Annotated in this window: 416 protein-coding genes, 13 tRNA genes, 5 pseudogenes and 1 riboswitch; of the genes and pseudogenes, 279 read left to right on the forward strand and 155 right to left on the reverse strand. The window is 60.8% G+C overall.

Going from position 1 to position 458,520, the window contains the following annotated elements:
• Window positions 1–593: 593 nt before the first annotated feature.
• Window positions 594–863, reverse strand: coding sequence for a DUF2790 domain-containing protein (locus AU074_RS12665; RefSeq protein WP_076015010.1), 270 nt, complete (start codon window positions 861–863; stop codon window positions 594–596).
• Window positions 864–1,257: 394 nt separating this feature from the next.
• On the opposite strand from AU074_RS12665, the gene acs reads away from it, so the two are divergent.
• The 7 genes from acs (at window position 1,258) to AU074_RS12700 (ending at window position 9,259) form a co-directional block, all read left to right on the forward strand.
• The gene (gene acs, locus AU074_RS12670) at window positions 1,258–3,213 is read left to right on the forward strand and encodes an acetate--CoA ligase (protein WP_076015011.1); all 1,956 of its coding nucleotides are present in this window, start codon (window positions 1,258–1,260) and stop codon (window positions 3,211–3,213) included.
• A gap of 684 nt (window positions 3,214–3,897) precedes the next feature.
• Window positions 3,898–4,683, forward strand: a complete 786-nt coding sequence (locus tag AU074_RS12675; protein ID WP_017475899.1) for an ABC transporter substrate-binding protein — start codon at window positions 3,898–3,900, stop codon at window positions 4,681–4,683.
• A 91-nt stretch (window positions 4,684–4,774) separates the two neighbouring features.
• Window positions 4,775–5,464: an ABC transporter permease gene (locus tag AU074_RS12680; RefSeq protein WP_076015012.1), complete on the forward strand. Its 690-nt coding sequence runs from the start codon at window positions 4,775–4,777 to the stop codon at window positions 5,462–5,464.
• A complete protein-coding gene (locus tag AU074_RS12685; RefSeq protein WP_010165618.1) occupies window positions 5,461–6,159 on the forward strand; it encodes an ABC transporter permease in 699 nt (232 codons plus the stop codon). Before AU074_RS12680 ends, AU074_RS12685 begins: the two co-directional genes overlap by 4 nt.
• 1 nt (window position 6,160) lies before the next feature.
• Window positions 6,161–7,273, forward strand: a complete 1,113-nt coding sequence (locus tag AU074_RS12690; RefSeq protein WP_076015013.1) for a succinylglutamate desuccinylase/aspartoacylase family protein — start codon at window positions 6,161–6,163, stop codon at window positions 7,271–7,273.
• 27 nt (window positions 7,274–7,300) lie between these two features.
• Entirely contained in the window at window positions 7,301–8,065 is a 765-nt protein-coding gene (locus AU074_RS12695; protein ID WP_003214336.1) for an ABC transporter ATP-binding protein, read from the forward strand.
• A 213-nt stretch (window positions 8,066–8,278) separates the two neighbouring features.
• Window positions 8,279–9,259, forward strand: a complete 981-nt coding sequence (locus AU074_RS12700) for a GlxA family transcriptional regulator (protein WP_076015014.1) — start codon at window positions 8,279–8,281, stop codon at window positions 9,257–9,259.
• A gap of 3 nt (window positions 9,260–9,262) precedes the next feature.
• On the opposite strand, the gene AU074_RS12705 is transcribed toward AU074_RS12700, so the two are convergent.
• Window positions 9,263–14,242, reverse strand: coding sequence for a leucine-rich repeat domain-containing protein (locus AU074_RS12705; protein WP_076015015.1), 4,980 nt, complete (start codon window positions 14,240–14,242; stop codon window positions 9,263–9,265).
• Window positions 14,243–14,520: 278 nt separating this feature from the next.
• Between AU074_RS12705 and AU074_RS12710 the strand changes: the two genes are divergently transcribed.
• From AU074_RS12710 to astE, 7 genes are all read left to right on the forward strand, one after another.
• Window positions 14,521–15,741: an aspartate aminotransferase family protein gene (locus AU074_RS12710; RefSeq protein WP_076015016.1), complete on the forward strand. Its 1,221-nt coding sequence runs from the start codon at window positions 14,521–14,523 to the stop codon at window positions 15,739–15,741.
• Between the two features lie 244 nt (window positions 15,742–15,985).
• Window positions 15,986–17,005 (forward strand): arginine/ornithine succinyltransferase subunit alpha, encoded by a 1,020-nt coding sequence (gene aruF, locus AU074_RS12715; protein WP_076015017.1) that lies wholly within the window; start codon window positions 15,986–15,988, stop codon window positions 17,003–17,005.
• Between the two features lie 49 nt (window positions 17,006–17,054).
• Window positions 17,055–18,080: an arginine N-succinyltransferase gene (astA, locus tag AU074_RS12720; protein ID WP_076015018.1), complete on the forward strand. Its 1,026-nt coding sequence runs from the start codon at window positions 17,055–17,057 to the stop codon at window positions 18,078–18,080.
• Window positions 18,077–19,546 carry a succinylglutamate-semialdehyde dehydrogenase gene (astD, locus tag AU074_RS12725; protein ID WP_173860380.1) on the forward strand — a complete coding sequence of 490 codons (1,470 nt, stop codon included), beginning with the start codon at window positions 18,077–18,079 and terminating at the stop codon, window positions 19,544–19,546. The genes astA and astD overlap by 4 nt, the downstream gene beginning before the upstream one ends.
• Before the next feature lie 176 nt (window positions 19,547–19,722).
• The gene (gene astB / locus AU074_RS12735) at window positions 19,723–21,069 is read left to right on the forward strand and encodes an N-succinylarginine dihydrolase (protein ID WP_076015021.1); all 1,347 of its coding nucleotides are present in this window, start codon (window positions 19,723–19,725) and stop codon (window positions 21,067–21,069) included.
• Window positions 21,070–21,092: 23 nt separating this feature from the next.
• Window positions 21,093–21,383, forward strand: a complete 291-nt coding sequence (locus AU074_RS12740) for a hypothetical protein (RefSeq protein ID WP_003214319.1) — start codon at window positions 21,093–21,095, stop codon at window positions 21,381–21,383.
• A gap of 11 nt (window positions 21,384–21,394) precedes the next feature.
• On the forward strand, window positions 21,395–22,399 hold the full coding sequence (gene astE, locus AU074_RS12745; protein WP_076015022.1) for a succinylglutamate desuccinylase: 1,005 nt from the start codon (window positions 21,395–21,397) through the stop codon (window positions 22,397–22,399).
• Between the two features lie 118 nt (window positions 22,400–22,517).
• On the opposite strand, the gene AU074_RS12750 is transcribed toward astE, so the two are convergent.
• Window positions 22,518–23,027, reverse strand: a complete 510-nt coding sequence (locus tag AU074_RS12750; RefSeq protein WP_076015023.1) for a 6,7-dimethyl-8-ribityllumazine synthase — start codon at window positions 23,025–23,027, stop codon at window positions 22,518–22,520.
• 111 nt (window positions 23,028–23,138) lie between these two features.
• Window positions 23,139–23,308, reverse strand: a riboswitch (FMN riboswitch).
• Between the two features lie 190 nt (window positions 23,309–23,498).
• Here AU074_RS12750 and ltaE point away from each other — a divergent pair.
• The 8 genes from ltaE to mgtE all read left to right on the forward strand — a co-directional run bounded on the left by ltaE (window position 23,499) and on the right by mgtE (window position 31,249).
• The gene (gene ltaE, locus AU074_RS12755; RefSeq protein WP_076015024.1) at window positions 23,499–24,503 is read left to right on the forward strand and encodes a low-specificity L-threonine aldolase; all 1,005 of its coding nucleotides are present in this window, start codon (window positions 23,499–23,501) and stop codon (window positions 24,501–24,503) included.
• 146 nt (window positions 24,504–24,649) lie between these two features.
• Window positions 24,650–27,268 carry an alanine--tRNA ligase gene (gene alaS / locus AU074_RS12760; RefSeq protein WP_076015025.1) on the forward strand — a complete coding sequence of 873 codons (2,619 nt, stop codon included), beginning with the start codon at window positions 24,650–24,652 and terminating at the stop codon, window positions 27,266–27,268.
• Window positions 27,269–27,363: 95 nt separating this feature from the next.
• Window positions 27,364–28,605, forward strand: a complete 1,242-nt coding sequence (locus AU074_RS12765) for an aspartate kinase (protein WP_076015026.1) — start codon at window positions 27,364–27,366, stop codon at window positions 28,603–28,605.
• A gap of 186 nt (window positions 28,606–28,791) precedes the next feature.
• Window positions 28,792–28,980: a carbon storage regulator CsrA gene (gene csrA, locus AU074_RS12770; protein WP_002554426.1), complete on the forward strand. Its 189-nt coding sequence runs from the start codon at window positions 28,792–28,794 to the stop codon at window positions 28,978–28,980.
• A gap of 62 nt (window positions 28,981–29,042) precedes the next feature.
• Window positions 29,043–29,133, forward strand: a tRNA-Ser gene (locus AU074_RS12775).
• Window positions 29,134–29,241: 108 nt separating this feature from the next.
• A tRNA-Arg gene (locus tag AU074_RS12780) sits at window positions 29,242–29,318 on the forward strand.
• Between the two features lie 72 nt (window positions 29,319–29,390).
• A tRNA-Arg gene (locus AU074_RS12785) sits at window positions 29,391–29,467 on the forward strand.
• 339 nt (window positions 29,468–29,806) lie between these two features.
• Window positions 29,807–31,249 (forward strand): magnesium transporter, encoded by a 1,443-nt coding sequence (gene mgtE / locus AU074_RS12790; RefSeq protein ID WP_076015027.1) that lies wholly within the window; start codon window positions 29,807–29,809, stop codon window positions 31,247–31,249.
• A gap of 103 nt (window positions 31,250–31,352) precedes the next feature.
• Here the strand turns inward: mgtE and AU074_RS12795 are convergent, their stop codons facing one another.
• The 3 genes from AU074_RS12795 to AU074_RS12805 all read right to left on the reverse strand — a co-directional run bounded on the left by AU074_RS12795 (window position 31,353) and on the right by AU074_RS12805 (window position 32,543).
• The gene (locus tag AU074_RS12795; protein WP_003175643.1) at window positions 31,353–31,679 is read right to left on the reverse strand and encodes an Arc family DNA-binding protein; all 327 of its coding nucleotides are present in this window, start codon (window positions 31,677–31,679) and stop codon (window positions 31,353–31,355) included.
• A 436-nt stretch (window positions 31,680–32,115) separates the two neighbouring features.
• Window positions 32,116–32,295 carry a PA3371 family protein gene (locus AU074_RS12800; RefSeq protein WP_076015028.1) on the reverse strand — a complete coding sequence of 60 codons (180 nt, stop codon included), beginning with the start codon at window positions 32,293–32,295 and terminating at the stop codon, window positions 32,116–32,118.
• Between the two features lie 20 nt (window positions 32,296–32,315).
• Complete coding sequence (locus tag AU074_RS12805; RefSeq protein ID WP_076015029.1) at window positions 32,316–32,543, reverse strand: hypothetical protein; 228 nt, start codon at window positions 32,541–32,543, stop codon at window positions 32,316–32,318.
• Between the two features lie 337 nt (window positions 32,544–32,880).
• Here AU074_RS12805 and AU074_RS12815 point away from each other — a divergent pair.
• Window positions 32,881–32,957, forward strand: a tRNA-Arg gene (locus AU074_RS12815).
• A 341-nt stretch (window positions 32,958–33,298) separates the two neighbouring features.
• Entirely contained in the window at window positions 33,299–34,681 is a 1,383-nt protein-coding gene (locus AU074_RS12820; RefSeq protein WP_076015031.1) for an MFS transporter, read from the forward strand.
• A gap of 60 nt (window positions 34,682–34,741) precedes the next feature.
• Here AU074_RS12820 and AU074_RS12825 read toward each other — a convergent pair whose 3' ends face one another.
• The 4 genes from AU074_RS12825 to flgA all read right to left on the reverse strand — a co-directional run bounded on the left by AU074_RS12825 (window position 34,742) and on the right by flgA (window position 37,332).
• Window positions 34,742–35,491 (reverse strand): flagellar brake protein, encoded by a 750-nt coding sequence (locus AU074_RS12825; RefSeq protein ID WP_076015032.1) that lies wholly within the window; start codon window positions 35,489–35,491, stop codon window positions 34,742–34,744.
• 95 nt (window positions 35,492–35,586) lie between these two features.
• The gene (flgN, locus tag AU074_RS12830; RefSeq protein WP_076015033.1) at window positions 35,587–36,054 is read right to left on the reverse strand and encodes a flagellar protein FlgN; all 468 of its coding nucleotides are present in this window, start codon (window positions 36,052–36,054) and stop codon (window positions 35,587–35,589) included.
• Window positions 36,055–36,102: 48 nt separating this feature from the next.
• On the reverse strand, window positions 36,103–36,426 hold the full coding sequence (gene flgM / locus AU074_RS12835; RefSeq protein WP_003214254.1) for a flagellar biosynthesis anti-sigma factor FlgM: 324 nt from the start codon (window positions 36,424–36,426) through the stop codon (window positions 36,103–36,105).
• A 141-nt stretch (window positions 36,427–36,567) separates the two neighbouring features.
• Complete coding sequence (flgA, locus tag AU074_RS12840; protein ID WP_076015034.1) at window positions 36,568–37,332, reverse strand: flagellar basal body P-ring formation chaperone FlgA; 765 nt, start codon at window positions 37,330–37,332, stop codon at window positions 36,568–36,570.
• Window positions 37,333–37,412: 80 nt separating this feature from the next.
• On the opposite strand from flgA, the gene AU074_RS12845 reads away from it, so the two are divergent.
• The 7 genes from AU074_RS12845 (at window position 37,413) to AU074_RS12875 (ending at window position 43,695) form a co-directional block, all read left to right on the forward strand.
• Entirely contained in the window at window positions 37,413–38,345 is a 933-nt protein-coding gene (locus AU074_RS12845) for a chemotaxis protein CheV (protein WP_003214250.1), read from the forward strand.
• Between the two features lie 43 nt (window positions 38,346–38,388).
• Window positions 38,389–39,216: a protein-glutamate O-methyltransferase CheR gene (cheR, locus tag AU074_RS12850; RefSeq protein WP_010165768.1), complete on the forward strand. Its 828-nt coding sequence runs from the start codon at window positions 38,389–38,391 to the stop codon at window positions 39,214–39,216.
• A gap of 249 nt (window positions 39,217–39,465) precedes the next feature.
• Window positions 39,466–39,873, forward strand: a complete 408-nt coding sequence (flgB, locus tag AU074_RS12855) for a flagellar basal body rod protein FlgB (RefSeq protein ID WP_003214246.1) — start codon at window positions 39,466–39,468, stop codon at window positions 39,871–39,873.
• 3 nt (window positions 39,874–39,876) lie between these two features.
• Window positions 39,877–40,329, forward strand: a complete 453-nt coding sequence (gene flgC / locus AU074_RS12860; RefSeq protein ID WP_003214244.1) for a flagellar basal body rod protein FlgC — start codon at window positions 39,877–39,879, stop codon at window positions 40,327–40,329.
• A gap of 16 nt (window positions 40,330–40,345) precedes the next feature.
• Entirely contained in the window at window positions 40,346–41,074 is a 729-nt protein-coding gene (gene flgD / locus AU074_RS12865; RefSeq protein WP_076015035.1) for a flagellar hook assembly protein FlgD, read from the forward strand.
• Between the two features lie 31 nt (window positions 41,075–41,105).
• Window positions 41,106–42,428, forward strand: coding sequence for a flagellar hook protein FlgE (gene flgE, locus AU074_RS12870; protein ID WP_076015036.1), 1,323 nt, complete (start codon window positions 41,106–41,108; stop codon window positions 42,426–42,428).
• A gap of 172 nt (window positions 42,429–42,600) precedes the next feature.
• A complete protein-coding gene (locus tag AU074_RS12875; RefSeq protein ID WP_083676677.1) occupies window positions 42,601–43,695 on the forward strand; it encodes a hypothetical protein in 1,095 nt (364 codons plus the stop codon).
• Between the two features lie 93 nt (window positions 43,696–43,788).
• Here the strand turns inward: AU074_RS12875 and AU074_RS12880 are convergent, their stop codons facing one another.
• Window positions 43,789–46,686 carry a ribonucleoside-diphosphate reductase subunit alpha gene (locus AU074_RS12880; RefSeq protein ID WP_076015037.1) on the reverse strand — a complete coding sequence of 966 codons (2,898 nt, stop codon included), beginning with the start codon at window positions 46,684–46,686 and terminating at the stop codon, window positions 43,789–43,791.
• 803 nt (window positions 46,687–47,489) lie between these two features.
• On the opposite strand from AU074_RS12880, the gene AU074_RS12885 reads away from it, so the two are divergent.
• Together AU074_RS12885 and AU074_RS12890 are read left to right on the forward strand one after the other, a co-directional pair.
• Window positions 47,490–48,215: a response regulator gene (locus AU074_RS12885; protein ID WP_076015038.1), complete on the forward strand. Its 726-nt coding sequence runs from the start codon at window positions 47,490–47,492 to the stop codon at window positions 48,213–48,215.
• Window positions 48,212–49,822, forward strand: coding sequence for an ATP-binding protein (locus tag AU074_RS12890; RefSeq protein ID WP_076015039.1), 1,611 nt, complete (start codon window positions 48,212–48,214; stop codon window positions 49,820–49,822). Before AU074_RS12885 ends, AU074_RS12890 begins: the two co-directional genes overlap by 4 nt.
• 129 nt (window positions 49,823–49,951) lie before the next feature.
• On the opposite strand, the gene AU074_RS12895 is transcribed toward AU074_RS12890, so the two are convergent.
• The gene (locus tag AU074_RS12895) at window positions 49,952–50,668 is read right to left on the reverse strand and encodes a 4'-phosphopantetheinyl transferase (protein WP_076015040.1); all 717 of its coding nucleotides are present in this window, start codon (window positions 50,666–50,668) and stop codon (window positions 49,952–49,954) included.
• A 179-nt stretch (window positions 50,669–50,847) separates the two neighbouring features.
• Here AU074_RS12895 and AU074_RS12900 point away from each other — a divergent pair, with 179 nt between their 5' ends.
• The 3 genes from AU074_RS12900 to AU074_RS12910 are packed head-to-tail and all read left to right on the forward strand — an operon-like array spanning window position 50,848 to window position 53,195.
• Window positions 50,848–51,156 carry a hypothetical protein gene (locus AU074_RS12900; protein ID WP_017475848.1) on the forward strand — a complete coding sequence of 103 codons (309 nt, stop codon included), beginning with the start codon at window positions 50,848–50,850 and terminating at the stop codon, window positions 51,154–51,156.
• A gap of 18 nt (window positions 51,157–51,174) precedes the next feature.
• The gene (locus AU074_RS12905) at window positions 51,175–51,852 is read left to right on the forward strand and encodes a response regulator transcription factor (protein WP_003214228.1); all 678 of its coding nucleotides are present in this window, start codon (window positions 51,175–51,177) and stop codon (window positions 51,850–51,852) included.
• Window positions 51,849–53,195 carry an ATP-binding protein gene (locus AU074_RS12910; RefSeq protein WP_076015041.1) on the forward strand — a complete coding sequence of 449 codons (1,347 nt, stop codon included), beginning with the start codon at window positions 51,849–51,851 and terminating at the stop codon, window positions 53,193–53,195. Before AU074_RS12905 ends, AU074_RS12910 begins: the two co-directional genes overlap by 4 nt.
• A gap of 129 nt (window positions 53,196–53,324) precedes the next feature.
• Here the strand turns inward: AU074_RS12910 and AU074_RS12915 are convergent, their stop codons facing one another.
• Window positions 53,325–54,323, reverse strand: a complete 999-nt coding sequence (locus AU074_RS12915; RefSeq protein ID WP_076015042.1) for an AraC family transcriptional regulator — start codon at window positions 54,321–54,323, stop codon at window positions 53,325–53,327.
• 338 nt (window positions 54,324–54,661) lie between these two features.
• Here AU074_RS12915 and AU074_RS12920 point away from each other — a divergent pair, with 338 nt between their 5' ends.
• Window positions 54,662–55,996 carry a dicarboxylate/amino acid:cation symporter gene (locus AU074_RS12920; protein WP_076015043.1) on the forward strand — a complete coding sequence of 445 codons (1,335 nt, stop codon included), beginning with the start codon at window positions 54,662–54,664 and terminating at the stop codon, window positions 55,994–55,996.
• 206 nt (window positions 55,997–56,202) lie between these two features.
• Entirely contained in the window at window positions 56,203–57,384 is a 1,182-nt protein-coding gene (locus AU074_RS12925) for a CaiB/BaiF CoA-transferase family protein (protein ID WP_076015044.1), read from the forward strand.
• Between the two features lie 123 nt (window positions 57,385–57,507).
• On the opposite strand, the gene AU074_RS12930 is transcribed toward AU074_RS12925, so the two are convergent.
• Both AU074_RS12930 and AU074_RS12935 read right to left on the reverse strand, forming a co-directional pair.
• Window positions 57,508–58,002, reverse strand: coding sequence for a SprT family zinc-dependent metalloprotease (locus AU074_RS12930; RefSeq protein ID WP_026077778.1), 495 nt, complete (start codon window positions 58,000–58,002; stop codon window positions 57,508–57,510).
• A 128-nt stretch (window positions 58,003–58,130) separates the two neighbouring features.
• Window positions 58,131–58,733 carry a Yip1 family protein gene (locus tag AU074_RS12935; protein ID WP_076015045.1) on the reverse strand — a complete coding sequence of 201 codons (603 nt, stop codon included), beginning with the start codon at window positions 58,731–58,733 and terminating at the stop codon, window positions 58,131–58,133.
• 362 nt (window positions 58,734–59,095) lie between these two features.
• Here AU074_RS12935 and ttcA point away from each other — a divergent pair, with 362 nt between their 5' ends.
• Window positions 59,096–59,920, forward strand: a complete 825-nt coding sequence (ttcA, locus tag AU074_RS12940) for a tRNA 2-thiocytidine(32) synthetase TtcA (RefSeq protein WP_076015046.1) — start codon at window positions 59,096–59,098, stop codon at window positions 59,918–59,920.
• Between the two features lie 67 nt (window positions 59,921–59,987).
• Window positions 59,988–60,659: a DNA-3-methyladenine glycosylase I gene (locus AU074_RS12945; protein ID WP_063027900.1), complete on the forward strand. Its 672-nt coding sequence runs from the start codon at window positions 59,988–59,990 to the stop codon at window positions 60,657–60,659.
• 210 nt (window positions 60,660–60,869) lie between these two features.
• On the opposite strand, the gene AU074_RS12950 is transcribed toward AU074_RS12945, so the two are convergent.
• The 3 genes from AU074_RS12950 to arsC are packed head-to-tail and all read right to left on the reverse strand — an operon-like array spanning window position 60,870 to window position 62,237.
• Window positions 60,870–61,289, reverse strand: a complete 420-nt coding sequence (locus AU074_RS12950) for a DUF2069 domain-containing protein (RefSeq protein WP_076015047.1) — start codon at window positions 61,287–61,289, stop codon at window positions 60,870–60,872.
• Window positions 61,273–61,887, reverse strand: coding sequence for an NAD(P)H:quinone oxidoreductase (gene wrbA / locus AU074_RS12955; RefSeq protein ID WP_076015048.1), 615 nt, complete (start codon window positions 61,885–61,887; stop codon window positions 61,273–61,275). Before wrbA ends, AU074_RS12950 begins: the two co-directional genes overlap by 17 nt.
• Window positions 61,884–62,237: an arsenate reductase (glutaredoxin) gene (arsC, locus tag AU074_RS12960; protein ID WP_076015049.1), complete on the reverse strand. Its 354-nt coding sequence runs from the start codon at window positions 62,235–62,237 to the stop codon at window positions 61,884–61,886. The genes wrbA and arsC overlap by 4 nt, the downstream gene beginning before the upstream one ends.
• Before the next feature lie 115 nt (window positions 62,238–62,352).
• Between arsC and AU074_RS12965 the strand changes: the two genes are divergently transcribed.
• A complete protein-coding gene (locus AU074_RS12965; protein WP_076015050.1) occupies window positions 62,353–62,814 on the forward strand; it encodes a TlpA disulfide reductase family protein in 462 nt (153 codons plus the stop codon).
• A gap of 139 nt (window positions 62,815–62,953) precedes the next feature.
• On the opposite strand, the gene AU074_RS12970 is transcribed toward AU074_RS12965, so the two are convergent.
• The 4 genes from AU074_RS12970 to AU074_RS12985 form a co-directional block, all read right to left on the reverse strand.
• Window positions 62,954–63,358, reverse strand: coding sequence for an META domain-containing protein (locus tag AU074_RS12970; RefSeq protein WP_076015051.1), 405 nt, complete (start codon window positions 63,356–63,358; stop codon window positions 62,954–62,956).
• Window positions 63,355–63,795, reverse strand: coding sequence for a hypothetical protein (locus tag AU074_RS12975; protein WP_076015052.1), 441 nt, complete (start codon window positions 63,793–63,795; stop codon window positions 63,355–63,357). The genes AU074_RS12970 and AU074_RS12975 overlap by 4 nt, the downstream gene beginning before the upstream one ends.
• 71 nt (window positions 63,796–63,866) lie before the next feature.
• A complete protein-coding gene (locus AU074_RS12980) occupies window positions 63,867–64,856 on the reverse strand; it encodes a 2-hydroxyacid dehydrogenase (protein ID WP_076015053.1) in 990 nt (329 codons plus the stop codon).
• Between the two features lie 243 nt (window positions 64,857–65,099).
• Complete coding sequence (locus AU074_RS12985; protein WP_076015054.1) at window positions 65,100–67,853, reverse strand: response regulator; 2,754 nt, start codon at window positions 67,851–67,853, stop codon at window positions 65,100–65,102.
• Between the two features lie 205 nt (window positions 67,854–68,058).
• Between AU074_RS12985 and AU074_RS12990 the strand changes: the two genes are divergently transcribed.
• Window positions 68,059–68,787 carry a response regulator transcription factor gene (locus AU074_RS12990; RefSeq protein ID WP_076015055.1) on the forward strand — a complete coding sequence of 243 codons (729 nt, stop codon included), beginning with the start codon at window positions 68,059–68,061 and terminating at the stop codon, window positions 68,785–68,787.
• Entirely contained in the window at window positions 68,774–70,144 is a 1,371-nt protein-coding gene (locus AU074_RS12995; protein ID WP_076015056.1) for a sensor histidine kinase, read from the forward strand. The genes AU074_RS12990 and AU074_RS12995 overlap by 14 nt, the downstream gene beginning before the upstream one ends.
• Window positions 70,145–70,147: 3 nt before the next feature.
• On the opposite strand, the gene AU074_RS13000 is transcribed toward AU074_RS12995, so the two are convergent.
• On the reverse strand, window positions 70,148–70,663 hold the full coding sequence (locus tag AU074_RS13000; protein ID WP_076015057.1) for a DUF2062 domain-containing protein: 516 nt from the start codon (window positions 70,661–70,663) through the stop codon (window positions 70,148–70,150).
• 147 nt (window positions 70,664–70,810) lie between these two features.
• On the opposite strand from AU074_RS13000, the gene AU074_RS13005 reads away from it, so the two are divergent.
• From AU074_RS13005 to AU074_RS13050, 10 genes are all read left to right on the forward strand, one after another.
• Window positions 70,811–73,102, forward strand: coding sequence for a DNA internalization-related competence protein ComEC/Rec2 (locus tag AU074_RS13005; protein ID WP_076015058.1), 2,292 nt, complete (start codon window positions 70,811–70,813; stop codon window positions 73,100–73,102).
• 31 nt (window positions 73,103–73,133) lie between these two features.
• The gene (locus AU074_RS13010; RefSeq protein ID WP_076015341.1) at window positions 73,134–73,769 is read left to right on the forward strand and encodes a MotA/TolQ/ExbB proton channel family protein; all 636 of its coding nucleotides are present in this window, start codon (window positions 73,134–73,136) and stop codon (window positions 73,767–73,769) included.
• A complete protein-coding gene (locus AU074_RS13015) occupies window positions 73,766–74,194 on the forward strand; it encodes a biopolymer transporter ExbD (RefSeq protein WP_004371361.1) in 429 nt (142 codons plus the stop codon). The genes AU074_RS13010 and AU074_RS13015 overlap by 4 nt, the downstream gene beginning before the upstream one ends.
• Window positions 74,194–75,204, forward strand: coding sequence for a tetraacyldisaccharide 4'-kinase (lpxK, locus tag AU074_RS13020; protein ID WP_076015059.1), 1,011 nt, complete (start codon window positions 74,194–74,196; stop codon window positions 75,202–75,204). The genes AU074_RS13015 and lpxK overlap by 1 nt, the downstream gene beginning before the upstream one ends.
• Before the next feature lie 24 nt (window positions 75,205–75,228).
• Window positions 75,229–75,414 (forward strand): Trm112 family protein, encoded by a 186-nt coding sequence (locus tag AU074_RS13025; RefSeq protein ID WP_003174668.1) that lies wholly within the window; start codon window positions 75,229–75,231, stop codon window positions 75,412–75,414.
• Complete coding sequence (gene kdsB, locus AU074_RS13030) at window positions 75,411–76,175, forward strand: 3-deoxy-manno-octulosonate cytidylyltransferase (RefSeq protein WP_076015060.1); 765 nt, start codon at window positions 75,411–75,413, stop codon at window positions 76,173–76,175. Before AU074_RS13025 ends, kdsB begins: the two co-directional genes overlap by 4 nt.
• Window positions 76,175–76,639: a low molecular weight protein-tyrosine-phosphatase gene (locus tag AU074_RS13035; RefSeq protein WP_010165863.1), complete on the forward strand. Its 465-nt coding sequence runs from the start codon at window positions 76,175–76,177 to the stop codon at window positions 76,637–76,639. Before kdsB ends, AU074_RS13035 begins: the two co-directional genes overlap by 1 nt.
• Window positions 76,636–77,655, forward strand: a complete 1,020-nt coding sequence (gene murB, locus AU074_RS13040) for a UDP-N-acetylmuramate dehydrogenase (protein ID WP_076015061.1) — start codon at window positions 76,636–76,638, stop codon at window positions 77,653–77,655. Before AU074_RS13035 ends, murB begins: the two co-directional genes overlap by 4 nt.
• A gap of 151 nt (window positions 77,656–77,806) precedes the next feature.
• On the forward strand, window positions 77,807–78,793 hold the full coding sequence (locus AU074_RS13045; RefSeq protein ID WP_076015062.1) for an XdhC family protein: 987 nt from the start codon (window positions 77,807–77,809) through the stop codon (window positions 78,791–78,793).
• Window positions 78,790–79,377 carry an NTP transferase domain-containing protein gene (locus tag AU074_RS13050; RefSeq protein WP_076015063.1) on the forward strand — a complete coding sequence of 196 codons (588 nt, stop codon included), beginning with the start codon at window positions 78,790–78,792 and terminating at the stop codon, window positions 79,375–79,377. The genes AU074_RS13045 and AU074_RS13050 overlap by 4 nt, the downstream gene beginning before the upstream one ends.
• A 67-nt stretch (window positions 79,378–79,444) precedes the next feature.
• Here the strand turns inward: AU074_RS13050 and rne are convergent, their stop codons facing one another.
• Window positions 79,445–82,702: a ribonuclease E gene (rne, locus tag AU074_RS13055; protein WP_083676678.1), complete on the reverse strand. Its 3,258-nt coding sequence runs from the start codon at window positions 82,700–82,702 to the stop codon at window positions 79,445–79,447.
• A gap of 738 nt (window positions 82,703–83,440) precedes the next feature.
• Between rne and rluC the strand changes: the two genes are divergently transcribed.
• The 3 genes from rluC to AU074_RS13070 are packed head-to-tail and all read left to right on the forward strand — an operon-like array spanning window position 83,441 to window position 86,063.
• Window positions 83,441–84,400, forward strand: coding sequence for a 23S rRNA pseudouridine(955/2504/2580) synthase RluC (gene rluC / locus AU074_RS13060; protein ID WP_076015065.1), 960 nt, complete (start codon window positions 83,441–83,443; stop codon window positions 84,398–84,400).
• Window positions 84,387–85,049 carry an HAD-IA family hydrolase gene (locus AU074_RS13065; protein WP_076015066.1) on the forward strand — a complete coding sequence of 221 codons (663 nt, stop codon included), beginning with the start codon at window positions 84,387–84,389 and terminating at the stop codon, window positions 85,047–85,049. Before rluC ends, AU074_RS13065 begins: the two co-directional genes overlap by 14 nt.
• Window positions 85,050–85,070: 21 nt before the next feature.
• Window positions 85,071–86,063: a S49 family peptidase gene (locus AU074_RS13070; protein WP_076015067.1), complete on the forward strand. Its 993-nt coding sequence runs from the start codon at window positions 85,071–85,073 to the stop codon at window positions 86,061–86,063.
• Window positions 86,064–86,196: 133 nt separating this feature from the next.
• On the opposite strand, the gene AU074_RS13075 is transcribed toward AU074_RS13070, so the two are convergent.
• Complete coding sequence (locus AU074_RS13075; RefSeq protein ID WP_076015068.1) at window positions 86,197–86,775, reverse strand: nucleoside triphosphate pyrophosphatase; 579 nt, start codon at window positions 86,773–86,775, stop codon at window positions 86,197–86,199.
• A gap of 105 nt (window positions 86,776–86,880) precedes the next feature.
• On the opposite strand from AU074_RS13075, the gene AU074_RS13080 reads away from it, so the two are divergent.
• From AU074_RS13080 to AU074_RS13180, 21 genes are all read left to right on the forward strand, one after another.
• Complete coding sequence (locus AU074_RS13080; protein WP_076015069.1) at window positions 86,881–87,408, forward strand: YceD family protein; 528 nt, start codon at window positions 86,881–86,883, stop codon at window positions 87,406–87,408.
• Between the two features lie 13 nt (window positions 87,409–87,421).
• Window positions 87,422–87,604 carry a 50S ribosomal protein L32 gene (gene rpmF / locus AU074_RS13085; protein WP_004371305.1) on the forward strand — a complete coding sequence of 61 codons (183 nt, stop codon included), beginning with the start codon at window positions 87,422–87,424 and terminating at the stop codon, window positions 87,602–87,604.
• A 4-nt stretch (window positions 87,605–87,608) separates the two neighbouring features.
• On the forward strand, window positions 87,609–88,619 hold the full coding sequence (gene plsX, locus AU074_RS13090; protein ID WP_076015070.1) for a phosphate acyltransferase PlsX: 1,011 nt from the start codon (window positions 87,609–87,611) through the stop codon (window positions 88,617–88,619).
• 126 nt (window positions 88,620–88,745) lie between these two features.
• Entirely contained in the window at window positions 88,746–89,684 is a 939-nt protein-coding gene (gene fabD, locus AU074_RS13095) for an ACP S-malonyltransferase (protein WP_076015071.1), read from the forward strand.
• Between the two features lie 31 nt (window positions 89,685–89,715).
• Entirely contained in the window at window positions 89,716–90,459 is a 744-nt protein-coding gene (gene fabG / locus AU074_RS13100) for a 3-oxoacyl-ACP reductase FabG (RefSeq protein ID WP_076015072.1), read from the forward strand.
• A 192-nt stretch (window positions 90,460–90,651) separates the two neighbouring features.
• Complete coding sequence (gene acpP / locus AU074_RS13105; protein ID WP_010165887.1) at window positions 90,652–90,888, forward strand: acyl carrier protein; 237 nt, start codon at window positions 90,652–90,654, stop codon at window positions 90,886–90,888.
• A 110-nt stretch (window positions 90,889–90,998) separates the two neighbouring features.
• Window positions 90,999–92,243: a beta-ketoacyl-ACP synthase II gene (fabF, locus tag AU074_RS13110; RefSeq protein ID WP_076015073.1), complete on the forward strand. Its 1,245-nt coding sequence runs from the start codon at window positions 90,999–91,001 to the stop codon at window positions 92,241–92,243.
• Window positions 92,243–93,058 (forward strand): aminodeoxychorismate lyase, encoded by an 816-nt coding sequence (pabC, locus tag AU074_RS13115; protein WP_076015074.1) that lies wholly within the window; start codon window positions 92,243–92,245, stop codon window positions 93,056–93,058. Before fabF ends, pabC begins: the two co-directional genes overlap by 1 nt.
• A 1-nt stretch (window position 93,059) precedes the next feature.
• Window positions 93,060–94,184, forward strand: coding sequence for an endolytic transglycosylase MltG (mltG, locus tag AU074_RS13120; RefSeq protein ID WP_076015075.1), 1,125 nt, complete (start codon window positions 93,060–93,062; stop codon window positions 94,182–94,184).
• 19 nt (window positions 94,185–94,203) lie between these two features.
• Window positions 94,204–94,836, forward strand: a complete 633-nt coding sequence (gene tmk / locus AU074_RS13125; protein WP_076015076.1) for a dTMP kinase — start codon at window positions 94,204–94,206, stop codon at window positions 94,834–94,836.
• The gene (locus AU074_RS13130; protein WP_076015077.1) at window positions 94,829–95,818 is read left to right on the forward strand and encodes a DNA polymerase III subunit delta'; all 990 of its coding nucleotides are present in this window, start codon (window positions 94,829–94,831) and stop codon (window positions 95,816–95,818) included. Before tmk ends, AU074_RS13130 begins: the two co-directional genes overlap by 8 nt.
• 63 nt (window positions 95,819–95,881) lie before the next feature.
• Window positions 95,882–96,667, forward strand: a complete 786-nt coding sequence (locus tag AU074_RS13135) for a TatD family hydrolase (protein WP_076015078.1) — start codon at window positions 95,882–95,884, stop codon at window positions 96,665–96,667.
• Window positions 96,668–97,104: 437 nt separating this feature from the next.
• The gene (locus AU074_RS13140; RefSeq protein WP_076015079.1) at window positions 97,105–97,758 is read left to right on the forward strand and encodes a TetR/AcrR family transcriptional regulator; all 654 of its coding nucleotides are present in this window, start codon (window positions 97,105–97,107) and stop codon (window positions 97,756–97,758) included.
• A gap of 139 nt (window positions 97,759–97,897) precedes the next feature.
• Entirely contained in the window at window positions 97,898–98,866 is a 969-nt protein-coding gene (locus tag AU074_RS13145) for a GTP 3',8-cyclase MoaA (protein WP_076015080.1), read from the forward strand.
• A gap of 75 nt (window positions 98,867–98,941) precedes the next feature.
• The gene (locus tag AU074_RS13150) at window positions 98,942–99,547 is read left to right on the forward strand and encodes a DUF4823 domain-containing protein (RefSeq protein ID WP_063027950.1); all 606 of its coding nucleotides are present in this window, start codon (window positions 98,942–98,944) and stop codon (window positions 99,545–99,547) included.
• 17 nt (window positions 99,548–99,564) lie between these two features.
• Window positions 99,565–100,125 (forward strand): DUF1285 domain-containing protein, encoded by a 561-nt coding sequence (locus AU074_RS13155; protein ID WP_076015081.1) that lies wholly within the window; start codon window positions 99,565–99,567, stop codon window positions 100,123–100,125.
• A gap of 70 nt (window positions 100,126–100,195) precedes the next feature.
• Entirely contained in the window at window positions 100,196–100,909 is a 714-nt protein-coding gene (locus tag AU074_RS13160; RefSeq protein WP_076015082.1) for a GntR family transcriptional regulator, read from the forward strand.
• Entirely contained in the window at window positions 100,906–101,907 is a 1,002-nt protein-coding gene (locus tag AU074_RS13165; RefSeq protein ID WP_076015083.1) for an ADP-ribosylglycohydrolase family protein, read from the forward strand. The genes AU074_RS13160 and AU074_RS13165 overlap by 4 nt, the downstream gene beginning before the upstream one ends.
• A gap of 197 nt (window positions 101,908–102,104) precedes the next feature.
• Window positions 102,105–103,571: a cytosine permease gene (locus AU074_RS13170; RefSeq protein WP_076015084.1), complete on the forward strand. Its 1,467-nt coding sequence runs from the start codon at window positions 102,105–102,107 to the stop codon at window positions 103,569–103,571.
• A complete protein-coding gene (locus AU074_RS13175) occupies window positions 103,564–104,484 on the forward strand; it encodes a PfkB family carbohydrate kinase (RefSeq protein WP_076015085.1) in 921 nt (306 codons plus the stop codon). The genes AU074_RS13170 and AU074_RS13175 overlap by 8 nt, the downstream gene beginning before the upstream one ends.
• 38 nt (window positions 104,485–104,522) lie before the next feature.
• Window positions 104,523–105,251, forward strand: a complete 729-nt coding sequence (locus tag AU074_RS13180; protein ID WP_076015086.1) for a bifunctional 2-polyprenyl-6-hydroxyphenol methylase/3-demethylubiquinol 3-O-methyltransferase UbiG — start codon at window positions 104,523–104,525, stop codon at window positions 105,249–105,251.
• A gap of 128 nt (window positions 105,252–105,379) precedes the next feature.
• Here AU074_RS13180 and AU074_RS13185 read toward each other — a convergent pair whose 3' ends face one another.
• The 5 genes from AU074_RS13185 to AU074_RS13205 form a co-directional block, all read right to left on the reverse strand.
• Window positions 105,380–105,760: a Rho termination factor N-terminal domain-containing protein gene (locus AU074_RS13185; protein WP_076015087.1), complete on the reverse strand. Its 381-nt coding sequence runs from the start codon at window positions 105,758–105,760 to the stop codon at window positions 105,380–105,382.
• 56 nt (window positions 105,761–105,816) lie between these two features.
• The gene (locus AU074_RS13190; RefSeq protein ID WP_017475797.1) at window positions 105,817–106,083 is read right to left on the reverse strand and encodes a hypothetical protein; all 267 of its coding nucleotides are present in this window, start codon (window positions 106,081–106,083) and stop codon (window positions 105,817–105,819) included.
• 48 nt (window positions 106,084–106,131) lie between these two features.
• On the reverse strand, window positions 106,132–106,479 hold the full coding sequence (locus tag AU074_RS13195) for a hypothetical protein (protein ID WP_010165919.1): 348 nt from the start codon (window positions 106,477–106,479) through the stop codon (window positions 106,132–106,134).
• A gap of 85 nt (window positions 106,480–106,564) precedes the next feature.
• Window positions 106,565–107,758, reverse strand: a complete 1,194-nt coding sequence (locus AU074_RS13200; protein WP_076015088.1) for an MFS transporter — start codon at window positions 107,756–107,758, stop codon at window positions 106,565–106,567.
• 85 nt (window positions 107,759–107,843) lie between these two features.
• Complete coding sequence (locus AU074_RS13205; RefSeq protein ID WP_076015089.1) at window positions 107,844–108,503, reverse strand: HD domain-containing protein; 660 nt, start codon at window positions 108,501–108,503, stop codon at window positions 107,844–107,846.
• Between the two features lie 112 nt (window positions 108,504–108,615).
• Between AU074_RS13205 and AU074_RS13210 the strand changes: the two genes are divergently transcribed.
• The 6 genes from AU074_RS13210 to AU074_RS13235 all read left to right on the forward strand — a co-directional run bounded on the left by AU074_RS13210 (window position 108,616) and on the right by AU074_RS13235 (window position 114,581).
• Window positions 108,616–109,095 (forward strand): GNAT family N-acetyltransferase, encoded by a 480-nt coding sequence (locus tag AU074_RS13210; RefSeq protein ID WP_010165922.1) that lies wholly within the window; start codon window positions 108,616–108,618, stop codon window positions 109,093–109,095.
• 149 nt (window positions 109,096–109,244) lie between these two features.
• Window positions 109,245–110,066 (forward strand): SDR family oxidoreductase, encoded by an 822-nt coding sequence (locus AU074_RS13215; RefSeq protein ID WP_076015090.1) that lies wholly within the window; start codon window positions 109,245–109,247, stop codon window positions 110,064–110,066.
• Between the two features lie 31 nt (window positions 110,067–110,097).
• On the forward strand, window positions 110,098–111,078 hold the full coding sequence (locus AU074_RS13220; protein ID WP_063027976.1) for a substrate-binding domain-containing protein: 981 nt from the start codon (window positions 110,098–110,100) through the stop codon (window positions 111,076–111,078).
• Window positions 111,075–112,583, forward strand: a complete 1,509-nt coding sequence (gene araG / locus AU074_RS13225) for an L-arabinose ABC transporter ATP-binding protein AraG (protein WP_076015091.1) — start codon at window positions 111,075–111,077, stop codon at window positions 112,581–112,583. The genes AU074_RS13220 and araG overlap by 4 nt, the downstream gene beginning before the upstream one ends.
• Window positions 112,584–112,601: 18 nt before the next feature.
• A complete protein-coding gene (araH, locus tag AU074_RS13230) occupies window positions 112,602–113,567 on the forward strand; it encodes an L-arabinose ABC transporter permease AraH (RefSeq protein WP_076015092.1) in 966 nt (321 codons plus the stop codon).
• Window positions 113,568–113,777: 210 nt separating this feature from the next.
• The gene (locus AU074_RS13235; protein ID WP_076015093.1) at window positions 113,778–114,581 is read left to right on the forward strand and encodes an IclR family transcriptional regulator; all 804 of its coding nucleotides are present in this window, start codon (window positions 113,778–113,780) and stop codon (window positions 114,579–114,581) included.
• A gap of 109 nt (window positions 114,582–114,690) precedes the next feature.
• Here AU074_RS13235 and AU074_RS13240 read toward each other — a convergent pair whose 3' ends face one another.
• The gene (locus tag AU074_RS13240) at window positions 114,691–115,743 is read right to left on the reverse strand and encodes an NAD(P)-dependent alcohol dehydrogenase (protein ID WP_076015094.1); all 1,053 of its coding nucleotides are present in this window, start codon (window positions 115,741–115,743) and stop codon (window positions 114,691–114,693) included.
• 181 nt (window positions 115,744–115,924) lie between these two features.
• On the opposite strand from AU074_RS13240, the gene AU074_RS13245 reads away from it, so the two are divergent.
• Window positions 115,925–116,815, forward strand: coding sequence for an AraC family transcriptional regulator (locus AU074_RS13245; RefSeq protein ID WP_004371227.1), 891 nt, complete (start codon window positions 115,925–115,927; stop codon window positions 116,813–116,815).
• Between the two features lie 195 nt (window positions 116,816–117,010).
• Here the strand turns inward: AU074_RS13245 and AU074_RS13250 are convergent, their stop codons facing one another.
• A complete protein-coding gene (locus tag AU074_RS13250) occupies window positions 117,011–118,675 on the reverse strand; it encodes an electron transfer flavoprotein-ubiquinone oxidoreductase (RefSeq protein ID WP_076015095.1) in 1,665 nt (554 codons plus the stop codon).
• A gap of 554 nt (window positions 118,676–119,229) precedes the next feature.
• Between AU074_RS13250 and AU074_RS13255 the strand changes: the two genes are divergently transcribed.
• The 14 genes from AU074_RS13255 to AU074_RS13325 all read left to right on the forward strand — a co-directional run bounded on the left by AU074_RS13255 (window position 119,230) and on the right by AU074_RS13325 (window position 130,912).
• A complete protein-coding gene (locus AU074_RS13255) occupies window positions 119,230–119,979 on the forward strand; it encodes an electron transfer flavoprotein subunit beta/FixA family protein (RefSeq protein WP_076015096.1) in 750 nt (249 codons plus the stop codon).
• A gap of 2 nt (window positions 119,980–119,981) precedes the next feature.
• Window positions 119,982–120,911, forward strand: coding sequence for an electron transfer flavoprotein subunit alpha/FixB family protein (locus tag AU074_RS13260; RefSeq protein WP_004371223.1), 930 nt, complete (start codon window positions 119,982–119,984; stop codon window positions 120,909–120,911).
• Window positions 120,912–120,994: 83 nt separating this feature from the next.
• A complete protein-coding gene (locus tag AU074_RS13265; RefSeq protein ID WP_076015097.1) occupies window positions 120,995–121,810 on the forward strand; it encodes an ABC transporter substrate-binding protein in 816 nt (271 codons plus the stop codon).
• A 9-nt stretch (window positions 121,811–121,819) separates the two neighbouring features.
• A complete protein-coding gene (locus tag AU074_RS13270) occupies window positions 121,820–122,182 on the forward strand; it encodes a DUF4398 domain-containing protein (RefSeq protein WP_076015098.1) in 363 nt (120 codons plus the stop codon).
• On the forward strand, window positions 122,179–122,991 hold the full coding sequence (locus tag AU074_RS13275) for an OmpA family protein (protein ID WP_076015099.1): 813 nt from the start codon (window positions 122,179–122,181) through the stop codon (window positions 122,989–122,991). The genes AU074_RS13270 and AU074_RS13275 overlap by 4 nt, the downstream gene beginning before the upstream one ends.
• Window positions 122,992–123,304: 313 nt before the next feature.
• Window positions 123,305–124,744: a PLP-dependent aminotransferase family protein gene (locus tag AU074_RS13280; RefSeq protein ID WP_076015100.1), complete on the forward strand. Its 1,440-nt coding sequence runs from the start codon at window positions 123,305–123,307 to the stop codon at window positions 124,742–124,744.
• 104 nt (window positions 124,745–124,848) lie between these two features.
• A complete protein-coding gene (locus AU074_RS13285; protein ID WP_076015101.1) occupies window positions 124,849–125,349 on the forward strand; it encodes a translation initiation factor 2 in 501 nt (166 codons plus the stop codon).
• A gap of 162 nt (window positions 125,350–125,511) precedes the next feature.
• Window positions 125,512–125,766 carry a YkgJ family cysteine cluster protein gene (locus tag AU074_RS13290; protein WP_076015102.1) on the forward strand — a complete coding sequence of 85 codons (255 nt, stop codon included), beginning with the start codon at window positions 125,512–125,514 and terminating at the stop codon, window positions 125,764–125,766.
• Window positions 125,767–125,810: 44 nt separating this feature from the next.
• A complete protein-coding gene (locus AU074_RS13295) occupies window positions 125,811–126,416 on the forward strand; it encodes an START domain-containing protein (RefSeq protein WP_076015103.1) in 606 nt (201 codons plus the stop codon).
• A gap of 79 nt (window positions 126,417–126,495) precedes the next feature.
• Complete coding sequence (locus AU074_RS13300; RefSeq protein ID WP_076015104.1) at window positions 126,496–126,756, forward strand: hypothetical protein; 261 nt, start codon at window positions 126,496–126,498, stop codon at window positions 126,754–126,756.
• A 213-nt stretch (window positions 126,757–126,969) separates the two neighbouring features.
• Window positions 126,970–127,311 (forward strand): ribonuclease E inhibitor RraB, encoded by a 342-nt coding sequence (locus tag AU074_RS13305; protein WP_003193463.1) that lies wholly within the window; start codon window positions 126,970–126,972, stop codon window positions 127,309–127,311.
• 437 nt (window positions 127,312–127,748) lie between these two features.
• The gene (locus tag AU074_RS13315) at window positions 127,749–129,158 is read left to right on the forward strand and encodes a circularly permuted type 2 ATP-grasp protein (protein WP_076015106.1); all 1,410 of its coding nucleotides are present in this window, start codon (window positions 127,749–127,751) and stop codon (window positions 129,156–129,158) included.
• A gap of 3 nt (window positions 129,159–129,161) precedes the next feature.
• A complete protein-coding gene (locus tag AU074_RS13320; protein ID WP_076015107.1) occupies window positions 129,162–130,112 on the forward strand; it encodes an alpha-E domain-containing protein in 951 nt (316 codons plus the stop codon).
• Window positions 130,109–130,912 (forward strand): transglutaminase family protein, encoded by an 804-nt coding sequence (locus tag AU074_RS13325; protein WP_076015108.1) that lies wholly within the window; start codon window positions 130,109–130,111, stop codon window positions 130,910–130,912. Before AU074_RS13320 ends, AU074_RS13325 begins: the two co-directional genes overlap by 4 nt.
• A 203-nt stretch (window positions 130,913–131,115) precedes the next feature.
• Here AU074_RS13325 and AU074_RS13330 read toward each other — a convergent pair whose 3' ends face one another.
• A complete protein-coding gene (locus tag AU074_RS13330; RefSeq protein ID WP_076015109.1) occupies window positions 131,116–131,919 on the reverse strand; it encodes a cytochrome c in 804 nt (267 codons plus the stop codon).
• A gap of 681 nt (window positions 131,920–132,600) precedes the next feature.
• Between AU074_RS13330 and AU074_RS13335 the strand changes: the two genes are divergently transcribed.
• From AU074_RS13335 to AU074_RS13345, 3 genes are all read left to right on the forward strand, one after another.
• Complete coding sequence (locus AU074_RS13335; RefSeq protein WP_076015110.1) at window positions 132,601–133,806, forward strand: acetyl-CoA C-acetyltransferase; 1,206 nt, start codon at window positions 132,601–132,603, stop codon at window positions 133,804–133,806.
• A gap of 16 nt (window positions 133,807–133,822) precedes the next feature.
• Window positions 133,823–135,970, forward strand: a complete 2,148-nt coding sequence (locus tag AU074_RS13340; protein WP_076015111.1) for a 3-hydroxyacyl-CoA dehydrogenase NAD-binding domain-containing protein — start codon at window positions 133,823–133,825, stop codon at window positions 135,968–135,970.
• A 92-nt stretch (window positions 135,971–136,062) separates the two neighbouring features.
• A complete protein-coding gene (locus AU074_RS13345; RefSeq protein ID WP_008434897.1) occupies window positions 136,063–136,791 on the forward strand; it encodes an amidotransferase in 729 nt (242 codons plus the stop codon).
• Between the two features lie 130 nt (window positions 136,792–136,921).
• Here the strand turns inward: AU074_RS13345 and AU074_RS13350 are convergent, their stop codons facing one another.
• The 3 genes from AU074_RS13350 to AU074_RS13360 all read right to left on the reverse strand — a co-directional run bounded on the left by AU074_RS13350 (window position 136,922) and on the right by AU074_RS13360 (window position 139,682).
• The gene (locus tag AU074_RS13350; RefSeq protein ID WP_076015112.1) at window positions 136,922–137,893 is read right to left on the reverse strand and encodes a magnesium and cobalt transport protein CorA; all 972 of its coding nucleotides are present in this window, start codon (window positions 137,891–137,893) and stop codon (window positions 136,922–136,924) included.
• A 128-nt stretch (window positions 137,894–138,021) separates the two neighbouring features.
• Window positions 138,022–138,777 carry a 1-acyl-sn-glycerol-3-phosphate acyltransferase gene (locus tag AU074_RS13355; RefSeq protein ID WP_076015113.1) on the reverse strand — a complete coding sequence of 252 codons (756 nt, stop codon included), beginning with the start codon at window positions 138,775–138,777 and terminating at the stop codon, window positions 138,022–138,024.
• 215 nt (window positions 138,778–138,992) lie between these two features.
• Complete coding sequence (locus tag AU074_RS13360; protein WP_076015114.1) at window positions 138,993–139,682, reverse strand: crotonase/enoyl-CoA hydratase family protein; 690 nt, start codon at window positions 139,680–139,682, stop codon at window positions 138,993–138,995.
• A 333-nt stretch (window positions 139,683–140,015) separates the two neighbouring features.
• Here AU074_RS13360 and AU074_RS13365 point away from each other — a divergent pair.
• Window positions 140,016–140,105: transfer RNA gene (locus AU074_RS13365), tRNA-Ser, on the forward strand.
• A gap of 75 nt (window positions 140,106–140,180) precedes the next feature.
• Here AU074_RS13365 and AU074_RS13370 read toward each other — a convergent pair.
• The 5 genes and pseudogenes from AU074_RS13370 to AU074_RS13385 all read right to left on the reverse strand — a co-directional run bounded on the left by AU074_RS13370 (window position 140,181) and on the right by AU074_RS13385 (window position 143,061).
• Window positions 140,181–140,921, reverse strand: coding sequence for a hypothetical protein (locus tag AU074_RS13370; protein WP_173860377.1), 741 nt, complete (start codon window positions 140,919–140,921; stop codon window positions 140,181–140,183).
• A gap of 4 nt (window positions 140,922–140,925) precedes the next feature.
• A complete protein-coding gene (locus AU074_RS13375; protein WP_076015115.1) occupies window positions 140,926–141,279 on the reverse strand; it encodes a gamma-glutamylcyclotransferase family protein in 354 nt (117 codons plus the stop codon).
• A 30-nt stretch (window positions 141,280–141,309) separates the two neighbouring features.
• Window positions 141,310–141,465 (reverse strand): annotated as a pseudogene (locus AU074_RS34490) ((Fe-S)-binding protein); the annotation flags it as partial.
• Window positions 141,466–141,543: 78 nt separating this feature from the next.
• Complete coding sequence (locus AU074_RS13380) at window positions 141,544–142,122, reverse strand: DUF4337 domain-containing protein (RefSeq protein ID WP_076015116.1); 579 nt, start codon at window positions 142,120–142,122, stop codon at window positions 141,544–141,546.
• Between the two features lie 54 nt (window positions 142,123–142,176).
• Window positions 142,177–143,061, reverse strand: coding sequence for a LysR family transcriptional regulator (locus AU074_RS13385; protein ID WP_076015117.1), 885 nt, complete (start codon window positions 143,059–143,061; stop codon window positions 142,177–142,179).
• A gap of 96 nt (window positions 143,062–143,157) precedes the next feature.
• Between AU074_RS13385 and AU074_RS13390 the strand changes: the two genes are divergently transcribed.
• A complete protein-coding gene (locus AU074_RS13390) occupies window positions 143,158–144,126 on the forward strand; it encodes an NAD-dependent epimerase/dehydratase family protein (RefSeq protein WP_076015118.1) in 969 nt (322 codons plus the stop codon).
• Here the strand turns inward: AU074_RS13390 and AU074_RS13395 are convergent.
• Window positions 144,113–144,469: a DUF2784 domain-containing protein gene (locus AU074_RS13395; RefSeq protein WP_076015119.1), complete on the reverse strand. Its 357-nt coding sequence runs from the start codon at window positions 144,467–144,469 to the stop codon at window positions 144,113–144,115. The two genes, AU074_RS13390 and AU074_RS13395, sit on opposite strands and share 14 nt — an antisense overlap.
• A gap of 24 nt (window positions 144,470–144,493) precedes the next feature.
• Window positions 144,494–145,390, reverse strand: coding sequence for a LysR family transcriptional regulator (locus AU074_RS13400; protein ID WP_076015120.1), 897 nt, complete (start codon window positions 145,388–145,390; stop codon window positions 144,494–144,496).
• 97 nt (window positions 145,391–145,487) lie between these two features.
• Between AU074_RS13400 and AU074_RS13405 the strand changes: the two genes are divergently transcribed.
• Window positions 145,488–146,336 (forward strand): oxidoreductase, encoded by an 849-nt coding sequence (locus AU074_RS13405; RefSeq protein ID WP_076015121.1) that lies wholly within the window; start codon window positions 145,488–145,490, stop codon window positions 146,334–146,336.
• 104 nt (window positions 146,337–146,440) lie between these two features.
• Window positions 146,441–147,127, forward strand: a complete 687-nt coding sequence (locus AU074_RS13410; RefSeq protein WP_076015122.1) for an HAD-IA family hydrolase — start codon at window positions 146,441–146,443, stop codon at window positions 147,125–147,127.
• A 117-nt stretch (window positions 147,128–147,244) separates the two neighbouring features.
• Here the strand turns inward: AU074_RS13410 and AU074_RS13415 are convergent, their stop codons facing one another.
• Window positions 147,245–147,637: a YbaN family protein gene (locus tag AU074_RS13415; protein ID WP_076015123.1), complete on the reverse strand. Its 393-nt coding sequence runs from the start codon at window positions 147,635–147,637 to the stop codon at window positions 147,245–147,247.
• Between the two features lie 20 nt (window positions 147,638–147,657).
• Entirely contained in the window at window positions 147,658–148,245 is a 588-nt protein-coding gene (locus AU074_RS13420; protein ID WP_017477430.1) for a YecA family protein, read from the reverse strand.
• Window positions 148,246–148,575: 330 nt separating this feature from the next.
• Here AU074_RS13420 and recQ point away from each other — a divergent pair, with 330 nt between their 5' ends.
• Both recQ and AU074_RS13430 read left to right on the forward strand, forming a co-directional pair.
• A complete protein-coding gene (recQ, locus tag AU074_RS13425; RefSeq protein WP_076015124.1) occupies window positions 148,576–150,702 on the forward strand; it encodes a DNA helicase RecQ in 2,127 nt (708 codons plus the stop codon).
• A gap of 121 nt (window positions 150,703–150,823) precedes the next feature.
• A complete protein-coding gene (locus AU074_RS13430; RefSeq protein WP_076015125.1) occupies window positions 150,824–151,258 on the forward strand; it encodes a MarR family transcriptional regulator in 435 nt (144 codons plus the stop codon).
• Window positions 151,259–151,391: 133 nt separating this feature from the next.
• Here the strand turns inward: AU074_RS13430 and AU074_RS13435 are convergent, their stop codons facing one another.
• On the reverse strand, window positions 151,392–153,581 hold the full coding sequence (locus AU074_RS13435) for a patatin-like phospholipase family protein (protein ID WP_076015126.1): 2,190 nt from the start codon (window positions 153,579–153,581) through the stop codon (window positions 151,392–151,394).
• Between the two features lie 83 nt (window positions 153,582–153,664).
• Here AU074_RS13435 and AU074_RS13440 point away from each other — a divergent pair, with 83 nt between their 5' ends.
• Complete coding sequence (locus tag AU074_RS13440) at window positions 153,665–153,952, forward strand: SelT/SelW/SelH family protein (RefSeq protein ID WP_076015127.1); 288 nt, start codon at window positions 153,665–153,667, stop codon at window positions 153,950–153,952.
• Here AU074_RS13440 and AU074_RS13445 read toward each other — a convergent pair.
• Both AU074_RS13445 and AU074_RS13450 read right to left on the reverse strand, forming a co-directional pair.
• Window positions 153,946–154,836 carry a DMT family transporter gene (locus tag AU074_RS13445; protein WP_076015128.1) on the reverse strand — a complete coding sequence of 297 codons (891 nt, stop codon included), beginning with the start codon at window positions 154,834–154,836 and terminating at the stop codon, window positions 153,946–153,948. The genes AU074_RS13440 and AU074_RS13445 overlap by 7 nt on opposite strands.
• Before the next feature lie 154 nt (window positions 154,837–154,990).
• Complete coding sequence (locus AU074_RS13450; protein ID WP_076015129.1) at window positions 154,991–155,782, reverse strand: AraC family transcriptional regulator; 792 nt, start codon at window positions 155,780–155,782, stop codon at window positions 154,991–154,993.
• A gap of 133 nt (window positions 155,783–155,915) precedes the next feature.
• Here AU074_RS13450 and AU074_RS13455 point away from each other — a divergent pair, with 133 nt between their 5' ends.
• Window positions 155,916–156,725 carry a UDP-2,3-diacylglucosamine diphosphatase gene (locus AU074_RS13455; protein ID WP_003214618.1) on the forward strand — a complete coding sequence of 270 codons (810 nt, stop codon included), beginning with the start codon at window positions 155,916–155,918 and terminating at the stop codon, window positions 156,723–156,725.
• Between the two features lie 137 nt (window positions 156,726–156,862).
• Here the strand turns inward: AU074_RS13455 and AU074_RS13460 are convergent, their stop codons facing one another.
• From AU074_RS13460 to phhA, 3 genes are all read right to left on the reverse strand, one after another.
• Window positions 156,863–158,059 (reverse strand): amino acid aminotransferase, encoded by a 1,197-nt coding sequence (locus tag AU074_RS13460; RefSeq protein WP_076015130.1) that lies wholly within the window; start codon window positions 158,057–158,059, stop codon window positions 156,863–156,865.
• On the reverse strand, window positions 158,059–158,415 hold the full coding sequence (locus AU074_RS13465) for a 4a-hydroxytetrahydrobiopterin dehydratase (protein ID WP_003214616.1): 357 nt from the start codon (window positions 158,413–158,415) through the stop codon (window positions 158,059–158,061). The genes AU074_RS13460 and AU074_RS13465 overlap by 1 nt, the downstream gene beginning before the upstream one ends.
• A 105-nt stretch (window positions 158,416–158,520) precedes the next feature.
• A complete protein-coding gene (gene phhA / locus AU074_RS13470) occupies window positions 158,521–159,312 on the reverse strand; it encodes a phenylalanine 4-monooxygenase (RefSeq protein WP_076015131.1) in 792 nt (263 codons plus the stop codon).
• Between the two features lie 266 nt (window positions 159,313–159,578).
• Between phhA and AU074_RS13475 the strand changes: the two genes are divergently transcribed.
• The 35 genes from AU074_RS13475 (at window position 159,579) to flhB (ending at window position 195,900) form a co-directional block, all read left to right on the forward strand.
• A complete protein-coding gene (locus AU074_RS13475) occupies window positions 159,579–161,144 on the forward strand; it encodes a sigma-54-dependent transcriptional regulator (protein ID WP_076015132.1) in 1,566 nt (521 codons plus the stop codon).
• A gap of 307 nt (window positions 161,145–161,451) precedes the next feature.
• Window positions 161,452–162,192, forward strand: coding sequence for a flagellar basal body rod protein FlgF (locus AU074_RS13480; protein ID WP_076015133.1), 741 nt, complete (start codon window positions 161,452–161,454; stop codon window positions 162,190–162,192).
• Between the two features lie 62 nt (window positions 162,193–162,254).
• Entirely contained in the window at window positions 162,255–163,040 is a 786-nt protein-coding gene (flgG, locus tag AU074_RS13485; protein ID WP_003214609.1) for a flagellar basal-body rod protein FlgG, read from the forward strand.
• Between the two features lie 53 nt (window positions 163,041–163,093).
• Window positions 163,094–163,789 (forward strand): flagellar basal body L-ring protein FlgH, encoded by a 696-nt coding sequence (flgH, locus tag AU074_RS13490; protein WP_076015134.1) that lies wholly within the window; start codon window positions 163,094–163,096, stop codon window positions 163,787–163,789.
• A 27-nt stretch (window positions 163,790–163,816) separates the two neighbouring features.
• Entirely contained in the window at window positions 163,817–164,905 is a 1,089-nt protein-coding gene (locus AU074_RS13495) for a flagellar basal body P-ring protein FlgI (protein WP_032899355.1), read from the forward strand.
• Window positions 164,906–164,909: 4 nt separating this feature from the next.
• Window positions 164,910–166,172, forward strand: a complete 1,263-nt coding sequence (gene flgJ, locus AU074_RS13500) for a flagellar assembly peptidoglycan hydrolase FlgJ (protein WP_076015135.1) — start codon at window positions 164,910–164,912, stop codon at window positions 166,170–166,172.
• A gap of 10 nt (window positions 166,173–166,182) precedes the next feature.
• On the forward strand, window positions 166,183–168,216 hold the full coding sequence (flgK, locus tag AU074_RS13505; protein ID WP_076015136.1) for a flagellar hook-associated protein FlgK: 2,034 nt from the start codon (window positions 166,183–166,185) through the stop codon (window positions 168,214–168,216).
• A gap of 14 nt (window positions 168,217–168,230) precedes the next feature.
• Complete coding sequence (locus tag AU074_RS13510) at window positions 168,231–169,814, forward strand: flagellar hook-associated protein 3 (protein ID WP_076015137.1); 1,584 nt, start codon at window positions 168,231–168,233, stop codon at window positions 169,812–169,814.
• A 301-nt stretch (window positions 169,815–170,115) separates the two neighbouring features.
• Window positions 170,116–171,045: a ketoacyl-ACP synthase III gene (locus AU074_RS13515; RefSeq protein ID WP_076015138.1), complete on the forward strand. Its 930-nt coding sequence runs from the start codon at window positions 170,116–170,118 to the stop codon at window positions 171,043–171,045.
• A 266-nt stretch (window positions 171,046–171,311) separates the two neighbouring features.
• Entirely contained in the window at window positions 171,312–172,757 is a 1,446-nt protein-coding gene (locus AU074_RS13520) for a flagellin (protein ID WP_076015139.1), read from the forward strand.
• A gap of 75 nt (window positions 172,758–172,832) precedes the next feature.
• On the forward strand, window positions 172,833–173,195 hold the full coding sequence (locus tag AU074_RS13525; RefSeq protein WP_076015140.1) for a flagellar protein FlaG: 363 nt from the start codon (window positions 172,833–172,835) through the stop codon (window positions 173,193–173,195).
• An 80-nt stretch (window positions 173,196–173,275) separates the two neighbouring features.
• On the forward strand, window positions 173,276–174,673 hold the full coding sequence (gene fliD / locus AU074_RS13530; protein ID WP_076015141.1) for a flagellar filament capping protein FliD: 1,398 nt from the start codon (window positions 173,276–173,278) through the stop codon (window positions 174,671–174,673).
• Window positions 174,674–174,816: 143 nt separating this feature from the next.
• Window positions 174,817–175,206, forward strand: a complete 390-nt coding sequence (gene fliS, locus AU074_RS13535; RefSeq protein WP_076015142.1) for a flagellar export chaperone FliS — start codon at window positions 174,817–174,819, stop codon at window positions 175,204–175,206.
• Between the two features lie 24 nt (window positions 175,207–175,230).
• Entirely contained in the window at window positions 175,231–175,527 is a 297-nt protein-coding gene (locus AU074_RS13540; RefSeq protein ID WP_076015143.1) for a flagellar protein FliT, read from the forward strand.
• A 170-nt stretch (window positions 175,528–175,697) separates the two neighbouring features.
• The gene (locus tag AU074_RS13545) at window positions 175,698–177,173 is read left to right on the forward strand and encodes a sigma-54 dependent transcriptional regulator (RefSeq protein WP_076015144.1); all 1,476 of its coding nucleotides are present in this window, start codon (window positions 175,698–175,700) and stop codon (window positions 177,171–177,173) included.
• Between the two features lie 110 nt (window positions 177,174–177,283).
• Complete coding sequence (locus tag AU074_RS13550; RefSeq protein WP_076015343.1) at window positions 177,284–178,495, forward strand: PAS domain-containing sensor histidine kinase; 1,212 nt, start codon at window positions 177,284–177,286, stop codon at window positions 178,493–178,495.
• 6 nt (window positions 178,496–178,501) lie between these two features.
• Window positions 178,502–179,884: a sigma-54 dependent transcriptional regulator gene (locus AU074_RS13555; protein ID WP_076015145.1), complete on the forward strand. Its 1,383-nt coding sequence runs from the start codon at window positions 178,502–178,504 to the stop codon at window positions 179,882–179,884.
• A gap of 130 nt (window positions 179,885–180,014) precedes the next feature.
• Window positions 180,015–180,347: a flagellar hook-basal body complex protein FliE gene (gene fliE / locus AU074_RS13560; RefSeq protein WP_076015146.1), complete on the forward strand. Its 333-nt coding sequence runs from the start codon at window positions 180,015–180,017 to the stop codon at window positions 180,345–180,347.
• A 14-nt stretch (window positions 180,348–180,361) separates the two neighbouring features.
• Window positions 180,362–182,137 (forward strand): flagellar basal-body MS-ring/collar protein FliF, encoded by a 1,776-nt coding sequence (fliF, locus tag AU074_RS13565; protein ID WP_076015147.1) that lies wholly within the window; start codon window positions 180,362–180,364, stop codon window positions 182,135–182,137.
• Window positions 182,130–183,149 (forward strand): flagellar motor switch protein FliG, encoded by a 1,020-nt coding sequence (gene fliG / locus AU074_RS13570; protein WP_017477457.1) that lies wholly within the window; start codon window positions 182,130–182,132, stop codon window positions 183,147–183,149. Before fliF ends, fliG begins: the two co-directional genes overlap by 8 nt.
• Before the next feature lie 10 nt (window positions 183,150–183,159).
• Window positions 183,160–183,924 carry a flagellar assembly protein FliH gene (fliH, locus tag AU074_RS13575; protein ID WP_076015148.1) on the forward strand — a complete coding sequence of 255 codons (765 nt, stop codon included), beginning with the start codon at window positions 183,160–183,162 and terminating at the stop codon, window positions 183,922–183,924.
• A complete protein-coding gene (fliI, locus tag AU074_RS13580; protein WP_076015149.1) occupies window positions 183,914–185,272 on the forward strand; it encodes a flagellar protein export ATPase FliI in 1,359 nt (452 codons plus the stop codon). Before fliH ends, fliI begins: the two co-directional genes overlap by 11 nt.
• A gap of 3 nt (window positions 185,273–185,275) precedes the next feature.
• The gene (gene fliJ, locus AU074_RS13585; RefSeq protein WP_076015150.1) at window positions 185,276–185,725 is read left to right on the forward strand and encodes a flagellar export protein FliJ; all 450 of its coding nucleotides are present in this window, start codon (window positions 185,276–185,278) and stop codon (window positions 185,723–185,725) included.
• A 186-nt stretch (window positions 185,726–185,911) separates the two neighbouring features.
• Complete coding sequence (locus AU074_RS13590; RefSeq protein ID WP_076015151.1) at window positions 185,912–186,217, forward strand: STAS domain-containing protein; 306 nt, start codon at window positions 185,912–185,914, stop codon at window positions 186,215–186,217.
• Entirely contained in the window at window positions 186,214–187,932 is a 1,719-nt protein-coding gene (locus AU074_RS13595) for a fused response regulator/phosphatase (RefSeq protein ID WP_076015152.1), read from the forward strand. Before AU074_RS13590 ends, AU074_RS13595 begins: the two co-directional genes overlap by 4 nt.
• Before the next feature lie 30 nt (window positions 187,933–187,962).
• Window positions 187,963–188,310: an Hpt domain-containing protein gene (locus AU074_RS13600; protein WP_076015153.1), complete on the forward strand. Its 348-nt coding sequence runs from the start codon at window positions 187,963–187,965 to the stop codon at window positions 188,308–188,310.
• A gap of 633 nt (window positions 188,311–188,943) precedes the next feature.
• The gene (locus AU074_RS13610; RefSeq protein ID WP_076015154.1) at window positions 188,944–190,314 is read left to right on the forward strand and encodes a flagellar hook-length control protein FliK; all 1,371 of its coding nucleotides are present in this window, start codon (window positions 188,944–188,946) and stop codon (window positions 190,312–190,314) included.
• 223 nt (window positions 190,315–190,537) lie between these two features.
• The gene (gene fliL / locus AU074_RS13615; RefSeq protein ID WP_076015155.1) at window positions 190,538–191,038 is read left to right on the forward strand and encodes a flagellar basal body-associated protein FliL; all 501 of its coding nucleotides are present in this window, start codon (window positions 190,538–190,540) and stop codon (window positions 191,036–191,038) included.
• 9 nt (window positions 191,039–191,047) lie between these two features.
• Window positions 191,048–192,016, forward strand: a complete 969-nt coding sequence (fliM, locus tag AU074_RS13620; protein ID WP_010166091.1) for a flagellar motor switch protein FliM — start codon at window positions 191,048–191,050, stop codon at window positions 192,014–192,016.
• A gap of 34 nt (window positions 192,017–192,050) precedes the next feature.
• A complete protein-coding gene (fliN, locus tag AU074_RS13625) occupies window positions 192,051–192,518 on the forward strand; it encodes a flagellar motor switch protein FliN (RefSeq protein ID WP_076015156.1) in 468 nt (155 codons plus the stop codon).
• 1 nt (window position 192,519) lies between these two features.
• Window positions 192,520–192,954 (forward strand): flagellar biosynthetic protein FliO, encoded by a 435-nt coding sequence (gene fliO / locus AU074_RS13630; RefSeq protein WP_076015157.1) that lies wholly within the window; start codon window positions 192,520–192,522, stop codon window positions 192,952–192,954.
• On the forward strand, window positions 192,954–193,697 hold the full coding sequence (gene fliP / locus AU074_RS13635; protein ID WP_003214554.1) for a flagellar type III secretion system pore protein FliP: 744 nt from the start codon (window positions 192,954–192,956) through the stop codon (window positions 193,695–193,697). The genes fliO and fliP overlap by 1 nt, the downstream gene beginning before the upstream one ends.
• Window positions 193,698–193,700: 3 nt before the next feature.
• Window positions 193,701–193,970 (forward strand): flagellar biosynthesis protein FliQ, encoded by a 270-nt coding sequence (fliQ, locus tag AU074_RS13640; RefSeq protein WP_003214552.1) that lies wholly within the window; start codon window positions 193,701–193,703, stop codon window positions 193,968–193,970.
• Between the two features lie 13 nt (window positions 193,971–193,983).
• On the forward strand, window positions 193,984–194,760 hold the full coding sequence (gene fliR, locus AU074_RS13645) for a flagellar biosynthetic protein FliR (RefSeq protein ID WP_076015158.1): 777 nt from the start codon (window positions 193,984–193,986) through the stop codon (window positions 194,758–194,760).
• Window positions 194,761–194,763: 3 nt separating this feature from the next.
• Window positions 194,764–195,900 (forward strand): flagellar biosynthesis protein FlhB, encoded by a 1,137-nt coding sequence (flhB, locus tag AU074_RS13650; RefSeq protein WP_063028108.1) that lies wholly within the window; start codon window positions 194,764–194,766, stop codon window positions 195,898–195,900.
• 169 nt (window positions 195,901–196,069) lie between these two features.
• Here the strand turns inward: flhB and AU074_RS13655 are convergent, their stop codons facing one another.
• Window positions 196,070–196,342, reverse strand: a complete 273-nt coding sequence (locus AU074_RS13655; RefSeq protein ID WP_076015159.1) for a DUF6124 family protein — start codon at window positions 196,340–196,342, stop codon at window positions 196,070–196,072.
• A gap of 609 nt (window positions 196,343–196,951) precedes the next feature.
• On the opposite strand from AU074_RS13655, the gene flhA reads away from it, so the two are divergent.
• The 14 genes from flhA to AU074_RS13725 all read left to right on the forward strand — a co-directional run bounded on the left by flhA (window position 196,952) and on the right by AU074_RS13725 (window position 211,347).
• Window positions 196,952–199,066: a flagellar biosynthesis protein FlhA gene (gene flhA / locus AU074_RS13660; protein WP_218585839.1), complete on the forward strand. Its 2,115-nt coding sequence runs from the start codon at window positions 196,952–196,954 to the stop codon at window positions 199,064–199,066.
• A gap of 11 nt (window positions 199,067–199,077) precedes the next feature.
• Window positions 199,078–200,394, forward strand: a complete 1,317-nt coding sequence (gene flhF / locus AU074_RS13665; RefSeq protein WP_017477470.1) for a flagellar biosynthesis protein FlhF — start codon at window positions 199,078–199,080, stop codon at window positions 200,392–200,394.
• Between the two features lie 105 nt (window positions 200,395–200,499).
• Entirely contained in the window at window positions 200,500–201,333 is an 834-nt protein-coding gene (fleN, locus tag AU074_RS13670; protein WP_003192912.1) for a flagellar synthesis regulator FleN, read from the forward strand.
• Window positions 201,330–202,070: an RNA polymerase sigma factor FliA gene (fliA, locus tag AU074_RS13675; protein ID WP_076015161.1), complete on the forward strand. Its 741-nt coding sequence runs from the start codon at window positions 201,330–201,332 to the stop codon at window positions 202,068–202,070. The genes fleN and fliA overlap by 4 nt, the downstream gene beginning before the upstream one ends.
• Window positions 202,071–202,240: 170 nt before the next feature.
• Entirely contained in the window at window positions 202,241–202,615 is a 375-nt protein-coding gene (locus AU074_RS13680; protein WP_005790040.1) for a chemotaxis response regulator CheY, read from the forward strand.
• An 18-nt stretch (window positions 202,616–202,633) separates the two neighbouring features.
• Window positions 202,634–203,422, forward strand: coding sequence for a protein phosphatase CheZ (locus AU074_RS13685; protein WP_063028114.1), 789 nt, complete (start codon window positions 202,634–202,636; stop codon window positions 203,420–203,422).
• Between the two features lie 11 nt (window positions 203,423–203,433).
• The gene (locus tag AU074_RS13690; protein ID WP_076015162.1) at window positions 203,434–205,653 is read left to right on the forward strand and encodes a chemotaxis protein CheA; all 2,220 of its coding nucleotides are present in this window, start codon (window positions 203,434–203,436) and stop codon (window positions 205,651–205,653) included.
• 49 nt (window positions 205,654–205,702) lie between these two features.
• Window positions 205,703–206,824 carry a chemotaxis response regulator protein-glutamate methylesterase gene (locus AU074_RS13695; RefSeq protein ID WP_076015163.1) on the forward strand — a complete coding sequence of 374 codons (1,122 nt, stop codon included), beginning with the start codon at window positions 205,703–205,705 and terminating at the stop codon, window positions 206,822–206,824.
• Window positions 206,824–207,564, forward strand: coding sequence for a flagellar motor protein (locus tag AU074_RS13700; protein ID WP_010166125.1), 741 nt, complete (start codon window positions 206,824–206,826; stop codon window positions 207,562–207,564). Before AU074_RS13695 ends, AU074_RS13700 begins: the two co-directional genes overlap by 1 nt.
• A 142-nt stretch (window positions 207,565–207,706) precedes the next feature.
• Window positions 207,707–208,594, forward strand: coding sequence for a flagellar motor protein MotD (gene motD, locus AU074_RS13705; protein ID WP_076015164.1), 888 nt, complete (start codon window positions 207,707–207,709; stop codon window positions 208,592–208,594).
• A gap of 51 nt (window positions 208,595–208,645) precedes the next feature.
• Window positions 208,646–209,434 carry a ParA family protein gene (locus tag AU074_RS13710; protein WP_076015165.1) on the forward strand — a complete coding sequence of 263 codons (789 nt, stop codon included), beginning with the start codon at window positions 208,646–208,648 and terminating at the stop codon, window positions 209,432–209,434.
• Between the two features lie 142 nt (window positions 209,435–209,576).
• Entirely contained in the window at window positions 209,577–210,392 is an 816-nt protein-coding gene (locus AU074_RS13715; protein WP_076015166.1) for a CheW domain-containing protein, read from the forward strand.
• A gap of 73 nt (window positions 210,393–210,465) precedes the next feature.
• Entirely contained in the window at window positions 210,466–210,951 is a 486-nt protein-coding gene (locus AU074_RS13720) for a chemotaxis protein CheW (RefSeq protein ID WP_003210641.1), read from the forward strand.
• Window positions 210,952–211,347, forward strand: a complete 396-nt coding sequence (locus AU074_RS13725; protein WP_076015167.1) for a DUF2802 domain-containing protein — start codon at window positions 210,952–210,954, stop codon at window positions 211,345–211,347.
• Between the two features lie 33 nt (window positions 211,348–211,380).
• Here the strand turns inward: AU074_RS13725 and AU074_RS13730 are convergent, their stop codons facing one another.
• The 3 genes from AU074_RS13730 to AU074_RS13740 form a co-directional block, all read right to left on the reverse strand.
• Entirely contained in the window at window positions 211,381–212,544 is a 1,164-nt protein-coding gene (locus AU074_RS13730) for a hypothetical protein (protein WP_076015168.1), read from the reverse strand.
• 222 nt (window positions 212,545–212,766) lie between these two features.
• Window positions 212,767–213,096, reverse strand: a complete 330-nt coding sequence (locus AU074_RS13735) for an EscU/YscU/HrcU family type III secretion system export apparatus switch protein (protein ID WP_076015169.1) — start codon at window positions 213,094–213,096, stop codon at window positions 212,767–212,769.
• Window positions 213,093–214,676 carry a flagellar hook-length control protein FliK gene (locus tag AU074_RS13740; RefSeq protein ID WP_076015170.1) on the reverse strand — a complete coding sequence of 528 codons (1,584 nt, stop codon included), beginning with the start codon at window positions 214,674–214,676 and terminating at the stop codon, window positions 213,093–213,095. The genes AU074_RS13735 and AU074_RS13740 overlap by 4 nt, the downstream gene beginning before the upstream one ends.
• 252 nt (window positions 214,677–214,928) lie before the next feature.
• Here AU074_RS13740 and ccmA point away from each other — a divergent pair, with 252 nt between their 5' ends.
• From ccmA to AU074_RS13790, 10 genes are all read left to right on the forward strand, one after another.
• Window positions 214,929–215,510, forward strand: coding sequence for a cytochrome c biogenesis heme-transporting ATPase CcmA (gene ccmA, locus AU074_RS13745; RefSeq protein WP_371916625.1), 582 nt, complete (start codon window positions 214,929–214,931; stop codon window positions 215,508–215,510).
• A complete protein-coding gene (gene ccmB / locus AU074_RS13750) occupies window positions 215,507–216,175 on the forward strand; it encodes a heme exporter protein CcmB (protein WP_003210635.1) in 669 nt (222 codons plus the stop codon). Before ccmA ends, ccmB begins: the two co-directional genes overlap by 4 nt.
• A gap of 82 nt (window positions 216,176–216,257) precedes the next feature.
• Window positions 216,258–217,013: a heme ABC transporter permease gene (locus tag AU074_RS13755; RefSeq protein WP_076015172.1), complete on the forward strand. Its 756-nt coding sequence runs from the start codon at window positions 216,258–216,260 to the stop codon at window positions 217,011–217,013.
• Complete coding sequence (ccmD, locus tag AU074_RS13760; RefSeq protein ID WP_008434788.1) at window positions 217,010–217,186, forward strand: heme exporter protein CcmD; 177 nt, start codon at window positions 217,010–217,012, stop codon at window positions 217,184–217,186. Before AU074_RS13755 ends, ccmD begins: the two co-directional genes overlap by 4 nt.
• A complete protein-coding gene (gene ccmE / locus AU074_RS13765; protein ID WP_008434786.1) occupies window positions 217,183–217,638 on the forward strand; it encodes a cytochrome c maturation protein CcmE in 456 nt (151 codons plus the stop codon). Before ccmD ends, ccmE begins: the two co-directional genes overlap by 4 nt.
• Before the next feature lie 3 nt (window positions 217,639–217,641).
• Window positions 217,642–219,630 carry a heme lyase CcmF/NrfE family subunit gene (locus AU074_RS13770; protein ID WP_076015173.1) on the forward strand — a complete coding sequence of 663 codons (1,989 nt, stop codon included), beginning with the start codon at window positions 217,642–217,644 and terminating at the stop codon, window positions 219,628–219,630.
• The gene (locus AU074_RS13775; RefSeq protein WP_076015174.1) at window positions 219,627–220,163 is read left to right on the forward strand and encodes a DsbE family thiol:disulfide interchange protein; all 537 of its coding nucleotides are present in this window, start codon (window positions 219,627–219,629) and stop codon (window positions 220,161–220,163) included. Before AU074_RS13770 ends, AU074_RS13775 begins: the two co-directional genes overlap by 4 nt.
• The gene (locus tag AU074_RS13780; RefSeq protein WP_010166149.1) at window positions 220,160–220,633 is read left to right on the forward strand and encodes a cytochrome c-type biogenesis protein; all 474 of its coding nucleotides are present in this window, start codon (window positions 220,160–220,162) and stop codon (window positions 220,631–220,633) included. The genes AU074_RS13775 and AU074_RS13780 overlap by 4 nt, the downstream gene beginning before the upstream one ends.
• On the forward strand, window positions 220,626–221,819 hold the full coding sequence (gene ccmI / locus AU074_RS13785) for a c-type cytochrome biogenesis protein CcmI (RefSeq protein WP_076015175.1): 1,194 nt from the start codon (window positions 220,626–220,628) through the stop codon (window positions 221,817–221,819). The genes AU074_RS13780 and ccmI overlap by 8 nt, the downstream gene beginning before the upstream one ends.
• A 15-nt stretch (window positions 221,820–221,834) precedes the next feature.
• Window positions 221,835–222,239 carry a hypothetical protein gene (locus AU074_RS13790; RefSeq protein ID WP_076015176.1) on the forward strand — a complete coding sequence of 135 codons (405 nt, stop codon included), beginning with the start codon at window positions 221,835–221,837 and terminating at the stop codon, window positions 222,237–222,239.
• Window positions 222,240–222,281: 42 nt separating this feature from the next.
• Here AU074_RS13790 and AU074_RS13795 read toward each other — a convergent pair whose 3' ends face one another.
• Both AU074_RS13795 and AU074_RS13800 read right to left on the reverse strand, forming a co-directional pair.
• Window positions 222,282–222,740, reverse strand: a complete 459-nt coding sequence (locus tag AU074_RS13795; protein ID WP_076015177.1) for an HIT family protein — start codon at window positions 222,738–222,740, stop codon at window positions 222,282–222,284.
• 181 nt (window positions 222,741–222,921) lie between these two features.
• Window positions 222,922–224,151 carry an MFS transporter gene (locus AU074_RS13800; protein WP_173860378.1) on the reverse strand — a complete coding sequence of 410 codons (1,230 nt, stop codon included), beginning with the start codon at window positions 224,149–224,151 and terminating at the stop codon, window positions 222,922–222,924.
• Window positions 224,152–224,256: 105 nt separating this feature from the next.
• Here AU074_RS13800 and AU074_RS13805 point away from each other — a divergent pair, with 105 nt between their 5' ends.
• Window positions 224,257–225,153, forward strand: a complete 897-nt coding sequence (locus AU074_RS13805) for a LysR family transcriptional regulator (protein WP_076015179.1) — start codon at window positions 224,257–224,259, stop codon at window positions 225,151–225,153.
• A 458-nt stretch (window positions 225,154–225,611) separates the two neighbouring features.
• On the opposite strand, the gene AU074_RS13810 is transcribed toward AU074_RS13805, so the two are convergent.
• Window positions 225,612–225,965 carry a DUF6124 family protein gene (locus AU074_RS13810; protein WP_076015180.1) on the reverse strand — a complete coding sequence of 118 codons (354 nt, stop codon included), beginning with the start codon at window positions 225,963–225,965 and terminating at the stop codon, window positions 225,612–225,614.
• A gap of 299 nt (window positions 225,966–226,264) precedes the next feature.
• On the reverse strand, window positions 226,265–226,687 hold the full coding sequence (locus AU074_RS13815; protein WP_076015181.1) for an NUDIX domain-containing protein: 423 nt from the start codon (window positions 226,685–226,687) through the stop codon (window positions 226,265–226,267).
• A gap of 368 nt (window positions 226,688–227,055) precedes the next feature.
• On the opposite strand from AU074_RS13815, the gene phnC reads away from it, so the two are divergent.
• The 14 genes from phnC to AU074_RS13885 all read left to right on the forward strand — a co-directional run bounded on the left by phnC (window position 227,056) and on the right by AU074_RS13885 (window position 239,306).
• On the forward strand, window positions 227,056–227,889 hold the full coding sequence (phnC, locus tag AU074_RS13820) for a phosphonate ABC transporter ATP-binding protein (protein ID WP_076015182.1): 834 nt from the start codon (window positions 227,056–227,058) through the stop codon (window positions 227,887–227,889).
• Window positions 227,890–227,920: 31 nt separating this feature from the next.
• The gene (phnD, locus tag AU074_RS13825; RefSeq protein ID WP_076015183.1) at window positions 227,921–228,922 is read left to right on the forward strand and encodes a phosphonate ABC transporter substrate-binding protein; all 1,002 of its coding nucleotides are present in this window, start codon (window positions 227,921–227,923) and stop codon (window positions 228,920–228,922) included.
• A gap of 131 nt (window positions 228,923–229,053) precedes the next feature.
• Window positions 229,054–229,836, forward strand: coding sequence for a phosphonate ABC transporter, permease protein PhnE (gene phnE / locus AU074_RS13830; RefSeq protein ID WP_003210621.1), 783 nt, complete (start codon window positions 229,054–229,056; stop codon window positions 229,834–229,836).
• A 36-nt stretch (window positions 229,837–229,872) separates the two neighbouring features.
• Complete coding sequence (phnF, locus tag AU074_RS13835) at window positions 229,873–230,577, forward strand: phosphonate metabolism transcriptional regulator PhnF (protein WP_076015184.1); 705 nt, start codon at window positions 229,873–229,875, stop codon at window positions 230,575–230,577.
• Window positions 230,577–231,026 (forward strand): phosphonate C-P lyase system protein PhnG, encoded by a 450-nt coding sequence (gene phnG / locus AU074_RS13840; RefSeq protein WP_076015185.1) that lies wholly within the window; start codon window positions 230,577–230,579, stop codon window positions 231,024–231,026. Before phnF ends, phnG begins: the two co-directional genes overlap by 1 nt.
• Window positions 231,026–231,616, forward strand: coding sequence for a phosphonate C-P lyase system protein PhnH (gene phnH, locus AU074_RS13845; protein ID WP_076015186.1), 591 nt, complete (start codon window positions 231,026–231,028; stop codon window positions 231,614–231,616). Before phnG ends, phnH begins: the two co-directional genes overlap by 1 nt.
• The gene (locus AU074_RS13850) at window positions 231,616–232,692 is read left to right on the forward strand and encodes a carbon-phosphorus lyase complex subunit PhnI (RefSeq protein ID WP_076015187.1); all 1,077 of its coding nucleotides are present in this window, start codon (window positions 231,616–231,618) and stop codon (window positions 232,690–232,692) included. Before phnH ends, AU074_RS13850 begins: the two co-directional genes overlap by 1 nt.
• Window positions 232,685–233,551, forward strand: a complete 867-nt coding sequence (locus AU074_RS13855; RefSeq protein ID WP_063028151.1) for an alpha-D-ribose 1-methylphosphonate 5-phosphate C-P-lyase PhnJ — start codon at window positions 232,685–232,687, stop codon at window positions 233,549–233,551. The genes AU074_RS13850 and AU074_RS13855 overlap by 8 nt, the downstream gene beginning before the upstream one ends.
• A complete protein-coding gene (gene phnK, locus AU074_RS13860; RefSeq protein ID WP_143503585.1) occupies window positions 233,512–234,321 on the forward strand; it encodes a phosphonate C-P lyase system protein PhnK in 810 nt (269 codons plus the stop codon). Before AU074_RS13855 ends, phnK begins: the two co-directional genes overlap by 40 nt.
• The gene (gene phnL, locus AU074_RS13865) at window positions 234,321–235,040 is read left to right on the forward strand and encodes a phosphonate C-P lyase system protein PhnL (RefSeq protein WP_076015188.1); all 720 of its coding nucleotides are present in this window, start codon (window positions 234,321–234,323) and stop codon (window positions 235,038–235,040) included. Before phnK ends, phnL begins: the two co-directional genes overlap by 1 nt.
• Window positions 235,030–236,178 carry an alpha-D-ribose 1-methylphosphonate 5-triphosphate diphosphatase gene (locus AU074_RS13870; RefSeq protein WP_076015189.1) on the forward strand — a complete coding sequence of 383 codons (1,149 nt, stop codon included), beginning with the start codon at window positions 235,030–235,032 and terminating at the stop codon, window positions 236,176–236,178. The genes phnL and AU074_RS13870 overlap by 11 nt, the downstream gene beginning before the upstream one ends.
• Window positions 236,178–236,741 (forward strand): phosphonate metabolism protein/1,5-bisphosphokinase (PRPP-forming) PhnN, encoded by a 564-nt coding sequence (phnN, locus tag AU074_RS13875; protein ID WP_076015190.1) that lies wholly within the window; start codon window positions 236,178–236,180, stop codon window positions 236,739–236,741. The genes AU074_RS13870 and phnN overlap by 1 nt, the downstream gene beginning before the upstream one ends.
• Window positions 236,732–237,481 (forward strand): phosphonate metabolism protein PhnP, encoded by a 750-nt coding sequence (gene phnP / locus AU074_RS13880; protein ID WP_076015191.1) that lies wholly within the window; start codon window positions 236,732–236,734, stop codon window positions 237,479–237,481. The genes phnN and phnP overlap by 10 nt, the downstream gene beginning before the upstream one ends.
• Window positions 237,482–237,827: 346 nt before the next feature.
• Window positions 237,828–239,306, forward strand: coding sequence for a M10 family metallopeptidase C-terminal domain-containing protein (locus AU074_RS13885; protein WP_076015192.1), 1,479 nt, complete (start codon window positions 237,828–237,830; stop codon window positions 239,304–239,306).
• Here the strand turns inward: AU074_RS13885 and AU074_RS13890 are convergent.
• Window positions 239,282–239,986, reverse strand: coding sequence for a helix-turn-helix transcriptional regulator (locus AU074_RS13890; RefSeq protein WP_076015193.1), 705 nt, complete (start codon window positions 239,984–239,986; stop codon window positions 239,282–239,284). The two genes, AU074_RS13885 and AU074_RS13890, sit on opposite strands and share 25 nt — an antisense overlap.
• A gap of 74 nt (window positions 239,987–240,060) precedes the next feature.
• Here AU074_RS13890 and AU074_RS13895 point away from each other — a divergent pair, with 74 nt between their 5' ends.
• Genes AU074_RS13895 through AU074_RS13905 form a run of 3 tightly spaced genes read left to right on the forward strand, consistent with a single transcriptional unit; the run spans window position 240,061 to window position 241,879 of the window.
• The gene (locus AU074_RS13895; protein WP_076015194.1) at window positions 240,061–241,212 is read left to right on the forward strand and encodes a cytochrome P450; all 1,152 of its coding nucleotides are present in this window, start codon (window positions 240,061–240,063) and stop codon (window positions 241,210–241,212) included.
• 52 nt (window positions 241,213–241,264) lie between these two features.
• Window positions 241,265–241,453, forward strand: a complete 189-nt coding sequence (locus AU074_RS13900) for a type II toxin-antitoxin system HicA family toxin (RefSeq protein ID WP_026077965.1) — start codon at window positions 241,265–241,267, stop codon at window positions 241,451–241,453.
• A 21-nt stretch (window positions 241,454–241,474) separates the two neighbouring features.
• On the forward strand, window positions 241,475–241,879 hold the full coding sequence (locus AU074_RS13905) for a type II toxin-antitoxin system HicB family antitoxin (protein WP_017477502.1): 405 nt from the start codon (window positions 241,475–241,477) through the stop codon (window positions 241,877–241,879).
• Here the strand turns inward: AU074_RS13905 and AU074_RS13910 are convergent, their stop codons facing one another.
• Window positions 241,880–243,076, reverse strand: coding sequence for an MFS transporter (locus tag AU074_RS13910; RefSeq protein ID WP_076015195.1), 1,197 nt, complete (start codon window positions 243,074–243,076; stop codon window positions 241,880–241,882). It lies immediately after the preceding gene.
• Between the two features lie 178 nt (window positions 243,077–243,254).
• On the opposite strand from AU074_RS13910, the gene AU074_RS13915 reads away from it, so the two are divergent.
• Window positions 243,255–243,869, forward strand: a complete 615-nt coding sequence (locus AU074_RS13915; RefSeq protein ID WP_076015196.1) for a DUF5666 domain-containing protein — start codon at window positions 243,255–243,257, stop codon at window positions 243,867–243,869.
• Window positions 243,870–244,025: 156 nt separating this feature from the next.
• Here the strand turns inward: AU074_RS13915 and AU074_RS13920 are convergent, their stop codons facing one another.
• From AU074_RS13920 to gcl, 8 genes are all read right to left on the reverse strand, one after another.
• Entirely contained in the window at window positions 244,026–245,030 is a 1,005-nt protein-coding gene (locus tag AU074_RS13920) for a sulfate ABC transporter substrate-binding protein (RefSeq protein ID WP_076015197.1), read from the reverse strand.
• Window positions 245,031–245,136: 106 nt separating this feature from the next.
• Complete coding sequence (locus AU074_RS13925) at window positions 245,137–245,961, reverse strand: ion transporter (RefSeq protein WP_076015198.1); 825 nt, start codon at window positions 245,959–245,961, stop codon at window positions 245,137–245,139.
• 31 nt (window positions 245,962–245,992) lie between these two features.
• Entirely contained in the window at window positions 245,993–246,868 is an 876-nt protein-coding gene (locus AU074_RS13930; RefSeq protein ID WP_076015199.1) for an urea transporter, read from the reverse strand.
• A 128-nt stretch (window positions 246,869–246,996) separates the two neighbouring features.
• A complete protein-coding gene (gene pyk / locus AU074_RS13935; RefSeq protein ID WP_076015200.1) occupies window positions 246,997–248,412 on the reverse strand; it encodes a pyruvate kinase in 1,416 nt (471 codons plus the stop codon).
• A complete protein-coding gene (locus AU074_RS13940; RefSeq protein ID WP_076015201.1) occupies window positions 248,402–249,697 on the reverse strand; it encodes a glycerate kinase in 1,296 nt (431 codons plus the stop codon). The genes pyk and AU074_RS13940 overlap by 11 nt, the downstream gene beginning before the upstream one ends.
• Window positions 249,698–249,874: 177 nt before the next feature.
• Window positions 249,875–250,765 (reverse strand): 2-hydroxy-3-oxopropionate reductase, encoded by an 891-nt coding sequence (locus AU074_RS13945; protein ID WP_017477510.1) that lies wholly within the window; start codon window positions 250,763–250,765, stop codon window positions 249,875–249,877.
• Window positions 250,766–250,941: 176 nt separating this feature from the next.
• Window positions 250,942–251,724 carry a hydroxypyruvate isomerase gene (hyi, locus tag AU074_RS13950; RefSeq protein ID WP_076015202.1) on the reverse strand — a complete coding sequence of 261 codons (783 nt, stop codon included), beginning with the start codon at window positions 251,722–251,724 and terminating at the stop codon, window positions 250,942–250,944.
• 10 nt (window positions 251,725–251,734) lie between these two features.
• Complete coding sequence (gene gcl / locus AU074_RS13955; protein WP_076015203.1) at window positions 251,735–253,510, reverse strand: glyoxylate carboligase; 1,776 nt, start codon at window positions 253,508–253,510, stop codon at window positions 251,735–251,737.
• 267 nt (window positions 253,511–253,777) lie between these two features.
• On the opposite strand from gcl, the gene AU074_RS13960 reads away from it, so the two are divergent.
• Window positions 253,778–254,218, forward strand: a complete 441-nt coding sequence (locus AU074_RS13960) for a heme-binding protein (RefSeq protein WP_076015204.1) — start codon at window positions 253,778–253,780, stop codon at window positions 254,216–254,218.
• A 115-nt stretch (window positions 254,219–254,333) separates the two neighbouring features.
• Here AU074_RS13960 and AU074_RS13965 read toward each other — a convergent pair whose 3' ends face one another.
• Window positions 254,334–254,792: a transposase gene (locus tag AU074_RS13965; RefSeq protein ID WP_076015205.1), complete on the reverse strand. Its 459-nt coding sequence runs from the start codon at window positions 254,790–254,792 to the stop codon at window positions 254,334–254,336.
• Between the two features lie 206 nt (window positions 254,793–254,998).
• Window positions 254,999–255,604, reverse strand: a complete 606-nt coding sequence (locus tag AU074_RS13970; RefSeq protein ID WP_076015206.1) for a TetR/AcrR family transcriptional regulator — start codon at window positions 255,602–255,604, stop codon at window positions 254,999–255,001.
• A 144-nt stretch (window positions 255,605–255,748) separates the two neighbouring features.
• On the opposite strand from AU074_RS13970, the gene AU074_RS13975 reads away from it, so the two are divergent.
• The 12 genes and pseudogenes from AU074_RS13975 (at window position 255,749) to AU074_RS14030 (ending at window position 273,525) form a co-directional block, all read left to right on the forward strand.
• Window positions 255,749–256,765, forward strand: a complete 1,017-nt coding sequence (locus AU074_RS13975; protein WP_076015207.1) for a LacI family DNA-binding transcriptional regulator — start codon at window positions 255,749–255,751, stop codon at window positions 256,763–256,765.
• A 147-nt stretch (window positions 256,766–256,912) separates the two neighbouring features.
• A complete protein-coding gene (locus AU074_RS13980) occupies window positions 256,913–257,737 on the forward strand; it encodes an inositol monophosphatase family protein (protein ID WP_076015208.1) in 825 nt (274 codons plus the stop codon).
• Between the two features lie 153 nt (window positions 257,738–257,890).
• Window positions 257,891–259,130, forward strand: a pseudogene (locus AU074_RS13985) (MFS transporter).
• 123 nt (window positions 259,131–259,253) lie between these two features.
• Window positions 259,254–259,964: an oligogalacturonate-specific porin KdgM family protein gene (locus AU074_RS13990; RefSeq protein WP_076015209.1), complete on the forward strand. Its 711-nt coding sequence runs from the start codon at window positions 259,254–259,256 to the stop codon at window positions 259,962–259,964.
• Window positions 259,965–259,979: 15 nt separating this feature from the next.
• Window positions 259,980–261,257 (forward strand): histidine-type phosphatase, encoded by a 1,278-nt coding sequence (locus AU074_RS13995; RefSeq protein WP_076015210.1) that lies wholly within the window; start codon window positions 259,980–259,982, stop codon window positions 261,255–261,257.
• 70 nt (window positions 261,258–261,327) lie between these two features.
• A complete protein-coding gene (locus AU074_RS14000; protein WP_076015211.1) occupies window positions 261,328–262,614 on the forward strand; it encodes a histidine-type phosphatase in 1,287 nt (428 codons plus the stop codon).
• Window positions 262,615–262,788: 174 nt separating this feature from the next.
• Complete coding sequence (locus AU074_RS14005) at window positions 262,789–263,916, forward strand: efflux RND transporter periplasmic adaptor subunit (protein WP_076015344.1); 1,128 nt, start codon at window positions 262,789–262,791, stop codon at window positions 263,914–263,916.
• 13 nt (window positions 263,917–263,929) lie between these two features.
• Window positions 263,930–266,992, forward strand: coding sequence for an efflux RND transporter permease subunit (locus tag AU074_RS14010; protein ID WP_076015212.1), 3,063 nt, complete (start codon window positions 263,930–263,932; stop codon window positions 266,990–266,992).
• 5 nt (window positions 266,993–266,997) lie between these two features.
• Window positions 266,998–270,123 (forward strand): efflux RND transporter permease subunit, encoded by a 3,126-nt coding sequence (locus AU074_RS14015; protein WP_076015345.1) that lies wholly within the window; start codon window positions 266,998–267,000, stop codon window positions 270,121–270,123.
• Entirely contained in the window at window positions 270,120–271,535 is a 1,416-nt protein-coding gene (locus tag AU074_RS14020; protein ID WP_076015213.1) for an efflux transporter outer membrane subunit, read from the forward strand. Before AU074_RS14015 ends, AU074_RS14020 begins: the two co-directional genes overlap by 4 nt.
• Window positions 271,536–271,601: 66 nt before the next feature.
• Window positions 271,602–272,507: a DUF808 domain-containing protein gene (locus tag AU074_RS14025; RefSeq protein ID WP_076015214.1), complete on the forward strand. Its 906-nt coding sequence runs from the start codon at window positions 271,602–271,604 to the stop codon at window positions 272,505–272,507.
• 34 nt (window positions 272,508–272,541) lie between these two features.
• Complete coding sequence (locus tag AU074_RS14030) at window positions 272,542–273,525, forward strand: GlxA family transcriptional regulator (protein ID WP_076015215.1); 984 nt, start codon at window positions 272,542–272,544, stop codon at window positions 273,523–273,525.
• A 71-nt stretch (window positions 273,526–273,596) separates the two neighbouring features.
• On the opposite strand, the gene AU074_RS14035 is transcribed toward AU074_RS14030, so the two are convergent.
• The 4 genes from AU074_RS14035 to AU074_RS14050 form a co-directional block, all read right to left on the reverse strand.
• Window positions 273,597–274,058: a hypothetical protein gene (locus AU074_RS14035; protein WP_076015216.1), complete on the reverse strand. Its 462-nt coding sequence runs from the start codon at window positions 274,056–274,058 to the stop codon at window positions 273,597–273,599.
• Window positions 274,055–275,371 (reverse strand): AAA family ATPase, encoded by a 1,317-nt coding sequence (locus AU074_RS14040; protein ID WP_076015217.1) that lies wholly within the window; start codon window positions 275,369–275,371, stop codon window positions 274,055–274,057. The genes AU074_RS14035 and AU074_RS14040 overlap by 4 nt, the downstream gene beginning before the upstream one ends.
• A gap of 180 nt (window positions 275,372–275,551) precedes the next feature.
• Window positions 275,552–276,340, reverse strand: coding sequence for a VacJ family lipoprotein (locus AU074_RS14045; RefSeq protein ID WP_076015218.1), 789 nt, complete (start codon window positions 276,338–276,340; stop codon window positions 275,552–275,554).
• Window positions 276,333–277,631, reverse strand: coding sequence for a serine protein kinase PrkA (locus AU074_RS14050; RefSeq protein ID WP_010166231.1), 1,299 nt, complete (start codon window positions 277,629–277,631; stop codon window positions 276,333–276,335). The genes AU074_RS14045 and AU074_RS14050 overlap by 8 nt, the downstream gene beginning before the upstream one ends.
• Before the next feature lie 236 nt (window positions 277,632–277,867).
• On the opposite strand from AU074_RS14050, the gene AU074_RS14055 reads away from it, so the two are divergent.
• Window positions 277,868–278,236 carry a hypothetical protein gene (locus AU074_RS14055; RefSeq protein ID WP_076015219.1) on the forward strand — a complete coding sequence of 123 codons (369 nt, stop codon included), beginning with the start codon at window positions 277,868–277,870 and terminating at the stop codon, window positions 278,234–278,236.
• Between the two features lie 125 nt (window positions 278,237–278,361).
• On the opposite strand, the gene AU074_RS14060 is transcribed toward AU074_RS14055, so the two are convergent.
• On the reverse strand, window positions 278,362–279,915 hold the full coding sequence (locus tag AU074_RS14060; protein ID WP_076015346.1) for a glycosyl hydrolase family 17 protein: 1,554 nt from the start codon (window positions 279,913–279,915) through the stop codon (window positions 278,362–278,364).
• 330 nt (window positions 279,916–280,245) lie between these two features.
• Here AU074_RS14060 and AU074_RS14065 point away from each other — a divergent pair, with 330 nt between their 5' ends.
• Window positions 280,246–281,097: a glycine betaine ABC transporter substrate-binding protein gene (locus tag AU074_RS14065; RefSeq protein WP_076015220.1), complete on the forward strand. Its 852-nt coding sequence runs from the start codon at window positions 280,246–280,248 to the stop codon at window positions 281,095–281,097.
• Here AU074_RS14065 and AU074_RS33295 read toward each other — a convergent pair.
• Window positions 281,090–281,350 (reverse strand): hypothetical protein, encoded by a 261-nt coding sequence (locus AU074_RS33295; RefSeq protein ID WP_143503581.1) that lies wholly within the window; start codon window positions 281,348–281,350, stop codon window positions 281,090–281,092. The two genes, AU074_RS14065 and AU074_RS33295, sit on opposite strands and share 8 nt — an antisense overlap.
• Between AU074_RS33295 and AU074_RS14070 the strand changes: the two genes are divergently transcribed.
• Together AU074_RS14070 and AU074_RS14075 are read left to right on the forward strand one after the other, a co-directional pair.
• Window positions 281,337–281,648, forward strand: a complete 312-nt coding sequence (locus tag AU074_RS14070; RefSeq protein WP_076015221.1) for a DUF485 domain-containing protein — start codon at window positions 281,337–281,339, stop codon at window positions 281,646–281,648. The genes AU074_RS33295 and AU074_RS14070 overlap by 14 nt on opposite strands.
• Entirely contained in the window at window positions 281,645–283,303 is a 1,659-nt protein-coding gene (locus tag AU074_RS14075; protein WP_076015222.1) for a cation acetate symporter, read from the forward strand. The genes AU074_RS14070 and AU074_RS14075 overlap by 4 nt, the downstream gene beginning before the upstream one ends.
• Window positions 283,304–283,465: 162 nt before the next feature.
• Here the strand turns inward: AU074_RS14075 and gltA are convergent, their stop codons facing one another.
• The gene (gene gltA, locus AU074_RS14080) at window positions 283,466–284,755 is read right to left on the reverse strand and encodes a citrate synthase (RefSeq protein ID WP_003210575.1); all 1,290 of its coding nucleotides are present in this window, start codon (window positions 284,753–284,755) and stop codon (window positions 283,466–283,468) included.
• 363 nt (window positions 284,756–285,118) lie between these two features.
• Between gltA and sdhC the strand changes: the two genes are divergently transcribed.
• The 10 genes from sdhC to brnQ all read left to right on the forward strand — a co-directional run bounded on the left by sdhC (window position 285,119) and on the right by brnQ (window position 298,240).
• Window positions 285,119–285,493, forward strand: a complete 375-nt coding sequence (gene sdhC, locus AU074_RS14085) for a succinate dehydrogenase, cytochrome b556 subunit (protein WP_008433998.1) — start codon at window positions 285,119–285,121, stop codon at window positions 285,491–285,493.
• A complete protein-coding gene (sdhD, locus tag AU074_RS14090) occupies window positions 285,487–285,855 on the forward strand; it encodes a succinate dehydrogenase, hydrophobic membrane anchor protein (RefSeq protein ID WP_003210573.1) in 369 nt (122 codons plus the stop codon). The genes sdhC and sdhD overlap by 7 nt, the downstream gene beginning before the upstream one ends.
• A gap of 3 nt (window positions 285,856–285,858) precedes the next feature.
• Window positions 285,859–287,634 (forward strand): succinate dehydrogenase flavoprotein subunit, encoded by a 1,776-nt coding sequence (gene sdhA / locus AU074_RS14095; RefSeq protein WP_076015223.1) that lies wholly within the window; start codon window positions 285,859–285,861, stop codon window positions 287,632–287,634.
• An 11-nt stretch (window positions 287,635–287,645) separates the two neighbouring features.
• The gene (locus AU074_RS14100) at window positions 287,646–288,350 is read left to right on the forward strand and encodes a succinate dehydrogenase iron-sulfur subunit (RefSeq protein WP_076015224.1); all 705 of its coding nucleotides are present in this window, start codon (window positions 287,646–287,648) and stop codon (window positions 288,348–288,350) included.
• Between the two features lie 262 nt (window positions 288,351–288,612).
• Window positions 288,613–291,444 (forward strand): 2-oxoglutarate dehydrogenase E1 component, encoded by a 2,832-nt coding sequence (locus tag AU074_RS14105; RefSeq protein WP_076015225.1) that lies wholly within the window; start codon window positions 288,613–288,615, stop codon window positions 291,442–291,444.
• Window positions 291,445–291,488: 44 nt separating this feature from the next.
• Window positions 291,489–292,715 (forward strand): 2-oxoglutarate dehydrogenase complex dihydrolipoyllysine-residue succinyltransferase, encoded by a 1,227-nt coding sequence (odhB, locus tag AU074_RS14110; protein WP_076015226.1) that lies wholly within the window; start codon window positions 291,489–291,491, stop codon window positions 292,713–292,715.
• 95 nt (window positions 292,716–292,810) lie between these two features.
• Complete coding sequence (lpdA, locus tag AU074_RS14115) at window positions 292,811–294,247, forward strand: dihydrolipoyl dehydrogenase (protein WP_076015227.1); 1,437 nt, start codon at window positions 292,811–292,813, stop codon at window positions 294,245–294,247.
• A 214-nt stretch (window positions 294,248–294,461) separates the two neighbouring features.
• Window positions 294,462–295,628, forward strand: coding sequence for an ADP-forming succinate--CoA ligase subunit beta (gene sucC, locus AU074_RS14120; RefSeq protein WP_003210567.1), 1,167 nt, complete (start codon window positions 294,462–294,464; stop codon window positions 295,626–295,628).
• Window positions 295,628–296,509, forward strand: coding sequence for a succinate--CoA ligase subunit alpha (gene sucD, locus AU074_RS14125; RefSeq protein WP_076015228.1), 882 nt, complete (start codon window positions 295,628–295,630; stop codon window positions 296,507–296,509). The genes sucC and sucD overlap by 1 nt, the downstream gene beginning before the upstream one ends.
• Before the next feature lie 417 nt (window positions 296,510–296,926).
• Complete coding sequence (gene brnQ, locus AU074_RS14130) at window positions 296,927–298,240, forward strand: branched-chain amino acid transport system II carrier protein (protein WP_076015229.1); 1,314 nt, start codon at window positions 296,927–296,929, stop codon at window positions 298,238–298,240.
• 86 nt (window positions 298,241–298,326) lie between these two features.
• Here the strand turns inward: brnQ and AU074_RS14135 are convergent, their stop codons facing one another.
• Together AU074_RS14135 and AU074_RS14140 are read right to left on the reverse strand one after the other, a co-directional pair.
• The gene (locus AU074_RS14135; protein WP_143503582.1) at window positions 298,327–301,611 is read right to left on the reverse strand and encodes a dermonecrotic toxin domain-containing protein; all 3,285 of its coding nucleotides are present in this window, start codon (window positions 301,609–301,611) and stop codon (window positions 298,327–298,329) included.
• Window positions 301,612–301,855: 244 nt separating this feature from the next.
• Window positions 301,856–302,098, reverse strand: a complete 243-nt coding sequence (locus AU074_RS14140) for a hypothetical protein (protein ID WP_010166269.1) — start codon at window positions 302,096–302,098, stop codon at window positions 301,856–301,858.
• A gap of 157 nt (window positions 302,099–302,255) precedes the next feature.
• Between AU074_RS14140 and AU074_RS14145 the strand changes: the two genes are divergently transcribed.
• The 4 genes from AU074_RS14145 (at window position 302,256) to AU074_RS14160 (ending at window position 305,970) form a co-directional block, all read left to right on the forward strand.
• Entirely contained in the window at window positions 302,256–302,732 is a 477-nt protein-coding gene (locus AU074_RS14145; protein WP_076015231.1) for a PaaI family thioesterase, read from the forward strand.
• The gene (locus tag AU074_RS14150) at window positions 302,729–303,181 is read left to right on the forward strand and encodes a PaaI family thioesterase (RefSeq protein ID WP_076015232.1); all 453 of its coding nucleotides are present in this window, start codon (window positions 302,729–302,731) and stop codon (window positions 303,179–303,181) included. The genes AU074_RS14145 and AU074_RS14150 overlap by 4 nt, the downstream gene beginning before the upstream one ends.
• Before the next feature lie 89 nt (window positions 303,182–303,270).
• On the forward strand, window positions 303,271–305,175 hold the full coding sequence (gene htpG / locus AU074_RS14155; RefSeq protein WP_003210561.1) for a molecular chaperone HtpG: 1,905 nt from the start codon (window positions 303,271–303,273) through the stop codon (window positions 305,173–305,175).
• Between the two features lie 66 nt (window positions 305,176–305,241).
• Complete coding sequence (locus AU074_RS14160) at window positions 305,242–305,970, forward strand: dienelactone hydrolase family protein (protein WP_076015233.1); 729 nt, start codon at window positions 305,242–305,244, stop codon at window positions 305,968–305,970.
• A gap of 135 nt (window positions 305,971–306,105) precedes the next feature.
• Here AU074_RS14160 and AU074_RS14165 read toward each other — a convergent pair whose 3' ends face one another.
• Complete coding sequence (locus AU074_RS14165) at window positions 306,106–306,978, reverse strand: pirin family protein (protein ID WP_076015234.1); 873 nt, start codon at window positions 306,976–306,978, stop codon at window positions 306,106–306,108.
• A 64-nt stretch (window positions 306,979–307,042) separates the two neighbouring features.
• On the reverse strand, window positions 307,043–307,459 hold the full coding sequence (locus tag AU074_RS14170) for an OsmC family protein (protein ID WP_076015235.1): 417 nt from the start codon (window positions 307,457–307,459) through the stop codon (window positions 307,043–307,045).
• 140 nt (window positions 307,460–307,599) lie between these two features.
• On the opposite strand from AU074_RS14170, the gene AU074_RS14175 reads away from it, so the two are divergent.
• The 3 genes from AU074_RS14175 to AU074_RS14185 all read left to right on the forward strand — a co-directional run bounded on the left by AU074_RS14175 (window position 307,600) and on the right by AU074_RS14185 (window position 310,897).
• Window positions 307,600–308,604, forward strand: a complete 1,005-nt coding sequence (locus tag AU074_RS14175) for an amidohydrolase family protein (protein ID WP_076015236.1) — start codon at window positions 307,600–307,602, stop codon at window positions 308,602–308,604.
• A gap of 67 nt (window positions 308,605–308,671) precedes the next feature.
• Window positions 308,672–309,136 carry a DUF3859 domain-containing protein gene (locus tag AU074_RS14180; protein ID WP_076015237.1) on the forward strand — a complete coding sequence of 155 codons (465 nt, stop codon included), beginning with the start codon at window positions 308,672–308,674 and terminating at the stop codon, window positions 309,134–309,136.
• A 135-nt stretch (window positions 309,137–309,271) separates the two neighbouring features.
• Complete coding sequence (locus AU074_RS14185; RefSeq protein ID WP_076015238.1) at window positions 309,272–310,897, forward strand: methyl-accepting chemotaxis protein; 1,626 nt, start codon at window positions 309,272–309,274, stop codon at window positions 310,895–310,897.
• An 864-nt stretch (window positions 310,898–311,761) separates the two neighbouring features.
• Here the strand turns inward: AU074_RS14185 and fabB are convergent.
• From fabB to AU074_RS14215, 5 genes are all read right to left on the reverse strand, one after another.
• Window positions 311,762–312,982 carry a beta-ketoacyl-ACP synthase I gene (gene fabB / locus AU074_RS14195; protein ID WP_076015239.1) on the reverse strand — a complete coding sequence of 407 codons (1,221 nt, stop codon included), beginning with the start codon at window positions 312,980–312,982 and terminating at the stop codon, window positions 311,762–311,764.
• An 11-nt stretch (window positions 312,983–312,993) separates the two neighbouring features.
• A complete protein-coding gene (fabA, locus tag AU074_RS14200; protein ID WP_003210552.1) occupies window positions 312,994–313,509 on the reverse strand; it encodes a 3-hydroxyacyl-[acyl-carrier-protein] dehydratase FabA in 516 nt (171 codons plus the stop codon).
• Between the two features lie 248 nt (window positions 313,510–313,757).
• A complete protein-coding gene (locus AU074_RS14205) occupies window positions 313,758–315,659 on the reverse strand; it encodes an ATP-binding protein (protein ID WP_076015240.1) in 1,902 nt (633 codons plus the stop codon).
• Entirely contained in the window at window positions 315,656–316,567 is a 912-nt protein-coding gene (locus AU074_RS14210) for an ABC transporter substrate-binding protein (protein ID WP_076015241.1), read from the reverse strand. Before AU074_RS14210 ends, AU074_RS14205 begins: the two co-directional genes overlap by 4 nt.
• A 20-nt stretch (window positions 316,568–316,587) precedes the next feature.
• Window positions 316,588–318,720 (reverse strand): TonB-dependent siderophore receptor, encoded by a 2,133-nt coding sequence (locus AU074_RS14215; protein WP_143503583.1) that lies wholly within the window; start codon window positions 318,718–318,720, stop codon window positions 316,588–316,590.
• A 195-nt stretch (window positions 318,721–318,915) separates the two neighbouring features.
• Here AU074_RS14215 and AU074_RS14220 point away from each other — a divergent pair, with 195 nt between their 5' ends.
• The 9 genes from AU074_RS14220 to AU074_RS14260 all read left to right on the forward strand — a co-directional run bounded on the left by AU074_RS14220 (window position 318,916) and on the right by AU074_RS14260 (window position 327,620).
• Complete coding sequence (locus tag AU074_RS14220; protein WP_076015243.1) at window positions 318,916–319,941, forward strand: NAD(P)H-dependent glycerol-3-phosphate dehydrogenase; 1,026 nt, start codon at window positions 318,916–318,918, stop codon at window positions 319,939–319,941.
• 10 nt (window positions 319,942–319,951) lie between these two features.
• Entirely contained in the window at window positions 319,952–320,299 is a 348-nt protein-coding gene (locus AU074_RS14225) for a DUF4389 domain-containing protein (protein WP_063028225.1), read from the forward strand.
• Complete coding sequence (gene sixA / locus AU074_RS14230; RefSeq protein ID WP_076015244.1) at window positions 320,296–320,745, forward strand: phosphohistidine phosphatase SixA; 450 nt, start codon at window positions 320,296–320,298, stop codon at window positions 320,743–320,745. The genes AU074_RS14225 and sixA overlap by 4 nt, the downstream gene beginning before the upstream one ends.
• A 914-nt stretch (window positions 320,746–321,659) precedes the next feature.
• Entirely contained in the window at window positions 321,660–323,327 is a 1,668-nt protein-coding gene (locus AU074_RS14235) for an AMP-binding protein (RefSeq protein WP_076015245.1), read from the forward strand.
• Between the two features lie 31 nt (window positions 323,328–323,358).
• Window positions 323,359–323,802, forward strand: coding sequence for a hotdog fold thioesterase (locus tag AU074_RS14240; RefSeq protein WP_076015246.1), 444 nt, complete (start codon window positions 323,359–323,361; stop codon window positions 323,800–323,802).
• A 98-nt stretch (window positions 323,803–323,900) separates the two neighbouring features.
• A complete protein-coding gene (locus AU074_RS14245) occupies window positions 323,901–324,710 on the forward strand; it encodes an alpha/beta fold hydrolase (protein ID WP_076015247.1) in 810 nt (269 codons plus the stop codon).
• On the forward strand, window positions 324,707–325,561 hold the full coding sequence (locus tag AU074_RS14250; RefSeq protein ID WP_076015248.1) for an alpha/beta hydrolase: 855 nt from the start codon (window positions 324,707–324,709) through the stop codon (window positions 325,559–325,561). Before AU074_RS14245 ends, AU074_RS14250 begins: the two co-directional genes overlap by 4 nt.
• Before the next feature lie 102 nt (window positions 325,562–325,663).
• Complete coding sequence (locus AU074_RS14255) at window positions 325,664–326,482, forward strand: DUF4892 domain-containing protein (protein WP_076015249.1); 819 nt, start codon at window positions 325,664–325,666, stop codon at window positions 326,480–326,482.
• A gap of 73 nt (window positions 326,483–326,555) precedes the next feature.
• Window positions 326,556–327,620, forward strand: coding sequence for an AI-2E family transporter (locus AU074_RS14260; RefSeq protein ID WP_076015250.1), 1,065 nt, complete (start codon window positions 326,556–326,558; stop codon window positions 327,618–327,620).
• Between the two features lie 28 nt (window positions 327,621–327,648).
• On the opposite strand, the gene AU074_RS14265 is transcribed toward AU074_RS14260, so the two are convergent.
• Both AU074_RS14265 and AU074_RS14270 read right to left on the reverse strand, forming a co-directional pair.
• Entirely contained in the window at window positions 327,649–328,686 is a 1,038-nt protein-coding gene (locus AU074_RS14265) for a cell wall metabolism sensor histidine kinase WalK (RefSeq protein ID WP_076015251.1), read from the reverse strand.
• Entirely contained in the window at window positions 328,686–329,450 is a 765-nt protein-coding gene (locus AU074_RS14270) for a response regulator (protein ID WP_076015347.1), read from the reverse strand. The genes AU074_RS14265 and AU074_RS14270 overlap by 1 nt, the downstream gene beginning before the upstream one ends.
• Window positions 329,451–329,740: 290 nt before the next feature.
• On the opposite strand from AU074_RS14270, the gene pyrF reads away from it, so the two are divergent.
• Window positions 329,741–330,439 carry an orotidine-5'-phosphate decarboxylase gene (pyrF, locus tag AU074_RS14275; protein WP_076015252.1) on the forward strand — a complete coding sequence of 233 codons (699 nt, stop codon included), beginning with the start codon at window positions 329,741–329,743 and terminating at the stop codon, window positions 330,437–330,439.
• Between the two features lie 155 nt (window positions 330,440–330,594).
• On the opposite strand, the gene AU074_RS14280 is transcribed toward pyrF, so the two are convergent.
• Entirely contained in the window at window positions 330,595–331,602 is a 1,008-nt protein-coding gene (locus AU074_RS14280) for an NADP-dependent oxidoreductase (RefSeq protein WP_076015253.1), read from the reverse strand.
• 227 nt (window positions 331,603–331,829) lie between these two features.
• On the opposite strand from AU074_RS14280, the gene AU074_RS14285 reads away from it, so the two are divergent.
• The 4 genes and pseudogenes from AU074_RS14285 (at window position 331,830) to AU074_RS34860 (ending at window position 336,302) form a co-directional block, all read left to right on the forward strand.
• The gene (locus tag AU074_RS14285) at window positions 331,830–332,591 is read left to right on the forward strand and encodes an SDR family oxidoreductase (protein ID WP_076015254.1); all 762 of its coding nucleotides are present in this window, start codon (window positions 331,830–331,832) and stop codon (window positions 332,589–332,591) included.
• Between the two features lie 203 nt (window positions 332,592–332,794).
• On the forward strand, window positions 332,795–334,219 hold the full coding sequence (locus AU074_RS14290) for a PLP-dependent aminotransferase family protein (RefSeq protein WP_076015255.1): 1,425 nt from the start codon (window positions 332,795–332,797) through the stop codon (window positions 334,217–334,219).
• A gap of 997 nt (window positions 334,220–335,216) precedes the next feature.
• Window positions 335,217–335,441, forward strand: a pseudogene (locus AU074_RS34855) (HAMP domain-containing protein); the annotation flags it as partial.
• An 18-nt stretch (window positions 335,442–335,459) separates the two neighbouring features.
• A complete protein-coding gene (locus tag AU074_RS34860) occupies window positions 335,460–336,302 on the forward strand; it encodes a methyl-accepting chemotaxis protein (protein ID WP_371916626.1) in 843 nt (280 codons plus the stop codon).
• A 36-nt stretch (window positions 336,303–336,338) separates the two neighbouring features.
• On the opposite strand, the gene AU074_RS14300 is transcribed toward AU074_RS34860, so the two are convergent.
• Entirely contained in the window at window positions 336,339–337,151 is an 813-nt protein-coding gene (locus AU074_RS14300) for an alpha/beta fold hydrolase (RefSeq protein ID WP_076015257.1), read from the reverse strand.
• A 122-nt stretch (window positions 337,152–337,273) separates the two neighbouring features.
• Complete coding sequence (locus tag AU074_RS14305) at window positions 337,274–338,032, reverse strand: hypothetical protein (RefSeq protein ID WP_083676681.1); 759 nt, start codon at window positions 338,030–338,032, stop codon at window positions 337,274–337,276.
• Between the two features lie 370 nt (window positions 338,033–338,402).
• Here AU074_RS14305 and AU074_RS14310 point away from each other — a divergent pair.
• The 4 genes from AU074_RS14310 (at window position 338,403) to AU074_RS14325 (ending at window position 338,816) form a co-directional block, all read left to right on the forward strand.
• Window positions 338,403–338,478: transfer RNA gene (locus AU074_RS14310), tRNA-Glu, on the forward strand.
• 3 nt (window positions 338,479–338,481) lie between these two features.
• Window positions 338,482–338,557 (forward strand) — tRNA-Gly (locus tag AU074_RS14315).
• 104 nt (window positions 338,558–338,661) lie between these two features.
• Window positions 338,662–338,737, forward strand: a tRNA-Glu gene (locus AU074_RS14320).
• A gap of 3 nt (window positions 338,738–338,740) precedes the next feature.
• A tRNA-Gly gene (locus AU074_RS14325) sits at window positions 338,741–338,816 on the forward strand.
• Window positions 338,817–338,915: 99 nt separating this feature from the next.
• Here the strand turns inward: AU074_RS14325 and AU074_RS14330 are convergent.
• From AU074_RS14330 to AU074_RS14360, 7 genes are all read right to left on the reverse strand, one after another.
• Window positions 338,916–339,461, reverse strand: a complete 546-nt coding sequence (locus tag AU074_RS14330; RefSeq protein ID WP_076015259.1) for a hypothetical protein — start codon at window positions 339,459–339,461, stop codon at window positions 338,916–338,918.
• Window positions 339,458–339,784, reverse strand: a complete 327-nt coding sequence (locus tag AU074_RS14335; protein WP_076015260.1) for a hypothetical protein — start codon at window positions 339,782–339,784, stop codon at window positions 339,458–339,460. The genes AU074_RS14330 and AU074_RS14335 overlap by 4 nt, the downstream gene beginning before the upstream one ends.
• 117 nt (window positions 339,785–339,901) lie before the next feature.
• Window positions 339,902–341,119, reverse strand: a complete 1,218-nt coding sequence (locus AU074_RS14340; RefSeq protein WP_076015261.1) for a phospholipase D-like domain-containing protein — start codon at window positions 341,117–341,119, stop codon at window positions 339,902–339,904.
• Between the two features lie 58 nt (window positions 341,120–341,177).
• The gene (locus AU074_RS14345; protein ID WP_076015262.1) at window positions 341,178–341,825 is read right to left on the reverse strand and encodes a MotA/TolQ/ExbB proton channel family protein; all 648 of its coding nucleotides are present in this window, start codon (window positions 341,823–341,825) and stop codon (window positions 341,178–341,180) included.
• Between the two features lie 17 nt (window positions 341,826–341,842).
• Window positions 341,843–344,125, reverse strand: coding sequence for a TonB-dependent receptor (locus AU074_RS14350; RefSeq protein WP_076015263.1), 2,283 nt, complete (start codon window positions 344,123–344,125; stop codon window positions 341,843–341,845).
• Between the two features lie 24 nt (window positions 344,126–344,149).
• Window positions 344,150–344,884 carry an energy transducer TonB gene (locus AU074_RS14355; RefSeq protein ID WP_076015264.1) on the reverse strand — a complete coding sequence of 245 codons (735 nt, stop codon included), beginning with the start codon at window positions 344,882–344,884 and terminating at the stop codon, window positions 344,150–344,152.
• Between the two features lie 2 nt (window positions 344,885–344,886).
• Window positions 344,887–345,294 carry a biopolymer transporter ExbD gene (locus tag AU074_RS14360; protein WP_076015265.1) on the reverse strand — a complete coding sequence of 136 codons (408 nt, stop codon included), beginning with the start codon at window positions 345,292–345,294 and terminating at the stop codon, window positions 344,887–344,889.
• Between the two features lie 189 nt (window positions 345,295–345,483).
• Here AU074_RS14360 and AU074_RS14365 point away from each other — a divergent pair, with 189 nt between their 5' ends.
• Both AU074_RS14365 and AU074_RS14370 read left to right on the forward strand, forming a co-directional pair.
• Window positions 345,484–346,038: a GNAT family N-acetyltransferase gene (locus AU074_RS14365; RefSeq protein WP_076015266.1), complete on the forward strand. Its 555-nt coding sequence runs from the start codon at window positions 345,484–345,486 to the stop codon at window positions 346,036–346,038.
• Window positions 346,038–347,606 (forward strand): alkaline phosphatase, encoded by a 1,569-nt coding sequence (locus AU074_RS14370; protein ID WP_076015267.1) that lies wholly within the window; start codon window positions 346,038–346,040, stop codon window positions 347,604–347,606. Before AU074_RS14365 ends, AU074_RS14370 begins: the two co-directional genes overlap by 1 nt.
• 180 nt (window positions 347,607–347,786) lie before the next feature.
• Here AU074_RS14370 and AU074_RS14375 read toward each other — a convergent pair whose 3' ends face one another.
• Window positions 347,787–348,413 (reverse strand): hypothetical protein, encoded by a 627-nt coding sequence (locus AU074_RS14375; RefSeq protein WP_076015348.1) that lies wholly within the window; start codon window positions 348,411–348,413, stop codon window positions 347,787–347,789.
• 91 nt (window positions 348,414–348,504) lie between these two features.
• Between AU074_RS14375 and AU074_RS14380 the strand changes: the two genes are divergently transcribed.
• On the forward strand, window positions 348,505–349,437 hold the full coding sequence (locus AU074_RS14380) for a LysR family transcriptional regulator (RefSeq protein WP_076015268.1): 933 nt from the start codon (window positions 348,505–348,507) through the stop codon (window positions 349,435–349,437).
• Between the two features lie 106 nt (window positions 349,438–349,543).
• Here AU074_RS14380 and AU074_RS14385 read toward each other — a convergent pair whose 3' ends face one another.
• Together AU074_RS14385 and AU074_RS14390 are read right to left on the reverse strand one after the other, a co-directional pair.
• Window positions 349,544–349,951, reverse strand: a complete 408-nt coding sequence (locus AU074_RS14385; protein WP_003217220.1) for a PA2817 family protein — start codon at window positions 349,949–349,951, stop codon at window positions 349,544–349,546.
• A gap of 74 nt (window positions 349,952–350,025) precedes the next feature.
• A complete protein-coding gene (locus AU074_RS14390) occupies window positions 350,026–352,473 on the reverse strand; it encodes an acyl-CoA dehydrogenase (protein ID WP_076015269.1) in 2,448 nt (815 codons plus the stop codon).
• 192 nt (window positions 352,474–352,665) lie between these two features.
• On the opposite strand from AU074_RS14390, the gene AU074_RS14395 reads away from it, so the two are divergent.
• The 4 genes from AU074_RS14395 (at window position 352,666) to AU074_RS14410 (ending at window position 355,850) form a co-directional block, all read left to right on the forward strand.
• Complete coding sequence (locus tag AU074_RS14395; protein WP_076015270.1) at window positions 352,666–353,325, forward strand: transglutaminase family protein; 660 nt, start codon at window positions 352,666–352,668, stop codon at window positions 353,323–353,325.
• Window positions 353,326–353,382: 57 nt separating this feature from the next.
• Window positions 353,383–354,006 carry a glutathione S-transferase family protein gene (locus AU074_RS14400; RefSeq protein WP_076015271.1) on the forward strand — a complete coding sequence of 208 codons (624 nt, stop codon included), beginning with the start codon at window positions 353,383–353,385 and terminating at the stop codon, window positions 354,004–354,006.
• A 135-nt stretch (window positions 354,007–354,141) separates the two neighbouring features.
• Window positions 354,142–355,074: an ABC transporter ATP-binding protein gene (locus AU074_RS14405; RefSeq protein WP_076015272.1), complete on the forward strand. Its 933-nt coding sequence runs from the start codon at window positions 354,142–354,144 to the stop codon at window positions 355,072–355,074.
• Window positions 355,071–355,850, forward strand: a complete 780-nt coding sequence (locus AU074_RS14410; RefSeq protein ID WP_076015273.1) for an ABC transporter permease — start codon at window positions 355,071–355,073, stop codon at window positions 355,848–355,850. The genes AU074_RS14405 and AU074_RS14410 overlap by 4 nt, the downstream gene beginning before the upstream one ends.
• A gap of 816 nt (window positions 355,851–356,666) precedes the next feature.
• Here AU074_RS14410 and AU074_RS14420 read toward each other — a convergent pair.
• Window positions 356,667–357,212 carry a TetR/AcrR family transcriptional regulator gene (locus AU074_RS14420; protein WP_076015274.1) on the reverse strand — a complete coding sequence of 182 codons (546 nt, stop codon included), beginning with the start codon at window positions 357,210–357,212 and terminating at the stop codon, window positions 356,667–356,669.
• Between the two features lie 91 nt (window positions 357,213–357,303).
• Here AU074_RS14420 and AU074_RS14425 point away from each other — a divergent pair, with 91 nt between their 5' ends.
• The 4 genes from AU074_RS14425 (at window position 357,304) to AU074_RS14440 (ending at window position 362,055) form a co-directional block, all read left to right on the forward strand.
• Complete coding sequence (locus AU074_RS14425; protein ID WP_076015275.1) at window positions 357,304–358,497, forward strand: MFS transporter; 1,194 nt, start codon at window positions 357,304–357,306, stop codon at window positions 358,495–358,497.
• 41 nt (window positions 358,498–358,538) lie between these two features.
• Window positions 358,539–358,850 carry a cupin domain-containing protein gene (locus AU074_RS14430; protein ID WP_076015276.1) on the forward strand — a complete coding sequence of 104 codons (312 nt, stop codon included), beginning with the start codon at window positions 358,539–358,541 and terminating at the stop codon, window positions 358,848–358,850.
• A gap of 106 nt (window positions 358,851–358,956) precedes the next feature.
• On the forward strand, window positions 358,957–360,111 hold the full coding sequence (locus AU074_RS14435) for a TDT family transporter (RefSeq protein WP_076015277.1): 1,155 nt from the start codon (window positions 358,957–358,959) through the stop codon (window positions 360,109–360,111).
• A gap of 69 nt (window positions 360,112–360,180) precedes the next feature.
• Window positions 360,181–362,055 (forward strand): MFS transporter, encoded by a 1,875-nt coding sequence (locus AU074_RS14440; RefSeq protein ID WP_076015278.1) that lies wholly within the window; start codon window positions 360,181–360,183, stop codon window positions 362,053–362,055.
• A 102-nt stretch (window positions 362,056–362,157) separates the two neighbouring features.
• Here the strand turns inward: AU074_RS14440 and sugE are convergent, their stop codons facing one another.
• Window positions 362,158–362,472 carry a quaternary ammonium compound efflux SMR transporter SugE gene (gene sugE / locus AU074_RS14445; protein WP_003190128.1) on the reverse strand — a complete coding sequence of 105 codons (315 nt, stop codon included), beginning with the start codon at window positions 362,470–362,472 and terminating at the stop codon, window positions 362,158–362,160.
• Window positions 362,473–362,577: 105 nt separating this feature from the next.
• Window positions 362,578–363,543, reverse strand: a complete 966-nt coding sequence (locus AU074_RS14450) for a bile acid:sodium symporter family protein (protein ID WP_076015279.1) — start codon at window positions 363,541–363,543, stop codon at window positions 362,578–362,580.
• A gap of 60 nt (window positions 363,544–363,603) precedes the next feature.
• On the opposite strand from AU074_RS14450, the pseudogene AU074_RS34865 reads away from it, so the two are divergent.
• A pseudogene (locus tag AU074_RS34865) lies at window positions 363,604–363,684 on the forward strand (outer membrane lipoprotein carrier protein LolA); the annotation flags it as partial.
• Between the two features lie 13 nt (window positions 363,685–363,697).
• Here AU074_RS34865 and rdgC read toward each other — a convergent pair.
• Complete coding sequence (gene rdgC, locus AU074_RS14455) at window positions 363,698–364,618, reverse strand: recombination-associated protein RdgC (protein WP_076015280.1); 921 nt, start codon at window positions 364,616–364,618, stop codon at window positions 363,698–363,700.
• Window positions 364,619–364,779: 161 nt separating this feature from the next.
• On the opposite strand from rdgC, the gene AU074_RS14460 reads away from it, so the two are divergent.
• Window positions 364,780–364,855, forward strand: a tRNA-Val gene (locus AU074_RS14460).
• Window positions 364,856–364,874: 19 nt separating this feature from the next.
• Window positions 364,875–364,951, forward strand: a tRNA-Asp gene (locus AU074_RS14465).
• A gap of 148 nt (window positions 364,952–365,099) precedes the next feature.
• On the opposite strand, the gene AU074_RS14470 is transcribed toward AU074_RS14465, so the two are convergent.
• The 3 genes from AU074_RS14470 to AU074_RS14480 all read right to left on the reverse strand — a co-directional run bounded on the left by AU074_RS14470 (window position 365,100) and on the right by AU074_RS14480 (window position 369,107).
• Window positions 365,100–367,523: a TonB-dependent siderophore receptor gene (locus AU074_RS14470; RefSeq protein ID WP_076015281.1), complete on the reverse strand. Its 2,424-nt coding sequence runs from the start codon at window positions 367,521–367,523 to the stop codon at window positions 365,100–365,102.
• A 77-nt stretch (window positions 367,524–367,600) separates the two neighbouring features.
• A complete protein-coding gene (locus AU074_RS14475) occupies window positions 367,601–368,581 on the reverse strand; it encodes a FecR family protein (protein ID WP_076015282.1) in 981 nt (326 codons plus the stop codon).
• 7 nt (window positions 368,582–368,588) lie between these two features.
• Window positions 368,589–369,107, reverse strand: coding sequence for a sigma-70 family RNA polymerase sigma factor (locus tag AU074_RS14480; protein ID WP_076015283.1), 519 nt, complete (start codon window positions 369,105–369,107; stop codon window positions 368,589–368,591).
• A 201-nt stretch (window positions 369,108–369,308) separates the two neighbouring features.
• On the opposite strand from AU074_RS14480, the gene AU074_RS14485 reads away from it, so the two are divergent.
• Window positions 369,309–369,384, forward strand: a tRNA-Val gene (locus AU074_RS14485).
• A 19-nt stretch (window positions 369,385–369,403) separates the two neighbouring features.
• Window positions 369,404–369,480: transfer RNA gene (locus AU074_RS14490), tRNA-Asp, on the forward strand.
• Between the two features lie 84 nt (window positions 369,481–369,564).
• On the opposite strand, the gene AU074_RS14495 is transcribed toward AU074_RS14490, so the two are convergent.
• Window positions 369,565–370,335 (reverse strand): APH(3')-II family aminoglycoside O-phosphotransferase, encoded by a 771-nt coding sequence (locus AU074_RS14495; protein WP_076015284.1) that lies wholly within the window; start codon window positions 370,333–370,335, stop codon window positions 369,565–369,567.
• Window positions 370,310–371,848, reverse strand: a complete 1,539-nt coding sequence (locus AU074_RS14500) for an MFS transporter (protein WP_076015285.1) — start codon at window positions 371,846–371,848, stop codon at window positions 370,310–370,312. Before AU074_RS14500 ends, AU074_RS14495 begins: the two co-directional genes overlap by 26 nt.
• A gap of 105 nt (window positions 371,849–371,953) precedes the next feature.
• Here AU074_RS14500 and AU074_RS14505 point away from each other — a divergent pair, with 105 nt between their 5' ends.
• Window positions 371,954–372,877 carry a LysR family transcriptional regulator gene (locus tag AU074_RS14505; protein WP_076015286.1) on the forward strand — a complete coding sequence of 308 codons (924 nt, stop codon included), beginning with the start codon at window positions 371,954–371,956 and terminating at the stop codon, window positions 372,875–372,877.
• On the opposite strand, the gene AU074_RS14510 is transcribed toward AU074_RS14505, so the two are convergent.
• The 8 genes from AU074_RS14510 to AU074_RS14555 all read right to left on the reverse strand — a co-directional run bounded on the left by AU074_RS14510 (window position 372,837) and on the right by AU074_RS14555 (window position 385,248).
• Window positions 372,837–373,529, reverse strand: a complete 693-nt coding sequence (locus tag AU074_RS14510; protein ID WP_003219430.1) for a response regulator — start codon at window positions 373,527–373,529, stop codon at window positions 372,837–372,839. The two genes, AU074_RS14505 and AU074_RS14510, sit on opposite strands and share 41 nt — an antisense overlap.
• Complete coding sequence (locus AU074_RS14515; protein ID WP_076015287.1) at window positions 373,526–376,177, reverse strand: sensor histidine kinase KdpD; 2,652 nt, start codon at window positions 376,175–376,177, stop codon at window positions 373,526–373,528. The genes AU074_RS14510 and AU074_RS14515 overlap by 4 nt, the downstream gene beginning before the upstream one ends.
• A 130-nt stretch (window positions 376,178–376,307) precedes the next feature.
• The gene (kdpB, locus tag AU074_RS14520) at window positions 376,308–378,380 is read right to left on the reverse strand and encodes a potassium-transporting ATPase subunit KdpB (protein ID WP_076015288.1); all 2,073 of its coding nucleotides are present in this window, start codon (window positions 378,378–378,380) and stop codon (window positions 376,308–376,310) included.
• Between the two features lie 11 nt (window positions 378,381–378,391).
• Complete coding sequence (kdpC, locus tag AU074_RS14525) at window positions 378,392–379,051, reverse strand: K(+)-transporting ATPase subunit C (RefSeq protein ID WP_076015289.1); 660 nt, start codon at window positions 379,049–379,051, stop codon at window positions 378,392–378,394.
• Between the two features lie 10 nt (window positions 379,052–379,061).
• The gene (gene kdpA / locus AU074_RS14530) at window positions 379,062–380,768 is read right to left on the reverse strand and encodes a potassium-transporting ATPase subunit KdpA (protein WP_076015290.1); all 1,707 of its coding nucleotides are present in this window, start codon (window positions 380,766–380,768) and stop codon (window positions 379,062–379,064) included.
• A 107-nt stretch (window positions 380,769–380,875) separates the two neighbouring features.
• Window positions 380,876–380,974, reverse strand: coding sequence for a K(+)-transporting ATPase subunit F (kdpF, locus tag AU074_RS14535; RefSeq protein WP_003219423.1), 99 nt, complete (start codon window positions 380,972–380,974; stop codon window positions 380,876–380,878).
• Window positions 380,975–382,274: 1,300 nt separating this feature from the next.
• Entirely contained in the window at window positions 382,275–383,405 is a 1,131-nt protein-coding gene (locus AU074_RS14550; RefSeq protein ID WP_076015292.1) for a catalase family protein, read from the reverse strand.
• Between the two features lie 31 nt (window positions 383,406–383,436).
• Entirely contained in the window at window positions 383,437–385,248 is a 1,812-nt protein-coding gene (locus AU074_RS14555; protein WP_076015293.1) for a di-heme-cytochrome C peroxidase, read from the reverse strand.
• 246 nt (window positions 385,249–385,494) lie between these two features.
• Here AU074_RS14555 and AU074_RS14560 point away from each other — a divergent pair, with 246 nt between their 5' ends.
• The 5 genes from AU074_RS14560 (at window position 385,495) to AU074_RS14580 (ending at window position 388,220) form a co-directional block, all read left to right on the forward strand.
• Complete coding sequence (locus tag AU074_RS14560) at window positions 385,495–386,253, forward strand: FKBP-type peptidyl-prolyl cis-trans isomerase (protein ID WP_076015294.1); 759 nt, start codon at window positions 385,495–385,497, stop codon at window positions 386,251–386,253.
• A gap of 321 nt (window positions 386,254–386,574) precedes the next feature.
• Window positions 386,575–387,030 (forward strand): YkvA family protein, encoded by a 456-nt coding sequence (locus AU074_RS14565; protein ID WP_076015295.1) that lies wholly within the window; start codon window positions 386,575–386,577, stop codon window positions 387,028–387,030.
• A gap of 97 nt (window positions 387,031–387,127) precedes the next feature.
• Window positions 387,128–387,466 (forward strand): helix-turn-helix transcriptional regulator, encoded by a 339-nt coding sequence (locus tag AU074_RS14570; protein ID WP_076015296.1) that lies wholly within the window; start codon window positions 387,128–387,130, stop codon window positions 387,464–387,466.
• Entirely contained in the window at window positions 387,463–387,834 is a 372-nt protein-coding gene (locus AU074_RS14575) for a hypothetical protein (protein WP_010166435.1), read from the forward strand. The genes AU074_RS14570 and AU074_RS14575 overlap by 4 nt, the downstream gene beginning before the upstream one ends.
• Complete coding sequence (locus tag AU074_RS14580; RefSeq protein WP_076015297.1) at window positions 387,834–388,220, forward strand: tetratricopeptide repeat protein; 387 nt, start codon at window positions 387,834–387,836, stop codon at window positions 388,218–388,220. Before AU074_RS14575 ends, AU074_RS14580 begins: the two co-directional genes overlap by 1 nt.
• Before the next feature lies 1 nt (window position 388,221).
• On the opposite strand, the gene AU074_RS14585 is transcribed toward AU074_RS14580, so the two are convergent.
• Both AU074_RS14585 and AU074_RS14590 read right to left on the reverse strand, forming a co-directional pair.
• Complete coding sequence (locus tag AU074_RS14585) at window positions 388,222–390,000, reverse strand: bifunctional diguanylate cyclase/phosphodiesterase (RefSeq protein WP_076015298.1); 1,779 nt, start codon at window positions 389,998–390,000, stop codon at window positions 388,222–388,224.
• 111 nt (window positions 390,001–390,111) lie between these two features.
• Entirely contained in the window at window positions 390,112–392,193 is a 2,082-nt protein-coding gene (locus AU074_RS14590; protein WP_173860379.1) for a carboxy terminal-processing peptidase, read from the reverse strand.
• Window positions 392,194–392,331: 138 nt separating this feature from the next.
• On the opposite strand from AU074_RS14590, the gene AU074_RS14595 reads away from it, so the two are divergent.
• Window positions 392,332–393,294, forward strand: coding sequence for a zinc-binding dehydrogenase (locus tag AU074_RS14595; RefSeq protein ID WP_076015300.1), 963 nt, complete (start codon window positions 392,332–392,334; stop codon window positions 393,292–393,294).
• 871 nt (window positions 393,295–394,165) lie between these two features.
• Here AU074_RS14595 and AU074_RS14600 read toward each other — a convergent pair.
• The 6 genes from AU074_RS14600 to AU074_RS14625 form a co-directional block, all read right to left on the reverse strand.
• Window positions 394,166–394,819 (reverse strand): HAD family phosphatase, encoded by a 654-nt coding sequence (locus AU074_RS14600; RefSeq protein WP_076015301.1) that lies wholly within the window; start codon window positions 394,817–394,819, stop codon window positions 394,166–394,168.
• 29 nt (window positions 394,820–394,848) lie between these two features.
• Window positions 394,849–395,838, reverse strand: coding sequence for an ABC transporter ATP-binding protein (locus AU074_RS14605; protein WP_003219745.1), 990 nt, complete (start codon window positions 395,836–395,838; stop codon window positions 394,849–394,851).
• On the reverse strand, window positions 395,835–396,635 hold the full coding sequence (locus AU074_RS14610; protein WP_003219747.1) for an ABC transporter permease: 801 nt from the start codon (window positions 396,633–396,635) through the stop codon (window positions 395,835–395,837). The genes AU074_RS14605 and AU074_RS14610 overlap by 4 nt, the downstream gene beginning before the upstream one ends.
• Complete coding sequence (locus AU074_RS14615) at window positions 396,622–397,467, reverse strand: ABC transporter permease subunit (RefSeq protein WP_076015302.1); 846 nt, start codon at window positions 397,465–397,467, stop codon at window positions 396,622–396,624. The genes AU074_RS14610 and AU074_RS14615 overlap by 14 nt, the downstream gene beginning before the upstream one ends.
• The gene (locus AU074_RS14620) at window positions 397,464–398,270 is read right to left on the reverse strand and encodes an alkaline phosphatase family protein (protein WP_076015303.1); all 807 of its coding nucleotides are present in this window, start codon (window positions 398,268–398,270) and stop codon (window positions 397,464–397,466) included. The genes AU074_RS14615 and AU074_RS14620 overlap by 4 nt, the downstream gene beginning before the upstream one ends.
• A 220-nt stretch (window positions 398,271–398,490) precedes the next feature.
• The gene (locus AU074_RS14625) at window positions 398,491–399,558 is read right to left on the reverse strand and encodes an ABC transporter substrate-binding protein (RefSeq protein WP_076015304.1); all 1,068 of its coding nucleotides are present in this window, start codon (window positions 399,556–399,558) and stop codon (window positions 398,491–398,493) included.
• Between the two features lie 351 nt (window positions 399,559–399,909).
• Between AU074_RS14625 and AU074_RS14630 the strand changes: the two genes are divergently transcribed.
• Window positions 399,910–400,623 (forward strand): UTRA domain-containing protein, encoded by a 714-nt coding sequence (locus AU074_RS14630; protein ID WP_010166446.1) that lies wholly within the window; start codon window positions 399,910–399,912, stop codon window positions 400,621–400,623.
• Between the two features lie 841 nt (window positions 400,624–401,464).
• On the opposite strand, the gene AU074_RS14640 is transcribed toward AU074_RS14630, so the two are convergent.
• From AU074_RS14640 to AU074_RS34160, 3 genes are all read right to left on the reverse strand, one after another.
• Window positions 401,465–402,811, reverse strand: coding sequence for an amidohydrolase (locus tag AU074_RS14640; protein WP_076015305.1), 1,347 nt, complete (start codon window positions 402,809–402,811; stop codon window positions 401,465–401,467).
• Between the two features lie 51 nt (window positions 402,812–402,862).
• Window positions 402,863–405,022, reverse strand: coding sequence for a mechanosensitive ion channel family protein (locus AU074_RS14645; RefSeq protein ID WP_076015306.1), 2,160 nt, complete (start codon window positions 405,020–405,022; stop codon window positions 402,863–402,865).
• Between the two features lie 72 nt (window positions 405,023–405,094).
• Window positions 405,095–405,271 (reverse strand): hypothetical protein, encoded by a 177-nt coding sequence (locus tag AU074_RS34160; RefSeq protein ID WP_167663519.1) that lies wholly within the window; start codon window positions 405,269–405,271, stop codon window positions 405,095–405,097.
• Between the two features lie 175 nt (window positions 405,272–405,446).
• Between AU074_RS34160 and yegS the strand changes: the two genes are divergently transcribed.
• Complete coding sequence (yegS, locus tag AU074_RS14650) at window positions 405,447–406,349, forward strand: lipid kinase YegS (RefSeq protein WP_143503584.1); 903 nt, start codon at window positions 405,447–405,449, stop codon at window positions 406,347–406,349.
• Here yegS and AU074_RS14655 read toward each other — a convergent pair.
• The 3 genes from AU074_RS14655 to AU074_RS14665 form a co-directional block, all read right to left on the reverse strand.
• A complete protein-coding gene (locus AU074_RS14655; protein ID WP_076015349.1) occupies window positions 406,333–406,992 on the reverse strand; it encodes a response regulator transcription factor in 660 nt (219 codons plus the stop codon). The genes yegS and AU074_RS14655 overlap by 17 nt on opposite strands.
• Entirely contained in the window at window positions 406,989–407,882 is an 894-nt protein-coding gene (locus tag AU074_RS14660) for a sensor histidine kinase (protein ID WP_076015307.1), read from the reverse strand. Before AU074_RS14660 ends, AU074_RS14655 begins: the two co-directional genes overlap by 4 nt.
• A 321-nt stretch (window positions 407,883–408,203) precedes the next feature.
• Entirely contained in the window at window positions 408,204–408,650 is a 447-nt protein-coding gene (locus AU074_RS14665) for a hypothetical protein (protein WP_076015350.1), read from the reverse strand.
• Window positions 408,651–409,201: 551 nt separating this feature from the next.
• Here AU074_RS14665 and AU074_RS14670 point away from each other — a divergent pair.
• On the forward strand, window positions 409,202–410,137 hold the full coding sequence (locus AU074_RS14670) for a chemotaxis protein CheV (protein ID WP_017479493.1): 936 nt from the start codon (window positions 409,202–409,204) through the stop codon (window positions 410,135–410,137).
• Window positions 410,138–410,176: 39 nt separating this feature from the next.
• The gene (locus AU074_RS14675; protein WP_076015308.1) at window positions 410,177–410,983 is read left to right on the forward strand and encodes an MOSC domain-containing protein; all 807 of its coding nucleotides are present in this window, start codon (window positions 410,177–410,179) and stop codon (window positions 410,981–410,983) included.
• Between the two features lie 65 nt (window positions 410,984–411,048).
• Here the strand turns inward: AU074_RS14675 and AU074_RS14680 are convergent, their stop codons facing one another.
• From AU074_RS14680 to AU074_RS14725, 9 genes are all read right to left on the reverse strand, one after another.
• Window positions 411,049–411,333 (reverse strand): pyrimidine/purine nucleoside phosphorylase, encoded by a 285-nt coding sequence (locus AU074_RS14680; RefSeq protein ID WP_014337306.1) that lies wholly within the window; start codon window positions 411,331–411,333, stop codon window positions 411,049–411,051.
• Window positions 411,334–411,380: 47 nt separating this feature from the next.
• Window positions 411,381–411,923, reverse strand: a complete 543-nt coding sequence (locus AU074_RS14685) for an exonuclease domain-containing protein (protein ID WP_076015309.1) — start codon at window positions 411,921–411,923, stop codon at window positions 411,381–411,383.
• A gap of 71 nt (window positions 411,924–411,994) precedes the next feature.
• Window positions 411,995–413,929 carry an acetyl/propionyl/methylcrotonyl-CoA carboxylase subunit alpha gene (locus tag AU074_RS14690; protein ID WP_076015310.1) on the reverse strand — a complete coding sequence of 645 codons (1,935 nt, stop codon included), beginning with the start codon at window positions 413,927–413,929 and terminating at the stop codon, window positions 411,995–411,997.
• Between the two features lie 305 nt (window positions 413,930–414,234).
• The gene (locus AU074_RS32800; RefSeq protein WP_083676682.1) at window positions 414,235–414,753 is read right to left on the reverse strand and encodes a hypothetical protein; all 519 of its coding nucleotides are present in this window, start codon (window positions 414,751–414,753) and stop codon (window positions 414,235–414,237) included.
• 377 nt (window positions 414,754–415,130) lie between these two features.
• Entirely contained in the window at window positions 415,131–415,904 is a 774-nt protein-coding gene (locus tag AU074_RS14705) for an enoyl-CoA hydratase/isomerase family protein (protein WP_076015311.1), read from the reverse strand.
• The gene (atuD, locus tag AU074_RS14710; protein WP_076015312.1) at window positions 415,901–417,058 is read right to left on the reverse strand and encodes a citronellyl-CoA dehydrogenase; all 1,158 of its coding nucleotides are present in this window, start codon (window positions 417,056–417,058) and stop codon (window positions 415,901–415,903) included. Before atuD ends, AU074_RS14705 begins: the two co-directional genes overlap by 4 nt.
• A gap of 71 nt (window positions 417,059–417,129) precedes the next feature.
• The gene (atuC, locus tag AU074_RS14715) at window positions 417,130–418,746 is read right to left on the reverse strand and encodes a geranyl-CoA carboxylase subunit beta (protein WP_076015313.1); all 1,617 of its coding nucleotides are present in this window, start codon (window positions 418,744–418,746) and stop codon (window positions 417,130–417,132) included.
• Window positions 418,747–418,749: 3 nt separating this feature from the next.
• The gene (locus AU074_RS14720) at window positions 418,750–419,622 is read right to left on the reverse strand and encodes an SDR family oxidoreductase (protein WP_076015314.1); all 873 of its coding nucleotides are present in this window, start codon (window positions 419,620–419,622) and stop codon (window positions 418,750–418,752) included.
• Window positions 419,623–419,634: 12 nt separating this feature from the next.
• Complete coding sequence (locus AU074_RS14725) at window positions 419,635–421,413, reverse strand: acyclic terpene utilization AtuA family protein (RefSeq protein ID WP_076015315.1); 1,779 nt, start codon at window positions 421,411–421,413, stop codon at window positions 419,635–419,637.
• A 154-nt stretch (window positions 421,414–421,567) separates the two neighbouring features.
• Here AU074_RS14725 and AU074_RS14730 point away from each other — a divergent pair, with 154 nt between their 5' ends.
• The 3 genes from AU074_RS14730 (at window position 421,568) to AU074_RS14740 (ending at window position 424,159) form a co-directional block, all read left to right on the forward strand.
• Complete coding sequence (locus AU074_RS14730; RefSeq protein ID WP_076015316.1) at window positions 421,568–422,191, forward strand: TetR/AcrR family transcriptional regulator; 624 nt, start codon at window positions 421,568–421,570, stop codon at window positions 422,189–422,191.
• Window positions 422,192–422,290: 99 nt separating this feature from the next.
• Window positions 422,291–423,079 (forward strand): ABC transporter substrate-binding protein, encoded by a 789-nt coding sequence (locus tag AU074_RS14735; RefSeq protein WP_076015317.1) that lies wholly within the window; start codon window positions 422,291–422,293, stop codon window positions 423,077–423,079.
• Between the two features lie 66 nt (window positions 423,080–423,145).
• The gene (locus tag AU074_RS14740; protein ID WP_076015318.1) at window positions 423,146–424,159 is read left to right on the forward strand and encodes a GNAT family N-acetyltransferase; all 1,014 of its coding nucleotides are present in this window, start codon (window positions 423,146–423,148) and stop codon (window positions 424,157–424,159) included.
• An 853-nt stretch (window positions 424,160–425,012) separates the two neighbouring features.
• Here the strand turns inward: AU074_RS14740 and AU074_RS14750 are convergent.
• A complete protein-coding gene (locus AU074_RS14750; protein WP_076015319.1) occupies window positions 425,013–425,564 on the reverse strand; it encodes an RNA polymerase factor sigma-70 in 552 nt (183 codons plus the stop codon).
• A 277-nt stretch (window positions 425,565–425,841) separates the two neighbouring features.
• Between AU074_RS14750 and AU074_RS14755 the strand changes: the two genes are divergently transcribed.
• From AU074_RS14755 to AU074_RS14765, 3 genes are all read left to right on the forward strand, one after another.
• A complete protein-coding gene (locus tag AU074_RS14755; RefSeq protein ID WP_076015320.1) occupies window positions 425,842–426,600 on the forward strand; it encodes a thioesterase II family protein in 759 nt (252 codons plus the stop codon).
• A 64-nt stretch (window positions 426,601–426,664) separates the two neighbouring features.
• Window positions 426,665–439,603: a non-ribosomal peptide synthetase gene (locus AU074_RS14760; protein ID WP_076015321.1), complete on the forward strand. Its 12,939-nt coding sequence runs from the start codon at window positions 426,665–426,667 to the stop codon at window positions 439,601–439,603.
• Between the two features lie 129 nt (window positions 439,604–439,732).
• A complete protein-coding gene (locus AU074_RS14765; RefSeq protein WP_076015322.1) occupies window positions 439,733–440,950 on the forward strand; it encodes a hypothetical protein in 1,218 nt (405 codons plus the stop codon).
• Window positions 440,951–441,030: 80 nt separating this feature from the next.
• Here AU074_RS14765 and dsbG read toward each other — a convergent pair whose 3' ends face one another.
• From dsbG to dsbD, 3 genes are read right to left on the reverse strand one after another with little or no spacing between them, the layout of a single operon-like run.
• Complete coding sequence (gene dsbG, locus AU074_RS14770) at window positions 441,031–441,792, reverse strand: thiol:disulfide interchange protein DsbG (protein WP_076015323.1); 762 nt, start codon at window positions 441,790–441,792, stop codon at window positions 441,031–441,033.
• On the reverse strand, window positions 441,768–442,637 hold the full coding sequence (locus tag AU074_RS14775) for a TlpA disulfide reductase family protein (protein ID WP_076015324.1): 870 nt from the start codon (window positions 442,635–442,637) through the stop codon (window positions 441,768–441,770). Before AU074_RS14775 ends, dsbG begins: the two co-directional genes overlap by 25 nt.
• Window positions 442,637–444,367, reverse strand: a complete 1,731-nt coding sequence (dsbD, locus tag AU074_RS14780) for a protein-disulfide reductase DsbD (protein ID WP_076015325.1) — start codon at window positions 444,365–444,367, stop codon at window positions 442,637–442,639. The genes AU074_RS14775 and dsbD overlap by 1 nt, the downstream gene beginning before the upstream one ends.
• A gap of 175 nt (window positions 444,368–444,542) precedes the next feature.
• Between dsbD and AU074_RS14785 the strand changes: the two genes are divergently transcribed.
• The 5 genes from AU074_RS14785 (at window position 444,543) to AU074_RS14805 (ending at window position 449,318) form a co-directional block, all read left to right on the forward strand.
• Window positions 444,543–445,223: a response regulator gene (locus AU074_RS14785; protein WP_076015326.1), complete on the forward strand. Its 681-nt coding sequence runs from the start codon at window positions 444,543–444,545 to the stop codon at window positions 445,221–445,223.
• Window positions 445,223–446,542 carry an ATP-binding protein gene (locus AU074_RS14790; protein WP_076015327.1) on the forward strand — a complete coding sequence of 440 codons (1,320 nt, stop codon included), beginning with the start codon at window positions 445,223–445,225 and terminating at the stop codon, window positions 446,540–446,542. The genes AU074_RS14785 and AU074_RS14790 overlap by 1 nt, the downstream gene beginning before the upstream one ends.
• A 122-nt stretch (window positions 446,543–446,664) precedes the next feature.
• The gene (locus AU074_RS14795; RefSeq protein ID WP_076015328.1) at window positions 446,665–447,432 is read left to right on the forward strand and encodes an N-acetylmuramoyl-L-alanine amidase; all 768 of its coding nucleotides are present in this window, start codon (window positions 446,665–446,667) and stop codon (window positions 447,430–447,432) included.
• 180 nt (window positions 447,433–447,612) lie between these two features.
• On the forward strand, window positions 447,613–449,013 hold the full coding sequence (locus tag AU074_RS14800; RefSeq protein WP_076015329.1) for an aspartate aminotransferase family protein: 1,401 nt from the start codon (window positions 447,613–447,615) through the stop codon (window positions 449,011–449,013).
• A gap of 80 nt (window positions 449,014–449,093) precedes the next feature.
• Window positions 449,094–449,318: an MbtH family protein gene (locus tag AU074_RS14805; protein WP_003209001.1), complete on the forward strand. Its 225-nt coding sequence runs from the start codon at window positions 449,094–449,096 to the stop codon at window positions 449,316–449,318.
• Window positions 449,319–449,467: 149 nt separating this feature from the next.
• Here the strand turns inward: AU074_RS14805 and AU074_RS33335 are convergent.
• The 9 genes and pseudogenes from AU074_RS33335 to AU074_RS14845 all read right to left on the reverse strand — a co-directional run.
• Window positions 449,468–449,593: pseudogene (locus tag AU074_RS33335) on the reverse strand (metal ABC transporter substrate-binding protein); the annotation flags it as partial.
• 169 nt (window positions 449,594–449,762) lie between these two features.
• Window positions 449,763–450,710: a metal ABC transporter solute-binding protein, Zn/Mn family gene (locus AU074_RS14810; RefSeq protein WP_076015330.1), complete on the reverse strand. Its 948-nt coding sequence runs from the start codon at window positions 450,708–450,710 to the stop codon at window positions 449,763–449,765.
• Window positions 450,710–451,609, reverse strand: coding sequence for a metal ABC transporter permease (locus AU074_RS14815; protein WP_076015331.1), 900 nt, complete (start codon window positions 451,607–451,609; stop codon window positions 450,710–450,712). Before AU074_RS14815 ends, AU074_RS14810 begins: the two co-directional genes overlap by 1 nt.
• Window positions 451,606–452,352 carry a metal ABC transporter ATP-binding protein gene (locus AU074_RS14820; RefSeq protein ID WP_076015332.1) on the reverse strand — a complete coding sequence of 249 codons (747 nt, stop codon included), beginning with the start codon at window positions 452,350–452,352 and terminating at the stop codon, window positions 451,606–451,608. The genes AU074_RS14815 and AU074_RS14820 overlap by 4 nt, the downstream gene beginning before the upstream one ends.
• On the reverse strand, window positions 452,349–453,269 hold the full coding sequence (locus AU074_RS14825) for a metal ABC transporter substrate-binding protein (RefSeq protein ID WP_076015333.1): 921 nt from the start codon (window positions 453,267–453,269) through the stop codon (window positions 452,349–452,351). The genes AU074_RS14820 and AU074_RS14825 overlap by 4 nt, the downstream gene beginning before the upstream one ends.
• A gap of 25 nt (window positions 453,270–453,294) precedes the next feature.
• Window positions 453,295–453,855 (reverse strand): DUF6162 family protein, encoded by a 561-nt coding sequence (locus AU074_RS14830; RefSeq protein ID WP_076015334.1) that lies wholly within the window; start codon window positions 453,853–453,855, stop codon window positions 453,295–453,297.
• Window positions 453,852–454,181 carry a hypothetical protein gene (locus AU074_RS14835; RefSeq protein WP_076015335.1) on the reverse strand — a complete coding sequence of 110 codons (330 nt, stop codon included), beginning with the start codon at window positions 454,179–454,181 and terminating at the stop codon, window positions 453,852–453,854. Before AU074_RS14835 ends, AU074_RS14830 begins: the two co-directional genes overlap by 4 nt.
• Window positions 454,178–454,717: a thiamine pyrophosphate-binding protein gene (locus AU074_RS14840; RefSeq protein ID WP_076015336.1), complete on the reverse strand. Its 540-nt coding sequence runs from the start codon at window positions 454,715–454,717 to the stop codon at window positions 454,178–454,180. Before AU074_RS14840 ends, AU074_RS14835 begins: the two co-directional genes overlap by 4 nt.
• Window positions 454,714–455,916, reverse strand: a complete 1,203-nt coding sequence (locus AU074_RS14845; protein ID WP_076015337.1) for a PepSY domain-containing protein — start codon at window positions 455,914–455,916, stop codon at window positions 454,714–454,716. The genes AU074_RS14840 and AU074_RS14845 overlap by 4 nt, the downstream gene beginning before the upstream one ends.
• Window positions 455,917–456,167: 251 nt before the next feature.
• On the opposite strand from AU074_RS14845, the gene leuC reads away from it, so the two are divergent.
• Both leuC and leuD read left to right on the forward strand, forming a co-directional pair.
• Window positions 456,168–457,589 carry a 3-isopropylmalate dehydratase large subunit gene (leuC, locus tag AU074_RS14850; RefSeq protein ID WP_076015338.1) on the forward strand — a complete coding sequence of 474 codons (1,422 nt, stop codon included), beginning with the start codon at window positions 456,168–456,170 and terminating at the stop codon, window positions 457,587–457,589.
• Window positions 457,586–458,200, forward strand: a complete 615-nt coding sequence (leuD, locus tag AU074_RS14855; protein ID WP_076015339.1) for a 3-isopropylmalate dehydratase small subunit — start codon at window positions 457,586–457,588, stop codon at window positions 458,198–458,200. The genes leuC and leuD overlap by 4 nt, the downstream gene beginning before the upstream one ends.
• The last annotated feature ends 320 nt before the right edge of the window (window positions 458,201–458,520 follow it).

The following is a 458,520-nucleotide window of genomic DNA, read 5'->3' on the forward strand; positions in this document are numbered from 1 at the left end:
GCGCCGTCGAGGCGGTCCATGTTGGCTTCGGTGGCGTGGCCGGCGTTGGCGCCTTTGGCAACTACTTCGCCGTCTTCTTCTTTGTCGAATTCGTCCCAGCTCAGCATGACGTGTCGTCTCCTGCGTGAGGGCTCTAAGGTGCCCGTGTGAAACCGGATGGTGGGGTGTTCACACGGCCCAAAGGCCGCGGTGGATCTTAAGGAATCGTTTGTTGCAGCTAACGCACGCATTAAACGGAATCAGGGTTACGGGTGTTCTGCTTGAGGCTTGAGGGGCGGAGCAATGCTTAACTGGCTCCAGCGGGGGCCTCAGGTCTGGCTCTTCATCCCAGTGTAAAGGGATATTGCAGGCCCGATTTACCCGCGCATTATAGGGAAAAAATCGACTTTGTGTTGCGGCGGATGGTCTCGGATCGCAGACAAAAAGCCTGCTTTTCGAGCCAGAGCGCGGGTTTGTTGGGGTTGGCTGTAGGGACGAGCGGTAGGATTTTTTTCGGGGGGGGTGAAGCGGGGCGACGGCTAGGCCAGCGCTTTGCCGCAAGAACGATTTCTTGCGGCGAATAAGATCTGGGTTAATGGCAACTAATGAAGTTATTACCCGTTAGAACAACCATTACCCATGACTTGATAGTTCAGGATATGACGCTGACCTTGTGAATCTTCATATTCCATTTTTACCGGTACAACTTTGCATACATCCGGGATGTTACTCATGGACAGTACTTTGGCAACGTCCAAGTGAGTGCTGTAGCTGTAATCTTCAACGATCGGAGTGCTCTGGCTGGCTACGTCAGTCGGGGCTTCGTCGGCCAGGGCGGCGGTGGCGCACAAGCTGCTAAGGGCCATAACTAATAACGCTTTCATTTGACTATTTACCTTTTGGTGGTCGAAAGGGGTCACGGGGCCCTTGTGAGGCCACGTGTGTAACTTGATTGGGAAGTTCGGATTAACGTTGCCTTCGTGGGGGCTGTTACGTTGTTAATCACAGTGCCTTGATGGCGAGGTTGATTTTAGGCGTGTAGGTTTAATTCATATACCCGTGCTTTTGATAAACACTATTGGTGGTTTTTGTAACAATCCCGAAATGAAGGTTTTTTCAGAAACCTGCAAAGCGCCACAGGCCGCGGGCCAGAGCGCCGCCGGGGGATAGTTGGGCAATTTGTAGGGGCTTGTTACTACCATCGTCGAATGGTTCTATAGGCCCGGCCCGGCTACAACAGGGCCATACAACAACAACTATGTCACCGAGGTAAGAAAGATGAGTGCGGCTTCTCTGTACCCCGTTCGCCCCGAAGTAGCAGCCAATACGCTGACCGATGAGGCGACCTACAAGGCCATGTACCAGCAGTCGGTGGTCAACCCCGACGGTTTCTGGCGCGAGCAAGCCAAGCGCCTTGACTGGATCAAGCCTTTCACCACGGTGAAGCAGACCTCCTTCGACGATCACCATGTCGACATCAAGTGGTTTGCCGACGGCACCCTCAACGTTTCCTACAACTGCCTGGACCGTCATCTCGCCGAGCGTGGCGACCAGCCGGCAATCATCTGGGAAGGCGACGACCCTGCCGAAAGCCGCACCATCACCTACCGTGAGCTGCATGAAGAAGTCTGCAAGTTCGCCAACGCCCTGCGCGGCCAGGATGTGCACCGCGGCGACGTGGTGACTATCTATATGCCGATGATTCCCGAAGCCGCGGTCGCCATGCTGGCCTGTGCCCGGATCGGTGCGATTCACTCGGTGGTGTTTGGCGGGTTCTCGCCAGAGGCCCTGGCCGGTCGGATCATCGACTGCAAATCCAAGGTGGTGATCACCGCCGACGAAGGCATTCGTGCCGGTAAGAAAATTCCCCTGAAGGCCAACGTCGACGACGCCCTGACCAATCCGGAAACCAGCAGCATCCAGAAAGTCATCGTGTGCAAGCGCACCGGCGGCAACATCAAGTGGAACCAGCATCGCGACATCTGGTACGAAGACCTGATGAAAGTGGCGGGCACCGTGTGCGCGCCGAAAGAGATGGGCGCCGAAGAAGCGCTGTTCATCCTTTACACCTCCGGCTCCACCGGCAAGCCGAAGGGCGTGCAGCACACCACCGGCGGCTACCTGTTGTATGCAGCCCTGACCCACGAGCGCGTGTTCGACTACCGCCCGGGCGAAATCTACTGGTGCACCGCCGACGTCGGCTGGGTTACCGGCCACACCTATATCGTCTATGGCCCACTGGCCAACGGCGCAACCACGCTGATGTTCGAAGGCGTGCCGAACTATCCGGACATTACCCGGGTGGCGAAGATCGTCGACAAACACCAGGTCAATATCCTCTACACCGCACCGACCGCAATCCGCGCCATGATGGCTTCCGGCACCGCTGCCTGCGAAGGCGCCGATGGCAGCAGCTTGCGTCTGTTGGGGTCGGTGGGTGAGCCGATTAACCCGGAAGCGTGGGACTGGTACTACAAGAACGTCGGCCAATCCCGTTGCCCGATTGTGGACACCTGGTGGCAGACCGAGACCGGCGGCAACATGATGAGCCCGCTGCCGGGCGCCCATGCGCTGAAGCCGGGTTCGGCGGCACGCCCGTTCTTTGGCGTGGTACCGGCGCTGGTGGATAACCTGGGCAACCTGATTGAAGGCGTGGCCGAGGGTAACCTGGTGATTCTGGATTCGTGGCCGGGCCAGGCACGTACGCTGTATGGCGACCATGACCGGTTTGTAGACACCTACTTCAAGACCTTCCGTGGCATGTACTTCACCGGTGACGGTGCGCGTCGTGACGAGGATGGCTACTACTGGATCACCGGTCGGGTGGACGACGTGTTGAACGTGTCCGGCCACCGCATGGGCACCGCCGAGATTGAAAGCGCCATGGTTGCCCACCCGAAAGTTGCGGAAGCGGCCGTGGTGGGTGTGCCCCACGACATCAAGGGCCAGGGCATCTATGTGTATGTCACGCTGAAAAACGGCGAAGAGCCGAATGAAGCGTTGCGCCTGGAACTGAAAAACTGGGTGCGTAAAGAGATCGGGCCGATTGCTTCGCCGGATGTGATCCAGTGGGCGCCGGGCTTGCCGAAGACCCGTTCGGGGAAAATCATGCGTCGGATCCTGCGCAAGATTGCTACGGCTGAGTACGACGGGTTGGGGGATATCTCCACCCTGGCGGACCCGGGTGTGGTGGCGCAGTTGATTGAGACGCACAAGATCATGAACGTCGCATAAGGCGGGTTTGTGGGACGAAGCCCCATTCGGCGTAGGCCGGGTGGGGCTTTTTTGTGCGATCGGACAGGCGACCTATAACCCCCGTGGGAGCGGGCTTGCTCGCGAAGGCGGCGTGTCAGCCAGCACATCACCCACTGATACACCGCCTTCGCGAGCAAGCCCGCTCCCACATTTTGATTGCATTCCAAGGCTGGCCATTCGTTGGGGCGACTTACACAAGGCCAATAAATATCGGTTTTGCTCGTAGGAAGTTTCTGAATGTTACCGAGCCCGACAAATGTGTAACCCAATGCCCAAACATGAGGCAAAGTGCTACGTCCGTGCCCCGAAAACCCGCGTCTTAGACGCCCTGAAAAATTAGATCAAACGCTACACTTGCCGTGCTAGAAGGGTTTGCGAATAATAGGCCCGCAACTTGCAGCGTTAACAGGTTTAATATCTTTTGCCTCTGCATAAAATCCAGAGGCTGTCAATGTGCTGGAACCGCTTTCTCGGTGCTTCTGTAAATTGTTGTCGCATTGAGGAAATATCGGCTTCCGGCCTGTCGTTAGAATGCCGATCACTCGCTCGTCGTCGCCGATGTGGAACTGGCGCAGGACGCAGCACCGCTATTCGGTTTCACTCATTCGCATCGTGGGCCCTGGCTCATACTGCTGTTTTGCCCTATACCGATGGAGTCCCAAGATGAAGAAACTCGTGCTGTTGGGCGCCCTGGCGCTGTCCGTGCTGTCCATGCAGGCTTTCGCCGAAGGCAAGCCACTGAAGATTGGTATTGAAGCGGCTTACCCTCCGTTTGCCTCCAAGGCACCGGATGGCAGCATCGTCGGTTTTGACTACGACATCGGCAACGCCCTGTGCGAGCAGATGCAGGTCAAGTGCACGTGGGTCGAGCAGGAATTCGACGGCCTGATCCCGGCGCTGAAAGTGCGCAAGATCGACGCCATCCTGTCCTCGATGTCCATCACGGAAGACCGCAAGAAGTCCGTGGACTTCACCAACCGCTACTACCTGACCCCAGCTCGCCTGGTGTTGAAGGAAGGCACTGCCGTCAGCGACAGCCTGGATGAATTGAAAGGCAAGAAAATCGGCGTGCAGCGCGGTTCGATCCACGACCGTTTCGCCAAGGAAGTGCTGGCTCCCAAAGGCGCCACCATTGTTCCTTACAGCTCGCAGAACGAAATCTACCTGGACGTAGAAGCCGGTCGCCTTGATGGCACCGTGGCCGACGCCACCCTGTTGCAGGAAGGCTTCCTCGACACGCCAGCCGGTAAAGGCTACGCGTTCACCGGCCCGGCCTTCACCGACGCCAAGTACTTCGGCGACGGCATCGGCATCGCGGTACGTAAAGGCGACAAGGAAAACCTGGACCGCATCAACGCTGCAATCGCCGCGATCCGTGCCAACGGCAAGTACAAGGCAATCCAGGACAAGTACTTCAACTTCGACATTTACGGCCCAGAAGCCAAGTAAACCGTCGCAGCTGTCTGTCCAGAATGGCGCAAGCAACAGGGTCTCTGAAGTTTGCGCCATTTTTTCATCCCCCTTTTCGAGGACCTGAATCATGTTGAAAGGCTACGGGGCTGTCATCCTCGATGGCGCATGGTTGACGCTTCAGCTCGCCTTGTCGTCCATGGCCTTGGCCATTGTTCTGGGTCTGATCGGGGTCGCGTTGCGCCTCTCGCCGGTGCGCTGGTTGGCCTGGCTGGGCGATCTGTACTCCACGGTGATCCGCGGGATCCCCGACCTGGTGCTGATCCTGCTGATTTTCTACGGCGGTCAGGACCTGCTTAACCGCGTCGCGCCTCTGCTGGGCTACGACGACTATATTGACTTGAACCCCTTGGCCGCCGGTATCGGCACCCTGGGTTTCATCTTTGGCGCCTACCTTTCGGAAACCTTCCGTGGCGCCTTCATGGCCATTCCCAAGGGCCAGGCCGAAGCCGGCCTGGCTTATGGCATGAGCCCGTTCCAGGTGTTTTTCCGGGTGATGGTGCCGCAGATGATTCGGCTGGCGATCCCCGGGTTTACCAACAACTGGCTGGTACTGACCAAGGCCACCGCACTGATTTCGGTGGTGGGCCTGCAAGACATGATGTTCAAGGCCAAGCAGGCGGCAGACGCCACCCGCGAACCTTTTACCTTCTTCCTCGCAGTGGCGGCGATGTACCTGGTGATCACCAGCGTGTCGTTGCTGGCCCTGCGTCATCTTGAGAAGCGCTACTCGGTAGGCGTAAAGGCGGCTGATCTATGATCTTCGACTACAACGTCATCTGGGAGGCCATGCCGCTGTACCTCGGCGGCTTGCTGACCACCCTGAAACTGCTGGCCATTTCGCTGTTCTTCGGTTTGCTCGCGGCCTTGCCCCTGGGCCTGATGCGCGTGTCCAAGCAGCCGATCGTCAACGGCGTTGCCTGGCTCTACACCTACGTGATTCGCGGCACGCCGATGCTGGTGCAGCTGTTTTTGATCTACTACGGCCTGGCCCAGTTCGAAGCGGTGCGTGAAAGCTTCCTGTGGCCGCTGCTGTCCAGCGCGACCTTCTGTGCGTGCCTGGCGTTTGCCGTAAACACCAGCGCCTACACCGCCGAAATCATCGCCGGCAGCCTCAAGGCCACGCCCCATGGCGAGATCGAAGCGGCCAAGGCCATGGGCATGTCGCGCTACAAGCTGTATCGCCGGATCCTGCTGCCATCGGCCCTGCGCCGTGCGCTGCCGCAATACAGCAACGAAGTGATCATGATGCTCCAGACCACGAGCCTGGCTTCCATCGTCACCCTGATCGACATCACCGGTGCCGCGCGCACGGTGAACGCCCAGTACTACTTGCCGTTCGAAGCCTATATCACTGCGGGTGCGTTCTACCTGTGCCTGACCTTCATCCTGGTGCGCCTGTTCAAGTTGGCCGAAGGCCGCTGGCTGAGCTACCTGGCTCCACGGAAGCATTGATATGGAACGTATCGATCACCTGTTGCCCTGGGGTCACCTGGGCTGCGAACGCCAGCTGACGGTGTTCCGTTTCGGCAGCGGCGAGCGCAAGGCCTATATCCAGGCCAGCCTGCACGCCGATGAATTGCCCGGCATGCGGGCCGCCTGGGAGCTGAAAAAGCGCCTGGCCGAACTGGAACAGCAAGGCGCCCTCAATGGCGTGATCGAGCTGGTTCCCGTTGCCAATCCGATGGGCCTGGGGCAACTGCTGCAAGGCAGTCACCAGGGCCGTTTCGAGATCGGCAGCGGCAAGAATTTCAACCGCGACTTCGTTGAGTTGAGCGGGCCGGTTACCGAGTTGCTCAAAGACAAACTGGGCGATGATCCCCATGCCAACGTGCGCATGATTCGCCAGGCCATGACCGATGCGCTCAACGCCTTGCCGGCGCCGAGCAGCCAGTTGCAAGGCATGCAGCGGGTCTTGCTGAGCCATGCCTGCACCGCCGACGTCGTCCTCGATCTGCATTGCGATGCCGAGGCCGCGCTGCACATGTACGCGCTGCCGCAACACTGGCCGCAGTGGCGTTCGCTGTCGGCGCACCTGAATGTGAAGGTCGGCCTGCTGGCGGAAGATTCCGGCGGCAGCTCGTTTGACGAAGCCTGTTCGCTGCCGTGGTTGCGTCTGTCCCGGGCATTCCCCGAGGCGCAGATTCCCCTGGCGTGCCTGGCGACGACATTGGAGTTGGGCGGCCAGGCTGATACTGGCCGTGATGAGGCGATTTTCCACGCCGAAGGCATTCTGGCGTTCCTTGCCGAGCAAGGCCTGATCCGTGGTGAATGGCCCGCGCCGCAATACGAAGCCTGCGAAGGCCTGCCCTTCGAAGGCACCGAGTTGCTGTTCGCGCCCCACGCCGGTGTGATCAGCTACCTGCGTAAAGCCGGGGATGTGGTGGAAGCCGGCGACCCGATATTTGAAGTGATCGATCCCTTGTCCGACCGCGTGAGCATCGTTTGCGCGGGCACGTCTGGGGTGTTGTTTGCCGTTGAACGGCTACGTTATGCCCAAGCGGGTTTCTGGCTGGCCAAGGTGGCGGGGCGCGAAGCGCTGCGGCACGGGCGCTTGCTCAACGACTGACCAACTGTTTTTGTGAGAACCGACCGCATGTACAAACTTGAAGTCCAAGACCTGCATAAACGCTATGGCAGTCATGAAGTGCTCAAAGGTGTGTCCCTGGCCGCCGCGGCCGGTGATGTGATCAGCATCATCGGGTCCAGTGGCTCGGGCAAAAGTACCTTTTTGCGCTGCATCAACCTGCTGGAGCAACCGCACGCCGGCAAGATTCTGCTCAATAACGAAGAGCTGAAACTGGTGGCCAACAAGGACGGCGCCATGAAGGCCGCGGACCCGAAGCAGCTGCAACGCATGCGTTCGCGACTGTCGATGGTGTTCCAGCACTTCAACCTGTGGTCCCACATGACCGCGCTGGAAAACGTCATGGAAGCGCCGGTGCACGTCTTGGGCATGTCGAAAAAAGACGCCCGGGAAAAGGCCGAGCACTACCTGGCTAAAGTCGGTGTGGGCCATCGTAAGGATGCGTTCCCTGGCCACATGTCCGGCGGTGAACAGCAGCGCGTGGCAATTGCCCGGGCCCTGGCGATGGAGCCTGAGGTGATGCTGTTCGACGAACCCACCTCGGCTCTGGACCCGGAGCTGGTGGGCGAAGTGCTTAAGGTGATGCAGGACCTGGCCCAGGAAGGCCGGACCATGGTGGTGGTGACCCACGAAATGGGCTTTGCCCGTGAAGTCTCCAACCAGTTGGTGTTCCTGCACAAAGGCATCGTTGAAGAACGTGGCAACCCGCGCGAAGTGCTGGTTAACCCACAGTCGGAGCGTTTGCAGCAGTTTCTTTCCGGCAGCTTGAAGTAACTGATACCGCTGCACCCTGTAGGAGCGAGCTTGCTCGCGAAAAACTCGAGAGCGCCGCTGGGTGTCAGGTTACCAGCTTTATCGTTAACGAGCTTCGCGAGCAAGCTTGCTCCTACCGCAAAGCGGATCTACATCGTTTTTGAGACTTGTGTTCACTTCCGGGCTAGCATTGCCCATGCCTTTTTATTTGTTTTTCGCTTCGGATAGCACTCCATGACTGCCCATCGAATAGGTTTCCTGATTTGGCCCAGCACTAAAGCACTGACGCTTGCGCTGGCTGAGGAGGCCTTGCGCGTTGCTCAGCGGGTGCATCCGGACGTGGTGTACGAACTCTCGTTCCTGCAGGCCGAACCGCCGGTGGAGGGGGCCTGGCAACTGCCGGGTGAACCCTGGGCCGGCAAGCTGGAAGGCTTTCAAAAGTTGTTCCTGCTGGCGGATGAACCACCGACCGTTATCGCCTCCCAGCTCAGCACCGCCCTCAAGCAACTGGTGCGCGCCGGGTGTGTGATTGGCGGTCTGTCGGCCGGCGTGTATCCGCTGGCCCAACTCGGTTTGCTCGACGGCTATCGCGCCGCCGTGCACTGGCGCTGGCAGGACGATTTTGCCGAGCGTTTCCCCAAGGTCATCGCCACCAGCCATCTGTTCGACTGGGACCGTGACCGCCTGACCGCCTGCGGCGGCATGTCGGTACTCGACCTGCTGCTGGCGGTGCTGGCCCGTGACCACGGCGCCGAACTGGCCGGTGCCGTCTCGGAAGAACTGGTGGTGGAGCGCATCCGCGAAGGCGGCGAGCGTCAGCGCATCCCGCTGCAAAACCGCCTGGGCTCCAGCCATCCAAAGCTGACCCAGGCGGTGTTGCTGATGGAAGCCAACATCGAAGAGCCGCTGACCACCGACGAAATCGCCCAGCATGTGTGCGTGTCCCGACGACAGCTCGAGCGGATCTTCAAGCAATACCTCAATCGCGTCCCCAGCCAGTACTACCTGGAACTGCGCCTGAACAAGGCCCGCCAGATGCTCATGCAAACCAGCAAGTCGATCATCCAGATCGGCCTGTCCTGCGGCTTCTCCTCGGGCCCGCACTTCTCCAGCGCCTACCGCAACTTCTTCGGCGCCACCCCTCGTGAAGACCGCAACCAGCGGCGCAGCAGCAGCCCATTTGAATTGTCGTCGGTGCCGTCCGAGCGCGGCTAGGTATCAGTCCTCTGGTGTAACGTCCGCGCGGTGGCGCCGTGCATAGCGGCTCAGGGTGGCGAGGCTCGCCCTGGACAGTGGGTTGCCCTCCCACAGGATCGCGTTGAAGTTATCGATGGGTACTTCGAGGATGCTGTTATCGATATGCCGGATCGCGTTGTCCCTGAGGTCGGCGGCCACAATTTTCCTCAGTGAAAACAGTCCCTGCGGTACTCGGCTGATGCCGGTCGATTGCAAATCCAGAACCGCCAGTTGTTGCATGTTTTCCAGGCTCGGAGTGATGCCCAGCAGATTGTCGCTCAAGTCCAGATAGGTCAGTTGATGCAGGTCTGCTAATGCGTTGGCGGTCTCAATGCTCAGTTGGATATCGCAACGAGGCAGGATCAGTTCGTTCAGCCGAGGCAGCCGGAAGGCTTGTGCAGGGATGTTCTGCAAACGATAGCCATGGATGGAAAGGCTTCTGAGCTTGGGGAAACGGTCCAGAAAGTTGCCGAGGCCGGTGGTGGCCTGTTCCCCGTGCAGCGACAGCAGTGTCACATGGTCGAAGTTGGCGGTGACCGTGGGAAGGTCACCTATAAGCGTCGCACCGTAGTTCAGTTCGTGGGTGATGGTGAGGCCGTCGTCGGCGTCGTCCGTTGCAGTTTCGCGGCGCCAGCACGCTTCCATCAGCTCCTTGAACGCTTGGCGTTTGACTTGCTCATGGGCGCGCACCATGGGAATCAGTTCCATGTTCTGCGTCGGGTGGTGGGTGGGGACGTTGATTTGCCACTCTTGCAGATCCGCTTTCAGTTTTTCGTACTCGCTGCCCAAGCGCACCAGTGCCACTCGACCGGCTTCCAGATTGCCGGGCATGCCGAAGATATACAGATTGCATTCATGAGTGCTGAACGTGGGGTACAGCGCTTTAAGACGGTCGATATCGGCCCGGGGTGCGGTAGTTTCCCAGCGTTCCCCGGTGCGCTGGAAATGGCCTTTGATACGGTCAATGAGTGGGTCGGGGAAGGGGTTGCTTTCCAGGTCTATTCCGTCACTGATCGTATCCGGCAGTTCAAACAGCGCGTCGGGCAGCTCCGTGATGCGGTTGTTATTGAGGATCGCGCTCTCAAGCTCGGGGCGTGTGAGCAGGCCGGCCGGGACCTGGTCAATTTGGGTGGAGGACAGGTCCAGGTACCTGAGGTTGGGCATCGCTTCGACACTGGGTGTTCTGCCCAGCGGGTTGTTGAACATGTCGAGGGATTCCAGGCGCGACATCGATGACAACCTGGCCAGGCTCTGCTCAGTCAATTGGATGTCGCAGCTGTCGAGCACCAACTCGGTGAGATTGGGCATGGTTTCCAGGCCTTCGGGAAAAGCGCCCAGTGGCATGCTGCGCAATTCCAGGGTGTGCAGATTGCGAAAGCGTTGAATAAACCTTAGGGCTCCCGAGGTATTTTCAGTGCCCATCAGGCCGAGTGTCGAGACGTGGTCGAAGTTGGCCGTCAGGGTGGGCAGTTCGCCCAAGATCGGTTCCTCGTACACCAGGCTATAGCTGAGATGTTCGTCATTGTTGTTCAGGGTCGATTCGGTTTCCCGGCGCCAGCAGCGCCTGATTTGATCGGCGAGTTGTATGCGTTTTTCTCCTTCGTAGGCGTATTCGGCAGCGCCGAGGCGGGCTTGAGTTACGGGGTCAGTCGTGGGGATTTCGGCGCGCCAAATCTCCAGGTCCTGGAACAATCGAGCATATTCGAGTTGCAATAGCTGCAACTGGGGCAACGCGCCGCCGGGGAGGCCATTCAGGCGTTGGATCAGTGCGCGATTTTGCGCAGGGGTGTGGCCAGGGTACAGCGCTTCTGCGCGCTGGATGAGCGACAACGGTGCGCCTGGTGTCGGCATGGGGCCGGGCGGGAGGGCATAGCCGTCCATGCCTCCGGGCAATCTCGGGGTTTTACCGGCAGCGGGTGGCCGCACGGGCTGGCGTTCGAGAATGGGGCGCAGCCGGTTGCGGGGCAATGGCGTTGCGGCAATCGCCTGACGCAGTTGCGGTCCTTGGCGAATATGAAGGTTCAATACAGTGCGCTCGCTGTCGGGCAGCGCCTGTAGCACCGCATTGTAAAAGTCGGTCTTGCCTTGCAGATGCAGGCCCTCGTCGTCATAGACCTGGTATGCACCTTCCTCGTGTACCAGCACTTTGCGTTCTGCTGCGGCTGCCTGGCCGATGCTGTCGCGCAAGGTGCCCTCAAGCGTATGTTCACGTACTTCCAGGCGTACGGTGCCGGACCAGCCAGGCAGTTCCGGCAACGAGTGCAGGGCCAGGATGTGGGTGTCCAGGTTGGCGGGGGCTTTCAGGTACAAACCTTCATAAGCGCGGTTCAAGCGGGTTTCTTGGCGTGCCCAATTGGCCAACAGGTCCAGGCGCTTGGGGACTTTTCCGCTGCCCAGTTCTGCCCGCTCCAGGTCGCTGGCTTGCTCCAGTACTACGTCGGCAGCCGAGGCTGGAAGCCCGGGTCGACTGTCCATCAGTTGTTGCGCTGCCCCATGCACGGGTTGGTTCGCGCTTTTGTAGCGGGACTCGAACAGCTTGGATTTTTGCCTCTCGGCGGCCTGCGCGATTTTGTTCCTCAGCGCGCGTGTACGCACATCAATCCCGCGGGCCGGCAGGCCGAATTCTTCACTCAGCAGGGTTTTGATTTCGGACTCATCGAGTCCCAAAAGAACGGTTTTAAGCAGGTCGCCGCTGTTGAGTTGCACTTGGTTGATCCGCACCCGCGCAACGCCGTCGCGGGATGCGTACTGCCAAAGCGTCTGGCCGGTGCCATCCACTACCTGCAGGGCCTTGGTCTCAGGCCAGGTGCCGTTGTCACAGAGTAGTTGCAACTGAGTCAGGGGCGAGGCCTGGCGATAAACCGCAGGATCATCGCTGCTCATTTGCTCGATAAAGGTCGAAATGTCTTGCTCGATCTTGAAGCGCTTGAGGGTGTCCTCCAGCAGCAAGGGCATCGGTTCACGCTGGACATGCATCTGGCGAAGCACGTTTTCGGGGGTGTTGCTCACGCTGCGAATCTGCTCCAGCTCCTGGGCGCTGAAGGTTTTCGCACGATGCCCCAACCGGCGCAGCAGGGTGGCCCTGTCCCAATACAGCGGTTGATCCAGCTCGGTTTGCCAGACACCCGTGCCGTTGTGCCAGGTTTTGGGTTGATAGGCGTCGGGACGTTCCGGGTGCGCAAGCAAGAAGCCATCACGGTCGGGTGTTTTATTCAGCACGTAGGGGGTGTCGTCCAGGCTGATCACCGCCTGGTCCAGGTGTTGATGGATGCCTTGTGCGTTGGGGGTAGAACCTTCTGGTAAGGCGACTTTACGTGCATAGGGAGCGAGGTCAGGTTTCCAGTACAGGGTGTTGCCGTTGGGGACCTTGACCGGTTTGAAGCTATCGATAAAGGCGACCGTGCGTTGCGGCAGCAGTGCGCGAAACTCGCCCGCAGCAATCGCCCCGCCAGCGCCGAAGGTGCCCAACTGCACCAAGGCTTCGACCGTGCCCATCAGGTGCTCGAAAGCTTCGGTGGTTTGGCCCTCGGCCCAGTCGACGATGCCTTCGAAGGTTTCATCCAGCAGTTGATAGGCCATGTAGGCCAGCATGATTTCGCCCAGCACCGGCACGAACGGGGCAATCACCAGCGCGGCGATGTTGAGCAGCGACGTGGCAATTTGCTGGAATGAATCCCACAGGGCCCAGCGTGCTTTCTGGTCGACCTTGGCGGTGGAAACGGCGATGACTTGGGCGTCGTTGAGGATCTTGTTGAGCTTTTGCTGGTAGCGGTGGGTCAGCCAATCGCCGGGGATCGCCGGCGCGCCCAGTTGCAGGTTGGGGCGTTCCCTTGGGGTTTCGCGCCAGGTGGGTTGCGGGTCGGTGGGGTTGTGTGGGTGCCAGGTGATCTGCCCCAGGCGGTTGTTGAGGTTGGAGAAGAAAAAGCCACGGTCCTGGTGGGCGACGAACCGGCTGAAGAAGTGTTGATAGTTACTGTCGCGCAGTTGCCGGGTCAGTTCAGCGGTGAAAGCGGCGGTCGAGGTGTATTGCTTGATGGGGTGTTCCGGATCGTCCGGGACATAGGCCACCACGGGTACTGCGCCGTGCTCGCGCTCCAGGTCCGGGGCGAACAGCACGATCCCGGTCAGCCGGGCCGACATCATGTGCAGGTCATGGCAACGCACGGGCTTGCCCGAGATACGTGCTGGTCGACCATCCAGTAAACCTTGCAGCGCCTGGTACATGTCGTCCTCCAGGTCGCCGTTCATGTTTGCCAGTTGCAGCGCGACCTCCAGCGCCGCACGCTCGCTGGCCTTGACCTCGTGTTGCAGAACCGTTGCCACCAGGCGATTGGTAATGCCCAGGTTCTCTTCCAGATAGGTTTTGTACTGCGCACCGATATCCAGGGTTCTGCACAGTTGAGTGAACGCCGGGATCGACAGCTCGCGCTTGATCTCGGGCAAGGGCTGGAAATGGCCACGTGCATCGGGTTGGGTGGTGAATTCGCTGGCTGCTTCGAATGCATCAGGCTGGGTCTCGTCGGCCTCGAAGTTGTGCAGCGCGGCGTCCAGCAACGAGACAGTCCAGGTGCGCGCCGCGCCGCTCTTTACGGTAAACCAGGGAATGGTCGCTGGGATGTACAGGCGCAAAAACGTGGTGCGCACGTCCAGTGTCAGTCCGAACCGGGTTTTCAATGCATCGGCCAGCAAAGGGGCGGCGAAGGCCTGGGCGTCTTGCAGCTGCTCGAGGCGCTGGTCTACCCGGTTTTGTGCGGTCCAGTGGCTGGCGTTGCGCAGGCGCAATTGGCGGTGCTGCTCGCGGGTCGCGGTTTTGTGCCACGCCAATGCGCGAGGCGAGGTGCGTTTGAGCTGGGTGCGTCGCTCGGCTGAAGCGCCGGTCAGCCAGTCGGGTACGGCTTTGGCCAGCGGTTGATAATGACTGTCGGGGTGTTGTGCGAGGTGTTGCTCGTCGATTTCAGGCATGGCGCTGTTCCTGTGCGCGGATGAGATCAACAGCAGACCAAAACGGCAATCGGTGACGGCATTACATAGTTGTGCCTCACCAACCGCCCACAACCGGCCCGGGCGGTTTAAACTGCGCCATTGCGATGCTAATTGTCGCATTGGCGTAAACCCGCGAAAATCGCGGGTTGGCGCTATAAGAAGTTGTCGCTTGGCGGCAAGGCCGCGCTGAAAACTGTCCTTACAATCCCTGCATCGCCCGCCAGTTTCAGGCAGGCGTTCCTCTTCAGGAGACTCCGATGTCCGTTGAGCAAGCCCCGGTGCAACGTGCCGATTTCGACCAGGTCATGGTTCCCAACTACGCACCTGCCGCTTTCATCCCCGTGCGTGGCGCAGGTTCCCGCGTGTGGGACCAGGCGGGCCGAGAGCTGATCGACTTTGCCGGCGGCATCGCGGTCAACGTATTGGGTCACGCCCACCCGGCGCTGGTCGGTGCATTGACCGAACAGGCCAACAAGCTGTGGCACGTGTCCAACGTCTTCACCAATGAGCCGGCCCTGCGCCTGGCCCATAAGCTGATCGACGCCACGTTTGCCGAGCGTGTGTTCTTCTGCAACTCCGGCGCCGAAGCCAACGAGGCCGCCTTCAAGCTGGCCCGTCGCGTCGCCTTCGACCGCTTTGGCACCGAGAAATACGAAATCATCGCCGCGCTGAACAGCTTCCACGGCCGCACCCTGTTCACCGTGAACGTGGGTGGCCAGTCGAAGTATTCCGACGGCTTCGGTCCGAAAATCGTCGGCATCACCCACGTGCCGTATAACGACCTGGAAGCGCTGAAAGCCGCCGTCTCGGACAAAACCTGCGCCGTGGTGCTGGAGCCGATCCAGGGCGAAGGCGGTGTGCTGCCGGCAGAGCTTTCTTACCTGCAAGGCGCCCGCGACCTGTGCGACGCGAACAACGCGCTGCTGGTGTTCGACGAAGTGCAAACCGGCATGGGCCGCAGCGGCGAGCTGTTTGCCTATCAGCATTACGGCGTAGTACCGGACATCCTCACCAGCGCCAAGAGCCTGGGCGGCGGTTTCCCGATTGCCGCCATGCTGACCACGGAGGCCCTGGCCAAGCACCTGGTGGTCGGCACCCACGGCACCACCTACGGCGGCAACCCGCTGGCGTGCGCGGTGGCGGAAGCGGTGATCGACGTGATCAACACCCCGCAAGTGCTGGCTGGCGTTAATGCCAAGCACGACCTGTTCGTTTCTCGTCTGGAGAAGATTGGCCAGCAATACGGCATCTTCACCGAAGTGCGTGGCCTGGGCCTGTTGCTCGGTTGCGTGCTGAGCGATGCCTGGAAAGGCAAGGCCAAGGACATCTTCAACGCCGCTGAGCGCGAAGGCCTGATGATCCTGCAAGCCGGCCCGGATGTGGTGCGCTTCGCCCCGAGCCTGGTGGTGGAAGATGCCGATATCCAGGAAGGCCTGGACCGCTTCGAACGTGCTGTGAAAAAGCTGACGCAAGCCTGATAGACCGTTGGGTGCCCGACGAGTCGGGCGCCCAACACAAATTTTGTATGCCGGACTCTTTAGTTGAAGCTGTGAAGATCAAATGTGGGAGCGGGCTTGCTCGCGAATGCAGTGGCTCAGTCACCTGAAATGTTGAATGACACACCGCTTTCGCGAGCAAGCCCGCTCCCACACTTGACCTCACTGATTTCAAGATCGTGTCCGGCATTTTTTCCTGTGAGTTTTCGAGTTAAGGAGTGACACCATGCTGGTGATGCGCCCCGCGCAAATGGCTGATCTGGGCGAGGTACAGCGTCTGGCTGCGGACAGCCCGATTGGTGTCACCTCCTTGCCGGATGATGTCGAACGCCTGAGCGACAAGATCGCCGCGAGCGAAGCGTCCTTCGCCGCCGAGGTCAGCTTCAACGGCGAAGAAAGCTATTTCTTCGTCCTTGAAGACACCGACGCCGGCAAGCTGGCGGGCTGCTCGGCCATCGTCGCTTCGGCGGGCTACTCGGAACCGTTCTACAGCTTCCGTAACGAGACCTTCGTGCACGCTTCCCGCGAGCTGAAGATCCACAACAAGATCCACGTGCTCTCGCAGTGCCATGACCTGACCGGCAATAGCCTGCTGACCAGCTTCTACGTGGTGCCGGAGCTGGTGGGTTCGCCGTGGTCGGAACTCAACTCCCGGGGCCGCCTGCTGTTCGTGGCCGGCCACCCGGAGCGCTTTGCGGATTCGGTGGTTACCGAGATTGTGGGCTACAGCGACGAGAACGGTGATTCGCCGTTCTGGGACGCCATCGGGCGCAACTTCTTCGACCTCAACTACGCCGCCGCCGAGCGCCTGTGCGGGTTGAAGAGCCGGACCTTCCTGGCCGAACTGATGCCGCATTACCCGATCTACGTGCCGCTGTTGCCGGACGCTGCTCAGGAAGCCATGGGCCAGGTGCACCCACGGGCGCAGATCACCTTCGACATCCTGATGCGAGAAGGCTTCGAGACCGACCATTACATCGACATCTTCGACGGCGGCCCAACGCTGCACGCGCGGGTCTCGGGCATTCGCTCGATCGCCCAGAGCCGTGTGGTGCCGGTGAAGATTGGTGAGATGGCCAAGGGTGTCGGCCGCCAGTACCTGGTCAGCAACGGCCAATTGCAGGATTACCGCGCGGTGATGCTGGAACTGGACTATGCGCCGGGCAAGCCAGTGACCCTGGACCTGGAAACCGCCGAAGCCCTGGGCGTTGGCGAGGGTGCCAGCGTTCGACTGGTAGCGGTTTAAGAATGAGTTTCGCGGGTGGCCTGCAAGGCGGCCCGTTTGAGGAGATAGCATGATCGTTCGTCCCGTACGCAGCAGCGATTTACCGGCCCTGATTGATCTGGCGCGCAGCACCGGCACCGGCCTCACCACCTTGCCGGCCAATGAAGAGCGCCTGACCCACCGGGTCGGCTGGGCTGAAAAGACCTTTCGCGGCGAAGCCGGGCGCGGTGATGCGGACTACCTGTTCGTGCTGGAAAACGACGAAGGCCGCGTGGTGGGGATTTCCGCCATCGCCGGTGCCGTCGGCCTGCGTGAGCCTTGGTACAACTTCCGGGTCGGCCTGACGGTCAGCGCCTCCCAGGAGCTGAACATCTACCGTGAAATCCCGACGCTGTTTCTGGCCAACGACCTGACCGGCAACTCCGAGCTGTGCTCGTTGTTCCTGCACGCCGATTACCGCAACGGCCTTAACGGTCGCATGCTGGCCAAGGCACGCCTATTGTTTATCGCGGAATTTTCGCAGCTGTTCGGCAACAAGATCATCGCCGAAATGCGCGGCATGTCCGACGAAGCCGGGCGCTCGCCGTTCTGGGAAAGCCTGGGCCGGCACTTCTTCAAGATGGAGTTCAGCCAGGCCGACTACCTCACCGGCGTTGGCAACAAGGCGTTTATCGCCGAACTGATGCCGAAGTTTCCGCTGTACAGCTGCTTCCTGTCCGAGGACGCACGCAACGTGATCGGCAAGGTCCACACCGACACCGAGCCGGCCTTGAGCATGCTCAAGAGCGAAGGTTTCAGCTACCAGGGTTACGTCGACATCTTCGACGCAGGCCCGGCGGTGGAGTGTGAAACCACCAAGATCCGCGCCGTACGCGATAGCGAGGCGCTGGTGCTGGCGATTGGTACGCCGGGTGACGACGCCACGCCGTTCCTGATCCATAACCGTAAACGCGAAGATTGCCGCATTACCGCCGCACCGGCGCGGTTGGCTGCGGGCACCCTGGTGGTCGATCAACAGACCGCCAAGCGCCTGCAACTGATCGCCGGTGATCAAGTGCGCGCCGTACCGTTGTCCGCTGCCCGGGAGTCGAAATAATGAATTCGCTATACATCGCAGGTGAGTGGCTGGTTGGCCAGGGTGAAGTGTTTGAGTCGCTGAACCCGGTGACCCAGCAGGTCGTGTGGTCGGGGAATGGCGCTACCACCGAGCAGGTCGAGTCTGCCGTTCAGGCCGCACGCCAGGCATTTCCAGCCTGGGCCAAGCGCTCCCTGGAAGAACGCCTGAGCGTGCTGGAAGCCTTCGCCGCCAACCTGAAAAGCCGTGCGGACGAACTCGCCCGCTGCATCGGTGAGGAAACCGGCAAGCCATTGTGGGAATCGGCGACTGAAGTCACCAGCATGGTCAACAAGGTCGCGATCTCGGTGCAAAGCTACCGCGAACGTACCGGCGAGAAGAGCGGCCCACTGGGCGACGCCACTGCCGTGCTGCGCCACAAGCCCCACGGTGTGGTGGCGGTGTTTGGTCCTTACAACTTCCCGGGTCACCTGCCTAATGGGCATATCGTGCCGGCCTTGCTGGCGGGTAACACCGTACTGTTCAAACCGAGCGAGCTGACCCCGAAAGTCGCCGAGCTGACTGTGCAATGCTGGATCGACGCCGGTCTGCCGGCGGGCGTGTTGAACCTGCTGCAAGGCGCGCGGGAAACCGGGATCGCCCTGGCGGCCAACCCGGGTATCGACGGGTTGTTCTTCACCGGCTCCAGCCGCACCGGCAACCATCTGCACCAGCAATTCGCCGGGCGCCCGGACAAGATCCTCGCGCTGGAAATGGGCGGCAACAACCCGCTGGTGGTGGACGAAGTGGCCGATGTGGACGCGGCGGTGTACACCATTATTCAGTCGGCATTTATCTCGGCCGGCCAGCGTTGCACCTGCGCTCGTCGCCTGCTGGTGCCGGAAGGCGCCTGGGGTGATGCGTTGCTCGCACGCCTGGTGGCGGTGAGTTCGACCATTGAAGTCGGCGCGTTTGATCAAACGCCTGCGCCGTTCATGGGCTCGGTGATTTCCCTTGGTGCCGCCAAGGCGTTGATGGATGCACAGGAACTGCTGTTGGCCAATGGCGCCGTGGCGCTGTTGGAAATGACTCAACCCCAGGCTCAGGCTGCGCTGCTGACGCCGGGGATTATCGATGTGACCGAGGTCACGGATCGCGCTGACGAAGAGCTGTTCGGCCCGCTGCTGCAAGTGATTCGCTACGCTGATTTCGAGGCAGCGATTGCCGAGGCCAACAACACCCAATACGGCTTGGCGGCCGGGTTGCTGTCGGATTCCGAAGCGCGTTACCAGCAGTTCTGGCTGGAAAGCCGTGCCGGGATCGTCAACTGGAACAAACAGCTGACGGGTGCCGCGAGCAGCGCGCCATTTGGCGGGGTAGGGGCTTCGGGCAACCATCGCGCCAGCGCCTATTACGCGGCGGATTATTGCGCGTACCCGGTGGCCTCGCTTGAGACCCCGAGCCTGGTGCTACCGGCGACGTTAACCCCAGGTGTGACGCTTAAGTGAAAGTGACACTGATCTAATGTGGGAGCTGGCTTGCCTGCGATGGCATCACCTCGGTGCATCTGAATGACCGAGTTGCCCGCATCGCAGGCAAGCCAGCTCCCACACTTGATCGGGTTAACAGATACAGATCTGCACTTGATGCCTATAAAAATACAGATGTTCGTGGAGCCTCGCCGATGAAATCCTGTGAAGTCAATTTTGACGGTCTCGTGGGGCCGACCCATAACTACGGCGGTTTGTCCTACGGCAACGTCGCGTCCCAGAGCAACAGCCAGCAGTCCTCCAACCCGAAGGAAGCGGCGCTGCAAGGCCTGGCGAAGATGAAAGCCCTGATGGAAATGGGCTTTGTGCAAGGTGTGCTGGCGCCCCAGGAACGTCCGGATGTGGCCGCCTTGCGCAGCCTCGGTTTTGCCGGCACCGACGCACAAGTTATCCAACAGGCCGCCAAGCAAGCCATGCCGCTGCTGGTTGCCAGCTGCTCGGCGTCGAGCATGTGGGTGGCCAACGCCGCCACCGTCAGCCCGAGCGCCGACACAGCCGATGGCCGCGTTCATTTCACCGCCGCCAACCTCAACTGCAAATACCACCGCAGCATCGAGCACCCGACCACCAGCCGCGTGCTGGGGGCAATGTTCGCTGACCAGAAGCACTTCGCCCACCACGCTGCATTACCGGCAGTGGCGCAGTTCGGCGACGAAGGCGCGGCCAACCACACGCGTTTTTGCCGTGACTATGGCGAGGCGGGCGTAGAGTTTTTCGTGTTTGGCCGCAGTGCGTTCGACACCCGCTACCCGGCGCCGCAAAAGTACCCGGCGCGCCAGACCCTCGAAGCCTCCCAGGCAGTCGCTCGCCTGCACGGCCTGCGGGATGGCGGCGTGGTCTACGCCCAGCAGAACCCGGCGGTGATTGATGCCGGTGTGTTTCACAACGACGTGATCGCAGTGGGCAATGGCGAGGTGCTGTTCTATCACGAGGACGCGTTCCTCAATACCGAACAGATGCTCGGCGAATTGCAGGGCAAACTCGGCAAACTCGGCGGCAACTTCCAGTCGATCTGCGTGCCCCGGGCCCAGGTTGGCGTTGAAGACGCGGTGCGCTCCTACCTGTTCAACAGCCAGTTGCTGACCCGCGCCGACGGCTCGATGCTGCTGATCGTGCCGGAAGAGTGCCGTGCCAACGAGCGCGTCTGGCAGTACCTGCAAGGCCTGACGTCCTCGGGCGGGCTGATCCGCGAAGTCAAAGTCTTCGACCTCAAGCAAAGCATGCAGAACGGCGGTGGCCCGGCGTGCCTGCGCTTGCGCGTAGCGTTGAATGAAACCGAACTGGCGGCGGTCAACCCAGGGGTTATCATGACGGCGCCGTTGTACGACACCCTGACCCAATGGGTCGACAAGCACTACCGCGACAGCCTGCGGGAAACCGACCTGGCTGACCCGCAATTGCTGCTTGAGTGCCGGACGGCACTGGATGAACTGACGCAAATCCTTAAACTGGGCTCGGTTTATCCTTTCCAGATCAATTAACGCCGCACGGCTGAGAACTATTTATGACCACCGACACCCTGAAACTGATCCTTGAAGACACCGACGGCACCCAGCTGGAAACCTCCTGCACCCGCGTCGCCGTGGTGTGGCAGGGCAAGGAGATCTGGATCCAGCACGACGGCCGTGGCCAACTGCTGATCGGCGTTGACGTGGAAGAAGGCGACGCGGAATACGCCAACCTGCTGATGCGCCCATTGGCCACCAACCTGATGAGCCTGCAACTGGAAATGGAACCAGCCGACGTTGAAGGTGATGACGACGATCACGTCCACGGTCCTGGCTGCAACCACTAAGGAAGCCGCTTATGCTCGCCCTCGGCAAACTGCTTGAACTGACCCTCGCCGGTCGCGAACCGGCGCAAAAAATTCAACTGACTGTCGATGGCGTGCAACTGCGCTGGCTCAGTGAGGGCGCGCTTGAAGTGCGGCCTCCTGAGGCGCGGGACAACGGCAGCGACGTGCTGCTGTCGTCCGGCATCCATGGCAACGAAACCGCGCCAATCGAATTGGCCGACCGCTTGCTGCAAGGCATTGCCCGCGGGGAGATCAAGCCCCGTACCCGTATTCTGTTCCTGTTCGGTAACCCCGAGGCCATGCGCCGCGGCGAGCGTTACCTCGAACTGGACGTCAACCGGCTGTTCAACGGCCGTCATGAACAAAGCATCGGCCCTGAAGCCATGCGCGCCGCCGAGCTTGAGCAGTTGGCCCGCACCTTCTTCAGCGTGCCAGGGCGTAGCCGTTTGCACTACGACCTGCACACCGCCATCCGTGGATCGAAGATCGAGCAGTTCGCGCTGTACCCGTGGAAAGACGGTCGCCAGCATTCGCGTGCCGAGCTGGCGCGCCTGCGAGCCGCCGGCATGGAAGCGGTGCTGCTGCAGAACAAGACCTCGATCACCTTCACCGCGTTTACTTACGAACAGCTTGAGGCTGAGTCCTTCACCCTGGAGTTGGGCAAGGCCCGGCCGTTCGGGCATAACCAGGGCGTGGACGTGTCACGTCTGGAAACCCGTCTCAAGCAGATCATCGAAGGCAACGAGCCGACCACCGAGAGCCTGGACGGCTTGAAGCTGTTCAGCGTCTCCCGGGAAGTCATCAAGCACAGCGATGCCTTCGTCCTGCATTTGCCTGCGGACGTGGAAAACTTTTCGGAGTTGGAGAAGGGGTATCTATTGGCCGAGGACATTGCCAAGACCCGCTGGGTGATCGAGGAGGAGGGCGCACGCATCATCTTCCCGAACCCGAAGGTCAAGAATGGCTTGCGGGCCGGGATATTGATTGTGCCGACCACGGATGCTGGCCTGGCCTGAACCCCGAGACTGACTCGGCCAAAATGTAGGAGCTGGCTTGCCTGCGATGGCATCAACTCGGTCTGTCAGGCGCACCGAGGTGATGCCATCGCAGGCAAGCCAGCTCCTACAGTGTCGCTTAAACCGCTACCGCCCGTGGCTCATTGCGACGCAGTGCGCGAACCTTGTGCAGGGTGTCGGCGCAGGTGCGTGCCGCTTCCTGGCCTTTGTGTACGAAGTGCTCATAAAAGAACGTGTGGTGCTCGCTGCCCGCGTGGAAGTGGTGCGGAGTCAGGGATACCGAGAACACTGGCACTTCGGTTTCCAGCTGAACCTGCATCAGGCCGCTGACCACAGACTGGGCCACGAACTCGTGACGGTAGATCCCGCCGTCCACCACCAGGGCGGCCGCGACGATACCGGCATAACGGCCGGACTTGGCGAGCAGCTTGGCGTGCAGGGGCATTTCAAAGGCGCCGCCGACTTCGAAGAAATCGATGTCCGATTCCTGGTAGCCCTGGGCGATCATTTCGGCGAGGAAACCTTTACGGGATTGGTCGACAATATCCTTGTGCCAGCAGGCCTGGATAAACGCGACACGCTCGCCGTGATGGTTTTTGCTTTTGCTGTCGATTGCGGTGGGTTGCATGTTCTGACTCCTGTTTAAGAAAAAAACAGGGCGTTATGAATCGAATGGGATTTAAGGGTACGCACAGCTGGCTCATGGAAACATGACGTCAGCGCGGCCCTTAGGTGCCAATCCCGTTCTCTCTTCATCCGGACTATGACCGTCGGCCCCGGGATCACACCGGGTCTGCTGACCTTGTCGCCGTCCTGCCGAGGCAGTTCGAGGCGCCAAGCGCTCGCGGGCTATGCACATTGCGTGCAATTACCGCCGGTGGGGAATTACACCCCGCCCTGAGAACGTTGCCGCCAGAACCCTGGCGGCGGAGAGTTTTTATCATGGTTTTTCAGAAACTGCACGGTTGGTTTATCGATAACCTATATCGGTTTGTTTGGTTGGTATTCGATTGTGCAAGCCCGGGGCTTGATATTCCGCGGGTTTGCCCGCAGTAATCGTTAACACAAGAAATGCCCCAATCCGCTAGAGGCTAGTTTGATGACCGTGATTGACCTGCGCAGCGACACAGTGACCCAGCCCACCCCAGGCATGCTCGACGCGATGGCGACGGCGGCCAGTGGCGACGACGTCTACGGCGAAGACCCGAGCGTCAATCGCCTGGAAGCCGAACTGGCCAAGCGCCTGGGTTTTGCCGCCGCGTTGTTCGTGCCCACCGGCACCATGAGCAACCTGCTGGCGTTGATGGCGCACTGCGAGCGTGGCGAGGAATACATCGTCGGTCAGCAGGCTCACACCTACAAATACGAAGGCGGCGGCGCGGCGGTTCTCGGCTCGATCCAGCCGCAACCCCTGGAAGTGCAGGCCGACGGTTCCCTGAACCTTGAGCACGTGCTGGCGGCGATCAAGCCGGACGACTTCCACTTCGCCCGCACCCGCCTGCTGGCGCTGGAGAACACCATGCAGGGCAAAGTCCTGCCACTCGAGTACCTGGCGGCCGCGCGGGCGTTTACCCGGGAACACGGCCTGGCCTTGCACCTGGATGGCGCGCGGCTCTACAACGCGGCGGTCAAGCTGGGGGTGGATGCGCGGGAGATCGCCCAGCACTTCGATTCGGTGTCGGTGTGCCTGTCCAAAGGCCTGGGCGCCCCGATCGGCTCGGTGTTGTGCGGCTCCACGGCGTTGATCGCCAAGGCCCGCCGTTTGCGCAAAATGGTCGGTGGCGGCATGCGCCAGGCCGGCTCGCTGGCAGCGGCGGGGCTGTACGCCCTGGATCACCAGGTCCAGCGCCTGGCCGACGACCACGCCAACGCCCAATGGCTGGGGGATGAACTGCGCAAGGCGGGCTACAGGGTGGAGCCGGTGCAGACCAACATGGTCTACGTGGATATCGGTGATCGGGCTGAGGCGTTGAAGGTGTTTGCTGCCGAGCGCGGGATCAAGTTGAGCGCCGCGTCGCGTCTGCGCATGGTCACTCATCTGGACGTCAGCCGGGCACAGATCGAGCAAGTGCTCGCGACATTTGTCGAGTTTTCCCGGAAATGACAGTGCAGACCGTCTAATTGACTGTTTCTATCACATAAACACGCTGTACCACGGGCAAAGGGCCGATATAATGCGGCCCTTTGCCGTCGCTCCGTCTGATGACGTTTAGCACTGGCCTTTGGCCGCAGCCTCCGTGGAAGAACCTAATGAAAAGCGCAGAAATCCGTGAAGCCTTCCTTCGCTTCTTCGAAGAGCAAGGTCACACCCGTGTCGCCTCCAGCTCCTTGATCCCAGGCAATGACCCAACCCTGCTGTTCACTAACGCGGGGATGAACCAGTTCAAGGACTGCTTCCTGGGCCAGGAAAAGCGCGCCTACACCCGCGCCACCAGCAGCCAGAAGTGCGTACGCGCCGGCGGCAAGAACAGCGACCTGGAAAACGTGGGCTACACCGCCCGCCACCACACATTCTTCGAGATGCTGGGTAACTTCAGCTTCGGCGACTATTTCAAGAAAGATGCGATCACCTTCGCCTGGACCTTCCTGACCGGCGTGCTGAAGCTGCCGAAGGAAAAACTCTGGGTCACCGTCTACGCCACCGATGACGAAGCCTACGACATCTGGACCCAGCAAATCGGGGTGCCGGCCGAGCGCATGATTCGCATCGGCGACAACAAAGGCGCGCCTTACGCCTCCGACAACTTCTGGACCATGGGCGACACCGGCCCGTGCGGCCCTTGCACCGAGATTTTCTACGATCACGGCGCCGACATCTGGGGTGGCCCACCGGGCTCGCCGGAAGAAGACGGCGACCGCTACATCGAAATCTGGAACAACGTGTTCATGCAGTTCAACCGCACCGCCGATGGCGTGTTGCATCCGTTGCCAGCGCCGTCGGTGGACACCGGCATGGGCCTGGAGCGGATCAGTGCGGTGATGCAGCACGTTCACTCCAACTACGAGATCGACCTGTTCACCAACCTGCTGAGCGCTTCGGCCGCGGCCATTGGTTGTGCCAACGACAATCAGTCGTCGCTCAAGGTTGTATCGGACCACATCCGTTCCTGCGGTTTCCTGATCGCCGACGGTGTATTGCCGTCGAACGAAGGCCGTGGCTACGTGCTGCGCCGCATCATCCGTCGCGCCTGCCGCCACGGTAACAAGCTGGGCGCTACCGGCAGCTTCTTCTACAAGATCGTTGCCGCGCTGGTAGCCGAGATGGGCGAAGCCTTCCCGGAACTCAAGCAGCAGCAAGCCAACATCGAGCGCGTGCTCAAGGCTGAAGAAGAGCAGTTCTCCAAGACCCTGGAGCACGGCCTGAAGATCCTCGAGCAGGACCTGGCCGAGCTTAAAGGCACCGTGGTGCCGGGCGATGTGGTGTTCAAGCTGTACGACACCTACGGTTTCCCGATGGACCTGACCGCCGACATCGCCCGCGAACGCGAGCTGACCATCGACGAAGCCGGGTTTGAGCGTGAGATGGAAGCCCAGCGTGTACGTGCCCGTTCCGCCAGCTCCTTTGGCCTGGACTACAACACCCTGGTAAAGGTTGATGTAGCGACTTCGTTCATTGGTTATGAAGCCACCGTTGGCTCGGCCAAGATCGTGGCTATCTATAAGGACGGCAAGTCGGTCGACGTGCTGAACGAAGGTGACGAGGGCGTTGTAGTCCTGGATCAGACCCCGTTCTACGCCGAATCCGGTGGCCAGGTCGGTGACTGCGGTTTCCTGAGCTCGACTTCCGGTCGTTTTGAAGTGCGCGACACCACCAAGACCGGCGGTGCGTTCCTGCATCACGGCGTGCTGGTGCTGGGTAACCTGACCGTCGGCGCGCCGGTGGACACTCAGGTGGATGCCGACGTACGGGATGCAACTGCTTTGAACCACTCGGCCACTCACTTGCTGCACGCCGCGTTGCGTCAGGTGTTGGGTGAGCATGTGCAGCAGAAGGGTTCGTTGGTGGATAGCCAGCGCCTGCGTTTTGACTTCAGTCATTTCGAGGCGATCAAGCCTGAGCAGTTGAAGGCCCTGGAAGACATCGTCAACGCCGAGATTCGCAAGAACACCCCGGTGGAAACCGAAGAAACCGACATCGAGACCGCCAAGAAAAAAGGCGCCATGGCGCTGTTTGGCGAGAAGTACGGCGACGAAGTGCGCGTACTGAGCATGGGCGGCAGCTTCTCGGTTGAGCTGTGTGGCGGTATCCACGCCAGCCGTACCGGCGACATCGGCCTGCTGAAAATCATCAGCGAAGGCGGTGTGGCTTCCGGCGTGCGTCGTATTGAAGCGATCACCGGCGCTGCGGCCCTGGCCTACCTCAATGCGGCAGAAGAACAACTCAAGGAAGCGGCCGGCCTGGTCAAGGGCAGTCGCGACAACCTGATCGACAAGCTCTCCGGCGTACTGGAGCGCAACCGTCAGCTGGAGAAACAGCTGGAGCAGTTGCAGGCCAAGGCGGCCAGCGCGGCGGGCGACGATTTGTCGGCTTCCGCCCTGGACGTCAAGGGTGTGAAAGTGCTGGCCGTGCGCCTGGACGGTCAGGACGGCAAGGCGCTGTTGGCCTTGGTCGATCAGTTGAAGAACAAGCTCGGCCGCGCAGTGATCCTGCTCGGCAGTGTCCATGAGGAGAAGGTCGTTCTGGTTGCCGGTGTAACCAAAGACCTGGCTGGCCAACTCAAGGCCGGTGATTTGATGAAGCAAGCCGCCGCGGCAGTGGGCGGGAAGGGCGGTGGTCGTCCGGACATGGCGCAAGGCGGTGGTGTTGACGCCGGCGCCCTGGACGCGGCCCTGGCCCTGACCGTGCCGTTTGTCGAGGCAGGTATTTAAGACGCTGTTAATGAGCCCGTGGTCTAGTCGCGGGCTCAGTCAGTGCTGGTTGATTGAATAACAGGCGCCCCTTTACGGGCTGAGGCGGCTTAGAAATGGCTTTGATCGTACAGAAATTTGGAGGCACCTCGGTCGGCTCTGTCGAAAGAATCGAGCAGGTCGCCGACAAGGTTAAGAAATTCCGCGATGCCGGCGATGACCTGGTGGTGGTGCTGTCGGCCATGAGCGGCGAGACCAATCGCCTGATCGATCTGGCCAAGCAAATCAGTGGCGATCAGCAACCGGTTCCCCGTGAGCTGGACGTGATCATTTCCACCGGTGAGCAGGTGACCATCGCGTTGCTGGCCATGGCGCTGAACAAGCGTGGTGTGCCGGCGGTGTCCTACACTGGCAACCAGGTCCGCATTCTTACGGATAGCGCGCACACTAAAGCACGCATCCTGCAGATTGATGATCAGAAGATTCGCGCTGACCTGAAGGCCGGTCGTGTAGTGGTTGTCGCCGGTTTCCAGGGCGTCGACGAACACGGCAACATCACCACCTTGGGTCGTGGCGGTTCCGACACCACCGGCGTGGCCCTGGCGGCAGCCCTGAAGGCTGACGAGTGCCAGATCTACACCGATGTGGATGGCGTCTACACCACCGACCCGCGGGTTGTGCCCGTGGCTCAGCGCCTGGACAAGATCACCTTCGAAGAGATGCTGGAAATGGCCAGCCTCGGTTCCAAGGTGTTGCAGATCCGTGCCGTTGAGTTCGCCGGCAAGTACAACGTTCCGCTGCGCGTACTGCACAGCTTCAAGGAGGGTCCGGGCACCCTCATTACTATTGATGAAGAGGAATCCATGGAACAGCCGATCATTTCCGGTATCGCTTTCAACCGTGATGAAGCCAAGCTGACTATCCGTGGCGTGCCAGACACCCCGGGCGTGGCCTTCAAGATTCTGGGCCCTATCAGTGGCGCGAACATCGAAGTCGACATGATCGTGCAGAACGTTTCGCACGATAACACCACCGATTTCACCTTCACCGTGCACCGCAACGAGTACGATGCGGCGGAGCGGATCCTGCAGAACACCGCGAAGGAAATCGGCGCCCGTGAAGTGGTCGGCGATACCAAGATTGCCAAGGTGTCGATCGTGGGCGTGGGCATGCGTTCCCATGCGGGCGTTGCCAGCCGCATGTTCGAAGCCCTGGCCAAGGAAAGCATCAACATCCAGATGATCTCCACGTCGGAAATCAAGGTGTCGGTGGTGATCGAAGAGAAGTACCTGGAACTGGCTGTACGCGCACTGCATACCGCTTTTGAGCTGGACGCTCCGGCCCGACAGGGCGAGTGATGCGTTGCCAGGAAGGCGCGGTTATCCGCGCCTTTCATTTTTTTGTCGGGCGCGTGGTGAAGACCTGTTCTTTTACCTGGGCTCGACAATACTTAGGCAGGTAGGGCTATGACCATTTGGTTGTAGGTCGAATGCCTTTTTTTTGCAGACTGTTGTTCCCGAAATGAAATGCGTGAGGAGAAAGGTATGCTGATTCTGACTCGTCGATGCGCAGAAAGCCTGATTATTGGTGATGGCGAAATCACCGTGACCGTGCTCGGCGTTAAAGGCAATCAAGTGCGTATTGGGGTTAACGCTCCGAAAGAGGTGGCTGTCCACCGCGAGGAAATCTACCTGCGGATCAAGAAAGAGAAGGACGAAGAACCAAGCCATTAATTTTTATCGTTTTTTATGTTTGCAAACGGGGATGAAGCTGGTTAATATACGCCCCGTGTTGCGGAGAGCTGGCCGAGTGGCCGAAGGCGCTCCCCTGCTAAGGGAGTACACCTCAAAAGGGTGTCGGGGGTTCGAATCCCCCGTTCTCCGCCATTATTTGCTTAGTACGTTGCAATCTGGTTTTTTCGCTAAGTTGTTGAAACTAAACGAAAAAATAGCTTTACATAGAGATTGAACGGCCTATAATGCGCGGCAACAAATGCACTCGTAGCTCAGCTGGATAGAGTACTCGGCTACGAACCGAGCGGTCACAGGTTCGAATCCTGTCGAGTGCACCATTTAAGAGTTAGTTGCAGCAATGCAGGTAACTTGGCTTCAACCAGTTGTGATCTGGTCTAAAAACACAATCTGCACTCGTAGCTCAGCTGGATAGAGTACTCGGCTACGAACCGAGCGGTCACAGGTTCGAATCCTGTCGAGTGCACCAAACAACAAAAAGCCCGCCAAGTGCGGGCTTTTTGCCGTCTGGGGTTTTTATTTCCCGCGGCGTCTTTTTCTCCCGCCCATGTGTTTTCCTTTTGAGCTGCGTCGTCGCAGTTCATATGTGTGGCCAATGCTCAGCTTTGTGTCGCAAGCGCTTGTTCTTTCCAGTTTTTTGACGTTAAAAGCGGCCGCCCGGTGTATCATTGCGCCCGTCAGCCCCGCCGGGGCTTGTGGAACACTTCCATGGACTTACCCAGTAGCTACTCAGTACCCCGTTTTACCAATCATGAATTGACTGATTGATCCTTCCGGCGTGCCCTGCTGCTGGGAGTGGAGTTCGCCTATGACCGAAGTTGAAGTAAAGAAAACACAAGAAAGCCTGCAGGATCGCCTGGCTCAAGTCGTCGAGCTGCTGCAGCGCCAGCGCGTGGTCGAAGACCTGACGCATCGCCAGGAAGGCGCGAATCACGACCGGGTCGAGAACCTTGTCCACCGGCAAAACCTTGTCGAGCTGCAACGCAAGCTCGATGACCTGCACTCTGCCGACGTCGCCTACATCCTCGAAGCCTTGCCGCTTAATGACCGTCTGACTCTGTGGCAGTTGGTCAAGGCTGACCGCGACGGCGACATCCTCCTCGAAGTATCCGACTCGGTCCGTGAAACCCTGATCGCCGACATGGACGATCACGAGCTCCTGGCTGCCGCCAAGGACATGGATGCCGACGAACTCGCTGACCTGGCTTCCGAGCTGCCGCGAGACGTCGTTCATGAGCTGATGGAAACCCTCGACGCTCAACAGCGTGAGCGCGTGCGTTCGGCGTTGTCCTACGACGAGGAGCAGGTCGGTGCACTGATGGACTTCGAGATGGTCACCATCCGCGAAGACGTCAGCCTGGAAGTGGTTCTGCGTTACCTGCGCCGCCTCAAGGAACTGCCGGGCCACACCGACAAACTGTTCGTGGTCGATAACGAAGGCATTCTCAAGGGCGTGCTGCCGATCAAGCGCCTGCTGGTCAATGACCCGGACAAGAAAGTCGCGGACGTCATGGCCAGTGATCCGGTGAGTTTCCATCCCGACGAAGACGCTTACGACGCCGCCCAGGCGTTCGAGCGTTATGACTTGATCTCGGCCCCGGTGGTCGACAAGAACGGCAAGCTGATCGGCCGTCTGACTATCGATGAAATGGTCGACCTGATTCGTGAGGAGAGCGAAAGCGAAGTCCTCAACATGGCCGGTCTGCGGGAAGAAGAAGATATTTTTGCGTCAGTCTGGAAGTCCCTGCGTAACCGCTGGGCCTGGCTGGCGGTCAATTTGATTACCGCGTTTATTGCATCAAGGGTTATTGGCCTGTTTGAAGGCTCCATCGAGAAGCTGGTGGCCCTGGCGGCGCTGATGCCGATCGTTGCCGGGATTGGCGGTAACTCGGGTAACCAGACCATCACCATGATCGTACGTGCCATGGCGCTGGATCAGGTGGGTACCGGCCATGGTAAGCGTTTGATGCGCAAGGAGCTTGCGGTCGCGCTGATCAACGGCGTGGTGTGGGGTGGTGTCATTGGCATCGTGGCGTACCTGCTGTATGGCAGTTGGTCGCTCGGCGTGGTCATGACCGCGGCGATGACGCTTAACCTGCTGTTGGCGGCCTTGATGGGGGTTCTGATTCCAATGACCCTGGTACGCCTTGGGCGCGACCCGGCCATGGGCGCTAGTGTCATGATCACGGCCATGACTGACAGTGGCGGCTTCTTCATCTTCCTTGGCCTGGCAACCATCTTCCTGCTTTGATCCCTTCTATAGGCCAGGGGGCTTTTGCCCCCTGATCCTTCTTTACCAAATCCCAGGCAAAAAAAAGCCAGCCCATGGCTGGCTTTCAGCTTTCGGTTGCCAATCAGTTGGCTTCTGCAGCTGCCTCAACGTCGTGAGCGATAAGCGAGACGAGAGCATTTTGCTGGCGGTGGGAGAGCTGACGAAAACGCTGCAGCAGTTCGCGTTCGTGCAGTGACAGCTCGGGGCTGTCCAGGCGCATGCTCAGCTCGTCGCCCAGCGCACCTTCCTGAATCAGGCTTTGTTCCAGGCGTGCGATGATTTCGGAGTTCATGCTGCGGTGATGATTGCGAGCCACCTCGGCAATGCGTTCCCGCATTCCGTCTGGCAGACGTACGACGAACTTGTCAGCCGTACGGCTGGAATAAATTGCCTGTTTCAATGGGCGCATATATTTAACCGGTTAGTTCAGGGGAGCGGTTTTTGGAATTGGCCGCAAGATGCATGTTAGGACAAGGCTTGCTGCCAAATGTTCAACCTGAATTGCAAAGAGGCCGCATCATGCCTCAGATTTGCCAGTTCCTTGGCGTCAATTCTGTGACAAATATTGAACCGGCTACCGGCTTTATGCCAGTACTCATTTCAAAATTTGCGGACTGGTTGGAAAACTTTTCCACGGACGCACCCAAAAGGGTGTTGAGGCCGCAGGCCCTGGGCGCAAAAGGCTTTTCGGGCGCACATCCTATAGCAATATGGCCTTTTGCCCTTAACTTTAAGATTAGTGGCAAATTGCCAATTTACGAGGGCGGAGCGACATATGGTCAGTTGTTCGGACGGGTGAGCCTGAGGGTGGCTGCTATTTGCAAGAGGACGACGAGCGGAGGGATTCAGCGCAATACAGGGTCGAATTTGATGCGGCGACCAATGATGATTGCCAGTACCCACAGGCTGCCAAACACGCCGGCGGCCACGAATGAGACGGTCTGTACACCTTGCGACAATACGTTCAAGCCGAGGCCGGCTGCGGCCAGGGCCAGGGTTAGAAACAACCAGGCGGACTTGGTCATGGAATACTCCGGTAAGCGGTTCAGAAAACCCAGTGTTCAGTCGAAGGGGCGGCCTGAGTGCCCTGGGTCAGTTGCAGCGGTGATTGCATGTGCGGCTTCATGACTGCCAGCTGCGGGCGCTGCTGGAGGTGATGGGGAATCGCCTGGCTGACCTGCGCGGCATCATCAGCGGTTGTAGATTGAAAATGGAACATCACCAGCGCAGCCAGAGCAACGGTATTGAGGGCTAGTAGAATTGCGCTGTTCATGGGCATGTTCTCCGCAGATGGCTGGGCCGGACTGTATTTGTAGGATAAAGGATTGCAGGCGCCGTGCCAGTCTTTATTTGATAATAAATTCTTTAAAATCAAATAGTTATATATGTCCTATGTTGTCGTGATGTTGCAATTTGCAATGATGGCATTTTGGGGTAATGCATTTTGCACGACGGTTGCGAATTGCCCGCAATCATTGCCTGGAATGAGCCTTGGTGCTGCGGGCATAGGCCTACACTCAAAAAGCCCACGGACGACATGACAAAATTGACCTGCGCCGTTAACATGCACGCCGTCCGTCGCCGTGCTCTTGGCCGGCTGGCTGTCATTTGTCCCAGTAGCTCAATTGGATAGAGCATCCCCCTCCTAAGGGGAAGGTTGGCCGTTCGAACCGGCCCTGGGACACCACATAATCGTTCCTGCCCAAGCGGCCCGAACTTCAGAAAGCCCCGATCAGATTTATCTGGCGGGGCTTTTTTGTGCCTGGGCCCTGTGGTCTCCAGTCTTTTCAAACACCAACCGAACCTTGCCCGCGTTTGAGGTTCACACGGGAGGCAAGGGCGAGGCGGCGCAAGTATTCGTCGGCATCGTGTACCTCGCAGGTCACTGTCGAGCGTCTGACACGTAGCCAATTGGCATGAGCAAAATATTCCCCGGCAACCGCGTATTTTGGCTGTCCGGACCCGACGACCCGGGACTATCATTCCGATAGCCCTGAACCCCATTGCAAGGAGCCGCTCGGAACGCCGATGCGCCAGATCTGGAAACCTTTTCGAGCCCTTTATTTTGCTTCCCTGATGATGCTGATCGGCTCCGGCCTGCTCAGTACTTACCTGGCCTTGCGCCTGGCGGCAGATCACGTCGACAGCCTGTGGGTGGGTGCGTTGATGGCCGCCAACTATTTTGGCCTGGTATTGGGGGGCAAGATCGGTCACCGCCTGATTGGCCGCGTCGGGCATATCCGGGCCTACGCCACCTGTGCCGGGATCGTCGGTGCGGCGGTGTTGGGCCACGGGCTGATCAACTGGCTGCCAGCCTGGATTGTGCTGCGGATGATTGTCGGCTTGGGCATGATGTGCCAGTACATGGTCATCGAGAGCTGGCTTAACGAGCAGGCTGAAGCCAAGCAGCGCGGTGCGGTGTTCAGCGGCTATATGATTGCTTCGTACCTCGGCCTGGTGCTGGGCCAACTGATCCTTGTGATGCACCCTGAGTTGGGCCTTGAGTTGCTGATGCTGGTCGCGCTGTGTTTTGCGCTGTGCCTGGTGCCAGTGGCCATGACTCGCCGTATTCACCCGGCACCGCTGCATCCTGCGCCGATGGAACCGCGCTTCTTTATCAAGCGGGTGCCGCAATCCCTCAGTACGGTGTTGGGCGCCGGGCTGATCGTGGGTTCGTTCTACGGTTTGGCGCCGCTTTACGCGTCCCAGCAGGGGCTGACCACCGAGCAGGTCGGTCTGTTCATGGGTAGCTGTATTTTCGCCGGGCTGCTGGTGCAGTGGCCGTTGGGCTGGTTGTCCGATCGATATGACCGCGCGCTGTTGATTCGCTGCTTTGCCTTGTGCCTGGCGGTGGCCGCGTTGCCGTTGGCGATCATGACCCAGGTGCCGTTGGAAGTGCTGTTTGTTGCGGGCTTTCTCTGTTCCCTGGTGCAGTTCTGCCTGTACCCGCTGGCCGTGGCGTTTTCCAACGACCACGTCGAGGGCGATCGCCGGGTGTCGCTCACGGCGATGTTGCTGGTGACCTACGGTGTCGGTGCCAGTATCGGGCCGTTGTTGGCCGGTGTGGTGATGAAGCTGTTCGGCAGCCACATGCTGTATGCGTTTTTCAGCCTGTGTGCGTTGATCCTGGTTTGGCGCATTCGGCCCAAGGCAGTCACCAACCTGCATCAGGTGGACGATGCACCGCTGCATCACGTAGCGATGCCCGACAGCATGTCCAGCTCGCCGCTGGTGGCGTGCCTCGACCCGCGTGTGGATGAGCAGGTGGTGCAGGACCAGATGCAGACTGCCGTTCCAGACCCTGAGCCTGAAGTCGATCCTGAGGTGGAGGAGCCATCACCGGTTACCGAGCCCCCGGAGCATCCGGACCCGGATGATCACCCCCACGACCTGAGCAGGGCGCGTCCCTGAAAACAAAAACGGGCAGTTCCCTTGAGGAACTGCCCGCTTTTTTATCGCGACCTTTAGTGTTTAAAGATCATCGTCCTTGTCGAAGCGGCGCGCTTCACGCTGCAGTTGGTACACAAACCGCTCGACCTGACGCTGCACCAGCCCGCTCATGTTGTGAAAGCGTACGCCAGCGAAGGTGGTGTTGATCCTTTCTTCGAAGTGCAGGTAACGCAGTTCCACCGAGGTGGTCATGCTGCCAAAGGGCAGGGCGGCGATGAAGCGGTCGTAGACTTGGCCCAGTTGCAGGCGTTCGGAGATGTCCCCTTCGAACCGCAATTTGCAGCCAGTGGCGGAAATATCCAGCAACTTGCCGCTGATAGGGGCCTTGAGTTTGTCGCCACCCAGTTCCACGCCGACCAGTTGCGCCAGCTTCAGGGCGGCGCGGAAGGCATTGCGACGCTGATGGTAAATTACTTCGTCGGGCATGCTGCCGCGGTAAATGCGGTGGCCGCCAGCTTCGTCGGTGGTCAGGGTGCCGTTGCTTTCCCAGGCCACCCGCACGCCATCGTGAAAACCTTCGATACGGAAAGCTTCGCCATTCTCAAGGTAGCGTTCGCCGTCCCGCGGGATCATTTCGTCGAGGGCCAGCGTCTGGCTGTCCCGGTCGATTTCCACCAGGTAGCTTTGAAAGCGCTGGTTGCGTTCGTGGAAGGTGATGATCAGCGGATCATGGCTCTCTTGCAGCATCCGCAAGGTGCCAGCGATTTCCAGCGGCGTGGTGAGTACCTTGGGTGGCTGCGGAGCATCTTCCGCGTTAGGGGCGTTGAACACGGTTCTTCCATCTCCAGACAAAATACGACTACACGCAAGTGCTTTCATTTTGCCAGCATGTGACACGCCTTGGATAGGGCGCGCTTAAGCTGGTTTCAGGCTTGGCTGCGGGTGCTTGGCTTGGCCAGGCGTGAGGTAGAGCCTTGAGCGTTGTAGAGGGCCGGAGGCTCGCCGCCGTGGAGGATACGCAACTGATTGGCGGTGGTGGCTTGCTGAAGCTGGATAGCCTGGCCGTTGAGAATGTTGGTTTCCTGGCACAGGGTCAGCAACTGGTTGAGTTCTTTGCTTTGGGCCAGCAACTGGTCGCCCACCGTGGAGTGGCTGGCGAGTTGCTCCAGGCCCTTGTGGTCGGCCGAGAGGCCCAGGCTGAGGAGAATCTGGCTGCGCTTCTTGCCGTGCTGTTCCAGCAGGACGATCAGCGACTGCTTGCGCGCCAGGATTTCTTCCAGCATGCGCATGTCCCGGCCGAACAGGGCCAGGGACTCTTCCCGAAGTAGCTCCAGCAACTGCTGTGCAGGAGGCAGGTCTTCAATGATCAGTTGTAGCAAGTTTTCGTCGTGCATGGCTGGCCTTGGGGTTTAAGCGTCCAAAAGCCTGGCGCAGGCCTTTGCCTAGCGCTCGGCTTCGAAGTTAAGCAGCTTGCTGGCTACACGGTTGCTGTCGACCTTATAGCTGCCATCCGCAATCGCCTGCTTCAATTCGGCCACGCGGGCTTTGTTGACAACCGGTTGATCGCTCAGCGAGTCAGTGACCTTCTGCAACTGTTGAGCCTCATTGCTCAGGTGTACCGATTCCCCGCTTTGGCTGGCACCGGCCTGTTCTGTCTTGGCAGGCAGAGGCTGGGACTTGGCTTCAACGCTGTCTTTGGCACCGTTGGTGCGCGAAGATCCGGGCGTTGGCAGGGCGTTATTCAAACGACTGAAATCGATGACCATGTTAAAAAACCTCTGGGTATTTGGACGCTTGCCATGTTTTCGGCCATACCCGGACAAACTTTAGGCTCGATTGACAATAAACCTATACGCGATACCGCTTTGCGCACAGTGTAGGAAAAGCCGGCGTCCGATGCCAGTGATCTATAAAGCTACCTCAACTTGCCCCGGTGCCGTCACCCGGGCCTTGATCACGCGGTTGGAGTTGAGGTTCTTCACGCGAATCTGCTCACTCATACCGCCATTGGACAGGGCTTCCCCCGGCATTTTTACATTCAGGCCGCCGCTGCTGGCGGAGATCACCACCTGGTCACCTTTGCGCACCACTTCGGCCTGCTCAAGATGAACCAGGGTAATCACTTGGTCGGCAACCATTGGTCGGGTAAGTTTTTGCCCGAGCGCCTGGTCCAGGGACGTGAGGTAGCCCTGATTGATCTGGCTGATGTCCCGTTCGCGCATCGCAACGTCCTCATAACCAATGATTCCGGTGCGTTTCAGCGGGCGGGTCACCACCACGACGTCGCGAAATAATTTGACCTGGGCCGGTACAAACACCGTCCAGGGCGAGGCGCCTTCGCAGCGCACCTTCACGGTCACGCGCCCGATGGGTTGGGCGGGGCTCTCCAGGGAGGCTGTCAATTCCTTGTCGCACATGGGCATGCGCAGGCGCGGATCCAACTGGTTGACCTGGATTTCATAGCGGCCCGGTGTCTGCGTCGTCGCCAGATAATCTTCTACAGTGAACTCAAGAAAGCCTTGAGTGACGCCGATAAGTAGATCAGGCAAGGTGACGTTATCGGCGCGGGCCGGCTGGCCCATAGCCAAGGCAAGCAACGCCATCGAGGCGCAGAGCAATCTGCGGTACTGTGGGGATCGGGGGCGTCGGGAAACTGTCGTTTTGATGTCCATGGCCAATAAAAAAGCAAAGCTCGTGCCGTTTAGTGTTGGGTACGCGTCGTACCCCTAAGTTTTAGCGTAGGAGTCTGGGCATGGCCGGTGTAATGGATTCAGTAAACCAGCGCACACAGCTGGTGGGGCAGAATCGCCTGGAGTTGCTGCTGTTCCGTCTGGACGGCAAGCAGTTGTACGGGATTAACGTCTTCAAGGTTCGGGAAGTGCTGCAGTGTCCCAAGCTGACAATAATGCCCAAGTCCAGCCCGGTGGTTTGCGGTGTGGCCAACATTCGTGGCGCAACCATCCCGATTCTTGACCTGGCCATGGCCACCGGTTCGGCGGGGTTGCAGGACCGCGAGAGCCCGTTTGTGATCATCACCGAGTACAACACCAAGACCCAGGGTTTCCTGGTGCGCTCGGTGGAGCGCATCGTCAACATGAACTGGGAAGAGATCCATCCGCCGCCCAAGGGCACCGGTCGCGATCACTACCTCACGGCGGTGACGCGGGTCGACAACCAGTTGGTGGAAATCATCGACGTGGAGAAAATCCTCGCCGAAGTGGCTCCGACCTCGGAGGCGATTTCGGTCGGTGTGGTAGACGCGGAAACCGCGCACAAGGCGATCTCGCTGCGGGTGCTGACGGTGGATGACTCCTCGGTGGCGCGCAAACAGGTGTCCCGTTGCCTGCAGACGGTCGGCGTTGAAGTGGTGGCGCTCAATGACGGTCGCCAGGCCCTGGATTACCTGCGCAAGCTGGTGGACGAGGGCAAGAAGCCGGAAGAAGAATTCCTGATGATGATCTCCGACATCGAGATGCCGGAAATGGACGGCTACACCCTCACGGCCGAGATACGCAACGACCCACGCATGCAAAAATTACATATCATCCTGCATACTTCGTTGTCGGGTGTATTCAATCAGGCGATGGTCAAGAAGGTCGGTGCCGATGACTTCCTGGCCAAATTCCGCCCTGATGACCTGGCATCCCGGGTAGTCGACCGGATCAAGGCAGCAGATCACGGCTAGGGGCCTTTTCCCTGGCGGTCACACGATTTAAGAGGCGGTATCATTGTCTACGGGTAATTTGGATTTCGAACAGTTCCGGGTCTTCCTGGAAAAAGCCTGTGGCATATTGCTCGGTGAAAACAAGCAGTACCTGGTATCCAGCCGTCTCAACAAACTGATGGAGCAGCAGGGCATCAAGTCCCTCGGGGAGTTGGTGCAACGGATCCAGGGCCAGCCGCGCAGCGGGCTCAAGGAGATGGTGGTCGATGCCATGACCACCAACGAAACCTTGTGGTTTCGCGATACCTATCCGTTTGAAGTGCTCAAGAACAAGGTGCTGCCTGAGGCGATCAAGGCCGCACCGGGCCAGCGCCTGCGCATCTGGTCGGCCGCCTGTTCGTCGGGGCAGGAACCGTATTCGATCTCGATGTCCATCGATGAGTTCGAGCGGACCAACATGGGCCAGTTGAAGGCCGGGGCGCAAATTGTGGCCACGGACTTGTCCGGCACCATGCTCACCAACTGCAAGACCGGCGAGTACGACAGCCTGGCACTGGGGCGCGGGTTGTCCCCGGAGCGCTTGCAGCGGTTCTTCGATCCCAAAGGCGCGGGGCGTTGGGCGGTCAAGGCGCCGATCAAGAGCCGGGTCGAGTTTCGCTCGTTCAACCTGCTGGACAGCTACGCCAGCTTGGGCAAGTTCGACATGGTGTTCTGCCGCAATGTGTTGATCTACTTCTCGGCCGAGGTGAAGAAAGACATTCTGTTGCGCATCCACGGCACCCTCAAGCGCGGTGGTTATCTGTTCCTTGGCGCTTCCGAGGCGCTGAACGGTTTGCCGGATCATTACCAGATGGTGCAGTGCAGTCCTGGGATCATTTACCAGGCCAAGTGATGAATGCTTGAGCAAAAATGCTTGAACAAAAAAGGGAGGCCTGCACAGGCCTCCCTTTTTTTATGGCCGCAAAGCGGCAAACCCTCATTGCCGCTTTACTGGCGTTTCGCGGAAACCCTTTGCCGCTTTTCTGGCATTGCCGCCGGCAATTGCCCCGCAAGCCCTTGTAATACGGCCCTCAAAAGAATTGGCATGCCGATTGCTATAACCCTGTTACGAAAAGCAGGTCAGCCCCTAAAGGTTTCCGCCATGAGCATCAGCTTCGATAAAGCGCTCGGTATCCACGAACAAGCCCTGGGCTTCCGCGCCCAGCGTGCCGAAGTCCTGGCTAACAACATCGCCAACGCCGACACCCCGAACTACAAGGCTCGGGACCTGGACTTCTCTGCCGTGCTCGCCGCACAGCAAGACAAGACCAAGAACGGCACCTTCGCCTTGAACATGACCAACAGCCGTCATATCGAAGCGCAAGGCCTGGGCAATGGTGACGAGTCGCTGCTGTATCGCACGCCGATGCAACCGTCGATCGACCAGAACACCGTGGACGCTCAACTGGAGCAATCGGCCTACGCCGAGAACTCGGTGAACTTCCAGGCCAGCTTCACCCTGCTCAACAGCAAATTCAAAGGGCTGATGTCAGCCCTGCGTGGAGAATAAGCCATGTCCCTCGCCAGTGTTTTCAATATTGCCGGTAGTGGCATGAGCGCCCAGACCACGCGCCTCAACACCGTCGCCAGTAACATCGCCAACGCCGAGACCGTGTCTTCGAGCATTGACCAGACCTACCGTGCCCGGCACCCGGTGTTCGCCACCATGTTCCAGGGCGGCCAAGGCGGCCAGAGCGGTAGCGGCGATTCGCTGTTCCAGAACCAGGATGCCGCAGGCCAGGGCGTGCAGGTGCTTGGTGTAGTCGAAGACCAAAGCAACCTCGAAGCCCGCTACGAACCGAACCACCCTGCCGCGAACGAAAAAGGGTACGTGTACTACCCCAACGTCAACGTGGTCGAGGAAATGGCAGACATGATTTCCGCCAGCCGCTCGTTCCAGACCAACGCGGAAATGATGAACACCGCCAAAACCATGATGCAGAAGGTCCTGACCCTGGGTCAGTGATAAGGGGCGCCAAATAATGGCCATTGTTGATACCAGTTCGACGAACACGGCGGTCCAGGACCTTTTCAACTCCAAGGTCAAGACTGCGACAGATAACAGCAGCGTCGGCGACGCAGCCAAGTCGGCGACGGGTAACCAGTCGTTGGGCAAGGACGCGTTCCTGCAACTGCTGGTCACCCAACTGAAAAACCAGAACCCGCTGTCGCCCCAGGACAACGGCGCGTTCGTGGCACAGCTGGCACAGTTCAGCAGCCTGGAAGGCATCAACACCCTGAACGACTCGGTGAATGCGATTTCCAGCAACTTCAGCTCCTCGCAGGCACTGCAGGCTTCGTCGCTGGTGGGTCGCTCGGTGATCACCCAGACCGACAAGTCCATGGTCGACACCAGCAAGAGCATGACCGGCTCCGTGGCAGTGACGGCGGCGACGGGCAACGTCTCGGTCAAGATTACCGACAAGGACGGCAACGTCGTTCGCACCCTCGACATGGGTGCCCAGAGCGCCGGCAATTCCAGCTTTGTCTGGGACGGCAAGAACGATGCGGGCGAGACGGCGCCAGCCGGCACCTACACCTTCAATGCCACCACCAAGAATGACAAGGGCGACTCGGTTGCCTTGCTCACCTCGCTGCCGGCAACGGTGACCAGTGTGACCCTGAGCCAGACCGGCGGCGAAATGCTGCTCAACCTGGCGGGCGGCATGGGCAGCATCAAGCTGTCGCAAATTCAGACTATCGGTACATAGAGCCGGCTAGATACGGCAAAAGGAGAGAACAATGTCTTTTAATATCGGCCTTAGCGGCCTCTATGCGGCCAACAAACAACTGGACGTGACCGGTAACAACATTGCCAACGTCGCGACCACCGGCTTCAAGTCGTCCCGTGCCGAATTCTCGGATATCTACGCGGCGTCCAAGCTGGGCACCGGCCAGAACAGCATCGGCAACGGTGTGAACCTGGCAGCCGTGTCCCAGCAGTTCACCCAGGGTGACGTCAACAACAGTGGCGGCACGCTGGACATGGCGATCCAGGGCGGCGGCTTCTTCGTGCAGAAGGGCAGCGACGGTTCGCTGGAGTACACCCGTAACGGTGCCTTCCGTGCCGACAAGGACGGCTACATCACCAACAACACCGGCACCTCGCGCCTGCAAGGCTACGCGGCGGACGCCGATGGCAACATCCAGAAGGGCGGCTTGACCGACCTTCAGCTCAACCTGTCGTACCTGCCGCCGAAGGCTTCGAGCAAGGTGGACTCCACCAGTAACCTGAACTCGTCCTCGCCGGTGATCGACCAGACCAAGACCCCGTTTGATCCGACCAAGTCGGAGACCTTCACCACTCAATACTCCACCACGCTCTACGATACGCAGGGCAACGCGCATCCGATGGTGCAGTACCTGGTGAAGACGGACTCCAACACCTGGAAGTCCTACACCCTGATCGATGGGCGCAACCCTGACGGTTCGCCGATCAGTGGCACCGGTACCGACGTGAAGGCGCCTGTTGCCTCGACGCTGTCGTTTGACACCGCCGGCAAGCTCTCGGGCATCATCACCCCGCCAGCCACCGCTTCGAACACCACCCTGACCATTTCCGACTGGAAGCCGGGTGGCCTGGTCAATGGTGTCTGGACGTCTAACGGCGCGGCCGCCAACACGGACGGCGTGGCCGTCAACATGGCGAACATCACCCAGTTCAACTCGGCTACCTACCGCAACCCGCCAACCACCGACGGTTACGCCACCGGTCAAATTACCGGGCTGAAAATCGACGGCAGCGGCGTACTGTTCGCTACTTTCAGCAACCAGCAGAGCAAGGCCATCGGCCAGATTTCCTTGGCCAGCTTCAACAACGAGCAGGGCCTGCAGCCAGCCGGCGGCACCACCTGGAAAGAAACCTTCGCGTCGGGCCAGCCGGGTTTTGATACCCCGCAAGTCGGTACCCTGGGTTCGATCGTGGCCAACTCCCTGGAGAACTCCAACGTCAACCTGACCAACGAGCTGGTGGACCTGATCAAGGCCCAGAGCAACTATCAGGCGAACGCCAAGACCATCTCCACCCAGAGCACCATCATGCAGACCATCATCCAGATGACCTGATGCTGTCGCTTTAAGCCGCAACACTGGAAAAGCCCCTCGGTCGAGGGGCTTTTTTTTGCCTGCCGATTGTCCCGGGCTGTCATGGGATGACATGGTTTTGGCGGAACGGCCTACGCCTGTTTTTCCACCCACGAAGCCTAGAAGGCTGAGGTCAACGGGTGGAGAGCAGGCAATGGCGAGTGTGTCGGTTTCAGGTGGTGTCATCGGGGGCGTGAGTTTTTCAGGTCGGGGTATTGCGACGCCAGATCGGTCGGACGATGAAGAAAACAAGGGTGTCTCTAACGAGGAAACGGTCAAAAAGCTGCTCACAGCGTTGGATGACGCCGAGAAAACTTCCAAGGGCCAGCTCGCGCAAGATCTGCGAGACAAGCTCAACGAAGTGCGCGGGGAGATCGGTGACGAGAAATTCAGGGAAATTCTCAACAAGCTGATTGAAGAGGCTTCCGGGCAGTGGCTTGAGTTTCTCAAACAACTGCTGAAGCTGTTGTTTCCGGACTCGGACGACACACCGCCATCCCCATCCCCAGCTCCTGCTCCTGCCCCTGCCCCATCGCCAGGGGGTGGTGGCGGAGGCGGCGGGGGCGGGGGCGGGGCTAACAGAAATGATTTTGGCCCCAGCGACCCCATGAGCAACAAGCCGCTGACCGAAGGTTCAAAGCATTTCAACTACAAGCCCGACAACAGCAATCCTGGAAAGCCACCGGACAATATCTGGAGTGGCTTCCGCCAGGGCTCCGATGGCAACTGCGTCACCGTTTCAGCGATAAAGGGGGCGATGATGCGGTACGGTCAGAAACCCACGGACGTTTTCAAGGACGTGAAAGAGACGGCCGATGGCTATCGCGTGAAAATGCGGGACGACTTCGAGCTTGATTTGTCCAAGGACGAACTCAAGCAGGCCGCCGCGTATGCACAGTTTAAAGGCGATGATCCGGAGATGCTGACCGATGCAAACTTCATGTTTGCCGCGAGTGCCAAGCGTGCGCAGATTGAAGGAAATGGTCTGGACGACAGGCCGGGTGAAGCGCAGAGAAGCTTTGCCCATGCGATGCAGAGCTTGAACAACGGCGAAATGCCCCACGAGGGGCTGGATCGCCTTGGGTTGAAGGGGCTCTACAGAAACTCCTCAAGCAGTGAGCTGGCGAGCGGCACGCTGGGTGTCGTGGCCTATGATCGTCATTCAATGGCGGTGATTGGTGGGCAAGTCGAGCTGTGGGGCCGGCGGGGCGGCTCGCCTAAGCAGGGTATTGCGTACGCGTTCCTCTAAGGGCGTTAAAACGAAAAAACCCGATAAACCCTATGCAGTCGGGGTTTATCGGGTTTTTCAATCCCGGGCGTTCAAGCCCGGGACCGGCTCAGCTTATTGGCAAGCTTCGCAATCCGGCTCGTCGATCGCGCAGGCTTTTGGCACTGGCGCTGGACCGGCAGGTGCCGCGAGAACCGAATCATCACCATGGTTGCCGCCGCTGGAAACAGCGTTCAGCTTGCCGGTGTTGATGGTCGACTTCTCGGTGCTGGTGGCGGCCAGGGCACGGAGGTAGTAAGTGGTTTTCAGGCCACGGTACCAAGCCATGCGGTAGGTCACGTCCAGCTTCTTGCCCGATGCGCCGGCAATGTACAGGTTCAGCGACTGAGCCTGGTCGATCCACTTCTGACGACGGCTGGCGGCGTCGACGATCCACTTGGTGTCCACTTCGAAGGCAGTCGCGTAGAGCTCTTTGAGTTCTTGCGGGATGCGCTCGATCTGCTGCACCGAACCGTCGTAGTACTTCAGGTCGTTGATCATGACCGAATCCCACAGGCCGCGGGCTTTCAGGTCGCGAACCAGGTACGGGTTGATCACGGTGAATTCGCCCGACAGGTTCGATTTCACATACAGGTTCTGGTAGGTCGGTTCGATCGACTGCGACACGCCAGTGATGTTGGCGATGGTGGCGGTCGGTGCGATGGCCATGATGTTGGAGTTACGAATGCCTTTCTGCACACGGGCACGTACCGGTGCCCAGTCCAGGGATTCGTTCAGGTCAACGTCGATGTACTTCTGGCCACGCTGCTCGATCAGGATCTGTTGCGAATCCAGCGGCAGGATGCCTTTGGACCACAGCGAACCCTGGAACGTCTCGTAGGCGCCGCGCTCGTCGGCCAGGTCGCAGGAAGCCTGGATCGCGTAGTAGCTGACCGCTTCCATGGACTTGTCGGCGAACTCGACCGCAGCGTCCGAACCGTAAGGAATGTGCTGCAGGTACAGCGCATCCTGGAAGCCCATGATGCCCAAGCCGACCGGGCGGTGCTTGAAGTTGGAGTTCTGCGCCTGTGGTACCGAGTAGTAGTTGATGTCGATAACGTTATCGAGCATGCGAACGGCGGTGTTCACGGTGCGTTCCAGCTTGGCGGTGTCCAGCTTGCCGTTGACGATGTGGTTCGGCAGGTTGATCGAGCCCAGGTTGCAAACGGCGATCTCGTCCTTGTTGGTGTTCAAGGTGATCTCGGTGCACAGGTTCGAGCTGTGGACCACGCCCACGTGCTGCTGCGGGCTGCGCAGGTTGCACGGGTCTTTGAAGGTCAGCCATGGGTGGCCGGTTTCAAACAGCATGGACAGCATTTTGCGCCACAGGTCTTTGGCCTGGATGGTCTTGAACAGCTTGATCTTGCCCGGGTACTGGGACAGGGCTTCGTAGTACTCGTAACGCTCTTCGAAGGCCTTGCCGGTCAGGTCGTGCAGGTCTGGCACTTCGGATGGCGAGAACAGGGTCCACGGGCCGTCATCGAAGACACGCTTCATGAACAGGTCAGGGATCCAGTTGGCGGTGTTCATGTCGTGGGTACGACGACGATCATCACCGGTGTTCTTGCGCAGTTCGATGAACTCTTCGATGTCCATGTGCCAGGTTTCCAGGTAGGCACACACAGCGCCTTTGCGCTTGCCACCCTGGTTCACGGCTACAGCGGTGTCGTTCACCACTTTCAGGAACGGTACAACGCCTTGGGACTTGCCGTTGGTACCTTTGATGTACGAACCCAGTGCACGCACCGGCGTCCAGTCGTTACCCAGGCCGCCAGCGAATTTGGACAACATGGCGTTGTCGTGGATCGCGTGGTAGATGCCCGACAGGTCATCCGGCACGGTGGTCAGGTAGCAGCTGGACAGCTGTGGACGCAGGGTGCCGGCGTTGAACAGGGTTGGGGTCGACGACATGTAGTCGAAGGACGACAACAGGTTGTAGAACTCGATGGCGCGGTCTTCTTTGTGCTTCTCTTCGATCGCCAGGCCCATGGCCACGCGCATGAAGAACACTTGCGGCAGTTCGAAGCGGATCCCGTCCTTGTGGATGAAGTAACGGTCGTACAGGGTTTGCAGGCCCAGGTAGGTGAACTGCTGGTCGCGCTCGTGGTTGATTGCCTTGCCGAGTTTTTCCAGGTCGAAGGTGGCCAGGACCGGGTTCAGCAATTCGAATTCGATACCCTTGGCGATGTAGGCAGGCAAGGCCTTGGCGTACAGGTCGACCATCTCGTGGTGCGTGGCGCTGTCGGCGACGCCGAGGAAGCCCAGGCCTTCGGCACGCAGGGTGTCCATCAGCAGGCGCGCGGTCACGAACGAGTAGTTCGGCTCACGTTCAACCAGGGTACGGGCGGTCATGACCAGGGCGGTGTTGACGTCGGTCAGGGCCACGCCGTCGTACAGGTTCTTCAGGGTTTCGCGCTGGATCAGGTCACCATCGACTTCTTCCAGGCCTTCGCAGGCCTCGGTGATGATGGTGTTCAGGCGGCCCAGGTCCAGCGGTGCAAACGTACCGTCAGCCAGGGTGATGCGGATCGACGGGTGAGCTTGTACGGCAGCTTCTTCGGCCGGGGAGCGTACGGCACGTTCCTTGGCGCGGGAGTCACGGTAGATCACGTAGTCGCGGGCAACTTTCTGCTCGCCGGCACGCATCAGGGCCAGTTCGACCTGGTCCTGGATTTCTTCGATGTGGATGGTGCCGCCCGATGGCATGCGACGCTTGAACGTTGCGCTGACCTGTTCGGTCAGGCGCGCAACGGTGTCGTGGATGCGCGACGAGGCAGCAGCGGTGCCGCCTTCAACTGCAAGAAACGCTTTGGTGATCGCGACGGTGATTTTGTCATCGGTGTAAGGAACGACAGTGCCGTTACGCTTGATCACACGCAGTTGGCCGGGTGCGGTGGCGGACAGATCCAGGTTCGAATCAGCGGCCTGCGGCACGGAGCCCTGCGGGTTCTCGCGAGTTGTGTCGGTTTGCATGGGGGGTTGTCTCCACATTCTATATTTATTTGGGCACCATCACGGTGCCCACCGTTCCGTCCTGAAGCACTTACAACAGGCCTGGGCCTGGCATAACAACTTCGGGACAGGAGGAAGGGAGCTGTTCGCGCCGCTTCCATGCCGAAGTCTTCGGTACAAGCTTGGAGCTCTTTACCGTATTCCTGGTGGGTGACAGTTTCGTACTGCAACACCCGTACCGTTTTTGCCTGATCGGGGCTAAAAACGGCTGCCATCCGCGTGCGCGGTTTGGTCTTCTGAAAAAGGCTTAAGTTCAACCAAACAGGAGCAAGAAAGAGCTTGAGTTTCTTGTCTGATTTGTGTTTGGTCTTTTCGCTGAAAACCCTACATGTAGGGTTTTTTTGGCGACGACCTACAAGATAATGCGTTTTGGGGGGTATGGCAACGCACTACCTGTGGATAACGCTGTGGGTAAAATGTGTATGAAACGTGGAACAGGCGTGTAGGCCGCAGTACTGCTGCATCGCGCCGTTTGTCACCGAATATTCCGAGGTAAAAACATCCGGTTGGATTTTTGCGGGCGCGAACCCTATCACAAAAAAACACCATCTCCGAACGCATTTGCGCGCTTGTACTAGAGGGCTGGCCCGTTGCTACAATCGGCTGCTATTCATGCAGTTTATGCCTCGCCTACATGACAACTGTAGGAGCGGGCTTGCCCGCGAAGGACGCCAACGATAACGCTGAAAACCTGAATAAACGCGGCGCCCTTGAGTTTTTCGCGGGCAAGCCCGCTCCTACAATAATGAGAACCGAGGTAACGCATGGAGCATGAAGCCTGGCAGGTATTGATTGTCGAGGACGACGAGCGACTGGCCGAGTTGACCCGTGACTATTTGGAGAGCAACGGCCTGCGCGTCTCGGTGGAGGGCAACGGCGCCCTGGCGGCGGCGCGGATCATCGCCGAACAGCCGGACCTGGTGATCCTCGACCTGATGTTGCCCGGCGAAGACGGCCTGAGCATCTGCCGCAAGGTGCGCGAGGACTACGACGGGGTGATCCTGATGCTGACCGCACGCACCGACGACATGGACCAGGTGCTGGGCCTGGACATGGGCGCCGACGACTACGTGTGCAAACCCGTACGCCCACGCTTGCTGCTGGCGCGCATTCAAGCGCTGCTGCGGCGCAGTGAAAGCGTCGAACCGGCCATCCCCGAAAAACAGCGCCGCCTGCAATTCGGCCCGCTGGTGGTGGACAACGCCCTGCGTGAAGCCTGGCTGCACGACGGCGGCATCGAGCTGACCAGCGCCGAATTCGACCTGTTGTGGCTGCTGGTGGCGAATGCCGGGCGGATCCTCTCCCGGGAAGAAATCTTCACCGCCTTGCGCGGTATTGGCTACGACGGCCAGGACCGCTCCATCGACGTACGCATCTCGCGGATTCGCCCGAAAATCGGCGACGACCCGATCCACCCACGGCTGATCAAGACCATTCGCAGCAAAGGCTACCTGTTCGTCCCCGAAGCTGCCGCTGACCTTACGCCGTGAACTCGATCTTCCTGCGTATCTACGGCGGCATGTGCGCGGCGCTGATTCTGGTGGCGTTGCTCGGTGTGCTGGCCCTGCACCTGCTCAATGAAGTGCGCAGCGGCCAGTACCGAGAGCGCCTGGCCCATGGCACCTTCGCGTTGATGGGCGACAACCTGCAACCCATGAGCGCCATCGAGCGCCGCCGTGCCCTGGCGGTATGGGAACGCTTGCTGGGCATCCCGCTGGAATTGCAGACCGTGGCCGAGGCGCATCTGGACCTGAGCCAGCGCACCCGCCTGCAACGCGGCCAGGTGTTGGTGGAGCAAACCGGCCCCCACGCGGCCAGGGTGCTGCGACTGGTGAGTGATCAGGAGCAACTGCTGCTCACCGGTGAAGTGCAGCAAATCAGCGAACAACTGGCCCGCGCGACCATTTACCTGCTGGCCGATGAACTGGTGCGTTTTCCGGTGGCCGAGCAACCGCAAAAACTCGCCGACCTGAAAGAGGCCAAGGGCTTTGGATTCGAGATGCACCTGGTGATGCTCGACCAGGCTGACATGGACGAAGACCAGCGCCGCCGTGTGTCCGAGGGCGACACAGTGATGGCCCTGGGCAAGGGCGGTGATTCGATCCGGGTGTTTGCCGGCATGGTCGGCACGCCGTGGGTTTTGGAAATCGGCCCGCTGTACCAGATGAMCCCGTACCCGCCGCAGTGGTTGATCCTGATCGCGCTGATCAGCCTGACCCTGATCGGCTTGATCGTCTATTTATTGGTGCGCCAACTGGAGCGGCGCTTGAGTGGCCTGGAAGCTGCCGCCACGCGCATCGCCAAGGGCAGCCTCGAAGTACGGGTGCCGGCCCGGGGCGCCGATTCGGTAGGGCGCCTGGCGGCAGCGTTTAATGGCATGGCCGAACACCTGCAACGCCTGCTGGCGATCCAGCGCGAACTGGTGCGCGCGGTATCCCACGAATTGCGCACCCCGGTGGCACGCCTGCGGTTCGGCCTGGAGATGATTGGTGACGCGGCCACGCCTGAGGCGCGGCGCAAGTACATGGAAGGCATGGACAGCGACATCCAGGACCTCGATGGCCTGGTGGACGAAATGCTGACTTATGCGCGACTAGAGCAGGGTTCGCCGGCGCTGAATTTCCAGCGGGTCGACCTTAGCGCGTTGCTCGATCAGGTGATTGATGAGCTGTCGCCGCTGCGCCCGGAAATCAACGTGGCGCGGGGCATCTGCCTGTCTTCTGCCCATTGGGATGATGCGTGGGTCGAGGCCGAGCCGCGTTACCTGCATCGAGCCCTGCAAAACCTGGTGAGCAATGCCATGCGCCACGCCCAGGGGCAGGTGCTGATCAGTTACCAAGTGGGCCAGGTGCGTTGCCGCATCGACGTGGAAGACGACGGCCCGGGCGTGCCGGAAAGTGCCTGGGAGCGGATCTTCACCCCGTTCCTGCGCCTGGACGACAGCCGTACTCGCGCGTCGGGCGGGCACGGGTTGGGGTTATCGATTGTGCGGCGGATCATCTATTGGCACGGCGGCCGGGCGTTGATCAGCAAGAGTAACAACCTGGGCGGCGCGTGCTTCAGCCTGAGTTGGCCACGGGACCAAGAGAAACCCTGATTCATTGTGGTGAGGGGGCTTGTCCTGTGGTGAGGGGGCTTGTCCCCCGCTGGAGTGCGAAGCGCTCCCGCTTTTTTGGGGCCGCTGCGCAGCCCAACGGGGGACAAGCCCCCTCACCACAGAGATCAATCAGGCCTGGACGGCCACCAGGCTCAACAACTGCCCGCCATCCACCGCAAACTGCGCCTCCAGCTCCTTGCCATGGCACCATTCTGCCGACAGGTCCGTCAGCAACCGCAGCCGCGCATGGCCGGTATCCGACCATTCCAGCAACTCGGCATGCTCAAAATAAAAGCGCTTCTGCACGATCGGGTAGAGCGCCTTGAACAGGCTCTCTTTCGCCGAAAACGTCAGCGTCACCAACTGCGCGATCTGCTCCCGCGGCCCGGCAGCCATGCGCTGCAATTCATCCGGTGTCAGGATTTCCCCCGCCAGGCGTTCCGCGCGCTCCAGTGTCAGCAGGTTCTCCAGGTCCATCCCCAGCCCGCGCCACTGTGTCTTGTGGGCGACGATGGCCGCCGCATGGCCGGTGCTGTGAGTGATCGAACCGCTGATATGCGCGGGCCAGACCGGCGCGCGGTCCTCGCCAATTGCCGGTACGCAATCCAGCCCATCCAGCTGTTGCAAGGCCGCGCGGGCACACAGGCGACCGGCCAGAAACTCCGCCTGGCGCTTGGCAACCGAACGCTGGATGCTCGCGGGCGGCGGCACGGCGCTGCGCTGGAAGTCGCCGATGGCCAGCAGGGCCGGGTCAAAACGGGTGCTCAGCAAGACCGTCCCGGGCAAGGCGACGGGCAGCGGCCAATGGGCATCAAGTGGAGTGCAGCAGGCGGGTAGGGAATTCATGCCGGGTATTTTGCCGAGTTGGAGGGCCGCTGGATAGCCTGCGGTAGGGGTTACGTAAGTAACTCTTTACACAGTAGCCGGCCTCGGTTCAGCCCAGGTTCAGAGAGTGTTCAGGGGGAGTTCAGCGGGGGCTGCGTAGTCTGGCCCCGTACTCAAAGCCAAAGCGTGTGAGGTAGACCATGACTGCGATCAAGAAGCTGATGTTGGCGTTAACCATGCTCAGCGCCACCGCTGGCGTCCAGGCCTCTGATGCGAGCTTCGCGGGCTTCTCCAAAGAGAAGAGCAAAAAGCCCTACAGCCTTCTTCAGCGGGTGAGCTTCGAGGATGCCGGTGAACAAGCCGCGCCCTGGGGCCAGTCCCTGGGCCAGCACACCCCGCAGTCGGACTATCGCGTAGGCAATGAAAACCTGTCAGGTCACTTCAACGGCAGTAAACTGCGCCAGCAAGACCTGCAGGGCCGCTATGATATACCCCAGTTGGAAAGTTGATTTGCCTTGGAGAGCTTTATGAAATTGCTGGTTGTCGAAGATGAGGCGTTGCTGCGTCATCACCTGTTGACCCGCCTGACCGACAGCGGTCACGTGGTCGAGGCCGTCGCCAACGCCGAAGAGGCGCTGTACCAGACCGGGCAATTCAACCACGACCTGGCGATCATCGACCTGGGCCTGCCTGGCATGGGCGGCCTGGACCTGATCCGCCAACTGCGCGCCCAGGCCAAGACGTTTCCGATCCTGATCCTGACCGCTCGCGGCAACTGGCAGGACAAGGTCGAAGGCCTGGCTGCGGGTGCCGACGACTATGTGGTCAAGCCGTTCCAGTTCGAAGAGCTGGAAGCGCGGATGAACGCACTGCTGCGCCGCTCCAGCGGTTTCACCCAGTCGACCATCGTCGCCGGGCCCTTGCTGCTGGACCTCAATCGCAAGCAGGCGTCCCTCGACGAACAGCCCCTGGCGCTGACCGCCTACGAATATCGCATCCTCGAATACCTCATGCGTCACCATCAGCAGGTGGTTGCCAAGGACCGCCTGATGGAACAGCTCTACCCCGATGACGACGAGCGCGATCCGAACGTCATCGAAGTGTTGGTAGGCCGCCTGCGCCGCAAGCTGGAAGGCCCGGCGGGGTTCAAGCCGATCGACACCGTGCGCGGTCTGGGCTACCTGTTTAATGAGCGCTGCCGTTGATTCGCTCGTTACGTGTGCGTTTGATGCTCGCGGCCACCACCCTGGCCGTGCTGTTTATGCTGGCCTTGTTGCCGGCCATGCAGGGCGCCTTCAGTCTGGCCCTGCAGGATTCCATTGAGCAGCGGCTGGCGTCGGATGTCACCACGCTGATTTCGGCTGCCCGGGTTGAAAATAATCGCCTGCTGATGCCCGCGCAGTTGCCGGATGAGCGCTTCAACCTCACCGATAGCCGCCTGTTGGGCTACATCTATGACCGCGAAGGCCATCTGGTCTGGCGGTCGCGCGCCACCCAGGAAGAGAACATCAACTACAAGCCGCGCTATGACGGGCGCGGCAACGAGTTTGCGCGGATTCGCGAAGCCAACGGCCAGGAATTTTTTGTCTATGACGTCGAGGTCAAGCTGCTGGGCGGCAAGAGCGCGGCGTTCAGTATTGTCGCCCTGCAACCGGTGCGCGAATACCAACTGACCCTCGAAGGCCTGCGGGAAAACCTCTACTTGGGCTTTGGCGCCGCCTTGCTGGTGCTGCTGACCCTGCTGTGGCTGGGCCTGACCTGGGGCCTGCAAGCGTTGCGCCGGCTGAGCCAGGAACTGGATGAAATCGAAGGCGGCACCCGGGAAAGTCTCAGTGAACAACACCCCCGCGAATTGTTGCGCCTGACCGGCTCCCTGAACCGGTTGCTCCACAGCGAGCGCGAGCAACGCACCCGTTACCGTGACTCCCTGGATGACCTGGCCCACAGCCTGAAAACCCCGTTGGCAGTGCTGCAAGGCGTGAGCGAAGACATGGCCCAGCGCCCCGAAGATCGTGACCAGGCCTGGGTGCTGCAATCGCAGATCGAGCGCATGAGCCAGCAGATCAGCTACCAATTGCAGCGCGCCAGCCTGCGTAAAAGCGGCCTGGTGCGTCACCAGGTGCGCCTGGAGCCGGTACTGCAAAGCCTGTGCGACACGCTGGACAAGGTCTATCGCGATAAAGGCGTGAAGGTCGCCTTCGATTTGCCGGAAGAATGCGACGTGCCGATCGAGAAGGGCGCCTTGCTGGAACTGCTCGGCAACCTGCTGGAAAACGCCTATCGCCTGTGCCTGAGCGAAGTGCGCATCACCTTGCAGGAAAGCCTGGAAGGCACCGAGCTGTGCATCGAAGACGACGGCCCCGGCGTGCCACCGGACCAGCGTGCGCGGATCCTGCAAAGGGGTGAGCGGCTGGACCGCCAGCATCCGGGACAGGGCATCGGCCTGGCGGTGGTCAAGGACATCATCGAAAGCTACAGCGCACGGTTGACCCTTGGGGATTCACCGCTAGGGGGTGCCGCGTTCAAGATTCACTTTCCGGCTGTTTGATCTTTATTGGCTGTGCCGGCCTCTTCGCGAGCAAGCCCGCTCCCACATTTGACCGAGTTCCACCTTGGGAATGCCATCGAATGTGGGAGCGGGCTTGTTCGCGAAGAGGCCAGTCGCATCAATACACACTTAACTTTCTTGTGCTCTATAAGCTCCCGGGGTCAGCCCGGTCCACTTCTTGAACGCCCGATGAAACGCCGACGGTTCGGAAAACCCCAACTGCTCGGCGATCTCCTGCAACGACAAATCCGCCCGCCCCAAATGATAAATCGCAATGTCCCGGCGTAATTCATCCTTGAGCGCCTGAAAGCTCGTGCCTTCCTCCCGCAAATGGCGACGCAGGGTCTGCGGGCTGATATGCAGGTGCTGGGCGACGGTTTCGAGGTCGGGCCACGGCGTGCGGTCGCGGCTCAATAAGCGGCGCAATTGACTGCTCAGGCTGTCGCCCTCATCCGGCCGTGACAGCAGGTCGGCCGGTGAGCGTTCGAGGAAGTGCTTGAGGGTGCGCTCGTCCTGCAACAGCGGCAGGCTCAGGTAGCGGCTGGGAAACACCAGGCTGCTGGTGGGCGCGGCGAACACCTGCGGGCAGGGGAACAGCAAGTCGTACTCACCGGCATGGGCCGGCATCGGGTAACTGAAGGTGGCCTGGTCCAGGCGGATGCGTTGGCCAATCAGCCAACTGCCGAGGCGATGCCAGATCACCAGCAGGCATTCGCTGAGGAAGTGATCCGGGTCCCACAACTGCGAATCGTCCAGGCTCAAGCGGGCCATTTCCCCTTCGCGTGTCAGACGCCAGCGCGGACCTTGCGGGAATAGGCTATAAAATAATAAGCCGCGTTCCAGAGCCTTCTCGAGGGTGCGGCAGTGAATCAGCGCGTGGCACATCATGGCGAAGGTGCCGCGCTTGCTCGGGCCTTCGGCGAAACCCAGGTATTCGTCATCCAGCGCCAGCCACAGCATCTGCAGCAGCCGGGTAAATTGCTCCGGGGCGATGCGCGCGCGGGGTTCGCTCAGCAGTTCCGGGGTAATGCCCACTTGCTGCAGCAGGCCCGAATAGTCGTAGCCGGCTCGACGAGCACCGCCTAAAGCGGCCCGGGCGTAGTGACTGGCGATGGTACGTTCACGCATGAGGGGCCTCGTCCATTGAGTGGCGGATGTTAGCCATCCTGTGTGAGGGCAACAAGGCGGATATCCGCCAAATTGTAGGACGAGATCGGGAGGTGAGGCGGAAATCCGCCACCTTGCGTAGGCGGTGTCTGAAGCCGAAAACCACCCAAGAGCTGATGTCTAAAGGCCTTCAGCGGTTTTCAGTAAAAGTGGCACGACGCTTGCGATAGAGAGCGCAGGGAGACCGGCCTTGAGCGGGCTCTCAAACAACAAATCCCTCCAGTGCAGGAGGGTTCGCAATTCAAGTGTCGTGGGCAATGGCGGATATTTGCCACACGAGACGATTGAGGAACTTTGCAATGACGACTCGTCAGCCACTGTACAAATCCCTGTATTTCCAGGTGATCGTTGCAATCGTTATCGGTATTTTGCTCGGCCACTTCTACCCGCAGACCGGCGTGGCCCTCAAGCCACTGGGTGACGGCTTTATCAAGCTGATCAAAATGGTCATCGCCCCGATCATCTTCTGCACCGTTGTCAGCGGCATCGCTGGCATGCAAAGCATGAAATCGGTCGGCAAAACCGGTGGCTACGCGCTGCTGTACTTCGAAGTCGTCTCCACCATCGCCCTGCTGATCGGCCTGATTGTGGTCAACGTTGTGCAACCGGGCGCCGGCATGCACATCGACGTGGCTACCCTGGACGCCTCTAAAGTCGCGGCCTACGTGACTGCCGGTGCAGACCAGAGCATCGTTGGCTTCCTGCTGAACGTGATCCCGAACACCATCGTTGGCGCGTTCGCGACCGGTGACATCCTGCAAGTGCTGATGTTCTCGGTAATCTTCGGTTTCGCCCTGCATCGCCTGGGTGCCTACGGCAAGCCGGTGCTGGACTTCATCGATCGCTTCGCCCACGTGATGTTCAACATCATCAACATGATCATGAAGCTCGCGCCACTCGGTGCACTGGGCGCCATGGCGTTCACCATCGGTGCCTACGGTGTAGGTTCGCTGGTGCAGCTCGGTCAGTTGATGATCTGCTTCTACATCACCTGCATCCTGTTTGTGGTCCTGGTACTGGGCGCCATCTGCCGGGCTCACGGCTTCAGCGTCCTGAAACTGATCCGCTACATCCGTGAAGAGCTGCTGATCGTACTGGGTACTTCCTCGTCCGAATCCGCACTGCCACGCATGCTGATCAAGATGGAACGCCTGGGCGCCAAGAAGTCGGTCGTTGGCCTGGTTATCCCGACTGGCTACTCGTTCAACCTGGACGGTACTTCGATCTACCTGACCATGGCTGCCGTGTTCATCGCCCAGGCGACTGACACCCACATGGACATCACCCACCAGATCACCCTGTTGCTGGTACTGCTGCTGTCCTCCAAGGGCGCTGCTGGCGTGACCGGTAGTGGCTTCATCGTACTGGCCGCTACCCTGTCGGCTGTTGGCCACCTGCCGGTTGCCGGCCTGGCGCTGATCCTGGGTATCGACCGCTTCATGTCCGAAGCCCGCGCACTGACCAACCTGGTGGGCAACGCTGTTGCTACCCTGGTTGTGGCCAAGTGGGTCAAGGAACTGGACGAAGACAAGCTGCAAGTCGAACTGGCTTCCGGTGGTCGCGGTATCTCCGAGACCCGTGAAGAAGACGACCTGGGCGTGGCCGAAGGCCCGGCTCCAACCGCCGTCAAGTAAGGCTGCACCCTGTGTGAAAAACCCATCTTCGGATGGGTTTTTTTTTGATCGTTTCCACGCTCTGCGTGGGAATGCCGCCAGGGACGCTCCGCGTCTCGCTTTACGTTTCCGGGAACATCCGTCACTCCGGATGATGCTTTATGTGATTGCTGCTAACCGCCAGGTTTGCCTACTCTGTGGCCAATCGAATCGGAATCGGAGTAACCATGTCAGGTCCCTTGGCGTCCCTCAAAGTACTGGATTTCTCCACCCTGCTGCCGGGGCCGTTCGCCTCGCTGCTGCTGGCCGACATGGGCGCCGAGGTATTGCGCATCGAATCTCCCACGCGCATGGACTTGCTGCGGGTCTTGCCGCCCCATGACCAAGGCGTGTCGGCCAGCCATGCCTATCTGAACCGCAACAAACGCAGCCTGGCCCTGGACCTCAAGCAAGCCGAGGCGGTGGAGATCGTGCGGCAGTTGGTGGCGGACCATGACATCGTCCTCGAGCAGTTCCGCCCCGGGGTGATGGAGCGCCTGGGCCTGGGTTACGAGGCATTGAAGGCGATCAACCCGAAGCTGATCTACGTCTCCATCACCGGCTACGGCCAGACCGGCCCCTACAAGGACCGCGCCGGCCATGACATCAACTACCTGGCCCTGGCGGGTGTCGCCAGTTACACCGGGCGCCAGGACAGCGGGCCGTTGCCCCTGGGCGTGCAGTTGGCCGACGTGGGCGGCGGCTCGTTGCACGCGGTGATCGGCTTGCTGGCGGCGGTCATCGCCCGACAGCAGAGCGGGGTGGGGCAATACCTGGACGTGAGCATGACCGACTGCGCCTTCAGCCTGAATGCCATGGCCGGCGCGGGTTACCTGGCGTGCGGCGTGGAGCCGGCGTGGGAGAACCAGGTGCTCAATGGTGGCAGCTTCTATGACTATTACCGCTCGCGGGAAGGGCGCTGGTTTTCGGTGGGCAGCCTGGAGCCGGCCTTTATGCAGCAGCTGTGTACGGCCCTTGGGTGCCCCGAGTTGGCGGCGCAGGGCTTGTCGCCCAAACCCGAGCAGCAGAAAGCCCTCAAGCTGGCGTTGCAGGTCGAGTTCGAGAAACGCAGCTTTGATGAACTGTGTGAGCTGTTTGCCGGGATTGATGCGTGTGTTGAGCCGGTGCTGAACCTGAGCGAGGCGGTTGAACACCCGCAGTTGAAAGCCCGGGAACTGGTCAGCCAGGTGCCGCGGGGCGATGGTTCAAGCCAGGCGCAAATTGCGTGTCCGCTGAAGTTTTCCGAGGGCTTGCCGGCGGCCAGGCATATAGGCGCGGCGGTGGGTGCTCACACGGATGAGGTGTTGGTGGAGTTGGGCTTCAGTGCTCAGCAGATAGACGATTTGCGGCGTGCCAAGGTAGTTCAGTAGCGCCTGGGCCGGCCCCTTCGCGAGCAAGCCCGCTCCCACATTCGACCGAGTTCCATCGTTGGAATGCGATCAAATGTGGGAGCGGGCTTGCTCGCGAAGAGGGCCTTGAAAGCACCACAAACCTCACTCGACGCGGGTTTCCCCGGTAAACACCAACGTCTGCCTACACCTGCGACACAAATACCGCCGCCCCTGGCTCACCAGCCCATGACGCTGTGGCGAAAATGGAAAGTCACTGTCGGCACACGGGCAGCGGTAGATATACCGCGTCACGCGCCGCCGCTGGATTTCATAGGTGTGGCAGCGATCCGGCGGCAGTTCGTAAACCCCACGCATGATCAACTGCCATTCCTCGCCATGGGGCTGGATGCGCTCGCCGAACAATTGGTGGGCAATCAGGTGCGCCACTTCATGGGCAACCGTCTGTTTAAGGAAGTGTTGGCTGTTTTCACGGTACAACTGCGGGTTGAAGCGCAGCAGGTTCTCGTGCAAATGCGCGACACCGGCCTTCTGGCCCCGCAGCTTGAGGCTGACCTGGGGGCGTTTGAAGCTTCGTTTGAAAAAGGATTCGGCTTGCAGGAAACAATCTTCGACGCGGGTATTGAGTTGCTCGGGCATGCTGTACATATCTCCAGAGACGTCCAGTATGCCGCAAACAACGGTGTATCCGAATCTGTCAGGCGCCGAATGGTCATGCATAACGCACAAAGCCACCTTGCGGTGGCTTTTCCTGCGGGTAAACCGCGTCAGTTGGTGTACATCGGGCCTACGCCCAGCCCCCAGACGATCACGGTAAAGGCCATGATCGCCACCAGCACCACCAGGCCTACAGCCAGCACCGAGCTGGAGAACAGGAAGCCCTCGTCCGGGTGGATGTTCATGAAAGTCGGCAATCCTACGTACAGCAGGTACACCGTGTAGCAAATGGCGGCCGTGCCGACGACCATACCCAGCCACATGTGCGGGTACAGCGCCGCCAGCCCGCCGACAAACAGCGGTGTTGCGGTATAGGTGGCAAACGCTACGCAGCGGGCCATGCTTGGGTTCGCGTCATAGGTGCGGGCCATCCAGTGAATGAACGCACCCATCACCGCCACGCCACCGAGCATCGCCGCGTAGGACATGATGGTCATCCATAACGCGCTTTCCACCGTCAGCATCACCGGTGCGCGGCTGCCGATGACCCAACCGACCTGAGTGGTACCGATAAAGGCTGATACAGCGGGGATCGCCGCGAGAATCAGCGTGTGGGTGAGGTACATGTGGCTGATGCTTTCTTCTTTATCGCCACGAATTTCCCGCCATTCCTGATCGGGGTGGGTGAAAAGTCCCACGACGTGATGGATCATGCCAGTCACTCCTGTCGTTATTACCATCGCCCCCCAGTGGAGCGCCCACGGGCCAATTGGCCTGAAAGGTCTGGATATGTGTGCGACCTTATGTCGCAGTATAGGAAGTGATGACCGGAAAAACTGTGGGGCTTTAGAGCAAATTGCGCTGTAAACACTGGGCTTAATCGCGGCGCGGTCTGTTGATTGGAATGCGGTCAACTGTGGGAGCGGGCTTGCTCGCGAATGCGGAGTGTCAGTCGCCAGGTGTTTAGCTGACCCACCGCATTCGCGAGCAAGCCCGCTCCCACATTGGAACTCGGTCGTCCATCCCGGTAAAATACCCGGCTTTTCGTCACACACCTTTCGCGGATCCAAGCGCCATGGGCACTCTTACGGTCAACCAGAACAAACTGCAAAAACGCCTGCGTCGCCAGGCCGGTGAGGCAGTCGCCGATTTCAACATGATCGAAGAGGGCGACAAGGTCATGGTCTGCCTGTCTGGCGGCAAAGACAGCTACACCCTGCTCGACGTGCTGATGCACCTGCAAAAGGTTGCGCCGATCAAGTTCGAGATCGTCGCCGTGAACATGGACCAGAAGCAGCCGGGCTTTCCCGAGCATGTGCTGCCGGCCTACCTCAAGGAACTGGGGGTCGAGTACCACATCGTCGAGAAGGACACTTACTCGGTGGTCAAGGAACTGGTCCCGGAAGGCAAGACCACCTGCTCGCTGTGCTCGCGCCTGCGCCGTGGCACGCTCTACACCTTTGCCGACGAGATCGGCGCGACCAAGATGGCCCTGGGTCACCACCGTGACGACATCGTCGAAACTTTCTTCCTTAATATGTTCTTCAACGGCAGCCTCAAGGCCATGCCGCCCAAGCTGCGGGCCGACGACGGGCGCAACGTGGTGATTCGCCCACTGGCGTACTGCCATGAGAAGGACATCCAGGCGTACTCCGACCTCAAGCAGTTTCCGATCATCCCGTGCAACCTCTGCGGCTCCCAGGAAAACCTGCAGCGCCAGGTGGTCAAGGACATGCTCCAGGACTGGGACCGCAAGACCCCGGGCCGCGTCGACAGTATCTTCCGCAGCTTGCAGAACGTGCAGCCGTCGCAGTTGGCCGACCGTAACCTATTCGACTTCACCAACCTGCGTATCGACGAAAGTGCGGCGTCGCGCTTCGTCAATGTAGTGAACCTCTGAGCCGTTTCACCGCTCTGACAGACGGCGCTCCTGGGCGCCGTTTTCATTTCAATCCTTAGGAGAGGGCATGCGCGATTACAAGTGGCTGCACGAATATTGTCTGAACCGGTTTGGTTCGGCGGCCGAGCTGGAAGCCCACCTGCCTGTGCCCCTGACCCCGGCGAAACTGCGCAAGATCAGCGATGACCGCTACCTGTCGACCCTGTCGCTGCGGGTGTTTCGCGCCGGGCTCAAACACAGCGTGGTGGATGCCAAGTGGCCGGCGTTCGAGCAAGTGTTCTTTGGTTTTGACCCGGAAAAAGTCGTGCTGATGGGCGCCGAGCACCTGGAGCGATTGATGCAGGACACACGCATCATCCGCCACTTGGGCAAGCTCAAGAGCGTGCCGCGCAATGCGCAGATGATTCTGGATATCGAGAAGGAAAAGGGCAGCTTCGGTGCGTTGATTGCCGACTGGCCGGTGACCGATATCGTCGGCCTGTGGAAGTACCTGAGCAAGCACGGCCACCAGTTGGGCGGGCTGTCAGCGCCGCGCTTTTTGCGGATGGTGGGCAAGGACACGTTCGTGCCGAGCTATGACGTGGTGGCGGCGCTGAATGCGCAGAAGATTGTCGACAAGGTACCCACCAGCCTGCGGGACCTGGCCACGGTGCAGGGCGCGTTCAACCAGTGGCATGCCGAGAGCGGGCGGCCGATGTGCCAGTTGTCGATGATGTTGGCTTACACCGTCAACCACTAAGCCCGACCAATACCCTGTGGCGAGGGAGCTTGCGGTGGAGAGGGAGCCCATTGTGGCGAGGGAGCTTGCTGTGGCGAGGGAGCTTGCTCCCGCTGGAGTGCGAAGCGCTCCCAGGATTTTGGGGCCGCTACGCAGCCCAGCGGGAGCAAGCTCCCTCGCCACAACAAGCTCCCCAGCCACATTGATTGCGGCTTTGCCTGAAAAGTGTTTTCAAGCAGGCAAACCTTCCCCCGCCAACCGCCGATTCAACTGATGCCGGTAACGCACATACATCAGCGCCGTGCAGAATACCGCCAGGCTCGCCAGCATTTCCAGCACACCAAACCACTGCCGGTTCGGGTCATACGCCGCCAGCGCACCCTTGATGAAGTACAAGTTCATCACAAAGCACATCCACGAATGCCCGCGTGCGCTGCCCAGGATCATCCCCGGCGCCAGCAACAGCAACGGCACCAGTTCGATCAGCAGAATTACCCACGGCCGTGCGCCGTGCAGGTCGGCGAACACCAGGTAGTAGGCGCACAGCAGCCCCACCAATCCCAAAAACGCCAGCAGGCTCAAGACCCGCGTCGCCTTGACCCGTGGCTCCAGCCACGCCTGGGGCGGCAGTACCTTAGGCTTCCTGGCCACGGCCGTTCTCCAGTAGCGCGGCAGTCTTCGCCAGGCGCAGGCCTAGGGCGCGGCACAGGGCGATCTCGTGTTGATCCAGCGCACGCTTGCCGTCGGCACCGGAATGGTGGCTGGCGCCATAAGGCGTGCCGCCGCCCTTGGTATCAAGCAGTGCCTGTTCGCTGTAGGGCAGGCCGGTGATCAGCATGCCGTGGTGCAACAGCGGCAGCAGCATCGACATCAGCGTGGTTTCCTGGCCGCCGTGCAGGCTGGCGGTGGAGGTGAACACGCCCGCCGGCTTGCCGACCAGGGCGCCGGTCAGCCACAAGTTGCTGGTGCCGTCGAGAAAGTACTTGAGCGGCGCGGCCATGTTGCCGAAACGGGTCGGGCTGCCCAGCGCCAAGCCACAGCAGTGCTTCAGGTCGTCGAGGCTGCAGTACAGCGGGCCATCCACCGGAATGTCCGGCGCCACGGCTTCGCATTCGCTGGAGATGGCCGGCACGGTGCGCAACCGCGCCTCAAGCCCGGCTTGCTCGACGCCCCGGGCAATTTGCCGGGCCATTTCGCTCACCGAGCCGTTGCGGCTGTAATACAACACCAGCACATACGGCGCATTCACGAAACCAGCTCCAGAATGTTCTCTGGCGGGCGGCCAATCACGGCCTTGTCGGCGGTTTCGAGGATCGGGCGTTCCATCAGTTTCGGATGAGCGGCGATGGCGGCAATCAGTTGCGCTTCGCTGAGGCTGGCGTCGGCCAGGTTGAGGGTTTTGTATTCGTCTTCGCCGGTACGCAGCAATTGCCGCGCGCTGATGTTCAGCTTGCCCAGCAAGGCTTGCAATTGCGCGGCGTCGAGCGGGGTTTCCAGGTAGCGCACCACGTTGGGTGTGAGGCCACGGGCTTCCAGCAGTTCGAGCGCACCGCGGGATTTCGAGCAGCGCGGGTTGTGATAAAGCGTCAGATCGGTCATGTGCGGGTCGCATCTTGCGTAAGGTGGCGGGTATTCTACCCGCGCTGTGCCACGTCCTTAAACCATGAGAGGCGATAGGCCGCAGCCAACGTTCATTTTTACGAAGGATTACCCCATGACGAGGCGACTGTTAGGCGCATTGGCAATCATCGGCACACTGCTGCTCAGCGGCTGTGGCAATGATTATGGCGTTGACCAATACGGTCAGAAAGTGGCCGCCGAGCGCCTGGACAAGCAATGGCTGGTGGTTAACTACTGGGCCGAATGGTGTGGCCCGTGCCGTACCGAAATCCCTGAACTCAACGCTTTGGCCGAACAGCTTAAGGGTCAGTCAGTGGGTGTGTTCGGCGTGAACTTCGACAACGCCCAGGGTGAAGAACTCAAAAGCGCCAGCGACAAGCTGGGCATCAAGTTCACCGTACTGGCGCAGAACCCGGACGGGATCTTCGACATTCCCCGCAGTGAAGCCTTGCCGGTGACCTACATCATCGATGACAAGGGCAAGGTGCGTGAGCAATTGATGGGTGAGCAGACGGCGGAAGGGGTGTTGGCCAAGCTCAAAGCCTTAAGGGGCTAAAAATATCCCACTGTAGGAGCGAGCTTGCTCGCGAAAAACGTCAACGATAACGCGAGCATTCTGAATGTGCGCGGCGCTCTCTGGTTTTTCGCGAGCAAGCTCGCTCCTACAGACGGGCGGAAAGGCAGGTCGGAGGTTTTTAGCCTTCTTCCAGCCACAACCGCAACGGCTTGCCGTCTGCCGGCCAGAAACGGGTTTGTTCGATCGGCGAGACGTCCCAGCGCTGCACACCTTGCAGGGCCTGGAAGAAGCGGTGCTCCTGCTCCATCAGCGCTTCGGCGCAGAGTTTGCGGGTGCTGCCGACCTTGCCGAAGCTCAGCTTGTCGCCGTCCAGGGTATAGGGCGCGAACCAATGGTTGCAGCCACCATTGCCGTAGGCCCGGCCATCGGCGCCGAGGGTCACGGTCAGGTGCGCGTAATCCATCAGCGGCCGCTCACCGATCCATTCCACCACGTAGCTGTGATCCTGCTTGAGCTTGGCCTCGTCGCTGGCGCAGCCCGCAAGGCCTGCACCCAGCACGGCCAGCATCAGCGGGGCTTTCATTGCGCGGCCTTCTGGCATTTCGGGCAACGGTGCTTGTCACCCAGGGTGGCCCAGCCCAACTCGGTGACCCGCGCAGTGGCGGCCGGTTGCAGCGGTTCCTTTGTCAGCTTGGTTTCCACCGCAAATTCAAACTCCAGCACGTTGTCGCAGCTGTCGCAGTTGACCTTCCAAGTGTGAATCTCCAACTCGCCGAACTTCGGCCCCTGGGCCATGGCGACCCACTGGCCCGCCGGGCGGATGGAGTAGCGCGCATCGCCTTCGACGGTCAGGCGCATCGACAGGGTTTTGCTGCCGCGCAGGGTGACGATCAGAACGTCGCCGTTCTTGATCGAGCCACCGTTGCCGGTGACTTGATAACGGCCCGGCACCAGGGCGCGGCATTCGATCAGAGTGTGTTGCGGGCTCAGCAAGCTGAAGCGGAAATCGTGTTCGGCCATGGATCCTCCAAATAGGCGCGGCATCCTATCACGGGCCGCCACCCATCATGGCGCGGCTATGTGACCGCTGATCATCCTTCGACGAGGTTTTGCGCCTGCCCGCCGGCCCACGCAGCGATGTTGGCCAGGGTCGTGCCGGCAATCGCCCCCAAGGCTTCGCGGGTCAGGAAGGCCTGGTGCGCGGTGATGATGACGTTAGGGAAGGTCAGCAGGCGCGCCAATACGTCGTCTTGCAGGGGCAAGTCCGAGCGGTCTTCGAAAAACAGCTGGGCCTCTTCTTCATATACATCCAGCCCCAGATAGCCGAGCTGGCCGTCCTTGAGTGCGTCGATCAGCGCCGGGGTGTCCACCAGGCCGCCGCGCCCGGTATTGATCAGCATTGCGCCGGGCTGCATATGAGCCAGGCTTTGGGCGTTGATCAGGTGTTTGCTGTCTGCTGTCAGTGGGCAATGCAGGCTGATGATCTGCGACTCGCCGAGCAATTCATGCAGGCTCACGTAGCGCGCACCGAGGGCCTCGACCTGCGGGTTGGGGTAAGGATCGTAAGCCAGCAACTGGCAGCCGAACCCGGCCATGATCTTGGCGAATGTGGCGCCGATCTGCCCGGTGCCGACCACGCCGACGGTCTTGCCCACCAGGTCGAAACCGGTCAGGCCATGCAGGCTGAAGTCACCGTCGCGGGTACGGTTGTAGGCGCGGTGCAGGCGGCGATTGAGGGCCAGGATCAGCGCGACCGCATGTTCGGCCACCGCATGGGGCGAATAGGCTGGCACCCGCACGATGGTCAGGCCCAGGCGTTTGGCGGCGGGCAGGTCGACATGGTTGTAACCGGCCGAGCGCAGGGCGATCAGGCGAGTGCCGCCGCTGGCCAACTGCTCCAGCACCGGGGCGCTGAGGTCGTCATTGATAAAGGCGCAGACCACTTCGTGGTGTTCGGCCAGGGCCACGGTGTCGAGGTTCAGCCGGGCCGGCTGGAATTGCAGCTGCATGCCGTTGGGCAACGGTTGGGCGAGAAAGCTCTCGCGGTCGTAGGTCTGGCTGCTGAAGAGGATGATGCGCATCCAATATTCCTTCTTGATGATGGAAAGCTGCTTTTGTGGCGAGGGGGCTTGCTGTGGTGAGTGAGCTTGTTGTGGTGAGTGAGCTTGTTGTGGTGAGGGAGCCTGCTGTGGTGAGGGAGCTTGTTGTGGCGAGGGAGCTTGCTCCCGCTGGGCTGCGCAGCGGCCCCAAAATCCTGGGAGCGCTTCGCACTCCAGCGGGAGCAAGCTCCACAGCAAGCTCCCTCGCCACATTGCCCCGAAAGTTTACGCGCTGACCCGCGCCTCGCTGGCCAGCCGGGCAATCGCCATGTCCAGTTCATCCAGGGCCGGCATGGCCTTGGCGTCGTCCTGTTTGAGCAGGGTCTCGGCCCGTTGGCAGGCCGCGCGCAGTTGCGGCACGCCGCAATACCGGGTGGCGCCGTGCAAGCGGTGCACCCGCTCGATCAGGGCGTTGCGGTCGTTGGCGTCCCGGGCGACGCGAATCGCTTCGCGGTCGGCCTCAAGCGAAGCCAGCAGCATCGCCAGCATGTCCGCCGCCAGATCCGCCTTGCCGGCCGCCAGGCGCAAACCTTCTTCGTGGTCCAGCACCGGCAATTGCGCGGCGTGCCCGAAACTTTCGGTACCACGGTCCGGGCCTTGGTTGCGCAGGGCCAGCCCGGTCCATTTCAACACCACCTGGGCCAGTTGCCGCTCGCTGATGGGTTTGGTCAGGTAGTCATCCATGCCGCTTTGCAGCAGGGCGCGTTTTTCGTTGGCCATCGCATGGGCCGTCAGCGCGACGATGGGCAGCGGCGTGCCATGGCGTTCGCTTTCCCACGTGCGGATCGCCTCGGTGCTCTGGCGGCCGTCCATCCCGGGCATCTGCACGTCCATCAGCACCAGGTCGAAGGCTTCCTGCTTCACCGCTTCGATGGCCGAGTAACCGCTTTCCACCGCCTGGACCTTGGCGCCCATGTCTTCCAGCAGGGTTTGCACCAGCAGCAGGTTGGCCGGGTTGTCGTCGACACACAGCACCCGCGGCGCGCGGCTGGACAGTGGCTCGCCGGGTTCGCTGCGCAACGGGCGCGGGCTGATCAGGTCGGCCAGGGCGCGGCGCAGTTTGCGGGTGCAGGCGGGTTTGGCCTGCAACTGGCTGTTGGGGTTGGGCACCGACTGGTTGAACAGCAGCTGTTCGGTGGTCGGGCACAGCACCAATACCTTGCAGCCCAGGTGTTCGAGGTCCCACAGGTGTTGGTTCAAACGCTCCGGCGGGATGTCGTTGGCGGTGATGCCCAGCACCGCCAGGTCAATGGCCTGTTCGGTCTGGTGGGCGCTGGTGATGCCGTTGGTCAGGCTTTCCAGGCTGTTGAACGGCGTGACTTCCAGGCCGCAGTCTTCCAACTGATGTTGCAGGGCCTGGCGCGCCAGCTCGTGGTTTTCCAGCACGGCCACGCGCCGGCCCAGCAGCGGCGCGGAGGGCAGGTCTTCGATATCGTCACGGGTTTTTGGCAGGTTCAGGCTGATCCAGAATTCCGAGCCTTCTCCCGGCGTGCTGTCGACGCCAATCTCACCGCCCATCTGTTCGATCAGGCGCTTGGAAATCACCAGCCCAAGGCCGGTGCCACCGGGTTGGCGTGACAACGAATTGTCCGCCTGGCTGAATGCCTGGAACAGCGCCCGTACATCCTGGTTCGACAGGCCGATGCCGGTGTCCTGCACGCTGATGCGCAGTTGCACGCTGTCTTCCTGTTCGTCTTCAATCATGGCGCGGGCAACGATAGTGCCTTCGCGGGTGAACTTGATCGCGTTGCTCACCAGGTTTGTGAGGATCTGTTTGAGCCGCAGCGGGTCACCCACCAGCGACAGCGGTGTATCGCGATAGACCAGGCTCACCAGCTCCAGCTGTTTGGCGTGGGCGGCCGGGGCGAGGATGGTCAGGGTGTCTTGCAGCAAGTCCCGCAGGTTGAACGGAATGCTGTCGAGCACCAGCTTGCCGGCCTCGATTTTCGAGAAGTCGAGGATTTCGTTGATGATGCCCAACAGGTTGTCGGCGGACTTTTCAATGGTGCCCAGGTAATCCAGTTGGCGGGGCGACAGCTCGCTTTTCTGCAACAAATGGGTGAAGCCAAGGATGCCATTCAGCGGCGTGCGGATCTCATGGCTCATGTTGGCCAGAAACTCCGACTTGATGCGGCTGGCCTCCAGGGCTTCCTTGCGGGCCAGGTCCAACTCGATGTTCTGGATCTCGATGGTTTCCAGGTTTTGCCGCACGTCTTCGGTGGCCTGGTCGATGCTGTGTTGCAATTCTTCCTGGGCGTTTTGCAGGGTCTCGGCCATGCGGTTGATGCCCGAGGCCAGGTGATCCAGTTCCTGGCTGCCCAGCGGTGGCAAGCGGGTTTCCAGATTGCCGTCCTTGAGCTGCGCGACGGCCTGTTTGATCAAACCGATCGGTGAGTTGATCGTACGGCTGATGCGCAACGCCAGGGCCGCCGTGCAGATCAGGCCGATGGCGATCAGCAGCAGGCTGGCGAACAGGCTGCGGTAGCCGCGCAGCAACATACCGTTGTGGGACAGCTCCAGCTCGACCCAACCCAGCAGGCGGTCGGATTCGTCCGGGATCAGTTCGCCGGCGAGGTTGCGATGGCGGCCGAATACCGGCAGCAGATAGCGGGTTGCGTCATTACCGGTGCGCTGCAACAGGTGCGAGCTGTTGCCAATCGGCGGCTGGTTGAGCATGGTCGGGCCGGCGTGGGCCAGCGGTGTGCGGTCAGGCCCCAGGAACGACACGGCGCGTACGTCGGTTTGCTCCAGGGACTGGGTGGCGATGCGTTCCAGCAGGTCGGTGTTTTTGGTGCCCAGGGCCGGGGCGACCAAAGGTGCCAGTTGCTCGGCGATCATCTCGCCCCGTTGCAGCAACTGCGACTGCAACTCCGAGAGCTGCATCCAGGTGAAATAGCCGCCCAGCAGCAACGCCATCAGGCTGGTAGGCAATAAGGTCAGCAACAGTACGCGGCCTTTTATTCCCATTCTCGTAAGCACGCCACTCTCCTGCTACCACACTGTTGTCGAATTCCACGCAGGCATCCGGCCCGCGCCACCTGCGCAGTGTAGCCATTTGCGCGGCGTGGAATCTTGCAAAATTAATGACCTGCGGCAAACCGCGGGCCCCTGGACGCCCGACGGCAGTTGCTGTTGGGGGGCCGATCTTGAATAATCAGTCATTGAGAATGACTTGCAGACGCTAATGAATCCCGCATCACTTGGCTTACCCAGTATCCTGGCGATAGAAGACGATCCTGTGCTTGGCGCTTATGTCCATGAGCAGTTGGGCCGCTGTGGCTTCCAGGTGACCTGGTGCCAGAACGGCCAGCAGGGCCTGCAAATGGCCCGCGATCAACGCTTCGACGTGGTGTTGATGGATATTCTGTTGCCGGGCATGGACGGTTTGTCGGTGCTCACGCATTTGCGCCAGAGCCATTCGATCCCGGTGATCCTGATGTCGGCCCTGGGTGCTGAAGCCGACCGCATCAGCGGCTTTCGCCTGGGGGCGGACGATTACCTGCCCAAGCCGTTCAGCATGGCGGAGTTGCGGGTGCGCATCGAGGCGATCCTGCGCCGAGTCGCCCTGGATCGGCGGCCTTTGCCGGCCCTGGCGGCGGTGCGCGACGATGCCCGTAGCCTGCGTTTCGATGATGAGCGGTGTGATGTGTTTCACCGGGAGCAGTGGGCCGGCCTGACCCGCAGTGAATACCGTCTGCTGGAAACCCTGCACCGCAATGGCGAAGAAGTCCTCAGCAAGGCCTTCCTTTATCAGCATGTCTTTCAGCGCGGCTACGCGCCCCATGACCGCAGCCTGGACATGCACATCAGCCAGATTCGTCGCAAACTCAAGGCCATCGGCTACAGCGAGCGGGAAGTGCGCACGGTGTGGGGCAAGGGCTATGTGTTGAGCGGTCACGATGACGGGCTTTAAGGCCGCGCTCAAACGGCTGCCGGGCAAGCATTCGTTATTCTGGAAACTGGCCTGCCTGCTGATCGCGTTCTGCTTGCTGATGATCTGGCTCAGTTGGTCCTGGGGCCGGTACATGGAAGAGCAGAATGCTTTTCTGTCCAACGAAGCACGCGCCACGTTGAGCGGTTATGCAGCCGGTGCGGAACTGGCCTGGAACAAGGGCGGCAACGCCGGTGTGGACGAGTGGCTGCACACCCTGGGCCAGCGCGAGCGCACCTGGGTGGGCGTCATCGGTAACGACCTGCAATCCCTGAGCAGCTACCCGCTGACGGACAAGGAAAGCCAGCGCCTGACCTTCCTGCGCGGCCTGGACTGGCCTGTCAGCCGACATGCCAAGGGCTTGCCGTGGTTGAAAATCCCGTTCCCGCTCGACCCGGGCGCGGGTTCCCTGGTGATCGAATTGCCACGGCGTTTCATGCCCGGGCAAAACCAGCTGTTCTGGCGCATCGTCACCAATGGCTTGATTCCCGGCCTGTTCACCCTGTTGCTCTGCATCGGCCTTTACCGGCTGTTGATCATGCCCCTCAATCACCTGCGGGAGCAGGCCAACGCTTGGCGCGCCGATCAACTGAGCACCCGGCTTTCCCGCGATACCACCAGCCGCCAGGATGAATTGGGGGAGTTGGGCCGCGCGTTTGACCAGATGTCGGAACGCCTGCAAGGCACCGTAGCCCTGCAACAGCAACTGCTGCGGGATTTGTCCCATGAGTTGCGCACACCACTGAGCCGTTTGCGCGTCGCCTGCGACAGCGAGCAAGACCTGACCCAACTGCGCGAGCGCCTGGGGAGGGAAATCGACGGCATGCAGCGCCTGGTGGAAGACACCCTGCAACTGGCCTGGCTCGACACTGAACGTGCGCCGCTGCCCAAGGAAGACATCCAGGTGCAGGCACTGTGGGACATGCTCCGGGAAAACGCCTGTTTTGAAAGTGGCTGGCCGGCTTCACGCTTGCAGTGCGAGCTTGGGGCTGACTGCTGGGTGCGCGGCCATCTGAACCTGCTGGCCCAGGCATTGGAGAACATCCTGCGCAATGCCATCCGGCATTCTCCGCAAGACGGCACCGTGCAATTGGGCGGGCAACGTGAGGGTGATTACTGGCACTTGTGGCTGGAAGACCAGGGCGGCGGGATTGATGAGGTGGAGTTGGAGCGGATCTTTGCGCCATTCACCCGGCTGGACGGTTCACGGCCCGGCGACGGCGGTTTTGGCCTGGGCTTGAGCATTGCGCGCAACGCCGTGCAGCGCCAGGACGGCAACCTGTGGGCGGAAAACACCGGCCTGGGACTGCGTGTACATATGCGCTTGCTCGCCCGCTGATGCCTACAACCTACGCTGTTTGCGTTTTCTCCATTGGCGCGCCACCCACCAGCGCCAATAGCCCATGGTCAGGCAATAGCCCAACGCCGCCATCACCAACCCCAATACAACAGAGCCCAGCAGGAAAGGCTGCCATAGCGTCGATAATTGCCCGCTGATCCATTCCCAGGTCAGCTCGTCGGGCATGCTGCGGGGTGGCACATTCATCAGCCAGGCCCCGGTCATGTAGGTGCAGAAGAACACCGGCGGCATGGTGATCGGGTTGGTCAGCCACACCAGACTGACGGCAATCGGCATATTGCCGCGCACGCTGATGGCGAGGATTGCCGCCAGCAGCATCTGCAAGGGAATGGGGATAAATGCCGCGAACAGACCAACGGCCATCGCCCGCGCGACCGAGTGCCGATTGAGGTGCCAGAGATTCGGGTCATGCAGCAATTTGCCGAGAAAGCGTAAGGATTTGTGTTCCCGGATGCTGGTCGGATCGGGCATGTACCGTTTGAATAAGCGCCGTGGCATAAGGGGTCCAGGTCAGATCGAGGGGCAAGTATGCCCGCATTCTACGAACGGGAAATTCAGACTTTGTGACAAATAATAATAGGCCGCATCGGGAGCCCGACTAAGACTCAATGGGTCGCTTTCAAGGAACGATCCATGAGAACAGGGATGTTCGCACTCGCGCTGGGGCTGCTCGCCTTGCGCTTTTTACCCGCGTTGCCGTCCAGCGGCTGGCTGCTGTTGATGCCGGTGCTGGCCCTGATGCTGTTGCCTTTTCGTACCTATCCGCTGGCGTTTTTCCTGCTCGGGCTGGGCTGGGCGTGCCTCAGTGCGCAGTGGGCGCTGGATGACCGGCTGGCCGCGCGTCTGGATGGCCAGACCCGCTGGGTGGAGGGGCGTGTGACCGGGTTACCGCAGCAGACAGGCGACGGTGTGCGCTTTGAACTGACCGACAGCCGGTCACGCAAGGACCTGCTTCCGAAGCGTATTCGGCTGTCCTGGCGCGGCGGGCCGCAAGTTCAGAGCGGTGAGCGCTGGCGGTTGGCCGTCACCCTCAAACGTCCGTCCGGTTTGCTCAATGCCGGTGGTTTTGACTATGAAGCCTGGCTGCTGGCGCAGCGGATTGGCGCCACCGGTTCGGTCAAGGACGGCCAGAAGCTGGCGCCCGCGCGGCATGCCTGGCGCGACGGAATTCGCCAGCGGCTGTTGGCGGTGGATGCCCAAGGGCGAGAGTCGGGCCTGGCGGCGCTGGTGCTCGGGGATGGTTCCGGGCTGGCCGCCGAGGATTGGCGGATTCTGCAAGACACCGGCACCGTGCACTTATTGGTGATTTCCGGGCAGCACATCGGGCTACTGGCAGGGTTGATCTATGGCCTGGTCGCCGGTCTGGCCCGCTACGGGTGCTGGCCGAAACCCTTGCCGTGGCTGCCTTGGGCCTGCGGCCTGGCATTTGCCGCCGCGCTGGGCTACGGCTTGTTGGCGGGTTTCGAGGTGCCTGTGCAACGGGCCTGCGTGATGGTGGGATTGGTGTTGCTGTGGCGCTTGCGGTTTCGTCACCTGGGGATCTGGTGGCCGCTGTTGCTGGCACTCAATGCCGTGCTGATCCTCGAACCGCTGGCCAGCCTGCAACCGGGGTTCTGGCTGTCCTTTGCGGCGGTGGCGGTGCTGATCCTGGCGTTCAGTGGCCGGCTGGGTCCCTGGCGTGCCTGGCAGGCCTGGACCCGGGCCCAGTGGTTGATTGCCATCGGTTTGTTTCCGTTGCTGCTGGTGCTCGGTTTGCCCATCAGCCTGAGCGGGCCGCTGGCCAACCTGGTTGCGGTGCCGTGGATCAGCCTGGTGGTGTTGCCCTTGGCCTTGTTGGGTACGGTGTTACTGCCGCTGCCTTATATAGGTGAGGGATTGTTATGGCTGGCCGGCGGCACGCTGGATTGGCTGTTCAAGGCCCTGGCGTTGCTGGCGCAGTACTTGCCGGCCTGGCTGCCGGCGCAAGTGCCCGTTGGCTATTGGCTGGTGAGCCTGCTGGGGGCGGTGCTGTTGTTGCTGCCCAAGGGCATCCCGTTTCGCCTGCTGGGCTGGCCCATGTTGCTGCTGGCGGTGTTTCCGCCTCCGGAATCGGTGCCCCTCGGGCAAGTGGATGTGGTGCAACTGGATGTAGGCCAGGGTTTGTCGATCATCCTGCGTACCCGCAACCACGTTCTGCTCTATGACGCCGGGCCGCGCTCCGGTGAGTTTGATCTCGGCGCTCGCGTCGTGCTGCCTGCGCTGCGCAAGCTGGGGGTTGCGGGGCTGGACGTGATGCTGCTCAGTCATGCCGATGCCGATCATGCCGGCGGTGCGTTGGCCGTTGCTCAAGGGTTGCCGATCAAACGTGTGGTAGGGGGTGAGACAAAGCGGCTGCCAGCGGCTCTCGGTACGCAAGCCTGTGTCAGTGGCGAGCGGTGGGAATGGGATGGCGTGACGTTCGAGCTATGGCAATGGCCGGATGCGACGGACGGTAATCAGATGTCCTGTGTGTTGCTGGTGCAGGCCAATGGCGAACGGTTGTTGCTGACCGGTGATATTGACCGTGACGCCGAGCGGGCATTACTGGCCACGCCCCTGGGTGCTCCTGTCGATTGGCTGCAAGCGCCGCACCATGGCAGCCGCAGCTCGTCGTCATGGCCGTTTCTACAGCGCCTCGCCCCCAAGGCTGTGTTGATTTCCCGTGGCCGCAGCAATGCCTTCGGCCATCCGCATCCCCAGGTGGTGGAGCGTTACCAGGCCTTGGGCAGCCTGATTTATGACAGTGCCGAACAAGGCGCGCTCCGCCTGCAACTGGGCACTTTCCAGCCGCCGGAGGCCGCGCGCAGCCAGCGGCGTTTCTGGCGTGAGCCTGCGCCGCAAAACAGAGTTACCAAAGACCGGCCCCTGCGACAGGATGCTCTGGGGCAGGTCAGCCCTTCCGCCAAACCCTTATGGTAAAGTGGCGCACTTTTTCGAGGGGACATTCACTGTGTGGGAATTGGTCAAATCCGGCGGCTGGATGATGTTGCCGATCATTTTGAGTTCCATCGCCGCACTCGGCATCATCGCCGAACGCCTGTGGACCCTGCGTGCCAGCCGTGTAACACCTGACCACCTGCTGGGCCAGGTCTGGGGCTGGATCAAGAACAAGCAACTGGACAAGGCAAAACTCAAGGAGCTGCGCGCCAACTCGCCCCTGGGTGAAATCCTCGCCGCCGGCCTCGCCAACTCCAAGCATGGTCGCGAGATCATGAAGGAATGCATCGAAGAGGCCGCCGCCCGAGTCATCCATGAGCTGGAGCGCTACATCAATGCCCTGGGCACCATTGCCGCCATGGCGCCGTTGCTCGGCTTGCTCGGTACGGTACTGGGCATGATCGATATTTTCAGCTCCTTCATCGGCTCAGGCATGACCACCAACGCCGCCGTGCTGGCCGGTGGTATTTCCAAGGCCTTGATCACCACGGCGGCGGGCCTGATGGTCGGTATTCCTTCGGTGTTCTTCCACCGTTTCCTGCAACGGCGCATCGATGAGCTGGTGGTGGGCATGGAGCAGGAAGCCATCAAGTTGGTGGAAGTGGTGCAGGGCGACCGTGACGTGGACCTGGTTGAGGGCAAAGCGTGAAATTTCGCCGCAAGCAACGGGAAAACGTCGATATCAACCTGGCGTCGTTGATTGACGTGGTGTTTATCCTGCTGCTGTTTTTTGTCGTCACCACCACCTTTACCCGGGAAACCCAACTGCGCGTCGACCTGCCGGAAGCCGTCAGCGGCTCTCCGGCGGAAGACCAGCAGGCCAAGCAACTGGACATCGCCATCAGCGCCGATGGCGTGTTCTCGGTCAATAATCAGTTGCTGGAGAAAAACGACCTGGCCAGCCTGATGGAGGCGTTGCAGAAAGAGTCCGGTGGCGACACTAACTTGCCACTGTCCATCAGCGCCGACGGCAACACCAAGCACCAGGCCGTGATCACAGCGATGGACGCTGCCGGCAAGCTCGGTTTCAGCCATTTGCGCATGACCACCGTCGAGGCGGCGAGCCAACCCTGATGGCCATCACCGATCGTTTGCTCAAGGCCTGGTACGAAGGCCATCCGGCGCTCGCGTTGTTGCGGCCGCTGGAATCCCTCTATCGCCGGGTAGTGCAGCGCAAACGCGCGCGATTCCTGGCGGGCGAGGGCGAGATCTACCAGTCGCCGGTGCCGGTCGTGGTCGTCGGTAATATCACCGTTGGCGGCACCGGCAAGACCCCCTTGATTCTTTGGCTGATCGACCATTGCCAGCGCAGCGGTTTGCGCGTCGGTGTGGTCAGTCGCGGCTATGGCGCCAAGCCGCCAGCGTTTCCATGGCGCGTCGAAGCCAGTCACACCGCAGCGGTGGCGGGGGACGAACCCTTGTTGATCGTGCAACGCAGCGGCGTGCCACTGATGATCGACCCGGACCGCAGCCGCGCCGTAAAGGCGTTGCTGGCCAGCGAAACCCTGGACCTGATTCTCTCCGACGACGGTCTGCAACATTACCGTCTGGCCCGCGACCTGGAACTGGTACTGATTGATGCCGCCCGAGGGCTTGGCAATCGTCGCTGCCTGCCGGCGGGCCCATTGCGCGAACCAGTCGAGCGTTTGCACAGCGTCGATGCGCTGCTTTATAACGGCGCCGGTTCAGACCGTGAGGACGGCTTTGCCTTCCGTCTGCTGCCCACTGCGCTGGTCAATCTGCACAGCGGCGAGCGTAAACCCGTCGATCATTTTCCGGTGGGGCAGCAGGTGCATGCGGTGGCTGGCATTGGCAACCCGCAGCGTTTCTTCAATACCCTTGAAACGCTACACTGGCGCCCAATACCCCATGCTTTTGCCGACCACGCGCCCTATAGCGCCGAGGTCTTGAATTTCACACCGGCACTGCCGTTGGTCATGACTGAAAAGGACGCGGTGAAGTGCCGCGCCTTTGCCAGGCCCGACTGGTGGTACCTTGCGGTGGACGCGGCACCGTCACCGGCGTTTACCGCCTGGTTCGACACGCAGTTGATGCGCTTGCTGCCCGCTCGCCTTTTGCCTTAAAACGCTGCTCTCCAGGACATACTCATGGACACCAAACTGCTAGATATCCTCGCTTGCCCGATCTGCAAAGGTCCGCTCAAGCTCAGCGCCGACAAAACCGAGCTGATCAGCAAGGGCGCCGGCCTGGCGTACCCGATCCGTGATGGCATTCCGGTAATGCTTGAAAGCGAAGCCCGCACCCTGACCACCGACGAGCGCCTGGATAAATGACCACCGCCTTCACCGTTGTCATCCCGTCCCGCTATGCGTCAACTCGCCTGCCCGGCAAACCGCTGCAGCTTATCGGCAACAAGCCGATGATCCAGCTGGTGTGGGAACAGGCCTGCAAAAGCAGCGCCGAACGGGTGGTGGTGGCCACCGATGATCCGCGCATCATCGAGGCCTGCAAAAGCTTTGGCGCCGAAGCGGTGCTGACCCGTGAAGATCACAATTCCGGCACCGACCGCCTGGCTGAAGTGGCCACCAAGCTGGGGCTGGCAGCGGACGCCATCGTGGTCAACGTCCAAGGTGACGAGCCGTTGATTCCGCCCAGCGTGATCGACCAGGTGGCGGCCAACCTGGCAGCCCATGGCGAAGCCCGCATAGCAACCCTGGCCGAGCCGATTGAAGACATCCAGACCCTGCTCAACCCCAACGTGGTGAAAGTGGTCAGTGACATCAATGGCCTGGCGCTGACCTTCAGCCGCTCCACCTTGCCGTGGGCGCGGGATGCATTCGCCAAGCAACCCGACGTGTTGCCGGCGGGCGTGCCTTACCGCCGCCACATCGGCATCTACGCCTACCGCGCCGGGTTCCTGCATGACTTCGTCAGCTGGGGCCCGTGCTGGCTGGAAAACACCGAATCCCTGGAACAACTGCGTGCCCTGTGGCACGGCGTGCGCATCCATGTGGGCGATGCCCTGGAAGCGCCGCCGGCCGGTGTCGACACGCCAGAAGACCTCGAGCGCGTCCGTCGCCTGCTGGGGGCCTGATGCAGGTTCTGTTCGTCTGCCTGGGCAATATCTGCCGTTCACCTACGGCAGAAGGTGTGTTGCGCCACAAATTGCGTGAAGCCGGCCTGGCTGATCAGGTTGAAGTGGCCTCCGCGGGTACCGGTGAATGGCACGTTGGCAATCCACCGGACAAGCGCAGCCAGCGGGCGGCGCTGCAACGGGGTTACGACTTGTCGGCCCAGCGTGCACAACAAGTGTCGCGTGCCGACTTTTCCCGCTACGACCTGATCCTCGCCATGGACCAGAGCAACCTGCGCAACCTCAAGGCCATGCAGCCAGCACAGGGCAAGGCGGACCTGGACTTGTTCCTGCGCCGTTACGATTCGGTGGTGGATGAAGTGCCGGACCCGTACTACGAAGGCGACCAGGGTTTCGAAACCGTACTCGACCTGATCGAGCGTGCGTGTGACCTGTTGGTGATTGAATTGAAGGGCCGGTTATGACATTGCAGGTACAGGCACAGGTTTCGCTCAAACCGTTCAACAGCTTTGGCATCGACGTGCGTGCCCGGCTGTTTGCCGAGGCCCGCAACGACGCCGACGTGCGTGAGGCCTTGGCCTGCGCTGCCAAGCAACAACTGCCGTTGCTGGTGATTGGCGGTGGCAGCAATTTGTTGCTGACCCAGGACATCGACGCACTGGTGTTGCGCATGGCCAGCCAGGGCATTCGGGTCGTGCAAGACGATGGCGTCCAGGTGGTGGTTGAAGCCGAAGCCGGCGAAGCCTGGCATCCGTTTGTACTGTGGACCTTGGCCCAGGGCTTTTCCGGCCTGGAGAACCTCAGCCTGATCCCCGGCACGGTCGGCGCCGCACCGATGCAGAACATCGGCGCCTACGGTGTGGAGATCAAGGACGTGTTCGCCGGCCTGACCGCCCTTGATCGCCAAACCGGCGAACTGCGGGATTTCAGCCTGGCCGAATGCGACTTTGCCTACCGCGACAGCCTGTTCAAGCACGAAGTTGGGCGCTGGCTGATCCTGCGGGTACGTTTTGCCTTGAGTCGCGCCGTGCACCTGAAGCTTGAATACGGGCCGGTGCAACAGCGCCTGACCGAGCTAGGCATTACGCAGGCCACTCCCAGCGATGTGAGTCTGGCGATTTGCAGCATCCGTAGCGAGAAACTGCCTGACCCGGCGGTGCTCGGCAATGCCGGCAGCTTCTTCAAGAACCCGTTGGTGTCCCAGGCGCTGGCTGCGGAGTTGCAGCTGCAATACCCGGACCTGGTGGCTTACCCCCAGGCGGACGGGCAGATGAAACTGGCCGCTGGCTGGCTGATCGACAAGGCGGGATGGAAGGGTTTTCGCGATGGCGACGCTGGCGTGCATCGCTTGCAGGCGCTGGTGTTGGTCAATTATGGCGCCGCCACCGGCCAGGACATTGCCGGGCTCGCGCTACGCATCCAGCAGGACATCGAAAAGCGTTTCCAGGTTGTGCTGGAGATGGAGCCCAACCGCTATTGAACTAAGCTCGTTTTTTGACGCACCAAGCCCTGCATAGCGGGGCTTTTTTATTGCCGCTGAGTTAACTTAGCTGACTACCGATATTTTTTTATCAACTCATAGATGCTGTTTATCAAAACCAGCTACGTGTTTGGCAGGAGGCGAAGGCCTGATGGACAGTGTTGATCTGAATGTATTGCGCAGCGTGCTGGAATGGCGCCGCGCCGGGCAGCGGGTGGTGCTCTACAGCGTGGTTCAGACCTGGGGCAGCGCTCCACGGCCGCCGGGGGCGATGCTGGCCTTGCGCGGCGACGGCGTGGTGATTGGCTCGGTGTCTGGCGGTTGTATCGAGGACGACTTGATCGCCCGTTTGCAGGATGGTCGGCTGCCTGATGACGGGCCGCCGGTGCAGCTTGTGACGTATGGCGTAACCCGCGACGAAGCGGCGCGTTTTGGTCTGCCGTGCGGCGGCACCTTGCGCCTGACCGAAGAGCGGGTGGGTGATCCAGGTTGGGTCGCTGAATTGCTGGCGCGTTGCGAGGCGCATGAGATTGTCGCCCGTGAGTTGGACCTGGCCACCGGTGAAGTGGTATTGAGCGGTGCGAGCAAGACCGACGTGGTCAGCTTCGATGGCAAGCGTTTGCGGGCGATTTATGGCCCGCGCTGGCGTCTGCTGCTGATCGGCGCCGGCCAGCTGTCACGCTATGTGGCAGAAATGGCCCGGCTGCTGGATTTCGAAGTGCTGATCTGCGACCCGCGCCAGGAGTTTGTCTATGGCTGGGAAGAGCAGCACGGGCGTTTTGTGCCGGGCATGCCCGATGAAGCCGTGCTGAATATCCAGACCGATGAGCGCACCGCGATTGTCGCGCTCACCCATGACCCGCGCCTGGATGACATGGCGCTGTTGACGGCCCTCAATTCCAAGGCGTTCTACATTGGCGCCCTGGGCTCGCGGGTCAACAGCCAGAAGCGCCGGGAAAACCTCGCGGCGCTGGGGTTGAGTACGGACGCCATTGCGCGGCTGCATGGGCCGATTGGCCTGCATATCGGCAGCCATACGCCAGCGGAGATCGCCCTGTCGTTGATGGCGGAAATCGTCGCCATCAAGAACGGGATTGATCTGTTGCAGAAAAAGCCGTTGCAGGCTGCGGTCAGTTGACGAGCATCACCGCGATCATCCTGGCGGCGGGGCAGGGCAGTCGTTTTCGGGCTGAGGCCGGGGCGAATCAGGATAAGTTGCTGGCGCCCTGCATGGGCCGGGATGGCGTCACGCGGCCGGTGATCGAACAGGTATTGGTGAATTTGCCGGCGGTGGTTACCAGGCGCTGGGTGGTGACGTCACCGGATCGCACCGAAGTCATTCGGCTGGCGCAGTTGCATGGCTGTGAAGTGCTCTTGCTGTGCTCGCCTGGAATGGGTGACAGCATCGCGGCTGCAGTGGCGGCTAGCGGCACGTCCGATGGCTGGCTGGTGGTGCTGGGGGATATGCCGTTCATCCTGCCGGCGAGTATCGAGCAGGTGATGGCAGGCCTTGAGATCGACGGTATCAGCGTCCCGGTGCATGCCGGTCAGTATGGGCATCCCGTAGGATTTGGCCATTCATTCGGCCCGGCCTTGATGGCGCTGACCGGAGACCGCGGAGCAAAACCGTTATTTGCCAAGGCTTCGGTGCAGGAAGTGGCAGTCGATGATCCCGGCGTGTTGTGGGATGTGGATGTGCCGGCGTTGTTGAACTACCGCTAGCGGATAGCGCAGGCATAAAAAAGCCCCGCCTGATCACTCAGGCGGGGCTTTTTAGTGGCCGATGGAATCAGACGAGGGGTTTAGGCTCGTGCTCTTCTTCCAGGGCTTTTGGGTTGTGCTCAACCACTTCTTCAACGGAACGTTGGTTCTCGTCGATAGCAGGGGCAGTGTGCTCAACCACGGCTTCGGTTACCGGCGCAGGGGCTGCTTCGGTAACTTCAGCGACTGCCGGGGCAGCCTCGGCAGCCAACTTGGCGGCAGCGGCAGCCAGTTCAGCTTCCTTGCGACGACGACGCACTTCACGCGGGTCGTTCGGCGCACGGCCGTTTTCGGTCAGGGCGCTGGCCGGAGCGGCTTCAACCACCGGTGCTGCCACTTCGGCAACCACGGGTGCTTCAACCACTGGAGCAGGCTCGGCAACCACGGTTACTGGTTCAGCGGCGACAACCACTTCAGCGACTGGCGCTGGAGCTTCTTCGACCACTGGAGCAGGCGCTGGCGCTTCAACCGCTTCAACCACTGGGGCTGGCTCGGCAGTCCACTGGAAGGCGGTCTGTTCTTCGCGAACTTCACGCACTTCAGGGGTTGGCTCGGCAACCGGTGCTTCAACGGCGGCTTCAACCACTGGCTGTTGTTCAACAACAGCAGCAGGTTCGGCAACCACTTCAGCTTCAGGCTGAGGCTCGCGAACTTCACGAACTTCACGAACGTGACGAGTCGGCGCTACTTCCACTTCCGGAACAACCGGGGCTTCGACTGGCGTCGTCGCTTCAACCACAGGAGCTTCGACGGCTGGCGTCTCTACAACAGGGGTTTCCTGGATGGCAGCGGTAGCGGCTTCAGCTTGCTCGTTGGCCTGGGCTTCAGCAGGTGCGCTGATGACCGAGCTGGCAACAGCAGCGGTAACGGCCAGGCCGGCAGCCAGTTCGGCACCAGTCGGTTCGCCAGTAGCGGAAGCTTCGCCGGTCTCTTCCGAGCCTTCGATTTCATTGCCGTTGGCATCACGTTGACGCTCACGACGGTTGCTGCGACGACGCTGGCCACGGGAGCGGCGGCGTGGACGATCGCCTTCGGCGTTGTCCTGACCGTCTTCCTGTTGCTGATCTTCGTTGGACAGCAGCTCTTCTTCTTCACCAGCTGGAGCTGCTTGCTCGGCACGTGGTTGACGCTCTTCACGAGGAGGGCGTGGCGCACGTTCTTCACGCGGCTGACGAGCTGGACGCTCTTCGGCAATGGCAGTGGTGGCAGCAGCAGCGGCTATGGCAGGAGCAGCATCCAATGGCTCGCGCAGTTCACGCACGCGTTCTTCACGCTCGCCACGTGGCTTGCGGTCTTCACGCGGGGCGCGTGGAGCGCGCGGTGCACGTTCTTCGCGTGGTGCACGCTCTTCACGGGCTACGGTTGGCGTTTCTTCACGGGCCTCGCGCGGCTGGCGCTCTTCACGTGGGGCACGATCTTCGCGTGGCGCACGTTCTTCACGAGGCTTGCGCTCTTCGTCACGGCGACCGTTGCGATTGCGGCTCTGCTGGCGACCGTTGCGACGCTCTTCGTTGCGTGCAGGGCGTTCAGCGGCAGGCTTCTCGACCACAACTGGAGCCACCGGCTCTTCCTTGGTGGCGAACAGGCTGACCAGCGACTTCACCAGGCCCTTGAACAGGCTTGGCTCAGGCAGGGCAGCAGGTGCGGCAACCGGCGCGGCAGCTTCAACCGGAACCGGTGCGTTGGCACGGGCTGGCGCGGTCTTGACGGCGGCTTCCTGGCGAACCAGGGTGCGGGTCGCGGCGGCTGGCTGGACTTCTTCCACTTCGGCAGCGGCAGCAGCGATTTCGTAGCTGGACTGGTTGACGTGGGCTTCCGGGCTGTCATCACGCAGGCGCTGCACTTCGAAGTGCGGCGTCTCGAGGTGATCGTTCGGCAGGATGACGATGCGGGCACGGGTACGCAGTTCGATCTTGGTGATCGAGTTGCGTTTTTCGTTGAGCAGGAACGCAGCCACCGGGATTGGCACCTGGGCGCGCACTTCAGCAGTGCGGTCTTTCAGGGCTTCTTCTTCGATCAGGCGCAGGATCGCCAGCGACAGCGACTCAACGTCACGGATGATGCCGGTGCCGTTGCAACGCGGGCAAACGATGCCGCTGCTTTCGCCCAGGGATGGACGCAGGCGCTGACGGGACATTTCCAGCAGGCCGAAGCGCGAGATGCGGCCGACCTGTACGCGGGCACGGTCAGCTTCCAGGCATTCGCGGACTTTCTCTTCCACGGCGCGCTGGTTCTTGGCTGGGGTCATGTCGATGAAGTCGATCACGATCAGGCCGCCGATGTCACGCAGGCGCAGCTGGCGGGCGATTTCTTCAGCCGCTTCCAGGTTGGTCTGCAGGGCGGTTTCTTCGATGTCGCTACCCTTGGTAGCGCGCGCCGAGTTGATGTCGATGGACACCAATGCTTCGGTCGGGTCGATAACAATGGAGCCGCCGGAAGGCAGTTCGACTACGCGCTGGAAAGCGGTTTCGATCTGGCTTTCGATCTGGAAACGGTTGAACAGCGGAACGCTGTCTTCGTAGAGCTTGATCTTGCTGGCGTACTGCGGCATTACCTGGCGGATGAAGGTCAGGGCTTCGTCCTGGGCTTCAACGCTGTCGATCAGCACTTCGCCGATGTCCTGGCGCAGGTAGTCGCGGATGGCGCGGATGATCACGTTGCTTTCCTGGTAGATCAGGAATGGCGCGGAACGATCCAGGGACGCTTCTTTGATAGCGGTCCAGAGTTGCAGCAGGTAATCGAGGTCCCACTGCATTTCTTCGCTGCTGCGGCCCAGGCCGGCAGTGCGCACGATCAGGCCCATGTCGGCCGGAGCGATCAGGCCGTTCAGCGCTTCACGCAGTTCGTTGCGCTCTTCGCCTTCGATGCGACGGGAGATACCGCCGGCACGCGGGTTGTTCGGCATCAGGACCAGGTAGCGGCCAGCCAGGCTGATGAAGGTGGTCAGGGCGGCGCCCTTGTTGCCACGTTCTTCTTTTTCCACCTGAACGATGACTTCCTGGCCTTCGCTCAGGACGTCCTTGATGTTCACGCGGCCTTCTGGGGCTTTCTTGAAGTATTCGCGGGAGATTTCTTTGAGGGGCAGGAAGCCATGGCGCTCGGAGCCGAAATCGACAAAGGCAGCCTCAAGGCTTGGTTCGATACGAGTAATCCGGCCTTTATAGATGTTGGCCTTCTTTTGCTCGCGTGCACCGGACTCGATGTCCAGGTCGTAGAGGCGTTGGCCGTCTACCAGTGCAACACGCAACTCTTCGGGTTGAGTTGCGTTAATCAGCATTCTTTTCATGTTGTACCGTCGGTTTCCGGGCTGCCGGAAACGGCGTTCGGCACACACGACTTCTCACGGTCGGTGTCAGGTGCGTCAAGAGTGGTTGGCCACTCCAGTGTCCAGCAATACCCGCCAAAATGGGCGATATCGCGACGTACGCTTCCTGCTTGCTGTGGTGACTTAAGCACTCAGTCAGGAGGAGGAATCAACCGGCGACTGTGGACGAGATGAAGCGTCTAAATATAAGCCTAGTGCTACACAGTCCGACGGTTGTGCATCTCCACCCTACACGTATCCCTGATAATTCGGGTGCTGCCGCGCGCAGAATCCGCAGCGGGTTGGCATTTACCGTGTTCTCCAATGGGGAGAGCACGCTCATGGCTAAACAAGACCGGGTGTGGGCGACTGTGCTCTCACTCAGCTCGTAACAGGCGTTGTTTCCGAAGCATTCGCCGTGGTCTGGCTCAAGACTGACTGCACTTTGTGAACTGGCCGTAAATATCGGCGCAAAAGGCGAGTAATCACTCTGCTTTTTGCACTCGCTTCAGGCCTCATGTCACCTGCGCTTGTTACAATCTCGAGCCTTCCAGGGTGGCGAAAGCCCCGTAGGACGGCCTCGCGTCCTGATGAATTGCGATGGTCAGGGCCGGCAGTTTGCCGCTAGTCCTCTGTCCAGGCCGCTTTTGGCGGCGTTCGCGACTATAGCAGCAATGATTAAGTGCTTCAATTCCATAAAAAATTGTTATCATCGCCGCCATGACGACTACCGCCCCCCAGACCCCCAGCGTCCAGCTGCTTGAGGTCTCGCCGGAATATGCCGGCCAACGCATCGACAACTTTCTTCTTGCCAGGCTCAAAGGCGTGCCCAAGACCTTGATTTACCGCATTTTGCGTAAAGGCGAAGTGCGCGTGAACAAGGGCCGGATCAAGCCCGAGTATAAGCTGCAGGCGGGTGACATCATCCGCGTGCCGCCGGTGCGGGTGCCTGAGCGGGACGAACCGGTCCCTCTGGCTCAAGGCCTGTTGCAGCGCCTCGAAGCGTCGATTGTCTTCGAAGATAACAAGCTGATCGTGATCAACAAGCCTTGCGGCATCGCCGTCCATGGCGGCAGTGGCTTGAACTACGGGGTGATCGAAGCCTTTCGTCAGTTGCGCCCGGATGCCAAGGAGCTGGAACTGGTCCACCGTCTGGACCGTGACACTTCCGGCTTGCTGATGATTGCCAAGAAACGCAGCATGTTGCGCCACCTGCATGCCGCCCTGCGCGGTGATGGCGTGGACAAGCGCTACATGGCGCTGGTGCGTGGCAACTGGGCGACCTCGATCAAGAGCGTCCGCGCGCCGTTGCAGAAGAGCAACCTGCGCTCCGGCGAGCGCATGGTCGAGGTGGACGAAGAGGGCAAGGAGGCGCTGACCCTGTTCAAGGTGCTGCGTCGCTTTGGTGACTTTGCCACCATGGTCGAGGCCAAGCCTGTGACTGGCCGTACCCACCAGATTCGTGTGCATACCCTGCACGCGGGCCACTGCATCGCCGGCGATACCAAATACGGCGACGAGGATTTCTCCAAGGAAATTCGCGATCTGGGCGGCAAACGCCTTTTCCTGCACGCCTACATGCTGACCGTGCCGCTGCCGGATGGCGGCGAATTGAAGCTGCAAGCGCCTGTCGACGAGATGTGGGCCAAGACCGTGGAGCGCCTGAGTGTCGCACCTTGACTACAAGCTGCTGATCTTTGATTGGGATGGCACGCTGTGTAACTCCATTGGTCGGATTGTCGAGTCGATGCACGCCGCGTCGACTCGTTCCGGTTACGCGTTGTGCGACGACCTGGAGGTCAAGGGCATTATTGGCCTGGGTCTGCCGGAGGCGATCCGCACCCTGTATCCGGAGATTGGCGATGACGAGTTGATAGCGTTTCGTCAGCATTACGCCGATTACTACATGGCGCTGGATGCCCAGCCTTCGCCGCTGTTTGAAGGCGTTGCGCAGGCCATGGAAGCGTTTCGTTCGGATGGCTATCACCTCGCGGTGGCGACCGGCAAGGCCCGTCGCGGCCTGGATCGGGTGCTCAAGGCCCATGGCTGGGAAGATTATTTCGACGCGACCCGTGCGGCGGATGAAACCGCCAGCAAGCCCCATCCTCTGATGCTCGAGCAGATTCTCGCTCAATGTGGCGTGTCGCCGCGGCAGGCGTTAATGGTGGGTGATGCGTCGTTCGACCTGATGATGGCGCGCAATGCTGGCATGGATTCCGTGGCAGTGAGCTACGGCGCCCAGTCTGCCGAGGCGTTGCAAGTGTACGAGCCGAGACTGACGATTGACCGTTTTTCTGAATTGCAGGCCTGGCTCAGCCGGGCCCATTAAGTCTTTGCTGGGGTGGATGGCATGACCGATGAGTGGAAGGCGCCTGAAAAGGCCAATGCCGATAACAATGGCGATGACAGAAGCTGGAAGTTGCTGGAGAAGACGCTGCTGGCCAGTGTCCAGGAGCAGCGTCGTTCCCGGCGTTGGGGGATCTTTTTCAAGCTCCTGACCTTTATTTATCTGCTGGGCATGCTTGCACTGTTCAGTCCGCTGATGGACATGGAAAAGAGTGCCACCCGAAGCGGCAATTACACGGCATTGATCGAAGTGCGTGGGGTGATTGCCGACAAGGAATCCGCCAGTGCCGACAATATCGTCAGCAGCCTGCGGGCCGCCTTCGAAGATACCAAGGTCAAGGCTGTGATTCTGCGCATTAACAGCCCAGGCGGCAGTCCGGTGCAGTCAGGCTATGTATATGACGAAATTCGTCGCCTGCGCGCCTTGCATCCGGACATCAAGCTCTATGCGGTGATTTCCGACCTGGGTGCCTCGGGTGCCTATTACATCGCCAGCGCTGCCGACCAGATCTACGCCGACAAGGCCAGCCTGGTGGGTTCCATTGGTGTGACGGCGGCTGGTTACGGGTTTGTCGGCACCATGGAGAAACTCGGGGTTGAGCGGCGTACGTACACGTCTGGCGAGCACAAGTCGTTCCTGGATCCGTTCCAGCCGCAAAAGGCTGATGAGACCCAGTTCTGGCAGGGCGTGCTGGACACCACTCATCGGCAGTTTATTGCCAGCGTCAAGCAGGGGCGCGGTGACCGGCTCAAGGATAAAGAGCATCCGGAACTGTTCTCCGGCCTGGTCTGGTCCGGTGAGCAAGCGCTGCCGTTGGGTTTGATCGACGGCCTGGGCAGTGCCAGTTCGGTGGCGCGGGATGTGATTGGCGAGAAAGAACTGGTGGACTTCACCGTTCAGGAATCGCCGTTTGACCGCTTCTCGAAAAAACTCGGCGCCAGTGTGGCCGAGAAGCTGGCCCTGTACATGGGCTTCCAAGGGCCGACCCTGCGCTGAGATCTTGAAAGTGATATAGCTCAAAATGTGGGAGCGGGCTTGCTCGCGAATGCGGTGGGTCAGTCGATATTGATGTTGACTGGCATACCGCATTCGCGAGCAAGCCCGCTCCCACATTTGTTTTGTGGTGTTCTCAGGGAATCTGTACGCCTTCGGCCAGCAGCATGTCCACCAGTCGAATCAGTGGCAGGCCGACCAGGCTGGTAGCGTCCGGCCCGTCGGTGCTTTGAAACAGGCTCACCCCCAACCCTTCGGCCTTGAAGCTGCCTGCGCAGTCGTAGGGCTGCTCGATGCGCAGGTAGCGTTCGATGCGTGCGGCGTCCAGCGTGCGCATGTGCACGGTGAAGGGAATGCAGTCGACCTGGCAGTGGCCGGTGGTGCTGTTCAGTACGGCCAGGCCGGTGAGGAAGCTGACCCGCTTGCCACTGGCCGCCAGCAGTTGCTCACGGGCCTTCTCGAAGGTATGGGGCTTGCCGATGATCTGGCCGTCGAGCGCGGCAACCTGGTCCGAGCCGATAATCAGGTGCCCCGGATGACTGCCGGCGAGGGCGCGGGCCTTTTCTTCGGCGAGGCGCTTCACCAGTTCCACGGCGGACTCGTCCGGGCGGTGGCTTTCGTCGATATCCGGCGAACTGCAGATGAACGGCAGGTGCAGGCGATTCAACAATTCCCGGCGATAAACCGAGCTGGAAGCGAGTAATAAAGGCAGCATGGACGTCTCCTCAAGGCAGTCGCGGATTCTAGCGGGGAGGCCCAGTGACGGACAGGGCTGAATTTCCTTTGACATGGCTGGGTGCATCCCTATAATGCTGCGCCTATGTTGAATGACCCGATTCCACCTCACGTTGACCCGCGCAAATTGGCTGATCGTGGCACTACCCTTCAAGGTGAAGTGCTGCTGGCCGATTTGGAGAGACTCTGCGACCCGCTTTCCGACACTGTCGGTACGGTGCAGGCTAAATTCATTTTTGAACGAGATGAACGTAAGTCTGTGGTAATCCACAGCTTTATCGACACTGAAGTCAAAATGGTTTGCCAGCGTTGTCTTGAGCTGGTCACCCTGCCGATCCACAGCGAATGCAGTTATGCTGTGGTGAAAGAGGGTGCGAATACCCAGTCGTTGCCGAAAGGTTATGACGTGCTGGAACTGGGCGAAGATCCTTTGGATCTGCAGTCACTGATCGAGGAGGAGCTTTTGCTCGCCTTGCCCATTGTGCCTGCTCATCATCCGGAAGAATGCCAGCAGCCGGCGGGTCTCGATGAGCCCGAACCGAGCGAGGACGAGGTAACGCGGTCCAACCCGTTCAGTGTATTGGCGCAGTTAAAGCGTGACCCAAACGTTTAGGAGTTAATCAATTATGGCTGTTCAGCAGAACAAAAAATCCCGCTCTGCCCGTGACATGCGTCGTTCGCACGACGCCCTGACGGCGAGCACTCTGTCTGTAGAAAAAACCACCGGTGAAGTTCACCTGCGTCACCACGTATCGCCAGAAGGCGTATACCGTGGCCGTAAAGTGATCGACAAGGGCGCTGACGAGTAATCACTTGTCTGCTCAAGTCATCGCGATTGACGCAATGGGCGGGGACTTCGGTCCCCGCAGCATTGTTCAGGCCTGCATTGCTTGCCTGTCTGCCACGCCCTCGCTGCACCTGACCCTCGTCGGTCAACCCTCCTTACTTGAAGAACTGATTGCCAGCCATCCGGCGGTGGATCGCGCGCGCCTGACTGTTACGCCGGCCAGCGAAACCATCACCATGGATGAAAAGCCTGCCCAAGCCTTGCGCGGCAAGCCTGATTCTTCGATGCGGGTGGCCCTGGAGTTAGTGCGCGACGGCAAGGCCCAGGCCTGTGTCAGTGCCGGCAATACCGGTGCGTTGATGGCGTTGTCCCGGCATGTGTTGAAAACCCTGCCGGGCATTGATCGGCCGGCGATGGTCGCGGCGATCCCGACCCAGCAAGGCTATTGCCAGTTGCTGGACCTGGGGGCGAACGTCGATTGCAGTGCCGAGCATCTGCTGCACTTTGCGTTGATGGGCTCGGTGGCGGCCGAAGCGCTGGGCGTGGCCCGGCCTCGGGTGGCGTTGCTGAATATCGGCACCGAAGACATCAAGGGTAATCAGCAGGTCAAGCTGGCGGCGACGCTGTTGCAAAGCGCGCGAGGCTTGAACTACATCGGCTTTGTCGAAGGTGACGGGTTGTACCGCGGCGAAGCGGATGTGGTGGTGTGCGACGGGTTTGTCGGCAATATCCTGCTCAAATCCAGCGAAGGCCTGGCGACGATGATTGCTGCGCGCATCGAGGCCTTGTTCAAGCGCAACCTCGCGTCACGCGTGGTGGGCGCCCTGGCGCTGCCATTGATGCGGCGCTTGCAGGCAGACCTGGCCCCGGCGCGGCACAATGGCGCGAGTTTCCTGGGGTTGCAGGGCATCGTGGTAAAAAGTCACGGCTCGGCGGGGGTGCAGGGTTTTCAAAGTGCCATCCAGCGCGCCTTGATCGAGATCCAGGAAAACCTGCCGCAACGCTTGCACGGCCGCCTTGAGGATCTGTTGCCTTAGGCGAATCGGGCCGGAAATGCTTAAATGTGACCGGCCAGTTCAATTGACCATCCAATCTGTCAGTTTCTTGCGCTCCCAGCTGTGGGGCGCCAATTTCCGACGACCAGATCATTAGGGGCTTGTTACATGTCTACATCCCTCGCATTCGTCTTTCCAGGGCAGGGTTCGCAGTCCCTCGGCATGTTGGCCGAGCTGGGCGCGGAACATCCGCTGGTCCTGGAAACTTTCAAGGAAGCTTCCGATGCCCTGGGTTACGACCTGTGGGCACTGACCCAACAAGGGCCGGAAGCGCTGCTCAACCAAACCGACAAGACCCAACCGGCCATCCTGACCGCCTCCATCGCCCTGTGGCGCCTGTGGTTGGCTGAAGGTGGTGCGCGCCCGGCTTACGTTGCCGGCCATAGCCTGGGCGAATACAGCGCCCTGGTGGCCGCTGGCAGCCTGACCCTCGGTGAAGCGGTCAAGCTGGTCGAGCGTCGTGGCCAACTGATGCAGGAAGCAGTTCCGGCCGGGCAGGGTGGCATGGCCGCCATTCTCGGCCTGGAAGATGCTGACGTGATTGCTGCCTGTGCCGAAGCGGCCCAGGGCGAAGTGGTCAGCGCCGTGAACTTCAATTCCCCTGGCCAGGTGGTGATCGCCGGTGCCAAGGCTGCGGTAGAGCGCGCCATCGAAGGCTGCAAGACCCGTGGCGCCAAGCGTGCGTTGCCATTGCCGGTCAGCGTGCCGTCCCACTGCGAACTGATGCGCCCGGCTGCCGAGCGTTTTGCCGAGTCGATCGCTGCGATCAACTGGCAGGCGCCGCAGATCCCGCTGGTGCAGAACGTCAGCGCCGCGGTTGCTCCCGACCTGGAAACCCTCAAGCGCGACCTGCTGGAACAGCTGTACAAGCCGGTTCGCTGGGTTGAGTCGGTGCAGGCCCTGGCCGCCAACGGCGCCACCCAATTGGTAGAGTGCGGCCCGGGCAAAGTCCTGGCCGGCCTGAACAAGCGTTGCGCCGAAGGCGTATCGACTTCCAACCTCAATACCCCGGATGCCTTCGCTGCCGCTCGTGCAGCTCTGGCCTGACCTTTAATTTCCGAACCTAGGAGAAGCCTGCATGAGTCTGCAAGGTAAAGTTGCACTGGTCACCGGCGCAAGCCGTGGCATTGGCCAGGCGATCGCCCTGGAGCTGGGTCGTCTGGGCGCTGTGGTCATCGGTACCGCAACTTCCGCCGCCGGCGCCGAGCGTATTGCCGCGACGTTGAAGGAAAACGGCGTTCAGGGCACCGGTCTTGAGCTGAATGTAACCAGCGATGAGTCCGTGGCCGCCGTATTGGCTGAAATCTCGGCGCAATTCGGTGCACCGGCTATTCTGGTGAACAATGCCGGTATTACCCGCGATAACCTGATGATGCGCATGAAAGACGACGAGTGGCATGACGTCGTTGATACCAACCTGAACAGTCTGTTTCGCCTGTCCAAGGGCGTTTTGCGCGGCATGACCAAGGCTCGTTGGGGTCGAATTATCAATATTGGCTCTGTTGTGGGTGCCATGGGCAACGCAGGCCAAGTAAACTACGCAGCCGCCAAGGCCGGTCTGGAAGGTTTCAGCCGTGCACTGGCGCGTGAAGTGGGCTCGCGGTCGATTACGGTCAACTCGGTGGCCCCAGGGTTCATCGATACCGATATGACCCGCGAATTGCCTGAAGCGCAGCGTGAAGCGTTGCTGACGCAGATTCCGCTGGGCCGTCTGGGCCAGGCTCAAGAGATCGCGAATGTGGTCGCTTTCCTGGCATCCGACGGTGCGGCATACGTGACTGGGGCTACAATCCCGGTTAACGGCGGGATGTACATGAGTTAAATTGTGACGGATCGCTTCAAAAAAATGTCATACGAGCTGTCTAAAATCCGTTATAAAGCTGCAATCTATTTATAGGCAGATGGCCAATAGGGTACGAGGGTGAAGCTTTCAGTTGAAAAGCTGAAAAGTCTTTCTATACACTTACCCACTGGCCAGCTGCCTGAATTTGTCCATTAGGAGTGAAAACACGGTATGAGCACCATCGAAGAGCGCGTCAAGAAAATCGTTGCTGAGCAACTGGGCGTTAAAGAAGAAGAAGTGACCAACACTGCTTCCTTCGTTGAAGACCTGGGTGCCGACTCCCTTGACACCGTTGAGCTGGTGATGGCTCTGGAAGAGGAATTCGAGACCGAAATCCCGGACGAAGAAGCTGAAAAAATCACTACCGTTCAAGCTGCTATCGACTACGTTACTAGCCACCAGGCGTAATAGTTTGTAATCGTCGCTTGCTGTGATGGAAAAACCGCACTGCCCTACGGCGTGCGGTTTTTTCCTTTAAGCCTGATGCAAAGTGTCGTCATTAGAAAAAGGAGAGTGCTGTGTCGCGTAGACGCGTCGTAGTCACCGGTATGGGTATGTTGTCGCCACTGGGTACGGATGTGCCGAGCAGTTGGCAGGGCATTCTGGCTGGCCGCAGTGGTATTGGTCTGATCGAACACACGGACCTTTCTGCCTATTCCACCCGTTTTGGCGGCTCGGTAAAGGACTTCAATGTCGAGGAATATCTCTCGGTCAAAGAGTCCCGCAAACTCGACCTGTTCATTCAATACGGCCTGGCAGCCGGTTTTCAGGCGGTGCGTAATGCCGGCCTGGAAGTCACCGACGCCAACCGTGAGCGCATCGGCGTGGCCATGGGTTCGGGTATTGGCGGTCTGACCAATATCGAAGAAACCAGCCGCACGCTGCACGAGTCTGGCCCCCGTAGAATTTCACCGTTCTTCGTGCCTGGCTCGATCATCAATATGATTTCCGGTTTCCTGTCCATCCACTTGGGTGCCCAGGGGCCTAACTACGCTATCTCCACGGCGTGCACCACCGGCACTCACTGCATCGGCATGGCGGCGCGCAATATCGCCTATGACGAAGCTGACGTGATGATCGCCGGCGGCGCCGAGATGGCTGCCTGCGGTCTGGGCATGGGTGGCTTCGGCGCGTCCCGTGCACTGTCGACCCGCAATGACGAGCCGACCCGTGCCAGCCGTCCGTGGGACAAGGGCCGTGATGGCTTTGTACTGGCCGACGGCGCCGGTGCCCTGGTCCTCGAAGAGCTGGAGCACGCGAAGGCCCGTGGCGCCACCATCTACGCCGAGCTGATTGGCTTCGGCATGAGTGGTGATGCGTACCACATGACCTCGCCGCCGTCTGACGGTGCAGGTGCTGCGCGCTGCATCACCAACGCGTTGCGTGATGCCAAGGTCAACATTGACCAGGTGCAATACATCAACGCCCACGGCACTTCGACACCCACGGGCGACCTGGCGGAAGCCGAGGCCATCAAGTCGGTGTTCGGCGAGCACGCCTACAAGCTGGCGGTCAGCTCCACCAAGTCCATGACCGGCCACCTGTTGGGTGCGGCGGGCGCGGTCGAGGCGATCTTCAGCGTGTTGGCCATCAAGGATCAGGTCGCTCCGCCGACCATCAACCTCGATGAGCCGGATGAAGGCTGCGACCTGAACTTCGTACCGCATGAAGCGCAGAAGATGCCGATCGACGTGGTGTTGTCCAACTCGTTCGGTTTTGGTGGTACCAACGGTTCCCTGGTGTTCCGCCGGTTCGCCGAGTGATGGAAAGCTGGGTTGACGGTCAGCCGGCGGGCGCAGTGCCCCTGAAAGACCGTGGCCTGGCGTACGGTGATGGCCTGTTCGAGACCATTGCCGTCAAGGCCGGGCAACCCGTGTTGCTCGACCGCCACCTGAAGCGCCTCGGTGAGGGCTGCAGGCGGTTGGCGATTGTTGCGGATCAGCCGTTGATCCGCAGCGAATTGCTGGCCTATGCCACCGCCTTGGGCGAGGGTGTACTCAAGTTGATCCTGACCCGTGGCGACAGCCAGCGCGGTTACGGCATCAGCGCTGGCGCTCCCGCGCGGCGCATTCTGCAAGGCAGTCCACCTGCCACTTATCCCCCGGAACATGCAGCGTCAGGCATTCGCCTGTTTGCGTGTACCACCCGTTTGTCCGAGCAACCTTTGCTTGCCGGCCTCAAGCACCTCAATCGCCTGGAACAGGTATTCGCCCGCGCCGAGTGGCAGGATGCCGATCACGCCGAAGGTTTGATGCTGGATATGTCCGGTCGAGTCGTCGAAGGCGTGTTCAGTAATCTGTTTATGGTGTGTGACGGCGTGTTGCTGACCGCTGATCTGAAGCGCTGTGGCGTCGCCGGCGTCATGCGGGCCGAGGTGTTGGCCCAGGCGCAGCAGTTGGGCATTCCGACGAGCGTGGCCGATATCAGCCTTGAACAGCTGCACCAGGCCGACGAAGTCTTTGTGTGCAACAGCGTATATGGCATTTGGCCGGTGCGCGGATGTGCTGCGATGAGCTGGCCGGTTGGGCCGCTCACCCGTAAACTGCAGGGCATTGTTCGCGCACTATTGGATATTTGATTTGAGACGTAAATTTGTATTGTTGCTGGAGATCGGTCTGGTCCTGGCGGGTTTGCTGCTGGGCGCTTCGGCCTGGAAGCTGAACTCGGCCCTTGAGCAGCCCCTGAATCTGACCCAGGAGCAATTGCTGGACGTACCGGCCGGCGCGACGCCCACCGGCACCTTCAATCGCCTGGAAAATGACGGCGTGCTCAAGGATGCGTTCTGGTTGCGTCTCTACTGGCGCTTCAACCTCGACGGCCAGCCGCTGCACAGCGGCGAATACCGCATGACCCCGGGCCTCACCGCCGAGGGCCTGATCGGTTTGTGGCAGCGTGGCGAAGTGGTGCAGTACAGCATCACGCTGGTGGAAGGCTGGAACTTCCGCCAGGTGCGCGCCGCCCTGGCCAAGCATGAAAAGATCGAGCAAACCCTGTCGGGCCTGAGTGACAGTGAGGTCATGGAAAAACTCGGCCACCCCGGCGTGTTCCCCGAGGGCCGCTTCTTTCCCGACACCTACCGCTTCGTTCGCGGCATGAGCGATGTGGAGTTGCTGAAGAAATCCTACAACCGTCTGGACGACGTCCTCGCCCAGGAGTGGAGCAAACGCGCCGCTGACGCGCCGTACACCGAACCCTATCAAGCGTTGATCATGGCCTCGCTGGTCGAGAAAGAAACCGGCGTGCCGGAAGAGCGCGGCCAGATCGCCGGAGTGTTCGTGCGACGCATGAAGATCGGCATGCTGCTGCAAACCGACCCGACGGTGATCTACGGCCTCGGCGAGCGCTACACCGGCAAGCTGACCCGCGCCCATCTCAAGGAATCCACGCCCTACAACACCTACGTGATCGCCGGCCTGCCGCCGACGCCGATTGCCATGGTCGGACGTGAGGCGATTCACGCCGCGCTGAACCCGGTGGCCGGTAGCAGCCTGTATTTTGTCGCCCGTGGCGACGGCAGCCATATTTTCTCGGATAACCTGGATGCGCATAACGCTGCGGTGCGTGAGTACCAGATGAAGCGCCGCGCCGATTACCGTTCCAGCCCGGCGCCAGCACCGACGGCAAAACCTGCGGACGCGCCGGTTGATACGCCCGCCGAGCCGTCCTCTGCACCCGACGACACCGCGCCGCAAAGCCCGCAATGACTCTGACTAAGGACTGCCTGTGACTGGCTTGTTTATTACCCTGGAAGGCCCGGAAGGCGCCGGCAAAAGCACCAACCGCGAATACCTGGCCGAGCGCCTGCGCGCCGAAGGTATCGAGGTGCTGCTGACCCGCGAGCCCGGCGGCACGCCGCTGGCCGAGCGCATCCGTGAAGTGCTGCTGACCCCGGGCGACGAACAGATGAACCCTGACACCGAGCTGCTGCTGGTGTTTGCTGCCCGCGCCCAGCACCTGGCCGAAGTCATTCGCCCGGCCCTGGCCCGTGGCGCGGTGGTGATTTGTGACCGGTTTACCGATTCGACCTACGCTTATCAGGGCGGCGGTCGTGGCTTGTCCCTCGAGCGCATTGCGACGCTGGAAACCTTCGTCCAGGGCGATTTGCGTCCCGACCTGACCCTGGTGTTCGACCTTCCGGTGGAAGTCGGCATGGCCCGCGCCACTGCCCGGGGTCGCCTCGATCGTTTCGAACTGGAAACCCGAGTATTTTTTGAAGCTGTGCGCGGCGCGTTCCTCAAGCGTGCCGAAGCCGACCCCGCGCGTTATCACCTGCTGGACGCCGCGCAACCCCTGACTCAGGTTCAGCAGTCTATCGATGCCCTGGTGCCGAAACTCGTGGAGCGTGTCCGTGGCTGAAGCCTACCCGTGGCAGGACAGCCTCTGGCAGCAACTGGCGGGCCGTGCCCAGCACGCCCACGCCTACTTGCTCCACGGCCCGGTGGGCATCGGCAAGCGCGCCCTGGCCGAGCGGCTGATGGCCAGCTTGTTATGCCAGCGGCTCAACGGCCTGGAAGCCTGCGGGGAATGTAAAGCCTGCATGCTGCTCAAGGCCGGCAGCCACCCGGACAACTACCTGCTGGAACCGGAAGAAGCCGACAAGGCAATCAAAGTCGATCAGGTGCGTGATCTGGTCAGCTTCGTGGTGCAGACCGCGCAGATGGGCGGGCGCAAAGTGGTGCTGATCGAGCCAGTGGAATCGATGAACATCAACGCGGCCAACGCCTTGCTCAAGAGCCTGGAAGAACCTTCCGGCGATACCGTGTTGCTGCTGGTGAGCCACCAGTCCAGCCGCCTGCTGCCGACCATCCGCAGCCGCTGCGTGCAACAGGCCTGCCCGTTGCCGAGCGAAGCCATGAGCCTGCAATGGCTGGCCCAGGCACTGCCGGAGTGTGGCGAGGCCGAGCGCGTCGAGTTGCTGACCCTGGCGGCCGGCTCGCCCCTGGCGGCGGTCAAACTCCAGGCCCAGGGCGTACGTGAACAGCGTGCGCTGGTGGTGGACGGAGTGAAGAAGCTGCTCAAGCAGGAGATGTCCGCCACGCAACTGGCCGAAAGCGCCTGGAAAGACATTCCCTTGCTGCTGCTGTTCGACTGGTTCTGCGACTGGTCGAGCCTGATCCTGCGCTACCAACTGACCCAGGACGAAAACGGCCTGGGCCTGGCGGACATGCGCAAGGTGGTGCAATACCTCGCGCAGAAGAGTGCCCAGGACAAGGTCCTGAACATTCAGGACTGGATCCTCGCCCAACGCCAGAAGGTCCTGGGCAAGGCCAACCTCAACCGCGTGTTGTTGCTTGAGGCCTTGCTGGTGCAATGGGTCGGCTTGCTCGGCCGCCGTTAATTTCAGTGGCCGACGGGTGTATCGTTGGCCAGACACTTTCCGTGACTCAAGTTGTAGATCCCTATGCTCGTAGATTCCCATTGCCACCTTGATCGCCTCGACCTGGCCCAGCACGGCGGCTCCCTCGACGCCGCCCTCGAAGCCGCGCGTCAGCGCGGGGTAGGGCACTTCCTGTGCATCGGCGTCAGCGCGGAAAACGCCGCCGACGTCAAAGCCCTGGCCGATCGTTATGCCGACGTCGATTGCTCGGTGGGCATTCACCCGCTGGACCTGAAGCCCGGCGAAGCCCCGGCCCTCGACTGGCTGCTCGGCGAACTCAATCACCCACGCGTGGTGGCCATCGGCGAGACCGGCCTGGATTACCACTACGAACCGGAAGCCGCCGAGCTGCAGCAGGCGTCGTTCCGTCTGCACCTGCAAGCCGCCCAGCAGACTGGCAAACCAGTGATCGTCCACACCCGTGGCGCCCGTGCCGACACCCTGACCCTGCTGCGCGAGGCTGCGCTGCCCCAGGCCGGTGTGCTGCATTGCTTCACGGAAGACTGGGACATGGCCAAGGCCGCCCTCGACCTCGGCTTCTACATTTCCTTGTCGGGCATCGTGACCTTCCGCAACGCCGATGCCCTGCGGGATGTCGCGCGCCAAGTGCCGGCAGACCGCCTGCTGGTGGAAACCGATTCGCCGTACCTGGCGCCAATTCCTCATCGCGGCAAACCCAACCTGCCGGAATACGTACGGGATGTGGCGGATTACCTGGCGATGCTGCGGGGCGATTCCTACGAGCGCTTCGCCGAACAGACCACCGAGAACTTCAAGCGTCTGTTTCCGCTGGCCCACGTCGGCCACTAAATCGCAGGCAAAAAAAACCCGGGTTCTGGGGGGTGAATCCGGGTTAAGACCATTAGGAGTAAAACAAGGGTACGCAGTCCGTCGGTACCCAGGTCGACGCGTCACTTGGGGGAGATGCCACGCCGACAGTTCAAGTATTGATCAGTATCCGATTCAGTCCAGCCGCATCTGATCGTTTTTTAAACAGATTTGGAATACGCCCGCTTCGGTTGAGTTCTCATTGGTTGCGATGCACATGCGCCAATGGCCTGTTTTATTTCTGACTCAAATCGGCTTATTCGTTGGCGCGCTGTAAGTTAAGTGCAAAGGTTGTTCATATAGGCGTTGCCCAACGACCGTTCAGTCGGGATAATCCCGCGCACCGGGTAAAACGTTCCGACAAGCACGGCTTGGGGCACGCCACCCTCCCAATATCCATCTCTGCAGACCTTTTTCTTATGCACAAAGAACCCCGCAAGGTCCGTGAGTTTCGCCGCCGCGAGCAGGAAATTCTCGACACCGCACTCAAGCTGTTCCTCGACCAGGGTGAAGACAGCGTCACCGTCGAGATGATTGCGGATGCCGTGGGTATCGGCAAAGGCACCATCTACAAGCACTTTAAGTCCAAGGCCGAGATCTACCTGCGCCTGATGCTCGACTACGAGCGCGACTTGAACGAGCTGTTGCACTCGGCCGATGTCGACAAGGACAAGGAAGCGCTGTCCCGCGCCTACTTCGAGTTCCGTATGCGTGACCCGCAGCGCTACCGCCTGTTTGATCGCCTGGAAGAAAAAGTGGTCAAGGGCAATCAGGTGCCGGAAATGGTCGAGGAACTGCACAAGATCCGTGCCTCGAACTTCGAACGCCTGACCCTGCTGATCAAGGGCCGCATCAGCGAGGGCAAGCTGGAAGACGTGCCGCCGTATTTCCACTACTGCGCCGCCTGGGCGTTGGTGCACGGCGCCGTCGCGCTGTACCACTCGCCGTTCTGGAGCAATGTGCTGGAAGACCAGGAAGGTTTCTTCCAGTTCCTGATGGACATCGGCGTGCGCATGGGCAACAAACGCAAGCACAGCACCGATTTGCCGAACGCTGAAACGCCGGCCACTTGAATCATTCGCCAGCGTGATGGCGATATGATTTCCTGCCCAGCGCAGTAACCCAGGAATATACTCAGGCAAGGACCTTGCTAAAACTTGATTTTTCAGTCAGGTTTTAGCGCGCCCGAATTATCCTCTGCCGGAGTGATCCATGATCGTTGATCGTCAAGGCAGGCGATTCCGCAATTTGCGGATCAGCCTGACCTCAGCCTGCAATTACGCCTGTACCTACTGCGTGCCCAACGGCAAGCGGCTGGTGGCTGCGCAGGACGAATTGTCGGCCGAGGCAATGGCGCGTGGCGTCGAGTACCTGATCGAGGCTGCTGGCATCGAACGCCTGCGCATTACCGGCGGCGAGCCGTTGGTCAGCCCCAAGCTGGAGGCCTTCATGGGCGCCGTGGGGCAGATGGGCCTGAGTGATATCAGCCTGACCACCAACGGCCAACTGCTGGCGCGCAAACTGCCGCTGCTGGTGGATGCGGGTATTCGCCGGATCAACGTCTCACTCGACACTCTGGATGCCGACGCCTTCCGCAGCATCGCCCGTGGTGGCGACCTGGCCACCGTGCTTGATGGCATGGACCAGGCCAGCGCCGCCGGAATCAAGATCAAGGTCAACATGGTGCCGTTGCGCGGCCAGAACCTCGACCAGGTGATGCCGCTGCTCGACTACTGCCTGGAGCGTGGCTACGAGCTGCGGTTTATCGAATTGATGCGCATGGGCCACTTGGCCAACGATTCCAACGCGTTCCTGCAGCAATTCGTCAGCCTCCAGCAATTGCTCAGCCTGATCGGCGAACAACACGAATACCTGCAAGCTAACGCCCCGGTGGACGCCACTGCCGTGCGCTACGAAGTGCCTGGCAAAGGTTTCTTCGGTGTCATCGCCAACGAAAGCGTACCGTTCTGCCGGACCTGCTCGCGTTTGCGCCTGTCGTCCACCGGCTGGCTGCATGGCTGCCTGTCGTCGAGCAACCGCCACTACGTGGGCGACCTGCTGGACAAACCCCGCCACCAGGCTCTGCCGGCCTTGCAGCGCTTGTTGGTCAAGGCTCTGGGCGACAAGCAGGAAGTGGCATTCTCCGGCGGCGCCACCATCATGAAGATCATCGGCGGTTAGTCCCGCAAGCTGGCGCAAAATCTGCATCTCGTGCCCATTCGCCGGTTTTCCGTCACCGGCCTTTGGAGAATTAGGATGCGTAGTCTGGTTTTGGTGCTGGCGTCACTCGCGCTGGGTGGCTGCATGACCGTCAGTGATATGGCCGAAGGCACGCGCTATCAGATGAGCGACGCCGGGCTGCTGGACCACAGCGATACCCGCCGCGTCAATTCGGTCCGCATACAGCCGGACTCCTTCGTTTTCATCGCCCAAGGCGCCTTCACCCCGCCGGGCAGCGCCTATCCACGGCCTAACGTGGTGGCCGAGGAAGCTTTCAACGGCTTTGTCGAATACTTCCCGATGGTCCGCCGCGCCCGCAAGCCCGAAGGCCTGGAGCAGGCGATGTCTGAAGCCCGCGCGGCCGGCGCGCATTACCTGTTGTACTGCCGCTTTGCCCAGGCGGATGACCGGATCGGCAACGCCGATGAATGGTCTGACCAGGAGGCGGTGGATCGCCTGGGTATCGACACCGGCACCATTCAGGTCATGTTGATCGAGACCAGCACCCAGTATTTGATTGATACTGTGCGGATTCACAGCCGTGGCGGTTTACTGACGTTCCACGACAACAAGCCTGATGACCTGATCGGCAAGCCCCTGGCGCACTACGCGCGCAGCCTGTTGGGCATGAGCGATCAGTAAGACACAAGGAGTACAGCATGACCGATTCGGCCAAGGCCAATGACCTGTTGGCGCAATTGCCCAAGGGCAAGGGACCTGCACCGGTGCATCTGTGGAACCCGGCGTTTTGCGGCGATATCGACATGCGCATTGCCCGCGATGGCACCTGGTTCTATATGGGCACGCCGATTGGTCGCAAGCCGATGGTCAAGCTGTTCTCCAATATCATCCGCCGCGACGGGGAGGATTACTTCCTGATCACCCCGGTGGAAAAGGTCGGGATCAAGGTCGATGACGCGCCCTTTGTCGCCGTCACCCTGGAAGTCGAAGGGCAGGGCGAAAGCCAGGTGCTGCGCTTTACCACCAACGTCGATGAACAGGTCGAGGCCGGTATCGAACATCCGCTGCGGGTGGTGATTGACCCTGACACTCAGGAACCTTCGCCGTACCTGCGGGTGCGCACAAACCTCGAAGCCTTGGTCCACCGCAATGCGTTCTATCAGTTGGTGGAGTTGGCGGTGACCCGTCCGATCAACGGTAAGAACTGGCTTGGCGTCTGGAGCGGCGGGGKATTTTTCCCCATCGGCCTGGAGCCCTGAGGCTGGTTTGTCCCTTCCTCTGAAATAATTCGCTTGCTGTAGCCGGGCGCTTTCGGTTATCAATTTGTACATGATTAGACATGTCCGATTTGATAAGAAAAAACGCGTCGTCGACGAGCTGATCCGCCGTATCGAGGGCGGAGTGATGGCTGACGGTGTCCTGTTGCCGGGCGAGCACCAACTGGCCGAAGAGTTTTCCGTCAGCCGCGGCACCCTGCGTGAAGCCCTGGCCGAACTCAAGCGCCGCAGCTACATCGCCACCCAAAGCGGCGTGGGCTCCATCGTCACCTTCGACGGCATGGTGCTCGACCAGCGCAGCGGCTGGGCTCAAGCCCTCGCCGACACAGGCGCAGTGGTCACCTCCGAAATCCTGCGCCTGGAAGCGGTCACTCGTCCGGACCTGCTCAGCAGTCACGGCAGTGACCAATTCATCGCCCTCGATCGCCGCCGTCGCGCCGCCGACGGCACGTTCGTGTCCCTGGAGCGCTCGTTGATGCCGGCCTCCGGTGGCCTGGAAAGCCTGCCGCAAGTCGGCCTGATCGATAACTCCCTGACCATCACCTTGGCCGCCTACGGCTACGTCGGCGCCACCGGCAGCCAATGGATCGGGGCCGAGCCGCTGAACGAGGAAGACGCCCAATTGCTGGGTCGCCCGGTGGGCACGGTGTTCCTCAAGGCCCTGCGCACCACCTACGACCGGCAAGACCGCTTCATGGAATCCGTCGAAAGCCTGCTCGACCCTCTGCACTTTCGCCTGCACCTTCAATTTGGAACACCGACATGACCGCCACCACCCGCGCCCTCGGCGCCTTCTACGGCCTGGCCCTGGGCGATGCGTTGGGCATGCCCACCCAGTCCCTGAGCCGCGAGCAGGTCAAGGCGCGTTTCGGCGCGATCACCGCCCTGGAAGATGCCGACGCCGATCAGCCGATCGCGCCGAACATGCCCAAGGGCTCGATCACCGATGACACCGAACAGGCGATCCTCGTCGGTCAGTTGCTGGTGGATGGCCGGGGCAAAATAGAACCCACCGAACTGGCCCAGCGCCTGATCGACTGGGAAGCGGTGATGCGCGCCAAGGGTTCCCAGGATTTGCTGGGCCCATCCACCAAACGCGCGATCGACATGATCCTGGCGGGCCACACCCCGGAAGAATCCGGGCGCTACGGCACCACTAACGGCGCCGCCATGCGCATCACCCCGGTGGGCATCGCGGCGAACGTCAACGACCCTGCGCAGTTTATCCAGGCGGTGATCCAGGCCTGCCAGGTCACCCACAACACCAACCTGGGGATCTCCAGCGCAGCCGCCGTGGCGGCGGTGGTTTCCGCCGGAATCAATGGTGTCGACCTGGGCGAAGCGCTGAACATCGGCACCCAGATCGCCCAGCAGGCGGAAAACCACGGCCACTGGATTGCCGGTGGGCGCATCGCCACCCGTATCAGTTGGGCACGCACGTTGAGCGTCGACAGCGGCGACAAGGCGCTGTTTACCGACCTGCTCTACGAATTGATCGGCACTTCGGTGGCGTCCCAGGAATCGGTGGTGGTGTCGTTTGCCCTTGCGCAGCAAGTTGCGGTGGGTGAAGTGAACGCCTTCGAAGCCTTGTGCATGGCCGCCAGCCTTGGCGGCGACACCGACACCATCGCCGCGATTCTCGGCGCGATGCTCGGTGCGTGCCTGGGGATGCAGTGCTGGCCTGAGGCGATGATCGAGCAGGTCAAGCAGGTTAATGGCCTGGACCTGGAGCCCTTGGTCCAAGGCCTGCTCGATCTGCGCTGAGCACCGCAGATCAAAAATGTGGGAGCGGGCTTGCTCGCGAAAGCGGTGTGTCAGGCAACGCATGTGTCACTGATGCACCGCTTTCGCGAGCAAGCCCGCTCCCACATTGATCCAGTCGAGTCAGGAAGACCGGAACACAGATTCAACTTGCCAACCTGCCACAACCACAAAAAAACAGGCATCAGGAGCACCCCACCATGAGTACGTCCTCTTCCGGCCAAAGCGCCGGGCAATTGGAAACACGCGGCATCGAGCCGGTCCCGGAAGGCGAGTGCAACGGCCATCCGCTGCAACTGTTCTGGGTCTGGTTCGCGGCCAATATCAGCATCCTCGGCTTGCCCTTGGGCGCGACCCTCGTGGCGTTTCGCGGCCTGGCGATCTGGCAGGCAGTCATCGTGGCGATCCTCGGCGCCGCCGGTTCGTTTGCGGTGGTCGGCATCATCTCCATCGCCGGCCGTCGTGGCCGTGCCCCGAGCTTGACGCTGTCCCGGGCGATCTTCGGCGTACGCGGCAATATCGGCCCGACCCTGGTGTCACTGATGTCGCGCCTGGGCTGGGAAACCGTCAACACCACCACGGCGGCATTCGTGCTGCTGTCGTTGTGCTCGATCCTGTTCAACTCGCCGGTTGCCGCCAAAAGCGCGCCGGTACTGACCCTGCTGTTCATTGGCATTTTCGTGCTGCTGACCCTCGCCGTATCGGGCCTGGGCCACGCCACTTTGCTGGTGATCCAGAAGTGGGCCACCTACGTGTTCGGCGCACTGAATATCCTGGTGGGCGGTTTCCTCTGCGCCACCATCGATTGGAGCGCGGTGTTCAACGCCACGCCTGCGCCGTTGAGCGCGATGATCATCGGCATCGGCACCATGGCCGCCGGTACGGGTATCGGCTGGGCCAACGCCGGTGCCGACATGTCGCGCTACCAGCACCGCAGCGTCAAGGCCGTGCGCCTGGTGGCCTCTGCCGCCTTCGGTGCGGGTATTCCGCTGGTGCTGTTGATCACCCTCGGCGGCCTGCTGTCGGTGGGCAACAACGACCTGGCGTCGGCCACTGACCCGATCATCGCGATCCGCGACATGCTGCCGACCTGGATGGCGGTGCCGTACCTGATCACCGCATTTGGCGGACTGCTGCTGTCCAACAACCTGTCGGTGTACTCGGCGGGCCTCACCACCTTGACCCTCGGCTTGAAGGTCAAGCGCGTGCACGCGGTGATCGTCGACATCGTCGCGATCTTCGCCGGTTCGATCTACTTCATGCTGATCGCCGACAGCTTCTACGGTCCGTTCATCACGTTCATCTCGTTGCTGGCGGTACCGATTACCGCCTGGGTCGGGATCTTTGTGGTCGACCTGATCCATCGTCACTACTACAGCCCCAAAGACCTGCTGGACGTGACGCCAAGCAGCGCCTACTGGTATCGCGGCGGGGTTGAATGGCGTGCGTTCGGCGCCTGGGCGATTGCGATTGTGCTGGGCTTCAGCTTCACCACCATCGGCACCACGGCCGAGAACATCTGGTTCGCCGGGCCGTTGTCCGATTCGTGGCTGGGCCACAACGGCCTGGGCTGGATCGTCACCTTCCTGGTGGCCGGCGGGATTTATGCGGTACTGGGTGGCGCGACTGATCGTCGTCCGGCTTTGGTAGAGAGCGCTAATGTCTAGATTGCTGCACAGCGGGCAGGTCATCGTCGACCTGGTCATGTCCCTCGACACATTGCCCGCCACCGGCGGCGATGTATTGGCCAATTCCGCCAGCTTCGAAGCCGGCGGCGGCTTCAACGTGATGGCCGCCGCCCGACGCAACGGCTTGCCGGTGGTCTACCTGGGCCGCCATGGCAGCGGCCGCTTTGGTGACCTGGCACGCGCGGCAATGCAGGCCGAGGGCATTGAAATGGCCCTGGCTGCCAGCGACGACAAGGACACCGGCCTGTGTGTGTCCCTGACCGAAGCCACTACCGAGCGTACCTTCATTTCCCATATCGGCGCCGAAGGTGATTTGCTCGCGCAAGACCTGGCCAGCGCGGTACCCAATGCCGATGACTATGTGTACGTCAGCGGCTACAGCCTGCTGCTTGAAGGCAAGGCCCAGGCGTTGCTCGATTGGCTGTTGGCGTTGCCGCGCCAGATCACCGTGGTGTTCGATCCGGGCCCGCTGGTGAAGGCGCCGGACTCGGCCTTGATGGTCGCCTTGTTGCCGCGTATCGACATCTGGACCAGCAACGGTCCGGAAGCCCTGGCATTCACCGGCGCCAGCGATCTCGCGGGGGCATTGCTCAAGCTCAACGAGCACCTGCCCGCCGGCACCTTGCTGGTGGTGCGCGACGGGCCGAATGGCTGCTGGGTCAGCCGTAGCGGCCAGGCCGAGCATGTGCCGGGATTCAAGGTCAAGGCGGTGGACAGCAACGGTGCGGGTGATGCTCACGCCGGGGTGTTTATCGCCGGGCTGGCCAATGGTTTGGCGCCAGCTGTCGCGGCACGTCGCGCCAATGCGGCGGCAGCATTGGCGGTCACGCGCTGGGGGCCGGCAACCTCACCGGGCACGGCTGAAGTGGATACGTTGTTGAGCGCGGGCTGATTCGGCAGAATAGTCGCCATTCAGCACGGAGCAACGTCATGACCCAGAACATCTACGACACCGAGGTTTTCTTCGAGGGCTACAGCAAAATGGGCCGCTCGGTAGAAGGCCTCGCCGGCGCTCCGGAGTGGCCAGCATTGCAGGCCATGTTGCCGCCTATGTCGGGCTCGAAAGTGGTGGACCTCGGTTGCGGCTACGGCTGGTTCAGTCGCTGGGCTCAGGAGCAGGGCGCCGAACAAGTGCTGGGGCTGGATGTGTCGCAAAAAATGCTGGCGCGGGCGAAGGAGATGACTGCGTCTTCGGCCATCACCTATGGCATTGCCGACCTGGAAAAACTCGACCTTCCGGATGCCGCTTTCGACCTGGCCTACAGCTCATTGGCGTTTCATTACATCGTCGATCTGAAAGGCCTGTTCGCGCGCATTCATCAGGCATTGGTGCCAGGCGGACGGTTGGTGTTTTCCATCGAGCACCCGATCTTCATGGCGCCTCGGCAGCCGGGCTGGCTGATTGATGAGCAAGGGCGCAAGAGCTGGCCGGTGGACAGCTATCAGATCGAAGGGCCACGGGTCACCAACTGGTTGGCGGATGGCGTGATCAAACAACATCGCACGGTAGGCACGTTGCTTACGCTGTTGATCCAGGCGGGGTTCACCCTGACCCATGTAGACGAGTGGGGCCCAAGTGAGGATGACCTTAAGGCCCGCCCCGCATTGGCAGAAGAGCTGGAGCGGCCGATGATGCTACTGGTTGCCGCCCACCGCTGATACCGTGGCTGAAAACACGATCAAAAATGTGGGAGCGGGCTTGCTCGCGAATGCGGTGGGTCAGCCAATGAATCTGGCACTGATACACCGGCTTCGCGAGCAAGCCCGCTCCCACATTTTGATCCGCGTTAACCGGCCTTTTTCAGCGCCTCAATCAACTCATCCTTGCGCATGGTCGAACGCCCGGGAATGTCCTTGGCGCGCGCTTCCTTCAGCAAGCTTTCCTTGGTCTGCGTGCCCAACGACATCCTGCTGTTTCGCGGATGCCCTTCACGACTGGCCGCAGCCCGTTTGGCCGACTCATGCCGGTCCTGAGACTTTTTCGCCGGCGCCTTGCGCTGGCCTGAACCACCAGCGTTTTCGCCGCCACCCGACTGCTTGTTGACGGTGGCCCAAGCCCGGGCCTCGGCCTCTTCTTTCGACAAGCCCTTGTGCTCATAACTCTCTTCGATATGAGCGGCCTTGCGCTTCTGTTCGGTGGTGTATTTGGCTTTGCTTCCACGAGGCATTTCGATACTCCTACTGGTTCTGGCCCTTCACGAAGGGCCAGGCCAGACAAAGTGCGTTACTGGCCCGCTTCGCTTTCCAGCTTGCGAGCCGCTTCCACGCCGGATGCGGTGAGCTTGATCGGCAGGTTCAGCGCGTGTTCCCCGGCATCGTTGCAGGTCACATGGCCTTCCTTGATCCACCCGCGGTCCTGCAAGGTGGCCAAGGCACTGGCCACCACTTTTTCACCTCGGTAGTTGTCCAGCACTTCCTTGCCCAGCCCGCTGGGATGAGCGTGGAGCAGGCGGGTGAGGACTTCTTTTTCAAGGTTGTGATCGACGTTCATGCATACCTCTTCACTGGGAAATGGTTGGGTGTTCGTCTTTCTCGCGGGTTAAGGCGCTGGCTGTTTTGGTGCACCAGGGATGTTTGAGTCATCGCCTTTATTGATCGAAGGCGAAGTGGCGCCTGGGCCCATTTTGCCGTTAGGTACTGCACCGCTGTTGCGATTGGTGTCGTCACCCTGGGTGCGTGGGTCTTTGCTGTTGTCGATGATGGCGCCGCCATTGGTGTCCATGCCGGTGCCCATCGAGTCCTTCGACTCTTGGGTAGCGGGGTTGGGCGGGCTGCCGACAGGGTCGGTCGGGCCGGTGCTGGAACCTGTGGTGGCGGCAAAGCTGCTCAGCGAAACCGCAGACAGCAAACCAGTGAGGGCGAGGGCGGCAAATTTGGAAGTCGTCATGATGGTGTCTCCATATGATTAATGTCCTTACCTGATATTGGTCCGCCCCCGTTTGCGATTCGTGCCTCGATACCGACGAACGGTCTTAGGTCGCTTGTAAGATTTTGTGTGACGAGATTCGGCGCCAGATCAACCGCGCCACTGTGATCAGCCAATTGAGCAACGCCACGGCCAGCACGCTCATCAACAGGGTCGGCATGCCGTATTCGACGATGACCTTGCCCGCCAGCAACGGGAAACCGAACACCCCGATAAAGTACGCCAGGCTGAACAACAGCAACGCTTGTGAAGTGGTGCCGGCGGGCGCCTCGTTCGCAGCCAAACCATTGATCACCGAATACGTCAGGCCATAACCGACGCCCAGGGTGACGGCTGCCGCCAGGTAGCTGTAGTTGCCGCTGACTCTGAACCCGAACAGGAAAATCGACACCAGCATCAACCCCGACAACACACACGCCGCCCAATACGGATCACGCTTGACCACGATGCCGGCGATCAGCAGGCGGCTGGTAATCGCCGCACTCATGAAACCGAGGAAGAACAGCGAATAGTCCAGCCCGTGCAGCGCCGCGTAGCTGGTCTGGAAACTCGACAACCCGCCAAACACGCAACCGCCGAGGCCGACCATGATGATCGCGAACACCGCTTTCGATGACAGCACCTGGCGCGTCGCCGACCAGGAAATCTTCGACGCCGGCGCAGTGTGCTGACTGAGGGCGCGACCCAGCCGCCAGAAAATCACCACGCCCGTAAGGCTCGCCAGCGCCGCGATATAAAACGCCGCCGTCAGCGAAAAATCCAACGCACTTGCCGCCCGCCCCAGCAGCGGCCCGGAGCCGATCCCGGTCATCATGCTGCCCGACAGCAGGGCGAAATATTTGGCCCGCTGCGCCGGTTCCACCAGCATCGCGACGATGATCGGCCCCAGCGTATAGAACACGCCCCAGCCCAACCCCAACGACAAGCCAAAGAACATCAAGCCCTCGCCAAATCCCGGTGTAAGCGCAAAGCCCAGGCACGCCAGCACCAGCAATACGCCGAGCAGGGCGATGGACTTGGCGGCTCCCAGCAGGTCCGCCAGATGCCCGGAAACCAGCACCGCCACAAAGGTGCTGAGCATTGCCATGGAGATCACGCTGCCGGCGTCGTGTTCGTTGCCGCCACGGGAATGGATCAGCAGCGACAGCAAGAATGTCGAGCCATAGGACAGGGAAAGCAGGTAGCTGGCGAGGCAGAAAAGGGCGAACAGTTTTCCGCCAACCGCAGGTGAGGAGTGCATGGAAAAGCCTTGCGTCTGTTGGATTTATGCCCAACTTTTACCATGCACGGCGCGTGGGATTGTTCTGTGGTTCGCGGTTCTTGCGTTAGCCCACAGCGGAGTATGGCGTGCCGATTTCTTCGATGAACAGGTCCATGAAACCCTTCAACCGCTCATGGCGCGCCAGGGCCATGCGTTGCCCCGTCGGCGTCTGAAATCCGCCCGCCAGATGCAGCAGCTTGGTCTGGAAATGGTCGAGGCAGAAGCGCTTGTCGTCGTACTCGCGATGCTTTGCCGTTGGGTCCGCCGGGTCATACAGCCCGCTGCCCATACGCCCGGCGATGTAAAACGTGCGGGCCACGCCGATCATGCCCAGGGAATCCAAACGGTCGGCATCCTGCATAATCTTCGCTTCAAGCGTCACTGGAGTAAGGCCCGCCGAAAAGCTGTGGGTCTCGATGGCATGCGTCACCGCAGCAATCGTTGCGGGCGGCCAGCCCAGCCCCTGCAAAATCTCCCCGGCTTTGTCCGCCGCCAGCTTCGACGCCTTGGACCGCAACGGTGAATTCTTCTCCACTGCCACGCAGTCATGCAGCAACACGGCTGCCAGCAGCACCTCAAGCTCGCCACCTTCCTCAGCCTGGATCGAGCGCACGTTGTGCCACACCCGCTGCAAATGGGACAGGTCGTGGGCACCGTCTTCCGAAGGCTCAAGGGCGTGAGGCAATAAAGTCGCGGCGAGGTCGGTCAGTGGCGTGAAGGGCATGGGGATTCTCAAAGGTCGACGGCCTGCAGGTTAGCCGCGAATCAAATTGCACTGCAATCGGTCATTAAAGCGCCTTAGTATGTGTGCTTTATTTCCCTGACAAGGCCAGTCCATGACCATCGAGATTCGCCCCGCCGTGCCCAGCGATGCTGCGCAAATTCTGGCCTTCATCACCGAGCTTGCCGACTACGAAAAAGCCCGCCACGAAGTGATCGCCAGCGTGGTGGACATCGAGCGCAGCCTGTTCAGCGAAGGCGCCACCGCCCACGGCCTGATCTGCCTGCGGGACGGTTTGCCGATCGGCTTTGCGGTGTTCTTTTTCAGCTACTCCACCTGGCTCGGCAGCAACTGCCTGTACCTCGAAGACCTGTACATCAACCCCGAGCAACGCGGCGGCGGGGCGGGCAAGAAGTTGCTGCGCCACCTCGCGAAAATCGCCTGCGACAATGGCTGTGGGCGTTTCGAGTGGAGCGTGCTGGACTGGAATGAGCCGGCCATTGCGTTCTACAAATCCATCGGCGCCCAGCCACAGGAAGAGTGGGTGCGCTACCGCATGGAGGGCGATGCCTTGAGGGATTTCGCCCAAGGTTGAAGGCCTATAAAGAGCCGGCTATCACAGCCGGTTTTTTTATACAGTTGTTCACTATATGGGATGATAATTTATATATTGAGATGTTTTGGTTTCTGGGTTTATAGTCTTGCGCATCAGCACTCACTACCAAAAACAAAACAGGTGAAGCGATGCAGGCACAACCGTTGTCGTTACCTCCGGTGCCCGAGCTGACTTACGGCGAGCGACTGAAGAACAAAGTCGTGGTCATTACCGGTGCCGCCCAAGGCATTGGCGAGGCAATCGTCGCTTGCTTCCAGGCTCAGCAGGCGCGCCTGGTAATCGGTGATATCCAGGGCGAGAAGGTCGAGAAGGTCGCCGCTCACTGGCGCGAACGCGGCGCCGAGATTTACGCACAACCCGTCGACATCACTTCCAAGGACCAATGGCGCTCCCTTGTGGACGTGGCCATCGAACGCTTTGGCCGAGTCGATGTGCTGGTCAACTGCGCCGGCGTCAACGTGTTCCGCGACCCGCTGGAAATGACCGACGACGACTGGCGCCGCTGTTTCGCCATCGACCTCGACGGCGCCTGGTACGGCTGCCGCACCGTGTTGCCGCACATGATCGAGCAGGGCATCGGCAACATCATCAACATCGCCTCCACCCATTCCAGCCACATCATTCCCGGTTGCTTCCCGTACCCGGTGGCCAAGCACGGCCTGCTGGGGCTGACCCGCGCACTGGGCATCGAATACGCGCCCAAGGGCATCCGCGTAAATGCCATCGCGCCGGGCTATATCGAAACCCAACTCAACGTCGATTACTGGAACGGCTTTGCCGACCCGCACGCCGAGCGCCAGCGTGCCTTCGACCTGCACCCGCCCAAGCGCATCGGCCAGCCGATTGAAGTGGCGATGACGGCACTGTTTCTTGCGACCGATGAGGCGCCCTTTATCAATGCCACCTGCCTGATGATCGATGGCGGGCGGTCGGTGATGTACCACGATTAACACGTTTCCAAATAACAAGAAGAGGTGGTTCATGCTCAAGAAGACACTAGGCACCCTTGCACTCACGATGGCACTCAGCGGCCTGGCCTCTGCCGAAGAAGTCAAGATCGGCTTCCTGGTCAAGCAGGCGGAAGAGCCTTGGTTCCAGACCGAATGGGCCTTCGCTGAAAAAGCCGGCAAGGACCATGGTTTCACCGTGATCAAGATCGCCGTGCCCGACGGCGAGAAAACCCTTTCCGCCATCGACACCCTCGCTGCCAACGGCGCCAAGGGCTTCGTCATCTGCCCGCCGGACGTGTCCCTCGGCCCGGCGATCATGGCCAAGGCCAAGCTGAATAACCTGAAAGTGCTGGCGGTGGACGACCGCTTCGTCGACGCCAAGGGCAAGCCCATGGAAGACGTGCCTTACGTCGGCCTGGACGCCTACAAGATCGGCCAGAAACAAGGCGAAGCCATGGCCACCGAAGCCAAGCATCGCAACTGGGACTGGAAGGACACCTACGCCGTCATCAATACGTTTGACGAGCTCGAGACCGGCAAGAAACGCACCGACGGTTCGGTAGAAGGCCTCAAGGCTGCCGGCCTGCCGGTTGACCATATCCTGTTCACCGCGCAGAAAACCCTCGACGTGCCGGGCGCCATGGACTCCACCAACTCGGCCCTGGTGAAACTGCCCAGCGGCGCGAAAAACCTGCTGATTGGCGGCATGAACGACAGCACCGTACTGGGCGGCGTACGCGCCACCGAAAGCGCCGGCTTCAAGGCGCCGAATGTCATCGGCGTGGGCATCAACGGCACCGACGCCATCGAAGAGCTGAAAAAATCCGACACCGGTTTCTACGGCTCGATGCTGCTCAGCCCCGATGCGTCCGGCTATAAAACCGCTACTGCGATGTTCGAGTGGGTGACCAAAGGCACCGAGCCGGCCAAGTTCACCGCACTGGATAACGTGACCCTGATCACTCGCGCCAACTTCAAGGAAGAGTTGAGCAAGATCGGTCTGTGGAAATGAACAGCGCTGCAGCAGAAAGCCTGCGCTTCAACGGCATCGGCAAGGAGTTTCCCGGGGTGAAAGCCTTGGCGCAGATCAGCTTTGAAGCGCGGCCCCATTCGGTGCATGCGCTGATGGGCGAGAACGGCGCGGGCAAGTCGACCTTGCTGAAAATCCTTGGCGGTTTTTATCCGCCCAACAGCGGCAGTTTGCAGTTGGGCGAACGCAGCGTGAGTTTCAAATCGGCGGCCGACAGCATCGCCAGCGGCATCGCGGTGATTCACCAGGAGCTGCAACTGGTGCCGGAAATGACCGTCGGGGAGAACCTGCTGCTGGGGCATATGCCGTCGCGCTTTGGCGTGGTCAATCGCGGCGCGATGGTGCGCAAGGCGCGGGAATTGCTCAAAGGTCTGGCGGATGAAATCGATCCGAACATGCGCCTGGGCAGCCTGTCCCTCGGGCAGCGGCAACTGGTGGAAATCGCCAAGGCCATGTCACGCAATGCCCATGTGATTGCGTTCGATGAGCCCACCAGCAGCCTCTCGGCCCGCGAGATCGAGCGGCTGATGGTGATCATCGCCCGGCTGCGGGATGAAGGCCGGGTGATCCTCTACGTGTCGCACCGCATGGAAGAAGTGTTCCGGATTTGCGATGCGGTGACGGTGTTCAAGGACGGGCGCTTCGTGCGCACCTTCGAGGACATGGCGCAGTTGAACGTCGACCAGTTGGTCAACTGCATGGTCGGGCGCGATATCCAGGACATCTACAATTACCGACCGCGCGAGCACTCCGGTGAAGCGTTGCGAGTCGAAGGTCTGCTCGGGCCAGGCTTGCAGGAACCGGTGAGTCTGCAGGTGAACAAGGGCGAGATTCTTGGGCTGTTTGGCCTGGTCGGGGCAGGGCGCACCGAGCTGTTGCGCCTGCTGGCCGGGCTGTCGCGCAGTACCCAGGGTGCCTTGGTGTTGCATGGCCAGGCGCAGACGTTCAAGACGCCACGGGATGCGATTGCGGCGGGTGTATTGCTCTGCCCCGAGGACCGCAAGAAGGAAGGCATCGTGCCCCGCGCCAGTGTCGCGGAGAACATCAACATCAGTGCGCGCCGTGACCATGCGCGCTTCGGTTGGTTGATCCAGGGCGGTTGGGAACGCGCCAACGCCCAGCGGCAGATCAGCGCGCTGAACGTGCGCACGCCGTCTGCCGATCAACCGATTCTGTTCCTGTCGGGCGGTAACCAGCAGAAGGCGATTCTGGGTCGCTGGCTGTCGATGCCGATGAAAGTGTTGCTGTTGGACGAGCCGACTCGCGGCATTGATATCGGTGCCAAGTCGGAGATCTACCAGATCATCCACAACCTGGCGGCCAGTGGCATTGCGGTGATTGTGGTGTCCAGCGACCTGATGGAAGTGATGGGCATCTCCGACCGCATCCTGGTGATGAGCGAAGGCGCCCTGACCGGCGAATTGACCCGCGATCAAGCGGACGAAGCACGACTGCTGCAACTGGCTCTTCCGCGTACGCGGGACTGAAGAATACGAGGGGTGGGTATGTCACAGGTAAAAACCGCAAGAAGCTTCTGGCCGGGGTTCAACCAGCGCAAGTTTCTCGATGATTGGGTCATGCTGCTGGCGGCCTTGAGCATCTTTGTGCTCAGCGCCATTTTCATCGACAACTTCCTCTCGCCGCTGAACATGCGCGGCCTGGGGCTGGCGATTTCCACCGTGGGCATTGCAGCCTGCACCATGCTGTTCTGCCTGGCGTCGGGGCACTTCGACTTGTCGGTGGGCTCGGTGATCGCCTGTTCGGGCGTGGTGGCGGGGATCGTGATTCGCGACACCGACAGCGTGTTCTTCGGCGTGTCGGCGGCGTTGGCCATGGGCCTGGTGGTGGGGCTGATCAACGGCATCGTGATCGCCAAGCTGCGGATCAACGCGTTGATTGCCACGCTGGCGACGATGCAGATCGTGCGTGGGCTGGCGTATATCTTTTCCAACGGCAAGGCGGTTGGCGTGATGGACGAAAACTTCTTCGTCTTTGGTAACGGCCAGCTGTTTGGCGTGCCGGTGCCGATCATCATCACCGTGCTGTGCTTTGTGTTTTTTGGCTGGCTGCTGAACTACACCACCTACGGGCGCAACACCATGGCCATCGGTGGCAACCAGGAAGCGGCGCTGTTGGCCGGGGTAAATGTCGACCGTACCAAGATCATCATCTTTGCCGTGCACGGGGTGATTGGTGCGTTGGCCGGGGTGATCCTGGCGTCGCGGATGACCTCGGGGCAACCGATGATTGGCCAGGGGTTTGAGCTGACGGTGATCTCGGCGTGCGTGCTGGGCGGGGTGTCGCTGAGCGGCGGGATCGGGATGATCCGGCATGTAATTGCCGGGGTGTTGATTTTGGCGATCATCGAGAACGCGATGAACCTGAAGAACATCGACACCTTCTACCAATACGTGATTCGCGGCTCGATCCTGTTGCTGGCGGTCATTATCGACAGGATGAAGCAACGCTGATTTCTCGAGCGATGAGGCTTTCTGTGGCGAGGGAGCTTGCTCCCGCTGGGCTGCGTAGCAGCCCCAATACCAAACACCTCATTCATCCAGGCAAAATGCGGTCGTCTGTTTCAGGGCCGCTTCGCGCCCCAGCGGGAGCAAGCTCCCTCGCCACAACAGGCGTGACCGCCCATAATGCTCGCCGTTTTCGTACTTCCCAATAGGCCCGATATGCAGGAAAACGCCCACACTCCCGTCAAAGACGCCGCCCCCACCGGCACTCAAACCCTGCTCCGTGGCCTGGGCGTGGTGCAGGCGGTGGCGGCCGGCGCGCGGGATCTCAAGGAGATTGCCAAGCGCATCGGCACCACCCGCAGCACCACTCACCGCCTGGCCAGTTGCCTGGTGGAAGAGCGCTACCTGCGCGTGGTGCCGCAAGTCGGCTACCTGCTGGGGCCCAAGTTGATCGAGTTGGGTTTTCAGGCGCGCGAGGAATTACCGCTGGTGAGCCTGGCGGTGCCGTACCTGGACGAGTTGTCGGCGCTGACCGGCGACACCATCCACCTGGCGATCCGCGAATTCGATGATGTGCTGTACCTGCACAAGAACCCTGGCCGCAATGGCCCGGAAATGCGCTCGCGCGTAGGCCATCGCATGCCGCTGGCGCGTACCGGGATCGGCAAGGCGTTGTTGCTGGATGACACGGTGGAAGAGTGGCAGCGCCTGTATCAGGTCAGCTTGCCAACAGGCGGGAAAAACTTGCAGTGGCCGCAGCACCCCGAGCAATCCTGGGCGCAGTTTGAACAGCGCATGCAGGAATACGTGGCGGGCGGTTATGCGTTTGATCTGGAAGACAACGAACCGTCGATCCGTTGTGTCGCGGCACCGGTGCGCGATGCCAGCCGGCGAATCGTCGCCGGCATCAGCATCGCCAGTACCGTGCCCTACATGCCGCTGGAGAAAATGGCCGAGCTGATCCCTGTGATCAAACAGGTCGCAGCGCGGCTGTCAGCGGAGTTGGGCGCGAAGGCCTGATCTTCCCGTAGCAGCTGTCGAGCCCCAGCGAGGCTGCGTCTGCGGTGTATCAGGTACACCGCGAACGCAGCCTCGCCAAGGCTCGACAGCTGCTACGGGGGGCAATCTGTCAGGCCTTCAGGGTCGCCATGTCGATCACGAAGCGGTACTTCACATCCCCGGCAATCATGCGGGTGTAGGCTTCGTTGATGTGGCGGATGTCGAGCATCTCGATGTCGCAGGTGATGCCGTGCTCGGCACAGAAATCCAGGACTTCCTGGGTTTCGGCAATCCCACCGATCAACGAACCGGCCAGTACCTTGCGGCCCATCACCAGCTTGGCGGCATTGACGGGCGGGTCGACCGGCTCGATCAAACCTACCAGGATGTGCACGCCGTCAAAGCGCAGCACATCGAGGTAGGGGTTCAAGTCGTGCTGCACCGGAATGGTGTCCAGCAGGAAGTCGAAATGCCCGGCAGCGGCTTTCATCTGCGCTTCGTCGGTGGACACGATCACGTGATCGGCGCCCTGGCGACGGCCTTCTTCAGCCTTGCTCGCGGAGCGGGTGAACAACGTCACTTCGGCGCCCATGGCCTTGGCGAACTTGATGCCCATGTGGCCCAAACCGCCCATGCCCAGAACCCCAACCTTGTCGCCAGCCTTCACGCCATAGTGCTTGAGCGGCGAATAGGTGGTGATACCGGCGCAGAGGATCGGCGCGGCGCTGGCCAGGTCGAGCTTGGCCGGGATCTTCACCACGAAGTGCTCGCTGACCACGATGCTGTCGGAGTAGCCGCCCATGGTGTTGCTGCCATCGACCCGATCCGGGGTGGCGTAGGTCATGGTCGGGCCTTCGAGGCAGTATTGCTCGAGGTCGGCGTGGCAGGCGTCGCAGTGACGGCAGGAGTCGACCATGCAGCCAACACCCACCAGGTCACCGACTTTGTGCGCGGTCACGCTGGCGCCGACGGCGGTGACTTTACCGACGATCTCGTGGCCCGGCATCAGCGGGTACACGGCAATGCCCCATTCGTTGCGTGCCTGGTGGATGTCGGAGTGGCAAACGCCGCAGTAGAGGATTTCGATCGCCACGTCATCGGCGCGCGGGCTGCGGCGTTCGAAGGACATGGGGGCGAGGGGAGTGGTGGCCGATTGAGCGGCATAACCGATGGCGGTGTACATGGAGAAACCTCGCAGGTGCAGTAACAGGTGAGGTGGCGCATTCTCCTCGCCGTGCCTTGGGGCGGCCATGGCGATTGCTCCGAGTCTCATGCCTATTCGTCCGGGAGTGCCCCTGGATTGGATTACTGTGGCGCCAGACCTGCGATGATGGTGTCATCCCCTTTTTCGCGAAGTTTTTGCCATGTTGTTGACCCGCCATGTCGACGCCAATGCCGCGTTGGTTGCCCTGATCGAACCGCTGACACCCCGTGATGGTTTCTCGCCCACGAACTTGCCAGGCGTGCAGGTATTGCGCGCCAGTTGCGATGTGGCGCGGGGCCCACAGATTTATGAACCGAGCCTGATGATCGTCGCCCAGGGCAGCAAGGTCGCGTATTTGGGCCCGCGAACCCTGGAATATGGCGCCGGGCATTACCTGATCCAGGCGATGCCGGTGCCGTTCGAATGCGAGACCTTTGCCATGCCGAATGCGCCGCTGTTAGGCGTGACGGTGGGCATTGACCGGGTGGTGCTGGGTGAGTTGGTGATGGCGATGGGGATCCAGTCCGGGCCACCGCCAGCGGCGCAGACGTTGGAGTCGATGAGCTCGGTTGTGCTGGATGACGCCATGCGCGGCTGTGTCGAACGGCTGTTGCAGTGCCTGCACGATCCGCTGGAGAGTCGGATCATGGGCCCGGCGCGGGTGCGGGAATTATTGTTCACCGCGTTGCGGGGGCCTCAGGCGGATGTGTTGCGGGCGCTGGTGGAGCAGCAAGGGCAGTTTTCCCGGGTGGCGACCTCGTTGAACCACCTGCATGCCCATTACGCCGAGCCACTGAATATCGAGACCTTGGCGGGTTATGCGCACATGAGCGCGTCGACGTTCCACGAACACTTCAAGCGTTGCACGCTGTTGTCGCCGGTGCAGTACCTCAAGCGTCTGCGGCTGCTCAAGGCGCAGCAGTTGCTGTTGGTGGAGGGTATGGGTGTGGCGCAGGCGGCCCACAGTGTGGGCTATCAGAGTACGTCGCAGTTCAGCCGGGAGTACAAGCGCTACTTCGAGCGCAGCCCTGGGGATGAGCGAGCGGCATAACTCTCCCAGGCACAACGCGGTCAAAAATGTGGGAGCGGGCTTGCTCGCGAATGCGGTGTGTCAGTCACAGATGTTTTGGCTGAACCACCGCATTCGCGAGCAAGCCCGCTCCCACATTTGTCCGAGCCGACTGGTCTTTTTCCGGGCCACAAAAAAAGGCCCCCATTTGGGAGCCTCGTTTTTCAAGCCAATGCCTTACATGTTCGGGTAAGTCGGCCCGCCCGCACCTTCCGGTGTCACCCAGGTGATGTTCTGCGAAGGGTCCTTGATGTCACAGGTCTTGCAGTGCACGCAGTTCTGGGCGTTGATCTGGAAGCGCTTCTCGCCGTCTTCCTTGGTGATCACTTCATACACGCCGGCCGGGCAGTAGCGCTGCGCCGGTTCATCGTAGAGCGGCAGGTTGGTGCCGATCGGGATGCTCGGGTCTTTCAGCTTCAGGTGGCAAGGCTGTTCTTCTTCGTGGTTGGTACCGGAGATGAACACCGAGCTCAGCTTGTCGAAGCTCAGCTTGCCGTCGGGTTTCGGGTAGTCGATTTTCTTGCTGTCCTTGGCCAGCTTGAGGCAGGCGTAGTCCGGCTTGGTGTCGTGCAGGGTGAACGGCATTTTGCCGCCGAGGATGTTCTGGTCGAACCAGTTGAAGCCGGCACCCAGGATCGGGCCGAACTTGTGCATCGCCGGGCCGAAGTTGCGGCTGGCGAACAGCTCTTCGTAGAGCCAGCTGTTCTTGAAGCTGTCGACGTAGTTGGTCAACTCGTCGCCGCCTTCGGATTCGGCGAACAGGCGCTCGGCCACGGCGTCAGCGGCGAGCATGCCCGACTTCATGGCGGTGTGGCTGCCCTTGATCTTGGCCACGTTCATGGTGCCCAGGTCGCAGCCGATCAAGGCGCCACCCTTGAATACCATTTTAGGCAGCGAGTTGATGCCACCTTTGGCCAGCGCGCGTGCGCCGTAGCTGATGCGCTTGCCGCCTTCCAGGTACTGGGCCAGCACCGGGTGATGCTTGAGGCGCTGGAACTCGTCGAACGGCGACAGGAAAGTGTTGCTGTAGGACAGGTCGACGATCAGGCCGACCACCACTTGGTTGTTTTCCAGGTGATAGAGGAACGAGCCGCCGGTGTTCTCGTTGCTCATGATGTCCAGCGGCCAACCGGCAGTGTGCACCACCAGGCCAGGCTGATGTTTGGCCGGGTCGATTTCCCAGATTTCTTTCAGGCCGATGCCGTAGTGCTGGGCGTCGGCGTCGCTGTCCAGGTTGAAGCGCTGGATCAGTTGCTTGCCGATGTGGCCACGGCAACCTTCGGCGAACAGCGTGTACTTGCCACGCAGTTCCATGCCCGGGGTGTAGACGCCTTCTTTTGGCTGGCCTTCACGGTCGACGCCGAGGTCACCGGTGATGATCCCGCGCACCACGCCGTTTTCGTCGAACAGTGCTTCCTGGGCGGCGAAGCCCGGGTAGACTTCCACGCCCAGGTTCTCGGCCTGCTGGGCGAGCCAACGGCACAGGTTGCCCAGGGAGATAATGTAGTTGCCTTCGTTGTGCATGGTCTTGGGCACAAAGAAGTCAGGCACCTTGGTGGCCGCTTCGCTGGAGCGCAGTACATAGATGTCATCACGCACAACAGGGGTGTTGAGCGGTGCACCGAGTTCTTTCCAGTCCGGGAACAATTCGTTCAGGGCACGGGGTTCAAACACGGCACCGGACAGGATGTGAGCGCCGACTTCGGAGCCTTTTTCGACCACGCAGACGCTGATTTCCTTACCGGCTTCGGCGGCCTTCTGCTTCAATCGGCAGGCGGCAGACAGGCCTGCCGGGCCAGCGCCGACGATGACCACGTCGAATTCCATGTATTCGCGTTCCACAGGCTATCTCCTACTCAAGGCTCAACGGCTTTTTTTTCTAATGGGTGGAGGTTCGGTAGTCCGTCCCACAATGCCTGCACAAATCTCATGCAAGGGGCAGGGGACGACCCACCTTTCTCTCTAGGTGGCGCATTATATCTACACCACTCTCAGCGTCCAATACAAACGTTTGTTTGAATTGCCCGCAAGCTAGGTAAATCAAAGCAACGCGGCTTATAACTGACCATTTTGCCGTATTGACCGGAATAGGCGTTCCGGTCAATATACGGTCGGTTTTGCGCATCCCGTAGGCAGACTGTGGGTTTCAAGGCCACCTCGAAAAACAGGCTGAAGGCAAATAAGGGTGACGCGCGAGCCACGATGGCGCGCAGTTTACACGCCACGATAATGAATGACCTCTCAGTCACCGCTGACGAACGGTCATCACTCCCGTGAGCAAGGTCCCCCGCCGACGATTGCCGGTGTTTTTGGAGGTGCCCTTGTGTGCCGATGAGCATCAAACCGCCAGGTTCGCCTAGGCGACTTTCTTTTCACCGGAGAGTAACGAGGAATCCATGAAGGTTCTTGTAGCTGTCAAACGCGTTGTCGATTACAACGTGAAAGTTCGCGTCAAGGCGGACAATTCCGGCGTCGATCTCGCTAACGTCAAGATGTCGATGAACCCTTTCTGCGAAATCGCCGTGGAAGAAGCCGTACGCCTGAAAGAGAAAGGCGTTGCGACTGAAATCGTCGTCGTTTCCATCGGTCCGACCACTGCTCAAGAGCAGCTGCGTACGGCCCTGGCGCTGGGTGCCGATCGCGCCATCCTCGTCGAATCCGCTGAAGAGCTGACTTCCCTGGCCGTTGCCAAGTTGTTGAAAGCTGTTGTCGACAAGGAACAGCCATCGCTGGTGATCCTCGGCAAACAAGCCATCGACAGCGACAACAACCAGACTGGCCAGATGCTGGCTGCACTGACCGGTTACGGCCAGGGCACCTTCGCCTCGAAAGTCGAAGTCAGCGGCGACAACGTTGCCGTGACCCGCGAAATCGACGGCGGCGCGCAAACCGTTTCCCTGAAACTGCCGGCCATCGTCACCACCGACCTGCGTTTGAACGAGCCGCGCTACGCGTCCCTGCCAAACATCATGAAAGCCAAGAAGAAGCCTCTCGAAGTGCTGACTCCGGACGCTTTGGGCGTTTCCACCGCCTCCACCAACAAGACCGTCAAAGTCGAAGCGCCGGCTGCACGCAGCGCGGGCATCAAGGTCAAGTCGGTGGCTGAACTGGTCGAGAAACTGAAAAACGAAGCGAAGGTAATCTAACCATGACTATCTTGGTAATCGCAGAACACGACAACAAGGTCGTGGCTCCGGCCACCCTGAACACTGTCGCCGCCGCCGCCAAAATCGGTGGTGATATCCACGTCCTGGTCGCTGGCCAAAACGTTGGTGCCGTGGCTGAGGCCGCTGCCAAAATCGCTGGCGTGAGCAAAGTACTGGTTGCCGACAACGCAGCCTACGCTCACCAGTTGCCGGAAAACGTTGCCCCGCTGGTTGCAGAGCTGGGCGCTGGTTACAGCCACATCCTGGCTGCCGCCACTTCCAACGGCAAAAACATCCTGCCGCGCGTTGCCGCGCAGCTGGACGTTGACCAGATCTCCGAGATCGTTTCGGTTGAAAGCGCCGACACCTTCAAGCGTCCGATCTATGCCGGTAACGCCATCGCTACTGTGCAGTCCACTGCCTCGGTTAAAGTCATCACCGTGCGTGCCACCGGTTTCGACCCGGTTGCTGCTGAAGGTGGTTCGGCTGCGGTTGAAGCTGTCGCTGCTGCTCACGACGCTGGCACTTCCAGCTTCGTAGGCGAAGAGCTGGCCAAGTCCGATCGTCCGGAACTGACCGCTGCCAAGATCGTCGTTTCCGGCGGTCGTGGCATGCAGAACGGTGACAACTTCAAGCACCTGTACGCCCTGGCTGACAAGCTGGGCGCTGCGGTCGGCGCTTCCCGCGCTGCCGTCGACGCAGGTTTTGTACCGAACGACATGCAGGTCGGCCAGACCGGCAAAATCGTTGCGCCACAGCTGTACATCGCCGTCGGTATCTCCGGCGCGATCCAGCATTTGGCCGGTATGAAAGACTCCAAGGTGATCGTTGCGATCAACAAGGACGAAGAAGCGCCGATCTTCCAGGTGGCTGATTATGGCCTGGTGGCAGACTTGTTCGAAGCCGTACCCGAGTTGGAGAAGCTGGTCTAATCCAGCCGCTTCACTTATAAAGAGCCCGGTCTTTTGACCGGGCTTTTTTTTGCCCGGTAATTTTTGAATGGGAGAACCCTGCCATGGAATTGCGTCCCTGGACTGTACTGCTGGCCCTGTCACTGCTGCCGACGGTGTCGCTGGCGGCTGGCAAATGTGATCGCCTAGTGATCACCGGCAGCCCGGACGCACCGCCTTATCTGTGGCGTGATCCCCAAGACCCCACGCACTTGATCGGCGCCACCGCCGACATGTTGCAGCAAGTGGCCAAAGACATCGGGGTGAAAATCGACCTGCTGTACGGCGGCAAGCGCTCCGTGGCTCTGGACGAAGTGCGCAGTGGGCGCATGGACATCCTCGCCGACGCACCGTTGACCCTCGACGCCTTGGACGCCTTCGATTACATCCACCCGGCATTGGTGCAAACCGATTACCTGGTCTGGACCCGCAAGGATTCGACCCTGGAATATAAACAGCCCGGCGACCTGCATGGCCACAAGGGCGCGGTGTCGGAAAGGGCACGCCTGAGCCGCGACTTTGAAACCTTGGCTGCCGAGCAACTGACCTTGCAACGCTTGCCCAGCCTGACCCCGGCGTTCCAGAAACTGCTGCTGGGGGAAGTGGACTACGTACTCGCCGGACGGTATTCCGGCATGGCCATGGCCCAGACCCTGGGCATGAGCAACGACCTGGTGGCGCGGGAAATACCCATCGACCAACCGGGCCTGTACCTGGCGATTTCCCACAACTCCGCCTGCAACGATCCGTGGTTGCGCGGACAGCTCGCCAAAAAGATGACAGAATTGCCCGCGTCCGGTCTGGCGGAAACCGCGCTGCAGAGCAATCTCGAGCGCTGGAAAGCGCAGTTGCAGCAACCCGTCGGCACCCCAACAAAGTAGGGATTTTCAGTGACTATTCGACCTCTTTTCGCGGCCCTCGCCGTTGTAGCTTTGGCGGGATGTGCAGCCGATCCTGCGCCGAATGAACAAATGCGCCTGACCCAGCAAGCCCTGGAGCAAGCCAATGCCGTGGGCGCCGTGGCCGATGACTCGCCCGAGCTGAAGCTGGCTGAAGGCAAGTTCACCCAGGCCAAGGCCGACATGGCCGATGAATCCTACAAGGACGCCCGCATGCAGGCTGAAGAAGCCGAGCTGGACGCCCGCCTGGCGGAAGCCCGGGTGCTGACCCGCAAAAGCCAGGAGCAACTGAACGTGCTCAACACCCGTATCACCCGCCTGCGCAAGCAGTTGCAGTTGGGAGACGCCCAATGAGCCCGTTGATTCGTGGGTTGAGCTGTGTGGTGTTGCTGGGCAGTGCGCTCGGTGGTTGCGCGACCCATCCCGACAGTAACCTCGCCTTGCAACAGGCGAGCAGTGACTTCCAGAAGGTCAAGGAAGACTCGAATGTGCTGCGTATCGCGCCCAAGGATGTGATTCGCGCGGGTGAGTCCCTGGCCCGTGCCGACCGTTTCTCCAGCTTCTGGGGCAGCGGCGCCGATGTGGCGCATTACGCCTACCTGAGCCAGCGCTACAGCGCGATCGCCCGGGAACACACCGAGCAGGCACTTAACCAGGAGCGCGGGGTCAAGCTGGAGCTGGAACGCCAGCGTCTGCAGCTGGCCCTGCGTGAAGCCAAGCTGGCCAGCGTGCAGCAACAGGGCAAATGGATTGAGGCGCAGATTTCCAGCCTGACCACCGTCCAGCCTGATCGCGGGTTGGTGATGACGCTGGGTGACGTGCTGTTCGACACTGGCGAGGCAGAGCTGCAAAACTCGGCCAACCGCACGGTGCTCAAAGTCGTACAGTTCCTGCAGTTGAACCCCAAGCGCGTGGTGCGCATCGAGGGTTACACTGACAATACCGGTGGCGAGCAGGAAAACCTCAAACTGTCCCGGGACCGCGCCCAAGCGGTGGCGGATCTGCTGAGCGACCTGGGCATTGATGAAAAACGCATCCAGGTCGAAGGCTACGGCGATCAGTACCCGGTTGACGTCAACGCTTCGGAGCGTGGTCGGGCGCAGAACCGTCGGGTAGAGATTGTGTTCTCCGACGAGAAAGGCCAGCTGGGCGCTGCTCGCTAAACCTGTTGCTCAAGGTGAAGGGGTGATTCCTGTGGGAGCTGTCGAGCCCCAGCGAGGCTGCGATAGGATCGCCTCGGTGAACCTGCGAGACCTCAGTGCCTGCATCGCAGCCTCGCTGAAGCTCGACAGCTCCCACAAAAGCCCGATCAGTGATCGGGTTTTTTGTGCCCGCGATTCAGTTAGCGACCCTTACAGTTTTTTCTATCACTGCCGCCCGCGCTCGACTATTGTGGCAACTGTCCCCGTACACTTCTAAACTGTGCCGGTATGTTTCACACAAAAATAAAATACCCGTGAAATCGAGTGCTGCGTCATGACCAATCTGTTGCTCTACCAACGTATCGCCCAGCAACTGGCTGAGGATATCCGCCGCGGTGTCTATCAACCGGGCGAGCGCGTGCCTTCGGTGCGCAAAATGAGCTCCCAGCTCAACGTCAGCCACGCCACCGTGTTGCAGGCCTACGCGAACCTGGAAGACCAGGGTTTGATTCGCGCGCGGCCGCAGTCCGGGTATTACGTGCACCAGACACCTGCGCTCACCGCGCCGACGCCGGACATCGCCCGGGTCGAGCGTCCAGGGTTGGTCACCCGCAGCAGCATCATTCAACAGGTGTTGGTCGAATCCCGCCGCGAAGGTGTGTTCCCGCTGGGTGCTGCCGTGCCGAGTGTCGACTACCTGCCGGTGCGTGCGTTGCATCAGCAACTGGCCAAGGTCACGCGCTTCCAGAGCCCGCGGGCGTTCAGCTACATGTTCAGCCCGGGTTTTGAACCGCTGCGGCGCCAAGTGGCAATCCGTATGCGGGATGCCGGGGTGGTGGTCGATCCGTCCGAAGTGGTGATCACCCACGGGTGTGTCGACGCATTGCAAATGTCGCTACGGGTCCTGACCCGTCCCGGCGACTTGATCGCAGCCGAGTCGCCGACGTACTACGGCTTGCTGCAACTGGCGGATTTGCTCGGCCTGAAGGTCATCGAAATCCCCAGCGACCCGGCTACCGGCATGAGCCTGGAAGCCCTGCAACTGGCCGCCAACCAATGGTCGATCAAGGCTCTGGTGCTGACCACGCGCCTGAGCAATCCCCTGGGCGGCACCATGCCCGAAGAGCGGCAGAAACAGTTGCTGCGCCTGGCCTCGGATTTCGACATCCAAGTGGTGGAAGACGATATCTACGGCGAACTGATGTTCGAACTGGGCCGCACCAAGGCGCTCAAAGCCTACGACCGCCTGGACCGGGTCATCTATTGCTCGAGTTTCTCCAAGACCTTGTCACCGGGCATCCGCATCGGCTGGATGATTGCCGGCAAGTACCAGCAGGAAATCCAGCGCCTGCAGATGTTCAGCACCCATTCGGCCTGCAGCGTGACCCAGATGGGCACGGCGGCGTACCTGGAAAACGGCGGTTACGACCGGCATTTGCGCTATATCCGCCAGGAATACCGCAAGAACCTCAGCGCCTTCCAGCTGGCCGTGCAGCAATATTTCCCCGAAGGCACCCAGATGACCCGGCCGACAGGCGGCTTTATCCTGTGGGTCAGTTTGCCGGGACGGGTCAATACCCAGGAACTGCACGTGCGCGCATTGCAGCAGGGCATCAGCATTGCACCGGGGCTGATCTTCAGTAATACGGAACAGTTCAACCACTGTATTCGCCTGAACTGCGGCACGCCGTGGAACCGCGAGGCCGAGCGCGCGCTGATGACCCTTGGCATGCTGGCAAGCCAGTTATGCCAGGAGACTGCAGCGGGTTTATGAGGCGTGGAAAGGGGACACGAAGGGTAGCTGGCTAATTACCATGCTTGTCATACCGTCCTCAACAAGCGAGCATATGGCCTTCTGCCGTTAATGCTGCTGGCGATATGACTTATACCTTTCCTGCTGCGCTGCTGGTCTGTCTGTTAAGCCTGGGGAACGCTGGCGCCGTCCTGGCGGCTCCTGCCAGTGAAACGGCGCCTGCGGCCAGCACCCAGCAAAAAGTAACAGCAAAAAAAGCCGCTCCCGTAAAGAAGGCACCGGTGGCAAAGAAAGCTCCGGCAAAGAAAGCCGCGCCTACTAAAAAACGTGCGCCTATCGCCAGCAAATCAAAATCGGCCCACGAAGTGGCCAAAACTAAGTTGCCGCCGGCAGAGCTGGATTTGAGCCTGCCGTCCAATATGGTCCGGCATCTGCAACCCCTCGGCACCATGCCGCAGCCAAAGAACGTGCCGCTGCTGCCGCCGATGTTTGCCGAGAAGCCCACGGATAACAGCGCGTTCCAGATCAACGGGCGCCTGCTCAGCAATGAAATGCAGTTGCAATTGCGCAACGAAGAACGCCGCGAAGTAGAAGGTGCGGCGCTGGATTTTGAATTCAAGCAATAAACCCGACGAGTAAAAGTGACGCGCACTCCTGACCTTCTGTCGCAGACTGGTCAGTCACTTTTGTTTTCGGTGAAAATCCCCTGTTAAGCCAATTTAAAACGTCTGTTTAAGGGCGTAGTCTTACGTGGCTATCAACACTGAGTTGTCGAGGATCTGTTCGTCATGAAATGCCGTGAAGGCTGTGGCGCTTGCTGCATTGCCCCATCCATCAGTTCTCCGCTACCGGGAATGCCTGCCGGCAAACCGGCGGGCGAACGCTGCCTGCATCTTTCGGTCGAACAACTGTGCCAGTTGTTTGGTCAGCCAGAGCGGCCGGCGGTGTGCAGTTCGTTCCAGGCGGATATCGAGGTCTGTGGCAACAGCCAGGCAGAAGCGATCAAGTTGATCGGCTGGTGGGAACAGATGACCGCGGCTTAGTGGGCTGTTCAAAGTACTGAACTTCAACAATAAGGAATAAGACCATGGGTTCACTGAAACGAATTGCTGTGTTGTGCGGTTTTACCGTGATGTTTGCTGCCGCAGCGCAGGCTGAAGACTGGCAGACTGCCAAGGATGAAGACGGCATCAAAGTGTCGTTGAGTGAAATTGCCGGCTCCAAATACAAGGCTTATCGCGGTGTGACTACCATCAAGGCGCCGCTGGCCAAGATCCAGGCGTTGCAGGAAGACGTGGCCGGGGCCTGTTCCTGGATCCACGAATGCAAATCGCAAAAACTGCTTAAGCAAGAAGGTGACAAGAGCTGGACCTACACCCAGTTCAAGGCGCCGTTCCCGGTCACCGACCGTGACTCGATCCTGGAAATCACCACCACCAAGGCCGCTGACGGCAGCGTGACCCGCAAGCTATTGGAAGTGCCGACTTACCAGCCCGAAGTCAAAGGCTATGTGCGCGTAGCCCAGGTTGACGGTTATTGGAAGCTGGTACCTAAAGGCGACAACCTGACCGAAGTGACCTACCAGGTGCACACCGAGCCAGGTGGCAGCGTGCCGTCGTGGTTGGCCAACAAGTTTGTGGTGGACGCACCGTTCAACACCTTGAAAGCTTTGAAAGAACACGCTGAAAAATAACTGCAGCTGATCAGTTGCCTCCTGCCTTGAGTGGAACGATCTCCAAGCCCTCAAGGTCCAGATAGAGGTAAGCCCACTCTTGGGTTTTATCGAGGAGGCACTGATGCCAAAGTGGAACGTTTCCTTCACTGATGATCATGGTGAGTCGGTAGTCGAGCAATTCGAATGTGAGCAAAAACCGACCCTTGAAGAGGCTGCGCGCCTGGTTCGCGCCCGCGTGTCTCCGGTGCTGAAGGAATTGGATCTCAACGATCTCGAAGGGCGGATCGCCGAACCGACGGTGAAGATCCTGAAAGATCAAAACAGCATTAAAGACCTCAAGGTCGACCCCGCCGCCTGAACATTTCCTGTACGCCCTTAAACAGACTCTGGTGGAGCTGAAAGCTTCGCGTTACTCTGCAATCGAGATCAGCGAATGAATCGCTAAGGTCTGGTCTTGTCAGCTACATGCTTGTCTCCCAGCGGCGACGTCATTGCCGTAACACCCGCGCCGTTACAGCGCGGGCCTTGGGAAGCACGGAAAGTCTATCCATCGGTTTGAGGAGGACGTTTCATGAGCACAGCCTATCAAGAAGACATCAGCACCAACGTGTTGCGCCGCATGAAAGAGGGCGGCTTTGACTTCTCACGTTTCCACCCCATCGAGTTCTACGCCATATTCCCGGATGAGGAACGTGCGCGCCGGGCTGCGGGTCGGTTTCGTGGGGAATCCCTGAATGCCCAGGTCAGCGCGCGGGATGACGGCGCCTGGTACCTGGAACTGAGCAAAATCATGTTCGCCACCTACGACGGCATAGGAGACTTCGAGCAGGACTTTGAGGCGGTGGTCGAGCCCTTGGGCGGGATCATTGAGGGATGGGGCGTCAAACAGGAGGTGCGTGGGTTACCCATGTAGCGGCATGAGCAATAACACAGCGTATCGGCTGACCTTTGGGTCGGCCGTTTTTGTTTCTGGCTTGGGAAAAATCCTGCACAAAAAAAAGCCACCCGAGCAGGGTGGCCAAAGGGAAGATCGGAGCGAAGGGGAACAGATCGGTACATGCCGTATCACGTTACCCATCAAGCAAAGGGTGAGGCTGTAGGACATGTCCTGTTCAGCCGATGGTGGTGATTATCCCCAGGGTTTGCCGGGCAGTGAAATCAACTCTGACTATGCTGGTGATAGTCATGGCCTGCATTGCAATGAGGCGCCGCCCATGACAGCGGGCATTTGCTGCACCGGGACGGTGCGGTGAGACCTGCGCCTATATCCAACTGATTGATACTTAAGTGTTTATGCCGCTGGCACGGGCCTTGCGATGGTTCTGGCGTCCGGGTGACAAGGAGTACGGCATGATCCGCACTTATTATGATGAGATGTACGACGGGGCAGGGCTTGTGCGCCCCCATTACCGCGAATTCGCCCGCTGGTTGGCCGAGACGCCTGCGGAACTGCTGGCCCAGCGCCGGCGTGAAGCCGATTTGCTGTTTCACCGGGCCGGTATCACCTTCACGCTGTACGGCGATGAGCAAGGCACCGAACGCCTGATTCCCTTCGACACGATTCCCCGCAGCATCCCGGCCAGTGAGTGGCGGATCGTCGAGCGCGGCTGTATCCAACGGGTCAAGGCGCTGAACATGTTCCTCGCCGACCTGTACCACGAACAACGGATCATCAAGGCCGGGATCATCCCTGCCGAGCAAGTGCTGGCCAACGAGCAATACCAGTTGGCGATGCAGGGCCTGGACCTGCACCGCGATATCTATTCCCACATCTCCGGCGTCGACCTCGTACGCGATGGCGACGGTACTTACTACGTCCTCGAAGACAACCTGCGCACCCCCAGCGGTGTCAGCTACATGCTCGAAGACCGCAAGATGATGATGCGCCTGTTCCCCGAACTGTTCGCCGCCCAGCGCATCGCGCCCATCGATCACTACCCCAACCTGTTGCTCGACACCCTGAAAAGCTCCAGCCCCCTGGATAACCCCAGTGTGGTGGTACTCACTCCGGGGCGTTTCAACAGTGCGTTCTTCGAACATGCGTTCCTGGCCCGTGAAATGGGCGTGGAACTGGTGGAAGGCGCCGACCTGTTTGTACGTGATGACCGTGTGTTCATGCGCACCACCGACGGCCCCAAGGCGGTGGATGTCATTTACCGCCGCCTTGACGACGCGTTCCTCGACCCGCTGGCCTTCAACCCGGACTCCATGCTCGGCGTGCCGGGCCTGCTGGCGGCGTATCGCTCGGGCAATGTGGTGCTGGCGAATGCCATCGGCACTGGGGTTGCGGATGACAAGTCGGTGTACCCCTTCGTCACCGAGATGATCCGTTTTTACCTGGATGAAGAGCCGATCCTGAAGAATGTTCCGACGTTCCAGTGCCGTAATCCCAGTGAACTGTCCCACGTGCTGGCCAACCTTCCGGAACTGGTGGTGAAGGAAACCCAGGGCTCGGGCGGCTACGGCATGTTGGTCGGCCCGGCCGCCTCGGCGGCGGAAATCGAAGCCTTCCGCGCACGCATCAAGGCCAAGCCCCACGCCTATATCGCGCAGCCAACCCTGTGCCTGTCCACCTGCCCGACCTTCGTCGAAAACGGCATCGCCCCGCGCCACATCGACCTGCGCCCGTTCGTGCTGCAAGGCAAGGAAACTCGCGTGGTGCCGGGCGGCCTGACCCGTGTGGCGCTGCGGGAAGGTTCGCTGGTGGTCAATTCGTCCCAGGGCGGCGGCACCAAAGACACCTGGGTGGTTGAGGATTGAAATATGTTGAGTAGAACTGCCTCGGATTTGTATTGGATGTCGCGCTATCTGGAGCGTGCGGAAAACCTCGCGCGGATGCTCGATGTCAGTTATTCGCTGTCGCTGATGCCCCAGGACGGGCGCGGCGATGGCTTGCATGAACTGGCAATGCCGCTGCTGATCACCGGCACCCTCGACGATTACCGCGAGCGTCACGGCGAGCTGCACGCCGAGCGCCTGCTGCACTTCTTCGCTCTGGATGCGGCCAATCCGGCGAGCATCTACAGCTGCCTCGGTGCGGCGCGGGCCAGTGCTCACGCCGTGCGTGGGCGAATTACCGCCGACATGTGGGAAAACATCAACGCCACCTGGCTGGAAATTCGCGACATCGCCCAGCAAGGCCTGAGTCGTTATGGCATGAGTCGGTTCTGCGAGTGGGTCAAGGAGCGCTCCCACCTGTTCCGTGGCGCCACCTACGGCACCATCATGCGTAACGACGCTTTTCGTTTTATCCGCCTCGGTACCTTTATCGAACGGGCCGACAACACGCTGCGCCTGCTGGATGCCCGCTATGAAATGGCCGGCGACCAGGCCGAAGCGGTCACCGATGGCACCGCCCACGCCTACTATCAGTGGAGTGCGCTATTAAGGGCCTTGTCCTCTTTCGAGGCCTACACCGAGATCTACCGCGACGCCCCCGGCGCCCGGCAAGTCGCCGAGCTGTTGCTACTACGCGCCGACGTCCCGCGCTCGCTGCGGGCGTGCAGTGAAGAGATCGACCAGATCCTTGGCAGCCTGCCCGGCATCAACGGTCGCCCGGCCCAACGCCTGGCGGCCGAAATGGATGCGCGACTGCGCTTTACCGCGATCGACGAAATTATCGAGGAAGGCCTGCACGCTTGGCTGACCGACTTCATCCCGCTCGTGCGCGAGCTGGGCGATGCTATTTACAGTTCCTACCTGGAGGCGGCATGAGACTTTCCATCAGCCACGAAACCACCTACCACTACGAAGACCAGGTGCGCGCCAGCATCCAGTACCTGCGGCTCACGCCCCACGACAGCGAGCGCCAGCACGTCCTTAGTTGGCAACTGGACTTGCCCCGGCCGGTACGGGCGCAACTGGACCCGTTCGGCAATATCCTGCACGTGCTAACCATGGACGAGCCCCACGAAGCCATCATCATCGGCGCCCGTGGCCAGGTGGATATCGACGAATTGCGCGAAGCCGAACATGAGAGCCAGTCGGCGTTTCCGTTCCTGCGCTGCACCCGTTTGACCGAGCCGGACGATGCCTTGCGCAGCTTTGCCGAAAAGCATTGCCACCAGCGCCGCGACCGCAGTGCGTTGATTGATTTAATGCATGCGCTGAACCAGTACATGACCTACTCGCCCGGCTCTACCGAAGTCGACACCTGTGCGGCCACGGCGTTTGCCGGGCGCGCCGGGGTGTGCCAGGACCACACCCACGCCTTCCTCGCCTGTGCTCGCAGCCTGGGTATTCCGGCGCGGTATGTGTCGGGGTATTTGTACAGCGAAGACTGCGAGCACCTGGCCAGTCATGCCTGGGCCGAAGCCTGGCTGGATGACGCCTGGTACAGCTTTGATGTGACCAACCAACTGGCCCGGCCGGAACGGCATTTGAAGCTGGCGGTGGGCCTGGATTACCTGGACGCCTGCCCGGTGCGGGGCATGCGTCGTGGGGGAGGGCATGAGCAGATGCATGCCAAGGTATTTGTGGCGCCGACACCGGTGATTTCGGTGCAGCAGCAGTAGGATTCCGGGAGAGGGAGCTTTGTGTAGCAGGAAAGCTCTCTGTGCCAGGAAAACTTTTGTGGCGAGGGAGCTTGCTCCCGCTGGGCTGCGAAGCGGCCCCAAAGCATGCCCCCCGAGTTCTGTCTGGAGAAATGTGATTGTCTGATTGGGGCTGCTGCGCAGCCAGCGGGAGCAAGCTCCCTCGCCACAGATTTACCCGAGCCTTAAGGCTGCTTTCTGCCTGCCATATACTTCAAGTACCCCACCAGCAGATCCAGGTCCGCATCCGGCAGCACACTGGCCGAAAACGCCGGCATCTTCGCCTGTGGCCAATGCCGCATGCCTTGCGGGTCGCGGATATAACGCTTGAGGAAATCCCCGGCGAAATATTCAGTAGGGTTGTAGGGAATATTCAAATCCGGCCCCACCTGCGCATCGCCGGCCCCGTTGAGGCGATGACACGCCAGGCAGTTCTTCTGGAACAACGCGAAGCCTTGATTTACCGGATCATTTGCCGCCAGTTTCGGGTCTGGTAACAACGCCGGGAAGCGCTCCGCAACCGTTGTCATTTGCTTGATCCCGGAGATCTGAAACGGCCATTGCTCAGGGCTGATATGCCCGGCCTGCGGGTCCGTCCACACCAGATAAAACGGCCCGGCACTGGGTTTGCCGTCCGCCAGCGGCGGCCAGGGATGCGCCGGGTCTTCTACCGCCAACCAGGCCTGCGAGCCGCTTTTTGACAGCAGCGGCGCCGCCGTCAGTTCCGCGGCAAAGCCGTCAAGCGCCACCGCCTGCAGATGATTTTCCGGCTTGATGCCGGGCAACAGTGCGGCCAGCGGTACCGCGCGATACGTCATGTTGCGCTTGTAGGAAACGTCATCAACGATCTGCACCGTCTGCGCATCCGGGCGCTTGAGCAGCTCGGCGGTTTCCCAGGTTTTACGGGTGTGATCCAGCTCGATGGTCAGTTGTGCGGCAGACGCCGGCAGGGCCAGCAGCAGGGTTATAAGGACGATGATCTGTTTCAAGGATGGGCCCGTGTTTGAGTGACGATGCGGGTATCACGATACCGCAAAACCACCTGAAACCGGCGCGCAAAACGGCAGCCCCTGACGGGATCGCTAAGCGCAATATCCCGAAAGGCGCTGCCAAAGGCTGCGATCCTGGCGCTGTGTCTGCGCAGAATGTGGGGTGTGAGAAGTCACCCAATAACCTTGGTTAGATTGGGCAATATCAGAATCAGTGTGGTGGCGAAAAGAATAAGTCCCGCCTGACGTACTTTCGATTGTTTGAACATGGCTGACTGCCTTTTGTTGTTATTCCTGAGCGTCAAATGCGTGCCGGTCGATTTCACTATGACGGTGCTACATGACTCTTTTCTTACAGTTCTTACAGGTGCTCCAGCAAAACCCGGCAGCAACCCTTTACTTCTCCTACAGATTCAACCTTAGAGCCCTCGTTCTGCTTGGCTTAGATCCATTTCATCTCATTACCTGAATAAATCTTATTAAAAAGGCATGAGGCCAATTGCCAGCCAGACGCCAGCCCTAGGGCTAGACAGCTAAAACGATTAATCAGCCGATTCCCGTAGCCTCCTACCGTTCGTCTGAGCGTGAGCGTCAAGGTCAATGAGCGGTTCGGTCATTGAATCCGGCGCCGCGGCGCCTAAGGTAGGAGCACGATTCGTTGCCCAGTGATTCGAGGACGTCATGACCGAAGCTTTGATCTTTGATGCGATACGCACGCCCCGTGGCAAAGGCAAGGCCGATGGCGCCTTGTACAGCGTCAAGCCGGTGAACCTGGTGGCCGGGTTGCTGACCGCGCTGCAACAGCGCACCGACCTCGATACCCGGCAAGTGGATGACATCGTCCTGGGATGCGTCACGCCGGTGGGCGACCAGGGCGCCGACATCGCCAAGACCGCCGCCCTGGTGGCGGACTGGGACGTCAGCGTCGCCGGTGTGCAGATCAACCGGTTTTGCGCGTCGGGTCTGGAAGCCGTGAACCTCGGCGCGATGAAAGTGCGCTCCGGCTTTGAAGACCTGGTGGTGGTGGGCGGCGTCGAGTCCATGTCCCGCGTGCCCATGGGCAGCGACGGCGGTGCCTGGGTACTCGACCCGCAAACCAATCTGCACAGCCACTTCACCCCGCAGGGCATCGGCGCCGACCTGATTGCCACGCTGGAAGGCTTCACCCGCCAAGACGTCGATGCCTTTGCCTTGCACTCACAGCAGAAGGCGGCGCGGGCAAGATCAGACGGTTCCTTCAACAAATCGCTGATCGCAGTGCAGGACCAAAATGGCATTGTGCTGCTGGACCAGGACGAATTCATCCGTGGCGATTCCACCCTCGAAGGCCTGGGCAAACTCAAGCCCAGCTTCGAAATGATGGGCCAGATGGGCTTCGATGCCACGGCCTTGCGGGTCTACAGCCACGTCGAGCGTATTAACCACGTGCACACGCCGGGCAACAGTTCCGGGATCGTCGATGGCGCGGCGCTGATGCTGATCGGCTCTGAATCCAAAGGCCGCGAACTCGGCCTGCAACCCCGAGCGCGCATCGTCGCCACGGCGGTCACCAGCACTGACCCCACCATCATGCTCACCGGCCCCGCACCGGCCACCCGCAAGGCCCTGGCCAAGGCTGGCCTGCGGGTTGAAGACATCGACCTGTTCGAGGTTAACGAGGCGTTTGCGTCGGTGGTGCTCAAGTTCATCAAGGACATGGGCATCGACGCCGCCCGGGTCAACGTCAACGGCGGCTCCATCGCCATGGGGCATCCGCTGGGCGCCACCGGCTGCGCGATTCTCGGCACCTTGCTCGACGAACTGGAGGTGCGCCAGCAGCGGTATGGCCTGGCCACCCTGTGTGTCGGCGGCGGCATGGGTATCGCCACCATCATCGAACGCCTCTGAGCCTAAGGAATCAGTCATGACCGATGCCATTCGTTACGAAAAAGGCCAGGACCAGATCGTGGTGCTGACCATCGACATGCCCGGCCAGAGCGCCAACACCATGAACGGGGTGTACCGCGAGGCCATGGCGGCCACCGTTGCCCGCCTGGAGGCCGAGAAGGATTCGATTGCGGGCGTGATCATCACCTCGGCGAAAAAGACCTTCTTTGCCGGCGGTGACCTCAATGAATTGATCAAGGTCGACAAGCCCCACGCCAAGGATTTCTACGCCAGCGTGCTGGTGTTAAAGGCGCAACTGCGCGCGCTGGAAACCCTCGGCAAACCGGTAGTGGCCGCCATCAACGGCGCGGCACTGGGCGGTGGCTGGGAGATTTGCCTGGCGTGCCAACACCGCGTGGCGCTGGACCACAAGTCGGTACAGATCGGCCTGCCGGAAGTCACCCTCGGCCTGCTGCCGGGCGGCGGCGGTGTCGTGCGCATGGTGCGTATGCTCGGGCTGGAAAAGGCCTTGCCCTACTTGCTGGAAGGCAAAAAGAGTACGCCGCAACAGGCGCTGCAAGCTGGATTGATTGACGAGCTGGCGGCAGATCGTGACGAGCTACTGGCCAAGTCCCGGGCATGGATTCTCGCCAATCCCGAGGCGAAACAGCGTTGGGACATCAAGGGTTATCAGATCCCTGGCGGTACGCCGTCCAACCCCAAAGTCGCGCAAATGCTCGCCATTGCGCCATCGATACTGCGCGCCAAAACCAACGGCTGCTTCCCGGCACCGGAGAAAATCCTCTGCGCTGCCGTGGAAGGCGCCCAAGTGGATTTCGACACCGCGCACCTGATCGAAACCCGCTACTTCACCGAGCTGGTCACCGGGCAAGTGGCGAAAAACATGATTGGAACCTTCTGGTTCCAGCTCAATGAAATCAACGCCGGTAGCTCGCGACCCAAGGGCTTTGCGCCGTATGTGACACGCAAGGTCGGCGTGCTTGGCGCCGGGATGATGGGCGCGGGCATTGCTTACGTCAGCGCCTCGGCGGGCGTTGAAGTAGTGCTGAAGGACGTCAACCTGGCGGCGGCGGAGAAGGGCAAGGCCCACTCGGCAGCGTTGCTCGACAAGAAGGTCGGCCGTGGGCAATTGACCACAGAGCAGCGGGAAACCATCCTCGCGCGGATTATTCCGACCGAATCCGATGCCGACCTCGCCGGCTGCGACCTGATCATCGAAGCCGTCTTCGAAGACCGGGAACTCAAGGCCAAGGTCTCGGCTGCTGCGCAAAGCGTGGTGGGGGCCGACGCAGTCATTGCCTCCAACACCTCCACCTTGCCCATCAGCGGCCTGGCTACGGCGGTGCCCGACCAGGGCAAGTTTATCGGCCTGCACTTCTTCAGCCCGGTGGACAAAATGCCCCTGGTGGAAATCATCAAGGGTGCCCACACCAGCGACGAAACCCTGGCCCGGGGGTTCGACTTCGTACTGCAAATCAAGAAAACCCCGATTGTGGTAAACGACAGCCGCGGCTTCTTCACCTCTCGGGTGTTCGGCACCTTCACCAACGAAGGCATCGCCATGCTCGGCGAAGGCGTAGCAGCGCCGATGATCGAGACCGAGGCGCGCAAGGCCGGCATGCCTGTGGGGCCGCTGGCGGTCTCTGACGAAGTTTCCCTCAGCCTGATGAGCCATATCCGTCAACAGACGGCCAAGGACCTACAGGCCGAGGGCAAGCCGTTACCGCAGCACCCGGCTTTTGCCGTGATCGACCTGTTGCTCAACGAATACAAACGCCCGGGCAAGGCAGCGGGTGGTGGCTTCTACGATTACCCGGCGGGCGGGCAGAAACACCTGTGGCCGGAGCTGAAAAGCCGCTTTGAAAAGCCCGAGCAACGGATCTCGGCCCAGGACGTACGCGACCGCTTGCTGTTCATCCAGGCCATCGAAACCGTGCGTTGTGTGGAGGAGGGCGTGTTGATGTCGACGGCGGATGCCAACGTCGGCTCGATCTTCGGTATCGGCTTTGCCGCCTGGAGCGGCGGGGCGCTGCAGTTCATCAACCAGTACGGCCTGAACGACTTCATCGCCCGCGCCCGTTACCTGGCCGAGCAATACGGTGAGCGCTTCACGCCACCGGCGCTGCTGTTGGAGAAAGCCGCACAGGGTGAAGCGTTTCGGTGATCGAAATGTGGGAGCGGACTTGCCTTGGAAGGGTATTTCAAGGCAGGCTCTGGGGGTGTTCATTATTCCCATCGCCGTGTCAGGTATTTTTTATGTCGTTACGCGTGTGCATCCTGGAAACCGATATCCTGCGTCCTGGACTGATCGATCAGTACCAAGGGTACGGGCAGATGTTCAAGCGCCTGTTTTCCAAACAGCCGATTGCCGCCGAATTCGTCATCTATAACGTGGTGCAGGGTGAATACCCGGCGGATGAAGAAGTGTTCGACGCGTACCTGGTGACGGGTAGCAAGGCCGACTCCTTCGGCACCGATCCCTGGATCCAGACCCTCAAGACCTACCTGCTGGACCGCCATGCCCGCGGCGACAAACTGATCGGCATCTGCTTCGGCCACCAGTTGCTGGCGCTGCTGTTGGGCGGCAAGACCGAGCGGGCGACCAAGGGTTGGGGCATGGGCATCCATGACTACAAACTGAACGCCAAGGCACCGTGGATGAGCCCGGTGGTGGAAGAATTGACGCTGTTGATCAGCCACCAGGACCAGGTCACCACCTTGCCGGAAAACGCCACAGTGATCGCTTCCAGCGAATTCTGCCCGTTTGCGGCGTACCACATCGAAGACCAAGTGCTGTGCTTCCAGGGCCACCCGGAATTTATCCACGACTATTCCCGCGAGCTGCTGGAGATTCTTCAGACAACCCTGGGGGAGAAGGTCTACACGAACGGAGTGGCCAGCCTGGAGCGAGACCACCACGGCGTCACCGTGGCGGAATGGATGATGCGGTTTGTGGCGCACAAACCGAAAGCGGACGTGGCCTAATCAATTCGGGTTTGGACAGCTTTTTGTGGCGAGGGAGCTTGCTCCCGCTCGGCTGCGCAGCAGCCGCAAGCTTTTGGGGGAGCTTCGCACCCCAGCGGGAGCAAGCTCCCTCGCCACAACAGCAGTTTTCCTACAGCCAGCCTGAACGCTTGAAACTCGCCCACAAACTCGTACATCCCACCCCAATAAACCCCAGCACCGCAAAATAGCCGTAGTGCCATTGCAGCTCCGGCATGTTCTGGAAGTTCATCCCGTAGATCCCGGCCACCGCCGTCGGGAACGCCAGAATCGCTGCCCACGCGGCAAACTTGCGTTGCACCACGCTCTGGCGCGACGCTTCCAGCAACACCCCAATTTCGATGGTCTGGCTGGCGATATCCCGCAGGGTGGTCAGGTCTTCCATCTGCCGCGTGACGTGAATCTGCACATCGCGAAAGTACGGGCGCATGTTCTTGTCGATAAACGGGAAGCTCAGTTTCTGCAATTCCTGGCTGATCTCCACCATCGGCGCCACGTAGCGCTTCAGCCGCAGCACATCGCGGCGCAGGCCGTGGAGCTTCTGGATATCCGCTTCACTCAGGGAGTTGCACAACACGTTGCGTTCCAGCTCATCGACCTCGGCATGAATCGCCTCGCTCACTGGCTGGTAGTTCTCGGTAACAAAATCCAGCAGCGCATAGAGTACGAAATCTTCCCCATGCTCCAGTAACAGTGGCCGCGCCTCACAACGCTGGCGCACGTAGCCGTAGGACGCCGAGTGGCCGTTGCGGGCGGTGATGATATAGCCGCTGCCGGCAAAGATATGAGTCTCGATAAACTCCAGCTTGCCGTTATCGCGTACCGGCGAGTAGGTCACGATAAACAGCGCGTCGCCGAAGGTTTCAAGCTTGGGGCGGCTGTGTTTTTCCAGGGCGTCTTCGATGGCCAGTTCGTGCAGGTTGAACTGGCGTTGCAGGTTGGCCAGTTCCAGGGCGCTGGGCTCTTCCAGGCCGATCCACACAAAATGGTCGGGCTTGGCGGCCCAGGCAGCGCCTTCGTCCAGGGTGATATCGGTGACTTTCTTTCCGGCGCTATAGACGGCGGCCGCAACAACTCTACCCATAGTGCTGATCGCTTCTGTATTGGATGACAGTTGTTGCGCAGCTTAGCCTGAACGCGCCCTCTGTAGGAGCGAGCTTGCTCGCGAAAAACCTGAGAGCGGCGGGTTAATCCAGAGTGAGCGCGTAATCGTTAACGTCCTTCGCGAGCAAGCTCGCTCCTACTGGGGGTGATTTCCAGCTCTCGGTCCATTGCTTCAATACAATCTTTCATTTGCTCGCGGCAGGTCTGCATTAACAGCGGCATGTCATCCATCGTCAGCCCCTTCGTAGGAATCGGCGGCAGCGAGCGAATCAGAATATCGCCACTGTTCCAGCGGTTGAGCTTCATCTGCTTCACGTACGTGCTGACACACACCTGCACAATCGGCACGCCCGCAGCGATCGCCATCTGGAACGCACCTTTCTTGAACGGCAACAGGGTTTCGCCGAAGTTGCGCGTACCTTCCGGGAACACCCAGATCGAGGTGTCTGCATGTTGCAAGGTATGCGTTGTAGTGAGCATCGAGCGCCGCGCCTTGTGGGCGTTGCCCCGGTCAATCAACACATTGCCCGCCAGCCAGAACAGTTGCCCAAACAACGGCACCCACTTCAGGCTCTTCTTGCCGATACACACCGTGCGGTAGGGCACCACGGTGCCGAACACAAACAGGTCATAGTTGGACTGATGGTTGGCGATGATCACGCAACTGCTGGGCTTGTTGCGCAGCGAGTCGACCTCAGCCTTCACCCGCAGGCGCAACAGCCACATCGCCGGCACGGCATACAGGCGCGCGCAGTAACGGCTGTTGTCCGGATTGAACGGCCGACAGATCCCGAGCAGCACGCCCAGTACGCCCGCAATCATAAAATGCAGGCCCATCAACAACATGCGTAACAAAAAAAGCATCGACACAGCCCATCGGGACAAAAGGTGGCGCAGTGTACGGATGTGCACTGTATTCGGCAATTGCCCCTATAGAGTCGGAAGATAGGCGATGTTTAAGCGCATGTTTCAACGCGCCGTGACAGACACTGTCTAGAGCGGTTGTAGGCAAATCGGAATTCTTTGTAAGAAAAAGCCCGACTCAAGGTCGGGCTTCGATTCAGCAGGCGTAGGTTTTATTAACCCAAGTGGCCCTGGTCCTGAATGATCGCGTCATCCAGGGCTTCCAGCAGCGCCTTACGCACCTTCAGCTTGGTGTGCTTGTGGGCATTCATATTGATCTTCTTCAGTTGGCGAGCTGCTTCCAGCGCCGCGGCCTGCAATTCTTCCGGCGCGACCACCTTATCCAGGAACCCGGCGCTCAACGCGTCCTGCGGGTTAAACATCTCGGCATTGATCACCGAGCGGTGGAAGGCCGACTTACGCAGACGATCCCGCGCCAGCTCGATCCCGGCGTGGTGCATGGTCATGCCGATCATCACTTCATTCAGGCCAATGCTGAAAGGCCCGTCCACACCAATCCGGTAATCCGCCGACAACAACAGGAACGCGCCCTTGGCCACCGCGTGCCCAGGGCACGCCACGATCACCGGGAACGGGTGCGACAACAGGCGGCGGGCGAGGGTCGAACCCGACGTCACCAGGCTCACGGCTTCTTTAGGGCCTGCGGTCATCACCTTCAAATCATAGCCACCGGACAAAATCCCCGGCGTGCCCGTGATGATCACCACCGCCCGATCTTTCTCGGCCTGATCCAGCGCTTCATTAAACGCACTGACCACTGCCGGCGAAATGGCATTCACCTTGCCGTTGCTCAGGGTCAGGGTCGCGATACCGTCTTCGAGGTGGTAGGCAATCAACTCACTCATGACGCGATTCCTTGTAATGCTTGTAATAGAAGGACAGACGGCAGACGTTACCCACCGCGCCCGCCCTGGTAAAGCGCCGTGACTGACTACCCAGTCAGACTTTTCCCCCATGCCCGCCCGCAGGCGGCCTTCGGCAAGGCGCAGCAGCTACTATAGACAAGCGCCGTGAGTGCCCGAGAATGGCAGAATCGCCTTGGTGTGCATGGCGCCACAGAGGGCTGGAACGGCATAACCGCCTAAGCGCATGAAAATTCTGAAAAAAACCTTTGCCATCGGAAAAGCTTTCGACTACATTAGCGCGCCTCGACAGACTGAATCAGTTTGACGAGATACGGTGAAGTGTCCGAGTGGCTTAAGGAGCACGCCTGGAAAGTGTGTATACAAGAAATTGTATCGAGAGTTCGAATCTCTCCTTCACCGCCAAATTCGATGTAAACAAAACCCCTGGTTTCGAGAGAAGCCAGGGGTTTTGTGTTTTCTGCGGGACAAAAAAGCCTGTTATGGCTTATCCCCGGTCGCGCAATTGAACCGATCATCAATAGGCGCTTGGCGAGGAGGCTCGAAGTACCCGGGCGTGAGACGGTTTTCGGTACGTTGCCAGCGTTGTGGGTAAGACAGCCTCGAATAGGGAGAATTGTCCTTGAGCGATTCGTAGTTCAAGGAGATATCTATCTGCGCGGCTCCGAACAGGAGGGGGCCTTCGACCGAAAGGATGGAGCCGGTAAGCCAGGTCCCGTCCGGGTTTTCCAGGTACATGGGCGCAGTGACGCGTAGCCAGGTGCGCCCGGCATCCTGGGAAAAATACAGGCGCGGCAGACCGCCCCCACCGTTGCTGAAACTCGGCGGACGAACAATTGGAATGGCCAGGTAGTTCGAGTTGGCGGCATCAATCATCAATGGGGCGCCTTTGCCCCGAACGGTAATGCCATTGAACGAGCCAAATCGCGCTACTGGGCTATGAATGCCGAGTCGGGTGTCGGTGTAGTACACCATGTCGCCTGAGTCGGCGATGGAAGGTGCAGAGCCGTTGCAGAGCTTGAGGGTGGTCTGGTCGATCTCGAAGAAGCGCGAGGAGTCGATGCGATAGATGACTCGGCCAGGCAGATACTGAACCGGCTCGGGGGTATTGCTGCAGGCCGCGAGTAACGCGCACGAGATCAGGAGCGGCAGCTTCGCAAATCCGGCAGTGCACGCTTTCCGAGTGATCTGCAGGAAATTGCCCCGATTGAAGAGCCGCACCTTCTCAAGCCTGCACATAAACCCAAGCCGCCAACCCCGAAGCCAACCCCACCGAAACCCGCTTATAGTCCGAGACTTCATACGCATCCGCCGCTGCAAGCTCCTTCTCGGTAATCTGAAACACCATCCCCTCAACACTGTCCTCATTCCGCCCGCTCGGTGAAACAATCGGATGATGAGTCTTGCCACTCGCAGCCAACACCTCAGGATCGGTAATCTCCACCCAGCTTTTCGAATACCCCAGCATCGCATCCTGCTGGCCCACCAACTCCCGACCAAAGTTGGCCAACTGCACAGCCTTGTCCTGCAACGTGCCGTAGGAAAACAACAGCACGGGAAATTCGGTCGAGCGTTCCATTTCACTTCCTTGATAGAGCGTTAAGGGTTCAGCCAACAAATCTTCGTAAAACGCACCAAAAGCCTCGCTCGGGTGCGCAATCTGGATATCCCGGATCCAAAGTCCTTCATTAGGATACTGGTCAAAGTCCCGAATATCACCGCCTCGATAAATCGCAAAGGGGAAATCGCTGACGCGGTGCCCTTTCTCCCAGCACCGGTTTGCCGTCGGAGTGTTGGTTGAAGGCTGTGAGGGTGTTGGTGCCAAGGTGCTGAGCGGGTGACCTCAAATATGCAGCCACGCCATCCCGCCCAGCACCACGCTCACACTGCCTGCGGTGTATGCCATGCGCTTCAACCATTCCTTCCTTGTCAGCAACGTGATCGCCGCCAACGAAATCGCGATCTGAATCGCGGTCATCGCCTGCGCCCAGCGGTGATGTTGATGCAATGCCTGCTCTGACTTTTCATCCCATTCCTTCGACGTCGCTTCGAGCTTTTCCGCTTGCTTGCGTACTTCTTCCTTCTGGGTTTTGTAGCGTTGGATCTCGTCGCTGTAGTGCGCCGCATCAACCCCGGGAATATGCGTGGCCAGCTCCGCGAGGTTCTGCCGGCTGGATTTGGCCTGGTAGTAATTCCATTGGTTGGCGGCTTCGGTCTTGAAGATGGCGGCGTTGTTTTTGTCCATCGCCGCTTCGCTTTCGGTGGAGCCGGCCTGGTAGCTGAGCATGGCGCCGACGGTGGCCATGATGGCGGTCATCACGGCAATGCGGCTGGCGAAATTGTCTCCGCGGCCGTGGGCATGTTCGGTGGTGTGTTCGACGTGTTTTTCGTGGGGGCTGGGGACTTCGAAGGCTTCGGACATAGGGGCGTCTATGAAGGGTTTGAGGGACTCTGATTCTTCACCAGCGAAGCTGTCTCAATCCTGTACGTAATGCTGCAAACCGGCCACCAGGGCATCAAAGGTGACGCGGCAACGCGGGCTGTTGCGCAGGTCTTCGTGCATGGTGACCCAGGTGTCCAGTTGCAGGGCAAAGGCGTCCGGCAGGACCCGGCTCAGGCGGGCGTCTTGCCGGGCCAGTTTGACCTGGCAGCCACCGATGCCGGCGCCGGCGCGGATCAGGGCCAGTTGTGCGAGGTCGCTGTCGCTGCTGAGGGAAAAGGCGCTGCGGTCGAAGCCTTTGACGGCCAGGCTGCGGATGAAGGCGCTTTCCTGGTCGTAGCCGATGACTGAGTGGGCCGTCAGGTCATTCAGGCTCTGGGGCGTGCCGTGTTGTTGCAGGTAGTCGTTGCGTGCGTGCAGGCCGACTTCGATAACGCCGATGCGTTTCGCCAGCAGTTGTTCCTGGCTGGGTCGGACCATTCGCACGGCGATGTCGGCCTCCAGTTGCAGCAGGTCCAGCAGGCGGTTGCTCAGCACCAGTTCGACCTTGAGGTGCGGGTGCTGCTGGCGCAGGCGGGTTATGATCGGCGGCAGGACTTCCACGCCGATCACTTCGCTGGCAGACACCCGCACCACGCCGCGCACTTCGGGGCCTTGGGGCGAAGCGGCTCGTTCAAGGGCGGCGGCGGTGGTCTCCATGGTTTCGGCGTGGGTGCGTAGCGTGAGGGCGACCGCCGTGGGCAGCAGGCCACTGGCGGAACGGGTGAACAGCACCACGTTCAGGGATTTCTCCAACGCAGCGATGTGCCGCCCGACGGTGGGTTGAGTGATGCCGAGCTGCCGTGCGGCCCCCGACAACGATCCTTCCTTGAGTACCCCGAGGAAAGACCGGTAAAGCTCCCAACCAATAGTCGATGCCATGCATAAATGTATAGCGACTGGATGATCTTCGGCAATTCCTCTATAGCCCGCCCTCGAACAGAATCGCCTCATCAAACAACCCTCAGGGGAAAAAGCATGAACAAGGTTCTGGTGTTGGGCGCGACAGGCGGGGTTGGTGGCGAAGTGGCGCGGCAGTTGTTCGCTGCCGGCTGGCAGGTGTGCGCCCTGACGAGGGATGTGGATAAGGCCCACAAGCAGAACGCCGATTTCACATGGATAAAAGGTGATGCGCTGAACCGCGAGGAAGTCGTCGCGGCGGCCAAGGAGTGTTCGGTGATCGTGCATGCGGTCAACCCGCCTGGTTATCAGCGCTGGGCAGAACTGGTGTTGCCGATGATCGATAACAGCATCGCGGCGGCAATCGCTGGAGGGGCGACGATTGTCCTGCCGGGCACGGTGTACAACTTCGGGCCTGATGCATTTGCGCGGTTGGAGGAAGATTCGCCGCAGCATCCACTTACCCGCAAGGGCGCGATCCGGGTGGAGATGGAGCAGCGTTTGCTTGAGGCGACCCAGCAGGGCGCCCGGGTGTTGATCGTGCGGGCAGGCGATTTTTTCGGCGCCAAGGCCGGCAGCAGCTGGTTTTCCCAAGGCTTGGTCAAGCCCGCAAAGCCGGTGGCCAACGTGAGCTATCCAGGGGCGCCAGGTGTGGGGCATCAGTGGGCTTACCTGCCTGACGTGGCGAGAACCATGGTCGAGTTGATTGCACGCCGCGACACCCTTGATGCCTTCGCCCGTTTTCATATGGCGGGGCACATAGATGCCGATGGTCGGCAGATGAGCCAGGCGATTCAGCGGGTGGTGTCACGCAGGACCGGCCGCCAGCCTTCTGTCAGGGCTTTCCCATGGTGGCTGCTGAAACTGGCCGCGCCCTTTGTCACTACCTTCCGCGAGATGCAGGAAATGCGCTACCTGTGGCAAACCGAGGTGCGCATGGATAACCGTCACTTGGTGCAAGTGCTGGGCAGCGAACCCCACACACCGTTGGATGAGGCGGTTGAGGCGACGTTAGTTGGTATTGGTTGCCTGCCTAAGAGCGCCTGATCAGGCGCACATACACCGCGATGTTGATCAACAGCACCAGCGCGCCCAGCCCCAATTGAATCTGCGGCGTCAGCCCGGCCGGATAGATCAGGGTCAGGATGTAATGCTCGATGAAGCCACCACCATAACCGTCCTGCCCGGCCAAATGACGAAACAGATTTTCCCAGCGGGTCAGCGGGCAGGGCAGGTGGAACACTTCCACCGCAACGCCCCAGGCAGCAGCGGGCAAATGCAGCCACATCACGGGCCGCCATTTGAGGGTGAGCAAACCGCCAAACAGCACGAACAGAATGAACGACAGATGAAACAGCACCAGGCCGTCAGCGGCGAAGCGGTAGAGCATGATTGGGTTCGCTTTTTGAAAGGTTCAGGTCCCGAATTCTTCCTTCAGGAACTCGATGAACACCCGCAATTTCTTCGGCGTGTTCGTACGGTTGAAGTAATACAAATACAGCGCGCTGTGGGCAATCCAGTCGTCCAGCACCTCCACCAACTCACCGCGTTGCAGGTGCTGCTCGACGCTGGAGCGCGCTACGTAGGCAAAGCCAAACCCGTCCAGCGCACCGCGCACCATCAATTCAACATCGTTGGTCGCCAGCCGGCCTTTTACCGTAACCCGCATCTGCTTGCCGGCTTTTTCAAAGTCCCAGCGGTGCAGCGAGCCGGTCTGCGCACTGCGGTAGTTGACGCACTCATGCTCCAGTAAATCGTGGGGATGAGTGGGCAGTTTGCGCCCCTGCAAATACTCCGGCGTGGCGACGATGACGAATCGCAACTGCGTCGCCACCGGCACCACCACCATGTCTTCGGCCAGCACATGGTCGTAGCGGATGCCCGCGTCAAAACCCTGGGCGACGATATCCACGAGGCTGTTGTCCACCGCCACTTCCAGGTTGATGCCCGGGTATTTGCGCAGGAAGCGCTGGAGCAACGGTTGCAGGACCATTCGGCTGGCGGTGGAGGGAATGTTCAGGCGCAAGGTACCGGCGGCGTCGACCGTAGCCGCTGCTACGCTGTGCAGGCTGGTTTGCAGTTCTTCCAGCAGCGGGGTGATCTTCTGGATCAATTGCTCGCCGGCCTCGGTCACGCTGACGCTGCGGGTGGTGCGGTTGAGCAGTTGCACGCCCAACTGTTTCTCCAGGGAGCGCACGCGATGGCTGACGGTCGACACCGAGAGGCTGCTGGCGTCGGCCGCCTGGGTGAAGCTTTTCGAGCGGGCGACCTGTAGGAACAGTCGCAATTGCTGGAAATCGGGCGTGTCCATTGTGTTGTATTTCCGAAAGGGCCTTGCAGATTATGCATCTTTTTAGCAAGAACAGCGGCGCGCATACTTTTCCTACACTCACGAGGATTGGCCCTTTATGACGACTTCCACCGCAAAACCCGTCTGGTTCATCACTGGCTGCTCCACCGGTTTCGGCCGCCAGCTGGCGTTGCACACCCTGAGCCTCGGCTACCCGACCGTGGTCACCGCACGTAATCCGCAACAGGTGCAGGACATCGTCGCCGGTCACGAAGACAACGCGCTGGTTCTGACGCTGGACGTGACCGACCAGGCCCAGGTCGAGGCGGCTGTCAAAGCGGCTGAAGAACGTTTCGGCCATATCGACGTACTGGTCAACAACGCCGGTGTTGGCTACTTCGGCTCCTTCGAAGAAAGCGACCTGGATGACGTGCGCAACATGTTCGAAATCAACGTATGGGGCCTGAGCGCCATGACTCGCGCGGCCTTGCCCGGCATGCGCGCCCGGCGCTCGGGCAGCATCGTGAACATTTCCTCGGTGGGCGGTGTGGCGGCGTTCCCGTCGCTGAGTTTCTACAATGCGACCAAGTTTGCGGTGGAGGGCCTTTCCGAGGCGCTTTCCCAGGAAGTCGCGCCGTTGGGCATCAAGGTGTTGCTGGTCGAGCCGGGCCCGTTCCGTACCGACTGGGCCGGGCGTTCGGCCAACGAGGCGGCTCACGGGATTGCCGACTACAAGGAAACGGCGGTGGCCCGTGCCAACATGGTCCGCAACTACAGCGGCAAGCAGCCGGGTGATCCGGTGCGCGCGGCGATTGCCATCGTCAAGGCGGTGGAGGCTGAGCAACCGCCATTGCGCTTGCTACTGGGCAAGGCGGCGTTGACCTTTGCGCGGACCAAGGTGAAGGCATTGAGCGCGGATTTTGATGCGTGGGCTGAGGTGACTGAGGGCGCTGATTTTCCTGAGTGAAGCGCTGACAGGGTTCGGCACAGGCTCGTAACGGTTGCTAGCAGCGCAGGCGGGCCGTTATTGTGCTGAATCCTTTTAGTCCTTTTGCCCACGGATCTGTAGTGATGAATGCACCGCGTACCGCTGTCCCGATCAAGGCTGTCATTTTCGATATGGACGGGTTGTTGCTGGACACAGAAGGCATCTACACCGAAGTCACGCAGATCATCGCCGAACGCTACGGCCGTACCTATGACTGGGGGATCAAGCAGCACATCATTGGTCGCGGCGCCCAGGACCTGGCGGATTACGTGGTCAAGGCCCTGGACCTGCCGATTACGGCCGCCGAATTTTTGGTGATCCGCGAGCCACTGATGAGTGAGCGTTTCCCCAAGGCCTTGGGTATGCCGGGCGCTGAGGCGCTGGTGCGGCACTTGAAGGCGCATAACATTCCGATTGCCGTGGGCACCAGTTCGTCGCGCAATTCGTTTGGTCACAAAACCACGTTGCACCGTGAGTGGTTTGGGCTGTTCGACACTATCGTGACTGCGGATGACCCGGAAGTGGGAGCGGCCAAGCCAGCGCCGGATATCTTCCTGACGGCGGCGCGCCGCTTGGGTGTGGCGCCAGAGGATTGCCTGGTGTTTGAGGATTCGCCGTTTGGCGTGACGGCGGCGAAGGCTGCGCACATGACCGCGATTGCCGTGCCGGATGAGGCGATGGCGGACAGCAAGTACCACCATGCTGACCAGATTATTCGCAAGCTGGCGGAGTTTGATCTGGCGGCGTATGGGTTGCCGCCAATGCGTTGATCCCTCTAAAGCCACTGGATCAAAAATGTGGGAGCGGGCTTGCTCGCGAATACGGTGTGTCAGCCGATACATGTGCTGACTGATCCACCGTATTCGCGAGCAAGCCCGCTCCCACATTTAGTCCTGCGGTGCCTTGGGCAATGTCTTCTGCCGCAAAATATAAACCGTCACCAACACCGCACTGGTCAGCATGAACCCTCGCGCCCAAATCAGCGGCACCAGGTAGCAGGAAAACCCGATACTCACCCACATCAACCCAATGGCATACACCTTGCCCTTGAGCGGAATCCCGTTGCCATCCAGATAGTCACGGATCCACGGCCCCAGGCGCGGGTGTTCCACCAGCCATTGGTAGAAGCGCGGGGAGCTACGGGTGAAGCAGGCGGCAGCCAGCAGAAGGAAGGGAGTAGTGGGCAGCACCGGCAGGAAAATGCCGATCACCCCAAGCACTACGCTCAGCCAGCCGATGGCCAGCAGAACGTAGCGCGTGATCACAGAGCGATTGCCCATGGGGGCCACGGGCAACGGTCTTAGTGGTGGCGAGGCTTGAGGATCGCCGGCTTTTCGTCAGGTGCGTTGCACAGCAGGTAAAGGGCGGTCAGCGCTTCCGGGATCTGAACGATCATGTCGTCCATCAGGTTGGCGTCGGAGGCGATGTCGGAGAACTCAGGTTGCTCGTCGAACAGGCCGGAACCGACCATGATCGGCAGCAGCATTTCGCTGACTTCTTCTTCAGCCGTTTCGAACCAGGCCTCTTCACGCAGGAACACGCCTTCCATGAAGCCGATGCACCAGCCGCGCAGTTCGGAGTCGTCCGGATCTTCGCCGAGGTCCAGGTCGCAAGGCAGTTCGAACTCTTCATCGGAAGCCAGTTGGCGGCCAATGTGAGCCTTGAGGGCCAGCAGGGTGGATTCGATTTCTTCGCGCTGGGCGGCATCACTGTAGTGAGGCTCTTCAGAGAACAGTGCGTCGATCCATTCACGATCAGGCACGACATCGGAGCAGATCGACAGCGCGGTCAGATAGCCGTGGGCGGCCACGTAGTCCAGCGCCTCGTCGTGCAGCTCATCGGCATCGAGGAAGGCTTGCAGGCGGGTTAGTTGCTCAGCGAAGGACATTGACGGACTACCTTGGGAATAAACGATGGGCAATTCTAGGCTTTCTTGAGCGCCCAGGCCAGCTTGTGGGAGCGGGCTTGCTCGCTAAGGGGACAATTGGGTCTACCTGACGGAATGAATTCCCAGCATTTCGGGCCATTTAATGGGCCTGTGCAATTCACCAACGGCACCCATTGCCGGCTGACCCTCGGGTATACTGCCGCGTTTTGTGATGCCCCTACAGGCCAAGCGCCAGTCGCGGGAAAAGTTCGCTTACGGATTATTTCCCGCTCAAGCGTGCTTTTTCGACCAGCCTGTACAGAGGGATTTCGGCGATATTTGGAGTTTTTCATGCTCGAGCAGGCTCAACGCGTCCTCAAGGACATCTTCGGCTACGACAGTTTTCGTGGCCGCCAGGGTGCGATCATTGAGCGCGTGGCCAACGGTGGAGACGCCCTGGTACTGATGCCTACCGGCGGCGGCAAGTCGCTGTGTTTCCAGGTGCCGGCACTCCTGCGTGAAGGGCTTGCAGTGGTGGTGTCGCCGTTGATCGCCTTGATGGACGATCAGGTGGCCACCCTGGAAGAGCTCGGCGTTGCGGCCGCCGCGTTGAACTCCACCCTCAGCGCCGAACAGCAACGCGACCTCGCCGCCCGCATCAAGCGCGGCGAAGTGAAGATGCTTTACCTCGCCCCCGAGCGCCTGGTGCAGCCGCGCATGCTGGCGTTCCTGCAGAGCCTGGAAATTTCCCTGTTTGCCATCGACGAAGCCCACTGCGTGTCCCAATGGGGTCACGATTTCCGTCGCGAATACCTGCAACTGGGCCAACTGGCGGAGCTGTTCCCAAACGTCCCGCGCATCGCCCTGACCGCCACCGCCGACAAACGCACCCGCGAAGAAATCGTCGAACGCCTGCACCTGCAGGACGCCGAGCGGTTCCTCTCGAGCTTCGACCGGCCGAATATTTTTTACCGCATCGTGCCCAAGGAACAGCCGCGCAAGCAGTTGCTGGCGTTCCTCTCCGATCGGCGCAGCGACGCGGGCATCGTCTATTGCCTGTCGCGCAAGAAGGTCGACGAGGTCGCCGCATTCCTCAGTGAGCAAGGCTACCCGGCGCTTCCGTATCACGCCGGCCTGCCCAACGAGCTGCGGGCGTACCACCAGAAGCGCTTCCTCAACGAGGAAGGCCTGATCATGGTCGCTACCATCGCGTTCGGCATGGGTATCGATAAATCCAACGTGCGCTTCGTGGCCCACATGGACCTGCCCAAATCCCTCGAGGCGTACTACCAGGAAACCGGACGTGCCGGCCGTGACGGCCTGCCGGCGGATGCCTGGATGGTCTACGGCCTGCAAGACGTGGTGATGCTCAAGCAGATGCTGCAGAACTCCGAAGGCGATGAGCGCCACAAGCGCCTGGAACAGCACAAACTCGACGCCATGCTCTCGCTGTGCGAAGAAACCCGCTGCCGTCGCCAGACCTTGCTCGCTTACTTCGACGAAGACATGCCGCAGCCCTGCGGCCATTGCGACAACTGCGTGGACGGCGTGCAGACCTGGGACGCCACCGAGCCGGCTCGCCAGGCGTTGTCGGCGATCTACCGCACCGGCCAGCGCTATGGCGTCGGCCATCTGGTGGACGTGCTGCTGGGCAAGGACAACGAAAAGATTCGCAGCTTCGGCCACGAGAAGCTCTCGGTCTATGGCGTCGGCAAAGACCGCGCTGAAGGCGAATGGCGCTCGCTGTTCCGGCAGATGGTCGCCCGTGGCCTGGTAGATATCGATCTTGAAGGCTACGGCGGCCTGCGCCTGAACGACAGTTGTCGGCCGCTGCTCAAGGGCGAGGTCAGCCTGGAGCTGCGCCGCGACCTCAAACCGCAAACCACTCCCAAATCCAGCACCAGCCAGGCCAGCCAACTGGTGCGCTTCGAAGAGCGCGAACAGTGGGAAGCCTTGCGGGCGCTGCGTAAGAAGCTCGCCCAGGAACACAGCGTTCCGCCGTACGTCATCTTCCCCGACTCCACCTTGCTGGAAATGCTCCGCGAGCATCCCACCACCTTGGGCGAAATGGGCAGGGTCAGCGGCGTCGGTGCGCGCAAGCTGGAGCGTTATGGCCAGGCGTTCCTCGAAGTGCTCGGCGGTCAGGTCGAGGCGCCGAAAGAGGTCGCCGATATCCGCCACGAGCTGATCAGCCTGGCCCGTGCCGGCATGACCCCAATCCAGATCGCCGGGCAGTTGCAGTGCTCGGAAAAGAACGTCTACACCTTGCTCGCCGAGTCCATCGGCAAGCAGCAGTTGTCGTTGGAGCAGGCGCTTGATTTGCCGGAAGATTTGCTCGGCGAAATCCAGGATGCATTCCTGGATGGAGAAGGCGAATTGCCACCGGTTTCCGAGATTGCACCGCTGTTTACCGGGCGTGTGCCTGAAGGCGTTTTGTACTGCGTCAGGGCCGCTTTGCAGTCGGAATTCGAGATTTGATGTGCCAATTACGACAATGTAACGAATCAGTACATACCGGGTCTTGCCTACTGGCATGGGTCATGCTTAGCTGACTAATAATTAGCCACACTTTATTTTCAGTCTAATCCATGAGTTTTTTATGCCGTTAACCGATCAACACCGTTTTGGCATGCAGTTGGCGCAGATGTCCCGAGGTTGGCGTGCCGAGCTGGATCGTCGCTTGGCAGGTCTGGGCTTGTCCCAGGCACGCTGGTTGGTGCTACTGCACCTGGCCCGTTTTACCGAACCGCCTACCCAGCGTGAATTGGCGCAAAGTGTCGGGGTAGAAGGGCCCACATTGGCGCGTTTGCTCGACAGTCTGGAAGGCCAGGGCTTGGTGCAACGCCAGGCCGTGGTGGAAGATCGCCGCGCCAAGCGCATCGTGCTGTGCGACACCGCGAAGCCGTTGATCGAACAGATTGAAACCATCGCCACGGCCTTGCGCCATGAGCTGTTTGTGGGTGTCGATGAAGAGGATTTGCGGGTGTGCATGCGGGTGCATGAACACATCCTCGGAAATCTCGAGAAGTCCTGATTTTCGAAACGCCGAAGATCAAAACATGTGGGAGCGGGCTTGCTCGCGAAGGCGGAGTGTCAGTGAATGCATGTGCTGACTGACACACCGCCTTCGCGAGCAAGCCCGCTCCCACATTTGTTTTGCGGCGTACTTAGAACGTCTGCCCCAGGTTCAGATACACCGCCTGCTGATTGTCATCGTTAAACCCGTAACTGAAATTCAACGGCCCCAGCGGCGTATCAAACCCCAGGAAAATACTGGCGGCGTTGATGTAACCGCTGTCGTACTCATTGTCGTTGTTCCAGGCTCGCCCACGTTCCAGTGACCCGCCCAGGTACAACGGGAAATCCAGCGGCAAGTAAGACCGCGGCGTCAGCCGGCGGTAGTAAACCGCCCTCATCAGGCTGATGTTCTGCCCGGCGATCGCATCCTCGCGAAAGCCCGACAACTGCCGCGCGCCCCCCAGCAGGAAGCTGGAAATCACCACGTCCGACTTATCCAGGGTGCGCCCATAACGCCCGCCGAGGATCAGCGTGTCCGGCCCGCTGCTCATGGCCTTGTCCAGCTTGAATTCCCACTGGCGATAGCGTTGGTCCGAACCCAGTCCCGGTTCGAACTCACGGAAGGCCAAGCCGATGTCTTCACCGGTGTGGGGGAAGTACACGTTGTCGAACGAATCAAAGGAGTACTTCAGTTCATAGAAGCCTTCGCTGAAGTTGATGCTCGGCGAATCCCGGTCACCGATGCGCACATCCGCCTTGCCCCAGGCCTCGCCGACGCCGAAACGAATCTCGCCGCTGTTGCCGATCTGCCGGCCCACGTTCAGGCCGAAGCCGTAGCGTTCCAGGCGGTACTCGGAGATCGGGTTGTTGTCTTCGATCAGCTCAACGTTTTGCGCCTGGGCACTGATATAGGGCGCGACGAAGTAGCGCGAGCCGGTGTCCATCGGCTGATAGAACTCGCTGTAAAGCTCCTGCTTGTCACCGATCTGCACCCGGGTCAGCCATTCGGCGCCGAGGCGGTTGATGCCATTCATGCGGTAGCTGGCGCCGAGGTTGAAGGCGCTGTCGCCGCGCATGTCATCCGACAGGTTGAGCCCCAGGCGCAGGTAATCGGTGCCGCTGCGCTTACCCCGGGCGCTGATGACCAGGGTGTTGTCCTTGCCCTTTTTCACCACGCGGTATTGCACCTGCTCGAAGTAATCCAGGCCGTACAGGGTGCCCATGTCGGTTTGCAGACGGGCCATGTCCAGTGGCTCGCCGAGGTTCTGGCGGATGTAGTAGCGGATCACCTCGTCGCCCACTTTGGAGTCGTTCTCCACCTTGATCGCGGTGATCACCGGGTTGCGCTCGCCGGGTGTGCGGGCGGCCACCAGTGACGGATCTACCGGCTCGGCCGGGCGCAAGTGTGCCAGGCGGACGTCGAGGGCGCGGGTGGCGCGATAGCCGGCGTCGATCATGTCCTTGGCGCGGCCGAAATCCGTCACGCCGTAGGCGGCCAATGACGGCTGGATCAGCACGTCGCGGGGGGCCAGGGCCTTGAGTTGTTCTTCGGAGTTGCGCCGGGTCATCAGGGTGATGGACTGGTTGAGCACGTCGACCACGGTGTTGAGTTGTTTGCGCGAGCGCAGCGGGGTGCCGATGTCGACGACGATGGCAATGTCGACCCCCATTTCCCGCGCCACATCCAGCGGGATGTTATCGGTCATGCCGCCGTCCACCAGCAGCCGGCCATCCAGTTCCACCGGGGCAAACACCGCCGGGATCGACATGCTGGCGCGGATCACCTGGGGCAAGTGACCCTTTCGGAACACCACCTTTTCACCGCTGGTAATGTCGGTGGCCACGGCGCGGAAGGGGATGGGCAGCTTGTCGAAATCCCGGGTGTTACTGCTGTGGGCGAACATGCTTTCCAGCAGCAAGGCCAGGTTCTGGCCCTGGATCACCCCCAGTGGCAAGCCGAGGCTGCCGTCGTCGCGAAAGCTGAGTTTCTGTTTGACCAGGAAATCCCGGTCATCCTGCTTGCGCCGGAACGGCACGTCTTCCCGTGGCGGTGCGTCGGACAGGGCGAGCTTCCAGTCGATGTTCAGTGCGAGTTTTTCCAGCTCGTCGATCTTGTAGCCCGAGGCATACAGCCCGCCGATCACCGCGCCCATGCTGGTGCCGGCAATCGCATCGATGTGGATACCTTGTTCTTCCAAGGCCTTGAGCACACCAATGTGCGCCAGGCCACGGGCAGCACCGCCGGAGAGCACCAGGCCGATCTTCGGACGCGGGTTTTCGACGGCTTGGACGAGGACAGGGAGCAGGCACAGCAACAGGCAGGACAACAGGCGGCGCATCATCAATCTCAAGGCTGGACGATAAAGGCCGGTATTATAGCCACTCGATCCTTTCAACCCGCCAAGCAGGAGCCATTCAATTCATGTCAGTGGCCAAACCCGAGATTGTCATTACTTATTGCACCCAGTGTCAGTGGCTGCTGCGCGCCGCCTGGCTGGCCCAGGAGCTGCTGAGCACGTTCGCCGATGACCTCGGCAAAGTGGCCCTGGAGCCGTCCACTGGCGGTGCGTTTCGCATCACTTGCGATGGCGTGCAGATCTGGGAGCGCAAGGCGGATGGCGGCTTTCCGGAAGCCAAGGTGCTCAAGCAACGGGTGCGCGACCAGATCGACCCGCAACGGGACCTGGGGCACAACGACCGCACTCAGTGAACCTCGGTCGTGGCGGCCGGCTGCTTGGCCGGTTTGGCGCTGCCCATCAGGCCGGACACCACGATGGCGACGATGATCAGCGCGCCGCCCATCAGCATGCGCAGGGTCGGGGTTTCGGCAAACAGCAGCCAGGCCATAGTGATGCCGTACACCGGCTCCATGGCAAATACCACCGCGGCGGTGCGGGCCTTGAGCACCGCGAGGCTGGCGACAAACAGGCTGTGGGCCAGACCCGTGCAGAACACACCCAGCAGGCCGATCCACAGCCAGTCCAATGCGCGCACCTGCGCCAGTTCAGGCGCAGCCACCGGCAACAGGCACAGCGCTACCACGACGTTCTGGCACAAGGCCGCCTGCACCGGCGGAATGCGCCCACTGGCGCGGTTGTTCAGTGAGAGCAGCGAGAACAGCAAGCCGGAACCGACGGCCCACAACAGACCGCTGGTGGCCTGGCTGGCGAGGTTGAAGTCCGGCGTGACCAGCACCAGGCCGATGCTCACCAGCACCACCAGCAGGATTTCATTGGCGCGAATCCGCTCGCGGAAAATCAGGCCTTCGAGGATCACCGTAAAGGCCGGGAAGGTGGCGAAGCCCAAGGTGGCGATGGCCACACCCGCGACCTTCACCGCAATAAAGAAACTCACCCAATGCCCGGCCAGCAACAGGCCGCTGACCAGCAGGCGGCGCCAGTCGCGGGCTTGCAGCTTCTGCCAGGTGGTGTTGCTGGCGAAACGCGCGAAGATCGCCAGGGCAAGCACCGCGAAGGCGGCGCGTCCGAACACGATGATTGCCGGCGAGGCGGCCGCCAGTTTGCCGAACACGCCAGTGAGGCCAAACATCAATGCGCCGATATGCAGGGCGCCGAGGGCTGTGCGGGGAGTCATTGCGATCCTTAAACGACGGGTTTACAGGATCGCAGTCTAGAGGGTTGCAGGCGTTTGCATCTGTCGTTGGGCTCGCGGGTTTTGTCGCAGGGCTCTTGCTGGGTGAAGATCCCTGTGGGAGCTGGCTTGCCTGCGATGCAGACAACTCGGTCGTTCAGATAGCGCGCGGTGATGCTATCGCAGGCACGCCAGCTCCCACACTGGACGGTGCTTGTCTGAAGGCTCGGGGCGAGAGGCCAAACTCGCGCAACATCGCCGCAGCAAATGCACTTTGCGAACCATAGCCAACCCGCGCGGCAATCTCGCCGATGGGCAATTGGCTGTTGCGCAACAGGTCGCGCGCCATCTGTAAGCGCCGGGTACGGATGTAGTCCATCGGCGTTTGCCCGCACTCCGCGATAAACCGCGCATGCAGACGGGCGACGGACAGGTCGGCGATCTTCGCCAGGTCGGCCACTTGCAGTGGGTGTGCCGCATGCCGCTGGATGTGCGCATCGAACGCGGCATACGGCAGGCGCTTGCCCGCCAGCGGCTGTACGAAATTCAGGCTGGCGAGCAGTAACACGGCGCCTTGCTGGGCGATCAGCGGATCGTCCACCGGGCTGCTTGCCAGCCACTGCACCAGTTGGGTTTGGCGATTGTCGAGGGTCAGGTGGGCGGACCGGTCGAGCAAGCGCCGGCTGGCGTCGGCATGCTCCCCCAGGGACTGCGCCAACCAGTGCTCATCGGGCACGTCCAGCACCAGGCAGCGGCTGCCATCGCGGCTGATACATGCGTGATGAGCGGCGTAGGGCAGCACCATCACGCTGCTGTGTTGCACCTGGCTGCCAAGGCCATCCACCTCGAAGTCCAGATGCCCGGACAGGCCAAACACCAGCTGCGCGTGGTCATGGCTGTGGGCGATGGGCTCTTCGACGTAGTGGCGTAGCGTGAGGTTGGGTCTCATCGCAGTCTCCTGGGCAGGCCCGCAGTTTACATCGCTTCGCCCGCCTTGGGCGCTGTCATCAGACTGACGCAACACTGTCATGGGCTATTAATCCCGTGGGCGCAAGCTCGCGAAAACCCCGTGAGGCATGCCCATGACCAGCGCCGAACTCGCCAAACCCAGCCGCAAGCAACGCGTGCGTACCCTGTGGATTTCCGATGTGCATTTGGGCACACGGGATTGTCAGGCCGAACACCTCTCACACTTCCTCAAGGGCTACCACGCGGACAAGGTCTACCTGGTGGGCGATATCATTGACGGCTGGAAACTGCGCAGCGGCATGTATTGGCCCCAGGCCCACACCAACGTGATCCGCCGACTGCTGACCATGAGCAAGCGCGGCACCGAGGTGATCTACGTCACCGGCAACCATGATGAGTTTCTGCGGCGTTACTCGAAGCTGATCCTCGGCAATATCCAGTTGGTGGATGAAGCGGTGCATGTGACTGCCGATGGCCGGCATCTGCTGGTGATCCATGGCGACCAGTTCGATGTGATCACCCGCTATCACCGCTGGCTGGCGTTCCTCGGCGATTCGGCCTACGAGTTCACCCTCACGCTCAACCGCTGGCTGAACCACTGGCGGGCGCGTTATGGCTACGGCTACTGGTCGTTGTCGGCGTACCTCAAGCACAAGGTCAAGACGGCGGTCAGCTTTATCAGTGATTTTGAGGAAGCGATTGCCCATGAAGTGACCAAGCGCGAATTGCACGGCGTGGTGTGCGGGCATATTCACCATGCGGAGATTCGCAAGGTGGGCGAGGTGGATTACCTCAATTGCGGGGATTGGGTGGAGTCGTGCACGGCGCTGATCGAGCACTGGGACGGGCATATCGAGTTGTATCGATTGGCGGATGCCCAGGCCAAGGAAGCGCAGCTAAAGGCCGAGATGGTCGCGGGCTAAGCCTCAACCCCACAGACTCACTCGGTCTAAATGTGGGAGCGGGCTTGCTCGCGAATGCGGAGTGTCAGTCACCAGATAATTCGACTGATCCACCGCTTTCGCGAGCCCGCTCCCACATTTGGAGCCGGTTTCTTCAGTTAGGTGTGGGAAACATCCGCGATGGCTTCGGCCAACAGCGTCAACCGCGTCGCATCAATCCCCGCCACGTTCGCACGCCCGGAATTGACCATATACACGCTGTGCTTCTCCCGCAGTTGCTTCACCTGTTCCGCACTCAACCCGGTATAGGAAAACATCCCGCGTTGCGCCGCGATATGCGCAAACCGCTCCGACAACCCATGGGGCGCCAGCGCCTCCACCAACCCGGAACGCAGCTGCGCAATCCGCGCCCGCATCGCTTCAACTTCGTCAGCCCAGCGCTTTTTCAGCTCGGCATCACCGAGAATCGTCGCCACGACTGCCGCACCATGATCCGGCGGCGTCGACCACAAGTTCCGCGCAATAAACGCCAGTTGGCTGCGCACATCCGTCAGCTTCTCGGCGTTCGCGGCGCACACAATCAGCGCGCCTACACGGTCACTGTACAAGCCAAAGTTCTTCGAGCAGGAACTGGTGATCAGCACTTCAGGCAGCTCAGCCGCCAACAGCCGCACCGCCCACGCATCCTGTTCCAGGCCATCGCCAAAACCTTGGTAGGCAAAGTCGATCAGCGGCAGCAGCTCGCGCTCCTGGACGATCTTCAGCACCTGGCGCCAGTCATCCTGGGACAGGTCGAAGCCGGTCGGGTTGTGGCAGCAGGCGTGCAGCAGCACTACATCGCCCTTGGGTACCGTGGACAGCGTGGCCAGCATCGCCGCTACATCCAGGCGATTTTCGCTGCCCACATACGGGTAATGGCTGACCTTGAGCCCGGCCTTGGCGAAGATGGTTTCGTGAATCGGCCAGGTCGGGTTGCTCAGCCACACGCCGCGGCCAGGCAGGCTGTGGGCGATAAAGTCGGCGCTCAGGCGCAGCGCGCCGGTGCCGCCTGGCGTCTGCGTGGCGCCGGCGCGACGTTCACTCAGTAGCGGCGAACCAGCGCCCAGCACCAACTCACTGATCAGCGTGCCGAACGCGGCATTGCCATGGCCGCCGATGTAAGTCTTGGTGGTTTGTTGCTCCACCAGGCGCTGCTCGGCCAGTTTCACCGAATACGGGATCGGCGTCAGGCCCTGGTCGTCCTTGTACACGCCCACGCCGAGGTCGAACTTGTTCGGGTTCGGATCCTGGGCATACAGCTCCATCAGCCCGAGGATCGGGTCTCCGGGCACCCGGCCAATCGCGTCAAAATGCATTACTTGCGGCCCTCGGCATCCTTGGCCACTTCGTCGGTGCGCGCGGCCATGATGAAGTCGTTGCGGTGCAGGCCCTTGATGGAGTGGCTCCACCAGGTCACGGTGACTTTGCCCCATTCGGTGAGCAGGCCCGGGTGATGGCCTTCAGCTTCGGAGATCACGCCCACCGCGTTGGTGAAGGCCAGGGCGAATTTGAAATTCTTGAACAGGAAGACCTTTTCCAGCTGCATCACGCCATCGCGTACTTCGATGTTCCAGTCCGGGATCTGTTTGATCAGCACCGGCAACTCTTCGTCGCTGACTTGCGGGGCGTCGGCGCGGCAGGCTTCGCAGTGGGCTTGGTTCAAGGTGGTCATGTGGGGATTCCTGAAATCGAGTGTTTGGAAAACGGTCGTCAGTGGCGTCACCCTAAAGCAACGCGGGGCCAGGGAACAGACTCACCTGGCCCGAAAAGCCACGGCTCAAGCCGCTTTTGGCTTGGGCGGAAACTTCGGTGCGTGTAGGCCGAGCTGCATCCCGCGTTCCACCATGCCCATGATGTCTTCCTGCGCCACTTCGAACAGGCGCTTGAGGTTGGGCAGTGCGAAGTACAGCGGTTGCAGGATGTCGATGCGGTACGGCGTGCGCATCGCTTCCAGCGGGTCGAAGGCTTGATGCTCGGGCTCGTCCGAGAGGCAGTACACGGTCTCCTTGGGTGAAGACAGGATGCCGCCGCCGTAGATGCGCCGGCCTTCGGGCGTGTCCACCAGGCCGAACTCGATGGTCATCCAGTACAGGCGCGCCAGGTACACGCGCTGTTCCTTGGTCGCGGCCAGCCCGAGCTTGCCGTAGGTGTGGGTGAATTCCGCGAACCAGGGGTTGGTCAGCAGTGGGCAGTGGCCGAAGATCTCGTGAAAAATGTCCGGTTCCTGCAGGTAATCCAGCTCTTCACGGGTACGAATAAACGTCGCCACCGGAAACTGCTTGTTGGCGAGCAATTCGAAAAAGGTCTCGAAGGGGATCAGCGCCGGGACCCGGGCGACTTGCCAGCCGGTGGTCTCGGCCAGCACTTTGTTGACCTCCGCCAGTTGCGGAATGCGGTCATGGGGCAGGCCGAGCTTGTCGATGCCGTCCAGGTATTCCTGGCAGGCGCGGCCCTCGATCACTTTCAGTTGGCGCGTGATCAGGGTGTTCCACACCGCATGTTCTTCGGGCGGGTAGTCGATAAAACCGTTCGCGTCGGGCTCGCGGGCCACGTACTGCGTCTGCTTCATACTGCTCTCCTGCTAGGCATTCGTTCTTGTTATGTCCTGGGATGAGCCTATTGATACGCCGCCTGGGCCAAGAAGCCATCCTCCTGCGCCATAGGTCCGTAGGAAAACTTACCGGGTTTCGTAAAATTTTCGTTACGCTTAAGGTGATTCGCTGTGTATGTGGCGTGTTTTGGGTGTGAATCGCCTCACGGCTGTCACATAATCTTGACGATTATCTGCGCCCAGCGGCAAATAGACGCAGCGCCTTCACTTCTTCGGGCCTTCTCATGCGTATCAAAGTGCATTGCCAGAACCGCATCGGCATCCTGCGGGACATCCTCAACCTGCTGGTGGAGTACGGCGTCAACGTCGCCAAGGGCGAGGTCGGCGGCGAACACGGCAACGCCATTTACCTGTACTGCCCGAACCTGGTGAACCTGCAATTCCAGGCATTGCGCCCGCAGTTCGAAGCGATTGCCGGGGTATTTGGCGTCAAGCGGGTAGGGCTGATGCCCAGCGAGCGTCGGCATATGGAACTGAATGCGCTGCTGGGCGCGCTGGAATTTCCGGTGCTGTCCATCGACATGGGCGGCTCCATCGTCGCCGCCAACCGTGCGGCGGCGCAGTTGCTTGGGGTGCGGGTGGATGAGGTGCCGGGCATTCCGTTGTCGCGCTACGCCGAAGACTTCGATTTGCCGGAACTGGTAAGGGCCAGCAAGTCGCGCATCAACGGTCTGCGGGTCAAGGTCAAGGGCGATGTGTTCCTGGCCGATATCGCCCCGCTGCAATCCTCCGAACACGACGACAGCGAAGCCATGGCCGGCGCCGTGCTGACTCTGCACCGCGCCGACCGCGTGGGTGAGCGTATCTACAATGTGCGCAAGCAGGAGCTGCGGGGCTTCGACAGCATTTTTCAAAGCTCCAAAGTCATGGCCGCCGTGGTCCGTGAAGCCCGGCGCATGGCGCCGTTGGATGCCCCTCTATTAATAGAAGGCGAAACCGGCACCGGCAAAGAGCTGCTGGCCCGCGCCTGTCACCTGGCCAGCCCCCGCGGGCAGTCGCCGTTGATGGCGCTTAATTGCGCCGGGTTACCGGAGTCCATGGCCGAGACCGAGTTGTTTGGTTACGGGCCTGGCGCGTTTGAAGGGGCGAGGGCGGAGGGCAAGTTGGGGCTGTTGGAGCTGACGGCGGGCGGCACGTTGTTTCTCGACGGTGTCGGGGAAATGAGTGCGCGGTTGCAGGTGAAGTTGCTGCGCTTTCTGCAGGACGGCTGCTTCCGCCGGGTAGGCAGTGATGAAGAGGTGTACCTGGATGTGCGGGTGATCTGCGCGACGCAGGTGGACCTTTCCGAACTGTGCGCCCGGGGCGAATTTCGCCAGGACCTTTACCATCGTCTCAATGTGCTCTCGCTGCATATCCCGCCGCTGCGCGAATGCCTCGATGGTTTGCCGCCGCTGGTGGAACACTTTCTGGATCAGGCCAGCCGGCAGATCGGCTGCCCGCTGCCCAAGCTGGCGCCGGCGGCGATGGATCGCCTCAGCCATTACCACTGGCCGGGGAATGTGCGGCAGTTGGAGAACGTGCTGTTCCAGGCGGTTTCGTTGTGTGAGGGCGGCACCGTCAAGGCTGAGCACATTCGCCTGCCGGACTATGGCGTGCGCCAGCCACTGGGGGATTTCTCCCTTGAAGGTGGGCTGGAGGAAATTGTCGGGCGCTTCGAGAAGGCGGTGCTGGAGCAGCTGTATGCCGAGCATCCCAGCAGCCGTCTATTAGGTAAGCGGCTGGGTGTATCCCACACCACCATTGCCAACAAGTTGCGGGACTACGAAGTGCTCAAGGCCGAACGCGGTTAAACCTGTGGGAGCGGGCTTGCTCCCGAATGCGGTCTGACAGTCGCCCTATGTACAGACTGACCCACCGCATTCGCGAGCAAGCCCGCTCCCACATTGGTTCTTTGTCGGTCTTGATACCTGCGCTTGCCGTTAGCGGCATAAGTCCGCCGTTTTTTCGACTCTCCTCAAGCCGTCATTTGCGCAACTCAAACCGCAAACCCCCGCCCCGCCTGGACTTTTCCGCATTTCCAAAAGTTGGTTCGCAAATTGCTTAAGCCTCATCAGTACAGCGGTGGGCGGCAAGCGTCCGTCAGAAAGAGGAAAGAGCGTGGATAAGTACCTTTACGTGGCAATGACCGGCGCCAGCCAGAATGCACTGGCGCAGAAGGCCCACGCCAACAACTTGGCGAACGTTTCCACCAATGGTTTTCAGCGTGACCTGGAACAGGCGCGTTCGATGCCGGTGTTCGGTGACAGCTTTCCGGCGCGGGCCTTTGCCTTGACCGAGCGCCCAGGCACGGATTTTTCCCCTGGCGCGATGATTGAAACCGGCCGTGACCTCGACGTGGCCGTCAGCGGCGATGGCTGGATGGCCGTGCAAACCCCGGATGGCGGTGAATCCTACGTGCGCAGCGCCAGCATGAACGTCGATGCGTTGGGCGTGCTGCGGGCCGGCAACGGGATGCCGATCATGGGCAACGGTGGCCCGATTGCCGTGCCGCCCCAGCAGCAGATCGAAGTCGGCCAGGACGGCACCATCAGCATCCGCGCCATGGGCGAAGGCCCACGGGTGATGGCTGAAGTAGACCGGATCAAGCTGGTGCAGCCCGACCTCAAGAACATGACCAAGGGCCTCGACGGCACCATTCACACCAAGGATGGCCAGCCGGCGCAAGCCAATGCCAATGTCAAGCTGACGTCGGGCTTCCTGCAGGCGAGCAACGTGAACGCGGTTGAAGAAATGACGGCGGTACTGGCTCTGTCCAAGCAGTTCGAATTGCACATCAAGATGATGAACAGCGCCAAAGAAGACGACCAGGCCATGACCCGCGTCCTGGCAATGAGCTGATAGCAGCCACACACTAATTTTGTAGCGCGGCGCCATAAAACAGGCGCACGAAGGAGAAGAACATGCTTCCGGCTCTATACGTTGCCAAAACCGGTTTGTCCGCCCAGGACACCAACCTGACCACCATTTCCAACAACCTGGCCAACGTGTCGACCACGGGTTTCAAACGTGACCGCGCCGAGTTCCAGGACTTGCTCTATCAGATCAAGAAGCAGCCTGGCGCCCAGTCGACCCAGGACAGCGAATTGCCGTCGGGCCTGCAACTGGGTACCGGTGTGGCGATTGTTGGCACCCAGAAAAACTTCAGCGCCGGTAACTTGCAGCAAACCGGTCAGCCGCTGGACCTGGCAGTCAACGGCAAGGGCTTCTTCCAGATCCTGCAGCCGGACGGCACCACCACCTACACCCGCGACGGTACGTTCCACCTGGACTCCAACGGCCAGGTCGTGACGGCCAACGGCTTCGCGCTGGAGCCGGCGATTGTGGTGCCGAACAACGCCCAGACCTTCACCGTCGGCAACGACGGCACCGTGTCGATCACCGTGGCCGGCAACCCGGCCTCCCAGGTGATCGGCAACCTGCAAACCGCCGACTTCATCAACCCGGCCGGCCTGCAGGCGATCGGTAACAACCTGTTCCTGGAAACCGCTTCCAGCGGCGCGCCGCAAATCGGCACCCCGGGCCTCAACGGCTTTGGTACCACCCTGCAAAGCACCCTGGAAACATCCAACGTCAGCACCGTTGAAGAGATGGTCAACATGATCACCACTCAACGCGCCTACGAGATGAACTCCAAGGTGATTTCCACCGCCGACCAGATGCTTTCGTTCGTAACGCAGAATCTGTAATCAAGTCTATGGGGCGTCCTTGAAGGCGCCTGCAACACCGTGAGGTATGGGTCATGAATCGCTATGTTTCTGTTTTGGCATTGAGTGGGATTGCTGTGCTCGCGGGCTGTGTCGCCCCGACGCCAAAGCCCAATGACCCGTACTATGCGCCGGTGCTGCCGCGCACGCCGCTGCCGGCTGCCGCCAACAATGGCTCGATCTACCAGGCCGGTTTCGAACAGAACCTGTACAGCGACCGCAAGGCGTTCCGGGTGGGTGACATCATCACCATCACGCTGAACGAGAAGACCCAGGCGAGCAAGAACGCCAACTCGCAGATCGGCAAGACCAGCAAGACCAGCATCGGCCTGACCTCGTTGTTTGGCGGTGGCCTCAATACCAACAATCCGGTAGGCAGCGGTGACTTGAGCCTCGACGCCGGCTACAGCGGCGACCGCGCCACCAACGGCAAAAGTGCGGCGGGGCAGGGCAACAGCCTGACCGGTTCGATCACCGTGACCGTGGCCGACGTGCTGCCCAACGGCATCATTGCCGTGCGTGGCGAGAAGTGGATGACCCTCAACACCGGTGACGAACTGGTGCGCATTGCAGGCATGGTTCGCGCTGACGATATCTCCACCGACAACACCGTGCCGTCGACACGGATTGCCGATGCACGCATCACCTACTCGGGTACGGGTTCGTTTGCTGACGCCAGTCAGCCGGGCTGGTTTGACCGTTTCTTCCTTAGCCCGCTGTTCCCTTTCTAGGTGATCACTTTGAACTTCAAACAGCTGATGGCTGCGATGTTGCTGCTGGCCCTGAGCGCAGGCGCCCAGGCTGAGCGCTTGAAAGACATCGCGAGCATTTCCGGCGTACGGTCCAACCAGTTGATCGGCTACGGCCTGGTGGTGGGGCTTAACGGCACCGGCGACCAGACCACCCAGACCCCGTTCACCTTGCAGACCTTCAACAACATGCTCTCGCAGTTCGGCATTAAGGTACCGCCGGGTTCGGGCAACGTGCAGTTGAAGAACGTCGCGGCAGTGTCCATCAGTGCTGACTTGCCGCCGTTCGCCAAGCCGGGGCAGGTGGTCGACATCACCGTCTCGTCCATGGGTAACTCGAAAAGCCTGCGGGGCGGCACCTTGCTGATGACCCCGCTCAAAGGTATCGACGGCAACGTCTACGCGATTGCCCAGGGCAACCTGGTGGTGGGCGGCTTTGATGCCGAAGGCCGTGACGGTTCGAAGATCACCGTGAACGTGCCGTCGGCCGGCCGGATTCCCGGCGGTGCCTCGGTGGAGCGCACCGTGCCCAGCGGTTTCAACCAGGGCAACAGCCTGACCCTGAACCTCAACCGTTCGGACTTCACCACCGCCAAGCGCGTGGTCGACAAGATCAATGAGCTGCTCGGCCCGGGCGTGGCCCAGGCCATCGACGGCGGTTCGGTGCGTGTCACCGCACCGCTGGACCCAAGCCAGCGTGTGGACTACCTGTCGTTGCTGGAAAACCTTGAGGTTGACCCGGGCCAGGCGGTGGCGAAAGTCATCATCAACTCGCGGACCGGCACCATCGTGATTGGCCAGAACGTCAAGGTTTCGCCAGCGGCGGTGACCCACGGCAGCCTGACCGTGACCATCACCGAAGACCCGATCGTCAGCCAGCCTGGCCCGCTGTCCAACGGCCAGACCGCCGTGGTCCCCCGTTCGCGGGTGAATGCCCAGCAAGAAGCCAAGCCGATGTTCAAGTTCGGCCCTGGTACCACCCTGGACGAGATTGTCCGCGCGGTGAACCAGGTGGGCGCAGCGCCTGGCGACTTGATGGCGATCCTCGAAGCATTGAAACAGGCCGGCGCCTTGCAAGCCGACCTGATCGTGATCTGACGCCATGGCCATGGACATGCGCAAAAGCGGCCTGACCAGCACGGCGGACTCGGGTTCTTATTCCGACCTCAACCGGCTGAACCAGTTGAAGTTCGGCGACAAGAACAGCGACGGCAACATGCGCAAGGTCGCGCAGGAATTCGAGTCGCTGTTTCTCGGCGAGATGCTCAAGTCCATGCGCTCGGCCACCGAAGCCCTGGGTAAGGACAACCCGCTGAATACACCGGCGGCCAAGCAGTACCAGGAAATGTACGACCAGCAGTTGGCGGTCTCCTTGTCTCGCGAGGGCGGTGGTATCGGCCTGGCGGACGTGCTGCTGCGCCAGATGCAGAAGAACAAACCGGTGGACGCCCAGGCGGCCACCTTGCAAGGCCCGGCGGTTCCCGCGAAGAAGGTGGATGTGCCGACCGAAATTGCCGCTGGTACCAAGGCTGATGGCCCGCTGGGCCGCAGCAATGGTCAGCGGCCATTGTGGGCGTACCGCGTGGCGGTGCCTGAGGGCACCGGCTCCCACGCCAACGACATGGCGCTGATGAACCAGCGCCGCATCTCGTTGCCGAGCAAACTGACGGATCGCCTGCTGGCCGGCATCGTGCCGGGTGCCGATGCCACTACCACCGCCAAAGCTACGCCGCTGCGTAACAGCGCCGCCGATGACGGTGTGGTCAACAGTTCCGCCCGCAGCCTTGCCGCACTGCCCCCTCACGGGCAGATGCAGGTTTACGGTCGCGCTGTGGCTCAGCCGCCGCTGGCGCCAGCGAAAAAAGCCTTCAGCTCGCAGGACGAATTTGTCGCCACCATGTTGCCAATGGCCAAGCAGGCCGCCGCACGGATTGGCATCGACCCACGCTACCTGGTGGCCCAGGCTGCTTTGGAAACCGGTTGGGGTAAATCGGTGATGCGTGCCACGGACGGCACAAGCAGCCACAACCTCTTCGGCATCAAGGCCGGCCAGAGTTGGCAGGGCGAACAGGCCCGGGCAATCACCAGCGAGTTTCGTGACGGGGCGATGGTCAAGGAGACGGCGCAGTTCCGTTCCTACAACTCTTACCAGGACAGCTTCCATGACCTGGTGACGTTGCTGCAAAGCAATGATCGCTATAAAGAAGTTGTGAAATCAGCCGACAACCCGGAACAGTTTGTGCGCGAGTTGCAAAAAGCCGGTTATGCAACCGACCCGGATTACGCCAGCAAGATTTCGCAGATCGCAAAAACGATGAACAGCTACCAGAACTACGCTGCCGCGGGCGCTTCCACTCATTTATAAGGTCTGAATCATGAGTTTGCTCAATATCGGGATGTCGGGGCTCAATGCCGCCCAAGGATCGTTGTCGGTCTTAAGTAACAACATCGCCAACGTCAACACCCCGGGATACTCGCGTCAGCAGACCACCCAGAACGCCAGTGCGTCGAATGCGTTCGGCGGTGTGTTCATCGGCACCGGTACGACCCTGGCGGATGTGCGCCGGGTGTACAACGACTTTCTGAACACCGCTTACCAGAACAGCACCGCCCTTAATAGCGACGCCAACGCCTACCTGGGCCAGGCCAGTGCGATCGACAAGACCCTGTCGGACAAGAGCACCGGCATGTCGGCCGTGCTCAGCGCCTTTTTCGCGGCAGCGCAGACTGCTGCGGCCACCCCCAGTGACGTGTCCGCCCGGCAATTGCTGGTGACCAGTGCCCAGACCTTGAGCAACCGGTTCAACGCGATTTCCTCGCAGTTGACCCAACAGAAAGAAAGCATCAACGGCCAGTTGAGCACCATGAGCGATCAGGTCAACAAGCTGACCTCCTCGATTGCGTCCCTGAACAAGCAAATTTCCCAGGTCCAGGGCTCGACGAGCAACGCGCCCGCCAACCTGCTGGATGCGCGTAACGAAGCGGTGCGCTCACTCAATGAACTGATCGGTGTCACGGCCACTGAAAAGGACGGCCAGGTCAACATCACCACCGGCACCGGGCAGTCGCTGGTAGACGGTGATGTCGCCAATACCATTTCCGCAGTGCCGAGCAAGAACGACAGCAGCCAGTACACCATCCAGATCAACATGGGCAGCACGTCCATGGACATCGGTTCGGTGGTCAGCGGTGGCAGCATTGGCGGCCTGATGCGTTATCGCAGTGATGTGCTGATGCCCGCGATCAATGACCTTGGCCGACTGGCCATCGTCACCGCCGATACCATCAACAACCAGTTGGGCCAGGGCCTGGACCTGAACGGTGATTTCGGCTCTTCGCTGTTCAGCGATATCAACAGTGCGGCGGCCATCTCCCAGCGTAGCCAGGGGACCGCGGGCAACAGCGCCGGCTCAGGCAACCTGAATGTGTCGATTGCCGACAGCAGCAAGCTGACGACCTACGACTACAAAGTCACGTTCACCAGCGGCAACCTGTACAACGTGGTGCGTTCCGACGGCAAGGCCATGGGCTCGTTCGATACCGCTACCACGCCGCCGCCGGTGATTGACGGTTTCACCCTGGCGCTGGATGGCAAAGGGCCGATGGCGGCGGGTGACAGCTTCAAGGTCAGCCCCACCAGCAATGGCGCCAGCGGGATCGGCGTCGACCTGACGGACCCGAATAAACTCGCGTTCGCCGGCCCATTGGCGGGTGTTGCCGGCAAGAACAGCGGCACCGGCACGTTCACGCCGCCGCAGTTGACGGTGCCGCTGGATATTCACGGCGGCGCCGACACGGCCCAATTGCGCACCGGGATCGAGAACTCGATGCCGGTGAAAATGGTGTTCGGCGATAAGGCCGCGGACGGCACCCAGCCGTACACCGTCACCGACGCCCAAGGCTTCAAGATCGGCACCGGCAGTATCATTCCGGGCCAGGGCAACAAGATCACCATCAATGTGCCAATGCGCGATGCCAGCGGTGCCGTGATCACCGGCAAGAGCTTCAGTTTTGATACCACCGTTGGCGGCTCGCCGGCCAATAACGACAGCACCACCTTCTCCTTCAACAGTGGCGCCACCTCCGACGGCCGCAACGCCCAGTCGCTGCTGGCGCTGCAAACCAAGGCAACCGTCGGCGTGACGGACGGCAACGGGGGCGTGAGCCTGGTCAGTGCCAACAGCCGCCTGGTGTCCCAAGTGGGCTCCAAGGCCGCCCAGGCCAATACCGACAGTACCGCGACGGGCGCGCTGCTGACGGCGAACAAGGCGGCTGCCAACTCGGTGTCCCAGGTCAACCTGGATGAAGAGGCGGGCGACATGATCAAGTTCCAGCAGTACTACACCGCGTCGTCGCAGATCATCAAGGCGGCGCAGGAAACCTTCAGCACACTGATCAACGCACTTTAAGGGAGTCTGGGACGATGCGTATTTCTACACAGCAGTATTTCGACACCAGCTCCGCCAAATACCAGGACAACTATTCCGGTGTGGTGAAGGCCCAGGACCAGGCGAGTTCCGGCGTCCGGGTGCAGACCGCTTCCGATGACCCGGTGGCCGCTGCCCAGTTGTTGATGTTGCAGCAGCAGAAAGACATGTTGGGGCAATACAACACCAACATCACCACCCTGCAAAACTCCCTGACCAACGAAGAGAGCGTGCTGCAGAGCATCAACACCGCGTTGCAGACCGCCCAGGGCTTGGCGCAGCAGGCCGGTAACATCGGCAAGAGCGATGACGATCGCAAGGCGATTGCCGCCCAGGTCGGCGCGCTGGAGGACCAGGTGTTGGGCTTGCTCAACTCCAAGGACTCCAGCGGCAACTACATGTTCTCCGGTGCCAAGACCGATACGCCGCCGTACACCCGCAACAATGACGGCACCTACACCTATCAGGGTGACGAGACGCCCCTGAGCCTGCAGATTTCGAACAACCTCTCGATCTCCATGGGCGATACCGGCAAGGCGCTGCTGGAAAGCTCGTCCAACACCGGTCGCACTCAGGCAACGTTGCTGCCGCCTGCCGTGAACGACGGCACGGTGGGGATCTCGGCGGGCCTGGTCACGTCGAGCACGAAGTTTGCCAACAGCTTTTCCGATGGCCAGCCGTACAAGCTGACCTTCGCCAGCAGCACCCAATACAGCGTGACCGACAAGGACGGCAACGACGTCACCTCTGAGATCACCGGGAACGGTACGTTTGACTCCACCAAGGAAGGCTCCTCCAGCGTCAGCCTGCGGGGCGTCACGTTCGACATCCGGCTGAACCTGGGCAAGGACGTTGCGCCGGGCGCGGCGTCCGATGCGTTGGTGGCGGGCAAGGAATTCTCCCTGGCAACCAAGCCCGACAGCTTCAGTATCTCGCGTACGGCAAGCAATCCGTCCACCGCGCAACTGACTGGCGGCAGCGTCACGGACCCGGCGGCTTATACCAGCACCTTTCCCAACTCGGGGGCGGTCATCAAGTTCACCAGTGGCACCGATTACCAGGTGTTCGCCCAGCCGTATAGTGCCGACAGCAAGGCCATTGCCAGCGGCACCATGGCTGCCGGCGCGACGTCGATCACCACGGCCGGCCTGACCTTTGGTGTGAGTGGCACGCCAGGCGCCGGTGACCAGTTCTCGGTCGGCGCCACCAGCAACAAGAACATGAATGCCCTGGATACCCTGAGCCAATTGCGCAAGGCCCTGGAAACCCCGGCGGACGGCAATCCGGTTGCCTTGAACAACCTCAAGGACGTGGTCGCCACGAGCATTGGCAACCTGGGTAACGCTTCGGCCCAGATCGACCAGGTACGCGGCTCCATTGGTGCGCGCCAGAACGCCATGGATATCCAAGGCACGGAAAACACCAGCCTGGGCCTGGCCAATACTTCCACCATGTCGTCCCTGGCCAACGTTGATATGGGGCAGGCGGCGATTGACCTGACCTTGCAGCAGACCATGCTGCAGGCCTCGCAACTGGCGTTCGTGAAAATCTCCCAGTTGAGCCTGTTCAGCAAGATGTGATTCGGCGGCTGTAAACCTGCGGCTCACCCTAGAAATGGGGTGGGCCGTTGTCGTTTTTGGCGCTTGTATGTCCCCGTGTTTCGCACAAAGCGCAGAAAATTGAGTGACCTGTGAGTCATAAAGCGCATCTTCACTGTATCGTGTGAAAAGGATAGGTCGTCGCCAGGTCTCCGCGAGGGCCTGCCGCCAGGGTTAAAGGCGGTTTTCGGCGAGTTTTTTGCGGGGTTATCCCCATTATTGTCAGCACCCGGCGATGTGTTCCGCGGGGTGTTCTCCAGCTATTTAGTATTGGGAAGCCACAATGATTGGCATAAAAAGCATCGCCAGTTACGTGCCGGCAGACGGGATCGATAACTACGCCCAGGGTGCCAAATTCGCCAAGGATGAAGAATTCATCATTGGCAAGATCGGTTCGGCGTTCCTGCCGCGCAAGGATGCTGCACAGGAAACCTCCGATCTGTGCGTCGAGGCGGTCAACGCCTTGTTTGCCAACAACCCGGATTTGAAGCGCGAATCCATTGATGTGCTGATCGTCGTCACCCAGAACGGCGACGAAGAGGGTTTGCCTCACACCGCCGCCATCGTCCAGGACAAGTTGGGCCTGACGACGAACGTGGCGGCCTTTGATATTTCCCTGGGCTGCTCGGGCTATGTCTACGGCATCTATGCGATGAAGGGCTTCATGGAAGCCACTGGCCTGAAAAACGGCCTGTTGGTCACCGCCGATCCGTACTCGAAGATCGTCGACCCGGAAGACCGCAACACCACCATGCTGTTTGGTGATGCCGCGACGGCCACCTGGATGGGCGAAGACGCGCCCTGGCAGTTGGGCAAGGCCAAGTTCGGTACTGACGGTTCGGGTGCACCGCACTTGAAGGTCAGTGATGGCGTGTTCTTCATGAATGGCCGCCAGGTATTCAACTTCGCCTTGCTCAAGGTTCCGGCGCATTTGCATGAGCTGCTCAACGAATCGGACCTCAAGGCTGACGAGATTGACGCGTTCTGCATTCACCAGGGCAGTGCGGCGATTGTCGACGCCGTGGCCCGGCGTTTTGAAGATGCACCGGTGGACAAGTTCATCAAGGACATGGTCGAGACCGGCAACACCGTGTCCTCGAGCATTCCGCTGCTGCTGGAAAAACACATGCTCGACTCCACCTGGAAGCGCGTCGCCATCAGTGGTTTTGGCGTAGGCCTGTCCTGGGGCTCGGCGATTTTGCATCGCCCTTGATGCCTTAAAGGCGCTGCACAAAAAAACGCCCATGATCGAAAGATCATGGGCGTTTTTTATTTGGCGCCAAAAAGCCAGCAATTGCGGGGGTTTGGGCTATCGTAAATGCTTGAATTACAAGGGGTGGCATCGTGCTAGTAAAAAAAATCAAAAAAGTCCTCAAGCAACCTGCTTTCACGACGATAACTATTACGAAGGTTCTCTAGGCCACACCCGGCGGTTGCCAGGGCCGGAAGCCGCAGTAAACAACCCACGAGGATTTCGTCATGGCTTTAACAGTAAACACTAACCTTGCTTCGTTGAACGTTCAGAACAACCTGAACAAGGCTTCCGGCGCCCTGCAAACTTCCATGCAGCGTCTGTCCTCCGGCCTGCGTATCAACAGCGCCAAAGACGATGCGGCCGGCCTGCAAATCTCCAACCGTCTGACCAGCCAGATCAACGGCCTGGGCGTTGCAATCAAAAACGCCAACGACGGCAGCTCGATTGCTCAGACCGCTGAAGGCGCCATGCAGCAGTCCACCAACATCCTGCAAAGCATGCGTACCCTGGCTCTGCAATCCGCCAACGGCTCGCCAAGCGCTGACGACCGTAAGTCGAACCAGGCTCAATACGCAGCACTGACTGCTGAATTGACCCGTATCGCTACCACCACTACTTTCGGTGGCAAGAACCTGCTGGACGGTTCTTTCGGTACTACTTCGTTCCAGGTCGGCGCCAACGCCAACCAGACCATCGACATGAGCATCGGTAACGTTGCAGCCAACAACATTGGTTCGCAGCAGCTGAAATCCCAAGGCGTTGCTCCAAGCGCAACAGGTGTTGTCGGCGGCGCACTCACCGTTACCGGTGGCGGCCAGTCCAAGAGCCTGACCATCGCTGCCAGTGCTTCGGCCCAGCAGATCGCTGCGCAAATGAACGGCGCTGTAGGCGGCCTGGCTGCTACTGCCAGCACTGTTGCCCAGTTCACCATTGACTCCACTGCCATCGCTGCTGCAACCCCTGCCAGCGCCAACTTCACCTTGAAAGTCGGTAGCGGTGCTGCGGTCCAGTTCACTGGCGTAACCAGCGCTTCTGACCTGGCTGACCAACTGAAGTCCAACGCTGCCAAGCTGGGCATCACCGTTAACTTCGATTCGACCACCAAGGCACTGTCGGTCAAGTCCGATACCGGTGAGAACCTGACCTTCAACGCTGGCGACGCCGGTGCTGTTGCAGGTATCAAGGTTGCCACCCTGGATGGTACCGGTACTGCCGGCACTGCCGTTGCACTGGATGCCGGTCCGATCATCGCCACTGGTGCAGTGTCGCTGAACTCCTCCAGCAGCTACTCGCTGAGCGGCGCTGGCGTGACGGGTCTGTTCGCAGCTACTGGTACTGCTGCCAACTCCACCAAAACCACCGTCAACAACACTGACATCACCACTGCTGCCAACGCACAGAACTCGATCGACGTGATCACCCAGGCGATCTCGGACATCGACTCCCAGCGTGCCGGTCTCGGTGCTGTACAAAACCGTTTCGACAACACCGTTGCCAACCTGCAGAGCATCTCCGACAACTCCAGCGCCGCTCGCGGTCAGATCCAGGACGTTGACTACGCTGCTGAAACTGCTCAGTTGACCAAGCAACAAACCCTGCAACAGGCTTCCACTGCGATCCTGTCCCAGGCCAACCAACTGCCATCCGCTGTACTGAAGCTGCTTCAGTAATAGCCATCGGTAGATGACTGACGGAAGGGCGCGTTTACGTGCCCTTTTGTCTTTTGCGTGATGAGGAGATTGGACATGGACATGAGCGTCAAGTTGAACCAGTCTTATCCTGCTGCCCCAACGCCACAGAGTGCGCCTGCCCCTGTGACTGCCGACTTGCAGACCCCCAAGGTTGATGCAACCGTCGCAGCAGTAAAGCCCAAGCAGGAAACGAAACCGGACGACCTGGAAAAGGCCGTCAACGATATTCGCAAATTTGTCCAGGCTGCCCAGCGCAACCTGGATTTTTCCATTGATGACTCCACCCATCAGGTGGTGGTCAAGGTCATTGCGACCGACAGTGGCGAGGTCATTCGTCAGATCCCGTCGGAAACCGCATTGAAACTCGCACAAAGTCTTCACGACGCCAGCAATGTGTTGTTTGACGCTAAAGTCTGAGCTGGCATGAATTTTGTTGCTGTAGCTGCTTGAGGCGCCGTCCGTCAAGAAAGCGCCAGCCCCGTATCAGGAGAAACATCATGGGTGATATATCCGTCAGCGGCCCGGTAACGGGCATTGATACCCAGTCTATCGTTACGGCCTTGGTGAACGCTGAGCAGGCGCCCAAGCAGTCGCAGATCAACAAGCAGTCGCAGACGCAGACCGCCCAGTTGTCCTCGATCGGCAAGATTCAAGCGGCACTCGATGCGTTCCGCGGCGCTATGGACACTATGACCAAGGACGCCAGTATCGGCGGCCTGACGGCGGCGACCACGGATGCCAACGTTTCTACCGTCACCCTGGGTGCCGGTGCTTCTGCGGGGAGCTACCTGTTGGTGGTCAACCAATTGGCGACCGCCTCAAAGATTGCTACCCAGAACTTCGCGGGTGGGGCGAAGAGCGTCGTCAATAGTGGCTCTACGGCTACGACCCTGGAGATTTCCCAGTCAGGTAAGAGCTATGGTGTCAGCGTTCCTCCTGGCGCAACGTTGCAGCAAGTGCGTGACTCGATCAACGCGCAGTACAGCAGCGCTGGCCTGAGTGCCAACATCCTGACCGACGCAACCGGTTCCCGGCTGGTCGTGACGTCGACCAATACCGGCGCCGGTACAGACATTACCCTGGGTGGTAACACCGGGTTGGAAACCGGCACTACCGTTGTCGGCGGCCCGCCGGTGAATGCGAAATACACCATTGACGGTACCGCTCAGGAGTCCAAGAGCAATACCCTGACCGAAGCAATCAGCGGCGTGACTATCAAGTTGACCGCGGTGTCCGCGTTGCCCACCGGTGTTAGCGACGAAAGCAAGCGAATAGCCTCGACCATTACGGTCACCCGCAGTAACGACACCCTGAAGAGTTCGGTAAAGGGGTTTGTCGATACCTATAACGCCTTGATGACAGCGATCGGCACTGAGACCAAAGTCACCACTAACGCGGATGGTTCTACTACGTCTGCGGCGCTGACGGGCGATGCCACGATGCGTTCTTTGCAGTCGGCCCTGCGTAACGAGCTGAACTCATTGGCGGGCTCGGGTACGTTGAAGTCCCTGGCTCAATTTGGTGTAAACACTGACCAGACAACCGGTAAGTTGAGCATCGATGACAAGGTGTTCGGTGCGGCAATTGCCACCAACCCTACTGACATCGGCGGCATTTTCAACGGTGACAATGGCCTGCTCGCGCGTATGAAAACGGCGACTGACAGCTATGCATTGAGCGGTACCGGGGTTCTGGCCTCGCGTTCTTCGACGCTGACGGCGAACATCAAGGACCTGCAAGTGCAGCAGGACAGCCTGACCGCGCGCATGGCTGCACTCAAGACGAGCCTGACTGCCAAGTACACTACGATGAACAGCCTGGTGGCACAGCTCACCGCTCAACGGTCGAGCGTAATGACCACGCTCAATGCGCTGAACAATCCCAAGACCGATTGATCCTCAATGAAGCCGTCCGGTGAAGTGAAAACCTTCATCGGGCGCACCTTCAGCAGACCGCCGGCTTAAAGTTTTTTGCGACACCGTCGACATAATAGTCAGAGCCCATTCTTTTTAGCTGTTGCCTGTCACGAGGTAGAAACATGAATCCCATGAGAGCCCTTCGCCAATACCAGAAGGTCAATTCCCATGCCCAGGTCTCCGAGGCCAGCCCGCACCGTCTGGTTCAGATGTTGATGGAAGGCGCGCTGGACCGCATGGCCCAGGCCAAGGGCGCCATGGCTCGTGGTGACATCGCGCAAAAAGGCCTGTTGCTGGGCAAGGCGATCGATATCCTGATTGGTTTGCGTGACGGCCTGAACCCGGAAAAAACCGACGATCCGGCCGCCTTGCAGCAATTGGATAACCTGTACGCCTACATGACTACGCGTTTGCTTGAAGCCAATACCAAGAACGATGTCGAGATGATCGACGAAGTGGCCGGCTTGATGATTACGCTCAAGGAAGGCTGGGACGGTATTGCAACACTGTAGGCCTGCTGGCCTGAGGAAGATGTCATGAGTCACGCCCTGCAACGGATTGACGAAACCCGCGAAGCCTTGATGGACGCATTGGTTGCCCGCAACTGGGACGCCATTGGCGAACTGGACCTGGGATGCCGTGCGGTAATTGATGAGGCGCTGAGCAATGCGCCGGTGGACGAGGATGCCCTGCGGGAGAAGCTGGAGAGTTTGCTGGCGGTTTATCAGCAGCTGCTTGAGGTGACAACCGGGGAGCGCCAGGCGATATTCGAGGAGATGTCGCAGATCAACCGAGCGGAAAGTGCGTCAAAGGTTTACCATCTGTTCGGCTGAAGGCTCAGTTAATCCGAACAAGGCGCGTCATAAATTTGACTGTGCACATATTTTTGACTTAACTAGTGCTATTTTCAGACGTCAGAAAGCTGTAGCGCAGAAAATGCCTACAGCTATCTAGATTGCCCCAACTCGAGGGCATTAAGTTTTACTAGGGAAGTTGCTATTGCATGTGGCGTGAAACCAAAATTCTGCTGATCGATGACGATAGCGTTCGGCGCCGCGATCTGGCGGTGATCCTGAATTTTCTTGGCGAAGAAAATCTACCCTGCGGCAGCCATGATTGGCAGCAGGCGGTCAGCTCTTTGTCGTCGAGTCGTGAAGTCATTTGCGTGCTGATCGGTACGGTTAGCGCTCCCGGCGCCGTTCTGGGCTTGTTAAAGACACTGTCAACCTGGGATGAGTTCCTTCCGGTGTTGCTAATGGGCGATATTTCTTCTGTCGACCTGCCGGAAGACCAGCGCCGTCGTGTCCTTTCCACCCTCGAAATGCCTCCCAGCTACAGCAAATTGCTCGACTCCCTGCACCGTGCCCAGGTCTACCGCGAGATGTACGACCAGGCCCGCGAGCGTGGCCGTCACCGCGAACCCAACCTGTTCCGCAGCCTCGTCGGCACCAGCCGTGCGATCCAGCACGTGCGCCAGATGATGCAGCAAGTCGCCGACACCGATGCCAGCGTGCTGATCCTCGGCGAGTCCGGCACCGGCAAGGAAGTGGTCGCGCGCAACCTGCATTACCACTCCAAGCGCCGCGACGGGCCATTTGTGCCGGTCAACTGCGGAGCGATTCCCGCAGAGCTGCTGGAAAGCGAACTGTTCGGCCACGAGAAGGGCGCCTTTACCGGGGCGATCACCAGCCGTGCCGGGCGTTTTGAGCTGGCCAACGGCGGCACCCTGTTCCTCGACGAAATCGGCGACATGCCGCTGCCGATGCAGGTCAAGCTGCTGCGGGTTCTGCAAGAGCGCACCTTCGAGCGCGTGGGCAGCAACAAGACCCAAAGCGTCGACGTGCGCATCATTGCCGCCACCCACAAAAACCTCGAAAGCATGATCGAGGTCGGCAGCTTCCGCGAAGACCTGTACTACCGCCTCAACGTATTCCCGATCGAAATGGCGCCCCTGCGCGAGCGCGTCGAAGACATCCCGCTGCTGATGAACGAACTGATCTCGCGCATGGAACACGAAAAACGCGGTTCGATCCGTTTCAACTCGGCGGCGATCATGTCCCTGTGCCGCCACGGCTGGCCGGGCAACGTCCGCGAGCTGGCCAACCTGGTGGAGCGCATGGCGATCATGCACCCGTACGGGGTGATCGGCGTGGTCGAGTTGCCGAAGAAATTCCGCTACGTCGACGACGAAGACGAGCAGTTGGTAGACAGCCTGCGCAGCGACCTGGAAGAGCGCGTGGCCATCAACGGCCATACGCCGGACCTCGGTTCCACCGCCATGCTGCCGCCGGAAGGCCTGGACTTGAAAGACTACCTCGGTAGCCTCGAACAAGGCCTGATCCAACAGGCCCTCGACGACGCCAACGGCATCGTCGCCCGTGCCGCCGAACGCCTGCGCATCCGCCGCACCACCCTGGTGGAGAAGATGCGCAAGTACGGCATGAGCCGCAAAGAAGGTGATGAACAGGCGGATGATTGACGCCTGTTTTTCAAGCCGCTGATTAATCAGCGGTTTTTTTTCGGCACGGGTATTGCTACAGCACTCGCAACGTTCCGTTTAACTGACGGTCAGCCAAGCGAGAGAGCATGATGCCCCACGCCGCCCAACTATCTTCGGTCCCTGACATTCAGGGGCCTGCTCCCTCCGTAGAGCAGATCAGCCGCCTTGGGCTTGAACAGGCATTTTCCCTGTTCAACCAGATGTCGAGCCAGTTGACTGACTCCTACAGCCTGTTGGAAGCGCGGGTTTCCGAGCTTAAAGGCGAGTTGGCGGTGGTCAGTGCCCAGCGCATGGAAGAGCTGGCCGAGAAAGAGCGCCTGGCTAACCGTCTGCAAAATCTCCTCGACCTGTTGCCCGGTGGCGTGATCGTCATCGACGACCAAGGCCGCGTGCGCGAAGCCAACCCGGCCGCCTGCGACATGCTGGGCCTGCCGCTGGAAGGCGAGCTGTGGCGCGAAGTCATCACCCGCTGCTTTGCGCCGCGGGAAGACGACGGCCACGAAATCTCTCTCAAGGACGGGCGCCGCTTGTCCATCGCCACCCGTTCCCTGGACGCAGAGCCCGGCCAGTTGGTGTTGCTCAACGACCTGACTGAAACCCGCCACCTGCAAGACCAGTTGGCTCGCCACGAGCGCCTGTCGTCCTTGGGGCGGATGGTCGCTTCCCTGGCCCATCAGATTCGTACGCCGTTGTCCGCTGCGCTGATTTACGCCAGTCATTTGACTGATGAGCAGTTGCCGGCAGCCACTCACCAGCGTTTTGCCGGTCGCTTGAAGGAGCGTTTGCACGAGCTGGAGCATCAAGTGCGCGACATGCTGGTGTTTGCCCGCGGCGAATTGCCGCTGACCGATCGCGTCACCCCGGCGTTATTGATGCAGTCCCTGCAAGCCGCCGCCGCCACCCATATTCAGGAAGCGTCAGTCCGTTGGCAGTGCGACAGCCATCACGGCGAGTTGCTGTGCAACCGCGACACGCTGGTAGGCGCGCTGCTCAACCTGATCGAAAACGCGACCCAGGCCAGCGGCCCCGGGGCGCGGCTCAAGGTTCACCTGTACAACCGTGGCGACACCCTGCGCCTGAGCATCAGCGACAGTGGCAGCGGGATTGACCCGGTGGTGCTGCAACGCCTCGGCGAACCTTTTTTCACCACCAAAACCAACGGTACCGGCCTGGGCCTGACCGTGGTCAAGGCAGTCGCCCGTGCCCATCAGGGAGAATTGCAGCTGCATTCCCGGTTGGGTCGCGGCACGTGCGCGTTGATCACGCTGCCGCTGTTTTCATGCGCCGTCAGCGCGGAGTAAAAGGTCATGGCTATCAAGGTTTTATTGGTTGAAGACGATCGCGCCCTGCGTGAAGCATTGGCTGACACGCTGTTGCTGGCGGGCCATGACTACCGGGCGGTAGGTTCTGCCGAAGAAGCCTTGGAGGCAGTGGAGCAGGAGTCCTTCAGCCTGGTGGTCAGCGACGTGAACATGCCGGGCATGGACGGCCACCAATTGCTCGGCTTGTTGCGTGCGCGCCAGCCGCAATTGCCGGTGCTGTTGATGACCGCCCACGGTGCGGTGGAGCGCGCCGTCGACGCCATGCGCCAGGGCGCTGCGGATTACCTGGTCAAACCTTTCGAGCCCAAAGCCTTGATCGAGCTGGTCGCGCGCCATGCCCTCGGCACCCTGGGCGCCGCCGACGGCGAAGGCCCGATTGCCTTCGAACCGGCCAGTGCGCAATTGCTGGAACTGGCGGCCCGGGTCGCCCGCAGCGACTCCACCGTGTTGATCTCCGGCGAGTCCGGTACCGGCAAGGAAGTGCTGGCGCGCTACATCCACCAGCAATCCCATCGTGCCAGCCAGCCGTTCATTGCGATCAACTGCGCGGCCATCCCCGACAACATGCTCGAAGCCACCTTGTTCGGTCATGAAAAAGGCTCGTTCACCGGCGCCATCGCCGCCCAGGCCGGCAAGTTCGAACAGGCCGACGGCGGCACCATCCTGCTCGACGAAATCTCCGAAATGCCCCTGGGCCTGCAAGCCAAATTGCTGCGGGTATTGCAGGAGCGCGAAGTGGAGCGGGTGGGCGCACGCAAGCCGATCCAGCTGGACATCCGTGTGGTGGCCACCACCAACCGCGACCTGGCGGGCGAAGTGGCGGCGGGGCGCTTCCGTGAGGATTTGTTCTACCGTCTCTCGGTGTTCCCGTTGGCCTGGCGCCCGTTGCGCGAGCGCCCGGCAGACATCATTCCGCTGGCCGAGCGCCTGCTGAGCAAACACGTCAATAAAATGAAGCATGCCCAGGCGCGCCTGTCGGCCGACGCCCAGGCCTGCCTGATCAGCTACCCATGGCCCGGCAACGTGCGGGAACTGGACAATGCGATCCAGCGTGCGTTGATTTTGCAGCAGGGCGGCTTGATCCAGCCCCAGGACTTCTGCCTGGCCATGGGCACCGGCGCGGCGCCGTTGCCGAGCCTGGCGGCCGCGCCACAGATCGAAGCCGCGCCTGCCGAGTCGGCCGGCGCCTTGGGCGACGACCTGCGCCGCCGCGAATTCCAGATGATCATCGACACCTTGCGCTCCGAGCGCGGCCGCCGCAAAGAAGCCGCCGAGCGCCTGGGCATCAGCCCGCGCACCTTGCGCTACAAGCTGGCGCAGATGCGCGATGCCGGGATGGACGTGGAAGCCTACCTCTACGCCACCTGAAAATCCTCGAAGCCGACAGGGCCAGTCGCCTTTTCTTACAGAATGCCACGGAGCTGGCACCCTTGTTGCTACCACCCCTGTAAGCGCTGTGTAGTGTCAAAAAATTGCGGGTCGTCGGAGAGAGAAGGTCATGAGCCAAGGTGTTGAGTTCAATCGGTTGATGTTGGATATGCGGTCCATGCAAATGGATGCCATGGCCCAACCGAAATCCGCCGCGCAAGCCGTGCCGGAATTGGGCCAGAGCAGCTTTGCCGACATGCTCGGCCAGGCCATCAACAAGGTCAGCGATACCCAGCAGGCATCCAGTCAGTTGGCGACCGCCTTCGAGATCGGCAAAAGCGGCGTGGACCTCACCGACGTGATGGTCGCTTCGCAGAAAGCCAGCGTTTCATTCCAGGCCTTGACCCAGGTGCGCAACAAGCTGGTTCAAGCCTATCAAGACATCATGCAGATGCCGGTTTAAGGACGATTTGAGTCATGGCAGAAGCAGTCGTGGATAACGCACCCGCCAAGGCAGACGGCAAGCCGCCGCTGTTCGGCCTGTCGTTCCTGGAAAACCTCTCCGAGATGACCATGCTGCGTCAGGTGGGCCTGATGGTCGGCCTGGCTGCCAGCGTGGCGATTGGTTTTGCCGTGGTGCTGTGGTCCCAGCAACCGGATTACCGTCCGCTGTACGGCAGCCTGGCGGGCATGGATTCCAAGCAGATCATGGAAACCCTGGCGGCGGCAGACATTGCCTACACCGTCGAACCGAATTCCGGCGCCCTGTTGGTCAAGGCCGATGATGTGGCCCGTGCACGGATGAAACTGGCGGCAGCCGGCGTCACCCCGTCCGACGCCAACATCGGTTTTGAAATCCTCGACAAGGACCAAGGCCTGGGTACCAGCCAGTTCATGGAAGCCACCCGCTACCGTCGTGGCCTGGAAGGCGAACTGGCGCGCACCATTTCTGCGTTGAACAACGTCAAAGGCGCCCGTGTGCACCTGGCGATTCCGAAAAGCTCGGTGTTTGTGCGCGATGAACGCAAGCCCAGCGCTTCGGTACTGGTCGAATTGTTTGCTGGCCGCTCCCTGGAGCCTGGCCAGGTGTTGGCGATCATCAACCTGGTGGCTACCAGCGTTCCCGAATTGAGCAAGTCGCAAATCACCGTGGTCGACCAGAAGGGCAACCTGCTGTCGGACCTCGCGGAAAACTCTTCGCTGACCATGGCCGGCAAGCAGTTCGACTACAGCCGTCGCATGGAAAGCATGCTGACCCAGCGCGTGCACAACATCCTGCAACCGGTGTTGGGCAATGATCGCTACAAGGCGGAAGTGTCTGCCGACGTGGACTTCAGCGCCGTCGAATCCACCTCCGAGCAGTTCAACCCGGACCAGCCGGCCCTGCGCAGCGAGCAATCGACCACTGAGCAACGTACCGCCAGCAATGGCCCGCAAGGCGTGCCGGGTGCCCTGAGCAACCAGCCGCCAACCCCGGCCACCGCTCCGCAAACCACCGGTGGCGCTGCTGCTACCGCAGGCGCGGTGCAACCTGGCCAGCCGCTGCTGGACGCCAACGGTCAGCAGATCATGGACCCGGCTACCGGCCAGCCAATGCTCGCGCCGTACCCGGCCGACAAGCGCAACCAGTCCACCAAGAACTTCGAGCTCGACCGCTCCATCAGCCACACCAAGCAGCAGCAAGGCCGGATCAATCGCCTGTCGGTGTCGGTGGTCGTGGATGACCAGGTCAAGATCAACGCCGCCGACGGCGCCGTCACCCGTGCCCCGTGGAGCGCCGACGAATTGGCGCGCTTCACCCGCCTGGTGCAGGACGCGGTGGGCTTCGATGCCAGCCGTGGCGACAGCGTCAGCGTGATCAACATGCCGTTTTCCGCCGAGCGGGGCGAGGTGATTGCCGAGGCCGCGTTCTATACTCAGCCGTGGTTCTGGGACATCGTCAAGCAAGTGCTGGGTGTGTTGTTCATCCTGGTGCTGGTGTTCGGCGTGCTGCGTCCGGTGCTCAACAACATTACCGGTCACGGCAAAAAACAACTGGCCCTGGCCGGTGGCGACGTCGAACTGGGTGGCATGGGCGGCCTCGATGGCGAACTGGCCAACGACCGCGTGAGCCTCGGTGGCCCGCAAAGCATTCTGTTGCCGAGCCCGAGCGAGGGTTATGACGCTCAGTTGAACGCAATCAAGAGCCTGGTGGCCGAAGACCCGGGTCGTGTGGCCCAAGTCGTGAAAGAGTGGATTAACGCAGATGAGTGATAGCCGAGCTGCAGTAGCCAAACTCTCCCGGGTCGACAAAGCCGCCGTGCTGTTGCTGTCCCTTGGAGAAACCGACGCCGCCCAAGTGCTGCGCCACATGGGGCCCAAAGAGGTTCAGCGTGTCGGCGTGGCCATGGCGCAAATGCGCAATGTGCACCGCGAGCAAGTCGAGCAGGTGATGAGCGAGTTCGTCGAGATCGTCGGCGACCAGACCAGCCTGGGCGTCGGCTCCGACAGCTACATTCGCAAGATGCTCACCTCGGCCCTGGGCGAAGACAAGGCCAACGGCCTGATCGACCGCATCCTGCTGGGTGGCAACACCAGCGGCCTCGACAGCCTGAAGTGGATGGAACCGCGGGCCGTGGCCGACGTGATCCGCTACGAACACCCGCAGATCCAGGCGATCGTGGTGGCGTATCTCGACCCCGACCAGGCCGGCGAAGTGCTCGGCCATTTCGACCACAAGGTGCGCCTGGACATCATCCTGCGCGTCTCGTCGTTGAACACCGTACAGCCGGCGGCCCTGAAAGAATTGAACACGATTCTCGAGAAGCAGTTCTCGGGTAACTCCAACGCTTCGCGTACCACCCTGGGTGGCATCAAACGTGCGGCCGACATCATGAACTTCCTCGACAGCTCGGTGGAAGGCCAGTTGATGGACTCGATCCGCGAGATCGACGATACCCTGTCGGTGCAGATCGAAGACCTCATGTTTGTGTTCAACAACCTCTCCGATGTCGACGACCGTGGCATCCAGGCGTTGCTGCGTGAAGTCTCCTCCGACGTGCTGGTGCTGGCCCTCAAAGGCTCGGACGAAGGCGTCAAGGAAAAGATCTTCAAGAACATGTCCAAGCGGGCTTCCGAACTGTTGCGCGACGACCTCGAGGCCAAGGGCCCGGTGCGCGTCAGCGACGTGGAAACTGCGCAGAAAGAAATCCTCACCATTGCCCGCCGTATGGCCGAAGCCGGAGAAATCGTTCTCGGTGGGAAGGGCGGCGAAGAAATGATTTAAGGCGCCGCGCATGTCGAACAAAGATGAGACGCCCAGCGATCTGATTCGTGCACGGGACGTCGGAGGGTTCGACGTCTGGTCGCTGCCCAGTTTCGACCCGCATCGCCCGGAGCCAGAGCCCGAGCCGGTAGAAGAAACCCCGGCCGAGATGGAAGAAGTGCCGCTGGAAGAAGTCCAGCCACTGACCCTGGAAGAGCTCGAAAGCATTCGTCAGGAAGCCTACAACGAAGGTTTTTCCACTGGTGAGAAAGACGGTTTTCGCAGCACCACCCTCAAGGTCCGCCAGGAAGCCGAGGCGGCGCTGAGCGTCAAGCTCGCCAGCCTGGAAACCCTGATGGGCAGCCTGTTCGAGCCCATCGCCGAGCAGGACTCGCAGATCGAAAAAGCCATGGTCGGGCTGGTGGAGCACATCACTCGCCAAGTGATTCAGCGCGAATTGGCCCTGGACTCCACGCAAATCGAAAGCGTGATGCGCGAAGCCCTCAAGCTGCTGCCTCTGGGCGTCGGCAATGTGCGGCTGTACATCAATCCCCAGGATTTCGAACAGGTCAAAGCCCTGCGCGAGCGCCATGAAGAAACCTGGCGCATCGTCGAAGACGCCGCGCTGCTGCCCGGTGGTTGCCGGGTCGAGACTGAACACAGCCGCATCGACGCTACGGTGGAAACCCGAATCACCCAGATCATGGCCAAGCTGTTTGATCAATTGCACGAGCAGGCGCTGCACCCGGCAGAGCCGGACTTGAGCGTCGAGCTGGACACGCCCGATGCGCCTTGATCGCACCAGCTTCGCCAAGCGCCTGGGTGGCTATGCCGAAGCCACCGAGTTGCCGGGCCAGCCGATCCTGGAGGGCCGCCTGCTGCGCATGGTCGGCCTGACCCTGGAAGCGGAAGGCCTGCGCGCCGCCATGGGCAGCCGCTGCATGGTGATCAACGACGACAGCTACCACCCGGTGCAGGTCGAAGCCGAAGTGATGGGCTTTTCCGGCAGCAAAGTATTCCTGATGCCCGTCGGCAGCGTTGCCGGCATCGCCCCCGGCGCTCGCGTGGTGCCGCTGGCCGATACCGGTCGCCTGCCCATGGGTATGAGCATGCTCGGCCGGGTGCTGGATGGCGCTGGCCGTGCCCTCGACGGCAAGGGCGGGATGAAGGCTGAAGACTGGGTACCGATGGACGGCCCGACCATCAACCCGCTCAAGCGCAACCCCATCAGCGTACCGCTGGACGTGGGCATTCGCAGCATCAACGGTTTATTGACGGTGGGCCGCGGCCAGCGTCTGGGCCTGTTCGCCGGTACCGGCGTGGGTAAGTCGGTGTTGCTGGGCATGATGACCCGCTTCACCGAGGCCGACATCATCGTGGTGGGGCTGATCGGCGAGCGGGGCCGCGAGGTGAAGGAATTCATCGAGCACAGCCTCGGCGAAGAAGGCCTCAAGCGTTCAGTGGTGGTCGCCTCACCGGCGGATGACGCGCCACTGATGCGCCTGCGTGCCGCGATGTACTGCACACGCATCGCCGAATATTTCCGCGACAAGGGCAAAAACGTCCTGTTGCTGATGGACTCCCTGACCCGTTTCGCCCAGGCCCAGCGGGAAATCGCCCTGGCCATCGGCGAGCCGCCGGCCACCAAGGGCTATCCGCCGTCAGTGTTTGCCAAGCTGCCCAAGCTGGTGGAGCGTGCCGGTAATGCTGAAGCCGGTGGCGGTTCGATCACGGCGTTCTACACCGTACTCTCCGAGGGCGATGACCAGCAGGACCCGATTGCCGACTCGGCGCGGGGCGTGCTCGACGGGCACATCGTGCTGTCCCGGCGCTTGGCCGAGGAAGGGCACTACCCGGCCATCGACATCGAAGCATCCATCAGCCGGGTGATGCCGTCGGTGGTCACGCCTGAGCACATGATGCGGGCGCAGCACTTCAAGCAGCTGTGGTCACGCTATCAACAGAGCCGCGACCTGATCAGCGTCGGCGCCTACGTGGCTGGCGGCGATCGCGAGACCGACCTGGCGATTGCCCTGCAACCGCAACTGGTGACCTACCTGCGCCAAGGCCTCAACGACAAGATCAGCATGGGTGAGAGCGAGGCGCACCTGGGTAGCATCTTCGCTCCGGCACCCGGCGGATAAACCATGGCCAATACCCGCGCCGCACGCCTTGCCCCGGTGGTGGACATGGCCGAAAAAGCTGAAAAAACCGCCGTCCAGCGCCTGGGTTACTTCCAGGGCCAGGTTCGCCTGGCGGAAAGCAAACTGGGCGACCTGGAGCGCTTTCGCGGCGAGTATCAGCAACAGTGGATCGAGCGCGGCAGCAAGGGCGTCTCCGGCCAATGGCTGATGGGTTACCAGGGCTTTCTCAATCAATTGGAAACCGCCGTCGGCCAACAGCGCCAGAGCCTGGCGTGGCACCAGGCGAACGTCGACAAGGCCCGCGACAGCTGGCAACAGGCCTACGCCCGGGTCGAAGGCCTGCGCAAACTGGTGCAACGCTACATCGACGAAGCCCGCGCACTGGAAGACAAGCGCGAACAGAAACTGCTTGATGAGCTGTCCCAGCGCCTGCCGCGTCAGAGCCAGTATTAACCGCGCCGCAGCCCCCTGTAGAAGCGAGCTTGCTCGCGAAGGTCGTCAACGATAACGCGGGGCAATCAGGATTTACGCGCTGGTCTTGCGTTCTTCGCGAGCAAGCTCGCTCCTACATGGAGTTGCCCACTTCCCCATCACCTGCTAAACCTTGTTGCACATTGCCAATGACAAGGAAGCAGTCGTATGTCAGTCGAATCAGAAGTGTCCCTGGATGGGAAGAAAGCGACGATCACCGTTAAGGGGCGATTCGATTTCGGTAGTCACCAGGCTTTTCGTGATGCCTACGAAAAGTTCTACAAGGTGCCCGAGATCTACGTGGTGGACTTGAAGGAAACCACCTACATGGACAGCTCTGCCCTGGGCATGCTCCTGCTGCTGCGGGACCATGCCGGCGGTGACAATGCCGAAGTGCAGGTGGTCAACAGCAACTCCGACGTGCGCAAGATCCTCGCCATCTCCAACTTCGACAAACTGTTCGATCTCACTTGAGCGTCCTGGCCCCGGTCCTTGAGGCGCTGACGGTATTGATCGCCGAAGACAGCGCCGCCGATTTGCTATTGCTGTCGAGCATCGTGCGTCGTCAGGGCCACCAGGTACTGACCGCCAGCAACGGTGAGGAAGCTGTGGAAGTGTTCATCCGCGAGCGGCCGCAATTGGTGTTGATGGACGCACTGATGCCGGTAATGGACGGCTTCGAAGCGGCCCGGCAGATCAAGCAACTGGCGGGGGAGGCGCTGGTGCCGATCATCTTCCTGACTTCCCTGCGCGAGAGCGAAGCCCTGGCCCGGTGCCTGGATGCCGGCGGCGACGACTTCCTGGCCAAACCCTATAACCAGGTGATCCTCGCGGCGAAGATTAACGCCATGGACCGCCTACGTCGCTTGCAGGCCACGGTGTTGCAGCAGCGCGACCTGATCGCCCGGCACCACGACTATCTGCTGCAGGAGCAGCGGGTCGCCAAGGCGGTGTTCGACAAGGTCGCGCATTCCGGCTGCATCAATGCCGCGCCGAATATTCGCTACGTGCAATCGCCCTACGCGCTGTTCAACGGTGACCTGTTGCTGGCTGCCTACACGCCATCGGGCGATATGCATGTGCTGCTGGGTGACTTTACCGGTCATGGTTTGCCGGCGGCGGTCGGCGCGATGCCGCTGGCGGAAGTGTTCTACGGCATGACTGCCAAGGGTTACGGCCTGGCGCAGACCCTGCGGGAGATGAACGCCAAGCTCAAGCGCATCCTGCCGGTGGACATGTTTTGCTGCGCCACCTTGCTATGCCTCAGCGCCCAGCGCCGAGTGGTGGAAGTGTGGAACGGCGGCATGCCCGAGGGTTATGTGCATGACCTCGCCACCGGCAAACGCACGCCGCTGGTGTCGCGGCATTTGCCGTTGGGCGTATTGGCGGCCGAGGCGTTTGATGACCGCACTGAAGTCTGGCCGATGGCGCTGGGCGACCGGGTGTTTCTGCTGTCGGATGGCGTGCTGGATACCGCTGATGTCCATGAGCAACTGTTTGGCGCCGAGCGTTTGCAGCAAGTGTTTGCGGCCAACCGTGAGCCGGACCGGTTGTTCGAGGAGATTGAGCAAGCCCTGGCGGCTTTTCGTGGCGAAGTGCGTGATGACGTCAGCATGGTGGAGATCAGCCTGCAGGCGGGTGAGCCATTGCGTTCGCCGTCGGTGGTGTATTCCGACAGTGGCCAGTCGTCGCCGCTGGATTGGTCGGTGAGCTTTGAGTTTCGTGCCGAGACGCTCAAGTCCTACAACCCGTTGCCGTATTTGTTGCAGCTGCTGTTGGAGATCCATGGGCTGCGGGAGCAGAGCGGGGCGTTGTATAGCGTGATGGCTGAGTTGTATTCCAATGCCCTGGAGCATGGGGTGCTGGGGCTGGATTCGCGGCTCAAGCGTGATGCTCAGGGGTTTGCGGCGTATTACCGTGAGCGTAATGAGCGGCTGGCGCGGTTGGACAGTGGGTTTGTGCGGGTGCACCTGGATGTAGTGCCGACCGGGGAGGGTGGTTGTCTGACCTTGCGGATCGAGGACAGCGGGCCGGGGTTTGATGTGGAGGCGGTGCTGGCCAGGCCGCTGGATGTTGACCGTCTGTCTGGTCGGGGGTTGAGCCTGGTGCGGCAGTTGAGCAGCCAGGTAGGCTGGTCTGACGGCGGGCGGTGTGTGTGCGTGGAGTTTTCATGGAAGGCTCTGGCATAATCCGCCGATTCTTGATCAAGGAGCGAACAAGTGGCAGAGATTCATCTGGACCCCGATGTGCTGACTGGCTTGCAGGAGGTCATGGAGGGTGAGTATCCGAAGTTGCTCGACACGTTTCTCGATGACTCGCAGAAGCGGGTAGAGGCGTTGCGCAGGGCTCGTGATGATGCCAAGGCGTTGGGGCGGATTGCGCATAGCTTTAAGGGGAGCAGCGGTAACCTTGGGGCGGTGCGGTTGGCTGAGCTTTGTCAGTTGCTCGAGGATACGTCGGCCAAGCCTGTGCATGCGGACCTTGGGGGGTTGGTGGACGAGATTGACCAGGAGTTTTCGCTGGTGCGGCCGTTGTATGAGCATGAGCGGGGGCGGTTTCAGCTTTGACGCTTTTGGTGTGTATATCCGTTATTTGGGTAACGGCGGCTTATGGTTCCGCTCTTACAGCGGGTCACTTTTGAAAAGCGTGTAGGAGCGAGCTTGCTCGCGAAAAACCTGAGAGCGCCGCGTTCATTCAGGATGCCCGCGTCATCGTTAACGACCTTCGCGAGCAAGCCCGCTCCCACATTTGGACCGTGCCCGCTTTAGCTTCTGATTTTGCTGTTGCTGTTGCTTCACCACACTCAAGCCGGCCTGTAGGCCGCTGTGCTCTTGATCTGCTGTTGATCTTGATCTTAGGCGCCCCGTTAAACCACGCTGGCCGAACGCAGGCTTTGGAGCGTGGGTAACCCGGCAGGACGCCGGGTTAGCCGCGCTGGGCCAAGGATGGCCCATCGCGGCGGCCCACGCTCCAAAGCCGGAGTGAGGGCACACCGAGCCTAGGCGAGGTGCCGAGTGGTGGGGCAAGAGCCTTTTGGTTACTTTTGGGCTCCTTTCAAAAGTGACCCGCTGTAAGAGCGGAACCCATACAAGCCATCACCCAAATAACGGATATACACCCCCAAACCAAAACCTGGCCCAACTCTTGCTCTACCTCCTGTAACCGCACCCTCGACCCCTGTGCGGCGGAGACTCTTATCTATGGCAATCACCCCGAATTCGCTCCTGCAGGCGGCCCCCGCGGCCAAGCCTCAAGCGCCCGCTGCCAATCCACCGGCAGTGGCTGCGGACCCGCGGGACAAGGCCCCGGGCTTCGCTCAGGTGTTCGCCAAGCAAGCCCCCGCGCCCTCGGCAAAACCCACCGACACCACCACCAAATCGACCCGCGAAAAACCTGCGGACGCCAGCACCAAGCCCGCCGCCAACAACGACAAGCCTGCCGCCGGCACTCCATCAGTTGCCGATAACGGCAAGACTTTGCCTGCCACCCCGCCGGCCAAGCCCGACACCCCGGACACCACCGCCAAGACCGACGACCCGGCCCCGGCAGACGACCCAACCCTGGCCCAGCAACCCCCGGTCGACCCAGCCGTCGACCCGGCGCTGATGGCCGCGGTAGTGCCTGTCCCGGTACCCGCAACGCCAGCACCCGTCGAAACACCGGCACCGGTCGCGGCGAAAGATGACAAGTCCCAGCCAGTAGTAGCGCCACCCGTGGCCGCTACCGACGACGCCAAGCCGGCCTTCGACCCAGAAGCCGACCCGCTGGACGCAATGCCCGCCGTACGCCTGGCCATGGAGCAGGGCGGTCACGTGTCCGCCAGCAGCCAAACCCCAGCCAAAGGCACGCCGGCCCCGACCCAGGACCAGCCAACGGCCGCGCAAAACTTCGCCACTGGCCTGGCCAGCATGGTCGACCAGCAAGCGACCAAGGACAGCACCGACCAGGGCGGCGACAAAGCCTTCACCGGCCTGATCGATGGCGGCCTCAAAGACCTGAAAGACGCCCGCAGCGACACCCGTGTCGACGATTTCGCCAACCGCCTCGCCGCGCTGACTCAGGCCGCCACCCCGAAAACCGCAAATGCCCTGCCACCGGTGGCCAACGCACCACTGGCCATGCACCAGAGCGGCTGGACCGACGAGGTGGTAAACCGGGTCATGTACCTGTCCAGCGCCAACCTCAAGTCGGCAGAGATCCAGCTGCAACCCGCTGAACTGGGTCGCCTGGATATCAGTGTGAAAATGTCTGCCGACCAGCAGGCGCAGGTCACCTTCATGAGTGGTCACGCGGTGGTTCGTGAAGCACTGGAAAGCCAGTCAGGCCGCCTGCGGGAGATGTTTGCCCAGCAGGGCATGGGCCAGGTCGACGTCAACGTGTCCGACCAGTCCCGTGGCTGGCAGGGTCAGCAGGGCCAGGACCAACAACAGCAGAACCAGGCACGCGGCGTCAGTGGCAGTGGCGGGCGGGGTGATGGGGTTGATGGCGGCGGTATTGGTGAGGTGGCTGAAGTTGCCGCGCCGGTGGTGCAGTCCATCATTGGCTCCAGCGCCGTGGACTATTACGCCTGATCCAAGGCCTGGCGATGATCGAAATGTGGGAGCGGGCTTGCTCGCGAATACGGAGTGTCAGTCACCGTTACAGGTGCTGACCCACCGCTTTCGCGAGCAAGCCCGCTCCCACATTGGTTTTGCAGTGTCGGCGAAACCGTGATCAAACAGACAACTCTGGCATAACACTTGCTCTTGCCTTTCCCCAGAACTATGAACCCCTGAATAGTGACGGATTATTGGCATGGCGAAGAGCGACGACGTAGCAACACCACCCGCAGGCAAGGGCAAGCTCAAGCTTATCCTGCTGATTGTCCTGGCCTTGTTCCTGGCGATCGGCCTGTCCGTGGGGGCTACCTGGTACTTCATGCACAGTGCCCAGAGCAAACCGGCCGCGACGGCCGAGGTCAACCCTAACGTCAAGCAACCGGCAATCTTCGAGCCGATGCTTCCGGCGTTTGTCGCCAACTTCAATCAGAACGGCCGTCAACGCTACCTGCAGGTGAGCATTACCCTGCTGGCGCGGAACCAGGCAGACCTGGATGCCCTCAAGGTGCACATGCCAGTGATCCGCAACAACCTGGTGATGCTGTTCTCCGCACAAGGCTTCGAGACCCTCGCCACTCCGGTGGGCCAGGAAATGCTGCGCCAGAAGGTCACTGCCAGCGTGCAGGAAGTGGCCCAGAAGGAAGTCGGCAAACCGGTGATCGAGCAGGTGCTCTTCACTAATTTCGTATTGCAGTAGGATCACGACATGGCCGTGCAGGACCTGCTGTCCCAGGATGAAATCGATGCGCTGCTCCACGGCGTCGACGATGGTCTGGTACAGACCGAAATGGCTGCCGAGCCCGGCAGCGTCAAAAGCTACGACCTGACCAGCCAGGATCGCATCGTCCGTGGACGTATGCCGACGCTGGAGATGATCAACGAGCGTTTCGCCCGTTACACCCGCATCAGCATGTTCAACATGCTGCGCCGCTCGGCGGACGTGGCGGTGGGCGGTGTGCAGGTGATGAAGTTCGGTGAATACGTGCACTCGCTGTACGTGCCCACCAGCCTCAACCTGGTCAAGATCAAACCGCTGCGCGGCACCGCGTTGTTCATCCTCGACGCCAAGCTGGTGTTCAAGCTGGTGGATAACTTCTTCGGCGGTGACGGCCGTCACGCCAAGATCGAAGGCCGTGAATTCACCCCGACTGAATTGCGCGTGGTGCGCATGGTGCTGGAGCAGGCCTTCATCGACTTGAAGGAAGCCTGGCAGGCGATCATGGAAGTCAATTTCGAGTACATCAACTCGGAAGTGAACCCGGCCATGGCCAACATCGTCGGCCCCAGCGAAGCCATTGTGGTCTCCACCTTCCACATCGAACTCGATGGCGGTGGCGGCGACCTGCACGTGACCATGCCGTACTCGATGATCGAGCCGGTGCGCGAAATGCTCGATGCGGGCTTCCAGTCCGACCTCGACGACCAGGACGAACGCTGGGTCAAGGCCCTGCGCGAAGACCTGCTGGACGTCGACGTGCCCCTGAGCGCCACCGTGGCCCGTCGTCAGTTGCGTTTGCGGGATATTTTGCACATGCAGCCGGGGGATGTGATTCCCGTCGAACTGCCGGAAGAACTGATCATGCGCGCCAACGGCGTGCCGTCGTTCAAGGTCAAGCTCGGTTCTCACAAAGGCAACCTCGCGTTGCAAGTGATTGAGCCGATCAACCGTCGCTGATCCACACTAATTTCTGCTCCGCCGAGGACATGTAATGGCTACTGAACACGAAAACACTTCCGCCGAAGACCAGGCCCTGGCTGACGAGTGGGCGGCTGCGCTGGAAGAAACCGGCGATGTCGGCCAGGACGATATCGACGCGCTGCTGGCGGCCGATGCGGCCACCACACCGGTGGGCAACCGCCTTCCCATGGAAGAGTTCGGCAGCGTGCCGAAGAACAACGAGCCGGTGACCCTGGACGGTCCGAACCTGGACGTGATCCTCGACATCCCGGTGTCGATCTCCATGGAAGTCGGCAGCACAGAAATCAACATCCGCAACCTGCTGCAACTCAACCAGGGTTCGGTGATCGAGCTGGACCGCCTGGCCGGCGAGCCGCTGGACGTGCTGGTCAACGGCACGCTGATCGCCCATGGCGAAGTGGTGGTGGTCAACGAGAAGTTCGGCATCCGCCTGACCGACGTGATCAGCCCGAGCGAACGCATCAAGAAGTTGCGTTGATATGAAGCGCTCATTGGTAGGACTGTTATCGACGCTGCCCTTGAGCGTAATGGCAGCAGAACCGGTCGCCCAGGCAGCCGCACCGGCGCTCGGCAGTGGCGTTGGCGGGCAACTGACCCAGCTGGTGCTGGGCTTGTTGTTGGTGGTGGGGCTGATCTTCGTGCTCGCCTGGGTGTTGCGCCGCGTACAGCGCATCGGCCCGGGCAATGCTCAGGTGATTGAGCTGGTGGGTTCGCGCGCCCTTGGCCCGCGGGACCGGCTGGTGCTGGTGCAAGTCGGCGAAGAGCAGATCCTGCTGGGCATCACCCCCGGCCGCATCACACCGTTGCACGTGCTCAAGCAGCCTGTGGAAGTGGCCCAGACCCAAGCGGCCACGCCGGAATTCGCCCAGCGCCTCATGGAGTTGCTGGGCAAGGATCAGAAGGATAAGAAGTAATGCGCGTTTTATTGACGCTCATGCTGTTGCTGGCCGCGCCGCTGGCGTACGCGGCAGACCCGTTGTCGATCCCGGCGATTACTCTGGGCACCAACGCGGCGGGCGCGCAGGAGTATTCGGTCAGCCTGCAGATCCTGCTGATCATGACCGCGCTGAGCTTCATCCCGGCGTTCGTGATGCTGATGACCAGTTTCACTCGCATCATCATTGTGTTCTCGATCCTGCGTCAGGCCCTCGGCCTGCAACAGACGCCGTCGAACCAGATCCTGACCGGCATGGCGTTGTTCCTGACGCTGTTCATCATGGCGCCGGTGTTCGACAAGGTGAACCAGCAAGCCTTGCAACCGTACCTGGCGGAGAAAATGACCGCCCAGGATGCGATCGACAAGGCCCAGGGCCCTATCAAGGACTTCATGCTGTCGCAGACCCGTTCCAGCGACCTTGAGTTGTTCGTGCGGCTGTCCAAGCGTACCGACATCGCCAGCCCCGACATGGCGCCGCTGACCATTCTGGTGCCGGCGTTCGTGACCTCGGAGCTGAAGACTGCGTTCCAGATCGGCTTCATGATCTTCATTCCGTTCCTGATCATCGACCTCGTCGTGGCGAGTGTGCTGATGGCCATGGGTATGATGATGCTGTCGCCGCTGATCATTTCGTTGCCGTTCAAGATCATGCTGTTTGTGTTGGTGGACGGGTGGGCGCTGATTATCGGCACCCTGGCCGGCAGTTTCGGTGGGGTGTAGACGATGACGCCAGAAGTAGCGGTCGACCTGTTTCGTGAAGCCCTGTGGCTGACCACCATGATGGTCGCCGTGCTGGTGGTGCCGAGCCTGTTGGTGGGCCTGCTGGTGGCGATGTTCCAGGCCGCGACCCAGATCAACGAACAGACCCTGAGCTTCCTGCCGCGCCTGCTGGTGATGCTGATCACCTTGATCGTTGCCGGCCCGTGGCTGGTGCAAACCTTCATGGAATACATCCTGCAGCTGTACGGCAGTATTCCGCAGTTGATCGGCTGACCCCGTGAATTCGATGCTGGCGTTGACCGACACCCAGATCAGCACCTGGGTGGCCTCGTTCATCCTGCCGTTGTTCCGGGTCACGGCGGTGCTGATGACCATGCCGGTGTTCGGTACCACCCTGGTGCCGCGGCGCATTCGCCTGTATTTCGCGGTGGCAATTACTGTGGTGATTGTGCCGGCGTTGCCGCCGATGCCGCCGGTGAATGCCCTGGACCTCAGCGCGCTGATGCTGATCGCCGAGCAAATCATCATCGGCGCCTTGATGGGCTTCTCGTTGACGCTGTTCTTCCAGGCCTTCGTGATTGCCGGGCAAATCATCTCGATCCAGATGGGCATGGGCTTCGCGTCCATGGTCGACCCCACCAACGGCGTGTCGGTGGCGGTGATCGGGCAGTTCCTGACGATGCTGGTGACCTTGCTGTTCCTGGCCATGAACGGCCACTTGGTGGTGTTCGAGGTCATGACCGAAAGCTTTACCACCTTGCCGGTGGGCAGCGGGCTGGTGGTCAATCACTTCTGGGAGCTGGTGGGGCGCCTGAGCTGGGTGCTCGGCGCCTCGTTGCTGCTGGTATTGCCGGCGATCACCGCGCTGCTGGTGGTCAACATCGCTTTTGGCGTGATGACCCGGGCGGCGCCGCAGTTGAACATCTTCTCTATCGGTTTCCCGTTGACTCTAGTGCTGGGCATGGGGATTTTCTGGGTCGGCATGGCTGACATTCTCAATCAGTATCAACCGCTGGCGACTGACGCCTTGCAGTTCTTACGTGACTTGGCGCGGGCGCGGTAAGCCATGGCCGAGAGCGAGAGTGGCCAGGACAAAACAGAAGACCCCACGGAGAAACGTAAAAAGGACTCCCGGGAAAAGGGCGAGATTGCCCGTTCCAAAGAGCTCAACACCCTGGCGATCATGCTCGCCGGCTCCGGTGGCCTGCTGATCTACGGCGGTGGTTTGGCCCTGGACCTGATGGAGTTGATGCGCCTGAACTTCTCCCTGCCCCGTGACGTGCTGCTCAGCCCGGGCGCCATGGGCCTGTACCTGCTGCACTCCGGCAAGATCGCGATCCTGGCGGTGCAACCGATCCTGATCACCTTGCTGCTGGCCGCACTGATCGGGCCGATTTCCCTCGGTGGCTGGTTGTTTGCCGCCGGCAGCATGGCGCCCAAATTCAGCCGGATGAACCCGGGGCCCGGGCTCAAGCGGATGTTTTCCACCAAGGCCCTGGTGGAACTGCTCAAGGCGTTGGCCAAGTTCATCCTGATCCTGTTTGTGGCGTTGACGGTGTTGTCGTCCGACATCGACGACCTGCTGCGCATCGCCCACGAGCCGATCGAACTGGCGATCATCCATAGCGTGCAAGTGGTGGGCTGGAGTTCGCTGTGGATGGCCTGCGGGTTGATCATCATTGCTGCGGTGGACGCGCCGATCCAGCTGTGGGAAAGCCACAAGAAACTGCTGATGACCAAGCAGGAAGTGCGCGACGAGCACAAGGACCAGGAAGGTCGGCCCGAGGTCAAGCAGCGGATTCGCCAGCTGCAGCGCGAGATGTCCCAGCGCAAGATGATGGCTGCCGTTCCCGACGCCGACGTGGTTATCACCAACCCGACTCACTATGCCGTGGCGCTTAAGTACGACCCGGAGAAGGGTGGGGCGCCGATGTTGCTGGCCAAGGGCAGTGATTTCACGGCATTGAAAATCCGTGAGATTGCCGTGGCCAACGACATCCTGCTGCTGGAATCGCCGGAGTTGGCGCGGTCGATTTTCTACTCCACCGACCTGGACCAGGAGATTCCGGCCGGGTTATACCTGGCGGTGGCTCAGGTGTTGGCGTACGTGTACCAGATCCGCCAGTACCGCGCGGGCAAGGGCAAGCGGCCGGATCCGCTCAAAGACCTGCCGATTCCCCCGGATTTGCGTCGGGATTCCTGAGTTTTGTAGCGCCTGTGCCGGCCTCTTCGCGAGCAAGCCCGCTCCCACATTCGACCGCGTTCCTACCGGGTGTACACGGTCAAATGTGGGAGCGGGCTTGCTCGCGAAGGCGTCCGCCCAAACAACAAAAATCCCCCTGAGCGTTCCCGCAATTGCATCTGGCAAACGTTTAAATCGCAGGCGAGGGCGCTATGTCATCCAGCACCCGATCGGCCAACAGTCGCGCTACCTCAATCAACTGCGCAATCCCCAGCGCGCCTTCCCGTCGCGATCCTTCCAGCTCAAAGGCAAAGTCGCAGGTCAGGGCATGGGCCGAAGCCAGTGTTTCGGTGAGGTTGACCAGCAAGTCTTCGGCGCTGATGCCGTCGATGACGGTGAATAGTACGACGGGGGAGTTGTTGGTTTCGGAACCGAGTGGAGGATTTGGTGTGGGTTTAATCATTGTGAAGCTCCTGAATTAAATGGAGCTGCCACTTATCGCCGCGACGCGATTGGGTGGTAGCTGTACGCAGGTTCGCGGACCGGGATCAGGAAACCGGCATACCCGAAGGTATCCCGCGCACAGCCACCATGGCGCCGCACAGTAGACGATAAAAAGGCGTCAACTGAAAGCGGACAATGGCGCTTTGCGCCTGAATTCACTCGGGCCGCGACGCCCGCCCGCTGCGTTTGCAGCGGTGCCCGAAGACTAGAGATCGACTTTCCCACCAGCAACCCTAAATACCTGTCGGACGTTTCGCCATCTCCCGCGAACGGGCTTGTGTGGCGAGGGAGCTTGCTCCCGCTGGGGTGCGAAGCGCCCCCAAATAAAGTTATCGCGGTTATTCAGGCAAAACGCGTAAGCCGTTCTGGGGCTGCTGTGCAGCCCAACGGGAGCAAGCTCCCTCGCCTCAGGTGATGTGTGTACGGCGGTAGCTCTTTGCTGCCCGCGAGGCCGATCTGCTCCCTCAAGCAAAAGTTGGAAGGCTTCTTGCAATACCGCCTCCAGGACGCCTCCCGGCGTCAAAAGTTTGCTTCAAGGAAACGAGGAATACCGGTGGATCGTTCTCAAATGCTCAACACGGCACGTGGCACCCTGACTGACCTCTCGCGAGGCAATCTGGGTGTGCCGTTGTTGTTGCTGGTGATGCTGGCAATGATGATGTTGCCAATGCCGCCGTTCCTGCTGGACGTGTTCTTCACTTTCAACATCGCGCTGTCTGTGGTCGTGCTGCTGGTGTGTGTGTACGCCCTGCGACCGCTGGATTTCGCGGTATTCCCGACGATTCTGCTGATCGCCACGCTGCTGCGGCTGGCGCTTAACGTGGCCTCTACCCGGGTGGTGATGCTCCACGGCCAGGACGGCCACGCCGCCGCAGGCAAGGTGATCCAGGCCTTCGGTGAGGTGGTGATCGGCGGTAACTACGTGGTCGGTATCGTGGTTTTTGCGATCTTGATGATCATCAACTTCGTGGTAGTGACCAAGGGCGCCGGGCGGATTTCCGAGGTGAGCGCGCGTTTCACCCTCGACGCGATGCCCGGCAAACAGATGGCCATCGACGCCGACCTCAACGCCGGCCTGATCGACCAGAACCAGGCCAAATCCCGCCGTCTTGAAGTCGCCCAGGAAGCCGAGTTCTACGGTTCCATGGACGGTGCCAGCAAATTCGTGCGCGGTGACGCCATCGCCGGCCTGCTGATTCTGTTTATCAACCTGATCGGCGGCATGGCAGTCGGCATCTTCCAGCACGGCATGACCTTCGGCGACGCCGGCAAGGTTTACGCCCTGCTGACCATCGGTGACGGTTTAGTGGCGCAATTGCCATCACTGTTGTTATCTACAGCAGCGGCGATCATGGTGACCCGTGCTTCGGGCTCCGAAGACATGGGCAAGCAGATCAGCCGGCAGATGTTTGCTTCGCCCAAGGCATTGGCCGTGGCGGCGGGCATCATGGCGATCATGGGCATCGTCCCGGGTATGCCGCATTTCTCCTTCTTGAGCATGGCGGCGCTGGCGGCAGGCGGTGCGTATCTGTTCTGGAAAAAGCAAAACAACATCAAAGTGATTGCCCAGCAGGAAGTCGCACGCCAGCAGGAACTGCTGCCGTCCCCGGCCCGGGCCCAGGAAACCAAGGAGTTGGGCTGGGACGACGTGACCCCGATCGACATGATCGGCCTGGAAGTCGGCTACCGCCTGATTCCCCTGGTGGATCGCAACCAGGGCGGCCAATTGCTGGCGCGGATCAAGGGCGTGCGCAAGAAGCTGTCCCAGGACCTGGGCTTCCTGATGCCCACCGTGCACATCCGCGACAACCTCGACCTGGCCCCCAGCGCCTACCGCCTGACCCTGATGGGGGTGATCCTGGCCGAAGCCGAGATCTACCCGGACCGCGAGTTGGCGATCAACCCGGGCCAGGTGTTCGGTACGCTCAACGGCATTACCGCCAAAGATCCGGCTTTTGGCCTGGAAGCGGTCTGGATCGAAATCAGCCAGCGCAGCCAGGCGCAGTCGCTCGGCTACACCGTGGTCGACGCCAGCACTGTGGTCGCGACTCACCTCAACCAGATTCTGTACAAGCACTCCCACGAGCTGATTGGCCACGAAGAAGTCCAGCAGCTCTTGCAATTGCTGGCCAAAGCCTCGCCAAAGCTCGCCGAAGAACTGGTGCCGGGCGTGCTGTCTACCTCGCAACTGCTCAAGGTGCTGCAGGCGCTGTTGGCCGAACAGGTGCCGGTGCGGGACATTCGCAGCATTGCCGAAGCTATCGCCAACAATGCCGCCAAGAGTCAAGATACTGCCGCCCTGGTGGCCGCAGTGCGCGTCGGATTGTCGCGTGCAATCGTCCAAAGCATTGTAGGGCTTGACTCCGAGCTGCCTGTGATCACCTTGGAACCAAGGTTGGAACAAATATTGCTCAATAGTATTCAGAAGGCTGGGCAGGGCGCTGATGAAGGCGTGTTGCTGGAGCCAAGCATGGCTGAGAAGCTGCAGCGTTCGTTGATTGAGGCCGCGCAGCGCCAGGAAATGGAAGGCCATCCGGTGATCCTGCTGGTGGCTGGCCCCGTCCGGGCGATGTTGTCGCGGTTTGGACGCCTGGCTATACCGAATTTGCACGTATTGGCTTACCAGGAAATTCCTGACAATAAGCAAGTGACTATCGTCGCGACAGTAGGGCCCAACGGCTGAGGTAGTGGGATATGCAAGTGAAGCGTTTTTTCGCCGCCGATATGCGTCAGGCCATGAAACTGGTGCGTGATGAGTTGGGCGCCGACGCTGCGATTATCGGTAACCGCCGTATTGCCGGCGGTGTCGAGCTGACGGCTGCCCTCGATTACAAGCCCTCGGCCCTGGCGCCGCGTGTGCCGAACATGGAACTGGAAGACGAGCTGCGCAAGACCGCTTCGCGCATTGTCTCGGCCCAGGCTGAACTGAGCATGCGTGGCGACAGCGACGCCTCCACCAATCGCCAGCTGTTTGCCGGGTTGCCGCTGACGGCGTCCGAGCCGCTGGTAGAACCGACTTTTGTTGAGCCGCCGCGTCCTGCTGCGCCCGCCCCGGCGGCAGCGGTAGACCAGCGAGTGTTCGACTCGATGCGTTTCGAACTCAACGGCCTGCGTGAACTGCTGGAAGTGCAGCTGGGCTCGCTGGCCTGGAACCAGTTGCAGGGCAGCCAGCCGCAACAGGCCAACCTGTGGCGTCGCCTGCAACGCATCGGCCTGTCCGGCCCGCTGTCCCGCGACCTGCTGCAACTGACCACCCAAATTGAAGAACCTCGCCAGGCCTGGCGCATGCTCCTGGCCCACCTGGCGCGGATGATCGTCACCCCGGAAATCGAACCCCTGGAAGAAGGCGGCGTGATTGCCATGGTCGGCCCTGCCGGCATGGGCAAGACCACCACCCTGGCCAAGCTGGCCGCACGTTACGTGCTCAAGTACGGCGCACAGAACATTGCGCTGGTGAGCATGGACAGCTACCGCATTGGCGCCCAGGAACAGCTCAAGACCCTGGGCCGCATTCTCAATGTGCCGGTGACCCACGTCGACCCGGGCCAGTCCCTGGCCAACGCCCTCGACCCACTGCTGCGCAAGCGCGTGGTGCTGATCGACACCGCCGGCCTGCAAGCCAGCGACCCGGCCCTGCGCATGCAGCTGGAAAGCCTGGCCGGGCGCGGGATCAAATCCAGAAACTATTTGGTACTTGCTACCACCAGCCAGAAGCAGGTATTGACCGCCGCCTATCACAGCTACAAGCGCTGTGGGCTGGCGGGCTGCATCCTGACTAAACTGGATGAAACGGCAAGCCTGGGCGAAGTATTGAGCCTGGCCATCAGTCATGAATTACCGGTTGCTTACCTGACCGACGGGCCGCGGATCCCGGATGATTTGCATCTGCCGCGCCGTCATCAGTTGGTCAGCCGGGCTGTCAGCGTGCAAATGCAGGAAGAACCCAGTGAGGAAGCGATGGCTGACATGTTTGCTGACCTCTACCACAGTCCGAACAAACGTGTCGGCTGAGGCAATATGAACACAGTGCAAAGTATCTACATCGATGGTCTGCCAGCAGTTCGCGCGGCCAAGTCATGTAGCCTGCGTCTAAGCAAGACAAGGTAAAGAAATAAAATGGGCAGCATGCATCCCGTACAGGTGATCGCGGTGACCGGCGGCAAAGGTGGCGTCGGGAAAACTAACGTGTCAGTGAATTTGTCCCTGGCCCTGGCAGAGCTTGGCCGTCGCGTCATGCTGCTGGATGCTGACCTGGGTCTGGCGAACGTTGACGTTCTGCTGGGACTGACGCCCAAACATACCCTGGCCGATGTCATCGAAGGCCGCTGTGAGCTGCGCGACGTACTGTTGCAAGGCCCCGGCGGGATTCGCATCGTGCCGGCCGCGTCCGGCACCCAGAGCATGGTGCACCTGAGCCCGGCGCAGCATGCCGGCCTGATTCAGGCGTTCAGCGACATTGGCGACAACCTCGACGTGCTGGTGATCGACACCGCCGCCGGGATCGGCGAGTCCGTGGTCAGCTTCGTGCGAGCAGCCCAGGAAGTGTTGCTGGTGGTGTGCGACGAACCGACCTCGATCACCGACGCCTACGCGCTGATCAAACTGCTCAACCGCGACTACGGCATGAACCGCTTCCGCGTGCTGGCCAACATGGCCCAAAGCCCGCAGGAAGGGCGGAATCTGTTCGCCAAGTTGACCAAGGTCACAGATCGCTTCCTCGATGTCGCCTTACAATACGTTGGCGCAGTTCCCTACGACGAGTGCGTACGCAAGGCCGTGCAAAAGCAGCGTGCGGTCTATGAAGCGTTCCCTCGTTCGAAGTGCGCATTGGCGTTCAAGGCTATTGCCCAGAAGGTCGATACCTGGCCGTTGCCCGCCAACCCGCGTGGGCATCTGGAGTTTTTCGTCGAGCGATTGGTGCATCAGACGAGCGCAGGACCGGTGCTATGACATCCAGCGGCTACAACCTTTACAAGAAGTCGGCACGTGACAGTCAAGTCGAATTGATCGAGCGCTATGCGCCCCTGGTCAAGCGCATTGCCTATCACTTGCTGGCGCGCCTGCCCGCCAGTGTCCAGGTCGAAGACTTGATCCAGGCCGGGATGATCGGCTTGCTCGAAGTGTCGACCAAATACGATGCGAGCAAGGGCGCAAGTTTCGAGACATACGCGGGTATTCGTATCCGTGGGGCCATGCTCGATGAAGTGCGTAAAGGTGATTGGGCGCCGCGTTCGGTACACCGCAATACGCGCATGGTAAGTGACGCAATTCGCTCAATTGAAGCAAAAACCGGTCGCGACGCTAAAGATCACGAAGTTGCGGCCGAACTCCAATTGAGTCTCGACGATTACTACGGGATTTTGAACGATACCTTGGGCAGCCGCCTGTTCAGTTTCGACGACCTTTTGCAGGACGGCGAACATGAAGGGCTGCACGAGGACGGCGCGAGTGCTCATCTCGAACCGTCACGCGATCTGGAAGATGAACGCTTCCAGACTGCGCTGGCGGACGCGATTGCCAATTTGCCGGAGCGTGAGCGACTGGTGTTGGCGCTGTACTACGACGAAGAGCTGAACCTCAAGGAAATCGGTGAGGTCCTGGGAGTCAGCGAATCGCGAGTCAGCCAGTTACACAGCCAGTGCGCGGCCCGCTTGCGGGGGCGTTTGGGAGAGTGGCGAGCGCGCTGACAGGCAGTGTGGGGACACTGCGAACGATACCGTCCAGGCGCTGCGCCCGGACGGGCTTGGCCCGTGGTGCGCCCCCGGAAGTCCTTTTTGTGTAACGCCTGTTGATTGATATGGCGCGCCCAGGTGCTGGGCGCGTTTAAGACTGCTTGGAGGTCGAATTGGACAAGAACATGAAAATCCTCATCGTTGATGACTTCTCAACGATGCGGCGGATCATAAAAAACCTGTTGCGTGACCTTGGGTTCACTAACACGGTCGAGGCGGATGACGGCATTACGGCGATTCCGATCCTCAACAGCGGGAGCATCGACTTTCTGGTAACGGACTGGAACATGCCGGGCATGACCGGTATCGATCTGCTGCGCCACGTGCGCGCGGATGAAAAACTGCGCAGCCTGCCTGTGCTGATGGTGACCGCTGAAGCCAAGCGTGAACAGATCATCGAAGCCGCCCAAGCCGGGGTTAACGGCTACGTGGTCAAGCCATTCACTGCACTGGCCTTGAAAGAGAAGATCGAAAAGATCTTCGAACGCATCGGTCATTGATGCTGCCACGGGGGAGCTATGGAGCATAAAGAATCATCGCAGGCCGACTTCGAGTCGACCCTGAAAAAACATGCCCACCAACTTGTCGAAAGCCTTGAAAAAGGCCAGTTCGGTGACGCGGTGCAGTTAATCCATGAGCTCAACCAGACCCGTGACCGCGGCCTGTACCAGGAAGTGGGCAAGCTCACGCGTGAGTTGCACAGTGCGATTGTCAATTTTCAGATTGACCCGCACATGCCCCAGGCCGAAGAAATCTCGCAGATCACGGATGCCACCGAACGCCTGTCCTATGTGGTCAGGCTGACTGAGGCGGCGGCCAACCGCACCATGGACCTGGTGGAAAACGCCACGCCTCTGGTCAACGGTATGGCCAGTGAAGCCAAGGCCCTGAGCACTGACTGGGGCCGGTTCATGCGTCGGGAAGTGGGCGCTGAAGAGTTTCGTGAACTGGCGCGTCGGGTCGAGGGCTTTTTGTCCCGCAGCGAGCAGGAAAACCGCACGGTTTCCAGCAACCTGAATGACATTCTGCTGGCCCAGGACTACCAGGACCTCACCGGTCAGGTGATCAAGCGCGTGACCCAACTGGTCACCGAAGTGGAAAGCAACCTGCTCAAACTGGTGTTGATGGCGGGCCAGGTCGACCGGTTTGCCGGCATCGAACATGACCGCGAAGCGATCCTTTCTGAAAAAGATCCACAAAAACACCTCGCCAAGGGTGAAGGTCCGCAGATTCATGCCGATAAACGTGAAGACGTTGTATCCGGGCAAGACGACGTAGACGATTTGCTGTCCAGTTTAGGCTTCTAAGGAGCACACCCATGAGCTTCGGCGCCGATGAAGAAATCCTTCAGGATTTCCTTGTAGAGGCCGGCGAAATTTTAGAGCAACTGTCCGAACAACTGGTCGAGCTGGAAAGCCGACCGGATGATGCGAACCTGCTCAATGCAATTTTTCGCGGTTTTCACACTGTAAAAGGGGGCGCCGGCTTCCTCCAGCTCCACGAGCTGGTGGAGTGCTGTCACATCGCCGAGAACGTGTTCGACATCCTGCGCAAGGGTGAGCGGCACGTCGACTCGGAACTGATGGACGTGATCCTGGAAGCGCTGGACGCGGTCAACGGCATGTTCAGTGAAGTGCGCGAACGTGCACCGATCACGGCCGCCACCCCGGAACTGCTGGCCGCCCTGGCGCGCCTGGCAGAACCTGCGGCCAATGCGCCGGTGGTTGAAGCGGTGGCTGAGCCTGTCGCCGAGCCTGCGGGCGACGTGACCGACAGCGAATTTGAACAACTGCTGGACTCGCTGAATGCCGTCAAGGCCGAAGCCGAAGCTCCGGCGGCCAGTGCGCCGGCCATGGTGCCGACCACTGAAGACATTACCGACGCCGAGTTCGAGTCATTGCTCGACCAGTTGCACGGCAAGGGCCAGTTTGCCCCGGACGCGGTGGCCGCAGCGCCAGCGCCTACGGAAGCCGCGGCGCCTGCCAGCAACGAAATCACCGATGACGAATTTGAAGCGTTGCTGGACCAGTTGCATGGCAAAGGCTCGTTTGCTGCCGATGCACTGCCGGAAGTTGCTGCAGCAGTCGCTGCACCTGCAGCACCCGCTGCTGCTGCCGCTGCACCGGCTGCCGATGGACTGATCTCCGATCACGAGTTCGAAGCCCTGCTGGATGAACTGCATGGCAAGGGCAAGTTCACCGAAGTGGCCGGCGCTGCTGCACCGGCTGCTACAGCGGCCACTGCGGTTGCAACGCCGGCCCCGGTGGCCGCCAAGGCCGCTGCACCGGTGGCTGCAAAACCTGCACCGGCCCCAGCACCCGCGCGTGCCTCTGCTGCTCCGGCTCCGGACAAGCAACCAGCCAGTGAAGCCGAAACCACCGTGCGGGTTGATACCGCGCGCCTGGACGACATCATGAACATGGTCGGCGAACTGGTGCTGGTGCGTAACCGCCTGGTGCGCCTGGGCCTGAACAGCGGCGATGAGGCCATGCAAAAGGCCGTGTCGAACCTCGACGTGGTCACCGCCGACCTGCAAACCGCTGTCATGAAGACCCGGATGCAGCCGATCAAGAAAGTCTTCGGCCGCTTCCCGCGTCTGGTTCGCGACCTGGCACGCCAGCTCAAGAAAGAGATCAACCTGGAACTGGTGGGTGAAGAAACCGACCTCGACAAAAACCTTGTCGAGGCACTGGCCGACCCGCTGGTCCACTTGGTGCGCAACGCCGTCGACCACGGCATCGAGTCCCCGGAAGAGCGTGAAGCTTCGGGCAAGAACCGCCTGGGCAAAGTGATCCTGGCGGCCGAACAGGAAGGCGACCATATCCTGCTGTCGATCACCGATGACGGCAAAGGCATGGACCCGAATATCCTGCGGGGCATCGCGGTCAAGCGTGGCGTGATGGACAAGGACGCCGCCGACCGTCTCACCGACACCGAGTGCTACAACCTGATCTTCGCCCCGGGCTTCTCCACCAAGACCGAGATTTCCGACGTGTCGGGCCGTGGCGTGGGCATGGACGTGGTGAAGACCAAGATCAGCCAGCTCAACGGCTCGATCAACATTTACTCGACCAAGGGCCTGGGCTCGAAGATCGTCATCAAGGTGCCGTTGACCCTGGCGATCATGCCGACCCTGATGGTGATGCTGGGCAACCAGGCGTTCGCCTTCCCGCTGGTCAACGTCAACGAAATCTTCCACCTCGACCTGTCGCGCACCAACGTGGTGGACGGCCAGGAAGTGGTGATCGTGCGCGACAAGGCGTTGCCACTGTTCTACCTCAAGCGCTGGCTGGTGGCTTCGGCCAAGCATGAAGAGCAGCGCGAAGGCCATGTGGTGATTCTTTCCGTGGGCACCCAGCGTATCGGCTTTGTCGTCGATCAACTGGTGGGCCAGGAAGAAGTGGTCATCAAGCCTTTGGGCAAAATGCTGCAGGGAACCCCGGGCATGTCGGGTGCGACCATTACCGGTGACGGTCGGATCGCGCTGATTCTGGATGTTCCGAGCATGCTCAAGCGTTACGCCGCACGGCGTATTTGATTCGGCCCGGGCAGGGCGGTTGTCCCTCGCCCGGCCTAACGGAGTGTTTATGGTAGTCAAGGTCCTGGTGGTGGACGATTCAGGTTTCTTCCGCCGCCGCGTCTCGGAAATTCTTTCATCGGATTCCAATATCCAGGTGGTCGGTACGGCCACCAACGGCAAAGAGGCGATCGATCAGGCCATGGCCCTCAAGCCAGACGTGATCACCATGGACTACGAGATGCCGATGATGGACGGCATCACGGCGGTGCGGCACATCATGCAGCGCTGCCCGACTCCGGTGTTGATGTTCTCCTCGCTGACCCACGAAGGCGCCCGGGTCACCCTGGATGCGCTGGACGCCGGCGCGGTGGACTTCCTGCCGAAGAATTTCGAAGACATCTCGCGCAACCCCGAGAAGGTCAAGCAGATGCTCTGCGAGAAGGTGCACAGCATCTCCCGCAGTAACCGTCGCAGCCTGTTCAGTGCGCCGGCGCCGGCACCTGTTACACCGCCCCCGGCAGCCCCGAGCACTTTTGGTCGCCCGGCGCCTGCGCCGGTTGCGCGTCCGGCCGCAGCGCCTGTGCGTACGGCTGCGCCCTCCGCGCATTCGCCTGCTCCCAAGCGCAAAGCCTACAAGCTGGTGGCCATCGGTACCTCCACCGGCGGCCCGGTTGCCTTGCAGCGGGTGTTGACCCAACTGCCGGCCAACTTCCCGGCGCCGATCGTGTTGATCCAGCACATGCCTGCCGCGTTCACCAAGGCCTTTGCCGAGCGCCTGGACAAGCTGTGCCGCATCAGCGTCAAGGAAGCCGAGGATGGCGACATCCTGCGCCCGGGTCTCGCGCTGCTGGCCCCTGGCGGCAAGCAGATGATGGTCGATGGCCGTGGCGCGATCAAAATCCTGCCGGGTGACGAGCGCCTGAACTACAAGCCGTGTGTGGATATCACCTTCGGTTCCGCAGCCAAGTCCTACGGCGACAAAGTTCTGGCGGTGGTCTTGACCGGCATGGGTGCCGACGGCCGCGAAGGCGCACGTTTGCTCAAGCAGGGCGGCAGCGCGATCTGGGCCCAGGATGAAGCCAGCTGCGTGATCTATGGCATGCCCATGGCCATCGTCAAAGCCGACCTGGCCGACGCCGTCTACAGCCTGGACGACATCGGCAAGCATCTGGTGGAGGCCTGCCTGTAATGGATGTATTGAGCCTGATTGGCATCATCATGGCGTTTGTCGCGATTATCGGCGGCAACTACCTCGAAGGCGGCCACCTGGGTGCCCTGGCCAACGGCCCGGCAGCGTTGATCGTGATCGGCGGCACGGTGGGCGCGGCCTTGCTGCAGTCGCCCATGAGTTCGTTCAAGCGCGCGATGCAGATCCTTATCTGGATTATTTTTCCGCCGCGTGTCGACTTGCCGGGCGGCATCGACCGCGTGGTCAACTGGAGCCTCACGGCGCGCAAGGAAGGCCTGCTGGGCCTGGAAGGCGTGGCCGATGCCGAGCCCGACAGCTACGCACGCAAAGGCTTGCAATTGCTGGTGGACGGCGCCGAGCCGGAAGCGATTCGCAGCATCCTGGAAGTGGATTTCTACACCCAGGAAAGCCGCGACATCAACGCCGCCAAAGTCTTTGAAAGCATGGGCGGCTACGCGCCGACCATCGGCATCATCGGTGCGGTGATGGGCTTGATCCACGTGATGGGCAACCTGGCCGATCCGTCGCAACTGGGCAGCGGGATTGCCGTGGCGTTCGTCGCCACCATCTACGGCGTGGCCAGTGCCAACCTGGTGTTGTTGCCGGTGGCCAGCAAGCTCAAGTCGATCGCCATGCGCCAGTCGCGTTATCGCGAGATGTTGCTGGAAGGCATCCTCTCGATTGCCGAGGGTGAAAACCCGCGCTCCATCGAATTGAAGCTCCAGGGCTTCATGGATTGATGGTCATGAACCCTGTAGGAGCGAGCTTGCTCGCGAAAAACCCGAGAACAACGCGTTCATCCAGGATGCCCGCGTTATCGTTGACGATTTTCGCGAGCAAGCTCGCTCCTACAGGTGATTCGTTTTGTCGAGGTAGTCGCCTGTGAGCCGTCGCCGCCGCGAGCCTGAAGAACACGTCAACCATGAACGCTGGCTGGTGTCCTACGCCGACTTCATTACGCTGTTGTTCGCGTTTTTTGTGGTGATGTACTCCATTTCCTCGATCAACGAAGGCAAGTACAAAGTCATTTCCCAGGCGCTGATCGGCGTGTTCAACGACGCTGACCGCGCCCTCAAGCCGATCCCGATCGGCGAAGAACGCCCCAAGACCGTGACCCCGGCCAAACCGCTGGTCAACGACAGTGATGAAACCGCCGCCGGCATCGGTGGCACCAGCGACCCGCTGAAAAGCATCGCCGATGACATCAGCGCAGCCTTTGGCGACCTGATCAGCTCCAACCAGATGACCGTGCGCGGCAATGAGTTGTGGGTGGAAATCGAGCTGAATTCCAGCCTGCTGTTCGCCAGCGCCGATGCGATGCCCAGCGACCAGGCGTTCACCATCATCGACAAGGTGGCGGCGATCCTGAAGCCGTTTGAAAACCCGGTCCACGTTGAAGGGTTTACCGACAACCTGCCGATCAGCACGGCGCAGTATCCGACCAACTGGGAGCTGTCTTCGGCCCGCGCGGCGAGTATTGTGCGGATGCTGGCGATGCAGGGCGTGAACCCCGGGCGCCTGGCGTCGGTGGGGTATGGCGAGTTCCAGCCGGTGGCCAATAACGCCACGGCGGAAGGCCGTGCACGTAACCGTCGGGTGGTGCTGGTGGTGTCGCGCAACCTCGATGTGCGCCGCAGCCTGACCGGTACCGGCACCGCCAATGCAACACCGGATGCCGCCTTGAAGCGGGCTGGCACACAAACTGCACCAGCGCCCGTAAAGGCGCCGGTTCGCGGGAGTGCCGTCAATTCTCCGTCACCGGCTCTATAACCCTATGCAATTTCTCGGTCGAGCCTGTGCCTGCCGGGAGGAACAATCCGAATGAGAGTCTGGGCAGTTGCCAATCAAAAGGGTGGTGTCGGTAAAACCACCACTTCCATCGCCTTGGCCGGCTTGCTGGCAGAGGCCGGCAAGCGTGTGGTCGTGGTCGACCTGGACCCCCACGGCTCCATGACCAGCTATTTCGGCTACGACCCGGATGCCCTGGAGCACAGTTGCTACGACCTGTTCCTGCACAAGGGCAGTGTGCCGGCGGATTTGCCGGGCCAGCTGATGCTGCCTACCAGTAATGAAAAGATCTCGTTGCTGCCGTCGAGCACCGCCCTGGCTACCCTTGAGCGCCAGTCTCCGGGGCAGAGCGGCCTGGGCCTGGTGATCGCCAAGACCCTGGCGCAGCTGTGGCAGGACTTCGACTACGCGATCATCGACAGCCCGCCTTTACTGGGCGTGCTGATGGTCAACGCCCTGGCCGCCAGTCAACAGCTGGTGATCCCGGTGCAGACCGAGCACCTGGCCGTCAAAGGCCTGGAACGCATGGTCAGCACCCTGGCGATGATCAACCGCTCGCGCAAACAGGCGTTGCCGTTCAGCATCGTGCCGACCCTGTTCGACCGCCGTACCCAGGCGTCCCTCGGCACCTTGCGGGTATTGCGCGACGCCTATCCGGACACCATCTGGCAAGGCTACATCCCGGTGGACACGCGCCTGCGGGATGCGAGCCGGGCAGGGCTGACGCCATCGCAATTCGACGGCAAGAGCCGTGGCGTGCTGGCGTATCGGGCGTTGCTCAAGCACCTGTTGTCCCAGCAACTTGTGGCGCAGGTGGCGTGATGATCATTGTAGGAGCCTGGCTTGCCAGCGATGCAGACGCCGCAGTTTTCGCGACAAAACCGGCTCTCGATTCAAGTCCGGACACCCACAGGCCGATAACCTCTAAATACAGGGTTGATGGGGCTTGCGCGTGGGCATACAGATGAACCGTCCCGTTGATTTCAAGACCCGGCCGCAACTGGCGCTGGAGTCCTACCTGGACGCCTTGCTCCAGGACGCGACCGAGGAAATGCCGGAACCGATTCTGATCCTCGATGAAGTCATCGAGCCTGAACCTGCGGCCCTGGACGAGTTTCAACTGGCGGTCCTGGAAGAACAGGCCCGTGATGCGTTGGTGGTTCCCGTAGCGGTTCCGGCACCGGTTGCCGTGCCCGTGCCCGTGCCTGTTGCGCCTGTGGTGATCGCGCCCGTGGTGGTCGAGCCGGTGGTTGAGGTTCATCTCCCGCCAAGCATCACGCCGCCGCCGGTACAGGGCGATGGTCGGCCGGCGTGGGCCGCCGAGCCGTTCGAATGTTTGCTGTTCGACGTCGCCGGGTTGACCCTGGCGGTGCCGCTGGTGTGCCTGGGCTCGATCTACTCCCTGGAAGGCCAGGAGTTGACGCCGCTGTTTGGCCAGCCGGAATGGTTCCTCGGGATCCTGCCGAGCCAACAGGGCAACTTGAAGGTATTGGACACTGCGCGTTGGGTGATGCCTGACCGCTATCGGGATGATTTCCGCCAGGGCCTGCAATACGTTATTTCGGTCCAGGGCTACGAGTGGGGGCTGGCAGTGCATCAGGTCAGTCGCTCATTGCGCCTGGACCCGAACGAAATCAAATGGCGCAGCCACCGGGGCCAGCGGCCATGGCTGGCGGGCACCGTGATCGAACACATGTGCGCGTTGCTGGATGTCGCCGAACTGGCGGAGCTGATTGCCAGCGGCGCGGTAAAAGCGATGCCGCTCAACAAGCGCACTTGATAACAAGCAGCAGCGCTACGGCGCTGCCCAAGAACACACACCGTAACCAACGGTATTTGAAGGGGTCTGGAGTATGAACAAGTCAGTGTCCGCACAAGGTCTGGTGGATGATCCAATCCTGCAATGGGTCACCTTCAAGCTGGACAACGAGTCCTACGGCATCAACGTGATGCGTGTGCAGGAAGTGCTGCGCTACACCGAAATCGCTCCGGTTCCGGGTGCCCCGAGCTACGTGCTGGGCATCATCAACCTGCGCGGTAACGTTGTAACTGTGATCGACACCCGTCAGCGTTTTGGCCTGGTGCCGACCGAAGTCAACGACAACACCCGCATCGTGATCATCGAAGCCGACAAGCAAGTGGTCGGGATCATGGTCGACAGCGTGGCGGAAGTGGTTTACCTGCGCCAATCTGAAGTCGAAACCGCGCCGAACGTCGGCAACGAAGAATCGGCCAAGTTCATCCAGGGTGTCTGCAACAAGAACGGCGAGCTGCTGATTCTGGTTGAGCTGGACAAGATGATGAGCGAAGAAGAATGGCAGGATCTGGAGAATATCTGATTGTTCCTTGAGGTAGCGGTGATCGTCCTGGCCATCCTATGGGCCGGGACCTTGGGCTTCCTGCTGCGCTACGTGCGCCAGCAACGGGAATTGGCCATGCAACAGGCCGAGCGCGACGCCGTGCGCGACCGGCGCATCCTGGAACTGGTCAAGCGGGTCGACCACTTCCAGCAGAGCGCGGTACGTGTAGGGGATGAAGTGCACGAACTGCGTTCGGTGCTGGCGCCGTTGCCGGACAAGCTGTCTGCGCTGGAGCAGCGTGACCCGTCGAGCCTGTCATTCGCCCAGGCGGCGAAGTTGGTGGGCATGGGCGCGACGGTGGATGAGCTGACCCAGTCCTGCGGGTTGACCCAGGCTGAAGCGCAGTTGATGAGCCGGTTGCACAAGGACAGCTGAAGGTTACGAGCGGCAAGCAGGTTTGCTTGCCGCTTATAGCTGATGCCGGTTGCTCAGCCATTCGGCCATGGTCGAGTCTTCGAGCGCATATTCACCACGGTTGGCTTTCCAGACCAACTCCTTCTCCCGCAGCACTTCCAGCGCTTTCTGAACGTTTGGCGTGCTTGCGTTCGGCTCGACCTGGGCCAACTCCAATTTGCGGTTCACGTCCTGGAAGGTTTTTTCCGCAAAAGGCGAGAACGCTTGCTTGCCCAGGGTTCGTTCACCCATCACTTCCAGCACCGCTTGTTGCAAGGGTGACAGGTCGTTGTAGGCGCTCTCGTAGTCGCTCCAGATTCCGGCTTGGTGATTCAGTGCTCCCGTCCTCAGCAACTCGCCAAGATTGCTGGCTTCGCCAAGACCCACGCTGACTTCGGTCAACAGTTTGTTGAGCATCTCCGGGCGCCGGCCGACGAGCTGGAACGCATAGTCCATATCCTCAAGGTTGAACTGGTTGGTCGCGGCCAGGCGCTGGTTCCACAGGTCCGTCACGAACTCCACAAAGTCGCGGCTCAGCAACGGGAATGGTGTGATGTGGGCGCCGAAAAACGGTTGTTTGCTCTTGAGTACCAGGTTGGCCAGTTTGTCCCGGCTGGACCCGGTGAAGACCAGGCGCAGGCCGTCTGTGGTGCTGCTGCCGTTGAGATGGTCTCGTGCAGCCTTGAGGGCGAACATTGCGTTCACGCCACCCTCGCTGTTGAGGGCGTGCTGGGCTTCGTCGACGATCAGCACGATCATCTGCCCCGAGACCTGGTGCAGCACGTCCAGCGCATGGGTGAGCGTGGTGCCGGAGGGCAATTGAGGTTTGGTGAAATCCCAACTCAAGGTGCGCAGCAGGCTGATCTTCTCGATACCGGCCTTCTTGGCCGCTTTGCTCACTGCGCTTTCGAACTCGCCCAGGGCTTTGCCGATGGCCCCGGAGATCAGCTCGGCGGGGTCGATTTCGCGGTTCATCCAGAGGTCCACGTACACCGGCAGCCAGCCGCGCGCCTTGCATTCGGGGATGAGGTCGTTGCGCAGGAACGTACTCTTGCCCGTACGACGAGGCGCCGCGAGGAACATCCCGGAGCTGTAATCGGCAAATGACTCGCCCGCCAAATCACGGGCCAGCGCTTCGGCGAGTAGCTTTCGACTGAGGATCGGGCGGGTAGGGCTCATGGGTTTTATCCTGAACTATCGGGTTCGGGATAATCTATACCTTGATAGATATAATTGCTATACATCACCCGCCGCCACTGATCATTCCCACGCTCTGCGTGGGAATGCATCCCGTGACGCTCCGCGTCGCCCCTGCGCAAGACTTGAACTTTGCATCGCCAGTTGGACGCGGAGCGTCCGAGGCGGCGTTCCCACGCAGAGCGTGGGAACGATCAGGCCACATTAATAATCGTCGCCTCTTTCCGTCACATCCCGCTCTACCGGCCCTCCATCCGGGTCATAACCCACCGGGAACTTGCCCTTCAACGTCCAGGCAAACGCGATGATCTCGGCGACGGTGCGGTACAACTCTTCCGGGATGCTGTCGCCCAATTCCATGCGCGCCAGTAATTTGACCAGCTCGGCATTTTCGTAGATCGGGACTTCGTTTTCCCGGGCCAGCTTGAGGATGGCTTCGGCCAGGGCGTCGTCGCCCTTGGCCGTCAGGGTCGGTGCTTGTTGCCCGTCGTATTTGAGGGCAATGGCCTGGCGGGGCGGGTTGGGGTTTTTCATGCGGTTTCATCCACCCAGCGTTGTTCCAGTCCGGTTTTCGGGCCGCGCGGCGGGGTGCCGAGGTGGCAGTCCAGGTCGCCGACGTTGAGCCCAGACGACACCAGGCGCTCGCGCAGGCTACCCAAGTGGCTTTCGATCAGGCTGGCGGTGAACGGGCGGCTCGCCCACAGTTGACTCGACAGCTTGCCCTGGCTCAGTTGCGCCTGAACCTGCAACGGGCCCAGAGGCTCCATGTCGAGGGCCATTTCCACGCGCCAGAGCATTTGCTTGGGGTCCTTGGTGTCCTTGCGTTCCGGCTGATCCTTGTCGGGGGCCGGTTCTTCACGCTGGAACTTGACCTGCAACGGCACGATGTCCTGCAAGGTACGCATTGGGATTTCCAGCTGCCAGGTGGTCAAGAGCTTGCCATCGGCGGTGGTACCGGTTTGTTCCAGGCTCGACAGCTGATGGCTTTGCAAGCGGGAAATGGCGCCGGCGGCCAGGCGCAGCAGGTTTTCCAGGTCGCTCTCACCTTCCAGGCGTTGCATCAGCCGATCCGGCAGCGGAAAGCCAGCGGGTGCTTGGCGGGCGCCGACCTGGCCGAGGGTGCCCAGCGGGCTGCGCACGAAGCTGGGCAGCAGTTGCGCCAGGGTGTTGGCGGCCAGGATCGCGTTGAGGTTGGTGCTGGCGGGCAGGTTAGGCAGCAGGTCGGCGACGAAGCGCAGCAGGGCGCCTTTCATGTCCAGCGGCGGTATCTGCGGGTTTTGCCCGGCGAGCAGCTTGGCTTCCAGGAATGTGCCGCTGTTCTGGATCAGTTGCGCGAGTACCTTGGGATTGCTGGCTTGGGCCAGGTCGGGCAGGCTCGCCAGCAATCGCTCGGCGGCGGCACGCAAATCGACTGAGGTGCTGTCGCTACGGGTCGCCGGCAGGCTTTGCAACGCGGTGAACACCACGTCCAGCGAACCCTGGCGGCTTTGTTGGGTGGAGAGTTGTTGGGCCACGGCCAGTTGGTCCTGGCGCCCGCTCAGGGGCACAAAGCTCAAGGTCTGGGCACTTTGCACCACGGCACTGAGCAGGCTGCCGATGCGCAATGGCTGCGGGCTTTCGACGGTCAGGGTCGCGCCGCTGAGGACGTTATTGAGCACCGACACCAGCGAGCGATACACCACCGGCTGGTTGGCGCCCTGGGGCAGCGCCTGGGTGGTCAGCACCTTGCCTTGCAGCAGCGTGCCCACCGGCAGTTGGCTGGTGTCGATGCGTGTCAGCGCGGCGACGCTGGAACTCAACGCCTGCTGAAGGCTGATGGACAAGTTGCCCGACGACGTCTGGCTGACCTCCACCTGGGTGCCCAGCGGCAGCGGCTGGCTGCTGCTGGCCTGCACCAAGGTTTGCCGGCCGCCTTCCAGGGTCAGCTTGAGCAGCAACTGAAACGCATCGCCGCCTTGTTTAAGTGCCAGCACCTCGGCGTTCACGGTTTTACCGGGGTCAATCAGGCCGGTCTGCGGCTCCAGCAGTTTCAGCAGCTCACCCGTCGCAGGCGCGGGCGCAGGCCCGGCCGGCAGCGTGGGAGGAAGCGTGGGAAGATTGATCTCACCGGTCATCGTGCGCGCCGTCTCAAGGGAAATTGCCCTCTTTAGAGTAGGGCATCACATGTATAATGCCGCCCGTCTTCAAAGAGAGCGGTATAAACATCACAACTATTTGATCCAGCTCTCTAAAATCGGTCGCCAAAGCAGTTAATGTGCATCTCTTTAACGGCCGTTCCACCGCCGACTTGAACCGTAAAGGCCCGCGATCTCTTGACCAGCCCTCTTCTAGAAGCCGTAGCGCTCGCCTGTGAACGTGACCTGCGGATGCTGTTCGAACACCTCGAACTGCGTCTGGCGGGCGGCGACATGGTGCAGGTCAGCGGCCCCAACGGCAGCGGCAAGACCAGCCTGTTGCGGCTGTTGGCCGGCCTGATGCAGCCGACGGCGGGCGAAGTGCGGCTCAATGGCAAACCGTTGCACGAGCAACGCACCGAGCTGGCGCGCAACCTGATCTGGATCGGCCACGCCGCCGGGATCAAGGATGTGCTCACCGCCGAAGAAAACCTCAGCTGGCTCAGCGCCCTGCATCATCCCGCGAGCCGCGAAGCGATCTGGCAGGCCCTCGCCGCCGTTGGCCTGAAGGGTTTTGAAGACGTTCCCTGTCACACCCTGTCCGCCGGGCAACAGCGCCGCGTGGCCCTGGCCCGTTTGTATCTGGGCGGCCCGCCGCTATGGATTCTCGACGAACCCTTCACCGCCCTCGACAAACAAGGCGTCGCTCAGCTGGAAGAACACCTCGCCGCCCATTGCGAGCAGGGCGGCATGATTGTCCTTACGACTCACCACACGTTGACGCGCATGCCCGCCGGTTACCGCGACCTCGACCTGGGCCGGTGGGCGGTATGAGTGTTTTTGCCCTGCTGGTCGCCCGCGAAGCGCGGTTACTCTGTCGCCGCCCGGCCGAATTGGCCAACCCGCTGGTGTTCTTCGCGATTGTGATCGCGCTGTTCCCCTTGGCGGTGGGCCCCGAGACTAAACTGTTGCAAACCTTGTCTCCGGGGCTGGTCTGGGTGGCGGCACTTTTGTCGGTCCTGCTCTCGCTGGACGGGCTGTTTCGCAGTGATTTTGAAGATGGTTCCCTTGAGCAGTGGGTCCTTTCGTCGCACCCCCTGCCACTTCTGGTATTGGCCAAGGTACTGGCACACTGGGCGTTTTCCGGCCTGGCGCTGGTATTGCTCGCGCCGCTGTTGGCGATGATGCTGGGATTGCCCACCGAGTGCCTGCCGGTGTTGCTCCTTTCCTTGTTGCTTGGCACGCCGGTACTCAGTCTACTGGGCGCCGTGGGTGCGGCGCTGACGGTCGGTTTGAAACGCGGCGGCCTGTTGTTGGCCCTGCTGATTTTGCCTTTGTATATCCCGGTGTTGATCCTGGGCAGCGGCGCTTTGCAAGCCGCGCTCCAGGGTATGCCGGCGACCGGTTACCTCCTGTGGCTTGGCAGCCTGGCCGCCCTGGCGGTAACCCTGACACCCTTTGCTATAGCGGCTGGCCTGAAGATCAGCGTCGGCGAATAATGAGGTCTGACCGAGCATTGTCTTGGTCAGTAAAGACCCTAAGCTTCTTGCCACGACAAGAAGCAACCGTGATGGAAACAGCATGAACTGGACCTGGTTTCACAAGCTCGGCTCGCCCAAATGGTTTTACGGCATCAGTGGCAAACTGCTGCCGTGGTTGAGCATCGCCGCTGTATTGCTGATCGGCATCGGCCTGATCTGGGGCCTGGCCTTCGCGCCGCCGGACTACCAGCAAGGCAACAGCTTTCGCATCATCTACATTCACGTTCCCGCCGCGATGCTGGCCCAGTCCTGCTACGTGATGCTGGCGGTGTGCGGCATTGTCGGCCTGGTGTGGAAGATGAAGCTGGCGGACGTTGCCCTGCAATGCGCCGCACCCATCGGTGCCTGGATGACCGCCGTGGCGCTGGTCACCGGCGCGATCTGGGGCAAGCCGACCTGGGGTTCGTGGTGGGTCTGGGACGCGCGACTCACCTCGATGCTGATTCTGCTGTTCCTGTATTTCGGCCTGATTGCCCTGGGCAACGCCATCAGCAACCGTGACAGCGCCGCCAAGGCCTGCGCGGTGCTGGCGATTGTCGGCGTGATCAACATCCCGATCATCAAATACTCGGTGGAGTGGTGGAACACCCTGCACCAGGGCGCCACCTTCACCCTCACCGAAAAGCCGTCAATGCCCGTGGAAATGTGGGCGCCGCTGCTGCTGATGGTGTTGGGGTTCTACTGTTTTTTCGGCGCCGTGCTGCTGATGCGCATGCGCCTCGAAGTGCTCAAGCGTGAAGCCCGCACCAGTTGGGTCAAGGCCGAAGTGCAAAACAGCCTGGGAGCCCGTGGATGAGCTTCAACTCTTTCAGTGATTTTCTCGCCATGGGCCATCACGCCCTGTATGTCTGGACGGCCTATGGCATCTGCCTGGCGGTGCTGGCCCTCAACGTCGCCGCGCCGATCCTGGCTCGCAAGCGTTACCTGCAACAAGAGGCGCGTCGTTTGCGCCGGGAGACCGAAAAGTGAATCCGCTGCGTAGAAAGCGTCTGTTGATCATCCTGGCCATCATGGCCGGTGTCGGCATTGCCGTGACCCTGGCCCTGAGTGCCCTGCGGGAGAACATCAACCTGTTCTACACCCCGACCCAGATTGCCAACGGCGAAGCGCCGCTGGACACGCGAATTCGTGCCGGTGGCATGGTCGAGAAGGGCTCGCTGCAACGCTCCGGCGACTCCCTGGACGTGAAATTCATCGTCACCGACTTCAACAAATCCGTGACCATCACCTACCGCGGCATCCTCCCGGACCTGTTCCGCGAAGGGCAGGGCATCGTCGCCCTCGGCAAGCTCAACGCCGACGGCGTGGTAGTGGCCGACGAAGTGCTGGCCAAGCACGATGAAAAATACATGCCGCCGGAAGTCACCAAGGCCCTGAAAGACAGTGGCCAATCCGCCCCGACCCCCGCCAAGGAGGGCTAAGTCATGACGTCCGCATTGTTTATTCCAGAGCTGGGCCAGTTGGCGATGATCCTCGCCCTGTGCTTCGCCATCGTCCAGGCCGTGGTCCCGTTGCTGGGTGCCTGGCGTGGTGACCGTTTGTGGATGAGCCTGGCCCAGCCGGCTGCCTGGGGCCAGTTCGCCTTTTTGCTGTTCGCCTTCGGTTGCCTGACCTACGCCTTCATGACCGACGACTTTTCCGTCGCCTACGTCGCCAACAACTCCAACAGCGCCTTGCCCTGGTACTACAAGTTCAGCGCCGTGTGGGGTGCCCACGAAGGTTCATTGCTGCTGTGGGCGTTGATCCTCGGCGGCTGGACCTTTGCGGTATCGGTGTTCTCCCGGCAGTTGCCGCAAGTCATGCTGGCCCGGGTGCTGGCGGTGATGGGCATGATCAGCATCGGCTTCCTGCTGTTCCTGATCATGACCTCCAACCCGTTCACCCGCATCCTGCCGCAGATCCCGGTAGACGGCCACGACCTCAACCCGCTGCTGCAAGACATCGGTCTGATCGTGCACCCGCCGATGCTCTACATGGGGTATGTCGGTTTCTCGGTCGCCTTCGCCTTCGCCATCGCCGCCTTGCTCGGCGGGCGTCTCGACGCGGCCTGGGCGCGCTGGTCGCGGCCATGGACCATCGTCGCCTGGGCGTTCCTCGGCATCGGCATCACCCTGGGCTCATGGTGGGCCTACTACGAACTCGGCTGGGGCGGCTGGTGGTTCTGGGACCCGGTGGAAAACGCCTCCTTCATGCCATGGCTGGTGGGCACGGCGCTGATTCACTCGCTGGCAGTCACCGAAAAACGCGGCGTGTTCAAAAGCTGGACCGTATTGCTGGCCATCGCCGCGTTTTCCCTGAGCCTGCTGGGTACGTTCCTGGTGCGTTCTGGCGTGCTGACATCGGTTCACGCGTTTGCCTCCGACCCGGAGCGCGGCGTGTTCATCCTGATCTTCCTGCTGTTCGTGGTGGGCGGCTCGTTGACGTTGTTTGCGTTGCGCGCGCCAGTGGTCAAGAGCCATGTCGGCTTCAACCTCTGGTCCCGGGAAACCCTGCTGCTGGGCAATAACCTGGTGCTGGTGGTGGCGGCTTCGATGATCCTGCTCGGCACCCTGTACCCGCTGGCTCTGGATGCCCTGAGCGGCGCCAAACTGTCCGTCGGCCCGCCGTATTTCAACGCACTGTTCATCCCGTTGATGGCGCTGTTGATGGTGGTGATGGCGGTCGGCATGCTGGTGCGCTGGAAAGACACCCCGGTGAAATGGCTGGTGGGCATGCTCGCGCCGGTACTGCTCGGCAGCGCCGCGCTGGCCGTGATCGCCGGTATTGCCTACGGCGACTTCAACTGGGCCGTGCTCGCCACCTTCATGCTGGCTGCCTGGGTGTTGCTGGCCGGCGTACGTGACCTGATCGACAAGACCCGCCACAAAGGTTTGATCAAAGGCCTGCCGACCATGACCCGCAGCTACTGGGGCATGCAGGTTGCGCATATCGGCATCGCCGTGTGTGCGTTGGGCGTGGTGTTGTCCAGCCAGAACAGTGCCGAGCGCGACCTGCGCCTGGCCCCCGGCGAGTCCATGGACCTGGCCGGTTACCACTTCATTTTCGAAGGCGCCAAGCACTTCGAAGGCCCCAACTTCACCTCAGACAAAGGCACCGTACGCGTCGTGCGCAACGGTAAGGAAATCGCGGTGCTGCACCCGGAAAAACGCCTGTACACCGTGCAAAGCTCGATGATGACCGAAGCCGGGATCGACGCCGGTTTCACCCGCGACCTCTACGTCGCCCTGGGTGAACCACTGGGCGATGGCGCCTGGGCCGTGCGGGTCCACGTCAAACCGTTTGTGCGCTGGATCTGGTTCGGCGGCCTGCTCACCGGGTTCGGTGGTTTGCTGGCAGCGACAGACCGGCGTTACCGGGTCAAGGTCAAGAGCCGGGTGCGTGAAGCCCTCGGCCTGCAAGGAGCGGCGGTATGAAGCGTTGGTTGATGGTGTTACCGCTGGCGGCGTTTCTGGTGGTGGCGGTGTTCCTGTATCGCGGGCTGTACCTGGACCCGGCCGAGTTGCCGTCGGCCATGATCGGCAAGCCATTCCCGGCGTTCTCGCTGCCGACGGTGCAGGGCGACAAAACCCTGACCCAGGCTGACTTGCTGGGCAAACCGGCGCTGGTCAATGTGTGGGGCACCTGGTGCATTTCCTGCCGCGTCGAGCATCCGGTGCTGAACAAGCTGGCGGAGCAGGGCGTGGTGATCTACGGCATCAACTACAAGGACGACAACGCTGCCGCCCTGAAGTGGCTGGTGGAATTCCACAACCCGTACCAGCTGGATATCCGCGACGAAGACGGCAACCTCGGCCTGAACCTCGGCGTATACGGCGCCCCGGAAACCTTCTTCATCGATGCCAAGGGCGTGATCCGCGACAAGTACGTGGGCGTGATCGACGAAGTGGTGTGGCGCGAGCAACTGGCCGCCAAGTACCAGGCGCTGGTGGATGAGGCCAAGCCATGAAGCGTTGGTTAGCTGCCGCTGTATTGGGCTTGAGCATGGTCGGCGTGGCCCACGCTGCCATCGACACCTACGAATTTGCCAAGGACGGTGACCGCGAGCGTTTTCGCGAACTGACCAAGGAATTGCGCTGCCCCAAGTGCCAGAACCAGGACATCGCCGACTCCAACGCACCGATCGCCGCCGACCTGCGCAAAGAGATTTTCCGCATGCTCGGCGAGGGCAAGGACAATCAGCAGATCATCGACTTTATGGTCGACCGCTACGGTGACTTCGTGCGCTACAAGCCGGCGCTCACCGGCAAGACCGCGTTGCTGTGGTTCGGCCCGGCCGGGTTGTTGCTCGCCGGTGTCGTGGTGATGGCGGTGATTGTGCGCCGCCGTCGTGTGGCCCCGGCCGATGGCTCGGACTCGCTTTCCGTCGATGAGCGTCAACGCCTCGACCAACTGCTGGACAAAAAAACTGATGATTGATTTCTGGCTCGCAGCCGGTCTGCTGCTTCTGATTGCCCTGAGTTTCCTGCTGATCCCGGTGTTACGCGGCCGCCGTGCCCAGCGTGAAGAAGATCGCACCGCGCTGAACGTGGCGCTGTATCAAGAACGCGTGGCGGAACTGCAAACCCAGCAGTCCGAAGGCGTGCTGGATGCGGCCCAACTGGACAGCGGTCGCGCTGAAGCGGCCCGTGAGTTGCTGGCGGATACCGAAGGGGTGGAAAAGCCTCGGGAGTCGCGCCTCGGCAAACCCTTGCCGTTGCTCGCCGCCTTTCTGGTGCCGGTGCTGGGCGTGGCGCTGTACCTGCATTACGGCGCCAGCGACAAGGTCGAACTGACCCGCGAATTCTCCCAGCCGCCGGTGTCCATGGAAGACATGACCCGCCGCCTTGAGCGCGCCGCTGCTGCCCAACCGGATTCGCCGGAAGGCCTGTACTTCCTCGGTCGTGCCTACATGGCCCAGGACCGTTCGGCCGATGCGGCCAAAGTCTTCGAGCGCACCGTGGCCTTGGCCGGTCGCCAGCCGGAGTTGCTCGGCCAGTGGGCCCAGGCCCAGTACTTTGCCGACAACAAACAGTGGTCGCCCAAGGTCCAGGCCTTGACCGACGAAGCACTGAAACTCGACCCGAAAGAAGTCACCAGCCTCGGCCTGCTGGGCATCGCCGCCTTTGAAGGCCAGCGTTACCAGGAAGCGATCGACTACTGGAACCGCCTGCTGGCGCAACTGCCGCCGGAAGACAACTCCCGGGCCGCGCTGCAAGGCGGCATTGACCGGGCGGCCGAGAAGCTCAAAGAGAGCGGCGGTAGCGTGGCACCAGTGAAGGCACAAAAGCAGATGCAAGTGCGTGTGGACCTGGCGGCGGATGTGAAGGCCAAGGCCTTGCCGACCGACAGCGTGTTCATCTTCGCCCGTGCCGTCAAAGGCCCACCGGCGCCATTGGCGGCCAAGCGCGTGACCGTGGCCGACCTGCCGATCACCGTCGAACTGGGCGACAGCGATGCGATGATGCCGCAGTTGAAACTGTCAAACTTTCCCGAAGTCCAACTGGTTGCGCGCATATCCCGGGCCGGTCAACCGACCACTGGCGAGTGGATCGGCCGCAGCCAACCCCTGGCCAGCAGCACCACTGCGCTGCAGCAGCTGACCATCGACAGTCCGGATAAATAATTCGAGGAAATGCCCATGACCGCCATCGCTCGTATCACCCTGCTCAGCCTGGTATTGGGGTTGAGTGCTTGTGCGGTCCATCGGCCTCCGTCGCCTACCGGGCCGACCATTCCACCGACAGGGCCGTCGACCCAGCCGAGCACCCAGCCAGGCACCCAACCTTCGGGCCCGGTGATTAAACCGTCGAAGCCGGTGCCGAGTTCCTCGCCGACCTTTGCTCCGCCACCGGGTGCAGCCAGCCACTGGGACGGCAAAATGCAGGTGTACGTGCTGGACGAGCAGGACGATACATTCTACCGCCAGCGCACCTACTACCGCTGGAGCAACGGCTGGAGCCGCTCCATCAGCCCGAACGGGCCTTGGGAAGAGACCGACGTCCATGGCGTGCCGCCGGGGTTGAGCAAGCAGTACGCGCAATGAATTTGGCTGTTTATCGGGACTGATACTGACCCTATAAGGTCGTTATTTAAACGACCTTATATGCGCGGCGAGTTCAGCGAGTTCACCGTCATCTGCCCTGTTTGAGTCGTGTGAGGAAATATAACCCTCATACACCTCATAGAACTTGTCCACCCGTGAGCTGATCTTTTTGAATGTGCTGTCTTGGCCGGTGCCATGCATTGGAAATAACTTGGCGTGTAGATGGTCAACCCCGTATCCCTCCAGGATCAACCCGGTACGGGCGACATCTGGCAAGGATTTATCAATCAGTAGCGCGGTTTTTTTGGCTGCAACAATGAGTTCGCACAGCGTCGAGTCCGACTGATTGAATGCGTAACTGTCATGGTGAGTTTTTGGGATGACTACCGTAAAGCCCGGCGTGTTTGGGAAGATTGATAGGAACGACATGTGCCTGTCGTCTTCCCATATGACATGCGAAGGGGATACTCCTTGAACGATGTCGCAAAAAATACAGCTCATTCTATCTATCTCTCTCATGGGTCGGAATAGTACTTCGTGATGAGATATAGCCCGGTTGTTCTAGCCATGCAAAATAAACCGAAAATTTCCGAAGTTTCCTAGGACTGGTACGGGATAAGTCAGATGTTTACTGTTGTTCGCGGTTTTCATACGTCGTTATCGGAGTATTCCCTCGATAGCGTCAGGCCCGTTCCCTTGCGCGGTGCGGGGCACTGAGCCAATGGATTACCCCGGCGATCACCCCCAGCGCCACCCCAAACTCGACAATCCCCGTCCAGCCCAACCGTGCCATCAACCAGCCGCTGACCGCTGCCCCCACCGCGCCGCCAAAAAACGTCGCCGTCATGTACAAACTGTTGATGCGGCCCTGAGCTTTCGGGTCCACCGCAAACGCTCGCGTCTGGTTGGAAACCAAGCCCGACTGCACCCCGATGTCCAGCACGATCACCCCCAGCACCAGCAAGATAATCGAAGTCTCCGCACCCGCCAGCAGCAGGAATGCCAGAGTCACAATCCCGATACTCGCCCCAATCACCTTGCGTGAACCTAACCGGTCAGAAGCCCGTCCACCGAGCGACGCTGCCAACGCACCTGCCGCCCCGATAATTCCGAAGCCACCGGCCCAGGCACTGCCCAACTGCCATGGCCCGTGGGCCAACAGCGCCGCCAGATTCACCCAGAACGCATTGAAGCAAGCCCACAACAACGCCTGCACCATCATCGATTGGCGAATCGGGCTGTTGTCGCGCATCAGCGGCCACAGCGAAGCCAGCAGGCGAGGGTAGGACAGGTTGGTGCTGGGCACGCCCCGTGGCAGCAGCTTAGCGGCGGCGATCCACACGGGCATCATGAAGGCCGCTTCCATCGCGTAAACCGCCCGCCAGCCATACGCCTCACCGACCACGCCGGCGATAGTACGCCCCAGCAGAATGCCCACCATGATCCCGCTGACCACCGTGCCCACATTGCGCCCACGTTCGTGTGGCTGTGACATCACGGCCGCGAACGGCACCAGCTGCTGAGGTACACAGCTCACAATCCCCAAGCCAAATGACGCCGCAACCAGCGCCCAGATACCCGATGAAAACGCCGCCGCCAAGGCAAAACAGAACGCCAGCGCGATCTGCCCCAGCACCAGTTTGCGCCGGTCAAAGCGGTCGCCCATCGGCAACAGCAATGCCAGGCCGGTGGCAAACCCCAGCAGGGCGGAACCGGCCACCAGGTCCACGGTGGTCACGTCCACGCCCATGTCCGAGGCGATCAGTGGCAGGATCGGCTGGGTGCAGTAAATATTGGTGATCACCGCGCCGGCGATCACCGCCATCATGATGATCTTGCCGCGCGGCGCGACCGCAGGCGCTGCAGGACTTTGGTCAGTAATCGGTTGGCCACTCACGGCGCTCTCCTTCAATGCAGATCTCCGGGAAGGAGATGAGTGGCCAACGTTACGCACTCGCGCTTGGCAGGATAATCCCCTAGGATTTGGAATCATCCTTCCAGAATTTGATAGGTTGCCATGAACCGCCTTGAATCCATGTCCATCTTCGTTGCCGTGGTTGATGCGGGCAGCCTGACGGCCGCAGCGCGGCGCCTCGACATGCCGCTGGCCAGCGTCAGCCGCAAGATGGCCGAACTTGAGACGCACCTGAAAACCCGCCTGCTGCACCGCACCACGCGCCAGCTGTCATTGACCGATGCGGGTGCCTCCTACCTGGCGGCGTGCCGGCGCATTCTTGAAGACATCAGCGAAGCCGAGCGCGCCGCTACCGGCGAATATTCCGAGCCCCGGGGCGAGTTGGTGGTCACCGCGCCCGTGGTCTTCGGGCGGCTGCACATCGTGCCGGTGGTGGCGGAATTCCTGGCGCAGTACCCGGAGATCGACATCAACCTGATCCTTACCGACCGGGTTGTGCACCTGATGGAAGAACACTGCGACGTGGCGGTACGGATTGGTGAGTTGCCCGACAGCTCGCTGAAGGCCATGCAGGTCGGCACGGTGCGGCGGGTAGTGTGTGCCAGTCCGGCGTACCTGGCCGCTCGCGGTGTACCAGCCGAACCCCGGGACTTGGCGGCACATGACTGCATCACTTTCGAAGTGCTGGCATCCCAAGGGGCGTGGGGATTTGGCGCGGGTAAAACCGGGCTCTCGGTACCGGTGCATTCGCGGTTGTCGGTGAACACCGCAGAAGCGGCGATTGCGGCGGCGACGTTGGGGGTTGGAGTGATTCGGGTGCTGTCGTATCAGGTGTCGGATGCGGTGCGGGAGGAGGCGTTGTCGGTGGTGCTTGAGGCGTTCGAGTCGGCACCGCTGCCCATTAGCCTAGTGCACAAAGGGCAGTCGCCGTTGCCGCTGAAGCTGCGGGCGTTTCTGGATTTTGTAATGCCGCGATTGCGCGCCCGCACCGCCCAATAACATCGACGAATTTGAACCTGATGAAAATCAAAATGTGGGAGCGGGCTTGCTCGCGAAAGCGGTGGATCAGTCACCAGATGTATTGACTGACCCTCTGCATTCGCGAGCAAGCCCGCTCCCACATTGAATTTATGTTGCCAGTTGGATTTCGGTTTTGATCAAGCCACCGGGCACTCTCGGTTAAGCGCCTCATCCACCAATAACTGCGCCATTGGATCGTTCCCACGCTCTGCGTGGGAATGCCTCCCGTGACGCTCCGCGTCACCACTGCACAAGACTTCAACCTTGCATCCCCAGCTGGACGCAGAGCGTCAAAGGCGGCATTCCCACGCAGAGCGTGGGAACGATCAAAGTCCTACAGCTACTTCCAACCTTTCATTAAACCTTCATCAAACGGTTTTACTCCAGTCATGTGCAAGTCATAGGTCTGACACGGCCCGCGCCTACTGTCGTTTTGATCAGGCCACCGGGCACTCTCGATCCAGCGCTCTATCCACCAACAACAATCCCAACTCCAGCAGTTGTTGCATCGCCAATACCAGGCTGCGGTCTTTGCCATCAATGTTTTCGGAAAGGTCCAACGCCATTGCATTGGCAGACTGGAGTGTTTCGTAGGCGTTGCTCAGCAGTGCTTCCGTTTCAACGTTGGCTGATACGGTGAACAGACTAAAGTGGTTTTTTTCATTGGTGGACGCTTTGGTTTCGGCGGGTTTCAGGTAGTGATCGATGGCCCGCTGGGCGGCGTCCTGGAGCTTGGTTTTTTCAGACTTGGAGCCAGACGTTTCTGGCGGATTGGGCGTGACCTTGTACATGCAATGACTCTCCATTCAGTTGGAGCTCACCACATCTGCGACCAAGCAGGTGGGTGGCGAGCTGTACGCAGGTTGGTCGACCAGGGAATGGAAAACCCGGCAGGGCCAGAGCCCTCCCACGCACAGCTCGCCATAAAGCGAACACGATAATGCCGCTTGCGCGGCACTGTGCGCCATTCTAACCCGGGCGACCAAACCCGATCGCTGATGAGCAGCGACTTGGAGAGGCTAGCGGCGAGTTAAGGCTGCTGCAAGCCATAGAGATCGTAGGAAAAATCACGGATCTACCGGGATCTTGATTATTCTTGAAGCGATACTTCGGAAAGGCGCGGCTTTAGAAACTCCAAGGCATCTTTAAACACCTGATACCACTCTTCTGACGGTTCGCTCGCAAGCGAGTGCCAGAAGAACCGGAACTCATGGCCGCCATCATCCTCTGCAAAATAGGTCCAGGTATCTGGTGTCTCTTCTGCGACCTGGCATTGATGAAAGGCCCATGTATGCCCCGTGGACGCTGAGTGCCAAGTGCCCAGGTCACGTATCACCTTGCCGGTTATCCCGGCTTCTTCCTGTAATTCCCGAATCGCAGCTGCGTCGGTGCTTTCGCCAGGCTCCACGCTGCCCTTGACCAGTTGAAGGCCTGCCAGGGGGTGTTTGAATGCGAGGATTTCCAGCGATTGGCGGGTTCGCAGAACGACCGGACATGCCTTGTCTTTTCCCATCACGTTGCCCTCTTGCACATATTGGCGGCCAGCTATTGCACCACAGTCCGGCACATTTCCAATGCCGGGCGAAGACCTTGTGGCGAGGGGGCTTGCTCCCGCTGGACTGCGAAGCAGGCCCAAGTCAGCCACCTCAGTACATCTGACAGACCGTGTCACCCAGGCTTGGGGCCGCTGCGCAGCCCAGCGGGAGCAAGCTCCCTCGCCACAGGTTAGGTATTCAGCGTCAGTTCCAACCTTTCATCAAACCTTCATCAAACGGTTTTACTCCAGTCATGTGCAAGTCATAGGGCTGACACAGCCCGCGCCTACTGTCGTTTGAACTCAAACGCAGCCACGGACGGCTGTTCAACCAGACAGAGAAGCCCATGACTCCAGCTATCCATGTCGATCATCTGAACAAGACCTTTGCGAAGAAATCCGCGCTGGTCGACCTCGAACTCACCGTTGCCACCGGTGAGATGGTCGCGCTGATTGGCGCTTCCGGCTCCGGCAAGTCGACCTTGCTGCGCCACCTCGCGGGCCTGGCCTGTTGCGACAAGAGCAACGGCGGCAGCGTCAAGGTGCTGGGCCGGGAAGTGCAGGCCAGCGGGCGGTTGAATGGCAAGGTGCGGCGCCTGCGCGCCGACATCGGCTACATCTTCCAGCAGTTCAACCTGGTCAACCGCCTGAGCGTGCTCGACAACGTGCTGCTCGGTTGTCTGGGCCGCATGCCGCGCTGGCGTGGCAACCTCGGTTTGTTCAACACCGAGGAAAAACAGTTCGCCATGGAATCCCTGGCCCGCGTCGGCCTGGCTGACCTGGCCGCGCAACGCGCCTCTACCTTGTCCGGCGGCCAGCAGCAACGCGTAGCCATTGCTCGCGCCCTGACCCAACGCGCCGAGGTGATCCTGGCCGATGAACCCATCGCTTCGCTGGACCCGGAGTCGGCGCGCAAGGTCATGGAGATCCTCGCCGACATCAACGGCCGCGACGGCAAGACCGTGGTGGTCACCCTGCACCAGGTTGATTACGCCATGCGTTATTGCCCCCGAGCCGTGGCGCTCAAGGGCGGGCGGATTCACTTCGATGGCCACGCCAGCGAGCTGAGCAGCCAGTTCCTCAATGATTTGTACGGTGCCGATGTCGACACCAGCCTGATGTTTTCCGACCAGACCCGCACACCCGTCGTCCCCGCACGGTTGGCCCTGGCTCGCGCTTGAAACCCTCCAACGACCCACAGGAATCCTCTCCATGTTGAACCGTATCGGTCATGTGTTTCTGTCCGCCGTGCTGTTAGCCAGCGTGGCCATGGGCAATGCCCAGGCCGCCGACAAGGCGATCAATTTCGGCATTATGTCCACCGAGTCTTCGCAGAACCTCAAGAGCATCTGGCAGCCATTTTTGGATGACATGCACAAGAAGACCGGCCTCACCATCAACGCCACCTTCGCCTCCGACTACGCCGGCCTGATCCAGGGCATGCGCTTCAACAAGGTCGACGTGGCCTGGCTGGGCAACAAGGCCGCGATGGAAGCGGTAGACCGTTCCAACGGCGAAATCTTCGCCCAGACCGCCGCGGCCAACGGGGCTGCCGGTTACTGGAGCGTGCTGATCGTGCGCAAGGACAGCCCGATCAACAACGTTGAAGACATGCTCAAGAACGCCAAGAACCTGACCTTCGGCAACGGTGACCCGAACTCCACCTCGGGCTACCTGGTGCCCGGCTACTACGTGTTCGCCAAGAACCACGTCGACGCCGCCACCGCCTTTAAGCGCACCCTCAACTCCAGCCATGAAGTCAACGCACTGAGCGTGGCCAAAGGGCAGTTGGACGTCGCGACCTTCAACACCGAAAGCTGGGACCGCCTGGAAGTCACCCAGCCAGACAAGGCCGCGATGCTCAAGGTGATCTGGAAGTCGCCGCTGATCCCGGCCGACCCGATGGTGTGGAGCAAGGCCCTGAGCGACAGCGAGAAGACCAAGATCCGCGACTTCTTCGCCAACTACGGTGACACCGACGAAGAGAAGGCCGTGTTGAAGAACATGCAACTGGGCAAGTTCCTCAAGTCCAGCGACGACCAACTGTTGCCGATCCGCCAACTGGAGCTGTTCAAGCAGCGCACCACCATCAGCGCCGACGACAAGCTGGAAGCCGCCGACAAGACCAAGAAGCTCGCGGATATCGACGCCGACCTCGCCAAGTTGCAACAACGCATCACCGAACTGGACAAGACGACTGCCGCCAACGGCTAACCCACCCCACTGCAGGAGCGAGCTTGCTCGCGAAAAACGTCAGGGCACCGCGCTCATTCAGGGTGCCCGCGTCATCGTTAACGACCTTCGCGAGCAAGCTCGCTCCTACAGTAAGTCATTGAGAGGGATTCATGACCACTCTGCACGCTGAAGCCGTAGGCAAACGCACCTGGCCGCAATACCTGGGCTGGGGCCTGTTCCTGATCCTGCTGGCCTGGGCCTGGCACGGCGCCGAGATGAACCCGCTGGCGCTGTACCGCGATTCCGGAAACATGGCGACCTTCGCCGCCGACTTCTTCCCACCGGACTTCCACGAATGGCGCTCCTACCTCAAGGAGATGATCGTCACCGTGCAAATCGCCCTCTGGGGCACGGTACTGGCGATTGTCTGCTCGGTACCGCTGGGCATCCTGTGCGCCGACAACATCACGCCGTGGTGGATCCACCAGCCACTGCGCCGGGTGATGGATGCGTTCCGTTCGATCAACGAAATGGTGTTCGCCATGTTGTTCGTGGTCGCGGTGGGCCTCGGTCCTTTCGCGGGTGTCCTGGCCTTGTGGATCAGCACCACCGGCGTCCTCGCCAAGCTGTTTGCCGAAGCCGTCGAAGCCATCGACCCGGGCCCCGTTGAAGGTGTGCGAGCTACCGGCGCGAGTGCCTTGCAGGAAGTGATCTACGGCGTGATCCCGCAAGTGATGCCGCTGTGGGTGTCCTACGCGCTCTACCGCTTCGAAGCCAACGTGCGCTCGGCGACAGTGGTGGGGATGGTCGGTGCCGGCGGAATCGGCGTGATCCTCTGGGAGAACATCCGCGCCTTCCAGTTCGTGCAGACCTGCGCGGTGCTGCTGGTGATCATCGTGGTGGTGAGCTGTATCGACGTGTTGTCCCAACGCCTGCGCAAGCAGTTCATCTGACGTCGGAGGGGTGCCCCAGGGCGCTTTTTTTTAAGCATGCAGTTGTCTAGACAAGATGAGCCGGTGTACCGCGAACTCGCCGACATCCTGCGCCGCGAACTGAGCAGCTACCAGGCCGGTGAATTTCTGCCGGGCGAGGTGCAGTTGGCTGAACGCTTTGGTGTCAACCGCCACACCCTGCGACGCGCCATCGATGAGCTGGTGTTCGAAGGCAGCCTGTTGCGCCGCCAGGGCAAGGGTACCCAAGTGCTGGACCGCCCGCTGATTTACCCGATGGGCGCCGAGACTTCCTACAGCCAGTCGTTGTCGGCCCAAGGCGTGGGCGTGGAAGCGATGTTGCTCAAGCGCCGCTACTGCCTCGCGAGCCGCGAAGAGGCGCAGCAACTGGGCATCGCCGAGATGGCGCCGATGATCGAGCTGCAAACCCTGCGCAAGCTCGACCACCAGCCGGTCAGCCTGATTCGTCACCGCTACTGCGCCAGCCATGCGCCGCTACTGGCGGACTACAACGGCGGCTCCTTGCGCCACTACCTGCGTGAACGCGACATGCCGTTGACCCGCACCCAAAGCCTGATCGGCGCACGTTTGCCCAACCGTGACGAAGCCGCGCTGCTGATGATGCCCCGGCACTTGCCGGCGCTGACCGTATTCACTCTTTCCCGCGATCGCGACGGCCGCCCGGTGGAGCTGGCGCAGTCCACCAGCCGCTCGGATCGCTTCCAGTACCAAGTGGTGACCTGATGGAGACCTCGATGAACCTGTCCCCGCGTCAACACTGGATCGGCGTGCTCGCCCGCGCCTTTCGCAGTGAATTGCTGCCCCATGAAGACGCCCTGCGCGACGTGGATTACCAACTGATCCGCGCCCCGGAAATCGGCATGACCTTGGTACGCGGCCGCATGGGCGGCAACGGCGCGCCGTTCAACGTTGGTGAAATGAGCGTGACCCGCTGCGTGGTGCGCCTGGCTGACGGGCGCACCGGCTACAGCTACCTGGCCGGGCGCGACAAGGTCCATGCCGAACTGGCGGCCCTGGCGGATGCGCATTTGCAGGGGGCACACCCGAGCCCCTGGATCAGCGATCTGATCGGCTCACTGGCCAACGCCCAGGCCGAGCGCCGGGCGCAAAAAGAGGCCGACACCGCCGCCACCAAGGTCGAGTTCTTCACCCTGGTTCGAGGAGAAAACTAATGAATGCCCAACTCTTGCAACCGGCCTTTGTAGACCCGGTGCTGGATGCCCAGCGCGGTTTTCGCGGCGCCCTCAAGGCCCTCGCCGAGCCTGGTCTGATCCAGTCCTTGCCCGCCGCCCCAAGCCTTGAAGGCCTGGCGCCGGCCACCTACGCGCTGTGCCTGGCGTTGTTGGACATGGACACGCCGCTGTGGCTCGCACCGTGCTTCGGCACACCGCTGATTCGCGCCAACCTGGCGTTCCACTGCGGCTGCCCGCTGACCGCCAACCGGGAAGAGGCCGCGTTCGCCTTGCTCGGTGAACAGGACTTGCTCGACCTCAGCGGCTTCGACCACGGCAACGACCGTTACCCCGATCAGTCTTGCACCTTGCTGGTCCAGTTGACCGACCTGGAAGCCGGTCGCGCCTTGAACTGGCGCGGTCCGGGGATCAAGACCCAGCGTCAGGTGAACCTGCCGGTGCCTCAAGCATTCTGGCTCGAACGTCAACGCCGCGAGACGTTTCCCCGTGGCCTGGACGTGTTGTTCGCCGCCGGCCATCACCTGATCGGCCTGCCACGCAGCACCCGAATTGCACAGGAGCATGCCTGATGTACGTAGCCGTCAAGGGTGGCGAACAGGCCATCGACAATGCCCACCGCATGCTGGCGAAAAAACGCCGGGGCGATACCTCCATTCCGGAACTGAGCGTGGAGCAGATCCGCGAGCAATTGCCGCTGGCGGTCGCCCGGGTGATGAGCGAAGGCTCGCTGTACGACACGGAGCTGGCCGCGCTGGCGATCAAGCAGGCGGCGGGGGATCTGGTGGAAGCGATCTTCCTGTTGCGGGCTTACCGCACCACGTTGCCGCGCTTCAGCCCGAGCCTGCCGATCGATACCGCGCAGATGTCACTGAGCCGGCGGTTGTCGGCCACCTTCAAAGACGTGCCAGGCGGGCAACTGCTGGGCCCGACCTTCGATTACACCCACCGTCTGTTGGACTTCGCGCTGCTGGCCGAAGGTGAATACCCAGGCCCGCAAACCACACCGGACGCCACGCTTGAACCGTGCCCGAGGGTTCTCGGCTTGCTGGCCAAGGAAGGCCTGATCAAGAACGAATCCGACGACACCGGCAGCGTCGCCGACATCACCCGCGACCCGCTGGAATACCCTGCCAACCGCGCCCAGCGCCTGCAAGCCCTGGCCCGTGGCGATGAAGGTTTCCTGCTGGCGCTGGGTTACTCGACCCAACGTGGTTACGGCCGCAATCACCCGTTTGCCGGTGAGATTCGCATCGGTGACGTCGAGGTGTGGATCGACCCGGAAGAGCTGGGTTTCCCGATCTGCCTGGGCAGTATCGAAGTCACCGAGTGCGAGATGGTCAACCAGTTCGTCGGCTCGGCCACCGAGCTGGCGCAGTTCACCCGGGGCTACGGTCTGGCCTTTGGGCATGCCGAGCGCAAGGCCATGGGCATGGCGCTGGTGGACCGCTCGTTGCGCGCCAACGAGTTCAACGAAGAGATCGTCTCGCCCGCGCAGCAGGAAGAATTCGTGCTGTCCCACTGCGACAACGTCGAGGCGGCGGGCTTCGTTTCCCACCTCAAATTGCCTCACTACGTGGACTTCCAGTCCGAGCTGGAACTGATCCGCAAACTGCGCCAACCGGCCGAGGGCACGCGCCATGAATGACCTGACCCAAACACCTGCGCGTGACCCGGCGTACAACTTCGCCTACCTCGACGAGCAGACCAAACGCATGATCCGCCGCGCCTTGCTCAAGGCCGTGGCGATCCCCGGTTACCAGGTGCCGTTTGGTGGCCGTGAGATGCCGCTGCCTTACGGTTGGGGCACCGGCGGCATGCAACTGACCGCCGCGATTCTGGGAGCTGACGACGTGCTCAAGGTCATTGACCAGGGCGCCGACGACACCACCAACGCCGTGTCGATCCGCCGCTTTTTCGCGCGCACCGCCGGCGTCGCCACCACCGAAAGCACCCCGGACGCCACGGTGATCCAGACCCGTCACCGCATCCCGGAAACCCCGTTGCACGCCGACCAGATCATGGTCTACCAGGTGCCGATCCCCGAGCCGCTGCGCTTTATCGAACCGTCGGAAACCGAGACCCGCACCATGCACGCCCTCAATGATTATGGGGTGATGCACGTCAAACTCTACGAGGACATCGCGACCTTCGGCCATATCGCCACCAGCTATGCCTACCCGGTGATGGTGGATGAACGCTACGTGATGGACCCGTCGCCGATCCCGAAATTCGACAACCCCAAACTCGACATGAGCCCGGCGCTGATGCTGTTCGGTGCCGGTCGCGAAAAGCGCTTGTACGCGGTGCCGCCGTACACCCAGGTCACCAGCCTGGACTTTGAAGACCATCCGTTCGAAGTGCAGAAGTGGGAACACAACTGCGCGATCTGCGGCAGCCATGAATCGTTCCTCGATGAGCTGATTCTCGACGACGCCGGCACCCAGAGTTTTGTGTGTTCCGACACCTGGTACTGCGCCCAACGGGTGAAGGAGAACAACCAGTGAGCCAGCCTCTTTTGCAAGTGCGTGACCTGTCGTTGTTATACGGCGAAGAGAAGGGCTGCCAGGACGTCAGCTTCGATTTGTACCCCGGCGAAGTGCTGGGGATTGTCGGCGAATCCGGCTCGGGTAAGTCCACCTTGCTCTCGTTGCTCAGCGGGCGCTTGCCGCCGCAGGCCGGCAACATCGGCTATCGCGGCAAGGACGGCGAGTGGCTGGATTTGTACAGCGCCAGCGAAGCCGAGCGCCGCACCTTGCTGCGCACCGAGTGGGGCTTTGTCGAGCAAAACCCACGGGACGGTTTGCGCATGGGTGTGTCGGCCGGCGCCAACATTGGCGAGCGCTTGATGGCTCAAGGCGTGCGCAACTATGAGCAACTGCGCGGCGCCGGCCTCGACTGGCTCGGTCAGGTGGAAATCGACCCGCAGCGCATCGACGACTTGCCCCGTACCTTCTCCGGCGGCATGCAACAGCGCCTGCAAATCGCCCGCAACCTGGTCTCCAGCCCGCGCCTTGTGTTTATGGACGAACCCACTGGCGGCCTGGATGTATCGGTACAAGCCCGCTTGCTCGACCTGCTGCGCGGCCTCGTTCGCGAGCTGGATCTGGCGGTGGTGATCGTGACCCATGACCTCGCCGTGGCGCGCCTGCTGGCGGACCGCCTGATGGTGATGCGCCGTTCCCGTGTGGTGGAAACCGGGCTGACGGACCAGATCCTCGACGATCCACAGCACCCTTACTCTCAACTGCTGGTGTCTTCGGTATTGCAGCCATGATGAATGCCTTGATCGAGGTCCGTGACCTCTCGAAAACCTTCACCTTGCACCAGCAGAACGGCGTGGTGCTGAACGTGCTGCGCGGGGTGGAATTCAGTGTGAAAGGCGGTGAGTGCCTGGTGCTGCACGGCCAGTCCGGCGCCGGTAAAAGCACGCTGCTGCGCACCTTGTACGGTAACTATCTACCGGCGGGCGGCAGCATTCGTGTGCGGCATGCCGGTGAGTGGCTGGAACTGGTAGGCGCCGAGCCTCGGGACATTCTGCAAGTACGCCAGCAGACCCTGGGCTACGTCAGCCAGTTTCTGCGGGTGATTCCGCGCGTGGCGTGCCTGGATGTGGTGATGGAGCCGGCCCTGGCCCGTGGCTGGTCGAAGGCCAATGCACAGTCGCGTGCCGAACATCTGCTGACCCGCCTGAACATTCCCCAGCGCCTTTGGCAATTGGCACCCGGCACGTTCTCCGGTGGCGAGCAGCAGCGGGTCAACATCGCCCGCGGCTTCATGGTGGATTGGCCGGTGATGCTGCTGGACGAACCCACCGCGTCCCTCGACGACAGCAACCGTCAGGTCGTGCTGGAGCTGATGAACGAAGCCAAGGCTGCCGGTGCCGCACTGATCGGCATCTTCCACGACCGCGCCGCCCGTGAAGCGGTTGCCGACCGCCATTTCGACATGACCCCCGCGCCTGTTGCCCAAGAGGAATACGCCCATGCCCGCTGAACAGATCCTCAGCAATGCCCAGCTGGTGATGACTGACCGTGTGTTCCTTGGCAGCGTGATGCTGCGCGACGGGCTGATCGTCGACATCGCCGAAGGCCGCAGCCAACTGCCCCAAGCCCAGGACCTGGACGGTGACTTCCTGCTGCCGGGCCTGGTGGAATTGCACACCGACAACCTGGAAAAACACATGACCCCGCGCCCCGGCGTGGACTGGCCGTCGACACCGGCGGTGCTCAGCCACGACGCGCAGATCATCGCGGCCGGCATCACCACGGTGTTCGACGCGGTGTCCATCGGCGATGTGAACCCCAAGGGCAACCGCATGCAGAGGCTACCAGCGATGCTCAACGCCATCGCCTCGGCAGAAAGCGCCGGCCTGACCCGCGCCGAACACCGCCTGCACCTGCGCTGCGAACTGTGCCACCCCGACACTTTGAGCGTATTCCGCGACCTGGTGGAAAACCCGCTGGTGCGCCTGGTGTCGGTGATGGACCACTCGCCGGGCCAGCGCCAGTTCGTGCTCGAATCAAAGTACCGTGAGTACTACATGGGCAAGTACCACCTGAACGACGAGACCATGGACGCGTTCATCAAGCTGCAAATGGCCAACTCGAAGGAATACAGCGACCGCTACCGCGCCGCTATCGTCGAGCATTGCCTGGAACGCGGGCTGTCGGTGGCCAGCCATGACGATGCGACGTTGGCGCATGTCGAGGAGTCGGCGCGCTATGGCATGACCATCGCTGAATTCCCCACCACCCTGGAAGCGGCGCGTGGCTGCCAGCAACTGAACATGAAAGTTCTGATGGGTGCGCCGAACGTGGTGCGTGGCGGGTCCCACTCGGGTAATGTGGCCGCCGCCGGCCTGGCTGCTGAAGGATTGCTGGATATACTTTCCAGTGACTACTACCCGGCCAGCCTGTTGCAGGCGGCGTTCGTGCTGGCCGATCAACAGGACGGCGGCGACCTTTCCCGGGCGGTCAAGATGATCAGCCTGGCGCCCGCACAAGCGGCGGGCCTGAGGGATCGCGGCGAAATCGCCGTGGGCCTGAGGGCCGACCTGGTGCAAGCCAAAAAAAGCCGCGACGGACTGCCAGTGGTCCAACAAGTCTGGCGACAAGCGAAGAGGGTGTTTTGATGGCAGGCAGGTTGATCTATCTCATCGGACCATCGGGTTCGGGCAAGGACAGCCTGCTGGATGCCGCACGCCCGCGTTTGGCCGAGCGTGGCTGCCGCATTGTGCGACGGGTCATCACCCGCTCGGCGGAAGCGGTGGGCGAAGCGGCGCAGGGTGTGAGCCCGGCGCAGTTTGCCGCCATGGAGGCCGAGGGCGCCTTTGCCCTCAGTTGGCACGCCAACGGCCTGTCCTACGGCATCCCCCGGGAAATCGATGGGTGGCTGGCGGCGGGAGATGATGTGCTGGTCAACGGTTCTCGCGGTCACCTGGCGCAAACCCGGTTGCGTTATCCGAACCTGCTGGTGGTGTTGCTGACGGTGGATCAAGGCGTTTTGCGCCAGCGTTTGCTGGCACGGGGCCGCGAATCCCTGGCGGAGATTGATCTGCGGCTCGCACGCAATGCGCGATTCGCCGAAGGTTTGAGCGCTGCTCCAGATGTGTTCCTGCTCGATAATTCCGGCCAACTGGAACACACGGTCGAGCGTCTGCTGGGCTGCCTCGACGGGCAACCAGCATGCGCCTGACCCTGCTGGGCACCGGCGACGCGCGGCAAGTCCCGGTGTATGGCTGTGAGTGCGCGGCCTGTGATTTGGCCCGCCGCGACGAGAGCCTGCGGCGTCGCCCATGCAGTGCGCTGATCGAGTGCGGCGACCAGCGCTGGTTGATCGACAGCGGGTTGCCCGACCTCACCGAACGCTTCCCGCCGCGCAGTTTCAACGGGATTATCCAGACCCACTACCACGCCGATCACGCCCAAGGCCTGCTGCACTTGCGGTGGGGGCAAGGGCTGGTGATTCCAGTGCATGGGCCGGTGGATCCGGAAGGGTTGTCCGACCTGTACAAGCACCCCGGCATCCTCGATTTCAGCCAACCATTTGCCGAGTTTGAAACCCGCCGGCTGGGTGAGCTGAGCGTCACTGCATTGCCGTTGGTGCATTCCAAACCCACCTTGGGTTATCTGCTGGAAGGAGAAGGGCGGCGCATCGCCTACCTCACCGACACCGTCGGCCTGCCACCCGCTACTCGCGACTGGCTGCAACGCGAACCGTTGGACGTGCTGGTGCTCGACTGCTCCATGCCGCCGCAACCGCAGGCACCGCGTAATCACAATGACCTGACGCTGGCGTTGCAGTGTATTGATGAGGTCGGCGCGCAGTTGGGTGTGCTCACTCATGTGGGGCATACGCTGGATGCGTGGTTGTTGCAGCATCGGCGGGAGTTGCCGCGCCATGTGACGGTAGGGTGGGACGGGCGTGTGCTTTAGCGTGGGAAGTTATGTCAAGCGGTGAAGTCCTGGTCACAGGGGCATTTGGATAAAAAGTTTGAAGGGATGTGTCTTTGTTAATACCGATTTGGCGTATTCAAATGGGCGCCACTTTGTAGGTATTTAATTTTTTACTGATAAACCAATGTGGTTCTTGCAGTGCACGTGTGTGTTGAATTGTTTAAATTGCAAGTAATTTATTGAATGTATTAATGGGTGTTTCACCGCGTTAAAGTGTTTCAGTGAGAACCAAATAAGCGCTGTCCCGAGCTTTTTACGCATGAGAATTTAATAGCTGATGCCGATTGTTCCGGCTCGTTTATTAATTAGAAGAGTGCTCTGTCTCATGAATACTTTTGACGCGGTTTCCCTCAGGCCTTTACTTCAAAGTTTTCCGGCGTTTGAGCCTGATTCGCTTGGCTTCGGCGCCAACACAAAGCCTACGTACACCACGGATCAGGCCGCAAAGCAGATCACGCGGAACAACCAGCGGTTTCACGACCGCAACGGCGACAAGAAAGTTGACCTGTCCTACACCGTCGATCCGAGTTTCACCCCACAGCAGCAGCGACGCGTACGCGACGCGGTGCAGTCCTGGCAGGATGTTGCAAACATCACCTTCAGGGAACGGGCCAACGGTGTGGACGGTACGGTAAACATCAAAAACAACCGCCGCGGTGACGGTGGCGTCGCCACATTACCCACGCGTTCCACCACCAGTACATCGGCGACCATCGGCACGCAGAGGGCTGGTGGTTCACCAGCGCTGGGCAGCCACTTTTCGGTGACCACCGTGCATGAAATCGGCCACGCCATCGGCCTTCAACATCCGGGTAACTACAACGGTGGTGGCTCCAGTTACAACAGTGGCGCAGTGTATGCCGGAGATACCAAGGCGCGCAGCGTGATGAGTTACTGGTCGGAGAAAAACCAATCCGGTCACAACTTCCAGGCGCTGAACCCGTCCGCGCCGATGATGGATGATATCGCGGCGGCCCAACGGCTTTACGGGGCCAATCGCCAAACCCGTAATACCGACACGACCTACGGTTTTAATTCCAATACCGAGCGTGAGGCCATGACCCTCAAGAGTGCCAGCGACAAACCCCTCTTCTGTGTATGGGACGGCGGCGGCGACGATACGCTGGATTTTTCCGGGTTTTCCCAAAACCAGACAATCAATTTGAACGCCGAGTCGTTTTCGGATGTGGGTGGTTTGAAGGGCAATGTTTCCATCGCTAAGGGTTGTTTGGTCGAGAACGCCATAGGCGGTTCGGGAAACGATCTGCTGATCGCTAATCAGGGTGGCTGCCGGCTCAAGGGTGGCGCGGGTGGCGACACGTTGCGCGGCGGCGGCGGGGCGGACGTTTGTACCTACGACAAGGCCAGTGATTCCACGCCGCGGAATCCTGACCTGATCGAGAACTTTACCAGTGGCACCGACAAAATAGAGGTCTCGGGCGTTTTGAAAGAGGCGGGCGTCCCTGGCCTTGTGTTTACTGAACGGTTCAGTGGCCGGGCGGGTGAGGCGATACTCAAGCATGACGCTGCGACGGGGCGTTCAAGCCTGGAGATCGACCTGAAGGGCAGTGGCACTGCCGGTTTTCTGGTCAAGGGCATTGGCGAGATCAAGCCTGCGGATGTGCAGTGGCAGGGGCAAAAGCCAAATGTGCAGCCAGTGCCGAACGTAGTGCCGCAACCGGCTCCGGAGCCGACGCCGTCGATTGATGTGAAACCGGACCTGCTTTCACAGCTAAGCGAGATGGTCACGAAGACGTTGTCAGCCTTGCTGCAGTTGTTTCAACGCCTTGCCAAACCGTCTTGAGCGGTAAGGCCAAATCGGCAAGCCAGTTCCTTTCGACCCTTGGGTGTGAGTCCAAGGGCACGGCTATCAAGGTCCTGGGTCACCCATTTACGGCGGATAACGCTTTCCAGCAAAGCGGCCAATGCGCCAGCCAGGTGCGGACGGCGCATGCTCCAGTCCAGGCACGAACATGCAAAACGACGCCGCTGGGCGCGAAGCGCTGCCACGTCGACACCCAATTCGCTCATCGCTTTTTCGCCGTCCACAGTGAGCTGATAGGTGCCGTCGCCAATCAGCCAGCCAGACTCGATGAAATGATCATGCAGGCGCACGGCCAACGTCCCCGCCATGTGGTCGTAGCAGGTCCGTGCGAACTGCAATCGATTGGGCGTGGTCGCAACAAACGCCGTTGCAGTGTTTCTGCTGATCACCATCAGCGCTTCAATCACCTGGGCAACGTGAGGGCCCGCGAGGCTGTAATACCGATGCCGGCCCTGAGTGTGCAGCTTGACCAGCCCGTCTTCCTTGAGCCTCGCCAAGTGGGCACTGGCGGTGGAGGCGCTGACCTCGGCAATCACCGCCATTTCCGTGCTGGTGCGCGCATGGCCGTCCATCAGTGCGCAGAGCATTTTCGTCCGGGCAGGTTCCGCAATGGCGCCGGCGACCTGGGAAATAGCGCAGTCATCGTTGTGGGCGTTCATATTTCGTTCCTGAACGAATCGTCACCGTGGGCGGTGGCTGATAGTAGCGGTTCTTTAGACACAGGACGTACTGAATGACACCGCTGGAAGCCGCTACACATAACGATCCCTATGATTATTACGCTCGCTTGAGGCTCAACGACGAACTGCTGCTCGATGACGGTCTGGGGTTATGGATAGCCAGCAGTGCCAGGATGGTCGAGGCTGTTCTGGCGCATCCCGATTGCCGGGTGCGGCCGCTGCACGAGCCAGTGCCCGCAGCCATTGCGCAAGGTGCGGCGGGGCAGGTGTTTGCATCGTTGATGCGCATGAATGAAGGCCCGGGCCACCGATGCCCCCGGGCGATCATCGAGCCAGCGTTGGCCTCTGCGAGCATTGCTGATGTGGTCGCGCAAGTCGTTGGGCCCGTCGATAACCTCAATCAGCTCATGTTCACGCTGCCCGTGTCGGTGATTGCGTCGTTGCTGGGTGTCCCGCGTGAGCAGTTGCAGGAAGTCGCCAGGCGGACACGGGATTTCGTCGCCTGCCTGTCGCCCTTGAGTAGTGAAGCTCAACAGCAGGATGCCGATGCCGGTGCTACCTGGCTAAGGCAGATATTCAGCGCACCGTTGGAGCCGACAGCGTTGCTGGCGCACATCCGTCGTAACTACGAAGCCAGCGAGTGGCAAGACCCGGACGCGCTGATTGCCAATCTGATCGGACTGCTTTCGCAAACCTGCGAAGCCAGCGCCGGGCTGATCGGCAATACGCTGGTTGCGCTGCATCGACAGCCTGAGCTGCTTGAGAAGATTCAGCACATGCCGACCCTGGCCATCGCGTTGGTCGAGGAGGTGGCCCGCTACGATTCGCCGGTGCAGAACACCCGGCGATTTGTGGCCAGGCGCTGCACGATTGGCGGCCGCGTGTTGGAGGCGGGCGATACTGTTCTGGTGCTGCTGGCGTCTGCCAATCGGGATCCCGATGCGAACCCGCAACCTGATAGTTTTTTGCTTGAGCGAGTACAACGCCGAGTCTTCAGTTTCGGTGCCGGGAAACATCAATGTCCCGGCCAGCGCCTCGCATTGAATATTGCCGCGCAAGCCATCGGTGAGTTGCTGCGTCTTCGCCCAGCAGCATTGGCCGGTCCTTGCCTGTTCACCTACTGGCCATCGCTAAACGGTCGTGTTCCTCGATTCCAAACATCCGGTAAAACAGCCGCCAGTCAGCCTGATGAATTCTGTGCTTGAGTAAAGATAACTCTGGAGTTACCTTTATTCGAGCCGGAGCAAGGAGGCTGTGGTGCAAAGCAGGCTATTGATCAAAGAGCTGCAAGAGGCAGGTTGGGTGCTGGATCGGGTGACGGGCAGCCATCATCTTTTCACCCATCGCTATAACCCGTACACGATACCGGTGCCCCATCCCAAGAAGGATCTGCCCATGGGCACCGTGCGAAGTATCAGGAAACGTGCCGGGCTGTTTTCGTTTTAGGACGGTTTAAGGAGATTTTCCATGCAATACCCAATCTGTATCGAATGGGGCGATGACTTTGTCGCCACCGGTATTCAGATCCCCGACATTCCAGGTGCGGTGACCGCCGGGGACAGTTTTGAAGAGGCTTACAACGCGGCGGTTGAAGTGGCGCACATCATGCTGCAAGAGATCGCCGCAGAAGGCCGGGTGATTCCGATGCCAACGTCGGTGGCCGCCCATCACGATAATGAGGACTACGCCGGCATGGGCTGGGGGATGTTGGAGCTCGACATCTCGCCGTATCTGGGCAAGACCGAGAAGGTCAATGTGACCTTGCCCGGCTATGTGATCCAGCGTATCGACCGTTATGTGCGCGAGCACAAAGTGAAAAGCCGCTCGTCATTTCTGGCCGATGCGGCTTTGGAGAAGTTGGTGCGGTTGTAACTAGGCAGTCGCTACCGCCCCTCGCCGCGATGCACTCAAGAACCGCAACAACGCCACCAGAGGGAAGGCGCTGCCCACCAGCATCACCCCCAGCCAGCCGCCGTGTTCGTACACGCTGCTGGCAATCGCCGAACCGAAGGCGCCGCCGATGAAGATGCTGGTCATGTACAGCGCGTTCAGGCGGCTGCGGCTGTTGGCGTCGAGGGCGTAGATGGCGCGTTGGCCGAGGACCATGTTCATCTGCACGCAGAAGTCCAGGACCACGCCGGTCACCGCCAGGCCAATCACGCTGTACAACGGGTGCACGAAGGCCGGCAGAAAGCTCAGCGCGGCAAACAGCATCGCCAGCAATGAGGCGCGGTGGGTGTGGCCGGCATCCGCCAGGCGCCCGGCGATGGGGGCGGCGATGGCGCCAAGGGCACCGACCAGGGCAAACAGGGCGATCTGGCTTTGGCTCAGGCCATGGTTGCGGGACAGTTCCAGCGGGGCGGCGGTCCAGAACAGGCTGAAAGTAGCGAACATGCAGCCTTGGTAAAACGCCCGCTGGCGCAGCACCGGTTGGCGGCGCAACAGGGTGCCCAGTGAACCGAGCAACTGGCCATAGCTGGCGGCGTGATCTGGCTGACGCTTGGGGATGGTCAGCATCAGCACCACGCTGATAAACGCCATCAGGGCCGCGGCGGCCATGAACATGGCGCGCCAGCCGAAGTGGTCGGCCACCACGCTGGACACCGGCCGCGCCAGCAGGATACCCAGCAGCAAACCGCCCATGATGCTGCCGACTACCCGGCCACGGGATTCAGCCGGCGCCAGGTGTGCCGCCAGCGGAATCAGGATTTGTACCGACACCGAACTGAAGCCGATCAGCAGCGACACCAGCATGAACAGGTTTGGCTGTTCGGTGAACGCCGCACCCAGCAGGCTGGCGATGGCCACCACGGTGGTGATGATCATCAGCCGGCGGTTTTCCAGCAGGTCGCCCAATGGCACCAGGAAGAACAGACCCAGGGCATAGCCGATCTGGGTCAGGGACACGATCAGGCTGGCCATGGCCGGCGTGAGTCCGATATCCGGGGCGATCAGCTCGATGATCGGTTGCGCGTAGTAGATGTTGGCGACGATGGCGCCGCAACAGAACGCAAACAGCATCACCATGCCTCGGGTCATGGTGTTTGTAGCGTGGGGCGTGGCGTTCATGGCGTTCTCATAAAAGCGAAGGAAAAAGGCGAGCGAGAATAATGATTGAGCCTGGGGGCGAGTAGCCTGTCTGTGGTGATAACACTCATGCCGGGAATTAATGACTGAAACGTTAACTTTCGGGCTGAGGCTCGATGATACATTCAGTCACAACTGCATAAACAGGAAATCGACTGCCATGAAGACGACATTCAACAAAATGCTCTTGGCCTCAAGTCTGGCCGCGCTGATGACCGTGGGCGTTGTCCAGGCCGCGGATGCCCCGCGTATCGGCGTGCGGGGTGCGATTACCGCGATGGACGGCGACGCGATGCAGGTCAAGGTCAACAGCGGAGAAGACGTCACCGTGCACCTGACCAAGGACACGCTGGTGCGTGCAGTCACCTTGGCCAAGATCGAAGACATCAAGCCGGGCAGTTACATCGGTTCGGCGGCCATGCCGAACGCGGATGGCACCCTGACGGCGCTGGAAGTGCATGTGTTTCCACCGGCCATGGCGGGTACGGGCGACGGGCATCGGGCGTTCGACCTGAAGGAAGGCAGCAGCATGACCAACGGCACCGTGGGTGACCTGGTGGTGAGCAATGGCCGGACGTTGACCGTCAAGTACAAGGGCGGCGAGCAGAAGATCGTGGTGCCGGACGATGTGCCGATCGTCAACCTGGAGCCGGGTGATCGCAGCTTGCTGAAGCCGGGGGTGAAAGTGGTGATGTTTGCGGCGAAGGGCGCGGATGGGAGCGTGACGGCCCAGGCGATTTCCGCGGGCAAGGATGGCGTGACACCGCCGATGTAACCGCTGAACACTGAAACAAATGTGGGAGCGGCGGTGCGACGATTCGACTTGCTCGCGAATGCGGTGTGACAGTCACCGGATGTACCGACTGATCCACCGCCTTCGCGAGCAAGCCCGCTCCCACATTTTTGACCGGGTTTCTCCAGTCAGAACTGCTTATTGGCCGGAGTAGATCTGGTCAAAAACCCCACCATCATTGAAGTGGGTCTTCTGCACGGTGCGCCAGTCACCAAAGGTCTTCTCGACTGACAGGAAGTCGACTTTCGGGAAACGGTCGGTGTACTTGGCCAGTACTTTCGGGTCACGTGGACGCAGGTAGTTGTTGGCGGCAATTTCCTGGCCTTCTGGCGACCACAGGTATTTCAGGTATTCCTCGGCAGCCACTTTGGTGCCTTTTTTCTCGACTACTTTGTCGACGATCGACACCGGCGGCTCAGCCTCGGCGGAGACGCTTGGGTAGATCACTTCGAACTGATCACGGCCAAATTCACGGGCGATCATTTCTGCTTCGTTCTCAAACGTCACCAGTACGTCGCCGATCTGGTTGGTCATGAACGTGGTGGTAGCGGCACGGCCACCGGTGTCCAGCACGGGGGCGTGTTTGAACAGGTCGCCCACGAACTTCTTGGCCTTCTCCTCGTCACCACCGTTCTTCAGCACATAACCCCAGGCCGACAGGTAGGTGTAGCGGCCGTTACCGGAAGTTTTCGGGTTCGGCACGATGACTTGTACGCCGTCCTTGACCAGATCCGGCCAGTCTTTCAGGGCTTTCGGGTTGCCTTTACGCACGATGAACACCGTGGCCGAGGTGAACGGCGCGCTGTTGTTCGGCAGGCGGGTGACCCAGTTGTCCGGCACCAGCTTGCCGTTGTCGGCCAGGGCGTTGATGTCGGTGGCCATGTTCATGGTGATCACGTCAGCCGGCAGGCCGTCGATCACCGAGCGCGCCTGTTTGCTCGAGCCACCGAAAGACATCTGCAGCGTCAGCTTGTCGTCTGGATGCTCGGCGGCCCAGTGCTTCTGGAAGGCGGCGTTGTAGTCTTTGTAGAAGTCGCGCATCACGTCGTAGGAGACGTTGAGCAGAGTGACCGGGGCGGCCTGGACGACGCCAGCCAGTGCGAGGCCGGCGGCCAGGAGAGAGGCGCTAACGAGTTTTTTCACTGCTCATTCCTTGTTGTTCGAGAAGGTTGTCGACGATGTAGGGGCAATATGCCAGCGACTATAACGGGGGGGCGCATAGTCGCTTAAAGATTAAAAAGAACTTTGCTTATTCCACTTTCTTGAAAAGCCCGTTACCACAGCGTGAGCAAAACGCGGCGTTCGGCTCATGGCTGTTTTTCTTGCACACCGGGCAATCGGTTTGCAGCGCGTCACCCCGCATGGCATTGGCCAGTTCGGCAGTGAAGATCCCGGTGGGCACGGCGATGATCGAGTAACCGGTGATCATCACCAATGACGAAATCACCTGGCCCAGCGGGGTCTTCGGCACGATATCGCCAAACCCCACGGTGGTCAGGGTCACGATCGCCCAATAGATGCCTTTGGGAATGCTGGTAAAGCCGTGTTCCGGGCCTTCGATCACGTACATCAAGGTGCCGAACACCGTGACCAGGGTGCAGACGCTGACCAGGAACACCACGATCTTCTGCTTGCTGCCCCGCAGCGCCGCCATCAGGTAGTTGGCTTGCTTGAGGTACGGGCTGAGCTTGAGCACACGGAAAATCCGCAGCATCCGAATGATCCGGATGATCAGCAGGTACTGCGCATCGCTGTAATACAGCGCCAGGATGCCGGGGACAATGGCCAGCAAGTCCACCAGCCCGTAGAAGCTGAAGGCATAACGCAAGGGTTTGGGCGAGCAGTACAGACGCAACCCGTACTCGATCAGAAAGATCAGCGTGAAGCCCCACTCGATATAGGCCAGCACATCAGCGTAGTTCTGGTGCACCTGGTCGATGCTGTCGAGCATCACGATCACCAAACTGGCGAGAATGATCAGCAGCAGGATGCCATCGAAGCGCCGCCCAGCGACGGTGTCGCTTTGGAATACCATGACGTAGAGCCGCTGACGCCAGTCGTTGTTGCTGTCCATAAAACCCGCCTGAATCGAATGTCGAGCAAGCCTAGGGGGATTCGAAGGGGCTGTCCATGCGGGCTTTGCGCATCACCCGATGGCTGGCGCGCACCAGCCAGGTGGCGAGGATAAACGGCGCGGTCAGCGCAGGCAGGTTTAGGCCAGTAAAGCCCGGCGTGAGGATGATCGCCAGCAGGATGCCGATCAGCGGCAGCCAGGGTTGGCGGCGATGCTGGCTGAGGGCCAATGCCGCCAGTGCCGGGTTATAGCTGTGCAGGCCAAGCAGGGCGCTGGCGGGTTCGTCCATCAGCAGGGCGACCAGCACGCCGAGGCTCGCACCGGTCAGCGCCCACGAGGCCGCGCGGCGGCTGGCTGTTAAAAGGCCGAGGGCGATCAACAGGCCGGCGAGGGGTTGGTCCATCAGGATGACTTGGGCCAGGCCTCTGAACGGCGCGCAGAGTAGCGCCCAGGTGCCGGGTTCGCTGGCGGCAAATGCGGCGGGCGCGGTGGTGCCCAGCAGCAGCCAGCCGAGTACCACAAACGGTGCGGTGTAGGCGGGCAGGTCGCCAGGGTTGGCGGCGCGTTTGAGCCATTGGCGGGTGAGGATTGCGCTGAGGCCACCGCAGGCGAGGATCAGCGGCGGTAACAGTGCCGACCAGGTGAAATGCTGGCTGATCAGCAAGCCGAGTAACACGCCGTTGTAACTATAGAGGCCAGCCTGGCGCTCGGCCTTGGGATAGCCTCGGCGTTGGGCGGTCAGCAAACCGGCGACACCGCCCAGCAGTGCACCGCCGAGCAGGGTCGGGGCGCCGATCAGGATTGCCAGCAGGCAGAGCAGGCCACACAGCGGGTGGCGCTGGAGGAAAATCTGGCTGAAGCCGTTGAGCAGGGCTTCGGCCCAGTCGGGGCAGGATTGGTTGGGCATGATCAATATCTGCAGGAAAGCGCCGAATCTTGTGGCGAGGGAGCTTGCTCCCGCTGGGGCGCGCAGCGGCCCCAAAAGATGGGCCTGCTGCGCAGTCCAGSGGGAGCAAGCTCCCTCGCCACAGGGGATTAGATCAATGTCTCGATCCGCAACGAATTGGTCGACCCCGGCTGCCCAAACGGCACCCCCGCGGTTATCACCAACGTATCCCCACGCTGTGCCATTCCTTGTGCCTGGGCAATTTCCAGCGCCGTGGAACACACCTCATCCACCTGCCGCAGCCGATCATTCACCACCGAATGCACGCCCCACGCCACGCTCAAGCGCCGTGCCGTCGACAGGTTCGGCGTCAGGTTGAGAATCGGCACCGCCGGTCGTTCCCGGGCCGCCCGCAGGCTGGAGCTGCCCGACTCGCTGTAGTTCACCAGCACCGCCACCGGCAAAATGCTGCTGATACGGCGAATCGCGCAGCTGATGGCGTCCGACACCGTGGCATCCGCCTTGGGCCGGCTAACATCCAGTTGGGTCTGGTAGTCCGGGCCGTTTTCTACCTGCCGAATGATCTTGCTCATCATCAACACCGCTTCCAACGGGTATTCGCCGGAAGCGGTTTCTGCCGAGAGCATCACCGCATCCGCGCCTTCGGCCACGGCGTTGGCCACGTCAGTGACCTCGGCGCGGGTCGGCGCCGGGGAGAAGCGCATGGACTCGAGCATCTGCGTGGCCACCACCACCGGTTTACCCAGCTGACGGCAGACGCCAATGATGTCCTTCTGGATTTGCGGCACGCTCTCCGCCGGCACTTCCACCCCCAGGTCCCCTCTGGCGACCATGATCGCGTCGCTCAACTCGGCGATTTCCCGCAGGCGCTGCACCGCCGATGGTTTCTCGATCTTGGCCATCAGGAACGCCTTGTCACCGATCAACTCGCGGGCTTCGCGAATATCTTCCGGGCGTTGCACAAACGACAGCGCCACCCAGTCCACACCCAGTTCCAGGCCGAAGCTGAGGTCGCGGCGGTCCTTGGGGGTCAGCGGGCTGAGTTCCAGCAACGCCTGGGGCACGTTCACGCCTTTGCGGTCTGACAGTTCGCCGCCATTGAGCACGGTGGTGTCGATGGCGTCGGCGTGCTTGGTGATCACCCGCAGGCGCAGCTTGCCGTCGTCCAGCAGCAGGTCCATGCCGGGCTTCAGGGCCGCGATGATTTCCGGGTGCGGCAGGTTGACCCGCCGCTGGTCACCGGGTGTCGGGTCCAAGTCCAGGCGCAGGGCCTGGCCGCGAATCAGTTGCACCTTGCCTTCGGCAAAACGCCCGACCCGCAGCTTCGGGCCTTGCAGGTCCATGAGGATGCCGAGGGGATAGTTGAGCTGGCGCTCCACCTGGCGAATCCACTGGTAGCGCTGAGCGTGATCGGCATGGTCGCCATGACTGAAGTTCAGCCGGAAGATGTTCACCCCGGCTTCCACCAGCTCGCGGATGTCGTCGATGCTGTCGGTGGCGGGGCCCAGCGTGGCGAGGATCTTGACCTTCTTGTCAGGCGTCATGTTCAGGGGACTCTCTTTCAGGGCTCTCTAGAATCAGAATGGCGCGAAAATCGTTGACGTTGGTGCGGGTCGGCTCAGTGATGATCAAGCCGTCGAGGGCCGCGAAGTAGCCGTAGCCATTGTTGTTGTCCAGCTCATCGCGGGCGCTCAAGCCCAGGGCTTCGGCGCGGGCGTAGCTGGTGGGTGTCATGATTGCGCCGGCGTTGTCTTCGGAACCGTCGATGCCGTCGGTGTCACCCGCCAGGGCGTAGACGCCGGGCAGGCCCTTGAGGCTGTCGGTGAGGCTCAGCAGGAATTCGGCATTGCGTCCGCCACGGCCGTTGCCGCGCACGGTCACGGTGGTTTCACCGCCAGAAAGGATCACGCAAGGCGCCGCCAACGGCTGGCCGTGCTGGATGATTTGCCGGGCGATACCGGCGTGCACCTTGGCCACGTCTCGGGCTTCGCCTTCCAGGTCGCCGAGGATCAGCGGGCTGAAACCGGCCTGGCGGACTTTCACCGCCACGGCTTCCAGGGATTGCTGCGGGCGCGCGATCAGCTGGAAATGGCTGCGGGCGAGCACCGGGTCGCCGGGCTTGACGGTTTCCGACTCCGGGCTTTGCAGCCAGGTGCGTACGGACGCCGGGATTTCAATCTGGTAGCGCTTGAGGATCGCCAACGCCTGTTGCGAGGTGCTCGGGTCGGCGACGGTGGGGCCCGAAGCGATGACGGTGGCCTGGTCACCCGGCACATCGGAAATCGCATAGGTGTAGACCGTGGCCGGCCAGCTGGCCTTGGCCAAGCGACCGCCCTTGATCGCAGAGAGGTGCTTGCGTACGCAGTTCATCTCGTCAATGGCGGCGCCGGATTTGAGCAGGGCTTTGTTGATCGCTTGCTTGTCCGCCAGGGTGATACCGGCGGCCGGAAGGGCGAGCAGCGCAGAGCCACCGCCGGAGAGCAGGAAGATCACGCGGTCGTCTTCGCTGAGGTTGCTGATCAGTTCCAGCACACGTTTTGCTACGGCCTGGCCTGCGGCATCCGGCACCGGGTGCGCGGCTTCGACCACTTCGATTTTCTTGCAGGGCGCGCCGTGGCCGTAGCGGGTGACCACCAGGCCTGTGACTTCGCCTTGCCAGCAGTTTTCCACCACCAGCGCCATGGCAGCGGCGGCTTTGCCGGCGCCGATCACGATGACGCGGCCGCTGCGGTCGGCGGGCAGATAGGGTTCGAGGACTTGCCGGGGGTGGGTGGCGTCGATGGCTGTGGCAAACAGCTCGCGAAGCAGGTGTTGCGGATCGACCGACATAAGCGGGCTCCCGGGATTCTTGTTATTAGGGGTGACTCAAATTCGATGTGAAATGCGGTCAAAAATGTGGGAGCGGGCTTGCTCGCGAAAGCGGTCTACCATTCGACATCCATGCTGACTGATACACCGCTTTCGCGAGCAAGCCCGCTCCCACATTCGATCGCATTTCAATGGGCGTTATTTATCGCGAATCGAAAAATTCGCCATATGTTCCAGGCCCTTGATCAGCGCCGAGTGGTCCCAGTTGCCGCCACCGATTGCGGTGCAGGTGCTGAACACCTGTTGGGTGCCGGCGGTGTTCGGCAGGTTGATTCCCAGCTCCTTGGCACCCGCCAGCGCCAGGTTCAAATCCTTCTGGTGCAGGCTGATGCGGAAGCCCGGGTCGAAGGTGCCCTTGATCATCCGCTCGCCATGCACTTCGAGGATTTTCGAGGAGGCAAAACCGCCCATCAGCGCTTCACGCACCTTGGCCGGGTCGGCGCCGTTCTTCGAGGCGAACAGCAGCGCTTCGGCCACCGCCTGGATGTTCAGGGCAACGATGATCTGGTTGGCCACTTTGGCGGTCTGACCATCGCCATTGCCGCCCACCAGGGTGATGTTCTTGCCCATGGCCTGGAACAGCGGCAGGGCGCGTTCGAAGGTGTGCGGGTCGCCGCCGATCATGATGCTCAGGGTGCCGGCCTTGGCGCCGACTTCACCACCTGAGACCGGTGCGTCGAGGTAGCGTGCGCCGGTCTCGTTGATCTTCGCGGCGAAGGCTTTGGTGGCGGTGGGCGAGATCGAGCTCATGTCGATCACTACTTTGTTCGGCCCAAGGCCTGCAGCAACGCCGTCGGCGCGGAACAGCACATCATCGACCTGCGGGGTGTCGGGCACCATAACGATGATGAACTCGGCTTCCTGAGCCACTTGCTGCGGGTTGGCCAGGGCCACCGCGCCAGCGTCGATCAATTCAGCTGGGGCCTTGCCATGGTGCTCGGAAAGGAACAGTTGGTGACCGGCCTTTTGCAGGTTGGCGGCCATGGGTTGGCCCATGATGCCGGTGCCGATAAATCCGATTTTAGCCATGATGAAAATCCTCTTATTGTTAGGTGTGCAGGCCTGGCGCGGCCTGCTAAACACAGGAGATCCACTGTGGGAGCGGGCTTGCTCGCGAATGGGGGCCGACATTCAGCATTGATGTCGACTGATCCACCGCTTTCGCGAGCAAGCCCGCTCCCACATTGGGTGCTGTGTTTGTTCAGTTAGATCGCGTTGTGGCTTTTGAGCCATCCCAGCCCGGCTTCAGTGGTGGTCAACGGCTTGTACTCACAGCCGACCCAACCCTGATAACCAATGCGGTCCAAATGTTCGAACAGGAAGCGGTAGTTGATCTCACCGGTGCCCGGCTCGTTGCGGCCCGGGTTGTCCGCCAGCTGGATGTGGTTGATCTCACCCAGGTGCGCGGCCATGGTGCGGGCCAGGTCGCCTTCCATGATTTGCATGTGATAGATGTCGTATTGCAGGAACAGATTGGCACTGCCCACCTGCTCGCGAATCGACAGGGCCTGCGCCGTGTTGTTCAGGTAGAAGCCCGGAATGTCGCGGGTGTTGATCATCTCCATCACAAGCCGGATGCCCACCGCTTGCAGCTTGTCGGCGGCGTACTTGAGGTTGGCGACGAAGGTTTTTTCCAGGGTGGCGTCATCCACACCGGCAGGACGAATCCCCGCCAGGCAGTTGATCTGGGTATTGCCCAGCACCTGGGCATAGGCGATAGCCAGGTTGACCCCGGCACGGAATTCCTCGACCCGATGCGGGTGGCACGCCAGGCCGCGTTCGCCCTTGGCCCAGTCACCGGCCGGCAGGTTGAACAGCACTTGGGTCAGTCCGTGGGCATCGAGTTGCGCCTTGATTTCAGCCGAGCTGAACTCATAGGGAAACAGGTATTCCACACCACTGAACCCCGCGTCGGCGGCGGCTTTGAAACGAGCAAGAAAGTCCTGTTCGGTAAACAGCATGGACAGGTTGGCGGCAAAACGCGGCATGGGGTTCTCCTTAATCGAGCAGTGAAATGGCAGTCGGTGCGTCGTTGCCCACCAGTGCCAGATCTTCGAATTCGTTGACGGCGTTGATCTCGGTGCCCATGGAAATATTGGTCACCCGCTCCAGAATGATTTCAACGATCACCGGCACCTTGAACTCTTCGATCATTTCCTGGGCCTTGCGCAGTGCAGGCTGGATCTGACCTGGCTCGAATACGCGCAGGGCCTTGCAACCCAGGCCTTCGGCGACGGCCACATGGTCGACGCCATAACCGTTGAGTTCCGGCGCGTTGAGGTTGTCGAAGGACAGCTGCACGCAGTAGTCCATTTCAAACCCGCGCTGGGCCTGGCGGATCAGGCCCAGGTAGGAGTTGTTCACCACCACGTGGATGTACGGCAGCTTGAACTGCGCGCCCACCGCCAGTTCTTCGATCATGAACTGGAAGTCATAGTCGCCGGACAGCGCCACGACTTTGCGGGTCGGATCAGCCTTGACCACACCCAGCGCCGCCGGAATCGTCCAGCCGAGCGGGCCGGCCTGGCCGCAGTTGATCCAGTGACGGGGTTTGTACACGTGCAGGAACTGCGCGCCGGCAATCTGCGAAAGGCCGATGGTGCTGACGTAGCAGGTGTCTTTGCCGAACACCTGGTTCATCTCTTCGTATACCCGCTGCGGCTTGACCGGCACGTTGTCGAAGTGGGTCTTGCGGTGCAGGGTGGCCTTGCGCTGCTGGCAGTCGTGCAGCCAGGCGCTGCGGTCCTTGAGCTTGCCGGCGGCTTTCCACTCGCGGGCCACTTCAATGAACATGGTCAGGGCAGAGCCGGCGTCGGAAACGATGCCCAGGTCCGGGGTGAATACGCGGCCGATTTGCGTCGGCTCGATGTCCACGTGAATGAATTTGCGGCCCTCGGTGTACACCTCCACCGAACCGGTGTGACGGTTGGCCCAGCGGTTGCCGATGCCCAGCACCACGTCCGATTTGAGCATCGTCGCGTTGCCATAACGGTGGGAGGTTTGCAGGCCGACCATGCCCACCATCTGTGGGTGATCGTCCGGAATCGTGCCCCAGCCCATCAGGGTCGGGATCACCGGAATGCCGGTCAATTCAGCGAATTCCACCAGCAACTCGCTGGCGTCGGCGTTGATCACGCCGCCACCGCTCACCAGCAATGGGCGTTCGGCCTGGTCCAGCAGGGCCAGGGCTTTTTCCACCTGGATGCGGGTCGCCAACGGCTTGGCCAGGGGCAGCGGCTGGTAGGCGTCGATGTCGAATTCGATCTCGGCCATTTGTACGTCGAATGGCAGGTCGATCAGCACTGGGCCTGGGCGACCGGAGCGCATTTCATAGAAGGCTTTCTGGAAGGCATACGGCACCTGGCCGGGCTCCATCACCATGGTTGCCCACTTGGTCACCGGCTTGACGATGCTGGTGATGTCGACAGCCTGGAAATCTTCCTTGTGCATCCGAGCACGGGGCGCCTGGCCGGTGATGCACAGGATCGGGATCGAGTCGGCCCAGGCGCTGTACAGACCGGTGACCATGTCAGTGCCCGCCGGGCCCGACGTGCCGATGCACACGCCGATATTGCCGGCCTTGGTGCGGGTGTAGCCCTCGGCCATGTGCGAGGCGCCTTCAACGTGGCGAGCAAGGACGTGATCGATGCCACCGACCTTCTGCAAGGCCGAATACAGCGGGTTGATCGCGGCGCCCGGGATACCGAAGGCGGTGTCGACCCCTTCACGGCGCATCACCAGGACAGCGGCTTCGATTGCTCTCATTTTGCTCATGTTTTTGGTGCCTCTTGCGTTTTGTAATTGTATACAAGTGGTGTTGGTCTGAAGTGTATTCACGGCGAGCGTGGCAGGTCAATCCATTTTCTTGGGTGGCCTTTACGTTCGTCGGAAGGCTTCTGGACAGGAATATTTCGACGTGTGGTGCGTATGTTTCGAAATATTGTATACAAAAAATAAATCTATTGTGTTCTATTTGTTTGATCCTGCTTTTGATCAAACAGAGCCCCACGGCTTTCCCATAACAAGATAAGGACGGCACCCATGAGCGCTTTAACCTTGAAAGTCGCAGTCAACCTGGCCAGCCACGCCATCGCGGCAGGCCGCACCATTTCGTCAGCGCCGCTGACCATTGCGGTACTCGACAGCGGCGGGCATTTGATTACGTTGCAACGCGAAGATGGCGCGAGCCTGTTGCGCCCGCAGATCGCGATCGGCAAGGCCTGGGGTGCGATTGCCCTGGGCAAGGGCTCGCGGCTGCTGGCGCTGGATGCGCAGCAGCGGCCGGCGTTTATTGCGGCGTTGAATAGTTTGGGGCAGGGCAGCGTGGTGCCGGCACCGGGCGGGGTATTGATTCGGGATCAGGACGGCGTGGTGCTGGGGGCAATCGGGATCAGCGGAGATACGTCGGATATTGATGAGCAGTGTGCGATCAGTGCGATTGAGGGGCAGGGGTTGTGGGCGGATGCGGGGGTGTCTGCTTGATTTGAGGTGACTGATGGATAGTCATCGCAGGCAAGCCAGCTCCCACAGTTGAATGTATTCACAAATCAAAATGTGGGAGCGGGCTTGCCCGCGATGGCGGCGACTCGGTCTCCAGTCAAAGCCAGATTGCATCCCACAGGGGGTAGTCGCCATATTTTTTCACGAGCCCCGCCCTCAAGGGATTGGCCACGATGTACCGAGCGATGCCCTCAAGGTTTTCTTCGCGCCGCACGGCATGATCATGGAAACCTGGTTGCCAAAGACGCCCTTTTCGCCCGGAAACAGCATTCACGACTCGAGTACTTTTGGATTTGACCTGGCGCATCAGGTCAGCCAACGAACCGTTTTCCAGCGAAATCAACCAGTGGAAATGATCGGGCATCACTACCCAGGCGAGTGAGGTTGCCAGTCGCTGGTTTTGCGCAATTCTGAATTGCTGAACAACCAGTCTGCCTAGCTTGAAGTCGCTGAATATTGGTTCGCGATGCAGTGTGTTGCTGGTCAGAAGATAAATTCGGTTGGGTTCGTTATAGCGGCCAGTGCGTAGACGACATGATGCGGGTAGATCAGGCATTCCGTTGCCCCTTTGCAGAAGTGAGTTCTGAAAGGCTAGATGGGAATGTTTTAAGGGGTGTTCCAGGTTTTGGCGGGATGTGTCCGGGAGATCGCTATCGCGGGCAAGCCCGCTCCCACAGAGGACTTGCGTCGTTCATACATTCTGTGTCTGGCACAAATCCAGTGTGGGAGCTGGCTTGCCTGCGATGGTTGCACCTCGGTCTATCAGTCCGGCTCACACCCTTTAAGCACCAACCGAATAATCGTCTGCGCCGCCGCCTCATAATCCGCGTCATCCAGCTTGACCTTCCCGGTCACCGCTGAAATCTGCCAGTCAAAATCCGCATACGTCTGCGTCGCCGCCCAGATACTGAACATCAAATGATGCGGATCAATCTCTGCAATCAGCCCTCGGTCCACCCAGCTCTGAATGCAGTCGATGTTGTGCTTGGCCTGGGCATTCAGCTGTTCCACCTGCTCGGGGCTCAAATGCGGGGCGCCGTGCATGATTTCGCTGGCAAACACTTTCGAGGCAAACGGCAAATCCCGGGAGATGCAGATCTTCGAGCGAATGTACCCGCTCAGCACTTCCTTGGGGTCGCCATCGGGATTGAACGGGGTGGAGGCCGCCAGGATCGGCTCGATGATGCTTTCGAGCACCTCGCGGTAGAGGTTGTCCTTGGACTTGAAGTAGTAGTAGACGTTGGGCTTGGGCAGCCCGGCCTTGGCGGCGATGTCGCTGGTTTTGGTCGCGGCGAAGCCCTTGTCGGCAAACTCCTCACTGGCAGCCCGCAGGATCAGTTCTTTGTTGCGCTCGCGAATGGTGCTCATAGACCAGGTCATTCCTTGCCAAGACAGGCGGTCGGGCATGGTAGCACCGGCTTTGCGCGAGCCTCAAGAATGCACCTGTCGCACGCTTTCCTTGAGGTGCGTTTGCCATTAACGTAACGCCTCTTTCGCAGTGGGCGGTTGACCATGGACGCTTCTGACAAAAACGTGATTACGGCCCTTGATGTGGCCCGGCATGCTGGTGTGTCCCGTTCGGCGGTCTCGCGTACGTTCACCGCTGGCGCCAGCGTAGCCCCGGCGACCCGCGAAAAAGTCCTGGCTGCGGCCAAGGCCCTGGGTTATCAGGTCAACATGATCGCCCGCACCATGAACAAGGGGAGCAGCAACTTTGTCGGCGTGGTCACGGCCGGTTTTGACAGCGCCTTTCGTGCCAGCCTCTTGAGCCCCATCGCCCACAGCCTGAGCCGTCGCGGCTTGATGCCGTTGCTGATGAATGCCGATGATCCGCAGCAGCTTGAGCAATCGTTGCACGCCTTGCTGAGTTACCAGATTGCCGGGGTGATTCTGACCTCGGCCTCGCCGCCCCTGTCGGTGGTCCAGCATTATCTGGACCGGCAGATTCCGGTGGCCATGATCAACCGAGGCCATGAGCTGGCTGGCGCTGAAGTCGTCGGCAGCGATAACCGTGCTGGTGGGCGGATGGCGGCCGAGGCGCTGCTCAAGGGTAGGGCCAGGCGCCTGGCGTTCATTGGCCAGGGCGAGCACAATTTCAGCAGCCGGGAGCGTTGGTTGGGATTTGCCGAGCGCTTGGCTGAAGCCGGTATCGAAGCGCAGACGGTGTTCAATGAAACCCCGGGCTACCAGGGCGGAATCCAGGCATTGCTGGCGTTGTTCAGCCAGGGCGAAGGTCCCGACGGAATCTTTTGTGCGACCGATATGCTGGCCCTGGGCGCACTCGATGCGCTGCGCTTCACCCTGAACATACAAGTGCCGCAACAGGTGCAGGTGATCGGGTTTGACGACATCGCCCAAGCCTCGCAACTGGCCTACGACCTGACCACCGTGCGCCAGGACAGCGTGCAACTGGCGCAACGGGCGGTGAATGCGATTGTGGCGCGGGGCGAGAATTTCATGCGAATCGCCGAGTTCGAGCCAGTGCCGGTGAAGCTGATTGAGCGCGGAAGCACTCGGTTTCAGAAATAAAATTTCATAATGCACTTGAAGAGAAAATTTATTTCGTGTTGTATGAGCAGTAATCGGTGATGGGTTGGTCTTCGCAAAAGGCTTGCCCTCACTTTTTTTTCCAAGACGCTTGCACACGTGTGCAATCATCGCTCAAGGGTAGGTTTTATGATTCAGGCACAGACGTTATCGGACCCGGATGAGCTGGCTGCGCGCTACGCCTTGGCACGTGAGGTCGCAAGTGAAGCGGCCCAACGCGGTATGGCGTATTACCGTCAGCGCGAGCAGTTGAACGTTGAGCACAAGGATTCGGTTCCCCAGGACGTCGTCAGCATCGCCGACCGGGAACTTGAAGTGTTTATCAAGGCGCGCCTGGCCGAGCGGTTCCCCGAGGATGGGTTTGTCGGCGAGGAGGGCGGCGCCGACGGATTGCAGGCCCGCTGCGTGTGGGTGGTGGACCCGATCGACGGCACTAGTTGCTTCGTCAACGGCCTGCACACCTGGTGTGTGTCCATCGGCTTGCTGGTGGACGGCCAGCCCTGGCTGGGTGCAGTGGCGGATGCCAACCATAACGAACTTTTCCACGCCTGCCGTGGCCTGGGCGCCTATGTCAACGACACACCGATTCGTGTCAGCCAGGCAGCGGATATTCGCTACGGCGTGACCGGCGTTGGCACTTCCCATCGACGTGGCAAAGAGCACTTCATTCCGTTTCTTTCCGGGTTGCTGGAGGGCGGCGGCATGTTCATCCGCAACGGCTCCGGTGCCTTGATGATTGCCTATGTCGCAGCCGGCCGGCTGGTGGGGTACTACGAAACCCATATCAACAGTTGGGACTGTGCCGCAGGGCTAGTGCTGGTCAGTGAAGCGGGTGGGCGCTGCAGCGATTTCCTTCGGGGCGATGGCTTGCTCGGCGGTAACCCGCTGTTGGTGGCCAGCCCTCAGGTTTACCCGCAACTGGCCGAGCTGATCGGTCCGTCACTGGAGGCCTGAGTCCCGCTTCAACGTACAGCCAATAATAACAATAGGAGACTGTCCGCCATGAGATCCATCCTGCAACTGTTCCATGCCGCACCGGCCCGGCCCGGCGTCGACGACCCCGATGGCCGCAGGTTTCGCCGCGCACGCTGGCTGACCTTTTTATCCATGTCCTTGAGCTATGCGCTGTTCTACGTGTGCAGGCTTTCCTTCAACGTCGCCAAGCCCGCATTGGTGGCCCAGAACATCCTCAGCCCGACGCAACTGGGCATGATCGGCTCGGCGCTGTTTTTCACCTATGCCGTGGGCAAGCTGGTCAATGGCTTCCTCGCGGACCACGCCAACGTGCGACGCTTCATGATGCTCGGCTTGTTGATCAGTGCAGTGGTAAATGCGTGCATGGGCCTGACCACGAACGCAGTGGTCCTGACCATCGCCTGGGGCATCAACGGGTGGGCCCAATCCATGGGCGTGGGGCCGTGCGTGGTGTCGCTGGCGCGCTGGTGGCACGTTCTATGGCTTCTGGTCGATTGCCCACAGCCTCGGTGAAGCGCTGACCTACATTGCGGTCGCGGCGATGATCGTGACCTGGGGCTGGCAATACGGTTACTGGCTGGCTACCGCGATGGGCTTGTTGGGCATGCTGCTGATCTACCTGTTCATGGCCGACTCGCCGCAAAGTGCAGGCTTTGCCGAAGTCGACAGCGACCGAGCGGAGGTGGTGTCGAAGACCATCGGCAAATGGGGCGCGCAACTGGCACTGCTGAAGAACCCGGCGCTGTGGTTGCTGGCGCTGGCGTCGTGCCTGATGTACATCGGCCGTTATGCAGTGATTTCCTGGGGCGTGTTTTTCCTTGAGAACGCCAAGGGCTACACCACGCTGTCGGCCTCGGCGCTGATCTCCATTACCGGCGTGTTCGGGATTGTTGGCACCGGTCTGAGCGGGCTGATTTCCGACCGTTTCTTCAGTGGTCGGCGCCACGGCCTGGCGATTCTGTTTGGCCTGATGAACAGTGCTTCCCTGGGGATGATGCTGTTCCTGCCGGGTGGCCATTACTGGCTGGACGCCGCGGCGATGATGCTGTTCGGCCTGTCCATGGGCGCATTGCTGTGCTTCCTCGGCGGCTTGATGGCCGTGGATATCGCCGCCAAAAGCGCGGCCGGTGCGGCGCTGGGCATGATCGGGATTGCCAGTTATGCAGGGGCGGCAGCTGGTGAAATTCTCACGGGTGTGTTGATCGAGCATGGCACCACGCTGGCCGCGGACGGGAGCAAGCTGTACGACTTCCATACCTTGTCGCTGTTCTGGATCGGTGCCTCGCTGGTCTCGGTAGTGATGACCGCACTGTTTTCCGGGCAGGTTTACCGCCGGCAACGGCATGCAGTGGCCAAGCCTTTAACCAACTAATAAACCCAGGTTTCAAACAATCCGAGTGATCCGGAAAAGGAGTACGTCTGCGCGTATAAAAAGCCGTCGTGGGAAGTTGTCTTGACATTAAAAATAAAAATAACAGGTACAAAGATGAAGAAAATGAGCGTTAACCCTAATAAGAAAGCAATCCGGCGTATCTCGCTGATCGGTTTGGTAGTGGCCTCTACCACCGCCCATGCCCTTGAGCTGGATTACCAACATCAGTATTCGGAAGTTGATCGCGAGCACAAAGACAAGGTCATGCTCACCCAGGCACTGGACAATGGGCTGGCGTTCTCGTTCGAGTCAGTGATGAACACTGCGCCCGACAAGGACGGCCAACCCGGCAAAGCGTTTTCGCGCCTGACCAAGGATGAACTCAAGGCCAAGGTCAAGTACAGCCACAAGCTGGGGCCTAAATGGAAGGTCAAGCCCAAGTTCACTTATGCCGTGGCCAAGGACAAGAAGTCCTATAAACCGTCATTGAAAGTTTCTTACGCCGTCACTGAAAAGTTCTCCATCACGCCGGGTTATTACTACAAGCTCACCCACTACGACGCGTCGGGCAAAGAAGATAAAAAAGATAACGTTATTGAGCTGGGTGCCAAATACAAGTTTGGGCAATTGTCGGTGGGCGTAGGCCGTAAGCAGATTTACAGCGACCAAGTGGTGTTCGACGGCACGAAGAATAACTACAGCAATAAGGTGTTGTTTGAGTACAAGGTGAACAAACAATTTACGCCTTATCTGGAGGTGGCCGACGTGTACGTCGACAAGAACACCGACCAGCGCCAGGCCCGCTATCGCCTGGGTTTCAAGTACGAATTCTGATCAAGGAGACTGCGCATGACCGTATTCAAACGAACGGGCCTGGCTGTCGCCGCGCTCACGCTGTGTGCGGGCCTTCAAGCCGCCGAAAGCAGCCACTATGTATTGGAAAAAGCCGTACAGGTCAGCCGCCATGGTGTGCGTTCGCCCACCGACACCGACAAACTGGTCAAAGCCACGGGCCGCGACTGGACGCCGTGGTTGGTGCAGGACGGCGAGTTGACCGGCCATGGCTACCTGGCTGCCAGCCAGATGGGCACCTGGCAGGCCGCCTATTATCGCAACGCGGGCCTGTTGGCTGACGGCTGTCCGCAGCCGGGAAGTGTGGTCGCCGTCGCCAGCCCCAAGCAACGCACCCGATCCACCGCTGCCGCGCTGCTGGACGGCATGTTCCCCGGCTGTGGCGAAAAGGCCCGGGCGCGGAGCAAGCCTGACCCGCTGTTCCAGACCGATGAAATGCCCTTCGCCAAACTTGACCCGGCCATCGCCAAGGCGCAGATACTGCAAGCCCTCGGCGGCACTCTTCAAGCGGCCCAGGAGCGCTTGCGACCGGACCTGGAACGCCTGAAAGACGCTGTGTGCGAAACCGGCAAAGCCTGCCCGTTCTTCGATACCCCTTGGGCACTGAAGGAAGGCGATGGCGGGCGCTTCAAGATCAAAGGCCTGGACAAGGCCTCGTCCATGGCCGAGACCATTCGCCTGCAATACAGCGAAGGCATGCCCCTGGCCGACGTGGCCTTTGGTCACGCCAGGGATGCAGCACAAGTCTCGGCGCTGGGGCGCTTGCACAGGGCCAAATACGACTTCATCAATGACACGACCTACATTGCCAGCCGTGGGGGTTCGCAGTTGATGAACCAGATTGTGCTGGCCCTGGAGCAGGGCACGGCGCTGGAAAAAAATGATCCTCTAGGCAACCCGCCACCTGCGCGCCTGTTAATGTTGGTGGCCCACGACACCAACATCTCGCACCTGCGCACGATGCTGGGCTTTACCTGGGCGCTGGGCGAGTACCAGCCGGGCAATATCCCGCCGACCGGCACACTGGCATTCGAGCGTTACCGCGACAGCCAGACCGGTGAGCGTTTTGTTCGCACACGGTTCATTACCCAAGGCATGGACCAGATCCGCGCGTTGCAGCCGTTGGACGTTGCGCACCCGCCGTTGCAAACGGACTTCGATCAGCCCGGCTGCCAACACACCGCTGTCGGGACCCTGTGCCCGATCGCGCAATTCGTCGAACGCACCGGCCACACAATTGACCGTTCGGCGCTGACGGCTTACCGCTACCCTTGACCCTGCGCGGCCATTCCCGTTTGCCATGAGCGGGATTGGCTCGTACGTTCACCCGAAACAGGATGCTCGCATGCCTTCTCTCACACGCTTTACCCCCTTTTTACTGCTGGGCCTGATCTCGGCGTATTCGGTGCAGGCGGCGCCGGCCGACGGTTTTGTGCTGGACAAGGTGGTGCAGGTCAGCCGTCATGGCGTACGACCGCCCACCGACAGCGCCAAACTGGCCAAGGCCATCGGCCGCGAGTTGCCCAACTGGACGGTGCCGGACGGGCACCTGACCGGCCATGGCTACGCCGCGGCGGTGGAAATGGGCCGCTACCGTGGCCAGGTGCTGCGCGCTGCGGGCTTGTTGCCCAGCGGCTGCCCGGGCCCAGGCGAAGTATTCGTTCGCGCCAGTCCCCTGCAACGTACCCAGGCCACGGCCACGGCCCTGCTTGATGGCCTTTTCCCGGGTTGTGGCTTACAGCCGAGCGTGGTGCAGGGCGACAAGGATGCGTTGTTCCAGGCCGATAAAATGCCGTTCGCGCGACTTGATCCCCGGCGTGCCGAAGACAGTGTGCTGGAGCGCATGGGCGGCAGCGTTGTCGGCGCTCAAGCGCGTTACCAGGTTGCCGAACAGCAATTGCGCAGTGTCATCTGCGGTGAGGCCAGCGCGTGCCAATACCGCGATCAACCCTGGCAACTGGTCGAAGATGAAGATGGTCGCGTCGCCATCAAAGGCCTGAGCCTGGAAGCCAACCTGGGGGAAACCTTCCGCCTGGAATACAGCGAAGGCCTGCCGCTGTACCAGGTGGCGTTCGGTCATGGCGCAACGGTGCAACAGGTCGCGCAACTGACCACGTTGACCAAGGCCAAGTACGACTTCATCAACGACAGCCTCTACATTGCCAGCCGCGGTGGCTCGCAGCTGATGAACCAGATTTCCCTGGCCCTCAAGCAAGGCACGCCCCAGGCCGCAACGGATGCCCTGGGCAACCCGCCGGACGTACGTTTCACCCTGCTGGTGGCCCACGACACCAACATTTCCTATCTGCGCACCTTGCTGGGTTTTCGCTGGACCCTGGGGGACTACCTGGAAGGCAACATTCCACCGGTAGGCAGCCTGCAGTTCGAGCGCTACAAGCAGCTCAAGACCGGTCGCTATTTCCTGCGGGTGGCATTCGAGGCGCAATCCCTGGGGCAAATCCGCCAGTTGGCGCCGCTGACCGCGGCGCAGCCGCCCTTGCATGCGGACCTCGCCAGTGGAAAAGGCTGTGTCAGCACCCAGGCCGGTTTGCTGTGCCCGATGGAAGTGGCACTCAAACGCCTTGACCAGCACATCGATCGCACGGCGCTGACAGCCTACAGCTATCGTTGATGATCGTTACGCAGCCCCTGTGCCTCGGGGCTTGCAGCTGACTTTGTCTGTCTTGATGCTGAACGCATTCACGGTCGTACAGGCACAGGCCGGGCGCGCTGCTAGAGTTCAGGGCAGCGAGTGGCCGATCAGGTGGCTCGCCCCATCCTGATTTCGGCGTTCGAGAGAGAAACCGTGGAGAACAGCAGACGACGTACGTTCGCCTGGGCAGTTGGCACGTTGTTACTGCTAGCGTTGTTGATTGCCTTGGGTTTGCACTTCTTTGCAGGTGGGCACAAAGGCAAGCCACCCGCACCCGGTGAACCGGTCGCCGTGGTGCCTGTCGCCTTGCAGGACGTGCCGGTCTACATCGATGCCCTAGGCACCGTCACGCCGACCCGCAGTGTGACCGTGGTCACCCAGGTCGATGGCATCCTCAGCAGCGTGGAATTCAAGGAAGGCCAGCACGTCAGCAAGGGCCAGGTGATTGCGCGGATCGATGACCGTGCCCTCAAGGCCCAACTGGCCGTGGCCAAGGGTACCCTGGCCCACGACCAGGCCGTGTTAAGCAATGCCCAGCGCGATTTGGCACGCTACCGCGAACTGGTCAAGGCCGGCTCCACCAGCCAGCAAACCGTCGATACCCAGGCGTCCCTGGTTCAGCAACAACTGGGCACCGTGGCCGCCGACCAAGGCAATGTGCAGAACCTTGAAGTGCAGGTCGGTTACTGCACCATCACCTCGCCGGTCGACGGTGTGGTGGGCCTGCGCCTGGTAGACCCGGGCAACTACGTCACCACCACCAGCACCACCGGCATTGTGGTAATTACCCAGATGAACCCGGCCACCGTGGTGTTCGCGGTGCCCGAGGACGACTTGGGCGCTATCAACCAGGCCCTGGGCCGTGGCGCTGTGACGGTGCTGGCCTACGACCGCAATAAAAAAGCCCTGCTGGCCACCGGCAGCCTGTTGGCCCTGGATAACCAGGTAGACACCACCACCGGCACCATCAAGGTCAAGGCGCAGTTCGATGATTCGGGCAATGCGCTGTTCCCCAACCAGTTCGTCAATGCGCGCCTGAAGGCCGACACCTTGACCCAGGTCGCCGTGGTGCCCACCCGGGCGATCCAGCATGGCAGCAAGGGCGATTTCGTGTTCGTGGTGAATGGCGACAAGGCCAGTCTGCGCAACATCAAGACCGGCCCGTCGATGGGTGATGTGTCGGCGGTGCTCGAGAGCGGGGTCAAGCCGGGGGAGCAGGTGATCACCGAAGGCGCCGACAAGCTGGATGACGGTTCGACCGTGAAGGTCGTCGCCCAGTGAGGAGCTGCCGAGCATGAACATTTCGCGGCCCTTTATCGAACGTCCCGTCGCCACCACCTTGATGATGGTGGCGGTGCTGTTGCTCGGCCTGTTGGGGTATCACTTGCTGTCGGTGTCGGCCTTGCCCGAAGTCGATTACCCGACCATCCAGGTTTTCACCCAATACCCCGGCGCCAGCCCGGACGTGGTCAGCTCGTCGATTACCGCGCCGCTGGAACGTCAACTCGGTGAGATGCCGGGCCTCAAATCCATGAATTCCACCAGCTCCGACGGCGCTTCGGTGGTGACCCTGCAATTCGACCTGTCGCTGTCCCTGGACGTCGCCGAACAGGAGGTGCAGGCCGCGATCAACGCCGCCGGCACTTTCCTGCCTGCCAACCTGCCGTACCCGCCGGTGTACAGCAAGGTCAACCCGGCGGATGCACCGGTGTTGACCCTGTCCCTGACCTCCGACGTATTGCCGCTGACCAAGGTCGAAGACCTCGCCGACACGCGCCTGGCGCAGAAGATCTCGCAGATCACCGGCGTCGGTCTGGTGACCATCAGCGGCGGCCAGCGTCCGGCGGTGCGGGTCGAGGCGAATACCTCGGCGCTCAACAGTCTTGGCCTGTCCATCGACGACCTGCGCAGCTCGCTCGGCACGGCCAACGTCAATCAGGCCAAGGGCAATATCGACGGCAAGTTCCAGGCGTATTCCATCGGTGCCAACGACCAGCTGCAATCGGCCGAGGAATACCGCGACCTGGTGATCGCCTATAAAAACGGCGCGCCGATTCGCCTGTCGCAGATCGCCACTTCCACCCAGGGCCCGGAGAACCCGCGCCAGGCCGCGTGGACCAACAGCACGCCGTCGATTGTGCTGAACATCCAGCGCCAACCCGGCGCCAACGTGATTCAAGTGGTCGACCGCGTGCAGCAATTGCTGCCCAAGCTGCGGGCCAGTTTGCCGGGCACCTTGAAGGTCGAGGTGCTGACCGACCGCACGCAAACCATCCGCGCCTCGGTCACCGATGTGCAGTACGAACTGGCCATGGCCATCGCGCTGGTGGTGATCGTGATTTTCGCGTTCCTGCGCAACGTGCCGGCCACGATCATTCCCGCCGTCACCATTCCGTTGACGCTGGTGGGTACCCTGGCAGTGGCCTATGCGTTGGGCTTCTCCCTGAACAACCTGACGCTGATGGCGCTGACCATCGCCATCGGATTCGTGGTGGACGACGCCATCGTGATGATCGAAAACATCACGCGCTATATCGAGGCGGGAGACTCACCGCTGGAGGCGGCGCTCAAGGGCTCGGAGCAAATTGGCTTCACGATTATTTCGCTGTCCATCGCCCTGATCGCAGTGATGATCCCGCTGCTGTTCATGGGCGATGTTGTCGGCCGGTTGTTCCGTGAATTCGCCATGACCGTGGCCGTGACCATTGTTATCTCAGCCTTCATCTCGCTGACCCTGACGCCGATGATGTGCGCGCGAATGTTGAAGAATAAGCACCAGGAGCGCCGCGCGGATTTCTTCGACCGCATCAACACCCACTACGTGCGTGGCCTCGACTGGGTACTGGCGCATCGCACGTTAACGCTGATCTCGATAGCGCTCACCGCCGCGCTGACCCTGATGATTCTGGTGATCATGCCCAAGGGCTTTTTCCCCGACCAGGACACCGGCCTGATCCAGGGTATTTCCCAGGCGGCGCCGACGGTTTCGTTCCAGCAGATGCAGACCGAACAACAACGTCTCGCCGCCCGAATCCTCAAGGACCCGGCCGTGCAAAGCCTGTCGTCCTTCGTCGGGATTGACCAGACCAACCCGACCATCAACCAGGGCAACCTGCTGATCAACCTCAAGCCGCGGGGTGAACGTGACAGCGCCACCAAAGTGATCCGCCGGCTCTCCGATGCCAACGCCGACGACGCTGGGATCCGCCTGTACCTGCACTCGGTGCAGGACCTGACCCTCGACGCCACGGTGTCCACCACCAGCTACCGCCTGGGTCTGCAAGCCACCGACCCGGACGAACTGGAAACGTGGACCAACAAGCTGCTGGCCGCGATCAAGCAAGACCCGATGTTCACCGACGTGCAAAGCCAGGCGATGCAGTTCGGCAACCAGATCCAGCTGACGTTCGACCGCGCCACCGCCTCGCGGCTGGGCATCACGCCCCAGGCGATCGATGACGTGCTGTACGACGCCTTCGGCCAGCGCCAGGTGTCGACGATCTACACCCAACTCAACCAGTACCACGTGGTAATCGCCACCGACCATCCGCCGCGCAACTTGCCTGACCTGCTCACGGGGTTGTACGTGGACATCCCGGGTGGCGGTGTCGCGCCGCTGTCGAGCATGGCGACGCTGCAGGTGGTGCGGGCCCCCGTCACCATTAACCGGCTGGGCCAGTTTCCGTATGCCGACGTGTCGTTCAACCTCGCGCCCGGCCAGACCCTTGGCGCGGCGGTGACGCGGCTCAAGGACATCGAGGCCAAGGTCGGCTTGCCGCTGTCGGTGCAGGCCAACCTCGAAGGTGCGGCGGCGACGTTCGAGCAATCGCTGTCGAATCAGGTGTTCCTGGTGGTGGCGGCGATTGTGGTGGTGTACCTGATGCTGGGGATTCTGTACGAGAGCTTTGTGCACCCGGTGACGATCCTTTCGACGCTGCTCTCGGCGGCACTCGGAGCCTTGCTGGCGCTGCTGGCGACCGGCACGCAGTTCGACATTATCGGTTTGATCGGCATTGTGTTGCTGATCGGCATCGTGATGAAAAACGGCATCATGATGGTCGACTTTGCCCTGGAGTTATTACGTGAGGGTGGCCTGAGCCCCACGGCGGCGATCCGTCAGGCGGCGGAGTTGCGGTTCCGGCCGATCCTGATGACCAGCATGGCCTCGCTGTTCGGCGCGGTGCCGCTGGCGCTGGGGACGGGGATTGGCTCGGAGCTGCGTCATCCACTGGGCATCGCGATTATCGGCGGGTTGTTGCTCAGCCAACTGCTGACGCTGTTTTCCACGCCGGTGATCTTTCTTGCCATGCACAGCCTGGGGCAGCGCTTCAGCCGCCGTCCGGCTGAAGCGGTCTGATGGCGATGAACCTCAGCGCGCCGTTTGTTCGCCGCCCGATTGCAACCACCTTGATGGCGGCCGGCCTCGCGTTGTTCGGCGCGTTGGCCTTTATGTTGCTGCCGGTGGCGCCGCTGCCGGAGGTGGATTTCCCCACCATCAGCGTCAGCGCCTCGTTGCCCGGTGCCGATCCCACCACGGTTGCCAGCTCAGTGGCCACGCCCCTGGAGCGCCAGTTCGGGCAGATCGCCGGGGTCACGCAGATGACCTCGTCCAGCAGCCTCGGCTCGGCGCGGATCATCCTGCAGTTCGACCTGAACCGCGACATCGACGGCGCCGCCCGGGACGTGCAGGCCGCGATCAACGCCGCCCGCAGCAACCTGCCCAGTGACCTGTCGGGCAACCCGACGTACCGCAAGGTCAACCCGGCCGACTCGCCGATTTTGATCATCAGCCTGACCTCCGACAGCGCCACGCCGGGGCAGATGTATGACGTGGCCTCGACCCTGCTGGAGCAGAAGTTGTTGCAGACCACCGGCGTCGGTGACGTGACGGTGGGCGGCGGCGCGCTGCCGGCGGTGCGGGTGGAGTTGAACCCCGACCGGCTCAACCAGTACGGCGTGAGCCTGGAGCAGGTGCGCCAGGTGATCAACGCCTCCAACGTCAACCTGCCCAAGGGCAACGTGGCCATCGGCGACCGTAACTACGGCATTGCCGCCAACGACCAGTTGCTCAACGAAGAGGACTACGGGCCGCTGGTGGTCAAGGCCCACAACGGCGACCTGATCCATATCTCCGACCTGGGCTACGTGCGTGAAGACGTGCAGGACCTGCGCAACTTCGGCCTGTCCAACGGCAAGCCGGCGGTGCTGCTGGTGGTGTTCAAGCAGCCGGGGGCCAACGTGATCGAGACGGTGGACGCGGTGAAAGCCTCGCTGCCGTTTCTGCAAAGCTCGATTCCGGCGACGATCAAGCTCAACTTGCTGATGGACCGCACCACCACTATTCGCGCCTCGTTGCACGACGTCGAGATCACGTTGCTGGTGTCGATCCTGTTGGTGACGTTGGTCACGTTCGGTTTCTTCCGCGACTGGCGCAGCACCCTGGTGCCGGCGATCGTGGTGCCGCTGTCGCTGCTCGGCACCTTTGGCGCGATGTACTTCCTCGGCTACAGCCTGAACAACCTGTCACTCATGGCGCTGACCATTTCCACCGGTTTTGTGGTGGACGATGCGATCGTGGTGGTGGAAAACATCATGCGCCACCTGGAGCGCGGCAAGACCCGGGTGGAGGCCGCGCTGGAAGGGGCCCGTGAAGTCGGCTTTACGGTACTGACCATCAGCGTGTCCCTGGTGGCGGTGTTTATTCCGCTGCTGCTGATGGGCGGGATTGTCGGGCGGCTGTTCCGTGAGTTTTCGGTGTCGTTGTCGGTGGCCATCGTGATTTCGATGGTGATCTCCCTGACGGTCACGCCGATGCTCGCCAGTGTGCTGTTGCGCGCGCCGAAGGAGATTCACCAAGGCAACGAACATCCGGATTCACGTTTTCACCGCTTCTACGATCGCACCCTGGGTTGGGTGATCGACCATACGGTGCTGATGGGGTTCGGCACGGTGTTGGTGATCGTCCTCGCCGGCGTGTTGTATGTGCTGGTGCCCAAGGGCTTTTTCCCCCAGGAAGACACCGGGCGCTTGCAGGGCAGCATCCTGGCGAACCAGAGCATTTCCTACGGGGCGATGCAGAAGGACTTCACCGAGATCAACCGCAAGGTGATGAAAAACCCGAATATCGAAACCGCCGCCGGGTTTGTCGGCGGCGGCGGAGGCGGCGGTGGGGCGGTCAACAGCGCGCAGATGTTTGTCTTGCTCAAGCCGCTGGGGGAGCGCAAGGACAGCGCTACCGAAGTCATCGGGCAAATCCGTCGCAGCCTCGGCGACCTGCCCGGCACCAAGCTGTATTTGCAGTCGGCCCAGGACATCACCGTGGGTGGCCGGCAAAGTGGCGCGCAGTACCAATACACCCTGACCGCCGATGACCAGGAATCGCTGGATGAATGGGTGCCCAAGGTGGTGGCGGTGCTGCGTAAGTTTCCACAACTGACCGACCTCAATACCGACCAGCAGGACAACAGCCTGCTGGCCAATGTGCAGATCAATCGCGACACGGCGGCGCGCCTCGGGGTGAGTATCTCGGCGGTCGACCAGGCGCTGTACGACGCCTTTGGCCAGCGCCAGGTCGCCACCCTGTATCGCGCGGCCAACCAGTACCACGTGGTGATGGAAATCGCCCCGGAATACTGGACCGACCCTTCCGCGCTCAAGGGCATTTACGTGCCGACGGGCACCCAGGCCACGACCACCAAAGGCACTACGGCAGCGCCCAACCTGACCACCGGACAGACGCTGGTGCCGCTGTCGGCGCTGGCGGACAACACGGTGGCGCGCACCGCGATTTCCATCAGTCACCAGGGCACGTTCCCGGCGGTGACCATCTCGTTCAATCTGGCCCCCGGCACGTCCATCGGCCAGGCGACGGCGATGGTGGACGATGCAGTGAAGCAACTGCGCATGCCCGCCAGTGTGGTCGGCCAGTTTGCCGGTACGGCCCAGGTGTTCCAGTCGTCGGTGGCCAGCGAGCCGTTGCTGATCGTCGCCGCGCTGCTCTCGGTGTATATCGTGCTGGGCATCCTCTACGAAAACCTGATGCACCCGCTGACCATCCTCTCGACCTTGCCCTCGGCCGGTGTCGGTGCGTTGATCGCCTTGCTGCTGACCGGCACCGAGCTGTCGATCATTGCGCTGGTGGGGGTGATTCTGTTGATCGGTATCGTGAAGAAGAACGCGATCATGATGATCGACTTCGCGATCACCGAGCGGCGGGAGTTCGGCCTCACGGCCAAGGAAGCGATTCGCCGGGCCTGCCTGATCCGCTTTCGGCCGATCATGATGACCACCCTGGCGGCGATCCTTGGCGCGCTGCCGCTGGTGCTCGGTACCGGCTACGGTTCGGAGTTGCGTCGGCCGTTGGGGATTTCGATTATTGGTGGCCTGCTGTTCAGCCAGGTGCTGACGCTGTACACCACCCCGGTGATTTACCTGTGGCTTGACCGGGCGTCACAGCGCCTGGGTCGGCGTAAGGAAGCAAAGTTATGAACGTGAAATACAGCGTGCTTTGCATCAGCCTGCTGCTCGGCGGCTGCATGGTCGGGCCCGATTACCAGAAGCCCGCCATGGAACTGCCGCAGACCTTCAAGGAAGGCGCGCAGTGGCAGCGCGCGGCGGCCAACCCCCAAGGGGCGATGGACAGTCAGTGGTGGCTGGCTTATCAGGATCCGGTGCTGAACGACCTGGTGGCGCGCTCGGCGAAGGCCAACCAGTCGATCATCGCGGCGGAGGCGGCTTATCGTCTGGCCCAGGCACAGGTGGCGTCCAGCCGGGCGGGGTTGTGGCCCACCGTTGGCGTAGGGTTGTCGGGTACGCGGGGAACGGCGGGCAGCGGCACGTCGAGCACCGTCACCAACGCTGGCGGCGTGGAAAACAGTGTCAGCGCAACCTTGACCGCCAGTTGGGAACCGGACCTGTGGGGCCTGGTGCGGCGCGGGATAGAGTCCAGCCAGGCCACGGCCCAGCAATCCGATGCGTTGCTGGCCGGGGTGCGGCTGTCCATCAGCTCCAGCGTGGCGAGTAACTACCTCGCCCTGCGGCAGATGGATATCGACGTGCGCCTGTTGCAGCAGCAACAGACTATCAACCAGAAGTTGCTGGACATGATCCAAGTGCAGTTCACCCAGGGCGTCGCCACCAACGACCAGTTGCTGGTGGCCCAGGATCAACTGACCACTTCGATTGCCGACCTGCAGACCTCGCTGCGCGACCGCGAGCAATACGAACACGCGCTTGCGGTGCTGGTGGGCGTGGCGCCGAGCGAGTTTGCCGTAGCTGCGCGGGATGACTACCGCTTCGTGCTGCCGCTTCCCCCTTTGACCCTGCCTTCGACCTTGCTGCAACGGCGTCCCGATGTGGTCGCGGCGGAGCGTTCGGCCGCGGCGGCCAACGCGAAAATCGGCGTGGCCGAAGCCGCGTTTTTCCCGACGCTGGACCTCACCGCCGAGGCCGGCTATCGCGGCAGCGCCCTGGGCGGATTGTTCTCCTTGCCCAATCGCATCTGGACGTTGGGGCCGGCGCTGGCGCAAACGCTATTTGACGGCGGCGCCCGTGAAGCGGCGGTCAGGCAGGCCGAGGCCAGCTACGACCAGATCGCCGCCAACTACCGGGGCACCGTGCTCAGCGCCTTGCAGAACGTCGAAGACAACCTATCGGCGATCAACCATCTGCAAACCCAGGCCGATGCGTTCCAGCAGGTCTACCAGCGCAATCAGCAACTGTTCGGCAGCCAGGAAGCGCAACTGCGCGCCGGTACTGTCAGCCAGGAGAATGTGCTGACCCAGCAACTGGTGCTGCTGCAAGCCGAGCAGAATCTTCGCGACACCCAGGGCCAACTCAGCCAGGGCAGTGTGGCGCTGATCCAGAGCCTGGGCGGCGGTTGGCAAACCCCTCAGCACTGAACGGCTCGCTAACCCGGTGTGCGCCGCGTTATTCTCGGCGCACTTTGAATCACGGGAGCCCGAGCCATGGCAGGAAGCAGTTTGCTGGTATTGATCGACGACATCGCCGCAGTGCTCGACGATGTGGCGTTGATGACCAAAATGGCCGCGAAGAAAACCGCCGGCGTGTTGGGCGATGACCTGGCGCTGAATGCCCAGCAAGTCTCCGGGGTGCGCGCCGAGCGAGAAATCCCGGTGGTGTGGGCGGTGGCCAAGGGCTCGTTCGTCAACAAGCTGATCCTGGTACCCGCCGCCTTGCTGATCAGCGCGTTTGCACCGTGGGCGGTCACGCCGTTGTTGATGCTGGGCGGTGCTTACCTGTGTTTTGAGGGCTTCGAAAAGCTCGCGCATACCTTTTTGCACCAGCGCACCGAAGAGCAGGCACACTTGGTGGAAGCCGTGGCGGACCCGGCCACTGACCTGGTGGCCTTCGAGAAGGACAAGATCAAGGGCGCGATCCGTACCGACTTCATCCTCTCTGCCGAAATCATCGCCATCACCCTCGGCACCGTGGCCGATGCGCCGCTGATGCAGCAAGTGATCGTGCTGTCGGGCATCGCCATCGTCATGACCATCGGCGTCTACGGCCTGGTGGCCGGCATCGTCAAACTCGATGACCTGGGCCTGTGGTTGACCCAAAAGCCAGGCCAGGCAGCGCGCAGCATTGGCGCGGCGATTTTGCGGGCGGCGCCCTACATGATGAAAAGCCTGTCGGTGATCGGCACGGCGGCGATGTTCATGGTCGGCGGCGGCATCCTGACCCATGGTGTGCCGGTGGTGCATCACTGGATCGAGACGGTGAGCCAGAGTACTGGCGGCCTGGCGTGGTTGATGCCGACGTTGCTCAATGCCGTGGCAGGGATCATTGCCGGGGCCGTGGTGTTGGCGGTGGTCAGCGTGGTGGGTAACCTTTGGAAGCGGGTGAGGGCGTAGGCACTTGATCGAGCGGCGGCAATTCAGCGGGGGCATGAAAGGCAAGAACCTCCGTTATCTGAATGAAAATCCCGGCGAGACCCGTCAAACGGTGCGTGCGGGATTTGTGTTGCTCGAACATTTCTCGCTGCCGGCGTTCACCCAGGCGCTGGATACGCTGATCACCGCGAACCTGCTGCGGCCTGCGTCGTTTTCTACCTCGACCTTCGGCTTGCAGGAAGGCGAGGTGACCAGCGACCTGGGGCTGGTGATCCGGCCTGATGCGCGGCTTGAGTCTTCGGTGCTTAAAGAGCTGGACCTGCTGGTGATTTGCGGTGGTTACCGCACCGAACTGAAGGCCTCCGACGAATTCATCCATCTGCTGAAAAGCGCTGCGGAGCAGGGTGTGCACCTCGCCGGCTTGTGGAATGGCGCGTGGTTCCTCGGGCGTGCGGGTTTGCTGAGCGGCTATCGATGCGCCGTGCACCCGGAACATCGCCCGGCCCTGGCCGATTTCTGCAAGGCGACGCAGGTCAGCAGCGAGCCGTATGTGATTGATCGCGACCGGCTGACGGCTTCAAGCCCTTCCGGTGCGTTTCATATGGCGCTGGACTGGATCAAGGGGCTGTACGGCAAAGCGCTGGTCGAGGGGATCGAGGACATCCTGGCGTTTGAGGAGTCGCGCTACCGGCGGGTGAAACCGACCGAGAACGTCTGCTTGAGCGCGCCGTTGCGCGAGGTGGTCAACCTGATGGATGCCAATCTCGAAGAGCCCCTGGAGCTTGAACAACTGGCGGTGTATGCCGGCCGTTCCCGGCGCCAGTTGGAGCGTTTGTTCAAGGAGCAGCTTGGCACCACGCCCCAGCGTTATTACCTGGAACTGCGCATCACCGAGGCCCGCCGGCTGCTGCAACATACCGAGCTGTCCCAGGTCGACGTGCTGGTGGCCTGCGGGTTTGTCTCGCCGAGCCATTTCAGCAAGTGCTACAGCGCGTACTTTGGCTACAGGCCGTCCAAGGAAAAGCGGTTGGTCAAATAGATGGCGAAAAAAAGGCCATACAATTGAATGGCCTACGTGGCTCGATCACGAGCTGTATTGTATGTCCCCATCTAGAGCTCAGGTGCTCGGTCAAACGCGCTGAGATGTGCATCAAGAGACCAGATGTAAACCCGCTGTCCGCGATGGAGCGAGCAAAGTCGATTCCAGTCATGAATGATAGAAAGGTCTCCAAGTCCACTGCCAGTGGCCGCATGCTGAGGAAACTCAGCCAGCCAGACGGCCATTTCTTTGGCAGTCAGAAAGCTGATCGGTTTGAAGGGAGACCCACCCGCCAGAGCTGCGTTTACTTGCTCAACAAATCTCTGTGCGCAAGCACGTCGCTCTCGTCCATCGCCGTTCTGTCCGATGTGATTGCCTGTTTCCAATATTGTCGCCATTGGAAGAAACAAGGTTTCCCTAAGACGCAGGCGCTCCCCAAGCTGTTCCAGGATGGCTTCATGCTGTAACGCTTTGGTTGGGATATTCAGGATTTCGAGGAAAATGGACGTGTCGAGAAGGCAGACGGCTGTCATTTCTGCACTCCTGAAGTGCTTGCCTTCAGTTGCTCAAACCAGTCCATCGTGTTTGCTTCGCGCTCCTCCTTCGTTGTTTTGTCTTTCAGGAAACGGTCCAGAACACGTCTGGTCATCAATTGTCCCAACGGGCCTTGGGCGACGAGTTCCGGGTAGCGTTCGAGGTCGCCCAACCGTATAAGACGGCTGTCACCTTCATCGGGATCGCGATAACAAGCCACGACGTCCGCTAAAGCACTGTCAGGTAATGCATCCAGGAGTGCCGGGTTATGTGAGGTAAGCAACACTCGCAATTTTCGTTCAGAAGCGATGGTTTCCAGTTGGCGTACGAGGGTTTCAGCCCGGCTGGGATGAACGCCGTTGTCGATTTCTTCGATGATAACCAGAGAGCCGATTGGCGCTGTCAGCAGTGTCGCGCCGATTGCCAGCACGCGTAGCGTTCCATCGGAGAGAAGAGGGGCATCTACATTTCGGCTCGTTTGGCCGAAGGTTTCGACCAGGCGTACCATCACATCATTACGATCAGTTTTAATAAATTGAATGTCGGTTATGTCTTGTTCAGGCAGTGACTTTATGAACCCCAGCAGCTTTCTTTTCTCGTCTGATGTTTGGGAAAGGCTATACAGAACAGCAGAGAGATTGCTGCCGTCTTCTTTTATCTGATCATCTTTTAAATACGCGTAATCACGCATGAGCGCTGGACTAGGATCAAGAAATACAACGTTGCGCAACGTTTCACGTACAGCCCGTGTCACGAGAGGAATAACCCGCTGCGACTCCACATGACTGGCTTCAAACCTTCCCGGTGTTTCGATTTGATAGAAAATGGCTTGCCGGTTTGAGCAGGGAATGTGTGGTTTATTTTTTCCGCGTTTGAAGTTGTTATAGGCCACACTGATTTCGTCAGTGTGGGAAGTTGATACACCGTCAACTTGATACAGAGGAACGTTCTGAGTTGGGTTGTCGACTCTTTCTCCCGTGACTACCAATTGGTCGGCGATAAGTCCGATTGATATATCAAAGTCACACCAGCCTTCCTTGGCTTCACCAAAGTGCGCGCCCAAACTGAAGCTCTTTTGGATGTTGCGGAACAGGTCATTTGCTTGACCGCGAACAACAGCATCACCGCTTTGGATCGAACGCGTAATGTCATCTAGGCGGCTGCCCTTGGCTAGCCAGTTGAGAAGGCGAATAGCTTCAAGCACGTTACTTTTACCGGAGGCATTGGCTCCGATCAAAAAAGTCAGGGCTGCCAGTGGCAGCGTGGCACTCTCATAACTCTTAAAATTTTTTAGATCGATGGACATCAACATGTTCGAACCTCGTTGATTGGCGGAGGGGGTTCGCTGGTCCGCAGCCTACAGTTTTGAGGGCGCCCCCGCCACTGCGAGAGCACAGCGTGTATTGACCTTCCGCAGGCTTCATTGATGGATAACAAATGGTAAAAAAGGCCATTCGATCACTCGAATAGCCTTCTTTTTACGTGTTCAAGGTTACTCGGCGATCTGCAACTTGCGCGCCTCGGTGTACACGTAGCGCACCTTTTCATACTCGAACGGCGAGTTCATCTGGCCGTAGCGGAAGCTGGTCTGGTAGCGCTTGTCGACAGCGCGCAGGGCCCAGATTTCCGGGTGGTTTTCGCTGACCTTGGACACGTTCAGGAAGTTGATCTCGGTCTCGGCGCCGTAGTCCACCAGCAGGCCGGTGGTATCGCGCAGGTTCGACGGACCAAACAGCGGCAGCACCAGGTAGGCACCGCCCGGTACCCCGTAGAAGCCCAACGTCTGGCCGAAGTCTTCGCTCTGGCGCGGCAGGCCCATGGCGGTGGCCGGGTCCCACAGACCGGCGATGCCGATGGTGGTGTTGAGCAGCAGGCGGCCGGTGGTTTCCAGGGAACGATGGCCCTTGAGTTGCAGCAGGCTGTTCAACAGGTTGGGCACATCCCCCAGGTTGTTGAAGAAGTTGCTGACGCCGGTGCGCAGGAAACTTGGGGTGACGTAGCGGTAACCGTCCACCACCGGCAGGAACACCCACTGGTCGAAGCGGTAGTTGAAGTGGTACACCCGGCGGTTCCACGACTCCAGCGGGTCGTAGACATTCAGGGCGTTGACCGACGAGCGCTCGAACTCACGCTGGTCCAGGCCAGGGTTGAACTTGAGATGGCTCAGTGGCTCCTTGAAGCCATCGGAGTCGATTACGGTCGGCGTGTGAGCCTTGCTGTTGTCGGCATTGGCCACGCCCGCGCACATCAGGGCGGCGAGCAGCAGAAGATATTTAGCCACGGAAGAACTCCAGCATGGCGTCGGCGTTGACGCGGTAATTGAGGTTGCCGCAATGGCCGCCCAGGGGGTAGACGGTCAAGCGATCGCCGAAGGTTTTACGCAGGAAGCCAAGGTCGCCCGGGCCCAGGATCACGTCGTCGGCGTTGTGCATGACGGCGATTTTCGGGCTGTCGTGCAGGTAGTCCTTGAGGGCATACAGGCTGACCTGGTCAACCAGTTGCAACAGGCTGCCGCCGTCGGAACGGGCACGCCACATCGGGATCACCTGTTCGGTGAGGTAGCAGTCGAAGTCGCACTGCAGCGCACGCTTGAGGAATGGGGTGAGGCTGGTGCCTTCGCTGATCGGGTACTTGGGCGGGATGATCAGGCCGCGGCGGTTGATCAGGTCCGAGGTGAAGGCAATGTCGGCCGCCGAGAAGCGGAACGAGGTGCCGATCAGCATCGCCATCTGTTCGTTGGTCAGGTGTTCCTTGGAGTTCTGGAAGTCGTAGAGCAGGGCATCGTTCAGGTCGATGTAGCCCTTTTGCTGGAAGTAGCGAGTCAGTTTGTTCAACACCAGTTCATAGAAAGTGGTGCTGTTGTTGATGCCTTTGACCTCGGTCTGCACCAGCTTGTCGAGGTTGGTGATCGAAGTATAGAGGTTGACCGGCGGGTTCAGCAGCAGGACTTTCTTGAAGTTGAAGCTGCGACGGGTTTCGTCCAGTTTGCTGACAAAGGCTGCGTCGAGGGCGCCGAGGCTATAGCCGGTGAGGTAGAAGTCGGTCACGGGCAGCGTCGGGTTTTGCGCGCGTACCGCCTGCATCACACGGTACATGTCTTCGGCGTCTTCCTGGCTGATGCCGGGGGTGGCGAAGCGCGAGGCGGCGGCGATGAAGTCGAAGCTGGTGGGGGACGACAGTTGGACGACGTGGTAACCGGCCTTGTAGTACAGCTTTTTCAGGTATTCGTTGATGGTGCTGTCAAAGCGTGCGCCGGTGCCGGCGATCAGGAAGATCAGCGGTGCGGCACGGTCTTGCTTGGCGATGCGGTAGGTGAGTTTCTTCACCGCCCAGAAGTTGTCGGGCAGGCTGAACTCGCGCTCGGGGCGCATCGTCAGGGTGTAGTCGGACTGATTGATTTCATCGTCGGACGGCAGTTCCGGCCGCAGGTTCGGCGGGGTGGTCGCGATGGTTGCTTCAAACGGGTTGGTCAAAGGGTAGCCATAGCTGGCTTGGTCGATATCGACCGCCAGTGCTGACGCACTCAGAAAAAGGCTGCCCAAGAGGGCCGCACAGCGCAAGGAACGGAGCATGACTAAATCCCTAAGAGGAAAATGTGCTGAATTGGAGTTCGCAGGCTATGACCACCGCGTTGCTGCCGAAGTGCCAGCCTTCGGCACTAAAAGTCGGAAAAAACGTCGGAATCGGGGTAATAGTAGCGAGACGATACACTTTGGCAGGCACTATTGAATACTTATCTGTTTCCAAGCCTTGCCAACGGCTGCCGGGGGATTAAGCTGGGCGCCGTTTTCGTCTATCGGAGTGCCCCATGTCCCGCCGTTTTCCGCTGATCCTGTTGCTTATTGCCCTGCCGCTTTGGCTGGCCGCCAGTTATGGCGCGCGTTATGGATTCATGGAGGATGGCCGTTGGGTTGGCATTTGTGCTGACGAAGCCAGCCGCTGGGAATGCCAGGTGCGTTCCAACCTGGGGTTGATGATTCACTTCAAGGTGCTGGGCTGGGCGGCGTTGGTCACGTCGGTGCTGGCGTTTTTTGTGCCGGGCCGGGCCGGGTGGGGGTTGGCGGTGTTGGCGCTGGTGTTCGGCTTTCCGGCATTGGCGTTGTACAACACGACTTTTGCGGTGTTTGCGGTGGTGATTGCGGGGTTGCGGTTGGTCAGGGCGCCTCGGGCAGCCTGACAGACGTCCAACCCTGTAGGAGCGAGCTTGCTCGCGAAAGGCTTCAATACAACACGGGGTCTCAGGTTTCCCGCGTTATCGTTGGCGACCTTCGCGAGCAAGCTCGCTCCTACAAGTAACAGGTGTCAGGTTTTGCGCACTCGCAGGCACCGCCACAACGCGGCCACCATCAACCCGCTCACCACCGCCCAACTCCACGCCTGCTGGTTCATCACCCCTTCACGGTACAGCTGCGGCGCAATGCCGGCACCGATGATGAACGCCAGCAATGCAATCTCCCGACGCAGCCCGCTCACCGGACGCACCAGGTACACCAGCGCCGGCAGCACCAGCGCGGCACTCGGGAAGCTGCGATAACGCGGGTCAAACACCAGCGCCAGCATCATGACCGCACCGGCGAACCCGGCGATTGCCACCAGCCAGCCAGCGCGTTGCTCGATCCAGTTGAAGGCGCGTTCACGCCAACCTTCACGTGCACTCAACGCCAGGGCGGCGTGAGCCAGTACCGCAAGGTTCAAGGCCACCAGCAATCCAGCCCACACCCACTCATCGGCGAAGCGCGCTGTGACCCGGTTCAATTCGGCCCAGGTGCCGATCGAGCAGGCAGCGACGGCACCGAGCAACGGCAACAACAACGCAGCACGAGTGGTGCGCACGCGGCCGCCAAGCAGCAGCGTACCCAGCAGGATAATCCCGCCAACCCCCAGCCAAACCGGCCAGTACGGCACATTGGTCACCGGCCCTGCCAGCACGCCTTTGTCCTGGCGATCCGCATCGAACAGACCCCAGTAACCACCCACAGCACCTTCGCTGGCGCGTTTCCACGGCTGGTCAAACGCTTCGATCAAGTTGTAGTGCCAGCCATTGGCTTCAGCCATGGCCACGAACCCACGCATGAACTTGGCTTCGTTGACCCGGCTCGGCACTGCGGTTTCCCGCTGGCGGCCTTCGCTCGGCCAGCCGGTCTCGCCGATCATTACATCCTTGGGCGCGAACTTGTTGCCGAAGGTCTGGCGAACATCGCCCACATGCTTGAGCGCCTGGTCGATGCCCGACGGGTCATCTTCCCAGTAAGGCAGCAAGTGAATGGTCAGGAAATCCACCGCCGGGGCGATTTCCGGGTGTTGCAACCAGAACTCCCACACGTCGGCATAGGTGACCGGCTGCTTGATCTGGCTTTTGACCTGGTGGATCAACTTGACCAACTGCGCGGCGGTAACTTCCTTGCGCAGCAGGGTTTCGTTACCCACGATCACCGACGTGATGACGTCGGGGTTGGCGTTGGCCGAAGCGATCAGCGCATCGACTTCTTTCGCCGTCGCCACCGGATCACTGCTGACCCACGCGCCGCTCATCAGCTTCAGGCCGTGTTTGCGCGCCAGTTCGGGCAAGGCTTCAAGGCCGGTCTGGGAGTAGGTGCGGATGCATTCAAAACGGGTGGACAGCAACGCGAGGTCGGCGTCCATGCGCTCGGGGCGCAGTTTGAACGGCTGGTCGAACGGCGATTGGTCTTTGTCGAAGGGCGTGTAGGACGCGCATTGCAGCTTGTGGCTGGCGCTCGCCACGTCCGGCAGCACCACCGGTTGGCCAAGGCCGTACCAATAGCCGCCGAGGGCCAGCACACCGAGGATCAGGGCAAATAAATAAGGCAGGAGCGGGAAACGTGCAGTCGCGGGCATGATCAGGCCGTCTGGGGGCAAAGGCGCGCATCTTACCCGGATTTGTGCCCTCCCAGTGGGTTAGCATAATTTTGACATGCAAAGTTCGGGCGGGATCGTCGGTGAATATCCTACAAATCGTCCTGCTGGCGATGTGATGTCGTTTCTTGCTCACCTGAGGTCGTAGTCAGAGCAGGTCGCTTGTGGCAGCAGGTTGATTATCGAAGTGTCAGCCCTCCACTGATGAGGCACCCACGTGATCGATGCGCGTGAAGGGGGCGCGGTGCACCACATAACAACAGGTTGACGTCGCTCGGCATCCGTCGGGCGCAGCACTTTCGGGGAAGCACTATGAAGATGCGACGACTCTTGGGCGCAGCTGCCACGCTGGTAGTTGCGATGAGCTCCACACTGGCCAGCGCCGACAGCAAAACCCTGAGCATCGGCTATGTGGATGGCTGGTCGGACAGTGTCGCCACCACCCACGTGGCGGCAGAAGTGATCAAGCAGAAGCTCGGTTATGACGTGAAACTGCAAGCGGTCGCCACCGGGATCATGTGGCAAGGCGTGGCCACCGGCAAACTCGACGCCATGCTCTCCGCCTGGCTGCCGGTGACCCACGGCGAATACTGGACCAAGAACAAGGACAAGGTGGTCGACTACGGCCCCAACTTCAAGGACGCCAAGATCGGCCTGATCGTGCCTGAGTACGTGAAAGCCAAATCCATCGAAGACCTCAAGACCGACACCACCTTCAAGAACAAGATCGTCGGTATCGACGCCGGTTCAGGCGTGATGCTCAAGACCGACGAAGCGATCAAGGCCTATGGCCTGGACTACAAGCTGCAAGCCAGTTCGGGCGCGGCGATGATCGCCGAGCTGACCCGTGCCGAAGACAAACAGGAATCCATTGCGGTCACCGGTTGGGTGCCACACTGGATGTTCGCCAAGTGGAAACTGCGTTTCCTGGACGACCCAAAAGGAATTTATGGTGCTGCTGAAACCGTCAACAGCATCGGCAGCAAAGGCCTGGAAAAGAAAGCCCCGGAAGTCGTGGCGTTTCTGAAGAAATTCCAGTGGGCCTCCAAGGATGAAATCGGCGAAGTGATGTTGGCGATCCAAGAGGGCGCCAAGCCTGAAGCGGCGGCCAAGGATTGGGTGGCCAAGCACCCTGAGCGTGTCGCCGAGTGGACCGCTAAGTAATACCCAAAACGGTAGGAGCGAGCTTGCTCGCGAAGAAGGCAAGGGCACCGCGATCATCCAGAATGAACGCGTTATCGTTGACGTTTTTCGCGAGCAAGCTCGCTCCTGCAATTGTTTCTGCACACCCGTAAACCCTCGCTACACTCCTTCTACTACTAAGGTCGTCTGGAACCTGTTCCTCAGCCGCATACAGTGGATATGTTCCAATAATAAAAAGCTGTGCTGCGAGGATAAAAACAATGAACGACAGCATTTACCTCTCGATTCAAAACAGCCCGCGTTTCAAGGAGCTGGTTAGTAAAAGGGAAAGATTCGCCTGGATTCTCTCGGCAATCATGCTTGGGCTGTACTCCGCTTTCATTCTTCTGATTGCCTATGGGCCACAAATACTGGGGGCCAAGATCAGCCCCGGTTCGTCCATCACGTGGGGGATCCCTATCGGGGTCGGGCTGATTGTGTCGGCCTTCATCCTCACTGGCATCTATGTACGACGCGCCAACGGCGAATTCGACGACCTGAACAATGCGATTCTCAAGGAGGCTGCGCAATGATCCGTCGTCTATTGGCTGTACTCGGCGCCTCGGCCTTTGCACCTGCCGTTTGGGCGGCAGATGCATTGACCGGCGAAGTGCATAAACAACCGCTGAATATCGCAGCGATCCTGATGTTCGTGGCCTTTGTTGGCGCGACCTTGTGCATCACCTACTGGGCGTCCAAGCGCAACAAGTCGGCGGCTGACTACTATGCGGCCGGCGGCAAGATCACCGGGTTCCAGAACGGTTTGGCGATTGCCGGTGACTACATGTCGGCGGCGTCCTTCCTGGGGATTTCCGCGCTGGTGTTCACCTCCGGCTACGACGGCCTGATCTACTCGATCGGCTTCCTGGTGGGCTGGCCGATCATTCTGTTCCTGATCGCCGAGCGCCTGCGTAACCTGGGTAAATACACCTTTGCCGACGTGGCGTCCTACCGCCTCGGGCAAACCCAGATCCGCAGCCTGTCGGCGTGCGGTTCGCTGGTGGTGGTGGCGTTCTACCTGATCGCGCAGATGGTCGGCGCGGGCAAGCTGATCCAGCTGTTGTTCGGCCTTGATTACCACGTTGCGGTAATCCTGGTGGGCATCCTGATGTGCCTCTATGTGTTGTTCGGCGGCATGCTGGCGACCACCTGGGTACAGATCATCAAGGCAGTGCTGCTGCTGTCCGGTGCCTCGTTCATGGCACTGATGGTGATGAAACACGTCAACTTCGACTTCAACATGCTGTTTGCCGAGGCGATCAAGGTTCACCCTAAAGGTGAAGCGATCATGAGCCCGGGCGGCCTGGTGAAAGACCCGATTTCGGCGTTCTCCCTCGGCCTGGCACTGATGTTTGGTACCGCTGGCCTGCCGCACATCCTGATGCGCTTCTTCACCGTGAGTGACGCGAAGGAAGCTCGCAAGAGCGTGCTGTATGCCACTGGCTTCATCGGCTACTTCTATATCCTGACCTTTATCATCGGCTTTGGCGCGATCCTGCTGGTCAGCACCAACCCGGCGTTCAAGGATGCTGCAGGTGCCTTGCTCGGCGGTAACAACATGGCGGCGGTGCATCTGGCCAACGCGGTGGGCGGCAGTATTTTCCTGGGCTTCATCTCGGCCGTGGCGTTTGCCACCATCCTGGCAGTGGTTGCCGGTTTGACCCTGGCGGGTGCTTCGGCGGTGTCCCATGACCTGTACGCCAGCGTGATCAAGAAAGGTAAGGCCAACGAGAAGGATGAGATTCGCGTATCGAAGATCACCACCATCGCCCTGGCAGTGCTGGCGATTGGCTTGGGTATCCTGTTTGAGAGCCAGAACATCGCGTTCATGGTGGGCCTGGCGTTCTCCATTGCGGCGAGCTGTAACTTCCCGGTGCTGCTGCTTTCCATGTACTGGAAAAATCTCACCACCCGCGGTGCAATGATTGGTGGCTGGTTGGGCTTGGTCAGTGCCGTTGGCCTGATGATCCTCGGCCCGACCATCTGGGTCTCGATCCTGCACCATGAGAAGGCGATTTTCCCTTACGAGTACCCGGCGCTGTTCTCGATGATCATTGCGTTCGTCGGTATCTGGTTCTTCTCCATCACCGACAAATCGGCGGCGGCAGAGAAGGAACGTGCGTTGTACTTCCCGCAGTTTGTGCGTTCGCAGACGGGTCTTGGGGCGAGTGGGGCGGTTTCTCACTAAGGGTTGTATCGAGATAGCTATATAAGTTGCACTGACAAAAATGCCCCGGTCGAGAGACCGGGGCATTTTTTATGGGGAGAGCGGTGCATGGGGCACAAACAAATACGGCCTCCATAAGGAGGCCGTATTCGGTGCAGCTAAGCGGTTATCGCAAGACAATGCTTATTTGCGGTCTTCCAGCTTGGTGATGTCACGCGACTCGTAGCCGGTGTACAGCTGGCGCGGGCGGCCAATCTTGTACGGGCTGGAGAGCATTTCTTTCCAGTGGGAGATCCAGCCCACGGTCCGCGCCAGGGCGAAGATCACGGTGAACATGCTGGTTGGAATGCCGATCGCCTTGAGGATGATCCCCGAGTAGAAGTCGACGTTCGGGTACAGCGAGCGCTCGATGAAGTACGGGTCGGTCAGGGCGATCTCTTCCAGGCGCATGGCCAGTTCGAGTTGCGGATCGTTCTTGATCCCCAGTTCCTTCAGCACTTCGTCGCAGGTCTTCTTCATTACGGTGGCGCGCGGGTCGCGGTTCTTGTAGACCCGGTGACCGAAGCCCATCAACTTGAACGGATCGTTCTTGTCCTTGGCCTTGGCGATGAACTTGTCGATGTTCGAGACATCGCCGATTTCATCGAGCATGGTCAATACGGCTTCGTTCGCACCGCCGTGGGCAGGGCCCCACAGTGCGGCGATGCCGGCGGCGATACAGGCGAACGGGTTGGCACCCGAAGAGCCCGCCAGGCGCACGGTAGACGTCGAGGCGTTCTGTTCGTGGTCGGCGTGCAGGATAAAGATCTTGTCCATCGCGGCGGCCAGCACCGGGCTGATCGGTTTGATCTCGCACGGGGTGTTGAACATCATGTGCAGGAAGTTTTCCGCGTACGTCAGGTCGTTGCGCGGGTACATCATGGGTTGGCCCATGGAGTACTTGTAAACCATTGCGGCCAGGGTAGGCATCTTGGCAACCAGGCGGATCGCGGAGATTTCGCGATGCTGCGGGTTATTGATGTCCAGGGAGTCGTGATAGAAGGCCGACAGGGCGCCGACTACGCCGCACATGACGGCCATCGGGTGGGCGTCGCGACGGAAGCCGTTGAAGAAGGTCTTCAACTGCTCGTGAACCATGGTGTGGTTCTTCACGGTGCTGACAAACTGGGCCTTTTGCTCAGCTGTTGGCAATTCGCCATTAAGCAGCAGGTAGCAGGTTTCCAGGTAGTCCGACTGTTCAGCAAGCTGTTCGATCGGGTAACCGCGGTGCAGCAAGATACCGTTATCACCGTCGATATAGGTGATCTTCGACTCGCAAGAGGCGGTCGACATGAAGCCTGGGTCGAATGTAAAACGGCCCGTGGCCGTCAGGCCCCGTACGTCGATAACATCGGGACCAACGGTGCCGGTTAAAATGGGCAGCTCGACGGGGGCTGCGCCCTCGATGATCAACTGCGCTTTTTTGTCAGCCATGTGGCCTCCTATTTATGCTTCAAATCATCAGACAGACCCCCCACGCAGGGCCCGCACCACTATAGTGAGATAAATTCAGATGTCAATTTGCCTAAAGTCTTGCTCCAGAAGGCTTTAACCGTACTTTTTCCTCGAAATTACCTGCCGTTTACGCCTTTTATGCCGCCAGCGCAATGCGCTATTAGGGTGAGGAGTGCGCGTTGTCATTAGTTGCCTAACTGTCTATACTCGGCCTCCGACCGCCAGGGGCTTTTGGGCCCGTTTTGATGGGGGTCGCACTCCCTGGGTGGTGGTTACCTGACCAGTGCACTCCCCAACAACTTTGCCCTGATTGTTAGGGGCTCTTCAGTGTGAAAAAAAGCCGTGAATAGCCAACGACCTGTAAACCTAGACCTAAGGACCATCAAACTCCCCATCACCGGCGTAACGTCATTCCTGCACCGTGTATCCGGCATCATCCTGTTTCTTGGCCTGGGCATCATGCTTTATGCATTGAGCAAATCCCTGGGTTCGGAAGAAGGGTACGCCGAGGTGAAGGCATGCTTGACCAGTCCGCTGGCCAAATTCGTCGCCTGGGGCCTCCTGTCCGCTCTGCTTTATCACCTTGTGGCCGGTATTCGCCACTTGATCATGGACATGGGTATCGGTGAGACGCTGGAAGGCGGCAAGCTGGGCTCGAAAATCGTCATCGCCATTTCCGTGGTGCTGATCGTTCTGGCGGGAGTTTGGATATGGTAACCAGCGTTACGAACCTGTCGCGTTCGGGCCTCTATGACTGGATGGCGCAACGTGTGTCTGCGGTTGTTCTCGCGGCTTATTTCATCTTCCTGATCGGGTACCTCGCGGCGAACCCTGGCATTGGCTACGCCCAATGGCACGGCCTGTTCGCTCACAACGGGATGCGCATCTTCAGTCTGCTGGCCCTTGTAGCCCTGGGCGCTCACGCCTGGGTTGGCATGTGGACCATCGCGACCGACTACCTGACGCCAATGGCGCTGGGCAAGTCCGCGACAGCAGTACGGTTTCTCTTCCAGGCAGTATGCGGCGTTGCGATGTTCGCTTACTTCGTCTGGGGTGTGCAGATTCTTTGGGGTATCTGATTCATGGCTAACACAGTTAATACGCTTTCATTCGACGCCATCATCATTGGCGGCGGCGGTGCCGGCATGCGCGCTGCGCTGCAACTGGCCCAGGGCGGTCACAAGACTGCCGTGATCACCAAGGTGTTCCCGACCCGTTCCCACACCGTTTCGGCCCAGGGTGGCATCACTTGCGCCATCGCCTCCGCCGATCCAAACGATGACTGGCGCTGGCACATGTACGATACCGTCAAGGGTTCCGACTATATCGGTGACCAGGACGCTATCGAATACATGTGCTCCGTCGGCCCGGAAGCGGTCTTCGAGCTGGAACACATGGGTCTGCCGTTCTCCCGTACCGAACAGGGTCGCATCTACCAGCGTCCGTTCGGCGGTCAGTCCAAAGACTTCGGTAAGGGTGGCCAGGCCGCTCGTACCTGCGCCGCAGCCGACCGTACCGGTCACGCGCTGTTGCACACCCTGTACCAGGCCAACCTGAAGGCCGGCACCGTATTCCTCAACGAATACTACGGCGTCGACCTGGTGAAGAACGAAGACGGTGCCTTTGTAGGCATGATCGTTATCTGCATCGAAACCGGCGAAACCTCTTACGTGCGGGCTAACGCCACCGTATTGGCCACCGGCGGTGCAGGTCGTATCTACTCTTCTACTACCAACGCCCTGATCAACACCGGTGACGGTATCGGCATGGCCCTGCGTGCAGGCGTCCCGGTACAAGACATCGAAATGTGGCAGTTCCACCCGACCGGCATCGCCGGCGCCGGTGTACTGGTTACAGAAGGTTGCCGTGGTGAAGGTGGTTACCTGATCAACAAGAACGGCGAGCGTTTCATGGAGCGTTATGCTCCGAACGCCAAAGACCTTGCCGGTCGTGACGTTGTAGCCCGTTCCATGGTTAAAGAGATCATCGCCGGTAACGGCTGTGGTCCTGATGGCGACCACGTAATGCTGAAACTCGATCACCTCGGTGAAGAAGTTCTGCACAGTCGTCTGCCAGGCATCATGGAGCTGTCCAAGACCTTTGCCCACGTTGACCCGGCTGTTGCGCCGATCCCGGTTGTTCCAACTTGCCACTATATGATGGGCGGCGTTGCCACCAACATTCATGGCCAGGCGATCACCCAGGACGCCGACGGCGTTGACCAGATCATCCCTGGTCTGTTCGCGGTAGGTGAAGTGGCTTGCGTATCGGTTCACGGTGCCAACCGTCTGGGCGGCAACTCGTTGCTCGACCTGGTGGTATTCGGTCGCGCCGCCGGCCTGTTCCTGGAGCAGACCCTGAAGGAAGGCGTTGATTACGCTCGTCCACGCCAGTCCGACATCGACGCTGCCCTGGCGCGTCTGGATGGCTTGAACTCGCGTACCGACGGCGAAGACGTTGCTTCCCTGCGCAAAGAGCTGCAAAGCTGCATGCAGAACTACTTCGGTGTGTTCCGTACCGGCGAATACATGCAGAAAGGTATTGCCCAGTTGGCTGACCTGCGTAAGCGCATCGCCAACGTCAAGATCAACGATAAGAGCCAGGCGTTCAACACCGCTCGTATCGAAGCCCTTGAGCTGCAAAACCTGCTGGAAGTGGCTGAAGCAACTGCCATCGCTGCAGAAGTTCGCAAAGAGTCCCGCGGCGCTCACGCCCGTGAAGACTTCGAAGAACGCGACGACGTTAACTGGCTGTGCCACACCCTGTACTTCCCGGGTGACAAGCGCGTAGCTAAGCGTGCCGTGAACTTCTCGCCAAAAACAGTCCCTACGTTTGAACCAATGATTCGGACTTATTAAGGGTGGCCGATATGTTGAAAGTCAGTGTTTATCGCTACAACCCTGATCAGGACGCCGCGCCGTTCATGCAGGAATTCCAGGTCAATACCGGTGGTAAAGACCTGATGGTGCTGGACGTACTGGCCTTGGTTAAAGAGCAGGACGAAGGTTTCTCCTATCGTCGCTCTTGCCGTGAAGGTGTCTGCGGTTCCGACGGCATGAACATCAACGGCAAAAACGGCCTGGCGTGCATCACGCCGCTGTCTGCCGTGGTTAAAGGCAACAAGCTGATCGTTCGTCCACTGCCAGGTTTGCCGGTTATCCGTGACCTGGTCGTCGATATGAGCATCTTCTACAAACAATACGAAAAGGTTAAGCCATTCCTGCTGAACGACACTCCGGCTCCGGCCATCGAGCGTCTTCAGACTCCGGAAGAGCGCGAGAAGCTGGACGGTCTGTACGAGTGCATCCTGTGCGCTTGCTGCTCGACTTCCTGCCCGTCCTTCTGGTGGAACCCCGACAAGTTCCTGGGCCCAGCTGCCCTGCTGCAAGCGTACCGCTTCCTGGCAGACAGCCGTGATACCAAGACTGCCGAGCGTCTGGCTTCACTGGATGACCCGTTCAGCGTATTCCGCTGCCGCGGGATCATGAACTGCGTCAACGTATGTCCTAAAGGCCTGAACCCGACTAAGGCCATTGGTCACGTACGTAGCATGCTGCTGCAAAGCGGCGTGTAACCGACGTTGTAGTAAAAGCAGGACCGTTGTGCCCGTAGATGCTACGGCGCAGGCTTCAACCGGCGCCGTAGTTTTAACTTGAGCAGCGACTTACAAAGACGCGGCTCTTATTTTGAAGAAATGAGACAAGCAGGGGCATTCGGGTTGGTACCCGAACTATCAGCGTGATCCTAAGTGGCTTGTTTTGGTCGCTGCACTTGGCCTTTTGCAAGCAAACTCGGTGTTTTCGCCGGTGGTGTCCCCAAATCGAGGGTGACCAAGCATGCAAGAAAGCGTGATGCAGCGCATGTGGAACAGCGGCTATCTTTCAGGTGGTAACGCTGCCTATGTGGAAGAGCTTTATGAGCTCTACCTGCACGACCCTAACGCTGTGCCAGAAGAATGGCGCACCAAATTTCAGACGTTGTCTTCAGACGGCAACGCTGCCACCGATGTATCGCACGCAACAATTCGCGATCAGTTCGTGCTGCTGGCAAAGAACCAGCGCCGCGCCCAGCCGGTTTCCGCCGGTAGCGTGAGCAGTGAGCACGAGAAGAAGCAAGTTGAAGTACTGCGACTGATCCAGGCCTACCGTATGCGTGGCCACCAGGCAGCCCAGCTTGACCCGCTGGGGCTGTGGCAGCGTCCTGCACCTGCAGACCTGTCGATCAATCATTACGGCTTGACCAATGCCGATCTTGATACGACCTTCCGTGCCGGCGACCTGTTCATCGGCAAAGAGGAAGCGAGCCTACGCGAAATTCACGAAGCGTTGCAGCAGACATATTGCCGCACCATCGGTGCCGAATTTACGCACATCACTGATTCCGAGCAGCGCCACTGGTTCCAGCACCGTCTTGAAGGCGTGCGTGGTCGCCCGGTGCTGTCTGCGGACGTCAAGAGCCACTTGCTCGAGCGCGTCACAGCAGCGGAAGGCCTGGAAAAATACCTGGGCACCAAATACCCGGGCACCAAGCGTTTCGGCCTGGAAGGCGGCGAAAGCCTGATCCCGATGCTCGACGAGCTGATCCAGCGTTCCGGTTCCTACGGCACCAAGGAAATCGTGATCGGCATGGCCCACCGTGGCCGCTTGAACGTGCTGGTCAACACCTTCGGCAAGAACCCGCGCGAGCTGTTCGACGAGTTCGAAGGCAAGAAGAAGGTCGAGCTGGGTTCCGGTGACGTTAAATACCACCAGGGCTTCTCGTCCAACGTAATGACCACCGGCGGTGAAGTTCACCTGGCCATGGCGTTCAACCCATCCCACCTGGAAATCGTTTCTCCAGTGGTCGAGGGGTCGGTACGTGCTCGCCAGGACCGTCGTAATGACTCCACCGGTGAGAAGGTCCTGCCGATTTCCATCCACGGCGACGCGGCATTCGCCGGTCAGGGCGTGGTCCTGGAAACCTTCCAGATGTCGCAGACTCGCGGCTTCAAGACCGGCGGTACGGTTCACATCGTCATCAACAACCAGGTGGGCTTCACCATCAGCAACCCGCTGGACGCACGCTCTACCGAGTACGCGACCGACGTTGCCAAGATGATTCAGGCGCCGATCCTCCATGTGAATGGTGATGATCCGGAAGCCGTGTTGTTCGTGACCCAGTTGGCCATCGATTACCGCATGCAGTTCAAGCGTGACGTGGTCATCGACCTGGTCTGCTACCGTCGTCGCGGTCACAACGAAGCGGATGAGCCTAGCGGCACCCAACCGTTGATGTACCAGCAAATCACCAAGCAGCGCACCACCCGTGAACTGTATGCCGATAGCCTGATCAAGGCCGGCGTGGTGGACGATGCACGTGTTCAGGCGAAGATCGATGAATACCGCAACGCGCTGGATAACGGTCTGCATGTAGTAAAAAGCCTGGTTAAAGAGCCGAACAAAGAGCTGTTCGTTGACTGGCGTCCGTACCTGGGCCACGCCTGGACTGCGCGTCACGACACCTCGTTCGATCTGAAAACCCTGCAGGAACTGTCGGCCAAGCTGCTGGAAATTCCAGACGGTTTCGTCGTACAGCGCCAGGTTGCGAAGATCTACGAAGACCGTCAGAAGATGCAAGCCGGCGGCCTGCCGATCAACTGGGGTTACGCTGAAACCATGGCGTACGCGACCCTGGCGTTCGAAGGTCACCCGATTCGCATGACCGGCCAGGACATCGGCCGGGGTACGTTCTCGCACCGTCACGCTGTGTTGCACAACCAGAAAGACGCGGGTACCTACATCCCGTTGCAGAACCTGTACGAAGGCCAGCCACGTTTCGACCTGTACGATTCGTTCCTGTCCGAAGAAGCCGTACTGGCGTTCGAATACGGTTACTCGACCACCACGCCTCAGGCGCTGGTGATCTGGGAAGCCCAGTTCGGCGACTTCGCCAACGGTGCCCAGGTGGTTATCGACCAGTTCATCACCAGCGGCGAGCACAAGTGGGGCCGTCTGTGCGGTCTGACCATGCTGCTGCCACACGGTTATGAAGGTCAGGGTCCGGAGCACTCCTCGGCCCGTCTGGAGCGTTACCTGCAATTGTGTGCCGAGCACAACATTCAGGTGTGCGTGCCGACTACCCCGGCCCAGATCTACCACTTGCTGCGTCGCCAGGTGATCCGCCCGCTGCGCAAGCCGCTGGTAGTGCTGACCCCGAAATCGCTGTTGCGTCATAAATTGGCCATCTCGACCCTGGAAGATCTGGCGGATGGTTCGTTCCAGACCGTTATTTCAGAAATCGACACCCTGGACGCGGCCAAGGTCACTCGCCTGATCCTGTGCAGCGGCAAGGTTTACTACGACTTGCTGGAAAAACGCCGTAGCGAGGGCCGCGAAGACATCGCCATCGTGCGGATCGAGCAGCTTTACCCGTTCCCGGAAGACGACCTGATGGAGGCCATCGCGCCTTACACCAACCTCACCAACGCGGTGTGGTGTCAGGAAGAACCGATGAACCAGGGCGCTTGGTACAGCAGTCAGCATCATCTGCGTCGCAGCATCGGCAACCACAAAAAGGCCCTGGGCCTGGAGTACGCCGGTCGTGATGCTTCTGCTGCACCTGCGTGTGGTTATGCGTCGATGCACGCCGAACAGCAGGAAAAACTGCTGAAAGATGCTTTCACTGTTTAACGCCTTCGCGCTGACTGAAACCGAATTTTAAGGACCCACAGATAATGGCTATCGAAATCAAAGCCCCGTCATTCCCGGAATCGGTTGCCGATGGCACCGTTGCCACCTGGCACAAGAAACCAGGCGAGGCCGTCAAGCGTGACGACCTGATCGTCGACATCGAAACCGACAAGGTCGTGCTCGAAGTGTTGGCTGAAGCTGACGGCGTGCTGGGCGCAATCGTTGCCGAAGAAGGCGCTACCGTTCTGTCGAACCAGGTTCTGGGCTCGATCGAAGAGGGCAGCGCTGCTCCTGCTGCCGCGGCTCCTGCACCGGCCGCTGCTGCTGCCGCAGCTCCAGCTGCTGCACCGGCTGCGGGCGGCGAAGATCCAATCGCTGCACCGGCTGCACGTCAGCTGGCTGATGAAAACGGCATCAACCTGGCGTCCATCAAAGGCACCGGCAAAGACGGCCGTGTGACCAAGGAAGACGTGGTTGCCGCGGTTGAAGCCAAGAAAAACGCTCCAGCTGCCGCGCCTGCCAAGGCGGCTGCCCCGGCTGCCGCTGCTCCTGTGTTCGCCGCTGGCGACCGCACCGAGAAGCGCGTACCGATGACCCGCGTGCGTGCCACCGTGGCCAAGCGCCTGGTTGAAGCACAGTCGAACATGGCGATGCTGACCACGTTCAACGAAGTCGACATGACCGAAGTCATGGCCCTGCGTTCGAAGTACAAAGACCTGTTCGAGAAGTCCCACAACGGCGTGCGCCTGGGCTTCATGTCGTTCTTCGTGAAAGCGGCCACCGAAGCGCTGAAACGCTTCCCGGCAGTCAACGCTTCCATCGATGGCAGCGACATCGTTTACCACGGTTATGCTGACGTCGGCGTTGCCGTGTCCAGCGACCGTGGCCTGGTGGTACCGGTTCTGCGTAACGCCGAACTGATGAGCCTGGCTGAAATCGAAGGCGGCATTGCCAACTTCGGTAAGAAAGCCCGTGACGGCAAACTGACCATCGACGAGATGACCGGTGGTACCTTCACTATCACTAACGGTGGTACTTTCGGTTCGATGATGTCGACTCCGATCGTCAACCCGCCACAAGCTGCGATCCTGGGCATGCACAACATTCTGCAGCGTCCTATGGCGATCAACGGCCAAGTGGTTATCCGCCCGATGATGTACCTGGCGCTGTCGTACGATCACCGCCTGATCGATGGTAAAGAAGCCGTGACTTTCCTGGTGACCATCAAGAACCTGCTGGAAGACCCGGCTCGTCTGCTGCTGGATATCTGATAAAGCGGCGGTGCGCCGCACCACCCGGTCTGCCGCAAGGCAGGCCGGAGTGCGGCTCACGGCTTGAAGCTTTTAGCTAAAGAGGATTTTTTTTCATGTCGCAGAAATTTGACGTTGTAGTGATTGGCGCAGGCCCTGGCGGCTACGTTGCCGCCATCAAGGCCGCACAACTGGGCCTCTCGACTGCTTGCATCGAAAAATACACCGACAAGGAAGGCAAACTGGCTCTGGGCGGTACTTGCCTGAACGTTGGTTGCATTCCTTCCAAGGCGCTGCTGGACAGCTCCTGGAAATTCCACGAAGCGCAAGACGGTTTTGCCATCCACGGCATCAACCACGCTGGCGTGACCATGGACGTGCCAGCAATGGTCGGCCGCAAGGCCAACATCGTTAAAGGCCTGACTTCCGGCGTTGCTACCCTGTTCAAGGCCAACGGCGTTACTTCCCTGCAAGGCCACGGCAAACTGCTGGCCGGCAAGAAAGTTGAAATCACCAAGCCTGACGGTTCGGTAGAAGTCATCGAAGCCGAGAACGTGATCCTGGCTCCAGGTTCGCGTCCAATCGACATTCCACCGGCTCCAGTTGACCAGAACGTGATCGTCGATTCGACCGGCGCCCTGGAATTCCAATCGGTTCCAAAACGTCTGGGCGTGATCGGCGCTGGCGTGATCGGCCTGGAGCTGGGTTCGGTCTGGTCCCGTCTGGGTTCGGAAGTGACCGTGCTGGAAGCCCTGGACACGTTCCTGCTGGCTGCCGACACCGCAGTGTCCAAAGAAGCGTTGAAAACCCTGACCAAACAAGGTCTGGACATCAAGCTGGGCGCTCGCGTTACCGGTTCCAAGGTTAACGGCGAAGAAGTCGTCGTGACCTACACCGACAAGGATGGCGAAAAAACCATCACTTTCGACAAGCTGATCGTAGCCGTTGGTCGCCGTCCGGTGACCACTGATCTGCTGGCTTCCGACAGCGGCGTGAACATCGACGAGCGTGGTTTCATCCACGTTGACGATCACTGCGCTACCACCGTGCCGGGCGTCTACGCCATTGGTGACGTGGTTCGCGGCATGATGCTGGCGCACAAGGCTTCCGAAGAAGGCATCATGGTTGTCGAGCGCATCAAGGGTCACAAGACCCAGATGAACTACGACCTGATCCCATCTGTTATCTACACCCACCCGGAAATTGCATGGGTCGGCAAGAACGAACAGCAGTTGAAAGCTGAAGGCGTTGAAGTTAACGTCGGCACCTTCCCGTTTGCCGCTTCTGGCCGTGCCATGGCAGCCAACGACACCGGTGGTTTTGTCAAAGTCATCGCTGATGCCAAGACTGACCGCGTATTGGGCGTCCACGTGATTGGCCCGAGCGCTGCAGAACTGGTTCAGCAAGGCGCAATCGGTATGGAATTCGGCACCAGCGCCGAAGACATCGGCATGATGGTTTTCTCCCATCCGACCCTGTCTGAAGCGCTGCACGAAGCCGCGTTGGCAGTGAATGGCGGCGCCATCCACATCGCCAACAAGAAGAAGCGCTAAGCGAGATAATAAGAAACCACGGCGGTTGCCCGTCGTGAGCCTTGTGCGCAAGACTCACCGCGGAATATCCGCTGGACGCAGTCTTGCGCAGTTTCACCACCCAGGGTTCAGGCCTTTGGTGGTTTGACTGTGCAAGCAGCAGTCACAGGTGGCGCGGCACTCAATAAAGAGCGCAGCGCCGAATGCGCAGTACCTAACGAAGACGGTAATAAGCATGAATCTTCACGAGTATCAGGGTAAGCAGCTGTTCGCTGAGTACGGCCTGCCAGTATCCAAGGGTTACGCAGTAGACACCCCGGAAGCAGCAGCAGAAGCTTGCGACAAAATCGGCGGCACCGAGTGGGTTGTCAAAGCCCAGGTTCACGCTGGTGGTCGCGGTAAAGCGGGCGGCGTTAAGCTGGTTCGCAGCAAAGAAGACGCCAAAGCCTTCGCTCAGCAGTGGCTGGGCAAGCGTCTGGTGACTTACCAGACTGATGCCAATGGCCAGCCAGTCACCAAGATCCTGGTTGAATCGTGCACTGATATCGCTAAAGAGCTGTACCTGGGCGCTGTCGTTGACCGTTCGAGCCGTCGCATCGTGTTCATGGCCTCCACCGAAGGTGGCGTGGACATTGAGAAGATCGCCGAAGAAACCCCAGAAAAAATTCTGAAAGCCACTATCGATCCACTGGTTGGCGCTCAGCCATTCCAGGGTCGCGAGCTGGCATTCCAGTTGGGTCTGGAAGGCAAGCAAGTTGCCCAGTTCGCCAAGATCTTCGTAGGTCTGGCCAAACTGTTCCAGGATCACGATCTGGCCCTGCTGGAAGTGAACCCGCTGGTGATCAAGGCTGACGGCGATCTGCATTGCCTCGACGCCAAGATCAACATCGACGCCAACGCCATGTACCGTCAGCCTAAGCTGAAGACTTTCCACGATCCGTCGCAAGACGATCCGCGCGAAGCGCACGCTGCCAAGTTCGAACTGAACTACGTAGCCCTGGAAGGTAACATCGGTTGCATGGTCAACGGTGCTGGCCTGGCCATGGGTACCATGGACATCGTCAACCTGCATGGCGGCAAACCAGCCAACTTCCTCGACGTAGGCGGTGGTGCCACCAAAGAACGCGTTACCGAAGCGTTCAAGATCATCCTGTCCGACTCCAACGTCGCTGCAGTACTGGTCAACATCTTCGGCGGCATCGTTCGTTGCGACATGATTGCCGAAGGCATCATCGGTGCAGTGAAAGAAGTTGGCGTTAAAATCCCGGTTGTTGTTCGCCTTGAAGGTAACAACGCTGAACTGGGCGCTAAAGTACTGGCAGAAAGCGGTTTGAACATCATCGCTGCTACCAGCCTGACCGACGCTGCTCAACAAGTTGTCAAAGCTGCGGAGGGCAAATAATGAGCGTCCTGATCAATAAAGACACCAAGGTTATCTGCCAGGGTATTACCGGTTCGCAAGGTAGTTTCCACACCCAGCAAGCCATCGAATACGGCACCAAGATGGTCGGTGGCGTTACTCCTGGTAAAGGCGGCACCGAGCACCTGGGTCTGCCAGTGTTCAACACCGTGAAAGAAGCTGTAGCGACCACTGGCGCCACCGCCAGCGTGATCTACGTTCCAGCTCCTTTCTGCAAGGACTCTATCCTGGAAGCAGCATTCGGCGGCATCAAGCTGATCGTTTGCATCACCGAAGGCATTCCTACCCTGGACATGCTGGACGCTAAAGTTAAGTGCGACGAGCTGGGCGTAGTCCTGATCGGCCCTAACTGCCCAGGCGTGATCACTCCAGGCGAATGCAAGATCGGCATCATGCCAGGTCACATTCACTTGCCAGGTAAAGTCGGTATCGTTTCCCGTTCCGGCACCCTGACTTACGAAGCTGTCAAGCAGACTACTGACGCCGGTTTCGGTCAGTCGACTTGCGTCGGCATCGGCGGTGACCCGATCCCAGGTTCGAACTTCATCGACATCCTGAAACTGTTCCAGGAAGACCCGAAGACCGAAGCGATCGTGATGATCGGTGAGATCGGCGGTTCGGCTGAAGAAGAAGCGGCTGCCTACATCAAGGCACACGTGACCAAGCCGGTTGTTTCCTACATCGCTGGTGTGACTGCCCCTGCTGGCAAGCGCATGGGCCATGCTGGCGCAATCATCTCTGGCGGCAAGGGTACTGCAGACGAGAAGTTTGCTGCCCTGGAAGACGCAGGCGTTAAAACCGTGCGTTCGCTGGCAGACATCGGCAAGGCTTTGGCCGAGCTGACTGGTTGGGCTGTCAAGTAAGCCTCGCGCTTAACTGACGCTTCACCACACAAAGGCCACCTTCGGGTGGCCTTTGTGCATTCTGCAGGTTGGTGGAGATCAACCTGTGGGAGCGGGCTTGCTCGCGAAGGCGGTGTATCAGTCAACAGATTCACAACTGAAAGACTGCATTCGCGAGCAAGCCCGCTCCCACATTCGATCGCATTTCAAAATTTAAATATAAAAACGCGACATAAAAATGTCGCTTATCGGACAGTTCGCCCCGCAACAGTGCGTTTGACCCGCAAATTCGTTAGGCTAGCCGCCTCTTTATGCGTACGCATCCCAAAAGGAAGCCTCGCGCTAGACCGGTCGGTCCCCATCAGGACCGGCAGTATTTCCCTCATCCATAGGGAAGCCCTCTCTAAATTCCGATTCAGTAGTGTGGTATTTCCTCAAATGAAAGTGTTGAAAAGCCAGGACATCCTGGCGTTGGGCTTTATGACCTTTGCCCTGTTCGTGGGCGCTGGCAACATCATCTTCCCGCCTATCGTCGGTTTGCAGTCCGGGCCACATGTCTGGATGGCGGCGCTGGGCTTCCTGATCACTGCGGTCGGTTTGCCGGTGATCACCGTGGTCGCCCTGGCCAAGGTCGGTGGCGGCATGGACGCGTTGAGCAGCCCAATCGGCAAGATCGCCGGTGGCTTGCTGGCAGCGGCTGCCTACCTGGCCGTCGGCCCGTTGTTCGCCACCCCGCGAACCGCGACCGTGTCGTTTGAAGTGGGCCTGGCGCCGCTGACTGGTGAAAGCCCGCTGGCGCTGTTCCTCTACAGCTCGGTGTACTTCCTGTTGGTGTTCTTCATCTCCCTGTACCCAGGCCGTCTGCTGGATACGGTCGGTCGCTTCCTGGCGCCGTTGAAGATCATCGCCCTGGCCGTATTGGGCATCGCTGCCTTTGCCTTGCCGGCTGGTGACGTGGGTGTCGCTACCCCTGAATATGTCGCGGCACCGTTCTCCCAGGGCTTTATCAATGGTTACCTGACCATGGATACCCTCGGCGCCCTGGTGTTCGGCATCGTGATCGTCAACGCGATTCGCTCCCGTGGCGTTGAGTCGCCGAAGCTGATTACCCGCTACGCGATCATTGCCGGGCTGATTGCCGGCGTGGGCCTGGCCCTGGTGTACATCAGCCTGTTCCGCCTCGGTTCGGGCAGCCATGAAGTCGCCGCCGGTGCCGCCAATGGCGCCGCCGTGCTGCATGCTTACGTCCAGCACACCTTCGGCTCCCTGGGCAGCGGCTTCCTCGCCGTGCTGATTTCCCTGGCGTGCCTGGTGACCGCCGTAGGCCTGACCTGCGCCTGCGCCGAGTACTTCAGCCGAGTGTTGCCGCTGTCCTACAAGACCCTGGTGGTGATCCTGGCGGTGTTCTCGCTGTTTGTGTCCAACCTGGGCCTGACCAAGCTGATCGCCTTCTCGATCCCGGTACTGACCGCGATCTACCCGCCGTGCATCGTGCTGGTGGCCCTGAGCTTCTGTAAGGACTTCTGGCAGGAGCAGGGCCGGATCGTCGGCCCGGTGATGCTGGTGTCGTTCATCTTCGGCTGCATTGACGCGCTGAAGGGCGCAGGCCTGGCAGACTGGATGCCAACGCAACTGGCTCACCTGCCGCTGAGCGAGCAGGGCCTGGCGTGGCTGGTGCCTTCGGTGATGACCCTGGTCGTTGCTGTAGTGGTTGACCGTGTTCTGGGCAAGCGTAGCGAAGCGATCGCTTAAAGCCTCTGGTCCTGCCGTAATCGAAAAGCCCCGGAACAAATGCTCCGGGGCTTTTTTATGCGCGGTGTCAGGACAAGCTGCCTGTTTCAGGGGATCGGGAGTTTGCTCTTTGTCGAACCCACTCCCATGTTTTTCAAATATTCCTGGGCAGGCTTCAAATCGCTTTGTTTAGGTAGATAGTGTCCAGATACATTGGAAAGGTGGGTTTTTCCCATGCGGTCTTTCCTTATGTAGCCTGCGCTGATCACCTGTTCTGATTGACCAGTGCCAGCGCCGATTTCCGCAATGGCAGGGTGGGATAACCATTTTGGCGGCACACCTTTGTCGATATTGCCGACGATCAGTTGCTTGTCTTGCGTGAAGACGAACTTGCTGACGGTATTGGGCTTAGATACAACGTTCAGGTCCTCCGGCTTTGTGATCGACACCAGTTCCGCTCGGGGAGCTCTGGTGTTCAATGCCCCGCCGGCCAGATGTTTCTCGGCATTCAGGTCACGAGCTTTGGTATTGGCCAACACTGGAAGTGTTTTTTGAGACGACGACGTTGATTGCCAACTGCCGGCATTGGAAGAGCTGCTTGGAGACAGTAAGTTTTCAGGCAGTTTGACGTCTCTCTGCAAAGCAGTTGGCGCCCTGAACACCGGGCGCAACGGTGTTTTTCGAAGCAGCGGGAAACCTGACGCCGCCATGGCAAAGTCCGAATAGACAGCGCCCCATCGGCCCGGCTGGGTAAGTAGTTTAGGCAAGCTTCGGCCGGGAACGCGCAGGGCTTTTAAGGCGGCTTTGGAGAGCCTGTTGACGGCGGAAACTCCTTTGGTGACAGGGATCAGGTCCAGTATTAACGTTGCCACTTCACCGGCAAATACCAACTGGTTGGTAGCGCTTTGGGCCGCTACTTCAGTGCTCGTGGTGAACTGGGCACCGGCTTTGGCTGCGACCAGGGCCACGTTTTGCGCGTAGAGATGGTCGCCGAGGGAGCCTTTGATCGGTTTGAGTGCAATACCGGCTTCATGGTCGACTGCCAGCTGCTTCAGAATCATGCTGACCGGGTGTATGAATAGTTTGTCGTAAGTCGAGTACTTGTCAGCCGGCGAGACTCGGCGGTCCATATAGGTTTGCCACTCGGGCTTGGCCAGCAAAGCGTCAAGCTGGCCTTGGCTGACTATTTCCCTGAAGACACGTCCGTCGGGAGCGTCCGGGCTGTATAGCACCAACGATGGATGGTCGATCGGCTTGATGACCAGCATGCCTTGAATCGGCTTTCCATCCCTGATGACACTATGGGAGATGATTGAGGATCCATTCACAACGGGCCATTTTGTGGGATCTGTATGCTCTATCGTTGCGTTGATCCACTGTTCTGCGTTTTTTTGCCTGTTCAGATAGGCTTCCGGGTCCAGGGAGGTTAATAAAGCGTCCTTGGCCAGGCTCGCCCGTTGGTTTTGCTGCCAGGCACTGCGCAATGCGGCGGCCTCTCCCGATGTGGCACTCCGGTCCAGCTTTTCACCGAGCAAGGTCAGGTATTTGCCACCCACATCGGTGGGCTTGATCAGTTCCTCAAGCCACTGCGTATCCAGCGTTATGCGTTTTCCGTCTGCACCGGCCACGTGCGCTTTCCAGGTTGTCTGGGTCGACAGTAGTGGAGAGCCAGCGTCCCAGGCCGAGGTGTTCCTGAGGGCCAGATCGGTCAGCGATATCATTTCGGTGGCAGGAGGCAAAGCGACACTAGGAAGCGCAGTCAGCCCAAGGTGGACGGTTTTTTCTCTCGTTACCCAGACCATGAGCTTGTCGGGGTCGATGTCCTCCTTCGGGTATCGCTTTTGTAATTTGTCTTTCAGTGCCTGAACCAGCAATTCTTTTGCAAAATGTCCCAGGGAGGGAAGCTTCTCCAGCAGCGGTTTCAGGCGGGCAAAACTCGACTGCTCTGCCTGCTCCAGGTCCCGGTAGTGTGCTTCCTGCCCTGGGGTCAGTTCTTTGAGCCATGGCGGCTGGAGCTTTTCCATTAATTTTTCGTTGCGTGCGAGCATGGCATTGCTGCCATCAAAGTGCAGCGACAGGTCGGCGGCGTCATTGATATCCGTGACGATTGCGGGATCGAGCACGTTCCCGGTGCCTGCTTGGTCAGGCGCGGCGGTGAAGGCGTACTGCAGCGTTTCCTTGACCTCGTCTGCCTGGCGTTTCATCAACAGCGGCAATGCCTGGGCCACCACGTCCCCCGATACGGGAGCGAATCCCAACATCAAGTCATTCCCCCATTGTGGATTGCGACTGTGCTGCACCGACAGCGGCAAACTTTTCAGCAGCACGCTGGCTTTCTCGTCATCGTCATTGATCCGGTGTAACAAAGCTTCACGGGCATCAGCCGGGGTGGCGAACTCTTCGAAACCGTCGCAGGGGGTGTAAAGCACAACCGGTCCGTTAGGTGCGTCGAGCGCGATAGTCCGGATGTCCGTTGCTGTGTACGGCGCGTCAGCCGACGACCCGTCTTTACTGGTGATAAGGAAGCAACCGGCTAAAAGCGCACCATTGGGGGTGTTGTCATCGATCCTGATGGGGTACACCCCCGGCCGACTGCCTGATGCAAATGCACCTTCGCGTGCTGCAAGGGTGGGAAACTGAAACGCGGCGTCGACCAGTTGTTTGGCAGGATGGCTAAGTGTTCCATCCTCAACGCGGAGCGCCGCCTCGGTGGAGAGCATCTGCCGGTGCAAGGCCAGCAACTGCTCTTGTCGCGGCGCTTGGAGGCCGTGGCCTGAGGGTGGTTTTTTCCAATAGCTGCTGAGTGCGATGGGCAGCCGGGTCGCAATGTTCCGGGCGATCGTGAGCAATGAACATCGGGGCTCGAGCTTGCGCTGAGCACCACCGTGTGGCGCATCGATATAAAAAGCGGCCTCGGTTTCTTTGTCAGGCGAACCTGTGAGCGCGTTCAGGTTCACTTCCATGATCTTGTCAAACAGTGCCTGGGACAGCGTTTGGCGGTCTCCTTCGGGCTGTTGCCGGTAGGTTTTGACGTGAATTGAATTCGGATCAATTGATTCGAACTCGGGAAAGGCTTTTTTCAACTGGACCTGAACAAACCGATGGAATGTCGTTTGGTGGCTTAGCAGTTCTGTGATCTGTTTGTTCAGTTTCGTGTGCTGGTCAATCAATTGGGATTGGACGGTGGTTGTGGCAGGGCGGTTGGTATCCGCGACGACAGGTGCTATGCCGCGCACAGTGGGCGCGACGAAATCATTGTGATTCAAGCCCGCTGGATGAGGCTGCGTAACGGGTCGCGATGACGGCTGAGCGGGCGCCGTCGGTTTGCTGATGGGCGGCGGGGCAACGGGTGGGGTGGATGCCGGACTGGAGAGCTGGGAGGGGGCGAGCATGGTGGTTCTATCTCTGAAGTAGCATGGCATTCCCTTCTATTCCAGCGATGGCGGAGCTCCGTACCCTCGGGGCGTCAATTGAGTGATTCAAAGTGTGGGGCTGGTTCCTTGGGCTGATTAAGGCTTAGTCCGATTTTTCGCACTTTACTGGGCTGATAAAAGCACCAGACAAAGTAAAGCCCGCACTTGGCGGGCTTTCTTTTGCAACATGGTTTTTCAAACCACGGTGTTCAAGTCGTCAGACTCAAGAACCGGTTGCAGGTGCTGCTTCTTTCGCGGCTGCGTTGTTCGATTCCTGCTGGGCTTTGGCAGCTTCAGCGTTTTCTTTTGCAGCGTCGTTCACTTTATCCTGAGCTTCACTCATTTTTTCTTGAGCTTGTTCAGCATGTTGGTTGGCATCCTGAGCTTTGTCCTCGGATTTTTTATCGCAGGCAGCGAGGCCGAGGGCAGCGGCCAACATCAAGGAAATAGCTAAAGTCTTGCGCATGGGGTGTTTCTCCTTATTGAAGATATCTACTGGCCTTTCGAGCCTATGCCAAACGCTTAGTTCCTTAAATCTCACAGATATATAAGACGTTTTTCCAGGGAACTTTCATCAGGGTTGTCTATTTCGCCGGATCCACACTAATAAGAGTCTTTAACGAATGACCGAAAATCTTCTTTTGTCCCGTGCCACACGCTTCGTTTCAGCCTTGCGCCACTGTCAGGTGCTGGGTATCCAGGTCCATGCCGCCAGTGAAGACGGCATGACCCTGATGCTGCCTTATGGTCCGCAAATCGTGGGTGATCCGCAGACCTGGGTGATCCATGGCGGCGCGCTCACGTCGTTGATGGACACCGCCTGCGGCATGGCCACCTTGTGTGTGCTGCCGGAGTTCGAGGTTTGCCCGACCCTGGACCTGCGCGTCGACTACATGCACCCGGCCGAACCCCACAAGCCGGTATTCGGTTTTGCCCAGTGCTACCGGGTGACCACCGACGTGATCTTCACCCGCGGCTTCGCCTATCAGGACAACCCGCAGCAACCGATTGCCCATGTGGTGGGCACCTTCATGCGCATGGGCAAGCGCCTCAAGGGCAGCCAGGGCCTGGGCAATACGATCAAGGGAGAACAGCCATGAAGCATCAGTTCAAGACCCGTCTGCAGCAAGCCCATGAGCGTGGCAACTATGAGGCGCTGCTCAACCTGATTCCCTACGCCAAGCTGATCGGCGTCGAGTGCACGCGGCTGGGGGACGAATTGCTGTTCCGCATGCCGGCCAACAAGGACAACATTGGTAACCCGATATTACCGGCGATCCATGGTGGGGTGATCGCAGGCTTTATGGAGCTGTCCGCAGCCTTGCATTTGCTGGTTTTTACCGGTGCACCTGGCGTTCCCAAAATCATCGATTTCTCCCTGGATTACCTGCGCGCCGGCCAGTTTCGCGACACTTACGCCAAATGCCAGGTGTGGCGCCAGGGCCGACGGGTGGCCAATGTGGCGATTACTGCCTGGCAAAGCACCCCGGCCGAACCGATTGCCACCGCCCGTGCGCATTTCAAGATTGAGGAAACGGCCCGCCCTTGAAATCCTGGTCTTAGCCCCCAACTTTGATGACAACCCGCCGCCAACCCTCAAGGGCGCGGCCACTGCCATCCAATTGGAGTTTGATGACCATGAGTGTGGAAACTCAAAAGGAAACCCTGGGCTTCCAGACCGAGGTGAAGCAACTGCTGCACCTCATGATCCATTCGCTGTATTCCAACAAGGAAATTTTCCTTCGCGAATTGATCTCGAACGCCTCTGACGCTGTCGACAAATTACGTTTCGAAGCCCTGTCCAAGCCTGAGTTGCTGGAAGGCGGCGCGGAACTGAAAATCCGTGTGAGCTTCGACAAGGACGCGAAAACCGTCACCCTCGAAGACAACGGTATCGGCATGAGCCGCGACGATGCGATCACCCATCTGGGGACCATCGCCAAATCCGGCACCGCTGATTTCATGAAAAACCTGTCGGGCGATCAGAAGAAAGATTCGCACCTGATCGGCCAGTTCGGCGTGGGCTTCTACTCGGCCTTCATCGTTGCTGACAAGGTTGAAGTATTCAGCCGCCGCGCCGGTCTTGCTGCCAGCGAAGGCGTGCACTGGTCTTCCAAGGGCGAGGGCGAATTTGAAATCGCCACCGTCGACAAGGCTGACCGTGGTACCCGCATCGTGCTGCACCTGAAGTCCGGTGAAGACGAGTTCGCCGATGGCTGGCGCCTGCGCAATATCATCAAGAAATATTCCGACCACATCGCTTTGCCGATCGAACTGCCGAAAGAACAAGCGGCGGCCGAAGGCGAAGAGGCGCCTGCCCAGGAATGGGAAGTGGTCAACCGTGCCAGCGCCCTGTGGACCCGTCCTCGTACCGAAGTCAAAGACGAGGAATACCAGGAGTTCTACAAGCACATCGCCCACGACTACGAAAACCCGCTGAGCTGGAGCCACAACAAGGTCGAAGGCAAGCTGGAATACAGCTCGCTGCTCTACGTCCCGGCCCGTGCTCCGTTCGACCTGTACCAGCGTGAAGCGCCGAAAGGCCTGAAGCTGTACGTGCAGCGGGTGTTCGTGATGGACCAGGCGGAATCCTTCCTGCCGCTGTACCTGCGCTTTATCAAAGGCGTGGTCGACTCCAACGACCTGTCGCTGAACGTGTCGCGGGAAATCCTGCAGAAAGACCCGATCATCGACTCGATGAAGTCGGCGCTGACCAAGCGTGTCCTCGACATGCTGGAAAAGCTGGCGAAGAACGAGCCTGAGCAATACAAGGGCTTCTGGAAAAACTTCGGCCAGGTCATGAAAGAAGGCCCGGCAGAAGATTTCGCCAACAAGGAAAAAATCGCCGGCCTGCTGCGTTTCGCATCGACCAACGGTGATGATGGCGAGCAGAACGTTTCCCTGGCCGAATACCTGGCGCGCGCCAAGGAAGGTCAGGACAAGATCTACTACCTGACCGGCGAAACCTACGCTCAGGTCAAGAACAGCCCGCACCTGGAAGTCTTCCGCAAGAAAGGCATCGAAGTGCTGCTGCTGACCGACCGGATCGACGAGTGGCTGATGAGCTACCTCAGCGACTTCGACGGCAAGAGCTTTGTTGACGTCGCCCGCGGCGACCTGGACCTGGGCAACCTGGATTCCGAAGAAGACAAGAAAGCTGCCGAAGAAGTGGCCAAGTCCAAAGAGGGCCTGGTTGAGCGAATCAAGACCGCCTTGGGCGATGCTGTCAGCGAAGTTCGGGTTTCCCACCGTCTGACCGATTCCCCGGCGATCCTGGCCATCGGCGAGCAGGACCTGGGCATGCAGATGCGTCAGATCCTGGAAGCCAGCGGCCAGAAGGTTCCGGACTCCAAGCCGATCTTCGAATTCAACCCGGCTCACCCGTTGATCGAGAAACTCGACGGCGAGCAGAGCGAAGAGCGGTTTGGCGACCTGTCGCACATCCTCTTCGACCAGGCAGCCCTGGCTGCCGGCGACAGCCTGAAAGACCCGGCCGCTTATGTGCGCCGACTGAACAAGCTGTTGGTTGAACTGTCGGTTTAACACCGTTGTAGAAAAACCCGCTTCGGCGGGTTTTTTCGTTTTAGAGCCTTTCACCTGGAGTAAATGATGAGCCAAATCACCGTGCGTTCCGTGGTCTATCAGATTGATGGCCAGTCTTATGAAAGTCGCCTGGCATTTGATGCCAGTCATAAGGGCCCGCTGCCAGGGTTGTTAATGGCGCCGAACTGGATGGGTGTCAGCGCCGGCGCTGAAGAGATCGCCAGGAGCGTGGCCAGCAAGGGCTACGTGGTGCTGCTCGCCGACCTGTACGGGCGAACGGTTCGCCCGTCGAACGGCGACGAAGCAGGCGCGGCGATGATGCCGTTGAAGAACGACCGGGTGTTGCTGAACAAGCGCATGCAGGTCGCGCTTGATCACTTGAAAACCCAAACCGAAGCCGCGGTGGATACCTCGAAGCTGGCAACCTTCGGTTTCTGCTTCGGTGGTTGCTGCTCCCTGGAGCTGGCGCGTACCGGTGCTCCGTTGAAAGCGGCCGTTTCGTTCCATGGCAGCCTGGACACACCGAACCCGGCCGACGCGAAAAACATCAAGGGTTCAGTGCTGGTGTTGCACGGCGCTTCCGACCCGTTGGTGCCGAAAGAGCAACTGCCGGCGTTTGAAGATGAAATGAACGCGGCCGGTGTGGATTGGCAATTGCTGAGCTACGGCGGTGCGGTGCACTCGTTTACTGACCCGCACGCGAACGTGCCGGGCAAGATGATGTATGACGCGAAGACCGCTGCACGAGCCTTCCAGTCGATGCATAACTTGCTGGATGAAGTGTTCAAGGGCTGATAGTTCGGTTGCCTGAGGTGGCCCCTTCGCGAGCAAGCCCGCTCCCACATTTTGACCGCGTACTTCCTGAAGGAACGCGGTCGAAATGTGGGAGCGGGCTTGCTCGCGAAGGCTATTTCATAGGCAATAAAGCGCTTAAGCCTTGCCTCCAGGCAATTCAATCCGCTCGGTTTCCCCCGGCACTGTCGGCCAATCCCCAGCCGCCCAACGCTGCCGAGCCTGCTCGATCAACGCCGGATCACTCGCCACAAAATTCCAGTTAATCCGCCGTGGCCCATCCAGCGCCGCGCCGCCGAACACCACCAGATGGCAATCGGTCTCGGCAAACAGCGTCATGCTTTCGCCTGCCGGCAACACCACCAGGCTATGCACCTCCAGCACCTCGCCATCCAACTGCGCGTCACCCTCCAGCACATACACCGCCCGTTCCACATGCTCATCCGGGATCAGCAGCGTCGTAGCCGTCTGCATCCGCACTTCGGCATACAGCGTGGGTGACAACACCGGCACCGGAGACTCCAGGCAAAAGCCGCTGCCGGCAATCAGGCGAATCTGCACGCCCAGGTTGTCACTGACCGGCAAGCTGGCGGCGGGGTGATGGCTGTAATGCCCAGGTCCTTGCTCATGATCCCTGGGCGAGGCCAGCCATACTTGCAACCCGTGCAGGTTGAAACCACTGGCCTTCAACGCCTCAGGGCTGCGTTCAACGTGGGCAATGGCGCTGCCGGCTGTCATCCAGCTGACATCCCCGGCCTTGACCACCTGGTCGGAGCCGAGGCTGTCCTTGTGCAGGAGTTCGCCTTCAAACAGGTAGGTCAGGGTGGATAGGCCGATATGCGGGTGTTGGCGAATATTCATGCCGGTGCCCGGGGCATAGCGGGTTTGCAGCATGTGGTCGAAAAACACGAACGGCCCGACGCTGCGGCATTGCCTGGACGGCAGCGGGCGCAGGATTGGTTGGCCTTCCACATCTTCGGCACGCGGGCGAATCACGGTCACTGTGGTCATGGTGCATCCCAGTCTGAGCGGGTTAGATGGCAATGAGCATAACCCGCTCGACGGGAGGTTGCCGCTACTGGCTGAAGGCGCCTTCCGAGAGTTTGGTCTCGATGGTGACTTCGGCGGTGGTCATCAGCTTATGCACCGGGCAGCGATCCGCCACGCGATGCAATTCATTCCGCTGCTCGTCGGTGAGTACGCCCTTGAGGGTGAGCTTGACGCTGAGCTTGTATTTGCCCTTTTGCTCTTCGGTGCTGTCGTGGGTGACTTCCACGGTGACGCCGGTCAGCGGAATGTCTTTTTTCTGTGCATAGAGCTTGACCGTCAGCGCCTTGCACGACGCCAGCGCGGCATCGAAGTAATCGTGGGGAGAGGGCGCCGAATCGTCGCCGCCCAGGCTCTTGGGCAGGTCGGTAAACAGCTCATGGTTATTGATGTTGACGCTGTGGCGAAAGTTTTCGGCGTTCAGCGTATTCACGGTAACAGGCATGGCAAACCTCACAGGGTGGCAGGAAGAAGCTCATGCAGTTATAGAGCATGCTGGCACCTGGGTGTTCCCCATTGTTTAGCGCTGAACCCGCAGGCGCGGCCTGAGGTCTACCTTCATTAGCCCTTGTTTGAGATGCCACCGTGCGCCGTACCCGCCTGAGTATTGCCCTGTTACTGGCCGCCGCGAGCCTTGCCGCGCAGGCCCGCGACTATGCCTACAGCGATGCACACCTGCATTACGTCGACTTCTTCCAGGAGTCGGCGGGCATGGACAACTTGCTCAAGGCCATGGCCGATAATCGGATTGAACACGTGATGATTTCCGGCATCCCCGTGGCCAAGAAATGGCACGAAGACGAGCCCAAGCGCCCGCGTTATTACGCAGGCGACGATGCCGACGCGTATTGGTACAGCGCCACTGACGTGTTTGTCGCCGATGCGGTGAATAAACTGACCCCGGAGCAACGCCAGCGCTTTCACCCGTTCCTCAGCGGTTTCAACCCCAACGATAAAAACGCCGCGTCCCACATCCAGCGCATGCTCGACCTCAATCCAGGGCTGTGGCAAGGCATCGGCGAAGTCTTCACCCGCCACGACGACCTGACTGCACTGACCTCCGGCGACACCCCAAGAGCCAACAACGAGGCGATGACCCGCATCTATCATTTGGCGGCGGAGAACGATCTGCCGGTGATGGTGCATTCCAACATCACCTCCAAACGTGAGAAAAATCCGTTGTACCTGGCGGAAATGGAAGAGCCCCTGCGCAACCATCCGCATACCCGGTTTATCTGGGCTCACGCGGGCAGCAGCATGGAAATCCATCGGCACCAGACGCAGATGGATTTCCTGCTACCGACCCTGGCACGCCTGCTGGAGGCTTACCCGAACCTGTACGTCGACCTGTCCTGGAGCGTGCTCACGCCTTACTTGCTGGATGAGGCGGGAAAGCCACGCCCTGAGTGGGTAAAGCTGGTAGAACGCTTCCCGGACCGCTTCATGCTTGGCTCGGACGTCGTAGGACGCTTCAACAAGTTGGGTAAGGAAATGCGCAGCTTCGACCCGTTTCTTGATGCGCTGCCTGAAGACGTGGCCAGAAAGGTTGCACGGGACAATTTCCTGGCGATTCTGCCCAAGGCCAGGTGATGGTTTTTGTCATCCTGTCGTCATCCCTGCGTCATAAGCTGCGGCCTTCTCAAACAAGGAGTGCAGCATGCAATTCACCCGTTCAGGCGCCTTGGTGGCGCTGATGATGATCAGCAGCCTCGCCAGTGCCGAAGTGCGTATCGAAGGGCCGGTGGAGTACGGCGTGTTTGATGGCCCGAAAGCCGAGTTGCAGGCCGGAGAGCGCGTGCTGCGCCGCAGCAACGAACAGATTCAGTCCACCACCGTGGTGCCGGCGAAGCTGGGCACCAAATTCGGCCTGCGTTATCAACTGCTCGGCAAAGTCGCCGAAGGCACGCCGCTGACCTTGCTCTACTTCACCCCGGGCGTCCGCACGCCGGATGGTGTGCGTCACGACAAATTCGAAGTAACCCAGAAGCTGGTGCCCGGTGCCCCACAGGACGTGATGGCCTATGAGTTCACCGAAAACCACGAAGTGGTGCCGGGCGAGTGGCGTTTCATGGTGTTCCAGGGGGATCGTCTGCTCACGCAAAAAAGCTTTACCGTTCGCTGAATCGCTACAGCCGGGGCAGGGCGATCATAAGGCGTTTTGATATCGCGTTTTCGTCTTACGCAAACTTCGTTCTTCGCCGATATCTTTCAAGAGCCCGCTGCAGGTGGATGCAGCGCTTTTGGAAGGATTCCGAACATGAATATCAGAAGTCTGAATATCGCCCCTCGCGCCGGCCTGGGGTTTGGTTTGCTGGCGCTGATGGTGTTTGCCCTGGGCGGGTTTGCCTTGTCGCAGATGGGCAATATGCGCCAGCAGTCGGACCAGGTGGAAAACAACTGGCTGCCCAGCGTGATGGCGGTCGGCGAGATGAATCAGGACCTGCTGCGGGTACGGGCCCTGACGCTGCGCCTGCTGCTTAACCGCGACCCGCAGGCGATCACGCAGAATGAACAGAAAATCACCGAACTGAAAAACGGCCTGCACAAGGCTCAGTCGCTCTATGAAGGCTTGATTGTGCTGCCGGAAGAGCGGGTGCTGTTCGATCGCTTCAAGACCGAGGAAGCGCGCTACCTGCAACGCCAAGAGCAAGTGATGGCATTTTCTCGGGCCAATCAACTGGAAGACGCGATCAAGGTCGTCAACGGCGAGATGAACCAGTTGGCCGATGAGTTGGCCGGCACCCTGCGTGAGCTGGTGACGCTGAACAAGGTCAGTGCCAATCAGGCGGCGAGCCTGGCCCAAAGCGTGTTCACCCAATCGCGCAGTTGGGTGGTTGGCATGATTGCCGTGACGGCGCTGATCACCATTGGCCTGGCACTGCTGCTGACCCGCAGTATCGTGCTGCCGTTATCCCAGTCGCTGAAAGTCGCCCAGGGCGTGGCCAGTGGCGACCTTACGGGTGTGATTACCGTCAGCGGCAACGATGAACCGGCGCGTTTGCAGCGGGCGCTGAAAAGCATGCAGGAGAGCCTGCGGGAAACCATTCGGCGTATTTCTGATTCGTCGAGCCAATTGGCGTCGGCTTCGGAAGAACTCAGTTGTGTGACGGAGGATGCCACCCGTGGGCTGCATCAGCAAAGTCAGGAAATTGAGCAGGCAGCTACTGCGGTGAACCAGATGACGGCGGCGGTGGAGGAGGTGGCGAGCAATGCGGTGGCCACTTCACAGGCGTCCCGTGAGTCGGACCGTATTGCCCAGCATGGTCGCGAGCAGGTGCATCAGACGGTGTTGTCGATTGAGTCCCTGGCGGATGATGTGACGGCCAATGCGACGCAGGTGGAGGACCTGGCGCAGAAGGTGTATGGCATCAGCAAGGTGCTGGATGTGATTCGCTCGATTGCCGAGCAGACCAATTTGCTTGCGTTGAATGCTGCCATTGAAGCCGCGCGGGCCGGGGATGCCGGGCGTGGGTTTGCAGTGGTGGCGGATGAGGTGCGGGCGCTGGCCCATCGTACCCAGCAGTCGACGCAGGAAATCGAGCAGATGATCAGTGGGATTCAGCAGGGGACTGATCAGGCGGTGAGCTCCATGCAGCAGAGCAATACCCGGGCGCGGTCGACGCTGGATATTGCCAAGTCGGCTGGGACGGCGTTGGAGGAGATTGCTTCGGCGTTTACGCTGATCAACGAGCGCAACCTGGTGATTGCCAGTGCCTCGGAAGAGCAGGCGGCGGTGGCGCGGGAGGTGGATCGCAATTTGATGAATATTCGCGATTTGGCGCAGCAGACGTCGGCCGGGGCGAACCAGACGAGTGCGGCGAGTCAGGAGTTGTCGCGGTTGGCGGTGGATCTCAACACCATGGTGGCTAGGTTTTCGGTTTAGGGTGCTGGACGGTGTACATATCCGTTGCTGCGGTCACGGCTGCTTAGGGTTCCGCTCTTACAGCGGGTCACTTTTGAAAAAAGCGCAAAAGAAACCAAAACGCTCTGCCCCGCCTGTCGGCGCCTCGCTGTGGCTCGGCGTTCCCTCACTCCGGCACAGCGAAGCGGGCCGCCGCGACGGGCCATCCATGGCCCGGCGCGGGTAAACCGGCGTCCTGCCGGTTTACCCGCTCCGCAATACCTGCGTTCGGCCTCGGGCTGAATGGGGCAGTCAGATCAAGATCAACAGCAGATCAAAAGCAGAGCACAGCGGCCTACCGGCCGGCTTGCTTCTCTGTAGGAGCGAGCTTGCTCGCGAAAAACCTGAGGGCGCCGCGTTCATTCAGGATGCCAGCGTCATCGTTAACGGCCTTCGCGAGCAAGCCCGCTCCCACATTTGGACCGTGCCCGCTTTAGCTTTTGCTGTTGCTCTAAAACACTCAAGCCGGCCGGGAGGCCGCTGTGCTCTTGATCTGCTTTTGATCTTGATCTTAGGCGCCCCGTTAAACCACGCTGGCCGAACGCAGGCTTTGGAGCGTGGGTAACCCGGCAGGACGCCGGGTTAGCCGCGCTGGGCCAAGGATGGCCCATCGCGGCGGCCCACGCTCCAAAGCCGGAGTGAGGGCACACCGAGCCCAAGCGAGGTGCCGAGTGGTGGGGCAAGAGCCTTTTGGTTACTTTTGGGCTCCTTTCAAAAGTGACCCGCTGTAAGAGCGGAACCAATACCAGCCATCCTCCAAATAACGGATATACACCCAACAACCGAGGCAAAAAAAAACGCCCCGAACCAGTCGGGGCGTTTTCAGACGATCAAGCCGCGGGAAGCTTACTTACCCTGCCAGCGTTTCAGCACCAAGGTAGCGTTAGTGCCACCAAAGCCAAAGCTGTTGCTCATCACGGTGTTGATGGTCGCATCTTCACGAGTCTTGGTCAGGATCGGCATGTCAGCCACATCCGGGTCCAGTTCCTCGATGTTGGCAGAACCTGCCATGAAGTTGCCTTCCATCATCAGCAGGCAGTAGATCGCTTCGTGAACGCCAGCGGCGCCCAGGGAGTGGCCCGACAGGCTCTTGGTAGAGCTGATCGCCGGAGCCTTTTCGCCGAATACCGCACGCACGCCTTCCATTTCCTTGGAGTCGCCGACCGGAGTCGAAGTACCGTGGGTGTTCAGGTAGTCGATCGGAGTATCAACGGTGGACATGGCCATCTGCATGCAGCGGATGGCGCCTTCGCCGCTTGGCGCAACCATGTCGTAGCCGTCGGACGTCGCGCCGTAGCCAACGATTTCCGCGTAGATCTTCGCACCACGGGCCAGGGCGTGTTCCAGCTCCTCGACCACCACCATGCCGCCACCGCCAGCAATGACGAAACCATCACGGTTCTTGTCATAGGCGCGGGAGGCTTTTTCCGGGGTTTCGTTGTACTGGGTCGACAATGCGCCCATGGCGTCGAACAGGAACGACTGGCTCCAATGTTCTTCTTCACCGCCACCAGCAAACACGATGTCTTGCTTGCCCAGCTGGATCTGCTCAACCGCGGTACCGATGCAGTGAGCACTGGTGGCGCAAGCGGAGGAGATCGAGTAGTTCACGCCCTTGATCTTGAACGGCGTGGCCAGGCAAGCGGAAACGGTGCTGCCCATGGTCCGCGTGACGCGGTACGGGCCAACACGCTTGACGCCTTTCTCGCGCAGGATGTCCAGCGCTTCCATCTGGTTCAAGGTCGACGCGCCACCGGAACCGGCGATCAGGCCGGTACGTACGTTGGACACCTGGTCTTCGCTCAGGCCGGAATCGGTGATCGCGTCCTTCATGGCCAGGTAGGCGTAAGCGGCTGCGTGGCCGACGAAGCGATAGATCTTGCGATCAATCAGCTCTTCGAGGGGCAGGTCGATGGAGCCGGAAACCTGGCTACGCAGACCCATTTCGGCATATTCCGGGTTAAAGCGGATGCCAGGGCGACTTGCACGCAGGTTAGCGGAGACGGTCTCTTTGTCATTGCCCAGGCACGAAACGATGCCCAGACCAGTGATAACGACGCGGCGCATGCGGATAACCCTTAAAAGTTGTCAGTGGAAGTGAATACGCCGACCCGAAGGCCTTCGGCAGTATAAATCTCGCGACCGTCGACAGTCACCGAACCATCGGCAATGGCCAGGTTCAGCTTGCCCTTGAGGACGCGCTTGATTTGAATGTTGTAGGTGACTTTCTTGGCGGTCGGCAAGACCTGGCCAAAGAACTTCACTTCGCCCGAACCCAGGGCGCGACCGCGGCCCGGCAGGCCTTGCCAGCCCAGGTAGAAGCCAACCAGCTGCCACATGGCGTCGAGGCCCAGGCAGCCCGGCATCACCGGATCGCCTTCGAAATGGCAGGCGAAAAACCACAGGTCAGGGGTGATATCCAGCTCGGCGACCAATTCACCTTTGCCGTACTTGCCACCCTCTTCACTGATATGGGTGATGCGATCCACCATCAGCATGTTCGGGGCGGGCAGTTGCGCGTTACCTGGGCCGAACAGCTCACCGCGACTGCAGCGCAGCAGGTCTTCCCGAGTAAAGGCGTTTTGTTTGGTCATGCGAGCTCCTCAATAATCCCATGCGGCAGGGCAGGGCAAATCTTCCCGGCCGACTGAAGCGTTCATGCCTCATATCGGCAGCCTACACATAGACTATTGCGTTGTAGTGAAAGTCACAGCGTCAAGGTCATGAATGTACACTTGTGCACTGAAATTATAAACCGGGCCGGTTTACGGGCCCGTTCGGGTGCCTAAGACTGCCGCACTTTCGTCTTTCACGCCAGTCGCAGTTGGCTGATGGCACCGTGTTACTGCACCCACCGCTGCAGGATTTGCTGTAAATCCGTGCGTTTGAACGGCTTTGCCAGGTAATCGTTCATTCCAGCCGCCAAACAGGCTTCGCGGTCGCCCTGCAAGGCGTTGGCCGTGAGGGCAATGATCGGCAGGTCGGCGCAACCGGGCAACTGGCGAATCTGCCGGGTGGCCTCGTAACCGTCGATGCCCGGCAGTCGGCAGTCCATCAGGATCGCGGTAAAAATCAGGCTCTCGGCACTGCGAATCGCTTCGGCGCCGTCGGTGGCAATGCTGACTTCAAATCCAAGGCTGCGCAGCATGGCTTCAACCACGGTGCGATTGACCGGGTTGTCCTCCACCAGCAACACGTTACGGCCTTCGCCTGCACTGGCACTGCCTTCGGCGTTCGGCACGATCACCGGCAAGCTCTGCTGGTAAATCGCCAGCGGAATTTCCAGGGTGAACACCGAGCCCTGGCCTTCTTCGCTCTGGGCGCGAAGGGTGCCGCCCATGCGTTCGGCCAGGGTGCGTGCGATAGGCAGGCCCAGTCCGGTGCCGCCGTAACGTCTTGAAATGGAACTGTCAGCTTGCTGGAACGCATCGAACATCAATTCCAGGCGCTCGGCCGAGATGCCAATCCCGCTGTCGCGCACGGTGCAGGTGAACCACAACAGTTCATGGTCCAGGGTCTGCCAGTGCGGTTCGACGGTGACGGTGCCGTGCTCGGTGAACTTGAGGGCATTGCCGATCAGGTTCACCAGAATCTGCCGGATACGCGTCGGGTCGCCCTGCACCTGCAGCGAGTCCAGGCCCTGCGGAATCGGCACTTCAAGCGCCAGCCCGCGTTGCTGGGCGGCATGCTGGAAGGCCTGGGCGCAGCTGCTGATCAGCTCCATCAGGTCGAACGGAATGTGCTCCAGCTCCAGGGCCGCGCGCTCGATGCGCGAGAAGTCGAGGATATCGTTGATCACTTTGAGCAGGTGTTCGGTGGACTCTGAAGCCAGCGCCGCGTATTCGGTCTGCTCCTCGGTCATGTCGGTGGTTTCCAGCAACTGCAGCATGCCCAGCACCCCGTTCATCGGCGTGCGCAGTTCATGGCTCATCATCGCCAGGAAGTCTGACTTGGCATTGTTTGCCCGCTCGGCTTCTTCGCGAGTCTGGATCAACTGGGCCATGGCCTGGTGCTGTTCACGACTGGCCTGGTTCAAGCCATCGGCTAGATTATTGATGTGGCGCGACAGGTCGCCCAGTTCCGAGTCATCGACAATGGGCAGTGGCGTCTGGTAATCGCCCTGTTGGATCGCCTTGACCGCATTGCCCATGGCGCTGATCGGCTGCGACAGGCTGGCCGCCAGGCGCCGGGCCAATAAGAAGGTAAACAACAGGGCGAACAGCGCGAGAATCCCGGCCTTGAACAGGATTTCCTGTTGGCGCTGGCTGAACGCATCGTTGGACATACCCACAATCACCCGGCCCAGGTAATCCGCACGAGGCGCCTTGGGCTCGGCGATGTTGTCCTGGAAGAAGTCATTGCCCAGTTGGATATGTTGCAGGCGAATCGGCGCCTGGAACACTTTCACCGACAGCGAGCGGTCGTGCTTCTCCGACGGTTGCTCGACGTACACCAGAATGTTTTCCGTGCTGTCCTGTATCTCCAGAAAGCGCACATGCGGCGTGGCCAGGGTGGCCCGCAACAGGCTTTCGAGCACGTCGTTGTTGCCGGAAATAACCCCGTATTCGGTGGCCGGTGCCAGTTGGTTGGCGATCAATTGGCCGGTGTGGTCCAGCTCCTGGCGCAAGTCCTGGATCCGTACGAAGGTAAAGAAGCTGATCAACAGCAGCGTCAACAGGAGTGCCGGGCCCAGGGTGATGAGCTGGGTTCGGGTGTTGATGTCCCAACGGCGACGAAATGTCATGGGCGTTTTTCTCCTTCGGCCAGGCGGGCGGCGACGTTGGTTTCGTCCACCTGTTCGATCCCCAGTGAGCGCGCAACCTGCGGGTTGCCCACGACTTTGAAGCGTTCCGGGTACAACGAGCGCGGCCAGTTGGCGGGCGCATGGTCCAGCAGCCGGTCGAGTACATCCAGCCAGTCGGCCTGATCGCTGTAGGTGCTGGCCAGGCTGCCGGCCTTGACGAACCCGGCGTTGGGCCCGACCAGTGGCAACTGCCTGGCGTAGCTGCTGAGCAGCAGGTTTTTCGCGGTTTTCGGGTTGTACAGCTGGGGATCATCCAGCCCCAGCAAGACGTCGCTGCTCTTGAACAGGCTTTGCAGCGGACGACTGTCGTTAGTGTTGTCCCAAAGCTGGGGCACGATCTCCAGCCCCATCGGCGCCGCATGCTGGCGCAACTCGCGGAGCAGGAATTCGCTGTCGATCCCATAGAGCACACCGATGCGCCGGGCCTGGGGCAGGATGCCGGTGATCAGGCGCAGTTGGCGGTCCAGTGGCGGGTCGCTCCACAACAGGCTGATCTTGGGGGGCACGCTGTCACCCAGGCGCTGGCGGGCTTGCAGGCGGCTGATGCGCAGCACCAGGGTCGGCGGGCCCTGGGTGTCCTGCAGGCGCCAGTCGAGGCTGGGCAGGTCCAGCAGGATCAGACGGGTACTGGCCGGCAAGTGCGCGGGGGCGGGAAGGTCTTTGAGCGGGGTGAACTGCACATGGTCTTCGGGGCGCTGTTCGCTCAGGGCCTGGACGAATGCTTGTACGCCCGGGCCGTCTTCGTCGGCGGTCAGCAGGATTTGCGCCGCCCATGTCGGTGCGGCAAACAGTAAAACCCCAAACAACAAACAGCGCCGCCAGAGTCGGGCGGTAAAGGAGAGGGTCATCCGTGACAAGTCGCTATCCACTAGAACTCTAACTCCGCACTGAAGTAGAGCACGTGGCGTTGGTCATAGTTGTTGTCGGGCCAGGTGGTGGGCTGATTGTCGAGACGTTGTTGCAACATGCCGGCCAGCTCCACGTTGGCTTTGCCCAAGGCAATGCGCTTGGCCACCCGCAGGTCGACCCGTTCGAAGCGATACTGGTTGAGCGCGTCGTCGCCATAGTAGAACACCGCACTGGACCAGCCATGGCCCCATTCCCGCATCCAGCCGGCCGAGCCGCTGTTGCGGGCGGTTTGCTGTCTGTCCAGCGGGTTGGTGGCGCTGGCGTCTACGTAAGCATAGGTCAGCCGCAGCCGGTCGGCGGTGCTCATGTGCCAGTCGAGTTGGGTTTCAGTGCCGGTAAAGCGCGAGCTGTTGGAGTTGCTGGCGATGTACTGGTTGTTGCGCAGCGGCTCGCTGACCATGTCGCTGATTTCGTCATAGAACAGCTTCACGTCGACGTTCAGCCCGATGTCGGCAAAAAAGCCGTTGTAGCCCAGCTCCCGGGAGCGCATCAGCTCTTTGTCGAGGTTGCCCGGGCCGCGGGTTACCACGAAATATTGACCGGAGTTCTGGCCGTAGGCCGGCGAACTGAGGTTGGTGACGCGGTAACTCCAGTTGACGTTGTTCTCGAACATGTCGGGCGAACGGATGGCTTCGGAGTACACCGCACGCAGGCCGTGACGCGGGTTGATCAGGTAGTTGACGGCCACCCGGGGCGTCAGCGAGTTGCCGCTCAGGTGGGTGTCCTCATACATTGCGCCGCCCTGGAGCAGCCAGTGTTCGCTGGCACGCCATTCCAGGTGGCCAAACATGCGCCAGGTGGTGTCGTCCAGGGTGCCGTTGAAGTAGGTGTCGGAGTCGGCGCGGTCGTACCGGTAGTTCATGCCGCTGACCAGGCGCAGGCTATCGGACAGGCTGAGGGTGTCCTGAATCTCCAGGTCGTAGCGGCTTTCTTTGGTGCTTTGGTCGATGTTGCCGCAAACCGGGTCCTTGCCGCCGTCACCCCATTGCTGGAGCACCTGCCGGGCCAGCGCCTGTTCGGCGGGGCTGCCGGGTGGAAGGTTGCCGGGGTTGAAGTTGTTCATGTGCCGGGCCAGTCGCTCGGCATAGTTGGGATTGAGTTGCCACAGCTGGGTCAACTCCGGGCTGAACGAGACCTTGGCGTCGCAGGCGCGCCAGATCTGCCTGCGATCCCACTGCTGGGCCGAGCCCTGGATATACAGGCTGTGATCAGGATTGAAGTCGAAGTTCCAGCGCAGGGAGCCGGCGTAATCCTTGGCGCTGACGTCAGAATTTGTACCGCCTTCGGTAATCCCGTCGAACACCGGTTGGTAGGTGTACGGGCGTTGGTTGGTACCTTCCTTGGCGTCCAGTTGCCAGTCGATGCTTTGTTGCGCGTTCAGGGTCTGGCTCACGGCGAGGCTGAAGCGGCTCAGGCGGCGACTGTCACGGCGGTCGGCGCCCACGCGGTCGCTGTCAAAACCATCGTCCTGTTGGCCGGAGAGTGACAGGCGCAAGTCGCCGGTTTCCCAGCCCATGCCCTGGCTGGCGTACCAGTCGTTGATCCCGCGTCCGCCCTGGGTGAGTTTCATCCGGGTGCCGTGGCTGTTGGCCGGCGAGCGGGTGAGGATGTTGACCACCGCCATCAGCGCGTTGGCACCGTAGCTGACGGTGTTGGGGCCGCGGAAGACTTCGATGCGGTCGATGTCTTCCAGGGCCACCGGAATATCGCTCCAGTCCACCGTCGCCAGGCCCGCGCGGTATACCGAGCGACCATCGATCAGCACCTGCATGCGCCGGGCGTCGCCGGCCTGGGTGCCGTGGTAATTCACGGCGGCCTGGTTGCCGGTGGTGTAGCCGACCATCATCCCGGGCACCAACCGCAGCAGTTCCGGGATATCCCGCGCACCGCTGGCCTTGATCAACTCGCTGTCGATCACCGTCATGCTGCCGGGCACGGCGGCGGCCGATTGCTTGAGCCGGGTAGCGGTCAGTACCTGCGGCAGCGGTTGGCTGTCGAGGAACAGATCGTCGGCCAGCAACGGTGCACTGCACCACGGCATGCACAACAGCGTCAGCAGAAGGGATGAGCGAGGAGGAGGGCCCAAATACACGGCACGGCCTTGATAATTACGGATAGCCGCCCATGTTAACTGAGGCGGGGCCTTTTGCCAGTCGTCGGCCCTGTAATTACTTCGCACAAATGTCGCATTTTCCGACGAGTGTTTGAATTGACGCGGGGGCTGGCCGCAAGCGGGTCGCTCCGTATAATGCGGCCATCGCCACTGCTATGGATTAACGGATTGCATATGACTGAACAGCGCCCTATTGCGGTCCTGGGAGGCGGAAGTTTTGGTACCGCCGTGGCTAATCTGCTGGCTGAAAATGGTCACCAGGTGCGTCAATGGATGCGTGACCCCGAGCAAGCCGAGGCCATCCGGGTCAACCGGGAAAACCCCCGTTACCTCAAAGGCATCAAGATTCTGCCGGCCGTGGAGCCGGTGACTGATTTGCAGGCGACGCTGGACGAGTGCGACCTGTGCTTTGTCGCGCTGCCCTCCAGCGCCCTGCGTTCGGTGCTCGCGCCCCACGCCGAGCGGTTGGCGGGCAAGCTGCTGGTCAGCCTGACCAAGGGCATCGAGGCGCACACCTTCAAGTTGATGAGCGAAATCCTTGAAGAAATCGCCCCCGAGGCACGCATTGGCGTGTTGTCCGGCCCGAACCTGGCGCGGGAAGTGGCTGAACACGCGCTGACCGCCACCGTGATCGCCAGTGAAGACGAAGAACTTTGCGAACGGGTGCAGGCAGTGCTGCACGGTCGCACCTTCCGCGTTTACGCCAGTGCCGACCGCTTCGGCGTCGAGCTGGGCGGGGCGTTGAAGAACGTCTACGCGATCATCGCCGGCATGGCGGTTGCGCTGGGCATGGGTGAAAACACCAAGAGCATGCTGATCACCCGTGCCTTGGCCGAGATGACCCGCTTTGCGGTCAACCAGGGCGCCAACCCGATGACCTTCCTCGGCCTTGCTGGCGTGGGCGACCTGATCGTCACCTGCTCGTCACCGAAAAGCCGCAACTATCAGGTAGGTTTCGCCCTCGGCCAGGGCCTGAGCCTGGAAGACGCCGTGACGCGTTTGGGCGAAGTGGCCGAAGGCGTCAACACCCTGAAGGTGCTGAAGGCCAAGGCCCAGGAAGTCGGGGTGTATATGCCGCTGGTCGCCGGTTTGCACGCGATCCTGTTTGAAGGGCGCACCTTGAACCAGGTCATCGAGTTGCTGATGCGGGCCGAGCCGAAGACCGATGTCGACTTTATTTCCACCAGTGGTTTCAACTGAGGAACGCGTCATGAACGATCCGAAAGCAGCTCCCAAGTACGAATCCATTGGCCTGCGTGTGCTGTGGATGCTGGTGTTTGCCCTGGTGTGGCAAGTGGCGCAGTTTCTGCTGGGGGCGCTGGTGGTAGTGCAGCTGGTTTACCGGTTGGTGTACGGCGCGCCGAACCTTGGGCTGATGAATTTTGGTGACAGTTTGAGTCAGTTTTTGGCGCAGATTGGGCGGTTTGGCAGTTTTCACAGTGATCAGAAGCCTTGGCCGTTTGCTGATTGGCCGACGCCCCGTGCACCGGAAGGTGAGGCTGCTCACAGCGTGCCGCCGGCGCCGCATCCTGTGCGTGATGAGGAACCGAAGCTATGAAGGTGTGGGTGTTGCGTCACGGTGAGGCCGAGGGGCATGCGCGTACGGATGCTGAGCGTAATTTGACGGCCCATGGGCGTGAGGAGGTTTTGCGCAGTGCGGGGCATCTGATTGGGCAGCCTGTGCGGGCGATTATTGCCAGTCCGTATGTGCGGGCGCAGCAGACGGCGCAGTTGGTGCGGGAGGCGTTGGGGTTTGAGCCTGAGATCCGCACTGTGCCTTGGTTGACGCCCGAGAGTAATCCGCTGGAGGTGCTCAAGCATCTGGATAATGACGATGATGTGTTGTTGGTCAGTCATCAGCCGTTTGTGGGGGGGCTGATCAGTTATTTGCAGCATGGGCATTTGCGGCAGCCGCAGGCTATGAGTACGGCGAGTTTGGCGGAGTTGGAGGGGGATTTTCCGTTGGCGGGGTTGATGAGTCTTTTGAGTGTTCGGAATCCTTAAGGTTGGTTTGGGTTTAGGGTACATATCCGTTTCTTCGGTAACGGCCGCTTATGGTTCCGCTCTTACAGCGGGTCACTTTTGAAAAGCGCAAAAGTAACCAAAACGCTCTGCCCCGCCTGTCGGCACCTCGCCTAGGCTCGGTGTTCCCTCACTCCGGCATTGCTACGCGGGCCGCCGCGACGGGCCATCCATGGCCCGGCGCGGCTAAACCGGCGTCCTGCCGGTTTACCCGCTCCGCAATACCTGCGTTCGGCCTCGGGCTGAATGGGGCAGTCAGATCAAAAGCAGATCAAAAGCAAAAGCACAGCGGCCTCCCGGCCGGCTTGAGTGTTAAGAGCGAAAGCAAAGCTGCTTTTCTGTAGGAGCGAGCTTGCTCGCGAAAAACCTGAGAACGCCGCGTTCATTCAGGATGCCCGCGTCATCGTTAACGACCTTCGCGAGCAAGCCCGCTCCCACATTTGGACCGTGTCCGCTTTAGCTTTTGCTGTTGCTTCACCACACTCAAGCCGGCCTGTAGGCCGCTGTGCTCTTGATCTGCTGTTGATCTTGATCTTAGGCGCCCCGTTAAACCACGCTGGCCGAACGTAGGCAGTACGGAGCGGGTAAACCGGCAGGACGCCGGTTTAGCCGCGACGGGGCAGGGACGCCCCGTCGCGGCGGCCCGCTTCGTGCTGCCGGAGCTGAGGGCACACCGAGCCTAGGCGAGGTGCCGAGTGGTGGGGCAAGAGCCTTTTGGTTACTTTTGGGCTCTTTTCAAAAGTGACCCGCTGTAAGAGCGGAACCAATACAAGCCATCACCCAAATAACGGATATACACCCCAAACCAGCAGAACTTGCACCCCCCGCGCTCCCATGAAATAGTCAGCCAAGCAAGTGCTTGGTTGGCTACCATCGGAACACAAAGGAGCGCGTCCATGTCTGTCGCTATTCGTTTGCCGCTGCAAGTCTTCTTCGACCGCGAAGCCCGCCACCCACGGCAACGATTCCTGGTTCAGCCCATCAAAGGCGGCGAGGTCCAAACCCTCACCTGGGCCGAAGCCGGCCACCAAGCCCGCTGCGCCGCCCACTGGCTGCGCGCCCGCGACCTCCCCCAGGGCTCGCACATCGCCCTGATCTCGAAAAACTGCGCCTACTGGATCATCGCCGACCTCGCCATCTGGATGGCCGGCCATGTCTCCGTGCCGCTCTACCCCAACCTCACCGCCGACTCCGTCGCCCACGTACTCGAGCACTCCGAAGCCGCGCTGGCGTTCATTGGCAAACTGGACGACTGGCCTGCCATGTCCGCCGGAGTAAAGGCCGACCTGCCCACCATCAGTCTGCCGCTGTGCCCCGAAGGCGAATTCGACTTCACCTGGGCCGACCTGCAAACCTGCTCACCCATCCAGGACAACCCCACGCCAGCCGCTTCAGACCTGGCCACCATCATCTACACCTCCGGGACCACCGGCCTGCCCAAGGGCGTGATGCACAGCTTCGGCGCCCTGGCTTTCGCGGCCACTCGCGGCACTGAATTGTTCGGCCTGGGGGAGGGCGACCGCCTGCTGTCCTACCTGCCGCTGTGCCACGTGGCCGAGCGCATGTTTGTGGAAATGGCCTCGATCTACACCGGGCAAACCGTATTTTTCGCCGAGAGCCTCGACACGTTTCTTACAGACCTCAAGCGGGCCAGGCCGACAGCACTGTTCGGCGTACCGCGCATCTGGACCAAATTCCAGATGGGCGTCTACAGCAAAATCCCCGCAAGCCGCCTCGATACCTTGCTGCGCCTGCCCTTCATCGGCAAACGCGTTGGCCACAAAGTGCTCGCCGGGTTGGGCCTGGACGCCGTGCGCGTGGCAATCTCCGGCGCAGCCCCCGTGCCCGAAGCCCTGTTGGTCTGGTACCGCAGGCTCGGCCTGGATGTGCTGGAGGTCTACGGCATGACTGAAAGCTGCGGCTACTCCCACGTGTGCCGCCCCGGCGAGCAGAAACTCGGCTGGATCGGCCCGCCATGTCCGGACGTTGAAGTGCGCATCGGTGACGACGGCGAAGTCCAGGTGCGCAGCGGCGCGACTATGCTCGGTTATTTCAAGGATCCGGTGAAAACCGCCGAAACCATTACCGCCGACGGCTTCCTGCGCACCGGCGACAAGGGCGAGCAGGGCGCCGATGGCCGACTGCGGTTGACCGGACGGCTCAAGGAAATCTTCAAGACCAGCAAAGGCAAATACGTGGCCCCGGCGCCGATTGAAAACCGCCTGGCAGAGCATGCGCGTATCGAGCAGGTGTGCGTCGTAGGCGATGGCTTGAGCGCGCCCATGGGCCTGTGTGTGTTATCTGTAGTGGGCCTGCAAGACGCCGATGGCCAGGGGCGCCAGGCGTTGCAGGTCAGCCTCGAGCGCCTGCTGGAAGAGGTCAACCAGGTGCTGGATAAACATGAACGCTTGCGCCAACTGGTGGTGGTGAAAGACAGTTGGGCGGTGGAAAACGGTTTCCTCACGCCGACCTTGAAGATCAAGCGCAACGTGATTGAAGCCGTCTACGGGTCGCAGTTTCCGGCCTGGAGCGCGCGCTCCGAAGCCGTGCTGTGGCAGGATTGAGCACTGACATAAAACCAATAAGGACCGATCAATGAGCCTGTGGCGCACCCAACCCAACATCGAACAACTCAATGCGATCCAGAAAAACACCATCGGTGAAGTGCTGGATATTCGCTTCGAAAGCTTTGACGACGAGTCTCTGACCGCCAGCATGGTGATCGACCACCGCACCCATCAACCCTACGGCCTGCTGCATGGCGGCGCGTCGGTGGTGCTGGCGGAAACCGTGGGCTCCATGGCGAGCTACCTGTGCATCGACGCCAGCAAGTTCTATTGCGTGGGTCTGGAAATCAACGCCAACCACCTGCGCGGTTTGCGCAGCGGGCGGGTGACGGCGGTGGCCAAGCCGATTCATATCGGGCGCACCACCCACGTATGGGACATCCGCCTGACCAGCGATGAAGGCAAGGCCAGCTGCGTATCGCGCCTGACCATGGCCGTGGTGCCGCTGGGCGAGAACCCGCCGGCCCGATAGGCGTGGCGTGAGTGTCATCATTCCTGGCAGTTACAGTCATTGCCGTGACTGCCCGGTCTGGGGAGAATCAACGCTCTGTTTATGGTGATGGATCAGGTATGTCGCAGCACGTGTTTTTCGCTCACGCCAATGGCTTTCCTTCGGCGACCTACGGCAAGTTGTTTGCCGCCCTGGCCCCGGAGTACGCCGTCGCGCATTTGCCGCAGCACGGTCACGACCCGAGGTTTCCGGTGGATGACAACTGGCAGAACCTGGTGGACGAACTGATCCACCACCTTGAGCAACAACCGGAACCGGTGTGGGGGGTGGGCCATTCGTTGGGGGGCGTGCTGCACCTGCACGCGGCCATGCGTTGCCCGCAGTTATATCGCGGCGTGGTGATGCTCGATTCCCCGGTGCTGACCCTGGCGGATCGCTGGGTGATCCGCGCGGCCAAGCGCTTCGGTTTTATCGACCGGCTGACCCCGGCGGGTCGTACCCTGGGCCGTCGTGAAGAGTTCGCCGACCTGGCGGCAGCGCGCCAGTACTTTGCTGGCAAGACCCTGTTTCGCGGCTTTGATCCCGAGTGTTTCGACGCTTACCTGCAACATGGCCTGGAGCAGGTGGGCGACCGCCTGCGTCTGCGCTTTGATCCGGCCACCGAGATCAGTATCTACCGTGGCGTGCCCCACACCAGCCCCGGCCAGGCCCGGCAACTGAAAGTGCCGCTGGCGGTGGTGCGTGGCCGCCAGAGCCGGGTAGTGATGCGTCACCATGCCAGCGGCGTGGGGCGCATGCCCATGGGTGAAATGCTGACCATGCCCGGCGGCCACATGTTTCCTCTTGAGCGCCCACAGGACACTGCCACCTTGATCAAGAATCTGTTTGCCCGTTGGGAAGCTCGCCAGCGCGAGCGCAGTTGCGCATGACCGCGCCCGTCGAAGAAGTCCGCCTGGCGTTGCCGCACATCGAGTTGGCGGCGCATCTGTTTGGCCCTGAAGACGGCTTGCCGGTGATTGCCCTGCATGGCTGGCTGGACAACGCCAACAGCTTCGCGCGTCTGGCGCCGAAACTCGATGGCCTGCGCATCGTTGCGCTGGACATGGCCGGCCATGGTCATTCGGCTCATCGTCCCGTCGGTGCCGGTTACTCCCTGTGGGATTACGTCCACGATGTGCTGCAAGTCGCCGAGCAACTGGGCTGGAAACGTTTTGCATTACTTGGCCACTCCCTCGGCGCCATCGTTTCCCTGGTGTTGGCCGGCGCCTTGCCGGAGCGAGTGACACACCTGGGATTGATCGATGGCGTGATCCCGCCGACCGGCACCGCAGACAACGCCGCCGAACGCCTCGGCATGGCGTTGCAGGCGCAATTGAACCTGCAGGACAAACGCAAACCGGTGTACAGCACCCTCGATCGGGCGGTGGAAGCGCGGATGAAAGGCGTGGTGGCGGTCAGTCGCGAAGCCGCCGAACTGCTGGCACAACGCGGCCTTATGCCAGTTCCCGGAGGTTACACCTGGCGCAGCGACAGCCGGCTGACCCTGGCTTCCCCTATGCGTCTGACAGAAGAGCAGGCGATGGCCTTCGTGCGTCGGGTCGGCTGTCCGACGCAACTGGTGGTCGCCGAAGACGGCATGTTGGCGAAACATTCCGAATTGCTTTCCGGGCTTCCATTCCAGGTGGCCACCTTGCCCGGTGGCCATCATTTGCACCTGAACGACGAGTCAGGCGCTACCCTTGTTGCAGACTGTTTCAATCGGTTCTTCTCCACGCCTTGACTTGGCGGAGTCAACTGCCGAGGCTGGGCGGATCGAAAGGGAGTCAACCATGAACGATCTCAACACCGCAGCGCACCCCAATGGCCTGGGCGCGCTCATCCGATGAGTATGCCGAAGGGATTTATCCGTATTCTGGGGCTGTGCTGTTTCAGCCCGCTGGTGTTCGCCGCCGACGTACCGGGTAGCCAGGACTTGCCCTCCGTGGCCCGTCAGGCCGACGCGCAGATCGTCGACTACCGCCCCGCCGAAGATAAAGAACGCATCTACCCGCTGGGCTCGATCCGCAAGATCAGCGGCCAGCTGCGCTACGAAGGCCAGGCCACCGCCCGCGGCCAGACCACCGCCATCACCTATGAACTGCCTGCCGAACACACTTCCAGCGCTGCATTCACCGCCACCCGCGAAGCCTTGCAGGCCCAGGGCGCGCAGTTGCTGTTCTGGTGCCAGGCCCGCGATTGCGGCGAAAGCAGCCTGTGGGCCAATGAAGTTTTCGGCAACGCCAAACTGGTAGGCGCCGACGGCCAGCAGGAATACCTGTTGCTGCGCCTGGCGGCGCCCCAAGACAATTCCCTGGTCGCGCTGTACGGCATCACCCGGGGCAATCGCCGGGCGTATCTGCATGTAGAGCAGTTGGACGCCAGCGCACCGCTGGGTGACTTGCTACCGACTTCCGCCACGCTGCTGCGGGAGCTGAAAAGCACTGGCGAGCTGGACTTCCCCAAGCTGGGTACCGAACCTGACGCCACCTGGCTCACCCTTATTTCCCGTGGACTGAACCTGGATGCCACCTTGCGGGTCAGTTTGACCGGGCCCACCGCGGAAGCATGGCGCCAGGGCTTGATTGATCAGGGCGTACGTGCGGCCCGGCTGGAAACCGGCACCGCCGAAGCGAAGGGTTTGCACCTGCATCTGATACGCTGACCGTTCCAGGGCGAACGGACCCGCGCCGTTCGCCTAAGCTCTTCCTCTTACAGACTTCTTTTCGAGAAACCACATGCTCAATAACGATCGCCTGCTGGTGCAGATCCTGCTGCTGGTGTTGTTTGGTGCCAGCTTCTGGGTGATGGCGCCGTTCTGGTCGGCGCTGTTCTGGGGCGCGGTGCTGGCGTTTGCCAGTTGGCCGGTGATGCGCCTGCTCACCCGCTGGCTGGGTGGGCGCGAATCCCTGGCTGCCGGAATCCTGACCCTGGTCTGGATGCTCTTGGTGGCGTTGCCGCTGGTTTGGCTGGGGTTCAACCTGGCTGATCATGTGCGCGACGCCGTTGGCTTGATCAAGGATATCCAGGTGGATGGTTTGCCCGAGGCACCGACCTGGCTCGGCTCCATTCCTTTTGTCGGCGAGCGGTTGGTGGCGATGTGGGACAGCATCGACCAGCAAGGCGCGGCGTTGATGGTCACCCTCAAGCCGTACCTGGGGCAGGTGGGCAACTGGTTGCTGGCCCGAAGCGCGCAGATTGGCGGCGGGATTCTGGAGCTGACCCTGAGCCTGGTGTTTGTGTTCTTTTTCTACCGGGACGGGCCGCGCCTGGCGATGTTTGTCCATCGTCTGCTGGAGCGGTTGATCGGCGACCGTGCGGGCTACTACATCGAACTGGTCGCGGGTACGGTGCAGCGGGTGGTCAACGGTGTGATCGGCACCGCTGCCGCCCAAGCCCTGCTGGCGCTGATCGGCTTCTGGATTGCCGGGGTGCCGGGAGCATTGGTGCTGGGCATCGTCACGTTCCTGCTGAGCCTGATTCCCATGGGGCCGCCGCTGATCTGGATACCGGCCACCGCCTGGCTGGCGTGGAAGGGTGACTACACCTATGCGGTATTCCTGGGTGTGTGGGGCACATTCATCATCAGTGGCGTGGACAACGTGCTCAAGCCCTACCTGATCAGCCGTGGCGGCAACCTACCGCTGGTGATCGTGCTGCTGGGGGTGTTTGGCGGGTTGATTGCGTTCGGTTTCATCGGCCTGTTCATCGGCCCGACGTTGCTGGCTGTGGCCTATAGCTTGCTGACGGACTGGAGCGCCAGCCAGGCTCAGGTACGGCGGGACGATAAAGCCGGGCAGTAAAGGTTCATGCAGGGCGTAGGAACCATTCCTACGCCCTCGGCAGCCACATCACTGCCGTCAGTCCACCGCCCGGCGTTTCCTCCAGGCTCAGCCGTCCACCGAGGCGTTCAACCGCTTCCTTGGAAATCGTCATCCCCAACCCCACGCCGCCGGAGTTCCGGTTGCGCGAGCCTTCCAGCCGATAAAACGGCTCAAACACCGCCTCGCGTTTATCCGCCGCAATCCCCGGGCCATGGTCGATCACCTTGATCACCAGCGCCTGCGGGCTGTCCGCCAGTTCGATGCGCGCGGTGCCGGCATAGCGCAAGGCGTTGTCGATCAGGTTGTTCAGGCACGAACGCAGGGCCATCGGTTGCACCTGCAACGGCACACATTCACCACTGCATTGCACGTCGGAGCCGCGGTCCTGGGCGTTTTCACTCAGGGATTCCACCAGCGCCTGCACATCCAGCCAATGCCGGGTTTCACTGGTGCGTTGTTCGTGCAGGTAGCTCAGGGTGGCGTCGAGCATGCCGATCATGTCGTCCAGGTCCTGGCGCATCTGGCCCTGCAGCTTGGTGTCTTCGATCTGTTCCAGGCGCAGTTTGAGCCGTGACAGCGGCGTGCGCAGGTCGTGGGATACAGCGCCCAGCATGCGGGCACGCTGGGTGACCTGTTCGCGGATTCGCTTTTGCATCAGGTTAAAGGTCGACGCTGCCTGCCGTGCTTCCCGTGGGCCGGACTCGTTCAGCGGTGGGCTGTCGAGGTCCAGGCTCAGGCGTTCGGCTGCGGCGCTCAGGCGCTGGATCGGCCGGCTGAGTAACTTGGCGCCATACCAGGCCGCGATTATCAGCGAGAAAAACTGAAACGTCAGCGGCACCACAGGCCCGCCGAACCAGGGACGGCGATGCGCCTTGGGCATTGGCGTCAGGGTCCCGTCCGGTTCCTCGATGAAGGTTTCGTGTGGCGGTGGCGGCGGCGGGCCATAGTGGTGAAACCAGAAAAATGCCAGCGCGTGGGCCAACACAATCGCCACCAGCAACACACCGAACAGCCGCCCGAACAGGGTGTTGAAGGCGTTGCGCATCAGCCGATATCCCGGGCGTCGAACAGGTAGCCTTCACCGCGTACGGTCTTGATCAACTGCGGAGCCTTGGGATCATCCCCGAGTTTTTGGCGCAGGCGCGAGACCAGCAGGTCAATGCTGCGATCAAACGCTTCGATGGAACGGCCACGGGCCGCATCCAGCAATTGCTCGCGGCTCAGCACCCGGCGCGGGCGCTCGATAAACACCCACAGCAAGCGGAATTCGGCGTTGGACAGCGGCACCACCAGGCCATCGTCGGCCACCAGTTGGCGCAGCACGCTGTTGAGGCGCCAGTTGTCGAAGCGGATATTCGCCCGTTGCTCGGTGCGATCATCCCGCACGCGACGCAGGATGGTCTGGATACGCGCCACCAGCTCGCGAGGCTCGAAGGGCTTGGACATGTAATCGTCGGCCCCCAGTTCCAGACCGATGATGCGGTCGGTGGGTTCGCAGCGGGCAGTGAGCATCAGGATCGGGATGTCCGACTCCGCTCGCAGCCAGCGGCACAGTGACAAACCGTCTTCACCGGGCAACATCAGGTCGAGCACCACCACGTCGAAGGTTTCGGCTTGCATGGCCTGGCGCATGGCGGCGCCATCGGTCACGCCGCTGGCGAGAATATTGAAGCGCGCCAGGTAATCGATGAGCAGTTCGCGGATCGGCACGTCGTCGTCGACGATCAGCGCGCGGGTGTTCCAGCGCTTGTCTTCACCCACAAGCGAGCCTTTTTGATCGTCATTCAGCGCAGGAGTCAGGGTTTGCATGGTGCGATCATCTACCTGGTGGGCCGCCGGGCCGAAGATCGGCGGCGAGGTTGTTGCGTTCAGCATAGGCGCCCAGCCCCGGGGCTGGAAGTTCTGTACGGTGGTTCACGTGTGCGAGGCTAATCTTCGGGGGTATTGCAGGCATGTCGGGAATGTATCGGTTTCGACACAATTGCCAGGGAGCCCGCAATCTGGCGGCTAAATCGCGAATTACCGATCATCGGATCCCGCAAACGCGCTGCTTGCGCTACAATCCGCGCCGATTTCGACTTGCCTGAGAGCCCATTCCAATGTCCGTCTGCCAGACTCCTATCATCGTCGCCCTGGATTACCCCACCCGTGACGCCGCACTGAAGCTGGCTGACCAGTTGGACCCCAAGCTTTGCCGGGTCAAGGTCGGCAAGGAGTTGTTCACCAGTTGTGCGGCAGAAATTGTCGGCACCTTGCGTGACAAAGGCTTCGAGGTGTTCCTCGACCTGAAATTCCACGACATCCCCAACACCACCGCGATGGCGGTCAAGGCCGCCGCCGAAATGGGCGTGTGGATGGTCAATGTGCACTGCTCCGGCGGTTTGCGCATGATGGCGGCGTGCCGTGAAGTGCTCGATCAGCGCACCGGCCCCAAGCCATTGTTGATTGGCGTCACCGTGCTGACCAGCATGGAACGTGAAGACCTGGCCGGCATCGGCCTGGATATCGAGCCACAGGAACAAGTGCTGCGCCTCGCCGCCCTGGCGCAAAAGGCGGGTATGGACGGCCTGGTGTGCTCGGCGCTCGAAGCCCAGGCGTTGAAGACCGCCCACCCGTCGCTGCAACTGGTGACCCCGGGGATTCGTCCTGCGGGCAGCGCCCAGGACGACCAGCGTCGCATCCTGACGCCGCGCCAAGCGTTGGACGCCGGTTCCGATTACCTGGTGATCGGTCGCCCGATCAGCCAGGCGGCCGATCCGGCCAAGGCACTGGCGGCGGTGGTTGCCGAGATCGCCTGACCTACCCGATCTGAAGCGGGCTCGGTAAAAAAATGTGGGAGCGGGCTTGCTCGCGAATGCGGTAGATCAGTCAAGAAATCCAGTGGCTGACACTCCGCCTTCGCGAGCAAGTCGAAACGTCGCACCGCCGCTCCCACATTTGGTTCTGCGGTGTGTCAGCTGACCTTCAGTACCAACTTCCCAAAGTTCTCGCCGTTGAACAGTTTCATCAACGTTTCCGGGAACGTCTCCAGACCTTCGACGATATCTTCCTTGCTCTTGAGCTTGCCCTGAGCCATCCAGCCGGCCATTTCCTGCCCGGCAGCGGCAAAATTCGCCGCGTGATCCATCACCACAAACCCTTCCATACGCGCACGATTGACCAGCAATGACAGGTAATTGGCCGGCCCTTTGACGGCCTCCTTGTTGTTGTACTGGCTGATGGCGCCGCAGATCACCACGCGGGCTTTCAATGCCAGGCGGCTGAGCACGGCGTCGAGAATGTCACCGCCGACGTTATCGAAATACACGTCCACACCTTTCGGGCACTCGCGCTTGAGGCCGGCGTGCACGTCTTCGTTTTTGTAGTCGATGGCCGCATCAAACCCCAACTCATCCACCAGGAACTTGCATTTGTCGGCGCCGCCGGCAATGCCCACCACGCGGCAGCCTTTGATCTTGGCAATCTGCCCGGCAATGCTGCCCACTGCGCCGGCCGCGCCGGAAATCACCACGGTGTCTCCGGCCTTGGGTGCGCCGGTGTCCAGCAGGGCAAAGTAGGCAGTCATGCCAGTCATCCCCAGTGCCGACAAATAGCGCGGCAGCGGTGCGAGTTTCGGATCGACCTTGTAGAAACCCCGTGGCTCGCCGAGGAAGTAATCCTGCACGCCCAAGGCACCGTTGACGTAGTCCCCCACGGCAAATTTCGGATTGTTCGAGGCGATGACCTTGCCTACGCCCAAAGCGCGCATGACTTCGCCGATCCCTACCGGCGGAATGTAGGATTTGCCCTCGTTCATCCAGCCACGCATGGCCGGGTCCAGGGACAGGTATTCGTTGTGCACCAGCACCTGCCCGTCCTGCGGCGTGCCCACCGGTACTTCCTGGTAGGTGAAGGTGTCCCGCGTGGCAGCGCCGACCGGGCGTTTGGCGAGCAGGAATTGGCGGTTGGTCTGGGCAGTCATGGCAGGGACTCTTGAGAAGTGGACCTTGAGTGATAGACCCTTCGAGCCGCACCGGCAAGGTGCGCGGCACCTGCGAATGCCCCTCGATCCACTGCAATGATAGTGACGCCGGTCCCGTTATCACTGCGGCTCATGGTTCCCCAACCGGGCGTTTGATAGTGCTGACGTGCCCATGGCCGCTCTGGCTAGACTGGGGTCATCGAGCATCCCCATCGAAGGACATCACCATGAGCATGACATTTTCCGGCCAGGTAGCCCTGGTGACCGGGGCGGCCGCGGGCATTGGCCGCGCCACTTCGCTGGCGTTCGCCGCTGAAGGCTTGAAAGTCGTAGTTGCCGATTTGGACGCGGCGGGCGGCGAGGGCACTGTGGCGCTGATTCATCAGGCCGGTGGCGAAGCCGTGTTTGTACGCTGCAATGTCACCCTCGAAGCGGACGTACAGCAGTTGATGCAGCAGACCGTAGCCACCTATGGTCGGTTGGACTATGCCTTCAACAACGCCGGAATCGAGATCGAAAAGGGCAAGTTGGCCGATGGCAGCCTGGATGAGTTCGACGCAATCATGGGCGTCAACGTCAAGGGCGTGTGGCTGTGCATGAAGTATCAACTGCCGTTGCTGCTGGCCCAGGGCGGTGGTGCCATCGTCAATACGGCCTCGGTGGCGGGGCTGGGGGCGGCGCCGAAGATGAGTATCTATGCCGCGTCCAAGCACGCGGTAATCGGCCTGACCAAGTCGGCGGCGATCGAGTACGCGAAAAAGAAAATCCGCGTCAACGCGGTGTGCCCGGCGGTGATCGACACCGATATGTTCCGACGTGCCTATGAGGCTGATCCACGCAAGGCTGAATTTGCTGCCGCCATGCACCCGGTCGGGCGTATCGGCAAGGTCGAGGAAATCGCCAGCGCGGTGCTTTACCTGTGCAGCGACGGTGCTGCGTTTACCACAGGCCAGGCATTGGCGGTGGACGGTGGCGCGACTGCCATTTAGGAACTGACGCTGATGCCATTCAGAAAAGCGTTGGCCGCGCTGTGAGGCTTTTCCGCAGATGGCCAGATGCCTTGGCTGAATGTGTATCAGTAGGTAAATAATCCAATTAAATCAATGATTTAATAAATCTTCACCACGGCTGTCATTGGGCTTCTGTGCTTAACTGGTTTGGGTTAAATGACAACAGTTTAAGTGAGTGGCTCATGGATTTAGGGATCGATCGACAAGCCCTTGTACCGGTAGTGCAGCAAATCGTCAGCGCGTTGGCCGCCTGGATTCGCGAGAGCGGAGCCAGCCCCGGGACGCGGTTGCCTTCGGTTCGGCAGTTGGCCCACGAGAACCTGCTCAGCCAGTCCAGCGTGATCGAGGCGTTTGAGCGGATGGTTGCCCAGGGCGTGCTGGCCTCAAGGCAAGGCTCGGGTTTCTGTGTGGCCCAGCCTCCCGCCGAGCGCGGCCTTCGTTGCGAAAACCAATGGTATGAGGGCGCCGAGTCCGGGTGGGGCGCCTTCGTCGACAATCAACTGGGTGAACTGAAACTGGGGTGCGGCTGGCTGCCGGACACCTGGCGCGAAAGCGACGACATCAGCTACGCGATTCGTGAGGTCACCCGCACCGATACCGCCGCCGTCTTCAACTACAGCACGCCGCTGGGCCTGCCGGCGCTGCGCGAACAGTTGCTCAAGCGCCTGGCCCACATTCATGTGGCGGCCCGGGTCGACCATATCCTTATCACCCAAGGTGCGAGCCATGCCCAGGACCTGTTGATCCGCACACTGCTCAAGGCCGGCGATACGGTGGTGGTGGAAAGCCCGGGCTATGGCAACCTCTACCGCCAGTTGGCCTTTCACGGTATCAAGCTGCTGGAAGTGCCGCGCACACGCGGTGGCCCGGACATGCCTGCACTGGAGGCGCTGTTGCACGGGCATCGGCCCAAGTGCCTGTTCATCAACAGCCTGTATCACAACCCCACTGGCACCAGCCTGTCCCTGGCGGTGGCCGAGCGCTTGTTGCAACTGGCTCATTCCCGGGACTTCTTCATTGTCGAAGAAGACGTCTATGGCGATCTGCAACATGCCAGCTGTACCCGGCTGTCGGCGTTGCCCCACGAGGACCGGGTGATCTATATCTCGAGTTTTTCCAAGACCCTCAGCAGCGCTTTGCGCGTGGGCTACCTCACGGCCAGCGGGGCGATCATCGCGCAGTTATCCAAGGTCAAGACCATGACCGGTATCGGCACCTCGCGGTTCGCCGAGGCGGTGGTGGCCACGTTGCTGGCCAATGGTGCCTACCGCAAGTGGGTGCAACGCTTGCGTCGGCGCTTGAGCACCGAAATGGCCGTCACGCTGCAGGTGCTGGAAGACGAGGAGTGGGAGGTGTTTGCGGTGCCGGCGGGTGGCATGTTTGTGTGGGCGCGGCCTGGCGTGGGTGACTGTTCGACGCTGCACGCGCAGGCTCGTCGGCTTGGGGTGTTGCTGTCGCCAGGGGCGCTTTTCAGCCCGACGGGCGAACACAGTGACTGGCTGCGCATCAACGTGGCCTATGCTTCTGATCAGCGCGCACTCGCGCTGTTCAAGGCCATGGGCCCGGCAGGATCGACCTCTACCATTCTGAAAACGACGAGGATGTAGCTTTTTGCCATTATTGTGGCGCCAAACGCTTGTGTTCAGTGCCCCGGGGTTGCGAATCTCGCTGCATCGAAACCGGGCTTGATGGCACCCGCCATTGCAAGAGGACTCAAGTGCAATGATTTCTGCCGTGCAACGACGTTTTGCCAACCTCGGTATGGCAAAGAAACTGGGCTTGGGCTTCGCCTTGGTGTTGCTGTTGACGGCGCTGGTGGCGGCGATTGGCGTGTGGTCGCTGCAAACCGTCGGTCAGCGCTTCGAGGGCCTGAAAGCCATGTCGGCGCTAAACAGCGGCCTGCTCAAGGTGCGCTTGATCGAGCAGGACTACGCGCTGCATGCCGATCCCAAGTCCGTGGACGCCTTGCACGAAAGCGTCGACGCATTGGCCGCCCAGGCTACGATCCTGAAGGGCCTGTCGCCCGCCAACGTCCCGGTGATGACCGACGTCGAGCAGGCGCTGGCGGCCTATCGCAAGGCGTTCGATGAGTTTGTCGAGTTGACCCAGACCAAGGATCTGGCCCTGGAAATGGCCAGTTGGTCGGTCTCCAGTGTCGCCAACAACCTCGATGTATTGCAGGCCGGGCTGGCGGACGACGGCGCCTACGGCCTCAAGGAAAGCCAGGGCAAGGAAGGCGCCGAGTTTATCGAGCAGGCGGGGCAGGTCAGCCAGGTCTCGCGCCTGATGCTGCAAGCCATGAACGAAGCGCACGTGCGTCTGGATCAGAGCCGCAAGGGCGATGACGAGAACGCCGAGCAAGGCAAGATCGAGCAGGCTGATCAGGCCTTGGCCCAGGTCGAGCAGTTGAAAACCACGGTCAAGGATTCCGGTTATCAAACCGTACTTAACGAAGTGTCCGGGCATATCGCGGCCTTCAGCGAAAAACTCGGCGAGTACACGGGCCTGCTGGCGCAGGAAAAGGTCGTCTATAAGCAACTGCACGAGCGTGCTGCGGAGGTGGTCACCCGGGTCAATCAGGCCTATGACGCAGAAGACCTGTCGATGCAGGCGCAGTTGAAGAAAAGCGCATTGCTGATCATTGGCTCCTCTGCGTTGGCCTTGCTGGTGGGGCTGATTGCCGCGTGGATCATCACCCGGTTGATCGTCGCCCCGCTGCGCCGTGTGATTGCAGCCGCCCAGCAGATTGCCTCCGGTGATCTCAGTGGGCGCATGGACGTCAGCCGTCGGGACGAAATGGGTCAGTTGATGCTGGCGATGCAGCAGATGAGCAGCGGCTTGAGCAACATGGTCAGCGGGTTGCAGGCGGGTATCGAGCAACTGGCCAGCTCGGCTCATTCGCTGTCCAGCGTGACTGAGCAGACCAACATTGAGGTCAGCAGCCAGAAGGAAGAGACCGAGCAGGTGGCTACGGCCATGAACCAGATGACCGCCACCGTGCACGACGTGGCACGCAACGCCGAAGAAGCGGCCCAAGCTGCGCAGACTGCGGATGACAAGGTCGACAGCGGCCAGCAGGTGGTGCGCCAGAGCTTGCAGCGCATCGAATTGCTGGCCAGTTCTGCGACCTCTGCCAGTACCAGCATCGAAAGCCTGAGTGCGGAAATCCAGCATATCGGCACGGTACTCGAGGTGATCAAAAGCGTGGCCGAACAAACCAACTTGCTCGCCCTGAATGCGGCCATCGAGGCGGCCCGGGCGGGCGAGCAGGGCCGTGGTTTTGCGGTGGTGGCCGATGAGGTTCGGGCACTGGCCAAGCGTACCCAGCAATCGACCGAGGAGATCGAGCGACTGGTCAGCACCTTGCGCAGCGCGGCACAGTCTTCGGTGCAGCAGATCAAACAGAGTGGCGAACTGGTGAAGCTGGCGGTCAGTGATGCCCTGGAAACTGAAAGTGCCCTGGGCAGCATTGCGGCGGCGGTGTCACTGATCCAGCAGATGAACCAGCAGATTGCCGCGGCGGCCGAAGAGCAAAGTTCGGTGGCCGAGGAAATCAACCGCAGCGTCACCAGCATCCGTGCCAGTGCCGATCAATCGGCGTTGAGCATGCAGGGCAACGCGGCGTCGAGCATTGAGCTGGCGCAGTTGGGCATGGAGCTGAAAGGGATGGTTGGGCACTTCCGCCTTTGATCACCGCACGCCTGCGGCGATCAAAGGGCAGGGCAGTCAGGCGTTGTTGACCAGGAAGGTCAGCAGCGCCTCGTTGACGTAGTCAGGGTTTTCCCGGCTGGAGATATGCCCGGCGTCCGGAATCAACGTCAGCGTGCAGCCGATCAAGGTGGCCATTTCTTCTGATTCGGCCGGTGGGCGTGGCTTGTCTTGCTCCCCACACATCACCAGGGTAGTATCAGCGTTTAGGCGCGACAGCTGCTCCAGCACATCGGCGCGGCTGAAGATAATCCGGCCCAGGGGCACGATGCTTTGCAGCAGGCGCTCTTTGGGGAAGGCCTTCAGTGCGTTGCGAAAGTCCTGGTACAAGGCCGACTCCCGGTCGATGCCGGGGCGGAAGAAGATCGGCGCCACCACATCCAGCAGCGGTTCCGGAATGGCACCGGCATCTTCGATCATCTTGAACAGCGAGAAGTAGTACTGGCGAGTGGCTTCCGGCTCGGCACCCAGGTGCGTGTCCATCAGCACCAGGCTGTTGACCCGCTCGGGTGCCAGCAGCGCCAGGCGTGCGCCCCACATGCCGCCGACCGACAAACCTACGAGGTTGACTTGGGCGATGTCCAGATGATCCAGCAGGGCCAGGTGCTGGCGTGCGAGGTCGTCCAGGGATGCGGTGTTTGCAGGCAGTGGGCCGGACTCGCCGTGGCCCCATAACTCGGGGACGATCACTCGGTATTGTTGCGAAAGGGCTTCTATCTGCGGCGCCCACATCTGGCTGTCCCACAGGTAGCTGGAACCGAGGAGAACGGCCGGGCCGGTGCCCTGGTCGAGGTAGTGCAGCGGTTGTCCATCGATGATCACGACAGGCATGGCGAGGCCCTTTTCGTTAACGGAGAGAGGGGGCCTTTTTTACGCTATTCGGCGGGAAGGGGATAGGTGCAGAGTGATGGCATGTGGCGAGCGGGTTTACCGCCCACCACAATGGCAGGGGATCAGTCGTAGATGGCTTTCTTCTTCCAGTCTGCATCCGCGTCCGCCACTTTCAAGCCTTCGGTCAATTCGTTGACCTCGTCTTCAGCCGGCTCGAGGTTGGTCAGCACCATGGAGTTGGCGCGCGCCAGTTGCTTCTCCAGCAATTGCAGTTGCTGGCTGTACACCACGGGCTCTGGCTGTTTGCGCAGGTACTGCACGCCGCGTTCGAACGCCAGGCGTGCCTGGCCCGGCTGGCCCTGTTGCAGCGCGTGCTGGCCCAGGTTGTTGAAGAACTCGATGTGCAGCAGCACCAGGATGTGGCGGATTTCCTTGATCCAGTGCTTGGCTTCATTGGTCGGCAGGAAACCGTCCTGGGCCGCGCGAGTTACCTGGCCATGCAGGGCTTCCAGCAGGAACCGTACATCCTTGGCCTTGGCTTCGGTCTGGATCGGGCCGGGCGGGTTATTCACCGTAATCGATTCGCCCTGGGCCACCAGCGCGTTGAGTTCGGTGATGCGTGCCTTGAGCGACGCATTCGACTTGTCCAGGTTCAACAGGCGCTGGTTGACGTTGAGCTCCAGGCGGGTCAGCAGCAACTTGAGTCGCGGCGTCATCAATTGGCCTGGAAAGGTCTCGGTGATTTCACCGCAGCGACGCAGCCGGTCATTGAGTTCGATCCGGGTCCGGTTCTTTTCCAGCTTATTGTTTTCCACCACGTGGTTCATGTAGCCAATGGCGATCAGTATTACGATCCCGGCTATTACCAGCAGGGTGATCATGAGTGGTGTCACCGGTGTGACCTCTTTATGGGGTTTGCGTTGAAGTGTAGTGACTGGTGCAGTGGCCGGATAGGACTGAGCGACCAGTTGCGTCAGTAGTTGCTTCTATATAGCTGGGCAGTCCCTGCATGGATGCACATTGCCATCATTTGCTGTGGCCAACTATAGCGCCTTGTGGAACGCCAGAATATAGGCGCCAAAGCCTGGACGGCGAGAAACCCTTGCAACCCCCATAAACCACGGCGAAGTCATTGATTTAAATAAATTTATCCTTGGGGGTTGACGACCTCCCAATCCATCCATAGAATGCGCGCCACTTACAGCGTAAAGCACACAGCGAAACGCGGTAGGGAGTGAATGTTGTACGTGTGTCCCCTTCGTCTAGTGGCCTAGGACACCGCCCTTTCACGGCGGTAACAGGGGTTCGAGTCCCCTAGGGGACGCCATATGCGGGAATAGCTCAGTTGGTAGAGCACGACCTTGCCAAGGTCGGGGTCGCGAGTTCGAGTCTCGTTTCCCGCTCCAAATTTAAGCAGTGTTGCTCTCGGGCGGCACTGAGTGAAACCAGGGCATAATCTTCGGATTTAATCTCTGGGCACTGAAATACACACCATGTGTTTCAGTAGCGTGTCCCCTTCGTCTAGTGGCCTAGGACACCGCCCTTTCACGGCGGTAACAGGGGTTCGAGTCCCCTAGGGGACGCCATTTGCGGGAATAGCTCAGTTGGTAGAGCACGACCTTGCCAAGGTCGGGGTCGCGAGTTCGAGTCTCGTTTCCCGCTCCATATTTAACGAAAACGCCGATCAGCAATGATCGGCGTTTTTGTTTGTGCGTGTTTTGTGGGCGGTGGCGCAACGCTTCAACCCGCGTTGCGCATGGATCCCTAGAAATTATCCATCGCGTGGCACATCGACAGCCTTCCCGACGGCGTCGGTTCAATCGGATTCCACCGTTCAGCACCCTTCGGCAGTTCGGCCAACTCGAACGCACAACTGCTGGACAGGGACGCGCGCACCATGTAATCCATGCCGGGCTTGGGGATAAAGGTCATGGTGTTGAAACATTGCCGGCCAGCTTGCGGCAGCCCCAGGTAGTGAAAGGCGATGGGCGTGTTCGCCGGAATCACCAGTTCGGACGACACCGCACCGTCCCAGGTGTAAGTCGGCCCCGGCATACCGAGGCTTGCGCCATTGCGGTCGGAGAAGCCGGATTTGGCTGACACCATCACGCCGGCGCCGGGGACATTCCAGTCCAGGCAATCGCGACCGGGCACCGCACGCACCATGCCGTCGCTGATAATGCGCAAGCGCGCCGTCTCGGTGGATGGCGGCGCCGTGTAGGCGGTGTTGAGGGAGCGGATGTTATACACCTGGCCGCAGCCGCTGAGGAGTACCAGGAAGAGGGCGGGAATTACACGGAAAGTGCTCATGGCTGGCGGCAGTTCTGGCTGACCGACAGATGCGGCGCGGGCTCATGGCTAACCATCTGCAAGCCATCGGCGCCCTGGAAAATAAAATAGGTGCTGCGACAATCCCTGAACGTCTGCGAGTAACCCTCAGCCCGGAATCCCTCCCCGTCGATCTTCTTGGTCACCGTATTATCGCGGCTGACGACGGCGAGTACCTGCTCATAGCTGTCGCCCATCTTCACGCCGGGCACACCGGTGGAGGTCATGGAGTTGGCACAACCTGCCAGCCCGATGGCCGCCAAAACCAGCGCGGCTCCGTACAGTCCATTGCGTATGTTGTTCATCCCTGCTCTCCATCCATGAGTTATGCAGGGTTGGTCAGCGCAAAGGCGAAAAAGTGCAATATTCATATCTGGCAATGTGACATTGCCCGCAAAGTCATGCGCTTTGCGGGCAACGGTTCACGGCTTGCCCGGATGCGGCTCCGGGTACTCGCTTGTTACTTCCAGTGCCTTGGCATACGGCCCGTCCCACAGTTGTTCGTGTAAATCTTCTACACGCTTGGCCATCGCTTCACTGCGCATCACCACTTCCAGGTTGCGCGAGTTATCGAAATAGCCACCCAGCCAGTTACTGGTCCCCACCCAGGCCACTTGCCCATCGATCTCCATGGTTTTGCTGTGAATCACCCGCGCATAAGGAATAAATCCCTGCTTGGCCTCGGGCAGCGTAACAATCTTGACCTCGACATTCGGCAGCACGGCCAGGCTTTTCAGGTACGGCAATTCCAGCGCTTCGGTGTTCCAGCTGGACACCATCAACTTGATCGACACCCCGCGCGCCGCCGCCGCACGCACCGCGTTGTCGATCACCGCATAGTAAGGTCGGGTTTTGTCAGGTCCATAAGACAGCGGCGCGTAGTCCAGCAGCTGTACACGCACTTCCTTTTTCGCCTCGCCCAGCAGGCGTGGCAGCTCCAGCTGTGAATCACCCACGCCCGGCGGGTTGTAGCGTTGGGGGCTGGCCACCAGGTAGTTGCCGGTGCGCGCCGGTGTAGCGCCCGTGGCAGGCAGGGCGACAGGCTTGTTGCCGGCCAACGCTGCCTGGGCCTGCCAGTCCTGTTCAAAAATCGCCTGGGTCTGCGCCACGACACTTGCATCACTGATGAGCATCCCGGTTTCGTGGATATGCTCCAGCGAACGCCAGTCGAAGTTCTGGCTGCCGATAAACGCCTCCTTGCCGTCCACCACCATGTATTTCGCGTGGATGATCCCGCCACTCAGCTTGCCATAGGGCAGGATGCGGAAGGTCAGGTTGGGAATGGCTTTCAGGCGGTCCAGGGTGGAAGCTTCCGACAGCCGCACGCCTTTTTCTTCCAGCAGGAAGCGAATCTTCACCCCGCGTTTACCAGCGGCTTCCAGGTGTTCAATCACCTTGTCCATCACCGAGCCAGGATGATCTGCCGCGTAGAACTGGCCGATGTCGATGCGGCTTTTCGCGCCGTCAAACAGCCCGATCCATACCGGGCCGGGCTGGCGCAGGTCCGCCGTTCCCAGTTGCGTGTCCACCGGCACGGTATGCACCAACTCAAACCCCGGAATTGAAAAGTCCGCCTGGGCAAGCGGACTGAGGAGCAGGCCTGCAAGGCCGGCGATACGTAACTTTAACGATATGGACATAGGCGTCTCATCGGGCAAAAAGAAAGGGCGGGCGCATGATGCGCCCGCCCCGGGAAATTCACGCAGTGCGGCTGTGCAGCGGCGCCGGCACCAGGTGCGGCACTTCACCCTGTACGCGGGCGCCGGTTGCAGCGCGAATCAGCAGGATTTTCAGCTGGTCGTTGATGCGCTCCAGGCTGTCCTGGAAGAAGTTGTGGAACACCACGCAGAACAGCGCGATGGCGATACCCAAACCCGTGGCGAACAGGGCCGTACCGATACCACCGGAAATCTGCCCCGGGTCGGACACGCCGGCAGTGGCCAGCGCCTTGAAGGTGTCGATGATGCCGAGAATGGTGCCCAGCAGGCCGAGCAGCGGCGCGGCGGTGGTGATGGTTTCGATGATCCACAGGCTGCGCGACAGCGGCGCGCGGGTCTTGAGGTACTGGGTTTCGATCTCGTCGTCCAGGTCCTTGCGCGAACCATGGGAAGCCTTCTGCGCCAGGATCGGCAGCACCATGCTCAGCGGCAGGCTGTCGCGGCGGGTCAGGTTTTCCGGCAGGTCACGCTCGCTGTGCACATTGGCGCCCAGCACTTCAGTCAGCGCACGGGCCTGGCGGCGCACGTAGGCGAAGTAGAGGCCACGTTCGATGGTGATGAAGATTGCAATCGCCAGGGCGGCGTACATCACATAAAAGGTGATTTGGTGAAGCAGGTTCATGTCCATGATGCTGAGCCTCGCAGTTAGAAATTGGCTTCCAGGGAAACGGTGACGGTGCGGTCAAGCCCAACGATGTAAGCCGGGTCGCCGTCGCGGAAACCGCTGTAGCTCGCCGAGTTGGTCTTGGTGGTGTACACGCCGTCCAGGTACTTCTTGTCGAACAGGTTGTCGACGTTCAGGCGCAGGGTTGCGTCCTTGACGACTTTCTTGTCCACCGGCAGGTAGATACCGGCGCCGAGGTTGAAAATGGTGCGGGCGGAGATGGCTTCGTCGTTGGTCAGGTCGCCATAGAGCTTGCTGGTGAACTTGCCGCCGAAGGTGCCGTAGAAGCGCCCGTCGTCATAGCCGACGTTGGCTGCCAGCATGTTGGTCGGCACGTTGGCGAATTGCTTGCCGCTGGTAGGCAGCACGATCGGCTTGCCGGCGCTGTACACCGTCAGGTCATCCTGCTGCTTGGAGCTGGTGTAGGTGTAGGAGGTGTAGTAGTTGAAGTTGTGCGGCAGCTTGCCGCTCCACTCCAGTTCCAGGCCTTTGTTGATGACGGTGCCGGCGTTGATGTCGGCGGAATCACCGTTGCTGTCCAGGGAGGTGAGCTGGCGATTCTTGAACTGCATGTAGAACAGGGTGGCGGCGAGGGTGCTGTCTTCGCCGGTGTAGCGCCAGCCCAGTTCCTGGTTCCAGCTGAGCTCCGGCTTGGAGTCGAGGGAGCCGACGCCTTTGTCGTACAGCACGTAGTTCTGTGGAATCCGCATGTTGCGCGACAGGCTGTAGAACAGCTGGTCACGCTCGTCGATCTGGTATTTCAGGCCGGCGTTGGGCAGCAGTTTGTTGTAGGTCTGGTTGGCCTTGCCCGGTTGCTCGGTGAGGCTGCCGTGGTTGGTGCCTTCACGCTCGACATTCATGTAGGCAATGCCTGCGATCAGCGTCCAGTCCGAGTTGATGTACCAGGTGTCCTGGGCCCAGACTTTCTGCGCCGGGGTGACGGTGTAGCGGTCGCGACCCTGGACGGTGTTGCCATTGGCGTCGACCACGGAGTTGCCGTCCGGCCAGGTGTCGCTCGGCTTGCCATTGTTCTTCAGGGCAATGAACGGTTGGGTCTGGCTTTGGCGGGCGCGTTCGTACCAGTAGCCGAATTGCAGGCTGTGGTCGCCCAGGTCCCAGTTCAGCTTGGTGGTGATGCCCGGGCGCCAGGTCTGGGTGCGCGAAGGGCGGTAGTAGACGCCGGTGGTTGCGGAACCGTCGGCGTTGTATTGGGCCTGCGTCGGCAGGTTACCGAGGTCGAAAACACCGCCCTTGTTCGAGCCGCTGTTCAGCGCATAGGCCGAGGAGCCCACGCCGCTGCCGTTGCCGTAGTAGTAATACGGGATCACCGAGAGGGACAGGTTGTCGCTCAGTTTGTACTGGGTGTTGAGCACGGCGGTGAAGGTCTGGAACGGGTTCTGCGCCAGGTCGTAGTAGCTGCTGATTTTGCCGTTGGAACCCACCGCCGGTGTCGCCGGGTACGGGTCGTACTTGCGGCCGTACTGCTGGAACTGCGACTTGGTCAACTGGCTGTAACTGTTGTTGTCCTGCTCGTGGTACTTGAGGATCAGGTTGGCGGTGTTGCCGTTGCCGGCGTCGAAGAAGCTGTTCCACTCCACCTTGTCTGCGCGCACGGCACCCGAGCCGCGCCACATCTGGCCTTCGGTGTGGGAGGCCGACAGCCAGTTGCTCAGGCCGTTGACTTCACCGGTATTGAGGCGGGCGAAGGTCTTGCGGGTGGCATTGCTGCCGACCACTTGCTTGACGAAGGCACCGGTTTCCTTGGTGGGGCGAGTGGTCACGATACCGATGTTGCCGCCGCTGGAACCGATGTGCGGGCCGTCGGCTTCCGACGAGCCTTGGGTGACGAAGATCTGGTCGATGTTTTCCGGGTCGCCCAACAGGTTGGAGTACAACGCATAGTTGCCGGAGTCGTTGATTGGCATACCGTCCACCGACATGCCCACCTGGTCGGAGTTCATGCCGCGCATGGTGAAGCGGAAGCCCGAGAGGCCGGTGTTGTCTTCGCTGGAGATGTTCAGGCCCGGGGTGTACTTGAGCTTGTCGATGGCGTTGCCGGTGGCCGTCTGTTTGTCCAAGGCTTCCTTGGTGATGGTCGAGCGGCCCTTGGCGCTCTCTTCCTGAACCATGTAACCGCCCCCCGCGGTTGCCTTGCCCTGTACCCCAATGGTCCCGACGTCACTGTCGCTGGTGTCTGCCATGACCATTCCATGGGTCATGCTCGTCGCGGCAACGAGTGCCAGATGAATCCGGGTGAACTTCATCACTGTCGTCCTGGTGGTGTGTGCTTATTGCACGCTGTAGTTGAAGGTGGCGGTGAAGCGCTGCTCGTTACGTCCACCGAAGGCTTGTTCGGGGAACGGTTTCACCTGCTTGATACGGCGCAGGCTGTTCGTGGCGGCCCGGTTGAGCAGCATGCTCGGCCCCGGGGTCTGGATCCCGGAGTCGAGAACGCGGCCTTGGCGGTCGACCATTAACCAGACAACCACCTCGCCACTCGGGCGTTCGAGGGACGCCTGGCGCCCGGTGGGGTATTGCTTGTATGTGTCCAGCTCGTTGCGCAAACCCTTGAGGTAGCCGCCTTCCAGTGCCTGGCCGTCGACTTTCGGCGGCGCGGGCGGTGCTGCGGGTGCCGGCGTGGGTGCGGGAGCGGCTTGCACGGGCTTGGCGGCGACCGGCGCGGGTGCAGGCACAGGCGTCGGTTTGGCGACCACCGGCTTGGGCACGGGTTTCGGCTTGGGCTCAGGTTTTGGCAGTGGCTTTGGCACCGGTTTGGGGGGCGGAGGCGGCGGGGCGGGTTCGGCCTCTTCGTCTTCGATCACCGGTGGCGGTGGCTCTTGCTCCACCACGGGCTCGGGGACCACTTCCGGCTCGGGCTCCACCAGGGCAAGTTCAACCGCCGACTCGTCGTACTGTGGCTGAATCTTCAGGGGTTGGGACTGGATACCCAGTGCAATCAGCACCAGGGCGATCAGGGCCGGGACACTGCCCAGCAGCCGACGCGCACGAAACAAGGCGTACATGATCAGGACTTTTTCGTGGCGATGGAGACAGAGGTAAAGCCACCCACGCGCAGGGTGTCCATCACCTCGACCAGGCGAGAAACTTCGACGCCTTTGTCACTGTTGACGATGATCGTCGACTTGCTGTCAGGCTTCTCGGCAGCCTTGAGTGCTGGCACCAACGCCTCGACGCTCATGTCCTTGCCGTCGAGCTGCAACTGCCCTTCCAGACCCAGGGTCAGGATGAATTTATTTTGCGGCTTGAGCTGTTGTGAACTGCTGGCGCTCGGCAACTGAGTCTTCATGCCCAGGGCCGGAATCACGTTCAAACTCACCAGTACAAAAAACACCAACAGGAACATCATCACGTCGATCATCGGGATCAGTTCGATGTGTGCCTTGCGCTTTTTGGGTTCATCCCAAGTTCTCATTCCGCTACCCCGCCGTTGATTAGGGGCGACACGCTAGCAACCAAAAATGACCGAATGGTTAACTTTAATTTAAGCTTTTAAGGCTCTAGGACGCGTCTTACAGACGACTCGTGGGTCTGTTTAACTACGTAATGAAACTGACACGACGCGAGTACATTCTTGGAGAATTTATTTCGCGAGTCCCTTTGCATGAGCACTGTACTGCCGCATTTATCTACCCAGCGTTTGCTGTTGAAGCCTCTGCAAAAGGAGCAGGCCGAGACGTTGTCGGTGCTGGCCAACGGTCCCGATATTGCGAACAACACGGCTGCGATTCCATCGCCTTACACCTTGGAAACCGCACACGTCTTTATTGATGGCCAGGCAGAGAATTACCGCTCGGGGCATTCACTGGGGCTGGGTATTCATTTGCGGGAAACGGGCGAATTGATCGGCGTGATCAGCCTCAGGTTATCTGCGGCTCATAGGAGTGGGCACCTCGGGTATTGGGTGGCCGCCCATTGTCGAAGCCAGGGTTATGCCGCCGAAGCAGCGGCGCAGATCATGGCGTTTGGGTTTAGCGAATTGGCGCTGCAGCGTGTGGGCAGCCAGTGCTTTGCCCGTAACAAAGGGTCCGCTCGGGTCATGGAAAAAATCGGCTTGGGTTACGAAGGGTGCATGAAGGGCGCCTTCCTCAAGAACGGGGTCCACGAGGACATGTTGTTGTACGGCCTGGTGCGTGCCGACTGGACGGAGCGCGGTTGATGAGCGTCGATCACGACCGCCGTCGCGTACTGGGCGGGCTTGCAGTTGCCACCGCGTTTTCGATCCTCAGTCCTTTTGCCCGCAGTGCAGGCATCGACTATCCCTTCACCCTCGGCGTGGCTTCAGGCGATCCGTTGCCCGATGGTTTCGTCATCTGGACGCGCCTCGCGCCGTTGTTCAATGCCGCAGACGGTCGCGGCGGATTGAACCGAGCGGTGCCGGTGCGCTGGAAGGTGGCCAGTGATGCGGCGATGACGCGGGTTGTGCGCCAGGGCGAGGTGATGGCCAGCGAGCGTTTCGCCCATTCGGTGCATGTGGAAGTCGCCGGGCTGGAAGCGGGTCGACCGTACTGGTACCAGTTCGAAGGCCTCGGCGCGCAAAGCCCGGTGGGGCAGTCGCGCACGGCCCCGGCGGTGCATGCCATGGCGTCGGCGCAACTGGGTTTTGTCTCCTGCTCCCATTGGGAGCGAGGCTACTTCAGCGCCTATCGTCACTTGGCGGCCGAGCAGCCGGACCTGGTGTTTTTCCTCGGTGATTACATCTACGACAGTTCCTACGCGGCCGACTCCGGCAAGATCATTCGCCCCCACGGCAGTGGCAATGCGCTGAACCTGGTGGATTACCGCAACCGTTACTCTCTGTACAAGACCGATCCGGATTTGCAGGCACTGCATGCCGCGGCGCCGAGTGTGGTCACCTGGGACGATCATGAGGTGCAAAACGACTACGCGAGTCAGTGGTCCCAGGACCCGAACATCCCGGCGGCGAGTTTTCTCAAGCAGCGGGCGGCGGCCTATCAGGCGTTCTATGAACATATGCCGCTGCGCTTGAGCAGCTTGCCGCGAGGGCCGGACATGCGCATTTATCGGCGTTTGGATTACGGCCGACTGGCGCGTTTCCATGTGCTGGATGGTCGCCAGTACCGCTCCGAGCAGCCGTGCATTCTGGCCAATGGCAGCCACAAGGGGCATATCGCCGCGAATACCTGTGCCGACCTGCGCGATCCCCGCCGCACCATGCTCGGCTGGGAGCAGGAAGCATGGCTGGATCAGGGCTTTGCCGAGTCCCGGGCACAATGGAACGTGATCGCCCAGGACCTGTTGGTCGCGCCGCTCACACAACGAGACCTGACCAACCACAAGCCTGGCCGCTGGACCGATGGATGGGATGGTTACATGGCCAACCGTGAACGGATACTCGCTTCGATAGTGCGCAGGAAGGTGAATAACCCGGTGTTCTGGGGCGGCGATATTCACTCGTTCTGGGCGACGGACCTGCACGCTGATGGAGGGAATCTGGATTCGCCGGTGGTCGCTACCGAGTTTGTCGGCACGTCGGTGACCTCTGACGGGCCGCCGTTTGAGGCGTTCAATGCGATCCTGCCCCTCAATCCCCATGTGAAGTTTTTCGACAGCCGCCAGCGCGGCTATGTGTCGGTGGCGCTTGGGGAGAAGAGCATGCTGACGCACTTTCGGGTGATTTCCGATCCGAAGGATCCGAATGCCAGCGTCTCGACCCTCAAGTCGTTTGTGGTGGAGCCGGGCAGGGCGGGAGCGATTGCGGTTTGACTAGCTGAGGAGGGCTTTTGTGGCGAGGGGGCTTGTCCCCCGTTGGGCTGCGAAGCGGCCCCGAAAATCTCATGCCGGGCTCTGCCTGAAGGGAAGCTGATTGCCTTCTGGGGCCGCTGCGCAGCCCAACGGGGGACAAGCCCCCTCGCCACAGGTTGTTTGCCAGCCAGAAGAGGATTCTCAATCCAGGCTGTATCGCACCGATAGTGCCCCTTTTTTTTCCGAAAGGGCCAGGATCTTTATCTGGCCCACGTCCCCCAATGCCTGCACATGCGTACCGCCGCAGGCATAGGCCGGCAGCTCGCCAAAACCCACTTCCCGCGTGCCTTCATCCAGTGCCATGTGGCGCGGCAGGTTGGCGGCGATCCATTGGTCGACTTGCCGCTGAATCACCTCGGCGTCCATGGCCTGGGCTGACGTACCGCGAATAAAGGTGATCTTGCCTTCGCCCGGCCAGTGATGGGCCTTGATCGGCATCCAGCCCAGGGTTTCGCCGGCATTGCCGATCAGGTGCCCGGCCGAGTGCAGGCGCGTGTGCAAGGTGCGGCGGTCTTCATCGACGCGTGCCTGTATCGCGCCGGGTGCTAAGGGGCGGTCGACGTAATGCACGATGCGATCGCCTTCCTGCACGACCTTCAACACCTGGCTTTCTCCCAGCCAGCCGGTGTCGCAAGGCTGGCCGCCACCTTGGGGGTGGAAGATCGTTGACTGCAGGGTCACTGCAAATTGGTTATCAAAAGGCGTGCATCCCAGCACTTCAAGTTCGGCATTCAAGTGGTCATGGGTAAAAAACAAGCGCTGGGTCATCATCTACATCCGCATCAGGGTTTCGATCCGGCAGTATAAGAAGTGCGCCAATGGGTGATAATCCGTTCAAATCTCAATGGACTTGTGCGTCATGAGCATCAATCTTCCCTTGCCACTACTCGGTGAAATGGCGATTTTCGTCAAGGTGGTGGAAACCGGCAGCTTCTCAGAAGCCGCGCGGCAGTTGGGTGCATCGCCGTCGTCCGTGAGCCGCAGCATCTCGCGCCTGGAAAAAGCCCTGGCGACTCGCCTGCTGCAACGGACCACGCGCAAGTTGCGCCTCAGCGAAGGGGGCGAAGAGGTATTCAAGCGCTGCCAGGAAATGGTCAGCGCCGCGCGTTCGGTGATGGAAATCAGCGGGCAGTACACCCATGAAGCCGAAGGGCTGGTGCGGGTCAGCGTGCCCAAGGCGGTGGGGCGGTTTGTGGTGCATCCGCATATGCCGGAGTTTCTGCGGCGTTATCCCAAGGTCGATGTGCAATTGATCCTTGAGGACCGGCATGTTGACCTGATTGATGACAATGTCGACCTGAGCATCCGCATCACCGACAGCCCGCCGCCGGGCCTGGTGGGGCGGCAATTGCTGCCAATCGAGCATTTGATCTGCGCCACGCCGCAGTATCTGGCCGAGCATGGTACGCCGCAGCATCCCCATGACTTGCTGGAGCACAGTTGCATCTACCTGGGCGAGACGTCGGGGGATGCGCGCTGGAAGTTTCGCCAGGGCAGCAAGGCGGTGACAGTCGGGGTGCGCGGGCGGTATGCGGCCAATCACACCGGGGTGCGGCTGGATGCGGTGTTGCAGCACGTGGGGATTGGCAGCTTGCCGTATTTCACGGCGCGGCATGCGCTGGAAGCGGGGGAGGTGGTGCAGGTGTTGCCGGGTTGGGATTTTATCGCGTCGTACCACGGGGATGCCTGGTTGCTGCATTCGCCGACGCGGTATCTGCCGCCGAAGTTGCGGGTGTTTATTGATTATTTGGTGGAGTGCATGGCTAAAGAGCCAACGCTGAAGAAACTGTAGGAGCGAGCTTGCTCGCGATGGACGTTAACGATAACGCGTGCATCCTGAATGCACGCGGCGCCTTTGAGTTCTTCGCGAGCAAGCTCGCTCCTACAGTGGGTCCGTGTTAGTGCTTGGGCTGGTCATTGGACATGGCCAACAACTGCTTTTCCTGGTTCCAGTCGAACGGTTCGTCGTTCTGTTCAGCTTCGAAGCGACGTTCTTCCAGGGCCTGGTACAGGTCTAGTTCGTCGTCGGGCATGAAGTGCAGACAGTCGCCACCGAAGAACCACAGCAGGTCGCGCGGCACCAAGTGAGCAATTTGCGGGTAGCGCAGGATGACCTGGCTCATCATGTCCTGGCCCAGGTACTGGCTTTCGATCGGGTCGATCGGCAGCAGGGCGCGCAGTTCATCGAAGCGCTCCAGGAACAGAAGGTGGCTTTCCTCGGGAACCTGTTCGGCTTCGCCGACGGCAACCAGGATGCTGCGCAGGTGGTCGAGCAAGACGAGATGATCGGCAACGACATTGGACACGAGATAAGTCCTCAAGAGCAAAACGGGCGCGAGAGTATATAGCTCAAGCGCCCGTTTTTATATGACCGCTGGGATCAGCGGACTTTTCCCTCAGCCTGGCTCAGCTCTTCCTTGCTGAAATCATCCACGTCGATCACCTTGCGTCGCGCTGCTTCGGCGTCACGCAGGGTTTGCGCCTCGGCCGGTTGCAGCACGCCGGCATGCAGCGCGGCGTCGATGGCATGTTCGCCAGCGGTCGGTTTGACCTGGCCGCTCTTGAGGCCTTCGTGGAGTTTTTTCTGCAACGGGTGGCTGTCGGCCAACAGGTCGTAGGCATGTTGCAGGGCGCCCACCGGATCTTCTGCGGACTGTGGGCGATAGCAGCCCGCCAGCACTGCTTCCAGGGCCGGGTCACCCTTGGCGCGACCAATCACCGCGGCCACTTCTGCATCCAGCGCATCGGACGGGCCCTTATGGCGACGACCGAGCGGGAACACGATCACCCGCAACAGGCAACCCAGCACCTTGTTCGGGAAGTTGGTCAGCAGTTCATCCAGTGCGCGCTCGGAGTGGCCAAGGCTTTCTTCCATGGCCCAGGCGAACAGCGGTTCCAGGTGGTCTGGCGAATCCAGGTCGTGATAACGCTTGAGCGCCGCCGATGCCAGGTACATATGGCTCAGCACATCACCGAGGCGCGCCGACAGGCGTTCGCGACGTTTCAATTCGCCGCCCAGCAGCATCATGCTCAGGTCAGCCAGCATTGCGAACGCAGCGGCCTGACGGTTGAGTGCGCGGAAGTAGCCTTGGCTCAAGCGGTTGCCCGGGGCTTTTTCGAAGTGGCCGAAACCGAGGTTCAGCACCAGGGTGCTGGCGGCGTTGCTCACGGCAAACCCGATGTGCTGCAGCAGCAGTCCGTCGAATTCCTTAAGGGCCTGGTCATGGTCTTCGCGACCGGCCAGGGCCATTTCCTTGAGTACGAACGGATGGCAGCGAATCGCACCCTGACCGAAGATCATCAGGTTGCGCGAGAGGATATTCGCGCCTTCCACGGTGATGAAGATCGGCGCGCCTTGCCAGCTGCGGCCCAAGTAGTTGTTGGGCCCCATGATGATGCCCTTGCCGCCGTGCACGTCCATTGCATGGCTGATGCACTCGCGGCCGCGTTCGGTCAGGTGGTACTTGAGGATCGCCGACAGCACCGAGGGTTTTTCCCCCAGGTCGACGGCATTGGCGGTGAGCATTCGCGCGCTGTCCATCAGCCACGCGTTACCGCCGATGCGGGCCAGGGCTTCCTGGATGCCTTCAAAGGCCGCCAGCGGTACGTTGAACTGCTCGCGCACCTGGGCATATTGGCCGGTCACCAGGCTGGTGAACTTGGCCGCGCCGGTGCCAACTGCTGGCAGGGAAATCGAACGGCCTACCGACAGGCAGTTCATCAGCATCATCCAGCCCTTGCCGAGCATTTCCTGGCCACCGATCAGGAACTCCAGGGGAATGAACACGTCCTTGCCGGAGTTGGGGCCGTTCATGAACGCGGCACCCAGTGGCAGGTGACGGCGGCCAATTTCAACGCCCGGTGTGTCGGTGGGGATTAGCGCGAGGCTGATGCCGAGGTCTTCTTTGTCGCCCAGCAGGTGGTCCGGGTCGTGGGCCTTGAACGCCAGGCCAAGCAAGGTCGCCACCGGGCCGAGGGTGATGTAGCGTTTTTCCCAGTTCAGGCGCAGGCCGAGGGTTTCCTTGCCTTCCCATTCGCCTTTGCAGATCACCCCGGTGTCGGGCATGGAGCCGGCGTCGGAGCCGGCCAGCGGACCGGTCAGGGCAAAACACGGGATATCGTCGCCACGGGCCAGGCGTGGCAGGTAATGGTTGCGTTGTTCATCGGTGCCGTAGTGCAGCAGCAATTCGGCGGGACCGAGGGAGTTGGGCACCATGACCGTGGAGGCGAGGTCGCCGCTGCGGGTCGCGAGCTTCATCGCGACCTGGGAGTGGGCGTAGGCGGAGAAGCCCTTGCCGCCGAATTCCTTGGGGATGATCAGGGCAAAAAAGCCATGCTGCTTGATGTGTTCCCAGGCGGCGGGCGGCAGGTCCATGGCCTGGCCGATTTCCCAGTCGGTGACCATGGCGCACAATTCTTCGGTGGGACCGTCGATGAAGGCTTGTTCTTCTTCGGTCAGTTGCGCCTTGGGATAGGCCAGCAGCTTGTCCCAGTCGGGGCGGCCGCTGAACAGCTCGCCATCCCACCACACGGTGCCGGCGTCGATGGCGTCGCGCTCGGTCTCGGACATCGGCGGCAGGACTTTCTGGAACCAGTTGAACAGCGGCGCGGTGAAGTACTTGCGACGCAGGTCCGGCAGCAGCAGCGGGGCGGCTACCACGGCGATCAGTACCCAGAAGATCAGCAGCAACCAGCCTGGTGCGTGGCTGAAGGCGCCCATCGCCAAGAGGTAGACGGCGACCACGCCGATGGCGGGCAGGGGCGCGATGCGCCGGTGCGCCAGGTAGGCAATGCCCACCACCAGAACCAGTATCCACAACAACAGCATATTCAATCCTCCGTGAAACCAGATGCGAAATCACCTCAGAGCTTAGTCGGCATCCGAACAAGCGGGGTGATGAGGGTGTTACGTGGTGTGCCGACAATGATCAGCACCAGGCGCCGACATTTGGCTGAATCGTCGTTATCCCAGGTGCAGGCCTGTGGTTAGACTCAGGGTTTGCTATCTGAGATTAACCTCATGAATGCGTACTTGAATCCCGGCCGCTTCATCGATAGTGACCACCCTGCGGTGGTGGAGTTCGCCGAAAAACATCGCGGTTCGAGTGCCGCGCCCCGTGACCAGGCAGTCAGTCTTTACTATGCCGTTCGCGAGGCGGTGCGCTACAACCCCTACACGTTCAGCCGCGACCCGCAAACCCTCAGCGGCAGCTTCGCCCTGGCGACCGGCGAGAGTTATTGCGTGCCCAAGGCGACGCTGTTGGCGGCGTGTGCAAGGCACTGCGGGATTCCGGCACGCATCGGCCTGGCTGACGTGCGCAACCACCTCTCGACGCCGCGTTTGATTGAACTGCTCAGAAGTGACGTATTTGCCATGCACGGCTACACCGAGCTGTACCTGGACGGCCGTTGGGTCAAGGCCACGCCCGCGTTCAACCAGCAACTGTGTGAGCTGTTCGACGTGCCGCCCCTGGAGTTCGACGGCATCCACGACAGTGTCTTCCACGCCTTCAATCGCAAGGGCCAGCGGTCAATGGAGTATGTGGTGGACCATGGGCAATTCGCCGAGGTGCCCGAAGAATTCTTCTTTGCCCACATTCAGAAATGTTACCCACACCTGTTTGGCGAGCAGATGCCGATGCTGCTGGGGGACATGCAGAGTGATTTAAGCCGGACGTGATCCGGCGTATGCTGCCCCGGCATTCATCCAACCATCTTTTTCAAAATCGGGGCGGTCATGCTGAAAATCTGGGGTCGTAAAAATTCGTCAAATGTCAGGAAAGCACTGTGGTGCGCCGAGGAGCTCGGCCTGGACTATGAGGCAATTGATGCGGGCGGGGCTTTTGGTGTGGTCGACACGCCGCAATACCGCGCGCTTAACCCCAATGGCCGCGTGCCGATGATTGAAGATGGCGACTTTGTGTTGTGGGAATCCAACACCATCGTGCGCTATCTGGCTGCCAAACATGCACCGGATTCGAATTGGTACCCCGGCGACCTGCAAGCCCGCGCCAACGCTGAAAAGTGGATGGACTGGACCACCTCGACCCTGGCCGAACCCTTCAAGACCGTGTTCTGGGGCGTACTGCGTACCCCTGCTGAAAAGCAGAACTGGGACACCATCCACGCCGGGCGCCAAACCTGTATCGATGTGCTGCAAACCGTCGAGCAGGCCTTGGCGACGCAACCTTACCTCTCCGGCAAAGAGATCGGCATGGGTGATATTCCCTTGGGCTGTTTCATCTATGCCTGGTTCGAGATGCCCATCGAACGCCCGTCGATGCCGAACCTGGAGGCCTGGTACCAGCGCCTGCGCCAGCGTCCGGCCTATCAAAAAGCGGTCATGACCGCGTTGACCTGATACCCACTATTAATACGGGTTACTGTACTTGTGCGGCGCGGACAAGCACCATGCTTGTCACGCGCAGCCGTTGTATTCCGTGCGGTCTGCCCTCATGTAACAATTCTATTCCTCTTCTTTGGTGCGTAATCAGATATGAGTTCCGCTCTGTCCATCCGGCAGCTAACCAAAACCTACGGCAACGGTTTCCAGGCCCTGAGTGGTATCGATCTGGACGTCGCCGAAGGTGATTTCTTCGCCTTGCTCGGCCCCAACGGCGCCGGCAAATCCACCACCATCGGCATTCTCTCGACCCTGGTCAACAAGACCAGCGGCACGGTGAATATCTTTGGCCACGACCTGGATAAATCCCCGGCGGCGCTCAAGCGCAGCATTGGCGTGGTACCCCAGGAGTTCAACTTCAACCAGTTCGAAAAGACCTTCGACATCGTTGTGACCCAAGCCGGTTACTACGGCATCCCGCCGAAGATCGCTAAAGAGCGTGCCGAGCAATACCTCACGCAACTGGGGTTGTGGGACAAGCGCGACGTGCCTTCGCGCTCCCTGTCCGGCGGCATGAAGCGCCGTCTGATGATTGCCCGCGCCCTGGTTCACGAACCGCGGCTGCTGATCCTCGACGAACCGACAGCGGGTGTGGACATCGAACTGCGTCGCTCGATGTGGACCTTCCTCACCGAGCTGAACCAGAAAGGCATCACCATCATCCTCACCACCCACTACCTGGAAGAGGCTGAGCAGCTGTGCCGCAACATCGGCATCATCGACCACGGCACCATCGTCGAAAACACCAGCATGCGTTCACTGCTGAGCCAGTTGCACGTCGAGACCTTCCTGCTCGACCTGAAAAACGACATGACGGTTGCGCCCCAGCTGATCGGCTACCCGAATCGCCTGGTGGACAGCCACACCCTGGAAGTCCAGGTAGACAAAGCCGTGGGCATCACCGCGTTGTTCGGCCAGTTGGCCACCCAGAACATCGAAGTGCTGAGCCTGCGTAACAAAACCAATCGCCTTGAGGAGTTGTTCGTGTCCCTGGTGGAGAAAAATCTGGCGAAGGTGGCGGTATGAGTTCGGAACTGCAACCCAACCTTGTCGCGCTGCAGACCATCGTCTACCGCGAAGTGAAGCGCTTTACCCGGATCTGGCCGCAAACCCTGCTGCCGCCGGCGATTACCATGGTTTTGTACTTTGTGATCTTCGGCAACCTGATTGGTCGGCAGATTGGTGATATGGGTGGTTTCACCTATATGGAATACATCGTGCCGGGGTTGATCATGATGTCGGTGATCACTAACTCCTATGGCAACGTGGTGTCGAGTTTCTTTGGCAGCAAGTTCCAGCGTTCCATCGAGGAATTGATGGTGTCGCCGGTGTCGCCCCATACGATTCTGATCGGCTACACCCTGGGCGGCGTGCTGCGTGGGTTGATGGTCGGGGTGATTGTGACGATGCTGTCGTTGTTCTTTACCCATTTGCAGGTGCATCACCTCGGGATCACCCTGCTGGTGGTGGTGCTGACGGCGACGATCTTTTCGTTGCTGGGCTTTATCAACGCGGTGTTTGCGCGCAATTTTGATGATATTTCGATTATTCCGACGTTTGTGCTGACGCCGTTGACGTACCTGGGTGGGGTGTTTTATTCGATCACCTTGCTGCCGCCGTTCTGGCAGACGGTGTCGTTGGCTAACCCGGTTTTGCACATGGTTAACGCGTTTCGCTATGGGATCTTGGGCGTTTCGGATATCAAGATCAGTGTGGCGATCACGTTTATGCTGGTGGCGACTGTAGTGCTGTATGTGGGGTGTGCGCGGTTGCTGGTGAGTGGGCGTGGGATGCGCACCTAAGCGTTGATTTTGCGTTTTTGGGGGAGTACATATCCGTTTCTTCGGTAACGGCCGCTTAGGGTTCCGCTCTTACAGCGGGTCACTTTTGAAAAGCGCAAAAGTAACCAAAACGCTCTGCCCCGCCTGTCGGCACCTCGCCTAGGCTCGGTGTTCCCTCACTCCGGCACCGCGAAGCGGGCCGCCGCGACGGGCCATCCATGGCCCGGCGCGGCTAAACCGGCGTCCTGCCGGTTTACCCGCTCCGCACTGCCTGCGCTCGGCCTCGGGCTGAATGGGGCAGTCAGATCAAGATCAAAAGCAAAAGCACAGCGGCCTCCCGGCCGGCTTCCTTCTCTGTAGGAGCGAGCTTGCTCGCGAAAAACCTGAGACCGCCGCGTTCATCCAGAATGCCAGCGTCATCGTTAACGACCTTCGCGAGCAAGCCCGCTCCCACATTTTGGACCGTGCCCGCTTTAGCTTTTGATTTAGCCTTTGCTTCACCACACTCAAGCCGGCCGGTAGGCCGCTGTGCCCTTGATCTGCTGTTGATCTTGATCTTAGGCGCCCCGTTAAACCACGCTGGCCGAACGTAGGCTTTGGAGCGTGGGTAACCCGGCAGGACGCCGGGTTAGCCGCGCTGGGCCAAGGATGGCCCATCGCGGCGGCCCACGCTCCAAAGCCGGAGTGAGGGCACACCGAGCCTAGGCGAGGTGCCGAGTGGTGGGGCAAGAGCGTTTTGCTTACTTTTGCGCTGTTCAAAAGTGAGCCGCTGTAAGAGCGGAACCCTAAGCGGCCGTCACCGCAGCAACGGATATACACCCAAACCCAAAAACCACCTCACCCCCCCAAAGCCAACTCAATCAACTCATGCAGCTCTTCAACCTCCAACGGCGCAGTAGAAAACAAACTGCGAAACACAGTGGGCGCGACGATCAGATTAATCAGCCGATCCACGCTAGGCCCAGTTCCAGCGTCGCCGGAGTAACGATCCAGGATCGTCTCCAACTGCCCGGTAAGGATCCCCACGCAATACCCCGGCGCCTGACTGCATTGCACATCGCGCATCATCTCCCGACCAAGATCCGAGCTCATTTCATCGCGATATTGCTCACCCCAAGCCCGCAGGTCTCCGCGCAGGCTGCCAGTGTCAGCCGGCTCACTGTCCGGACGCAGACGAGCCATGGCGACATCCGCCAACAGCGCAGCAAGGTCACCCCAACGGCGGTAGATAGTCGAGGGCGTGACCCCGGCGCGCGTGGCTATCTGCGGCACGGTCACGCTGGAACGGTCCTGCTCGTCGAGCAATTCACGCACCGCCGAATGCACTGATTCCTGAACCCGGGCACTACGGCCCCCCGGGCGGAGCCCTTCTTTTATCGCCATGCGTAAAACCTTAACACAAAGAATTTGCTTTAAGCGCCATCCAGTAGCACACTCCGCAAAAGCAAAATATTAGCTTTAGCGGAGCGTGCCCATGTCCAGCGTTACTTCCCATCGTTCCAGCCTGGTGTTCCTCGCGATCACCTTGCTCACGTTCCTCGCCGCCTCCAGCGCGCCGACGCCGTTGTACCACCTCTATCAGGAAGGCCTGCATTTTTCGGCGGCAATGCTGACCCTGGTGTTCGGCGTCTACGCCTTGAGTCTGCTGGCGGCCTTGCTGACCGTGGGTTCACTGTCGGACCATCTGGGGCGCAAGCCGGTGATTTTTGCCGCGCTGCTCCTCGATATGCTGGCGATGCTGCTGTTTATCAATGCCGACAGCGTCGGCTGGCTGATTGCCGCTCGCACGGTACAAGGCTTTGCCACCGGCATGGCCACCGCCGTATTGGGCGCTGCGCTGCTCGACACCGACCGCCAGCAAGGCCCGTTGGTCAACAGCGTAGCGCCTTTGTTGGGCATGGCCTGTGGCGCCATGGGGTGCAGCCTGCTGGTGGAGTTCGCGCCGATGCCGACCACGTTGATTTACTGGACCCTGCTCGTGTTGATGATGCTGCAGGCACTCTACGTCTGGCGCCTGCCGGAAACGGTCAGCCGGATTCCGGGCGCGCTGGCCTCGCTCTGGCCCACCTTGCATGTGCCGCCCCAGGCGCGTCGTGCGTTGTGGATCTCGTTGCCGGTGGATGTGGCGGTGTGGGCCATGGGCGGCTTTTACCTGTCCCTGGCGCCCTCGCTGGTGCGGGCGGCGACCGGGTCCACCTCGAACCTGATCGGCGGCGGGCTGGTCGCGGTGCTGACGCTGAGCGGGGCGGTGATGATTTTCAGTCTGCGCAACCGCTCTGCAGACAAGGTCCTGCGATTGGGCGCCGTGCTCTTGGCGGCGGGTGTTGCGCTGATTCTCACGGCCGTCCACAGCGCCAGCCTGCCGCTGTTCTTCATGGCCACGCTGATCGCTGGCGCAGGCTTTGGTTCGGGATTCCTTGGCGCACTGCGCAGCGTTTTACCGTTGGCCTTGCCCCATGAGCGGGCCGGCTTGATGTCAGCGTTCTATGTGCTGAGTTACCTGGCGTTCTGCGTGCCGTCGCTGTTGGCGGGCAACTTGACGCGCACCTTCGGCTTGATCGCCACCACGGATGGTTACGGCGTGGTGCTGATCGTATTGGCGCTCGGTGCGTTGGTGGCGTTGCTATTGCAGGATTTGGCGCGGAGCAGGGCGACGGCGGGCAATTGATTCGGTAATAATTCGCCACCCGTACGCCTTGGGATTCACACATGAAGATCATCCGCAGCAAGGACTTCACCGGTAGCCGCGCCTGGGAGGCGCTGGACATCGCCAACATGAACGGCATCACCACTCGGTTGCACTGGACCGACCAGCCGTACCGCTGGCACGTCAATGACGGGGAAGAAGTGTTCGTAGTGCTCGACGGCCAGGTGCAGATGCACTACCGCGAAAACGGTACCGAGCAGATCGTCTTGCTGCACGTCGGTGACATCTTCTACGCCAGCGTCGGCACCGAGCATGTGGCCCATCCACAGGGCCCGGCACGGATTCTGGTGATTGAATCCGAAGGCAGTGTTTGACTGTATATCTATAAAACAGATAACAGTTAGAGATATTACCCGTTATATAGATATTCGATTGGGTTCTACCATGGTCTCAACCTCATGCGAGGAAGAGGAATTCACCATGACTTGCCCCAATACCCTTCACAGCAGCTTGAAACCTTTCAGTCACCTGACCCGTCCCCGGGAAGTGATTCGCCAGTTCACCCCCAACTGGTTTGCCGCCACCATGGGCACCGGGGTGCTGGCGTTGGCGCTGGCGCAATTGCCGGTCAGCGTGCCGGGGTTGCATGCCGTCGCCGAAGGGCTGTGGCTGTTTACCATCGGCCTGTTTGTGTTGTTCAGCGTGCTGTACGCGGCGCGCTGGGTAATGTTTTTCCACGAGGCGCGGCGCATTTTCGGGCACTCCACGGTGTCGATGTTCTTCGGCACCATCCCCATGGGCCTGGCGACCATCATCAATGGCTTCCTGGTGTTCGGCCTGCCGCGCTGGGGTGATGGCGTGGTACAGCTGGCCGAAGTGCTGTGGTGGCTGGACGTGGCGATGGCCCTGGCCTGCGGGGTATTGATCCCGTTCATGATGTTCACCCGCCAGGAACACAGCATCGACCAGATGACCGCCGTATGGCTGTTGCCGGTGGTGGCCGCTGAAGTCGCCGCTGCCAGCGGTGGCCTGCTGGCGCCGCACCTGGCCGATGCCCATTCGCAACTGGTGATGCTGGTGACCAGCTACGTGTTGTGGGCGTTTTCCCTGCCGGTGGCGTTCAGCATCCTGACCATCCTGATGCTGCGCATGGCCCTGCATAAACTGCCCCACGCCAATATGGCCGCGTCGAGCTGGCTGGCCCTCGGCCCCATCGGCACCGGCGCCCTGGGCATGCTGGTGCTCGGCGGTGATGCGCCGGCCATTTTTGCCGCCAACGGCTTGCCCGGCGTCGGCGAGATGGCCAACGGCATTGGCCTGGTGGCTGGGATCACTCTGTGGGGCTTTGGTTTGTGGTGGATGTTGATCGCGGTGCTGATCACCGTGCGTTACCTGCGGGCCGGCATTCCGTTCAACCTTGGCTGGTGGGGTTTCACCTTCCCGTTGGGCGTGTACTCGCTGGCCACGCTGAAACTGGCGAGCACCTTGCACCTGGGTTTCTTCAGTATCGTCGGCAGTGTGCTGGTGGCGGCGCTGGCGCTGATGTGGCTGATCGTTGCCAAGCGCACGGTGCAAGGTGCCTATAAAGGTGAGCTTTTTGTATCGCCGTGCATTGCAGGACTAGCGAATAAGTAAGCGGGATTAGGTAAAGTCGTGGCCTGGAAAAACCAATAACAGTCTTCAGGCCACGCAGGAACACGGACGATGAGCCACCCCTCGCAATTCACATTGCTGCGCAAACGGCGTTTTCTGCCGTTCTTCATTACCCAGTCTCTTGGGGCGTTCAACGACAATATCTTCAAGCAGTCGTTGATCCTGGCGATTCTCTACAAGCTGACCATCGAGGGCGACCGCTCGATCTGGGTCAACCTCTGCGCCTTGCTGTTTATCCTGCCGTTCTTCCTGTTCTCGGCCCTGGCCGGGCAATTTGGCGAGAAGTTCAACAAGGACGCGCTGATCCGGGTGATCAAGATCGGCGAGATCGTGATCATGTCCGTCGGCGCGGTGGGCTTCATGTTCAACCACCTGGAACTGATGCTGCTGGCGTTGTTTGCCATGGGCACCCACTCGGCCCTGTTCGGGCCGGTGAAGTACTCGATCATGCCCCAGGCCCTGCACGAAGATGAGTTGGTGGGCGGCAACGGCCTGGTGGAGATGGGCACGTTCCTCGCGATTCTGGCCGGCACTATCGGCGCCGGGATCATGATGTCTTCCACCCATTACGCGCCGGTAGTCTCCACCGCCATCGTCGGCATCGCGGTGCTGGGTTACCTGGCCAGCCGCAGCATTCCCCGCGCGGCGGCTTCCAGCCCCGAGATGCGCCTGAACTGGAACATCTTCAGCCAGTCCTGGGCCACCCTCAAGCTGGGCCTGGGGCAGACGCCGGCGGTGTCGCGCTCGATTGTCGGCAACTCGTGGTTCTGGTTTGTCGGCGCGATCTACCTGACGCAAATCCCGGCCTACGCGAAGGAGTGGATGTACGGCGACGAAACCGTGGTCACGCTGATCCTCACGGTGTTTTCGGTGGGCATCGCCCTGGGTTCGATGCTGTGCGAGAAGCTCTCCGGGCGCAAAGTCGAGATCGGCCTGGTGCCGTTCGGCTCGTTCGGTTTGACCGTGTTCGGCCTGCTGCTGTGGTGGCATTCCGGCGGCTTCCCGCAGAACGTCCAGGCGAATGACTGGATCGCCGTACTGAGTTACGGCCAGGCATGGTGGGTGTTGTTCGATATCCTCGGCCTCGGCGTATTCGGCGGCTTCTATATCGTGCCGCTGTACGCACTGATCCAGTCGCGCACCGCCGAGAACGAACGGGCGCGGGTGATCGCGGCCAACAACATTCTCAATGCGTTGTTCATGGTGGTCTCGGCGATTGTGTCGATCGTCTTGCTGAGCATGGCCAAGCTGACGATTCCCGAGTTGTTCCTGGTGGTGTCGCTGCTGAACATCGCAGTCAACACCTACATCTTCAAGATCGTGCCCGAATTCACCATGCGTTTCATGATCTGGCTGCTCGGCCATTCCATGTACCGGGTCGAGCATAAGAACCTTGAACTGATCCCGGACGAGGGCGCGGCATTGCTGGTGTGCAATCACGTGTCATTTGTCGACGCGCTGTTGATTGCCGGTTCGGTGCGTCGGCCGATTCGCTTTGTCATGTACTACAAGATCTACCGTCTGCCGGTGCTGAACTTCATCTTCCGTACCGCCGGAGCGATTCCGATTGCCGGGCGGCATGAGGACATCCAGATCTACGAAAAGGCGTTCCAGCGGATTGCTCACTATCTGAAAGACGGTGAACTGGTGTGCATCTTTCCGGAAGGCAAGCTGACCTCCGATGGCGAGATGAACGAATTCCGAAGCGGCGTGACGCGGATTCTTGGAGAGACGCCGGTGCCGGTGATTCCGATGGCGTTGCAGGGGTTGTGGGGGAGTTTCTTCAGTCGTGACCCGAACAAGGGCTTCTTTCACCGGATCTGGTCGCGGGTGACCTTGGTGGCCGGTGCGCCGGTGACGGTGGAGGCGGCGACGCCTGAGGCGTTGCATGGGTTGGTGGGGGAATTGCGCGGCGGTGTCAGGTAGTTTTTTGGTGTGTTTGAGGGCCTCTTCGCGAGCAAGCCCGCTCCCACATTTGGAACGCATTCCAAATGTGGGAGCGGGCTTGCTCGCGAAGGCGGTAGTGGCCTAAGCGCTGATCTTGAGCCCAATGAGCCCACAGATAATCAACGCCACACTGGCCAGGCGAAACAACGCCATGGATTCCCCGAACAGGATAATCCCGGCAATCACCGTGCCCACCGCACCGACTCCGGTCCAGATGGCATAGGCGGTACCCAGTGGCAGTTCCTTCATGGCCAGCCCCAGTAGCCCGAGGCTGACGGCCATGGCGGCAATCGTCAGGGCCGTGGGCAGTGGCTTGCTGAAACCGTCGGTGTACTTCAGTCCGACGGCCCAGCCGACTTCAAACAGTCCGGCAAAAAACAGAATGATCCAGGACATGATGACCTCCCTTCTTAGGTGGGGTCGTCCCCGGATTAATCGCTTGATTGCGTCGCGAGGTCGTCCCCGCGAAGCCCGGTAGAGTGCCGAATATTGATCAGGTGATCAAGTTTCGGACTTGCTCGCCAACAGTTCGCGATCTTCCTTTTCGCTCATCCGCCGGAAGTACGTCGCCAACAACGCTCCGGAAATATTGTGCCAGACGCTGAACAGCGCGCTGGGCACCGCAGCCAGCGGCGAAAAATGCGCACTCGCCAACGCGGCGCCCAGGCCGGAGTTCTGCATGCCCACTTCCAGCGACAGGGATTTGCGTTGCGCCAGCGGCAGGCCGAACACGCGGCCGGTGAAGTAACCCAGCAGGAAACCAAAGGTGTTATGCAGGATCACAACCGCCATGATCAGCAGGCCCGACTCGGCTATCTTCGCCTGGCTGGCCGCCACCACGGCGGCGACGATCGCCACGATGCTGACCACCGACACCAGCGGCAATACCTCCACCGCGTGACGTACCCGGGCGCCCAGCAACCGCTGCGCCACCACACCGAGCACGATCGGCAGCAGCACCACTTGCAGGATCGACCAGAACAACTCCATGAACGACACCGGCAACCAGGCCGAGGCCAGCAGCCAGATCAGCGCGGGCGTCAGCAGCGGGGCGAGGAGGGTAGTGACGGCGGCGATGGCCACCGACAGCGCCAGGTCGCCCCGGGCCAGCCAGGTCATGACGTTGGAGGACGTGCCGCTGGGGCAGCAGCCGACGAGGATCACGCCGACGGCAATTTCCGGCGGCAGGTGAAAGACCTGGCACAGCAGCCAGGCCACGCCGGGCATGATCACGAAATGCGCGACCACACCCAATGCCACGCGCCACGGGTGGCGCGCGACTTCAGCGAAATCTTCAAGTTTGAGGGTCAGCCCCATGCCGAACATCACCAGGCCCAACAGCGGCACGATGGCGCCTTTCAGGCCGATAAACCAGGCGGGTTGCAGGAACGCAACCACGGCAAAAATCAGCACCCAGTAGGCGAAGGTATTGCCGACGAAACGGCTCAAGGCGGCGAGTGCGCGCATGGGGGAGTCCTTTTTTATTAGAGAGGTGCGGATACCTCTGTAGGAGCGAGCTTGCTCGCGATGGACGTTAACGATGACGCGGGCATTCTGGATGACCGCGGCGCTCTCAGGTCCTTCGCGAGCAAGCTCGCTCCTACAGTGAAGCGGTGAGGCTTTAGATGCCTTGTGGGGTCTCTTCGCCACCCAGTGCTTCCACCAACGCCGGCAGGAAGTCGCCGAACGTCAGCATCATCAGGGTAAAGCTGGCGTCCTGTTGGCCCAGTGCTTCGTCGCCGCCGTCCTGTTCAGCCTGATCCTGCAGCAGGTCTTCGAACTTCAGGCGCTTGACGGTCATCTTGTCGTCCAGCAGGAAGGACAGCTTGTCCTGCCAGGCCAGGGACAATTGGGTCACGACTTTGCCGGTGGTCAGGTGCAGCTGGATCTCTTCGCCGGTCAGGTCCTGGCGTTTGCAGCGCACGATGCCGCCGTCTTCGTGGGTGTCGCGCAGTTCGCATTCGTCGAGGACGAAGAAGTCATCGGCCGGCTTCTGGGTGGTGACCCAGTCGGTCATGATCGCGGTTGGCGCGGTTTTCACGGTCAGCGGACGTACCGGCAGGGTGCCGATCACTTCACGCAGGGTGGACAGCAGGTCTTCGGCGCGTTTCGGGCTGGCGGAGTTCACCAGGATCAGGCCCTGTTTCGGCGCGATGGCGGCAAAGGTCGACGAGCGACGGATAAACGCCCGCGGCAGGAAGGCCTGGATGATTTCATCCTTGATCTGGTCGCGTTCCTTTTTGTAGACCTTGCGCATTTGCTCGGCTTCGATCTCTTCGACCTTTTCCTTCACCGCATCACGCACCACGCTACCCGGCAGGATACGTTCTTCCTTGCGCGCAGCGATCAGCAGGAAATCACCGCTGACGTGCACCAGTGGCGCGTCTTCGCCTTTACCGAAAGGGGCGACGAAACCGTAAGTGGTCAACTCCTGGCTTGCACAAGGGCGCGCCAGTTTGGTGGCCAGTGCAGTTTCCAACGCCTCGGCATCAACAGGCAGATCTTGGGTCAGGCGATAGATAAGCAGGTTTTTGAACCACATGGGGTGAGTCTCTCCTTATATACAAAGGGGGGCATTATTCTCCTCATGGCGCCATAGGCCAACCCTCGCTAAGCCATTGGAAGGCCTGAAAAAAATTATTTAAGAAAGTGCTTGCCAGACCATGGGTCGCTCCGTAGAATGCGCGCCACACCGAAAGTGAAGGGTGATTAGCTCAGCTGGGAGAGCGTCTGCCTTACAAGCAGAATGTCGGCGGTTCGATCCCGTCATCACCCACCATTCGCTTCCAGTGTTACGCGCAGCGGTAGTTCAGTCGGTTAGAATACCGGCCTGTCACGCCGGGGGTCGCGGGTTCGAGTCCCGTCCGCTGCGCCATATTCGGTCACCTGGAACGCTGAACGCCAGGTACCACAGGAAGCCCGCTCATTGAGCGGGCTTTTTGCTGTCTGGGGTTTGCAAAAAACCGCCGGTCTAAAAAACGCCCCCGATCATGTGCAGTGATCGGGGGCGTTTTTTATTGGGTTTAGAAATCCCAGCGGGTGGTGACCATAAAGTTGCGCGGCTCACCATAAGCGGCGGAGTTATAGAAACCGATGTTGGTGTAGTAGGACTTGTCGAAGATGTTGTTGACGTTCAGCGTCGCCGACACGTTCTTGGTGATCTGGTAGCGGGTCATCAGGTCCACCAGCCAGTATGCCTCCTGGGAGAATTCTTCATAACCGCCATGGGGGTTGTTGTAGATGTCCTGCCAACCCACGCTTTGCCAGCGCACGCCACCGCCGACGGTCAGCTTGTCCAGGTCCCCTTTGAGCTTATAAGTGGTGTACAGCTTGATCTGGTCTTCAGGCTCGAACGTGGAAATCTTCAGGTCCTGGTCGTCACGCACCACCTTGTGCGTGTAGCCGGCCTGAATCTGCCAGCCCGGGCTCAACTCGCCGGACACTTCAAGCTCGTAGCCCTTGGTCACGGCCTTCGTGCCTTTATAGGCATAGTTCTGCGGCGTAGGTTTCAGGTTGTTGTAGTCGTCGTCGGAAACGGCGCGGTTGTTTTCATGGATCTCGAAGTACGCCGCGCTGGCGTTCAGGCGTCCGTCGAAGAAATCAGCCTTCATGCCCAGCTCGTAGTTTTGGCCTTCGTCCGGCTCAAGCAACTGGTTTTGCCGGTCGCGGTTGTAGTTCTCCTGGGGCATGAAGATATCGGTGTAGCTGGCGTAGACCGAGTAGGTGTCATTCAGGTCGTACACCACGCCGACATAGGGTACGAAGCGTCCGGTCTCGCGGTAGGACGGGTTATTGCCGGTCAGGTGGTAATTGACCACGCGGCCACCGAGCAGCAGCTTCAGGTCATCGGCCAGGTTCAGGCGCGTGGTCATATAGGCGCCGGTCTGGCGAATGGTGTCGTCGATATATTGCTGCGGCGCGCCCCAATCGGGTTGGGTGGCGTGGCCGTGCCAGTTATTGACGTCCACCATGTTGGGGGTGAGGTTCCAGTAACCCTTGCCGTTCCAGTCCGAAATGCCGATGGAGCCGCCCACCACCAGCTCATGCTCGCGGCCGCCCAAGCTGAACGGGCCGCTGGCATACAGGTCGGCGGAGTCGCTGACAGTCTCCCCGGTGTATTTGCCCGAAGTGATATGTGCGGTGCCATCTGCCCGTGGCTCATCGCCCTGGATCGAGCCCATCAGCGCGTGGTAGCCGTTGATCTTGTGATCCAGTTGCAACTTGGTGACCCAGCCATTACCCAAGTCATGCTCGAGCATGGCGAAGGCGGTGCGGGTGTATTGCTCCCAACTGCTCCAATTGGCCGCGTTGTTAAACGAGCGCTTTACGCTATTGCGATCGCCATTGGCGTTGATCAGCGGGAAGCTGCCGGACCAGCTTGAGGCGGTGGGCAGGCTGTCCTGATAATCGCCGCCCACGGTCAGCATCGTGTCTGGGGACAGGTCGAACTCCATGATGCCGTAGTACACCGGGCTTTTGCGCGAGTAACGGTCCATGAACGAGCGCTTGTCCTGATACGCCGCGACGGCCCGGCCACGCACGTTGCCGCTTTCGGTCATCGGGCCGCTGACGTCCAGTTCGCTGCGATAGTTGTCCCAAGAGCCCGCGCCGAGGCTGGCATGACCCTGGAAGTCAGCCGTGGGTTTCTTGCGCACCAGATTGATCGTGGCGCCCAGCGAGCCGGCACCGGTGAGCAGACCCGTGGCGCCTTTAAGCACTTCGACCCGATCATAGATCGCCATGTCGCTCAGGGTATTACCCGCTGAATAGGCGACGTTGCGCGCGGTGGAAGGAATGCCATCGTACTGGAAGTTGTTGATGGAGAAACCGCGGGCGTAGTAGTTGGTGCGGTCGGTGTCGAAGGCCGACACGGTGATGCCCGGGGTGTGGCGCATCACGTCGTCGACGTTATTCAGACCGAAGTCATCCATGTGTTTGCGGGTGACGACGGTCACCGATTGCGGGGTTTCCTTGGGAGTCAGCACCAGCCGCGTCGCCGTCGCGATGCTGCCGGGAGTGTAGGAATCAGTGCCTTCGGTAACGTTGCCCAACTGGTTGGCGCTTACCTGCGTCGGGCCCAGTTCCATGGCATCGGTAGCCGCGGGGTTAGCTTCCAGCGCGTACACCTGATCACTTTTGATCACGCGATAGCCGCTGCCCTGTAACAGCCTGTCGAACCCTGCGTCCACGCTATAAGTGCCTTTCAACCCCGGCCCATTCAGCCCCTGCAGATTCTGGGACTGGAACACAATGGCTACGCCCGCTTGCTGGGCGAACTGGTTGAGTGTGGCGCCCAGCGGCCCTGCAGGTATGTCGTAGGCTTGGGCCGCAACGTTTACCGTGTCGGCCTGTGCCACGTGGATATTCAGCAGCGTCGTCGCGAGCAGTGTTAGGGTCAGCGGCGCGCTACTCAGCAGGCGTCTGCGAGGCTTGGAAGGGAAGGGCATGGTGAGGGCAGTCCTTTAGTCATCGATATACCTTCCTTGACGGGCAACCCGAAAAAAAGCGGAAGCAATGCGAATAATTATTTTTTGCTCTCGGTATCCGGGCTGACAATTATCAGCCATGGGGTAAAGGTTTTCAGCTTGATCGGCAGGGTTTGAGCCAGCATCTGCAAGGTGCGGTCGGTGTCATCCAGGGGAAGTACGGCCGAGACCTTGAGATTCGCCAGTGCGGCTCGATCAAACCGCAAGTGGCCCGAACGGTGACGGGCGATCTCATCCAGCACTTCCGGCAACGGCCGGTTGTCCACCACCAGTTGATGGCGGCGCCAGGCCCCATTGATGCTCGCCGTATCGATGCTGCCGGAGAGGCGCACGGCATCTTTGCTGAGCCGCGCCTGCGAGCCTGCGTCCACTTCCAGCGTCTGCTGGCCATTCGCGCTTTGGGCGGCAACGCGGGATTCGAGCATGCTCAGCACAGTGACGTCATCTTCGCGCCTGACCACAAACCGTGTGCCCAACGCACGCAGGGTGCCCTGGGCGGTCTGCACCACAAACGGACGGTCGCCGTCGTGGGCCACTTCCACCAGGATCTCGCCTTGCAGCAGTTCAATGCGCCGCTGCCGGCTGTCGAAATACAGGTTCGCCGCACTGATGCCGTTCAAGGTCAGCGTGGAACCGTCTGCCAGGCGCAGGGTTTTCCATTCGCCGGGGCCGTTGTGCACATCGGCCATCCACTGTTGAGGATAAGGGCTGTAGAGCAGCGCCGCGGCGGGAAGGGCCAGGCTGCAGGCCAATACCAACGCGCGGACGTAATTTTTGCGGGCTTTCCCCTGCCGAGGAAAGGCCGCGCTCAAGGCCGCCCGGGCCGGTGCTTTTCGCCCACGCAGGGCCTGCACTCGCGCAATCACGTCTTCCATGCGCGCCGCTGAAGCCGCGTGCTGCGGGCTTTGCTGCTTCCAGCGCTCGAACGCCTGCCGCTGGGCCTCGGTCAATTCGCCTTCGTGCAGACGAATCATCCATTCGGCGGCTTGTTCGTCGATCTGTTGGCGGGAGTCGGGCATGTGCGGCTCAGATGTCCACGCTGTGGCTGCAATGCAGCAGGGCCAGGATCAAATACTTGCGTACCGTACGTTCCGACAATTTCAAGTGGCGGGCGATTTGCTGCTGGGTGAGGTCTTCGAGGTAATACAGCACAAACGCCTGACGCACATTGTCGTGCATGCCTTCAAGAATGAAGGCGATGTGCTCAAGGGCCTCCAGGGTGGTGTGGATCTGTTCCGGCGACTGAAAACCCTCCAGGGTTTCCACCGTCAGCATCAGTTCCTGAAGGTAGGCGTGCTCAATCTGCTTGCGCCGGGCCTGGTCGATGATCAGCCGCCTGGCGGTGGTACTCAAATAGGCGCGGGGCTCGCGGATGCCGGTCACCGACTCCCGTGCGTGCAGAATCCGTGCAAAGGTGTCCTGCGCCACGTCGGCGGCGTTGTGGGTACAGCCCAGTTTTCGGCGCAACCAAGTGAACAGCCAGCCGTGATGCTCGCTGTACAGCTCGGTAATCTCCCGTTGGAACGGCGGTTCACCCACAGACATAAGGCGCGGCTCAGGTGTTATTGAGAATAATTGTTAATTGTGGGGCCAAGGCTTGTGCAAACGCAATAGACTCGCGTTTGCGCGCAAAACGCCGGTTTTGCGGGGTTTGCAGGGTCGAAGGCAAAATATTTTGAATAAATTGCATTTAAATCATGACATTACGAAAAATTGCTATAGAATGCGCCCCACACCGAAAGTGAAGGGTGATTAGCTCAGCTGGGAGAGCGTCTGCCTTACAAGCAGAATGTCGGCGGTTCGATCCCGTCATCACCCACCATTCGCTTCCAGTGTTACGCGCAGCGGTAGTTCAGTCGGTTAGAATACCGGCCTGTCACGCCGGGGGTCGCGGGTTCGAGTCCCGTCCGCTGCGCCATATTCGGTCACCTGGAACGCTGAACGCCAGGTACCACGAGAAGCCCGCTCATTGAGCGGGCTTTTTGCTGTCTGGGGTTTGGGTTTAGAAAAACTCGTCCAGCAAGCAGTAGAGCGCGATGCGCTGCTCATCGGGTTCGACGCCGTACTGCTCGAAGAACGGCGCCACCCAGGCCGCTCCGAGATTGCGTTCGATGCTACGAGCGGCCAGCGCAAGGTCCTGATAACGGTCACTGATGCCCAGGCGGCCGCAATCGATGAAACCACTGAAGTGATCGCCCTCAGCCATGAAGTTTGGCAGGCAGGCATCGCCGTGGGTCACCACCAGGTCATGGGCGGCGGGGCGCGTCGACAGCAGTTCGGCGAATACATCCGTGGCGGTTCGGCCCAGGCGTTCATCGTCGAAGTCGGTCTCGTCAACCAGCCCTGCGTTCACGCGATTACCGGCGGCCGCAATACGGTGTTCCAGTGAGTGGTCGAACGGGCACTGTGCAATCGACACCTGGTGCAGGCTGCGCAGTGCGCTCGCCACCAGGCGGATGACCTGCGGCGCAGATAGGTCGCTGGCGCTGGCCAGATCCTGCCCCGGGACGGCGCTCATCAGCAGCCAGTGGCGATGGTTTTCCGTGAGCACATCCAGCACGGCAGGCCCAGGCAAGTTCGATTGCTGGAGCCAGCGCAGCCGCTTGATCTCGTCGGGCAATTCGGCGAGTGGGCCGATGGGCTCGGATTTCAGGAACAGGTCCTCACCGTTGCCGCAGCGCAGGCGGAAGACGTCGGCTCCCGACTCGCCGATGGTCTGTGGTTCGATGAGTGCGTTGGGGAATTGGTCACGCCATTTTTTTGGAATAGTCATGCGCGCATTCTTCCATTTTCTTCGTATTGCTTCCATCCAGCGCATCCTGGCGCCGTAAAAACACCAAGACCACCAAGGCCGTGACCAGCGTGAAACCGGCCAGTAGTTGGAGCAATGTGTTGAACCCGGCCGTGTAGGCCGCGCGCAATTGCGCCAGCGGAATCGTCGTGCCGGCCTGCAGGACATCGCCCATCACCAGCGCTTGGGCAATCACCGAAACATCCGCCGCTGCGCTCCCGCGCAAGTGGTGCGCAACCAATGCGCCCAATACCGCCATCGTGATCGCCAGCGCCACGCCTTCACTGGCCACGCGGGTGGTATTGAAAATCCCGGCCGCCATTCCCGCGCGCTCCTTGGGTACCACGCTGATCGCCAAGCCATCCATCAAGCCCCACGGCAGCCCGGTGCCGATCCCGATGACCAGCATCGCAGCGACAGTCTGCCCAGGCTGGTCGGCCAGGCTTAATCCCCACAGGCCCGCCGCTGCGATCAGCAAGCCAATGGCACACAACACGCCTGCCGAGAGCCAGCGCGTCAGCGCTGCGGCGATCATCGGCACCATCAGCATCGGTGCCGACAACGCGAGCATCATCAAACCCGCGTCCAGCGCGCTGGCGCCTTCCACGCCGATAAACCGCAGGGGTAGCAACACGATCAGCACGATGTAGCAGTAACAGGTGCCGATCGGCAGGAGCTGCACGCCAATAAAACGCGGGAAGCGAAACAAACGCAGATCCAGCATCGGTTGGTTGGAGCGATTTTCGACGAGGATAAACACCAGCAAAAACACTGCCGCCGCTATCAGCAGAGATTCAACCAGCAGCGATGACCAGCCGTGCTCCGGGGCAAGGATCACCGCCGTGGTCAGGGCCACCAGCATCGCGGAAAACGTCAGTACGCCTGATGTGTCCAGCCGCAGCGCTTGCGGGTCGCGGCTTTCGCGCATTTTGGGCGCGGCAAACAGCAGCGAAATACCGGCCAATAGCGCGGTGCCGAGAAAAATCGAGCGCCAGCCCCAGTGCTCGATCAGCACCCCCGACAGCAATGGCCCAAACGCCAAGCCTGCACCAAACGTAGTGCCCAGCAAACTGAAGGCGCGGGTACGTGCATGGCCGTCAAACTCCTGTGCCAGCGCCGCACAGCCACTGGCCAGTGCCGTGGCTGCCGCGACGCCCTGCACACCACGCAACACATCCAGCCAGAAAATTCCCGGTGCCACTGCCAGCAACAAGGAGACCACGGTAAACAGCGCCATGCCCCACAAAAAAAGACGCTTTCTCCCATACAGGTCGGCGAGGGTGCCGGCGGCCATCAACAGGCTGCCGAAACTCAGCATGAACGCGTTGGTGATCCACGCCAGTTGGCTGGGCTGGGCGGCAAATGCCTGGCCGATAAAAGGCGTGGCGACGGCGCCACCGGTAAAGCTCATGGGCAATACCAGGGCAGCCAGGCAAATTGCGGCCAGGATGGAGTATCGGCCATGGGCGGGCAACGATTCGGTTGTAGTGTTCATAGGGATATTCCCGCGATTCTGAAGGTTAAAAGACTCTAATCAGGATGCAATCACGGATAAACGGGCTTACATTCCGTTCATAACGGACGTTATGGATGCAATGACATGACCGATAACCTGAGCGGCGTGATCGCCTTCGTCAAAACGGCAGAGGCCCTGAGCTTCACCGGTGCGGCCCGGGCAATGGGGATTTCCGCGTCGGCGGTGGGCAAGAATGTCGCCAAGCTTGAGGCGTCACTTAATGTTCGGCTGTTGCACCGCAGCACGCGCAAGGTCAGCCTCACCGCCGAAGGCCTGCTGTTCTACGAACGGTGTCGGAAAATTCTCGATGATTTGCAAGACGCCCGCGCCATGCTTTCCCATGCGATGCAGGCGCCCCGGGGCAAGCTGCGGGTCAGCCTGCCCACCATCGGCTATCGCTTCCTCTTTCCCCACATGATGGCGTTCCGCAAAGCCTACCCGGAGATCGAGCTGGAGCTGGATTTCAACGACCACCTGGTGGACGTGATCGAAGAGGGCTTCGACGTGGTCATCCGCAGCGGCGGCCTGGCAGACTCGACCCTGATGGCCCGCAAACTGGGACCGTTCAGGTTTGTGCTGTGTGCATCACCCGATTACCTTCGGGCCAACGGTCGGCCGGAGTCCTTGAGCGATTTGGAGCATCATCCGTGTTTGCGTTACCGCTTCGCCACCACTGGAAAAATCATGGACTGGACCTTATCCGCCAACCCGGCCATTACCCAGTTGCGCCTGCCCACCGCCCTGACCTTGAACAACATGGAAGCCATGCTCCGGGCCGCGATGGACGGCCATGGGATTGCCTACGTGCCAGACTTCCTGGCCCGCGAAGCACTCGCCCAGGGCCAGCTTGAAATCGTGCTCGACGGCGATTCCGACGATCAGGGGCAGTTCTGGGCGCTGTGGCCGTCCAGCCGGCATCTCTCGCCGAAGATCCGCGTGTTTGTCGACTTCGCCGCCGCGCACCTGTTCACAAGCCCACCAGTCGGTAGCCCACCTGCAACTCGGTAATGAAGTACTGCGGCTGGGCTGGGTCGGCCTCCAGCTTCTGCCGCAGATGCGCCATATGCACCCGCAGATAGTGGGCGCGGTCCACGTAATCCAGGCCCCACACTTCGAGCAATAACTGCCGATGGGTGAGCACCCGGCTCTGCCCGCGAATCATCGCGCACAGCAGGCGGTATTCAATGGGCGTCAGGTGCACCGGCAGGCCTTGGCGCCACACTTCATGGGTCGCCAGGTCCACTTCGATATCACCAAACGCCACCTTGCTGGTGGCTGCCACGGTGCCGGTTTGCCCGTGCCGACGCAGTTGCGCACGGATGCGCGCGAGCAACTCGGGCACGCCGAAGGGCTTGGTCAGGTAGTCATCGGCACCGGCGTCCAGTGCGGCGACTTTTTCCTCTTCGCGATCCCGCGCCGACAACACCAGGATCGGTACCGCCAGCCAACCCCGCAGCTCGCTGATCAACTGTTTGCCGTCGCCGTCCGGCAGGCCGAGGTCGACGATTACCAGGTCTGGCTGGCGGCTGGAGGCGTGGATCAACGCGCGCTTGACGCTGTCGGCCTCGAACACCTGGAAGCCCTCATCCTGCAGGGCAATGCCGACAAAACGGCGGATATTGGCCTCGTCTTCAACAATCAGAATGCGTGCAGTGCTCATAGGGCGTCCATTGGGGGCGGGGTGCCCGCCGGTAAAGTGATGACGAAATGCATGCCGCACTCGCGGCCGGGTTTGGCTTCGATGCGCCCGCCGTGGGCTTCGACGATGCGTTTGGCCAGGGCCAGCCCCAGGCCGATCCCGGCGACCGAGGATTCCTGTTGGCCACGGGCAAACGGTTCGAACAGATTGGCCGGCGCGCTGCCCGTGCCAGTGTCGCTGACTTCCAGCAGGATGCTGTCCGAAACGGCGCGGGCGGCCACGGTAATGACTGTGCCCGGCGGGGTGTACTTGGCGGCGTTATCCAGCAGGTTGACCAACACCCGTTCGATCAATAGCGCGTCGACTTCCACCAGCGGCAATTGCGGGTCCAGCGTTGTGTGCAGCACATGCCGGGCCAGTGGTTCGCGCAACTGGCGCAGGGCGCTGCCGACGATTTCCTCCAGCAAATGCCATTGCCGGTTGAGCCGCACGCCGCGCTCTTGCATGCGGGCCATGTCCAGCAGGTTTTCGATCAGGCGTTGCATTGAGGTCGCCTGCTCATGAATACCGTGCAGCAACTCGGTCAGCGGGCCCGGCGGTGCATGGGGCAGGGCGGTGTCGGCGGCGCCGATCAGTGTGGTCAGGGGCGTGCGCAAGTCGTGGGAAATCGCCGCGAGCAAGGTGTTGCGCATCTTCTCGCCTTCCATCTGCACCAACGTGCTTTGCGCCACTTCGACAAAGTGCACGCGCTCCAGGGCAATCGCCAGTTGGCTCATGCAGGCTTCCAGCAGGCGGCGTTCTTCGGGCTCGTTGAGGCGTTCGCTTTGCGCCAGTTCCAGCACCAGCACGCCGCGCACGCGCATCGGCGCCTTGAGCGGCAGGTAGCAACCCTTGGCGGCGGACAAGGTGTCGGTGCCCTGGCCGGCGGATTGGCCGTGATCGTAGGTCCATTGAGCGATGCTGTCGTCGATCGGCAACCCGCCCGCCCCCACGCTGTGCACACCATCGGCGGCGTCCGGCAAGGCCAGGCCGACCCGTGCTTCGAACACGCCGCTGAAGGTGCGCAGCGCCACTTCGCTGATCTGCTCCACGGTCAACGCCGCCGACAGGTCCCGGGCCAGGCGTGCCAGTGAGGTTGCGCGGCGTTCTCGAGCGGCGGCGGTGCGCGCTTCGTGGCGCAGGCGCGCGGTGAGTTGCCCGGTGATCAGCGCGATGCCGAGCATCAGCGCGAAAGTGAAAAAATACTGGGTGTCGTTGACGGTAAATGAGTAGCGCGGCTGGACGAAAAAGAAGTCGAAACACAGCACCGCCAGCATCGCCGCCCACACGCCGGGGCCGCGTCCAAAACGCAGGGCCACCAGCACCACCGTGAGCAGGAACAGCATCACCACGTTGGCCAGCTCGAACACTTGCAGCAGCAGCGAGGCGATGGCGCTGGCGGTGAAGCAGGCGAGGGTGGCCCAGAGGTAGGCCAGGGTTCTGCCGGGCGCTGGCGTGGGTTTTTCAATGGCTGGTGCAGTGCCCGGCAACACGCCGTGGGCAATCACGATCTGGTCGATCTGCGGATGGTGCCGGCTGATCCGGTCGCCCACCGACTGGTGCCAGAACCGCCATGTCCGGCGCGGATGATGGCCGAGCACAAGGCGATTGGCGTTGTGTTCCCGGGCGCAGGCGGCCAGCGCTTCGGCGACGTCCATGCCCGGCAATGTTGCAGTGTCGGCGCCAAACTCGCTGGCCAGGGCCAGGGTTTTCATCGCTGTGAGGTAGCGCTTGGCGCCGCGCCCCTGGGCGGAGGCGACGTGCACCACGATCCAGTCCGCCTCGAGCTTTTGCGCCAGACGTGCGGCTTCGCGCACCAGGCGCTCATCACCGGCGTCACCGGCCACGCCTACCAGCAACCGCTCGCGGGCGGGCCACAGGGTCTTGATCGACTGTTCGCGACGGTACATGCGCATCTGCGTGTCGACCCGGTCGGCGGTGCGGCGCAGGGCCAGTTCCCGCAGGGCCAACAGGTTGCCCTTGCGAAAAAAATGCCGCGACGCGCGCTCGGCTTGGGGGCCCAGGTACACCTTGCCGTCCTTCAAGCGTTGCAGCAGATCATCCGGCGGCAGGTCCACGACGACCACTTCGTGGGCGTTGTCGAACACATGGTCCGGTACGGTTTCCCGCACGCGAATGCCGATGATCCCGCTGACCAGATCGTTAAGGCTTTCCAGGTGCTGGACGTTGAGGGTGGTCCACACATCGATGCCGGCGCTGAGCAGTTCTTCCACGTCTTGCCAGCGTTTCGGGTGGCGTGAGCCGGGCACGTTGCTGTGGGCCAGTTCATCCACCAGCACCACGGCGGGATGGCGTTGCAGGGCGGCGTCGAGGTCGAATTCGGTGAGGGCAAAGTCGCGGTGCACACGGTGGGCGCGGGGCAGTTGTTCGAGGCCGTTGAGCAGCTCGGCGGTTTCCTGGCGGCCGTGGGTTTCCACCACGCCGGCGAGTACGTCGCGGCCCAGGCTGACTTCCCGTTGCGCCGCATCGAGCATGGCGCAGGTCTTGCCCACCCCGGCGTTGGAGCCGAAGTAGATACGCAATTTGCCGCGCAAGGCGGCCTGTTCTTCCTGCTGGACCCGGGCGAGGAGGGCGTCGGGGTCGGGGCGTTTTTCGTTTAATGCGGGCATGTCATTCCTCAAGTGGACTGTAGGAGCGAGCTTGCTCGCGAAAAACCGGAGAGCGCCGTTGGGTGTCAGGTTTCCCGCGTTATCGTTGACGCCCTTCGCGAGCAAGCTCGCTCCTACAGTGGATCGGGTGCTACACGAGACCTAACGCGGTCAGCACCATGTCAATCAGCTTGATCCCGGCAAACGGCACCAGCACCCCGCCCAGGCCATAGATCAGCAGGTTGCGATTGAGCAACGCCGCCGCGCCAATCGCCCGGTAGGTCACGCCGCGCAGTGCCAACGGAATCAGCGCCACGATGATCAACGCGTTGAAAATCACCGCGCTGAGAATCGCCGAGTTGGGGCTGGTCAGGTGCATCACGTTCAGCGCGCCGAGCTGCGGATAGGTCGCGACAAACGCTGCCGGGATGATCGCGAAGTACTTCGCCACGTCATTCGCTACGCTGAAGGTGGTCAGTGCGCCACGGGTCATCAGCATCTGCTTGCCCACCTCGACCACTTCGATCAGCTTGGTCGGGTTGCTGTCGAGGTCGACCATGTTGCCGGCTTCTTTCGCCGCCTGGGTGCCGCTGTTCATCGCCACTGCCACGTCGGCCTGGGCCAGTGCCGGGGCGTCGTTGGTGCCGTCGCCGGTCATGGCCACGAGCTTGCCCTGGGCCTGGTAGTCGCGGATCAGTTGCAGCTTGTCTTCCGGGCGCGCCTCGGCGAGGAAGTCATCCACGCCGGCTTCCACCGCAATCGCGGCGGCGGTCAGGCGGTTGTCGCCGGTGATCATCACGGTCTTGATGCCCATGCGCCGCAGTTCGGCGAAGCGCTCCTTGATGCCGCCCTTGACCACGTCCTTTAGCTCTACCACGCCGAGTGCTTTTGAACCGTCGGACACCACCAGCGGGGTGCTGCCGCGTCGCGACACTTCGTCGACCTTGGCCTGCAACGCTGCCGGAAAACTCCCGCCCAACGCTTCGATATGACTGCGGATGGCATCCGCCGCACCCTTGCGAATACCGCGGCCTTCGGGCAGGTCGACGCCGCTCATGCGAGTCTGCGCGGTGAAGTGCACAAAGCTTGCGCCGAGGGCATTGATGTCCCGCGCACGGATGTCGAACTTCTGCTTGGCCAGCACCACAATGCTGCGGCCTTCCGGGGTTTCATCGGCCAGGGACGCCAGTTGTGCAGCGTCGGCCAGGTCGGCTTCCTTGATGCCCGGCGCCGGCAGAAAACTGCTGGCCTGGCGATTGCCCAGGGTGATGGTGCCGGTCTTGTCCAGCAGCAATACATCGATGTCGCCCGCCGCCTCTACCGCACGGCCAGAAGTGGCGATCACATTGGCCGACATCATGCGGCTCATGCCCGCCACGCCGATGGCCGAGAGCAGGCCACCGATGGTGGTGGGGATCAGGCACACCAGCAACGCCACCAGCACCGTAGCGCTGACCACGCTGCCGCTGCCGCTCATGGCCACGGCGAAGATCGAGTACGGGCTCAGCGTCGCGATCACCAGGAGGAACAACAGCGTCAGGCCCACCAGCAAAATTGTCAGGGCGACTTCGTTGGGCGTTTTCTGACGCTTGGCGGATTCGACCATCGAGATCATGCGGTCGAGGAACGACTCACCCGGGTTGACGCTGATGCGCACCACCAGCCAGTCCGACAACACCCGCGTGCCGCCGGTGACGGAGGAAAAGTCGCCGCCGGCTTCACGTATCACCGGTGCCGATTCGCCGGTGATTGCGCTTTCGTCCACCGAGGCCACGCCTTCGATCACTACGCCATCGAGCGGCACCAGGTCGCCGGCTTCGATCAACACCACTTGGTCTTTGCGCAACAGCGTGGCTTCGGTCGGCAGCCACGCCGCGCCGTGCTTCGGTTGCTGCAGCAGCTTGGCCAGGGTCTGGCGTTTCATACCCCGCAGGCTGGCGGCCTGGGCGCGGCTGCGACCCTCGGCCAGGGCCTCGGCGAAGTTGGCGAACAGCACGGTGAACCACAGCCACAAGCTGATGCTCAGGATAAACCCGCTGGGGGCTTCACCCTGGCCGCTGAGGGACTGGAACCACAGCAGCGTGGTGAGGAGGCTGCCCAGGTACACCACGAACATCACCGGGTTTTTCCACTGCGCCTGGGGCAGCAGTTTCTTGAACGCATCCCCGCAAGCGGTGAGCACGATGGCGCGATCAAACAGAGGTAAACGAGCATTCTTGATCATGGGGGAATCTCTTACTCACTGGCCGCAATGGGGGGCTGGCGCGAAGGCAGGCGGGCGTCCAGCGCGAGGTTGAGTTGCAGCACATTGACTCGTGGTTCGCCGAGCAAACCGAGGGTGCGGGCGGCGGTGTTTTCGTTCACCAGTTGCAGCAGATCGGCTTCGGGGATCTGCCGCAGGCGGGCGACCCGAGCCAGTTGGATGCGCGCGTTGGCCACGGAGATATGTGGGTCCAGGCCGGAGGCGGAAGCGGTGACCGCATCCACCGGCACCTGGGCGTCGGCGGCGAGGTCGTTGTCCTGGCGGTAGGCTTTAGCTCGGGCTGCGACCTGGTCTACCAGTTTCTGGCTGGTAGGGCCCAGGTTGCTGGCGCCGCTGGAGCCGGCGTTGTAAGGCTGCGACACGCTTTTGCTCGGGTCTTGCGGGTCTGCGCCGAGGGTCATGCTCGGGCGGCCGTGGAAGTAGCCGGGCTTGGTGAAGTCCTGGCCGATCAACGCCGAGCCGATCACCAGGCCGTCGCGTTCAATCAGCGAACCCTGGGCCTGGAACGGGAACAGCAACTGCGCGGCAAAGGTGGTGAAGATCGGGTAGGCGAGGCCGGTCAGCGCCATGAAAAACACCGCCGAAACCAGCACCGGGCGCAACAGCCCTTTGAATATCGATTGAGTCGTCATCAACGTGTCCTTAGTTGTACGTCTGGCCGGACAGCAACTGCAGTTGCTCCACCAGCGGGCCGAGCGCGAGCGCCGGCAGGAAAGTCAGGCCACCGACTACCAGCACCACAAACACCACCAGCACCATGAACAGCGGGGTTGCGGTGGGAATGGTCCCGGCACCGGCAGGCACGGTCTTTTTCATCGCCAGGGAACCGGCCACGGCGAGCATCGGCAGCATGGTGAAGAAGCGCCCGACCAGCATCGCGAGGCCAATAGTGGTGTTGAAAAACGGCGTGTTGGCGTTCAGCCCGGCGAACGCCGAACCGTTGTTGGCGGTGCCCGAGGTGTAGGCGTAGAGCACCTCGCTGAAACCGTGGGGGCCGAGGTTATTCAGGCTGGCCATGGTGTCGGGCCACAGGGCGGCGAGGGCGGTGAAACCGAGGATGCTGATGGGGTGCGCGAGCACCGAGAGCATCACCAGTTTCATCTCTCGGGCCTCGATCTTCTTGCCGAGGAATTCCGGGCTGCGGCCGATCATCATGCCCACCAGAAACACCGTCAGCAGCGCGTACTGGATCAGGTTGATAAAGCCCACACCGTCGCCGCCGAACACGCAGTTGAGCATCATCTGCGCCAGGGGCACGAAGCCACCCATGGGGGTCAATGAGTCGTGCATCGCGTTGACCGAACCGGTGGTGGCCGCGGTGGTGGTGGCGATAAACAGACTGCTGTCGGCGATGCCGAAACGCAGCTCCTTGCCTTCCATATTGCCGCCGCTTTGCTCGATGGACAGCGTCTGGTTGGCACCGGCCTGGGTCAGCAGCGGGTTGCCGTTTTGCTCGGCGCCATACACCAGTGCGAGGAAGCCGATAAACATCACCAGGAAGGTACCGAAAAACACCCAGCCCTGACGGCGTTGCAGCAGCATGCTGCCGAAGGTGTAGGTCAGCGCCGACGGGATCAGCAACATGCTGAGGATGTGCAGCGCGTTCGTCAGTGGCGTCGGGTTTTCGAACGGGTGCGCGGCGTTCATGCTGAAGAAGCCACCGCCGTTGGTGCCGATATGCTTGATCGATTCAAAGCTCGCCACGGCGCCGACAATCAGTTGTTGCTGCGCGCCTTCAAGCGTTGTGGCCAGGGCTTGGGAGGAAAAGGTCTGCGGCATGCCTTGCCACACATATACCAGGGCCATGCCCACGCACAGCGGCAGCATCACGCGGTACAGGGTGCGGGTGAAGTCGACCCAGAAGTTGCCGATATCCGCCGAGCTTGAGCGGCTCAAGCCACGGATAAACCCCGCAGCGGCGACCACGCCCGAGGTAGCGCCGACAAACATCAGGAACGTAATCACCGCCATCTGGCTGAAGTTCGACAGGCTGGTTTCGCCCGAGTACGCCTGCCAGTTGGTGTTGGTGATAAAGGACGCGGCGGTGTTGAACGCCAGGTCCGGGGTTTGCGCGGCCAGCCCGAGCGGGTTGATCGGCATGACGGCTTGCAGCCGCAGGATGATATAGCCGAGCAGCATCATCGCCGCGTTCGACAACAGCAGGGCCGAACCGTAGCGGGCCCAGCCCATGGTTTCCAGCGGGTCGATGCCCAGCAGGCGATAGGTATAACGTTCCGGCAGGGCGTGGCGGGTTCCGGTAAAGACCCGGGTCAGCCACTTGCCCATCAGCACGGCGAGCCCTGTCATCAACCCCAGGACCAGCGCAAATTCCAGCAAAGTGCTTAGCATGTCGAGGCTCCGTTCAAATCTTGCCCATGGCGACAATGGCCATGGCTGTCGTGGCGAAAAACACCAGGGAGAGGCCTACAAAAATCACGTCGTACATGGCGGGCTCCCTAGAACTTTTCGGCGCGAATGAGGGCATAGCCCAGATAAGCGAACAGCCCGACGGCGCATAAGCCGCTGGCGATATAGATGAACTTGAGTGTGAGCACGGTGGAACTCCCCTGATTAATAAGCCGCGATTGCGGACGCGGGGAGGTTAAGAGGTTGGGTATCAAGTTCGGGCACTGATTGCGGGCGTGGGTATTGAGACGGTGTATAGATAGTTTTGTGGTGGACGAACGAAAACAAGGGATAGCCCGGGGGTGGGGTATCCCTTGAAAGTCTGGGGTTCTGCTGCTTTTGATGATCAGCTTATTTGGCTTTCTTTTTCTTTGATTCGCGGGTGGCGAGTTGTTCGAAGCAGAAGGCGGCGGCGCCGAACAGGGCGATCATTGAGAGGACGATCATGCCTAAAGTTGAACTTTCCACGATGACTTCCTACGGGGGTGATTGGTGTGGAGTTCACAGTAGTGGAGGGGGGATTAGTTGCTCAATAGAGACGACATAAACGTTATGGCTGGGGTTGAATCTATACGGAATCTTTACGTGGCTGTTGTGTGTATATCCGTTTTTTAGGTAACGGCTACTTAGGGTTCCGCTCTTACAGCGGGTCACTTTTGAAAAGCGCAAAAGTAACCAAAACGCTCTGCCCCGCCTGTCGGCACCTCGCCTAGGCTCGGTGTTCCCTCACTCCGGCATTACTCCGCGGGCCGCCGCGACGGGCCATCCATGGCCCGGCGCGGCTAAACCGGCGTCCTGCCGGTTTACCCGCTCCGCAATACCTACGTTCGGCCTCGGGCTGAATGGGGCAGTCAGATCAAGATCAACAGCAGATCAAAAGCAAGAGCACAGCGGCCTACAGGCCGGCTTGAGTGTTAGAAGCAGAGGCAAGATCCAGAGCGAAAGCAGAGCTGCTTTTCTGTAGGAGCGAGCTTGCTCGCGAAAAACCTGAGAACGCCGCGTTCATCCTGAATGCCCGCGTCATCGTTAACGACCTTCGCGAGCAAGCCCGCTCCCACATTTGGACCGTGCCCCCGCTTTAGCTTTAGCTTTTGATTTGGCTGTTGCTTCACCACACTCAAGCCGGCCTGTAGGCCGCTGTGCCCTTGATCTGCTTTTGATCTTGATCTTAGGCGCCCCGTTAAACCACGCTGGCCGAACGCAGGCTTTGGAGCGTGGGTAACCCGGCAGGACGCCGGGTTAGCCGCGCTGGGCCAAGGATGGCCCATCGCGGCGGCCCACGGTCCAAAGCCGGAGTGAGGGCACACCGAGCCCAAGCGAGGTGCCGAGTGGTGGGGCAAGAGCCCTTTTGGTTACTTTTGGGGCTCTTTTCCAAAAGTGACCCGCTGTAAGAGCGGAACCAATAGCAGCCCTGACCGCAGCAACGGATATGTACCCAACACCGCAGAGCTACAAATTCCGGCTATGCCGATAATCACTGACCGCCTCATACACCGCCTTACGCAACCGATTAATCCCCCCAATCGGCCGATGCGCCTCCACCCCAAACCACGGATTAAACGACTGATTATCACAAGCCAGATTCAACGCCGGCGTATCAAAATCCTGCGCCGGAATCACCACCTTGGCCACCGTCTCAAACGGCGCATCACTCTCTTTCCACTCAATGCTGGTGTCCTCGATCGGCATAAACTTCTGCGGATTCTGCCGCTGAATCTGCAACACAAAACACGCCGCCACCCGGTCCGTCGACAGTTGCTGATTCAACGCACTGCGCAAAAAGTTCGGCAGGTCCTGATTCTGCTTGGGCAGCACATACGCAGGACACCCCTGGGGATCCGGCGCCACCCGAAACTTCGCATTCGCCGCCCCAAACTTATACGGCGACACCGAGAAATAAGTCGTCTGCGTAGGACTCACCGGCGGCGGCGCCAACGTCGCCAGCGCGATAAACAGATGCCGCACCTGCCAACTGCGCGGATCCACCCCGGGGAAGAACGCCAGGACCTTCTTGCCATCCGCCTGAGCCGAAACGTTCTGCGCATACTCCGCCACATCACTGACAAAAAAGTTCGGATGGCTGAACATCACAAAGTCCTGCTCACCCCGCGCTTGCTGATCCGCGAGCAGTTGCTTGCCTGGCACATCCAGCAATTTGATCGCCATGCCCCGGGCATCCCGGATGCTGTCGAACTGCGGATACGCATTGCCGTTGGACAAACGCATCATCGCCTGCCAAGTCTTGCCGGGCTCCGCGAACACCCCCTGGCGCAATGCCGGGTCGAGGTCCGGCAGTACGCTGACCTCGGCCTTTACACAGCCATGGGCCTTGGCATGCGCATCCCGCAGGTAACGCGTGCCTTCGCGATGTTGGTCGACGATGCGCACCGCGGTCTGGATGATGCCCTGGGTCATGGCGGCTTCACCCGGTGGAATCTGTTCATCCGGCGACACCGGGCCACTGTGTTGCCAGGCGAACCACAGGGTGGACAGCAACCAGCCCAGCAGGCCCAGGCCCAACAGCCACAACAGGGTCTTGCCAAGAAACGCGCCGAGGCGCAGCCAAAGTCGAGCGAGCATTTAAAAATCCTTTTCTGCGAAGTCGGTTGGGTCAGGGCAGTTGCTGTTCCAGCGGGCCACCCAGCACTTTCAAATATTCCAGCAGCGCCCAGCGTTCCTGAGGCAGCAAGCCTCGGCCGATGACCCCGTTGCCACGCTGCCCGGCACGGAATTCGTGGCCGCTGTTGTGGTTGCCGGTGATGCGCGTATCGAACAGGAACGCGTTGGGGAACGCCGCGGTTTGATAGCCCAGGTGGCGCGGGTCGTATTCGAAGGTGCCTTTATAGAAGGTCGGGCTGCGCTCGTCCTGAGGCGAGAGCAATTGATAGATCGTCGGCACCGAACCGTTGTGCAGGAACGGCGGTGTCGCCCATACCCCGGCCAGTGGCCGTGCCTTGTAGGCACGCAATTCGCGCACGCCGATGGGCAGGCCGAAGCCGTCCAGGCGCGGACGTTCGGCAGGTGTCACGCCGGCGGCACGGTAGGCGTGGTCTTCGACAAAGGCGGTGATGTACGCCAGGCCTTTGGCTGAAGAAATACTGCGCAGGTCCAGCGGTGCGGTGGGGGTGGGGTGCAGTTCGACGTTCATTTTCGCCAACTCCGCCGGGTCCCATTGCAGGGCGCTGAGGTCGAAGCGGTGGTCAGCGATATTGTTGGCGGTAGTCGGGTCGGTGCCGATGACTTCCACCGGGAGCATTTTCAACTGGCGCACCGGGCGGCCATCGACTTGGGAAACTATCGGTACGTGGCAGCCGGCGCAGTTTTCGGTGAACAACGCGCGGCCTTGGGCGGCCAGTGGTTTGTCGATGGCGCCGAACAGGTCTTCAGGCCAGGTGGGTGGCTTGAGCCGTTGCAGGGTTTCTTCGATGGTATTCAGGTCCCGCACCCGCACGCTGGAGGCGTAGCGCGCATCGCCCTGGAGCGGCTGACCGGCGCTGTCGAAGAAGTCCAAGGTGGCGCCGACGCCCAGGGCTTCGCCGATATTGCGGGCCATGGGTTGCTGGGCCGAGCCGTTCCATTGCACCCAGTCGAAGGTCCAGATGTCCCACAGTTGCGGATAGTCCACCGGTGCATTGGCGATGCGGTAGTTGTCGGGGGAAATGGCGTCGCCGAAGCTGGCGTTGGCGATACGGCCAAAGGCATCGGTGCGGCCCGGGCCTTCTTCGGTGGGGTAGAGGCCGCGGTGGGTGTCGTTCCAGGCGACTTTCAGAAAGTTGTTCAGGGACTTCTTGAAGTCCTGACGCAGTTGCGCGACGTTCTGGTCGTTGTAGTCGTGGCCCAGCACGGTGTGGGCAAAACGTTCGAATTTCCACGGGTTGTAGTAGGTCGAGGCCAAACTGGCGACCATTGCCTGGCCGAAGCTGCCGCCGCGCAGGGTCGGTACGCTGGACGGCAACACATGTTGCGCCGGGCCGCCGTCGACCCGCAGGCCCTGGCCTTTGAAGTTCAACTGGCCGGTGTGGCAGGCGGCGCACGTGATGTCGAGGAACTCATCATTGCTGCCAGGGTTTTTATGCCGGGCGAAACCCACCGGCAGGTTGCCGGGGTTTTGCGCGGTGGGCACCTGCTTGGGGTCTACCAGGAAACCGAAGCGCGCCAGGTATTCGGGTGTGGCGAAACGCTGTTCGGAGAACGGCAGTTCCAGCGCGGTGAACCAGTCATAGCGCAGGCCCTTGACCTGGGTGCCCTGGGGCGTGAAGTAATACGTCTGGCGATCTGCGGCGCTCCATTGATCCTGGTAATGCACCTGTTGCACCGGCACGTAAACCGGCAGCTTCGGGTTGACCACGTAATAGAGCACCACCGCCAGGATCAGGCCCAGCAGTATGAAAATCATCAGCAAAACACGGGAAAAAATGCGCAAGATAACTATCCTTGTCGAGTTCTAGCGTTCTTATGCCATCAGGCCAGCAGTGCGGCAAGTGGCCATGAGCTTGGTTCCAGCGCTCCAGCTGTCCGTTGCAGGGTCGTGGATTGAATGAAAATGCTTTTAAACACGTGAACTTATCAGAAATTTCCTGCTCACATGCCGGTAGCCATTGGTCGTGGCCGCCTGATAAGCTCGCGACTTTACTCGAATGCCCTTTTGGCACACGAACAAGGAAATAGCATGAAACAGCATCGGTTGGCGGCGGCGGTGGCCCTGGTTAGCCTGGTACTTGCGGGTTGTGATTCGCAAACCAGCGTAGAGCTGAAAACCCCGGCGCAAAAAGCTTCCTACGGTATCGGCCTGAACATGGGCAAAAGCCTTGCTCAAGAAGGCATGGATGACCTGGACTCCAAAGCCGTAGCCCAAGGCATCGAAGATGCCGTCGGCAAGAAAGAACAGAAGCTGAAAGACGACGAGCTGGTCGAAGCCTTCGCCGCACTGCAAAAACGTGCTGAAGAGCGTATGGCCAAGATGAGCGAAGAGTCGGCAACCGCCGGCAAGAAATTCCTCGAAGAGAACGCCAAGAAAGACGGCGTTGTCACCACTGCTTCCGGTCTGCAATACAAGATCGTGAAGAAAGCTGACGGTGCTCAACCCAAGCCTACCGACGTAGTGACTGTTCACTACACCGGCAAGCTCACCAACGGCACCACCTTTGACAGCTCCGTGGATCGCGGTAGCCCGATTGACCTGCCGGTCAGCGGCGTGATTCCAGGTTGGGTCGAAGGCCTGCAACTGATGCACGTTGGCGAGAAGGTCGAGTTGTACATCCCGTCCGACCTGGCCTACGGTGCCCAGAGCCCGAGCCCGGCGATTCCAGCCAACTCCGTGCTGGTATTCGACCTGGAACTGCTGGCCATCAAGGACCCGTCCAAGGCTGAAGCACCTGACGCACCTGACGCACCGGCTGCACCGGCTGCACCGGCTGCCAAGAAGTAATCAGCGCCTGAACACACAACGCCCCGTCTCGACGGGGCGTTGTTGTTTCTGGCCTGTGCATAACTTTTCCATTTGGATCCCGGCCAAAATCAACCGAACCCACGCGGTCTAGAGCAGTCTGATAAAAGACCTGAGTACGGGTAGACGCAGATTATCTCCAAGTCAATGAATTCTTGGGTTTTTTTTATGTGCGCAAAAAACGCCCGATCTGACTGTAGGCCTTGTATTACGTGGCTTTCAGCCTGGAAAATAGGCTCTGTTCACAAGGTTATCCACAATTTGTGTGGATAACCTTTTCTGTCGCCTGGAACTGGAGTGACGATGAAAGCACCGTTTAATTTCACCCGTTTCCTGCCCATGGCCGCCCGCCTGCTTGGCCGAGGGCGCTTGCCTACATTGCTGTTCGCCGTTGCCGCCAAAGGCTCGAGCCAGGGCAACCGTTTGGGCAAGCTCAAGGACGACCTCAAACTGCTCCAGGCCTTGTGCCTGGCCTACTGGCGCGGCGAGTACCGGGCCATCAGCCCCAAGGCGCTGATTTCGGTGGTGGCGGGGCTGATGTACTTCCTCAGCCCGATTGATGCGATCCCGGACTTTATCCCGGTGTTCGGCATGCTCGACGACATCGCCGTGCTGGCGTGGGTCATGAAGACCCTGAACGGTGAACTGAGCGCGTTTCGCGCCTGGCGCGAGCGTCAGGTCCCGGAGAAGCTCGCGGTGGTTGAGCGCCTGCCAGCGACGCCTCTGTTGCTTGAGCAGGAACACCTGAAAAAAAACTGAAGCTTGCGAATATCCCCCTGCGCTCTTTGTGGCTGTTAGGATTACACTCCTAAGGAAAGTACTTACGAAGTAAGTGTTGTGATCCTACGGGGCATTCATGGATATTCAGATAATTAGAAAGGATGGCGAACCCGAATATGCGGTTCTGCCATGGGCTCAGTATCAGGCGCTGTTAAAAGCCGCCGGGCAGCAACAGCCAACACCTCCTGCTTCGACCCTTAGCCAAACAGCTGCCGAACCCGATCTACGCCCCCTGGAGCAGCTGCGAAGCCTGCGCGAGGCCAAGGGCCTGGCCATCGAGGTTCTGGCGCGCACAGTGGGCATCAGCCCGTCTTACCTGGGCTTGATCGAAAGTGGTGAACGCCAGCCGGACGCAGCCATCCGCCGCAGCCTGGCCTGGGAACTGGGCGTCGCAGGTTGGAGGGACGAAACGTGAGCGTACGCATCAGCCGTCAGCATTGGGATGGGTTAATCAACGAACTTGATCAGGCGCGCCGACAGCGCCATCTCTTGACCTACCGCGCATTGCTGGAGCGTCTGCAATTTCCCACGCCGGCCATGCAGACCCTGACGGCCGCGCTGGAACACCTGGCGGCGCTGGATGCCAAGGCCGACCAACCGCTGCGCAGTTCCCTGGTGATTAGCCAGGGCGCCAGCCGTCTGCCACGTACCGGTTTCTTTGAATGTGTGGAGCGTCTTGGACGCTTCTGCGGGCCGTCCGATGGCGTGGCCGCAGCGTCGTGGCACGCATCGGAGGTAGTGCGGGTGTTTGAGTACGATTATCCCGAGTCAGCGGAGGCTTAGTGTTTTGGAAGCTTAAGGCGTATGTCAGTTATTGGCTGGCGCGCAAATTGTTTCATTGGTCCTGGTTCATGCGGCAGCCGCGTTGCTGGCAATGGCTTGAAGGTCAGTTCGCACGCATGGCCAATCTGGGCGACGTAGGGGCACAGAGTTTCTACGGACATATCCTGACGTTTCGCGGCAAGGGCCTCGGCGCCCGTGAAGAGGGCGTGCGGCTGTTGCGGCTGGCGGCCCAGGCCGGAGATGGCAAGGCTGCGTACCAGATTGGGGTGTTGAGCCTCGCGGGCAGCCTTGGCAAGGCACCGGATCCGCTGGAAGCGGCACGCTGGTGGAAAATCGCCGCCCGGGCCGGTCACCCGCTGGCGCAGATTCGCCTGGAACAACTCTGACCTAGAGCGACTCCGGTTCTGCCTGGCCCAGCTGCAGACTGTCGATCACATGAATGCTGTAGCCCGCCACGTTCTTCGCGTGGTGCTTGGCTTGCGAGGCCAGTTCTGCCAATTGGCTGGCATCGAGTTGTCCACAGGCCTGTGGATACAAATGCACCACGCCGATGGACAGCGACAGCAACGCAAATTCCTGGCGCACACCCTGGCGGTTCAGTGCAACGAAACAGCCCGCGTCCAGATGCTCGCTGCGATAGAAGCGCCGGCATTGGGTGTGGAAGTCGTCCAGCAGCTGGTTAAGCCGCTTGCGCCAATCCTGCGGCCCCAACACCAGCAAAAAATCATCACCGCCGATATGCCCGACAAAGTCGCGGCTTGGGTCTACCCGGTCGTTCAGGCATTGCGCCAGGCACAGCAGCACTTCATCGCCGCGGCCATAGCCGTAGATATCGTTGAATGGCTTGAAGCTGTCGATATCCACGTAGCAGATGACTGACTCACGCTGTTGTTGCAATAACCGCGTCAGGCACTGCTGGATCGGTACGTTGCCCGGCAGCAAGGTCAGCGGGTTGGCGTAGCGCGCCTGCTGGATTTTCAGCTCGGTAATCAGCTTGAGCACGTCGATCACCCGGCCCAGCCCCAGGTAATCACCGTTGAGGGTGATGATGAAATCTTCCTCGATGCGCTGGCGTGCGCGGCTGGTGAGCAGGCGGCTGACTTGCTGCAAGGACTGGCTCAGCTCCACGGCGAGGAAGTCATCACTCATCAAACGGCTGATGGGCTTGCGGGCGAACAGGTCGGTAGCAAACGGCTTGAGCAGGGCGTCCGACAACGAGTGCCGATGCACGATGCCGATTGGATGGCCACGCTCATCCAGCACCGCCAGGGAGTTGAGGTTGGCCTGGCGCCGGAAGGCTTCCAGCACCTGCGCCGTGGCGGTGTGCTGGCCCACCGCCGGTTGTTCGTTGAGCAGGGCGCTGAGGTCGCTGCCTTCGTCATTCAGCGCGACGTTGGCGCTGTCCGGCTTTGGCAGCATCAGCCGGGCTTCCTGCGGCGGATGTTCCTGGGGGCGGCAGAGCAGGTAGCCCTGCACCAGGTCGACGCCCATCTCGGTGAGCACCGCCAACTCTTCCGGCAATTCGATGCCTTCGGCGATGACCTGGGCCCGGGAGGCCTTGGCGATTTGCAGGATCGAGCCGACAAATTCGCGCTTGAGGGCGTCCTGGTGGATGCCGTCGATAAAATGCCGGTCGATCTTCACGTAGTCCGGGCGCAATTCCGACCACAGCCGCAGGCTGGAATAGCCGGCACCCAGGTCATCCAGGGCAATCGAAAAGCCCATGTCGCGGTAATGATGCAGCGCGGTTTGCAGCAGTTGAAAGTCGTCGGTCGGGGTTTGCTCGGTCAGTTCGATCACCACCTGGCTGGGCGGGATGCCGAAATCGCTGAGCAGTTGCAGGGTGCGGCCGGGCTGGTGCGCGGTTTCCAGCAGGGATTCGGGCGAGACGTTAAGGAACAGCTTGCCCGGTAGCTTCTGGTCGCTGAACCGTCGGCAGGCACTTTCCCGGCAGACCATCTCCAGCTCGCTGAGGCGCCCGGCATGGCGGGCAACGGAGAACAGCGCGATAGGCGAGTGCAGCGGGCTGTTGGACGGGCCACGGCTGAGGGCCTCGTAACCGACCACGCGTCGCTCGGACAGAGAAATGATCGGTTGGAACAGGCTGTGCAAACTACCTTGAGCCAGGATTGAGCCCAATGCATTCAGCTGTTCGGTCATGGTCATGATTTTCTCGGTCGAAAAAAAAGGACCTGCTTGGGCAGGTCCTTCATTTCACGACAGAATGATGTCTATTTGATGACACTCCGGAGAGCGTTCACATTAAATTGCCATCATTTACTGCTTGGCCACCGTCTTACTGATTTTCAAGTAGTCCAACAGGATGCGCCCGGTCTCGCTCAGGTAGGCATCATCTTCCGGCTTGGTTTTATCAGGCTCGGCGGCGATCGCGTCTTCGTCTTCTTTCTTCAGTTCCTTGAGCGGGGCTTCGCCTTTGGCCTTGCGGCGGGCGTTCTCCAGCACCAGTTGCTGATTCTCGATGTCGGTGTGCTGCGCGCGACGGTCGGCTTCGTTCAGGCTGACGGTTTTCTCTTCCATCAACTTCTTGGCCAGGGCCAGTTTGTCGCGGATGAAGATGAACTCGGCATCCTTGGCGGAGCGGGTATCGTGATCAGTTTTCAACTGCGCGACGTACGGTTTGAACGGGTCCACCGCCGGCTTGATCGCAGGACGGATGGTGTCCCACGGCATGGCCTCGGGCAGGGCGCTCTCGCCGATTTCCTTGGTGTCGATGATCGACGGGAAATCGATATCCGGCAGTACGCCCTGATGCTGGGTGCTCTGCCCGGAAACCCGGTAGAACTTGGCCAGGGTCAGTTTCAGCTCGCCATGGTTCAGCGGCTGGATGGTCTGCACGGTGCCTTTGCCGAAGGTCTGGCCGCCGATAATCAGCGCCCGGTGGTAGTCCTGCATCGCGCCGGCGAAAATCTCCGAAGCCGATGCCGAGAGGCGGTTGACCAGCAACGCCATCGGCCCTTTGTAGAAGGCCCCCGGGTTCTCGTCTTCCAGCACGTCTACACGGCCGTCAGCGTTACGCACCAGCACGGTCGGACCCTTGTCGATAAACAGGCTGGTCAGCTCGGTGGCTTCCTGCAGGGAACCGCCGCCGTTGTTGCGCAGGTCGATGACCACGCCGTCGACTTTTTCCTTCTGCAGTTCTGTCAGGATTTTCTTAACGTCGCGAGTGGTGCTCTTGTAATCCGGATCACCGGCGCGGAACGCTTTGAAGTCCAGGTAGAACGCCGGGATCACAACCACGCCCAGCTTGTAGTCCTTGCCATCCTGCTTGAGGTTGAGGACTTGCTTTTGGACGGCCTGGTCTTCGAGCTTCACCGCTTCACGGGTGATGGACACGATCTTGCTGGTCTGGTCGTTCGGCGCGTTGGTGTGCGGAATCACTTCCAGGCGCACCACGCTGCCTTTCGGACCGCGGATCAGCTTGACCACTTCATCCAGACGCCAGCCGACCACGTCGACCATCTCTTTGTCGGCCTGGGCCACACCGATGATCTTGTCGGCCGGAGCAACCTGCTTGGTCTTGTCGGCAGGACCTGCCGGCACCAGACGCACGATTTTCACCTGGTCGTTATCGCTTTGCAGGACGGCACCGATGCCTTCCAGCGACAGACTCATGTTGATATCGAAATTTTCCGCGTTATCTGGTGACAGATAATTGGTGTGCGGGTCGTAGGACATTGCGAAGGTGTTGATGTAGGCCTGGAAGATATCTTCGGCACGGGTCTGATCCAGACGTGCCAGCTGATTTTTGTAGCGCTTGGTCAACAGTTCCTGAATAGCCTTCGGCTCTTTGCCGGCAATCTTCAAGCGCAGGACTTCATCCTTGACGCGTTTGCGCCACAGGTCGTCCAGTTCGGCTTCGGTGGTCAGCCAAGGAGCGTCCTTGCGGTCAACCAGCAAGGTCTCTTTCTTGGTGAAGTCGAGCTTGTCGACGCCCTTGTTCAGCTCACCAATGGCGAAGTCCAGACGCGCTTTGACGCGGTCCAGGTAACGCTTGTAGATAGTGAAGCCGGGCTGCAAATCACCGCTCTTGAGGAAGTCGTCGAACTGCGTCTTCCACTTGTCGAACTCGGTGATGTCACTGGCCAGGAAATAGCTGCGCGAGGGATCCAACAGCTTGAGGTAGCTGTCGTAAATGATCACCGAGCGAGCGTCGTCCAGCGGCGGCTTGCTGTAATGATGGCGCTTGAGCAACTCAACGACGTTAAGGCTGGCAATCACCTCATCGCGATCAGGCTGAAGATTGTCCCAGCTGTTGGCTGCGAACGTATTGCTCGATAGCGGCAGAAGGCCGATACCAATAAAAAGAGCGAGGGCGGTGCTGGGGAACAAATGCTTCATGCTGATTCGACGCGGGGGCAATTGATAACGCATATTAGGCCGTCTTTGAAGTCGCCGGTTCCATATGGGCCGGTCGCATAATGCAAAAAGCCCGGCGCTACAGCAACGGGCTCAGTCCAGACTCACTATGGAGGCACTGTGAAAGCATTGCAAGGCGTTGAAGGTCATGTGGAGTGGCAAGATGAGCCGAGTCCTACATGTGATGTAGGCCAAGTTCGCATTCGTGTGGCGGCTGCGGGCCTGAATCGGGCCGATTTATTACAGCGGTCAGGGCTCTATCCACCGCCTCCAGGAGCCAGTCAGGTGCTGGGCCTGGAGTGTTCCGGGGTGATCAGCGAAGTCGGTGCTGGTTCGTCGTGGCAAGTGGGTGATCGCGTTTGCGCCTTGTTGGCTGGCGGCGGGATGGCTGAAGAAGTGGTGGTGGATGCGCGGCATGTGCTGCCGGTGCCTGAGGGCGTGTCGCTGGTGGAAGCTGCCGGGTTGCCCGAGGTGTACAGCACTGCGTGGCTGAATCTGTTCCAGCTGGCGAGCCTCAAGCCTGGGGAGAAGGTGCTGTTGCATGCTGGCGCCAGTGGCGTGGGGTCGGCGGCGATTCAGTTGTGCAAGGCGTTTGGTAGCCCGTGCTGGGTCAGTGTGGGGTCGGCGGACCGCTTGGCGTACTGTGAAGCGCTGGGGGCTCAGGGGGGTGTGGTACGTACTGACGGCATCGAGGGGCTGAGTGATTTTGGACCGTTCGATGTGATTCTTGACCCGGTGGGTGGTAATTACGCGGCGCTGAATCTCAAGCTGGCGGCGCGTGATGGGCGCTGGGTGTTGATTGGGTTGATGGGGGGGCGTGAGGCGCAGATCGATTTTGCGCAGGTGTTGGCCAAGCGTGTGCAGGTGTTGGGGTCGACGTTGCGTAGCCGGGATGATCAGTTCAAGGCTGACCTGTTCAGTGACTTGAGCCAGCATGTATGGCCGTTGTTTGCCGAGGGTCGTTTGAGTCCGCAATTGGCCAAGACGTTTGCGATCAAGGATGCCGAGGCTGCGTTTGCGGAACTGGCGACTAATCAGATTTCCGGGAAGCTGGTGTTGGTGATTGACGAGAGTCTGACCTGATTTCAGATGCATCATTTGTGTTGGGGGGGAGTTGGGCTGGGTGTATATCCGTTATTTAGGTAACGACGGCCTATGGTTCCGCTCTTACAGCGGCTCACTTTTGAACAGCGCAAAAGTAAGCAAAACGCTCTTGCCCCACCACTCGGCACCTCGCCTAGGCTCGGTGTGCCCTCACTCCGGCTTTGGACCGTGGGCCGCCGTCATGGGCCATCCTTGGCCCAGGACGGCTAACCTGGCGTCCTGCCAGGTTACCCACGCTCCAAAGCCTGCGTTCGGCCAGCGTGGTTTAACGGGGCGCCTAAGATCAAGATCAAAAGCAGATCAAGGGCACAGCGGCCTACCGGCCGGCTTGAGTGTGGTGAAGCAAAGGCAACAGCAAAATCAGAAGCTAAAGCGGGCACGGTCCAAATGTGGGAGCGGGCTTGCTCGCGAAGGCCGTTAACGATGACGCTGGCATCCTGAATGAACGCGGCGCCCTCAGGTTTTTCGCGAGCAAGCTCGCTCCTACAGAAAAGCAGCTTTGCTTTCGCTTTTAACACTCAAGCCGGCCGGTAGGCCGCTGTGCTCTTGCTTTTGATCTGCTTTTGATCTGACTGCCCCATTCAGCCCGAGGCCGAACGCAGGTATTGCGGAGCGGGTAAACCGGCAGGACGCCGGTTTAGCCGCGCCGGGCCATGGATGGCCCGTCGCGGCGGCCCGCTTCGCGGTGCCGGAGTGAGGGAACACCGAGCCTAGGCGAGGTGCCGACAGGCGGGGCAGAGCGTTTTGCTTACTTTTGCGCTGTTCAAAAGTGAGCCGCTGTAAGAGCGGAACCATAAGCGGCCGTTACCTAAACAACGGATATGTACTCACCTCAAACCAGCGCAAACCGTCAGACCCAATGATGAATCGGCCACCCAGCCTTCTCAGCATGCGCCCGCAAAACCGGGTCCGGATTCACCACCTGCGGGTTCTCCACCTTCAGCAACAGCGGCAAATCATTGCGCGAATCCGAGTAGAAGTACGCCCCATCAAGGTGCTCACCTTCCTGCTCCAGCCATTCCATCAGGCGGGTGATCTTGCCTTCGCGGTACGTCAGTACACCGGTGGTCTTGCCGCTGTACACCCCATGAGCAACGTCCAGCTCGATCCCCAGCACTTCATCGATGCCAATACGCGCCGCAATCGGCTTGACCAAGTGCGTCCCCGACGCCGAGATTACCAAAATCCGGTCACCATTCTGGCGGTGCCGGGCGATAGTCCGCGTGGCTTCGCTGTAGATCAGCGGCTCGATAACGTCTTCCACCCACGGCTCAACAAGGTGCTCGATCTCTTCCGGCGTGCGCCCGATCATCGGCTCAAGGCTGAAGTCCATGTAGTCCTCCATGGCCAGCTCGCCGCGGCTGTAGGCCGCCATCAGTTCGTCGTTCTTGCGCATGAACGACTCGCCATCCACCCAGCCCAAGCGGCCCATCTGCTCGCTCCACAGGGTGGCGCAGTCGCCGTGGATCAGGGTGTCGTCCAGATCAAAAATTACCAATGCCATCAGTCACGCTCTCTCAAATAAATCGTGCGTCAGGCTACTTCACACAACGCACTTGGGTCGATGGAAAGTGCCAATCGCTGACCGTCGGGGTGCAAATCGTCGGCCGAACGGTTGAGTACATCGACCACCAGTTCCACCCCACGGGCTTCGATGCGGTAGCGAATCACGTTGCCCAACAGGCTGTGGCTGCGCACCAGCGCGTCCAGTTCGCCGCTGCGGCTGAGTTCGATGGCTTCCGGGCGAATGGCGATGCGCCCGGTGATCGGGCGCTGCAACAGTTTGCTGGCCTTGTCGGCATCCAGCAGGTTGTAGTTGCCGATAAACCCGGCAGCGAACACATCCACCGGCGCGGTGTAGAGGGTCTCGGCATCGCCGCTCTGCACGATCTTGCCCTGGTTCATCAGGAAGATCCGGTCGGACATGGTCAGGGCTTCTTCCTGATCATGGGTCACGAAGATGGTGGTCAGGCCCAGCTCGCGCTGGATCTGGCGAATCTGTTCGCGCAGGTGCTTGCGAATCCGTGCATCAAGGGCCGACAGCGGTTCATCCAGCAGCAACAGGCGCGGGCGCGTCACCAGGGAACGGGCGAGGGCCACGCGCTGGCACTGGCCGCCGGACATCTGGTGCGGGTAGCGTCCGGCGAGTTCTTTCAGCTCCACCAGTTGCAGCACTTCCTGCACGCGTTTGTGGCTGTCGTCGGCATTGACCTTCTGCATGCGCAGGCCGAAGGCGACGTTCTGTTCCACGGTCATGTTGGGGAACAGCGCGTAGCTCTGGAACACCATGCCGATATGCCGTTTCTGCGGGCTCAGCGGGACGATGTCCTGGCCATCCAGCAGGATTTTCCCGCTGTCCACCGAGGTCAGGCCGGCGATGCAGCGCAGCAGGGTCGACTTGCCGCAACCCGACGGGCCGAGCAGGGTGACGAATTCGCCCTTGGCGATTTCGCAGTTGATGTCACTGAACACCGGCGTGCCGGCGTAGCCTTTTTGCAGGTGTTGGACGCTGACGAAGCTCATTGGCTTTTGTCCTTGTTCAAGATGTTGGCGGCCCAGGTCAGCACCAGCACAAAGAAGAAATAGGAGATCACCAGGGCACTGGTGAAGTGGCCGCTGCTGTTACGCATGTTGTTGAGGTACACCTGCAGGGTTTCGTAGCGGGTGCCCACCAGGATGTTGGCGAACACGAACTCACCGAACAGGAACGAGAACGACAGCAGCAACGCCACCATCAAACCCTTGCGAAGGTTGGGCAGTACCACCAGGAACGCGGCCTGGAAGGTGCTGGCGCCGAGCAGTTGGGCGGCGTCCATCAGGTCCCGCAGGTTGATCGCTTGCAGGTTGTTGGTGATCGCGCGGTACATGAACGGCAGCGCCACGGTGAAGTAGCAACCGATCAGGATCCACGGCGTACCCACCATCGCAAACGGTCCCGACCCGTAGAGCTGCAACAGCCCCACCGACGACACCACCGGCGGCACCGCGAAGGGCAGCAGGATCAGGATGTTCATCAGCGCATCGAGTTTCGGAAAGTGGTAATGCACCACAAACAGCAGCGGCAGGATCAGCACCACTGACAAGATCAGCGCGCCGACGCACACCAGTAATGACTGGCCGAAGGCATTCAGGAAGCGCGGGTCACTCCACAGCTGGATGTACCACTTGAAGGTAAAACCGGACGGCAGGATGGTTGCCGACCAACTGCTGGCGATGGAGTAGACCAGGGTGCCGAGCAACGGCAGCACCAGGATCGCAAACAACAGGTACACCACAACGCGGTGGTAGAGGGCGGCCGAGCCAGGTTCAGCGCGAGACATGGTAGCTCCTCTTGAGCAGCAGTTGATGGACCACGGTCACCACGGTCATCAGCGCCACCAGCACCACGGCCAGGGCGCTGGCCATGTTCGGGTCCAGGGAGATGTCGCCGGAGACCATCGCCGCGATGCGGATCGGCAGCACGTTGAAGTTGCCGGTAGTCAGCGCGTACACCGTGGCGTAGGCGCCGAGGGCGTTGGCCAGCAGGATTACGAAGGTGCCCAGCAGAGCCGGGGTCAGCACCGGCAAACCGATATGCCGCCAGTACTGCCAACCGTCCGCGCCGAGCAATGAAGCGGATTCGCGCCAGTCTTCGCGCAACGCGTCAAAGGCCGGGTAGAGCAGCAGCACGCCGAGGGGAATCTGGAAGTACGTATAAAGGATGATCAGGCCGGTCTTGGAGTACAGGTTGAAGTCCTGAATGATCCCGGCCTGCTTGAGCATGATGGTGATACTGCCGTTGAACCCCAGCAGGATGATGAACGCGAAGGCCAATGGCACGCCGGCAAAGTTGCTGGTCATGTTGGCGAATGCGGTCACGAAATTGCGCAGCCGTCCGTCCACCCGGCGCAGCGAGTAGCTGCCCAGCACGGCGATGATGATCCCGAACACGCTGGAGTAAAAACTGATCTCCAGGCTGTACTGGATTGCCTGCAGGTAGAACTTCGAACTGAAGATCTTGCTGAAGTTGGCCAGGCCCCAGCCGAACTCTTCCGACTGGACGCTGCTGATCATCACCCACACCAGCGGGGCGATCTCGAACACGATAAAGAAGAGGGCGAAGGGCACCAGGCACAAGGCAGCCAGCCATTTGCCGCGGATCACTGAATTCACTTCAACAGCTCCCGGCATACAGGTTTGTCGTGGGTCACACCCAGCAGCTCGCAGACGGTGCCGCACAGCTCGGTTTGCTTGGGCGTGGCGTGGGTGTCGAAGCTGAAGGCATCACCCAGCACAAACAGTGGCACTTCCCGTTCTTCCGGCAGCAGGCCGTTGTGGGAACGGTCGTTGTTCATGCCGTGGTCGGCCGTCACCAGCACCTGGTAGCCGGCGTCGAGCCAGCCTTGCAGGTAGTCGGCGAGGATGATGTCGGCCGAGCGTGCGCTGTTGCGGTATTGCGGGGTGTCGAGGCCGTGCTTGTGGCCGGCGTCGTCGATGTTCATCGGGTGCACCACCAGGAAATTCGGCGCGTGTTTAAGGCGCAGGCTTTCGGCGTCGGCAAACAGGTGCGAGTCCGGGTAATGGTCATTCCAGTAAAAATGCCCATGCTGGATCGGCAGTGCCGGGTCGTTGGTATGACGATCGCGGGCGGCGATGAAGGGACTGCGGTTATACAACTCGCTGACCCAGTGATAAGCCGCCGCTGCGGTGGATAATCCGGCGTCGGTGGCGTAATGGAAAATGCTGCGCTGGTTGGACAGGCGCGAGACGTTGTTGTGGACGATGCCGCTTTCGATCGGCGGGACGCCGGTGAGGATGCATTCGTACAGGGGCCGGGACAGGGCCGGCAGTTCACATTCCAGTTTGTACAGTGCTGCGCGTCCTGCGCCGACGTAGGCCTGCAAGTGCCCCATGGCGTGTCGGGCAACCTCGTAATTCAGGCCGTCGAGCACGACAAGGATGACGTTGTGCTTCATAGGGGCTGGGGCTCCGCAACAAATAGGCTTGACTCAATTTCCCCTGAGGGAACGCAGTTAAGTGTGGGGGCGGGCTTTTGTGGGAGCGGGCTTGCTCGCAAAGACGGTGGGTCAGTCACACATGTATTGACTGACACTGCGCTTTCGCGAGCAAGCCCGCTCCCACCCAAGCCCGCTCCCACATTGGATCTCCAGCGGATCTCCAATGTGGGTTACAGCCTTATTGCATATTGATGATGACTTCTTCCTGCCACTTCTGCGGCAGTGCCTTGGAGGTTTTCTCCCAAGCGTCGGCGTCTTTGATCGGCGTTACTTTCTTGTACTGCTCGTTAGGCAGCAGCTTGGCCTGTACGTCGGCTGGCAAGGTCAGGTGTTCGGCACGAATCGGCCGCGCGTTGCCACGGGCCAGGTTGGTCTGGCCGGCATCGCTGAAGATGTATTCGCGGGTCAGCTTGGCGGCGTTCGGGTGCTTGGCGTATTTGTTGATGATGGTGGTGTAGCCGGAAATCACCGAGCCGTCCGACGGGATCAGCACCACGTAGTCATCCGGGTTGGCCATCTTGGCTTTGTAGCTCAGGCCGTTGAAGTCCCAGACCACGCCCACTTCCACTTCGCCTTTTTCCATGGTGGCGATGGTCGGGTTGGCCAGCGAAAGGCGGCCTTGCTTGGCGATGTCGGCGAACATCAGCAATGCAGGCTGAATGTTCTTCTCGTCACCACCGTTGGCCAGTGCAGCGGCGAGTACGCCGTTGGCAGCCTGGGCGGCGGTGCTCACGTCACCGATGGAAACCTTGTATTTGCCGGTCTTCAGGTCAGCCCAGCTTTTTGGGGCTTCGGAGCCGTGCAGCAGCTTTTTGTTGACGATAAAGGCGATGGTGCCGGTGTAGGCCAGTGCCCAGTTACCGTCTTTGTCTTTCGCCCAATCCGGGACTTGTGCCCAGGTAGTCGGTTTGTACGGTTGCACTACGCCCTGTTTCACCGCGATCGGGCCGAAGGCTGCACCGACGTCGCCGATGTCGGCGCTGGCGTTGTCTTTTTCTGCCGCAAACTTGGCGACTTCCTGGGCCGAGCTCATGTCGGTGTCGATGTGCTTGAGGCCATAGATCTTGGCCAGGTCTTCCCAGGTGCCTTTCCAGTTGGCCCAGTCATCGGGCATGCCGACGCTGTTGACGGCGCCTTCCGCTTTCGCGGCGGCTTCGAGCGTTTTCAAATCGGTATCAGCAGCCATGGCGGCGGTGCACATGGCAATGGTCGAGCCTAACAGTGATGCCAGGAAAAGCTGTTTCATCCGAAGCTCCTTTGGGCGTTTTCAACGCTGCGTTTTTATGAACGATTGCGAAGGTGTTGGTCTAGGTCAGCAATACACGAGCCAATTTAGGCGCGGGGGATGACAGTTTCATGTCGATGTCGTTTTTTGTTGGCCTGGACGAGGGGTTGCCGGGTAAGCGTAGACCATGCCAAACGGCCCGGAAGCCTTGGACTTGGCCGATGTATTGCAGGTCTTGTGGCAGGACGTCGCGAGGTGCTGTCATCTGTCGGTCATGTGCAATGCCTAGGCTTGCACGCAATAGCAGAGGCGCGTTTAGCGGGCGTTTTGTGCACCTGAATAGTGCTGGTCTAGTCCAGATAGGTAACGTTGATGCGTGATGAGGCAACCAAGGCGGTGACAACCATTGGCCTGGCGCTGCAAGAGCAGATCGACCATGGCTTGTTGGCGCCTGCCAGTAAGCTGCCGGCCGAGCGCAAGCTGAGCGAGTTGTTTGGTACCACCCGGATTACGGTGCGGGAAGCCTTGTTACAACTTGAGGCCCAAGGGCAGATTTATCGCGAGGAACGGCGGGGGTGGTTTGTTTCGCCTCCCAGGCTTGCCTATAACCTGATGCAACGCAGTCACTTTCACGCGATGGTGAGTGCGCAGGGGCGGGTGCCGTCGACTGAGGTGATTTCGGCGCGGTTGCAGCCGGCATCGGCGGCGGTGTGTGCGTGGTTGCAGTTGCCGGCGTTGTCCAGCGTGATCCAGATTTGCCGGGGGCGCAGGATTGATGGGCGGTTGGTGTTGTATGTGGAGCACTATCTGAACCCGCAGTATTTTCCGGGGATTCTGGAGTGTGATTTGAATCAGTCGATTACGGAGTTGTATGCGCGGGTGTATGACTTGCATTACGGGCGGGTGCGGTTTGAGATTGTGCCGACGTCATTGCAGGTTGAGGCCGCGGCGGCGTTGAGGGTGTCGGTGGGGAGCCCGGGGTTGCGGATTGCTCGGGTTAATTATGATCAGCATGAGCGGTTGATTGATTGTGATCTGGAGTTTTGGCGGCATGATGCGATTCATGTGGGGGTGGATGTGGTTTGACGGGTTTTCTGTGTACATATCCGTTGTTTAGGTAACGGCGACTTAGGGGGCCGCTCTTACAGCGGGTCACTTTTGAAAAGCGCAAAAGTAACCAAAACGCTCTGCCCCGCCTGTCGGCACCTCGCCTAGGCTCGGTGTTCCCTCACTCCGGCATTGCTCCGCGGGCCGCCGCGACGGGCCATCCATGGCCCGGCGCGGCTAAACCGGCGTCCTGCCGGTTTACCCGCTCCGCAATACCTGCGTTCGGCCTCGGGCTGAATGGGGCAGTCAGATCAAAATCAAAAGCAGATCAAGAGCACAGCGGCCTCCCGGCCGGCTTGAGTGTTAAAAGCAAAAGCAAAGACCAGAGCGAAAACAGATCTGCTTTTCTGTGGGAGCGGGCTTGCTCGCGAAAAACCTGAGAGCGCCGCGCTCATTCAGGATGCCATCGTCATCGTTAACGACCTTCGCGAGCAAGCCCGCTCCCACATTTGGAGCGTGCCCGCTTTAGCTTCTGATCTTGCTGTTGCTGTTGCTTCACCACACTCAAGCCGGCCGGTAGGCCGCTGTGCTCTTGATCTGCTGTTGATCTTGAACTTAGGCGCCCCGTTAAACCACGCTGGCCGAACGCAGGCAGTACGGAGCGGGTAAACCGGCAGGACGCCGGTTTAGCCGCGACGGGGCAGGGACGCCCCGTCGCGGCGGCCCGCTTCGTGGTGCCGGAGTGAGGGCACACCGAGCCCAAGCGAGGTGCCGAGTGGTGGGGCAAGAGCGTTTTGCTTACTTTTGCGCTTTTCAAAAGTGAGCCGCTGTAAGAGCGGAACCATAGGCAGCCGTTACCTAAATAACGGATATGCCCCCCTCAATCCCCCGCATTGGCATACAAATAATCCGTCGCCAACGAAGCCAACGTCCTAACCCCAACCACCAGCGCCGACTCATCCACAAAGAACCCCGGATTATGATTGGGCGCCGCCTTACTCATATCCTGATCCCTCGGCGTCACCCCCAAAAAGACAAACAACCCCGGCGCCTCCTTGGCATAAAACGAGAAGTCCTCAGCACCACCTACGAGCGGGGCGTTGACCACATCACCCTTCGCCGCCCAACGCAAACTCGGCAGCATCTTCTCGGTCAACGCCGGGTTATTGATGGTCGGATCATACTTCTCAATAATCGTAACCTCAGCCTTCGCCCCACCACTCTCGGCGATTTTCTCGACGGTCTGCCGCACATCCGCATGCAGCTTCTGGCGAATGCCATAGTCGTAAGAGCGAATGGTCCCACTCATATCCACCGACTCAGGAATGATGTTGTACCGCGTCCCCCCGTTGATGGTGCCAATACTCACCACCGCCGGAAACGAAGAAATGTCGGTACGCCGACTCACCACCGTCTGCAACCCAACGATGGCCTGCGCCCCCACGGTAATCGGATCAATCCCGTCCCACGGCCGCCCCGCATGGGTCTGCTTGCCCAGGATCTTGATCCGCAGGTCATCCGAACTCGCCAGGGTAGGCCCCGGCCGATACGCGATCTGCCCCGCAGGCACACCCGCCCAGACGTGCACCCCAAATACCGCATCCGGCTTGGGCGATTTCATCACCCCCTCCTGCACCATCATCTTCGCGCCCCAGGTGTTCTTGCCATCGGGGATAAAGTCGCTCGGGCCTTCTTCAGCCGGCTGGAAATAAAACACCACGGTACCCGGCAGACGATCACGCATGCCGGTCAGGATTTTCGCCGTGCTCAGCAGGATGGCCGTGTGGGCGTCGTGGCCACAGGCGTGCATCACGTCGACTTCTTTGTCGAGGTACACGCCCTTGGCCTTCGAGGCAAAGGGCAGGCCGGACACTTCCTTGACCGGCAGCGCGTCCATGTCAGCGCGCAAGGCGACGGTCGGGCCGGGCAGGGCGCCGTTGAGGATCGCGACGACACCCGTGCGAGCGACGCCGGTCTTGACCTCCAGCCCCATCTCCCGCAATTGCTTGGCCACCAGTTCTGCGGTGCGCTTTTCGGTGTTGCCCAGTTCAGGATGGGCGTGGATGTCGCGCCGGGTCTCCAGCAAGGCCGGTTCCAGCACTTTCGCCTGGGCGGCGATTTCTTCGCGGGCACTGTCCTGGCCGCTGCTGGCGGCGATGACCGCGCTGCTGGCGACACCGCACAGCAGGCCGAGTACCCATTGATGTGTAAGACCGGTCAAACGCATAAGGACTCTCCATGATTATTGTTGTTGATCCTGACGTCGTCCGGGCCGCGCTTATTCTTTCTCCTGCACGCCTCCGGCCGCCGTCACCACTTGCACGCTCAAGCGCGGGGTGGCCAGGTCCAGCCCGGCTTCGTCGAGGTGACGCTTGAGCGACAAGTTGAACGCCCGCGAAACCTCCCACTGCTTGATCGGCGCGGTCTTGAAGCGGGCGCGAAGAATCGCACTGCCGGACTCGAAACTTTCTACACCCTGAATCTCCAGCGGCGACCAGATATTGCGCCGCTGCAACGGGTCGTTGCGCATCTTCTGCCCGACGTCGCGCATCAGCTTGATGGCGTCGTCGATTTCCATGTTGTACGGAATCGCCACCCGGAAGATCGCGTAGCCGAATTCCCGGGAGTAGTTCTTGATGCTTTTGATCTCACTGAACGGGATCGTATGCACGATCCCGTCGATGTCCCGCAGGCGCACCGTACGGATGGTCAAGCCTTCGACCGTACCCAGGTGACCGCCGACATCCACATAGTCATCGATCGCCAAGGAGTCTTCGATAATGATGAACAGGCCGGTGATCAAATCCGCCACCAACGACTGTGCACCAAAACCGATGGCCAAACCGATCACACCGGCACCGGCCAGCAGTGGTGTGACGTTCATGCCCATGTTCGCCAGGGCGACGATGGCGGCAATGATGAAGATGGTCACGAACAGCACGTTGCGAATCAACGGCATCATCGTCTGCGCACGCGCATTGGCCAGGCCTTTGCGCGAGCGGGTGAGGGCGTGGTGGATGGCGGTGTCGCTGAGGATCCAGATCAGCCAGGCGAACAATAACGTGCCGGCAAGACCGAACAGCTTGACGCTGATTTCATGGCCGTCGCCTTCAGTAAAGCGAATCAGCGACAGCCCCCAGACCCGCAGGCCCAGTTCGATAAACACCAGCCACACCACCAGGTGGGCGAGGGTGTAGACGAAACTTTTCAGGCGATCGGAGTACAGCGCATGGCGCTTGTGCCCACGCTGAGGCTTGAGTGAATGACGGCGCACCAGGCCGTTGATCACCATGCACAGCACCAGCAACACCGTGCACAACAGTGATTGGCGCAGGGCGGTGCTGGTGTCGCCGGCGGAGACGAAAGTGGCGAACAGCGAGATGCCCACCAGCAGCAACGCCGGCAGGTACCAGAACGTGCCGACGATTTCGATGGTGTCGCTCAGGGCGCGGCGGGTCAGGCGGCGGGACAGCGGCTGGTTGCGGATCAGGTGCGCAATGGGCCGACGGAAACGCAGGATGAACACGCCGGTGGACAGCGCGGCCATGACATTGGCGATGGTCGCGGCGACATGGGACAAATGCTGGCCCAGGCTCTCGGCCAGGCGCGGGTCGCTGACGGCTTCGCCAAAGGCGGCAAAGCTGCCGATCAGCCACAACGGGCGAAAGGCCTGGTGGCGCAGGATATACAAGGCGCGGTGGCGGTGCGGGCCATCCAGCACGGAAAACGCGACCACGCAGATCGCCGAGAAGCAGGTGCCCACTACCAGCGCGTAGGCCAGCACCATCGCCAGGGATTTGCCCAGGGACGAGGGCAGCGCGTAGCTCATGTAGACGGTGATTACCAACGCGATCAGCCATGGCCCGAGCTTGCGCAGGGCGAAGCGCAACAGGTCCCAGGTCTTGGGGTGTTGGGGCAGTTCTTCGGTCAGGCCGAAGCGCTCGCGCACTCGGTGGCTGAGCCAGATCAGCACGGCGGCCAGCAGGCTCCAGAGCATCAGGATCATGGCAAACGCAAAGATGATCGGCAGCCATTCGCTGGCCGGCAGCATCAATGCAGTGAGTTCATCCTTGGCCAGGTCAAACTCGTTGGACCAGCGATTGATCGGGCTGTCGGCGCCGGAGAACTGTTGCTCCAGACTGGACAGGGTGCCGCCGATCAAACCGAGTACACCCAATTCGGCGGCGGGCTGGGCTTTTTGTGTGGTTTCCCGGAGCTTTTTCAGGTCGCTCAGCAGCTTGGTGCGCTGCTGGTCGTTTTCCAGGGTCTTGATCACCTCGTCCAGGGACTGGCCCAACGGGACGTCGGCTTGCGGTTGGGTTTTGTTAGTGCTGCCCAGCAGTCCCGGCAGGCCCACGGCGTGGGCAGGCGCCATGGGCAGCAAAGTCAGCAGGCAGAAAAGCAGGCAACAGGGCAGGGCAAACAGACGGGCAAGCACGAGGCGGTCAACCTTAAAAACGACGAATTGGCCGAGTGTACGAGGCCGTCATGTGCAATGCGAGTGAGATTGTCATTCCGCGAGTTTGGCGAGGATCTTGTAAACCACGGTGCCGAGGATCAGCAGCATGCCGATCCACATGCCGAATACGCCGATGGCTTTGTCGCGAAAGTTGAAGCCTACGGCCAGGAGAATCATGCCGGTCAGGATCGGGATGAGCATGGAGTGGAAGGCGGACATGGTGATCATGGTGCGACGGCCTTGTCGGATGAGAATGGGTGCAAGTCTAGGCGGATTTCGCGAAATGCGAGTTGATCCGTGTCAGAAACGCCACAAACCCCGGTTAATTTCCAAAGCCAATGGCTTTTTTTCGATTGGCCACGGTCAACATCCCCAGGAAACTTAAACCCAGGAGCATTCATCCATGAGCACACCCAAGGCACTGTTGATTCTGCACGGCAAGCAAGCCCTCAACGAAGAGGTGCGGGCGGCAGTGCAGGGCAAGCGCGAGCAGGGTTGGGAGTTGGCCGTGCGGGTGACGTGGGAGGGCGGCGATGCCCAGCGGTTTGTCGATCAGGCCCTCGCCGATGGCTACACGCGGCTGATTGCCGGCGGCGGTGACGGTACGCTGCGGGATGTGGCCGAGGCCATGGCCCGGGCCAAGACTGAGGCCAGCCTGGTGCTGATGCCCCTCGGCACCGCCAACGATTTTGCCCGTGCCGCCGGTGTGCCGCTGGAGCCTGAGCAGGCGTTGGACCTGCTGGACGTGCCGGCCCGTGCCATCGACCTGGGCGAAGTGGGTGGGCAGATCTTCCTTAACATGGCCACCGGCGGATTTGGCAGCCAAGTCACCGCCAACACCTCCGAAGACCTGAAGAAGGTCCTCGGCGGCGCAGCGTATCTGTTTACCGGCCTGTCACGTTTCAGCGAGTTGCGTGCGGCCTACGGTGAATTGCAGGGCCCCGACTTCCACTGGCGCGGCGAGCTGCTGGCCTTGGGCATCGGCAATGGGCGCCAGGCCGGCGGCGGACATGTGCTGTGCCCCGATGCCCTGGCCGATGATGGTTTGCTGGATATCAGCATTCTGCCGGCGCCTCAGGAAGTGGTCGGCACCCTGCGTAGCCTGATGACGGACGGCTGGGGCCTGGACAACATGTTTGTGCGGGCGCGTTTGCCGTGGGTCGAAATCAAGGTGGCCGAAGGGCTGGCGATCAATCTGGACGGCGAGCCGCTCCAGGGTGATGACTTGCACTTTTCGGCCTTGCCCCAGGCGCTACGGGTGCATTTGCCGGCGGATTCGCCGTTGCTGACTAATCGTCCAGACTGATGATCTGTTCGCGCACCGCGAACAACACCAGGCCCGCCACATCGAAAATCTGCAAGCGCTTCATGATTTGCGAGCGGTGGGCTTCTACGGTCTTGATGCTCAAGCCCAGGCCATTGGCGATTTCCCGGGTGGACTTGCCGCGCACGATCAAGCGCAGGATTTCCAGTTGGCGCGCGGTCAGGTTGTGGCTGTGGGGCGGTGGATTGGCCTGGGCCTGATTGCGGATCAGCGCCTGGTTGATCACCGTGTGGGCGATGGCCGGGCTCAGGTAGCGTTCGTTGTTGCGCAAGGCCAGCAGCGCGTGCTCCAGCTCATTGGCGGTGGTGTCCTTGAGCAGGTAGCCATGGGCGCCGGACTCCAGGGCGCACATGATCAGTTCCGGGTCGGTGTGCATCGAGAGGATCAGCACTTTGCTCTTCGGATAGGCCTGCCTGAGGTCCTTCAAGGCATCGAGCCCGCCGGTGTGCTTCATCGACAGGTCAAGCAGCACGATATCGGGTTGCAGCGCGTCGAATCGCTCCAGCAACTGGGCGCCGTCGCTCGCTTCGCCGATCACCGCGTAGCCGGGAATATCCATGACCAGCGCACGCACGCCGGCCCTGATCAGGGAGTGGTCATCCACCAGGAGTAAATTGCACGTCACTCTAGAACCTTATGGGGGTTGGCCCGTTCGAGGGCGCGGGGCGCCCAGGGGAAAAGCGCTTCGATCCGTGTGCCAAAGCCTGGCTGGCTATTGACGGACAATGTGCCGCCCAGTTGATCAATCCGCTCGGACATCCCGGCCATGCCCCGCTGGCCTTCCTGGGCGGGGTTGATGGCGGGCGAGAAGCCCAGGCCGTCATCACTGATAAACAGTGAAAGGCCTTCGGGCAGGCGTTGCAGGCGTACCAGCAGGTTGCGTGCCTGGGCATGGCGCAGCATGTTGGTGACGGCTTCCTGAGTAATGCGAAAGGCAGCAACGGCCATTTCTTCCGGGATGCCGGTCAGCCGTTGATGGCATTCCAGGCTCCAGCTTACCTGGGTGTTTTCCAGAGTCTTGAGCAGGTGCGCCCGCAGGCTCGCCTCCAGCCCCAGGCTCGCCAACTGCCGGGGATTGAGGATGGCCGACACGTCCTGCACCTTGGCCAGTGTTTCGTTCAGGGTGTTGCACAGCACCGCACAATGCCCTTGCAGGTCTTCCGGCAGGCGGCGTTTGAGCCATTCACTTTGCAGCTTGGCGGCGGTCAACAGTTGGCCGATATCGTCGTGAAGTTCGCGGCTCAGGCGATGCCGTTCGTTCTCTTGGACCTGTAACAGACGTTCGGCCAGTTCCTGGGGCTGGAACTTGATGGACTTGCGTGAGCGCCACTGTTGCAGGCCCACCACCAACAGGGTGGCCAGGTTCAATAGCAGCAAGGCCAGAGGCAGATCGGCCGAGCGTGCATAAGCCCACAGGCTGAGCAGGCACGCGCACAGGCATAGCGCGAGGGTCATCCTGCGTGCATTGCTTCGGGACACGGACCTTGCGATGAGTGACTTCAGGCTGGCGTACATAGGAGGCGCATTTCACGTTTATATGCATCATGAAGTTGAGTCACTTCGAGCGGGGCATGGTACCACCACTATTACCGTTGGTCGCCTTTCGCCGAGCTTGATGAGGCGTATTAATCATGGCAGCGCCCCGGGAGGGAGTCCCGGAGTTCAAAGAGTGGGGGGAGTTGTATCATTGAAGTTGTTTTGTATCGGTATTGTCGTTAGTGGCTTATTGATATTTTTCTGCTAACGACGACGTCATGCATGATTAGTTGTGGCTGTCGTTTTTGGATAAGTCAGCAATTTAATGCGACATTTTTGTCGAGTAAATGAGAAGAAAACTCAAATCGCGTAAGGCCTGTGATGCTGTTGTGTGTAGCCAAAATTGCTTTGCGGGATGTGTTGAACGACGGTGGCAATCAGCACGTTTTGTTCGGTTTCATCCAGGCTGAGTTTGCCGGTTTTTGCGTCGATCAACTCCAGTTGCCAGGCCAGCAATGTGAGGCACGCATTCAGCGCATCCAGCGCCTGGTCATGCAGTTGCAGTGGGCTGGCGGCATTGCTGATCAAGTACTGTACATGCCGGGAGAACTCGCCAATGGCCCGCAGGGCAAGGGCGTCGGATTTTTCGGCGAGCTTGATCAGGCTGCTTTTCATACAGTCGATCGCGTCGCTGTCGTTTCGGATCAAATGCAGGTGGCTCAAGCACTCCTGGGACTTGGCCAGCAGCATTTCCGCCTCCAGGAGAAACTCGGGAAGTGCAAGTTGCCACTCTGTGCCGTCGTTCATCATGCAAGTCTCCAAAACATACGGTCGGATAATGAGATGTCGCACTGGGTGAATGGCTTCAAAGTACTGCTGAAATATGACGAATATCTGTAGGTTGCTTCCGACTTTCCAGTAGGACTTTTATTTGATTGATCGCCGCGATCGTTTGAACCCCCCTGATTGCTCAAGGGCATCCGCACAACTTCTTTGGTTGCCAAGACGTAAGTCTTAGGACGACCCGTGGGCCGTGGGCTTGCGATAGCCAACAAAAGCCTGACTCCATTCATGCAATGAGAATGGCGTCACATTAATGGCTATTAGATATCGCGAATATCAGGTTGGTCCTGATTGTGGATAGGGGAATCCCTTACATAGGGGAACCTCGCGCTGACTTTGCGGTCACGCGACGGCGGTGATGGGTGTTGTGTGGAAGCTGGCTCAGTAAAGCATGATGTCAGTGTGACATCAATGGATTTGCATGGCATTTTAATGGGGGTCAAGGTCCGGCGTTTGCCGCCGATAACCTGCTTCAGTGACCAGCACTATCCATCCGCTAAACCCAGGAGTCTTTAATGGCCGGCATTCTCGACACGGTAGATCAACGCACACAATTGGTGGGTGAGAATCGCCTGGAGATCCTCATGTTTCGCCTGGCCGGGCGGCAGCTGTTCGCGATCAACGTGTTCAAGGTGCAGGAAGTGCTGCAACTGCCCAAGTTGACCCTGATGCCCCAGCGCCATCCGTTTGTCTGCGGCGTGGTCAACCTGCGTGGCCAGACGTTGCCGGTGATCGACCTGTCCCAGGCGATTGGCATGCGCCCGCTGATTCCGGGGCCCAACAGCACCATTATCGTCACCGAGTACAACCGTTCGGTGCAGGCATTCCTGGTGGGCGGTGTCGACCGCATCGTCAACATGAACTGGGAGGCGATCCTGCCACCCCCGGCGAGTGCCGGGCGCCAGCATTACCTGACGGCCATCAGCAAGGTCGATGACCAGTTGGTGGAAATCATCGACGTGGAAAAAGTCCTCGCCGAAATCGTGCCCTACAACGCCAAGGTTTCCCGCGAGAAACTCGAAGACCCGGTACTGGAGCGCGCCCGCGGCCGCGAAGTGCTGCTGGTGGATGACTCCAACGTCGCCCTCTCGCAACTGCGTGACACCCTCGGCCAACTGGGGGTGAAGATGCACATCGCCAGCGATGGCCTCAAGGCCCTGAACATGCTCAAGGGTTGGGCCGACAGCGGTCAGGTGATGACCGACAAGCTGTTGATGATCTTCACCGACGCCGAAATGCCCGAGATGGACGGCTACCGCCTGACCACCGAGATTCGCAACGACCCGCGCCTGCGTGGCCTGTACGTGGTGCTGCACACGTCGTTGTCCGGCAGCTTCAATGATTCGATGGTGAAGAAGGTCGGCTGCGACAACTTCCTCTCCAAGTTCCAGCCCGACAAGTTGGTGGACGTTGTGCGTCAGCGCCTGATGCTGGACGAAGTACCGGCTTGAGCTTAGGGTGACGGCTTTGCCCCTCAGGAATGCAGGCCCATGCTTCGTCTCAGCGCGTTGTACCGATACCCCTTGAAGTCCGGCAAGGGTGAAACCTTGCAGCAGATCAGCCTGGACAAGCTGGGGCTCGACGGGGATCGACGCTGGATGCTGGTGGACGAAGCCAGCGGGCGGTTCCTGACCCAGCGGGCCGTGGCCAAAATGAGCCAGCTGTCGGCGCTGTGGAACAGTGCCGGTGGCCTGACCTTGAGCGCCGAAGGCCAACCGGCCCTCGACGTGCCACTGCCCGGCAGCGATGCCGAGTTGCGCGGCGTGACCATCTGGCGCGACACCTTGCGCGTGCCCGACGCCGGTGATGAAGCGGGTGCCTGGGTCAGCGAGTTCATCGGCAAACCCACGCGGCTGGTGCAAGTGCCGCTGGCACGGGCACGTACGACCGAGGCCGGCTACGGCAATGACGATGACAAGGTCGCGTTTGCCGATGGTTTTCCGTTGCTGCTGATCGGCCAGGCGTCGCTGGATGACTTGTCGCAGCGAGTCGGTCGGCCGATGGAAATGCTGCGTTTTCGTCCCAACCTGGTGATCGAGGGCAGCGAAGCGTTTGCTGAGGACGGTTGGAAGCGGGTACGGATTGGCGACGTGGAGTTTCGCGTGGTCAAGTCCTGCTCACGCTGCATCCTGACCACCATCGACCCGGCGAGCGGCGAACGCAGCGCCGACCGCGAACCGCTGGCCACCCTCAAGACCTACCGCGAGCGAGAGGGTGATGTGATGTTTGGGCAGAACCTGGTCAACGATGGTGTGGGTCGCCTGGAAGTCGGTATGCCGGTGACGATCCTGGAGTAAGCAGCGCTTAAATGAAAAATGCCCGTCTCTTGCGAGACGGGCATTTTTTATGGCCGGCGCAAAGATCAGCCGCGGTATTCGCACAGGTAAGCCGTGTCGACCGCTACCTTCAGCTGGAACTTGCTGTTGGCAGGCACGTTGAACTGGCTACCGGCTTCGAAGGTTTCCCAGTCTGTGCTGTCTGGCAGCTTGACGGTCAGCGCGCCCGACACCACGTGCATGATTTCACGCTGGGCGGTGCCGAATTCGTATTCACCCGGGGCCATGACGCCGATGGTCGCCGGACCTTCTGCTGTGCCGAAAGCGATCGACTTGACGGTGCCGTCGAAGTACTCGTTGACTTTAAACATGGGCGAATCCTCGGAAAAGGGTCAAGAAAGGTCGGCCAGTATGCCTTCTACACGGGCAAAATCAACGGCAGCAGCCGTGCGGTATTGCGCGCATCTTCCAGCGCCCGGTGCTGCTGGCCATGGAACTGCATGCCCGCCAGTTGCAGCGCGCCGTTGAGCCCCAGCGGCTTGTCCAGGCGCCGGGCCTTGGCGAAGCGTTGCTTGAGGTTCACGTGAGGGGTCTGGCCCAGCACGCTGCTCAAGCCATGGCGCTGCCACTCCAGCTCCAGTTGCTGGCGGTCGTAATCGCCCCAACTCGCCCAGCCTTCCAGGCGCGCGTGGTGTTGACCGAGCCAGCGTTCGAACAGCGGCCACACCTCAATCAACGGTGCGGCAGCATCGATATTTGCCTGGGTGATGTGGGTCAACTGGCGGCAGAAGGACGTCAGCAACGGCCTGCGCAACGGCCGCACGAAACGCTGGAAATGGTCCAGTTCACGGCCCTGGCGGTTGACCAGGCTCACGCCGATTTCGATGATTTCCATCTCGGTCACGGGCCAGCCGCCTTCATCCGTTGTGGCTTCAAGATCAATAATCAGCCAATGAGGCATCGCAGGTTCCCGTACTCTTCCCGTCCTGATGGGGATAGAGCGTAGCCAAGCCTGCTAGTTCCGCCCAGCGGTTACTCGATCTCCAGCAAAATCTGACGGCTCCTGACCTGATCTCCTGCAACGGCCTGGATTCGCTTGACCACACCACTCATGCCGGCCTTGAGTGGGTGCTCCATTTTCATCGCTTCCAGCACCAGCAAAAGCTGGCCCTTGCTGACCAAGTCGCCTTCGCTGACCCGAACTTCAACAATCGCCCCATCCATCGGCGCCTTGACCATGCCGTTACTGGCCTCGGCCTGGCGGGTGGCAACGGTTTGGGTTCGGTTGGTGATGCATATGCCGGGCAGCCAAAGCTGTGTGCCCTGCAAGTGATAGGCGATGCGGCGGCGAATGCCGTTGACCACGGCTATGGCCCAGCGTCCGTCGATGCTGAGGTCGCGTATTTCGATGGCGTGCTGATCAATCTCGACTTGCAGGCAATTCTCCGCCAGCACACTGAGGCTGATTGCCCGTGGCTCATCCTGGTCGGCCAACTGATAACGCCATGGCACGCTGGCGTTGTTGCGCCAGCCGGATAGCGGCTGGGTGTGAGTGCTGGCGCTGTGTTGGTAAAACAGCGCGGCGGCCAGGGCCAGTTCGGCGTTGGTCGCGTGGGTTCGGGTGATGTCGCTGAAATGCTCGGCGATAAAGCCGGTGCTGAACTCGCCGGCGATGAAGTCTGGATGCTTGAGCAGGCTGGCCAGCAGGCGCTGGTTGGTGGATACGCCGAGCAGCACGCTGTCTTCCACGGCCCTGACCAGCTTGCGCCGAGCCTCTTCGCGGGTGGCGCCGTGGGCGATGACCTTGCCCAGCATCGGGTCGTAGAACGGGGTGATGCGCTGGCCTTCGAGCACGCCATGGTCGATGCGCACACCGGCCGCCGGTTCCCAGCGCAGCACATCGCCGGTTTGCGGGAGGAAACCCTGAGCCGGGTCTTCGGCGTACAGGCGCACTTCCATGGCGTGGCCGCTCAGGGTTACTTGGTCCTGACTCAGGGGGAGCGGCTGGCCGGCGGCGATCTGCAGTTGCCAGGCGACGAGGTCGAGGCCGGTGATCAGTTCGGTGACGGGGTGTTCGACCTGGAGGCGAGTGTTCATTTCCAGGAAGTAGAAATTGCCGTTGCGGTCGAGGAGGAATTCGACGGTGCCGGCGCCGACGTAATTGACGGCGCGGGCGGCCTTCAGCGCGGCTTCGCCCATGGCTTGGCGCAGCTCAAGGGTCATGACGGGGCAGGGTGCTTCTTCGATGACTTTTTGATGGCGGCGCTGGATCGAGCAGTCGCGTTCGCCGAGGTAGATCAGGTTGCCGTGGGTGTCGCCGAACAGTTGGATTTCGACGTGGCGGGGGTCTATCAGGGCTTGTTCGAGGATCAGTTCGGCGCTGCCGAAGGCGTTTTGTGCTTCGGAGCGGGCGGTGCGCAGGTGTTCCAGCAGGGTGTCGGGGCTGTGCACCAGGCGCATGCCGCGACCGCCGCCGCCGGCGCTGGCCTTGATCATCAGCGGGTAGCCGATTTGGTCGGCTTGCTGTTGCAGGGTTGGGTCGTCCTGGTCGGGGCCTTGGTAGCCTTTGATGCAGGGGACGCCGGCGTTGAGCATGGCGACTTTTGAAAGGCGTTTGCTGCCCATCAATTCGATGGCTTCGGGGCTGGGGCCGATGAAGGTCAGGCCGGCGTTTGCGCAGGCGCGGGCGAAGTCGGGGTTTTCGGAGAGGAAGCCGTAGCCGGGGTGGATGGCGTCGGCTCCGGTGCGGTGGGCTGCGTTGAGGATGGCTTCGATGTTCAGGTAGGACTGGGTGACCGGGGCCGGGCCGATGTTGATGGCTTCGTCGGCCATCTGGACGTGCAGTGCGTTGGCGTCGGGGTCGCTGTAGATCGCCACGGTGCGGTAGCCCAGGGCTTGGGCGGTGCGCTGGATGCGGCAGGCGATTTCGCCACGGTTGGCTATGAGAATTTTGTTGAACATCGGCATGGTGTTGTCCCTTGGCTTGTCGGGTACATATCCGTTTCTTTGGTAACGGCCGCTTATGGTTCCGGTCTTACAGCGGGTCACTTTTGAAAAGCCGGAATGCCGGCCCAGTCAAAAGTAACCAAAACGCTCTGCCCCGCCTGTCGGCACCTCGCCTAGGCTCGGCGTTCCCTCACTCCGGCATTGCTCCGCGGGCCGCCGCGACGGGCCATCCATGGCCCGGCGCGGCTAAACCGGCGTCCTGCCGGTTTACCCGCTCCGCACTGCCTGCGTTCGGCCTCGGGCTGAATGGGGCAGTCAGATCAAGATCAAAAGCAGATCAAGAGCACAGCGGCCTCCCGGCTGGCTTCCTTCTCTGTAGGAGCGAGCTTGCTCGCGAAAAACCTGAGACCGCCGCGTTCATTCAGGATGCCCGCGTCATCGTTAACGACCTTCGCGAGCAAGCCCGCTCCCACATTTTGAACCGTGCCCGCTTTAGCTTTTGATTTTGCCTTTGCTTCACCACACTGAAGCCAGCCTGTAGCGGCCTCCCGGCCGGCTTCCTTCTCTGTAGGAGCGAGCTTGCTCGCGAAAAACCTGAGGGCGCCGCGCTCATCCAGAATGCCAGCGTCATCGTTAACGACCTTCGCGAGCAAGCCCGCTCCCACATTTTGAACCGTGCCCGCTTTAGCTTTTGATTTGGCTGTTGCTTCACCACACTCAAGCCGGCCTGTAGCGGCCTCCCGGCCGGCTTCCTTCTTTGTAGGAGCGAGCTTGCTCGCGAAAAACCTGAGGGCGCCGCGTTCATTCAGGATGCCCGCGTCATCGTTAACGACCTTCGCGAGCAAGCCCGCTCCCACATTTCGAACCGTGCCCGCTTTAGCTTTTGATTTGGCTGTTGCTTCACCACACTCAAGCCGGCCTGTAGGCCGCTGTGCTTTTGATTTTGATCTTGATCTTAGGCGCCCCGTTAAACCACGCTGGCCGAACGCAGGCTTTGGAGCGTGGGTAACCCGGCAGGACGCCGGGTTAGCCGCGCTGGGCCAAGGATGGCCCATCGCGGCGGCCCACGCTCCAAAGCCGGAGTGAGGGCACACCGAGCCTAGGCGAGGTGCCGAGTGGTGGGGCAAGAGCGTTTTGGTTACTTTTGCGCTTTTCAAAAGTGACCCGCTGTAAGAGCGGAACCAATCGAAGCCATCACCCAAACAACGGATATGCCCCCAATTCATCGCGCCCACCGCGGCTTGCGCTTCTGCACAAAAGCCTGAGTCCCCTCAATCCCTTCCTCGCCCCAAACCGCCTCGGCAAACCACTCAGCCGCCTGATCCAGCAACGGCCCCAAAGCCTGCTCACCACTGGCCAACACCAACGCCTTGGTCCGCGCATTAGCCCCCGGAGCACAACGCAAAACCTGCCCCAACACCTCATCCACCCGCTCCGCCAACGCCTGCGGATCGTGCTCCACAAAATGCACCAACCCCAACCGCAGCGCCTCGACCCCATCAAACCGCGCCGCCGTCAAAGCCAACCGCCGCGCCTGAGTCAGCCCGATACGCTTCACCACAAACGGCGCAATCTGCGCCGGCAACAACCCAAGGCTGGTCTCCGGCAACCCAAACTGCGCCTGATGATCCGCAATCGCCACATCACTGACACACACCAACCCCAACCCGCCCCCAAGCACCGCACCCTGAAGCACCACAATCACCACCTGCGGCAACGCCTCAACTTCCTGCAGCAGTGCGCCAAACGCCCGGTTCAACGCCTGCAACCCACCCGTGGCCCCGGCGCGCGCCATGTCCTTCACATCCCCACCCGCCGAAAAATGCCCACCGGCGCCACTGATAACCACCGCCCGCAAGGCTTTATCCCCTGACACATCGGCCAGTACCGCCCGCAACTCGGTCACCATCTCAAGGCTCATGGCATTCCGGCTGTCAGGCCGATTGAGCGTCACATGCAACACCCCGTTATGCGGCTCCAGCAACAACGTATTCACGACTTTTTCCCCGGCAAGGTGCCCATCAATTTGCAGATGATCCCCAGCATGATCTCGTCCGCCCCGCCGCCAATCGACACCAACCGCACATCCCGATAAGCCCGGGCCACCGGGTTGTCCCACATGAACCCCATACCGCCCCAATATTGCAGGCAACTGTCACTCACTTCCCGTCCCAGGCGCCCGGCCTTGAGCTTGGCCATCGAGGCCAGTCGCGTCACGTCCTGGCCCTTGATGTACTGCTCGGTGGCCTGGTACACCAGCGCCCGCAGGCATTCGATTTCGGTAGACAGTTCGGCCAAGCGAAAGTGGATCACCTGGTTGTCGATCAACGGCTTGCCAAAGGTCTTGCGCTCCTTGCAGTACTCGATGGTGCTGTCGATGCAGTACTCCAGGCCCTTGACCATATTGGCCGCGCCGAACAGTCGCTCTTCCTGGAACTGCAGCATCTGCATCATGAACCCCGCACCTTCATGGCCGATGCGGTTGCGCTGGGGGATGCGCACGTCGTCGAAAAACACTTGGGCGGTTTCCGAGCTGTGCATGCCGAGCTTTTCCAGGGGCGGGCTAACGCTGATACCCGGGGTGTTCATCGGCACCATGATCAGCGACTTGTTGATGTGTGGCTTGTCGTCGGAGGTGTTGGCCAGCAGGCAGATAAAGTCGGCGCTCGGTGAGTTGGTGATCCACATCTTGCTGCCGTTGATCACATAGTCGGTGCCGTCCTTGCGGGCATGGGTTTTCAGCCCGGCTACGTCGGAGCCGGCGCCGGTTTCCGAGACGCCAATGCAGCCCACGTGCTCGCCGCTGATGGCCGGGCGCAGGAATTCTTCGCGTAACTCATCGGAGCCGAAACGGGCCAGGGCCGGGGTGCACATGTCGGTTTGCACGCCGATGGACATCGGGATACCGCCGCAGCGGATGCTGCCGAATTCTTCGGCGGCGACGATGGAGTAACTGTAGTCGAGGCCCATGCCACCGAATTTTTCCGGCTTGGAGATACCCAGCAAACCGAGGTCGCCGGCCTTGCGGAAGATCTCGTGGATCGGGAAGCGTCCGGCCTTTTCCCATTCATCGACGTGGGGGTTGATCTCGCGCTCGACAAAGCCACGGACGGTGCGACGCAGTTCTTCGTGTTCCTGGGTGAAAATCATTTTTATTGTTCTCCCTATGGGGACGCGGAGCGTCCCGGGCTGCATTCCCACGCGGGGCGTGGGAACGATCATCAAAACCGCGCTGCACCAAAGCTGTTGGGCTGTAGTTGCCGCACTTCGGCCTCGTGGCAGATGTCCAGTAGAAATCCGAGCAAGGTCCGTGTGTCCCGGGGGTCAATCAGCCCGTCGTCCCACAGGTTTGCGCTGCCGTAGAGGGCGGTGGACTGGCTGTCGAGTTTCTGTGCGGTGACCTGTTCGAGCATGTCGAGCACCTTGGGGTCGGGCACCAGGCCGTCTTTCAATTGCTTGGCTTCGGTTACGATCCGCAGCACCTTGCCCGCCTGGGCGCCGCCCATCACGGCGGTGCGGCTGTTGGGCCAGGCGAAGATGAAGCGCGGGTCGAGGCCACGGCCGCACATCGCGTAGTTGCCGGCACCGTAGGAACCACCGACGACGATGGTCAATTTCGGCACCCGGGCATTGGCCACCGCCTGAATCATCTTCGCGCCGTGCTTGATCACGCCTTGCTGCTCCGACTCGGTGCCCACCATGAAACCAGTGGTGTTGTGGAAGAACAGCAGCGGCGTCTGGCTCTGGTCGCACAGCTGGATAAATTGCGCGGCCTTGCTCGCGCCCTTCGGTGTGATCGGCCCGTTGTTGCCGATAAAACCACAGGCGCGGCCCTGGATATGCAAATGGCCGCAGACGGTGTGCGGATCGAACTCGCCCTTGAACTCCAGGAAGTTGGAACCGTCCGCCAGTCGCGCGAGGATTTCGCGCACGTCGTAGGGCTTTTTCGGATCGTCGGGGATCAGCCCCAGCAGCTCTTCAATCGGGTACAACGGCTCGCTATAAGCGCGCTTTGGCACAGGCGGCAAGCGGTCATCCCATGGCAACAGGCTGACGATCTCACGCACGATGCGCACACCGTCAGCGTCGTTTTCCGCCAGGTATTCGGCAGTGCCGGCGGTTTGCACGTGCATCTCGGCGCCGCCCAGTTCTTCATCGGTGGCGACTTCGCCGGTGGCCGCCTTGAGCAGCGGCGGGCCGGCCAAAAACAGCTTGGCCTTGCCGCGCACCACCACCACGTAATCCGAAAGCCCCGGCTGATAGGCGCCGCCCGCCGTGGCCGAGCCATGCACCACGGTGATCTGCGGCAAACCCATGGCCGACATCCGCGCCTGGTTGGCGAAGCTGCGTGCGCCTTCGACGAAAATCTCGGCAGCGTAGTTGAGGTTGGCGCCGCCGCTTTCTGCGAGCGTCACCACCGGCAGTTTGTTTTCCATGGCGATCTGTTGCAGGCGCAGGGATTTTTTCAGGCCCGAGGGGGAAATGGTTCCGCCCTTGATCGCACTGTTATTGGCTACCACCAGCATGCGCACGCCGCTGACGTAGCCGATGCCGGCGATCAACCCGCCACCGGCAGCGCTGCCGTCCTTGTCGTCGTGCAGTTTGTAGCCGGCCAGGCTTGCCAGTTCGAGGAACGGCGCGCCAGGGTCCAGCAGCAAATTCAGGCGTTCCCGTGGCAGCAGTTGCCCGCGCTTGTCGAACTTGGCCTTGGCTTCGGCGGCCTTGCTCAACAGGTTTTGCTCCAGCTGGCGCAGTTGATTGACGCCTGTGAGCATTGCTTCGCGGTTCTGCGCGAATTGCGGGCTGTGGGCGTCGAGTTGCGAGTCGATCACCGGCATGGCTTATTTCTCCTCCTTGAGCACGTCCGGCAAGTACGCCCGGTGGAAACCGTTAAAGGACGCACTCGGCGGTTGCGCCTTGTGCAGCGGCCAGGCGCGGCTGCCGAGGCTGGCGGCGCCGTCGATGCGCAAGGTGCTGCCGCTGACGAACGCCGCGGCAGGGCTGAGTAAAAATACAATCGCCGCGCTGACTTCCGATTCGGTGCCGATGCGTTTTAGCGGTACATGCTCGCGCAAGGTCGGGATCACCGCCTTGAACGCGCCTTCGTAAGTATCCATGCCACTCGATGCAATCCAGCCCGGCGCCACGGCGTTGACCCGCACCCCGGCGTAACCCCATTCGAATGCAGCGGTCTTGGTGAAGTTGTCCATGCCCGAACGTGCCGCGCCGGAGTGGCCCATGCCCGGCATGCCGCCCCACATGTCGGCGAGCATATTGACGATGGACCCGCCGTGCGTGCTCATGCACTGGTTGAACACTTCCCGGGCCATCAGGAAACCGCCCACCAGGTTGGTGCGCAACACCGTTTCAAAGCCCTTCTGATTGATCGACGCGAGCGGCGAGGGGTACTGGCCGCCGGCGTTGTTCACCAGGCCATGAACCGGGCCGTGCTCCTGGAGGATCTGGCTGATCAGCGCCTTGACCGCTTCTTCATCACGAATATCGCAGGCCTGCCAGCTGGCGCGGCCGCCGTCTTCATTGATCTCCGCCGCGACCGTTTGCAGTTTTTCCGGTTTGCGTCCCACCAGGATCACATGGGCGCCGAGAGCTGCCAGCTCGTGGGCGGTGCAGCGGCCAATGCCACTGCCGCCGCCGGTAACGATGATGGTCTGCCCCTGGAACAAGTCGGCTTTGAAGATCGAGTCGAAGGCCACGGCGTGGGTCCTTTAAGTGAATTGATCGGCAATGTGCTGCGGCACGGCAATCGGTATTTCCAGCAGTTGCTGGGCGAAGGCCTTGCCTTGGGGGTCGATGCGCAGGCTGGCAATCCCGCCGCCGCCCAAGGCGTTTTCCAGCAGGAAGTTCAGGCTGTGGCTGCCCGGCAAGTACCAGCGTTCGACGCGGCCGTGGATCGGGTCGAGCACGTGGCTCATCCAGTCGACGATCACTTCGGGGGTCAACGCTTCGGCGATCCACGGCAGGTATTCGGGCTCGCGGGCGATCACGCCGATGTTGCTGTGGTTGCCCTTGTCGCCAGAGCGCGCCACGGCCAGTTTGATCAGCGGCACGTTGGCGTCGGCGCGGCCTTGGGGTTTGGGCGGGTCGATCAAGGCGATGGAAGTGTTCAGCGGTGCGGTGCCAGGCAATTCGCAGGCATGCCGCTCGCCAAGAAAGTCGACCTGCAATTGGCAGGCGCTTTTATCGATCAGGAACGAAAACAGCCGAATCAGCGGATACACCGTGGGCCGCCCGCCGACGATCCCGGTGAGCCCCGGCGCCATGCCGGTGGCCGCCTGGGCGATCTCTCTGGCGAACAGCACCAGCGCCTGTTTGCTCGGGTGACGCACCGCCAGTTTCACCACCACTTCGCGGCAGTCCTGGCGTTGGGCGTGGGGGCCGTAGGTGGCTTCGCTGCCCAACAGTTCGATGTTGACGTCGGTGTAGGGCGCCCAGCCGCGCTGGCTTAACAGCTCTGAGGTTTTGTTGATGATCGCCTGGCTGACCCGCTCGGCCTTGGCCACCGCGTCGATCCCGGCAATCAGGCAACTGGCGGTGCAGCGAAAGCCGTCCGGGTAAGTGGCGCTGACCTTGTACTGGTCGGTGGGCGGCAGGCCTTTGGCGCCGTGCAGGTGCACGCGGTTTTTGCCTTGTTGCTGGAGCTTTACGTGGCTGAAGTCGCAGATCACGTCGGGCAACAGGTAGGCGCGCGGGTCGCCGATTTCATACAGCAATTGCTCGGCGACGCTCAGTTCGCTGATCAGCCCGCCGGTGCCGTCGACTTTACTGACGGTGAACTGGCCGTCGGCGCTGACCTCCACAATCGGGAAGCCGATGTGTTCGTAGTCCGGCACCTCGCGCCAATCGGTGAAGTTGCCGCCGGTGCACTGGGCGCCACATTCGATGATATGCCCAGCCAGTGCCGCCTGGGCCAGGCGGTCGTAGTCCTGCCAGGACCAGTCGAATTCATGCACCAGCGCCGCGCTCACCACGGCGCTATCGACCACACGGCCGGTGATGACGATGTCGGCGCCCAGCTTCAACGCCTGCACGATGCCCGGCGCGCCGAGGTAAGCGTTGGTGGACACGCACATCGCCGGCAAAGGTGCGCCGCTGAACATGTCGGTGATGCCGTGCAGTTGCTTGAACTGCGGTTGCAGGTCATCCCCCAGCAGCACGGCGATCTTCAACGGGATTTGCGCCTGGTCGCAGGCCGCCTGCAACGCGGCGGCGCAGGCCTGGGGGTTGATGCCGCCGGCATTGCTGATCACGCGGATGCCCTGGCGCTGGATATCCGCCAGCAGTGGCGTCAGCACCTCGATGAAATCCGTGGCATAGCCGGCCTGGGGATCTTTCATCCGTGCCCCGGCGAGGATCGACATGGTGACTTCGGCCAAGTAGTCGAACACCAGGTAATCCAGCGCACCGCCTCCTACCAACTGCGCAGCGGCGGTGCAGGTGTCGCCCCAGAAGGCGCTGGCGCAGCCGATGCGTACCGTCTTGTTCATGGGGCGTCCTTCCTCTGGTTTGCTGGTACCAACACTACCAAGCAAGCGCTTGGTTTGTAAACTCTGGTCACAACTTTGCCCCAAGCGCTTGCTTGGTTGGCTGCCACGGCCTAAATTGCCGCCCAAGACGTAACCAGAAGTTAAGGAGAGCAGCATGGATGAGCAAAAAGCCCTGCGGGTGATGCGCACCATGGTCGACGCCGGCCAATTGACCGACCCCGACAGTGCCCGTGGCAAGTTGCTGCAAACCGCGGCCCACCTGTTTCGCAACAAAGGCTTTGAGCGCACCACCGTGCGTGACCTGGCCGGCGCGGTCGGGATCCAGTCCGGCAGCATCTTTCATCACTTCAAGAGCAAGGACGAAATCCTGCGGGCGGTGATGGAGGAAACCATCCACTACAACACCGCCCTGATGCGCGCCTCCCTGGCCGAGGCGAACAACGTGCGCGAGCGGGTGCTGGCGCTGATTCGCTGCGAATTGCAGTCGATCATGGGCGGCAGCGGCGAGGCGATGGCGGTGCTGGTGTATGAATGGCGGTCACTGTCGGCCGAGGGCCAGGCCCAGGTACTGGCCTTGCGCGATATCTACGAAGACATTTGGTTGCAGGTGCTGGGGGAGGCGAAAAACGCCGGTTATATCCGGGGCGATGTGTTTATCACCCGGCGTTTCCTGACCGGCGCCCTGTCCTGGACCACCACCTGGTTTCGCGCCCAGGGCAGCATGACCCTGGAGCAACTGGCCGACGAAGCCCTGCTAATGGTTTTGAAAGCTGACTAGCCCGTTCGCGCAAGCTATTAATTGTGTGGCAGAAAGTTGTCTCGCTAGACAAAAACGCCTAGCTTAGCGGGATCAAAGTTTTCGACGGTGTGTGCCTTGATGTTTTCGCCCTGGCGATTGGCTGCAGGACTCTCAATATTGGCACTTGGCACACTGTGGCTGATGCCGGCTTCGGCCGCTCAGTTGGTGAGGGTAGGGGCTGCGCATTTTCCGCCGTACACCGTGCGCCCGGAGCAGGGCGCCGACACCGGGTTGCTGCCGCAATTGCTGGAAGCCTTGAATGCCCTGCAAACCGATTACCAGTTTGTGCTGGTGCCCACCTCGATCCCCCGGCGCTTTCGCGATTTCCAGCAAGGCCGGGTGGATATGGCGATCTTCGAAAATCCGGCATGGGGTTGGCAGGACATCCCCCACACGGCAGTCGACATGGGCCTGGAAGACGCGGAAATCTTCGTCGCCCAGCGTGAGCCCGGCCGCGACCAATCGTACTTCACTGAGCTGACCGGCAAGCGCCTGGCGGTGTTCAGCGGCTATCACTACGCGTTCGCCAACTTCAACCCCGACCCCAGGAACATGGCGGAGCACTTCAACGCCACCTTGACCTATTCCCACGACAGCAACCTGTTGATGGTCGCCCGGGGCCGCGCCGACATTGCATTGGTAACACGCTCCTACCTCAGCGATTTCCTGGTGCGCAACACCGAGACGGCGGGGCAGTTCCTGGTGTCCGAGCGGATTGACCAGGTGTACCACCATTTCGCGCTGCTGCGGCCCAAGGCGCCGATCACGGGGCCGGTGTTCGCCGGGCTGCTCAAGCAACTGCGGGACAATGGCCAGTTGCTGAAGATCTTCGAGCCTTACCGCATCGATGTGATGCCGGTGCCGTGATCGTCTAAATTTTTGCCCCTGGCTCACGTCACTTGTTGAACTGTCGACGATTCGTGAGCCCATCCCATGTCCAATCTGAATGACCTGTCTGTCCTGCCGTTGCCGGCGGGGCCTGCCCTGAATGCTGATGAAACTGACAGCCGTCTGAGCCTGACCCTTGAGGGGCAGCCGCTGATTCGTTTGCGCCTTGAACGGGGTGATGAGCTGCTGGTGCATTTGCAGGAGCCCGACCGTGTGCCGGCTGCCCGTGCTTTGTGGGCGGCGTGTTACTGGCTGTTTACCAAAGAGCCTGAGCGTCAACGGCTGGCCTGGCGTCTTGAGCATGCGCCGGAGGATGCGTTGCGCAGTGGGTTGCTGGTGGCGACCGAGGTTGCCGGGCAGTTTTATTGTGAGCGCACGTTGTTTTGGCAGTTGCCGCAACCGTGGTTGGGGCAGTCGCTCACAGGGACTTATCCGCAGCAGATGATTATCAGTGGTGGCAAGCGCCATCCCGCTCGCGCGCCGAAGCCTCGGGGTGAGGTTTATCGGCGGTTTGATGCGCGGTTGGGGGCTTGGATTTCGCTGCGCACGGTTGAGATTGACGTCGATCTGGCGCGATTCAATCGTTGGCAGAACAGTACGCGGGTGGCGAATTTCTGGCAGGAAAGTGGCAGCCTGGAGCAGCATCGGGAGTATCTGGACAAGCTGGACGCGGATCCCCATGCGTTGACGTTGATCGGGTGTTTCGACGATGAGCCGTTTGCGTATTTCGAGGCGTATTGGGCCAAGGAAGATCGGATTGCGCCGTTCTATGACGTGGCGGATTACGATCGCGGGATTCATATGTTGGTGGGTGAGGAGCATCACCGGGGGCCGCATAAGGTTGCGAGTTGGTTGTCGGCGTTGGTGCATTACCTGTTTCTTGATGATCCGCGTACGCAGCGTGTGGTGGCGGAGCCTCGGGCGGATAACGGGCGGATGATTGGGCATATGCAGAATCAGTGTTTCCACTGTGAGAAGGAGTTTGATTTTCCGCATAAGCGGGCGGCGTTGATGATCCTGGGGCGGGAGCGGTTTTTTGAGCGGTGTGGGTTGGTTTGATCGGGGGCATATCCGTTGTTTAGGTCACGGCCTCCTAGGGTTCCGCTCTTACAGCGGGTCACTTTTGAAAAGCCGGAATGCCGGCCCAGTCAAAAGTAACCAAAACGCTCTGCCCCGCCTGTCGGCACCTCGCCTAGGCTCGGTGTTCCCTCACTCCGGCACCGCGAAGCGGGCCGCCGCGACGGGCCATCCATGGCCCGGCGCGGCTAAACCGGCGTCCTGCCGGTTTACCCGCTCCGCAATACCTGCGTTCGGCCTCGGGCTGAATGGGGCAGTCAGATCAAGATCAAAAGCAAGAGCACAGCGGCCTACAGGCCGGCTTGAGTGTTAGAAGCAGAGGCAAGATCCAGAGCGAAAGCAGAGCTGCTTTTCTGTAGGAGCGAGCTTGCTCGCGAAAAACCTGAGAACGCCGCGTTCATCCTGAATGCCCGCGTCATCGTTAACGACCTTCGCGAGCAAGCCCGCTCCCACATTTGGACCGTGCCCGCTTTAGCTTTTGATTTAGCCTTTGCTTCACCACACTCAAGCCGGCCTGTAGGCCGCTGTGCTCTTGATCTGCTTTTGATCTTGATCTTAGGCGCCCCGTTAAACCACGCTGGCCGAACGCAGGCTTTGGAGCGTGGGTAACCCGGCAGGACGCCGGGTTAGCCGCGCCGGGCCATGGATGGCCCGTCGCGGCGGCCCACGCTCCAAAGCCGGAGTGAGGGCACACCGAGCATTAGCGAGGTGCCGAGTGGTGGGGCAAGAGCCTTTTGGTTACTTTTGGGCTCTTTTCAAAAGTGACCCGCTGTAAGAGCGGCACCGATCGAAGCCATCACCCAAATAACGGATATACACCCAGCAGCAGAGCCAATCAAACCCGCCGCGCAAACGTGTCGCTATGAGTCCCGGAAACCTTCCGGCAATGCACCAGCGCATCCCGAATCATGAAGTTCACGAGCGTCGGCGAAACCCCCAGCTCCTTGGCAATATCCTTCTGCGGCACCCCATGCAACCGGTACATCTCAAACGCATAACGCGTGCGTTGAGGCAACTGCGTCAACGCATCCGCGATATTTTCCAGCGTCGAAAAGTTGATGTGCGATGTCTCAGGCGAAGCCCCGTGAATAACCACATTCAAGCCTTCCTCTTCAGTGCCGGAGTATTTCAACTCAAGCGCCTGCTTACGGTAGTGATCAATGGCCAGGTTACGCACGATCTGAAACAGGTAACTCAGCTGCGCCTTGAACGACGACGTGATGGTGGGTGCCGATTGCAACCGGAAGTACGCGTCTTGCACCACGTCTTCGGCGCGGGACCGGCAGCCGGTAATGCGTGCTGCGATCTTGACCAAGATCAGTCGGTTATCGACGAAGGCCTGGAGTAGGGGTGAGTCGCACCTGCCTGTGGATACTTGTTCCGTCATGGAAATCACCTTGCTGCAAAAGAGGTTGGGGGAGGGCGTCCTTGCTGAGGCCTCCTACACATCGGGCAACAAATTATGCTTAATGATAATGATTGTCAAATGAGAAGACGAACTAATCTTATGCTTTATCGATAGGTGTGAACCGCGTCTCGCTGACTAATTATTTCCAGGTGCCATCCGTTCTCATGGGTGACAGGCCAGTTAACAAACCGGCCAAGGATCAGCGCCTGGAGGAGGACAAAATGGGTTTTTATCGTGTGAGCGGGAGTGGTCTGAAATGAACACGCCGGCTCGATTACGCCTGTTTTGCCTGCCGTATTCCGGCGCCAGCGCCATGGTCTACAGCCGCTGGCGGCGGGCGCTGCCCGAGTGGTTGCAGGTGCGGCCGCTGGAACTGCCGGGACGCGGCATGCGCATGGACGAGCCCTTGCAGCGCGATATCAAGGCATTGGCCGCGCAACTGGCCGATGAAATCAGTGCGGAACTGGACGAGCCTTACGCCTTGTTCGGCCACAGTCTCGGCGGTCTGCTGGCGTTCGAGCTGGCCCATGCCCTGAGTGAGCGTGGTGTACCGCAGCCATTGGCGCTGTTTGCGTCGGGTACCGCCGGCCCGGCCCGTCGCGATGTCAGCGAATACGCCATCGAGAAAAACGACGAGCAACTGATCGCCCGCCTGCGTGAACTCAAGGGCACCGGCGAAGAGGTGTTGGCCAATGCCGAACTGATGCAGTTGATGTTGCCGATCCTGCGGGCCGACTTCCTTCTTTGCGGCAGTTTCGAGTATGGCGAGCGCGAGCCGCTGCCCCTGCCGATCCATGTCTTTGGCGGCAAGCAGGACAGTGTGCGTGCCGACCAACTGCTGGACTGGCAGCAAGACACCGCCAGCGGTTTCTCCCTCGACATGTTCGACGGTCACCACTTCTTCCTGGTGCAGCACGAGAGTTCTGTACTGCGCTGTGTGCGGCGTTACGCCGACGAACACTTGGCCCGCTGGCGCAATGACGCCGCGCGGCAGATGGCCCGGGCTGCCGGCTGAACAAGCCCCCCCTCCGCCACACATTCCCCGATTTCCCAGTAAGCCGATTTCAGGCAGGAACCCCATGATGGACGCCTTCGAACTTCCCCGCACCCTGGTCCAGTCCCTTCAGCGCCGCGCCGCACAAACCCCGGATCAACTGGCGTTGCGCTTCCTGGCCGAGACGGCCGAGCAAAGCGTCGTCCTCAGTTACCGCGACCTTGACCTGCGCGCCCGCACCATCGCCGCCGCCTTGCAGGCCAACGCAAACCTGGGCGACCGCGCGGTACTGTTGTTTCCCAGCGGGCCGGATTATGTCGCGGCGTTCTTTGGTTGCCTGTATGCCGGGGTCATTGCGGTGCCGGCTTACCCGCCTGAGTCCGCCCGCCGACATCATCAGGAGCGCCTGTTGTCGATCATCGCGGACGCCGAGCCACGGTTGCTGCTGACTACCGCCAGCCTCGGTGATTCGTTGCTGCAACTCGAAGGTGCACCGCAGTTGCTGTGCGTCGACAGCCTTCATGCCGAGATCGCGAGCAATTGGCTCGCGCCCAACTTGCAAGACGATGACATCGCCTTCCTGCAATACACCTCCGGTTCCACTGCGTTGCCCAAGGGCGTGCAAGTCACCCACGGCAACCTGGTGGCCAACGAGCTGCTGATTCGCCGGGGCTTCGGCATCGACCTGAACCCCGACGACGTGATCGTCAGCTGGCTGCCGCTGTACCACGACATGGGCCTGATCGGCGGCCTGCTGCAACCGATCTTCAGTGGTGTGCCGTGTGTGTTGATGTCGCCGGCGTACTTCCTCGGCCGGCCATTGCGCTGGCTGGAAGCGATCAGCGAATACGGCGGCACCATCAGCGGCGGGCCGGATTTTGCCTATCGGCTGTGCAGCGAGCGAGTCAGTGAATCGGCATTGGATCGCTTGGATTTGAGCAAGTGGCGCGTGGCGTATTCCGGCTCCGAGCCGATCCGCCTCGACACCCTGGAACGCTTTGCCGAGAAGTTCGCCGCCTGCGGTTTTACCTCGAATAATTTCTTCGCATCCTATGGCCTGGCGGAGGCTACCTTGTTCGTTGCCGGCGGCACCCGTGGCCACGGCATCCCGGCCCTGCGCCTGGACGAACAGGCTCTGGCTGCCAATCGCGCCGAGCCTGGGCAGGGCGCGGCGATCATGAGTTGCGGCACCAGCCAGCCCGAACACGCGGTACTGATTGCCGAACCCGCCACCCTGGCGACGCTCCCCGACAATGCCGTCGGTGAAATCTGGGCCACCGGCCCGAGCATCGCCCACGGCTACTGGCGCAACCCTGAAGCCACTGCCAAGACTTTCGTCCAGCACGAAAGCCGTACCTGGCTGCGGACCGGCGACCTTGGGTTTATCCGCGAAGGTGAAGTGTTCATCACCGGTCGCTTGAAAGACCTGCTGATCGTGCGGGGCCACAACCTGTATCCCCAAGACATCGAGCAAGCCATCGAGCGTGAAGTGGAAGTGGTGCGCAAGGGTCGGGTCGCCGCGTTTGCGGTGAATGACCAGGGCCTGGAAGGCATCGGCATCGCCGCCGAAATCAGCCGCAGCGTGCAGAAAATCCTGCCGCCTGAAGCGCTGATCAAGGCGATTCGTCAAGCAGTGGCCGAGGCCTGCCAGGAAGCGCCGAGCGTGGTGATATTGCTCAACCCCGGCGGCTTGCCGAAAACGTCCAGCGGCAAGGTTCAGCGTTCGGCCTGCCGCACGCGGTTGGCGGATGGCAGCCTCGACAGTTATGCGCAGTTCCCCGGCGTGCAGGCGCAGGTCGGCGATGCTGCCCTGCAATCCGAACTGCAAAGCCAGATTGCCGCGATCTGGTGCGAGCAATTGCAGGTGACGCAGGTCGCCGCCGACGATCACTTCTTCCTGTTGGGCGGCAACTCCATCAGCGCCACCCAGGTCGTCGCCCGCCTGCGGGAAACCCTCGGCCTGGAGCTGAACCTGCGCCTGTTGTTCGAAGCGCCAACCCTGGCTGCCTTCGCCACCAGCGTCGCGCAATTGCAGCAGGACGGCGGCGTGGCCCAAGGCGCGATCCATGCGCTGTCACGCCAGGAAGACTTGCCGCAATCCCTCGCGCAAAACCGCCTGTGGATCACCTGGCAACTCGACCCGCAGAGCAGCGCCTACACCATCCCCGGTGCCCTGCGGTTGCGCGGCGAACTGGATGAAGACGCGGTGCGCGCAAGCTTCCAGCAACTGATCCAGCGCCACGAGTCCCTGCGCACGCGCTTCTTTGAACGCGACGGCCAGGGCTTCCAGCGGGTCGACGCCAAGGCTGATTTCGACCTGCAAGTCATCGACCTCAGCGACCTGCCCGCCGCCGAGCGCGAAGCCCGGGCCAACCAGATCCGCGAAGACGAAGCCCGCACCCAGTTTGACCTGGAGAAAGGCCCGCTGCTGTGGGTAACGCTGGTGCGCCTGGATGACGAAGACCACCAACTGCTGGTGACGATGCACCACATCATCGCGGACGGCTGGTCGCTGAACGTGTTGATCGACGAATTCTCCCGCTTGTACGCCGCCGCGTCCCAAGGCCAAACCCTGGAGTTGCCAGCGCTGGCCCTGCAATACGCCGATTACGGCAGCTGGCAGCGCCAGTGGCTGGCCGAAGGCGAGGGCCAGCGGCAACTGGCTTACTGGAAAGCACAGCTGGGGGACGACCACCCAACCCTGAGCCTGGCCACCGATCACCCACGCTCGGCGCAGCATATTCGCAGTGCTTCACGCCACAGCGTGCGCGTGAACACGAGCCTCAGTGAAGCCATTCGCAAGACCGCCCAGGCTCACGAGTCCACGCCGTTCATGCTGTTGCTCGCAGCGTTCCAGAGCCTGCTCTATCGCTACAGCGGCCAACGCGATATCCGCATCGGCGTGCCCAACGCCAACCGTCCGCGCCAGGAAACCCAAGGCCTGATCGGGTTCTTTATCAACACCCTCGTGCTGCGTGCCGAACTGGATGCGCGCCTGCCATTCGCCGACTTGCTGACCGCGACGCGAACCGCTGCCCTGGGCGCCCAGGCCCATCAGGACTTGCCGTTCGAGCAACTGCTGGAAGCCTTCCCGCGAGCCCGGGAACAAGGCCTGTTCCAGGTAATGTTCAACCACCAGCAACGCGATCTCAGTGCCTTGCGCCGCCTCCCGGGCCTGCTCGCCGACGAGCTGGCGTGGCACAGCCGCGAAGCCAAGTTCGACCTGCAACTGCACACTGAAGAAGACCGCAACGGTCGCCTGAGCCTGTCCTTCGACTACGCCGACGAACTGTTTGACGTCGCCACCATCGAGCGACTGGCCGAGCACTTCATCAACCTGCTGCAAGCCATTTGCGAGCAACCGCAACAGGCCATCGGTGACCTGAAGCTGCTGCACGCCGACGAACACACCCAACAACGTCAGTGGAGCGCCGCGCCGTGCACACCAGCGCAGAGCTGGCTGCCGGAACAACTCAACCAACAGGTCTCGGAACGCACCGCACTGGTGTGGCAGGACGGCAGCCTGACCTTCGCCCAACTGCACACCCAGGCCAACCGCCTGGCCCATTACCTGCGGGACAAGGGCGTCGGCCCGGACGTGTGCGTGGCCATCGCCGCCGAGCGTTCGCCGCAACTGCTGATCGGCCTGCTGGCAATCATCAAGGCCGGCGGTGCCTATGTGCCGCTGGATCCGGATTACCCGGCCGAACGCCTCGCCTACATGCTCAAGGACAGCGGCGTGCAACTGCTGTTGACCCAGACTTCGCTGCTTGAGCAACTGCCCACGGCTGAAGGCGTCTGCGTCATCGCCATGGACAGCCTCAAGCTGGAAAGCTGGCCGACCCACGCGCCGGGCCTGCACCTGAACGGCGACAACCTCGCCTACGTGATCTACACCTCCGGCTCCACCGGCCAGCCCAAGGGCGTGGGCAACACTCATGCAGCGCTGGCCGAGCGTCTGCAGTGGATGCAGGCCACCTACAATCTGGATGAAACCGATGTGCTGATGCAAAAGGCGCCCATCAGTTTCGACGTGTCGGTGTGGGAGTGTTTCTGGCCGCTGATCACCGGTTGCCGCCTGGTACTAGCCGGCCCCGGCGAGCATCGCGACCCGCATCGCATTGCCCAGTTGGTGCAGGAGCACGGCGTGACCACGCTGCACTTTGTGCCGCCGTTGTTGCAGCTGTTTGTCGACGAGCCGTTGGCCGCGGAATGCACCAGCCTGCGTCGTCTGTTCTCCGGCGGTGAAGCGCTGCCTGCCGAGCTGCGCAACCGGGTGTTGGCGCAGTTGCCGGCAGTGCAGTTGCACAACCGCTACGGCCCGACTGAAACCGCGATCAACGTGACGCATTGGCAGTGCCAGGCGGAGGATGGAGAGCGTTCGCCGATTGGCCGTCCGCTGGGCAATGTGATTTGCCGGGTGCTGGATGATCAGTTCAACCCACTGCCGTCAGGTGTCCCGGGTGAGCTGTGCATCGGCGGTATCGGCCTGGCCCGGGGTTACCTCGGGCGTGCGGGGCTGACCGCTGAACGGTTTGTCGCCGACCCGTTGGGTGAGGCGGGCGCACGCCTGTATCGCACCGGTGACCGCGTGCGCTGGAGCGCCGACGGTGCGCTGGAATACCTCGGACGCCTGGATCAGCAGGTCAAGCTGCGCGGCTTCCGTGTCGAGCCTGAAGAAATCGAAGCGCGTCTGTTGGCCCTTGATGGCATCGCCCAAGCGGTGGTGCTGGTGCGTGAAACCGCTGCCGGGGCGCAGTTGATCGGTTACTACACCGCCAACGAACCGCTGGATGAGCAGGATGTAAAAACCGCTCTGGCCGCCGAGCTGCCGGAGTATATGGTCCCGGCACAATTGATGCGCCTGGACGCGATGCCCCTGAGTCCGAGCGGCAAACTGGATCGCCGTGCCTTGCCGGAACCGGTGTGGCAAGTGCGTGAACACGTCGAACCCGAAACACCGCTGGAGCAGCAAATCGCCGCGATCTGGCGCGAAGTCCTTGCCCTGCCACGTATCGGCCTGCGGGACGACTTCTTCGCCCTCGGCGGCCATTCGCTGCTGGCCACACAAATCATCTCCCGCACCCGTCAGGCCTGCGACGTCGAGCTGCCGCTGCGCACATTGTTCGAAGCCAGCGAGTTGGGGGCTTTCGCCGAGCAGGTCCGCCTGATCCAGGCCTCGGGCCAGCGCAACCAACAACTGGCCATCGGCAAGGTCGACCGCAGCCAGCCGGTGCCGCTGTCCTATTCCCAGCAGCGCATGTGGTTCCTCTGGCAGATGGAACCCGACAGCCCGGCGTATAACGTCGGCGGCATGGCGCGCTTTCGCGGGGTGCTGGACGTGGGGCGTTTCGAGGCGGCGTTGCAGGCCTTGATCATGCGTCATGAAACCCTGCGCACGACTTTCCCGAGCATCAATGGCGTGGCGCAGCAGAAGGTTGCGGCGCAAACCGGCGTGCGCATGGATTGGCAGGATTTCTCGGCGTTCAGTGAGCCCGAGCGCCAGCAGCGTGTGCAGCAACTGGCCGATCATGAAGCCCACACGCCGTTCAATCTGGAGGCCGGCCCACTGCTGCGCGCCTGCCTGGTCAAGGCCGGCGAGCAGGAACATTACCTGGTGCTGACCCTGCACCACATCGTCACCGAAGGCTGGGCCATGGACATTTTTGCCCGTGAACTCAGCGCCCTGTACGAAGCCTTTATCGACGACCGCGAATCGCCGTTGGCACCGCTGCCGGTGCAGTACCTCGACTACAGCGTGTGGCAGCGCCAGTGGCTGGAATCCGGCGAGCGCCAGCGCCAACTGGATTACTGGACCGCACAACTGGGTACCGAACACCCGCTGCTGGAACTGCCGGGCGACCGCCCGCGACCACCGGTGCAAAGTCACCAGGGCGAGCTGTTCCGTTTCGACTTGAGCGATGACCTTGCCGCCCGCGTGCGGGCCTTTAACGCCGAGCGTGGTCTGACCCTGTTCATGACCATGACCGCCACCCTCGCGGTATTGCTCTACCGCTACAGCGGCCAGACCGACCTGCGTATCGGTGCGCCAGTCGCCAACCGGATTCGTCCGGAAAGCGAAGGGCTGATTGGCGCGTTCCTCAACACCCAGGTGCTGCGCTGCCAGCTCAACGGGCAGATGAGCGTCGGCGAATTGTTCGACCAGGTGCGCCACACCGTGATCGAAGGCCAGTCCCATCAAGACCTGCCGTTCGACCACTTGGTAGAAGCCCTGCAACCACCCCGCAGCGCGGCGTACAACCCGCTGTTCCAGGTGATGTGCAACGTGCAACGCTGGGAGTTCCAGCAGAGCCGTACATTGGCCGGGATGACCGTCGAGTACCTGGCCAACGATGCCCGCGCCACCAAGTTCGACCTCAACCTGGAAGTCACCGACCTCGACCATCGCCTGGGTTGCTGCCTGACCTACAGCACCGATCTGTTCGATGAGCCGCGCATTGCACGCATGGCCGCCCACTGGCAAAACCTGCTGGAAGCCTTGCTTGCCGATCCGCAACAGCGCCTGAGTGAGTTGCCGTTGCTGGAAGCGGCCGAGCAACGCTCGTTGCAAGACAGCCTTGGCATGGAGGCCGGCGAGCATCGTCTCGACCAGTGCATTCACCACCTGTTCAGCGAGCAGGCCCTGGCTCGCCCGGATGCCCCGGCCTTGACCTTCGCCGGGCAGACCTTGAGCTATAGCGAACTCGACAGCCGCGCCAATCGCCTGGCCTGGATGCTCCGCGAGCGCGGCGTGGGCCCGCAGGTGCGGGTTGGCCTGGCGCTGCCGCGTTCGCTGGAAATGGTGATCGGCCTGCTGGCGATCCTCAAGGCCGGCGGCGCCTATGTGCCGCTGGACCCGGAATACCCGCTGGACCGCCTGCACTACATGATCGAAGACAGTGGCATCGGCCTGCTGCTCAGCGACGCTGCGATGTTCGACGCGCTGGGCGAGCTGCCCGCCAGTGTCGGTCGCTGGTGCCTGGAAGATGACCTGCCAACCCTGGCCAGCTACCCGGCCAGCGAATTGCCTTTCATTAGCCTGCCGCAACACCAGGCCTATCTGATCTACACCTCCGGCTCCACCGGCAAGCCCAAGGGCGTGGTGGTGTCCCACGGTGAAATCGCCATGCATTGCCAGGCGGTGATCGAACGCTTCGGCATGCGTCCCGATGACTGCGAGCTGCACTTCTATTCCATCAACTTCGACGCCGCCACCGAGCGTCTGCTGGTGCCGTTGCTCAGCGGCGCCCAGGTTGTGTTGCGGGCCCAGGGCCAATGGGATGCGGAAGAAATCTGTGGGCTGATTCGTCAGCACCGCATCAACATCCTCGGCTTTACCCCAAGCTACGGCAGCCAGTTGGCGCAATGGCTGGCCACGCAACACCAGACCTTGCCGGTGCGCATGTGCATCACCGGAGGTGAAGCCCTGACCGGCGAGCACTTGCAGCGTATTCGCGCGGCATTCAAGCCGGCACTGTTTTTCAACGCCTATGGCCCGACTGAAACGGTGGTGATGCCGCTGGCCAGTCTTGCCCCGGAAACACTGGAAGAGGGCGCAGGCAGCGTGCCGATCGGCAGCATCATCGGCGCGCGTGTGGCCTACATTCTGGATGCGGATTTGGCGCTGGTGCCGCAAGGCGCGACGGGTGAGCTGTACGTCGGCGGTGCCGGCCTGGCCCAGGGGTATCACCAGCGTCCGGGGATGACGGCAGAGCGGTTTGTCGCGGACCCGTTTGCCACGAACGGCGGTCGTCTGTATCGCACCGGCGACCTGGTGCGCCAGCGTGCCGATGGCCTGGTTGAGTACCTTGGCCGTATTGACCATCAAGTGAAAATTCGCGGGTTCCGCATCGAGCTGGGGGAAATTGAAACCCGCCTGCTGGAACACGAGGCGGTGCGTGAAGCGGTGGTGTTGGCACTGGATTCACCGAGCGGCAAACAGTTGGTGGCCTATCTGGTCAGCAACGAAGAACACGGTGCACTGCGTGAATCCCTCAAGGCGCATTTGAAAGCGCAGCTGCCGGACTACATGGTGCCCGCGCACCTGATCGTCCTCGACATCATGCCGCTGACTGCCAACGGCAAACTCGACCGTCGCGCCTTGCCGCAGCCGGATCCCGAGGCGAATCGCCAACAGTACGTGGCGCCGCGCAACGAACTGGAGCAAACCCTGGCGGCGATCTGGTGCGCGGTATTGAACGTGCAGCAGGTGGGCCTCGACGATAACTTCTTTGAGCTGGGCGGCGACTCGATTCTGTCGATCCAGGTGGTCAGCCGCGCGCGGCAGGCAGGGATTCATTTCAGCCCGCGTGACTTGTTCCAGCACCAGACCGTGCAAACCCTGGCCGCCGTGGCGACCCGCACCGAGCAGGTTATCGCCGAACAAGGCGTGCTGACCGGCGCATCCGGGCTGACCCCGATCCAGCACTGGTTCTTCGACACCGACATCCCCGAGCGCCAACACTGGAACCAGGCGCTGCTGCTGGAGCCGGTTCAGGCCCTCGAACCCCATCGCCTGGAACAGGCGCTGCTGGCGGTGCTGGAACACCACGACGCCCTGCGCCTGAGCTTCACCCGGCGCGACGCCCAATGGCATGCCGAACACTTGGCGGTGCCAGAAGGCGGCCCGCTGTTGCAAGCCCAGGTGGCGGATATGGAGCAGTGCAGCGCGCTGTTCACCGACACCCAGCGCAGCCTCAATCTCGCCCATGGCCCGCTGTTGCGCGCGCTGCTGGTGGACGGCCCGCAAGGCCAGCGCCGGCTGCTGATCGCGATCCATCACCTGGTGGTGGACGGTGTTTCCTGGCGCGTGTTGCTGGAAGATTTGCAGACCGCGTATCGCCAGTTGAGCGACGGCCAACCGGTGAGCCTGCCGGCCAAGACCAGTGCCCTGCGCGATTGGGCAGCACGCTTGCAGGCCTATGCCGGCAGCGAATCCCTGCGTGAAGAACTGGACGTGTGGCAGCAGCAGTTGGCCGGTCCTGCCGTTGAACTGCCGGTGGACCGCCCGCAAGGTTCGCTGCGCAATCGCGATGCCGATACCGTCAGCGTGCGCCTGGATGCCGAGCGTACCCGCCAGCTGTTGCAACAGGCGCCGAGTGCTTACCGCACCCAGGTCAACGACTTGCTGCTGACCGCCTTGGCCCGAGTCTTGTGCCGCTGGAGTGGCCATGAATCGGCACTCATCCAGCTGGAAGGCCACGGCCGCGAAACCCTGTTCGACGAGATCGACCTGACCCGCAGCGTCGGCTGGTTCACCAGCGCCTACCCGTTGCGCCTGACCCCGTTACATATCGAAGAAGCCGCCGGGCAAGGCGCCTCGATCAAGGCGATCAAGGAGCAACTGCGCGGCGTGCCCCACAAAGGGTTGGGGTACGGCGTGCTGCGCTACCTGGCTGACGACCTGTGTCGCCAGACCATGGCCGCGTTGCCGAGCGCCAGTATCACCTTCAACTACCTCGGCCAGTTCGACCAGAGCTTTGGCGCTGACGCACTCTTTCACCCGCTGGACGAATCCGCCGGGATCGCCCATGACCCGGACGCGCCGCTGCCCAACGAGCTGAGCGTCGACAGCCAGGTGTACGGCGGTGAATTGGTGCTGCGCTGGACCTTCAGCCGCGAACGTCACCACAGCCAGACCATCGCTGAACTGGCGGATGCTTACCTGGCGGAACTGCAAAGCTTGATCGAGCATTGCCTCAAGGCAGACGCGGGCGGCCTCACGCCATCGGACTTCCCGCTGGCGCACCTCACCCAAGGGCAACTCGACGCGCTGCCGGTGCCGGCCAATGCCATCGAAGACGTGTACCCGCTGACTCCGATGCAAGAAGGCTTGCTGCTGCACACCTTGCTGGAACCGGGCACCGGCCTGTACTACATGCAGGACCGCTACCGCATCAACAGCGCCCTGGACCCCGAGCGTTTCGCCCAGGCCTGGCAGGCGGTGATCGCCCGTCACGAAGCGTTGCGCGCCTCGTTCTGCTGGAACGTCGGCGAAGACATGCTGCAGGTTATCCACAAGCCCGGCAGCACGCCGATCGAATACCTCGACTGGAGCCTGGAGCCGGAGAGCGAACAGGAGCCGCGTCTGCAAGCGTTGCTGAAAAGCGAGCGTGAAGCGGGTTTCGATCTGCTCAATCAGGCACCGTTCCACCTGAGGCTGATCCGCGTGGGCGAAGCCCGCTACTGGTTCATGATGAGCAACCACCACATCCTGATCGATGCCTGGTGCCGCTCGCTGCTGATGAACGATTTCTTCGACATCTACACGGCCCTCGGCGAAGGCCGCGACGCGCAGCTGGCGACGCCACCGCGTTATCGCGACTACATCGCCTGGCTGCAACGCCAGAACCTCGCCGAGGCGCGTCAGTGGTGGCAGCAGAACCTGCAAGGGTTTGAACGCACCACGCCGATTCCGAGTGACCGGCCGTTCCTGCGGGAACACGCCGGCCACAGCGGCGGCATGGTGGTGGGCGACTGCTACACCCGCTTGGATGTGCGCGACGGCGCGCAATTGCGCGAGCTGGCCCAGGCCCATCAACTGACGGTGAACACTTTTGCCCAAGCCGCGTGGGCCTTGGTGCTGCGGCGGTTGAGTGGCGATCGCGACGTGCTGTTCGGCGTTACCGTGGCCGGGCGTCCGGTGGAAATGCCCGAGATGCAGCGCACCGTCGGGTTGTTTATCAACAGCATCGCCTTGCGGGTCAAGCTGCCCGAGGACGATCAGCAGTGCAGCGTACGCCAATGGTTGAGCGGCCTGCTCGACAGCAACATGCAACTGCGTGAGTACGAATACCTGCCGCTGGTGACCATCCAGGAAAACAGCGAACTGCCCAAGGGCCAGCCGCTATTCGACAGCCTCTTTGTGTTCGAAAACGCCCCGGTGGAAGTCTCGGTGCTGGACCGTGCGCAAAGCCTGAATGCCACCTCGGATTCCGGGCGTACCCACACCAACTTCCCGCTGACCGCCGTGTGCTATCCGGGCGATGACCTGGGCCTGCACCTTTCCTACGACCAGCGTTACTTCGATGAAACCACCGTGCAAGGCATGCTCGCTGAATTCAAGCGGCTGCTGCTGGCGCTGGTGCAGGGCTTCCATGGCGACATGGCCGACTTGCCGCTGATTGGCGAGCAGGAACGTGAGTTCCTGGTGGAAGGCTGCAACCAGAGCGAGCATGAATATCCGCTGGAGCGCAGCTATGTTGAGCTGTTCGAAGCCCAGGTGCAGCAGCATCCACAGCGGATTGCCGCCAGTTGCCTGGATCAGCAATGGAGCTATGCCGAACTGAACCGGCGCAGTAACCGCCTGGGCCATGCATTGATCGCGGCGGGTGTCGGTCCGGATCAACCGGTGGCGTTGCTGGCCGAACGTAATCTGGATTTGCTGGGCATGATCATCGGCAGCTTCAAGGCCGGTGCCGGTTACTTGCCGTTGGACCCGGGGCTGCCGACGCAGCGCTTGAGCCGGATTATCGACCTCAGCCGCACGCCGCTGCTGGTGTGCACCGAAGCGTGCCGTGAACAGGCGCAGTTGCTGCTGGAAGAGTTCGCCTGCTCCGGTCGGCCGAAGCTACTGGTTTGGGACGCCTTGGCCGGGTCTGAGGAAAACCCCGGGATCTACAGTGCGCCGGACAACCTTGCCTATGTGATCTACACCTCGGGCTCCACCGGCTTGCCCAAGGGCGTAATGGTGGAGCAGCACGGCATGCTCAATAACCAGCTGAGCAAGGTGCCGTATCTGCAACTGACTGAGCACGATGTGATCGCTCAAACCGCCTCGCAAAGTTTCGATATTTCAGTGTGGCAGTTCCTCGCCGCGCCGCTGTTCGGCGCGCGGGTAGATATTGTGCCGAATACGATTGCCCATGATCCGCAAGGCTTGCTGACGCATGTCCAGGCCCAGGGCATTACCGTGTTGGAGAGCGTGCCGTCGCTGATCCAGGGCATGCTTGCCCAGGAGCGCATGAGCCTGGACGGCTTGCGCTGGATGCTGCCGACCGGTGAAGCCATGCCGCCGGAGCTGGCGCATCAGTGGTTGTTGCGCTATCCGGAGATTGGCTTGGTCAATGCCTATGGCCCGGCGGAATGCTCGGATGACGTGGCGTTCTTCCGCGTCGACCTGGCGTCGACCCGTGGCACTTATCTGCCAATTGGCACGCCGACTGACAACAACCGTTTGTACCTGCTGGATGGTGCGCTGGAGTTGGTGCCCCAGGGTGCGGTCGGCGAGTTGTGCGTCGCGGGGACCGGCGTGGGTCGTGGTTATGTCAGTGACCCGCTGCGCACGGCCCAGGTGTTTGTGCCGAATCCGTTTGGTGCGGACCGGTTGTATCGAACAGGGGATTTGGCCCGTCGCCGCAGCGACGGTGTGTTGGAGTACGTCGGGCGTATCGACCATCAGGTGAAGATTCGCGGTTACCGGATTGAGTTGGGTGAAATCGAAGCGCGCCTGCATGAACAACCGGAAGTGCGGGATGCGGCGGTTGGCGTGCAGGAGGGGGTCAACGGTAAGCATCTGGTGGGATACCTGGTGGCGGCGGATGCGCTGTTGAGTCCAGGCGAGCGTCTTGATCGGATCAAGCAACGCCTGCGGGCCGAGTTGCCGGAGTACATGGTGCCGCTGCATTGGCTGTGGCTCGACCGTTTGCCGCTGAATGCCAATGGCAAGCTGGATCGCAAGGCCTTGCCGGCGCTGGAGATTGGCCAGTTGCACAGCCAGGATTACCTGGCGCCGCGTAATGAGCTGGAGCAGACGTTGGCGGGGATTTGGGCCGAGGTACTGAAAGTTGAGCGCGTGGGGGTGCAGGATAATTTCTTTGAGCTGGGCGGGCATTCGTTGCTGGCCACGCAGATTGCTTCACGGGTGCAGACGACGCTGCAGCGGGATGTGCCGTTACGGGCGATGTTCGAGTGCAGCACGGTGGAGGAGTTGGCGGGGTATATCGACGGGCTTGCGGCGAATGAGATCAGTGCGCAGAAGGTGGATCGGCTGAGTGATTTGATGGCGGAGTTGGAGGGGTTGTAACCGTTGGTCAGAAGGAACTGCCTACTGTCAGATCTGACAGTAGGCAGTTCCTTTGCGGGGGTATTTGATATGTGTGGTCCGCTGTTTCCTGGATTTAGCGGTACGCGCCCTCAAAGAAGAGACTCCATAATGGTCAAGCTAACCCCCGTTGATGATTTGCTTCCGGTGCCGACAGTCAAATACGCCGCCGCCAATAATACGTTGTACCCCCTCGATGCTGAAGACGGCACTTGTGTGACCATCGCCTTTGACGGCATGCAAGAGGGTGCCCCTATCACTCTGTACTGGGCATTGGTGAATGAGCAGGACCAGCCACTGGCGCAGTTTGATACTTCCGGCAGTGCCAGTGGCAGTGTCGAAGTGGATATTGACGCGGCATTGGTTGGCCGCTGCATCGGCAAGACGTTGATGGTCTGGTACGAGACCACCACCAGCGATTCACATGTGCTTGAACTCACCATCGAGTTCATTCGGCCAGAGGCTTTGCCGGCTCCAGTTTTTACCAATGCTGTGGAGTATGACGGCGCGCGTTGGTTGGACATGCGCAAGTTCCGGGGGAATGCACGGATCGAGTTAAAGGCGCCGCCATTTCTTGCAGAGGGGCAACGGTTGTGGATCTTGGCGGTAGGCAATGAACACGACTTGGGGAATTTCCGATTCCAGTGGCTATTTGACGGCCACGTTGTGAGAGCAGAAGAGGCCGAGCCGGGGTTTGTTTTCCGACCAGTACTCTCGCGTGAATGGCTGGCCGGTTGCGAGGATTGGTCTTCGGTAACCTTGAACGTTGCAATTACCTATGATGGCGCGCTGGGCGCTGAGCCCGCAGACCCAAAGACGTCGCTGTTGCCGGAAAACGCCCATGAACTGCGGCGTGTTACTGAAAATTTGCGACTGGGAGAATCTGAAGCGCCGGCCTTCGACGATGAATCAGAATTTGAAGGCGGCAACTGGAACGGTTGGGAAAGAGGCGCTGATGTGGTGGACCCCAGAGACATGGTGATGGTGAATGAAGGGGGCGAGTGGTTTTTGTCCAACTATACCTACACAGAGCGCTCTGCCGGAGTCGTCTTGAGCAAGTCTTATCCAGCATTTGCCGCGGGTCAGACGTACGAGTTCAGCATGGAGGTCAGGCGATCCAATAGTTCGTTCGCCACTCCGCAGTTGTCTGCACTCGTCAACGGCGTTGTTTGTATCGAGCCTAGCAATCTGACAACACGGCAGTGGGCTTGGGTTAGCGGCACATTTACGGCCACCGGTTCAGGTGTTGAGGTGCAGGTATACAGTCATGTCTCTACCGGGAACGGTAACGATTACGCATTCGGAAAGTTGCGGCTGCGGGAACTCTAACGTACCGACATCAATCTTGTTGTAAAAATGCCCGCAGATAACGGGCATTTTTCTTGTTCGCTATGAACCTTCAGTGCCGCTTATTTAGGGCCCAGAATCTTCACCAGCTTATCCGGCGAAGGCGCCCCTTGCTGTTGCTGCAACCCACCCTTGTCATCCAGATAGAAAATTGCCGGCGTGGCCGACAACTCCAGCTCATCCATCAGCTTCATATTCGAATCAAGCTTGGCCTGGATAGCCGCCGGAATCTTCTCCAGCGCCTGCAACTTGCTGCCTTTACCGGCTGACTCATGGGCTTCCAACGCCTGCTGCGGATCCTTGGCTGCCAACAGCGCCGCCGACTTGCCCGGGCTGTCCTCACGAATAATCCCCACCATGATATGCCGCAACTGCACCTTGCCCGACTTCACCCATGGCCGCGCCTGTTCCCAGAACATATTGCAGTACGGGCAGTTCGGATCACTGAACAGGTAAACGATGCGCGGCGCATCCTTGTTGCCATCCTGGATCCAGTTACTGTGTTCCATCTTGGCCCAGACCTCCTTGGCCATCGGCGCATACACCAGCTTTTCCAGGGGCGCAGTACTCAGGTCATTGCCGTCGGCGTCGTACAGGTTGCCGGCGATCACACTTTTACCGTCGGCAGTCAGGTACAACGCCATGCCACGGTTCTGGTATTGCGCCGCATAACCCGTGAGGCCGCTGGGGGCATCGAACTTGCCGATAATCTTGGCACCCTTCGCTTCAATGTTCTTGATCGGCGCCGGCCAGTCTTCAGCCTGGACGAGCGTGGCAGCCAGTGTCAGGGGCAACAGGGTCAGCAGGTGGCGGAGGCGGAGCATGGCGAATTCCTTGTGGTAGCCGGCTGGGCCGGTTTAGCGGTGATCGGCTCGAAGCGCTCCATGGCGCGGGCCAGGCTGGCTTGGGACAACTCGCCCAGGTGGCTGTTGATCAGGCGACCGTCCGGTTGGTAAAACAGGGTGGTGGGCAAAGCCATGGAGCCGACGGCCTGGCCGAGGCGGCCGCTGGCGTCGAACAGCACGTTGTCCAGGTTCAGGCCCTGGGTCGCCAGGTAGGTGGCGACGCTTTGCATGCTTTCGGCCTGGTTGACGAACAGGAAGGTCACGTCCGGGCGTTGGCGCTGGGCGCTTTCCAGTACTGGCATTTCGCGACGGCACGGCGGGCACCAGGTGGCCCAGAGATTGATCACCAGCGGGCCGCCCTTGTAGTCGGCCAGTTGCACGGTTTCGCCATTGGCGTTGCGCAGGGTGATGTCCGGCAGGTGTGTGCCTTTTTCGTAGAGGGTCAACGACAGACTGGTCAGCGCCCAGAACGCCAGGCCGGTGATCACGCCGGCGCTCAGTGGCTTGCGCAGCAGCGGGCGGCGCCAGCCGTAGATCAAGGCGCCGAGGATCAGCGCGATAACGCCGGGCCAGGCGAGAAAACCGCCGTCCCGCAGGTCGACGATCTGCAGCGGGTCATTTTGGTAATACGACCAGTACATCAGCACGAAGCTGACGCGCGCGGCGAGCATGCCCACCAGAAACAGGGTGAACAGCACCGACTCCGGGTTCTCGCCGCCGCGCTTGGCCACCCGCCAGCCCACCAGGGTGGCGAGGATCAACGCCGTGATCAGCAGCAAGTGATTCAGGGCGATGGCGAAGGTGCCGATGGTCAGTGTCAGCATCAGAGGGCTTCCCGGGCTTGGGTCCAGCGTTGCAGGAAGGCGGCGGCGTCGACTTCGCCGGTGATGCGCTGGGCGCGGCGCTCTTCACCGTCGGGGCCGATCCAGACGAAGCTCGGCGGGCCGGGGACTTTGTAGCGGCCCAGCAGCTCGCGGCTGGCGGCGTTGTCGGCGGTGACTTCGAGGCGCAGCAGGCGCACCTCCTTGAGGGCGTCCATGACTTCGGGTTTGCCGAACACCTGTTTCTCCATGATCTTGCACGACACACACCAGTCGGCGTAGTAGTCCACCAGCACCCATTGGCCTTGGGCCTTGGCGCTATCGAGTTGGCTTTGCAATACGGCCGGGTCGTTGATGGTCATGAAGGCGTCGTGGGCGCTGGGGGCACCGGCCACCCGCGAGCCGCTATAGACCTTGAGCGGTTGCCACAGGTCGTCGCTGCCGCCGGCCGCACCGATCACCAATACGCTGCCCCAGAGGCCCAGCACCAGCGAACCGGCACCGAACAGCATGGCGGTGCGCCCGAAGTCGTGGGCCAGGCGCCAGCCGCAGTAGGCCATGACCAGCGCCAGTACACCCCACAAGCCGAGCCACAGGGTTTCACCGACCACTGGGCGAATCATCAGCACGGCGGTGGCGAGGAACAGGAAACCGAAGATGCCCTTGAGGATGTTCATCCAGGTGCCGGGCTTGGGCAGGAAGCGGTTGCCCACGGTCACCAGCAGCAACAGCGGCACGCCGATGCCGATACCCATGGCAAACAGGATCAAGCCGCCGTGCAGGGCATTGCCGCTTTGGGCGATGTAGAGCAGGGCGCCGGCCAGGGGCGCGGTCATGCACGGGCCCACCAGCAAGCCGGACAAGGCGCCAAGCACCCCGGCACCCACCAGGCTGCCGCCGCTCTGGTTGCGGCTGACGTTGTCGAGGCGGTCCCGCAGAAAGGCCGGTAGTTGCAGTTCAAAGAAGCCGAACATCGGCAGGGCCAGGATCACAAACAACACGGCGAAGCTACCGAGGATCCACGGGGTTTGCAGCAAGGCGGCGAGGTTGCCGCCGAGCAGCGCGGCCAATACGCCGAGGGCGGCGTACACCAGCGCCATGCACACCACGTAGCTGGCGGCCAGGGCAAAGCCGCGCCGTGGGCTGGCGCCACTGCCTACCACAAGGCCGGCGAGAATCGGCAGCATCGGCAAGGAACACGGGGCAAAGGCCAGCAGCAGGCCCAGGCCGAAGAACACCAGCAGGCTCCAGCCCAGGCTGCGCTGTTGCAGGCCGCTCGCCAGGCTTTGGTCCTGGGCCTGGCCGGTGGCGGCTACGGCGGGGTTGCCACCCAGGTCAACGGTGATCGATTGTGGCGGGTAGCACAGGCCGGCATCGGCGCAGCCTTGCCAGCCGAGCTTGACCTGGCCGGTGGCACCGGCGGGAATCTTCACTTCCAGGCCCTGGCGATAGACTTGCTGCTCACCGAAGAACTCGTCGCTGTGGGCTTCGCCTTGGGGCAGCGTCGGCTTCTCGGCCAGGCCATCGAATTTCATGCGCTGCTGGTACAGGTAATAACCGTCGGCAATCTGCCAATACAGCTGGGTTTCGCCGGAGGCCAGACGCTCGGAGGTAAAGGTGAAGGCTTTGCCCACCGGGAGGAAGTCGGGTTTGGTCTCGAACGGATTGTTGCCCGGCGCGGCCTGGGCGAATCCAGCAAACACTACCAGCAGAAAGATAAACAGATGCCGCATGATCAAGCCTTAGTTCGAAGCAAGTGGGACACACAATGTGTGGCGTTGATTAACCGATGATTAACCGGGCTATTCTAGACAGCAGGGATTATCCGGGTTTACGCGGGCTGGCGGCATAATGCGCGCTTAATCCACTGCCTTTTTAATCACCCTCACATTTTGCAAAGGGTTCACCATGCACGTACTGGTCTGTGAAGACGACGAACTGATCGCCAGCGGCATTGTTGCCGGGCTCAGCGCCCAGGGGCTGACCGTCGAGCGCGTCGGCACCGCCGCCGCTGCCCGGGCGATGCTCAAGGTGGCGGAATTCGACGTGATGGTACTCGACCTCGGCCTGCCGGATGAAGACGGCTTGAAGCTGTTGCAGCAACTGCGCAGCCAAGGCCTGGAGATTCCGGTGCTGATCCTCACCGCGCGGGATTCGGTGACCAACCGCGTCGACGGCCTGCAGGCCGGTGCCGACGATTACCTGCTCAAGCCCTTCGACCTGCGGGAACTCGCCGCGCGCCTGCACACCTTGTTGCGCCGGGTGGCCGGGCGCAGCGTCCACCTGATCGAACACGGGCGCCTGACCTACAACCCCAGCAGCCGCGAAACGTTGCTGGGCGGTGAGTCGGTTGACCTGTCCCGCCGCGAGCAGGCGTTGTTGCAGGCCCTGCTGCAAAACCGCGGCCGGGTGCTGTCCAGTGAACAGCTCAAAGACAGCGTCTACGGGCTTAACGACGAACTGGAAAGCAACGCCCTCAATGTGCACATCCACCACCTGCGGCGCAAACTCGGTAACGGCATCGTCGAAACCGTGCGCGGCCTGGGTTATCGCCTGGGCCCGGCTGACGGTGGAGAGGACGCTTCGTGATGAGCCTGCGCCTGCGGCTGACCTTCAAGCTCGGCGCGGCCTTTGTGCTGATCTGGGCCCTGGCTGCCGCGTGGATGCTCAACGACTTGCGCAACCAGATGATGTTCTCCCTCGACCAGCGCCTGGTGGCGTCGGCGCGCATGGTCGCCGGGCTGATGGAGCAGATGCCGGGCCTGTCGAGCACGGGTGAGGGCGCGCACTTCAGTGCCGAACAACTGAATGTACCGGGTGGCATGGCGTGCCAGGTCAGCTCGTTGCGCGGGGTGGTCCTCGCCCGCAGCCACACCACGCCGGACCAGGGCCTGGAGTCGCGCAAGAGCGGCTTTCGCGACCAGATGATTGATGGCGTGGGCTGGCGCAGCTTCACCCTGTCCCGTGGCGATTTGTTTATCACCACCGCCGACCGGCAGGTGGAGCGCGAAGCCTTGAACCTGTCGATCCTGCTGGCGGCTTCGGTGCCGGTGGGTGTGGCGCTGTTGGGCTGCCTGTGCCTGCTATGGCTGGGGATCGGCCAAAGCCTGTTGCCGCTCAACCGCATGCGTGACGCCTTGATGCGCCGCAGTGCCGATTCCCTCGAGCCCTTGCAGATCAGCCCGCTGCCCAGCGAACTCAAGCCGCTGCTCGACACCCAGAACCAGTTGCTGCAACGCATCGCCAAGACCATCGAGCGCGAACGCCGCTTGACCGGTGACGCGGCCCACGAATTGCGTAGCCCGCTGACGGCGATCAAGACCCACCTGCAAGTGGCGCGCATGACCGAAGGCGCTGCCCGTGACCAGTCCCTGGCCCATGCCGAGGAAGGCGCCGATCGCTTGCACCGCACCCTTGAGCAGTTACTGCTGCTGGCGCGGGTCGAAGGCAGCCTGTCGTTTGACGACGGCCTGCAATCGAGTGCCGAACAAGTCGCACAACTGGCGATCCAGGACGCCAATGGCGGCGAAAATCAGCGCATTGACCTGATCCTGGCAGATGGCCTGTCCGACAAACCGGTGGAAATGCCGGTGGGCCTGGCTGTCGCCGCCTTGCGCAACCTGCTGGACAACGCCTTGCGCCACACCCCGCCTGATACCCGGGTGGAACTGAGTGTGTCCAGCACTGGCGATAATGTGGTGTTCCGGGTGCGTGACCACGGCGCGCCGATTTCCAGTGAAGACTTGCAACACTTGACCCAGCGCTTCTGGCGCAACGGCAACAGCCCGGGATGCGGCCTGGGGCTGGCGATTGTCCAGGCAATCGTGCAGCGCTGCTCGTGCTCCTTGAAATTCGACAGCCAGGCCGATGGCATGCGCGTCGACCTGGGCATGCCGTTGCGTCGCTGAACCTTCTTTTCACGGCACAAATAGCTACCGCCATCCTCAAGCGTAACGCTTCAGGATGGCGGTCATTTTTTTGTGTTTGAACGGGCTGAATGACTCAGCCTGTGTTGAAAAGGACAGCGCCTATGTTGGTCATCGATTCCACGTTTCCCGCAAAAGACTTTAACCAGCGCAATGGCGAAGCCGTGCGCCAGGTGATTGTGCATTACACCGCTGCGCCTTTTGCTTCGTCATTGCGTACGCTGACCCGTGACGGTGTCAGTGCGCACTACCTGTTGCCTGATCCCCATGACGCCAGCTACCGCGCCGCCGGCTACGACGAACTGCGGGTGTTCCGCCTGGTGGACGAAGCGCAGCGCGCCTGGCATGCCGGCGCGAGCCACTGGGCCGGGCGCGATAACCTCAATAGCCGCTCGATCGGGATTGAAATTGTCAATCAGGCCCGGGATGAAGCCGGTGTGTTTACCTTTCCCGCGTATGGCCCTGAACAGATCGACGTGTTGATTGCCCTGATTCGCGACATTCAGGGGCGTTACCCGGCGATCGGTCCTACCGATATTCTCGGGCATTCGGACATTGCCTATTGGCGCAAGAGCGACCCGGGACCGTGCCTGCCGTGGCGTTGTCTGTTTGAAGCCGGCGTGGGTGCCTGGTTCGATGAGCCCGCCAAGGTGTCCTATGAACGGCGATTTTCCATAGGGTTGCCTCCGGAAGTAGAGATCGAGCGGGCGTTTCAGCGCTATGGCTACGCCCCGGCAAAGGATCGCCAGGGCTTCCGACAGCGGGTCAGGGCGTTCCAGATGCACTATCGGTCTCGCGATTACAGTGGGCAACTCGACAGCGAGACCTGCGCAATTCTGTATGCCTTGAATGAAAAGTACACAGGGCTATGAGGGTATTTCCTACATTCCTGTGGGGATAGACAGGCGTAAATGTGGGTTTTAACTCTACGGGTGTAAATCCTCCCCTCGCTGATGCGTTTCCAGAACAGGAAATCCGTGCGTTGCCCTTGGGCCAGACGCCAACGGGTTGGCAGTTTGGTCACCATCATCAGCGTATTGAGGGATCTGGAAATGTCAGTCGCTACCAGCCGTATTGAAGAGACCCAAGCGGTCCCTGCGGAAACGCTCTACCAGTTCGACGAAACCCCGCTGCTGGCCCGCCAGCGCCAGCAGGAATCCAATGCTCGCAGCTACCCTCGGCGCATTCCCCTGGCGCTCAAGCGCGCCCGCGGGATCTACGTCGAGGACGTCGAAGGCCGCAGCTTTATCGACTGCCTGGCCGGCGCCGGCACCCTGGCGCTGGGGCATAACCACCCGGTGGTGATCGAGGCCATTCGCCAGGTGTTGAGCGATGAATTGCCGTTGCACACCCTGGACCTGACCACACCGGTCAAGGATCAGTTCGTGCAGGACCTGTTCGGCCTGTTGCCGTCGGCGCTGGCGCGGGAAGCCAAGATCCAGTTCTGCGGCCCAACCGGTACCGATGCGGTAGAAGCCGCGCTGAAACTGGTGCGCACCGCCACCGGACGCAGCACGGTGTTGTCGTTCCAGGGCGGTTATCACGGCATGAGCCAGGGCGCCCTGAGCCTGATGGGCAGCCTGGGGCCGAAAAAGCCGCTGGGTGCCTTGCTCAGTAATGGCGTGCAATTCCTGCCGTTTCCCTACGACTACCGTTGTCCGTTCGGGCTGGGTGGGGCGGAAGGGGTCAAGGTCAACCTGCATTACCTGGAAAACCTGCTCAACGACCCCGAGGCCGGTGTTTTGCTGCCGGCAGCCGTGATCGTTGAAGTGGTGCAGGGCGAGGGCGGCGTGATCCCGGCCGATCTCGACTGGCTGCGTGGCCTGCGCCGTATTACCGAACAAGCCGGTGTGGCGCTGATCGTTGACGAAATCCAGAGCGGCTTTGGTCGTACCGGCAAGATGTTTGCTTTCGAACACGCCGGCATCGTCCCGGACGTGGTGGTGCTGTCCAAGGCGATCGGCGGCAGCTTGCCGCTGGCGGTGGTGGTGTATCGCGATTGGCTCGACACCTGGTTGCCAGGCGCCCATGCCGGGACCTTCCGTGGCAATCAGATGGCCATGGCCGCCGGGTCGGCGGTGATGCGCTACCTTAAAGACCACGATATTCCCGCCCACGCGGCCGCCATGGGCGAGCGCCTTGGGGAGCACCTGCGCATCCTGCAGCGCGACTTCCCGCAGTTGGGGGACATTCGTGGTCGTGGGCTGATGCTCGGCGTGGAGCTGGTGGATCCCGCAGGCGCCCCGGACACTCAGGGCCACCCGCCGGTGCATCGTCAATTGGCGCCACTGGTACAGCGTGAATGCCTCAAGCGCGGGCTGATCCTTGAACTGGGCGGTCGTCATGGCAGCGTTGTGCGTTTCCTGCCGCCGTTGGTGATTACCGCCGCAGAAATCGACCGTGTGGCCGAGATCTTTGGTCGCGCCCTGGCGGCAGCGGTCGCCAGCCTCTAATTTTTTACCGGGCTGGCACGTTCTTTCTTACATCAGCTGTGCGTGGTGCGCAGCCAGCCTTACACCGACGGAGAACAGCAATGACCTCAGTATTCGACCGCGAAGACATCCTGTTTCAGGTAGTGGTCAACCATGAAGAACAATATTCCATCTGGCCCGACTACAAAGCCGTGCCGGAAGGCTGGCGCACCGTCGGCAAGAGCGGGATGAAGAAAGAGTGCCTGGCCTACATCGAAGAAGTGTGGACCGACATGCGCCCGTTGAGCCTGCGCCAGAAGATGGACAGCCAGGCGTTGGCGGGCTGACCCAGACCTCGGGCACAACACAGATCCAAATGTGGGAGCGGGCTTCCTCGCGAAGGCGCCGTGTCAGTCACTTTATGCGTTGACTGTCACACCGCTTTCGCGAGCAAGCCCGCTCCCACATTTACTGTGTTTCGCTTGTGAGAGGCGCGTTATAGCGCCTTGATCACCTGATCCACATTGCCTTCCAGTTCTGCCACCGGGTCGGCGCCATCGGTGTCCAGCACCAGCAACTTCGCCCCGCCTGCCGCGACCGCCGCCTGCACCGCATCGCTTGGCTTGCGGGTTCGCGGGCTGACCCAGATATCGAGCACAACACAGATCCAAATGTGGGAGCGGGCTTGCTCGCGAAGGCGTCGTGTCAGTCACTTGATGTATTGACTGTCACAGCGCTTTCGCGAGCAAGCCCGCTCCCACATTTACTGTGTTTCGTCTGTGAGAGGCGCGTTACAGGGCCTTGATCACCTGGTCCACATTGCCTTCCAGCTCTGCAACCGGGTCTGGGCCATCGGTGCCCAGCACCAACAACTTCGCCCCGCCCGCCGTGACAGCTGCCTGCACTGCATCGCTTGGCTGACGATGATGCAACACCACGGCTACCTCATTTTCCTTCAAGCTTGCAGTCAGTTGTTGCAACGCCTCGGGTGTCCACTCGGTATCGGCCCGCGCATCGGTGCTGACCAGTTCCAGATTCAAGCCACTGACGAGGTAACCAAAGTGATCGCTCAGGCTGACCACCGTCAGGTTGTCGGCCTTGGCCAGTCGCGCCTCGCTGTCGGCCGTGAGCTTGAGCAGGCGTTGCTTGAGGCCGGCCAGGTTGGCCTCGATCTGCACCTTGGCCTCGGGTGCCAGGCGGCTCAGGTCGGCGGCCATCACATCGGCCATGCGTCCCATGTTGTTGCTCGCTTGCCACGGCTGGCTGTTCAAACCGTCGATGGCGCCCGGCTGCACGGCAATCCCCGGTAAACCACCGTCCACCGGGCGGGCAGCGTCGACTTCTATGATGCGGATATTGCTGCGTCGGGCCACCGGGTACAGCGGGTCGTCGGGCCACAACGAGCGCAGGCCGATGGCCGCGTCGGCGTCCAGCGCCAGGGTGTTCAATGCCTGTGCGCCGCGCCCGGTGAAATAGGCGACTTGCCGCGAGCCGGGCAGGTTGGCCGGTGCCGCGCGTTCAAGTTGCACATCGGTGCCTTTGAGCAGCACCTGCGCCAGGCCGTAAGTAATCGGCAGCGCGGCGAGTACTTTCACCGGCTTTAACCCGTGTGCCTTGTTCAGGGCGGCATGGCCGACGCCTTGGTTAGCGGTGATCTGCAATGGCTTGACGCCGTCGGCAGCGAACGCCGGTGCGGCGATTGCCAGGGCCAGCAGCAGTGGTCGAAAAATCGGGCGCATTATCCAAGATTCCCTTTCAGGCTGGGGACCGTGCCGCGAGCGATGGCGGCGATGGCGAAGGCGATACCGGCTACCAGAATGATTGCGGCACCGGACGGAATCGGCAGGTCGAAGATGATTGGCAGCAGGATCCCGCACAGGGTGCTGACGGTGGCGATCACCACCGAGATCCAGAAGAACCCCTTGAGCGACTGGCTCAACAGGCGTGCGGCGGCCGCCGGAATGACCAGCAACGCACCCACCAGGATCGCGCCGATGACCTTGACTGCCGCAACGGTGATGAGCGTCACCAGGATCACGAACAGATAGTCCAGGGTCTTCACCGCTACCCCGCGCACCGCCGCCAGTTGCGGGTTGAAGCTGGCCAGCATGATGCGGTTGTACAGCGGCAGGGCCAGGGCCATCACCAGTGAGCCGACAATCGCCAGCACCAGCAGGTCATTGCCGTTCACTGTCAGCACCGAGCCGAACAACACGTTTTCAAGGATGTGCACGTTGATCTTGCCCGCCAGAATCAGCAGCAGGCTCGCGCCCAGGGCCAGGGACACCGACAGGAACACGCCGATCAAGGTGTCCGGCGCCAGGCCGGTGCGGTTGCGCAAGTAGTTGAGCAGGATCCCGAACAACAGGCAGTAGCCAAACAGGCTGCCGTAAGGCCCGGTGTAGGGTTCACCCAGCAGAATGCCCACGGCCACGCCGGTCAAGGCAGCATGGCCCACCGCTTCGGAAAAGAATGCAAAGCGCTTGACCACCACCAGGGTGCCCAAACCGCCCAGCACCGGGCCGATCAGCAGCCCGGCCAGCAGCGCGTTGACCACAAACCCATAGGCCAGTGCTTCCGGTAAATACCCGGAAGACGCCCAGCCCTGGACCATCAAGCGAAAGGCTTCGTAGCTCATAAGGCCGGGCTCCGTGGGTGGGTGGAGAACAGGGTCAGCAGGCGGTCCGGGGTCAGCGCCTCCTTGGGCGTAGCGTCGAACAGCACGCGGCGGTTCAGCCCGGTGACGCGGTCAGCCAAGCGGCCGACGGCTTCCAGATCGTGTTCGATCCACAGCACGGTGATCCCGGCCTGGCGCCAGTCGCTCAGCAAGCGCTCGAACACCTGGATACCGGCTTCATCCAGCGCCGACATCGGTTCGTCCAGCACCAGCAATTGCGGCGCCGGGATCAAGCCTTGTGCCAGCAGAACGCGCTGGCGCTCACCGCCAGACAAGGCTCCCATGCGCCGTTTGCGCTTGTCCTGCATGCCGACCCGCTCCAGTGCGTCGCCAATCGCGGCAGCGTAGTGCTTTGACAGCCCGAGAAACGCCGGACGCCGCTGGCACATCGCAGCCATGAAGTCGTCGACAGTCATCGGCAAGCCCCTGTCGAACTCCAGCGCCTGGGGCACGTAGCCGATGGTGCCGGGTGCGTCCGGCCAGTGCAGGCTCAACTGGCCCTGGTGCGGCGTTTGCCCCAGCAGGGTCTTGATCAGCGAGCTTTTTCCGCCGCCGTTGGGCCCCACCAGCGCATGAATACTGCCGGGCTGGACCTGGAAGCTCACCGCGTCGAGGATCACGGTACGGCCCAGGGTCAGTGCCACGTTATTGAAGTCGAGGGTCGGGCCAACGCTGGCCACGCTCAAGTGTTCAGCCGCCGTCATGCCCCGGACTCCTGAATCGCCCGCACCACGGTATTGAGGTTGCCGGTCATTTCCACTTCGTACTTTTCAGGGCTGTAGTCGCCGTAGGAGATGTGCGACAGCGGGTACAGCTTCACCCCGGATTCACGCTGGATGGTGTCGACGTAGCTGGACGGGAAGTCCATCTCTGAGAAGATCACTTTCACGTCCAGCTCCCGCAGTTGGTCGATGGTTTTCTTCAACTGGCTGGGGCTCGGTTCGATGCCATGTGCCGGTTCCACCACGGCAGTGACTTCCAGGCCGAATTCCCGCAGCAGGTAGTCATACGCCGCATGCACCGTGGCCACCCGCAGGTCGGGGTTGGGTGCGCTGGTGAGCTTGGCCAGGGCGCCGGCGCGCATCTGGCGCAGGCGCTTGCCGTAGGCGCGGGCGTTCTGGGTGTAGGTCTTGGCGTTGTCCGGGTCGAGTTTGCCCAGTTCCCGGGCAATGTTGTTCACCTGGGCAATCGAGGCGCTGATGGACAGGAAGGTGTGCGGGTTGACCACCTTGCCGGCACCGCGGGCGGCGTTGCCGGTGGCGGCCAGCAGCGGCACGTTGGCGTTGGCCTCGATCACCGGGATGTCCGGGTGCTCACTGGTGGCGATCATGCGGTCGGCGAAATCGTCATGGCCGACACCATTGAGCACGATCACATCCAGGGTGCCGATGCGCTTGATGTCTTCGGCACGGGGCTCGTAGGCGTGTGGGTTGAAGCCGGCCGGAATCAACGGCACGACTTCAGCTTTGTCCCCGACGATATTGGCCACGTAGCTGTAATACGGGTGCAGGGTGATGCCGATGCGCAGGCGTTTGGCAGGGTCGGCACTCGCGAATGGGGCCAGCAGCACGGTAATCAGGCCGACCAGCACCAGGCGTAATAATGGAGATGAAATAGACATGGTCTTCTCTCGCTACAGCGTGAATTCAATGACGATGCTGGCGGGTGACACCGGCATCGAATTGCGCGACCACTTGCTGCCAGCCCGCGCTGATCAGCGCCTGGTCAGTGAGGTCGGTGGGGGCGGTGAGGTTGGCGCTGCGGTTGAGCCAGATATCCGGCTCGGCACCACGGATGCGCATCAACAACGAACCGCTGAGGTCCGGTGTCTGGCTCAGGCCCAGGTAGGCCGCGTCCAGCAACTGCCAGCGGTGGTCGCCGCGGCTCACCGAGCTGGCGTCCTGGGCGAAGGGCGCAAAGCCTTCCTCGCCCAGTTGCTCAGGCGTCGGCAGGGTGCTGTGTTCTTCCTGCAGCAAGTGGATTTCGTCCAGGGTCACCCGCAGGTCGGCGTAGATGCCTTGCTCGGCGGCGCTGAGGTCGCGGCGGGCGTCCAGTTGGTGGCTGGGCACGGCGGCGATCTCCTGGCTTTCACCGCGCAAGGCCACCACGGTGCCGGCAACGGCGAGGATGATCAGGCACAACAGCAGGACATACAGGGTTTCATGGCCGGCACCGGCAGGGCGCACGACTTGGGTTGTACGGCTCATTGGGGCTGGATATCCGCTTGGTCGATTTCCACAACGTGGCCGGGGCCCGCATCAAACAACACGTAGAACTCGGCGGACGGTTTCTTGAAGGTCAGCTTCGAGTCTTCACCCAGCTTGCCGGGCACCAGGATGGTTTCGTCATAGCCGATCACATCCAGGGTCACGCCGGGGGCGCCGCTGCCATCGGAGAAACCGCCGGTGCACTGGATCTGCTCGCCGGGGATTTCCTTGCATTCGCACATCGGGTTGTGGGCGAGGGCGACGGTACTGAAACCGGCGCCGAGGATCAGCACGCCACAGGCACGGGCCAATTGCTGCAAGGTCATGGTTTAACTCCTCGTTTTTTCAGCCAGTCGATGGTGGCCGGCGATGCCTGGCTCAAGGGAATGGAGGCCTGGTGCATGGCGCCGTCCCAGCCTTCCATGGTGATCCACACTTCGGCGTCCAGTGGGGTGCGTTCGGGGATCGGCAGCATGGCGCCCATGCGATACGGTGTGCCGAAGAAGATCACCCCGGCGGCCCGCAGGCTGCGAGGCTTGCCGATGCGCAGGTAGGTCGCCTTGACCTGGTCGATGCAGGTGGCACACAGGGCGGCATTGAAGGACTTCATCGGGCCTGCCGGGTCGGGGCGCGGCGGCTCGTTGCGCAGTTCGGCGAGTTTCAGGCTCCAGGGGCCGACCTGTACTTCGCCGATCTCCCGCTCGCCAAGACCGCTGTCACCGCGAAACAGCGCGGCGTCGGCAAAGTACTTGGGCATAAAGCCCAGGGGCACCAGAATCAGCAGGATATTGATGTGGAAGCGCCACTTGAGCCAGAAGGCGCGCAGGGGAGAGGGCGGGTTAATCGTCGTGGCCTTGTTCATCGGTTGCCCTCCGTGGTTTCAGCCTGTCCAAGCGGATTTTCCAGCGGTTGCCGGCGCACCTTGGCGCCACGCTTGAGTGCGTTGAGCGTGGCCAGCGCCGTGCGTTTGCTCCAGATCAGCAGACCGCTCAAGACCATCATGCTCAGTACCAAACCGAAGAAGAACCAGATCATCTTGATCCACAGTCCGCCAAAATCCCCGGTGTGCAGCGGGCGCATGGATTCGGTGACGAACTCCAGGCCGGAGCGGTCGGACAGCAGGTGCGAGGCGGCGATTTCGCCGTTGTAAGGGTTGATTTGCGCGGTTTGGTACATCAGCGGGTACCAGCCCCGGCCACCAATCATCAAATGGCTATAGGCCGTCGCCGGCAGGCTGACGAAACTGGCTTCCAGGCCTGGAATGCGCTGGGTGGCGATGTCGATTGCCTCGTCCAGGGGAATCATCGGCGCACGCACGCCTGGGCTGGACAGGGGCACCTTGTCCCGGGTGATCACCGGGACAATTGGTTCACTGGAAATCGAGATCTGGTTATCGAAGAGAATCGCCTGAATCAGAAACCAGGTGCCGGTTATGGAAATGACTGCAATAAACCAGATCGACCAGATCCCGCTCAATCGGTGAAAGTCACCCCAGAAGATTCGCGCGCCATGGTTGAAACGCAGGGTCGGCTTGAAAAAGCCTTTCCAGAAACGCTTGTAGACCACCAGGCCCGTAACCAGCGAGGCCAGCAGCGGCAAACCCAGCAACGAGACCAGGTACCAGCCCCAACTGAAACCGTTGGTGAACGGCACCAGCCACCAGCCGTGCAGTGCGCGGGTGAATTGTTGGAAGTCGAACGCCGGGGCGATCCCCTGGATCACCCCTGTGTAGGGGTTGACGAACACTTCTACGGTGCGCCCGTCGGGATAGGCCACGTTCGACGTCAGGGCGAAATGCGACTCGTCGGGGCGGCTCAGGGATTTGACGATGGTCTGCGGCTCGGCGCGGTTCATGGCCTCGATGACTTGTTCGTAGCTGAGCAGTTCGGCATCGTCCGACGGCTTGCTGGCGCGGATGTCCGGGTTGGCCAGCCAGACGATCTCCTGGCTGACCACCGCCAGGGTGCCAGTGACGCAGACGATCAGCACAAAGAACCAGATGGGCAATGCCAGCCAGCTGTGCACGAGAAACCAGAGTTTTGAGCGTGACTTCTTCGACATGTGAATAAGGGTCTTGATCGGAGGGAGGCAGTAAAGGCCCGGAAAACGCCGCCCGTAGCTTTTGCTGACGCGAGCGGCTGTATCTAAGTTAAGACGGATGAGAAATGCAAAACCCTAAGGCGGATATGAAAGTAAATGTTTCAGATAGCCATTCATGCAACACGAAACATGTTCCGAGTCATCACCAAGGCGGGATTGATGGGGCGGGGGCGCTGCCTATGATGGAGCCATACCGTTGAGCGAGCCCAATAATGACTTCTGCCAGAACCCTCTACGACAAACACATCGACTCCCACACGGTGTGCCGCCTGGATGACCAGGGCCATGTGCTGCTGTATATCGACCGTCAGGTAATAAATGAATACACCAGCCCGCAAGCCTTCAGCGGCTTGCGCGAGGCAGGCCGTGGCGTATGGCGCCCCGGCACGGCGCTGGCGGTGGTCGACCATGTGAACCCCACCACGCCCAAGCGCATCGCGACCATGCCGGATGCGGGCGGCGCGCGCCAAGTGTCGTACCTGGCGGAAAACTGCCGGGACTTCGGGATTGAGCTGCTGGATATCCTCGACAAGCGCCAAGGCATCGAACATGTGATCGCCCCGGAGCAGGGTTTCATTCTGCCGGGCATGGTGATCGCTGCCGGCGACAGCCACACCACCACTTACGGTGCCTTGGGCGCGTTCGGCTTTGGCATCGGCACCTCGGAAATCGAGCATTTGCTGGCCTCGCAAACCCTGGTCTACAAGCGCCTGAAAAGCCTGCGCGTGACCGTGGACGGCGAACTGGCCCACGGCCTGACTTCCAAAGACGTGATCATGGCGCTGATCGGCAAGATCGGCGCTTCGGGAGCCACCGGCTACGCTATTGAGTTTTGCGGTTCGACCATCGATGCCCTGAGTGTCGAGGCGCGCATGACCATCTGCAATATGGCGGTAGAAGCGGGCGCCCGTGGTGCGTTCATGGCGCCGGACGAAAAAGTCTTCACCTACCTCAAGGGCAAACCCCGCGCGCCGAAGGGCGAGTTGTGGGAGCGCGCCCTGGTGGGCTGGCGCCAATTGCACTCGGATGCCGACGCGGTGTTCGACCTCGAAGTGCAACTGGACGCCACCGGCCTGGAGCCGATGGTCACCTGGGGCACCAGCCCTGACCAGGCCGCGCCCATCGGCGCCCGCGTGCCAGACCCGCAAGACGTCAGCGACCTGATCCTGCGCCAGGACATGCGCCGCGCCCTGAACTACATGGGCCTGGAAGCCGGCATGCCGTTGAGTGAGATCGTCATCAGCCATGCGTTTATCGGCTCCTGCACCAACGCCCGCATCGAAGACCTGCGCGATGCCGCCAGCGTCGTGCGCGGCAAGCACGTGGCCGACCATGTGCGGGCGATGATCGTGCCGGGCTCCACCGAAGTGCGTGACCAGGCCGAAGCCGAAGGCCTTGCTGCGATCTTTATCGAGGCCGGGTTTGAATGGCGCCAGTCCGGGTGCTCGATGTGCCTGGCAATGAACGACGACGTGCTGGAGGCGGGCGACCGCTGCGCCTCCAGCACCAACCGCAACTTCGAAGGCCGCCAGGGCGCGGGTGCGCGCACTCACCTGATGAGCCCGGCCATGGTTGCAGCCGCCGCCATCACCGGCCGCCTGACGGACATTCGCCACTTTGGAGACCGCACATGAGCCTGCAACCTTTCACCCGGATCACCGGCAAGGCCGCGCCGATGCTAGCGGCCAATATCGACACCGACGTGATCATGCCCAAGCAGTTTCTCAAGGGCATCGACCGTAACGGGCTGGATCGCGGTTTGTTCTTTGATTTGCGCTTTTTGGCGTCGGGCGAACCAAATCCGGAGTTTGTGCTGAACCAGTCAGCCTGGCAGGGTGCGAGCTTTATGGTGGTGGGGCCGAATTTTGGCTGTGGTTCCAGCCGGGAGCATGCGGTGTGGGGCTTGAAGCAGATGGGCATTCGCGCGCTGATCGGCAGCAGCTTTGCGGGGATTTTCTATGACAACTGCCAGCGTAATGGGGTGTTGTTGATCACGCTGGAGGAGGCGGTGTTGCAGCGGTTGGGGCAGACAGTGAGTCAGCCTGAACAGGCGCTGATCAGTGTGGATCTTGAGGCGCAGGAGATTCTTTTGGCGGACGGGCAGGTGATTGGGTTTCAGATTGATACGTTGCGTAAGACTGCGTTGTTGTTGGGGTTGGATGCTATCGGTACGACGTTGCAGCGCAGTGAGCAGATCAAGGTGTTTGAGCGGGGGCATCTGGCGGCCAATCCCTGGCTCGGGTGATGGGCCTGGTGTTGCAGGTTGACTGGTGTGAAATTGCGTACATATCCGTTATTTAGGTAACGGCGGGCTATGGTTCCGCTCTTACAGCGGGTCACTTTTGAAAAGCGCAAAAGTAACCAAAACGCTCTGCCCCGCCTGTCGGCACCTCGCCTAGGCTCGGTGTTCCCTCACTCCGGTATTGCTCCGCGGGCCGCCGCGACGGGCCATCCATGGCCCGGCGCGGCTAAACCGGCGTCCTGCCGGTTTACCCGCTCCGCAATACCTGCGTTCGGCCTCGGGCTGAATGGGGCAGTCAGATCAAAATCAAAAGCAGATCAAAA

Source organism: Pseudomonas sp. ATCC PTA-122608, from assembly GCF_001952855.1.
Lineage (GTDB): Bacteria > Pseudomonadota > Gammaproteobacteria > Pseudomonadales > Pseudomonadaceae > Aquipseudomonas.

Bases quoted from the DNA above. Each gene is read 5' to 3' on its own strand.
- AU074_RS12665 (WP_076015010.1), bottom strand. From the start codon at position 863: ATGAAAGCGTTATTAGTTATGGCCCTTAGCAGCTTGTGCGCCACCGCC.
- acs (WP_076015011.1), top strand. From the start codon at position 1,258: ATGAGTGCGGCTTCTCTGTACCCCGTTCGCCCCGAAGTAGCAGCCAAT.
- AU074_RS12675 (WP_017475899.1), top strand. From the start codon at position 3,898: ATGAAGAAACTCGTGCTGTTGGGCGCCCTGGCGCTGTCCGTGCTGTCC.
- AU074_RS12680 (WP_076015012.1), top strand. From the start codon at position 4,775: ATGTTGAAAGGCTACGGGGCTGTCATCCTCGATGGCGCATGGTTGACG.
- AU074_RS12685 (WP_010165618.1), top strand. From the start codon at position 5,461: ATGATCTTCGACTACAACGTCATCTGGGAGGCCATGCCGCTGTACCTC.
- AU074_RS12690 (WP_076015013.1), top strand. From the start codon at position 6,161: ATGGAACGTATCGATCACCTGTTGCCCTGGGGTCACCTGGGCTGCGAA.
- AU074_RS12695 (WP_003214336.1), top strand. From the start codon at position 7,301: ATGTACAAACTTGAAGTCCAAGACCTGCATAAACGCTATGGCAGTCAT.
- AU074_RS12700 (WP_076015014.1), top strand. From the start codon at position 8,279: ATGACTGCCCATCGAATAGGTTTCCTGATTTGGCCCAGCACTAAAGCA.
- AU074_RS12705 (WP_076015015.1), bottom strand. From the start codon at position 14,242: ATGCCTGAAATCGACGAGCAACACCTCGCACAACACCCCGACAGTCAT.
- AU074_RS12710 (WP_076015016.1), top strand. From the start codon at position 14,521: ATGTCCGTTGAGCAAGCCCCGGTGCAACGTGCCGATTTCGACCAGGTC.
- aruF (WP_076015017.1), top strand. From the start codon at position 15,986: ATGCTGGTGATGCGCCCCGCGCAAATGGCTGATCTGGGCGAGGTACAG.
- astA (WP_076015018.1), top strand. From the start codon at position 17,055: ATGATCGTTCGTCCCGTACGCAGCAGCGATTTACCGGCCCTGATTGAT.
- astB (WP_076015021.1), top strand. From the start codon at position 19,723: ATGAAATCCTGTGAAGTCAATTTTGACGGTCTCGTGGGGCCGACCCAT.
- AU074_RS12740 (WP_003214319.1), top strand. From the start codon at position 21,093: ATGACCACCGACACCCTGAAACTGATCCTTGAAGACACCGACGGCACC.
- astE (WP_076015022.1), top strand. From the start codon at position 21,395: ATGCTCGCCCTCGGCAAACTGCTTGAACTGACCCTCGCCGGTCGCGAA.
- AU074_RS12750 (WP_076015023.1), bottom strand. From the start codon at position 23,027: ATGCAACCCACCGCAATCGACAGCAAAAGCAAAAACCATCACGGCGAG.
- ltaE (WP_076015024.1), top strand. From the start codon at position 23,499: ATGACCGTGATTGACCTGCGCAGCGACACAGTGACCCAGCCCACCCCA.
- alaS (WP_076015025.1), top strand. From the start codon at position 24,650: ATGAAAAGCGCAGAAATCCGTGAAGCCTTCCTTCGCTTCTTCGAAGAG.
- AU074_RS12765 (WP_076015026.1), top strand. From the start codon at position 27,364: ATGGCTTTGATCGTACAGAAATTTGGAGGCACCTCGGTCGGCTCTGTC.
- csrA (WP_002554426.1), top strand. From the start codon at position 28,792: ATGCTGATTCTGACTCGTCGATGCGCAGAAAGCCTGATTATTGGTGAT.
- mgtE (WP_076015027.1), top strand. From the start codon at position 29,807: ATGACCGAAGTTGAAGTAAAGAAAACACAAGAAAGCCTGCAGGATCGC.
- AU074_RS12795 (WP_003175643.1), bottom strand. From the start codon at position 31,679: ATGCGCCCATTGAAACAGGCAATTTATTCCAGCCGTACGGCTGACAAG.
- AU074_RS12800 (WP_076015028.1), bottom strand. From the start codon at position 32,295: ATGACCAAGTCCGCCTGGTTGTTTCTAACCCTGGCCCTGGCCGCAGCC.
- AU074_RS12805 (WP_076015029.1), bottom strand. From the start codon at position 32,543: ATGAACAGCGCAATTCTACTAGCCCTCAATACCGTTGCTCTGGCTGCG.
- AU074_RS12820 (WP_076015031.1), top strand. From the start codon at position 33,299: ATGCGCCAGATCTGGAAACCTTTTCGAGCCCTTTATTTTGCTTCCCTG.
- flgN (WP_076015033.1), bottom strand. From the start codon at position 36,054: ATGCACGACGAAAACTTGCTACAACTGATCATTGAAGACCTGCCTCCT.
- flgM (WP_003214254.1), bottom strand. From the start codon at position 36,426: ATGGTCATCGATTTCAGTCGTTTGAATAACGCCCTGCCAACGCCCGGA.
- flgA (WP_076015034.1), bottom strand. From the start codon at position 37,332: ATGGACATCAAAACGACAGTTTCCCGACGCCCCCGATCCCCACAGTAC.
- AU074_RS12845 (WP_003214250.1), top strand. From the start codon at position 37,413: ATGGCCGGTGTAATGGATTCAGTAAACCAGCGCACACAGCTGGTGGGG.
- flgB (WP_003214246.1), top strand. From the start codon at position 39,466: ATGAGCATCAGCTTCGATAAAGCGCTCGGTATCCACGAACAAGCCCTG.
- flgC (WP_003214244.1), top strand. From the start codon at position 39,877: ATGTCCCTCGCCAGTGTTTTCAATATTGCCGGTAGTGGCATGAGCGCC.
- flgD (WP_076015035.1), top strand. From the start codon at position 40,346: ATGGCCATTGTTGATACCAGTTCGACGAACACGGCGGTCCAGGACCTT.
- flgE (WP_076015036.1), top strand. From the start codon at position 41,106: ATGTCTTTTAATATCGGCCTTAGCGGCCTCTATGCGGCCAACAAACAA.
- AU074_RS12875 (WP_083676677.1), top strand. From the start codon at position 42,601: ATGGCGAGTGTGTCGGTTTCAGGTGGTGTCATCGGGGGCGTGAGTTTT.
- AU074_RS12880 (WP_076015037.1), bottom strand. From the start codon at position 46,686: ATGCAAACCGACACAACTCGCGAGAACCCGCAGGGCTCCGTGCCGCAG.
- AU074_RS12885 (WP_076015038.1), top strand. From the start codon at position 47,490: ATGGAGCATGAAGCCTGGCAGGTATTGATTGTCGAGGACGACGAGCGA.
- AU074_RS12895 (WP_076015040.1), bottom strand. From the start codon at position 50,668: ATGAATTCCCTACCCGCCTGCTGCACTCCACTTGATGCCCATTGGCCG.
- AU074_RS12900 (WP_017475848.1), top strand. From the start codon at position 50,848: ATGACTGCGATCAAGAAGCTGATGTTGGCGTTAACCATGCTCAGCGCC.
- AU074_RS12905 (WP_003214228.1), top strand. From the start codon at position 51,175: ATGAAATTGCTGGTTGTCGAAGATGAGGCGTTGCTGCGTCATCACCTG.
- AU074_RS12915 (WP_076015042.1), bottom strand. From the start codon at position 54,323: ATGCGTGAACGTACCATCGCCAGTCACTACGCCCGGGCCGCTTTAGGC.
- AU074_RS12920 (WP_076015043.1), top strand. From the start codon at position 54,662: ATGACGACTCGTCAGCCACTGTACAAATCCCTGTATTTCCAGGTGATC.
- AU074_RS12925 (WP_076015044.1), top strand. From the start codon at position 56,203: ATGTCAGGTCCCTTGGCGTCCCTCAAAGTACTGGATTTCTCCACCCTG.
- AU074_RS12930 (WP_026077778.1), bottom strand. From the start codon at position 58,002: ATGCCCGAGCAACTCAATACCCGCGTCGAAGATTGTTTCCTGCAAGCC.
- AU074_RS12935 (WP_076015045.1), bottom strand. From the start codon at position 58,733: ATGATCCATCACGTCGTGGGACTTTTCACCCACCCCGATCAGGAATGG.
- ttcA (WP_076015046.1), top strand. From the start codon at position 59,096: ATGGGCACTCTTACGGTCAACCAGAACAAACTGCAAAAACGCCTGCGT.
- AU074_RS12945 (WP_063027900.1), top strand. From the start codon at position 59,988: ATGCGCGATTACAAGTGGCTGCACGAATATTGTCTGAACCGGTTTGGT.
- arsC (WP_076015049.1), bottom strand. From the start codon at position 62,237: ATGACCGATCTGACGCTTTATCACAACCCGCGCTGCTCGAAATCCCGC.
- AU074_RS12965 (WP_076015050.1), top strand. From the start codon at position 62,353: ATGACGAGGCGACTGTTAGGCGCATTGGCAATCATCGGCACACTGCTG.
- AU074_RS12970 (WP_076015051.1), bottom strand. From the start codon at position 63,358: ATGAAAGCCCCGCTGATGCTGGCCGTGCTGGGTGCAGGCCTTGCGGGC.
- AU074_RS12975 (WP_076015052.1), bottom strand. From the start codon at position 63,795: ATGGCCGAACACGATTTCCGCTTCAGCTTGCTGAGCCCGCAACACACT.
- AU074_RS12980 (WP_076015053.1), bottom strand. From the start codon at position 64,856: ATGCGCATCATCCTCTTCAGCAGCCAGACCTACGACCGCGAGAGCTTT.
- AU074_RS12990 (WP_076015055.1), top strand. From the start codon at position 68,059: ATGAATCCCGCATCACTTGGCTTACCCAGTATCCTGGCGATAGAAGAC.
- AU074_RS12995 (WP_076015056.1), top strand. From the start codon at position 68,774: ATGACGGGCTTTAAGGCCGCGCTCAAACGGCTGCCGGGCAAGCATTCG.
- AU074_RS13000 (WP_076015057.1), bottom strand. From the start codon at position 70,663: ATGCCACGGCGCTTATTCAAACGGTACATGCCCGATCCGACCAGCATC.
- AU074_RS13005 (WP_076015058.1), top strand. From the start codon at position 70,811: ATGTTCGCACTCGCGCTGGGGCTGCTCGCCTTGCGCTTTTTACCCGCG.
- lpxK (WP_076015059.1), top strand. From the start codon at position 74,194: ATGGCCATCACCGATCGTTTGCTCAAGGCCTGGTACGAAGGCCATCCG.
- AU074_RS13025 (WP_003174668.1), top strand. From the start codon at position 75,229: ATGGACACCAAACTGCTAGATATCCTCGCTTGCCCGATCTGCAAAGGT.
- kdsB (WP_076015060.1), top strand. From the start codon at position 75,411: ATGACCACCGCCTTCACCGTTGTCATCCCGTCCCGCTATGCGTCAACT.
- AU074_RS13035 (WP_010165863.1), top strand. From the start codon at position 76,175: ATGCAGGTTCTGTTCGTCTGCCTGGGCAATATCTGCCGTTCACCTACG.
- murB (WP_076015061.1), top strand. From the start codon at position 76,636: ATGACATTGCAGGTACAGGCACAGGTTTCGCTCAAACCGTTCAACAGC.
- AU074_RS13045 (WP_076015062.1), top strand. From the start codon at position 77,807: ATGGACAGTGTTGATCTGAATGTATTGCGCAGCGTGCTGGAATGGCGC.
- rne (WP_083676678.1), bottom strand. From the start codon at position 82,702: ATGAAAAGAATGCTGATTAACGCAACTCAACCCGAAGAGTTGCGTGTT.
- rluC (WP_076015065.1), top strand. From the start codon at position 83,441: ATGACGACTACCGCCCCCCAGACCCCCAGCGTCCAGCTGCTTGAGGTC.
- AU074_RS13070 (WP_076015067.1), top strand. From the start codon at position 85,071: ATGACCGATGAGTGGAAGGCGCCTGAAAAGGCCAATGCCGATAACAAT.
- AU074_RS13075 (WP_076015068.1), bottom strand. From the start codon at position 86,775: ATGCTGCCTTTATTACTCGCTTCCAGCTCGGTTTATCGCCGGGAATTG.
- AU074_RS13080 (WP_076015069.1), top strand. From the start codon at position 86,881: ATGTTGAATGACCCGATTCCACCTCACGTTGACCCGCGCAAATTGGCT.
- rpmF (WP_004371305.1), top strand. From the start codon at position 87,422: ATGGCTGTTCAGCAGAACAAAAAATCCCGCTCTGCCCGTGACATGCGT.
- fabD (WP_076015071.1), top strand. From the start codon at position 88,746: ATGTCTACATCCCTCGCATTCGTCTTTCCAGGGCAGGGTTCGCAGTCC.
- fabG (WP_076015072.1), top strand. From the start codon at position 89,716: ATGAGTCTGCAAGGTAAAGTTGCACTGGTCACCGGCGCAAGCCGTGGC.
- acpP (WP_010165887.1), top strand. From the start codon at position 90,652: ATGAGCACCATCGAAGAGCGCGTCAAGAAAATCGTTGCTGAGCAACTG.
- pabC (WP_076015074.1), top strand. From the start codon at position 92,243: ATGGAAAGCTGGGTTGACGGTCAGCCGGCGGGCGCAGTGCCCCTGAAA.
- AU074_RS13135 (WP_076015078.1), top strand. From the start codon at position 95,882: ATGCTCGTAGATTCCCATTGCCACCTTGATCGCCTCGACCTGGCCCAG.
- AU074_RS13140 (WP_076015079.1), top strand. From the start codon at position 97,105: ATGCACAAAGAACCCCGCAAGGTCCGTGAGTTTCGCCGCCGCGAGCAG.
- AU074_RS13145 (WP_076015080.1), top strand. From the start codon at position 97,898: ATGATCGTTGATCGTCAAGGCAGGCGATTCCGCAATTTGCGGATCAGC.
- AU074_RS13150 (WP_063027950.1), top strand. From the start codon at position 98,942: ATGCGTAGTCTGGTTTTGGTGCTGGCGTCACTCGCGCTGGGTGGCTGC.
- AU074_RS13160 (WP_076015082.1), top strand. From the start codon at position 100,196: ATGATTAGACATGTCCGATTTGATAAGAAAAAACGCGTCGTCGACGAG.
- AU074_RS13165 (WP_076015083.1), top strand. From the start codon at position 100,906: ATGACCGCCACCACCCGCGCCCTCGGCGCCTTCTACGGCCTGGCCCTG.
- AU074_RS13170 (WP_076015084.1), top strand. From the start codon at position 102,105: ATGAGTACGTCCTCTTCCGGCCAAAGCGCCGGGCAATTGGAAACACGC.
- AU074_RS13175 (WP_076015085.1), top strand. From the start codon at position 103,564: ATGTCTAGATTGCTGCACAGCGGGCAGGTCATCGTCGACCTGGTCATG.
- AU074_RS13180 (WP_076015086.1), top strand. From the start codon at position 104,523: ATGACCCAGAACATCTACGACACCGAGGTTTTCTTCGAGGGCTACAGC.
- AU074_RS13185 (WP_076015087.1), bottom strand. From the start codon at position 105,760: ATGCCTCGTGGAAGCAAAGCCAAATACACCACCGAACAGAAGCGCAAG.
- AU074_RS13190 (WP_017475797.1), bottom strand. From the start codon at position 106,083: ATGAACGTCGATCACAACCTTGAAAAAGAAGTCCTCACCCGCCTGCTC.
- AU074_RS13195 (WP_010165919.1), bottom strand. From the start codon at position 106,479: ATGACGACTTCCAAATTTGCCGCCCTCGCCCTCACTGGTTTGCTGTCT.
- AU074_RS13200 (WP_076015088.1), bottom strand. From the start codon at position 107,758: ATGCACTCCTCACCTGCGGTTGGCGGAAAACTGTTCGCCCTTTTCTGC.
- AU074_RS13205 (WP_076015089.1), bottom strand. From the start codon at position 108,503: ATGCCCTTCACGCCACTGACCGACCTCGCCGCGACTTTATTGCCTCAC.
- AU074_RS13210 (WP_010165922.1), top strand. From the start codon at position 108,616: ATGACCATCGAGATTCGCCCCGCCGTGCCCAGCGATGCTGCGCAAATT.
- AU074_RS13215 (WP_076015090.1), top strand. From the start codon at position 109,245: ATGCAGGCACAACCGTTGTCGTTACCTCCGGTGCCCGAGCTGACTTAC.
- AU074_RS13220 (WP_063027976.1), top strand. From the start codon at position 110,098: ATGCTCAAGAAGACACTAGGCACCCTTGCACTCACGATGGCACTCAGC.
- araG (WP_076015091.1), top strand. From the start codon at position 111,075: ATGAACAGCGCTGCAGCAGAAAGCCTGCGCTTCAACGGCATCGGCAAG.
- araH (WP_076015092.1), top strand. From the start codon at position 112,602: ATGTCACAGGTAAAAACCGCAAGAAGCTTCTGGCCGGGGTTCAACCAG.
- AU074_RS13235 (WP_076015093.1), top strand. From the start codon at position 113,778: ATGCAGGAAAACGCCCACACTCCCGTCAAAGACGCCGCCCCCACCGGC.
- AU074_RS13240 (WP_076015094.1), bottom strand. From the start codon at position 115,743: ATGTACACCGCCATCGGTTATGCCGCTCAATCGGCCACCACTCCCCTC.
- AU074_RS13245 (WP_004371227.1), top strand. From the start codon at position 115,925: ATGTTGTTGACCCGCCATGTCGACGCCAATGCCGCGTTGGTTGCCCTG.
- AU074_RS13255 (WP_076015096.1), top strand. From the start codon at position 119,230: ATGAAGGTTCTTGTAGCTGTCAAACGCGTTGTCGATTACAACGTGAAA.
- AU074_RS13260 (WP_004371223.1), top strand. From the start codon at position 119,982: ATGACTATCTTGGTAATCGCAGAACACGACAACAAGGTCGTGGCTCCG.
- AU074_RS13265 (WP_076015097.1), top strand. From the start codon at position 120,995: ATGGAATTGCGTCCCTGGACTGTACTGCTGGCCCTGTCACTGCTGCCG.
- AU074_RS13275 (WP_076015099.1), top strand. From the start codon at position 122,179: ATGAGCCCGTTGATTCGTGGGTTGAGCTGTGTGGTGTTGCTGGGCAGT.
- AU074_RS13280 (WP_076015100.1), top strand. From the start codon at position 123,305: ATGACCAATCTGTTGCTCTACCAACGTATCGCCCAGCAACTGGCTGAG.
- AU074_RS13285 (WP_076015101.1), top strand. From the start codon at position 124,849: ATGACTTATACCTTTCCTGCTGCGCTGCTGGTCTGTCTGTTAAGCCTG.
- AU074_RS13290 (WP_076015102.1), top strand. From the start codon at position 125,512: ATGAAATGCCGTGAAGGCTGTGGCGCTTGCTGCATTGCCCCATCCATC.
- AU074_RS13295 (WP_076015103.1), top strand. From the start codon at position 125,811: ATGGGTTCACTGAAACGAATTGCTGTGTTGTGCGGTTTTACCGTGATG.
- AU074_RS13305 (WP_003193463.1), top strand. From the start codon at position 126,970: ATGAGCACAGCCTATCAAGAAGACATCAGCACCAACGTGTTGCGCCGC.
- AU074_RS13315 (WP_076015106.1), top strand. From the start codon at position 127,749: ATGATCCGCACTTATTATGATGAGATGTACGACGGGGCAGGGCTTGTG.
- AU074_RS13320 (WP_076015107.1), top strand. From the start codon at position 129,162: ATGTTGAGTAGAACTGCCTCGGATTTGTATTGGATGTCGCGCTATCTG.
- AU074_RS13325 (WP_076015108.1), top strand. From the start codon at position 130,109: ATGAGACTTTCCATCAGCCACGAAACCACCTACCACTACGAAGACCAG.
- AU074_RS13335 (WP_076015110.1), top strand. From the start codon at position 132,601: ATGACCGAAGCTTTGATCTTTGATGCGATACGCACGCCCCGTGGCAAA.
- AU074_RS13340 (WP_076015111.1), top strand. From the start codon at position 133,823: ATGACCGATGCCATTCGTTACGAAAAAGGCCAGGACCAGATCGTGGTG.
- AU074_RS13345 (WP_008434897.1), top strand. From the start codon at position 136,063: ATGTCGTTACGCGTGTGCATCCTGGAAACCGATATCCTGCGTCCTGGA.
- AU074_RS13350 (WP_076015112.1), bottom strand. From the start codon at position 137,893: ATGGGTAGAGTTGTTGCGGCCGCCGTCTATAGCGCCGGAAAGAAAGTC.
- AU074_RS13355 (WP_076015113.1), bottom strand. From the start codon at position 138,777: ATGCTTTTTTTGTTACGCATGTTGTTGATGGGCCTGCATTTTATGATT.
- AU074_RS13360 (WP_076015114.1), bottom strand. From the start codon at position 139,682: ATGAGTGAGTTGATTGCCTACCACCTCGAAGACGGTATCGCGACCCTG.
- AU074_RS13375 (WP_076015115.1), bottom strand. From the start codon at position 141,279: ATGGAACGCTCGACCGAATTTCCCGTGCTGTTGTTTTCCTACGGCACG.
- AU074_RS13380 (WP_076015116.1), bottom strand. From the start codon at position 142,122: ATGTCCGAAGCCTTCGAAGTCCCCAGCCCCCACGAAAAACACGTCGAA.
- AU074_RS13385 (WP_076015117.1), bottom strand. From the start codon at position 143,061: ATGGCATCGACTATTGGTTGGGAGCTTTACCGGTCTTTCCTCGGGGTA.
- AU074_RS13390 (WP_076015118.1), top strand. From the start codon at position 143,158: ATGAACAAGGTTCTGGTGTTGGGCGCGACAGGCGGGGTTGGTGGCGAA.
- AU074_RS13395 (WP_076015119.1), bottom strand. From the start codon at position 144,469: ATGCTCTACCGCTTCGCCGCTGACGGCCTGGTGCTGTTTCATCTGTCG.
- AU074_RS13400 (WP_076015120.1), bottom strand. From the start codon at position 145,390: ATGGACACGCCCGATTTCCAGCAATTGCGACTGTTCCTACAGGTCGCC.
- AU074_RS13405 (WP_076015121.1), top strand. From the start codon at position 145,488: ATGACGACTTCCACCGCAAAACCCGTCTGGTTCATCACTGGCTGCTCC.
- AU074_RS13410 (WP_076015122.1), top strand. From the start codon at position 146,441: ATGAATGCACCGCGTACCGCTGTCCCGATCAAGGCTGTCATTTTCGAT.
- AU074_RS13415 (WP_076015123.1), bottom strand. From the start codon at position 147,637: ATGGGCAATCGCTCTGTGATCACGCGCTACGTTCTGCTGGCCATCGGC.
- AU074_RS13420 (WP_017477430.1), bottom strand. From the start codon at position 148,245: ATGTCCTTCGCTGAGCAACTAACCCGCCTGCAAGCCTTCCTCGATGCC.
- recQ (WP_076015124.1), top strand. From the start codon at position 148,576: ATGCTCGAGCAGGCTCAACGCGTCCTCAAGGACATCTTCGGCTACGAC.
- AU074_RS13430 (WP_076015125.1), top strand. From the start codon at position 150,824: ATGCCGTTAACCGATCAACACCGTTTTGGCATGCAGTTGGCGCAGATG.
- AU074_RS13435 (WP_076015126.1), bottom strand. From the start codon at position 153,581: ATGCGCCGCCTGTTGTCCTGCCTGTTGCTGTGCCTGCTCCCTGTCCTC.
- AU074_RS13440 (WP_076015127.1), top strand. From the start codon at position 153,665: ATGTCAGTGGCCAAACCCGAGATTGTCATTACTTATTGCACCCAGTGT.
- AU074_RS13445 (WP_076015128.1), bottom strand. From the start codon at position 154,836: ATGACTCCCCGCACAGCCCTCGGCGCCCTGCATATCGGCGCATTGATG.
- AU074_RS13450 (WP_076015129.1), bottom strand. From the start codon at position 155,782: ATGAGACCCAACCTCACGCTACGCCACTACGTCGAAGAGCCCATCGCC.
- AU074_RS13455 (WP_003214618.1), top strand. From the start codon at position 155,916: ATGACCAGCGCCGAACTCGCCAAACCCAGCCGCAAGCAACGCGTGCGT.
- AU074_RS13460 (WP_076015130.1), bottom strand. From the start codon at position 158,059: ATGCATTTTGACGCGATTGGCCGGGTGCCCGGAGACCCGATCCTCGGG.
- AU074_RS13465 (WP_003214616.1), bottom strand. From the start codon at position 158,415: ATGACCACCTTGAACCAAGCCCACTGCGAAGCCTGCCGCGCCGACGCC.
- phhA (WP_076015131.1), bottom strand. From the start codon at position 159,312: ATGAAGCAGACGCAGTACGTGGCCCGCGAGCCCGACGCGAACGGTTTT.
- AU074_RS13475 (WP_076015132.1), top strand. From the start codon at position 159,579: ATGCGTATCAAAGTGCATTGCCAGAACCGCATCGGCATCCTGCGGGAC.
- flgG (WP_003214609.1), top strand. From the start codon at position 162,255: ATGCTTCCGGCTCTATACGTTGCCAAAACCGGTTTGTCCGCCCAGGAC.
- flgH (WP_076015134.1), top strand. From the start codon at position 163,094: ATGAATCGCTATGTTTCTGTTTTGGCATTGAGTGGGATTGCTGTGCTC.
- AU074_RS13495 (WP_032899355.1), top strand. From the start codon at position 163,817: ATGGCTGCGATGTTGCTGCTGGCCCTGAGCGCAGGCGCCCAGGCTGAG.
- flgJ (WP_076015135.1), top strand. From the start codon at position 164,910: ATGGCCATGGACATGCGCAAAAGCGGCCTGACCAGCACGGCGGACTCG.
- flgK (WP_076015136.1), top strand. From the start codon at position 166,183: ATGAGTTTGCTCAATATCGGGATGTCGGGGCTCAATGCCGCCCAAGGA.
- AU074_RS13510 (WP_076015137.1), top strand. From the start codon at position 168,231: ATGCGTATTTCTACACAGCAGTATTTCGACACCAGCTCCGCCAAATAC.
- AU074_RS13515 (WP_076015138.1), top strand. From the start codon at position 170,116: ATGATTGGCATAAAAAGCATCGCCAGTTACGTGCCGGCAGACGGGATC.
- AU074_RS13520 (WP_076015139.1), top strand. From the start codon at position 171,312: ATGGCTTTAACAGTAAACACTAACCTTGCTTCGTTGAACGTTCAGAAC.
- AU074_RS13525 (WP_076015140.1), top strand. From the start codon at position 172,833: ATGGACATGAGCGTCAAGTTGAACCAGTCTTATCCTGCTGCCCCAACG.
- fliD (WP_076015141.1), top strand. From the start codon at position 173,276: ATGGGTGATATATCCGTCAGCGGCCCGGTAACGGGCATTGATACCCAG.
- fliS (WP_076015142.1), top strand. From the start codon at position 174,817: ATGAATCCCATGAGAGCCCTTCGCCAATACCAGAAGGTCAATTCCCAT.
- AU074_RS13540 (WP_076015143.1), top strand. From the start codon at position 175,231: ATGAGTCACGCCCTGCAACGGATTGACGAAACCCGCGAAGCCTTGATG.
- AU074_RS13545 (WP_076015144.1), top strand. From the start codon at position 175,698: ATGTGGCGTGAAACCAAAATTCTGCTGATCGATGACGATAGCGTTCGG.
- AU074_RS13550 (WP_076015343.1), top strand. From the start codon at position 177,284: ATGCCCCACGCCGCCCAACTATCTTCGGTCCCTGACATTCAGGGGCCT.
- AU074_RS13555 (WP_076015145.1), top strand. From the start codon at position 178,502: ATGGCTATCAAGGTTTTATTGGTTGAAGACGATCGCGCCCTGCGTGAA.
- fliE (WP_076015146.1), top strand. From the start codon at position 180,015: ATGAGCCAAGGTGTTGAGTTCAATCGGTTGATGTTGGATATGCGGTCC.
- fliF (WP_076015147.1), top strand. From the start codon at position 180,362: ATGGCAGAAGCAGTCGTGGATAACGCACCCGCCAAGGCAGACGGCAAG.
- fliG (WP_017477457.1), top strand. From the start codon at position 182,130: ATGAGTGATAGCCGAGCTGCAGTAGCCAAACTCTCCCGGGTCGACAAA.
- fliH (WP_076015148.1), top strand. From the start codon at position 183,160: ATGTCGAACAAAGATGAGACGCCCAGCGATCTGATTCGTGCACGGGAC.
- fliI (WP_076015149.1), top strand. From the start codon at position 183,914: ATGCGCCTTGATCGCACCAGCTTCGCCAAGCGCCTGGGTGGCTATGCC.
- fliJ (WP_076015150.1), top strand. From the start codon at position 185,276: ATGGCCAATACCCGCGCCGCACGCCTTGCCCCGGTGGTGGACATGGCC.
- AU074_RS13590 (WP_076015151.1), top strand. From the start codon at position 185,912: ATGTCAGTCGAATCAGAAGTGTCCCTGGATGGGAAGAAAGCGACGATC.
- AU074_RS13610 (WP_076015154.1), top strand. From the start codon at position 188,944: ATGGCAATCACCCCGAATTCGCTCCTGCAGGCGGCCCCCGCGGCCAAG.
- fliL (WP_076015155.1), top strand. From the start codon at position 190,538: ATGGCGAAGAGCGACGACGTAGCAACACCACCCGCAGGCAAGGGCAAG.
- fliM (WP_010166091.1), top strand. From the start codon at position 191,048: ATGGCCGTGCAGGACCTGCTGTCCCAGGATGAAATCGATGCGCTGCTC.
- fliN (WP_076015156.1), top strand. From the start codon at position 192,051: ATGGCTACTGAACACGAAAACACTTCCGCCGAAGACCAGGCCCTGGCT.
- fliO (WP_076015157.1), top strand. From the start codon at position 192,520: ATGAAGCGCTCATTGGTAGGACTGTTATCGACGCTGCCCTTGAGCGTA.
- fliP (WP_003214554.1), top strand. From the start codon at position 192,954: ATGCGCGTTTTATTGACGCTCATGCTGTTGCTGGCCGCGCCGCTGGCG.
- fliQ (WP_003214552.1), top strand. From the start codon at position 193,701: ATGACGCCAGAAGTAGCGGTCGACCTGTTTCGTGAAGCCCTGTGGCTG.
- fliR (WP_076015158.1), top strand. From the start codon at position 193,984: ATGCTGGCGTTGACCGACACCCAGATCAGCACCTGGGTGGCCTCGTTC.
- flhB (WP_063028108.1), top strand. From the start codon at position 194,764: ATGGCCGAGAGCGAGAGTGGCCAGGACAAAACAGAAGACCCCACGGAG.
- AU074_RS13655 (WP_076015159.1), bottom strand. From the start codon at position 196,342: ATGATTAAACCCACACCAAATCCTCCACTCGGTTCCGAAACCAACAAC.
- flhA (WP_218585839.1), top strand. From the start codon at position 196,952: ATGCTCAACACGGCACGTGGCACCCTGACTGACCTCTCGCGAGGCAAT.
- flhF (WP_017477470.1), top strand. From the start codon at position 199,078: ATGCAAGTGAAGCGTTTTTTCGCCGCCGATATGCGTCAGGCCATGAAA.
- fleN (WP_003192912.1), top strand. From the start codon at position 200,500: ATGGGCAGCATGCATCCCGTACAGGTGATCGCGGTGACCGGCGGCAAA.
- fliA (WP_076015161.1), top strand. From the start codon at position 201,330: ATGACATCCAGCGGCTACAACCTTTACAAGAAGTCGGCACGTGACAGT.
- AU074_RS13680 (WP_005790040.1), top strand. From the start codon at position 202,241: ATGAAAATCCTCATCGTTGATGACTTCTCAACGATGCGGCGGATCATA.
- AU074_RS13685 (WP_063028114.1), top strand. From the start codon at position 202,634: ATGGAGCATAAAGAATCATCGCAGGCCGACTTCGAGTCGACCCTGAAA.
- AU074_RS13690 (WP_076015162.1), top strand. From the start codon at position 203,434: ATGAGCTTCGGCGCCGATGAAGAAATCCTTCAGGATTTCCTTGTAGAG.
- AU074_RS13695 (WP_076015163.1), top strand. From the start codon at position 205,703: ATGGTAGTCAAGGTCCTGGTGGTGGACGATTCAGGTTTCTTCCGCCGC.
- AU074_RS13700 (WP_010166125.1), top strand. From the start codon at position 206,824: ATGGATGTATTGAGCCTGATTGGCATCATCATGGCGTTTGTCGCGATT.
- AU074_RS13710 (WP_076015165.1), top strand. From the start codon at position 208,646: ATGAGAGTCTGGGCAGTTGCCAATCAAAAGGGTGGTGTCGGTAAAACC.
- AU074_RS13715 (WP_076015166.1), top strand. From the start codon at position 209,577: ATGAACCGTCCCGTTGATTTCAAGACCCGGCCGCAACTGGCGCTGGAG.
- AU074_RS13720 (WP_003210641.1), top strand. From the start codon at position 210,466: ATGAACAAGTCAGTGTCCGCACAAGGTCTGGTGGATGATCCAATCCTG.
- AU074_RS13730 (WP_076015168.1), bottom strand. From the start codon at position 212,544: ATGAGCCCTACCCGCCCGATCCTCAGTCGAAAGCTACTCGCCGAAGCG.
- AU074_RS13735 (WP_076015169.1), bottom strand. From the start codon at position 213,096: ATGAAAAACCCCAACCCGCCCCGCCAGGCCATTGCCCTCAAATACGAC.
- AU074_RS13740 (WP_076015170.1), bottom strand. From the start codon at position 214,676: ATGACCGGTGAGATCAATCTTCCCACGCTTCCTCCCACGCTGCCGGCC.
- ccmA (WP_371916625.1), top strand. From the start codon at position 214,929: ATGCTGTTCGAACACCTCGAACTGCGTCTGGCGGGCGGCGACATGGTG.
- ccmB (WP_003210635.1), top strand. From the start codon at position 215,507: ATGAGTGTTTTTGCCCTGCTGGTCGCCCGCGAAGCGCGGTTACTCTGT.
- AU074_RS13755 (WP_076015172.1), top strand. From the start codon at position 216,258: ATGAACTGGACCTGGTTTCACAAGCTCGGCTCGCCCAAATGGTTTTAC.
- ccmD (WP_008434788.1), top strand. From the start codon at position 217,010: ATGAGCTTCAACTCTTTCAGTGATTTTCTCGCCATGGGCCATCACGCC.
- AU074_RS13770 (WP_076015173.1), top strand. From the start codon at position 217,642: ATGACGTCCGCATTGTTTATTCCAGAGCTGGGCCAGTTGGCGATGATC.
- AU074_RS13775 (WP_076015174.1), top strand. From the start codon at position 219,627: ATGAAGCGTTGGTTGATGGTGTTACCGCTGGCGGCGTTTCTGGTGGTG.
- AU074_RS13780 (WP_010166149.1), top strand. From the start codon at position 220,160: ATGAAGCGTTGGTTAGCTGCCGCTGTATTGGGCTTGAGCATGGTCGGC.
- ccmI (WP_076015175.1), top strand. From the start codon at position 220,626: ATGATTGATTTCTGGCTCGCAGCCGGTCTGCTGCTTCTGATTGCCCTG.
- AU074_RS13790 (WP_076015176.1), top strand. From the start codon at position 221,835: ATGACCGCCATCGCTCGTATCACCCTGCTCAGCCTGGTATTGGGGTTG.
- AU074_RS13795 (WP_076015177.1), bottom strand. From the start codon at position 222,740: ATGAGCTGTATTTTTTGCGACATCGTTCAAGGAGTATCCCCTTCGCAT.
- AU074_RS13805 (WP_076015179.1), top strand. From the start codon at position 224,257: ATGAACCGCCTTGAATCCATGTCCATCTTCGTTGCCGTGGTTGATGCG.
- AU074_RS13810 (WP_076015180.1), bottom strand. From the start codon at position 225,965: ATGTACAAGGTCACGCCCAATCCGCCAGAAACGTCTGGCTCCAAGTCT.
- AU074_RS13815 (WP_076015181.1), bottom strand. From the start codon at position 226,687: ATGGGAAAAGACAAGGCATGTCCGGTCGTTCTGCGAACCCGCCAATCG.
- phnC (WP_076015182.1), top strand. From the start codon at position 227,056: ATGACTCCAGCTATCCATGTCGATCATCTGAACAAGACCTTTGCGAAG.
- phnD (WP_076015183.1), top strand. From the start codon at position 227,921: ATGTTGAACCGTATCGGTCATGTGTTTCTGTCCGCCGTGCTGTTAGCC.
- phnE (WP_003210621.1), top strand. From the start codon at position 229,054: ATGACCACTCTGCACGCTGAAGCCGTAGGCAAACGCACCTGGCCGCAA.
- phnF (WP_076015184.1), top strand. From the start codon at position 229,873: ATGCAGTTGTCTAGACAAGATGAGCCGGTGTACCGCGAACTCGCCGAC.
- phnG (WP_076015185.1), top strand. From the start codon at position 230,577: ATGGAGACCTCGATGAACCTGTCCCCGCGTCAACACTGGATCGGCGTG.
- phnH (WP_076015186.1), top strand. From the start codon at position 231,026: ATGAATGCCCAACTCTTGCAACCGGCCTTTGTAGACCCGGTGCTGGAT.
- AU074_RS13850 (WP_076015187.1), top strand. From the start codon at position 231,616: ATGTACGTAGCCGTCAAGGGTGGCGAACAGGCCATCGACAATGCCCAC.
- AU074_RS13855 (WP_063028151.1), top strand. From the start codon at position 232,685: ATGAATGACCTGACCCAAACACCTGCGCGTGACCCGGCGTACAACTTC.
- phnL (WP_076015188.1), top strand. From the start codon at position 234,321: ATGAATGCCTTGATCGAGGTCCGTGACCTCTCGAAAACCTTCACCTTG.
- AU074_RS13870 (WP_076015189.1), top strand. From the start codon at position 235,030: ATGCCCGCTGAACAGATCCTCAGCAATGCCCAGCTGGTGATGACTGAC.
- phnN (WP_076015190.1), top strand. From the start codon at position 236,178: ATGGCAGGCAGGTTGATCTATCTCATCGGACCATCGGGTTCGGGCAAG.
- phnP (WP_076015191.1), top strand. From the start codon at position 236,732: ATGCGCCTGACCCTGCTGGGCACCGGCGACGCGCGGCAAGTCCCGGTG.
- AU074_RS13885 (WP_076015192.1), top strand. From the start codon at position 237,828: ATGAATACTTTTGACGCGGTTTCCCTCAGGCCTTTACTTCAAAGTTTT.
- AU074_RS13890 (WP_076015193.1), bottom strand. From the start codon at position 239,986: ATGAACGCCCACAACGATGACTGCGCTATTTCCCAGGTCGCCGGCGCC.
- AU074_RS13895 (WP_076015194.1), top strand. From the start codon at position 240,061: ATGACACCGCTGGAAGCCGCTACACATAACGATCCCTATGATTATTAC.
- AU074_RS13905 (WP_017477502.1), top strand. From the start codon at position 241,475: ATGCAATACCCAATCTGTATCGAATGGGGCGATGACTTTGTCGCCACC.
- AU074_RS13910 (WP_076015195.1), bottom strand. From the start codon at position 243,076: ATGAACGCCACGCCCCACGCTACAAACACCATGACCCGAGGCATGGTG.
- AU074_RS13915 (WP_076015196.1), top strand. From the start codon at position 243,255: ATGAAGACGACATTCAACAAAATGCTCTTGGCCTCAAGTCTGGCCGCG.
- AU074_RS13925 (WP_076015198.1), bottom strand. From the start codon at position 245,961: ATGGACAGCAACAACGACTGGCGTCAGCGGCTCTACGTCATGGTATTC.
- AU074_RS13930 (WP_076015199.1), bottom strand. From the start codon at position 246,868: ATGCCCAACCAATCCTGCCCCGACTGGGCCGAAGCCCTGCTCAACGGC.
- pyk (WP_076015200.1), bottom strand. From the start codon at position 248,412: ATGACGCCTGACAAGAAGGTCAAGATCCTCGCCACGCTGGGCCCCGCC.
- AU074_RS13940 (WP_076015201.1), bottom strand. From the start codon at position 249,697: ATGTCGGTCGATCCGCAACACCTGCTTCGCGAGCTGTTTGCCACAGCC.
- AU074_RS13945 (WP_017477510.1), bottom strand. From the start codon at position 250,765: ATGGCTAAAATCGGATTTATCGGCACCGGCATCATGGGCCAACCCATG.
- hyi (WP_076015202.1), bottom strand. From the start codon at position 251,724: ATGCCGCGTTTTGCCGCCAACCTGTCCATGCTGTTTACCGAACAGGAC.
- gcl (WP_076015203.1), bottom strand. From the start codon at position 253,510: ATGAGCAAAATGAGAGCAATCGAAGCCGCTGTCCTGGTGATGCGCCGT.
- AU074_RS13960 (WP_076015204.1), top strand. From the start codon at position 253,778: ATGAGCGCTTTAACCTTGAAAGTCGCAGTCAACCTGGCCAGCCACGCC.
- AU074_RS13965 (WP_076015205.1), bottom strand. From the start codon at position 254,792: ATGCCTGATCTACCCGCATCATGTCGTCTACGCACTGGCCGCTATAAC.
- AU074_RS13970 (WP_076015206.1), bottom strand. From the start codon at position 255,604: ATGAGCACCATTCGCGAGCGCAACAAAGAACTGATCCTGCGGGCTGCC.
- AU074_RS13975 (WP_076015207.1), top strand. From the start codon at position 255,749: ATGGACGCTTCTGACAAAAACGTGATTACGGCCCTTGATGTGGCCCGG.
- AU074_RS13980 (WP_076015208.1), top strand. From the start codon at position 256,913: ATGATTCAGGCACAGACGTTATCGGACCCGGATGAGCTGGCTGCGCGC.
- AU074_RS13990 (WP_076015209.1), top strand. From the start codon at position 259,254: ATGAGCGTTAACCCTAATAAGAAAGCAATCCGGCGTATCTCGCTGATC.
- AU074_RS13995 (WP_076015210.1), top strand. From the start codon at position 259,980: ATGACCGTATTCAAACGAACGGGCCTGGCTGTCGCCGCGCTCACGCTG.
- AU074_RS14000 (WP_076015211.1), top strand. From the start codon at position 261,328: ATGCCTTCTCTCACACGCTTTACCCCCTTTTTACTGCTGGGCCTGATC.
- AU074_RS14010 (WP_076015212.1), top strand. From the start codon at position 263,930: ATGAACATTTCGCGGCCCTTTATCGAACGTCCCGTCGCCACCACCTTG.
- AU074_RS14015 (WP_076015345.1), top strand. From the start codon at position 266,998: ATGAACCTCAGCGCGCCGTTTGTTCGCCGCCCGATTGCAACCACCTTG.
- AU074_RS14020 (WP_076015213.1), top strand. From the start codon at position 270,120: ATGAACGTGAAATACAGCGTGCTTTGCATCAGCCTGCTGCTCGGCGGC.
- AU074_RS14025 (WP_076015214.1), top strand. From the start codon at position 271,602: ATGGCAGGAAGCAGTTTGCTGGTATTGATCGACGACATCGCCGCAGTG.
- AU074_RS14030 (WP_076015215.1), top strand. From the start codon at position 272,542: ATGAAAGGCAAGAACCTCCGTTATCTGAATGAAAATCCCGGCGAGACC.
- AU074_RS14035 (WP_076015216.1), bottom strand. From the start codon at position 274,058: ATGACAGCCGTCTGCCTTCTCGACACGTCCATTTTCCTCGAAATCCTG.
- AU074_RS14040 (WP_076015217.1), bottom strand. From the start codon at position 275,371: ATGTTGATGTCCATCGATCTAAAAAATTTTAAGAGTTATGAGAGTGCC.
- AU074_RS14050 (WP_010166231.1), bottom strand. From the start codon at position 277,631: ATGCTCCGTTCCTTGCGCTGTGCGGCCCTCTTGGGCAGCCTTTTTCTG.
- AU074_RS14055 (WP_076015219.1), top strand. From the start codon at position 277,868: ATGTCCCGCCGTTTTCCGCTGATCCTGTTGCTTATTGCCCTGCCGCTT.
- AU074_RS14060 (WP_076015346.1), bottom strand. From the start codon at position 279,915: ATGCCCGCGACTGCACGTTTCCCGCTCCTGCCTTATTTATTTGCCCTG.
- AU074_RS14065 (WP_076015220.1), top strand. From the start codon at position 280,246: ATGAAGATGCGACGACTCTTGGGCGCAGCTGCCACGCTGGTAGTTGCG.
- AU074_RS14070 (WP_076015221.1), top strand. From the start codon at position 281,337: ATGAACGACAGCATTTACCTCTCGATTCAAAACAGCCCGCGTTTCAAG.
- AU074_RS33295 (WP_143503581.1), bottom strand. From the start codon at position 281,350: ATGCTGTCGTTCATTGTTTTTATCCTCGCAGCACAGCTTTTTATTATT.
- AU074_RS14075 (WP_076015222.1), top strand. From the start codon at position 281,645: ATGATCCGTCGTCTATTGGCTGTACTCGGCGCCTCGGCCTTTGCACCT.
- gltA (WP_003210575.1), bottom strand. From the start codon at position 284,755: ATGGCTGACAAAAAAGCGCAGTTGATCATCGAGGGCGCAGCCCCCGTC.
- sdhD (WP_003210573.1), top strand. From the start codon at position 285,487: ATGGTAACCAGCGTTACGAACCTGTCGCGTTCGGGCCTCTATGACTGG.
- sdhA (WP_076015223.1), top strand. From the start codon at position 285,859: ATGGCTAACACAGTTAATACGCTTTCATTCGACGCCATCATCATTGGC.
- AU074_RS14100 (WP_076015224.1), top strand. From the start codon at position 287,646: ATGTTGAAAGTCAGTGTTTATCGCTACAACCCTGATCAGGACGCCGCG.
- AU074_RS14105 (WP_076015225.1), top strand. From the start codon at position 288,613: ATGCAAGAAAGCGTGATGCAGCGCATGTGGAACAGCGGCTATCTTTCA.
- odhB (WP_076015226.1), top strand. From the start codon at position 291,489: ATGGCTATCGAAATCAAAGCCCCGTCATTCCCGGAATCGGTTGCCGAT.
- lpdA (WP_076015227.1), top strand. From the start codon at position 292,811: ATGTCGCAGAAATTTGACGTTGTAGTGATTGGCGCAGGCCCTGGCGGC.
- sucC (WP_003210567.1), top strand. From the start codon at position 294,462: ATGAATCTTCACGAGTATCAGGGTAAGCAGCTGTTCGCTGAGTACGGC.
- sucD (WP_076015228.1), top strand. From the start codon at position 295,628: ATGAGCGTCCTGATCAATAAAGACACCAAGGTTATCTGCCAGGGTATT.
- brnQ (WP_076015229.1), top strand. From the start codon at position 296,927: ATGAAAGTGTTGAAAAGCCAGGACATCCTGGCGTTGGGCTTTATGACC.
- AU074_RS14135 (WP_143503582.1), bottom strand. From the start codon at position 301,611: ATGCTCGCCCCCTCCCAGCTCTCCAGTCCGGCATCCACCCCACCCGTT.
- AU074_RS14140 (WP_010166269.1), bottom strand. From the start codon at position 302,098: ATGCGCAAGACTTTAGCTATTTCCTTGATGTTGGCCGCTGCCCTCGGC.
- AU074_RS14145 (WP_076015231.1), top strand. From the start codon at position 302,256: ATGACCGAAAATCTTCTTTTGTCCCGTGCCACACGCTTCGTTTCAGCC.
- AU074_RS14150 (WP_076015232.1), top strand. From the start codon at position 302,729: ATGAAGCATCAGTTCAAGACCCGTCTGCAGCAAGCCCATGAGCGTGGC.
- htpG (WP_003210561.1), top strand. From the start codon at position 303,271: ATGAGTGTGGAAACTCAAAAGGAAACCCTGGGCTTCCAGACCGAGGTG.
- AU074_RS14160 (WP_076015233.1), top strand. From the start codon at position 305,242: ATGAGCCAAATCACCGTGCGTTCCGTGGTCTATCAGATTGATGGCCAG.
- AU074_RS14165 (WP_076015234.1), bottom strand. From the start codon at position 306,978: ATGACCACAGTGACCGTGATTCGCCCGCGTGCCGAAGATGTGGAAGGC.
- AU074_RS14170 (WP_076015235.1), bottom strand. From the start codon at position 307,459: ATGCCTGTTACCGTGAATACGCTGAACGCCGAAAACTTTCGCCACAGC.
- AU074_RS14180 (WP_076015237.1), top strand. From the start codon at position 308,672: ATGCAATTCACCCGTTCAGGCGCCTTGGTGGCGCTGATGATGATCAGC.
- AU074_RS14185 (WP_076015238.1), top strand. From the start codon at position 309,272: ATGAATATCAGAAGTCTGAATATCGCCCCTCGCGCCGGCCTGGGGTTT.
- fabB (WP_076015239.1), bottom strand. From the start codon at position 312,982: ATGCGCCGCGTCGTTATCACTGGTCTGGGCATCGTTTCGTGCCTGGGC.
- fabA (WP_003210552.1), bottom strand. From the start codon at position 313,509: ATGACCAAACAAAACGCCTTTACTCGGGAAGACCTGCTGCGCTGCAGT.
- AU074_RS14205 (WP_076015240.1), bottom strand. From the start codon at position 315,659: ATGACATTTCGTCGCCGTTGGGACATCAACACCCGAACCCAGCTCATC.
- AU074_RS14210 (WP_076015241.1), bottom strand. From the start codon at position 316,567: ATGACCCTCTCCTTTACCGCCCGACTCTGGCGGCGCTGTTTGTTGTTT.
- AU074_RS14220 (WP_076015243.1), top strand. From the start codon at position 318,916: ATGACTGAACAGCGCCCTATTGCGGTCCTGGGAGGCGGAAGTTTTGGT.
- AU074_RS14225 (WP_063028225.1), top strand. From the start codon at position 319,952: ATGAACGATCCGAAAGCAGCTCCCAAGTACGAATCCATTGGCCTGCGT.
- sixA (WP_076015244.1), top strand. From the start codon at position 320,296: ATGAAGGTGTGGGTGTTGCGTCACGGTGAGGCCGAGGGGCATGCGCGT.
- AU074_RS14235 (WP_076015245.1), top strand. From the start codon at position 321,660: ATGTCTGTCGCTATTCGTTTGCCGCTGCAAGTCTTCTTCGACCGCGAA.
- AU074_RS14240 (WP_076015246.1), top strand. From the start codon at position 323,359: ATGAGCCTGTGGCGCACCCAACCCAACATCGAACAACTCAATGCGATC.
- AU074_RS14245 (WP_076015247.1), top strand. From the start codon at position 323,901: ATGTCGCAGCACGTGTTTTTCGCTCACGCCAATGGCTTTCCTTCGGCG.
- AU074_RS14250 (WP_076015248.1), top strand. From the start codon at position 324,707: ATGACCGCGCCCGTCGAAGAAGTCCGCCTGGCGTTGCCGCACATCGAG.
- AU074_RS14255 (WP_076015249.1), top strand. From the start codon at position 325,664: ATGAGTATGCCGAAGGGATTTATCCGTATTCTGGGGCTGTGCTGTTTC.
- AU074_RS14260 (WP_076015250.1), top strand. From the start codon at position 326,556: ATGCTCAATAACGATCGCCTGCTGGTGCAGATCCTGCTGCTGGTGTTG.
- AU074_RS14265 (WP_076015251.1), bottom strand. From the start codon at position 328,686: ATGCGCAACGCCTTCAACACCCTGTTCGGGCGGCTGTTCGGTGTGTTG.
- AU074_RS14270 (WP_076015347.1), bottom strand. From the start codon at position 329,450: ATGCAAACCCTGACTCCTGCGCTGAATGACGATCAAAAAGGCTCGCTT.
- pyrF (WP_076015252.1), top strand. From the start codon at position 329,741: ATGTCCGTCTGCCAGACTCCTATCATCGTCGCCCTGGATTACCCCACC.
- AU074_RS14280 (WP_076015253.1), bottom strand. From the start codon at position 331,602: ATGACTGCCCAGACCAACCGCCAATTCCTGCTCGCCAAACGCCCGGTC.
- AU074_RS14285 (WP_076015254.1), top strand. From the start codon at position 331,830: ATGAGCATGACATTTTCCGGCCAGGTAGCCCTGGTGACCGGGGCGGCC.
- AU074_RS14290 (WP_076015255.1), top strand. From the start codon at position 332,795: ATGGATTTAGGGATCGATCGACAAGCCCTTGTACCGGTAGTGCAGCAA.
- AU074_RS34860 (WP_371916626.1), top strand. From the start codon at position 335,460: ATGGTCAGCGGGTTGCAGGCGGGTATCGAGCAACTGGCCAGCTCGGCT.
- AU074_RS14300 (WP_076015257.1), bottom strand. From the start codon at position 337,151: ATGCCTGTCGTGATCATCGATGGACAACCGCTGCACTACCTCGACCAG.
- AU074_RS14305 (WP_083676681.1), bottom strand. From the start codon at position 338,032: ATGATCACCCTGCTGGTAATAGCCGGGATCGTAATACTGATCGCCATT.
- AU074_RS14330 (WP_076015259.1), bottom strand. From the start codon at position 339,461: ATGAGCACTTTCCGTGTAATTCCCGCCCTCTTCCTGGTACTCCTCAGC.
- AU074_RS14335 (WP_076015260.1), bottom strand. From the start codon at position 339,784: ATGAACAACATACGCAATGGACTGTACGGAGCCGCGCTGGTTTTGGCG.
- AU074_RS14340 (WP_076015261.1), bottom strand. From the start codon at position 341,119: ATGTCCATATCGTTAAAGTTACGTATCGCCGGCCTTGCAGGCCTGCTC.
- AU074_RS14345 (WP_076015262.1), bottom strand. From the start codon at position 341,825: ATGGACATGAACCTGCTTCACCAAATCACCTTTTATGTGATGTACGCC.
- AU074_RS14350 (WP_076015263.1), bottom strand. From the start codon at position 344,125: ATGAAGTTCACCCGGATTCATCTGGCACTCGTTGCCGCGACGAGCATG.
- AU074_RS14355 (WP_076015264.1), bottom strand. From the start codon at position 344,884: ATGTACGCCTTGTTTCGTGCGCGTCGGCTGCTGGGCAGTGTCCCGGCC.
- AU074_RS14360 (WP_076015265.1), bottom strand. From the start codon at position 345,294: ATGAGAACTTGGGATGAACCCAAAAAGCGCAAGGCACACATCGAACTG.
- AU074_RS14365 (WP_076015266.1), top strand. From the start codon at position 345,484: ATGAGCACTGTACTGCCGCATTTATCTACCCAGCGTTTGCTGTTGAAG.
- AU074_RS14370 (WP_076015267.1), top strand. From the start codon at position 346,038: ATGAGCGTCGATCACGACCGCCGTCGCGTACTGGGCGGGCTTGCAGTT.
- AU074_RS14375 (WP_076015348.1), bottom strand. From the start codon at position 348,413: ATGACCCAGCGCTTGTTTTTTACCCATGACCACTTGAATGCCGAACTT.
- AU074_RS14380 (WP_076015268.1), top strand. From the start codon at position 348,505: ATGAGCATCAATCTTCCCTTGCCACTACTCGGTGAAATGGCGATTTTC.
- AU074_RS14390 (WP_076015269.1), bottom strand. From the start codon at position 352,473: ATGCTGTTGTTGTGGATACTGGTTCTGGTGGTGGGCATTGCCTACCTG.
- AU074_RS14395 (WP_076015270.1), top strand. From the start codon at position 352,666: ATGAATGCGTACTTGAATCCCGGCCGCTTCATCGATAGTGACCACCCT.
- AU074_RS14400 (WP_076015271.1), top strand. From the start codon at position 353,383: ATGCTGAAAATCTGGGGTCGTAAAAATTCGTCAAATGTCAGGAAAGCA.
- AU074_RS14405 (WP_076015272.1), top strand. From the start codon at position 354,142: ATGAGTTCCGCTCTGTCCATCCGGCAGCTAACCAAAACCTACGGCAAC.
- AU074_RS14410 (WP_076015273.1), top strand. From the start codon at position 355,071: ATGAGTTCGGAACTGCAACCCAACCTTGTCGCGCTGCAGACCATCGTC.
- AU074_RS14420 (WP_076015274.1), bottom strand. From the start codon at position 357,212: ATGGCGATAAAAGAAGGGCTCCGCCCGGGGGGCCGTAGTGCCCGGGTT.
- AU074_RS14425 (WP_076015275.1), top strand. From the start codon at position 357,304: ATGTCCAGCGTTACTTCCCATCGTTCCAGCCTGGTGTTCCTCGCGATC.
- AU074_RS14430 (WP_076015276.1), top strand. From the start codon at position 358,539: ATGAAGATCATCCGCAGCAAGGACTTCACCGGTAGCCGCGCCTGGGAG.
- AU074_RS14435 (WP_076015277.1), top strand. From the start codon at position 358,957: ATGACTTGCCCCAATACCCTTCACAGCAGCTTGAAACCTTTCAGTCAC.
- AU074_RS14440 (WP_076015278.1), top strand. From the start codon at position 360,181: ATGAGCCACCCCTCGCAATTCACATTGCTGCGCAAACGGCGTTTTCTG.
- sugE (WP_003190128.1), bottom strand. From the start codon at position 362,472: ATGTCCTGGATCATTCTGTTTTTTGCCGGACTGTTTGAAGTCGGCTGG.
- AU074_RS14450 (WP_076015279.1), bottom strand. From the start codon at position 363,543: ATGCGCGCACTCGCCGCCTTGAGCCGTTTCGTCGGCAATACCTTCGCC.
- rdgC (WP_076015280.1), bottom strand. From the start codon at position 364,618: ATGTGGTTCAAAAACCTGCTTATCTATCGCCTGACCCAAGATCTGCCT.
- AU074_RS14470 (WP_076015281.1), bottom strand. From the start codon at position 367,523: ATGCCCTTCCCTTCCAAGCCTCGCAGACGCCTGCTGAGTAGCGCGCCG.
- AU074_RS14475 (WP_076015282.1), bottom strand. From the start codon at position 368,581: ATGCCCGACTCCCGCCAACAGATCGACGAACAAGCCGCCGAATGGATG.
- AU074_RS14480 (WP_076015283.1), bottom strand. From the start codon at position 369,107: ATGTCTGTGGGTGAACCGCCGTTCCAACGGGAGATTACCGAGCTGTAC.
- AU074_RS14495 (WP_076015284.1), bottom strand. From the start codon at position 370,335: ATGACTATTCCAAAAAAATGGCGTGACCAATTCCCCAACGCACTCATC.
- AU074_RS14500 (WP_076015285.1), bottom strand. From the start codon at position 371,848: ATGAACACTACAACCGAATCGTTGCCCGCCCATGGCCGATACTCCATC.
- AU074_RS14505 (WP_076015286.1), top strand. From the start codon at position 371,954: ATGACCGATAACCTGAGCGGCGTGATCGCCTTCGTCAAAACGGCAGAG.
- AU074_RS14510 (WP_003219430.1), bottom strand. From the start codon at position 373,529: ATGAGCACTGCACGCATTCTGATTGTTGAAGACGAGGCCAATATCCGC.
- AU074_RS14515 (WP_076015287.1), bottom strand. From the start codon at position 376,177: ATGCCCGCATTAAACGAAAAACGCCCCGACCCCGACGCCCTCCTCGCC.
- kdpB (WP_076015288.1), bottom strand. From the start codon at position 378,380: ATGATCAAGAATGCTCGTTTACCTCTGTTTGATCGCGCCATCGTGCTC.
- kdpC (WP_076015289.1), bottom strand. From the start codon at position 379,051: ATGACGACTCAATCGATATTCAAAGGGCTGTTGCGCCCGGTGCTGGTT.
- kdpA (WP_076015290.1), bottom strand. From the start codon at position 380,768: ATGCTAAGCACTTTGCTGGAATTTGCGCTGGTCCTGGGGTTGATGACA.
- AU074_RS14550 (WP_076015292.1), bottom strand. From the start codon at position 383,405: ATGCTCGCTCGACTTTGGCTGCGCCTCGGCGCGTTTCTTGGCAAGACC.
- AU074_RS14560 (WP_076015294.1), top strand. From the start codon at position 385,495: ATGAAACAGCATCGGTTGGCGGCGGCGGTGGCCCTGGTTAGCCTGGTA.
- AU074_RS14565 (WP_076015295.1), top strand. From the start codon at position 386,575: ATGAAAGCACCGTTTAATTTCACCCGTTTCCTGCCCATGGCCGCCCGC.
- AU074_RS14570 (WP_076015296.1), top strand. From the start codon at position 387,128: ATGGATATTCAGATAATTAGAAAGGATGGCGAACCCGAATATGCGGTT.
- AU074_RS14585 (WP_076015298.1), bottom strand. From the start codon at position 390,000: ATGACCATGACCGAACAGCTGAATGCATTGGGCTCAATCCTGGCTCAA.
- AU074_RS14590 (WP_173860379.1), bottom strand. From the start codon at position 392,193: ATGAAGCATTTGTTCCCCAGCACCGCCCTCGCTCTTTTTATTGGTATC.
- AU074_RS14600 (WP_076015301.1), bottom strand. From the start codon at position 394,819: ATGGCATTGGTAATTTTTGATCTGGACGACACCCTGATCCACGGCGAC.
- AU074_RS14605 (WP_003219745.1), bottom strand. From the start codon at position 395,838: ATGAGCTTCGTCAGCGTCCAACACCTGCAAAAAGGCTACGCCGGCACG.
- AU074_RS14610 (WP_003219747.1), bottom strand. From the start codon at position 396,635: ATGTCTCGCGCTGAACCTGGCTCGGCCGCCCTCTACCACCGCGTTGTG.
- AU074_RS14620 (WP_076015303.1), bottom strand. From the start codon at position 398,270: ATGAAGCACAACGTCATCCTTGTCGTGCTCGACGGCCTGAATTACGAG.
- AU074_RS14625 (WP_076015304.1), bottom strand. From the start codon at position 399,558: ATGAAACAGCTTTTCCTGGCATCACTGTTAGGCTCGACCATTGCCATG.
- AU074_RS14630 (WP_010166446.1), top strand. From the start codon at position 399,910: ATGCGTGATGAGGCAACCAAGGCGGTGACAACCATTGGCCTGGCGCTG.
- AU074_RS14640 (WP_076015305.1), bottom strand. From the start codon at position 402,811: ATGCGTTTGACCGGTCTTACACATCAATGGGTACTCGGCCTGCTGTGC.
- AU074_RS34160 (WP_167663519.1), bottom strand. From the start codon at position 405,271: ATGATCACCATGTCCGCCTTCCACTCCATGCTCATCCCGATCCTGACC.
- yegS (WP_143503584.1), top strand. From the start codon at position 405,447: ATGAGCACACCCAAGGCACTGTTGATTCTGCACGGCAAGCAAGCCCTC.
- AU074_RS14660 (WP_076015307.1), bottom strand. From the start codon at position 407,882: ATGTACGCCAGCCTGAAGTCACTCATCGCAAGGTCCGTGTCCCGAAGC.
- AU074_RS14665 (WP_076015350.1), bottom strand. From the start codon at position 408,650: ATGAACGACGGCACAGAGTGGCAACTTGCACTTCCCGAGTTTCTCCTG.
- AU074_RS14670 (WP_017479493.1), top strand. From the start codon at position 409,202: ATGGCCGGCATTCTCGACACGGTAGATCAACGCACACAATTGGTGGGT.
- AU074_RS14675 (WP_076015308.1), top strand. From the start codon at position 410,177: ATGCTTCGTCTCAGCGCGTTGTACCGATACCCCTTGAAGTCCGGCAAG.
- AU074_RS14680 (WP_014337306.1), bottom strand. From the start codon at position 411,333: ATGTTTAAAGTCAACGAGTACTTCGACGGCACCGTCAAGTCGATCGCT.
- AU074_RS14685 (WP_076015309.1), bottom strand. From the start codon at position 411,923: ATGCCTCATTGGCTGATTATTGATCTTGAAGCCACAACGGATGAAGGC.
- AU074_RS14690 (WP_076015310.1), bottom strand. From the start codon at position 413,929: ATGCCGATGTTCAACAAAATTCTCATAGCCAACCGTGGCGAAATCGCC.
- atuD (WP_076015312.1), bottom strand. From the start codon at position 417,058: ATGATTTTCACCCAGGAACACGAAGAACTGCGTCGCACCGTCCGTGGC.
- atuC (WP_076015313.1), bottom strand. From the start codon at position 418,746: ATGCCGGTGATCGACTCGCAACTCGACGCCCACAGCCCGCAATTCGCG.
- AU074_RS14725 (WP_076015315.1), bottom strand. From the start codon at position 421,413: ATGAACAAGACGGTACGCATCGGCTGCGCCAGCGCCTTCTGGGGCGAC.
- AU074_RS14730 (WP_076015316.1), top strand. From the start codon at position 421,568: ATGGATGAGCAAAAAGCCCTGCGGGTGATGCGCACCATGGTCGACGCC.
- AU074_RS14735 (WP_076015317.1), top strand. From the start codon at position 422,291: ATGTTTTCGCCCTGGCGATTGGCTGCAGGACTCTCAATATTGGCACTT.
- AU074_RS14740 (WP_076015318.1), top strand. From the start codon at position 423,146: ATGTCCAATCTGAATGACCTGTCTGTCCTGCCGTTGCCGGCGGGGCCT.
- AU074_RS14750 (WP_076015319.1), bottom strand. From the start codon at position 425,564: ATGACGGAACAAGTATCCACAGGCAGGTGCGACTCACCCCTACTCCAG.
- AU074_RS14755 (WP_076015320.1), top strand. From the start codon at position 425,842: ATGAACACGCCGGCTCGATTACGCCTGTTTTGCCTGCCGTATTCCGGC.
- AU074_RS14760 (WP_076015321.1), top strand. From the start codon at position 426,665: ATGATGGACGCCTTCGAACTTCCCCGCACCCTGGTCCAGTCCCTTCAG.
- AU074_RS14765 (WP_076015322.1), top strand. From the start codon at position 439,733: ATGGTCAAGCTAACCCCCGTTGATGATTTGCTTCCGGTGCCGACAGTC.
- dsbG (WP_076015323.1), bottom strand. From the start codon at position 441,792: ATGCTCCGCCTCCGCCACCTGCTGACCCTGTTGCCCCTGACACTGGCT.
- AU074_RS14775 (WP_076015324.1), bottom strand. From the start codon at position 442,637: ATGCTGACACTGACCATCGGCACCTTCGCCATCGCCCTGAATCACTTG.
- dsbD (WP_076015325.1), bottom strand. From the start codon at position 444,367: ATGCGGCATCTGTTTATCTTTCTGCTGGTAGTGTTTGCTGGATTCGCC.
- AU074_RS14785 (WP_076015326.1), top strand. From the start codon at position 444,543: ATGCACGTACTGGTCTGTGAAGACGACGAACTGATCGCCAGCGGCATT.
- AU074_RS14790 (WP_076015327.1), top strand. From the start codon at position 445,223: ATGAGCCTGCGCCTGCGGCTGACCTTCAAGCTCGGCGCGGCCTTTGTG.
- AU074_RS14795 (WP_076015328.1), top strand. From the start codon at position 446,665: ATGTTGGTCATCGATTCCACGTTTCCCGCAAAAGACTTTAACCAGCGC.
- AU074_RS14800 (WP_076015329.1), top strand. From the start codon at position 447,613: ATGTCAGTCGCTACCAGCCGTATTGAAGAGACCCAAGCGGTCCCTGCG.
- AU074_RS14805 (WP_003209001.1), top strand. From the start codon at position 449,094: ATGACCTCAGTATTCGACCGCGAAGACATCCTGTTTCAGGTAGTGGTC.
- AU074_RS14810 (WP_076015330.1), bottom strand. From the start codon at position 450,710: ATGCGCCCGATTTTTCGACCACTGCTGCTGGCCCTGGCAATCGCCGCA.
- AU074_RS14815 (WP_076015331.1), bottom strand. From the start codon at position 451,609: ATGAGCTACGAAGCCTTTCGCTTGATGGTCCAGGGCTGGGCGTCTTCC.
- AU074_RS14820 (WP_076015332.1), bottom strand. From the start codon at position 452,352: ATGACGGCGGCTGAACACTTGAGCGTGGCCAGCGTTGGCCCGACCCTC.
- AU074_RS14825 (WP_076015333.1), bottom strand. From the start codon at position 453,269: ATGTCTATTTCATCTCCATTATTACGCCTGGTGCTGGTCGGCCTGATT.
- AU074_RS14830 (WP_076015334.1), bottom strand. From the start codon at position 453,855: ATGAGCCGTACAACCCAAGTCGTGCGCCCTGCCGGTGCCGGCCATGAA.
- AU074_RS14835 (WP_076015335.1), bottom strand. From the start codon at position 454,181: ATGACCTTGCAGCAATTGGCCCGTGCCTGTGGCGTGCTGATCCTCGGC.
- AU074_RS14840 (WP_076015336.1), bottom strand. From the start codon at position 454,717: ATGAACAAGGCCACGACGATTAACCCGCCCTCTCCCCTGCGCGCCTTC.
- AU074_RS14845 (WP_076015337.1), bottom strand. From the start codon at position 455,916: ATGTCGAAGAAGTCACGCTCAAAACTCTGGTTTCTCGTGCACAGCTGG.
- leuC (WP_076015338.1), top strand. From the start codon at position 456,168: ATGACTTCTGCCAGAACCCTCTACGACAAACACATCGACTCCCACACG.
- leuD (WP_076015339.1), top strand. From the start codon at position 457,586: ATGAGCCTGCAACCTTTCACCCGGATCACCGGCAAGGCCGCGCCGATG.